The sequence below is a fragment of the Pseudomonas sp. R45(2017) genome, assembly GCF_002112305.1.
GTDB lineage: Bacteria > Pseudomonadota > Gammaproteobacteria > Pseudomonadales > Pseudomonadaceae > Aquipseudomonas > Aquipseudomonas paraglycinae.
The window spans coordinates 1-374,642 of sequence record NZ_NEHH01000008.1; the positions used below are offsets into that span (position 1 = coordinate 1).

Here is a 374,642-nt window from a genome sequence, read left to right on the forward strand (position 1 = left end):
TTTAACCCGGAGCGACCCGCGCCAATTTGACGAAATGGAACTGACCATAGGCTCATGGAGTAAAACCATTCCCTATGTCCATCCTGCCAACCCGGTCACCTACAACCTGACGACCCTTGACCTCCAGCAGATCGGTGACGGTACTCGTACAGTGAGCGCCACCATAAAAGATCAACTGAGCAACCTCAGAGTTTCGCCTACGACCTCCATCCTCATCAGTGCCAACCAGCCGCTTATCGTTCCGAAGCTCATTTCCGTTCTTGACGCAACCGGCAACGATGTTCCAGAAGGGAATACAACGAGCAGCACCTCGCTGACACTCCACGGCGAGGCAAGTGCTGGGCGGCAGGTCGAAATCTATGACGGCAGCGGCCCAAGCGCAGTGCCGAAGGGCAAGGTAACGGCTGACCCGACGACAGGAACATGGGTACTGACGATCACAGTACCGTCGGGCGCACGGCGCCTGTATGCAAAATCGCTCTATCACCCGACTAATACCTATTCGAATGTGCGTAATTTGAAAGTGGTGGCGTATGTGGTGGTGGCGTTTCTCAATGGGCCTTACACCGCCACGGCGGGTGATCAGTTGGGAGGCATCGAGTTGAGTTTGACGCAGAACGGGCAGCCGATTGTGGGAATCATCAAGGTGACGTTGCCACAGGGAACAAGGTTTGCCGATGGGACGAGCACCAAGGACTTCACGACAGGAGTTGACGGAAAGGTAACGATTAACGGGGCAACAGCGGGTTCAGTGCAAGGAGTGTTTTCAATTACTGCGTCCAGCAGCGAGACCACGGTAAGTGCGGAATTGAGCATTCGGCCCCCCGATCTGGCTATTGATACGACCGAAATGGAATTGGACGGCGTCATGATAGTTAACCCCTATGGCTGGCCTACCAACGAAATGGCAGGGAACACGGCTACGCGTACTGCGACAGGGGGGGTGCCTCCGTACTCCTACATGTCAGCGAACACACTGGTTGCACAAGTTTCGAGCAGTGGCAAAGTAACGGGATTGAAAAACGGCATCACGAAGATTACGGTCACCGATGCTGCAAACCAGAGCGTTTCGTATTCCGCTAAAGTCTTGAATGTCTACCAGCTTCTCGTTAACAACGCCCTACTGACGGCAGATGAGGGGAAAACATGGATACAAAGCGTTGGAGGTGTAAATAGCTACAACATAATCCAATATGTAACGCCATCTTTGGTCAACCCCGTTCGTGATCTTTACGAAAACCGAATTTACCCTGACCCCCTCGGATCACGAATTTACCAGTACGTCGCAACACAGGTTAATTTTCTATGCTGGAATGGTTCAATCATTGGTGGTTTGGGGTTGCTTTATGGGGACAGTAAGAGGATCAGGGCATTCACTTGCATTCCGACTTGATGGCAAAAGCTAATAACAAAAGGAGACGGAAATATTTCAAAACAAAAAGGGGACGCATTTATTTACGAACCGCGTATCAGTGCGTAGCCGGTTACCTTAAACCGCTTCTTCACGGATTCGCCACGACTGTTTAAAGCCGTTGACCGAAACGTCCGGCAAGCCACAACGCCTTGCGCCATTGCCTACGCATCCGCCAGAATCCGCCGGCTTGTGTGCCTTGAGGGCCGGCTCTATCGTTTCCGGGTCGCTGATGAATCAGCGATCGGGTTTAGCAGCTCGGCAATTCTCAAGGCACGCTGGTTTCGCCATTTCTGTTTTATGGCGGCTTGCGTGGGGCACTTCGGTGCGCCGGGATCCTTGAGCCTGGTCTGCTAACCCGCGTACAGCCGCCACCTCATTCGTTTAGCAGCGATGGATGACGGCTCCATTTCTCAAGGAGCTTCACCATGATCAAACCAACGCCAAACCCGCCCGAAACCGACTCCACCTCGCCTTACGAATCGGTGGATTCAAAGACCTTCCACGAAGCCGCCGAACGCGCCCTCGATCACTACTTCAATCCCCTACTCCCCAGAAAACCGCTGCTCAAACCCAACACCCGCTATCTCATCGCCCCCGGCGTCGACAGTGAAGAACTGCTGGCCGAAGCCTGCGAAACCCTGACTTCGGCCAAAACCATGGCCACCGACTTCGCCGGGCTGGTGGACGGCTCGCATCGGCATGTGCTGTTGGGCATTGCGCAATTGATCATGCTGGGGGAGCTGGCCGTGAACCGGATGCTGGACAATCTGGAGGTGGCGGCTGAGACGCGCGTTTAAGTGGTGAAACCAAAACGGCCCCTTTACGGGGCCGTTTTTCTGCCTGTTCAAATCCTTGGAGATCTCTTCGGCACTCGACCGTTCATCTATAAACAGCCTTCACCTGTCAGATCTGACAGTGGTCGATGCAACTGCATGGTGCTTTGATGAAGCTCATCTCAATTGCCCCGCGAGCAGATGCCATGAACGCCACCACGTCGCCCCCCATCGCCATTTTTGCTCTCACGCCTCCACAAGTCCTCCTCAAGACTGACCCGGTGATTGGTGCGCATATCGGGGTCTCGATCGTCAATCACTACAAAGACCCTTTGGGGATGGCAGTGCTGTTCGGGCCTTGGCAAGGTCAGGATCTGTATGAAACCGTTCACTTGCACCTGAACAACAACCCAAAGCCGATCAGCAGTGAAATCGTATTCAGCATCAGCGACCCGGTGCTGTTACGCCTGCCTGCCGGTTTGCTGCTGGAGGACATCAACAGTTTGCACTGTACGGTTGAGCGTCTTTCAGGCAACGGCGACACGTCTCCCTCATTGACGGTGCTTTACGATGCTTTTGCTCCAGGTGGCGATGAACAGGTACCGGGGGGCGGACATTCGGCACTCGCCATCAACGCCACCCCCACCAGCGTGGACGCCTCACAAGCTGCACAAGGCGTACTGCTAACGCTGGATTATCCGCACAAACATCTCTATGACCTGATCACTGTTGATAGCGGCGGAGTAGAGACCAAACATCGAATCGAACCAACGCCGACCAACCCCAACCCCGACCTGACCCAGCCAATCACACTCACTCTGACTACACCGCACTTTGCCAAGGATCCGAACAATCCGCAGTTCCCGATCAAGTACAACGTGATCAGCCAGACAAACAATTACTCAGGAACAACACAGTTGGGCCAATTCAATGCACAGGATCATTGGTCGATTCCTTGTCTGATCGATGTGCATCTGGATTGGGCAGAACTGCTCGAGGCCATCCTTCAGGAAATCCTCGGAGAAAACGGTGACGATCCGAAAGAAGTCGATCTGGGCAAAATGAATGGCGGGCCATTGTGGGCGCTTATTCACTTGATCAATACGATTTGGCAGGCAGGGGATGAATGCGATCTGACTTTCGAGGCTTTGGTGAACGGGGTCGTGACGGCTACCCATCAAGTGAAGGTGCCAGTCATTCAGGTACCGGGACAATTGTCAGTGGATATTCCCAACGCCAAGGTCATTCCCGGCAGTACGGTGCAGGTGACATTCAAGCAGACCAGGGGAGGGAAAATTGTTGGTGTTTCCAAAACGGCGGAAGCACGGGTGGTAGGGGCCGGGTTACCTGAGTTGGAGATGGATGTCAGCCCGGTGCATTTGTCAGCTGAGCGATACTACGCTGATCAATTCCCCCCCCAATTTCCCGAGTATTTCTTTCCATCCGACCCGAAAAGCGCAAGTTACATCGATCGTAAAGCCACAGGCGGGGTTGGTACGATTATTTATGCTTCCAGCGATACGAACATCGTCTCGGTCAATCAAGACGGCAGGTCCTATGCTCGAGGAAATGGCGAAGCCATCGTTACCGCCACTGACGCTGCCAATCAAAGCAAGAGTTATAAAATCACTACATCCGGTACCGCACATCAGGTGGTTTTCCGATTCTGGACTCCTGGACTTAGTACCTGGAAAGACGCCTCGCAATTTGCAGTGGCCAGCGGTGGAAGGCTTCTCACTCTATCCGAGGTTCAAAGTCATAGTCGAAGCTTCACTCCCACGAAGTATCAGGACTCTGCATTCGGCCATGGAACATGGACATCCACACCTGGCACTAGTGGGGGGCAGCCAGCCTACTGGATTGGAAGATGGGATGGCGCGCATCATTTGCATGCAGATAATCCGACATTTCAGTCGATATACGTCTTCCTCATAACCAAGACATAACAACAAAAGGGGACGCATTTATTTATCAGACCCTGACCTCGGCCAAAACCATGGCCACCGACTTCGCCGTGCTGGTGGATGGTTCGCACCGGCATGTGCAGCTGGGCATTGCGCAATTGATCATGCTAGGGGAACTGGCGGTGAATCGGGCGCTGGATAATCTGGAGTTGGAGGCTGAGGCGCCGCTGTAGCCTGATCGCCTGATCGTTCCCACGCTCCGCGTGGGAATGCAGCCCGGGACGCTCCGCGTCCCTTCCGGAGCTGGAACGCGGAGCGTCCCTTGAGGCATTCCCACGCGGACGATTCGACGCCTCGACGTGGGAACGATCTATAAACCTGCGTGGTTATTCAAACCACTCCTGTCGCTCATTGAACGTTCGCCGAATCAACTCAACCAACGTCTGCACTTCGGCCACATCCCGCGATGAGGAATTAACCGCCAACCAAGCCTGCAACCGCATCGCCTCCTCAAACAACCCCGGCAACGCCACCAACCCGCGATCAAACCGGCTCATGTACATCGGCAACAAACCAATGCACGCACTGCAGCGAATCATCTCCAGCATCAGCTCATACGACTGCATCTGCACCACCCCGGCCAACCGCTGTTCGACCAGCTCATTCCACGGCCGAAAGCTGTCGATCTGCCGATCGTGCTGCCATTGCACCAGCATGAAATCGGCGAGGTCATCCGGACTTTCTGGCCGCGCAGTCACGCGGGAGTAGCGTTTGGCGATGTGCGGCTGGTATTCCAGTTGTGCAAGGCGTTGCGGTTCGCTGGTGGCGAAGGTCGGGCCGGGGTGCGGGGTGTCGCCGTGGGCCAGCCACAGCACGATGTCGGCGCTGACGGCGCGCAGGGCCAGTTCGCTGTCGAGGGCGATGATCTCGAGGCGCACGCTGGCGTTGCGGCGCAGCAGTGCGATGAGGTCGCGGCCGAGGATGTCGTGCAGGATCGATTCGGCGACGGCCAGCCTGATCAAGGGTTGCTCGATTACCGGGAGTTTACGTTCGTGGGCCAGCGCGACCAGTTGCGCCTGCAATTGCTGGCCTTCGCGGGTCAGGCTGAGCGCACTGCCTTGAAAGCTGAACAGCGCGCATTGCAGTTGCTGTTCGAGTTGCGCCAGTTGTTTGCGCAGCAGGGTCGAGCGCACGTTGAGGCTGCGAGCCGCCTGCATAAAGCAGCCGCAACGGGCGCTTACCAGAAAGTACTGCGCGACGTCGCCGTCGAGGGTCGCCGCTTGCGCCAGCCAGGGTTCGTCCTTGTCCCGGGGCCAGCGGAAATCGGCGCTGCTCTGTCGTGCTGCGGGTTCGGTGAATGACATCGATGACTCCCTGTCGATCTTTGTTTTGGTGTGCAGCGCTTAAGGTTTGCTCTCCAGCACCTTATTGAGCTCGGCCCCGTCGATACTCAGCGTCGCGGTATTGAGCATGCCGTCCAGATAGGCCTGGGCGATCTGTTCCTGACGCTGTGCCCGCAAGGCCTGGGTCAGTTGATCGCGCAGCTCCTCGAGTGTTGCGGTGCGGGCCGGTTGTTGTTCGGTGAGTTTGATCACGTGGAAACCGGCGCTGCTCTGAACGGGATCAGAAACCGCACCAACCTTGAGTCGCGCCACCGCACCACGCACTTCCGGCACCAGTTGCTGCAACGGTTGCAGGCCGGTGTCGCCCCCGCGTTCGGCCGTGAGGCGATCCTGAGAAAACTCCTTGGCCAGCGCTGCAAAGTCCGCCGGGGTCGACTGGGCTTTCTTGCTCAACTCCGTCGCCTGTTTGCGCACCACCTCAAGATTCTGTGGCTCATTCACCCCAAGGAAAATCTGGCTGACCCGATACAGCGCGGGCGTCTGCCAATTGGCCTTGCCCGCGTCATACGCCTGCTGCAACTCGGCAGCGCTCGGGTAATCCGCCGGCACCTGGCTCACCGACTGCAAATAGTCGCGAAACACGATCTGTTCGGTGGCGGCGCGGGTCTGCCGCACCACGTCCGGGCGCTGCGCCCAGCCTTGGGCATCGGCCTGTTCCAGCACGGCTTTTTCGGCCAGACGTGAACGAATCCAGCGCTCGAGCGCCTCACGATTACCGCGCAGTTGCTCGCGGGTTTGCGGTGGAACAGCCGCCAGCAACGCCTGCAATTCCTCCGGCGAAACCTGCTGATTGCCTAATCTGGCTACTGCCGGTTCATTGTTTGCAGCAATCACCGGCGCCGGTTGCTGGGCGGCGACCGGGTCATTACCCGGCCGCACCACCAGCGCCACGGCGACCACCAACAGCGCCACCGCAGCGGCGCTGATTACCATGGCAGGTTTTGTCACAGCGCGACTTCCTCTTGCTCAACTTTTGGTGCCTGGGCAACGGCAGCGCTTTGGGTGAAATCACGCAGGTAAACGATGAACTCCTGAAGCAGGCGATCCCACAATTCCAGGTTGCCGCGCAGGTGGTCATTGCTGACGCCCGCCGCTACCACCACGTCCATTTCCATCACCAGAAACTCGCCCTGCAACGACAACCGGGCAAACCGGCGGGTCGCGTTCCACTGCTCGGCCACACCGGCCGGCAATTCACCCTGCACGCGCAAGGCGCAGCTGAAGGTGAAGTCGACGTAGCTGCCCTGCTCCGCCACCGCCGGGTTGCCGAAACGCACGGCATAACCGATGCCCTGGCTGGCGCTGAGCAACTGGACGATGCCGTTCTGTTCGGTCTGGTTGACGCGGTAACCGGCGGCTTGCAGTACGTCGGTCAGGGATTGCGGGGATACGTGGGAGATCAATTGAGTCATTACTTCTTCCTTGTCCATGAGTCTTTTAATCAGTGCGCGATCGCGGCTTGCGGCGCATCGAATTGAGTCTTGTACAGTTCGTCGCCAAAGCCCTGAGCCAGTTCATCGAACTTGACCCGGGCGCTGCCGGCGAAGGGCTGGCGGATCTTCATCACCTCGGCCACATCGATGTTTTCGTAGGCGGTGAGAATCTGCTTGGCCACGCCGTACATCTGCTGATTCTTGACCGAACATTGCTGCACTTGTGTGTCACGTTCAGCCAATTGCGCTTGAAGCTTAGACCGTTCTGCCTCTTTGGCACGGGCCATGACCAACAACTCGTCATAGGCTTTCTTGAATTTGCCGGTCTGCTCGTTGCTGGCCGCGACTTGCGCCTGGGCCTGGCTGTGCAGGCTTTGCTGCTGCCCGGCCAGTTGCTCGGCGAGGCCTTTGGCCTTGGCCAGTTCGGCGGTCAATTGCTTGATTTGCGCCTGCGCAGCCTTGGCTTCGTTCTGCGCCGCCAGTTGCGCGGCGCTGGCCTGGGCCTGCTGGCTTTGCAGGGTTTGCAGCTGCTGGGTGGTGCTGCGCAACTGGGTGCGCAGGCGTTCTTCCATGCCTTCGGCGCTTGCCCCGGTGGCGATCAACATGCCGAGCCCAAGCCATAAAAAGCGGATTTTCATAACCCTCTCCCGGCGCTTAGAAGCGCGTGTTGATCTCAAGCTGCATGACGTCGATATCGAACGGCGCGCCATACACCGCTTCCGAGCTCAACCAGCGGCCGGTGGCGTAGACGTTCTTCGCCAGACCGTAGTTGCCGCCCAGGAAATAGCCTTTGGCGTTGGTGCCGCCGAGGTGGAACGACGAGTCGTTGAAGCCGTCCGGCAAGGCGTCCGGCTGGATGTACTTGTAGCCGGCGAACAGGTTCCAGTCGCCCTGCTTCTTCAGCTCCAGCGCGTTGCCGAGGGTGAACTGGACCATCCACGCATTGGCACCGCTTTCGATGTTGCCGTTGCTGTCGAGGTTGTTGACCAGTTGCCCCGCCGAACGCTTGCGCATGTCGCCTTCGTCGTAGCCGAGGTTGTGGATGTAGTTGCCCTGGCTGCGCAGTTTGAAGTCTTCCGGCAGGTCGGCGTCCCACACCACGTTGAGGTCCAGCAGGTTGAACTCGGACGCCAGGCCAACGAATTGCGGTTGCGGCGTGGTGGTCGGGTTGAGCGGGTTCGGCGTGATGTCACGCAGCAGGAACACGCTGTTGCCCTTCTGCATGAACGCTGCGCGGGTGCCGTCACTGTCGCAGCCGGGTGCGCCAGCCCACGGTTCGCAAGGGCTCGAGCGCTGGCCTTCGATGTCGTCGAAGCGGTAGTAGGCCAGCGCACCTTTCAAGCGATTGTTGCTGTTGATCGCCCATTTGGCGCCGATCTGCGCACCGTACAGCCATTTGTTGTCGCTTTCTTCCTTGTCGAAGCCGTTGCTGGTGGTGGTGTCGTTGGTGTAATCCACCGGGAACGCGCCGACGGTGCCGAACACGCCCCAGTCGCGGCTGAGCTTGTGGTCGAAAATCGCCGCCACGCCGTCGAAGTTCAGGTCGTTGGAATACAGCATGTCAGTGGACATGAACGGGTTGGCGAAGCGGCCACCGGTCAGCGTCAGTTCATCCGACGGCTTCCAGGTCAGGTAACCCTGATCGAGCCAGATGTCCTTTTTCGAGAAGCCGCCGCCGAGGTTCTGGGTGGTCGACACCGGGTTGTTGTCCGAGCCGGTGCCGATGCGGATGCCGGCGGTCCATTCCGGCGAGATCACCGCTTTCATGCCCAGCCGGGCGCGCAGGCGGAACAGGTTTTCGCGGTCTTCGCGGGTGTTGAGCAACGGCGGCAACGCGGTGCTGCTGTTGGGGTTCACGTCGTACGGGCCATTGTTGTTGAGCTTGGCGAAGTCGACGATTTCGTTGCTGTTGCTGCCCGAGTAGTAGCGCGATTCGTCACGCAGACGGATGTCGCCGTCGAAGCTGATGCGCGACGCCCAGTCCGGGAAGGTGTTGGGCGCGGCCCAGTTTTCCTGTTTGGCGGTGGCCATGACTTCGGCCTTGACCTGATCGCGGATCTGGTCGCGCACCGCCGCCGGCACGTATTGCACCCGCACATCACCCGGTGCGGCGACCGGCCCGGCCGCCACGGCAGTAGACGCCGCAGCCTGCTTGGCCTGGGCCGCTTCGTTCTGGGCCTGGGCGATCAGTGCGTCGGCCTTGTCCTGTTTCAGAATGCCCTGCTCGACCAGCAAGCGGATCAGATTGATCGTGGCGTTCTCCGAGGGCGCAGGCGCAGGCGCAGGCGCTGCCGCGGCCTGACCGACCAGGGCCGCGATGACCATGCCGACCGCCAGGGACAATCGATTCACGTTGGAAATCATCTGCACACAACTCCTTTTCATACAGCTTTATGAATTCGGTTAACCCGGACGCCGCCCTTGCAGGGACATGCGCACAGGCAAGGTGATGGAGGCCGGTGGTCGCTCGCTCAGATGCGGCGCGTTACGCAATGCGGCCAACACCTGACTGTCGATCTCGGGGTTGCCGCTGGACTTGATCAGCTCGACCCGGGTGATCTCCCCGACGCTGCTCAGCCACACATCGGCCTGCAGCGAAAACGCGAGGTTGCGCAGGTCGGGGTTCTCGCGCAGCAGCTTCTGGAAGGTGAACGCGAGGAACTGGCTGTAGGTGCCGTTGCCAAGGCGCCCACCGCCGGAACCGGCCATGCCGCCGCCCTTGCCCGCGCCGATGTTGAAGGCGTCGCTGCCGCTCTGGGCGTCACCGTCAATCTGCATCGGGTTGGCCAGGTCGTCGGCCGGCGATGGCGGTGCTTCTTCCTCGGGCTTGACCTCTTGCGGCTCGGGCGCTGGCTCGGGCTCGACGATTTTTTCCTCGACCGGGGTTTCCGGCTCCGGCGGTTTTTCCGGCGGCGGAGGTGGCGGTGGCGGCAACGGAATGATCGTCGGCACCTTCGGCGCTTCCCGGCGGATGCCGCTCATGTCGTTGGCCCACTGCCACAACAGGAATGCCGCGACGGCGCCCAACAGCAGCCCGGCGCCCCACTTCACGTAACGCAGTGGCGACTTCTTCACCGGCAAAGGCTCGATTGGCAGTTGTGCAGTCATCACTCAGCCCTGCGTCGGTTTGCCGGTAACGAGACCGACCTGGGACAGTTCGAGCCGGCGCAGCAGATCCAGCACTTCGATGACCTTCTGGTACTGCACCGTGGCGTCGCCGCGCACGATCACCGGGAAGTCCGGGTTCTGCGCCTTCTCGATGCGCAGGCGTTCTTCCAGCTCCGGCAAGGTCACCGGGTAGGCGTCAAGGAACACCTGGCCACCGTCGTTGACCGAAATCGCCTTGGTCTTGGCCTCCGACAGCGACACGGCGGCGCTGGCCTTGGGCAGGTTGATCTGGATCCCGGAGACCTGCGCAGTAGCGGTGAGGATGAACATCACCAGCACCACCATCAGCACGTCCACCAGTGGCGTGATGTTGATGCTGTCCACTGCGGCATCTTCGTCATCGTCGTGGGAGGCATTTACGGACGCCATGTCAGTGCTCCTCAGGCCGGTACGGAGTGGTTGGCGTGATGACCGCGCTGATGCGCCGCTTCACTGGACTGGCCTTCGCCATGCATCTCCGCCAGACGAGTGATGAACTCGTCGACGAACACGCGCATGTCGGCGCTGACTTCCTTGTTGCGGGTGATCAGGCGGTTGTAGCCAAACAGCGCCGGGATCGCGACGAACAGGCCCATGGCCGTGGCCAGCAGGGCTGCCGCCATACCCGGCGCGATGGCGTTGATGTTGACGTCGCCGGCCATGGCCGTACCGAGGAACACCACCATGATCCCCAGCACCGTGCCGAGCAGGCCGATGTACGGGCCGCCGGCGATGGCGTTGGACAGGGTCGAAAGTTTCGAGCTGAGCTGCTGGTTTTCACGGGTGCGCACGCCGTCCATCGAGCAGCGGATGGCTTCGATGGTTGCGGCGGAAACGGACGAGGTATCGGCGCCCTGCTCGCGGCGGGTGCGGATCTCTTTCACCGCCACCAGATACAGGCGCCACAGCGACGAGTGCTGCAAACGCTGGGCAAGTTGGGTGTCGTCGGCGAACATTTCCAGGCGAGTGCCGACCTTGGCGAACTGCACGCGGAAGTCTTCGTTGGCGGCAGTGACGCGGCTCAGGGTGCTGTTCTTACGCAGCATGATGATCCACGACTGGAACATCATCAGCACCAGCACCGCGATGATGACCCAAGCATCCACCGGCACCGCGTTGAGCAGGAAGCCGAGGCTGCCGAAACCGAAGCCGGACTGTTCTTCATCGACGCCATAGGCGACCAGTTTCGACTCGGCACCCTGGGAAGTGGCGTCGGCCAAAAGCAGCGGCGCCGGGCGGGCGACTTTCGACAGCCGCAACTCGTCAATGGCGCCTACGAACGGCTGGAAAGGACCTTCATGAAGATCGGCGCCGATGGCCATGACCGAATTGAACGCCGGCATCGCCTGAGCCAGTGCCGCGCCTTCGCGACCGTTGATGTACAGCGTCACTTTGGCGCCTTCAGCGGTCAGTGCGACGTGCTGCCATTGGCCCGGATTCAGCGGTTGCGTGGCGATGGCGCGCTGGCCGTCGATTTCCACAAATGGCACGCCTTGGTTCACACCAACCAGCAGGCTGTTGGCGCCTTCGCGGCGGGCCAGGATCAGTTGCTCGCCATTGGCCTGATCCAGACGCAGCCAGGCACTGAAGGTGAAAGCGCTGCCAGCGTTGTGCTGCAGCGACGGGCTGGCCGGAAACAGCAGCGGCTGGCCGCTGAACTGCAAGGCACGCCCTACTACGCCGTCGATGGCGGCGCCGGTCGCGCTCTGCGCGGTGTTGCCGTAAGCGGTGGTGTCTTTCGCCGGGGTGCCAGTAGCGCCGTCGAAGTGATAGAGCGCGGTGTAATTCGGATCGAACGTCAGTTGGCCATTGCCGGTGGCCGGAGCCTTCTGGTTGCCGTAGTACATCCAGATGTCCTGACGCTGACCGCCCTCGACATTCGGCACATCGACCCAGATCAGCGCCATGCCCATCAGCGCGTCGAAGCTTTCGATCTGGTGGTTGAGCACGGTCTTGTCATCGGCGGCGACGAAGCGCAGGTCCGAGCCGTCCTCTTTCACGCCGTCGAAGGTGAAATTGCCGGTGTGCAGGCGCACCAGCAGCGCGGTGCGGCCCAGGGCCTGATTGATCGCGGCGCCTTGTGGCGTGGTGTCGACGGCGATCTGTTTGCGGTAATGCCAGTCGTCCTGCCACCAGGCCTGAGCCGTGGCCGGGAGCACGAAGCCCAGGCAGATCAACAACGAAAGGAATAGGCGCTGCATGAAAAGTGCTCCTTGTTAGAAAGTGGCCTGAAGGTTGAAGTGCAGGCGCGATTCCTGTTTCGAGGTGTTCGGCCCTTCGAGTAGCGGATAGCCCCAGTCGAGGCTGCCGGACAGCCATTTGCTCAGGCTGGCGCGGGTGCCGAGGCCGACGCTGGCCAGGGCGTAATTGGCGTCCTGGTCCGGCAGTTCGTCGCGCAGGTAGAGTTGCGCGCCTTCGGCGAAGGCATAGAAGCGCCAGTCCTGCATCCAGCCGCCGACGTATTTGGCCAGCGACGGTGTGCGCAGCTCTTCGCTCAACAGGAAGCCGTCATCGGCGGTGCGTTCGGCGGCCAGATAACCGCGTACCGAGGTCGCGCCACCGGCAGAGAATTGTTCGTTGGAAACCAGTGGCCCCGACGCCAGCTGGAACGCGGCTTTGCTTGCGCTCTGCCAGTCGCTGTCGAAGGTCCAGGTGAAGTTGGTATCGCCCTTGAGCACGGCGAAACTCGGGTTGGCGCGGTAGCGCTTGTAGTCGAAGTCTTCGTCGGAACTGCCGTAGCCGAAGATGCTGCGAGTGGCCGCGACCAGGCTCAGGCCGAGGCCGAGCTGGCTCTTTTCGCTGTAGCGATAGCCGTTGTAGGCGAAGGTGAACGGCGCGTATTTCAGCGGCACCTTGTCGCTCTGGCCGGACAGGGTCAGGCGTTCGTCGAAGTCCTTGAAATCAATGCCGGCCGACAGCGAGTTCGACCAGTTGCCGCTCGACGGGATCGTGTAGATCGCCGCTACGCCGTAGGAATGGCCCTTGCCGAGCACGTTGCTGCCGCCGATGGTGGCGACGTTACTGTCGGACTGGTAACCGGAGAACTGCACACTCCAGCGCTCGGTCAGCGGCGCGGTGTAGGAACCGGACCAGACCTTGGCGTTGTCGGTTTCCTGGGGTGCGGTGAAGAACGTCAGGTTGACGCTGTGCCCCAACTGCCAGAGGTTGTTGTAGCCGAGGCTGGTGACGGTTCGCAGCTTTTCGGTGTCGGCGCTGTAGTCGTTGTTCAGCCCAACGCTGGCGGTCCACGGGTTCTGGTCTTCGACCTGCAGGTCCACGTCCATGGTGCCGGGGCGCTGGCCTTCGCGCACCAGCGGCATCACCTGCCGGCCCGGGGTCTTGTTGAGTTGCGCCAGTTCGCCCTGGACCTTGGCGAAGTCCGGCACCTCGCCTTCTTTCAGCGCCGGGACGTTGTCGCGGATATCCAGCGGCGAATAGTGTTTGGCGCCGACCACGCGGACCCGGCCGACCTTGGTTTCGCTGACTTGCAGGTAGACGATGCCGTCGGCCACGGCTTGCTCCGGCAGTTCGACGAACACCGATTGATAGCCGCGTTCCTGATAGGCCTTCTGCAGGGCATCCCGCGCGCCTTCGATATCGCTCAAGGCTTTTTGCGGGCCGAGGAACGGGTACACCGCTTCTTCGATCGCCCGCGCATCGAGCACGGTGTTGCCGCGCACGAAGTATTCGTTGACGTCCACCAGACGCTGCGCCGCTGCGTTCCCGGCCTCATCGGCGAACGCCGGCTGCGCGCCGGCCGTCACCAGCAGCCAGCCCCACAGCGCCAGCCGTGACGTGAAAATCTGCTCCACACTACCCCCTGAATTTCGCGATGACCTGTTGGCGCTCATGCGCCTTGCGTGTGCGTCAGTTACTGGCGTTCTTGATTGCTGAAGTGCTGGCCCCGGTGTGCTTGCCCAGCCAGGTGTGCAGCAGCGCGAAGTTCAGCGAGAACTCGGGCATTTGCAGCAGCGCGCCGCAGAACACTTCACCGATGATTTTCTGGATGAGCTGCACCGCACGCGGCTCGTTGAGCAGCGTGGCGATGTCGCGACTGAGGACGTTGAAGCTCCAGACTTTCTGGTTCAGGCCCAAGCCGACGAACCAGCGGAACAGCAGGTTGTAATTGAGCTGTTCGTAGAGCTGCTGCTCGCTGGGCACCGAATACAGCAGTTGCAGCAGCAGGATGTGCATGACCGTCTGCGGGGCGATCAGCATGCCGGGCCGGGCATTGAGGTCGTGCAGGAGATCGCGGTGGGCATCGAGCAAGTCATCGATCTGCGGGCGCAGCAGCACCAGCGAATGCCCCGGCGGAATGTAGCTGGAGACCTCTTTCAAGGCGCCCTGCCAGTCATCCTGCGACACAATCCAGACCCACGGCGCGCCGTAGCGATACACCGAAACCGGCTTCTTGCGCGCGGCTTCGACGATCTTCGACAGGCGTTGATCGAGTTCCTGCATGCCCACTTTCGAGTAGCGTTCCATAGTCCCCATTGCCTCACTCCCGGCGTCCCGCCTCGGCTTGTGAAAAGCGCCCAAAGGGCCCCTCAAGCGCGTTACATAGGCATGACCGGACTGGCGATGTGCTACCGAACTTTTGTCATAAAAGCTTCATTACAGAAATTGATCGGGGAATTGCAGACAGCACAAATACTGTGGGAGCTGGCTTGCCAGCGATGGGGTCAGGTCAGCAACATTTACTTGGCTGACACACCGTCATCGCTGGCAAGCCAGCTCCCACAGGGTTATGGGGTGTTTTCAGAAAAACATTCCGTCAGGTGTAGACGGGCCAAATGTCGACGATCTTGCCGCCACGCACCGCCAGCAAGTCGCCGAATTGCAGGAGGACGGCTTCGGTCTGGGTCGGGCGCAAGAACACCTGATCCTCCACCGTCAGCCCAACGGCATTCGAACCATTGACCATTTCCTGATTCGAACTGCGCCCGTAAACACTATTGCTCTGCAATCCGGGCGGTGATTCGAACTCGGCCATCCAGTTACCGCCGTAGATGAAAAAGGTCTGCCGCTGGTTGGTGTCCCACCACGAAAACAGCTTCGATTTGTCATCCAGCGCCGGGATGTTCACCGCACCGGTGCTTTTCAACACCGGCGTGGCGATGTACGCGGCAGGTTCGTGCTCGACCAGCGACGGCAGGTCGTAATGCGTCGGCTTGAGCATCGCCGTCCCCACCGACACTTCACTGCTCAGGCTTTCGTTTTCATGCATGCGATAACTCGGGCTGCCGGCCGTATTCAGGCACAAGCCGTCATGCCACAGCGCCGGATATTGCTGCCGGGTGAAGTCGACGCAGCGCTGATAAATCGCCATCACCTTGGCGAACAGTTCCTCGGGCGAACCGAGAATCCCCGGCACGCCCATGCCCACGAACGGGTCGTAGCCCATGAACCCGGCAAACTCCAGGTGCTGTGGGTTGGCGGCGATCAGCGCGAGCATCGGCCCGAGCACGTTCACGTCACTGACGCCGCCTCGGTGCAGGCCGACGTCCAGCTCGATGTTGATCCGCATCCGCGTGCCCAAGCCCTGGGCCAGCGCGAGGTATTGCTGCAAGCGTTCGGGGTTGTCGATCAGCCATTGCAGTTGCTTCGTCGGGTCGAACGGGCCTTTGTGGGTTTGATAGAACAGCTCTGCCGAGCGCACCGGCAACGGCTTGCCTAGCAGAATGTCGGACTGCGGAAACTTCACCGCATCGTGATTGAGGAACGGCTGATGAAACGACATCAGCCGCTGCGTCCCTGCCCTTTGGCCGATGTAGCTGAGCAGGCCCGGCGATGGCAATGACTTCTCCACCAGCCGCAACTGCTTGCCCGCGCGTTTGACCGAGCGCATCACTACGTCGATGTTGTGGTCGAGTCGATCCAGATCGATCAGCAACACCGGGCGCATCGGGCCTTTGGTCTTGAGCTCATTGTTCAGCGCCCGGAAATAGTCACTGTAAGGCCCGCCGCGATCCCCCGGCCTTAACAACGCACCCACGCCCACCAGCAAAGCGCCAACACCCAAAGTCCCGAGCACGAAATTACGTCGATTGACCGCCATCAGCTCACCCCCAGAATCGACGACAGATGCCCGTTGAGAAACTTGCCGCTCGGGTCCAGCGCCTCGCGTACCTGAATGAATTCCTGCCAGCGCGGATAGAGCGTTTGCAACGTGCGGGCATTGAGCGTGTGCAACTTGCCCCAGTGCGGGCGGCCGTTGTACTTCCAGAAGATCGGCTCGACGGCGGCGAAGAAGTTGTGGTGGTCCATCTGGTAATGCTGGTGGACCGAGATCGAACAGCTGTCGCGACCTTCGAACATGCTCAGCGGAATGTCGTCGGCCTTCACGTAACGGTACTCGATGGGAAACCAGGTGCGCAGGTCCTTGTCGCGGATCAGCTTGAGAATCTCGCGCAGGCAGGCGGGGCCGTGTTCGGCGGGCACCGAATATTCCATCTCGTTGAAACGCACGGTGCGCACGTTGGCGTAGATGTCGAACGAGTCGCCAACCCGGTCATCGAAACTCGCCAGATGCCGCAGACTGTTGAGCAGCGAACTGCGCAAGTTCGGGAAATCGCTGCCGTACTTGTCGATCTTCTCGATCAGGGTCACGAACTCGTTGCCACCCTCCTCTTCAGGCGGAATCGGTGGCGTGGGCGGGTCGGTGGTTTCGTTAAGGGCAATCGACAAGGCGTAGTCGGAATGGGTGACGACGAGCATTTCCCAGTGCTGGTTTTCGCTCGTGTTCTTATCCAGGTCTTCGAGCAGTTCTTCGGTTTTGGCGATCCACTGGGTTTCCCGCAGGCGATAGGCCGGGCGGTTTTGCAGGCGGATTTTGGTGGCCACACCCAGCGCGCCGAGGGACACCCGGGCGGCGTTGAACACTTCGGGATGACGCTGGCTGTCGCAGTCCAGCACCTCGCCACTGGCAGTCACCAGTTGCATCCCGCAGACGTGTGCGGAATAGGACTGGAAGGTTTTGCCGGTGCCGTGGGTCGAGGTGGAAATGGCCCCGGCGAGGGTCTGGTAATCGATGTCGGCCATGTTTTGCAGGGCCTGGCCGATGTCCTTGAGCGGCGTGCCCATGCGCGACATCGGCGTGCCGGCGGCGAATTCGGCTTGCAGGGTTTTCGGGTCGTGGTCGAGCAGGCCGTTGAAGTAGCTCAGCGACAGTAACGTGCCGTCGGTGGGCACCAGCGCGCTGAAGGAATGCGCCGAGCCGACCGGGCGAATCTTGCCCGGTGCCTGCTGAATCACCGCCGTCAATTCGTCCAGATTCTTCGGCGCCACCCGCGCCGCCGGAAGGCAACTCTGCCCGCCCGACCAGTTGCGCCAGGGAATCAGTCGCGGCGCGCGCATCAACTGGCCCAGCGCCGGATTGCAGGCCAGCGCGCTGAACGCGCCGACGATGCTTGCCCGTTGCAACAACTGCCGGCGTGTCAGATCTATCGGCATGCCAGGATCCTTATTGAGGGAGCGGCTGATCGGCCATGAAGCCGATCAACTGAAGAAATTGTTCTTCCGAGCACTCGACGCACTGACCCATCGGCGGCATGCCGTTATACCCATTGATTGCGTGGTCGAGCAGCGTGTCGGCGCCCTGCTGGATGCGCGGTTCCCAGGCCTTGCGGTCACCGGTCAGCGGCGCATTCGCGGCGGGGTTGGCGTGGCAGAGCTGGCAGCTGTTGGCGTAGATCTGCGCCAGCGCCGGGTCTTTGGGAATGGTGTTGTTGGTGCTGGCCGGGGGGTTGGGGTCTTCGCCGCAGCCAGGCAGCGTCATGGCCAACGCCAGTAATAATGTGAGTCGGATTGCCCGCATAACGGCCTCGCTTATTGTTGTGGTCACACCTTAAGGCAGGCGGGTCGGCGGGTTGAGGGCATTGCGGGACATTGAGGGGGGCAAACGGGGCCAGCCCATTACCTGAAGACGATCGTTCCCACGCTCCGCGTGGGAATGCAGCCCTGGACGCTCTGCGTCCGCTTGGAACGCGGAGCGTCCCTTGAGGCATTTCCACGCAGAGCGTGGGAACGATCATGTGTGGATGCCCGCTCTGCTGTGCGGTTTCGCGTGACATTCGCGTGACATTTGCGGGTTTAAATTTCCGCGCATTCAGGCGTATAACCTGTTGAGACTTTTTGATCTGCATGCGGACATCAACACGGGGTAGCGACATGACCACAGCAAACATCCTTGGCAACCTGTTCCCTTCTGTCAGCGACATCCCGGAAAAATACCGCCTCGACGGTCAGGTCGAGCAACGCGAATACCTGGTCGATGGCGAGTTGCGCCGCTGGGACGGCCCGCTCGCCACCGTACGCAGCCCGGTCTATCTGCACGGCGATAATGGCGACGAACAAGTGATCCTCGGCAGCACACCGCTGCTGGACGCCGACACCGCCCTCACCGCCCTCGACGCCGCCGTCCGCGCCTACGACCGGGGCCAGGGCCTGTGGCCGACCATGCGCGTGGCCGAACGCATCCAGCACGTCGAGGCCTTCCTCGGGCGCATGCGCCAGCAGCGCGACGCCGTGGTGAAGCTACTGATGTGGGAAATCGGCAAGAACCTCAAGGACTCAGAAAAAGAGTTCGACCGCACCTGCGACTACATCGTCGACACCATCAATGCGCTGAAAGAACTCGACCGCCGCTCCAGCCGTTTCGAGCTGGAACAGGACACCCTCGGCCAGATCCGCCGCGTCCCGCTCGGCGTGGCGCTGTGCATGGGCCCTTACAACTATCCGCTGAACGAGACGTTCACCACGCTGATTCCGGCGCTGATCATGGGCAACACCGTGGTGTTCAAGCCAGCCAAGCTCGGCGTGCTGCTGATCCGTCCTTTGCTTGAAGCTTTCCGCGACAGCTTCCCGACCGGCGTGATCAACGTGATCTACGGCAGCGGCCGCGAGACCGTCAGCGCGCTGATGGCCAGCGGCAAGATCGACATTTTCGCCTTCATCGGCACCAACAAGGCCGCCAGCGACCTGAAGAAGCTGCACCCGAAACCACACCGCTTGCGCGCCGCGCTGGGGCTGGATGCGAAGAACCCCGGCATCGTCCTGCCGGAAGTCGATCTGGATAACGCGGTCAGCGAAGCGGTCACCGGCTCCCTGTCGTTCAACGGCCAGCGCTGCACTGCGTTGAAGATTCTGTTCGTGCATGAAGATGTGGTGGACAGCTTCATCGAGAAATTCAACGCCAAACTGGCCAGCCTCAAACCAGGCATGCCGTGGGACAGCGGGGTTTCGCTGACGCCGCTGCCGGAGTCGGGCAAGGTCGATTATCTGCATGGGCTGGTGGCTGACGCGCAGAGCAAAGGCGCGCAAGTGGTCAACCCGAATGGCGGCGAAGCGCGGGCTTCGTTCTTCTACCCGGCGGTGCTGTACCCGGTGACGCCGCAGATGCGCGTGTATCAGGAAGAGCAGTTCGGCCCGGTGGTGCCGATTGTGCCGTACCGTCACCTCGATACCGTGATCGACTACGTGCTGGAATCGGATTTCGGCCAGCAACTGAGCATCTTCGGCACCAACCCGGTGGCGGTCGGCCGCCTGGTCGACACCTTCGCCAACCAGGTCGGGCGGATCAACCTCAACGCCCAGTGCCAGCGCGGCCCGGACACCTACCCATTCAATGGTCGCAAGAACTCCGCCGAGGGCACGCTGTCGGTACACGATGCGCTGCGGGTGTTTTCGATCCGTACGCTGGTGGCCACCAAGTTCCAGGAACCCAACAAGGATCTGATCAGCGAAATCATTCGCGGCCGCGATTCGAACTTCATCGCCACCGACTACATCTTCTGAGGAGGAATCAGCGCTGAGCACTTTCAGCCCCCACCGCTGGCCGCCGCTGTTGCGGCGGATCCTGCGGCCGTTGCTCGACCCGTATCGACGTTATCGCCATGCACGAACGATTCACGCGGTGCGGGTGGCGTTGGGGTTGCTGGCAACGATCCTGCTGACCACCGGCATCAATCTGCCCCACGGCGAATGGGCGTCGGTGACCATGCTGGTGGTGATTGGCGGCCTGCAGCATCACGGCAACATCGGCAAGAAAGCCGCCGAGCGTGCCACCGGCACCTTGATCGGTGCCGGCGTCGGTTTGTTGATAGTGGCGCAACAGGCGTGGCTGGGCATGCCGTGGCTGACCTATTTTGCGATGGCGGTGGTGTGCGGATTCTTCTCGTATCACGCCATCGGCAAGGGCGGCTACACCGCCCTGCTCTCGGCCATCACCGTGTTCATCGTCGCCGGCCATGGCGACAACCCGATCACCGACGGGCTGTGGCGCGGGGTCGATATCCTGATCGGTATCGCTTTGGCGCTGGCCTTTTCCTTCGCTTTGCCGCTGTACGCGGTGTACTCGTGGCGGTACAACCTGGCCGATGCGCTGCGCGATTGCGCGACGGTGTACGGACGGATCATCGGCGGCCAACCGGTGACCGCCGACGAACACTTGAAGTTGATGAATCGGCTGAACGCGGTGATGGTGCAACTGCGCTCGCTGATGCCGTCGGTGTCCAAGGAGGTCAAAGTGTCGATGACCGAACTGGACGCCATCCAGCGCAACCTGCGCATGTGCATCAGCACCCTGGAAATCCTCGGCAACATCCGCCCGGACGCCAACGACCCCGACGCCATGACGCACCTGCAAGCGGCGCTCAAGGCCGAACACCGGCACATTCGCGTGCAGTTGATCGGCATGGCCCGAGCGTTGAAAACCGGTGCGTCCGGTCGATTGGGACGCCCGGTGGAATTGCCGGACGCCAGCCTCGACACGCAGGTCTACAGCCCGCTGGACGGCTACCGTTTGCTGACCCGGCAACTGGCGGCCAACATCGGCGAAATGCGCCAGCGCCTGGCGAAGACTGCGCCGCGCTGGAACATCTGAGATTTACTGCACGGCCAGGCGCCGCGCCTTGAAGCCCCAACCCTGTTGCATGCCGGCAGCGGCCAACAGGATCGCTGCCACGCCGATCCATTGCAGGGTTTGCAGTTGATGACCGAAGGCAAACCAGTCGACGAAAATCGCCGCAATCGGGTAGATAAACGACAGAGCGCCGGTCAATGCAGTCGGCAGTTTCTGGATCGCACCGTAAAGCAGCACGTACATCAGACCGGTGTGGACGATGCCCAGCGTCACCAGACTGGCCCAGGCACTTGGCGCCTCGGGCATTGCTGAAAAATGCGCTAATGGCGCGAGCAACAGCACGCCGGTGCAGACCTGGATCAGCGCAATCAGATGCGGCGGCGTGCCGGTCAGGCGCTTGATGATCAACGCAGCTATGGCGTACAGAAACGCCGCCCCCAGCGCCAGCGCGATCCCCATCAAGTAGTCACTGCCGCCCTCGCCCTGCCCGCCGTGGGCACTGACGATGGCCAGCATCCCCATGAAAGAAATCGCCAGCCAGAACAGCTTCTGCAAGGTGATCCTCTCGCTCAGAAACAGCGCCGCCAATCCCACCAACATGAACGGCTGCACGTTGTACACCGCCGTGCCGATGGCAATCGAGGCCCGTGAATAGGAGGCGAACAGCAGCACCCAGTTGCCCACAATCGCTACACCGCTGAGCACCGCGAGCAGAAACGTGGTGCGGGTCAGGATGCCCGGGCGCAGGAAGCCGAAAGCGGCGCAGATCAGCAGCAAGGTCCCGGCGCCGAACACGCAGCGCCAGAACACCACGTCCAGCACCGGTTGCCCGGACACCAGCACGAACCAGCCAATCGTCCCGGATATCAGCATGGCGGCGGTCATTTCAAATGAGCCGCGACGGATTGTTTTGTCCATCATCAATCTCCTTAATGTGTGGCAAAAGTATGCCAAGCGTGACCGGGGCTTCTCCAGCGTAAAAAGCAGGCTAAACTCGATTTCTGCCTTTTTTATCGAGGGTGGTTTGCATCATTCGCCTAATGCGGGAGTTTTTGTATGACCGACGATATCGACCAGATCCTGATCGGGGCCTTGATGGAGGATTCACGGCGCTCGCTCAAGGCGCTGGCGCAGATCAGCGGGTTGTCTTCGCCGAGCGTGGCCGAGCGTTTGCGCCGCTTGGAAGAACGCGGTGTGCTCAAGGGGTACACCGTAGAGATCGATCCCAAATGCTTCGGTTATCAGTTGCAGGCGATTGTCCGGGTGCGGCCATTGCCGGGGCAATTGCAGGAAGTGGAGCGGCAGATCATGTCGATTCCCGAGTTCACCGAGTGCGACAAGGTCACCGGCGAGGACTGCTTTATCGCCCGCCTGCATGTGCGCTCGATGGAACAGCTGGACACCTTGCTCGACCGGTTGAATACCTTGGCAGAAACCAATACAGCGATCGTCAAGAAGACCCCGGTAAAACGTCGATTGCCGCCGATGGCGTGAGCGGCGTAGATTGAGTTTTTCCGGCGAAGGATTGGCGGCATGAAAATTCAGGCAATGATGCTGGCGGTGTTGATGCTGTCCGGGTGCGGGACGGTGCAGACCGTAGCATTCAGTGACAAGCATTCCACCGATCAGTTGAAAGCGAACAAATCCTACTGCGGCGCTGTACCGCGCATCTACAGCGGCGTGACGTACGACTTCTGCATGCTGCACGCCGAAAAGCCGGATGACGTCGATGCGTTCAACTACAAGAACGCGACGCCGGGTCTGCTGGTGGACGCGGCCGTGTCGGGAGTGCTCGATACGTTGCTGCTGCCCTACACGATCTACAAGCAACAGGCCGATGGCAGCATCGTGATCAATTGATCGCTGCTCTCTTTTTCGCAGGCAACAAAAAACCCGCTTTCGCGGGTTTTCTGTTTATTGCAGTGCAGCGATCAGTCGTCGCGGCTCATGATGCCGAAGATCTGCAACAGGCTGACGAACAGGTTGTAGATCGATACATACAGGCTGATGGTCGCCATGATGTAGTTGCGCTCGCCGCCGTGGATGATGGCGCTGGTCTGGAACAGGATGCAAACCGAGGAGAACAGCACGAAACCTGCGCTGATCGCCAGTTGCAGGCCGCTGATCTGGAAGAACATGCTTGCCAGCGTCGCGCCAAGCAGGACGAAGAAACCGGCGGTGATGAAGCCACCGAGGAAGCTCATGTCCTTGCGGGTGATCAGCACGTAAGCCGACAGACCACCGAACACCAGTGCGGTCATCGCGAACGCGGAGCTGACCACTTCAGCGCCGCCCTGCATGCCCAGGTAACGGTTGAGGATCGGGCCGAGCAGGAAACCCATGAAACCGGTCAGGGCAAACGCCGACACCAGGCCCCAGGCGGAATCACGAAGCTTGTTGGTGAGGAAGAACAGCCCGTAGAAACCGATCAGCACCACGAAAATATTCGGGTAGCCGACCCGCATCTGCTGGGCCACGAACGCCATCACACCGCTGAATGCGAGGGTGAGCGCCAGTAGACCGTAAGTGTTGCGCAGGACGCGGCTAACCTCTAGCTGCTCAGCCTGCACGCTGTTGTGAACTGCGTAATCCTGTTCGCGCATGGCGACACTCCTGTTGGTTTGAAACGTTCAGTCGCAAAGATCATAACAGACGCTCTGTAACAAGCCATGCACAGAGTTTGACAGTGTGTTTCATTCAGGTATTATGGCGCCCGCAACGCAACGGAGGTGTGGCCGAGTGGTTTAAGGCAACGGTCTTGAAAACCGTCGACTGTAACAGGTCCATGAGTTCGAATCCCATCGCCTCCGCCATATTTGATACGACAAAGCCCTGATTATTCAGGGCTTTGTCGTTTCTGACGTTCTGAAAGTCCTGCACCGATCAGGAAGCGTTCCATAACTATTCTGGACGTGTTCCATAACTAGCAGTTTTTCACTCCCTTCTCCGGCGTCCTGCCGATCGTAAAACACTCTTCATATAACACGGTGCTACGCTGGTTTCGTCCACGGAGGAAACCTTAATGTCCAACTCTGATCTGCTCCCTTCCCTGCTTATGAAAATTGACGAAAACCAGCACGCCCTTGAAGCCGCCATCATGGAGCTTACCCTCTGGGTCGAGCAGCGAGGATCCGAGGATGTCGGAGAGAACGTTCGCAGCTCATTGGCTGCAATCTACCGGAATGAGGAATTCATCAAGATGACCCTGGCCGTGTTGATGACGCCTGATTGACAGCTCGTCGCTTCACCCTCGCCTAACTGGCGAGCCTCAATTACTGTACATGCATACAGCATTTGTACAGCGAATCCGCTTCCATGAATTTCGACCAAGCCAAATCCCTACGGCTCCAGCGATGGCGCGAAGCCCTCGACGATCAAAATTTCCGCATGCAAAACCCCGAGGGGCACCGGGAAACCCTTCATGAGATGTCAGCGGCGCTGCAAACAGAGGGGCTTATCGACCAGTTTGAACAGTTCGACATGAACGAGATGGCAGACGCTGCCTACTGGCACGCCGTCGAGGAGCTGCAGAACTCACCAGGCCACTACCGCGGAGCTTCGACCTATGACGTCGTGCAGTTCGATAACGGGAAGCTGCTGGGCACGATCAGCCGCTCGATCTTCAACTTCGCAACCGAAAAGCCGCGCGGCGCATCCCGAACTTATGACGGAAAGGTTTATTCAGGCCCGGAAGGAATACACCTGAACCTGGGAATCTCCCGGAATGTCGGAACGATCTCAGGGTTGACTCTGGAAATGCGGGGCCAGCGCTACCAATTGATCGAGACAGAACGGGTAATCGGAGGCATCGACTTCCGGCCCATCGATGACCCTGACACGTACCGTGCGCTGGTAGATGCTGCTCAAGTCGCGCAGGAGGAACGTGATCTGCATGCGTTTGAAAAGGTGCGGCCACATATCGAATCAGCGGCGTTCTGCACCTGCCCTGTGTGTCTGGATCGATTTGGCGCGCGCGATGACTGCCAGACCTGCGCCGGAAAAGGTTTTGTGACAAAGCCGGCACCAGCGGGTCTACGCTGAAAGCTCATGCGAGGATCTGACAATGTGTGGACGACTCTCCCAGTACAGCGGCATCCACGACTTCGTAGCAGCGCTCAGCATGCCGAATGCCTTGATCAACTCGACCGGTGATCAACAGTTCGAGCGATACAACGCCGCACCGACCGCCCAGCTTGCACTCTTCCATCAGGAGGGCCAGTTCCTGCACGCCGATATGGTTCGCTGGGGATGGCGCCCGCACTGGGCCAAGGATCGCGCCGCGCCGATCAACGCCAGGGTAGAGAAAGTCGCCCACGGCCCGTTTTTCCGCGCAATCTGGCCGCATCGGGCGATCATCGCCATCAACAACTGGTTTGAGTGGGTCGACGAGGGCGGGCCGAAGAAGCAGCCGTACCTGATCAGGCATCGGGATCAGTCGCCAATTCTCTGCGCCGCGATTGGCCAGTATCCCAACGGAGAACATGACCCGGGCGAGCATGATGGCTTTGTCATCATCACAGCCGACAGTGCCGGCGGCATGGTCGACATCCATGACCGGAGGCCGGTCGCCCTACCGCCAGATCTGGCCAGAGAATGGCTGGACCCGGCCACACCGAAAGAGCGAGCTGAGCAGATGGTGCTGCACCAAGGTGAGACGACTGAGGTGTTCGAGTGGTTCAAGGTTGACCGGGCGGTGGGCAACGTTCGCAATCAGGGACCACATCTGATCGAGCCAGTCGACTGATCAACCTCGCGATAGGGTTTTCAAACGCTCGACCAGAGCAGCTTCGAAAATGATGTATAGCCTTTCAGCATCGCCGGCGCGCAAAGCTCCGCCGGTTTCCAACCCAAGCACGAAGCCATCCGCCCGCGCCCCCGCCTTCACAGCGATGATCATCGAATCTGCCCGGACAATTTGCGCCAGCAGCCGATCCGCTTCTTTTCGTGCCTTCTCGCCCAGCACCAAGCCTTCCACATCGACCACCCATTACCTTCAGTTAGCCATCCAATACATGATGGCGAGAACCGCTGAAACCCAGACGATCGTCAACACAATTGAGTAGCCAGCTAGCGGCTTATCCATTCGAACCGATTCATCAATATAAGTTTGAATGATGGTTCAGCGGCGCTCACCTCGCAACAATAGCTCAGCGCCATCACTCACTGCGCCTATGTAGGCCTGGCACGCCTGCAATACGATCGGCCCTGTCGCCCCCCCCCTTTCGTGGTTTTTAACCGCATGCCAAAAGCACCTCTCTTCTCTGCTGTATTCGCTCTTTTTTACCACCCCTTCATTCAATAAATACATACTAGGCTGAGGGAGTCTCACACAGGAAAACCCACGATGAAGCCAATAGATTTGAGCAAATTGGAAATATCAAAAACGATAAATTCCGACAACTCCACATCTGTCGCTTACTCTATTCTCGGAAGACAGCTGCTTGCTTGCGAAATTGATACTCCGATAGCACGAGAGTGCGCCAGATTACAGGTAATAGTTAAAGACCTAGAACTGGTCTCAGCATCTCTAAAGCTAGCTCAAACTTATAACTCTACGAATTCAAGTCAAAATATAATCATCCAATTTGACCCTGCAAACCCCGAACACATAATCTTATCTGCCATCTATAGATCGAGCATTATAACCTACGCCAAACATTTCACCAAAGCTGATGGTGATGCACCACAGCTTCATGATGAACAAATGAAACAACATTTAGATGAAGAATTATTTCAATTGCATAAAAAAATTAGGGATATGAGAAACAATTGGATTGCTCACGGAAATCACAATGAGTTCGAGAGAGGAAAAACCATTCATATCATTGATCCGAGTATGAAATTCGGACCTCAATGCTTCCAACACGTCCTAGACTTCGCAACCCCTCTGAATGCAGTCGTACAGAAATTTGAGTCACTTACAAATAAAGTATTGGAGGTCGCAAAGGATAGACTACAACAAAGAACCCGAAAGTTTCTCAAGGCCGAACTACACAAAATGGACCCCAATGAGCTGGTAAGCAAGCACAGTATCCGTGTTGTTTTTCATTATTCGAATTTGAATGAACAATGAAATTTCGGAACATTCTTCGTCGAATTCGTTGTACTTGTGCCAACGTGAGATTTCACGAAAGTTGGCACAAGCAGCCACCATAAACCGCGGATAGCTTTTAGAAAAAGTCGTATTAATGTAACGTCCACGGATGCTAATTAGTGGTTGATCATCCGGATGTATACTTGGCAGGCTTGTAGCGCTATCAGTCCCCTGTCACCTTCAGCGGTGATGGCGACAATTCGTTGAGCATGCGCTGGGTCAAGTCGGGCGCGTACGGCTGCATGATCCACGCCGCCGGCGCCGGCGGTGGCAGGCACTGAACAGCCACCGGTTGAACCCGCGTCGAGGAGGACTGACAGCCGCAGATCAGAAGTGGCAAGGCGATCGCGCAGCAGAGCCTGTTCTTTTTGTGCATTGGTCATTTTCTCGGTGTGGGTTTTGTCGCTGGTCGCCAGCCGCTGCTCGAGTGCCAGTCTCCTGTCCTGCTCGGCCTGCTGCGCGGTGGCCGCCGCCATGGTCAGCTGGTTGAGGGTTTCGGTGTGCAGCCGCGCCTGCTCCGCCAACTGCCCACCGTAGCGCCAGTTCTGGAACTGCCAGGCACTGCCGGCGCCGAGCAGCACCAGCGCGGCCGCACCGATCGCACGCCACGGCACAACCATCACGGGACATCCTTGAAGAAGACGTGGCCGCCGAGCAACAGCGTGCGCTTCGCCTTCACCGCCCAACCGGGCGCGACCTTCATGCTGAGCGCGTAATAGTGCGTGGCGCCGCCGGTAGGATCCGGCACCTTGCCGTCGATCACCTGGTCGGCAGCGATCCGACACTGCGCCAGTTCGCGGAACGGGATCTCCCGCGCGCCACTCAGAAATGGATAGTTCGGGTCACCCTTGTTCCAGCAGCTGAACTGGTACGGCTTCTGGCACACGCCTGCGTACCCCTCACCCCACCACGAATTGGTCTTGCCGTCGAACACCCGGTTGCGAATCGTCCAGGCTACGGCAATCTTGCCGGCCGGCGATTCGCCGCGCGCCTCGCCCCATAGCGTTCGCGCAAGAATTTCCCGATCTCGTTCGGTAACAGTCATCAGTTTTCTCCAGACAAAAAAATACCCGCTCGATGGCGGGTTTTCGATTGATGCTTTTTTCAGAACTCGTCGGGGGCTCGCGACATTGGCGCGGCCTCGATAACCGGGATGGGCAGTTCCGCCGGCCATGCTGGTGAAGTCGGCCAGGTTGGCAGTCCCGGAACCTTGCCCAGGGAAAACTTGTACCCCTTCCACGCCTTGAGGCTAGTGATCAGCGCAGCCTGCTCAGCCTCGTCGGCCGCCGTTGCCTCGCCTGCATCGATGCCATACCCCAGAGTGTCGACACGGTCCTGAATTCTTGCGATTTGCGCGGCTGCTCGGGTGTTGCGTGCGGCGAGCTCGGATTTCATTTCAGCCAGATGTGCAGCAGACTGCGCTGCCGCCTTCATTTGTGCCGTGACCAGTTGCGACCAATCGACGCTTCCCTGCTGCTGGGGCCATTCAAGGGGAGCCGACGTTGGCCCTGCTTCATCGGGTTCCAGCGGCAAGGGCCTGGGAAAAACAACCTCGCCGTCCGGCACGCTCAACAGCGGCGCCGGGAAAGCCTGCTCCGGGCTGTAATTGCTCGGGTTCGGCAGCAACAAAGTCAGCCTGAGTTGGCCGCCCTTCCTTTCGACATCGCCGACGATCCATTCGGAATCAATCGCCCCACGCGGCAGCGTGTCGCCTTCGCCCACGCCTGAAAAGTCGAACGACTGTCCGTTCAGCACCATGGTGTCGCCGCGACGCTCCGCATGCAGCGAGTCGTCACGCCGCTGCGGGATCAGCAAAATATCCATCAGAACCACCTCCCAACAACAAGAAATCGCATGTTGAACGTCTGAGCCGTCGCGCCGTTACGGATGACGACATTGATTGAATTGGTGCCGTTCGGAATCGCGTTCGTCACGCCGTAATGGTCGTTCGAGCTGTTCGGGCCGGCGGTTGCCGAGATGTTGAACTGAGCATTGGCAAAAGCGATTGGAAGCGTGAGCGTGACCACCGTACCCACGTTGTTCGCACCGATAACACCAGTTGGGATGGACGCCGCCCCGCTCCAACAGATGAGCGTGCCATCGGCAAACTTCACCCATTCGCCACCAGCATTCGATTTGCGCTCAATGATCGATCCCGTAGGAAGACCACCGGACTGAGAGACGGTGCCCACCAGGTCTGCGGTGGCGGTGTACTTCAACCCCAGCGCTGTACGCGCATCACCGGCGGAAGTAGCGCCTGTACCACCCTGAGCGATAGATAATGCGGTGGTGAGGCCGAGCAACGACGTAATGTCTTCGTTTGCGCCCTTTTTGGCCCGGGCATTCATGCTTGCCTGCAGCTTGCCAAAGGCAGCTAGGATCGAGTCCGTGGCTATAACCGCTGTGGCGGAGGGCATCGAGAAACCATCGAGCACCACAGCCAATACGCCGGCATTGGAGAGATATTTGTTGGTCGCGCCCTCCGGAAGGCCATCAGTGTCGGTCAGATCGAGAGAGTCCCGAACACCGGCCAGCGTGGCGACCGTGCCGAGCACGGCCATCACCCCGCCATACTGGTTGACGAGCGACCTTAACGCGTCTGCTGAGGCTTTGACGTAGCCCTGCATGGGGGCCAACGCATAGGTGCCTGCGGGATCGGTCACTCCCTGATAGCTCGGATAAATCGACATCGATGTATCGCTGGCCAGGTTGATGACTTCGTACCAGCGCCCGTCCGGCCCTCGAAAGGCATCGCCCGTCCTGCTGTTGGAAATGAATGCAGTGCTGTTCCCGGCTACCACATTGGAATTTTGGACGACAGAAACCGTCCCGGTTTTGTACCAGGGCATCGATTTTTCTCCAGAAAGTGTTTGAGTCAGGCCAGCAATTTGGCGCAGAGGAACGGCCGGTGACCTTGGTCAATCCAGGCATTGAAGGCGAGGCTGTACATCATGATCCGACCGTTTGCGTAATCCACCCCAAGAGCACAACCGCCACCGGATCCTTCGTTGTGGCAGTTCATCGTGAAAGGGTTCAACGACACATACTCACCCGCCCCCAGACTTTTGTTGATGCCCCAAAAATACCTCCGCCCTACCGATAGCTGCTCCATACCGAGATAAGTCCAGTTACCAGCAGCGAACGTCACCACCACTGCCGGCGCTCCGCTGTCATAGACAAGCGCTGCGTTCTGGTCCCACAGGCGCAACCCGTAAGATGCCGTTCCCATCGAGGCCCAGGCAGCAACAAAATATTGCCCGCTTAAGGTGGAGTTTACGTTCGATGCCTTCATCGCGAATCCGGTCCAGTTTCCCGGGCCACCTGCAAACCAGACTGATATCGGTACCTGAATGCCGCCAGATTGATCCGGCCTTATGAAGACCAGCGGCGGGTCCTGACTCGTAATTGCTCTGGCAAAGGCCGCCGTCGCTGTATCCACCCCCGAGTAAGCTCCCTTCGTCAGCATGCAAAGCCTGGGCGCATCGGAATCGATTTGCACAAATGAATTGTCATTGATGCTTTGAAAGCCATAGTTCATGTGGCGTACCTGATGGCGTAAGCCTTCGCGACAATCCGACTGGCAACAGTGGTTGCACTTGCGGACGGATTCTTGTTCCTGACGACAACCTGACCGGCCGATGGCGTGACATAGGGGTATGACTTGCTATTCCCTAAACCATCCGTTTCCGATGACTGCACATCCTGAATCCGGGTCGGGATGATCATGAACACGCAGTTCGCCGGGTTGAAGCCAGGAATGTTGAAGGTGTAAATGGTGGCGGCGCCGCTGAAGTCGATCACACCCTGCCATAGCACCTGGTAAGTGAAGCTGTTCGTGTCCATGGCGAGCCGGCCGCTCTCGTCAAATACACGCAAGCCAAATAGAGCCATTTATTACCCCAGATAACCAAGACGGACGCGCAACACGTTGTTGGCGTCGTAGACCGAAACGTTCAGTGAGTTGATCACCAGCCGGCCCTGCCCTGGGACGATGCCGTTGATTTCCAACGTGCCGTCCTTGTTCAGGATCCAGCCCTGCAGGCCGGCGATGTAGTTAGTGGAACTGATGTAGTTGCCGATCTTGGCGTTGGTGATGGTGCCGTCGGCGATGAACGCCGAGTTCAGGAACGTCTGCCCACCCTGAACCGCGAACGGAACCGCAATGGCCCCGCCCGCGATTGTGTTGACGATGGCGAACCGATCGGCGCTGACCAAAAACTGGCTTTGAAGAACGCCGCTGCTGTTTTCAATCCCCAGCCCAATGCCTGCAGCGATGTACTGCCCCGTCCCGGAGTTGTACTGCATCTTCACCGACCAACTCGCCGTGACCTTCCCGTTCACGTCGTTGATGATTGAGCTGTTCTGCTCAATCGCGGTCTGCTGCTGCCCGACCTTCGTGCTCAGTTGTGTGAGCTGCTGGGCGGTAGCCTGCTCGTTGGTGACCACCACTTCTTCGAGCAGCGTGATATTTGCCGAGTTCTCAGCGATCTTGGCGTCGAAGGTAGTGATTCTCCGGGCAGAAGCTTTGTTTTCCGAAGCCCTGACCCGACTCTCTTCGGCAATACTCGCGGTGCTGGTCCAACCTTTCAAAGCGTCCGCCAGTTCGCCCTCTCCGTCGTCATCTCGATAGGCCGACCGCAACGCTTCAAATGCCGTAGCCTGGGCGGTGACCGCCCCGTCGAGCTCAACGATATCGGCGGTGTTGGTCGCTACCTGTTGAGCCAAGCCATTTGCCGTTTCCACGGTTTGACCCACATCGAGCCAATACGCAGGATTCGGCGGTGGAGTGTCGACAGGTACGGGGCCGGTAGCTTGATAGATGCGCTTGCCGACGACTACAAGGTCGTATTCATCGTAGGTGTCGTCCGGGTTATAAGTCTTCAGCCCATCCAGCGCATCGATCCGTGCCTGCAACCCCGGGATCTTGTCGATTTCGTCGAGGATGTCCTGCCCCAGCTCCGTGCGGCCAATCTCGCCGGCGATCATTTCCAGAATGGCAGCGGCGTCTGCACTCGACTGACCTTGAACACCCGTGCCAATCGGGAACCACGGCCCGATGTTGCCAATCTTGTCGACGATCCGTCCCCAGAAATAGAACGTCACGCCGGCGCGCAGACCGAGCATCGAGAAATCACTCTGCGGGTACGCGAGGTCAGTCAGTTTGGTAGCGGCGTCCAGTTCCGTGGTCGGGCCGTACCAGATCTCCGTCCGCTGGCTGTCCTCGGCGCCGGCCGGGAATCCCCACTTGAGGTAGATGCCGAACAACAGCGGCGTGGCCGTCAGATAACTCAGCGCCGGCGGCAACCCCTGCTTACCACTGAGGTTGGTCAGGATCGAATTGCGCCAGATCGAAGTGATGTCGTACGCACTCACCGCGCGAACGCGGGCCACGTAGGCACCGGCGTAGATCCCGACCACGTCCACATTGGTCATGCCGGTACGCTGCAGCTTGATCCAGTTACCGCTGTCCTTGCGCCACTCCACGTCATAGCCGACTGCGCCATCCACGGCAGGCCAACTGATGGTCATGGTGGCCACGGCAAGCCCCTGCACCACCGAGGACGTCGACGCGACGGTCACGCTGGCCGGCGCCGGTACCACGGTGATCGGAATCACGCTGATCGGCCGTTCTTCCAGGCGTGCGCCGGTGTCGATGTGCGCGAACTTGCTCGGCTCGAACTGCAGGGCAGTGAATTCGTAGTCGCCTTCAGTTGTGCGCTTCCGGCGAAGCACCCGGTAAAGCGGAATAGCCAGATCATCGGCATCGAGCGCCCATTGCAATTGCGCAATCGGTGGTTCGCTATAGGCGACGGTAACGGTCACAGCTCGGCCGCTGACGCTTTGCACGGTGCGCCCCTCAGCTCGCCCGCCTGGCAGGTTGATGATCAGCCGGTCACCCGCCTTGGCTTGGGTGTCACGGTCGAGCGTCACTACACGGCCGGCCGCCGACGAGATCCGCCCACCAACTTCCCGCCCAGCCAACAGCGAATCAGCCACCGGAATAATGAATCCAGGCAGAGCAACCGAACCCTCCATACCGGTCTTGAACGACACGGTGCGGTCCTGGTTATTGCTGAGAATCGCCCACTTGCCACGGCGCTGCGCCTCGGATGGTCTGGTGCAGCCGATGGCACTCAGCTCGGTCGGCCTGTCGCCGTAGCGCCGCTGCAGATCCAAGTCGGCGAATGGAATGACGTCAGTGTCGTAGTTGTTCGCCGGGTTGTCATAGCTGACCAGCGCACGGGTGTAACGGGTCTTTGCAGACGCGCTACCGTACGAGAACTTCCCGTCGATAACATTGGCACGGGTGAAAACGTAGTCGATATCTTGCGCGCGCGGCATATCGGCCTGCATCACCAACTGGCCTTCAGCCCAGTAGGTCATGCCCCGATAGATCGCGGAGATATCGCGCAGCAGCGACCATGCATCGGCTTTTCCCTGCAGGTTCATGTCGCAGAGAAATCGCGGCTCCTGAGCGCCAAGCCCATCCGGAACCAATTGGTCGCAATATTGAGCGATCCGGTACAGCTCCCACTTGTCGACCATGAACGGCTTGATGCGCTTGCCCAGGCCGAAACGTTCTTCGGTGCAGATGCCGTAAGTGATCCACGCCGGATTGTTAGTCCAGGCCGACTTCATCGAGCCGTCCCACGTCCCGGTATAGGTGCGCAGGATCGGGTCGTAGTTGCTCGGCACCATCCAGCGCCGGGCCTTGCACTTCACCGTCACGGCCGGGATGCTGGTGAACTGCTCGGCGTCGAACTCGATGTAGAGCAGCGCGGTGTTCGGGTATCGCAGCTTCGCGTCGATGACTTCGGTGTAACCGGCCACCAGCATGGTGTCGGCGATCTTGTTGCTGTTCTGGTTCAACGTCAGGCGGCGCACGCGGATCTGCCAGCCCGTGGTGGCGTCCGGCAGGTCGATTCGGCGCGAACGCTCGTAGCGCGTGGTGGTTTTGCCGTCGACCGCGTCCACCAGCACCTGCTGATAGGCGCCGCCATCGGTGGCCACATCAATGGCGTATTCGATGCGGTAGCCGCCCACGTTGCCTTCGTCGTCAGCCCGTTGCAAAGCAGGCCATGCCAGCCGCATGCGCACGGCCGACAACTGGGTGTTGGTGATCGAGCGCACCCATGGCGCATCACTGCGCAGCTCGATGTTGAGCGACGTCTCGTTTTCAACAGACGGAATGCCCGGAATGTAGGTCTGATCCACGGAGCCCGGGCGCCAGTCCCACTTCACGCCTGGGAAATTGTAGTTGCCGCTGGCATCGCGGATTGGCGTGTTGTCCAGGTAGATGTCGTATTCAGTCGGTACGCCGTCAAACTCGCCCTCGCCCACGGCGATCAGCAGCTTTGCCAGGTTGGTCGAGCGCAGGCTGTCGCTGGCTTCGACCGGCGACTTCGGCTTGCTGCTGCCGCCCTTCTCGCCGTAGATCTCGATCTGTTCCGCTGCGCCCATGCTTTCCTCCAGGCATAAAAAAACCGCCTCAACGGCGGCTTGCTCACGACCCGTGAAGGCTCGCGTAAAGTTTGAAGCTGTAATAGGCAACGAAAACCATGTTAGAAGCGACTTGAGCCACTACCGGTAACCACGTTTTCATGAGCGAAGACCTCCTTTGAAAAGGAAGGGAAATCCTTCCTAGCCATAGTGAGGGTTTTTGCTCAGGCCTTATCTTCAGCCAGGATCGAGGCTGAGATGATCATCCCGCCCCACCGCCGTTCGCCGATACAAATCGGAACTGGGTTGCCGCTGGCCGTGGTGTTCTTGGCGCTGCCGAAGGCGTAGGACGGTGCGTTTTCCGGGGAAGCGCTTTGCTTCAGGCCTGAGGCTTGAGGGCTGAGCATCTGGATGACGCCGCCGGCGACAAGGCCGATACCGGCGCCAATCAGTGGCGCACCAAAGGGCGTGGTCGAAAGAAACGTACCGGCAACGATCAGAACAGCACCGACAATGGTTTGAATCAACCCAGCCTTCTTGCTTCCATGGATGACCGGCACAATACGGATATCGGTTGCGCCACCCAAGCCAAACTCCGCTTCGCCAACGTTCTTTCGATTGCGGAACACGGCGAAGCGCATGCCAAGTCGATCGAGGCGTTGAATCTCCTCTTTGAATCCCTCAAGTGTCGCCTTCAATGCTCGGAACGCCTCCCAAGCCTGGCCAGAATCCAGCACTCGACGATGAACCCTGCCAAACTTGGCCGCAAGAGACCCGGACAGCCTGATCGTAGTCATCGGCTGATAGTGAGCAACGCTCGATTGCATGACTTTCTCCAGACATAAAAAAACCGCCCGAAGGCGGCTGATTGCGAATTCATTTACTGATAATCGACGTACGGTCCGAGAAAGAAGCCGCTCATATCTCCACTGATTCGGTAGAGGGTTTCTTTGCCGCTTTGCACATTGGCAGAAATCGTACGAATGGCTGCCCCGCCACACAGCCCAGAGCCCGCAAGGCCCGCTCCGATACTTGGATTGCCCGGTGGCAGGTAAAAGGAGGCACGCTGACCGGTGCCGATTTTCGCAGCCTTCCGGCCATCGACATACACGACGATGTCACAACCTGATCCAACCATTCCCGAATCACGGACAACCGTTACCTTGCCGCTTTCGCCGGCTGGCTTGGTCTGAAACGCGTACAGCTCATCACGCGGTACCGGATCAGCCTGACTAACCGGAATGGCTGACGATGCACACCCCGCCAACAGCGCTAACGCCAGCGCTCCTACGATCAGTTTCATGCAGGTCACTCCTGTGGCAAAGGCCGCACAATATCACTGGGTTGGGCGGAAATGAAAAAGCCCGGCGCTGGGTCGGGCATGCCAGACTATTCGGTGGCAGTTTTCGAGCGGATTATTATTTCGACTCGCGAAGGATCAATGCCAAATCGCCGAGCAACTGACTTAGAGGCATCGTCGATATCAAGTGTTGGAATTGCATCTGTAGGTTTTTCCCTGGCATTTTGTGACAACGCCGATTGAGCCTGTTGGGCGTAGTCTCGAGTCAGCCACAGAATGTCGTTGACCGGGGAAGGTAACGCCTGAGAGAGGCCGCTGATTTCATTTGAAAGCAATGAGAAAAATGCAACGCGCTTGTCATCGTCTCCGACGTCAAAACTCCACCGTGCAATCTTCCCAATTGACTTCGGTATTCCATCCACCACAAACGCCACGTACTGATACAACCTCAACGATTCGAGTGAGCAGACGTGCGTATCGCGGATAGCGACACTCCATGTCATAAGGGCACACTGATACTCGGGCCCAGTGAGGTGCGCTACGACACCAATCCGCTCTTTCTCGTGCATTGTAAGACCCACAGCTGAAACTCCTTTTTCACAATCAAAATGCCATCATTACTCAGATTATGTCCGGAAGCTAGCTGGCCACCCATCAAAACGTTCGCACCCAGTCGAGTCGCAGAAATCTGACGACTGATCCATTGTAATAACTTGCCTGCGTCAGCGTTACCAGGGAAGTCGCCGGCGATCATGTTTTTCGGTTGTACTTCGCTCATCTGCATCTCCAGCGACCGTGCCGCGTCAAGTGGGTTTTATTGCGCCTCTGTGCCTGAGAATCAGGCGTGTTCGGTCGAGCCAGGGACCGCCGAAAACGATTACCTCGGATGGCCTGCCGTACAAGTGGTGCAACAGGAACGGTCCAGGGCCGAACGTCGCGGTATCCTCGCCGGGCAAAGCCGGATCGGCGCCGAGGAAGATCCCGGCATGGTTCGGGTAAACCGTGCGCCCCACTTCCATCACGATCATATCGCCGCGCTGCGGCTGGTCGACCCGGTAGAAGCCGGCGGCCTCGTAGTTCGCCTCGTACAGACTGGTGTTGTCCTTGCTCTCCCACCAGCCGTCAGAGCGCTTGAAGGCTTCGAACTCCAGCCCCCATTCGCGCTTGTACCAGTCTGCACAGACTTGCCAGCAGTCCCAGGCACCGTGCACGAATGGGCGCTTGAGCAGCGGCACCTCACCGGAAGGCATGATGGTTCGCAGATCGCCCTCGGGCCAGCTCAGGATGTGCCACGGCATGCCTGTCGCCTCGCACATGGCCTGGTCGCGCGGTGACGGCCTGCTGGTGGCGTCCGGATGCGAATGCACCACGCCGATCACCTCGCCTACGTCTTCGGCCGCAGCGTATTCCTCCGGATCGATTCGGAACTCTTCGTTTGGCTCGGTCGAGACGTTTCGGCAGGGGTGGTACTGCTGTTTGCGCCTCACGGCCAACAGCAGACCGCAGCACTCTTTCGGGTACTCGGCCGCCGCGTGAACTTGGATCGCGGTCAAAATGTGTTTGCGCATGTCAGCTCCGTGCGATCAGCGATACGGCCGGGTAGCCACCGAACGGTAGCGGGTTACCCTCGCCGAAGCGTGGAATGCATCCCTTACCCAGTGTGGCGTCGCACTCGTCCAGTTCGGGGTTATCGGTGACGACACCGTCCTTGGTCACGTACGGGCCGGTGTAGCCGCAGTTCGGCCCACGGTAGCCGGCAGTAAGGCACCAGTGGCACAGCGTCGTGGCCTGCCGGCCTACTGACTCGTTACCGACGTCGCCCGGACTGGCCAACTCCCAGCTGACCGTCTCTCCGTCTTCGTTCGTCTTCTGGTCGATGTACCAGACCTCGATCGTCTCCTGCGTCGGATCTGCCATTGGGTTACCGGCCGGGAAGTTCACCGCGTCCAGGTAGGTTCCGAGCGTGTGCCGCATCGTCAGCTTGAACTCGAGCAGATCCTCGAACGCCAGACAGAGCGCGGTGATGCGCCCATTGACGTTGCCGACCGACAGCGTGGGCCGCACAGCCGTGCCGTCGCCATTCGCCTCAATGCCTTCGATCTGCATCGGCCAGGCGCTGTACTCGTTGCCCTGCCAGTAGATCGCCTTCGCCGGCAGCTGGTCCGCGTTGTCGCCAGCGGCGATCAACTCGGCTGCCGTGTGCGGGATTGCGTGCCCGTGGAAGCGCAGCACGTCCGCACCGTAGTCCGTGCCGTCCAATTCGAAGAGCAGCACTTCGCTGCCAGGCTCAAGTACCTGGATGTCACTGATCAGCGGCATGATTGCTCCTTATGGTTGGAACGCCCGCTCGAAGGTGGCGGTGAGTTTGAAGACGCCGCCGCCCACCGGAGTGGGAGCGGGATTTTTGCAGGTGAACAGGCCGAGCTCTCCGAGCGGTGTTGTCCAAAGAAACGCCTTCGCTCCGGCATGCCGGTCGAGGAACTTCATGATCTCCAACACCTTGGCCTTTTGACCCACGCAGGTAACCGGGTACGAATCCTCCTTGTTGTTCGGTCCGTCTCCGACGTTTTGCGCGTAGCCATTGCCGAACTTCGAGGTGCGCACCCGATAGTTGATATCGGGTGTTTCCCCTCGCTCGGTTGGCCAGGTAAATTTCTCGATGGCCATCAGCCCCTCCCATTTGTCAGGCGCCAGATCGAACCGCCCGGCTGCAACGCTCTGGCGATCGCGGTTTCCGCTTCGGTTTTGGCAGCCTGCTGGATGCTCTTGCCAAGCTGGTTGGTTGTCTCTTGCGAAACACCCGCCCCGTCGCTCCCAGATGTCTGCACCGAGACCGCTACCGGAAAGTTGTACGTGTTGCCCCCACCACCAGACATTGAGGCCAGTGCAGGCCCACCACCGGTGGTCAGTGGCGTGACGCTACCGCCGTTGGCACCGGTCATCAGGAACGATCGGCCGCCCTCGTTATAGAGCTCCGGCCCCAGTTCGTTGACTTCGTACAGGGAGTTCGGCGCAACAGGTCCGCCAGCCGCTCGGTATCCAGAAAAATCGATACCGGAATATCCAGCCTGCGAAGCTCCAACATCTGACGAAACAGCACCGGCAGAACCAGCCGCGAGGCCATTCCCGCCACCACCGAAGTAGGAGCCTGCCGCTGATGCGGCAATACCGAACAGCGCGCTGAGCCCTTGTGAAGTTGCCTGCCGGGTAGCGATCTTCGCCATATCCGCCAACACCGACTTGGTGAAGTCAGAAAACGAGAATTTGCCGTTGATAGCGAAGCTGGCTACTGCGTCCTCTGCCGAACTGAATGCATTGGTGAGCAGGCTTTTCGTCTGCCCCGCGGCGTTCTGCGCGGAATCGAGATAGTTCTGCCACGCCGACGAGGCTCCGGCACTCCAGTCGCCCTGGGCTGCTGTCATCTCGTCGTAGTTGGCTTGAACCGTATCGTGCAGGTCCTGCTGAGTGGCCTTCAGTGCCGCCAGCTTCTGCGTGTACTCGTCGAGGCTCATGCCGCGCGAGCCATCGCCGTACTGGTTCGCCAGATCCAGCTTCTGCTGATTGAAGCGATCGTCGATGCCGTTCTGCTGGCTCACCAGATCGCGCTGACGATCTCCCAGACCGATGCCCGCAGCTGCACGCTGGCCCTGCTCGCGCAGAGTTTTGACTTGTTGCTGCAGCGCGCTGCTATAGGTGTTGACGGCCTCGGTCTGTTTCTTCAGCCGGCCCTCTTCGTTCTTCGCCAGCACGCTCAATTCGGTGTCAGCATCCTGCTGCACCTTGACCATGGCGGCACGGGCGTCGGCGATTTTCTGGTCAAGCTGGATGCGCTGCGCGGCCGATGTGCCGGCTTTGCTCTTCGCCGCTTCCAGTGCGGCGATCTCAGCCTCATACGCAGCAGTAACTTCGTCGCGCTCGTTGCCGATCATGGCTTCACGCGCTTGCAAATAATCAGCCTGCGAGATCAGACCGGCCTTTTGCGAAGCCTCTAAGTCCTTTTGAGCGTTTTTGTACTCGGCGAGCACGATATTGAGCGCGTTTTTCGAGTCATTGAAACCGGATAGATCGACGCTACCGGCGGCTGCTTTTGGGTCCTTTTTCTGCTCGTCGATTGCCTTGCGCAACTGGTCGTAGGCACCACCGGAAAACTTCTTCCCGTCAAACTGAACACCATCCAACAGCGCCGATTTTTGTCCTGTTTTTTCCGCGTTCTGATAGAGCTTGGTGAACTGGTCATCGAGTTTCTTGTACGCGTCCCGACGCTTCGCGAGCGGATTCAGGTTGTCCATTTGCTTGTCCAGTTCCTTCTGGACAGCGATCAGTTCCTTGTTCGCTCGGGTCTCCTCACCGGTGGCCGCAGCGTTGCTTTCGCTTGCTGACAAACGCGCCTTCAGCCCTGCAAGCCTGGCTTCCAAAGCCGGCGTCGAGTCGTCATTCTCCCCGTCATCCAGCCCCAGCGAAGAGTTCAGCCAGCTGAGCCCGTTGGATAGCGCACCGGTAACGCCACCACCCTTCCGGGTATCCAGCACGCGCTGGGTGATTTCGATCTGCTTGGCCAAGTCGGGAAAAATCTCAGACCGAACTTCAGCATAGGCACCCTTGATGGCCACTTTCACCCGATCCCAGTCACGCTCGATATCGGACAGGGATTCGCGGTAGTTCTTCAGACGCTCCAAGGCCGACTGATTGAGATCTTCACTCAGGACGTCCAGTGCTCGCTGATGGTCTCCCTGATCATCAATCGCCTTGATCGTCTGGTACTGCTCGTAGGTAAGCAGCCCATACTGATCGCTGATCTTCTCGGCGGCTTCTGTAGCGGTGTCTCCGGCATTCGCAAGCGATTTGGCGATGTCTCCAGCACCCTTGCCTGTCACCTCACCTATTGCTGCGGCGGCCTGAGCCAGGTTCTGCATTTGGACGCCGCTGGTAGCGGCACCGGAAGCCAGCGCAATCACCGCCTCGCGAGCGCCAGAAAAGTTCTCAGTGATCGCCCCAGCGGACTCAGCCATAACCTTGAGGCTGGCAATGCTCTGCCCGGCATCGTTCGATCCGCCGTTGATGGCGACGTTGAACTCGCGGGCCTGCTTCTGTGCGTCGAAGTAGGCATAGCCCAGCGCGCCGAGGACACCGGCCAGCAAGCCGGCGGGAATCAGCGCTGCTGCCAGACTCTTGGCGGAAGCGCCTGCCCCGGCGCCGAGCTGAGCAACCGCCCGTGCACCACTACCCCAATCCCCAGACTGCAAGGCATTGGTCAGCTGCATCACGTTTTCTTGAGCCTGGCGGGTGCCGAGCTTCAGCTTGTCGAATGCAGTTTCTGTCGAGGTCAGGCCGTCACGGTCTTTGCCGATCTTCGCCAGCGCCTCACCGTAGCGAGTCGCGTCAATCTGACCGGCCTTGTACAGATCGTTGAGTGCTTTTTCCTGCGCCTCCAGCTTTGCCAACTTCGCAGTGACCGGGTCGATGCCGTTGACCGTGCGCTTCAACGCTTCAATCTGACGGTTTTCAGCGTCGATCAGCCGCTGCTTCTGTGCCATCTCCTTGGCTTCGGCTTTCTCGATCTTGTCATAGGCCTTGGCGAGCCGGTCCTGATAAGCCTCCTGCTGTTCAATGGTGACAAGACCGCCCTTGCGAGCACGCTCCAGCAAACCTTCAGCCTGGATCAGTTGCTCCATGCTGCCGATGTTGCCGGACATCGCCTTGTCGAGCTGACTGATGATCGCGATTTCACTGGCTGCACTGGCACCGGCCTTGCGACTTGCATCGACTTGGCGCTCTTTGGCGCCCGTGGTTTTGTCGATTCCCTGAGCAGCCTCATTCTCAGCTTGGCTGATCTTCTTGCCGGTATTGGCCAGCCCCTCGCCAGACTTGCCGAGATCATCGATCGCTTTTTCGGCATCGGCCGCCGAATCGGCCAGTTTGTCGAGATCGTCAGCCGCCTTGGATGCAGACGAGGAGTTCACCTCGATGCCGAGGGACGCGAAGGTGGTGCTCATTTACTGTCCCTCTGTTCCGCCATCACCCGCAGGGCTTCGGCTTCCATGACGCGGATATCTGGAAAGACGCCGGCGACCTCCGACCGGGTAAGCCCGAGGAAGCCCGCGACATGGCGAATTGACGTGTAATCGAGTCCGGTAGCGCCGCACGCGCCTGTACGCCACTGGGTGCCCATGGCCTCAAAGACCTTGAAGGCTTGCCAGACATCAGGCCAGACCTCATAGACTTCGTCGGGTATGTCACGAAGAGAAAGGCCGAAGGCCGCCAGCGATTCGGCTGACGGCCCCGGCTCGTACAGCTTGCGGGAGACGCTTAGGAGTTTCCCAAGCGGGCGTTACTGAAGGCATCGGAATAAGCGGCCAGCACCGCGCCCGGCGTGGCGGCGATTGATTTGACCAGGATGCGCAGGTTTTCGTCGGTGAACTCTTCGGCGATATCCCAGCCGGCGACAATCGCCTTCAACTGCTCGACCTGCAGATCAATCAGCAAAGCCGTGAACTGCTCAATACCGGCCTCATCCGCTTTCTCCTTGAGCGCCTTGTGACGCTCACCCCACTCCGCGTAGAGCCCGGCCAGTTCGGTGCGATCGCGATATTTGAACTCGAACTCAACGCTGACCGGGTCACCACCTACCGTTGGCAGCATGACGACGTGGTTGAAGGTTGGATTCCGGGCGAGTGTGAACTTTGCCATGTGCCTTCCTTACGCCGAGGCGCTGTAACGGGTTGGGCGACCGGTCAGCGCGATGCTGATAACGCGCGTCATCAGGTTGTTGCGCGACATGGTCGGGGTCGAAGTGATTGAGACGTAACCGTTGTAGATGATGCGGCTGCCGCCGGGCAGGTTCAGGCGTAGAACGCGGGCCTGCTTGTCGTCGTCAGCCTCCTCGCAAAGATCGACATAGGGCTGCGACGGATCGTCGGCGACCGTGATGGTCAGCGTGATCGGGTTCTTGGTGGTCGGCATCTGTCGGTCATCATCGTCAGCCAGGAAGCCGAACGTCAGAAACTGCTGGTCGCCGCCGCTCGACCCGAGCTCGGTGATTTTCGAGATCTCGGTGAAGGTCGTCACCTCGCGAGCGGTACCGACGCCCGAGCCGGCCGGATACTGCTGAATGTTCGTGGTGTTGACGCCATCGAGCGCAAAGGTGCCGCTGGCAATCTCGCCGACTTGCACGGCGCGGCCGTCCAAGCGGGTCCAGCCAGAGCTGACGGCGATGATGTCGCCCTCTGCCAGCCCATGCGCCGCTGCGGTGGCCACTGCCGGGTTGGCATTGGTCAGGGCAGTGAATGGGATTGCAGCGCCGTAGGCGGAAGCAATTTCGAACGTTGCGCCGTTGGGCATTTGAATGCCGGCCATGGGCTTTTCCTCTCTTCAGAAATGACAAAACCCGCTCAATGGCGGGTTCTGGGTTTGCCCAATGGGCGAATTAGTTGGTGTCGGCGCGGTACGCGAACGAAACCGGAACGGTGTAAGTCGTGTCGTCAGGAATACCTGGCCCTTGGTCAACCGGTGTCATGGTCACCACGGTCAGTGCATTCTTCGTGTTTCGCTCGTACAGCGGAAAAAGCGCGGCGATCTGGTCAGCCAACGCCCCGGCCGCGCCGCGATACTTGCCCGCTGGTGTCACGATGCTGACCTGAAACACACCGGTGAAGAGCTTGTGATCGCCGGCGAGCGTGTTGCTCGTGGTATCGCCCGGCAGCGTGAACGCTTTTAGGTAGGTTGCACCGTCGACGGGCGTGAATGTCTCGTTCTCGACCACAACCTTGAGCGGTATCGGCAAAGCCTTCGCCCAGGTGAACAGGCGGGCCTCGTAGATCGAAGCGATGGTGTTGTGGCTCATACCTGGTTGTTCCTGATGGCTTCGTCGACGATCTGCTGGAACCGCGCGAGCGTGATCCGCACCATGCCGCCCGGTGCCTGCTTGGAATGGCCGTACTCGAGCGGCACTGCATATGGCAAGTTGTTCACGATGTACGCCGTTTGCCCGATGGTCAGTTGCTCGACCTGAAGCCTGAGCTTCGCCAGCGTTACACCGCCGACCGGATCGACCTGATCGAGCTCACCTTCAGCCGGTGCCCCGATAGAGAACTGCCAGTTCCCACGAAAACGGCCGCCGACGTAATCCTTGCCGGCAACCAGTCCATTCACGTTGAAGTTCTGGTCGCGCTCTGCCGTCGTCAGCGGCTTGGCGTACTTCACGCCGCGCTTCAGTTTGCCGGCTTTGGTGAAATTGCTCTCGTCGAGATTGATGAGGGTGTTGCGCACGGCGACCTTGAAATCGTAGTGATCAGCGGCACGGGTGTTGGTAGCGCGATGGACTACGTTCGCGGCCCAGATATCGGGGTTGCCCACCGGAGACATCCGGATGACGCTACTACCAATCTCGATCACGATTTCGCGGAAGGTGGCGTCGAGCCCCGCCTGGGCCTGCTCAGCGAACTGGCGGATGTTCTCGGCGAAACTGCCGTTCAGACCTGAGTATTTGCTCATGACCGCACCTGCAGCTCATACAGGATTGGTGTCCCGGCGGGATTCACCTCTTTCAACGGCGGCACGATGGACCAGGTACGACCCTGAATGATCACTATGTTCAGCAAATCCGGCACCCACTCCAGCCCCTGCGCGGCGATCTTCAGCTTCTTGTCGCCCTGCTTGATCAGGCTGTTGTTCTGAAATTCCTGACCGGTGAAGTCGAGCAGAATGCCTTGGACTGTCTGCTCTTTGGTGCTGTCGGGCGGTGCCGAACCGGTTTCCGGGTCGTACTCACCGACAGCCGTTGCGCGGATGGTTACCGGCTGGCCGAACTCTGTGATCATCTCCAGAGCCATCACGGCCATTTCGTCATAGAAGGCCATGGTGGCTCCAGATGTGAAAAAGCCCAGCACGATGGCTGGGCTTATGTCGCTGCGAGGAAAAATTAACCGCCCGCTTGTTTTACGCGACGATCATACTCTTTGAGCATTTCATCGGCAGCAGCTGCAGCTTTCTGATGAGCTTTCTCATCCCATTTGCCGGAGGCGATGTAGCCGCTAAGCGCTGCGGTCGCAAACTGTGCCCAAACATCCCGGTGGCTCTTGAACTCACTACTCATGTGGAACTCCATTTCTGATGTGAGGGGCCATTTGACATCATGCACGAACAGCAAACAACCCCCGCTTTTGCAGGTAGTCAGCAAACTGCGTTGCGCTCGGCCGGTCAGGCGCCGCCGGCAATAGTCGTCCGCTGGTGTTCGGAATAGTGGCGAACTCGCGCGTCACCGCGCCTTCGACTCGTTCCAGCGTTATCGCGCCTTTGCGCTTCTCGATCGGGTCGACGTCATCAGTGTGGATCTCGGCCGCCAGCGCCATCTGGCCGTACTGGATCCGCGCCGGCAGGTAGTTATCTGGCTTGATCTCGCGATCCAGTTCAACGCCCCGGCGCGGCCAAGACAGGGCCTGTTCGCTGCTGGTCTTCCGCCCTTTCCACGTCATGCCATCCATCGCCAGAGCGGCCCGGCGCAGCAGCGCTTCCTGTGCTGGCACTTCCGCCGGGATGACCACGCCGAACTTCACAGCGTACATAGCCAGGTCTTCGGCGGATGCGTAGCTTTCGGCGTCAGGCTTGCCGGTGCCGTCCTCGATGATGAGAGTCATGAATAGCTCGCTGTGTTGTTTGAATCGGGCGCCATTGAATGGGCACCCAGATTGTTACGCCTTCGGCAGTTCCGAAACCGCCTTTTCCAGCGATTCAACCGAAGCATTCGCCCGGTACGGTACATTGGCTGCGTCAAGTTGCGCTTTGAGGCTTGCGATCTTCTCGGCGTTGTCTACCGGTTCCGCTGCTGCCTTAAGGCGTTCGACTTCGGTGCGCAACGATGCAACCTCTTCAGCTAAGTTGTCGCGCTCACCCGTCAGCGTTTCAAAGCCTTCATGGATGGACTTCAGCGCGTGAAACAGACGGATCGTCAGTTCACCCGCGCCCGGGTGTTCTAATTCCGATTGCCCCTCGGCGGCGTCGATCAGTCGCAGCAGGCCGTCGCGCTCAGCGTTCAGTTTGCCGACCACCTCATGCAGTTCGCCACTACCTTGGCCAGCGCTTGGCAGCACCGGCGCCGAGTCGGTCTGTCGCAACGTCACTTCCGGCACATCGTGTGCCTCACCTTCGCGGCTTTCGGTGACGTTCGCGTCGATGATTCGGAGACCGCGCTCCTTCGCCAGCGCCTTCACGTCCTCCAGGTACTGGTGGAACGGACCGGGTAGATACCAAATTTTGTTGTTCATGATTGCATCTCCGCCAAGCCGGGCACACGTCCCGGCTTGGACATCGCGTGGTTACTTGGAGGCGTCACCGATCAGAGCAACACCAGCGGTGTGCTTGATGCTGGTAGCGGTTTTGTCCCAGTTGGTGCCGGTTGCGATCTCAGCATCGGTTGGCGACTTGCCACCGTTGGTTTGATCCCAGGTGTAACCCTTCAGACCCAGGCCAAAGGAATAGTCGACCTGAATGGTGGTCTCGATACGCTCTTTGCCGTTGGAGGTATCGACGTTCGATACCTGATCGCGGTTGTCGTGCACCAGCGCAGCGCCGGACACCAGAGACAGGATGATTTCCTTGTTCGGGGTGCCTGCCTGCATCAGCGCCGGCGCGTCAGTGACCACGGTGACTTTGCCCAGGATATCGACGACACGGACGTTGCCGGCGACGAACAGGTTGGTCGAGTTGGCAATGGCCTGACCGACCAGCTTGTGCCAGGTGGTGCCCTGCATGACTTGAGCAACCAGAGATTGGCTCGCATCGCCGAACTTCGCATGTGCGTTGTTCAGGCCGGACTGGGTGATACCAGCGGTGGCGGACACATCGTTCACCGCAGTCGGCTGAGCGGTAATCGCACCCACCAGAGCAGCGATTGCGGTGTTCAACTCGTCCTTAAGCAGGATTTCGGCGAAGGCGCGGGAGGCAACCTCGATGCCTTGAACAGTAGGGCGCTGCAGCCAGCTCATCTGGGCTGGCTCGTAACGGATCGGGCCGAAGCCGCCGGCGATTTTGACCGACGAGTTTTTCAGCTCGGTCAGGTCGGTGATCGGGGCGGCACCGTTGGCGGCGTAGCGATCAACGCGGCGCTGGGCAGCGGCCAGGGTCTGGAAGAACGACTCTTGAAGGAAGTCGCCGGTGAAGCCTTCCGCCGAGATGATGATCGCGCCATTGCTGGCAGCGTTGAACGCAGCAGTCATCTGATCCAGCGTTTCGAGAGTCGCCGGCATGATGTACTGGTTGAAGACCTGCATTTGAGACAGGGACATGAGCTAATCCTTACGATTGAGGGAGATCTGGGAACTTGTCGGCAATTGCCGCAGTGCGTTCCGTTTTAGTGCCGCCGATATTTCCTTTCGGGGCCCCGCCCCCACCACCTGCACCGCCGGCCCCGCCGCCCGATGCCTTACTACCCGCGATCAATGGCGCAAACGCCGCGTCATTCGCGATTTCTGCTTTTAGCTCGTCCAGCGTTGCCGCCGAGAGCTTGCCCTGTGCGTCGAGTACGACCACAACAGGCTTCCCGTCGCGCTGTTCGACGCTCAGACGGCGTTCGATGTGCGGCAACAGGGCTTTGGCGCTACCTTGAACAGCCAAGGCAGACGCGATGTCAGTAGCGGTACGGCCGACAGTCAGATCCCGGATCTGCCCGCTCAGCGTTGCGCGCTCCTGTTCCAGCGTGCCGGTCAGCTCAGCTTCACGGCGGGTGAATTTCTCAGTCCAGGAACGTTCGAGCTCTTCGACGTTGCCGGACTTGCGAGCGGCTTCTTCACGCTCAAGGCGTGCGGCTTCTTCAGCTTCGCGCGCTTTCTTCTCGGCCAGTTTCTTCTCGCCGAGCAGCTCATCAACCTTGGCCTTCAGGCCGGATACATCTTCTTGCTGCGGCAGACCTTCAATGCCGAGTACGAACTTGCCGTCCTTCTCGGTGTAAAGAGCGCGCACGGCTTCATCTACCCCTTCCAGGGTATCCAGTTGGAATTTCAGCATTGGGTGTCTCCCAGAGACGTAGGTGCAGGCCCTGCCTGCGGGCATAAAAAAACCCGCCGAAGCGGGTTGGTGTAATTTTCAGATGAAATACATTCTTAAGGTATCGATAAGTTGGGGGCTCGGTGGAGCACCGAACATGTGCTGATCAACATGGTCGGATATTGCAGTGACTGGAGCCACCTTAAACGTTACCCACATATCTGTGCTTGCTTCAAAATATCGAAGTCTCGATACGATTGAAGGGTTTGCGAGATTGACCAGCGCCCAGTCAAGTATCTGACTAGCTGGCCAATGTAGTAACGCAGCTCGCAGCGAGTGGTACGACTCGACCTCTCTAATCAGGCGAAAAAGGCTGCCATCGACTAAAAATCCCTCTCTCCTTGCCCGAACCAACTCAGAATACAACCTGCGTTCACGCTCTCGCCGAAAAGACGCATGTTCGTGGCGAAGTAGATAGTTTTTGATGGCAATTTCGAGCTCTGCCTTATTACTTCCTTGTGGCATTTGACCGAGCATATGAATCCTTTAGGGGAAAATGCCATTATTATCCGAGTTTTGACTAAATGTCTGCCAGCTCAAAAGCGAGCGGTTCAAGCGACCGCATTTGCACAAGGGTGAGCGGCGCAAACTTGCGATCAAGTTGCAGATCTGCGAAACGCTCAACGCTAAGCCCGCCATCTCGGAACAGCTTCGCCCGAACCGGTCCGATTGCCCTGTTCTGAAACGCCGCTGGCTGCTGCTTGAGCCAGTCGTAGTAGCTGAGTTCTGCCCTCACCTGCTGCGCGCCGTTATCGCCAACAGATGCCCGCGTGGCTCCCTCGGCAAACAGTGCGCTGAAGCGGGTAACCGCCACCACGGTCGAACGGCAGTTGATATGGATCGGCGGCCTTGGTCCTTCGGTCAGCTTGAAGCGGCGTTTGTCGAGCGTCCGGCACTGGCTGGTAGTCTTCGAATCCAGCGTGCTGACCCACTCCACCGACGGCACGACATCGGAGTTCGCTTTCAGTGTCTCCATGCGCGCCTGGGTGGCGACGTGTTGCACCGCAGTCCGCACAATCGAACCGGCGTTGCGGTTGGTCGTGGCCAGGATGCCGTCGTTGTACTTCAGCGCCTTGGTGCCGCGAATGTTCTTGATGATCTGGAAGTTGGTTTGACCTTCGAAGAAGCCCTGCCGGATCGCGCCAGTGAGGCGTTGTCGCTCGGTGGTGGTGAAGCCATCAATGAACGACTTGAGCAGTTTGCCGCCGTCCGCGCCGCGCACGCTGAGCGGATTGGTGAGAATTGCCGCCCTGATTGCCGCCGCGCCAGGCAACGCCGCGTCGAACGAAACGCCAACCGGCGCCGCCCGTGTCAGGCTGGTCGCCTCAAACTCGGCCTCGTAGTTGGCGATATCCACCAAATCGAGGTTCAGCTTCTCGCTGTACCGGTCGAAGATGCCCAGCAGGAGGCTGTCGACTTCACTCAGCAGCCGCTCCAGCCTCGCCACGGTGTAATCCGTCAGGTCGGCCCGGGTCAGCCGCTCACGGATCGAGCGGTCGATCTCCTTGAGAAACGGAGCGAACTTCGCCACCTCCCCCGACTTCAATTGCTCAAGGAAGACGGCGTGCCGGATCGTGGCATCAAAGATTGCTTGGTTTGCCGCCATTCAGGATTACCTCGTCATCATCCAGGTCGGGACCGGTTCCTTGCGCCTCCAGCTCATCCCGGATTTCGTCGTCCGTCTTCTCCGGGTTGATCACGCCGCGATCGCGCAGGTACTGCCAGAAGTCACCCTCCGGCAGCTTGCCGCCCTGCACCGCGTTGAATAGAGCAACCAGAACCGTAGGATCAAGGGTGATTTGGCTGAAGTCTTGATTGAGCTTGTAGACCACCTCGCCGGTGGCATTCACGAACTCGGCCATCCACGCCAGGCACTGGCTGTAGGCCTCGCTGACGTTGCTGACCACCAGCGACAGGACGCTGTGTTCGGCGGCGCTGTCGTTGTCGGCCTGGGTGGCGGTCTTCACGGCGCTACCACGCTCAATCAGTCGGGCGCCGAGCGAAACCATGTCCTGTTTCTTGGACTCCATAGCCTCCTTGGCCACGGTGTTCGGCTGAGCCTGCCAAACTCCGCAGGTACCGTTTACCGGAAGCAGCCAGGGTGCACGGGAGCCGAGGAATATCCCGTTCTTCTCCATGTGATCGCGCCACTGCTCATCGAGACCAGCCATCCAAGGCTGAGGCTGGCCCACCAAATAGGCAGCTTCCTCGTAGTCCGCGCTGTTCCGGTAATGGCCGATGTTCACTTCGGCCATGTCGTACAGCGGGGCATCGTCGATGGTAGTGTCGTTGTTCTCGCTGCCAACAAACTGGAACGGGATCACTTGCCATGGCCGACCAATACCATTCAGCGGAGTGAATGGCGCGACTATCTGAGAAGTCTTGCCCGATCCCTCCTCCCAAACCTCCTGCGTGTACTGCCCAGCAAGATCCAGGCGCAGCACGCGGTATTGAATGACCTGCTCACTGCCGAAGCCATCATCCGTATCAACATCCACCGTCTCGCGCAGCACGACAAGGCTCAGCAGGTGCTGGCCGCCGACCTGACGAGTCTTCCAGTTGATGATCGACTCTGCGGTGTAGCTAGCGATGTTTGCCCGGGCGCGTCCGGAAAGCTCGTCGGCCTTGCTGACCGTTCCAGCCTCGACTGATGCGTAATCCACCAGCAGTCCATGGCGGCCCACCTCGAGCAGATGACCAATCACCGATTGGGATTGTTGGTAAACGCTCACACCCTGACCGTCGACGTCCTTGGCCACGTAATCGAGCGCGCCGGGAACGGTCAGCGTTGGCCAGGTGCGGAACACTGCGCCGACGAGACTGTGCTTCGTTCTGCCGGTGGCGTTGTAGAACACCGCTCGCTTCTTGTACGCCTCATAGCGCTGCTTGTTGTCCTCACTGGTGTCAGCCGCATTGGGCCTTGGCAGATACCGATCGCCGGCAGCCTTGATGGTTTCCGATCCCTTGCAGACGTCGCGCACCAAGCGCCAGCGGTACTGCGCCGCCGTGTACTCGGGACGGGTAAAAGTGACGTCCGTCATCGGGCGACTCCCATTTTCATTGAGGTGACCGGTTTAACGATCGGGTACTCGCGGTGAATGAAGTAACCGCCGCCGTCGTTGGCGTGGTCGTTGCCTTGGCTCTTGTCGGGCTCGCCGTTGGGCGCCCAGATCTGCTGCTCCAGGCCGTCGGCGTATGTCGGGCAAGTGAACGGGTTGACCAGGTAGCGCCGCTCCCCCTGCGCGTTGCAGAACATCGCGTTCATAGCGTTGATCCGGTCCTTCACCGGCGGGTTGGCCGCCGGCGCGATGACCGTGAAGCCTGCCTGCTTGAGCATCGCGATATCGGTAAGGCTGGCGTTGACCGACTTGCGCGAGTCGCCGGAAGCGTCCGGGTAGATCCGGATCTCGCAGGTTTTCCGGAAGTCGTTGCCGGTGTGTTCCCAGTAGCGTTCCTTGATGCGGCGGATCATGTCCGGCGTGTCGTAGCCATCCATCAGCTCATCCACGGCGCGCGGCAGGCCCTGATCGCGTTTGACGTGGGTGATCGCCGCCATCTTGCCGACGTTGAAGTCCATACCGATGAACAAAGGCTCACCGGGCTGCACAGTGTCGAAGCACTGATTCAGCTTGCGGTCGTAGGCGTGGTAGATCGACCCGGACGTCAGGTTGACGAACTGGCCATTCAGGTACGCGCGGATCAGCTGCTCGGGATACGACTCCATCAGCGAGGCGATGTAGTCGTCCGGGAGGTTCAGCTCGTTGTCGAAGGTGCTGGCCTGGATCAGGCCATACATTTCCTTCAGCGCCGGTTTGTCGCGTAGCTGCTTCACGAACTGCAGAAAGACGAACTTGAAGCCTTCCGGCGTCGTGGTCACGTCCACGCCGTTCTTCAGCCCGGGGATGTTGTAACGCATCCGGGCAATGATCTTGCGCCAAGCCTGCTGCGCCTTGATCGACGTCAGCACGTCCAGCTCGTCGACCAGCGCGTGACCGATCTTGAAGCCGACGATGGTCTGCGGCTTTTCCATCGACCGGCAAATCACAGTGCCGCGATACTGCCGGCCGCTGTAGATGTGAACCTCATGGTTCGCCTGGTTGATTTTTGTCTTCAACCCCCAGTCGTAGGCCACCTCCTCCATCGTGGGATAGAAGATGTCGCGGATCTGCGGGTAAGTCGGCGCGAAGTAGCCAGCGTTGACGCCGGGCCACTCCATGAAATGCTTGCTCAGTGCTGAGCATCCGACCCAGGTCTTTCCGGAGCCGAACCCAGCAACGAATGCGCGAAACTTGTGGGGTAACAGGAGGAACTGCGACTGCGGAACGTTAAGGCTCGGCATTCGGCTTCCTCGCATCCACTACGTCGACCTGAATGCGCGTCGGGATTGCTGGCTCATCGTCTGGCTCATCCTTCCGGTGGCGATTGACGTAGACGTCTCCGACTTCCTTCGCGGCCTGCTCCAGAATCTGCATGGCCAGGCCGATGTTCTTCATCGATTCGGCCCGCTCGACAAACCGGTTCATGGCCCGGAGGCGGTATGCTCGGTTGGCGATCGGGATCTCGGCGGTTTCTTCGCGGAAGCGCTTGCGGGCATCTTCAAACATCGTCACCCAGCGTTTTGCCAGGCCTTTCCCTGATGTCTTTGTGGGATCGTGTGTCTCCACCTGCTGGCGAGTCACCGATATCCCGTATTCCTTTTGGACGGCTTCAACAACCTGCGAAGGCGTGTCGAAGCACGCCAAGGCCTGAACGATAAAGGCCTTCACGTCGTTTTGAAGGGCTGCCATAGATTTTCATCCGTCCAGAGCCTGTCCAGAATCAGGCCGACTTGAGCAGACAGGTTCCGCAGGCCCTCGAAATGTTCATTTTCCCTACCTCAGCAGGATTGTTTGCAGCGTCCACCAGCTCTTGAACTGCCGGGTTCGCACCGTAGCGGCGGACAACACCGACGAACTCTTCAACGTCGTGTCCGCGCATCTCGAGCTTGGGCAAGCCGTCTTGGGTGAACGCTGGCTGACCGTACTTATCAGTCGCCTGGGCGATGTGGTACAGCTCATGCTCAACCAGCGCGCAGTAGTCCGCATCGGAACACTGGGCACAGTAGTCGGCAGCCAAGGTGATGATGTATGCCGGCACATCGCCGAACCAATCTCGCATCTGTTGTTCCATCCGGGCTTTCTGCCAACCGCCGGTGCGGAACGCGACCTGTTCGGCCTGCCCCACCACCGCCCTCCCCTTCTTCGTGAAGGCGGCAGACGCCCACATCACACGAATGTCCGCATCGATCAGATGGGCGTGATCTTCGTTGTGGATGCTGCCGGTGTCGGCAAGGATCTCGGCCTGGAGCCACTCCCATACCTCGGGCGCCGGGGTCAGGCGGATACCAAAGTCGGATAGCTCTGACAGCTCAAACAATGACGCTGGCGGGTATGGCCTGTCCACAGGTCACCTCCAGCTTGAAATAGTGGCGCGTTGCCGGTATTGGTGAATTCAACCAACGGGCGGAGCCCATGAAAATGTTCAAGACGATCTTTTCTAAGCTGTTTAAGACCGCCGCCCAGCCCACCCCGGTCAGCTCAGAACCAGAGATGTCGACAGCTGTGCAGATGTCCCAACCGGAAATCGTGACGTACTACAAAACAGAGATCTCCAACTCTCCATTCGTTAAAGAGTCAGGCCGTGAGGCTGTACTCAGAGACTTCCTAAACGAAGTAAAACTGAAAGATGGAAAACTTCTATCGCTCGAAGAAAAACGCTCGCTGGGCATCAACACTCGGCTAAAAATTACTCGAGAGCTATACGAAGTGCTCACCCCGGCTGGACTCGAGCTCGGGCCGAAGAAAGTACTGGAGTCGCTTTATCTCAAAGCAACCTTCGATCACAACCGGCGCAGAGAAGTGGCCCGGATGAAAAGCCTGGGCATCAAACAGTACTCACCCTTGTCATGCGGTGATAACCGCGACTGCGACTGGTGTACCTCGATGAATGGCAAGCTGCTCTCGGTCGAAGTCGACTTCGTTCAGTTGATCAAAGAGAACTGCACGTGCGACTACTGTCGATGCGTATTGTTGGCGAAGGTCAATATTTAACTGACCATGAGCTGAGTCTGTGCGTGGGCATGCCCGTGCAACTCAGCGACGATCAGGCCCTGAGGCAGTCCGGCAGCCTTGGCGGTGTCGATGGCCTTGGCGATCGCGCTATCCAGATCGGTGAGCGCTTTGTTGATTTCCTGGCTCAGCGGCAGCGCGTGGCGAAGTCGGGTTACGTTGGTCATGCTTGCTCCGGTGTCGCGACACAATTTGCTGATTCGCGAAACGTGTCGCAACCTACTCGGCCTTCCGACTCGGCAACTTGAAGTCAGTCACCCGGTCAGCGATGTTGCGGATCTTCTCCACTCCTAGAAAGCCAACCCAGCCGCCAGCGAACGTAGCCATGCTCTGAGGTAAGCCGAAGAAGTCCAAGCCACTGATGATGGTCAGTGTCAGGCCGCCGCAGATGGCGCCTTCCACTAGCATCTGGCGACGTGTGCCGCCCCCGTAAGTGATCCGCAATACAGCCATGGCACAAGACAGCGCAGCCGCATAGAGGATCGGCGAATGCTGGCTCAACCACGCAAGCGCTATTGCCCATGTGTCTGGTTTGTCTGGCATGTTTGGCATCTCGGTTCCTCCCCGTCAGGGAGATGGAAATTTGGCAGGCCTTGGCCCGCAGATTTAAACCAGCTCCATCTGCACTCCCTGCTCGAAGCAATGGGTGTAGGGAGCCGAAAACGAAAAAGCCCCTGCAATTGCAGAGGCTCGGAATAATTCGAAAAACTATTTCACGTGGCGTGTTTGTGGCTCAAGCGATCAGCCATTTCTTTCTTTACTTTCTTCCAATCGCTGTGCAAATCCTCAAAGTCACCGGCGAGTTCCCACCGCGTTGCATAAGCCATTAGGTCGTAATGCTTCCGCAGTTTGCAGGCCAATAAGTAAGCTTCATAGCCCATGAAGCCAATCACCGTTGCCCTAGAGTCAGGACCTTCCAGGGGATCTACGGATTGATCATAGATATAAAAGAGGTATTCATCTGCGTGCTCCTTCGTGGTCGCAAACCATGCGACTTCACTCGCAAGATCAGTGTCGACTGACTTTAAGGAGTCTCGTCCAACTTCAAGCTCAGGAAAAATACACTCGGGCCAATTTTGATACTGAGCGTTCGGGTCTAGCTGGGCGCTCAGCTCGCGATAACGTCTGACGTTACGGCTTGATTCTCGAGCGTATTGATCCAGCTTTCCAACAACCTCAATTGCCGCAAACTTTGCTTCCTTTCGCTGATCTCGACTCTTGAAAACCCAGTCTTTCAGCCAGCCAATCAAAGCTGCCACCACACCGCTCGCCAGAACGATTTTTGCTATATCGCCCCATCCTAGAGCCGCGGCAGCCAATTGGGTTGATTCCATTTCAAACTCCATAAAAAAGCCCAGCGCTTTGGCTGGGCTTTTTTATCATTCCCACCGCACGTAGGAATGACAGGATGGATAAATAATCGGACATGCGGACATCAATTGCAAGTCCTTTTGATGGACTCTTTTTAAGCCGCCTCACCGGTAAGCACCTCAGCCTCTTCCAGAAGCAATTGAGCCTCCACCAGCGCCTCGTCAACCAGCTTCTCCAGCGCGCCTTTGATCGCCTGATTCCAGCGCCGATAAGTGCGCTCGTTCAGTCCCTGATTGTCCCAGGTGTTCATGTCGTAGTTCGAGTCGGCCAGGACGATCATGTCGCTCGATCGCGTCTCGGCTTTCTGCTGTGAGTGCTGGTTTGCCCTGGCCACGGCCCGCTCCGCCGCGTCGTTGCGCCAGCCCCACTTTTCCTCGTCATCACGGCGCTCAGGTGCGGGAGCCTTCACAGCCTCTCGCCGAACACCCTTCACCTGCGGGATCGCCCATACAGTCACAGCCTTCTGCGTGAACAGCATTGGCGCAGGACTGACCAGCACTGAGATCAGTCGGCCGATCGACTCGACCTTGCGCCCCTTGTGCGTGCTGTACTTCGCGGTCAGGGCGTTCCAGTGTCGCGGCGAGAGCTGAGCGTGCAGCACCTTGTGAACAATGCAGTCGATCAGAAGCGCTGCGTCCTTGCCGGTGATCTCACCCTTGAGCTTGCTCGTCTGCACCTTTGGTTCGAAGTCGCAGCCGCCGGCGCTGTTGATGGTCTCGGCCGCCAAAGCACGAACGACCGCAGAAATTACGTTGTGGTAGATCATGCTGCTTCCTTTTTCAGTTCTCTGGTCTTTGCCCGATATTCGGCCTTGATGGTTTTGATTTCTTCCACGGTGTATTTGCGGGCCGGATGAGGCCCCTCAAGCCAGGCCACCTTGTCGGCGCCGAGACGCTGCACCAACCGGATCCGGTACTCGACTGCGTTGCCGGATAGGTTACGGTTGCACTTCACGCACTGGCGGTGGATGTTCAGCGGCTCGAAACGCAGCTCCGGGCAGGCGCCCACGGATCGGTAATGACCAGCGTCCCAGCGGCTGCCGGTCATCAGGTCGTTGTCGTTCGGCATTGAGTCGCAGCTGATGCACGGCAGGTGTGCGTCACGCAGACGGACGTATTCGTTCACAGCGGCCTGGGCTTCGCGCAGGTGATCCGCCCTGCTCTTCAACTTATCCTTGCGGACCTTGATCTCGCGGCGGTCGCGCTGGGCGATGGCTTTGCGGGCCTTATCGTGATTCTTCGGCGCATCGATCAGTGCGCATGCCGGGCTGCATACTGCCTGTCCCAACCGCGATGGGACGAATGAGGCCCTGCAGGTTTCAACGCGGCACTTCTTCGGCTTTGGCTGCTTCCGGTCGATCGTCATGCGGCCTCCTGGCTCAGCAGATCATCGAAGTACACGCCCTGAGGCGCGAAGCGCGCGACGATGCGGTCGGTGTACGCCACGCCCTGAGCGCGATTGAACAGGCTGGTCACCGGGAAACCGTCCGGCCCGAACAGATGGCAGCCGCCCATCATGGCCAGCTTCGTCTCGTACGGCAGGTGACGCATCACCCGGTACCACTCAGCCTGAAACCCGGCATCCTCGTTCAACAGGATCTGCACGCCGACGTGCAGCTTGCAGTACCGGCGGGCGTCGGCCTCGTCGCCGATCTGGGTCATCTCGGAGATGCGCTTGTACATCGCGAACCAGAGACGGTTCTGGTCGAGTGTGCGGTCCTTGCCCGGGCGCAGAGACACCACGACGAACTTCTTGTCGCGGTACATAGTGCTGAGCGCGGTGATTGCTTCAGAGAGTTTCGCCTGACAGTTCACGGAGATTTTGTCAGCCATGGGTGACCACCTTGTTCGGCAATCCGTTGATCAGCTCGCCGAGTTGCCGTGTTAGTCGCTCGTTCTCGGCCAGCAACTCCAGCGCCACCTCTTCCACTGTTTTCTCCCCGAGAAAGTCCTGCAGCGCCTCGGTGTTGCGCTTCCAGTCTGCACAATCGGTGCGGTACGACGCCGCCTCGGCCCAGAGCAGCTTCTGGAGTTTTTGTTTGTCGATGGTCATTGAGCCGCACTCCTTGCTTTCAATTGTTCGGCCTGCTGAATCAGCAGTGCCCGGCGATCGGCCAGCTCATTGGCTGCCAGAATTCGCAGTTCTGTTTTTTCCTCGGCCGAGGCTTTTCGCTTGGCGAGCATCGAGTTCTTCACCGCAGCGAGCTTTTCCCGCAGTTTTGGCGAAGGCCGAGCGACATCGCCGGTGAGCAGCGCAACGACCGCCCGGCCGTCTTCGGTAACTGGCGCGACACTCAAGTCGGCCAGATACTGCTGGGCGCGCTCCTGCGGGATCCGCTGCATCTGCACAGCCTTGGTGATCGCCTGTGTGCGGCGGTTGGCGTCGAAGCCGACAGAGACATGCCAGTTGGCCTGCTTGCTGTCCTCTCGGGCCTGGCCGACCAGCCGCTCGTAAGCGCTGTTGAACGCCATGCGCGCACCGACCTTGTCGCCAGCATCGAGGACAGGTTTTGCAGCAGCCAGCGCGAGCTGGATTTCGTCGGTCAGCACCACGGTTTCGAACTCGTCGTTCGTGGTCATTGCGATCGCCCAAGCTTCGTCCTTGCCCGGACGCCCGTCGGCGGCCTGCACACGCTGGAGAATGTCGGCCATCGCCAGTTTGCCTTTCACCTCAAAGCGACAGGCTTTCAGCGCAGCCTTCACTGTGGGCACCGAGTACGCGCAGAGGTCTTCAGCCATCATCGCCGCGGTGCCTGCGTTCATTTCCTGACCCATAGCCTCGGCGGTAGCGCAGATCGCAGCGGCGAGCCCGGCAACCTGGTGATCGTTCATTTCAGAGGTATTCATTGCGCTCTCCTCCTTGGCGCTTGGCCAAGACCATTTGCGCGGCCTGCTCGGCGGCGGAGACGTTTGCTTCGGTGCGCTCCATCTGGCGGGCAGTGGTCCCGTTAATGCGCTGACCAGTAACCCACTGGGTGTGGTAGCTCTCGGCGTTGGCCAGCAGCTCGTTGAGGCTGTGGCACTTGCGCAGGACGCCGGCGTCGCTGGTCTTCAGGTAGTGAGCGGCGACGTGGTGAGCAACATCGGCACCGAGGCGGTCGACCAGTTGGCCAAGCTGACCACCAATCTTGGCGTTCCACACCGGCCAGGCGCTGTAGCGTTTGCGATAGGCCATGGCGTAATTAGCCCAGACCTTGAAGGTTTTGCAGGATTGGTCTTTGGGGCCCGGCATGTCAGCGGGGATCTCAACCCGTGGAGCATCGACGCGATCAACCACCAGCACCAGGTTGCGGGCCGGCTTGCCGGAACCGCTCTGCAAGTCCTGACTGGTTTCCTGATTGGTATCCTGATGATTGGTATCCTGATTTGTCGGAGATTTTTCCGACCCTGGCTCGGATTTTTCTCCGACCTTGATCGGATTTTTTTCCGAGGTAGATCGGATTTTCTTCCGACCTTCCTTCTTCGGTGGGGTCGGATATTTTTCCGACCCGTCCAGCTTCTGGTTCCACTCGATCGCCTTCGCGGTCAGGCGGAACAGTGTGATGTTCGAAGTGCTGGAAAGCTCAATCAGCCTAGCCTCTTCCAGGGCCTTCAGCATGCGGTAAGCGGTGTCTGGCTTATCGGTGAGCAACGGCAGCTCCTCAATGATTTTGGCCTTGCTCAACGCGAAGAAGATCCCGTCGTCAGTCTTGATTGGCTTGGTCCAGCTCGGGCAGCCGTAGACGAAGGCGAACAGCAGGGCCTGCTGAGAATTCAGCCCCCACTCCAGCGCCTTCACCTGATTGATCGTGACGGTGAACTGCATGTCAGGTATTCCTGACGTGAACGGAAAAGATAAAAGCCCACGACACGTTTTGAGAATTCGAAAAACGTGTCGCGACACTGTTGGGGGTATTGCTTGGGGTGGGTTGGCTCTGCATAATCGGGCCTCTCTAGTTTTGCGAATCAGCCGACCTTCTCCGTCGGCTTTTTTGTGCCCGGGATTTAGGCGATGGATCTCAGTGCTGGCTTTCCGTTGATCAGAGCCTCCGCTTTCCGGCCCAGCTCCCCTGCTCTTGCTTCAACTTGACGGCATTGCTTGGCGAACGCCGGCAGGTGCGGCAGGTCCTCTTCGCACATCACCTGGTCGTCAAAGACCTCGCTGCCGGTATCGATCACGTCGCCCAGTGCGCGGATCAGCGCACCGAAGCTTTTGTTGGCGCATTGGTCGCTCTGCATCTGGCGGGCGCCGATCAAGCCGTGGCGTCCGGCCAGTTCGTTGATGCAGTGGTCGCGAAACTCGGGCTCAAGAGCATTAACCCAGGGCTCTTCCAGCCATGACGGAATATCCTGATCGCCCGACAGCCAACGCTGAACACGCTTCAACCAGCGGCCCGTCGCCTTCACGAATTCGCCTACATTGTTCAGACGCGCTAGCTCGTCAAAGTCCGGGACCTTTGCCTGGATGATCTTCGCTGTTGGAACCCGTAGGCAGATCTCCCGGCTCAACGCTTGGGCGAAATCGTCCTGACTCAAGCTGGTGCGCGCGATCTGGTTTTGAGCGTGCGCGATCAGAACTTGATCACGGGTTTGTGCGGTGTGTCTTGGACTGGACGTTTCCATGGGGACTGCTCTCTTCTAATCTGGCTTCAACGGATTGGCGGACAGGGATGTTGCTCAGGCGGCCATCTCGGCCCAAGGAAACGAAGGACACAGCTTTTCTTTTTTGAAAGCACCTTCGGTCAGCGCCTCCGCTCGCTTGGCAATAACCGGAGACATGCCGTGCTTCCCCCGAACCCAGCCGGAAACGGTGCTTTGATCAACCTTGAGCCTTTCGGCGGTGGCCTCCTGGGTGCCGAAGTAGTCAACGAGTCCCTTATAAATTGCGTTCATGATGCCCCTCCATACGGGAATACCCATATCTTAGGTTACGGGAATACCGATTTGCAAGGGTATGGGAGCGCCCGTAATACTCCACGGATGAAATTCAAAGACCGACTCAAGACCGCCCGCCGCCACGCCAAGCTCAATCAGACTGAGCTTGCTGAGCGCGCTGGACTCACGCAGACCTCAATCTCCGATTTGGAGAGGGGAAAATCGAAGGCTACAGCCTTCGCAGCTCAGATCGCCTCTGTATGTGGCGTGTCTCCGATGTGGCTGGCTGAAGGTGTCGGTGACATGCTCAAGGGTGTGCCTGGTCATCAGGCTGAACGCATCCAGCCTAGTGTGAAACTCGGCACCATCGAAACCTGGGACGACGAGACCCCGCTCGATGACGATGAGGTCTACGTCCCCTTCCTTCACGAAGTCGAGCTTGCGGCAGGATCGGGCAGGTTCGCGATCGAAGAAAACGCCAACTCCCGTCTGCGCTTCAACAAAAAGGATTTGCGCCAAAATGGCGTTCAATTCAGCAACGCGAGGTGTGTGAAGGTCGGCGGGAACAGCATGATGCCCGTGCTGCGCGACGGCGCCACGGTCGGCGTGAACGTGGGAAAAAACTCCCTAAGCGATATCGTTGACGGCGAGATGTACGCCATCAACCACAACGGTCAGCTTCGCGTGAAGCAGGTTTACCGGATACCGATCGGCCTCCGCCTGCGCAGCTTCAACCGTGATGAGCATCCGGACGAGGACTACACGTTCCAACAGATCCAGGAGCAGCAGATCTCGATCCTTGGCCATGTGTTCTGGTGGGCGATGTACTCGCGCTGATAGCCGGGACCTCAGGACAAGATGGCGGATTATGCAGAAGCAATAATGATCGGCCGAATCGAGCAGGACACGGAAAAACTAGGATGGCCTCATTTAGAAATCTGAGCTTCTGGGGCAAGGTATGGGCTCTAGTTTGGCTGGTCTTCCTGATGTTGACTGCCAGCGAATCGGGCGTTAACTGGGATGGTGCAGGCTCGTCAGGCCGCAAGCGAGTTTTCAGTCTTGGCTTTGTCATACTGTGCGTTTTTGTTGCCGTGGTGGAGCTGGTATTGCTCAACCACTTCTATGGTGCACGAACAAGGTGATGGCAGGACGGTGAAATAAACGAAGTTAGGATCATCGGGCGCGTCGTGTCGCGCGGCGGGATGCTGTAACAAATAAACCAATTCGCAGCACATGGAGAAAAAAGTGAGCGATAAAGCGATGATTCACGAGCTCGTCCACCGGCGATCATCAGTTTTCATTGATGAGTATGTAGATCGATATTCTGCCATGGCTATCAGCTGGAATGGTGATGAGCGAGTGCACGTAACATTTGGGCGAGACTCACTTGAGGTTTTAAGCGAACCGATAGTCCCGGATCCGGAAAACCCGTCGAAGGCGATATTTGGCACAGGCAGAAGCAAGCCGTATAGAAATGATGTCGCCTCACTCACTATACCGATGGACGTAGCCGAGCAGCTCGCTATTTCCCTGCTGAGAATGGTTCATGACTCCAAAGACAGGGAGAGATCGGAGGACGGCCAGTGACTGGGCAATTCGGTTTAGAGGCGTATTCTGGGCCATTGGATCATGACGATGGCAGTGATAAGTTCATCATCGATCAATATCGATCCCAGATTGACAAGTCCCCCCCTCCGCCAAAGGTTTTACTGTCTACAGCAACAGAGTGGGCGACTATATCTGCAGCTACTGAGCAGGCGATTCTCGACCAACTCGAAGCGTTTGCGGCCTTGAATGCTGGGCATATGCACAAGCCTCAGGCGATCAAAAAAAATTCTGAATTCGTAGATCGCATCGCAAGGAAAAAGCCTGCCGAAAGTGACAACTCTCGCAAGCAGCGCGATACTGCATCTATGAACGACATCACGCGCGAAGAATTGGATGCAAAAATCGAGGCTACGAATGCTCGGGTAGAAGCGCGCCTGGCCGGTTTTGAGGCCACCGTAAGAGAAACTCTCGCGGCGGTTCGGCAAGACTCTGCAGAGTCTCGCGGAGAGCTTAAGGCTATCCATGTTGAGTTGTCCTACCTCAAAAACCTAAAAGCCAATATATGGGGTGCAGCAGTCGTTACCATCACATTGGTGGGTGCGATTCTTGCCTATGGCGTTTCCAGCTTTGACTCAGGCCGGGATACTGCTCAGGTCGTCCAGGAAGCAAAGCAGCAGACTGCAGCTACTCAGAAGTTGCTTGAGCAAATACAAGCTCAACAAAAAGCTCTCAGCACGCCCCCTTCACCTGTTACTGCACCGCCAGCAGCGAAGCAGTAAATTAGCCCGGCCCAGCGCCGGGCTTTTTCGTTCCGCGCCTCGAGCTGATAAAATGCAGCCCCCTATATGAAAGAACTCACACGTATGCGCTTTTCTCCTCTGCTCCTAACCCTACTCTGCATTACCCCGTTTGCAGCGCAAGCAAACGATAAGAACGATGAAGAAATCCACTGCGCGGCTTACTACGAAATACTGTCGGTGGCAGGCGATCAACCAGATATGAGCCGAAAACAGTCCTCCGAAGCCTTTTATACCTTTCTAAAACGCGCAGGAGACACTCCAGAGGCTCAGGATCTAGTCGCGCAAAAAATGGTAGAGCTGGCTAAAGAAATCCCGGGGAAAATGACTTCAGAGAATATTGCAACGTTCAGAGCACGGTATGACGCCCAGTGTTCAGCCTTACTGAAGTCCGCTTAGAGCGACATCTTGAAGATTGGGTAGCAACTCACTCTCCACGTTTGTGTGTGGAGCTGCCCGCTCGGTTCATTAGCCCGCTACTGAGCGGGCTTTTTCATGCCTGCCCTTCTCTTCTAAGTACCGCCCTCAAGCCCTTCAGTTGCTTGAGCGAACCTCGTACCAGCCTCTCTCACCAGCTGACGCCACTCACCTGCAGTTATCAGGCCATCTTGCTCCATGGCGTCTGCCATTTTGAGCAACTCATCGTACTGCTCTTCGGTATCCATCCTAATCTCCGGCTCTTCGAGTAATTTCCGCCAAGCAACCAACGCCTGCTTTTTCCGATCGTCGTTCATGGTGAGTACCTGGTGGGTGTGCACCGGTAGAGATCCACCATTGCGCGGCCGTTCAGTGTCGGCGACTGACGGCGCAGCAGATGGTGGCGCTCAGCCATGAGTGCTAGAGTTCTCCCACTATTCCAGGGAGGTCGATGATGAAAATTTTGGGGTTAGCCATTTGGTTAATTGTTTGCCTAGTCAGCTTATTAGTTGGTCGTGGCTACGGCGATTTTGCAGTCCTCGCCCGAATTGTGCTTATCCCGAGCGCCGTAGCTCTGTACTTCTATCCGGCGATCTGTGCGCTTGGCGAACATCCCAAAGCTACCCCCATCTTCGCACTGAACCTCTTGGCAGGATGGACGTTTATTGGTTGGCTTGTTGCATTCATATGGGCTCTAAGCAGGCCCACACCCATCGAGTTCGCAAGAGAAAGTGGCTTTCCTGAATCAACGCACCGCGAACCAGAACGCAAGCTCGAAACGAAAGACTGCCCTTTCTGTGCCGAAACCATCAAGGCCGCCGCCAAGAAGTGCAGGTACTGTGGTTCTGATTTGGAAAAGCAGCCCGCCTAATTAACCTTGGCGCCATCTAAAGCCCGCCAATCGCGGGCTTTTTGCGACCAGAAATACAGGAGAATTGAATTTTATGGGTATACCCATTGACACTAAATATGGGTTCTCCTATATTTCGCTCATCGCAGCGACACACAGCCACTGCGAAGGGCCTCAAGAGACCCGCCGCTCTTTAACAACCCGCGCCATAAACGATTACCCGGCTCACGCTGGGAGGTCAGCCCCGGCCACACCTGTGGGGCGAGATGAAGTCAGGTGAACAAAATCGCGCTGCCACTACTGGCGACCGGCGATCCGATAGCCCCGAAAGGCTACCAACGCGCAGAACTGCGACGGCGGACGAGGTATTGACCGAACTGGCGAATGACCCGGTAGGAGGCGCGAGCAATTTCCGTAAATTTACTGATGCCGCTTTTCTGGAGCGGCATCAATCCATAGCGCAGAGCTCTCCTTGCCCTAAATCTCAGATGAAGGGGACAGTCAGGGAGCGCTCTGCAGTATGGATTGAACAATCGCCGAAGTAGAAAAAAAATGAATTAGCAACTTGCCCGCTCGGTCAAGAATTATGAACGTAGTAAATCTGACGAGGTGACAGCAATGACTATCCAAGCAGAGACACTCGTGCAACTGACCGAGGCGCTCCAGCAGCGCGGAATGAATCTGGTCTCAGATGTCCACTTTACCCGCGCGCCATACCGGCATAACCACCGCTGGATTTGCACCGTAGAGTAACCATGTTCGTTGCCGGCGGCTTGGAATAAATCTCCACCGCCGGCCCCTCTGCCCCGCTACATCGCTTTCCTTCCCTACCCCCTCCGACACACCCCGAATGCACTCTCCTCCGCGCCCAACGGCAACCAGCGGAGCGGATGAGTGCATCCGAGTTTTGTTGGATCAACACCCGCCACCCTGGAGACGACCATGTCAGCTCTACGCAAGCTCATCCCGGAAGACGACTTTCTCGATACGGAGGCTGGTCAGAAATGGCTGGCCGAGTCGGTCGACGATCTGCTGTGCCGGCGCCATATCGAAGCGCCGAATCCGGTGGGGCGAAGCAAGGTTCTGGTCAACGCTGATCACTTGCCGGAAGCGCTGGCGGATCACATGGCCGCGACCCCGGATCCCGATCGGAACATCGAGAAAATCCTGATCGAGTTGGTCCGGCGCGGCGACGGCGGGATCTTGCACACTTGGGCGGTCGAAGCCGTCGGCGGTGATCCGCTGATCGTTCGAGCGCTGGCTGGTGACTTGGTCGCGGTTCACGCCAACGAATACCGCGATGCAAAGCGCGAAAGCGATCGCGTCGAGCAGGAGTGTGGCTTTTGAGCCCGCACATCCTGATCGATCAGGCTCTTGATGGCGTGTCAGCACCAGCCGGCGAAGAAGATATCAGTTTGCTAGTCCAGGGCCTGATCACCCGCCTCTTCACCGACGGCGCTATCACCATCGACGAGTTCAACCACTACTGCAAGCGGCTGCGTGACGTCTGTCAGCAGCGCAAGGAGACGGCATGAGTACGGCACCGGTTAAATCGCTCATCGACGAGCAGATGGAGGACATCGAACACAAGATCGCCCTTCTCGGCTTCGGTCTTCCTTTCAACGAGGTGATCGGTCGCAAGCGCGAGGAGTTGGTTTCGAATCTCCCGCAACGCTTGGCACCGTCCATGAAGGGCAAACGGATCGCTGTGAAGGTTCGGCCGTGACCGGTCGCCAGCTTGCCCGTCGCGTGCTAATCCGGCGCGGTTCTTTCTCCGCCATTGGCGTTTTCACCTTCTTGATGCTGCTCAGCGCCCTCGCCGACCGCATCACTCAATAAACCAAGCATTCAATCGCTGCGCTGGGCGCGGCAAGGATTCCCCATGTCCGCACAACAGCAAGTGATCAAGATCGACGACATCAGCGCCGAGAACGCGCCAGCGATTTACGTTGCAGGTGGCCTGGGCCAGTTCTTCGAGGCGGTTCAGGCGGAAGTCACCGCCGAGGTTCCAGACCTGACAACTCGCAAGGGGCGCGATCGAATCGCCTCCTTGGCCGCCAAGGTCAGCAAGTCGAAGACCGCCGTCGAAAAGCCCGGTCGTGACTACCTGAAGCGCCTGAAGGAAATGCCGAAGGTGGTGGAGGCCGAGCTGCGCGACTTCGTCAATAAGATGGACGCGCTGCGTGATGTCACTCGCCAGCCGCTGACAGACTGGGAACAGAAAGAGCTGGCCCGGACTGATGCGCACGTCGACGCGATCCAGCGCATCAAGGACCTGGCCATCTTCGACGAGGCGCCAAAATCTGGTCACCTCGCCAGTGTAATTGCCGATCTCGAACTGCTCGAAATCGGCGATAGCTGGGAAGAGTTCTTGGCAGAAGCTGCCCAGGTGAAAGATCAGACGCTGATCAAACTGCGCGGCCTGCACGCCGAGCGAGCGAGGTACGAAGCCGAGCAGGCCGAACTGATCCGGTTGCGCGCCGAAGCCGAAGCACAGGCGCAGCGCGACCGTGACGCGCAGATCGCCCGGGAAGCTGAAGAGCGTGCGCGCCGCGAGGCTGAACAGCGCGCACAGGCCGAACGAGACGCTGCCGCCCGCCGCGAGCAGGAGTTGCTTGATCAGGCTGCCGCCGCGCAGCGTGCTGCCGAGCAAGCTGCCCGCGATGCAGAGGCACAGGCCGAACGTCAGCGCCTCCAGCTTGAGCAGCAGGCCGAACATGCTCGACTGGCAGCAGAGCAGGCGGAATCGAATCGCATCGACGCCGAGCAACGCGCTGAGCAGGAGCGCCAAGCCGCAGTGAAGCGTGCCGAACAAGCAGCAGAGCAAGCTCGGATCGAAGAGCGCCGCCGCGCTGATGCTGCCGCAGCTGAAATCGTTCGCCAGCAAGAAGCCAGGGAGCGCGACGAATCGCACCGTCGAGCAATCAATCGTGCCGCTTTGGAAGCCTTCATCGCCGGCGGCATGCCTGAGGAGTGCGCAAAGCAGGCAATCACCCTGATCGCCCAGCGCAAGATCCCAGCAATCGCCATCCAGTACTGAGGCCGCCATGAATAGCACAGCCCTTGCCGAGCAGCGTGACGCTCAGCAGGTCGCGCCCCTTGCGACCACCAGCGAATCAACTGCGATGCTGACTATGATCCAGCGCGCCGCGACAGACCCAGCATTCGATGCAGACAAAATGCAGAAAATGATGGAAATGTACGAGCGGCACACAGACCGCGCCGCGGCAGCAGCATTCAACGCTGCAATGGTGCGCGCCCAAGCCGAAATCGGCCCGGTGTTTCGCGACAAATTCAACGCGCAAACGAACAGCGCTTACGCCGCCCTGGAATCGATCGATCGGAAGATATCGCCCGTCTACACCTCCTACGGTTTTTCCCTATCGTTCGGCACAGGTGACAGCCCTCTGGTCGGCCACATCCGAACAGTATGCGACTGCATGCATGAAGACGGGCACACGAAGCGGTATCACGTCGACCTGCCAATCGACGCTGCCGGGATTAAGGGCAGCGTGAACAAGACAGGTGTGCACGCCAGCGGATCTACCTACAGCTACGCCCGCCGTTACCTGACGATGATGATCTTCAACGTCGTTTTGACCAATGAAGACGACGACGGAAACGGAGATCAGGCCCAAAGCCTCGGCGAGCTCATGAATGAGTGGATACCGAAAGCTTACGCAGCCGAAACAAAGGACTCGCTCACGGCGGTCTGGCAAGCGGGCGTGAAGGTGTCGAAGGACTTGAAACCCACCGATAAACAGACGGCGACTGACCTCTACGAGGCCCTGAAAGTTGCTGTAACCACGCGCGGCCAGCAACTCAGCGCAAACTCTGGAGGCAAACAATGATTGTCCTCAACTGCACACAAGGCTCCGCCGAGTGGCTGCAAGGTCGCGCCGGGGTCATCACCGCCAGCATGTTCAGCACCGCCCGCTCCAAGGTGAACGGGCTCACCGCCCAGCAGCGGACGTACGTTGACGCGATTCTGGCCGGCCACAGCGAAAGCAAAGCCCGAGACCTGGCTGGCTACAAGGCTGGGCCGAAAGCCGAAGTCGTGCAGCGCGCTCTGGACGGCGAGAAAGTCGGCGAGCCTTCGAATGCCGCGCTCACCTATGCCTTCGAGCTGGCGGTAGAGCGGATCGGCGGCGCGCCGCTGGATGGCGGATTCGAAACGTGGCAAATGCGTCGTGGCCACGAACTGGAGCCAGAAGCTCGCATGGAGCACGAAATCCAGACGGGCCTGATCGTGACCCAGGTCGGACTGGTGAAAACGGACGACGGGGTGTTTGGCGCCAGCGCGGACGGGTTCATCGGCGAGGATGGCGGCAGCGAGTACAAATGCTTCCTCTCCCCCGAAAAGCTGCGCACCTTCCACATCGACAACGATGCCAGCGATGTCATCGACCAGGTGCAGGGCTGCATGTGGATCACCGGCCGCAAGTGGTGGCATATCGGGATGTACTGCCCTCTTCTCAAACCGGTCGGGCGCCAGTTGTGGCTGCAAGAGTTCAAGCGCGACGACGACTACATCGAACAGCTCGAAGAAGACCTCTGGCAGTTCAAGCTGCTGGTGGACGGATACGAGGCGAAACTGCGGAGCAAGGCAGCATGATAAGCAACCACCTCAATCTGGTGGAGCAGCACCGGCCGGACGCTGAGGCGATCTCTGAACGAGTCGCCCAGTACCTGGCCGCTGGAGGGCGGATCGACCAACTGAAAAGCCCGCCGCGCAACCCGCTGCCACCGCCCCGCTCGAAGAAAATAGACCCTGAAACGGTCCTCAAGCGGCGCCCGAAGCCGATATCGGCCGCAGAACGAAGGGCGCTGCGCAAGATGGCGGACTCGCTATGAAATCGAAACGCAAACCCAACAACGGTTTCGCCCGGGCTGAACGCAGTTGCCGGGCGCTGCTCAGCACAAACCACGTCGCGGTGGTGAACATCGACCCGAGCGGCAGCCAGATCATGGTGAACTGGAAGAATTGCCGGCAGATCCGGAGTCTGGCGATCGCCAACGCCCTCTTCGATTTCTCCTATCACTGGACGATCTACATCGCCGCGATGTGCCGCGATGAGCTGGGTACCGAGTACCTGAAGTCCACGGAAATCTCGCCGCAGGGCATGTACAAAGTCGAGCGCTTGACTGATGCGATCGAGCATTACTACCTGGAGCTGCGCGGCACCTGCAACCCGAACCACATGGTCGCGTCGGGATGGGTCGCCATCCCGGCCGAGGTGTCGCTGACAGAGGCAGAGGCCGCGAAGCTGTTCCTCGCCGCCGGCGCCTGGCATCAGGTGAAGGTAGCAGCGTGAAACGAACCACAAACCGGGCGGCCACGCGCCGCCGACAGACCTGGCTGGACTTGCCGGCCAGCGGAATTGAAGAGGTAGGCCATGGCCGAAGAACAGGAACTTGCGCCGGTCGAGCCGCAGCTGACGGCGGAGGCCATCAAGCAGCGCAAGAAGCGCGAGAAGGCAGCAGCGAAGGACGCTGCATTGGGCGTCGAGAAGTTTACGGTTGAAGTCGCCGGCGTGTTCAAGCCAGACCTCAGGCGGGTTATAGCCGCCCACGGCTTCAACAACCAGCAGGAGGTCTATCAGAACCTGCTGCGGAACCTGATCGCCGCCGACTTCGAAACTCAGGCCCAAATGCTCAAGTGTGTCACGACACCTTTTGTTGTTTCTGAAAAGGTGTCGCGCATTATTCAGGCCGCCGGCATGAAGTCGCTTGCCGACGATCCGCCAGAACCTGACGACGAAATCGATATGCCCAAGTAGCAATTGCCACGATACGAATCAGAGATAGTGCATCGCTACCAGCGGCCGTCGCTTTGATACATCTTGGCAACCAACTCAAAGCTCCTGAGCAGGTGCCGCCTAAGATAAATTCGATTCTTACCGTAGTAAATTGCAATGTCATCTTCGTGATTGCAACCCATTTCAAGGCCGTCGATAACAAACGCACTTGGTCCATAACCAGACGTCACACAAAATGTGAATTTATTAGAATCAATCTTGTGCTCCCCACTCGTGACATGACAGGCAGCATTTCTGCATGCCCGAACTAAGTCAGTGACATCGGCTACTGCGTCAGTTGCCTTCATGTCGTCAGCAAAATCTACGCGCTTCCCGTCTAGTTTCGCTTTCTGCAGCAGATCGTTTAGATGGACCAACAAAAGTGTTACTGCTGATTCGAACAACGGCCCGGCGGTGTTGTTGGAGTTAAAAATGCCACAGTTAAATAGGTCGGCACAGCGCGAAACGGATGCCTGAACGTCGGCAGCCCTCATCCATGCAGAAAAGTTCTTCGTATCTTCAGCCATATCAGTTCCTTGATCCGGCCCCATGCCGGGCCGAACACAAATACATCAACGATCAGCAATACGCCAGATCAGGCGAAGTTCGGCGGCTCAAAGACTCGATGCCCCGACTCCATGTACCCGGCTAGGTCGATCACCTCCCGAAGAAACACGGCAATCTCCAGCTTCACTGCGTCGTCAGGCAGCCCTATCCGTTTCAGCATTGCTTTAGCGTCCTCTTCGATAGCCGCTAGCGCATCCACATCGCTCTGCAACCTCATGTCGGCCTCCTGCCAGTGTGAGTTAAGGATAAATACATCAGTTGGCGATCTGCCGGCCAGCGGAATTGAAGAGCTAGGCCATGGCCGAAGAACAGTAGGAGCCGGCGGAAGCCATGAAGCAGCGCAAGAAGCGCTAGCAAGCTGCATCCAAGGACGCCGCACTAAATGTGATACAGATATCAAAAAAGTTTAAGATTCATGCATCTTAAAAATCGCTAAGGCCGCGGCATTATTGCCCCATGCTGCTTTTGGCACTCTACATACATCATCTTTCAAAATTAAAATATCTATATCCAGATTGTCGAACAACTGAAACTCCTCAGCGTACCGTTTGAAGTTCTCACCTTTTTCGCTTAAGCAGTTGTAAAAAATGAGAGCCAACTCGAAATCCGACAATAACGACCTGACAACCACTCCTAATTTTTTCTTATCGGGGTACGCACTCTCCGATACGAATTTAAACAAACTGTAAAGCGACCTCATATAAACACCTAAGTCACTGTGAAAATGCCCCCAGATAACTGAGTAAGATTTCATTAGCGCGTCGTCGTGCTTGCGGGTCTTGCTAGCAGTAGAGTAGATTCTCTTCATTTCGCGAAATATGGTTTTAAGACAGTCTCGCCCAGTAGCTATTACCGCTTTTGATTTTCTATCTACCAGATCAAGTCTATCGACAACATTTTGCTGCAACGTTAGACGACTGTAAAACTGCGTTTCAAATTGCTGCATTTCCGATTTTTCTTTCTGAACGGATAAGTCTCGCCGCTGGTACAGGAGCGTAGCAACGACACCACTGCATGCCAGCGCTGAGAATAGAGCGTTTATTACGCCAAACGCATCACCAAATGTCCCGGAACGAGTTCTATCAAGAACACCAAGTGGTGCAGAGTCCAATCCTGCATAGAGATAAGCCCAATAAGCGATATAGGCACCTATTATAAATAATACAATTAGCCCTATATAAAAATCGAGTCGCGATTTTTTATTCACTACCTGCTCCATTCTATCTGGCCTTATTCCGGTCATTCGTAATACTTCAACCAAACCAAATTGCCACCACCGGTCACGGAGGGCGGCGCCTGCTCACTGAAGCAGAGCTAACTTTGTCGCTATCTGGAACGCCATCGCAGTCGCTGCGGCTATCGCGGCGATGCTATTCCACCGCCCTTGCGCGCTCAGGGTCCGAACAAGATCACCTCCATTGTAAACAGTGCCAGCAATGTACTCACCATCTGGCATCCCCTTCAGCTTCTCAGGAGGATCTACCGTCACAACTGCAGCCATCACCCAGCAAAAAGCCGAAACCGCCCCTGCGGTAATAGAGCAGTACTCCGCACCTGTAACAATGTCCATACCAGCGCTCCACTTTAAAAAATCTATCAATACCCCACTTCTACGAATCGCCAGCTGGCATACAGGACTTGCAGCGAAAAACTGAGCGGCAAATTGTTCACGGGCTCAAATCTACATTTCGTAGGTGTAAAACCCTTTCAATTTACTCTTAATTTTTTCATAGAAGTCGAGACTTTCAATACGCGTATCTAGATAGATGAGCCAGCTTCCGTCGGCTCTCTTTTCCGTGCTGGCGATATACCCACCAATTTGATCTGTCGTTAGTCCAAGCGCATCAGCAATTTCCTTTGTTGTTGGCTTCTTGTTCATTAATGTCCTCCTTGAGCCGGCTCCAACCCGGACCACCAATCAATAGCCCACAAACACATTTCACGCCAGCCGGCGAGGCAATCGGCTGTCTGGAGCAGTTATGAATCCCTACCTGATCACGGGCCCGGCCCAGATCGGCATCAGCGGTGGTCGCACCAGCGGGCACATGGTCTACAAGATCCTCGAAGCACACGGCGGCACCCTCCCGCCTGATGTGCACCTGTTTTTCCAGAACACCGGCAAGGAGCGCGAGGAAACGCTGGTCTTCATCGATCAGATCGCCAGGCGCTGGAACGTGAACATCGTCTGGATGGAGTGGTGCCGCGTGTACGGCCAACCCGATGACGTGCTCTGGTACAAGCTGGTGGACTTCGAGACGGCCAGCCGCAACGGCGAGCCGTTCACCATGATGCTCGAGTATTACGCCGCATACCGGAAGGCAGAGAAGAACCTGCCGCCGGTGCTGCCGAACTTCTCGAACAACATGTGCACCGCGTACCTGAAGGTAAAAATCGGCGAGAAGCACATGCGCGCCCTGGGCTACACCGAGTGGGACTGCGTCGTCGGGATCCGCTACGACGAGCCGAAGCGCTACCACCGAATGATGGCTGCTAATGATCGCGGCGGCACCCGCTGGGACAACGTATGCCCGTCCTACACCGCCGGCATCACCAAGGAGGATGTCGGCGTTTTCTGGGCGGACCAGCCGTTCGACCTCGGCATGGATTCCGACTTCGGCAACTGCGACCTGTGCTGGAAGAAGAACGAGGGAAAGCTCATCAAGACCATCATGGATGACCCGTCGCGGGTGGTCTGGTGGTCGGGCACTGAAGAACGGTTCGGCCAGGTGTTCCGGCAAGATCGAGCCGACTACAAAACGATGGGCTGGTCTGCTGAACAAAGATCACGGCAGACCGACTTCGATTTCGAATATCTCGCCGAAGACATCGACTGCTTCTGCGGCGATTGAGCTTCTACTTTTTCGCAAGTACTGAAACGACGCCAATGATTATTCCACCGAGGCCAGTGATCCAAGTTAACCAAAAAGCCTTAATCTCCCGACGGTGCTTTTGAGCCTCTCTAATGGCTGCAATCGCAGCGTACTCACCAGCTGTCGTCAAACATCTAACACTATCTTGAGTGAGTCCACTCTCAACGGACTCCCACAATTTCTCATCGTGGGGATCAACCATTGGGACACCGAGTTTTTCTAACCGGTACCGATAGATTTTCGTGACCAGAGAGCGGCGCCATTGGTATAGCTCAGTGCTGTCGCAGTAATACGAATAAAGCGCACCACTGTCATGAGCCGCCTGAGTATTTGGCGGCCTTGTTTTATCGAGCTCATCCTCTGCTTTCCTGCATGTTCGTAAATCAAATTGATACTGCCAAATTGTTGGCAACATGGCCTTGATCCGAGTTTTCAGCTTCATCGCCCAGTCCGTCAGACATTCAATGCAGCAATATACCGCCCGGGCATGCCCCGGCATAGGACGCCCCATGCCCAAAGAAAAGATGAAGGCCTATCACGTCGGTGAAGGCTCTGAAGGTGAACACGTCATCACCTTTGCAACCAACAGCGCTACGGCGCGCCGCGAGGGCGGCAACGAGCTGAACCTGACCTTCGAAGAGGTGGACTTCTGCCGGCGCGCGCCGTGGGCTGATCAGTTCGCAGGTCAGCGCTTCATACCGGCCAAGGCCTACCACGAGCAGGGCTGGTGGTTGTACTGCAACAACTGCGAGAACCAGATCCACGAGGACGAGGAAGACGAAGAAGGTAACCCGCTTCAGATCGTCTACGACGGCAGGCACGCTTACTGCGATCAGGGCTGCAAAGACGCGCGGGACAGGGAGATCGCTGATGCAAATGCCAAGGGCGAGGTCTTCAAAGCAAAGGTGCTGGCAGAGCGGCCCGATCTGACCTTCACCGAGTGGAGCATCGGGTGGCCACAGATTTCGATGTCTGCCAAGTTCCAGTTCCCTGGCTCGCAGTATGGCGGGTCGGTGAGTGATCACGACGGCGACGGCACCCTGAGCTGGTATGTGGCCCTGGGCGACAAGGCCGCGTGGGACTTCTACCAGAAGGAGCGCGCAGCATGATCAACTTCTTCTGGCGCCTGGTCGCCAAGCTCCTGGCCCGCCCGGCAATCGCCGACTGGCTCATCGCCCGCGCCAAGCTCACACCGTACCAGCACATCATGTCCGCCGATGGCACCGAGATGTACATGGACCGCTGGTGGCTTTTCAACCCGTACAGCCGGGAGACGCACAGCCGGCGAACTGGTGGTGCCCGTGGTCGTTCCGGATCCACCACATCCTGCGCGAGGACAACGACCGGGATCTGCACGATCACCCGTGGAACGCCCGTACGATCATCCTGCGCGGCTGGTACACGGAGCAGCGCCTGCTTCAGCCAGATGATCCGGTACTTCACCAGTTGCTGATGAAAGCCTCCGAGATGCGCCAGTCGTTCGACGCTGCCTTCCAGGCCACCGAGTACATCGAACGCCAGCCAGGCGACACCGCCCGCCTCAACCACGGCGAATACCACCGCATCGACAAGGTATCCCCCGGCGGCGTCTTCACCCTCTTCATCACCAGCAAGTGGCGCGGTGACTGGGAATTCCTCGTAAACGGCGTGAAGGTGCCTTGGCGCACCTACACAGGCACCGACAACTGATTGGAGTTTGCATGATGCGCAACATAAAAACGCGTAACGGTTTCGAGTTCTGGGACAAGCTGAACGCCCTACCGCGCTACGCCTTCCTCCTTTCGCCATCCGGCAAGTCGGTGCAAAAGTTCGAAGACCAGGCCATGGGCAAATGGATCGATGTGCACGAAGCGCAAAAGGTCGTCGACCAGGCTCAGGACGAGATCAATCAATTTCGCGCCGAGCGTGACGCCCTGCAGCAGCGCCTGAACGCAGCGGATCAGCGGATTGATGAGCAGGTCCAAGAGCGGGAGACCCTGATCTCTTACGGCCGAAGCCTGGGACTTGATGAAGCTTCGACACTGTGCAGTCGGATGGCCTACGACGAGTACTACCCGAAGGCATCGCGCTTCAGATTTTTCGTGCCGAAGGCGCAAGAGAAGCTGGGCAATCTGCTCATCAAGGCAGCATACGCAATCGCCAACTTGCCGGGTGGCCCGTACGAACGGCACTGCGCACGCCAGCAGAAGAAAGCGGAAAAGTCAGCAACTGCCCGATAGGTGTATATCTGTACTCCATCGCAAAACTACTCCCTCCCCCTTCAAAGTCAGCCGCTGTAGAGGCAAAAATTCTTTACAAGAAAAACTGTAGAGCATCACTCTTTTCGATTTTCAAAGTGCAATTTTTTCTTATCGAAGCTGTGATTGAGTTAGAGCTTTCCCAGAACACATGAAATAAAAATCGTTCATAGGACCGTAAGCATCAGATACCACATCCGAGGCATAGTCCACGAACCCATTATCCCTGATATCTTTAGGAATGTACGCCTCCTCCTCTTCCACCTGCATAAAATTGACCAAAGATACTCTCACATGTTCAATTTCGCGCATTTCAACATATGCCAACTGCATACTTTCAAAAAGTCGGGCATCTAATTCTGCGACTGTATCCACAAAACGATCATAATATTTAAAGCTCACCTTTGGAATTGGCGTCATTGCTCCTGAACCAGCCTGAGAATCGGTATATGAGAAAAAATCCATACCACGAATTAGCTTGTACTCTAATTTCGGCCTGTCTTCAGAATCTTGGTTCTTAGACGCTTCTGAAAATATCCTGCTAAGTGTTTTTTGCGCATAATAATTAAGCCGCAACTCTTCAGCCAACAAGACCTTACATGCCTTGACTCGCCTCCCCTGCTCTTTCTTTTTTCTTCGAGAATCAAGAAACTCTTTGCCAAAAAAAGTTAACAACGCAACAAGAATAGCAAAATCAAAAACTTTCGCTTCTTCCACTTTCTTTCCTAACCAAGAAAATCCGGCAGAAGAAATAAGTTTAGAGCAAAACATGACCAACAAGTAACCGAACGCGATTGAAAGAACGCCAAAAACAACACCCAATATGATTGGAAGTACATCTTTAAGCAGCTTCAAATTCATCCCTACCACTCAGAAAAACGTTTATTAAATAATAACCTATCTTCTGCCGCCACGTGCATGGAGCATCACCATGGAAACAGAAATCCTCTCCGACGAAGAGTTGGCGGATCTCACCGGTTACAAGGCGCGCGCGTATCAGCGCCGCTGGCTCATTGATCGCCAGTGGGTGTTCGTCGAAAGCCGCGGCAAACGCCCACTGGTGGGTCGGATGTATGCCCGCATGAAGCTGGGCATGATCAACCCGACCATTGCCGATCCTAACCCTCCGCCGGCGGCGCCGGCATGGACGCCTGATTACTCGCGAGTGAATTGATATGCGCCCCCGCAAGACCGAGCACCACCACCTGCCACCACGGATGTACAAACGATCCCGCAAACGCAAGAACGGTACCACCTGGACGGCCTATTACTACCGCGACCTGCTCGGAAAAGACATACCGCTGGGCAAGGATCTCGACAAAGCCCGGTTGAAATGGGCCGAGCTGGAAGCCAAGGAAAAGCCGCTCGATCTGCGCACCATGAAAGGCATCTTCGATCGGTACATCCGCGACGTGGTGCCCAAGAAGGCGCCGCGCACGCAGAAGGACAACCTGGCAGAGATCAAGCAGTTGCGGCCGATGTTCGACAGCGCGCCGATTGACTCGATCACTCCGGCGACGATTGCCGGATATCGTGATGCACGATCGGCAAAGGTTCGGGCGAACCGCGAGATCGCTACCCTCTCCCATATTTTCAACATTGCCCGGGAGTGGGGGCTGACAACAAAGGAAAACCCCTGCCAGGGCGTGCGCAAGAACAAGGAAACGCCCAGGGACTATTACGCGAATGATGTGGTTTGGGAGGCGGTGTACAAGAAGGCAGCTCAGGAGCTGAAAGACGCGATGGACCTGGCCTATCTGACCGGACAGCGACCGGCAGACGTGCTGGTGATGAGGAAGGACGATGTTGAAGGGGGCTATCTAACAGTTCAGCAAAACAAAACGCAGAAGAAGCTGCGCATACAGATGACTACCGCCGGAGAAGCAAACAGCCTGGGCAAGCTGATCGCCGCAATTACAGGGCGAAACGCCCAGCACGTTTCGAGTTACCTGATCATCAATAGGAGCGGTAAACGGATGACGGCCACGATGCTCAGGAAGCGCTGGGACGCGGCTCGGGAAAGGGCAAAAATGGAAGCGTTTGAGAAAGGTGACGAGCTGCTCGCCAGCCGGATCGGGGAATTCCAGTTCCGCGACATTCGCCCAAAGGCCGCGTCGGAGATCAGCGATGTGGGCGATGCAAGCCTGTTGCTCGGACACACGAAAGGCGACATCACCGAGCGGGTTTATCGCCGTGTCGGTGCCATCGCGAAGCCGTCAAAAGAGTGAAGAAAAGAGTTCCATAACTTGAAGTGCACCCCTTGTAGAATGCGGTCTGCAGGGGTGCTGAAAACTGAAAGTAATGGAACGAAAAACAGCTACAATGTGCAGCCCGTTTGAATCTATTTAACGGTCTTGAAAACCGTCGACTGTAACAGGTCCATGAGTTCGAATCCCATCGCCTCCGCCATATTTGATACGACAAAGCCCTGATTATTCGGGGCTTTGTCGTTTCTAGCATTCAGGAATTTTGCTCCTCTCTTTATAGATCGTTTCCGCATCTTTTCGGCCATTTCCGCAACCCTACTTTTCAGACCGCCCTCCTCCCGTCAATTTCAATTGCCAAATTTAATGCGACAGACGAATTTTGAGTGGAGCAGTAGGCTGCTTTCGGCCAAAAGCGGACGCTAACTGCCATTCCCCATCCAGTGCTCCCAAACAGGAACCTGAACCAGTCATTTCAATGGGTCATAGCTGATCAACGTCTTTGGCTCCAAATACGCGCTCATCCCCCACCTGCCCATTTCGCGCCCAAGGCCTGAATGCTTGAATCCACCGAAGGGGGCACGCGGTTCGTGGGCCAGGGTGTTGATGAGCACGCGTCCCGAATCGATCTGACGGGCGACGTTCATACAACGTTCGGAGCTTTTTCCCAGCACCAGAGCGCTCAGCCCATAGTCCGTATCGTTGGCAATGCTGATCGCATCGGCATCATCCTCGTAGGGGATGATCGTCAGCACGGGGCCGAAAATTTCCTCACGCGCGATGCGCATCCGGTTGGTGGCATCAGTGAAGATCGTGGGCTTCACAAACCATCCGGCATGCAAGCCTTCCGGGCGACCTTCGCCACCCGCCAGCAACCTTGCGCCTTCTTCGTGGCCGGTACGGATGTAGCGCTGCACCCGCTCCCATTGTTTCTGGCTCACCATCGGACCGATGTCGGTGTCGGCGTTGCGTGGATCGCCCGATTGAATCTGTGAGACACCCTCCTTCGCAATCCGCTCGAACTCTGCCAGCCGGCTGTGCGGCACGAGGATGCGAGTGCCCGCGATGCAGGCCTGGCCGCTGTTGAGAAATCCGGCTTGCAGCACCAACGGCATGACCGCTTGGAAATCAGCATCGTCAAGCACCACGGTGGGGGACTTGCCGCCCAATTCGAGCGTCACGCGCTTCATGGTGTCGGCACCGGTTCTTACCAGATGCTGACCGACAGCGGACGAACCCGTGAACGAGATCTTGGCAACGTCGGGATGACGGGCGATCTCCTCGCCAACCACATCGCCCCGTCCGTTGACGACATTGAAAACACCCGGTGGCAGCCCCGCTTCGTGCAACGCTCTGACCACGACCTGCGTCTGCAACGCGCTCATCTCGCTGGGCTTGATGACAGCGGTGCAGCCTGTCGCCAGCGCGGTGGCCAGCTTGTTGCAGATGAAGCCCGCATTGCTGTTCCAGGGCGTGATCAGACCGGTCACGCCCACGGGCGTCAGAATGACCCTGGCCACGCCAACCTGTTCCTCGAAATCGAACGCCTCCAGTGCATCGATTGCTTGCGCAATCACATCGGCCGGATAAGTCGCCATCCAGCGCCCGCGAACCGCAGGCGCGCCGTATTCCACGAGGATGGCTTCCAACAGTTCCTCCTCCCTTGCCGCCATGGCCCGGTGCATGCGTTGCAGTGCCGCAATGCGCTCCCCCCGGCTAGTACGAGCCCACGCCGGGAACGCAACCTTGGCGGCTGCGATCGCACGCTGTGCGTCCAATGCATCGCCCAGCCGAACCTGACCGATGACTTCCTCGGTGCTCGGGTTATGAAGGTCGAACCACTCCTGACCGTGCGGAATGACGAACTCGCCGTCGATGTAGATATGTTCAATGAGTTGCATGGCGACTCCTCGCTCAAAAACGACTCGCCTGAATCGAGCCTCTGTGATGAAGTCTAAGAAGGGTTCATTATTCCGATAAGCCACCTTTTGGCTTATGAAGCATCCGCATATTCAGGACAATCCATGCACAGAACAGGAATGACCGAGCTGGAAGTGGTTCTGGCCGTGGCGCGCCGCAGCAGTTTTCGCGGCGCGGCACAGGAATTGGGCATGTCCACCACCGCCGTGAGCAGCGCGGTGGCCGGCCTGGAAGCACGCCTGAAAGTGCGCCTGTTCAATCGCTCCACGCGCAGCGTGGCCCTCACCGACATTGGGCAACGCTATGTGGCACGTATCGCCCCTGCATTGGCGCAGATCAAAAGTGCCGGCGAAGAAGCCAGCCTCGGCCCCGATGAACCCAGCGGCACATTGCGCATCAATGCACCGCATGGCGCGGCCTACCTGCTGTTGGATCCGCTATTGAAGCAGTACGCTCAGCGCTATCCCGAAGTGCGCATCGACATCGTCAGCGAATCAAGCATGGTCGACATCATCGCCGGTGGCTTCGACGCCGGGATCCGCCTGGCGGAGTCTGTGCCGCAAGACATGATTGCCGTGCCACTGTCAGGTGACATCCGGATGCTCGTAGTAGCAACGCCCGAGTACCTCGAACGCCACGGCGTGCCCGAGCATCCGCGAGATCTGCTTACCCACCAGAGCATCTGCATGCGCATGGCCCACGGTGGCCTCTATCAGTGGGAATTGGAGCGCGATGGCCAAAAGCTGCAGATGGATCTGCCGGTGCGCTTCGCCTCCAACGAGTTGCTGGCCATCAAACAGGCCGTGGTGTCGGGCCTTGGCATTGGTTTCATCTCCGAGTGGTTCATCCAAGAAGAACTGGCGAGCGGCGCCCTGGTGCCGGTGTTGATGTCATGGTGCCCGTCGTTTGGCGGGTTGAGGCTCTACTACTCGGGCCATCGCTTCGTGCCGGCGCGATTGCGCGCACTGATTGAACTGGCGCAAGAGTTGCGGCCCACGGTGGTTTGATAATGTTCCGCCGCCTTTTTTATCGTCCCCCTTCGGCCAAAAAAACACCCATCAGAAAGGACCGCTTTCGGCCAAAAGCTGCCATTCGTGATCGGCAGCAATCCGCAAAGGGGGGGGGCTTGGAACACCCTCACCGATCACTGCGGCTCCTACTCGCCGAGCCGCAGCTGCCTCGTCAACAGCCTGGTACAACCCATTGAGAGTGGCCGCGTCCCGCACTTCGACCATCTCCAGTCCGATTACAAATCCGGCGGCACAATCGCTGGCACTGCACATACCGCCGGCACTGGCGGAGGTCGCATTCATGCGCACATCATGGTCTAGAAGATGTGCCGTGATTCCAGTTGGCCGGGAGATGGTAGAACAACACGGGCCGGCGTGATCGCCAGGCGCGCAAGAAAAGGCCCACGCACAGGAGCTAGGTGTGGGGGCCGATTGAACATAGGCTGGAATTCTACGCGTTAGCCAATGATGAACTTATCGCGGTGTTGGTGAATGAATTGGTCGAGAGTCGTCAGTTGAACGCCCCAGGTACGAACGGCATCGAGATCGACCTTATAGCCCTCAACGTTGTTCCATGACTCGGCTTGGGAGTACAGCTCGCCATAGGGTCTAGAGAGCGCCTCCTCTTTCGATAAGGTGACAGCCGAAACCGACTTGCCAGTGACCTGAGTTATCTTGGCAGCGACCTCGGGCAAAGTGAATGACTCTGCGGCGAGGTCAATTTCATGGCCATGGAAACGCTCGGGCTCTGCAAAGGCAGCCGCCGCAAAGGCACCGATGTCCTCCACCGCGATCCAGTCAATGAGAGTGTCCGATGCTATTGCAGTTTCAAATCGACCCCGTTCGCGAAGTGTGGGGAATTGTAAATCCGCCTGCGGCGGCACAATGTCCTCCATGATCATAGCCGGCTTTAGAATGACCCAGTGAGTGAAGCCCTGTGTCTTCACCATCTCGTTCACCGCCGCCTTATTTAGCCAGTACAGCGGCTCCCAACGCCCCTCATTCCAGCCGACAAAGCTCTCATGATCGCCAGCACGAGCGACCGAAGAGTGGACGATCACACGTACGCCTGCCCGATGAGCGGCCTCAACTAGAGCCTTGCCGGCCAAAACTTCAGTATGTGGATCACTAGGCTGTGATCCCATTTGCACGGAAAAAACGCCACCCACTCCTACCAATGCCGAGTCGAGGCTAGCCGTATCGGTGAATTCACCCTTTACAACCTCGACGCCCTGGGCTGCGAGTGCTTGCGCCCCAGAAGAAGAAGGATCGCGTACAAAAGCGCGCACAGGGTGGCCCGCCCGCAGCAGCGCGCGGACAACTGAGCCACCTTGTTTGCCAGTGGCGCCCATGACGAGAATTGGGGAAGTAATCGGAGTAGACATAAGCAGCCTCTCAAAAAAGTAAGCGCGCTCAGCGCTGGAAGAGTTCAGCCATGGTAGGATTGTCCAATACGAAACGCAACAGTTTCGGAAATCGTGTGTTCCGTAACAATTCCTCTATGATGACTTCCATGAACGATCAAGCTATTCACCATAAGCGTCGCCTGCCTCCCGCAGAACGGGGGCGCGCTCAAGACAAAAGTCGGGACGGTCTCATCATCAAAGCGGCACTTGAGCTGCTATGGGAGAAGGGGTATCACCACCTGACGATGACAGATGTGGCGACGCGAGCGGGAGTGTCGAAAGCTACACTTTACCGGCGATGGACAGCTAAATCGGATCTCGTGACCGATGCCTTTGATACGTTGGATTTACTGAGTTCGCCTGAGTATCCAGGTACGTCACTACGAAGCGATCTTATCGCCTTAATGGAGCAAGTCAGCAGGTGTGAAGACCGTCCAAAAATCGTAACTTCGACGATGGAAATGGCTCGGCTGCACCCTGATCTTTACCTGTCTTTAACCGAACGCTTTAGCGCGTTTCTACAAACAGAATTGGGCAAGCTCGCTAGCCACACGAATGATGCGAGGAGCGCACCCTTGGCTGAGAATGAGCTCAAGGTGATGGGTGATACGGTCGTCGCGCTTTTGGCCTACTACGCTGGCCCTACAGGTTCACCAATCTCGCGTGAGCAACTGATTGGACTCGTCGACCATGTGTTGATGGTGCTAATGACGGGGGCAAGTGTCGCAGGGCAGAAGATCTAAGCCGCGGCGTGCTTCCTCTGCCGCGGCTTATCAAAAACCCATTCCGTCTACCGATAGATCACTACGATTTTCTCAGCAGCATGATCGCCTCAGTAATCGCTTGCGCATTTTGATCCAGCGTACCCAGCGCCGCCACGGCGTTCTCGGCCACATCTAATGCGCCAGATGTGGAAAGCTATACGGTGACCTCTACTATTGCCGCCGCCAGGGCATGCTGGTTGTGCAGAAGCAACGTCAGCGCATCAGCAGTGGCGATGTTGGAGGCTGAGTTATCTGACAGGGGATCCATCCTGGAAATGAGTGGTTTGCAAAGCCTAGCTTATGCGGCAGCACTCAAGGGCCGAGATAGGCACACATAGCTCCATTATCCGCACCAGAACAGTGCGCCATCTCAGTCTCATATGGCCTTTTTTAGACGTCAAAAACCGCAAGCCCCCGACTCTCTCTAAAAAAATTAGCGGGTTGCGTTTACTGAATGTGGCGGTGAAGGAGAGATTGAAACCAAAAAACTTTTGCCGCCTTCAATCTCCTCAAGATTCATCATTACAGTCCTATTATGGCCGATAGCAGTCGCTTCCGAGCGTCCGCTTATGGACGAATGCTGCCTGTCGCGAAGGGCTGAAATCGGCCAAAAGCGGACTCTCACGATAGCTGCTTTTTGGACGCCAGCGCACGACGCGGCGTCTGACCCAAAATGGATCTCAGTCGCGCGCTAGCTGTCGAGAAATTCAAACGACGAGTTTTAGCAGATTTTCCAACAGCTCTTTAAACTCAGCGCGATCTGTATAATTTTCCCGATGCGTAGACCGGTGGAGGATCTGCTCAGCCGTCATCAGCGGCCAGAGTTTGTCGATCACATCGTCCGCTTTGATGTTCTTATCTCAGAACCCAATCTCAACGACGGCTTTTTTCTCCTGCTCTGGCGATTGCTTGACTCGTAGAGTGTTGAAGGAAGAGATTTGCAAAAAAATATTCGTCATTTACATGTACCTTCCAGCAGCAAAGGACGCTTGATGAGAACCCCGTTACTCGCCCTTACCCTCGCAGCTCTATTGAGCGCATGCGCAATCCCTTACGAAACCCCGGAAGCCCGCGCCAATATTGAACGCGATCTGAAGCTCAGCGCAGACGAAATCGTCACTATCACCGAAACCAACTGGTGCTTATCTCCCTATGGTGATTTGCAAGTGTGCAGACCCAAGCAAGGCCTGGGTGTGCTGACCAAGAGCAAGCTAGTGCTGGCCTTCTATAAGGGCGGCATCTACCAGCAAGCTGAAGTCATCAACGCCAGCGATGTGCAGTGTGCCCACCTGCAAAGTGGCAGAGCCGCAGCCGATACCTTCTACCTATTCAGTGAACGTTGGGCCGCCATGCTGGCGCCAATTACCGTGGGAGGTGCTTTGGCCCTCGACAAGAAAGCCCAGTTCCTGAGCGTGCTAGTGCCGCCAAACACTGAGAGCTTCACGGCTGCGCAAGGAAATTTTATTCAGGTCACCGATCGCAAGAATTACTCGGCTGTGGCGGTACCAGGTACCAAAACCTATGTAGGAACCAGCGAGAGTATTCGCCAGATTTTTAATCCGTGTACGCAGGGAAAGAATCGCTCAGCCGCATCCTAAGTCCTGACCTGACCTTTCGAGTGAAACAGTCCCAGCAGCAATTGAAGCGCAAGTAGTTCAATGCAAGCCCGATGCGCCGGGCCTGTCGAGAGCCGACAGTCGGCTGCCGACAGTTACAGACACAACGAAAAAGAAGGGCTGCATTGGGTCGTTTTCTGCCTCTCGCGACGGGCAGAAAACGGCCAATAGCGGCCGTTCTGGAATGGCAGGAAACGACCGATAACTGCCTTCGATACGCGACTTTCGCCCGCCAGCGGCTCGATTGTAAGAATATGGCGGAGAGCTGCAAAACCGCCTACGCTTATAGAATGATTCCTCGAACGCCTTGCCCATCTGGTGGTATAGAGCCGAGAGATCTGACTTCCTTTGACCGTCCGGTTAACACCCACCCGGACCAACCCGCGCCTATCGCCAGCAACTGCCCCCTGAGTCCGGTCCACACGACCAGCAGTACGGCGCAACGGGTAAAAGCCAGACCCAGTCCCTTCACCTGCCGTTCAAAAGCGACCGATGCCGCAGCACCTCTGGAAACGGGGGCGCTGTTAACGTTCTGCCATGAGGTCAATCCGTATGTATCGGCCGAGCACGATTCCTTACCAGCAGCATCGAGGGTTCAGCCGAACCTTCACTCAGGGGCATTTGAGCCTTGGATTATTCTTTCCCATGGAGGCGTTCGACGGGGACACTCCGAGCATGCTCAACCAGGTCACACTGGCTAAAAAAGCCGAGGCGCTGGGCTTCTGCGCGCTCTGGTTTCGCGACGTGCCGCTTCGCGACCCTGGCTTTGGCGATGTCGGCCAAGTCTTCGACCCCTGGGTTTACCTGGGTTATATGGCCGCCCATACCTCGGAGATTGCACTTGGCACCGCCTCCATCGCCATCCCGCTGCACCATCCCCTGCACACGGCCAAGGCGTCAGCCAGCGTCGATCAGTTGAGCACTGGTCGCTTGATTCTGTGGGTTGCTTCGGGAGATCGGCCAGTGGAGTTTTCGGCGTTTGGCGTCGATCCCGAAAGGCGTGGAGAGATCTTTCGAGAACACTACGAAGTGATTCGCCGCGCCCACAGCACCAGTTTTGAGCCCATCCACTGGAGCACTGGTGAAATGCAAGGCGCAGACCTGATTCCGAAACCTACCACCCAATTCATTCCAATGCTCGTGACCGGCAACAGTCGCCAGTCACTGGATTGGATCGCGCGTGAGAGCAACGGATGGATCAACTATCCACGCATTCCGAACATGCAGCGGCTGGTCGTGGAAGATTGGCGACTGGAGGTCACGAAACAATGTGGCTCTGTGTACAAGCCCTTTACTCAGTCGCTGTACATCGATCTCGATGAAAATCCGTCCACGCCCCCCACACGTATCCATTTGGGTTTCAGACTGGGACGTTACCATCTACGGTTTTTGCTGGAGTCGCTTGAGGAAATCGGCGTGGACCACGTCATTCTCAATCTCAAATACGGCAAGCGCCCTGCGGCGGAGGTTATCGAGGAATTGGGTACGCACATCGTTGCGCAGTTCGGAGTGCAGCCGCGTCCGGCAGCGCATTGAACATCGGTCACTGCTACGCCGACGAATGCTCACTTGACGAAACCATAAAGTGTCACGGCGCGGATGACCTCCGGATCTACATCAATGATGGAGATCTTCGCGCCATGAGCGACCGGTGCCCGGCAAGCAATCTACCCTACCCAGCCTAAACCCGTGATGAGCACATTGCCTTGCAGATTCTGTGCGGCTTCCACGCCGTCCATGGACACGATTTGCGCGCGTATCCTTTCAGGGTAGCTTGGCCGCAAGGACGTCAACCTTCTCGATTGATGGCGGTTCGGCAAACAGCTCGGCAGCGTTTGTCATAAGCGCCGCCGCGACCTTGCCCGAAAGATGAGCCTGCCGGCCCGCTTCATCCGGAAATGCGTCAAAGATGCCAAAGGTAGACGGCCCCAAGCGGATTCCAAACCAGGCTGTAGTGGCTGGCTCCTCCTCCACTAAAGGAAGGCCGCTCAAGAGAAAGCGCTCCACCTCTTTCTCTTTCCCAGGTTTTGCTTCCAGACGAACGAACAACGCTACTTTGACCATGACGTGGCTCCTGTTGTTACGATGCGGCTGGTGCTATCTGGTCGCAATAGCTAAAAGGGGCATCCGGCAATTAACTATGGTCGACGACACCAGGATTACAAACCCAAAGAGACCAAGGGTAGCGTCGCATGTCGCTTGGACACTGAGAATGACGTAGTAGGCAGCGCGCAAACCGCAGACCAGCCGCGTGATCACTTTTCCCGAGCTGTGGCCTGATAATCAAGACTCAACGATATCTGAAATTCAGGAGAACATAACAGATCATGGTGACTGTCAAGCCGACCAATATGTACTCGACACGCGGTAGAAATATAACTAACCCACCTAAAGAAAACACGATCAAGGTGTTTTGCAGTATGTATTTCCTTATTCGACTCACAGCTATGAAATAGCCATATTGCTTCCCCAGGAAAAACAAGACCATGCCGGTGATCGACATAATCTGGAAATCGCGCATCGCAATGTCGTTCAGGATCGCATGCCTGATCAAATTTGCCAGAAGTGCCAGCCCCATAAAAAGAAAAAGGTGCGAGTAGATTAAGGCGTGCCCACTCATACTGCTTTGATGTTTGTTCAATAAGTAAAAACTATCAAAATAGATCCACCAGATACTGCAAATCATGATAAATCCGGTGATGGCCGCCATCACATTATAATAACCCCATTGAATGTTAGACAGGCCTCCGGAAAGGCTAATAATTGACTCCCCCAATAAGATTAGGGTGAGTAGACCTATGCGCTCAACCAAGTGTTCCGTGTGTGCTGGCAACGGTTTTAGTTTAGTCCAGAAAAATACAGGAAACAGAACATCAAGAATAATCCCAATATAAGCAACAAGGTAACGCAAGGGCGGGTCAAAAATAACGGATGAAAGGCTAATAACTGCGCTAACTAATAGGGCAAAACCAAGCCTTGAGGAAAGTTCGCCGCGAGAATCGAGTTTACTAATGGATGAAATGTACATAACACTGATGATCGCTCGTATTCCAAAATAGCAGGCAATAATAAGCGGGTAGTTCACTTCCAGGTCTTCTCCGATCCGTGCCGATAGCACAATGAGCAGGAGCATTATGAATAATGTTGCCAAACGGTGAAGATTGCTGTCTGTATCGAACCTGTTGGAGTAAATCGTGTGACTGGACCAGATCCACCACAACGGTACAAAAAGCAGTAAGAATGTCCATAATTGCTTATGTTCAAAGTGGCCGTCATGAACATGTCCGAGAGTGTGCGTAACCTGGCCTATCGTAACAACGAAAGTCAGGTCAAAAAACAACTCCAACCATGTGGCGTGTCGATTTTCTTCATAATACTTCAAAGATTTCATTAGTTGCCGGCTCCGTGTCCACCTCTTTAATGTAAAAGGAAGCTAACGTTGGTTTTTCCTCGGCTCCGATGTGGGTGATGCCAAGCCGATTTGGCTCTCTAGCGATTTCGTCCACGCACTAACAAAAGCTCAATCATCTGACTCATCCCGATGAACTCTGGAACTCCGTCATAGCGAAGCCCGTCAATGTAAAACGCTGGGGTGCCATTCACGCCGCTGCGTACACCGCCATTGAAATCGGCTTGTATTTTGGGAATGTAAGTATCCTCTTGCATTGCAAGATCGAATTCCTCCCTGGAAAGGCCGTGTTTGAGAACAATGGCGCGATACAGCGGCAGACCCAATCGATCCTGATTTTCATACAATTCGTCGTGAGCCTCCCAGAAGAACCCTCGACTCCCGGCATACTCCGCGGTGACCGCTGCACCCAGCGCATGCGGGTGAGCAGTGGTCAGAGGAAAGTTACGGAACACGAACAGCAAATCATCGCGAAAATGCTGCTGCAGATTCTTGACCATCCAATACGCTTCACCGCAATAGGGACATTCATAGTCGCCAAATTCGACCAAGGTGACCTTGGCATGCGCACTTCCCTGGCGATGGTCGTTGGCACTTACCGGGACTTTGAGAGTGGCCATGTAATCACCTGTTAATTTTTGGTTGGCGTGCTTTGTGGCGAATTCACCAGAGCATCCAGAGCATCCAGCGCATCCAGAATGCCGTCCGCCCCAGGGTTGATTGCCATTGGTGAGACGTAGCTCCAGGCGACCACCCCCTCCTTGTCAATCACGAACAGTGCCCTCTTACAAACTCCGAGCTGGGACTCGTACGCTCCATACTGTCGTGCCACCGCCCCTTTGGGCTCGAAATCGGCCAGCAGGCTGAAGTGGAAATTTCGATCTTTGGCAAAGGCCTGATGACACCAGGCGCTGTCAACCGAGATACCCAATAGCACCGCACCGTATTCTCTGAAGGTGGGTAACAACTGGTTGTACAAGGTCAGTTGGTCACCACACACCGAAGTCCAGTCAGCGGGATAAAACGCCAGTATCACGGGATTTCCCTTTAGCTCACGCAGCGACAACTGTTGATCAGGGGTTGCGTGAAGAGTGAAGTCGGGCGCGACAGTGCCGGCCGGCAGCGGACCCTGAACCAGGTCGCCATTGGTTTTTTGTGCATCATCGAACTCTAAAGTATTCATTGCTTGAACCTGATAGATGGGTGGTTGGGACGTGCTCAGTGGGATGCGACGTGCCCGGCGGGATAACTCCATCCACCATCAAGGGGTTCAAAAAAAGACAACGCTGCCTCGATCTCAGCCTGAGCCTGAGTGATTTCGGCAGCGAAACATTCACGTTCCGCATCAAGGAACACAAGAAGATCCGCCGTGTAATCGCGGAATTGGATTAGGCCAGGTTGGCAGGGGAATGTTCAGATTCGCTCTGGCTCACCAATGACTATAGTCGTTGATGACGCTTGCCGTAGTCGCTGAACGAATTTTCGGTACCCTCAAGTGCCAACAACACTAACGCGCTTATCTTGCTGCCATTTCAGGCGGCGCTTTAACACGATGATTTTGGCAGCTATTTCGCCACTTCAGACAAATCTACATCTGCTTTCTGGACGACAACGGCTGCCCGTTACGACAAGCAGAAACCGACCAGAGGCAGACGACTCGGCCCCTTACCCCAACAGCCAGTCAAATCGTAAACATAAGTCTGTAACCAGCAGCTGGCTCGTCATGACCCGAGTCGGGCTGAAGGAGTAGGTAAACCAGAGCTATTTATTCACCGGATGAGGGTTGGCCATCGCCAGCGAATATAGGGACTCGAGTCCGTCCCTTTTCGGTTCCCCTGAGACAACGGCAGGGGCTGCCAGCCAATTCGTCACGGTTTAACGAAATGATGACGGCAGAAAGCTATTATTGTTAAGTTTTCCAACCCCAAGCCGATAATCGCCAGGAGGCACAACTCGTACCCCGGAGTGGAGAAATCCGAATGTTGTCCAGCAGATCCAAGTCGTCAGAAGATTCCCGAGACGAGCGCTTCGACGGCCTGCTCCATATGGTCAGGCGGCAGTTCGGTGTCGTGGCCGTCCTGCTGACAACCGGCGCCCAGGATCTACAACGCTTTTGCGCTGGCGCCGGCCCGATTGTGCGCGACACACTGCCAGACCTCCGCATGCCGCTTCCCTCCGATGCCAATGCCCATACACTTCTGCTTGTACCCGATATCAGCCGCGACGAGCATCTGCGCAATCACCAACTAACAAAAACGTTTCCCTCGCTGCGCTTTCTCGCCGCCTGCCCACTGCAAGCGCCAGGTGGAGGGCAGCTCGGCCTTCTCTGTCTGCTTCACGACCAACCGCGCGAGCTCGATGCCGAGCAACAAAAAGGGTTGCAGGAGTTCGCTCAATTGGCAGTTGGGGCGCTGCTGCTGAAGGATTCGGATCGAGCGGAGTTTGAGCTTCCGAGCGAAAACGATCGACGTAAGGCGCTGGCCATCGCCACTAGCGGCACCGGTGTTTGGGACCGAAACATGCTCACCGGCAAAGTCAACTATTCCGATAGTTGGAAGGCCTTGCTGGGCTACACCAACAACGAGATCGGCAGCGACCCTGCCGAGGCCTACACCCGCATCCATCCTGCCGACTTCGCATACGTGCTGGCCGTCTACCAGGAGGCCATCGACGGGCGCACCGAGGTTTTCGAAGTCGAGCACCGATTACGTTGCCGGGACGGCAGTTACAAGTGGGTCTGCAGTCGCGGCAAGGTGGTCGAATTTGACGGTGCCGGCAAACCCTCGCGCATGGTCGGAACCACCACTGACGTCACTGCAATGTACGCCCTGTCGGAACAGATACAGCTGAACGCCGCTCTGCTGACCGACCTGACCAACGAAATCCCCGGCATGGTTTTCCAGAGTCTGCGGCAGTTGCATGGACAGTACAGCTTTTCCTTCGTCAGCATCGGGGCCCGCGACATTTATGGAGTGACGCCGGAGCAACTGATGCAGGATGCCGACATGCTGCACATGATCATCCATCCGGACGATCTGACTGCCTACCTCGGCTCCCTGGAAGCGTCTGCGACGGATCTCAATCCCTGGAACCTAGAATACCGGGTACTGCTGCCCGGTGGGGGCGCCGCTTGGCGTCATGGTGCTGCGCGTCCCAGGGCACTGGCGGACGGGAGTGTGCTCTGGCACGCCATCATCACCGATGTCACCGAGCGCAAGCTAATCGAAGCAGAACTGCAGGTGCTCGCCAGCACGGATTCCTTGACGCAACTGTCCAATCGTCGCCACTTCATGCAGCACCTCGAAAGCGAGTTGGCGCGTATGCAGCGCTCTGCCGGCTATCCCGCGGTAATCCTGATGTTCGACCTTGACCACTTCAAAGCCATTAATGATCGCTGGGGACATTCGGTAGGTGATCTCGCGCTTCAGCACTTCTCGGCCATTCTCTGCACACAGCTGCGCAGAACCGATGCTGCCGGTCGCATGGGCGGCGAAGAGTTCGCAGTGGTATTGAGCAATGCTTCCGTCGACGAGGCCAAAATCTTCGCCCAACGAGTCCAGGATGAGCTGGCCAGTGCGCCACTAGACCACGGAGACGAACGTCTGACACTGGCGGTCAGCGTAGGTATCGCCGCCCTCCATTCAGCCGATGTCAGCGCTGAGGCCAGCCTGTCGCGCAGCGACAAGGCGCTCTATTGCGCAAAGCGTGCCGGGCGCAACCGCATCGAATGTTATTGAAAGGTCGGGAGGGATTCAGACCTCAAAGCAGCGACATGCCAAGACGCAATGAGCCTCCAACGCCGCCTGAACAGCGACGATGATCATAATTTCAGCATGATTGGAAAAGCATCTAGTCTGTAGCGTTCCAGCGATCGTCTGCTTTTGGCCGTGTCCTGCCTGTCACGACTGACCAGGTTGGCTGCGAAAATCCCAATTCAGATGAAAGTCGCTTTTCCATCAAGCGCAACCTCTCGATTGCAGCTATGAAATTCAGGGCGATCATGAGCCTACCCAGAACGCCAGATAACCGGACAACTTCGTTTCCGCAAATAAGTATCCACCCCTTGATTTCAGAGGCCTCCAGAGCATTAATGAATACTGCCTAGCGGAAACGAGTACAAGTTAAGGCATTGAAATATATGGATTAATCTTCGGACTTGAAAGCCGTCGACTGTCCTGGCCGAAACCATTTCATCTCTCACGACTGCCTTTGGACCGTAGCTCCCGCTCAATAATGGATAAGCGCGTCATCAAAGGAACTAGCTCAATATTGAAACGTCTGTTTGAATAACGGCATGATGCCAGCCAGCAAAAAGGCCGATGGCGCAGCTGATAACAACACAAGAATGGAGTGCGCGATGAGCCAAACCGACCAAATTTTTTCCTATTGGTGGAATACATCAGGCCCTTGGGTAGAAGAACCCAACGTACGCAGGAGTGGCACGAGCGGAGTGCAGCGAGTTTTGCATAACGGTGCGACTGTGTACGTTAAGCGTCAGACGGGTCATTTGTTTCGCAGCCTGAGATATCCTCTGGGGCGCCCCACTACCTTGCGCGAAGGCCGCGCGCTCACAAAGTTACTCCACCTTGGGGTCAACGCCCCTCAACCGGTTTACTACGGTGCGCAAAAAATCAAAGGGGTCTGGCACGGCATCTTGGTCACCAAGGACTTGAACGGTTTCCAGGATTTGGAATCCTGGTACAACGAAGGTGCAAAAAACCAATACACGCCCAAGCAACTGGACAATGTGCTCGAAATACTCGCGTCATTGATGGCACGAATGCATCTCGGCCGCTGGCAACATGGCTGCATGCGCTCAAAGCACATTTTTATCAAAGTTCGCAATTCGTCGAGCGATCCCGAGTTCGAGCTTGCGCTGCTCGATCTCGAGAAGTCCCATGGGCGAATCAGCTCATTGCGGGCAGCTCGGCACGACATTTTGCAACTCAGGCGCCATTCCTATTGGAGCGAACCGGAGTGGCAACACTTTCTTCGTCATTATGAAAAGCACCTGGGTCGACCAGTAATCACTCAGGGCCGTTCTTGAAAGCCCAACGAAGGCGGCAGGCGCAAACATCACATGAATGTCTGCATCGATCTGCCAGGTGAACCCAGGCCTCGATTTTCAGCACTGATGGCTACTCCGGTTTGACTGTTGCAGCCGGCGGCCTGGCGTCAGGACCGATTTTGAACCAGATCGAGTACATCGCGGGCAGGAACACCAGCGTCATGATGGTGCCGACGAGCGTGCCGCCAATCAGGGTATAGGCCAGCGTCCCCCAGAACACCGAGTGTGTCAGGGGAATAAACGCCAGGATCGCCGCCAGGGCCGTCAACAGTACCGGTCGCGCACGTTGCACCGTGGCTTCGACGACCGCGTGGAACGGATCCAGCCCTTCTTGCGCGTTGTGATGAATCTGGCCGATCAAAATCAGCGTATTGCGCATCAGAATCCCCGACAGTGCAATCAACCCGACCAGCGCATTGATGCCAAACGGCTGATTGAAGATGAGCAGTGTCGGCACCACGCCAATCAAGCCTAACGGCGAGGTCAGGAACACCATGATCATCGCCGAGATCGAACGGACCTGCACAATGAGGATGACCAGGGTCATGGCGATCATGATCGGCAACAACGGCAGGATCGCCTTGCCGGCCTTGCCGGACTCTTCAATCGCGCCCGCCTGCTCGATCCGGTAACCGGAAGGCAGCTTCTCGATGATCGGCTGCAGTTGCTTCAGCAGCGCACTGGAAACGTCCGGTGGCTGCAAGTCTTCGGCAATGTCGCCGCGCACGGTGATGGTCGGGGTGCGATCACGCCGGCGCAGGATCGGATCCTCCATGCGTACATCAACCTCGCCGATCTGCGACAACGGGACCCGCTGCCCCGAGGCTCCGACCAAGGTGAAGCCTTCGATTTGCTGTGGATCGAGCCGGACATCGCCCGCTGCCCGCCCCATGACCTGTACTGAACGAATATCCTCGCGCACCGCCGTGATCGGTACTCCGCTGAGCAGGAACTGCAATTGCTGTGCAACCGCAGTCGATGTCAGCCCCACTGCCTGCAGACGATCCTGATCCAGGTTGAAATGCAACGACGGAGTCAGCGGCCCCCAATCGGTATTCACGGTTCTCATCATCGGGCTGTCCTGCATCACACCCCGCACCTGCTCGGCGATCACGCGCAACTTTGCCGGATCAGGCCCCATCACCCGGTAGGCCACCGGAAATGGTGAATAAGGACCAAATACGATTTGCGATGCCCTGAGGCGCGCTTCCGGGGCGAGCCCTTGAGCCACCGCGTCACGAAAACGCAATTTGAGGGTTTCCCGTGCTTCCTGACTGTCGGTCAGTACAACGATCTTGGCGAACGACGGATCGGGCAGTTCCGGTGCCATCGCCAGGAAGAAACGCGGTGCACCCTGGCCGATATAGGCCGTGACGATTTTTGCCTCATCCTGCTGGCGCAGCCAGGCTTCGACCTTGGCGGCCGTGGCGCTGGTCTGCTCGATGGAAGTGCCGTAGGGCATTTGCACTTCGATCATGACTTCAGGACGGTCAGAGGTCGGGAAGAACTGTTTCTTCACCAAGCCCATACCCGCAGCGGCCACAAAGAACAGCACAATGACCATGCCCGCGACCAGCCATTTGCGGGCAATGACCCGGGTCAGAACCCGGCGGAAGCGGTTGTATCGCGGCGTGTTGTAGATCGCCGCATGTCCACCCTCCACCGCCTTGATATCCGGCAACAGTTTCACGCCCAGATAAGGGGTGAACGCCACTGCCACGACCCACGAAGCGATGAGAGCGATGCCCACGATCCAGAACATGTTGCTGGTGTATTCGCCGGCCGTGGACTGAGCGAAACCGTTCGGCAAAAAACCGATCGCCGTCACCAGGGTTCCGGACAGCATCGGCGCCGCCGTATGGCTCCAGGCATAGGCAGAGGCCTTGATGCGATCGTAGCCCTCCTCCATTTTCACCAACATCATTTCAATGGCAATGATCGCGTCATCGACCAGCAGCCCGAGCGCCAGAATCAACGACCCCAGGGTAATACGGTCAAAGTTTTTGCCGGTGGCCGCCATCACCACAAACACGATCGCCAGGGTCAACGGCACCGCAGCGGCGACCACCACGCCAACGCGCCAGCCCATGCTCAGAAAGCAGACGAGCATGACCACCAGCAGCGCGACAAAGAACTTGACCATGAACTCGCCAACGGCGGAGTCGATATTCACCGCCTGGTCGGTGACTTTCGAGAGGGTCATACCCAAGGGCATTTCCTCGTTGATCCTGACGGTCTCGGCATCCAGCGCCTTGCCCAGATCAAGACCGTTCCAGCCCTCACGCATCACCACACCGAGCAACAGCGCCTCTTCGCCGTTATTGCGCACCAGGAAGGTAGCCGGGTCTTCGTAACCGCGTTCGACCGTCGCCACATCAGACAGCTTGAGTGTCCGCCCTTGCACGACTACAGGGGTGTCACGGATTTTCTGCAGCTTGTCGAACGCACCATCGAGGCGCAGAAAAACCTGTGGCCCGCTGGTGTCGATTGATCCGGCCGGGGTCAGTGCGTTCTGACTGTTCAGCGCGGCGAAAATGTCCTGCGGTGACAAGCCCAAGGTCGCCAACCGGTCATGCGAGAAAGAAACAAATATCCGTTCGGCTTGTTCGCCGATGATGTTGACCTTCTTCACCCCCGGCACATGCAACAGGCGCTGGCGCATGGACTCCGCATCGCGGACCAGCAGACGCTGCGGCTCGCCCTTGGCTTTCAGGGCGAACAGCGCAAAGGTCACGTCCGAATACTCGTCGTTGACCATCGGCCCGATGACGCCCGCTGGCAACTTGATCGCTTCATCGTCGAGTTTTTTACGCGCCTGATAGAACTCTTCCTGCACTTGCGAGGGCGGCGTGCTATCGAGCAACGAGACCATCGTGAAGGCGAGCCCTGGCCGCGTATAGGTTTCCGAGCGGTCGTACCATTTGAGTTCTTGCAGGCGTTTTTCCAGTGGCTCCGCGACCTGATCCTGCATCTCCTGTGCGGTCGCCCCCGGCCACGCCGTGATGACGGTCAACTGCTTGACCGTAAACGGAGGATCTTCAGCACGCCCCAGCTGGAAGAATGCCAGGGTGCCGGCAACGGCGATCAGGAAAATCAGAAAGACCGTGATCGAACGCTCGCGAACGGCGATGGCAGAAAGGTTGAATCGTCCCTCGCTCATGGACGACTCCCGGCAACGGTCGCCGCATCAGGCACGGGCATTCTTACTGCTTCGCCTTCGCGCAACAGGTGAGCGCCCAGCGCCACAATCTGTTCGCCGACCCGGAGATCGCCAGCGACTCGTGCCGAATCGTCGCTCAACCCCAACACCTGAACCGGTCGCCAGGTCACGGTTGGCGGTGTACCGGCGATGACCCACACGCCAGGACCTTTACCGGCGTCGTAAAGCGCAGCGATGGGCACTTGCAAGGATGCGGCAGGTGTCGAACCCTCGGCGATTCTGAGGGTGACAGTCGAACCTATCGGCGCATTGGCCAACGCGCCTTCCAGTACATAGCGCGCCTCGAACGTACGCGTCGTGCGGTCCGCCGAATCCGAAAGCAACCTCAGTTTCGCGGTAACAGCACCCGAGGGGTCGCCATAGAGCGTGGCTTGCGCGGTGGATCCTGCTGCGGGGCGCAACGTCTCGGGCAAGTGCACGATGGCCTCGCGCTGCCCTGCCCGCGCCAGCCGAACCACCGGTTGTCCAGGGCTGATGACTTGTCCGGGTTCGGCGAGTGTTTCCACCACAACGCCGTCGGCATCGGCGACCAGCACCGCATAACCGGAAGCGTTGCGGGCAACGTCCGCTTGCGCTTCAGCGGCGCTGAGTTGCGCCTTGGCGGTATCTGCGGCGGCTTTGATCTGATCGTAGGCCGATGCGGAAATGGCGCCGGCGCTGACCAGAGTGCGATAGCGGGCTTCGTCATCGGCTGTCTGCCTGGCCCGGGCCCGTGCGGCGATGACCGACTCCTGCTGCGCGCGTGCCTGCAACCCCAGGTCGATGGGGTCGAGCCGCATCAGCGGCTGACCGCGTTTGACGCTCTGCCCCGTGTCAACCAGACGCTCGAGCACCTTGCCCGAAACGCGAAACCCCAGATCGCCCTGAATGCGCACCGTCACCACCCCCGTAAAAGATCGGGAACCGTCGCCCGCAGCCTGAACGGCGGTGAACCTGACCAGAGGCGCCTGTGTGCGCGGGTCTGCAACGGATGAGGAATCACCGCACGCCGCCAGGGCGAGTGGCAACAGGCATGCGGCAATAGGGGAAATTCGAAGCCGGCGCATAGGTTCACTTACTGAAATAGGATGACCATCATATTCTCATCTTTGTGACCAATATCGTCAACAGTCACATTCCATGAGATATTCGACGCTCCATTTTTTTCATTAATACCGTGACTGCCTTTTCAAGCCTTAATTGACACGTTGTGACCATTGCGTAATATGGTCACGAAAATCTCGTTAAGGAACGCCGATGCCTCCCCTGCGCCCAATTGCTCTTTTGGTGACCGCCAGCCTCATGGCAGGTTGTGCGGTGGGTCCGGATTACCATCGTCCGGACGCCCCGCTTTCAGATCATTACCTCGGGCAGTCTGCTGTCGAACCGCGATCAGGATCGACACCGGGCAGCCTTGCCGCCTGGTGGGAAAGCTTTAACGATCCGCTACTGAGCAACCTCATCGACCAGGCCTTGCAGCAGAATCTGGACCTTGCACAGGCATCAGCGCGCGTCACCCAGGCCAGGGCCGGTCTGGGCGCCGCCAATGCAGCACTGCTGCCCTCGGCGAATATCAGCGCACAGGCGGCACGCGCTTATCAGTCCGTCGAGACACCACTGGGCCAAGTCTTGAATTCAACACCCGGCTACGACCGTTACGGCAATGCCTACGAGGCCAATCTCGAGGCGGGCTGGGAAGTCGATGTCTTTGGCGGACTGCGCCGCGGGCGTGAGGCGGCACTGGCTGAGTATCAGGCCTCAGCAGCCGGTTTCACGGCGACGAGGCTGGCAATCGCTGCGCAAACGGCCGATATCTACATCACCCTGCGCGGATTACAGGCGCGGCTGGACATCGCCAACCGGCAAGTCGACACCCGGCGCGCATTGCTGGAGAAGGTTCAGTTGCTTTACGGCAAAGGGCTGGCCGCGGAGTATCAGGTGCGCCAGGCCGAGGGTGAGTTGTCGCAAGTCCAGGCGACCGTTCCGGTACTGCAAAGCGGTCTGGAGGCGGCCATGAATGCGATGGACGTGCTGCTCGGCACGCCTCCCGGCACTCACCGCACGCAACTGGCACGTGAGGGCGAGATTCCCGATGTGCCGTCGCTGACTGCGCTGGGCACACCGGCAGATCTGCTGCGGCGCAGACCGGACCTGATCGTCGCCGAACGCCGCCTTGCGGCCTCTAACGCGCGTATCGGTGAAGCGATTGCCGAGTACTACCCGAAATTTTCCCTCAGCGCCCTGCTCGGCAGCGCGACTGCCGTCTCCGGCGGCAATCTTTTCACCAGCGGCGCGAGCCAGTCGAGCGCTGTCCTGGGTCTGCGCTGGAGGCTATTCGACTTCGGACGCATCAACGCCCGGATCGATCAGGCCAAAGGCCAGGAATCTGAAGCATTGGCCGCCTATCGCCAGTCGGTACTGCGCGCCACCGAAGATGTAGAGAACGCGCTGTCCTCACTGGTGAATCGGCAAACTCAGACCACCACCCTTACCGGCGGCGAAGCGGCGCTGACTCAAGCTCGCCAGTCCTCGTTCACCGCCTATGAAAAAGGCACCGCCAGCCTGATCGATGTCCTGCACGCCGACGAAACACTGTTGCAGGCCTGCGACGCCAGAGCGCAAGCGCGGACCGAATCGGCCCGTGCGGCGGTGGCGGTATTCAAGTCGCTGGGCGGGGGCTGGCAACCCACTGAATCACAACCTGTAGCGGCACGCTGAGCAGCACCAGCAGATCGCTTTCAGGTCAGGGCATCAGGCTACGCAGAATGAGGTTGGAGGTCAGCGTGGGCGCTACCTCGATAAAATCGAGATTGTGCTGCAGCAACAACGGGTTGACGAAGGGACGCAGGGCCAGATGAATCGCCTCGACGGTCTCGTCCAGCGGCGTCTTGCGCTCGAACTCTCCGAGCTCTCGCCCTTCACGCACGATGTCGAAGATAAAGCGCTTGATCTGCTCCTCATACACCTGAGCACATGGCCAACGCTCCGCTGCCGAGAATGCCGCGATGTCGTAGAGCTTGCGATCATTGAAGAACAGGTCCACACCCGTGGCAATCACGGTCTTCACCAGCCGACGGAAACGCTCGGTCGGCGAAATCCCCTCTGCGTTAACAGCCTGTTCGACCGCTGCAACCATTTGCCCCAGACAATTCGAGCAGATCGCTTCGCCGATCGCCTGTTTGGAATCAAAGAATTTATAGATGTACGCCTTGGAAAAACCGATGGACCTGGCCAGATCGGACACCGTGGTTTTGCCATAGCCGTATTGGCTGAAGTGTTCATTGGCTGCCGCGACAATCTGATCACGAATCTCGTGATCGACTGGGCCACGTGGGCCGGACGAAGATAGGGATGACTGATTCATGGGCGTAGCTTACTCACCCTGTCGAGGTCTTACAAATCGTGACCAATAGAGTACATATTCACGAAAAACGGCTGTCTGAAACGGGCTGACGTTCAAGTCATCGAACAGGGTGGATCGGCCCTTCTACGGCGTTTCCACTTCATCGACCGGCAACACCGGCAATGAAGCAAACATTTCGGCGCGGCATACCTCAAGGATTTCATCCGCCAAGGCGGAATCATCCGGACAGGCGCGTGACAAGACAATTGCACCGACCGCACGCGACAGCAAGTCGATCATTTTCCTTCTCCCCTCACCCTCCGCGGCATCCGGCCCTGTCGGATATTTTTCCCCCAGAGTTTGCAGGGTGCGTTCAATGCCTTCGGCAAACGTGGCTTTCACATCATCCGACTGACGCGCCGCGTCGCCACACAATGCGGCCATCGTGCAACCGCTGCCGCGTCCGTCGCGATGTTCTCGATTCACGTAGACGTTGATGAAACCGGGCACGTCGAGCGCCTGGGCGCCGGTCAACGATTTGCCAAGACTGCAGGCCGAGGCTTCGGCCATCAGGTCAGCCTTCGAGCCGAAGTGCTTGTAGAAGCCTCCATGGGTGAAACCGGCAGCCGCCATGAGATCCGCCACACCGACGCCGTCAAAGCCACGCTCACGGAACAGCTCTGAGGCCGTCTCAACGATGTGTTCTCGATTGGCCTGCGCCTGGGCCTTGGTCACTCTCACGTGCAATACCTCGCGTTTAGCGGTAACTCCTGCGTCCGATGATACATAGATGTCGGCCATAATCAAAACCGTTGACAGTTTAGATTTCGATCATCATCCTAATTTCACACCCCACCGATCTCCATCAACGGGCACGGAAGATTCATCAGATGACCAAACAGACTCTGTTCACCCCTTACACGCTAGGCAGTCTCACGTTGTCGAACCGCGTTGTTCTCGCACCGCTGACACGCAACCGCGCAGGCCAGGGCTTTGTCCCCAGCGAATTCGCGGCCGTCTATTACAGCCAGCGCGCCAGCGCCGGTTTGCTGATCAGCGAAGCGACGCAGATTTCCCGACAGGGCCAGGGTTATCAGGACACCCCCGGGATCTACACCCAGGCACAGATTGACGGTTGGCGCACAGTCACTGATGCCGTCCACGCCAAGGGCGGAAAAATCTTCCTGCAGCTGTGGCATGTCGGCCGCGTCTCACACGTTGACCTGCAAGAAAACGGCGCCGCACCGGTGGCCCCTTCTGCGCTGCGTGCCGCGACCAAAGTGTTCGTCAACAACCGCTTTGAAGACGTCTCGGAACCCCGCGCGCTGGAACTCGACGAACTGCCGGGGATCGTCTCCGATTTCCGCCAGGCCGCGGCCAACGCGGTCGCTGCCGGGTTCGACGGCGTGGAGATTCACGGTGCAAACGGCTATTTGCTGGATCAATTCCTCAAGGACAACGCCAATCTGCGCACCGACGCTTACGGCGGTTCGATTGAAAACCGTGCGCGTCTGTTGCTCGAAGTGACGGCGGCGGTCGTCAATGAGATCGGCGCAGATCGCACCGGTGTGCGTCTGTCTCCCGTGTCGCCGGCCAACGGCGTGGCCAGCAGCGATCCGCAGGCGCAATTCAATTACGTCGTCGAGCAACTCGATGCCCTCGGCGTGGTTTACCTGCACGTGGTCGAAGGCGCGACCGGCGGCCCGCGCGACGTGGCGCCCTTCAATTTCGACGCCCTGCGCCAGCGCTTCAAAAACACCTATATCGCCAACAACGGCTATGACCTGGACCTGGCGACTGCGCGGCTGGCCGAAGACCAGGCCGATCTGATCGCCTTCGGTCGCCCGTTCATTGCCAACCCGGATCTGGTGGAGCGCCTCAAGCAGGGTGCGCCGCTGTCCGCGTTCAATCCCGCCACCCTCTACGGCGGCGACGCGGCGGGCTACATCGACTACCCGACGCTGGCTGAATCGAGCGTCAGCGCAAGCTGAGCGCGTTCCGTTTCTCACCTCCTGAAAGAGAGATACCCCATGAGCACTCGCCCTACTGTTCTCATCACTGGCGCCTCCACCGGCATTGGCGCCGTCTATGCCGAACGCTTCGCCAAACGTGGTCACGATCTGGTACTGGTCGCCCGCGATCAGGCTCGCCTGGACGCACTGGCAGCGCGCCTGCGCAGCGAGCACGACGTCGCCGTCGATGTGATCCCGGCGGACCTGACCCAACTCGCCGATCTGACCACCGTTGAAAGCCGCCTGCGCGACGACGCCCGCATCGGCATTCTCGTCAATAACGCCGGCGCCGCGCTGTCCGGCCACTTCGTCGACCAAAGCACCGACAGCGTCGCGCAACTGGTTGCCCTCAACACCACGGCGCTGGTGCGGCTCGCCAGCGCCATCGCCCCACGCCTGGCCAAGGCCGGCGACGGCGCAATCATCAACATCGGTTCGGTGGTGGGCCTGGCGCCGGAGTTCGGCATGAGCGTCTACGGTGCGACCAAGGCCTTCGTGCTGTTCCTGTCCCAGGGCCTGAGCCTGGAACTGTCGCCGCAGGGCGTCTATGTGCAAGCCGTGCTACCCGCCGCCACTCGCACGGAAATCTGGGATCGCTCCGGCGTCGACATCAACACCCTGAGCGAAATCATGGAAGTGGGTGATCTGGTGGATGCTGCACTGGTCGGTTTTGATCGTCGCGAACCTGTGACCATCCCGCCGCTGCACGAAGCCGAGCGCTGGGATGAACTGCAGGGCGCACGTCAGGGCCTGCTGGGGCAAATCCGTCAGTCTGCGGTTGCCCAGCGCTATCAGACGCCACAGTGATTTTTTGCTAGCGAGCATTCGCGCCGGATTCGATGCAGGCACAGGGCACTGCATCGAATCCTGCTGGCTTGCCGGAGTGACAATGAGTTCAATACAGACAAATTCCCGCTCGGGTTCGCCGACGTCATTCATCGACGCGGCGAACCAGTCGATCACGGTCAACGGCATTCCCTTCGCCTACCGCGACACCGGGCCCGCAACCGGCGTGCCGCTTGTACTGTTCAACCATTGGGGCGCGGTGCTGGACAACTTCGACCCCGCGATCATCGATGGCCTGGCGCAAACCAGACGCGTCATCACCACCGACTATCGCGGCATCGGCAACTCGGGTGGAACCGCGCCACTGACGGTGGGTGAAATGGCCGACGATGCCATCCAGCTGATCAGGGCGCTGGGGCTGAAAACCGTGGATGTGCTCGGTTTTTCCCTCGGAGGTTTCGTCGCTCAGGACATTGCCCTCAAGGCGCCTGACTTGTTACGCCGGTTGATTCTGACCGGTACTGGACCGGCGGGCGGCACCGGCATCGACAAGGTCGGCACAGTGTCATGGCCATTGATCCTCAAAGGCTTGCTGACCCTGCGCGATCCCAAGTTCTACCTTTTCTTCACCTCGTCGGCCAATGGACGACGGTCTGCCTCGCAGTATTTGAGACGTCTCAAGGCACGCAAGAACAATCGCGACAAGGGCCCGACTCCACGCGCCTTCCTGCGGCAATTGAAAGCCATCACGGCGTGGGGCAGACAACCGCGGCAAGCGCTCGGACGCTTGCGCACACCGACACTGGTCGTCAACGGCGACAACGACATCATGGTGCCCAGCGTTAACTCGTTTGAACTGGCCAGGCTTATCCCCGACGCACAGTTGGTAATTTATGAGGATGCTGGGCATGGCGGGATTTTCCAGCATCACGCCGACTTTGTGGCCAAGGCGCAGGCGTTTCTCGATGCTTGATCACGTCACGCAGCAACACCGCAACCCACCGACTCCCCTCCGTACAACCAGCAAGAGCCGCACCACGATGAAAGCATTTCTGATTGATGGCTATGGCAAGAACCCCGGACGCATTGGCGAAGCACCCGCCCCTGCAGTCGGTGCCCACGACATCTTGATCGAGGTCCATGCGAGCAGTGTCAACGTGCTGGATTCGAAGATCAGCAAAGGCGAGTTCAAGCTGATCCTGCCCTACGCCTTTCCGTTGATATTGGGCAATGACCTGGCGGGTGTCGTGGTTGAAGTCGGCCCGCAGGTGACACGCTTCAAACCGGGAGACGAGGTATACGCTCGCCCGCCCGAAGCGCGGATCGGGACGTTCGCCCAATTGATCGCCGTGAACGAAAACGCGGTTGCCCTGAAACCCGCCAATACCGACATGGCGCAAGCCGCATCCCTGCCCTTGGTTGCACTGACCGCCTGGCAAGTACTGGTTGAAACCGCCCGGCTGCAAAAGGGCCAGAAAGTGCTGATTCACGCGGGTTCCGGCGGCGTCGGCAGCATTGCCATTCAGCTTGCCAAACACCTCGGTGCGTTTGTCGCCACAACCACCAGTACCGCCAATGTCGAATGGGTCAAGGCGCTGGGGGCCGATCTGGTGATCGACTACACACAGCAGAACTTCGAAAATGTGCTGCAAGACTACGACGTGGTGCTTAACAGCCTCGGCGCCGACGTGCTGGAGAAGTCACTCAAGGTCCTCAAGCCCGGCGGCCAACTCATTTCCATCTCGGGCCCACCCACTGTGCAGTTCGCGAGGGAGCAAGGATTGTCCTGGCCATTGCAGCAAGTCATGCGCCTGCTGAGCCTTGGCATTCGTCGCAAAGCGCGCAAGCAGGACGTCAGCTATGCGTTCGTGTTCATGCGGGCCAATGGCGCTCAACTGCAACGCATCACCGCGCTCGTTGAGGACGGAATCATCAAACCTGTGGTTGATCGCTCCTTCCCCTTTGAATCAACGGCCGAGGCATTGAAGTACGTTGAGCGGGGACGCGCCAAGGGCAAGGTCGTTGTTGCGCTCAAATGACCACGCCGCCTGTTCCTGAATCGAACGTAGACACTGCACACCCTTTACTGCTGGAGCGGCCCTCAGCCGAAGTGATTTCGCCAGAGGAGCAGCAAGCGCTTCAACCGGATGATGTGCAGGTTCAACCGCCCGTTATCGTTTGGCGCAGTTTGATGCTTGAGCCATAAGGAAGGTTGCAGGTGATCTCGTCAGGCTGTCGCGCTCGACTCGACAAGATGAATTTGCGTGGCATTGCGTCCGGCCAGCCAGGCCAGCACGGAAGCGGCGACCAGGACAGCGGCGCTAAGCTCGAAGGTGGCTTTGTAGCCGCTCAAATCAAAGGCCAGACCGCCAATGATTGCGCCGCCGGCGATCGCCAGTTGGACGATGGCCACCAGCAAGCCGCCTCCGGCTTCCGCATCATCCGGGAGCGTCTGCGCCAGCCATGTCCACCAGCCGACCGGCGCGGCCGTGGCGACCAGCCCCCAGAGTCCGAGCAACACGGCGGTCAGCACCGGCGATTTGCCGAAGCTGACCAACGCCAGCGCGATCACCGCCATTATCAGCGGAATGGCGGTCAGCGTGCGGTAGAGGCCGCGACCCATAAACCGTTCGATCAGAAAGGTGCCGATAAAGCCTGCCAGCCCCAGACCCAGCAGCATCAAAGACAATGTTGAAACACTGACACCGGTGACCCCTTCGAGAAACGGCCGCAGGTAAGTGAACAGCATGAACTGGCCCATGAAAAAGACGCTGACGGCGACCATGCCCAAAGCCACTGGCAATTGCTTCATCAGACGCAGAACGTTGCCGCTACCTGCCTGGCGTTCGGCCTTGAAGGACGGCAGGCTGATCAGCAGCCACACGGCGGCAAGCACCGCGACCGGAACCACACAGAAGAATGCACCGCGCCAGCCGATCAACGAGCCGAGAAAGCTGCCCGCCGGAGCGGCGATGACCGTGGCCAATGCGTTACCGCCATTGACGATGGCCAGCGCACGGGAAACCTGTTCAGGCTTCACCAGGCGCATTGCGGTCGCCGCCGACAGTGACCAGAAACCACCGATCGCAATCCCGATCAGCGCACGTCCGAACATGAAGGACGGGTAGCCCGGGGCGAGCGCGACGACCGTTCCGGAGACGATCATCAACAAGGTCAGGCCCAGCAGAAGCTGCTTGCGTTCGATGCGAGCGGCGACCGAGGCGATCAACAGACTGGTGATCAATGCAAAGGCACCGGACACGGAAATCCCCTGCCCGGCCTGACCTTCGGTGATGTGCAGGTCTGCCGCAATCGGCGTCAGCAGGCTGACGGGCATGAACTCGGAAGCGACCAGAGCGAATGCGGCCAACGACATGGCCAGCACGGCGCTCCAGCCGCCCGTTCTTTTAGAAGGTTTTGTAGAAGGTAACGTCATGAAAACTACCTGTGGTGCGAAAAAACGTAGGGGTGTGATGCGCAGGGGCAAACAGTTTGTCGCCCGTCCGGGCACTGCCCCTGTAACAGATAGACACATTCTCCCGGTCAGTCCGGTGCTTCCCTAGCGCATTCCTCTTGAATGCTTGCCTGATCCTCTGGCGATGCAGGGTGATGGATAGGAAACGTCGCGCGCGCGCATTAGAGTCCGGTCAAAGGAGTGAGCCCACATGATCCCGACCCCTCAGCCCCAGGAATCACCTTTGGCACGGCACATCGACCCGCGTGTGAACGCACCGGGTGACTTCGCCACTTCGATACCCGGGCTGTCGCTGTTTCGTCGCGACCAGCCGGCGCCCCCCGTTGTGTGCATGATCGAACCCAGCCTGATTCTCGTGGGTCGCGGCGAAAAGCGCTTGTGGGTCGGCGGTGAGGGCTACAGCTATGACCCGTCGCGGTTTCTGGTCACGTCGCTGGACCTGCCCGCCAACTCCGAAGTAATGCTCGCCAGTCCCGAGCGGCCCTGTGTCGGCTTCGTGCTGAAGCTGGATGTCAGCATGCTTGCCGAGGTCATCACCAAGAGCGGCTTGCCCGCGAAACGCCAGCCATCAACGGGTACGGGCGCTGCGATTGGCAGCCTGTCGTCAGCGTTGGAGGACGCGCTCGATCGCCTGCTGGCATTGCTCGATGAACCCGAGGCGATCCCGGTCCTGGCGCCGCTGATTCTGCGAGAAATCCACTATCGGCTGCTCCACACCGACCAAGGCCCGCGACTGCGGCAGATCACTGCCGTCGACGGTCAGGGTTATCGCATCGCCAAGGCCATTGACTGGCTCAAGGTCAACTACACCGATGCCCTGCGCATCGACGATCTGGCCGCGCGGGTGCAGATGAGTGCGCCGACCTTTCACCATCATTTCCGCCAGCTCACCGGCATGAGTCCGCTGCAGTACCAGAAATGGCTGCGGCTCAACGAAGCCCGGCGGCTGATGCTGGTCGAGCGCCTGGACGTGTCGCGGGCGGCGTTTGCGGTCGGCTATGAAAGTCCTTCGCAGTTCAGCCGCGAATACGGCCGTCTGTTCGGCACCGCGCCGAGTCGTGACATGGCCCTTTTGCGCGGGCAGCCCTTCGAGGCAGAAGCGCTCGGCACAGTCGCGAATTGAACGAAAACCGGTGATTCGCCCCGCCGCGTGTCACCGCTCATAACAATGCACGTCAACCGATGATCAAGCGGGTGAACCATGGAACTACGAATCAACCAGAAGACCTATCAGGTCGATGCCGACGCCGATACGCCCTTGCTGTGGGTGATCCGCGATGATCTGGGCATGACCGGCACCAAGTACGGCTGCGGACTGGCGCAATGCGGCGCCTGCTCGGTGCTGGTGGACGGCAACGTCGTGCGCTCGTGCGTCACGCCGGTGGCGGGTGTGGTTGGCCGCGAGGTCACCACCATTGAAGCCATCGAAACCGATGACGTGGGCAAACGAGTCGTCTCGACCTGGGTCGATCTGCAGGTCGCCCAGTGCGGCTACTGCCAGTCCGGGCAGGTGATGGCTGCCACCGCGCTGCTCAAGCAGAACCCCAAACCGAGTGATGCGCAGATCGAGGCGGCGATGGTCAATCTGTGCCGCTGCGGTACTTACAACGCCATTCATGCCGCCGTGCATGAACTTGCCGGCAAGGGGGACGCGTGATGAACGTTCGTATCGACCCTTCACAACACGCTTCAGTCCTGGATCTGCAGGAACCGATCAATGTGTCGCGCAGACGTTTCCTGACCGGTACCGCCGTCGGCGCGCTGGTGCTCGGCTTCGGCCTCCCACTCGGTTCCACATGGGTGCAAGCTGCAGCGGCGACGACGGCCGAGCGCGGCACGCAGGTCCCGGCGTTTCTCGAGATCCGTCCGGACAACCGCGTGCGTCTGCTGTGCCCGTTCATGGAAGGTGGACAAGGCACGTTCACCGCCATGGCGCAGATCGTCGGTGAAGAACTGGATGCCGATCCGGCGACCTTCCTGGTCGAAGCCGCCCCGCCCGGCGAAGCCTATGTGGTGATGGAAAACGGCATGCGCATCACCGGCGGCAGTATGTCGGTGCGCATGAGTTACCCGGTCATGCGCCGCCTCGGTGCCCTTGCCCGCGCCATGCTGTTGCAGGCCGGCGCGCAGCAACTGGGCGTGCCGGTGAGCGAGTTGAGCACCGAGCCTGGCAAGGTGGTCCATCCGAAGTCGGGCCGCTCGCTGGCCTACGGTGAACTGGCCGAGCGCGCGATGGATCTGCCGGTACCCGATCCGGCCTCGGTGAAGCTGCGTGATCCGAGCCAGTTCCGCTGGATCGGCAAACCGGTGAAGCGTCTCGACGCTTACGACAAATCCACGGGCAAGGCGCTGTACAGCATCGATCTGAAAGTCGACGACATGCTGCATGCCGCCGTTCAACATGCCCCGCGCCTGGGGATGACCGTGGGCAACCTGCGCAACGAAGACCAGGTCAAGGCGATGAAAGGCGTGCATTCCGTGCACCGTCTGCCGGGCGCTGTAGCGGTGGTCGCCGAGCGCTGGTGGCACGCCAAACGTGCCGTCGAGGCGATCCAGGTCGACTGGCAAGAGCCGACGGCCGACAGCAAAGTGCGGCCGATGCCCGCTGACTTTTCCAGCGATGCCTGGTTCAAGCGCCTCGCTGAAGATAAAAGCCCCGCCAGAGATGATGAACACGAAGGCGATGTGGCTTCGATTCTCAAGGAGTCCAAGACCCGGATCGACGCCACTTACCACAACCAATACCTGAACCACGGACAGCTGGAGCCGCCTTCAGCACTGGCCCGATTCAATCCGGATGGTTCGCTTGAGGTCTGGCTGCCGAATCAGGCGCCGGACATGTTCCGCACCGATATCGCCAAACGCACCGGGCTCGATCCGTCACGCATCACCTTGCATTCGCCGCTGCTGGGCGGGTTCTTCGGTCGGCATTTCCTCTACGACTCGGCCAGTCCCTACCCTCAGGCCATCGCGCTGGCCAAAGCGGTTGGGCGCCCGGTCAAACTGATCTGGAGTCGCGAAGAAGAGTTCCTGCGTGACGTGCTTCGACCGGTGGCGGCGGTGAATTTCCGCGCCGCGCTGGACAACGACGGCTGGCCGCTGGCAATCGAAGCGATCAGTGCCACCGAAGGCCCGACCGAAGCCCTCGCCGGCAAGCAAGGTGAAAAGCTCGATCCGACCGCGCTTGAAGGCTTGTCGGGCAAGTCCTACGCGATCCCCAACAAACGCATCGCACAGATCTACGTCAAAGGCCCGGCGATGCTCGGCTACTGGCGTTCGGTGGGTAATTCGCTCAACGACTTCTTCTACGAGTCGTTCCTCGATGAACTGGCCGACAAGGGCGGCAAGGACCCGTTCGACCTGCGCCTGCATTTGCTGCGCGACAACCAACGGTTGACCACCTTGCTGCAAGCGGTGGGTGAACTGTCGGGCGGCTGGAAGCGCGGCCCGTTTACTGCCGAGGACGGCAGCCGACGTGCGCGAGGGGTGGCCATGGCTTCGCCGTTCGGTACGGAGACGGCAGTGATCGCCGAGGTGTCCATCGAGAACGGCCAGGTCAAGGTGCATGACATCTGGCAAGCGATTGACCCGGGCAGCATCGTCAACCCGGCGATTGTCGAGGCTCAGGTCAATGGCGCCGTGGCGCTGGGACTGTCGCAGACGCTGGTGGAAGAAGCCGTGTGGATTGATGGCAAACCCCGGGCGCGCAACTACGACTTGTATCCGATCCTGCCGCCTGCGCGGATGGCACGGGTCCATGTGCGCGTGGTCGAGAGCGGGGAAAAAATGGGTGGCATCGGTGAGCCGCCGTTGCCTGCCGTCGCGCCTGCTGTCGCCAATGCGGTGGCAGCGCTGACCGGTCAGCGGGTGCGCAGCCTGCCCATGAGCCGACATACTTTCACTTGATCAGCGCCGGAGCGTTCATGAATAACAGCCGATTCGCAAGAACCGCTGGCTGGCTGGCGGTGCCGTGCCTGCTCGCGGCAGGCCTTCTGGCCTGGTACGTCACCCGCGAGCCAGTCTCGCGCCTGGAGAACCATCAGATCGCCGTGGCCGACATCGACCCGGCTTTGGTCGCCCGTGGCGAATACGTCGCCAGGCTCAGCGATTGCGTAGCCTGTCACAGCGTGCCGGGCGGCGCGCCATTCGCCGGTGGGCTGGAAATGGCCACGCCGCTGGGCGCGATCCATGCGACCAATATCACCCCGGACACGGAAACCGGCATCGGCCACTACAGCTTGGCGGACTTCGACCGTGCCGTTCGCCACGGCGTGGCCCCCGACAGTCGCCGTCTGTACCCGGCGATGCCCTACCCGTCCTACGCCAAGCTCAGTGATGAAGACGTACGAGCGCTGTATGCGTTTTTCATGAAAGGCGTAGCGCCGGTCAAACAGGCGAACATCCCCAGTGCGATTCCGTTTCCGCTGAACCTGCGTTGGCCGATTGCGCTGTGGAACGGTGTATTTGTTGACGCCGAACCTTATGTGACCAAACCGACGCAGGATGAACGATGGAACCGCGGTGCTTATCTCGTGCAGGGCGCCGGGCACTGCGGCAGTTGCCACACGCCGCGCAGCCTGGCGTTCAACGAGAAGGCACTGGATGAGTCCGGCAAGCCATACCTCGCCGGCGCCCTGCTCGATGGCTGGTACGCCCCGAGCCTGCGTGATGATCACAACACCGGACTGGGCCGCTGGAGCGAGCAAGAGATCGTGCAGTTCCTCAAGACCGGTCGCAACCAGCACGCGGTGGTCTACGGCTCGATGACCGAGGCGTTCAACAACTCCACGCAGTTCATGAGCGATGACGATCTGACGGCCATTGCCCACTACCTGAAGTCGCTTCCCGGTGATCGCGAACGCGATGGTGCACCTTGGCAGTATCAAGCGGTTTCGGCAGCGCAACGTCTGGACTCGCCCGGTGCGCAGACCTACGTGACGCGCTGTGCGTCGTGCCACGGTCTGGACGGCAAGGGTCAATCGCAATGGATGCCGCCGCTGGCGGGCGCCACCTCGGCATTGGCCAAGGAAAGTGCCTCGGCAATCAACATCACTCTGAATGGTTCGCAACGAGTGGTGGCGGCCGGCGTACCGGATGCCTATCGCATGCCGGCCTTCCGTGAGCAGCTGTCGGATCAGCAGATCGCCGAGGTGCTGACTTTTATGCGCAGCACCTGGGGCAATCACGGCAACGCTGTGGATGCGAACACGGTTGGCAAACTGCGTGAGCACACCGATCCGGCCAGCAGCAGTCCGATCATCCTGCAGATGCGTTAAGACGAAATGGACGCGGTCGGGTTCGAAGCCAAGGGCAGTACGACAGAGACGATCCTCGCCACGCTGAAGCTTATTTGGGCTTACCGGGCAATACCGCCCCCAATACCTGTTTAGCCGTTTGCACGATGACACCCGCTTCGTCCGGGTCGCCCTTGAGCAGGGTAGTGGCGAATTTCTTCGCCTGTTCCAGCTTGATATGCGGAGGCAGCGGCGGCACGTTCGGGTCGGTCTTGAATTCGATGACGACCGGCACCTCCGAGGCGAACGCCTTTTCCCAGGCAGCGGCGACGTCTTCTTCCCGATCGACAAAAATGCCTTTGAGACCGATGGAGATGGCGAACAAGTGGTAAGGCACATCCGGAATACTTTGCGACGCTGTGAATTTCGGGTCGCCCTCCATCACGCGCTGCTCCCAGGTGACCTGATTCAAATCCTCGTTGTTGAACACGGCGCAGATCCACTTCGGGCTGTCCCACTGCCGCCAGTATTTGGCGACCGTTATCAGTTCGGCCATGTTGTTCATCTGCATGGCGCCATCGCCGACCAAGGCGATCACCGGCCGTTGCGGGAAAGCGAACTTCGCCGCGATCGCGTAGGGCACGGCGGCTCCCATCGAGGCCAGGCCACCGGAAAGCGAGCACTTCATGCCCTTGCGGATTTTCAGGTCACGGGCGAACCAGTTGGCGCAAGAACCGGAGTCGCTGGTGATGATGGCCTGCTCGGGTAACCGCGGGGACAACTCGTACACCACCCGTTGTGGGTTAACCGGATCGGCCTTGGCCATGGCGCGCTTCTCAAGGGTTTTATCCCAGCTCGCCCGCCAGCCTTCGATCTTTTTACGCCACTTGCGCAGCGGCTTGTGTTCGAGCAACGGTGCCAGTGCCGCGAGGGTCTCGGCTGCATCGCCAACCAGATTGACTTCCATCGGGTAGCGCAGACTTAGCATGTCGGGCTGCAAATCGATCTGGACCCCGCGCGCCTGCCCCTCCTTCGGCAGGAATTCGGCATAGGGAAACCCCGATCCGATCATCAGCAGGGTGTCGCACTCCGTCATCAGTTTGTAGCTCGGCTCTGTACCGAGCAGACCGATGCAGCCCGTGACCCAGGGCAACTCGTCCGGCAACACCGCTTTACCGAGCAGCGCCTTTGCCACTCCGGCGCCCAGTTTCTCGGCAATCGCAAACACTTGCTCGCTGGCTTGCAGCGCTCCGGCACCCACCAGAATCGCCACCTTCTCCCCTGCATTCAGCACGTCGGCGGCACGTTGCAGATCCGCGTCGTAAGGCAGCACCTTCGGCTTGCTGTAACCGATCCCGGAATGCGCGGTGCCATGGGCCCGCGCGGGGGCCTTGTACTCGATGTCCTGCAAGTCGTTCGGCAATATCAGCGCCGTCACCCGGCGTTCGCCGACCGCCGTGCGTACCGCGCGATCCAGTAGGTGCCGGACCTGCGAAGGTGCCGAAGCCTGCTGCACGAATGCTCCGGCCACGTCCTTGAACATCGAGACCAGATCCAGCTCCTGCTGATAATGGCTGCCCAGTGCCGTGCGCGCCTGCTGCCCGACAATCGCCAGCACCGGCATGTGGTCCAGCCGAGCGTCGTAAAGTCCGGTGATCAGGTGCGAGGCGCCGGGGCCGGATGTCGCGATGCACACACCCAGTTCACCAGTGAATTTGGCATGGGCGGACGCCATGAACGCCGCCATTTCCTCGTGACGCGCCTGGACGAACTCGATCTTGCCACCTGCCCGGCTCAACGCACCGAAGACGCCGTTGATACCGTCGCCGGGATAACCAAAAATTCGTGTCACACCCCATTGGCTCAGGCGCTCGACCAGAAAATCACCCACTGTCACCGTCATGTCCGACCTCATCTTTTCATTGCGTATGACATCCCGGTGCGCCGACATCCACGACACGCTCGGGAGATGTAAAGGTCTGGACAGCCCGTCGGACGGCGAAGTTTCGATTAGTTGCGCCCTTGATCCCTCCCACGCCGATACAGGCTACAGAGCGATACAAAAACTCCGCTGCACGACACATCCCGGGTACATGCCAATGCAAAAGTGTGAGCCATCGGAACCTTCACTGTCCGACATCCCCCATCACTCAGGCAGGTATTTCCATGATCAATCAACTCGACACCGTGCTGTACACCGGCAAGACCCGCACCACCGGCGGGCGCGATGGCGCATCGCGCAGTTCGGACGGCAACCTGGACATCAAGCTCTCGCCACCCGGTTCAAATGGCAGCGGCACCAATCCCGAACAGCTGTTGGCAGCCGGTTGGTCGGCCTGCTTCATCGGCGCCATGGGCAAGGCAGCCGCGGCACAGAAGATCAGGCTTCCGGCGGAGGTGGCGGTCGAAACCGAAATCGATCTGGGCAAGGCCGGCGATGCATTCTTTCTTCAGGCGCGCTTGAGTGTCAGCCTGCCGGGGCTGGAGCCTTCGGTCGCTCAGGCGCTGGTGGACGCTGCGCATCAGACCTGCCCTTACTCAAAGGCCACTCGCGGCAACATCGACGTCACCCTGCGGCTGATCTGAATCAGCCCTGTTTGATCCGACAAACCGCCCGATGCACGGCTTCGGGCGGTTCTTTTTACAGGGTTGGAGCGATGCCGTTCCTCCGGTTCAAACAACCAGAGGAGCGAAACGGTCATTCAACGATTTACGCAAACGACGTCTCGTGCTCGCTTTCGTGGACGTAAATCCACGAGATTCCCGATGGCGAATCCGGGTCGAGGCGCATCAGCGCCGAGTCGACTTTCTTCTTGGTGATCCCGTTCTTGACCAGGTCGAAAACCGTCAGGAAGCAGTCACCGGGAAGTGGCGTGATCGAGAGATTGATGATGTGTGATTCGGGGCTTCCGGCACGTTTGCCGTGCAGCCCCCAAAGGCGTTCCCAGTAGTTCTCGCGGTCCATGATCTGACCGTCCGTGAGCACCACCCGGAAATCATTCGCCAGGGCATCGTACAAAGGCTTGATCGCCTCTTCCGACTGGGAAGCCACGCCGCGCGACCACGGGAAAAAGAGGTTGTACCAGCGGTACACCTCGGCTTGCACCAGCGCTGTTTTATCGGTTGTTTCGGTGACTCGGCTGATTGCCATCTGCGTTCTCCTTAACGAGTTCAAAGGCGCGGGTTTCCGTTACGCATCGCCGGAGCGACGCTCCGCGCCTCATTCAAGATCCATCCTGAAATCAACGTCACGGGGCCAGTTCGAATTCGCTTCAATGACTTCAGAATTTCGCCTGTCATTTGGCTGACCCGGCCACAAAAGTAGACGCCAACCTGCTGGATTGCATAGGAAGCTGATAAACGGCTTTTCGGTTGGCTGTGCTGCAACGTCCGTGCTTGAGCGGTTCGGTAATGACTCAAGCCTACCGCCCTCTCCCATTGCGCAATTTCACATTTTTTTCACGAAGCGCTTTGTTGCGGTAAAAAACCCTGACACAATTATTGGCAATGATTCTCAACTACTCTTTGTTTGCTATTTAAAATCAGGAAGCCTCAATGTCGCGTCCCATCTCGCAGAGTCGTTTCACCCCGTCACGCAACCTCCTGTCCATGGCTATCTGCATGGCCGTCATGACCCCGGCGCTGGCCGATGAAACCCGCGAGGTGCAAGACGCTGCCCCACCCGCCACCCTCGAACTCGGCGCGACTGCAATCACATCCACCCAACTGGGCAGTACCACCGAAGGCTCGGAGTCGTACACCACCGGCACCATGGCCACCGCCACCAAACTGCCGCTGACCCTGCGCGAAACACCGCAAGCCGTCACTGTCATCACCCGTCAGCGCATGGACGATCAGGCGATGACCAGCATCAACGACGTGGTCAACGCCACGCCGGGGCTGTTCCTCGACTACTCCAACGGCCCCGGCCGACAGGCCTACAAAGCCCGGGGTTTCAACATCGACAACCTGATGTACGACGGCATTCCAAGCGGCTACGACGGCGTGAACGTCGGATCCCAGCCGAATCTGGCGATGTTTGATCGGGTTGAAGTCGTTCGGGGCGCGACCGGTCTGGTCACCGGTGCCGGCAACCCTTCGGCGGCGATCAACCTGGTGCGCAAACGGCCATTGGCCGAGCAGCGCGTCACCCTGACCGGCGCCGCCGGAACCTGGGACAACTATCGCGGCGAGCTCGATGCTTCGAGCCCGCTCAACGACAGCGGCACCCTGCGCGGCCGGGTGGTCACGTCCTACCACGACGCCAACAGCTTCATCGATGACGTCGACGAGCAACACAACCTGTTCTACGCCGTCACCGAAGCCGATCTGAGCGACGACACCACCCTGACCCTCGGTTTCTCGCACCAGAAGGACAGGACCAACTACTTCTGGGGCTCGTCGATGATCGGCCTCGACGGCCATCACCTTGATCTGCCGCGCTCGTATAACCCCGGCACTTCCTGGGAGGACAAGGATCAGGAAATCAACACCGTCTTCGCCGAGATCCGTCAGCAACTGGCCAACGACTGGAAGCTGCAGGTCAACGCCAACTATTCCGAGCAGAACGCGCTGTTCTCCGGCTCGTACCAGTCGCGCTGGGTCAACGACACCCTGGCCCGCACGGTTTACCAGTCCAAGGCCGATGAAAACCAGGCAGGTCTCGACGCCTTCTTCAGCGGCCCGTTCGAAGCCTTCGGACGCAGCCATGAACTGGTGGTCGGCGCCAGCAAACGCATCTACGACCTGACCACCCACAACTACTCGCCGTACGACACCAACTGGCCGATCAACGCCGGCAAGCCGGACTTCGTCCACACCAACAACACACGTGAAGTCACCACTCAGGACGGCGTGTACCTGACCACCCGCCTGAGCCTGGCCGACCCATTGAAGCTGATCCTCGGCGGGCGTCTGGACTGGTACGACTACGACAACGACAACCGCGATGGCGACGGCGATTACAAAGTCACCCGCAACGTCACCCGCTATGCCGGCCTGATCTACGAGCTGGACGACCATCATTCGGTGTACGCCAGCTACAGCGACATCTTCACCCCGCAGAGCAACAAGGGCACCTCCGGTAACCCGGTCAAGCCGATCGTGGGCAAGAACTACGAGGTCGGCATCAAGGGCGAATACCTGGGCGGCGCGCTGAATGCCAGCCTCGCCGTGTTCCGTGTCGATCAGGAAAACCGCGCGGTGCAGGTGTTCGTGCCGAACTGCCCGCAGTCTTCCTGCTATGACGCCTCCGGCGAGATCCGCAGCCAGGGTATCGACCTCGAGCTGCAAGGCGCGCTCACCGACAACTGGCAGATCGGCGGCGGCTACACCTACGCCCGCACGCACACCATCAAAGACGAGGCGAACCCGCAGAACGTCAACAAGCAGTTCGACACCGACACCCCGGAGCACCTGTTCAAGCTCACCACCCGCTATAACTTCCAGGGCCCGCTGGAAAAACTGCGTGTGGGCGGCAACATCTCCTGGCAGAGCCGCATGTACAACGACATCGAACTGCTCGATGGCGGCAACTACCGCCTCAAGCAAGGCGCTTACGCCGTGACCGACCTGATGGCCGGCTACCGGGTCAATGACAACCTCGACCTGCAACTCAACGCCAACAACATCTTCGACCGCAAGTACTACTCCACCATCGCCAACTCCGTCAGCTACGGCGGCGACAGCTATGGCACGCCGCGCAACATGATGCTGACGGCCAAGTACACCTTCTGACTTGTCCAGGCGCAGGGACGCGCCACCCCGCCAACATGCCCCCCTTCATGCCCTACATACCAAAGCGTTAATTTCAAAAACCCATGTCTGGTGGTCAGTCGTACCCCTTTGCCCAAAGATTGCCTTCGGCCAGGGCTGCAGCCTTGCGCCGCCTGTGCAACTTCTTTAACTCAATGGGTGTTCGAAATGACTGACGAGAAAAACGGAACCACCCGTCGTGGCTTGATCACGACGGGCGCCATGGCCGCAACCCTGGCGGTGGCATTGCCGGCGCTGGCGACACAGCAGACACCAGCATCCGCGTCAGGGGTCAGCAAAAGCGCGGGCAACGGCAGTGGCTCGGGAATGTTCACCGTCAAGGATGGCACGCAGATTTTCTACAAGGACTGGGGCCACGGCCAGCCGATCGTTTTCCACCACGGCTGGCCCCTTTCGAGTGATGACTGGGACACGCAAATGCTGTTCTTCCTCAACAAGGGCTTTCGCGTCATCGCCCATGATCGACGTGGTCATGGTCGCTCCTCGCAAACGGCCATGGGCAACGCAATGGACACCTACGCCGCCGACGTTGCCGAGTTGATGGCGCACCTGAACATCCGCAACGCCGTGCACATCGGCCACTCCACCGGCGGCGGTGAAGTGGCGCGCTACGTGGCGCGGCATGGTCGCGGCCGGGTGGCCAAGGCCGTGCTGATCGGCGCTGTAGCGCCCATCATGCTGCGCACCGCAAAAAATCCTGGTGGCCTGCCGATGGAGGTATTTGACGGGTTGCGCAAGGCACTCGCGCAGAATCGCAGCCAGTTTTATCGAGACTTCCCGAGCGGCCCGTTTTACGGCTTCAATCGCCCTGGCGCGAAAGTGTCTGAGGCGATCGTCGAAAACTGGTGGCGTCAGGGCATGAACGGCGGGATCAAGGCGCAGTACGACTGCATCAGCGCGTTCTCCGAAACCGACTTCACCGATGACCTGAAAAACATCGATGTGCCGACCCTGGTGCTGCACGGTGAAGATGACCAGATCGTGCCGATCACCAATTCGGCTCACCTCTCAATCAAATTGCTCAAGCACGGTACGCTGAAAACCTACCCCGGCCAGCCCCATGGCATGTGCACCACAAACGGCGACACCATCAACGCGGATCTTCTGGCGTTTATCAATGCATGAGGTTCCAGGGCCGCGCCCTCACGACAAGCCACGTACAGCCCCCTGAAAAGAAAAGCTCCGATCGAGTCGGAGCTTTTCTATTGGGCGAATCACACAGCCGTTGCAGTTATCTACCGGGCCATCATCAACGCCTGATCGACGGGCAACGCCGGGCGTAATTTTGGCACTACCTGCAACTCAATCGGCGTGCCAAAAAATGCCAGGCAACGCGAGCGCAGCCAACGCTGAGCGCAATCGTTGTGCGCAGCGGCACGCCAGACCATGGAAAGCTCCCGCGATGGCAGCAACAGAGGGGCCGGCTCGGCCCTGATGCCATTCACCGAGGCCATGGCCCTGGCCACGTAATCCGGAACGATGACCAGCATGTCGCTCTGCGCCAACAACCTTGGCAAGGCACTGAACTGCGGCACTGCCAGCACCACTTTGCGCCGACGTCCGAGCAGGTCCAGCGCGTGGTCGGTGTCGTCTTTGGCTTTGCCCATGGACGACACGATGGCATGCGGTCGCTCGCAGAACTCATCGAGCGCCAGCAGGCCCGGGCGGGTATCCGAGCGCAGGAGCATAGGCCGGATCGACCGTAGACTCTTGCGTCGAGCGTTGGCCGGCAGATCGAGCGTAGGGCTGATGCCCAGAGAAATCTCGCCATTGAACAGCCGCTGCGACATCTGCTGCTGATCGACGCGCAGCACCACCAAGGCAATATTGGGCGCCTCGCTACGAAGCTGGCGCAGCAGTCGCGGGAGCAACGCGTATTCGACATCGTCGGACAGGCCGACCTGAAAGGTCACCTCGCTGGTAGCTGGGTCGAAGGGCTGGCAACGGCTCAACGCCGCGACAACGCCATCCAGCGCCGGCGTCAGGTTGGCGAAAATTTCCTCGGCCCGCCTTGTCGGCTCCATCACCCTCCCCGCACGAACGAACAACGGATCGTCGAAAAGCACACGCAAACGCCCCAGCGCTGCACTGATGGTCGGTTGACCGAGAAACAGCTTCTCGCCGACCCGGCTGACGTTGCGCTCATGCATCAGCGTCTCGAAGACCACCAGCAGATTGATGTCGACACGACGGAGTTCATTTCTGTTCATGAAGTTCACCACCCGGCACGCGGCCATTGAAATCGACGGAGAGCTGATAAAGGTTAAGGGCGCGCCTGCCGGACGTCTGTGGTACTTGGGGACAGCGGGATCATGCGTTAGGTGAGTGTTTTGATACTTGTGTATGAACCGTTTGAAACCGATCGCTGCATCGGGCCGCGAAAAGACCGGTGCAATGGCCGTTTTATCGGGTTTTTTGTCCTAGCTGACGGCGTGCTGCGCCACTACGATGCTTAACCGTCTATCTACTCACGCCCACACCTGCGCAACGTGTCGCACGGCGCTATCGCCAGCGGGACCGTGTCTCTGGTCGGGCATCAACCCGCACGAGCAAACACCGGCCGCCCGGCCAAGGGATTCGCCACAACGTCACAACCTTTTGGGAAAAGAGCAATGAACAACAATCCCATCAGCAACAACCCCAGCGAGCCGGTGGTATTCATCGTCGACGACGATGCCGCGTTGCGCGAATCCCTCGGCAGCCTGTTGCGCTCCATTGGTCTGCGGGTGGAGCTATTCGGATCGGTCGCCGAGTTCATGACGTATCAACGTCCGGACACGCTGAGTTGCCTGGTACTCGACGTGCGCCTGCAAGGCAGCAGCGGGCTGGATTTCCAGAATGAACTGGCCACCGCCGGAATCAATGTGCCAATCGTGTTCATCACCGGACACGGCGATATCGCCATGACCGTGCGCGCGATGAAAGCCGGCGCGGTGGACTTCCTGACCAAACCGTTTCGCGAGCAGGACCTGATCGATGCCGTCTGCGCCGCACACTCGCGGGACAAGCAGCGTCGCGAGTCAGGGCGGCATGCCGATGAGCTGCGCGCCCGTCATGGGACGTTGACACCCCGGGAGCAGACGGTCATGGCGCTGGCGGCCTCAGGCTTGATGAACAAGCAGATCGCCGGGGAAATCGGCCTCAGTGAAATCACTGTGAAGATCCACCGGGGCCAGGCCATGCGCAAGATGGGCGCGCGCTCATTTGCCGACCTGGTGCGCATGGCCGAAGTCATCGCGGCGCTACCTGCACATCGGTGACCGAATGAAACCATACGGTATGGCTCAAGCCGCCGTGGCTGGCCGGCACCATCAACACTCAAGTTCCGAACAACTAACACTTGGGTATATCCGCTTCATACGCAGTCATACTGCAAATGACCCAATGCAGCAGTGCCAGCGTAGAAGTCTTCGAATAAGATCTTTATTCAAATAACCATTACTCAATACAACGATTGGTGAATGACAAACAGTCGCCAACAACCGTCATGCCTGAAAAACAACTTCAGACTTTTTAACCTCTTCATTAATACGCCTTTAATAGCGTTTGCCTGCTTCATCGAAAGAACACGACCTGCCGTCCGATAGCAAAAATCTGGAAGAATAAATGTCTATCATCAAACGTCGCGCACAACTTCTTTGTTCAGACGCCTTCGCCTGGCTTTGCGCCATAGTGGTCGGCAGCATGATCTATATCACCAACGCGTACCTCGATCTGGACGTTGCGCCGACGTTGTTCTACATCACGCTGGTATTCATGTCCGCGAACATCTTCCCGGTACCGGTATTTCTTGCCGTCGCGTTGGGTTGCCTCACGCTGCTGACGGCCGACTTCCTGGTCGATGAAGGTTATCGCGATCACCGCAGCATCGCCGGATTCGTCAGGTGCCTGATCGCGTTGACGACCATTTCCCTGCTCGCGTTGCGCAGCAAACGCGCCACGGAAACGCTGCGGCGCAAGGAAGCGTTCTTTCTGGGCGCACAGAAACTTACCCACACCGGCAGTATCGGTTTCATCATCGATAAAAAAGTCAGCGTGTCATGGTCGCAAGAGTCGTCGCGTATTTTCGAGTACTCGCCGGACGTCACCCCGACACTGGCGCTGGTCAAGTCACGCACTCATCCCGACGACCTGCCGGTTATCGATCAGGTGCTGGAACAGTTTGCGCGCCGGCAAGAGCTGGTCGAAGTCGAGCATCGGCTGCTCATGCCGGATGGTCGGATCAAGCACGTGCAGATGATCGCCAGCCCGTTGCCCAGACATCGCGGGCGCACGCAATACGCCGGGGCGCTGATGGACGTCACCGCCAGCAAACAGTCGGAAGAGGCGTTGTTTCACTCGCAGGCCACCCTCGCCCACGTCACGCGCCTGACTTCCATGGGCGAACTGGCCGCGTCGATTGCCCACGAAATCAATCAGCCGCTGGCAGCGGTCATCACCAGCGGCGAATCCTGCAAACGCTGGATCAACCGGCCCGAACCCAACCTGGAAGAAGCCCGCCGTTCGCTGGACCGGATCATTCAAAACTCGGTCAGGGTCTCCGATGTCATCGCATGTATTCGAGCGTTATCGCGACACAGCGAGGTGCAGCGCAATGTCGAAGTGTTCGACGACATCGTCAGTGACTCGCTGACGCTGATGCAACATGACATCAGCTTCCATGAGGTTCGCCCGCACGCCCGACTGGGCACTCACGGTGCGCGGATCAAAGGTGACCGGGTACAACTGCAGCAAGTCATCATCAATCTGATCATCAACGCCTGCCAGGCCATGGCCAATGTGCTTGACCGCGCCCGGACGCTGCGGATTACCACCTCGATCCTGCACAACGAGGCCGTGCTTGAAATCGCCGACTCCGGCGTCGGCATTGCCGAGGACATCCTGCCTTCGCTGTTCGACCCATTCTTCACCACCAAGCCCACCGGACTGGGAATGGGCCTCTCGATTTGCCGTTCGATCATTGAATTCCACGGCGGCCGCATCTGGGTCAACAGCACCGAGGGCGTCGGCACCCAGTTTGTGTTTGCGATTCCATTGGCTGCGCTCGAACACGATCAATGACAACCACCCACCCCTGATGTCGCCCGGTGGCGATATGGAGACCCGCATTGTCTATCCAACGTACAAACCCCGGCGCAGAACCCGAAACCCCCGTACACGAACGAACCGTCGTTTTCGTGGCATACCCGCAAATGGGCCTGCTGGATCTGACCGGCGCGCAGACCGTTTTCTGGGCGGCGACGTGCGGACTGGCGCAACTCGGTTTGCCCGGTTATGCCTTGCACACCGCGAGCCTGCAAGGCGGGCCGGTGCAGACCGGCGAAGGCCTGGTGGTTCAAACCCGGCGGCTGGATGAGCTCGGCGACGAGCCGATCAATACGTTGATCGTTCCGGGCTCGGCGTTCATCAGCCAGGCGTTGCGAGACAACGCGCCGCTGGTCGATTGGTTGCGCGCCACGTCAGCGACGGCCAACCGTACGACGTCGGTATGCAGCGGTGCTTTTTTCCTGGCTCAGGCCGGACTGCTCGATGGACTGCGCGTGGCGACACACTGGTTGATGGCTGACATGTTCGAGCGGCTGTTCCCCAGGGTCGAGCTGGATCGCGAGGCCATCTTCGTCCACCAGGCATCGGTGTGGACCTGCGCCGGCGTCAGCGCCGGGATCGATCTGGCGCTGGCGCTGGTCGAGGCCGATCACGGTCGCGAGCTGGCCATGCAGGTCGCCCGGCGCATGGTGGTGTACTACCGACGCCCGGACAACCAGAAACAGTGGAGTCCGCTGCTGCAATCACAACATTCAATCGCGCACGAGCGCTAGCCGGAGACGGTGGTCATGAACGCACCGCACAAACTCTATCTTGTCAGTCACCCGCCCTGCATTACGCGCTATGGCACGCACACCTCGTTATCAACCGCTGAACGCGTGGAGATCATCGACGCATTGACGCAGACCCTGAGCGCGACGCTGAGCATTCTGGCGCGACTCAGACACAGCCAGCAGACAATGCGCACCGTCAGCTTTTTGCCGGTGCAGACACTGTTGCACAGACTGTTGAATGCCAATACCCGTTACGCCGACTTTCTCGTCACCGGCATCACCGACCTGGGCGGCCATGCCCAGCGTGACGCGCTCTATCGCCTCAATGACGCGGCAGAGCCTTTGTGTTTCGCCGACTGCCTGAAAGGCATCGATCGCGCCCTGCGAACGCTACGGGCCGCCGACGCCTTGTTCCGCGACTGTCGCGCCAGCGCAATTGCCAACAACGACTGCGCCAGCCGACAACTCTTTGAAGCCTGTACTCGACATAACAGTTACTTTCTTTCGTTAATCAACAACCATTTATTTGCTGAACATTGATTAACTTTCGCAACTAACAAAAAAACCAACCAAACATACCCACGTATACTATTCCACAATTTTTGAAAGCGTATCTTGCAAGTATGGCGGGCGCGACAGACACCCGCAAAGAACGCAAGGTTTCCCATGTTCAACTCAGCTATTGTTTCAGTTGTCGATGATGACGAACTTGTTCTGGTTTCAATGGACAGTTTGTTGCGGTCTTGCGGTTATACGGTCAAGACATTCAACAGCGCTTTTGCGTTTCTTGAATCGAGCGCGCCAGAGCAGACCAGGTGCCTGATCTCGGACATTCAGATGCCCGGCATGTGCGGGGTCGAAATGTACGAGGCGCTGGCGGCCAGGAAGATCCATATTCCGACGATTTTCATCACCGGCAAGCCGGGCCTGCCCCCTGAATTCAGCACCCGTGTGAAGACGCCGGAAGGTTATTTCTCCAAACCCTTCCATACCGAAGCACTGCTGGCCTGCATCGAGCAGGCGCTGATGCGCGGACGTTGAGCCCCCAAAAAGAGCCGCGGCCCTGCCCGACCGATAAACCTCAAAACAAAAAAGGCCCCGCAAGTTCATCACTTGCGGGGCCTGATTTTTATCGAGCCCGGCCGAATGCAGCCGGGCCGCCGACAGCCGGTCAGTAATCCCAGAACGCTGCAATCCAGCGGAACGCATCGCCATCGACCGCCACGCGGCCCACCGACGGGAACGGCAGATGGGTGGCAACAAACCACTCGCCACTCGCCGCCGCTTCGCGCATCAGACGCATTCGAACACGCACCGACTCTTCAGGATCATGCTCGAAACCGTTGTGCCATTCCGGATGCTCGAAGGCCACCGGAAACAGTGCGTCGCCAGCAAAGGTCAGGCGTTCGCCGCCCGAGTTTACGTAGACAATGCTGTGCCCCGGCGTATGCCCGCCGGTGAGTTTCACCACCACCCCCGGCGCCACTTCGTATTCATCCTCGAAGGTGCGCACCTGGCGGCGGTAATCGTTGATGAACTGATTGGCCGTCGCGCGCAGAACGTCAGGCACTGGCGCCGGCATGACGGTCTGGGTGAAGTCCGGCGTCTCCCAGAACTCGACCTCTTTTGCCGAGACGTGAATGCGCACGTCCGCACGCAACCGGCTCTTCACTTCTTCCACCAGCAGACCGCCGACATGATCCATGTGCATGTGCGTGATCACGATATCGGTCACGCTGGCCAGATCAATGCCCGCCGCTTCCAGGCGTTTCGGCAACTGGCCGGCCCGGGGGAAGCCGGGAAACTGCCCGCCCAGCCCGGCGTCGACCAGAATGATCTGCTCGCCGCTGCGCACCACCAGCACGTTGAGTGCCCAGTCAAACGCGTCCGGCCCCAGGAACATGTCCTTGAACCAGGCGGCGCGAGCCTGCGGGTCGGCATTTGTGGACATGGTCGAGGTCGGCAGCGGCAGCACGCCGTCGCTGATCACCACCACGTCGATGTCGCCGACCTGCAGTGCGTAGCGCGATGGCACCAGCTCCTGCGCCGGAGCGAATGGCTGGCGGGTGACGGACGCCTGCCGGTCATCGGTTGCGTTGGTTTGATTGGAGTGATTCAGATACGTTGACATGGTCGCTTTCCTCTTGGCTGAGTCAAAATTTCCCGGACGAATGCTCTTGCTGGCGCAAGCGCTGAATGGCGCGCCTTGAAATCGAGTGTGCATCGCGACCACGACGTCCAACACCATACGCGGGTATAGGGCTTGAACCACATCGACCGAGTAACGCCGCTGTTGAGGTGGCAGTGGCCCATACCAATGTATATTCGCGCTCCTGCCCGCAAACACCGAAACTACGGCGCACCGGATCGCCGAAAAGCGGGCGATCATCAGGTCCCTGAGCAGTCATGAACTCTATTTTTCACCAACCCGACCCTCTCACCTGCTTGCTCGCGCAACCGCGCACGCTGGTGTTCCTGGCGTATCCGCAGATGGGCTTGCTGGACCTGACCGGCGCACAAACCGTGTTCTGGGCCGCGTCCAAGGCCATGGCCGAACGCGGCTTGCCTGGCTACGCGTTGCACACCGCAAGCCTGGACGGCGGATTGATCGCCACCGCCGAAGGGCTGTCGGTCAACACCTTGGCCCTGCGCACCTTTGACGAGACAACCATCGATACGCTGATCGTGCCCGGTGCGCCGAACATCCGTCAGGCCATGCTCGACAACGTTGCGTTGGTCGACTGGCTGCGCGCGGCATCGGCCAAGGCCAGACGCACCGCCTCGGTGTGCAGCGGCACTTTTCTGCTGGCCCAGGCCGGGCTGCTGGAAGGCTTGCGCGCAACCACCCACTGGGGGATGTGCGACATGCTCAAGGGTGGTTTTCCGAGTGTCGATGTCGACCTTGATGCGATCTACATCCAGCAAGGCAACGTCTGGACTTCCGCCGGGGTCACCACCGGAATCGACATGGCGCTGGCGCTGGTCGAGGCCGATTGCGGCCGCGCCGTGGCGTTGAAGGTGGCGCGTGAGCTGGTGGTTTTTCTCAAACGCCCTGGCGGTCAGGCGCAGTTCAGCCAGTTGCTGCAAGCGCAGATCGACGACAGAGGCTGCTTCGAAGAATTGCACCTGTGGATCAGCGAAAACCTCGGCGACCCGCACTTGAGCGTCGAATCGCTGGCCCGACAGGCGCAGATGAGCCCGCGCAATTTCGCGCGGGTCTACAAACGCAAGATCGGCCGCACGCCGGCCAAGGCACTCGAGCTGTTTCGCCTGGAAGCGGCGCGACGAATGCTCGAAGACTCTCAGCGCAACATCGACCAGATCGCGCAGTTGTGCGGGTTTGGCGACGAAGAACGCATGCGCGACACCTTCTACCGTCACCTCTCGGTCTCGCCCCGGGAATACCGCAGCCGGTTCTCGCGCTGACGCCACACAGCGCAATGGCGCCGGGCTCGCAGACGTTCAAATACTGTCGCTATACACACGTATAAGTACGCCGCCGAACCGAGCGGCGTATCGTGCGGCAATGGCGGGCGTCCTCGACGGGCTACCCGAGATCAGCCCTGGTAAAGCAATGTCCCACACCGCTGTTGTATCGGTTGTCGATGATGATGAGTCCGTGCGCATGGCGCTGGACAGCCTGTTGCGCTCGCACGGCTACACCGTGCATTTGTACCCGAACGCGGAGGCTTTTCTGGCGATGAAGGCGCCGCCCCGCCCCGGCTGCATCATCTCGGACATCCAGATGCCCGGTCTGTCCGGCATCGAGATGTACGATGAGCTGTGCGCCCGAGGCGTGCGCATCCCGATCATTTTCATCACGGGTTACCAGGGGCGTCCGCCACGGGTCAACGCCGCATTCCCCGAGCCCCTCGCCTATTTCCCTAAACCCTTCCCGTGCGGCGAACTCATCACCTGCATCGAAAGCGCATTCAATCGCGCCGTTTGACGGCCCTCTTTCCATACCTGTGTATACCCCACCCCATACCTAAGCATGTCGGCACTGACCCTATGTAGAAGTGTCTCGCCGCACCTTCCCCGATAGCATCTTCCCCAGCGAATCGAACCGGCTCTGCGGTTGTTCACAACCAGCTGCTTCGTGCAGAGCGGCAGACGGTCACGCATGAACGGACAAGCCGTTCAACGACCAGAATTTCCACAGGAGTCATCCGATGAAACAGCACATTTTAGTGATAGGCGCAGGGTTTGGTGGAGTCTGGAGCGCCCTGAGCGCCGCACGTCTGCTAGACCAGCATGATCGTAACGACGTGCAGATCACCGTCCTCGCACCCCAGGCAGAACTGCGCATCCGTCCGCGCTTCTACGAGCCGGATGTCCACAACATGAAAGCGCCGCTGGGTGAACTGTTCGATGCCGTGGGCGTGAAATTTGTCAAAGGTATCGCCGACAACATCGATACCGCCAGCAAGCAAGTGACCTACAGCGATGCCTTCGGCACACAAAGCACGCTGAGCTATGACCGGCTGGTGTTGGCCGCCGGCAGTCACGTGATTCGCCCACCGCTCAAAGGCATGATCGAACACGCCTTCGATGTCGATCAGATCGAAGAAGCCGCGCGCCTCGAAGCCCATATCAAGTCGTTGAAGGACCAGCCGTCGAGCGCAGCACGAAATACCGTGGTGGTCGCCGGTGGTGGTTTTACCGGGATCGAAACCGCCACCGAAATGCCGGCCCGCCTGCGTGCCGCACTGGGTGACGATGCGCCGATCAGGGTCATCGTGGTGGATCGCGCGCCGCAAATCGCCGCGACGCTGGGTGACGGCATTCGCCCGTCCATTGTGGAAGCGTCCCGAGAGTTGGGCATTGAATGGATAGTCGACGCCTCGGTGGCCTCGGTCGATGCCGGCGGCGTGACCCTGGCCGACGGCAAACGGATCGAGTCCAGCACCGTCGTCTGGACAGTCGGCTTCCGCGCCAGCCCGCTCACCGAACAGGTGCCGGGCAGCCGTGATCCGCAGGGTCGCCTGCATGTCGACGGCAACCTGAAAGTGCTGGGGCACGTCGATGTCTTCGCCGCCGGCGACGTCGCTTATGCCGCTACGGATGATCTCGGAAACTACGCCGCGATGTCCTGCCAGCATGCGATCAGCCTGGGCCGTTATGCCGGCAACAATGTGGCCGCTGACCTGATCGGTGTCGCGCCGATCACCTACAGCCAGCCCAAGTACGTGACCTGCCTTGACCTCGGCGCCTGGGGCGCGGTGTTCACCGAGGGCTGGGACCGTCAATTGAAACTGGTCGGGCAAGAGGCCAAAGACCTCAAGACTCAGATCAACACCGTGTGGATCTACCCGCCGGCCGCCGATCGTGCAACCGCACTGGCCGCGGCCGACCCGTTGATTCCGGTGGCCTGATCACCCGACGGTTCACACTTCCCTATCGCTGCGCATTCCCAGGCGCCCGCCACGGTTTTTTTGGCGGGCGCTTTTTTATGCAGAACTCACAAAGCGTCGGGCGGCAATAAACGGCACTCTAGCGTTGAGTCGATGGCTCCGCTGCCAGAATGTCTTCCAGAAAGTCGATGAACACATTGATACGACTGGAGCCCCGGTGATTGGGCAGATACAACGCATTGATGCAGCAGCTCGCATTACCGGGGTTGACTTCATACCCCTCCAGCAGCCGCATCAACCGACCCGCCTCAACATCAGCGCGCACCAGCCAGTCGGCCAGCAGGGCCACCCCGCGCCCCGCCACCGCCGCTTCGCGCAGGATGTCGGCATTGTTGCTTTGCAGGCGGCCATGCACATTGAGCTGGATGGTTTCCTCGTCGCCCTGGAACGTCCAGTGCTGGTGCGAACCACCGTAGTCGAAGCGCAGGCATTGATGCTCAAGCAAGTCTCGTGGATGCGCCGGCACAGCGTGACCGCTCAGGTAATCCGGACTCGCCACCACCCAGCGCTGGAAGCCGCCCACGCGTTTGCTGACGATATCGTCACTGACCACCGACGATCCCAGGCGCACCGAGACATCGACCTGCTCGCTCAGCAGATCGCTGACCTGATCGCTCAACGACACACTGATTTCAAGCCCCGGATGGCGGTCGAGCAATACTCCCAGTTGCGGCGCAATGATCTGTCGGCCGAACTCCACCGGCACGCTGATGCGCAGGCGTCCCTGCGCCTCGCTGCCCCGGTCGGCGACAACCGCGTCGGCCTCATCGATGGCATCGAGAATGGCCACCGCTTTCTCGAAATAGGTTTGGCCGGCGACCGTCACGCTGGTGTTGCGTGTGGTGCGGTTGAGCAGGCTCGCGCCCAACTCGTGTTCCAGCCCCGCCACCTGGCGCGTCACCGAAGAGGTGGAGATGCCGAGTTTGCGCGCCGCCGAGGAGTAACCACCGCAACGGACGGTTTCAACGAACATCTTCAGTGCCAGCAACTTGTCCATAAGTGGAGCCCGATCGAAAGGAAACGGTGATGATTGTGCATCACCGTTCGCCAATCGTCTTGTAGGACCGTGCTTCATCGGACTCAGCGGTGCCTGCGGTTCAGGCATCGGCCTTGCGGCTCAGGAACAGCGCCAGGGCCAGCGCCGGCAACAACGCCACGGACACGGCGGACAGGTTCCAGCCAAAATGCTCGTAGAGCGGACTGGCGACCAACGATCCCAGCGCGCCGCCGACAAAGATGCTGGTCATGTACACGGCATTCAGGCGAGCCCGGCTGTGCGGGTCGATGGCGTACACCTCGCGCTGGCCCAGCACCATGTTCAGTTGCACGGCGAAATCCAGCAGCACCGCGCAAACCACCAGCCAGATATAGCTGCTGCCCGGCAGCGCGGCGATCAGCAACGAGGCCGGCGCCAGCAACAGTGCCACGAGCGTCCCGCGCCGACCGTGCCCGGCATCGGCCAGCCGCCCGGCAATCGGCGCTGCGACCGCGCCGACGGCGCCGACCAGGGCAAATATCGCCACCTGTGCCTGACTGAAACCGTGGTGCCGCATCAACTCGATCGGTGCGAGGGTCCAGAACAGGCTGAAGCTGGCGAACAGCAAGCCCTGATACAGCGAACGCTGACGCAGAACCGCGTGCCGACGGGCCAGCGCAAACACCGAGCCAATCAGCGCAGCGTACGTCGCCTGATGGCTCGGGACGCGGCGCGGCAAGGCAATCGCCATGATCAGGGCGATGACAGCCATCAGCGCCGCTGCGCTGAAAAACACCCCGCGCCAGCCGAACACTTCCACCAGCAGACTCGACAGTGGCCGCGACAGCAGAATGCCCAGCAACAGGCCGCTCATGATGTTGCCCACCACCCGGCCACGGGTTGCCTCGGGCGCCAGATGCGCGGCCAACGGCACCAGAATCTGCACCGCCACCGAAGTCAGGCCGATCAGCAACGACAGGACCAGGAACATCGACGGCGAATGCGTCAGACCGGCGCACAACAGCGTCACGCTCGCCGCCAGGGTGAAGCCCACCACCAGCCGACGGTTTTCCATCAGGTCGGCCAGCGGCACCAGCAACAGCAGGCCCAATGCATAACCGAACTGCGTGAGTGAAACGATCAGACTGGCATTGGCACTGGACAGGCCGATCTGCGGCGCGATCAGTTCGACGATCGGCTGAGCGTAATAAAGGTTGGCCACGACCGCGCCGCAGCAGAATGCCAGGAACGCGACCATCAGGCCGGAAAGAGAAGCGGATGGTTCGGCCTTGGCCGCCGCTGCCGGATTGCCCGTAAGCATGATGACACCTCAATGAGTTGGGAAAGTGACGCCAAGGCTAGGGGCTGTGCGGGCGTTCGAGTATCCATCCCTCGGGCAATTGAGTGATGCGCCAAATGCAACGACCCTCGGCGTTGCACTTGGCGCAACGTGCTATTGCGCGGTCCAGCAATACTCGGACGTTTGCACCTTCTCTACCCTTGGGCACCAGGCGCAGGGCTTTGCATCGGCGCCCTTCCCCGGTCGTTCAAGGAGTTGTCGAAGATGCCGAATCCGTCCCTCACGCCCACCGCGTGCCGCTTGGGCCAACGCTCATGAACGGCCAATTCATGAAATCCAGAGCACTGTGGGTCAGCGCGGCAGCCCTCGCGTCGATCGGTGCAATCGCGGCCCTGGCGCTGATGTGGCGGCCGGCAATTGCGCCGGTCGAGCGCCCGCAAACCTTCGATTCCGCACAACTGCAACGCGGCGCGCGCGTCGTCGAGGCGGGCGACTGTGCGGTGTGTCACACGCGGCCCGGCGGCCAATACCTGGCCGGCGGACTGCCTTTGGTGACGCCGTTCGGCACCCTCTACAGCACCAACATCACCCCGGATCCACAGACTGGCATCGGCCACTGGTCGCTGCCGGCCTTCGAGCGGGCGATGCGTGAAGGGATCTCCCGCGACGGCCACTTCCTGTACCCGGCCTTCCCTTATGTTCATTACCGGCGCATGAGCGGAGACGATATCGCCGACGCCTATGCGTACCTGATGAGCGGCCCCGCGGTGGACTCGCCGCCACAACAGAACCGCATGAACTTCCCGATGAACATCCGGCCACTGGTGTCGTTCTGGAACCTGCTGTTCCTGCATGGAAAACCGCTGACGCCGCTGGCGGAGCAATCGCAGACGTGGAATCGCGGACGTTACCTGGTCGAAGGTCCCGGTCACTGCGCGGGCTGTCATTCGCCGTTGAACCTGATCGGCGCCGAGAAATCCGGCGAAAACCTGGCCGGCGGCAGCGTGGATGGCTGGGACGCGCCGTCACTGCTGGGCATGGCGCACCGGGCAAACCCGTGGAGCAGCGAACAATTGGTGAGTTACCTGCGGGCCGAAGTGGTCGACGGACACGGCACGGCAGCGGGCCCGATGCGCCCGGTCAGTCTCGGTCTGGCGCGCTTGCCCACAGAAGATGCCCAGGCGATTGCCGAATACCTGCTGAGTCTGCCGGCGAAAACTGCGATCAACGAAATTCCGAGCGCCAGCGCTGAACCTGCGGATCGATCCTCTGGCGCGCTGCTGTTCACCAGTGCCTGCGCCGGCTGCCATGCCCAAGGCGCGCCGATGCGTGAAATCGACGGCCGCCCGGCACTGGATCGCACCTCGGCGCTGCAGTCCGCCAGCCCGCGCAACTTTGTGAAAACCGTACTCGAAGGCATCCCGGCAGAACCCGGTCAGCCGAGGCCGGTGATGCCATCGTTCGCCGCCAGTCTCGACAACGCTCAACTCGACGCCCTGGCCGTCTATCTGCGCCATCAGGCCAGACCCGACCATCCGTGGACCGACCTTCCTGCCACCCTCCAAGCGCTACGTCAGGAGACGAAATGACTCAGATCACCCTCAACGTCAACGGATCTTCCCGGGCCCTCGAGCTGGAACCCGACATGCCGCTGCTCTATGCGCTACGCAATCACCTGGGCCTCAACGGCGCCAAGTACGGGTGTGGTCTGGGCCAATGCGGTGCCTGCACCGTCATCGTCGATGACCAACCGGTGTTTTCCTGCCTGACACCCTGCGCCGGTCTTGAGGGCAAAAAGGTGCGGACGGTCGAGAGCCTGGGAACCGCCGAACACCCCGGCTCCCTGCAGCAAGCGTTCATCGACAAACAGGCCGCTCAATGCGGTTACTGCATCGCCGGCATGTTGATGCGTGCGCAGGCATTGCTGGAAAGCAATCCGCATCCCGATGAGCAGACCATTCGCGAACACATGTCCGTCAACCTGTGCCGCTGCGGCACGCACTTGCGCATCATCGAGGCGATCAGCCTTGTCGCCCGGCAAAACGGGAGCGCGCTATGACAGCGATCAACGAGGTCGATCACAGTCGCCGTGCGTTCCTGCGCGGCGGCGCCCTGCTGGTGGCGTTTGCTTTGGTGCCGGTCTCGCGCCGCGCCCTGGCTGACACCGAAGTCGATACCCTCGGTACGGTCGTGCTGGCGCCGGACCTGCCCGGCAGCCTGCGCACCAACCCCTGGCTCGATGCCTGGATCCGCGTCGGCCCCGACGGCATCACCGTCTACACCGGCAAGGTCGAACTGGGCACCGGGGTCAAAACCGCGTTACTGCAAATTGCCGCTGAACGCCTGGAGGTCGCCCCGACCGCGATCAACCTGCTCACCGCCGACACCGCACTCACGCCGAACGAAGGCTACACCGCCGGCAGCCACTCGATTTTCGACAGCGGCACCGCGCTGTTCAACGCGGCGGCGCAAGTGCGTGAGATGCTGCTGGAATCGGCCGGGCGCAGCTGGAACGTTGCGCCGGCGTTGCTGACGACTTGCGACGGAATCATTCTCGGCCCGACCGGGCAGCGCATGTCCTACGCCGACGCCGTGCAGGATGTGGATCTGCACCGCTACGCAAAATCCGCATCGCCCTCGATGCCACCGGCGTCGTTCAAGCTCATCGGCCATTCGCTGCCACGGCTGGATATCCCGGGCAAAGTCAGCGGCGGCGCGGCGTTCGTGCAGGACATTCGCCTGCCGGGCATGCTCCACGCCCGGGTCATCCGCCCGCCGCGCCCCGGCTGCACGCTGGAAGCCATCGATGCGGAATCGATCAAGGCCCTGTCCGGGGTGGTGCAGGTGATTCGCGACGGCAATTATCTGGCCGTGGTAGCGCGGGATGAATGGCAGGCGATCAAAGCCATGCGTCATGGATACGCATCGGCGCGCTGGAGCGGCGGACAGGCGATTCCCGAATCGCACGACATCCACACCTTGCTCAAACGCCTGCCTTCACGGCGTTATCCGATCAGCCATGAAGGCACGCCCCAAGGCAAAACCGACAACGAATATCGCGCCCGGGTGACCAAGCAGTACCTGATGCATGGTTCGATCGGCCCGTCCTGCGCCGTGGCCTGGTTCAAGGACGGCACCCTCACCGTCTGGACCCACACCCAGGGCGTGTATCCGCTGCGAGCCGGGATCGCCGAAATGCTGCGGTTGCCGCCCGAGCGCGTGCGCTGCATCCACACTGAAGGCTCCGGCTGTTACGGCCACAACGGCGCAGACGATGCCGCGGCTGACGCAGCGCTGATTGCCATGCGCGTACCGGGCTCGCCGGTGCGGGTGCAGTGGATGCGCGAGCAGGAAAACCTCTGGGAGCCCTACAGCTCGGCGATGGTCACCGAAGTGCAAGCCAACCTTGACCCACAGGGTCGGCTGCAGGACTGGAACTATGAGCTGTGGACCACGCCGCACAACGAACGCATCGTCAACGCCGGGCGCTTGCTGCCTGCACGCCTGCTGGCCCGGCCTTTCGCTTCAGCACCCTCGGTGCCGATCGCCCAGCCTGAGGGCGATGGCGATCGTAACGCGGTGCCGCTGTACACCGTGGCCTCTTCGCGGATCGACATGAACTTCGTCACCGAAATGCCGTTCCGCACCTCGGCCATGCGCTCGCTGGGCGCCCACATCAACGTCTTCGCCATCGAAGCCTGTATCGACGAACTCGCCGCCAAGGCCGCAGTCGATCCGGTTGCCCTGCGTCTGGCGCACCTGACAGACCCTCGGGCACGGGCTGTTGTGGAAAAGGTTCGCGATGCCGTCGGCTGGCCGCAAAAAAGCAGTGAACCCGGCGCAGGCCTTGGCTTCGCCTTCGCGCGTTACAAAAACATCATGGGCTACTGCGCCATTGCCGTGCGTCTGCGGGTGCATCCGCAGACCGGCGAAGTGCAGATCGATCACGTCGTCACGGCGGTCGACGTGGGACAGATCGTCAGTCCCGATGGCCTGCGCAACCAGGTCGAGGGCGGGATCGTGCAGTCCACCAGCTGGACGCTGTATGAAAAAGTCGCCTATGACGCCGGCGGCATCCGCAGCTACGACTGGAGCGGCTACCCGATCCTGCGCTTCTCGCAAGTCCCCAGGAAGGTCGACGTTCACCTGCTCGACCAACCGGGGCAACCGTTTCTGGGGGCCGCCGAAATCGTCCAGGGCCCCATGGCGGCTGCCATCGGCAATGCCGTGGCGAATGCCACCGGCCGGCGTTGGCTGAACCTGCCCCTGCCCCGCTCGCAACAGCCTTCCTGAACCGCGCCACGTTGCATTTCACGCAATGCAGCGTGGCGTCGCGTGTGGATTATCAAGCACCGGACAGCCGCTTAACGTAGGGCCATCCGGTGTCGGGCCAAATGTCCCGACACCGCCCTGCCGATCCTTTTCGAAGACTGGAGAATCCCCATGACACAACAACTGTTCCGTCCCATCGCCCTCGGCCCTTACACACTTCCCCACCGGGTAGCGATGGCGCCGTTGACTCGCTCCCGTGCCGGGCAACCGGGCGACATCCCGACATCCATGAACGCCGAGTACTACCGCCAGCGGGCGAGCGCCGCGCTGATCATTACCGAGGCCACGCAGATTTCCCGTCAGGGTCAGGGTTATGCGTGGACGCCTGGCATCTACAACGACGAACAGGTGCAAGCCTGGCGCGAAGTCAGCCGCCAAGTACACGAGGCCGGCGGGTTGATCTTCATGCAGCTGTGGCATGTGGGCCGCGTATCGCACCCAAGCTTTCAACCGGACAACGCATTGCCGGTGGCGCCGAGCGCATTGCCTGTACCGGGCAAGACTTTCATCGTCGATGCCGAGGGCAACGGTGTCTGGGGTGACGTGCCGGTGCCGCGCGCACTGCAAACGTCGGAGATCGCGGACATCATCAGCGACTACCGCCGCGCCGCACGCAATGCGCTGAACGCCGGGATGGATGGCGTGGAAATTCACGCCGGCAACGGCTATCTGCTGGACCAGTTCATCAACAGCAACAGCAACCAGCGCACCGACGGTTATGGCGGCACCCTGGAAAACCGTGCGCGCCTGTTACTGGAAGTGGTGGCGGCCGTGGTCGACGAAGTCGGTGCCGACCGGGTCGGCGTGCGCCTGACGCCCATGGGCCGCTTCATGGGCATGGGTGATGAATCGCCGGAAGCCACGTTCGGCTACATCGTGAGTTCGTTGAACCGCTGGAAACTGGCCTACCTGCATCTGGTCGAGCCCGCCGTGGTCGGCACCGTCAAGGATGAAAACTTCGATCCGCGCTGGGACGCGATCATCGCTCAGTTGCGTGATGCCTGGGCTGGCGTGTTGATGATCGCCGGCGGCTACGACCCCGAGTCGGCGGAACAGGCGCTGGCCGACGGTCGCGCCGACATTATCGCGTTCGGCCGACCGTTCCTGGCCAACCCCGATCTGCCTCGGCGAATCCGCGAAGGGCTGACGCTCAACGCACCGGACCCGAGCACGTTCTTTGGTGGCGATCAGCGTGGTTACACCGACTACCCGGTTTACGCCCACTGATACGCTGAACAGCGGACGCAAAAAAGGCCTGCCACATCGGCAGGCCTTTTTTTCAGCGACCTTACTGCTTGAGAATCAGCAGCGGCTCGCCCTTCTTGACGATGTAGGTCGCCAGTTCCGAGCCCTTCTCGTTGCCGACATTCTTGGCGATATGCGCCACACCCGCCGGGATGAACAGTGAATCACCCGCCTTGAGCGTCACCGGTGCCTGCCCTTCGAGCCGGTATTCGAACGTGCCGCTGATCACGTAAGCCACTTCCACACCCGGATGCGCATGGTTGGGCGAGGTGACGCCTGGTTCGAAATCGACGCGAGCCTGTATCACCTCGCGATCCGCCGCACCCAGATCCTGTCGGACCAGATCGGTACGGCTCAGGCCTTGTTGCCAGTTCTTCGCCGGGGCGGCAGATGGGGTTTCAGCCGCCTGTGCGAGGCCGGTCAGCGAAACGAGTACGGCGGCAGCGGTCATCAGAAGTGTGCGGCGCATGGTGTTGTCCTCTTGGAAGTCGTGGTGTGTTGGCACCTACTTTGGGCGAGGCCTGTATGCGGGATGTGTCCTGATGACGGGGTTTGTTACCCGTTTGTGTACGGCGGCGCGATGGATACACGCTTATACAAAGGGTTTGGCCAGCACCTGCGATAGCCAGCCTCTGAACGCCACGATCTTTTTCGATTCTGCCTGATCGTGGGGCGTGACGAGGTAGAAGCCGGAAGCGGATTTCAAGCGCAAATCAAACGGCGCCACCAGCCTGCCTGCGCGCAGATCGTCATCGACATAGGTCGAGCGACCGATGCACACGCCCTGCCCGTCAATCGCCGCCTGCACCGCCATCATCGCCAGGTCGAAGGTCAATCGCGGACCCTTGGCCGTCAGCGGTGGCTGGCCTGCCGCGTGCAGCCAGTCGTTCCAGTCATTGGCGGTCACGCCGCTGACTTGCAGCAAAGGGTGATGGGCCAGGTCCACCGGTGTATTCAACGGCTTGTCGCCGTTCAGCAGTCGCGGACTGCACACCGGAAAGATCTCGTCGGCCATCAACCAGTCGGCCCGCAGCCCCGGCCAGTTCCCGTCGCCGTAGCGGATCGCCGCATCGATGCCGCCCTTGCGAAAGTCCACCCACTCGGTGGAGGCGCTGATCCGCACATCAATCTCGGGATGCGCCTCGCGAAATGACGGCAGACGCGGCAACAACCATTTGGACGCCACCGACACCAAAGTGCTGATGGTCAGGACACTGTTGTTGCTCGATTCCAGCAGCTTTTCAGTCGAGTAGCGCAATTCAAGAAACGCCGAACGAATGCCGGGCAAGTAAGCATTGCCCTCCTCGGTCAACGCCAACCCGTCCTTCAAGCGCATGAACAGACGCACGCCAAGCTCATCTTCAAGGCGCCGGATCTGATGGCTGATCGCGGTCTGCGTGACGTTCAGTTCTTCGGCGGCGCGGGTGAAGCTCATATGCCGGGCGGCGCATTCGAAGGCGCGCAATCCATTGAGCGATGGCAATCGGGGCAGCATATGACCTCTTCAGTCCATGAGATTTTGTCATACGCTAGCACTGCATTTGTCCTTTGCGAAGCGGCGCGGCGATAGCGGATTCTGAGGCTCTACCTGCAAGGAGATCCCATGAAACTGTACTTCGCCCCCATGACCTGTTCGCTGTCGCCGCACATTGTGCTGCGCGAACTGGAGCTGCCGTTCGAGCTGATCCGGGTCAACAACCAGACCAAGCAAACCGCCGACGGCCGGGACTTTCGCCAGATCAATCCGAAGGGTTACGTGGCCGCGCTGATGCTCGACAACGGTGAAGTGCTGACCGAAGGGCCGGCCATTCTGCAATACCTCGCCGACCTCGTACCCGGTCATTCGATGGCCCCGGCCAATGGCACCTGGGAACGCTCGCGCCTGCAGGAATACCTGAATTTCATCAGTTCGGAAATTCATGGCGGCAGCGCGCCGCTGTTCAGCAGCGAAATCCCGGAAACCACCAAAACCATCTTCAAACACAAACTGTTCAAGCGACTGGATTACCTGAACCGCATCCTCGCCACCCAGCCCTTTCTGATGCAGGCGTTCGGCGTAGCGGATGCCTATCTGTTCACGGTGCTGAAGTGGTTGCCGACATTCAGTATCGCCATCGAAAACTGGCCAGCGCTGGCGAGCTACATGTCGCGCATCGCCGAGCGGCCCAGCGTGCGGGCGGCCATCGCGGCAGAGGAAGCCACGCAACCGGTCGTCTGACACGACCGGTTGCGCCAAGCGCCCTTAATGGGCCGGCGCGCAGTCAGGCGCCCGACTCCGGATCACTTGCCGGCAGGCCCCGCGCTTCTCTGTCCTCATCATCCTTGGCGGTGCTCTGCGGGTTGGCGTCGGCGCTTCCCGAACCGTTGCCGTCCTGCGGATGCTCAGAACCCACCGAATCGTTGGCCGCCACATCGCTCATGTCTTCCTCCAATGGCGCTTCATCGTCCGGTGGCAATGGAACTGGCGATTCATCTTTGCGCGGATCATGACCAGTTTCGTTGTCGGTTGTGCGCGTCACTGCCTGTTGTGACCGGTTGCCGGGTGCATCTTCATCAATGTCCATGAGGGCTCTCCGTTCTGGTGCGGGATGTTCGTACCTGAACGTGTGAAACGAGTGCGTAATGGTTAGTGCCCCGTACTGGACGAATGGCACCCCGGTTGCCGAATGCCCCAGCGCTTCTATAGTGAAGAGGGTTCAGCCCTCCTCCCGTCGAGCGCCCCATGGCCAGCACCGATCAACTGATCATCTGCGAGCATTGCGACTGCGTGTACGAAAAAGTCGCGCTGGCCAAACACCAGAAGACCCTCTGCGTGCGTTGCGGCGCCGTGCTCCAGCGCTACAACAACCTGAGCGTGGAGCAACGGCTGGCCCTGAGCTTCACCGCGGCGATGCTGTGGCTGTTCGCCAATTTCTACCCGGTGATGAGCATCAGCATGAAGGGCCTGAAAAACAGCGCGACCCTCTGGGATTCGGTGCTGGCCCTGAGTCAGGGACCGATCACCTTCATGGCGATGGTCGCGGCAATCTCGATCATCATCGCCCCGGCCTTTCAACTGGTGCTGTTGATCTGGGTCTTGAGCTTCGCCCTCGCTTCGCGCCGCTCGCCGGGGTTCAAGCTGTGCATGCGCTGGCTGGAAACGCTGCGGCCGTGGAGCATGCTCGAAGTCTGCCTGCTCGGCGCGATGGTCGCGGTGTTCAAACTGGCGGGCATGCTCGACGTCATTCCCGGCATCGGCCTGTTTGCCCTGGCCGTGCTCAGCCTGTTGCTAATCCGCATCGCCGGGCGCGACGTGCGCGAACTGTGGGACATCCTATGAAACGACCACCGACGGCAACCGAACTCAACCTCTGCCTGTGCCACAGTTGCGGGCTGGCCTGCGACATGACTGGCGAACCGCACCAATGCCCGCGCTGCGACGCCCCGCTGCACCGGCGCAAAACCAATTCGCTGACCCGCACCTGGGCCTACATGTTCGCCGCGCTGGCGTTTTACGTGCCGGCCAATCTGCTGCCGGTGATGAACACCACCCTGCTCGGCAGCGGCGCCGACAGCACCATCATGAGCGGCGTGCTGGAGTTCTGGGAACACGGCGCGTGGGACATCGCCCTGATCATCTTCATCGCCAGCATCGCTGTGCCGGGGGTGAAATTCGTGGCGCTGACCCTGCTGCTGGTCACCGTGCAACGGGACAGCCATTGGGCACGCAAGGAGCGTTCGAAGCTGTACCGCTTCGTCGAGCTAATCGGCTATTGGTCGATGCTCGATGTGCTGGTGGTTGCGCTGGTGGCGGCGCTGGTGAAGTTTCAGGCGCTGGGGGATATCGAGCCGCGCGTAGGGATTCTGTTTTTCGGCCTTGTGGTGGTCTTTACGATGCTTTCGGCGATGAGCTTCGACCCGCGCCTGATCTGGGATAACGCGCCGGACGATGAAACGGAAAAACCCCGGCACTCGACTGAACAAGTGCCGGGGCATCAAGCGACTTAAATCAGATCTGCGCAGTACCGCCGTCAACGAACAACTCGATGCCGTTGACGAAGCTGCTGTCATCCGAGGCCAGGAACAACGCAGCCTTGGCAATCTCGCTCGGCTCGCCGAGACGCCCGATCGGCACGATAGACGCCAGTTGATCGAACAGCCCCTGGGTGTGTTCCGCCGGCACCAGCCCTGCCAGACCTGGCGTGCGCACCGGGCCAGGGCTGATCGCGTTAACGCGGATGCGCCGTGGTTTCAAGTCCAGCAACCATGAGCGGGCGAAGTTGCGCACCGCCGCTTTACTCGCGCTGTAGACGCTGAAGTTCTCCGTGCCCTGCACCGAGGTGGTCGACGAGGTCAGCAAAATCGAGGCGCCATCGCGCAGCAGCGGCAAGGCCTTCTGCACGGTGAACAGCGTGCCCTTCACGTTGGCGTCGAAAATCCGGTCGAAGTGCTCTTCGGTGATCGAGCCCAGCGGCAGCATGTCCCCGCCGCCGGCGTTGGCGAACAGAATGTCGAGGTGCCCAGCCTTGGCGGAAATCTCGCTGTAGATGCGATCCAGATCCTCCAGCTTCGCCACATCGCCCTGAATGCCGATGGCTCGCGGGCCGATGGCGGCGACCGCTTTGTCCAGCTCGGCCTGACGACGGCCAGTGATAAATACGGTGGCGCCCTGGGCGACGAATTCCTGCGCCGAAGCCAGGCCGATGCCGGTGGTGCCGCCAGTGATCAGTGCGATTTTGCCTTCAAGTCTGTTGCTCATGATGAATCTCCAGTAACCGTTTCGAGGTAGGTGACGGGTCGTAGGTGAGCCGTTGGAAGCGACTTTAGGCCGATCGATTGAATTGAAAAATCCGCAAAATCGGTTTTGTTTGTGCACAGACATGCACAATACTCAGCCGTGTCCAATCCACTGAGCCCGAACCGATGAATCAGTTAATGGCGATCCGCACCTTCGCCCGCGTCGTGGAAAGCGGTTCATTCACCAAAGCCGCCGACTCGCTGAACCTGCCGAAAACCACCGTCAGCAAACTGATCGGCCAACTGGAAAACCACCTCGGCGTACGCCTGCTGCAACGCACCACCCGCCGCCTCACCGTCACCGCCGACGGCGCTTCCTATTACCAATTGACCCAACAACTGCTGCATCAACTGGACGACATCGACCAAGGCTTCAGCCAGGCCCAGGGCCTGCCGCGCGGCAAGATCCGCGTAGACATCGGCGGCTCGACCGCGACGATGCTGGTGATCCCCGAACTGCCGAAGTTCTTCGAACGCTATCCGGACATCCAAATTGATTTGGGCGTCAGCGACCGCCCGGTGGACCTGATCAGTGAGCGGGTGGACTGCGTGATTCGCGGTGGTCCGCTGACCGAACAAACCCTGGCGGTACGGCGCCTCGGCGAAGTGTCCTGGACCACCTGCGCCACCCCCGATTATCTGCAACGCCACGGCACTCCGAGCCACCCGCTCGACCTGGCCAGCCATCAGCTGATCGCCTACCGCTCGGCCTCCACCGGGCGCATCCTGCCGTCGAACTTCCAGCGCAACGGCGAACGCCATCAGATCGAAGGCAAAGGCCTGATCAGCGTCAACGAGAGCAACGCGCACCTGGCGGCCGGCCTCGCCGGGCTGGGGATCATCCACACCTTCAGCTACACGGTCAGGACCGCCATCGAGCGCGGCGAACTGGTGCCGATCCTCGAGGACTGGCGTCCGCCGGCCTATCCGTTTCATGTGCTGTATCCGCCGAACCGGCATTTGAGCAATCGGGTGCGGGTGTTCATTGATTGGCTGGTGGAGCGGTTTGCGCAGGTCGATTGAGGTGCTGCGCGAGCATTGCTGACTTTTACGCAAAACACCTTTGACCCAGGGCCGGTTCTTCTCATGCCCGTTGCCACCGATACTGGCGGCCATTGACAGTCATGGGAAACCGCACAATGCAAACCGATTACGCTGCCTGGGCCTGGACGTCCGGCCAAGGGCTGGATGGCCTGACACTGACCCGCAAACCCCTCGTGCAACCCGGCCCCGGCCAAGTGCTGGTGGCCAACCGCGCCATCGCCTTGAACCCGGTGGACTGGAAGATCATCGAGTGGGGCCATCCCGCCTGGAGCACCGGCCGTGTGCCGGGTGTCGACGGCATGGGCGTGGTGGTCGCAGCCGGCGCCGGCGTGACACTGCAACCCGGCAGTCGCGTGGCGTATCACCAATCACTGGCGAGCGATGGCAGCTTCGCCGAGTACTGCCTGCTCGACGCCGCCACCGTGCTGTCGGTGCCCGCCGCGCTCGATGATGCCGCGGCGGCGTCACTGCCCTGCCCCGGTTTGACCGCGTGGCAAGCCGTGGAAAAAGTCCCCGCAAATGGCGCAGCCGATGTGCTGGTGATCGGCGCCGGCGGCGCGGTCGGTCTGCTGCTGGTGCAACTGGCAGTACAACGCGGATGGCGGGTCTGGGCGACCGCGTCCGGCGCGCATCATGCAAAGCTCAAGGCCCTGGGCGCAGTCGGCGTATTCGATTACCGCGAACCGGACTGGCAAACCGCACTCGCAACCAGCCTCGGCGAACGTCGTTTGCATGCCGTATTCGACACGGTCAGCGGCGCTCACGCGGCGAAAATGGCCGACCTGCTGGGCTACAACGGCCATCTGGTGTGCATTCAGGATCGTCAGGAAAGCGCGCCGCTGCCGGCGTTCACCACGGCGATTTCGCTGCATGAAGTGGCATTGAACAGCTTCCACGTCCACGCCAGCCTGCACGATCGCCAGACCTTGCGCCGCAACGGCGAGCAGTTGCTGCAAGCTCTGCTCGACGGCAGCCTGATCGGCCCGGCGCTGCAGATGTTCAACTTCGATGAATTGCCCCAGGCCTTGCGCGCCCTGAAGGACGGCGCGGGTGGCGGGAAATGGGTGACGCGATTGCCCAGCGCCTGACAAGCAACCACGGCCCGACTCCCTCGCAATCGTGCCGTTTCGTCTAACCTGACGTTGCACCCGACGATGATTGCCCATCGACGGGTGCATCGACCTTGATGCCCACGAAACGGAGAATTCCATGCTCAAGCGAACCCTGGCACTGACCGCTGGTCTGGCCCTGTCCCTGTCCGCCGTGCTGGCGCAAGCCGCGGAGGTGTTGAAGGTCAGCGCGATTCCCGATGAAGCCCCGACCGAGCTGCTGCGCAAGTTCGAGCCGCTGGGGTCTTATCTGGAGAAGCAACTGAACATGAAAGTCGAGTTTGTGCCGGTGGCCGACTACCCGGCGGTGGTCGAAGCGTTGGCCACCAACCGTCTCGATCTGGCTTGGCTCGGTGGCTTCACTTTCGTCCAGGCGCAGTTGAAAAGTGATCCAAAGGTCATTCCGCTGGTGCAGCGTGAGCAAGACGCCCAGTTCACCAGCAAATTCATCACCGCCGACCCGAATGTGAAAAGCCTCGCCGACCTCAAGGGCAAGACCTTCGCCTTCGGCTCCGTGTCGTCCACCTCCGGCAGCCTGATGCCGCGCTATTTCATGCTCAAGGACGGCATCAAACCGGAAAGCTATTTCAGCCGCGTCGGCTACTCCGGCGCCCACGACGCCACCGTCGCCTGGGTGCAGGCCGGCAAGGTCGACGCCGGTGTGCTGAACGCCAGCGTCTGGCAGAAACTGGTGGACGCCGGCAAGGTCGACACCCACAAGGTCAAGGTTTTCGCCACCACCCCGGCCTACTTCGATTACAACTGGACCGTGCGCGGCACCCTCGATCCGGCGCTGGCGGCGAAGATCAAAAAAGCCTTCCTCGACCTCGACCCGGCCAACCCCGAGCACAAGAAAATCCTCGACCTGCAAGCCGCCAGCCGCTTTATCGAAACCAGCCCGGACAATTACAAAGGCATCGAGGAAGCCGCCCGCGCCGCCGACTTGCTGAAATGACGCTGCGCCTCAAACAAGCTTTTCTGCACCACACCAATGGCGTGGAGGCCCTGCGTGGCGTCGATTTGCAGATCGAGGCCGGCGAACAGGTGGCGATCATCGGCCCGTCCGGCGCCGGTAAATCCAGCCTGCTGAACCTGCTGGCCACTGCGATTCGGCCCAGCAGCGGCGACATCGAAGTGCTGGGCGAGCGCGCCTGGCATTTGTCCGCGCGCCAACGGCAACGCCTGCGTGCCCGCATCGGCCTGGTGCATCAGGCGCCGCCGCTACCGCCCCGGCAACGGGTGGTGACGGCGGTGCTGGCCGGCAAACTCGGGCAATGGAGCCTGGGCAAAAGCCTGATCAACCTGCTGCACCCACTCGACGTGCCCGGCGCCCGCGCTGCACTGGCGCGACTGGATCTGGCCGACAAACTCTTCAGCCAATGCCAGCAACTGTCCGGCGGGCAGTTGCAGCGGGTCGGTATTGCCCGCGTGCTGTATCAGGCGCCGGAGGTGTTGCTGGCCGACGAACCGGTCTCGGCGATGGACCCGGTGCTGGCCGGGCACACGCTGTCGATCCTGTCGCGCCATGCTCGCGAGCACAACGTGACGCTGGTGGCGAGCCTGCACGCGGTGGAACTGGCGCTGTCGCACTTCCCGCGCATCGTCGGTCTGCGCGAGGGGCAGATCCTGTTCGACTGCCCGTCCGCGCAGGTCAGCCGCGACATGCTCGACACCCTCTACGCCAACGAACAACTGCAATCCCCGGCGCCCGCCGTCACCCCACTGATTGTGCAGATTCCGCGATGCTGAGCGCCGATACCCGCGACCCCGCCGCGCTGCCACGGTTGCTGCTGACCGGGCTGGCGATTGCCTTGCTGTGGCCCGGCATTCAGCTCAGCGAACTGGATCTGGGCGTGCTGTTTCACGCCGACAGCCAGAGTGAAATGGGCCGCTTCGTGTCGATGTTCTGGCCGCCGGCCCATGACCGCGAGTTTCTGCAATTACTGCTCAAAGCCACCCTGCAAACCCTGGCCATCGCCACCGCTGGCATGGCCCTGGCCCTGCTGCTGGCCGTGCCGGCCAGCCTGCTCGCCAGCCGCGCCCTGTCGCTGACCGCCGCCTCCCGCAGCGGCCGCCCGAGCCTGTTGGGCCGCCTGCTGCGCTGGCCGGTGCGCGGGCTGCTGATCTTCCTGCGCAGCGTGCCGGAAATCGTCTGGGCGCTGCTGTTCGTGCGCGCCGTCGGCCTCGGCCCGGCGGCGGGCGTGCTGGCCATCGCCATCACCTACAGCGGCATGCTCGGCAAGGTCTACGCCGAAATCTACGAATCCACCGACCAACGCCCGGCCCACGCCCTGCTCCAGGCCGGCAGCGGCCGCCTCGCCAGCTTCGCCTACGGCGTACTGCCCAACGTCGCGGCGGAACTGCTCTCCTACACCGTCTACCGCTGGGAATGCGCCATCCGCGCCTCGGTGGTCATGGGTTTCGTCGGCGCCGGCGGCCTCGGCCAACAGATCGACCTGTCGATCCGCATGTTCGCCGGCGGCGAAGTCGCCAGCATGCTCCTCACATTCCTCCTCCTCGTCCTCGGCGCCGACCAACTCAGCCGCCTGCTGCGCTGGAGGCTGGCATGAAACGCCTGATCAATTCGGTGCTGATTCTTGCCATTGTCGTGGCCGTCATTGCCTCGTTTACCTACCTGGGTCTCGACCTTGAAGAACTCGGCAGCGCTACCAGCCTGAAACAGATGGGCTTGTATGTGGCACGTTTCCTCAGCCCCGACCTGAGCGCTGACTACCTAAGCGCCATCTTGCGCGGATCGATGGAAACCCTCGCAATGTCCGCCCTCGGCACCCTCCTCGCCGCTGTACTGGGCTTGTTTTTGGCGCTCCCCGCCGCTGGCCGGTTTGGCTGGTTTTTTCAGAGTGCCGCGCGCCTGCTGCTCAATGCCCTGCGCGCGATTCCCGAACTGGTGTGGGCTGCGTTGATGGTGCTGGCGGCTGGGCTTGGGCCGAATGCCGGGACACTTGCGTTGGCCCTGCACACCACGGGCGTGTTGGGGCGGTTGTTTGCTGAAGCACTGGAGAACACACCGCCGGAACCGGCGGATGCGATTCGGTTGCAGGGGGGGAATCCGGTTTTGGCGTTCTGCTACGGCACCCTGCCGAACCTGGCGCCGCAGTTGCTGGCGTACTGTTTGTATCGGTGGGAGAACAATATCCGGATGGCCAGTGTGCTGGGGTTTGTCGGGGCTGGGGGGTTGGGACAGATGTTGTATGTGAGCTTGAGTTTGTTTCAGGAGGCGCAGGCGGGGACGGTGATATTGGCGATGTTGGTGCTTGTGTGGGGGGTGGATTCGTTGAGTGCTTGGAGTCGGGGGCGGTGGGTTAAGGCTTAGGTTGGATGGTCTTTGAAGTGGCTTAAAACAAATATTCGTCGAGGTCCGCGTCCGGCCAATAGCAGCCTTCAAATGACGTCAATCAAACCAAGCCAATTAATTACTATGTTTCAACGCGGGTGCAGACATGCACCCGCTTCAGCCGAAGATGTATACGCAGTCGTCAATGTTTTCTAATTCTTGCTGCGTGTATCGGGCGTTGCCATATTTTCGAATATCCTCTAATACTCCCCTGACAGGAACTGGCTGCGATGCGTCGTCAATCAACTCAATTAAGAACTGATAATCAGGGCTTTCCCTTTGAGATACTTCTCTACTAGCTCTTTGAGTGCTATTCGAGCTTGCTGATCGGTTAGCATTGTTTCTCCGGAAAAACAGCCCCATTGGTCGCAATCGACAATAGTCGCCAGATGCCCTTCAGAGAAATCTTCGGTTGACAGAGACGACTTACGATTACCTTTGTTTGCACTTTTCAAGCTCGCTTTGACTTTCTAATGTCGTATCCAATCCAAGCCGATACTTGCAATAATCAATAACCAGACTTCGCTCCACCTCGCTTAGCTCACTCAATTTTTTATCATCGGATTCGTACGCGAAAATATTTTCAAACTCCATCTGAAATGTGGGACTTTTCTTAATAAAGAATACTTTTTCCGGATAAGCGTCCTCCATCTTTTCGTAAAAACCTATATAAAGCATGGCGACAATCGTGGTTGATAATATGATTAGCAGCGTTTTCATGATGAAGGCGGTCGCAAAAGTTTGGTTTTAATCCGAAGGTTTCTAACAAGCTCCATGCCGATATTACCAGGGCAAATTTTTCCTTCGCCGGCTTGCATGGGAAATTCACGGTGCCCACCTAACGTCGTCACCCTGAAAACGCTGGTCAGGGCCTGAATCAAGGTCAGAAGGGTATCAATTTGTATGGCAGGAATTTTCTGGTCCATGTTGCCGTTGATGCTTTCGAGGGCTTGGCGAGCAAAAGCGACCATATCGCCACCCTCTTCGGCGGTTGTCAGGTTTTCCAGTAAAACAATACCAATCACACCCGTGTTGTAGTTATGTACGCTTGATCCCTTGAACCGTATGTCACGTCCTTCAAAGACTTTACCCGTACAATCGATACCGTAGTGATAGCCGATATCATCAAACTTAGCCTGATGTTCACTCTGAATCGCGCGCATTTGTCCTGCACCAGCACCGCAGCCTACACTTCGTCCTGCGTGGTGAAGGGCGATCATCGAGTAGTCCCAGTCATCCACCATTTCACCTTTTGCTTTATGTGCTCCCCATGATGATCGTTCTACAAACTCGCACTTGTTTTTGCTGAGTAGTCTGATGATCGCTTCTCTAGTGGCAGCTCTATCATTGACGGTGATAATCGTGGGAGCAACTGGCACAGCGGGTTTGACTTCAGTCGCTTTTGCTTCAGTAGTAAATTGTTCAGCCATTCTGGGTCAGTCCGTTAGTTCGTTAAGCGTCCGAGCTGGAGAAGTGAAATCAATGCTAATGGAAATATTGGCATCTTTGGCTGGGGTTTTGATCTTTGCTATCCCGGCGCTGTCGGTAACACCTGTAATCTTTTGACCATTTACAGTGGCAGTGAAACTTCTTCCGACTAGAGGTTGACCAGTCTCGCTATCAACGATGCTGAAAGTATGCCCATAGGTTTTCTGCAGTAAAAGCGGGAGTGGAGGCGTGAACGGTGCAGGATTATGGGAGTCGCCGATGATCACCGTACCCGAACCACCAATAACTACGTCGCCGTGTGTGCCGACGGTTCCCACCAGCGCGGCATTCTTGCCATTGATGAACACCGTCGCAGACACTGCCGAGTCCAAAGCGCTGCCGCAGGTGCAAGTGTCGCCTTTCCTTGCAGCTGCGAGGCCGTCAAAAAACACATCGGGAGATCCGGACGCAATGGCTTTGGGCCCGTGCCCAGGCATAGGGCAACTGGTGGGGTCAGTTATGCGTGCAGCTGGCTTTGCCATGTATGACTTCCTGTCTACGATTTTTCCAAGGGCGACTGTATCAGAGTTGCGTAGAGCAGTGGCTCAAGGCATCGCTCTGGTGGGCATATCGGCGATAGCTTTGAATCGCCTATGGTTAGGCAGAGGTCGTTGAGCGGCAGCATTCGGCCAATAGCTGCCGCTAGTAAAAGAAAAGCGAGCACCCCGTTTTCTATCTGAGGGAGCGAATAATCATTAGAATTTTATTGTAATCGTTGTAACGAGTCCTAATTTAAAAAAGCGACTTCACTTCGTGAAAATCGTAGCACTCTAGAACAGGCTGACTGATCAGCATGAAAGGTGCTTCTGTATGATTGACAGATTTCAGTCATCGAACGGCTCATATGCTCGACCTTGTTCGGTTAGCTCATAAACACCATCACCAACATCTACGATTAGTTTCATTTTCATGAGTTCATCTATTGCATCAGTAAGATGATGCTCGTCAGGTAGTGTTTGGCCCAGAGTCACGTTTTTCATTGTCAAAGTGAAAAAATTGCCTTGGACCTTTGAGATTATTTGGGATGATTTTCTAATCGCAATTTCCAGTATGGAGTCGGCCATTCTTGATGGGGGTTTTCTGGAGTTTAAATCCATATCAGCCTCTACCGATTCTAAACGATCTGAAACCGCACCTAAAATGTTAAGCGCATCACTCACAGATTTTACGATTGTCAGGCTTTTCCCACAATTAACACTAGCGAATTCATCCCTAAGAATCTTCTTGTTTTCTGTGAACGTCTTATCGTTTGATACGATTATCAAATCCTCATCACAGAATTCAAGCAACTCCTCCCACAGTAGCTCGTCGCAAACCGAGTGTCTATCAGGTGATATTGGCGGATTTCCTAGTATCTTCCGCGTTTTAGCCTTGGTGATAAGCTTCTCTTCCGTTTCTATAAAAGTGCAAATTTTAGTAAGGTTTTCGTATGCATCAAGCACAGGATCGTCTCCCGGCTTAGGTTCAAGCATTGCGTTAATCTTCCTCTCCAACTCTTTTCCAAGCTTGTGAACCTCGGATTGTAGACGCGTTGCTTTTTGATGCTCAACCATGTCTCGCACCACCGCCGTGGTGAAGATCGAGATGGATGAGGTTTTCTTAATCTCTTTAGCAAGATTAATTAATTGCGCCGTTCGATTTCGCTGAAACTCTCTATACCCTTGCTCTGAAATTATGAGTTTGTCTTTTAGTTTTTTTAGCTCTTCAAATAAAGACAACCTATCACGCGCACCTCGATAAAAATCAAGATATATATTCGTATCAACAAATAGCTTTGTCACTTTCATTCCTCGCCAGCAATTAAATTACAGTTCCTTCCAAAAAAAGGAGCATATATCCCACACCAGTAAAAACTTTCTAAAAGGGTGAGCTAGGCCTCCGTCGGGCAGAGTATTGCAGTATCCATACTCCTCGCGACTTATACGTGTATTACAGGGGATTGAGGGCATGGAAGCGGGATCTGGACTCCCAACAGACGTTTCCAGCAAGGGCATTAAGACTGTTATCACCTGATTACAGCATCTCTAAAGGTATGAACAGTATCAATCGCTGCACAACGCAAAAAGATTAGGAGACATTGACGGTAGCAATGGTACGTAAATGTCTACTCACGGACGTAGGCTTTTGGCCGGAAGACGTCAACCACAAACGACCGCTTCCGGCCGAAAGCAGTCGCTGATGCATGATTATTAATACCTAAACTAACAGCGCCATGTACTGGAAAAACTGGTGCTTTACTGACCATTAACGATTACGTATGTAGAAGCGAACCATATAGAGTCTTTTCCATTAATTTTATTCGCCCCTGATATATTAATATTCGAACTGAAGCTGCATTGTTGAATATCAGCTCCTTGCGCAGCATCTTTTGAGGACAAGGCTGAAAAAGTCACATAGTAAACACCGGGCTCCTTAACCGCAGCGAAGAAATTTAGATTTCGTTCGGATGCAATTGGAATCCTCAAATCGAAAAGAGGGCTATTTTTCACTTGTGGATTGTTGGATATTTTCTCATAGAGCAGAGGGAAAATCGTTTTATCAGCCCGCGCTTGCCCCTCAAAATTGTATGAGATCCTGCTTACTGATAGAGAGTCCGGACAAAGTTTAAAGTAGATAGCTTCGTTACTGCTATTTTTAATAGTTACTGTAGGGGTTAGATAATACCCATCACTAGCTTTAACCACTGAAACTTTTACAGATAAAAATGTAGACTCTGTATCTTTAATTCGCTTTTGGATATCCGCAAGCTCTGCCAAAGCCCGATCTTTCTGCTGTAGTGCGTCAAAGGTATATGCCCCCCAGAGAAGTGTTGCAAGCGCGCAAGAGGCTATAACAAAATTATTATAAGCTTGATGATGTCGTAAAAAATCGTACACGCGTGCGTGCAGGACGACTCTAAAATTATATATGGCAAACGCTAGGGCGATTAATGCCCCAAAACAGATAATCCATACCCACATGGTCGACATAATCCCTACCTGCTTGAGTATCGCGGAGTGCCATCTTGAGGGAACAGTTCCGGAGAAGGTTCTTGGTCTACGAAGGATCGATTCTGACCAGCAGGCTTCACCCAAAGCGCCTGCTTAACAGCTTCCAGATCCACATTGTCCTTAACAACTGGAAGGTTTTGCGTAATCACCGGAGTTACATCTTCCTTGATTCTCTCCAGCTCCGCATCTGCGAAAGCAATGGATTGATTAAAAAGCAGCGCCAGCCCAACAAGAAAAGCAACACCTGAGCGTAGTGAATTTGATTTAAAACCGTACCATATATCTCCAGGCGACATCATCACCTGTTGCGAAGTAAGGACTAACAAACTTTCTCGATCAAAACGCTTCATCACATCGAGAAGAGTTTCTAGAGTTACTTGATCACTTGAAAGATCAAAGCCCTCTTTATCCCCAATCATCAGAGACAAAACCTGAAGCCTATCCATAACTTCTGACAAGTTTTTTAATGAATGATGACTAAGGTCGCCAGCCTGATTGACGCGAAGACTACTATAATATGTTCCATCACTTACAAAAAAAGCACTCAACCAATGATGGATTTCTTTTGAGTTATCCCCCAGAGAAAATATTGCTTGGTAAGCGTGAAAGCTTTTAGCCAAAGTTACGGGAATTTTACTGCGCTCAATTGGATCGCCCCACGTTACAGATCTTCTAACGATGAATCGTTCAGAGTCAGAAAACGCTTGACTAGCAACGTAAGGATCTCCGCTAATTATTCCAGGATAGATATTAGATCCCGACAAAGTAAATACTACATCGCCAATAGCCATCTCTTTTAAAAAAGAAAGGACTTGTCCCCGCACATTGATCGTTAGATTTGGCTCTATTGCATCACAAATTGTGAAGACATCTTCACCCTTAGCTTCACGAAGAACCTCAAAGACATCTTCGTCAGGGGTAGAGTTATCAAGATGCGCCATTGCAATGCAGCCCATCTCGAGGAAATTGTTGATAAATCTATACCTGGATCCAGGTCTCACTACCCAGCACTTTGACTTCAGATTTGCGTGTCTAACAACAATATCGGAATCTTGTAGATCGTCCATGGTGTGATTTAACCCGTCTATTTTTTTGCGTACAAATTGGCGATGATAACAAAACTATAACGCCCATAAGATAATGTCAATATGCCTGCTCTAAAAATCGATGTCTTGTATGCTATAGAGGGCCAGATTCTGTTGTCGCACAATGCCGAACTACGAGCATAATTAATCCGTTGATTTTAAATAAATATCAACCCAGCATATTGGTGACTCAACGGTGGCGACGGGCGCGCCGCAAAACATTGCAAATAATTTTACTTTATTCTTTTTCCTCTTTGCCTAAGCAAGTCCGAAATGATTTTCCCTGTATATTTCCCCCTCATTTTTGCGACAAACAGAGGTTCAATATCTTGAGCAAACCCCATCAACCCTTGAAGATGGAGTATTGACTCCTCATCTAATTTATTTTGCACATAATGGTGAATCATCGAGCTAATTAATCGCTTCTTATCTCGACCTAAAGAAACATTGTTATCATTGGTTATAATTAGCCCAGTAATTCGGCGCTGCCTTTTCTTAGAGGCATACACTGTTTTTTCCGAATTTATTTTAAGTCTTGGATAGGGAATATTTTCAAGCACCTCCAAAATGAAGGCTTCCACGTCAAACATTACACCCTTATCATTCGTTGAGAACGTCAAATCATCGGCATACCGGGAATAGACTATACTTCGATCCCTGCACCAACCTTCCATTGCCAGATCAAAATAATACATTATTGAATTCGACAAAATTGGCGAGCTTGGAGCTCCAATACTTAGAGCAAGCCGCGAAGTAGATCGCTCTCTAACGCAACTGACTCGCGCGATATCCTTTATGCTTTGCGCTGTTAATTTCCCACATAGCACGTAAGACAAATGCTTTATCAAATCCAATTCAGTTATGGATCCGAAAAAGTTTGAAAAATCAAACTTAGCAATATAACTATTTTGCCTATGCCGCTCTGCGTTGTCCTTTATGCTTGAACCCTGTTTATATGCTGCAGCGCATTCGTGAACCGGAAGCTGAGCAAACAAACTTTCGATAAGAATACCTTGTATTACTTTGGTTTCTTTAGCGGGCTGTGCAATAGGCCTCATGCCACCAGATTTTTTGGGTATAAAATAACGTTTGTATGCATATGGTGCTCTTACTATCAGTCGAGCTACATCATGCTCAGACAAGGATAACACTTCTGACATATGCTTGCGAAAGTCATACAGGATCATTTATGGCCTCCCAGTTTCGCACGATCAATCGCTCTGTTTCGGTTCCTTTCTGCCGCTGTTATTTTATAATAATCAACACATTCAACACGCAATCGCAAAGGGTCAACAGCCATACCTGACTTTAAGACGAAGCGAAGGCTATGGAAAGTATCATCATCACATGCATAAAACGTTGAATCACTATACTCAATCTTTCTTACAAGTCTGAATTCCTGAAGAAGAAAAAGCTTTCGCCTTAGGTCGTCCCTATGCACCTCACGACCTAAGCTTCTTATTGAATCAATCAGCTCTTTTTCCTTAAGGGCGACAAACAATCTGAGCAATTCATAAATCAGCACAATAAGATGAATATTATTATGAACATTGAACGCCTGGGTTTTTTGAAGCTCTAATATTTCCGCAGCAATATCCTCAAGAACATCGCTTACTACATCATCAGATATGTCATTTGGAAATTTTGGACTCCAAGGATAAATTTTTACTCCTGTGCCATGCTTTTCTTTAATATGGCGAAGAATACCAAGATTGATAAATGAGCTAGCACCCGCATATTCTTCAGGAACAAAAACAATCAATTTTTTATTGAAGTCTGGCAACTGTGAAAATGCTCCCAGCTCAGCAATCGCACCTTCGCTTTCAACTGCGATAGCCACCAATGAGCACACACTACCGAGATCGGCTTCGAAATCCATCAGGTTTCTGAAGACACCATCTTCGTGCCAAGACTTTATTTCTTCGGGGCGGAATATATGCGGTGACACAGCCATTTGAAGCGCTTTGCGCTTCACTGCATCGCGAAGAGAACGGACTGGAGGCTCGTCAGCGTCCGCATGTTCCTTTTCCGGAACATGTCCCCCGCAAAGTAAAACGATTGGATTTTTTGAGAAATGAACCTTGCTCTGCTCAAGATCAACGTCTGCAAGAATTCTTTGTCGCGGATCCATGCGATGTGGGCTCTTTACCAAGAATCAGCCGCAGACAAGATCTGTGGACCGGAGTGAGCGAAGCGAGCGTAGGGCCGCAGATCTTGTCTGCGGAATAAAACAACGCAATGTAATTGAGTCTGGCGAAGCGCCTGACTAAGCAATGATGGAAACCATCAAGCTATGAACGCGTAAAGAGATGTCGAATCTAGATCAGAGTGCCATCACTGTCAACGGCTCGGTATTCTCCCCCAATCTTCATAAGACCAGACTGCTTTAGCGCAGGAGGTAGCCCTGCGGTCGCGTGCGAAGGTCCTCTTATGGCCGGTAGCGGTCGCTTGCCGACGTCCGCTTCTGGCCGATAGCAGACACTCCCAACGAAAAGAGGAGACGGATGTATTTTCCGATGAAGAGCTCACTTCTCTTGGCCAGTGAAGGCATTGTGATAGCATGCGTCCGCCCCCCGGAGAGGGGGAAATTTTCTACATCCTGCAAGGAATATGCCCCGTGAAAGACTTCGTCATCAGCGTCAACAACACCGTCCTCTATCTCTCTCTCGCATTCATCTGGCTGGTCGCTATCGTCGCGATTTTCACCAGTGGGTTCCTCCCGGCGCTGGGTATCTTCGTGGCCGGCACCCTGTGCTGGTGCATCATTTCCGGCTTCTGGTTCGTCCAGTCGGCGACCTACGAAGAACTGCGCAAGCTGAACGCCAGCAAAAACTGAAACATCAGGGTGGAGCCGTAGCGCCCCGCCCTACCCCGAGCGCTTGGTTCCGTGCCAAGCGCTTCTCTCTGCTGTGAACTACTCGCACGACCCCGCCTTCTCCGACCTCCACATCACTTCGCCCCCCTTTCCCTTTCAGCCGACGAGGGACCGGACTGTTTTCAGGAAATAAGCTCCCACCTTTGAGCGCTTAAACAGCTCCGTTTAAAGCAACCCGCCGTAACTTCCCCAAGGCTACAACGCCTTGCGTCATTGCCTACGACTACGCCAGAATCCGCCGGCTTGTGCGTCTACGACGCGGGTCTTATCGTTTCCCGGTCACTGAAAAACAGTGATGGGGTTTGGTAGCCCGAGACAAACACAAGATGCAGAGCACACCATCGCGGCGGTCAATCGCCCCGGTTTTATGGTGGCCATGCACAGGGCGTCTTCGGGCGCGCCGGTCTCCTTGTGTCCCGGTCTACCAACCTGCGTATGGCCACCACCCAACGTTTGGTAGCGAGTGGGTGATGGCTCCTGATGACGACACAAGGAGTTTCACCATGATCAAACCAACACCCAACCCACCCAAAACCGACCCCACCTCCCCCTACGAATCTCCCAACTCCAAAAAACTCCACGACGCCGCCGAGCGCGCGCTGGATCACTACCTCTTCCCCGCCGCCGGGATCATGTCGTCCTTGAACGAGCCCGAGCGGATGTACCTGGCCAATCCGAAATTCAACACCGAATGCCTGCTGGCCAACGCCAGCGAAAACCTCGGAGCGGCCAGTGAGATACTGAGCAATTTCGCCGCCACGCTCGATCCGTCGCATCGCAAGACGGCGATTGGTATTGCGCAGGTGGTGATGATTGCCGAGCTGGCGGTGAATCAGGCGCTGGATCACGTCGAAGTGGCGTAATCGGTCGGCTCCTGTAGGAGCAGTCAGTGGCTGCTTCTACAGCGAAATTTGTGTGGGATGCCTGGGTGCCCGTTCAGCTTTCACAATGCTGGATATGGTGAAATTTGGAGATTCAAGAATCAGACGTACCTCATGGCCCTCGAATCGCTGAGCCCTCTCCAGTTGATGATCTGCTGATAAGAGCCACCCAGAAATCCCATGCTTATTTACCCTCGCTATACTGCCGCGCAGCAGACGAAGGTTTAGCTGTTCAGTACCGATCTTTGTTTCTGGCGGTGCGAGGGTGTCTTGGGAGAAATGAGGTCGTGGAAAAATAGATGAAAAAGTTATTCCTTGGACTCTTGTTCGGAGTGCTATCTGTCTTGGCCGGTTGCGCAAAGGCTGAACCGCACTGTGAGGACTTCCTGGCAAAAATCAGCGACAAACCTGAATTTGTTGAGCTTCTGACGTGCACCCAGGACAACGACATACAAGGGAAACCTTTGATTGCTCGCTACCGAGTAAAAGGCCTTGATGCGCTTGAAGCTGAACGATACATGCATCAGAGCTTCGGTCTGCCACAGCTTCAGCATATGTGTTGCGGATGGGATTCAGCACCGTTCTTCTATCGCGATAAAAAAACACATGTGGGGTACATGCTGGGTATGGGATCCGAAGAGACGCCGATAGACAAAAGGGATTCGTGGTCAGAAATTAAGTATTTCTACATTAACGTTTCCCTCTTTACTGAAGACACCTAAACACAACGTCGCCCAACTCGGATTAACCAAAAAAGCGTCGCTAGTCGATGGCTGAATCTGAAAGAGATTTCCTCCAGGCGGCTTCTGTAGCGCGTCCACCGCCGTTGCAGAAAAGAGCGCGGTTCAAAAGGTAATGGAATGCAAAACAGCCCGGCCCGGCACCCTCTTTAACTAGGAAGGGCGTAGGCCCGGGCTGTTTGCGTTTCAGTAAAGGGCATTGAATTCGAACCACGAGGCCTTGATCCAATTACTGCATCGAATGCACATATGAACTGCATTCAACCCGACTAGTGCTCCAAACGCAGGCCTTTAGACTCTGCCCCACGATCAACGTAAGGGAGCATTCAACATGGTCACCAGCGCCGTCATCCATCAAACCGGTGAGCCTCAAGTCATTCAGCTTGAGCAATCCACCGCGCAAGCACCCGGCCCCGGCGAGGTCTGGCTTGAGCAGTTCGCCATTGGCGTCAACCCGCTCGACTTGAGCCAACGTTCCGGTGCCGCGCCGTTGGCGTTGCCTTCCGGGCTGGGGCTTGAGGGCGCCGGGCGGGTTGTGGCGGTAGGGGCCGATGTGACGAACGTGGCCGTCGGCGACCGCGTCGCTTATGCCACGGGCCCCATCGGCGCCTATGCCAGCGCCCGCCTCTACCCGGCCAATCGGCTGGTGAAGATCCCCGACAGCCTGAGTTTCGAGGACGCGGCGGCGGTGCTGTTCAAGGGCATCACCGCGCAGTATTTGCTCAAGTCCACTTACCCGGTCGGGCCGGGGTCGACGGTGCTGATCTACGGCGCGGCCGGTGCGCTGGGGCAGATCATGGTGCCGTGGGCGAAGCATTTGGGGGCGTTGGTGATTGGTGTGGTGTCCGGCGCCGAGAGTGTCGAGCGGGCCCGGTTGGCGGGTTGTGATGAGGTGTTGGTGTTCGAGGCGGCGACGCTGGCCGACGCGGTGGTCGACCTCACCCAGGGCAAGAAAGTGGATGTGGTGTACGACCCGATTGGCCGGGTGTCTTTCGAGGCGTCGTTGAATTGCCTGCGCCCGCGCGGGTTGCTGGTGTCGTTCGGCATGGCGTCGGGGGCGCCGGCGCCAGTCGAGATCAGCACTCTGAACACCAAGGGTTCGCTGTTCCTGACCCGACCGTCCCTCGCCGCCCACACCGCCACGCCGGAGGAATACCAGCAGCGCGCAAAGGACGTGTTGCAAGCGATTGACGCCGGTATCATCCGGCCCAATGTCGGGCGTCGTTATCCGCTGGCGGACGCCGCCCGGGCCCATGACGATCTGCACCGGGGCGGTCTGCCGGGAGCGGTTGTGCTGGTGCCTTGAGTCTTTTTTCGGGTCATCCACGAGGGTTGTCGTTGCATGGATCTGTTCGATAGCCGTCAGGCCGATGAAGTCGCCACCCTGCTGGCCCTGGCCGAGCACGGCTCGTTTGCCGCGGCGAGCCGGACGTTGCAGCGCCATCCCTCGGTGCTGTCGAAACGGCTCAGCGCGCTGGAGTCGCGGCTGGGGGTGCGGCTGATCGAGCGCACCACCCGGCAATTGCGTTTCACCGATGAGGGGCAACGGCTGGTGGCGCGGTTCGGGCATGCGGTCAGTCTGATCGCCGAAGCGGAGCAGGATGCGCGCGAGGGTGCCGCCGAAGTTCGCGGGCGTTTGCGCATCGCCCTGCCGGCCGCCATGGGGCGGCTGTGGCTGGGCGATATCATTTCGGCGTTCGCCCTGGCCCATCCGAACGTGGCGCTGGAGGTGGAATATGCCGAGCGCTTCGTCGATATCGTCGCTGAAGGTTTCGACGCGGCGATCCGCATTGGCGAGCTGGCGGACAATCGGCTGGTGGCGAAGAAACTCTGCGATCACCGCCGAATCCTTTGTGCCGCGCCCTCCTATCTTCAACAGCATGGCGAGCCGAAAACGCCGGCGGATCTTGCCGATCATCATTGCCTGGGGTTTACCGGGTTGCATTCGTATCCCGAATGGCGACTGACCCGTGGCGACGAGAAACACACTCTGAAAATTCGCAGCCGACTGGTCAGCAACGACAACGAAGCGCAGCTGTGTGCCGCGCGCATGGGCGTGGGAATTTTGGCCGGCGGCGACTGGCTGATGACCAACGACCTGCGCGAGGGGCGTCTGGCGCGGGTGCTTCCCGAGTGGCAACTGGATGCGGACACGGGGGTTTATCTGGTGCGGCCTTCGGCGCGGTTCAACACCGCGACGACTACGGCATTCAAGGAGTGGATCGAGGGCGCTTTTGCCGAGGGTGCGCCTTGGATGACTCCGCCCCGCTGATTTGCAAACGGTGATGGGAAATCGTGTCGGCCTTTTTGCCCATTCCTGATGGGAATGCCCCCATAAAAAACATGAATTTTATTTAAAGCGCTCAATCTTTTAGCGTGGCCATTCCGCATATGGAGATGACGCTATGAATGACTCAAGCCTGCGCCTTTACGTCGATGCTCAATTCACAAGTCCCTACGCAATGTCGTGCTATGTGGCCCTTCGAGAAAAGGGAATCGAGTTCGAAATGAGCACCCTGGACCTGGACAAACTGGAGAACCAGGCCAGCGATTACGCCCGTCTTTCCCTGACTCAAAGAGTGCCCACCCTCGTGCAGGGCGACTTTGCGTTGTCGGAATCATCGGCGATCACCGAATACCTGGAAGATGTGTTCCCCCAAACACCTGTTTACCCACAGCATCCACAAAAACGCGCCGCAGCGAGGCAAGTTCAAGCGTGGCTACGCAGTGATCTGCTCCCAATCCGACAGGAGCGCTCTACCCTTGTCGTGTTCTATGGTCAGAAATACGGACCGTTGTCAGCGTCGGCTGAGGCTGCCAAGAAAAAGTTGGTTGAGGTCGCTCAATGGTTGCTTACCGATAGTCCGGACTACCTTTTTGGTGAATGGTCGATCGCCGATGTTGATCTCGCGTTGATGCTGAACCGATTGATACTCAATGGGGACATTGTGCCGGCTCAGCTGGAGGATTACGCCCAACGCCAATGGCAGCGCAAGACAGTACAAGAGTGGATCAAGCTGGAACGACCTCGACTGTAACGGCAGCACTTTCTTTGCTTTTCTGTTGCGACTCGAGCCTACACCCCCTTGAGCAAGTGCCTACAAATTCACCAGAAAGCGCCGGCTTTCAGGGCTCGCCCCTCAAGCCGTATCCTTTTCCCGTCACCCACATCCCGCCCAAGGCAGTAAGCCGCCCTAATCATCCAGGACGTGCCAAACCCTTGGGCGTTTTTGTTTTAAACAACGGAGGCCTACAGCTCCAATGCCTTCGCCATGATGACCGTGCGCTCCGCCCCGTGAAACTCGTCTCGTACCTTTTCAAACCCAAGCGAAGCATAGAAGCCTTCCGCGGTGATTGAAGAAGGCACACGCAGCCGGTTCAGACCTGCATTGATGGCAAGTGATTGAAGCCTCTCCATAAGTTGCCTTCCGATGCCCTTTCCTTGATAGCGCGGGTCGACAAACACACTTCGGACAATGTCGTGATCCAGGCTTGCGGTTGCAACGATATGGCTGCCGGCTGTAGCCACGAGGACTTGACGCTTAGTCAGCAGATGAAGGATCGCCGGGGGAGAAAAGCTTTGCGCCACTTGCTCGATGATTTCGGCGGAGTAGTCCTTAACGTTCGACGCTCGCAAAGCATTGAGGATCGTTCGACTGATCGCTGGCGCATCTGCATTCGTAGCGTTTCGAATCAGGTAATCCATCAAGGGCCGCTCCTTGCGCGTCATCACTTGATCGTAGCGAAAAATGGGGACTGATCCATTAATCCGTGGATCAGTCACCTTCTTTTAAAACGTGGACAGCAACGGCTTTCACCCCAACCGCATCGACACCTCAATATCATCCGCAAACGGCACGCTCACGTAACCATTCCCCGGCGAGCGTACATGCGCCAGATACTCCGGGCAGTAATCGGTGTTATCCGCCACCACCAGCGCGCCTGGACGCAGGTGTCTCTCCACGAGTTTCAGCACGTCGCCATACAGCGCTTTCGCACCATCGAGCAGAAGCAGATCAACAGTCGATGGCAGATCGCGAGCCAGCGTTACGAGCGCATCCCCTTCGCGAATTTCAATCAGATCACTCACCCCGCCCTCAACAAAATGACGCCGAGCCAGTTCAATCTTCGACGGTTCAAACTCGCTGCCGATCAGCACACCGCCACCGTTGTCCCGCAGCGCTGCTGCCAGATGCAAAGTGGACAGACCAAACGAGGTGCCAAATTCGACGATGGCTTTGGCGCGGTTGCTGCGCGCCAGCATGTAAAGCAGTTTGCCGGTGTCGCGGGAGACGGGCAGCCACAGGTCTTTGAGCATGGCGTAGAGTTCGCGGTATTCGGTTTTGCTGTGCATCAGGCGTTCGCGTTCTTCGCCGGACACGTTGTTCAGCGCCGGGCTGGTGGCGGCGCTGGCCTGGGTGTAGAGGCGTTCGATGAGGGGCGCCAGCGGTTCGGTGGTCAGGGTTGTCATGATGGTTTTCCGTGGGTTGAGAGCTAATATGCGAATGATTCGTCGCATTTAAATGATGCGAGCGAATGGCTCTGTTCGCTATTCGCATTCCGCCCCGACGCCCGAGCTGCCCATGACCGATCGCCAGACCGCCCGTATTTCCTCACGCAAACAGCCGCAGCAGGCACGCTCCGCCGAGCTGGTGGCGGCGATTCTGCAGGCGGCTATTCAGGTTTTGGCCAAGGAAGGCGCGGCGCGTTTCACCACGGCGCGGGTCGCGGAGAAGGCTGGCGTGAGTGTCGGCTCGCTGTATCAATACTTCCCGAACAAGGCGGCGATTCTGTTTCGTTTGCAGAGTGATGAGTGGTTGCAGACCACCGGAATGCTGCAGCGGATTCTGGAAAATTATGAAGAGCCACCGCTTGAACGCCTGCGCACGCTGGTGCATGCGTTCATTCGTTCGGAGTGCGAGGAGGCGCAGATGCGCGGCGCGTTGAGTGATGCGGCACCGCTTTATCGTGATGCGCCGGAGGCCCATGAAGTGCGGGCGGCGGGCACGCGGATCTTCGCGACGTTCATGGTGGAGTTGCTGCCCAGGGCCAGCGAAGCCGTTCGCATGCAGGCCTGCGATCTGATCCTGGCCACGCTCAGTTCGGTGGGGAAGGATTTTTCACTCACCTCACGCACCGACGCGGAAATCACCGCCCGCGCCGAGGGGATGGCGGACATGTTCAGCGCTTATGTGATGGCGCTCGACGCCCGCTGAAGCTGCTGATACGCCGTCACCAGTTGCGTTTGATTGAACGTCAGATTGCGACCGCTGGGGTTGGGCAGGATCCAGACTTTAGCGCCGCCGAACGTCTCCTCTTGCAGCCCCCACTCAATCGACTTTTTGCCGGATAACCCGGCATACGCCGCCTTACCGAGGAACGCCACGAAGCGCGGCGCGTAACGAGCGATCTTGCGTTCGAAGCTGGCGGCGGCTGCGGTGAATTCCTCTGCCGACAATTGATCCGCACTCGCCGTCGGACGCTCGACCACGGCGGTCAGGCCGCAGTGGAATTGCAGGATCGAGCGGTCGTCTTCCGGGCGTAACTCGTGGGGCGTGAAGCCCGCCAGGTGCAACGTGCGCCAGAAGCGGTTGCTGCGCCCGGCGAAGTGATGGCCCTGCTCTGCCGCCACCAATCCCGGATTGATTCCGCAGAACACCACGGACAGGCCTTGCGTGAGGATGTCCTCAAGCCCGTTCAACCGCAGATCACCTTCACCGCATCGCGCGCCTGCCCGGCCAGTTCTTCGCGGGATTTACCGGCACGGGCGCGGATCGAGATGCTGTGCAGCAGCGATGACGCGAGCATGGCCCGTGCTGCTGCGTCCACATCACCGTTCAGTTCGCCGGACTCGATCGCACGTTGCAGACGAGCTTCGAGATCGGCATCGAGCTGGCTCAAGCGCTGGGACAACACGTTGCGGATTTCCGGGTCCTCGACCGCTTCGGTGGTCGCGGTGCCGATGGCGAAGCAGCCGCGTGGCTGGCCGTCGCCGGAAAAATAGATCGCCAGTTGCCCTTCGTAAAAACCGGTCAGGGCCTGTTCCAGGGTCAGGCTGCTGTCGTTCAGCGCGGCCTGCATGGCGGCGTGGGCGGTGGCCCAGTATTGGTCGAGCGCTTTGATGTAGAGCGCGTGTTTGTCGCCGAACGCGGCGTACAGACTGGGGCGGTTCATGCCGGCGGCGCTGGCGATGCTGTCCAGTGAAGCGCCGGAATAGCCGGTGTTCCAGAACACGCCCAGCGCCTGTTGCAGCGCGGTTTGCGGGTCATAAGCCCGTGGACGGCCACGGCCTTTTCCTTCTGTCGGTTTATTTTGTGCCATGTCGCACAAATTCCTTGCGGGGAAATGAAGTCGCTCATATTCTTACACCATCGCACAAAATTAAGGAATCAGAAATTCCTTGATCGGCAGGTTTGTTGTAACAGCGCTCGAACCGAGGCTGGCGACGACGAAACAGCGGCAACAGAGCACCCCTCCTGCACCGCGCACTGACTTGATGACGCACCGTATTCAACGCCGCCCAGCACTTTGGAGAGAGCCGTTCATGAATCAGCCATTAGATCTCACCGCAGAACAAGCCCGCGCGCACCCCGTCGACGCGCCGCCGAAAATGCCGCTCAAGCAGAGGCTGCGCCCGGTCTTCATGTGGGGCGTCCCCGCGTTGTTCGCCGCGATTGGCTACGGCCAGTACGTCGCCAACGAGCCCTTCGTCTCAACCGATAACGCCTATGCCCGCGTGGCCAAGGCCTCGATCAACGCGCGGATTTCCGGGCAAGTGGTCGAGATCGCCGTGGACGACAACCAGCCAGTACGCAAAGGCCAGGTGCTGTTTCGCATCGATCCCAAGCCATTGCAGATCGCCGTCGACCGGGCCGAAGCGCAACTGGCCAACGCACGCCTGCGCATCGACGGGCTCAAGGCCAGCTACCGCCAGCAACAGGCCGAGCTGCAATCGGCGAAGGCCTCGGCGGATTACGACCAGAAAGAGTTCGGTCGCAAGAAAGCCTTGATCGCCACCGAGTTCGTGTCGAAGGCTCTCTACGAGCGCGCCGAAACGGACCTGAAAGTCTCTCGTCAACGCATCGCGTCCATCGAGCAACAGATGGCCAGCACCGTCGTTGCGTTGAACGGGAATCCGGACATCGCCCTCGACAATCACCCGACCGTGCGCGAGGCCAAGGCTCAACTCGACGAAGCGCAGCTCTATTTGTCTTACGCTACGGTCACGGCGCCGGACGACGGCATCGTCGCCAAAGTCGATGATTTGCAGGTAGGCAACTACGTCAACAACGGCGCGCCGGCGTTTGCGCTGATTTCCGACCGGGAAATCTGGGTCGAGGCCAACTTTCGCGAGACCCAGTTGACCCACATGCGCCCCGGTCAGACCGCGACCGTCACCCTCGATACCTACCCGGATCGCCCGCTCAAGGCGCACGTGATCAGCATGAGCCCCGGCGCCGGTGCCGACTTCGCCCTGCTGCCGCCGGAAAACACCACCGGCAACTGGGTGAAGGTGGTGCAGCGGGTGCCGGTGCGTCTTGAACTGGACGATAGCGACCCTGCCCTGCCGCTGTTTTCCGGCACCAGCGCCACGGTCGAAGTCGACACCGGGCATCGCTCGCCCTGGTGGCAGCCGCTCAAGTCGTTGTTGTCTGCGGGTAATTCGTGATGAACAGCTCAGCAGCCGATGCGCGGGCACTGCGGTTTGTCGCCCTGCTCGCCACCTATATGCAGTCAGCCAACCTGCCGTTGCCGAACGCCGCGCTGCGCTTGATTCAGGGCAGTCTGTCGATGACCGACGATCAGGCCGGATGGATTTTCACCTCTTATCTGGCCGCGAGCGCGATCACGATGCCGGTCGCGCAATGGCTCGCCGGACGCTTTGGGTTGAAGCGGGTTTACCAGACGGCACTGGTGCTGTTCGCCCTCGGTCTGTGGCTCGGCACGCTGGCCGGCACACCGCTGGAATTCATCGGCGCACGCCTCCTGCAAGGTCTGGCCAGCGGGGTAATTGCACCGTTGTCGATGGCCATCGCCCTGGAGACGTTGCCAGCAGAAAAGCGCCCCGCGTTCGGTCCGAAATGGACGGCGCTGGTGCTGTTCGGCATCGTCAGCGGCCCGAGCATCGGCGGCGTGATCTGTGAGTACTTCGACTGGCGCCCGATGTTCTACCTCAGCCTGCCGCTGACCGCGTACATCCTGATGGTGGTGACATTGCTGCTCGCCGAGAAGAAAGCAGACCCGCGTCCGACGTTCGATTTCTTCGGTTTCGTCAGTTTCACGGTCGGCATGATCGGCCTGCAGATGCTGCTCGATCGCGGCGAACGGCTGGACTGGTTCGACTCGCCGGAAATCTGGATCGAAGCGCTGGCCAGCGCCCTCGGCCTGTACCTGTTCGTCGTCCATGCGCTGACCCGCAAGACCCACTTTCTCAGCAACGGATTGTTCGGCGACCGCAACTTCATGCTGTCGACAGTGATGTTCTTCGCCCTGGGATTTGTGTTGCTGTCGACCATGGCCCTGACCTCGCCGATGCTCGATGAAATCCTCGGTTATCCGCCGGACACCACCGGGTTGCTGACCGTCCCGCGTGGCATCGGACTGGTGGGTGCGTTTGTGCTGATGGGCCGCGCCCCGGCGTGGATTGACGCACGTTTTTTTGTCGCCGCCGGCATCGCGCTGGTGGTGTACGCCAACTGGCTGATGCTCGGTTATTCGCCGCTGATGGACTGGACGCCCGTGGCCGTCACCGGGTTCATCCAGGGCGTGGGTCTGGGCATCCTGATGCCGGCGCTGAACAAGACCGCGTTCAGCACCATCGACCCGAAACTGCGCCCGGAAGCCACCGGTTTCTTCAACCTGATGCGGGTTTACGGCAGCACCCTCGGCGTGGCCGTGGTGCAGATCTTTTTCTTCAACAACACCCAGGCGATGCACTCGGCGCTGGTCAGTCAGCTCACGCCTTATCGCGTGGCCATGCCGACGTCGTTGCCGGCGCTCGAAGGCCTCAATCATCTGGTCACCCATCAGGCGGCGTTCGTCGCGGTGATGGGCCAATTCAAGATTCTGATGCTGGCGATGCTCGTGGTGAGTCCGCTGGTGATGTTCCTGCGCAAGCCGGTCGCGGCCAACTGATAATGTGGAGTCTGAACCATGAAAGCTTCTATGCGCTTCACCCCGCTGGCGATGCTGGTGATGTTGTCCGCCTGCACCGTCGGCCCTGATTTTCAAAGGCCTGCCGAGAGCCCGTCGCAGCATTACGATCAGGCGGCCGAACAGCATTTCGCGATGGGCCAGCGGATCAATGGCGACTGGTGGTCGGCGTTCCGTTCGCCAAAACTCGATCAGGTCGTGCGTCGCGCCATCGACGGCAACCTCGAACTGGCAGCGGCCGATGCCACCCTTCGCCAGGCCGCCGCTTCAGTCGCGGCGGCGGAAGGTGTGCTTTATCCGCAGGTGGATTTCGGTGCTTCTGCCGGGCGCCAGCGCACCCACAATGGCCCGCAACCGGTGGTCTCCAATTTCTACGGGATCGGGCCACGGGTCGCGTTCGATCTGGATGTGTTTGGCGGCAACAAACGCGCGGTCGAACAGCAGCAAGCGCTGACCGATCTGCAAAAGCATCGCTACGAAGCAGCCTGGCTGACCTTGACCGGCGACGTTGCCAGTCAGGCCTTGCTGCTGGCGTCGGCCAACGCGCAGATCCAGGCCGTGGAAACCCTGCTGGCCAACGACGCGAAAAACCTCGATCTGGTGCGCCGGGCCCAGGCGAGCGGCAGCACCACACAAATCGAAGTCTCGCTGGCCGAAACCCGGCTCGCCCAGGATCGCACGCTGCTGCCACCCCTCGCCCAGCAGCGCGATGCGGCGCGTCATGCGTTGTCGATTCTGGCCGGTAAAGGCCCGGCGGACTGGATCGCGCCGGACTTCAGCCTCGACGAATTCGCCTTGCCATCGAACATCCCGGTCAGCCTGCCATCGGCCATGGCCCACGCCCGGCCGGACATCCTGCAAGCCGAATCCGAACTGCACATCGCCAGCGCGGCGGTCGGTGTCGCGACTGCCAACCTGTACCCGCATGTCGAGCTGTCGGCCTCGCTGATGCAAGCCGCGTCGGGTAATGGCGGCGCCGCACTCTGGGGATTTGCCGCCGGGCTGACGGCGCCGATCTTCAATGGCGGCATGCTAAAGGCTGAACGCGAAGGCGCCGTCGAAGGCTACAACGCGTCACTCGCCCGCTATCAACAGACGGTGATTCAGTCCTTCGGCCAGGTCGCGGACACCTTGCAGGCGCTCAACCACGGCGCCGAGCAAAACGTGGCGCAGGACGATGCCTTGCAAGCAGCCGACACCAGCCTGCGTCTCAATCGCCAGGCCTACGCCCAGGGTGAAACCAGCCTGTTGCAGGTGCTGGAAGCCGAACGCGCCTACCAACAGGCGCTGCTCGGGCAGATTCAGGTGAAGACCGCGCGTTATCTCGACTCGGTGCGCCTGTTCGTGGCGCTCGGCGGCAACTCGGTGGGTGTGCTCGACCAGAAGCTCGCCACCCGCAAGACCTCATCCCTTCTTTAACGGCAGATACCGGAGACACGACATGACCTACGAAGCCTTTCACGATGAACTTCGCGACACCCGCCTACCGCTGAACAACGGCGCAGGCTCGATGCCGGCCGTGGGATTCGGCACGTTGTTTCGCGACTTGAGCACCACCACCGATGCGGTCAAGTGCGCGCTGGAAGTGGGCTTTCGCCACTTCGACTGCGCTGAGCGCTATCGCAATGAAGCGCAGATTGGCGAGGCTTTTGCGCAGGTATTTTCGGCGGGCAACATCCGCCGCGAAGACGTGTTCGTCACCAGCAAACTGTGGAACACCAACCATCGTCCCGAGCGAGTAAAACCGGCGTTCGAAGCCAGTTGTCAGCGGTTGCAGGTCGACTATCTCGATTGCTATCTGATCCACACGCCGTTCGCCTTCCAGCCCGGCGACGATCAGGACCCACGGGATGCGTTCGGGCACGTGATCTACGATGGCGAGACCCGTCTGATCGACACTTGGCGTGCGCTTGAAGCACTGGTGGATGAAGGTCGCTGCAAGTCCATCGGCCTTTCCGACATCACCCTCGATGCACTGAAGGACATCGTCGCCGCCGCACGGATCAAGCCGGCGGTGGTGCAGATCGAATCCCATCCGTACCTGCCGGAGTGGGAGATGCTGGAATTCTGCAAGGAACACGGCATCATCCTGCTCGCCTTCGCCCCGCTGGGGCATGGCATGGAGCCGAATGTGCTCGAGGACTCCGTACTCACCGGAATCGCCCGGCACGTACAAAAAAACCCGGCGCAAGTGGCCCTTGCTTGGGCGGTGCAACGGGGTACGGCGTTTTTGACGACCTCGGCCAACCCGAGCCGGATTCAGGAAAACTTCGATATCGCGACATTGCCGCACCGGGCGATGCGCGAGATCAAGGAAGAGATCACGACGCGAATCCGCTTCAACTCGGTGGTCGAGACCGGCGTGCCCGGTTTCATCCCCCGCAAGAAGTGACACATGGCAAAGGGGCGGCCTCCTGTGAGGTCGCCCCTATAATCTTTCCACCTGACTGTTGAGACGACACCGATGGACGTCTTCCAAAGCATGCGCTTCTTCATCGCCGTCGCCCAAAGCGGCAGCTTCACTGCCGCTGCCGAGCTGCTGGACACCAACACCACCAACGTCTCCAAAGCCATCTCCGCCCTCGAAGCGCGTCTGCACACACGCCTGATCAACCGCACCACCCGCCGCCTGGCCCTGACCGAAGCCGGCGTGCGCTATCTGGAGCGCTGCGAAAAGATCCTCGATGACGTGCGCGAAGCCGATGAAGAGGCCGGCACCGCCCAGACCCTGCCCGTCGGCCGCTTGAAGATCCACACCATGTCGGCCATCGGCAACCACTACGTGATCGATGCCATCGCGCGCTATCGCGAGATTCACCCCACGGTGATGTTCGACCTGACCCTGACCAACCGCGTCCCGGATCTGCTAGAAGAAGGCTTCGACATGTCCATCGTGCTGGCCCGCGACCTGCCGGATTCCGGCTTCGTCGCGCAACGCCTGGGCATCACCTACAGCATCCTCTGCGCCTCGCCCGCCTACGTAGCCAAACGCGGCCTGCCGCAAACACCCGGCGAACTCTGCGAACACGAGTGCCTGCGCATCGTCAACACGGTGATGCCGGTGGAGAACTGGACATTCGAAGGGCCCGAAGGCATGGAAACCATCACCATTCCTGTGTCGCCCTTCCACATCAACACCGCCGACGGCATGACCATCGCGATCAGAAAAGGCATGGGCATCGGCATTCAGCCGATTGCTTCGGCCGTTGATGGTTTGAGGGCGGGAACCCTGGTGCGGGTGTTGCCGGAATACCGGCTGGAGGAGTTGAACCTGTTCGCGATCTATCCGTCGCGCAAGTTCGTCGATGCGAAGATCAAGACTTGGGTGGAGTTTCTGAAGCAGTCGATCCCGCAATTGCTGGCATCGGATGAAGACATCGTTGGAAAGAAAGCGGTTTGAGTACAGCAGACATGGAGTGTCGACCCTCCATCTTCTGCACCTGACTCAACTGGAACAGCCAGTGCCCATTACTTGATATTGCAGAACGTGGCGCTCGCCATGGGAATCTTCGTAGGTCATCTGCACCGGCACCGGGGCGCATTCGTTGGCCGGTTCGGTGATGGAGATGACATGTTCGATGTCCAGACTGGTCGAAGAGCTGTAGGTCTCGACCGGGATATTCGCCGCATCCGCGTTATCGGCGTAAGCGTGCGCACCGAAACTGCCAAGCATTAAAACCAGCGCGATTTTCTTGAGATTCATGATGTTCACCGTCTCGTTGAGGACCGTGTTTGTTCACGGATTGGAGACGATGCTAAGGGTTGCGGCGGCGGGGAAATATCGGCGGGATAGACAAACACTGTTGCTGGATTTCATATGAATAGGGTCGACGCCAATCATTGACCGCATCAATAACAACCATTAATTCAATGAAGTTCTCATATCAAATCGAAAGCGTAGGATCTGCTCCATACCAACCCACTGCACACGGAGTACAGAACCATGAAACGCCAAACAATCCTCGGCATCGCCTTCTCGATCTTCGCCCTGAATGCTTTTGCGGCGACTGAAACCGATCCACTGTTCAGCGATGCGGTTGCCGCTGCGACTCAAACCGACCCACTGTTCAGCGATGCTGTTGCCTCTGCGACTCAAACCGATCCATTGTTCAGTGATGCGGTTGCTGCTGCGACCCAGACTGATCCGCTGTTCAGTGATGCAGTGGCCGCAACCGAAACGGACCCGCTGTTCAGTGATGCGGTAGCCGAAGGTGGTTCGGACCGTCTGATCGAACGTCGTAACGTCTGAATGAAGGGTTTTACCGCAGTACCCGACGAAAGCCCGGCCTTATCCGCCGGGCTTTTTCATATGGGGACAGGTCTATTTTTCAATCGAAGGCGCCATTGAGCACTTCATAAATCAGCCCGGTGGCCAGCGCGACCAGGATCAGATCGGTGCCGACCTGCTGCCATTCGTAGCCGTCGTAGTGCGGCAGTCTGCCGACCAGTCGACCATCGAGCTTCTTCGCAATACCGGGCGGCAGCGGTTTGCCCCGCGCCAGGTTCTTCTGGATGCCGGGCGGCAACGCCGGGCCTGGGGTCCAGTAGCCACGATAGCCGTCCACAATCCCGATCACCCCGCCGCGATCGATACTCGGGCCGTGCCCCTGATAACCGCCCCCGCCTTTTTTCCCCTGATTGCCATGATCCTGGCTGTTATGCGGGTTGCCTTTGCCCTGCCCCTTTCCGTTGCCAGGATCGGCCAGCGCGGACACCGAAGTGCTCAACAGCGCAATACAGGTCGTGGTCGCAATCAACGTGCGTAAACCGGACATGGGTCGTTCCTTGAAAGAGTGTATGTGGATTCTAGTCAGTTTTTTTACAGGCATGGAGAGATGGCCCTGTCATCGCGGTTTGTGACGATTCTCGATGCGTGCAGCTTTCGGTGCTCCCCGATTCGCGCTTACCATGCGCCCGACTCGTATTATCGCGGGAAAGAAGTCTGGCACCGCCGCTCCGACTTCAACGAAAAGGAATTCACTCATGTTTGAACGGAACAAACTGGTTCCAGAACTGATGGTCACGGATCTGCAGACCAGCCTCGCTTTCTGGATCTCCTGTCTGGGCTTCACCATCGCTTATCAACGCCCTGAAGATGGCTTCGCCTACCTCGACCTGAATGGCGCTCAAGTCATGCTTGAGCAGGTAGATCCGAATGCAGGCCAGTGGCTGACGGCGGAACTGAGCAAGCCCTTCGGAAGAGGCGTCAATCTGCAGATCGACGTTGAGGCGGTTGCTCCCATCATCGAAAGACTGGGCGCCGCCCAGATTCCACTTTATAAAACCTGCAAAGACACCTGGTATCGCGCTGACGATGTCGAAGTCGGCCAGCGTGAATTTCTCGTTCAGGATCCGGACGGTTATCTCGTAAGACTGGTAGAACGTCTGGGCGAACGTCCTGTTTGCACGATTTGATCAAGGAAGATAAAAACAATGAAAAACGACAATTTGGCACGGCCTCGAAGGGGCGAATTGCAGTCGCCGGCCATTCCCCTGCTCGAAGAGTATTCGCCCGGCGACGGCATCATCTGTGCGGACGGCGGCGCTCGTTCCCGTGAGGTGATCCAGGAACAGGTGTTGGCGTTGATCGACGGGTTTCTGACCCGCTCGACGCACAACCGATCGCGGTCTTGCCTGCGCATCGTTCATCCGTCAGGATCCCTCCCTTTTTTGACTGGCAGGAGCAATCGTGGAACGTCTTTTCGTTTATGGAACCTTGGGCCCTGGCCGGCCAAATGAGCATGTGATGCTGAACATCGGCGGCACGTGGCAGGCCGCTTCGCTGAAGGGGCGCCTGTCGCAGGCCGGATGGGGTGCGGCGATGGGCTTTCCCGGTCTGGTGATTGCCGAGGATGGTGATGTGATCGAAGGCTACGTGTTCGCTTCCGAGAATTTCCACGAGCACTGGGCGGCGCTGGATGAGTTTGAAGGGGCTGAGTATCAGCGGGTGTTGACCAAGGTGACGCTGGATGACGGGACGGCAGTGGATGCCTATGTCTACGCGCTCAAATAGTCGGCCTTCGGCCATTTCTCGACGGATGAAAACCCTCCTGGCCGGGCTAGTGTTTTGTGTTGGACTATGGGGTGTTTCCGAGTGGTGGGAAAAGGCGTTGGCGAAGCCTGATTACGCAGCTCATATCAGCCCAGATGGCTGCTTCAGGGTGCAAACTTTCAGACCTTTCTGGTTACTGCCCAACTTCCTTCACCCGCAGGCACCACCGGACGACGCCTTCGAAACCCAATGGTTCGTCCGCTGGGAATCTCCCGCGTTTTTCCGTTTGTACGACAATCGCGATGATCAGCTACTTGGCGAAAGCGAAATCTACGATCTGGTGAGTTACGGGAACCGATTGTCTTGGGGTTACGGCAGCGATACCGAGGTTCGCGTCGGCTTGATAACGGTCGGCAATACTCGCCCTGATTGTAAAAAGGGAGACTGATGAAGCCATGACGAGCCGCGAACTACTCCATAGCAAAGGCTACACACTGCTCTTTGGAGCGGTTCCGACCATGTGGCTGGCCGCCCTTCGCATCGCATTCGATACCGACATCAAACCCTCAAACGAATGGCCCGTGCCCCGCGGCATCGACTGGCGTCATTCGCAGCTCGACACTGACCCGACCGTTCAAGCCGTGTGCCGATTGCCACCCTTGCTGGCGGTGGTGGGCGAGTTGATCGGCGAGCGCTTCTTCCTCTCGCAGGTCGAGGGCCGCGAACCGCTCATCAATGGCGGCCACCAACAACTGCACCGCGACTTGTCGGCGCAACGCCCCGGCGACACCGTCAACGCGCTGGTGTACCTCGACGATTACGGCCCCGAAAACGGTGCAACCCGCATTGTACCCGGCAGCCATCGCCCTACCTCGGGCGAGCCCCCTTTCGATTTCACTGACGAGTCCCGATCCGTGCAACTGACGGGCAACGCGGGCGACATTCTGATCTTCGATGCCGACCTGATCCACGCGGGCAGCCTGAACTCCAGCGGCGCACGCCGTCGCGCCCTGTTGATCACCTTTTTTTCCGACTCGCTCTATGCAACACACTTGGAAACAGTGGGCCTGCGCAACATACAAATGGACACGTCCGAGCGGTTCGAACCCGCTGATTTTTCGTTCGGATCGTGAAACCATTCATTTGACTTGATTGCCTCAGGCAACTATATAGTTGCCTAAAGCAAACATATGAGCACCACGCCATGTCCACGATCACCGACCGCGCCGACATCGTCCGGCAGTTCAACCGTTTCTACACCCATCAGATCGGCGTGTTGCAGGAACACTTGCTGCAAAGCGACTACTCGCTGACCGAGCTGCGCATCCTCTACGAGCTCGCGTCCCAGGGCGATCTGACCAGCACCCACCTGCGCCAGATGCTCGGCCTCGACGCGGGCTACATGAGTCGCCTCATCAGCGGTTTCGACAAAAAAGGCCTGATCCAGAAAGTGCCCTCCACCACCGACGCCCGCGCCAGTCAGTTGCACATCACCGACCTCGGCCGCAAGATCCTCGCCCCGCTGGAGCAAGCCTCGCGACAAGAAGTCATCACCCTGCTCGAACGCCTGTCCGAACCGCAGCAACTGCAACTGATCGCATCGATGAAGCAGATCCAGACGCTACTCGAGGGCGGCCAGCCGACGACCTATCTGCTGCGCGATCCGCAGCCCGGTGACATGGGTCTGGTGGTGCATCAGCAAACCGCGATCTACAGCCGTGAATACGGCTGGAATTCAGAGTTCGAAGCGCTGGTGTCAGAGGTCGTCGCCAAATACCTGCGCGAATTCGACCCCACGGGCGAGCGCTGCTGGATCGCGGAGAAGGACGGCAAGGTGGTGGGTTCGGTGTTCGTCATCCGCCACGACGAAACCACCGCGAAACTGCGCATGCTCTACGTGGATGCCAGTGCGCGGGGTTTGGGGATCGGCAATCGGCTGGTCGAGGAATGTCTGCGTTTTGCCCGGGATGTCGGCTACAAAAAGATGATTCTGTGGACTACCAGCAATCTGGTGGATGCCCGCCGGTTATACCAGCGGGCGGGGTTTGAGTTGGTCGAGGAAGAGCCGATTCACAGCTTCGGCAAGGATTTGGTCAGTCAGACGTGGGCGATTGCTTTGTGAGGTCTATGCCCAGTCTTTATAGCCAGGCAGAACGGGGCACAAACCACGGGTGATTGCGCCCGGAACGGCTCAGTGCGGACTGGCAGTCGGACGAACCACGATCTCACTCACATCGACATCATCGGGCTGTTCGATGGCATAGGCGAGCGCTCGCGCAATGGCGTCTGCATTCAGCGCCACACGGCGGAAGGCTTTCATTTCCTCGCGGGCCACCTCATCGGAAATCGTATCGGCCAGTTCGGACTCGACGACGCCCGGGCACACCACGGTGACGCGGATCTTGTCCGTTTCCTGGCGCAGGCCATCCGAGATAGCCCTGACCGCGAATTTGGTCGCGCAGTACACCGCGGCGGTCGGAGAAACCGCGAGGCCACCAATCGACGAGATATTGATGACCTGACCGAAACCCTGCGCCTGCATGTCCGGCAGGACGGCGGCAATACCATGCAGTACGCCACGCACGTTGACATCGAGCATCTGGTTCCATTCGTTGACCTTCAACGAGGCCAGCGGAGACAACGGCATCACGCCCGCGTTGTTGATGATCACATCGACCTTGCCATGTTGGGTCTTGGCGAACGCCACGAAGGCGTGCATCGATTGCAGATCCGTAACGTCCAGTGCGCAGGCACTTGCTGAACCACCTTCGGCCTGGATCTCGCTGACCAGTCTGTCCAGACGCTCGGTACGGCGGGCACCGAGGACCACATGCGCGCCTTTGGCGGCGATCAACCTGGCCGCTGCTTCGCCAATACCGCTGCTTGCACCGGTAATCAGGACGACTTTGTTTTGAATGTTCGACATATCCGTAGCTCCTGCTGTCTGCATTGAGGTTCAGCACCGACCGCTGAAGACGCGTTCGTTGCTGCGGGGTACGTCGAAAAGATTAAGGGCGCAGACCTGTTCGACGCGTGCCGAAACCTGCGCAACTTTTGCCTATTCGTGTCTGTGTGCATCGCCTGCAAATTTGTAATGAAGCGCCGCTCACGCTCCACGGAACTCGCTGGGCGTTACGCCCACTTCACGACGAAAGACCTGCGAGAAGTGACTGGGGCTTGAGTAACCGACCTCCAGCCCGACGTCGATGATGCTAAGGCGGGTTTCCAGTAGCAGTTGCCGCGCACGAACCATACGCATGCGAATGAAGTACTGCGATGGCGACAGCCCCGTCGCCCGCTTGAACAGGCGGCTGAAGTGGTACTCGCTCAGCTCGGCAAGGCTGGCCAGTGTTGCCAGGCTGAATTCAGCGCTCAGTTGCGCGCGCATGGCGTCGGTGACTTTGCGCAGTTTGTAGGCTTGCAAGGCGTTGACCCGACGCCCGGGCTGGCTTTCAGCGAGATAGCTGCGCACCAGATGCACGGCCAGCGCCTGCGCCAGAGAGCGGGCGAAAAGCGCGCTGGGCGTGCGTTCCAGAAGCAATTCGGTGCGCAACTGCTCCATGACAAACGCGACGCGCCCGTCCCGTGCCCCTGAAACATCGCGCAAACGCACAGGCCCGGCGTGCTGGCCCGACAGCTCTCGAGACGCTAGCTCGATCAAGGGCAGCCCCAGATAAAGATGCATGACTTCGAAGGTATCGCCTCCGTGCGTCTGCCAGCGCATTTCATACGGCTCATCGGAACTGGTGAGGAAAAAATCGCCGGCACTGACATCTGCAGCTTCCCACTCGCCACCCAATGCGCGCTCCTCTACCGTCGCCGCCCCGGCCAGAACCAGAACGAGCAGCGGTTCCACCACTGCAGGCACGAGAATGGGCTCAGTAACGCTGCGATGGGTAAACAGCTGAATCACCACGTCCGTGATTTCCGGGTGCGAGGGTAACGCCTGGGGTTCGCCTGGCAGGAACTCACCCATCGACTCGCCGGTGATGCGCAAGTCTCGAGAGGATGTCGACAACGCGTCCTGGGAGGTACGCCCGGTATTTGCCATGAACTCGTCCTTTTCAGATTCTGCTGTGCGAAGCCAGACAGGTCTCCGATGCTTGCCCGCACGCCGCGTCAGCAGACCGGCTCGATAATATCGGGCTTTTGCCGTGGGTTGAATCGAGCACCAAGCCTCGCTCACTGACATTCAGCGCAAAACCCCGACAGCGTGGGCAATCTCACGAAAGCCGACCTCACTCCGCTGCGAGACAGTAGGCCCGTCGCCGATGACAGCGCCTCGCAGGCGCCAACACGGCTTATCCCTACTCGATCAAAAAACGCTGGAGAACATCATGACCGACTTCAAGAACAGCACCCCAAACGAAGTGGCCGGTAAAGTCGCGCTGGTTACTGGCGCGGCCAGTGGCATCGGCAAGGCCATCGCACTGCTGCTGCATGCCCGCGGCGCCCAGGTCATTGCTGAAGATATAAACCCTGAGGTCGAAGCACTGGCACGCCCCGGCCTGGTCCCCCTGGTGGCCGACATCACTCAGGACGGGGCAGCCGAGCGCGCGGTCGCCCTGGCCGTCGAGCAATTCGGGCGGCTGGACATTCTGGTCAACAACGCCGGCATCATCATCAATAAACTGGTCATCGACATGACCCGCGAAGACTGGGAGCGCATTCAGGCGGTCAACGCCACGGCGGCCTTTTTGCATAGCCGGGAGGCGGTCAAAGCGATGATACCCAACAAGTCCGGATCGATCGTCAACATCGCGTCCTACGCCTCCTATTTCGCCTTCCCCACCATTGCGGCCTACACCGCCTCCAAAGGCGCGCTGGCCCAACTGACGCGCACCCTGGCGCTTGAGGTCATTGGCCACGGCATCCGGGTCAATGCTGTCGGTGTCGGCGATGTGGTGACCAACATCCTCAACAATGTGGTCGACGACGGCCCTGCCTTTCTCGCCCAACATGGTGAAGCCGCACCGATCGGCCGCGCCGCCCAACCGGAAGAAATCGCCGAAGTGGTCGCGTTCATCGCCTCGGACCGGGCCAGCTTCATGGTCGGTTCGGTGGTCATGGCCGACGGCGGCATGACGGTCACGGCCGGCTGAGCCGCAGCACAAACGCGCCGCAGGACATGCCCGACCAACCCGAGAGGATCAGGCAAATCTGCGGCAGTTTCGTCCTAACACCGCTGCGCTCGGCTACGTAATCTGAAAGCACGCAACGGATGCACACACAGGCCACGGCAGGCCGCTCAGATGAACAACGTCAATGAGGACTGAACAATGAAAAACGCAAAACGGCTTTCCCTTTCACTGGTGATCGGCGCGATGGTGGCCTGCGCGATCAACCTTTCCTCGACCAGCCTGTACCTGGCCGCTGACGGTGCTGATCGAACTCCCGGCATGCGCGTGAGTGAAGGTGGCAGTGATCGCACTCCGGGTTTTCGCGTTGCCGAAAACGGCTCTGATCGCACGGCTTTGGGCCGTATCGGCTCAGTCTGAAAATCCGAGGAGAAAAGTGATGAAAGATGCCAAAAAAACCACTCAGGACCATCGTTACGCAGGCATGTGGGTCACCGCGGATGGATTCATCCGTCATGAGCTTCTGACGACTGGTCGTTACGACGAGGCCCGTGGTAAAAACAAGAGCGCCTATCAGGGCCGCTATGAACTGGTCGGTGATTACATCCAGTACTGGGACGACACCGGCTTCACCGCTGATGGCCACTTTCATGACGACGTGCTGTATCACGCCGGAATGATCCTCTATCGGCAATGAGTACTTTGATGATGTCGGGCGAATATCGTCTGCCTGAAAAGCTTCAGGCAGACGTTCATCAACACTTGTGAGAGCCTTGAAATGGAACAGAGCGATGCTTTCATCCTTCAAAACACAGCCGTCTACCGTGACGAACTGGTTCGCCTGCTGACGCAACGCTTTACCACACCCGGGATCTATGAGACCGCCATAGCGCCCCTGCATGTCATCCGTTTCGATGCACCTTCGGAGCTGATCCATACCGTGCACAAACCGGCACTTTGCCTGATCGTGCAAGGGCAAAAGGAAATCGGCCTGGGTGACGACCAGTACCTTTACGACCCCCTCAGCTACCTGGTGGTTTCGGTCACCCTTCCGGTGTCCGGTCGCGTGCTGATGGCCAACCCGGAGGCGCCCTACCTGTGTATCCGGTTTGATTTCGAGCCCACGGAAATCGCTCAGGTCATCGCCGACGCTCCGCCGGCAGGCGTCCCGGACGAGCCGGAGCTTGGCCTTTTTCTTGAGAAAGTCGATGTACCCCTGCTGGAAACCATGCTGCGGCTGGTCCGGCTGCTGGAAACACCGAAAGACATCGGCATGCTGGCACCGCTCGCCCTTCGCGAGTTGTATTACCGCCTCCTGCGGGGTGTGCACGGCCGTCGTCTGTATGAGCTTGCCCTCGGCGACTCGCAAACACGGCGAGTAACACGGGCAATCGACTGGTTGAACAACCACTACACCCAACCCTTGCGCATCGAAGAACTCGCCCGGGTCGCCAATTTGGGCAACTCCACATTGCATCATCGCTTCAAGGCGGTGACAGCCATGAGTCCGCTGCAGTATCAAAAACAACTGCGCCTGCAGGAAGCCCGCCGGCTGTTGCTCGGCGAAGGGCTGGATGTGGCGAGCGCCTGTTATCGAGTGGGCTACGAAAGCCCGTCGCAATTCAGCCGGGAATACAGTCGCCAGTTCGGGTGCCCGCCCTCCAGAGATGCCAGCCGGGTCCGGCATCCTGCGTGAACGCCTGGCCGGAGCCAGTTCAGGGCAGCAGAACGCCAGGGAAAGATCCAATACGACGGTTATTGAAGGAACCATCGGAGGTTGATGTCGTGGAACAGGCGGTTCGCAGCGACAGAGACTTCAGATTTGCGACAAACCACCGTCGACCATCAGCTCCACGCCGTTCACATATCTGGCGTCGACCGAGGCCAAAAACAGTGCCGCGCTGGCGATTTCTTCAGGTTGTGCCATGTAGCCCAGTGGCGTGATTTGCTCGACGTATTGGCGTAGTGCAGCGATGTCGCTCTCGCTCATTTTCAGCCCGTTGTCCATCAGCGGCGTGCGTGTGAAGCCAGGGCTCAACACGTTTGCGCGGATTTTGCGGTCCTTGAGTTCGTTGGCCCACGTGCGAGCAAATGATCGCACCGCCGCCTTCGACGCGTTGTACAGACTCAATCCCTCCATACCATTGCTGGAGCAGATTGAGGCGGTCAAGACGATGGACGAAGTGTCTTTCATCAAGGGAAGAAGTGTTTGAACGCTGAAAAAAACGCCTTTCACGTTCACGTCGAACATGGCGTAATAAGCAGCCTCGCTGGTCTCTCCGAGGGGATTTTTCTCACAGATCCCGGCATTCGCGAACACCGCGTCAAGCCGGTCGTCCCGCGCCTGGATTGTCGCTTTGAGCGCGTCGAGATCGGCTTGGCGCGAGACGTCGGAAACCACCGCGACAGCTTTGTCGCCGAGTCTGGCAACCGCCGCCTCCAGCATTACCGCTGCCCGTCCAGTGATGTAAACGCGTTTGGCGCCCTCGGCGATCAAGGCTTGCGCAATGGAAAATCCGATCCCGGTGGAACCGCCGGTCACTACGGCAACCTGATCGCTGAATTTTCCTGACATGTCTGACTCCTCGGTCGTTGATAAAGAGGTCGTCTGAAACGACCTTGCTCATGGTGAGCGTCATCGGAGCAGAGCGGCACTGACAGGAATGAACATTGATCGTGCAGTTTTGTAAGGCGAAAACGCAGGAGTGACTCCCTAAATTGGGACCCATGACTTGGTCCGAGCGGGCGCGAAGCCTTGCCTTTCACTTGTCGTCACACCTGAGTTTCCCTACAGGATGCCTGTCATGTCTCGAATCGAAATCGAAGTGTCCGAACCCCGGCGCTGGTTGATGTTTGCCATCTTGCTCGTCGGTGCGTTTCTACCGCCCCTGGATTTTTTTATCGTCAACGTCGCGCTGCCCTCGATACAGGACGACTTGGGGACAGGTTCCTCTGCCGAGCAGTTGGTGATTTCTTCCTACGCGACGCTCTATGCCGTGACGCTGATTACCGGCGGGCGACTCGGCGACCTGTACGGTCGCGGGCGGATGTTCTTCCTTGGCCTGCTGGGTTTTGCCGCCGCGTCACTGATGTGTGGCGTGGCAGGTTCGCCGTGGATCCTCATCCTCGGCCGAGCCTTGCAGGGGGTGACCGCCGCCGTAATGGCTCCTCAGGCGCTCGCATCGGTGCAGGCGATTTTTCCGGCGTCGGAAAGACCATTGGCATTGAGCCTGTACGGAGCCGTGTTTGGGCTGGCATCCGTGATCGGTCAGGCACTGGGCGGCTTTTTGATTGAAATCGACGTTTTGGGCATGGGGTGGCGGGCGATTTTTCTCGTTAATCTACCGATTGCATTGCTGGTGATTGCGTTCGGCATCCCTGTGCTGAAAGAAACCCGTGCGCAGCATGCCAACAAGCTGGATCTGGTGGGCACAGCATTTTCGATGCTGACCCTGACCGCTCTGGTCGTGCCTTTGATTGAAGGTCGCGAGGCGGGATGGCCGTTGTGGGCATGGCTTTCACTGGCCGCCAGCCCTGTGCTGGCGGTATTGTTCTGGCGCTACGAGAACCGCTTGCACCGAACTGGTGGGACCCCCATCCTCGCACCGGCCGTACTGAAAGCACCGGGCCTGGGGCGAGCGCTACTGGTCGCGCTTTGCTTCTATTCAATCGGTGTGTTTTTTCTGATGTTTTCGATTTACCTGCAAGGCGCGCTGCATATGACCGCGCTGCATGCCGGGCTGATTTTCCTGCCGTTCGGCGCTGGGTTTCTGCTCGGCCCCCTGTCGGTCCCTCTACTCAGACGCATCCTCGGGGGCTACGTGAATCCCATAGGCATGGGACTGGAGGTTTTCGGACTGCTATGGCTGGGCTGGCTCGTGTCAGTGACACCGACCACCCTCGCCCCGCCCTTCACATCACTCACGATCATCCTGTTCCTCATCGGGCTGGGACAAGGCCTGGGCCTGCCGACGCTGATGCGCATAGTCACGGGGCGGGTCGCGCCGGCGTATGCCGGAATGATCGCAGGCATCACCAGTGCAACGCTGCAAATCAGCACATCGCTGAGCGTCGCGCTGATTGGCGGTGTCTTTTATACCTTGCTGGGAGAACCGGCTACGGAAGTCAGCATCGCTTACGCGTTCACTATCGCTGTACTGTGTATCGCCGTCTGTCTGGCCGTGGGAGCAGCGATAAGCCTGACGTTAGCGCGCCAGCCAGTGCATGTACCGGAGGTATCGGCTGTCCGTTTGACCTGAGGGGGCTACCCCGCGCCGATCATGCTGGAAGCGAGGTCGGCCAGCGCACGCAGCCGGTCCATCTGACGCATGTCCTGGTGATAACCCATCCAGATGTCCCGCCCTGGTGGCGGCTCATCCTCATCCAGCAGGCGCAGTCCTGATATGGAGTCGCCGAGGACGCGGGGCAAGACGGCAACGCCAAGCCCCTTCGCGCACATCTGCGCCTGAACTGTACGGCTGCTGCTGGTGAACACTGTTCGGGCCCGCGGATACCGCTGCTGCAACCAATGCACGTCGGGGTAATGAGCCTGGGCAACGTTCATGAGGATCAGCCCCAGGCCTTCACCGTCCGGCTGCGGCGCCGGAGCATGCAAAGCGGCGTAGAGTCCGTAAGTCAGGGTTGTCAGCTTGCGGTGGACGATGTCGGGTTCGGTGAAAGGCACGATCCGGAAGGCGATGTCGGCATCCCGGCGAGCGAGGTCGAACAGACGATGCCCGGCGATGACTTCGGGAACGATCAACGGATACCGTTGCACCAGTTCGCTCAGGACCGGCGCCAACACATGGCAGGCGAACCAGTCGGCCGAGGATATGCGCAACAGGCCTTCCGGCTGATCGCCATGTCCTGCCAGACGACGCTCGATGGCCAAGGCGCTGTGTTCCATGTCCTGCGCCAGACTGAGAATCCTCTCACCAACATCCGTGAGCACCAGCCCTTGAGCCGTCCGCAGGAAAAAGGTTTGCCCGCTGGTTTGTTCAAGCACCTGCAGGCGCCGCCCGACGGTCGGGTGACTGACCCCCAACTGCCTGGCGGCACCACCGAGCGAGCCACTGCGGGCAGTCGCCAGGAAGACCCGCATGTCACTCCAGTCCATGCCCTCGTCCCATACTGAAAATGAACGATGAGGTTGCAACAATGGCCGTCCCGCAGCAATACCCTTAACCACGTGCTTCGAAACCATTATCAAGAGCAGTGGCTTTGAAATGAACGTTGGCTCAGTCGGAGCGGATCACCCTACTCGCCTAAGGCATCCACCACTTCGATTCGAGTGATTCCGACCAGACTCGCCTGCTCGATAATCTCCTCAGGTGTCGAGTCTGCGTCAGGCATGATCAGGCTGTTCTCGCCATCCCCGAAATGTAACTGCAACAAGTGCATGGCCGCGTCCTGAATGGGCAATTCAGGCTGCTTCAGTTCGAGCTGATGGGTACGGGGCTGGTCGTTGAACAGGTACGTGATCGTGTAATTGAGCATGGATGACACCCTCAGAATGGTAATCGGCACCTATCCTGACTGAGTGGTCAGCTTATAGTTCAAGCAGATGACTGTTCATGAATTTCGATCCAGTCACGTGATCTGATCAGCCTCGCGACAAGGACTTCAGACGCTCGACCAGTGCGGCTTCAAAAATGATGTACAGCCGTTCGGCATCGCCGGCACGCAAAGCTCCGCCGGTTTCCAGTCCCAGCACGAATCCATCCGCCCGCGCCCCTGCCTTGACAGCAATGATCATCGAATCTGCCCGGACAATCTGCGCCAGCAGTCGATCTGCTTCACGCTGAATCTTCTCGCCCAACACTACGCCTTCCACATCGCCACCCAATACCTTCAATTCGACATCCAATACACGACAGCGATAACCGCTGAAACCCAAATGATGGGTCAGGATCGTTCAGCCCGCAACAACAGCTCACATCGCCCTTGGGACCACAGTTTGCGCGATCATCTACGACTTGTAATAGAACCCCCTCCAGAAAGGAGGGTCTGCTCTTTTATGACCTCTCGGAAGTAAATCCAATGTCCGCGCAGCGCAACCTGGTAATACTCGCTCGGGGTGGATACGCCTCCCGCGGAATGCTCTATTTGATCATCGGTATATTTGCCTTGATGGCAGCCCATGACTCGACAAAACCGAAGGACAGTCACAAGAGCCTGGAGGCCTTGCTGAGCCAACCGTTCGGCTATTTTCTGGTGGGACTTGTGGTGGCGGGTCTGCTTGCATTTTCGGCATGGCGTGTCCTGCAAGCCGTACGCGATGTCGATCATCACGGCACGCAATTCAAGGGTCTGGTGATTCGTGCAGGCCTGTTTGCAGGAGGTTTGGTCAATGGTGCTCTAGCGTTTTTCGCGTTGGGCCTGCTTGTCAGCGGCACCCGAAACTCGAGCCATTCAGGAGAGCAAACCAAAGACTGGCTGGCGCATCTTCTGTCGTGGGAACACTCGAATTTATTGCTGTATCTGATCGCGCTCATACCACTGGGCGTTGGAGTGGCTCACATCATCAAGGGATGGAAGGCTTCGTTCGAAAAGTATTTTGAGGCCGACGACGAGGTCATGCGTTACGTCCGTCCGGTGTCACAATTCGGCCTGATCGCCCGCGGAGTCGTGTTTATAGAAACTGCCTTGCTGCTGGCAGTGAGCGGTTCCGCTTATCAAGCCATGGACCCACCCGGCATGAAGGAAGCGCTGGACGCACTCCAGAATCTACCCGCTGGATGGCTTGTCTTGATGGTGATGGCTCTGGGGCTGATTGCCTTCTCGGTCTACAGTTTCTCTGAAGCGTGTTGGCGCAAGATAAACATGGATGTGCCAGGCGTAGCCAAATGAAAAGCCCGGCATTACGCCGGGCTTTTGATCGCGCCGCAGGTCCGTCTATCTATTCGTTCAGGCCGCCATATTCGACCCGCTGAGGCTTTTCTTCAGTGAAGCCTTCATCACTTCCATTTCCTTGCCCAACTCCTCGAGCTTGGCATTGCCCAGCAGCTTTTTGGCCTGGGGAAACATCTCGGTTTCCTCTTCCTCGATATGGTGTTCCAAAAGCTCCTTGACCACCTTCACGCGGCCGGCGAACTCGGGTGTAGAAGGATCGGTGGACTTCAGGTCTGGCAATACCAATGAATCTACCGTGCGGTGTTCTTCTTTCGCCTCGTAGTACATCTCATCCTGTTCCTTACCGCCTGCTTCCTTGAAAGCCGGATACAGAATCTGCTCCTCGAGCTGGGTATGAATGGTAATTTCCAGTTCAAGCTTGTCCAGCAACTCCGCCCGCTTTTTTAATGCGCGATCGGTGGATTCACTGAGTTGATTCAGGATGCCTTTAACTTTTTCGTGGTCAGTTTTCAGAAGGTCGATGGCGTTCATTTGAGGCCTCTATCACGGATTATTGTTCGCCGATCCAGGTCGGCAATTCTTGCGTTATTCCAGATAGATCTCGCATATTTTGTGCCAGCACCTCAGCTTTTAAATGGCATTAAACATCAACGGCTTGCGCAATATGATGGCCAAATATAAGCATGCACTCTGCATGAGCAGGGGTTGAGGTTCTTGCAAATAGCGGAAGTGAACCAATACACGGCAACGGCTGCGAGAGGTAATAATATTGGAAATACAGGTGGAGGACGCTAGGGCCAGTAGCCCTAGCTGATATCACTTTTTCTTGTTCGCCGGTTTTTCTGCTTTGTCTGATTTCTTAGCTTTGGTTGATTTACCATCAGCTTTCTTGTCAGATTTTTTTGGTTCGGCATCTTTCTTCTTGTCTTTCTTTTCGGACGATTTGGCAAGCGCCGAGGCTGCCGCTGACTTTTTCGTCGGGGACGATTTTTTGTCTTTCAATTCCTTGGCATTTTTCGAGGACTCACCTTTATTTTTCTTCTCTTCTTTAGCCACGTCGACCACCTCTCGAAGTGCCGGTATTGGCACATTGCCTATGAATTTTTCCACAAGCTGATCATTAGGCGAGAGCGTCCTGAAGCGGTTCAAATTATTTGATACCGTTAAATGGCTTCATATATAACCGAACCAGCAATTCGTCTTTCAAAACGTCAACGGAGATATCCATGAAAACCGCCCTGATCTCCGACACCCACAACCTCCTCCGCCCCGAAGCCCTCACCGCGCTCCAGGGTTGTGACCAGATCATCCACGCCGGCGACATCGGCAACCCGGACATCCTCGCCCAACTGGCCAAAATCGCCCCCGTTCACGCCGTGCGCGGCAACAACGACCTCAACAGCCCGTGGGCCGAAAACCTTCCCGACCTCCTGACCTTCACCCTCAACGGCTGGCCAACCCTCCTCGTCCACGACATCGCCGACGTTCCCGCCGATCTCGATCCGGGCATCAGGCTCATCATCACCGGCCACTCCCACAAACCCCGCATCGAATGGCGCGGTGAGCGTCTCTACGTAAACCCCGGCAGCGCCGGCCCTCGGCGTTTCAAGTTACCGGTCACGCTGGCGATCCTCGAAATACAACCTGACCGCATCGAACCGCGCCTGATTTCCCTGCTGGATCCCCCCGCCTGAAACCGCTACCGTTCCCGCATCCAGAACAGGGAACCCTCGCACCATGTCCATCGCTGACAACCTCCTCGCCTTCACTTTCGCCGCCACGCTGTTGACCCTGACGCCCGGTCTCGACACCGCGCTGGTGCTGCGCACCGCCACCGTCGAGAGCAAGCAGCAGGCCTTGCGTGCGGCGTTGGGGATCAACGCCGGTTGTCTGTTGTGGGGCGCGGCGGTGGCGTTTGGGTTGGGGGCGTTGATTGCGGTGTCGGAGCTGGCCTACAACCTGTTGAAGTATTGCGGCGCGGCGTATCTGGCGTGGCTGGGGTTGAACATGCTGCTGCGCCCTCGCCGTTCGCTGGCACCGGCCGAGGCCCACGGCAAGCCGGGGGCGAACTGGTTTTTCAAGGGCATGCTGGGGAATGTGCTGAATCCGAAGATCGGGATTTTCTACGTGTCGTTTCTGCCGCAGTTCATTCCGCAAGGTCAGCCGCTGGTGCCTTGGACGTTCGGGTTGGTGAGCATTCACGTGGTGCTCGGGCTGACTTGGTCGCTGGTGTTGATTGGCGCGACGCAACCACTGTCCGGGTTCCTGCGGCGCGAGAAGGTGATTCGCTGGATGGATCGCACCACCGGGATGATTTTCGTGTTGTTTGCCGCGCGGTTGGCCTTCAGCAAGCGTTGAGGCGCCCTGCGCTAAACACACCTTCGGTCGAGAGCTGCCACTTCATCAAACTCAAGACTTGCCCATCACATATGGATATCCGTATATTCGGACAACCATATGTTCTGAAGGCATCGTCATGCTCAACCCCGCCTCCGTTTTCAAATGCCTCGCCGACGAAACCCGCGCCCGGGCCACGCTGCTGATCACCCGTGAAGGTGAGTTGTGTGTCTGCGAACTGGTCTGCGCGCTGGACGACAGTCAGCCGAAAATCTCCCGCCATCTCGCGCAACTGCGCACCTGCGGTCTGTTGCTGGATCGTCGTCAGGGCCAGTGGGTTTATTACCGGCTCAACCCTGATCTGCCGGCATGGATTCGCACGCTGCTTGAAACCACGCTCGCCGCCAACACCGCCTGGCTGGAAGAAAACAGCGCGCGGCTGGCGGTCATGGGCGATCGCCCGCTCAACACCTCCGCTTGCTGCTAAGCCTCAGGCTTTCGGGATTCCCATGTTTTTTGCTTTTGCCATTTTTCTGTTCACGATTGTGCTGGTCATCTGGCAGCCGAAGGGGCTGGGTGTCGGCTGGAGTGCGACGCTCGGCGCGGTGCTGGCGCTGCTCAGCGGGGTTGTGACCCTGGGCGATATTCCCACGGTGTGGGGCATTGTCTGGAACGCGACCGCGACGTTCATTGCCGTCATCATCATTAGCCTGTTGCTCGATGAAGCCGGTTTTTTCCAGTGGTCCGCGTTGCACGTCGCCCGTTGGGCAAAGGGCGATGGCCGGCGTCTGTTCGCCTTTACGGTGTTGCTGGGCGCGGCCGTTTCTGCGCTGTTTGCCAACGATGGCGCGGCGCTGATCCTGACGCCGATTGTGATTTCGATACTGCTCGCCCTGCGCTTCTCGGCGGCTTCCACTTTGGCGTTCGTCATGGCGGCCGGTTTCATCGCCGATACCGCGAGCCTGCCGCTGGTGGTGTCCAACCTGGTCAACATCGTTTCCGCCGATTATTTCGGCCTGGGCTTCAGCGAATACGCCTCGGTGATGGTGCCGGTCAACGTGGTTGCCGTGGCCTCCACTCTGGGGGTGCTGTACTGGTTTTTCCGGCGTGACATACCCACACATTACTCACTGGATGACTTGCAGGATCCGCGACTGGCCATCCGCGATCAGCTGACTTTCCGGGTCGGCTGGATCGTCTTGGGGCTGCTCCTGATCGGTCTGTTCGCCCTGGAACCGCTGGGCATTCCGATCAGTGCGATTGCCGCAGTCTGCGCGGCGCTGCTGTTCGCGGTGGCGGCGCGGGGTCATGTGATTTCGACCCGGCGTGTACTGCGCGAAGCCCCTTGGCAGATCGTGATTTTTTCGCTCGGCATGTACCTGGTGGTGTACGGGCTGAAGAACGCCGGGCTGACGGATTATCTGGCGGCGGCACTGAATTATCTGGCCGGCACCGGGCTCTGGGGCGCGGCGCTGGGTACGGGATTTCTGACCGCCCTGCTGTCGTCCGCGATGAATAACATGCCAACGGTGTTGGTGGGCGCGTTGTCGATCCAGGCCAGTGATGCCGTCGGCGTGATACGCGAGGCGATGATCTACGCCAACGTCATCGGCTCCGACCTGGGCCCGAAAATCACCCCCATCGGCAGTCTGGCGACGCTGCTCTGGCTGCACGTGCTGGAGCGCAAAGGAATCCGCATCACCTGGGGTTATTACTTCAAGACCGGCGTGATGCTGACCCTGCCGATTCTGTTCATCACCTTGTCTGCCCTGGCCCTGCGCCTGAGCGTTTAACGCCTGTCTGGAAAGAGGATTCATCATGCGCGTTCTATTCATGTGCACCGCCAACAGCTGCCGAAGCATTCTCTCGGAGGCGATGTTCAACCATCTGGCGCCGGCCGGTTTCGAAGCGGTCAGTGCCGGCAGTTTCCCCAAGGGCCAGGTGCTGCCGCGCAGCCTGACCACGTTGCAGGCGGCCGGCATTTCCATCGCCGGGTTGAGCAGCAAGGGCAACGAGGCCTTCGAGGACAACCCGCCGGACATCGTCATCACCGTGTGCGACAAGGCCGCCGGTGAAGCCTGCCCGGTGTACTTCGGCCCGGCCCTAAAAGCCCATTGGGGGCTGGAGGATCCTTCGGATGTGCGCGGTGATGAAGAAACCATCGACGCCGCTTTCCGCGCCACTCTCGCCCGAATCGAAACCCGCTGCCGAGCCTTCCTCGCCCTGCCCTTCGCCGAACTTGACCGTGATGCCCTCAAGCGCGAGCTCGACCGCGTCAGCACGCTGTAACCGGAGCCGACATGACCGACCTGCCCAACCTCGATCCTTCACTGGTTCAAACAACCACGCATGACGAAGGCGCCCACAAGCCGCGCATCCTTTTGCTGTACGGTTCGACCCGCCCGCGCTCCTTCAGCCGTTTGCTGGTCGAAGAAGCCGCCCGCTTGCTGGAGCACTTCGGTGCCGAGACGCGGATCTTCAATCCTTCCGGCCTGCCGCTGCCGGACGATGCGCCGGGCGATCACCCGAAAGTCCAGGAACTGCTTGAGCTGATGCAATGGTCGGAAGGCCAGGTCTGGTGCTCGCCGGAACGCCACGGCGCGATGTCGGCGGTGTTCAAGGCGCAGATCGACTGGGTGCCACTGGCCCTTGGCGCGGTCCGTCCGACTCAGGGCAAGACCCTGGCGGTGATGCAGGTCTGCGGCGGTTCGCAGTCGTTCAACGTGGTCAATCAACTGCGCGTACTGGGCCGCTGGATGCGCATGTTCACCATCCCCAATCAGTCATCGGTACCCAAGGCTTATCTGGAATTCGACGAAGGCAACCGCATGAAACCCTCGGCGCTGTACGACCGGGTGGTAGACGTGATGGAAGAGTTGGTGAAGTTCACGCTGTTGCTGCGTGATCGGCCGGATCTGGTGGATCGTTATTCCGAGCGTAAGGAATCGGCGGAGGAATTGATGCAGCGGGTCAATCAGCGCTCGATCTGATGACCAGACCTCACAATAAAAAACCGGTGCGAACGTTCGCACCGGTTTTTTTCGTCGCCGGGTTACGGCTGGATGGAAGCATCGTCGCTTTGAGGTGACTTGTTTTCAGCGGGCAACCGTCGACGGCGCATCAGGCGATACGCCGCCGGTATGACAAACAGGGACAACAGCGGCGCCGTGACCATGCCGCCGACCATGGGCGCGGCGATGCGGCTCATGACTTCGCTGCCGGTGCCGCTGCCCAGCAGAATCGGCAACAGGCCGGCGATGATCACGGCCACGGTCATCGCCTTGGGGCGCACGCGTTGCACAGCGCCTTCGCGAATCGCCGCGACCAGTCCACGTTCAGAGTGGTCGCCGAGGCCTTCGCGCTCGGCCCAGGCGTTTTTCAGGTAGAGCAGCATGATCACGCCGAACTCGGCCGAAACCCCGGCCAGCGCAATGAAGCCCACACCGGTGGCGACCGACAAGTTGTAGCCCAGCAAATACAGGAACCACGCACCGCCGCTCAATGCGAACGGCAATGTGGCCATGATCAGTAGCGCCTCATCGAAGCGAGCAAACGTCAGGTAGAGCAGCACGAAGATGATCAGCAGCGTGGCAGGCACTACCAGTTTCAGCCGCGCATTGGCCCGTTCCAGAAACTCGAACTGCCCCGAATAGCTCAGACTCATACCGGGCTGCAATTTCACCTGTTCATTGACGGCGCGACGCAGATCGGCCACCACCGAAGCGATGTCCCGCCCGCGCACGTCGATGTACACCCAACCGGACGGCCGGGCATTCTCGCTCTTGAGCATCGGTGGGCCGTCCGTGACCTTGATCTTCGCCAGCATGCCGAGGGTGATCTGGCTGCCGGAAGGCGTGTAGATCGGCAATTGCTCCAGGGCGCCGGGCGAATCACGCCACTCTCGTGGATAACGGATGTTGATCGGAAACCGCGCCAGCCCTTCGATGGTTTCCCCGACGTTTTCCCCGCCAATGGCACCGGCAACGATGGATTGCACATCGCTGATGTTCAGCCCGTAGCGGCCGGCGGCGTTGCGGTCGATATCCACGTCGATGTAGCGGCCACCGGTCAGGCGCTCGGCCAGTGCCGAACTGACGCCGGGCACACCTTTGGCCACCCGCTCGACGGCCTGGGTCGCGGCGTCGATCTGGGCCAGATCGTTGCCGGCGACTTTCACGCCGATGGGACTTTTGATCCCGGTGGCGAGCATGTCGATGCGATTGCGGATAGGTGGAATCCAGATGTTGGTCAGGCCCGGCACGCGCACCACGCGATCCAGTTCTTCCACGAGTTTTTCCGGGGTCATGCCTGGGCGCCATTGATCGTGGGGCTTGAACTGGATCGTGGTTTCGAACATTTCCAGCGGTGCCGGGTCGGTGGCGGTTTCCGCGCGGCCAGCCTTGCCGAACACGTGCTCGACCTCGGGCACGGTTTTGATCAGACGGTCGGTCTGCTGCAACAGTTGCGCGGCTTTTTGCGCCGACAAACCCGGCAAGGCCGAAGGCATATACAGCAGATCGCCCTCGTCCAGCGGTGGGAGGAATTCGCCACCAAGCCGCGAAATCGGCCAGGCCGCGCTGACGAATACCAGCAATGCCACCAGCAGAGTGAGTTTCGGCCGCCGCAACACCGCATCCAGCGCCGGCTGATAGATCCGGATTAACCAGCGGTTGAGCGGATTGTGGCGTTCATCCAGAATCCGCCCGCGAATCCAGTAGCCCATCAGCACCGGCACCAGCGTCACCGACAATCCCGCAGCTGCTGCCATGGCGTAGGTCTTGGTGAACGCCAGCGGACCGAACAGCCGCCCTTCCTGGGCCTGCAAGGTGAACACCGGAATGAACGACAGCGTGATGATCAGCAAACAGAAAAACAGCGCCGGCCCCACCTCCGCTGCCGCGTCGGTCATCACCTGCCAATGGCGCTCGCCCTTGAGCGCCTGCCCCGGATTGGCCGCGTGCCACGCTTCGATTTTCTTGTGGGCGTTTTCGATCATCACCACCGCCGCATCGACCATCGCACCAATGGCGATGGCGATCCCGCCCAACGACATGATGTTGGCGTTCAAGCCCTGATAACGCATCACGATGAAGGCGATCAGCACGCCCACCGGCAACGAAATGATCGCCACCAGCGAAGAGCGCAAATGCCAGAGGAAGATCCCGCACACCAGCGCGACGACGATGAACTCTTCGAGCAGTTTGTGGCTGAGGTTTTCCACGGCGCGATCGATCAGCTTGCTGCGATCGTAGGTGGTGACGATCTCCACGCCGGGCGGCAGGCTGCTTTTCATGTCATCGAGTTTGGCCGCGACCGCCGCAATGGTCTCGCGGGCGTTCTTGCCGCTGCGCAGGATTACCACGCCGCCGACGGTTTCGCCCTGGCCGTCCAGCTCGGTGATGCCCCGGCGCATATCCGGCCCGGTCTGAACCGTTGCGACATCGCCGAGAGTTACCGGCACCCCGCCAGCACCGAGTTTTAACGGGATCGCCCGAAAGTCATCAAGGGTTCTCAGGTAGCCCGATGCCCGTACGATGAACTCGGTTTCGGCCATTTCCAGCACCGCGCCGCCGGTTTCCTGATTGGCCTTGCCGATGGCTTCGCGCACCTGCGCCAGGGTGATGCCGAGGCTGGCCAGCCGCACCGGATCGGGCTGCACCTGATACTGCTTGACCATGCCGCCGACGGTGGCGACCTCGGCGACGTTAGGCAGGGTCTTGAGCTCGAACTTGAGAAACCAGTCCTGCAACGCCCGAAGCTGCGCCAGATCATGCCCGCCGCTGCGATCCACCAGAGCGTACTGATAGATCCAGCCAACGCCGGTCGCATCCGGACCCAGCGCCGGTTTGGCGCTGACCGGCAATCGACTCTGGATCTGGCTCAGGTACTCCAGCACCCGCGAGCGCGCCCAGTATTGATCGGTACCGTCCTCGAACAGCACGTACACGAAGCTGTCACCGAAGAACGAATAACCGCGCACGGTTTTCGCCCCCGGCACCGAGAGCATGGTGGTGGTCAGCGGATAGGTCACCTGATTTTCGACAATCTGCGGCGCCTGTCCGGGATACGGCGTGCGGATGATCACCTGCACATCCGACAGATCCGGCAGCGCATCGATCGGCGTGCTCTGCACCGACCACACGCCCCAGCCCGTGACGAACAGCGTTGTCAGCAGCACCAGAAAACGATTGGCGACGGACCAGCGAATCAGCGCGGCGATCATGGCTGACTCCCCGAAACGTTCCCGCTCGTTTCAAGCGGCTCGGCGACGATGCCCTTGAGGCTGGCCTCGGAATCGAGCAGGAACTGGCCGGACGTCACGACGTTCTGCCCTTCTGCCAAGCCGTCGAGGATCACCGTTCTGCCGGCGCTTTCCTGGCCGAGCCGAACCTCCACCGGGCGATAGTGCCCCGCGTCTTCGGCGAGCATGACCAAAGCCCGCTTGCCGGTGCGGATGACGGCTTCACTCGGCACCCACAATTGACTCTGCCCGGTTGATCGACTCAGCCGCACTTGCGCCGTCATCCCCGGCCGCAAGTGGCCATCGGCATTGGCCAGCTCGACCCGGACGCGCAGGGTGCGGCTGTCTGCGTTGGTGTCCGGCAGAATCGCGCTGACCACTCCGTTGAAAACTCTGCCGGGAAAGGCCGGCAGGCGCACTTCGACGGCCTGCCCCACGGCAACCGAACCGGTCTGCGATTCCGGCACCGCCACAGCGAGCCAGACACTGTTCAGCCCGTTGACCCGCGCCAGGGTTTCACCGCTCGCCACGGTCATGCCCGCCCGCACATCGAGTGCTTGCAGCACACCGCCCAAAGGGCTGGTGACCGTCAGTTCGGACTGCACCTTGCCGCTGCGCTCCACTTGAGCAATCAGGCTCGACGGCATCCCGGTCAGCCGCAAGCGCTGGCGCGCCGCCGCGATCAGGTCGGCATCGCCGCTGCGTCTGAGCGCCAGAAACTCGCTCTGGGCCGCCGTCCATTCCGGCACGAGGATATCGGCCAACGCCGCGCCAGCCGTCAGCACATCCCCCGGCGCTCGGGCGTAGACTCGCTCGACAAACCCATTGGTGCGCGCCTGGATCACCGCGACATCGCGCTCGTTGAACCCCAGCACACCGCTCACATCGAGGTTTGAGGTGAAGGCGCCGCGACTGACCGGCGCTACACGCAGACCGAGGTTCTGACTCAGCCCCGGATCAATGCTGACGGTCGCACTGCCCTCCCCGCCGCTGGCGTATCGGGGCACCAGTTGCATGTCCATGAAGGGTGACTTGCCCGGTTTGTCGAACTTTTGCTGCGGGTACATCGGGTCGTACCAATACAAGGCCTTGGGCTCGGTGCTCGGCGCTGGGGCTGAAGCCGGCACGCCCTTCATTCGCTGATAAGCCAATCCGTAACCGCCACCCACGCCCACCGCCAGCGCGAGGCCGGCCAGCCACACGCCGTTCCATTGTTTACGGTTCACAGGCTGGTCTCCCCATAAGCGAAATGCAGACGCGCAGCGGTCAGCGCGCGTTGTTCTTCCATGTCGATCTGTTTGAGGCGGGCCTCGATGAGTTCGCGGCGGGCGTTGACCACCGCGTTCAAATCGCCCTGGCCGGCGCGATAACTGGCCAGGCTCAGATCGACTTTCTCTCTGGCCAGCGGCACCAGGCTTTCTTCGGTGCGGCGTACGGCCCGATCGAGGCGCTGGTAATCGGCCAACTGGTTTTCCAGTTGTTCGGTGTGCTCGCGGGACAGGGCCTCGCGCTCGGCTTGCAGTTGGCTGACCTCGGCCTGTCTGGCGGCGATTTTCGGGTTCTGCCGCGTCTCGGGAAACAGCGGCAGATCCCAGGAAAACTGCACGCTGACCATGTCGCCAAACTCGCGGCCCCGATGCTGGTAATCCACCTCCCAGCTCCAGTCGGATTTTTTCTCGGACACCGCCTCTTGCACCCTGGCCTGGGCTTCGCGGGTCATGGGCGCGAAAGCAGCCAGTTCGGGATGGTGTTGCAGTTGATGATTGAAGGTCGAGGCATCGACCGGCCACACGGGCAAACCGCCCTCGGGCTTGTCGTTGGCGGCGGTGCCGATCCAGCGTTTGAGCGCGGCTCGGGCCTGGGTGCGCTCGAGGGTCAGGTTGTCCTGTTGCTCGGCGAGTCGGGCCGCCTCCTGCTTAGGCGTTACCGCGTCGGCAGGTTGCGCGCGGCCACCGGCGATCTGCGCCCGGACGGTCTCGCTCAGCAGACGGTTTTCCTTGAACAAGTCCTGGAACAACGCTTCTTTGCGCTCGACCGAATAGCCGCTGATCCACGCCAGCGCCGTCGCCTGACGCACCTTCAAACGCTCGACACGGCGCTCGGCCGCCGCGCGCTCAATAGCGGCGTCGGCAACTTCGATGCGCGCCTTGCGTTTGTCTGCGTTGGGCATCTCCTGCCGGTAACCGACCATCTGCATGGTCATGACGTCCTGATCGACGCTCCAGCGATCCGGGCCGCCCACGGGGTAGTTCTGCAACCCGAGCAACAACTTGGGATCGGGCAACTCACCCGCCGGAATGGCCGCGCTGCTGGCGGCCTGGATTTTCTGATCTTGTGCGGTCAGCGACGGCGCATTGTTTTCGGCCAGCCGCAGCGCTTGATCGAGTGTCAGCGCGGCGGCGAAACCCGGCCACGCGAGCACGCTTGCCGCAAGGCCGGCCACCAGAGGCCAACCCGTGCAATTGCACTTGAATGTCATGGTTACGATTCCTGTGATCGTCCACTGCGCGCGGCGAAAAACACGCGCACAGCCAAATCACTCCGCCTGGGCGGAATGAGCTTCGAGGGGGGACAGGAATCAGGTGCGGGGCGGTCGCCAGACCCCGGACGGGGCCGCTAGCGGCAGGGAATCACTGAAGAACGAATGCGTGACAGGGCTGAAAACGGTAACGGGCGGCTTGAGGATCGCGACTTGCAGCAGGCCGCCGGTCTTGCACTCCTGGCCGGGTTTGCAGGGGGAGCCATGGTCGGCAGGACTCTTCATGTCCTTGCAGCAATCCATGTTCATGCCGTCCATCATCGCCATGCCCATTGTTTGCATCGGGCACGGTTCTGTCGGTGCCTGCACGCCCGCCATCCCGCTGAGGGGAAGCGCCAGGCTGATCAGGAAAACGAGACAAAACCGCAGATAGCGTTTCATGGCCGGGAGTCTAGTCGTGAAAACGGGCGCCTACAATCGGCTGCCCAGCGATCTCACCGGACACGCATTAAGCCAGGATTAGCAGCAAAAAATGATGCAGCAGGCGCCCCATCACCTAACCTCAATGTTTGTGTGATCAACCGGAATCTCCCAGTCCCATGCGTAATGCATTGAAGTCATTGATGTTCATCGCTCTGATCCTGCTTGGTTCGGGGTTGGTGGCGGTGTCGGCCGCCGACGTGTCCGGCACACCGGATGTCAGCACCGGCGCCCCGCTCCCCGGCGTCACGCAAAGCGATCTGCAAGCTCTTCAACAGCGCCTCGACGGCCTCAAGCAGCAGATCTCGTCCGCCAACAATTACAACCAGCTCGAAGGCCCGCAGGACCGGGTGCAGACGTTCATTCTGGACATCGATCGGCTATCGGCCTCGCTGTTGCCGCAGCAGGCGCAATTGACTGTGCAACTGGGCGTACTCGGTGCCGCGCCGGCCGAAGCGGTCGCTGCCGAACAAGCCGATATCGCGGCGCAACGGGCGACGCTGATCGAGCAGAAAACCAAAGTCGATACGGCGCTGAAGAACCTCGCCACCCTCAAGCAAAACGCCACGGAGCTGATCACCCAGATCGCCGGTATCCGCCGCACCTTGCTCGAAAGCGAACTGACGCTCAGCACCCACAGCATTCTGAATCCCGGCTTCTGGGCTCCCCTTGTCAATCCGTCGGCGGATGACCGCCAGCGTCTGCGCTCTTTCGTCGATCAGGTGCAACAGACCGGCGCCGAAGCCTGGCAACCGGGTCAGCGACTTTACACCGCCCTGCTGGTGGTACTGGCCTTCGTCGTCTGGACGCTGGGTCGGCGACTGGCCGACCGCTGGCTGGCGTGGGTGTGCATTCACCGTATGCCGGAGGGTCGACTGCGCCGCAGTTCGCTGGCGTTCGCCTCGGCGCTGGCGACTCTCGCGACCACCGCCATTGCCCTGCAACTGCTCTATTACGCCTGCACCCGCCATGTGCCGTTGCCGCCGATGCTGGCGACATTTTCCGATGAGTTCGGGAAAGTGGTTTATGCCTGCGTGCTGATCACGGGGCTCAGCCGCGCGTTGCTCTCGACCGAGCATCCGTCCTGGCGACTGCCGGCGGTGGCTGACGCGGTGGCGCTCGCGCTGCATCCCTACGCGCGGATCCTCGCCGCAACGCTGCTGGTGCTGGTGACGGCGGTGCAAGTCAGCAATGCCGCCGGCATGAGCAGTCAGATCGTGCTCGCAGGCAGAGGCATCATTGCGCTGGCGGTGCTCGGTATCGTCACCACGCTGCTGATGCGCGTCGGCAGGTTGCGCAAAACACTGGCCGCAGCCGGTGACACCCAAGTGGCGGGCAACACCTTTGCCGGGGTGGTTTACACCATCGCCACCCTGGCGATGGTGCTGTCGTTCGGCGCCCTGCTCACGGGTTACGTATCGCTGGCGCGGTTCATCACCTATGAACTGGTGTGGGCGTTTATCGTGTTTTCCGGGTTTTACCTGCTGATGCAGTTGCTCAAGGACAGCTGCGAGTATTTCTTCTCACCCCGCCATTCCAGCGGCAAGGCGCTGAAACAGCTGCTGGGTGTCGGAGACCGGCGCCTCGAACAGGCCTCGACCCTGCTGGCCGGCTTCGGTCGGGCTGCGCTGTTGCTGTTGGCGGTGATCACGCTGTTTGTCGGCGGGATCGGCACCACTCTGGGCCAACTGGCCAACAACATCGGCACGATCCTCGGCGGCGCCGGCCTGCGCAAGCTGAACATCGTCCCCGGCCATTTGCTCAACGCGATGCTCGCGCTGCTGATCGGCATCTACCTGATCCGCGCCCTGCGCCGCTGGCTCGACAACGAGTTCCTGCCCAAGACCGACATGGACCCGGGCATGTGCGCCTCGCTCAGCACGCTGTTTTCCAACATCGGTTATGCGGTGGTGATCCTGCTGACCCTGTCATCGCTGGGCGTGCAATGGACCAACCTGGCGTGGATCGTCAGCGCCCTGTCGGTGGGCATCGGCTTCGGCTTGCAGGAGATCGTGAAGAACTTCGTCTCGGGGCTGATCCTGCTCACAGAACGCCCGGTCAAGGTCGGCGACCTGATCAGCATCAGCGGCGTCGAGGGCGACATCCGTCGGATCAACGTGCGCGCCACCGAGATCCAGCTCAGCGATCGCTCGATCGTGATCGTGCCCAACTCGCAACTGATCTCGCAGAACCTGCGCAACGTCACCCTCGGCGGCAGCGCCCAGGGCGTGGCGACGCTGGAACTGATGTTCCCGCTGGATATCGACCCCGAACAGGTGCAGAACCTGCTGTTCGACACCTACAAGGAACACGAAACCATCCTCGAAAAACCCGCGCCGTTCGTACGTTTCAGCAAACTGACGCCGGACGGGATTACGTTGACGGTGACCGGGTATGTGGCGAGTCCGAGGATTGTCGGGACGACCAAGAGTGATCTGCTGTTCGAGATACTCAAGCGGCTGGGGGCGGCGGGGATCGAGCTGGCGAAGCCACCGAGTACCTGAGGAAAAAACTGATGGGGCCTGTATCGCTGCGCGCCCGCTCGATCAGGCCTCAGGGGTGTCAGTTGACTCTGGAACCACTTCAGCCGCCATTTTCAGACGATCCGCCTTGCTGATGTACTTCGGTTTGTTGCTCTTGGGTGCCAGTTTGGCGTTGGCCTTTCTGGATTTTTCCTTGAAGAGCTGTTGCAGTTTTTTCTGACGGTTCATGGTGTTTTTTGGCCTGCTTGAAAGTGGTTGGATGATATCAGCGTTGGGCCTGCTTCACCCCAGCACGTGAGTAATCCAGCGCACCTGCTGCGTCAGCTCCTGCACCTTGTGTTCACAAACGGCATGCCGAGCCCGTCCAAAGTGAGCCAGCGTCTGCTGCTTGTGCCGCAGCCGGTGCTGCCACTTGCTGACAAACGCCGGACTGCGCGCCTGCAACTGCAGCGGCCCGAAGTACAGTTCCTCGGCGGTATAGGAAACCGGCCCGCCCCGCTCGGCCACGATGACTTCGTAGTCGAAGCGGTTCTCCCGAAGGATTTCCTCACAGAGGATTCGGTAGTCGTTGTCCATCAACCATTGGCGCAGCGGTTGTTCGCCGCCGTTGGGCTGCAGGATCAGACGTTCGCGGCCGCTCAAGCGCGCCTTGCCGGCTTCGAGGATGTCGCGGATGGTCTCGCCACCCATGCCACACACGGTAATTGCCGTGATCCCGTCTTCCGGTTCGACGGCCATCAAACCATTGGCCAGACGTACGATGATCTGCTGCTCAAGATCGTTTTCACGCACGGTACGTTGCGCCGAACGGAACGGCGTCTCGGCCATCTCGCCCGCCACCGCCGCCGCGATCGCGCCACGGCGCATCAGTGCCACCGGCAGGTAGCCGTGATCCGACCCGATATCGGCCAGCCGCGCACCGGCGGGTACATGCGCCGCCACCCGCTCCAGGCGCATGGACAATGTCTGTTCGTTCAACCGCAACCCCTTTCACTCTGAACGCCCGGCGCTAGTGGCCGGATCGGGGCGCGATTCTGGGGGGCAACGGCGGGGATTTCAAATTTATGTGACCAACCGCGATGCCTAGACCAACACCGTCAACCAAGCCGACAGCAACAACAAAAACGCCAGCCCGGCATTCATGCGCCGCAATGCCAGTGGCTCGCCAAAAAACCGAGCACTGCCCACGCCCAGCAGCGCCCACGCCGTCATGCACGGCAGGCAGACCATTAGAAAAACCGCCGACAACAGCAGCATCCGCGCGCTGTCGTCGCCGTTGCCGCCAAACACGCTCACCACCGCCACGGCCATCATCCACACCTTGGGATTAATCAATTGCAGGCCGACGGCGCCGAACACGTTGAAGCCGTCATCAGCCGCTGTTGCCGAGTCCAGCGACGGCGGCGTGCTGCGAAAGATCTGCCACGCCAGCCAGCTCAGCCAAAGCACGCCAGCCCAGGCCATCGCCTGCTGCACGCGGGGATAGCGCAGCAAGGTTTCTCCCACGCCGAGGCCGACCACCAACACCACCAGCGCCGCCGACACACACGCACCGAAGATGATCGGCACTGTTGCCGTCAGGCCACGTCGCGAACTGTGGCTCATCACCAGAATATTGGTCGGCCCCGGGGTGATCGAGGCGACGAAGGAAAACAGCAGAAAAGGCAGCAACGATTCCATGACAGGACTCCCGAATCAAAACAGGAAGTCATGGTCGCGGTTGTACGGGGTTCAGTCTGGAAGGTTTGAGCAGCGCTTGCGGTAATCCGCCGGCGTCAGGTGATAGGCACGGCGGAACCAGCGCCCGAGATGGCTTTGATCGGCGAAACCAAGGGCGCTGGCGACGGTGGCGGGTGTTTCGCCGCGCGCCAGCAACTGCCGGGCGCGGGCCAGGCGCAACTGAATCAGGTAGGCGTGTGGCGCCAGCCCGAAAGCGGCCTTAAACGCACGGGTCAGACGAAAGCGATCTACCCCGCAGACCTGGGCCACGTCGTCCAGCCCGATGTCCTCGAAGGCATGCGCATGCAGATAATCCCGCGCCACCTGCGCCACACGTGGCAGGCGCGGATCGAACGGTTGACGCTTGCGCCAGTCGAGGTGGGACGTCAGCGAACCGAGCAAGGTGTCGATGGCGGTCTGGCGCACGATGCGCAAGTCGCCTTGATGCAGGGCGTTGAAGGCCAGATTGATGGCCGTGGACAGGCGCGAATCCTGGCTCAGGGTATCGGTGAACCCGAGCTGGCTGTTGTCCGGCGCATGCTCGAACAGCACGCGCAATTCGCGCTCCAGCCAGTGCGGGTCGAGGTAGAGCATGGAATAGGTGAAGCCCTCCTCCGTCGGCGCGTGCCCGTCGTGGATCTCCCCCGGCTCCAGCATGAAAATCTTGCCCGGCGTACTCAGATGGCGCACGCGCCGGCAATGAAACTGCTGCACGCCCTGCTCGGTGACGCCCACCAGAAAGCTGTCATGCCAGTGCGGATCGTAGGCATGTCCCTGAAAGTGGGCACGAATCGACTCGATCCCGGTGTCGGCATCCTGGGACAGCTCGATCCAGTTGCGTTTGTCCACGCAAGGCTCCGAAGGCAGTGTTGGTCGTTGAGGACGTCTACGTTACCGCGACTTTGCCGATGGGTTTAGAACATTTGTGCACGTGAACCAGGCAGACCACCCAGCAAATTTAATGAACCCTGAGTGCCACGGCCCGCCTAAGCCAGAGACCATCAGGAGGTAGCTCATGCAAATTGAAACCACGTGGATCGTACTGGCCGTCGTTCTTTTGCTCATCGAATTGTGGGCGATCAATCGGGTGCGCAAGAGTGAGGGGAAAGCCAGCAACAAAGGTGTCTGGATCGTATTGATCGTGTTTGTGCCGCTGTTCGGGCTGATCGCCTGGGCGCTGGCCGGGCCCAAGCACGTCACGCAGGCCTGAAGCCCAAGGCAAGCAGGAGCCCCGAACATTCGGGGCTTTTTGTTGGCCGCTGGTTTGTATCGCAGTGTGTACGAACGCCTCCCGGATACATGCCCGCGCATCAGCCAACGAAAACGGAAACAGCGCAGATACGTGGCCAGTCTTTAATGGGCTCCAGATTCGAAGGGTTCAGCCAACGCCCTGCCCTCACCGATTACCAAGGAGACTTGCCATGAAGCCTGCACTGCACACCGCCGTCCACACTGGAAAAAACCGTCGCCGCCTGCTGGGCCTGTCGATTCTAGCCACCGCGCTGCTGCAATTCGGCGCCTTCGCCCAGGCACAAACCGCAGCCCCCGCGCCGGTCAAGACCGCAGCCGCCAGCGTCAAGGCCGATCTGCCCTTCGGCCCGCTGAAACACGTGAAGGCCGGCCTGCTCGACGTGGCCTACGCCGAAACCGGCCCGGCCAATGGCCCGGTGGTGATTCTGCTGCACGGCTGGCCGTATGACATTCACAGCTACGACGACGTCGCGCCGCTGCTGGCGGCCAAGGGTTATCGGGTGTTGATGCCATACGCTCGGGGTTATGGCGACACGCATTTCCTGTCCGACAAGACCGTGCGTAATGGTCAGCCGGCGGCGCTGGCCAGTGACGTGATCGATTTCATGGATGCCCTGAAAATCAAACAAGCCGTGCTCGGCGGCTACGACTGGGGTGCGCGTTCGGCGGACATCGTGTCGGCGCTGTGGCCGGAGCGGGTCAAGGCGCTGGTCTCGGTCAGCGGTTACCTGATCGGCAATCAGGCCGCCGGCAAGAACCCGCTGCCGCCCAAGGCCGAACTGCAATGGTGGTATCAGTTCTACTTCGCCACCGACCGCGGTGAGGCCGGTTACGCCAAGAACACCCATGATTTCGCCAAGCTGATCTGGCAACTGGCGTCACCGAAATGGGCCTTCGACGACGCCACGTTCGACCGCAGCGCCAAGGCATTGCAGAACCCGGATCACGTCGCGATCACCGTGTTCAACTACCGCTGGCGCCTGGGCCTGGTGCAGGGTGAAAGCCAGTACGAGGCACTGGAACAGAAACTCGCCACCGCACCGTCGATCAGCGTGCCGACCATCACCCTGGAAGGCGATGCCAACGGCGCGCCGCACCCGGCGCCCGAGGACTACGCCAAACGTTTTACCGGCAAGTACCAGTTCCGCCTGATCAACGGTGGCATCGGGCACAACCTGCCGCAGGAAGATCCAAAAGCCTTCGCTCAGGCGATCATCGACGCCGATCACCTCTGAAGCGGCACGCCAAACGGCTCGTCATTTGACGAGCCGTTTTTCTTTGGATGGGCGATAACCGAAATAGGCGCTGTAGCACTTGCTGAAATGGCTCGGCGAGACAAATCCGCAGGCCACCAGCACATCCACCTGGGACAACTCCGTGTGTTGCAACAAACGCCGGGCCTCGGTGATGCGCAGCTCCATGTAATAACGCTGCGGCGTGGTGCCCAGTTGTTCTTTGAACAGCCGTTCCAGCTGACGCCGGGAACGCCCGGCATACACCGCCAGTTGCTCCAGCTCCAGCGGTTCTTCGAGATTGGCGTCCATCAGCTTCACCACCTCACGCAACGGCGCGCTGACGCAGAGGTTCTCGGTCGGCTTGATCCGCCGGTAACGCGATTCCTCGAACGCCAGAATGTCTTCGATGCCTTCGACCAGCGCCTTGTCGTGCAGGCCCTTGATCCAGTCCAGCGCCATGTGGAACGCGCCGGACGGACTGGACGCGGTCAACCGGTCGCGGTCGATCACGTAGGGTTCGCTGCTGACCTGAGTCGCCTTGGAAATTTCCGCCAGCGCCGGCCGATGCTCCGGGTGAATCGCACAGCGATAGCCTTCCAGCACCCCTGCCCGACCCAGGAACCACGCGCCGTTCCACAACCCGGCCAGGATCACTCCGGCCTCGGCGGCCATTTTCAGCAGGTTGATGAACTCGTCGCTCGCCTTCAATTCCGTGCGGTAGCCGCCGCAGATCACCAGCAGATCCAGTTCCTGCAACGCGCTGGTTTCCAGACGCAAGTCCGGGCGAATCACCAGCCCCAGATCGCTGATCACTTCGCCGTCGCTCAAGCCGAAAGTGCGCGTGGAAAACAGACCGGGGCGCAGCAGATTGGCGGTGACGAGGGTGTCCAGCGCCTGGGTGAAGGCCGGCAGGGAAAAATGCTCCAGCAGCACGAACCCGGTGCGGGTCATGCGTCCCGGCCCGCTGGCGGGCTCGTTCAGGTAGCGAAGGTTCTTGCCCTTCATGCCACCGCTGAATTGGCGTCGTTCGATCAAGGTGGGGTCCATCGTTTCGTTGTTATGGCGCCATGCTAACTGGCGCCGCAGCAAATTACTCGCAAACGACGCAAGTACCCATCCAGAGATCGCTCCCATGCCGTTGACCTTGATCGTTCCCACGCTCTGCGTGGGAATGCCTCCATGGACGCTCTGCGTCCGGCGTTGGGAGGGACGCGGAGCGTCCCGGGCTGCATTCCCACGCAGAGCGTAGGAACGATCAGCGCGATCAGTGCTGAAACGAGCGAGCCTGCGTCCCAACGTCGCAGGCCCGGCACCTTGGCAAACGCTGCACAAGGCTTAAAATCGCGCCTCCTCTTGCAGTCGCCCGACCGGCGCCTGCCCGCAGCCATGACAACCCTCAGGTTTGAACAGCCGGCCACTTCCACGAAGCGTGCCTGGCTCAATCGTCCTGCCCGTTCGGCGGTCGTTTGTCTTCAACACACTTCGGCTTGGCACTCGCATGCGCAGAGGCGCACGTTCCGCTGTTCGATCACTTGAGGTTTTTATGACACCGCGTTTGCTGGCCATGGCGCTGGCGCCCCTGCTCGGGCTATTCATTGTTGCCCTGGGCAACGGCTTTCTGTCTTCTTTGACCACCCTGCGCCTGGGTGCTGCCGGCGAATCGGCGACGATGATCGGCATCGTGTCCTCGGCCTATTTCATCGGCCTGACCCTGGGCGCGATCTTCAACGACCGGCTGATCCTGCGCATCGGCCACATCCGCGCCTACAGCAGCTTCGCCTCGCTGATCGCCGCGACCATCCTGCTGCAAGGGCTGTTTTATGACACTTGGGGCTGGGTCATGCTGCGCCTGATCAACGGCTGGGCCACGGTCGGTGTGTTTCTGGTGATCGAGAGCTGGCTGCTGCTGGCCGGTGACGCGAAAATTCGCGGCCGTCTGCTGGCGCTGTACATGATCGTCCTCTACGGCGCCGGCGTGCTGGGTCAGGCGTTTTTGGGGAAAATCACCGGGCTGGGCGACACCGCGCCGTTCATGGTCGCCGGCATGCTCGCGACCTTGTCGGTGCTACCGATCGTGATCCTGCCGCGTGTGTCGCCATTGCTGGAACAGGTCGAACCGCTCAAACCACGGGCCTTGCTGGGCGTATCGCCCACCGGACTGGTCGGCTGCTTCGGCTCCGGCGTGACCATCGCGGCGATCTACACCCTGCTGCCGCTGTACCTGCAACGCATCGGCCTGAACGTCGGCGAAGTCGGCAGCATGATGGCCTGGACGATCCTCGGCGCGATGCTGCTGCAATACCCGGTCGGGCGCTGGTCCGACCGCAAGGATCGCCTGCAAGTGCTGACGGTGCTGTGCGCCGCATGCACCGTGCTGTCGCTGGTGATCGTGCTGGTGCCGCTGTCCTCGGCCATGCTCGCGGCGATGCTGTTCCTGTTGGGTGGCGGCGTGTTCGCGCTGTACCCGGTTGCGGTCAGCCATGCGGCCGACCGTGCGCCGGTCGAAACGTTGGTGCCGATGATTCAGGGCATGCTGCTGATCAATTCGCTGGGCTCGGCGATGAGCCCGCTGCTGATCTCCCCGGCGATGAACGCCCATGGCGAAACCGGCCTGTTCTGGGCCTTCGCGCTGGTCAACCTGGCCATGGTGACGTTCTTCTTCTGGCGTCGCGGCAAGCGTCCGGTGCCGGCCAACCCGGCCCCGTTTGCGGCGGCAGCGACGTTCTCGCCCACCGGCGCCGAGCTGCGGGTGACCGAGGATTTGCGTCAGGCAGCACAGGACCATCCGCCGATGGTCGATGCGTTGAGCGGCGAAGCGGCGCCGCAATCAGGATCGCGCTACGAAGCCAGCTGAGTTTCTGGCGGGCATAAAAAAACCGGTGACTTTCGTCACCGGTTTTTTATTGCCTGCTAATCAGTGCGGCGCGCGCGGGATCGTTTTCATCAGGTCTTCAGGGCTGATATGCCCCACCACACTGCCCGGCTGCGGCAGATTCAGGATGTGGCCCTTCATCTTGCCGATCACGTGCATTTCGCACGGTTTGCAGTCGAACTTCAGGGTCAGCACTTCATCGCCGTGAATCAGCTGCATCGGCGCGACTTTGGTTTTCACGCCGGTCACGCCTTTGGCCTGTTTCGGGCACAGGTTGAAGGAGAACCGCAGGCAGTGCTTGGTGATCATCACCGGCACTTCGCCCGCCTCTTCGTGGGCCTCGTACGCGGCGTCGATCAGCTTCACGCCGTGACGGTGGTAGAAGTCGCGAGCCTTCTGGTTGTAGACGTTGGCCAGGAACGACAGATGCGCTTCCGGGTACACCGGCGGTGGCGTGGTCTCGGCCTTGCGCGAACCGCGCGGGTGGGCGGCAACACGGGCGGCGGTCAGCGCTTCGATCACTTCACGGCGCAACGACTTGAGCTGCGAGTTCGGGATGAAGAACGCTTGCGGCGCATCCAGTTTGATCGAGGTCGCGTGGTACTCGGTGGTGCCGAGTTGGCCGAGCAGGTCGTGCAAGGTTTCCAGCGCCTGTTCCGGTTTGTTGGCGACGCCGAACGGGCCTTCCAGCGCGACGCTGGCACTGATGCCCTCTTCGCTGGTCACGGTCAGTTCCAGACGCTCTTCACGCAGCTTCGCCAGCCAGCTCACGCCGATACGACGCTCGGCGGAAGTCTTGAGCAATGCCTGTTGCCAGTTGTGGTCGAGGTTGCGGTTCAGCGGATGGTTCGGGCGCAGCTTGTACAGGCCTTCCGGCATTTCGTTCGGCTCGACGCGGTAGCGATAGCGCTTCTCGCCCTCTTCCTCGAACTCGCCCTTGGCTTCGGCGATGTTGGCGCGGAACCCCACCACTTCGCGCTTGACCAGCACGTTGAGGCCGTCGCCGTTCGACAGCGGCTCGTGGGTGATGACCTGCATGTCACGCTTGCCGACTTTCTCGACCGTGCCCACCGCCAGACCGGTGAAGGTCGGCGAATCGAACGCGCCGATGTCGATCTTGCGCTCGCTGACGAAGTAGTCGGTGCTGCCACGGTGGAAGGTCTTTTCCGGGTCCGGCATGAAGAAATGCGCGGTGCGGCCGCTGGAAGCGCGGGCCAGATCCGGACGGTCGTTGAGCACGTCGTCGAGGCGCTGGCGGTAATAGGCGGTGATGTTCTTCACATAGCCCATGTCCTTGTAGCGACCTTCGATCTTGAACGAACGCACACCGGCCTCGACCAGTGCGCGGATGTTGGCGCTCTGGTTGTTGTCCTTCATCGACAGCAGGTGTTTTTCGTAGGCGATCACGCCACCCTTTTCGTCTTTCAGGGTGTACGGCAGACGGCAGGCCTGGGAGCAGTCGCCCCGGTTGGCGCTGCGCCCGGTCTGCGCGTGGGAAATGTTGCACTGACCGGAGAACGCCACGCACAACGCGCCGTGAATGAAGAACTCGATGGCGGCATCGGTTTCATCGGCGATCGCGCGGATTTCCTTGAGGTTCAGTTCACGGGCCAGTACCAGTTGCGAAAAACCGGCCTGATCGAGGAACTTCGCCCGCTCAAGAGTGCGGATGTCGGTCTGGGTGCTGGCGTGCAGCTCGATGGGTGGAATGTCCAGTTCCATCACGCCCAGGTCCTGGACGATCAGCGCATCGACGCCGGCGTCGTACAACTGATGGATCAGCTTGCGCGCCGGCTCCAGTTCGTTGTCGTGCAGGATGGTGTTGATGGTGGTGAAGATGCGCGCGTGATAGCGACGGGCAAATTCCACCAGTTCGGCAATTTCGCTCACCTCGTTGCAGGCGTTATGGCGCGCACCGAAGCTCGGGCCGCCGATGTACACCGCGTCGGCGCCATGCAGGATGGCCTCGCGGGCGATGGCCACGTCGCGGGCGGGGCTGAGCAGTTCCAGGTGATGTTTGGGCAAGGACATATGTTTTTTTAGTCAGGCTGTCACGGTCGAGGCGCGCATTGTAGCCGCGAAACGCGTGGGCGGCACGCCTGTGCTGCCGGGTGGCAGCCCTGCTCAGTGCAGAGCTGCCCTACCGAACCGCAAACTTAGGCCTTCGCGGCCATTGCAGTCACTTCCACCTTCATCCCTTCAACCGCCAGCGCCGCCACGCCAACCGCCGCGCGAACAGGCCAAGGCTTGGCGAAGAAGCGCTTGTACACCTCGTTGAACGCAGCACGATCAGCCATGTCGGTCAGGTAAATGGTCAGGTGCAGCACGCGGTCCATCGAGCTGCCGGCCTTTTCCAGCGCGACTTTCAACGCCTGCAATGTGCATTCGCTTTGCGCGGTGACGTCGCCCAGTTCCAGGCTGCCATCGGCACGGGTCGGAATCTGGGTCGACATCAGGATGCCGTTGAATTCGGTCACGTCCGAAGAGATCGAGTCTGCATCCGGGTCCGGGGTGTAGGTGATGTCTTGGTTGGCCATGGGAAAGTCCTTCGCTGGCAGTGAGGACGGCGCCATCGCGCGCCGTTTCGGGCGGCCAGTTTACAGACCCGGTCGCCGGTTGGAAGTCCCGACGCGGTGTGTCAGCCCTGCGCCAGTATCCGCCGCAGTTCCAGCGCATTGCCGAGTGCCGCGCCGCTGGCGGTGTTGTCGAAAATGCACCACGTTTCGACGCCATCGACAGCCGCCACCCGCAAATCACCGGCGAGCGTTTTCAGATACGCCGAGTCATAGGGGCTGTAATAAATGCGCGGCGAACCGTGCAGGCGCCAATAACGCACGTTGGGCCAGCCGCTCGGACCCGCATCGGTGCTGATTCGCGAGGGATCGACCACCGCTTGCGCGATGCGATATGCCATCAACAGCAGTTCGGCGGCGGCCCAGGACTCGTGACGCGGTTCAAGCACCACAGCCCCGGAATAACGCTGGCGCAACTCGACCAAAAAGGCCTCAGCAAGCGCTTCGTCGAACGCCAGCGACGGCGGCAACTGCAGCAGCAGACAACCCAGGCGATCGCCCAGCCCCGAGCACTGTTCAAGAAATGCATCGAGCTCATGTTCGCAGTCCCGCAGACGCCGCTCATGGCTGATCGACTTGGGCACTTTCACGCAAAAGCGAAATCCGTCCGGCACCGACTCGGCCCAACGGGCGTAGGTTTGGCGTTGGTGCGGACGGTAGAAGGAGCTGTTGATTTCCACGCCATTGAGGTGTGCGGCATAGCGTTGCAGGTGAGTGCCCTGCTCCGGGAATGACGGCCAGTATTCGCGGGGCAGGCTCCAACCGGCGCTACCGATGAAGATCGCCGACGCACTCAAAACAGCACCTTGCCTGCTTCACGCATGAAAATTTCCACGGTTTTCGGGCCGATGCCGTCGAAGGCTTGCAAACGTTTTTCGAAGTCCTGGCGGCCGGCGCTCGCCTCGACCATGTTCATTACCCGCCCGGCATATTCTTCATTCAGTTTGACAGCCAGCGCGAGCAGGCGCTCGGCGGTGGTTTCGTCGTAACGCACGTAATGCGCCTCGCCGAGCATCCGCACCAGCTCGCGGTGGGTGCAATGGCCGAGTTTGCGCGGCGTATCGCGCTGGTGTCGTTCAACAATCACTCGATAGGCTTCGGCGGCAATCTCGGCCTGGATTCGTTTGCCCATCAGGAAACTGGCGAGCAGCCATTTGAACAAGGCTGATTCGTTCAGCGGATGCAGGTCGATGTGCAAGTCTTGGACGTTGATGGTTTTGGTCATGCAGCTTTTGAGCGAGGGGCGGCGTGATGAGTGCGGGGCTGGCGACGAATGGTTTTGGAGCTTAAAGCGTCAGGTTTCTCCTCGTCGGGCGATGATCGATAAACAGGTTTGAATCACGCCGTTTAAAGACATGTCGGAATGCGTCCGGATGCCTACAAATCCTTGCGCCAGAGCCTACCGCTGCGCCAGAATCCGCCGGCTTGTGCGCCTTGGGGTCGGCCGGTAACTTGGATCGGGTCACTGATTTGCAGTGATCGGGTTTAGTAGCCCGTTGGTATTTGAAGAGTGCACAAGTGTCTGTCAGTCAGGTATTCCCATACCTGTATTTGATGGTGGCTGTGCGTAGGGTGCCCCCGGGCACGCCGGCTTTCTTCTTTTCCCCGGTCTACTAACCTGCGCACAGCTGCCACCACCCCTGTTTAGTAGCTCGGGTCTGGCGGCTTCAAAACAGGAAAAGAATGAACATGTTCAAAGTCACGCCAAATCCTCCGGTCACCGAACCGTCCAGCATCACCGACCCAACGTCCCCCTACGAATGCCCTGACTCCAAGAGATTCAACGAAGCCGCCAACCGCGCCCTCGACTACCACCTCGGCCCGATCTCAGCCCACATGATGGCCGCGCCCTACTACCCCAACCGCCTCTACCAGGCCAACCCGGACAGCAACAACGAAGCCCTGCTCGCCGACGCCGTCGAAACCCTGGGCTCAGCCAACGTCATGCTCAACAACTTCGTCGACCTCCTCGAAAGCCCCCACCGCAAAACCGCGCAGGGCATCGCGCAAATCGTGATGCTGGCGGAACTGGCGGTGAATCAGGTACTGGATAACGTTGTGCCGACGGAATAAAACCCTTGGCGGCAGGTCTCTCCCTGCCGCCCCTGCATCAGTCGATCAATCCCCGCCACTGGATATCCCCCCAATCCCAATTATGCTCAATGAAACCCCGCCCTCCCGCGCGGGGCGGTGATTCTGTGCACGCTCCACGAAATACCTGAACCGGCATCCGCCACAGGCCTTGGGTACGCGACGTTGATGAAGTGCTCCGGCCTACAAAAACAAGCACGACGGAGAACACCCATGGCAGTACTCGACAGCATGTCCACAGGCAGTGCCCCGCACCACAGCGTCAGCCGGGAGGAGCGCAAGGTCATCTTTGCGTCGTCGCTCGGCACGGTGTTCGAGTGGTACGACTTCTACCTCTACGGCTCCCTGGCGGCGATCATCGCCAAGCACTTCTTTGCCGGGGTGAACGAGACCACGGCGTTTATCTTCGCCCTGCTCGCCTTTGCCGCCGGTTTTGCGGTGCGCCCGTTCGGGGCAATTGTGTTTGGGCGACTGGGTGACATGATCGGGCGCAAGCACACGTTTCTGATCACGATCGTGATCATGGGTGTATCGACGGCGATTGTCGGATTCCTGCCCGGTTACGCGACCATCGGAGTCGCGGCGCCGATCATTCTGATTACCCTGCGCCTGCTGCAAGGCCTGGCGCTGGGCGGCGAATACGGCGGCGCGGCGACGTATGTGGCCGAGCATGCGCCGAAGGGCAAACGCGGTTATTTCACGTCATGGATTCAGACCACCGCGACCCTGGGCCTGTTTATGTCGTTGCTGGTGATTCTGGCTTGCCGCACGGCGCTGGGTACCGAAGCGTTCGAGGCCTGGGGCTGGCGGATTCCGTTCCTGCTGTCGATCCTGCTGCTGGCGGTCTCGGTGTACATCCGGTTGCAACTGAACGAGTCGCCGGTGTTCAAGAAAATGAAGGAAGAAGGCAAGTCGTCGAAAGCCCCGCTGACCGAGTCCTTCGCCCGTTGGGAGAATCTGAAAATCGTGATCATGGCCCTGCTCGGCGGCACCGCAGGCCAAGCGGTGGTCTGGTACACCGGGCAGTTCTACGCGCTGTTTTTCCTGCTTCAAACCCTGAAGATCGACCCGCAGACCGCCAATCTTTTGATCGCCGGTTCGCTGCTGATCGGCACGCCGTTCTTCGTGATTTTCGGCAGCCTGTCCGACCGCATCGGGCGCAAGGGCATCATCATGGCCGGGTGCATTCTGGCGGCGGTGACCTACTTCCCGATCTTCCATGCGCTGACTCAGTACGGTAACCCCGACGTATTCGTCGCCCAAGAGAAGAACCCGGTCAAAGTGATCGCCAACCCCGACCAGTGCTCGTTCCAGTTCGATCCGGTGGGCAAGGCCAAATTCACCAGCTCGTGCGATCTGGCGAAAACCATCCTCGCCAAACGGGCGATCCCGTATGAAAACGTGGTGGCGGAACCGGGTACCGTGGCCCAGGTGCGCATCGGCGACAAGGTCATCGAAAGCTTTGAAGGCACGACCCTGCCGGCCGCCGACTTCAAGACCCGTAACGACGCGTTCACTGCCAGCCTCGGCGCCGCGCTGAAAGAAGCCGGTTACCCGGAAAAAGCCGACCCGGCCAAGACCAATTACCCGATGGTGCTGCTCCTGCTGACCATCCTCGTCATCTACGTGACCATGGTCTACGGCCCGATTGCGGCATGGCTGGTGGAGCTGTTCCCGGCGCGCATCCGCTACACCTCGATGTCGCTGCCGTACCACATCGGCAACGGCTGGTTTGGCGGGTTCCTGCCGACCGTGGCGTTTGCGATGGTCGCGGCCACCGGGGATATCTACTACGGCTTGTGGTACCCGATCGTGATTGCGGTGATGACGGCGATTCTGGGGATCTTCTTCATGCCGGAGACCAAGGATCGGGACATTCATCACACCTGACTCAACTCTGTTCGATGCTGTGCGTGGCGTTCACGCACAGCATCGAGCGTTGTCACATCGGCGTCATTCTCCCTTGGTAACGTCGTCGCGCCCCGATGCCCCGACCACCAAGGTGACCCTCCCGGTGTACTCAAGCCCGACGCGCCAGACCCTCATCCTGCGATCCGACAACATGGCCAGTGACGACTTCGGCGCCCTGTTCTCGCGAATGTTCGGCAACCGTTATGGCGACACACCACCGCCGCCCAAAGACATCATCATTGGCGGCGTTTACGGGCGGTACGAAGGCGTGAGTTTCCGGCGCATGCATTACCGGGGCGATTTCACGGTGGCGTTTCCCGAGCCGTTCGATGAAATCACCTTCGTCATTCCCACCGCCGGCAAGATCGTGTTCAACCATGAATCCGTGGGGCTGAGCGATGTGGGGCTGGCCATCGACAAAGCTGACCTGCGTTCTATGCGTTTTATCGACAATCATGCCCAGCACGGCATGTCGATCAGCCGTGCGGCGCTCACCGAACGGCTGTCGACCCTGCTGGGCAAACCGATCGTGCACAAGCTGCATTTCGAGCCGAGGGTGGATCTGAACAGCCCGGCGTTTCAGGGCATTCGCGCGCTGATCGATCTGGCCACCGGTGCGGAATTCGATCTGCTGTTGAACGCTGGCTCGCTGATGCCGTCACGGCTGCGGGAGATGCTGGTGGACGCGGTATTGGAGGCCTGGCCACACAACTTCAGCGAGGCCCTGCGCCGACCCGAGGCGTTGATTGCACCACGGCATGTGAAGCAGGCCATCGAGTACATTCAGGCGCATCCCGAGCGTATGGTCAGCGGGACGGATCTGGCGGGGTTGGTGAACGTCAGTCTGCGGGCGTTGCAGGAAGGGTTCCGGCGGTTCGTCGGCACCTCGATTGTCGCGTACCAGCGACAGGTCAGACTGGAGCGCGCCTGTGATGCATTGAAGCAAGGCCAATCGTCATCGGTGACCGATGTGGCCCTGCAATTCGGGTTCAGCAACGTCGGCCGGTTCTGCCAGTACTTTCAGGACGCCTACGGCGTGAGTCCTGCAGAAATGCGAAAAGGACTGCGCTGAGGCAGTCCTTTGTCTTAAACGTCAGTTGGTCAGAACTGATAACTGGCCTTGAGCCCGCCACTGAAACCGTGGCTGTCGCCGCCACCGCTGGCACCGACTTCGGCGCCCAGGCTCAGAGCACCGAGATTGGCCATCAGGTTGACGCCGCCGCTGAACTGATCGCGGTTGTCGAACGCCGCGCGCTGCTCGATATCCAGCCCCAGCAGATGGCCCTCGCTGTCGACCTGATGATCGCCCAGCACATGCTCGTAACCGACCCGCACGCCCGGCACCAGTTGCCACGCGCCCATCGGCATCGGGGCGAACGAGACGTCGAGATTGGCCACCGCACTGCGGCGGGTTTCTTGAATGTCGTCCACATTGAGCGCCAATTCGCTGCCCTTCTCCTGGAAGCCCGACAGGTCCAGACGGCTGACGCGCACGCCGAGGCTCGGCTCCAGAATCACAGTGTTCAGCGGCATCCGATAACCGAGTGCCAACGTGGCGCCGCTGAGATTACCGTTGGTGTCGCCCTTCGCCGAACCCAAGCCGCCGCCGAGGTCGCGCTTACTGTCGTAGTCGACGTAACCGGCGCTGAGGTTGGCATCGACAAACAGCCCACGTTGCAGGCTGGTGAATCCATAACGGGCGCCAAGGTCGAGGAAGGTGAAATCGGTATCTGCCTCGCCACCTGCGCCGCCCACCGAACCTTTGCTGTAACCGATGCCGCCGCGAGCGCTGAATTGTTCGGAGAAGCGCTGAGTGACGCCAACCATCAGGCCCTGACTGTGTTCGTTGCTGCTTTGCGCATGGGCCGAACCGTCGGTGCCCAGGTAACCGGCGAGCGCGGTGCTCCACAAGCGGTAATGGCCGACCTTGAGGTCAGTGCCGCTGGCGAACGGCGCGGCGGCCTGCTCGATCATTGCGTTTTGACGCAGCAGGTAACTCGCCGCATCGGCGTGCACCTGACCGCCGACCGTGGACTCGACACCGCCGAGGGTGCCGGCGTCGATGGCCGATTGCAGGTAGTAGTTGTAGGCGCTGTAGGTGCCCGAGAGTTTACTGTTCTGCAACTCCCGCAACAGTTGCGCACCGGCGGCAGCGTTGCCGATAAGCCCGACCTGACCCGGCAGGCTGTTGTACTCGACCATTTTGCCGCGCAGTACATAGATGGTTTCCTGGGACAGACCCAGCCCCTGTTTGAGGTAGTTGTCCATGCTGCCGTATTGCGCGGTCACCTGATCCAGACCCGCTTGCAGGTAACTGGCCTCGACGCCCAGCAGCGGCGCGTAGATCGCGGCCATGCTCGGCGGCATCATCGCCAGGGTCTTGGCAACGCGGTCGGCGGTGTAGTCGTTGGTCGCCAGGTAGTTGCTCATGATCGTCGCGTTGTCGACCCCGGCGATGCTTTGCAGCACAGCGGCCGTCCAGCCGGTGCGATCCTTGCCGGCGGTACAATGGAACAGCGCGGCGCCGTCGACGCCGGCCAGTTCGTTGAACAGCACGCCCAACTGCCCGCGCATGCCGGCGTCGCTGACAAACGCACGGTTGGTCTCTTGCATCATCGCAGTCGCTTCGGCCGCGCTTTTGAACGAGACCGTGGTGATGTTCGCCCCCGAAGTGGTGGCGCCGATGATGTCGATATTCTGATAGGTTGCACCGCTGATCATCGTGTCCGGCGTGGCCGCAATTTCGCTTGGGGTGCGCAGGTCGTAAACGGCGTTGATCCCCAGACCGTTGAGGGTCGCCAGGTCCGATGCTGTCGGCGTCAGCGCGTTGGAGCGGTAGAACACACCGGCGCGCATGGTGCCGTCATGGGTCGTGGAGTAAGCCGTGGTAATACCGGCGACATCGCGGAAGTTGTCGATGCCTTGCAGGCGCGGGGTATCAAGGTCGGCCGCGTGGACGGCGGCGATGGACAGACTCAACACGGACAGCGAACACAGAAAACGTGGAAACACGATGCAGCCTCATTGAAAACCGGTTGGGCTGCCCACTATCTGCAAGGTTATGTGACTGAATATGACAAAACGTCGAAGACAGCCAATCCCGGCGCGATCTGTCCTTCGGCTGCGCGTTCTGTCCGTCAAACGGGCTAAATCCCTGCCGATATTTGACGTTTTTTTTGCAAGAGGCAGGGTAAAGTGCCCTCTCCGGCCATCCTGGAAGCAGTCAATGAACCTCCAAAGCCCTCAAGACGCCGATGATGAAATCCTCAATCAAGCGGCGCACTGGTGCCTGCGTCTGCAAGACGACAGCTGCACCCCTGACGAGCGTCAGGCATTTCAGCAGTGGATTCAGATCAGCCCGCGCCACGCCTTCGAATACGCGAAGATGCTTGAGGTCTGGGAATTGAGCGATCAACTGCCGGACGAGCGCGAAAAGTCGAAAAAGCGCAAGGCCTTGACCCTGCCGTGCAGCTTCGAAGAGTTTCAACGCAATCTGGCGCAGCGTAATTAGCCCTGCACCGGGATCGACGAAAACAGCAGTGCGCCCCACTCGAAGCAACGTTTTGTCCTTGAATCAAGGTTAGAATCCGCGCGGTTCGGCTAACAGTTTAAGGATGACCCCGCATGTCCACCCACGACACCTCCCTGCAAGACACCGCCGCCCCCGACGGCGTCTGCTTCGGCTGCGGCAGCAGCAACCCGCACGGCTTGCACATCAAGAGTTTCTGGCATGAGGACGGCGTGCACGTCATGGCCGAGCATGTGCCCGAGGCCAAATACTGCGGCTGGCCGGAGCTGGTCTACGGCGGCCTGATCGCGATGCTGGTGGACTGCCATTCCAACTGGACCGCAATGGCTTACCACTACCGGGCGGAGAACCGTGAAGCCGAGAGCTTGCCGCGCATCAACTGCGTGACCGGCAACCTCGGCATCAAGTTCATCAAACCAACGCCAATGGGCGTGCCGCTGACGTTGAAGGCCAGAGTCGACGGTGAGGTCGGGCGCAAGACCCGAGTGATCTGCGAGGTCTACGCCGGGGATGTGCTCACGGCAGTGGGCGATTCGGTGTTTGTGCGAGTGGATACCGAGCAGTTGGCAGCGGCGGCGCATGGACGGAATGAAGATCAATGAGTAACCGAGCAATAAACATTGTGGTGATTATCGCGATCAGCGTGATGGTGGTTGGCAAGCTGGAGTGGCTGACGAATTCGTATTTGCTGGCCCTGGCACAAGCGGGCGGTGATTTTGATCAGATGATTATCGACATCTGGTTTGGGGTGGCCTTTCACTCTCTGGTAGTGATCGTCGTGCCGCTGCTGCTGGCGTACTTCAAACAGACGCTTGCCAGTTATGTCGTGTTGATACTCGCGTTGTCGATCTACATTCTGCTCATCACAGGTGTCAATACTATTGCCCTGGTCATCGCCGGGCTAATGATCGCAGCAGTGGTATATGCGGTATTCACGCAATCGATCAACCTGATCCGGTACTTTCGCGCGAAGTGACCCGACTTACCGTTTACCTGGAGCCCCGGCCATGCCCGATCGCAAAATCATCATCCCCGACTCCATGAAAACCATCGTCGAACGCGCCGGATACGCCCCGGCGGTTCTGGTCGGCGATACGCTTTATTGCGCTGGTCAGGTGGGCCGCACCGCTGATTTGCAAGTCATCGAAGACCCCGAGCAACAGTTCATTCGTGCCTGGGAAAACCTCGACGAAGTGCTGAAGGCCGGTGGCTGCACCTTCGACGATGTGGTGGAGATGACCACCTATCACGTCGACATGAGCCAACACATGCCGGTGTTTCGCGAAGTGAAAAACCGCGTGTTCCCCAAGGGCTTCTGCGCCTGGACTTGCATCGGCGTCAGCGAACTGGCCCATCCGGGGCTGCTGGTGGAAATCAAATGCGTGGCCGTGCGCAGGCGCGCTATACCTGAGTAACGCCATTGCACCACATCGAGGTGTTAAACCATGAACTTGACCCTCTATTACCACCCATTGTCGTCCTACTGCCACAAGGCGCTGATCGCCCTCTACGAACACAGCGTCGCGTTCGAAAAACGCTTGATCGACCTGTCCAGCGAAGCCGAACGGGCCGAGCTTCAAGCATTGTGGCCGCTGGTCAAATTCCCGGTGCTGCGCGATCACGCGCGCCAGCGCACGGTGCCGGAATCGAGCGTGATCATCGAGTACCTGGATCATCAACCGGGGCAGTCGCAACGACTGATTCCCGAAGACTGGGAGACCGCACTGGACGTGCGTCTATGGGACCGGTTTTTCGACCATTACGTGATGACGCCGATGCAGCAGATCGTCGCCGACCGCATCCAGTCCGCCAATGGCGACCTGAGCAGTCAGCGAGCGCTGCTGGCCACGGCGTACGGCATGCTCGAACAGCAACTGGCCGACCGCGAATGGATCGCCAGCGCGGATTTCAGCCTGGCCGATTGCTCCGCCGCGCCGGCCCTGTTCTACGCCAGCACGCTGGTGCCGTTTGCCGCCGAGCAACCGCACCTCAGTGCCTATTTCGAACGGCTGGTGCAGCGCCCGTCGTTCAGTCGGGTCATCGAAGAAGCCAAACCGTGGTTCGACTTCTATCCCTTTGCCGAGGCCCTGCCTCAACGTTTCCGCTGAGGCTCGGCCTTACGCCGGCTGGTGACTGGTCACGCAGTGAATCCCGCCACCACCGGCCGCAATGGCGTCGATGTTGATCTGCACCACGTCGCGGTTCGGATAGAGTTTTTTCAGCAGGTCGAAGGCCTTCTTGTCCGCGCCCTTGTCGCCAAATTCCGGGGCAATCACCGCGCCGTTGATCACGAAATAGTTGATGTAACCGGCCGCGAAGTCGTCGTTGTCCTTGTTGAATTTGGTGTTGCGCGGCTTCAGCGGTGGCGACACGGTGTGGATCTGCAACGGACGACCGTCGGCGTCGGTAGCCTTTTTCAGGATTTCCAGGTGCGCCAGGGTGACCTTGCTGTCGTAGGAGCGCGGATCGGTGTCGAGGTTGGCGATCACCACGCCGGGCGTGACGAAGCGCGCATAGAAATCGACGTGGGCATCGGTGATGTCCTTGCCCTTGATGCCCGGCAGCCAGATGATCTTGCGCAGGCCCAAACGTGCTTTCAACTCGGCCTCAACATCGGCCTTGCTCCAGCCGGGGTTGCGGTTTTCGTTGACCCAGCAGCTTTCAGTCATGATCGCGGTGCCGTGGCCGTCGACTTCGATGCCGCCGCCCTCGCCCACCAGTTCACTGCGCTGGTAGGTCGCCTGCGCATCGGCCGCCACGCGCTTGGCGATCTTCGCGTCTTTAGAGTGCTGCTGCTTGTTGCCCCAGCCGCTGAAGTTGAAGTCCACGGCGCCGAGTCCGTTTTTGTCGTCGATGACGAAGTTGGCGCTGATGTCACGCATCCAGATGTCGTCGAGGTTGGCGATCTGGTAGGTGATGTTGGAGGTGCCGCAGATCTCTTCGGCCAGGCTGCGTTCGCCGCTGCGGCAATAGATGGTCAGCGGTTCGTAACGGGCGATGGCGCGGGCGATCCGGCCCAGCGCTTCCTGAACGTCTTCGGTGAAGTCTTCCCAGATCGCATCCTGCGCGCCGAAGGCCATGTAGGCGCGTTCGTGTTTGTCGCCCTCGTCGGGCATGAACCAGCGACCTTCGCCGGCCGCCAGTACCCGCGCCGGTGACAGACCGAGGCCCATGACGGCAGCGCCTACGCCGGCGGCGACTGAAACCTGTTTGATGAACTCGCGACGAGTCGGCATGTGTACGTTCCTGATGGGTAAGGGGCCGCCGGGGCGGCCCGGAAAAATCACTTGGCAGTGGCAGTCTTGAACTTGGTCCAGGTGCGCATGCGGGCGCGCATGTCGGCCTGGGGGATATCCTTGCCCGGTATCAGACGAGCATAGGTCGCTTCGTCGAGGTAGATGTCCGGGTTGTTGCGCATCGCCTCATCCACGTTTGGCCGGGCCTTGGCGTTGGAGGTCGGGTAACCGGTGAAATTGCTGATCGCGGCCATGTTCTCCGGGCGCATCACGAAGTTGATGAATTCGTAGGCGTATTCCGGATGTTTGGCATCGACCGGAATGGCCATGGTGTCCATCCACACCGTGGTGCCTTCGCGCGGCACGCGGTATTGGAAGCGGGTCTGCTTGCCGGCGCTGTCCGAGGTGCGCTGAGCCTGGGTCATGTCGCCGCTGTAGCCGAGGGACAGACACAGGTTGCCGTTGACCAGATCGGTCACCGGTTGCGACTGGAACTTGCGGATGTACGGCCGCAGCTTCATCAGCAAGTCACTGGCCGCCGCCAAATCCGCAGGCTTGGCGCTGCGCGGGTCGCGGCCCAGATAATTGAGCACCACGGCCAGCACTTCGTCCGGCGAGTCGATCATCGAAATCCCGCAGTCGGCGAATTTGGCCGCCAGTTCCGGTTTGAACAGCATGTCGAGGCTGTTGACCGGCGCGTCGGCCATGCGTTGCTTGATCTGCTCGGCGTTGTAGGTCAGGCCGATGGTGCCCCAGGTGTACGGCACGGTGGCCTTGTTCGAATGCTCGTAATGGCTGCGCAGTTTTTGCAGGCCCGGTTCGATGTCGTTCATCGCCGTGATCTTCGAAGGATCCAGCGGCAACAGGCTGCCGGCGCGCATCAGGCGTTCGGCCACGGTGTCGCCGGGGAAGATCAGGTCGTAGCCGCTGCCACCGGAAAGCATCTTGGCTTCCAGGGTTTCGCTGCCGTCCATCACGTCGTAGATGACCTTGATCCCGGTTTCGGCGGTGAATTTGCTCAACGTGTCTTCAGCGAAATAATCCGCCCAGTTGTACAGCCGCAAGGTCTTGTCTTCGGCGTGCACGGCAGGCATCAGACCGGCCAGCGCCAGGCCCAGAGCGCCCAGCAACCACTTGTGTGAGGTAGGCATATCAGACTCCTTGAGGATTCCAGCGGGCGTTAAGGTGGCGGCCGTCCTGGCTGAGCAAGGCGCCGTACATTTCCGGACGACGGTCGCGGTAGATGCCCCAGCTCAGGCGATCTTCACGCATGGCTGCCAGATCCAGGCTTTGCACCAAGACACCGGTGCTGGCGCGGTCGGCTTCGGCGAGCACTTTTCCCTTGTGGTTGCAGATGAACGATGAGCCGTAGAAATTCATTTGCAGCGCCGCATCGGTGCCCGCCACTTCGCGGCCAACCCGGTTGGAAGCGATCACCGGCAGCAGGTTGGCAGCCGCGTGGCCACGCATGGTCATCTGCCAGTGATCTCGCGAGTCCAGATCCGCGCAGCCCGGTTCCGAGCCGATGGCCGTCGGAAACAACAACACTTCGGCGCCCATCAACGCCATGCAGCGGGCAGTTTCCGGGAACCACTGATCCCAGCAGATGCCCACGCCGAGGCGGCCGAACGCGGTGTCCCAGACTTTGAAACCGGTGTCGCCGGGGCTGAAATATTCCTTCTCCTGATAGCCGATGGCGTTGGGGATGTGGGTCTTGCGATACACGCCCAGCAAACGCCCGTCGGCATCCGCCACGCTCAGGGAGTTGAAGTAGGCGTTGCCGGCCTTCTCGTACCAGCTCAGCGGCAACACCACGCCCAGTTCGCGGGCCAGCGCGGCGAAACGCGACAGCACCTGACTGTCGCGGTACTCCTCGGCCAGCGCCATGTGATGGTGACTCTGCTCGATGCAGAAATACGGCGTGGCGAACAGCTCCTGCAACAGGATCACTTGCGCACCCTGCGCGGCCGCTTCACGCACCAACTGCTCGGCGTGGTCGAGGTTGCTTTTCAGGTCCCAGGTGCACGGCATCTGGGTGGTGGCGACTTTGAGCAACGTCATCGATCAACCCTCCACCGGCCAGGCTGGCTGTTGCTGGGTAATGCAGTGCACACCGCCGCCACCGTGAGCCAGATGATTGATCTGCACCGGCACTACTTCGCGGCCCGGGAACGCCTTGGCCAGGGTTTCTGCCGCGACATGGTCGGCCTCGATGCCGTACGCCGGCATGATGATCGCGCCGTTGGCGATGTAGAAGTTGGTGTACGAGGCGCAGAACACTTCGGCTTCGGTGTCCACCGCATCGGTGGCTTCATACAGCTCGATCAGCTCGAATTTGCGGCCCTGGGCATCGGTGGCCAGCTCCAGTGCGCGGCGGTTTTCCCGCACGACTTCGGCGTACACCGAGCTGCGATCGTGCGTCGCGTCCACCAGCAACACGCCGGGGCGAGCGAAGGCGCAGACGCCATCGACGTGACCGTCGGTCATGTCGCCGGTGACGTAATCCGGATCGCCCGGCAGCCAGATGGTCTTCTTCACGCCGAGCAGACGGCTGAAAATCTCCTCCATCTCCGCCTTGCTCACGCCGGGGTTGCGGTTGGGGTTGAGCAGCACCGATTCGGTGGTGATCAGCGTGCCCTCGCCGTCCACGTGAATCGCGCCGCCTTCGTTGCTCAGCGCCGTGCCGAAGCACTCGCCGCCCAGGTGATTGAGCACGCGACGGGCCAGACTTTCGTCCAGATCATGGGCGGACTTGCCGCCCCACGCGTTGAAGCGCCAGCTCACCCCGGCCAGACCTTGTTCCGGGTGAACCACGAAGCTCGGGCCGGAGTCGCGGCACCAGCTGTCGTTGACGGCCAGTGGAATCAGTTCGATGTTCGGCCCGCACAAGGCTTTGGCGCGGGCGATGGCCGACGGATCGACGACCATTTTCACCGGTTCGAAACGGGCGATGGCATTGGCGACTCGGGCGAAATCTTCCTGCACCAACGGCAAGGTGACGCCCCAGCCCGATTCCCACAGGGCCTGATTGTGTGGCCAGACCATCCAGGTCGCCGCGTGCGTCACCCACTCTGCCGGCATCATCCAACCGCTGTTGTTGTTTTTGTTCTGCTGCATGGTAAAAAGCCCTTTGAGTTAAGCCATTGTGTTCAATGAAAACAGCCTTGGCGGCGTTGACGTGCATGCTAATGGCGGCCTGAAGGGCAAACAAACGATGGATTTAGCGGAAAACTGATTAGAGGAACTTATCGATCATGCTGAAACACTGGCCACCCCTCAGCTCGTTGCGCGGCTTCGAAGCCGCCGCAAGGCTGGGCAGTTTTCACAAGGCCGCCGAGGAACTGAGCCTCACGCAATCGGCCATCAGCCAGCAGATCCGCAGCCTTGAGGCGTATCTGGAGCAACCGCTGTTTTTCCGCAGCGGGCGCAGCGTCAGCCTGACCGACGCCGGCCACGATCTGCTCAGCACCACCCAGGCCATGCTGCAGCAACTGTCGGTGGGCATCCGGCGACTGGGGCAATACCAGAAACCCAATCAACTGGTGCTCAACACCACGCCGGCGTTTGCCCGGCACTGGTTGCTGCCGCGACTGGGGGATTTCCGCCGTCAGCATCCGAATGTGGACCTGTGGATTTTCAGCACCGATGAAGTGCCGGACATGGCGACCCAGACCATCGATCTGGCGGTGCGCGACGACATCAGTTCGCAGGCTGAATGCAGCTTCAAGGTGCTGCATGCCGACCGCCTCTACCCCGCGTGTCATCCGAGCTTGTTAAGCGTGCCGAGCGCCCAGCGGACGACGCTGCACGGCGAGCGGGAAATGGACTGGAGCCATTGGGCGGTGGAATCGGGGATCGATGTCGGCCAGCAGGATCAGGGCCTGAATTTCTCTGATCCGGGCCTGTTGTTGGACGCGGCGTGTTCAGGTCTGGGGATTGCGCTGGTCAGTCAGTTGCTCAGCCGTCAGGCGCAGCAAAACGGGCTGTTGCAGCCACTGGTGGAGCAAACCATTCGCGGCCCGAACTGGGCGATGCTGACGCACCGCGACAGCGAGAACGACCCGATGGCGCGATGCTTCAGTCAATGGCTTTCAACTCAACTGGCAGAACCCGAGCCGCCGGCTCAGACGGCCGTCAAATGACCTGCGCCTGGCCGGCCTTCCAGTCGCCCGAACAGTACGTAATGCTGATAACCGCTGGTGAACGCCCCGGCGGAAATCGCATTTCTGACGTCCTGGTTCAGCTCCAGATATTGCGCTTCGTCAAAGTGTTCGGCACTGACTTCACCACTGCGCCCGAGCCTGTCACTCTCGATCGGCAAGCCCATGATCGTGCGTCGCTGGAAGTCGATTATCCGGTTGACAGCGTGGCTCTGCAGCGGTCCCTGATTGGAGTGCCCCGAGTAGATGTGCAATCCGTTGTTCGCACAGCGATTGCACATGTCGACGCAGTTCGGCTGGGTGGACTTGAGCCTGGTCAGTTGTGCCAGCGGCATATCAAGGTACTTGCCCACCTGATATTCGGTCTGATTGAAAATGGAACAACACAGGATGGTGTTGCCATTGCAGTCGAGCACCAGCCAGTCATCCTTGAGCCCGCATGCCTGCTTCGGATAATGGCGAACCAGATTGACCAGGTCGTCGAAGGGTGGCAACGCGAGTCGCTGCAGGGTCTCGCGATCAGTGTCGGTCACCGACGGGTCGCGCTCGATCAGCGCCAGCGTCTTCTCCAGCGGCATCATCACTGAATACCCGGTCGAGAACTCGAAGCCCAGACGCTGGCTGAATTCGCGCATCAGCCCTTCTTCTTCCATGTTGTCGAGGTAGCGGTGGTAGTAGACCTCGATCCGCGTGTTCAAGCCATGTTGCTGCTTGAGCTCATGCAGTTTGATCATATTGGCCTTGACGACTTCAATGTCGCCGCCTACGTGCCCCTGCTCGTACGTCTGCTGATAAAACCCGGACAGCGAGATACGGAAGAACCATGGATTGGCGAGCATCGCTGTCTCCATGTTTTTCGCCAGATTCAAATTGGAACTGATACCGCTCTGCAAACCGGCGGCATTGATGATCTCGACAAACTCGCCGATGCGCGGGTGGATCAACGGCTCGGTCCAGTTATACAGAAAAATCGACTCGACCCCTTCGCTTCGGGCCTTCTCGACGATCTTCCTGAACATGTCAACTTGCATGGCTTTCTTGAAGTTGACGTTTTCCGAGTTGCCCATCGGACACGAGGGGCAGCTCAAATTGCACGCGCCGACAATATCGATGTACATATTCATTGCGAGTGAAGCTCCTTGATTGAATAGCGGTGCATCCAGACTTGCCGACTTTATTGATCGCCGATATTCGCTATTTTTTTGACAGTCCGGGAGCGCGGTCAGCAAGTTCCGCGCCATTGGCACGCGTGGCCATCAATTCCACGATCCAATCGATAAATACCCGTAGCTTTTGGCTGATATGCCTGTTCGGCGGGTACGCAACGTACAGCGGCATCGGGTCAAGCGCCCAGCCCTCGAACAGTGCAACCAACTCACCTCGGGCCTCATGCTCCGCCGACATGTAACTCGGCAGCCAGAGCACACCCAGACCGGCAAGGCCTGCCGCCAGATAGGCGTTGCCATCATCGACCGCCAGAACATGCCGGCCCTTGATCAGCAGGTTCTCCGTGGCATTGCGCAAGGCGTAAGGCACCGGTCTGCCGGTGCGCGCCCAAAGAAAACCGACCACCCGGTGATGGCTGTTTTCCAGCTCACGGGGATGCATCGGGGTGCCGGCGCGGGCCAGATAACTCGGCGCGGCGTACACGCCAAGCTGAAGATCCGCCACCTTCCGGGCCATCAGTGACTGATCGCGCAGCTCCCCGCCACGGATAACGCAATCGACGTTTTCATCGATGATGTCGACGATCCGGTCACTGACGCCCATGTCGATCTGGATCTCCGGGTAGCGCGCGTAAAACTCGGGCAGCGCCGGCACCAGAATCAGATTGGCCAAGGGGCTGGGCACATCGACCCGCAAGCGTCCCTTGGGCTGCGCCGCCGCACCGGGAAGACTGGTCTCGGCGTCGTCCATGTCCGCCAGCAACTTGATCACCCGCTCGTAATAGGCCGCACCGTCCGCCGTGGCGTTGACCTTGCGCGTGGTGCGGTTGAGCAATTTCACTCGCAGCCGCGCCTCCAGTTGCTGAATGAGCTGGGTCACGGTGGTCTTGCTCATGTGCAAAGTCTCGGCGGCCTTGGTGAAACTGCCCGCCTCCACTACTCGGGCGAAGGCTTGCATCGCGTCAAAACGGTCCATATCCCACCTCTGAAAACGGCTCGATTGTTTGGGATTTGCAAACAGTGAGCGCCAAGGTTGCGCGTTTATCGCGCCGATGCAAGCGCCTAGAGTGGCTCCATCACAGGTTTTCAACCCATTGAAGGAGACACCCCATGACCCGTGCCCAACCAAAACGCGACGTGGTTTTCCCGCCCGGACGCCATGCGCTTTACGAGCGCAATCGTTATTCGCCGGCGGTTCGCTCCAACGGTTTTCTGTTCGTCTCAGGGCAAGTCGGCAGCCTAGAGGACGGCTCGCCCGAGCCGGATCTGAAACAACAGGTGCGACTGGCTTTCACCAACCTCAACGCGATTCTCGGCGCGGCCGGCGGCAGCTTCGATGATGTGGTGGACGTGACGGTGTTCATGGTCGATCCGCAATCGACCTTCGAAACCATCTGGGAAGTGGTGCCGGAGTTCTGGGGCGAGGCGCCGCACCCGACCATTACGGCGGTCGGCGTGACGTGGCTGTATGGGTTTCAGTTCGAGATCAAGGTGATTGCCAGGTTGCCGGAGGAGACACGGGCGTAGGCTTGCGGCAATTGCTCACAATCCGTGTTCAACGGCTTCACTGAAGCGCTCTTGATGCCGTTTCCGCGATCAATATGCTGGCGTCATGTTGTTTTTGCCCCGGACAGAAAAGAGCGCAATCCATGCCCAGCCCGAGAACGCTGTACCAGAAGCACATCGACAGTCACACCGTCTGCACGCTCGACGATCAGGGCCACGTGCTGCTGTATATCGACCGCCAGGTCGCCAACGAATACACCAGCCCGCAAGCCTTCAGCGGCCTGCGTGATGCCGGGCGTACGGTGTGGCGGCCTGCGGCGACGCTGGCGGTGGTCGATCATGTGAACCCGACCGCACCGAAACGCATCGCGACCATGCCCGACGCCGGGGGCGCGCGTCAGGTGTCGTACTTCGAAGAAAACTGCCGCGACTTCGGCATCGAGCTGTTCGATGTGCTGGACAAGCGCCAGGGTATCGAACACGTCGTGGCGCCGGAACAAGGCTTCATTCTGCCGGGCATGGTGGTCGCCGCCGGTGACAGCCACACCACCACTTACGGCGCACTGGGCGCCTTCGGTTTCGGTATCGGTACTTCGGAAATCGAGCACCTGCTGGCGACGCAGACGCTGGTCTACAAACGTCTGAAAACCCTGCGGGTGACGGTCAACGGTGAGCTGGGCGCAGGCGTCACCTCCAAGGACATCATCATGGCGCTGATCGAAAAGATCGGTGCGTCCGGCGCCACCGGTTACGCCATCGAATTCACCGGCCCGGCCATCAGCGCCCTCAGCGTCGAGGCGCGCATGACCATCTGCAACATGGCCGTGGAGGCCGGTGCCCGGGGTGCGTTCATGGCGCCGGACGACAAGGTGTTCGCTTACCTGCAACGCAAGCCGCGTGCGCCCAAGGGCAAGGTCTGGGAGCAGGCAATCGAGCGCTGGAAAACCCTGCACAGCGACGAGGGCGCGGTGTTCGATCGCGAAGTCATCCTCGATGTCGGCGCGCTGGAGCCGATGGTGACCTGGGGCACCAGCCCAGATCAGGCCGCGCCGATCAAAGGGCACGTGCCGGACCCGGCCGCCCAGCCCGATCCGATCCTGCGTCAGGGCCTGCAGCGCGCCCTCGACTACATGGGCCTGACACCCGGCATGCCGCTGAGCGAAGTGACGATCAGCCATGCCTTTATCGGTTCCTGCACCAATGCGCGGATCGAAGATTTGCGTGACGTCGCCCGCGTGGTGCGCGGCAAGCGTGTGGCGGCCCATGTGCGGGCGATGATCGTTCCCGGCTCGACGTTGGTGCGCAATCAGGCCGAGGACGAAGGCCTGGCGCAGATTTTTCTCAACGCCGGTTTCGAATGGAGGCAATCGGGTTGTTCGATGTGCCTGGCGATGAACGACGACGTGCTCGCGCCGGGTGATCGCTGTGCGTCCAGCACCAATCGCAACTTCGAAGGCCGTCAGGGCGCCGGTGCGCGCACCCACCTGATGAGCCCGGCGATGGTCGCCGCCGCCGCCATCAGCGGCCATTTGACTGACGTGCGCACCGTCGCGCTGGAGGCTTGAACCATGCAACCTTTCGACACCGTCAGCGGCAGCGCCGCGCCGTTTCTTGCGTCCAACATCGACACCGACGTGATCATGCCCAAGCAGTTTCTCAAGGGCATCGATCGCCAGGGGCTGGATCGCGGGCTGTTCTTCGATCTGCGCTTTCTCGCCTCCGGCGAACCCAACCCGGAATTCGTGCTCAACCAGCCGGCCTGGCAGGACGCGGCGTTTCTGGTGACCGGTCCCAACTTCGGCTGCGGCTCCAGCCGCGAACACGCGGTCTGGGGCTTGAAGCAAGTGGGGATCCGCGCACTGATCGGCACCACGTTCGCCGGGATTTTCTACGACAACTGCCAGCGTAATGGCGTGCTGGCGATTCAACTGGATGACGCGCAGTTCAAGCGCGTGGCCGAGGCGATCAGCGTCCCGGAAACCGCGCGGATCAGCGTGAATCTGGCGCAACAGACCCTCGAGCTGGCAGACGGCACGCAGATCGAGTTCGAGATCGATCAGTTGCGCAAACAATCGTTGCTGCTGGGGCTGGATGCCATCGGCACCACGCTGCAACGCACCGAGCAGATCCGCGCCTTTGAAGCGCGGCATCTGGCGGACAATCCCTGGCTGGGTTGATGGCAAAAAAAAACGGGCGGTTCATTGAACCGCCCGTTTTCATTCCACAGACAAATCGCGGAAGTACTCTTCCAGAAATTCCACGCACACCCGCAATTTCGCCGACTCGCTGAGCCGGGTCGGATAGACCGCCCAGACGTTGGCGCTCTGGGTGTAGCCGTCCAGCACCTGCACCAGCCTGCCCTGCTCGAGCATCGGTTTGACGTCCCACATCGAGCGCAACAGGATTCCGCCGCCGCTCAAGGCCCACTCCAGCACGATCTCGCCACTGTTGGAGGACAACGGGCCATTCACTCGCACCGTTTCTTCCCGTCCGTCCTTGCTCAGGGTCCAGATACCGAACGCGTTGTTGCGCTCCTTGAGCACCAGACAATCGTGGTCTTTCAGGTCTTCGAGAGATTGCGGCGTGCCCCGGCGTTCGAGGTATTCCGGTGTGGCGCACAACACGCGCCGGTTGCTCACCAGTTTGCGCGCCAGATGCTGGCCCGGCAGGTCATCGCCGACGAGGATCTCCAGGTCGAAGCCCTCGCCCACCAGATCGACCACCCGGTCGAACACGTCCAGCCGGATGTCGAGTTTCGGACACGCCCGGGACAGCTGACTGATCGCCGGCGCCACATGATTGCGACCGAAACCGAAGCTGCTGCAAATGTGCAGCGAGCCCGCCGGCTGGTGCCGGGCCTGGGAAATCTCGCCGAGAAACTGATCGAAATCCCCCAGCAGTTTCTCCGCCCAGATCCGCACCCGCTCGCCATCGTCGGTCAACGCGATGCGCCGGGTGGTGCGGTGCAGCAGCTTGGTCGCCAGCGTGGTTTCCAGCACCGAGATGCGTTTACTGACGTAGGCCGGTGAGAAGCCCAACTCGTCGGCGGCGCTGGCAAAACTGTTCTTGCGGATGACGGTGAGGAAGACCTTGAGGTCTTCGGGCAAGGGAAATTGGTCACGATTCGTGTTCATAGGCCGCATGCTTCCGCTGTTTATCACGCATTTTGCGAAGGATACCATCGAATCACCGCCTCGCCACCCGAGCCCGGTGCACCGTGGTTTCCCGTCAATCCTCGATAAAAACAAACATGAGGACATGCGTCATGAGCGACTCCCTTGAGCAATCCCTGAACGTCGACGGCCCGCGCGCCGGCGGGTTCATCCAGCGCCTGTGCAGCTATGAGATCGGCGTGATCCCGCTGCCGATCTTCCTCGGCATCGCCGTGATCGTGTTTCTGTCGGCCCACCTCGGTTTTCTGCCGAAGAACATGATCGGCGGTCTGGCCGTGATCATGACAATGGGTGTGTTCTTCGGCCAGATGGGCTCGCGTCTGCCGATCCTGCGGGAAATCGGTGGCGGCGCCATTCTGTGCCTGATGTTGCCGTCGGTGCTGGTGTTCTACGGCTTCTTCGGCGCGCCGACGATCGACGCGACCAAAATGCTGATGAAGGAGGCCAACTTCCTGTACTTCGTGATCGCCAGCCTGGTAGTCGGCAGCATCCTGGGCATGAGCCGGTTCATCCTGGTCCAGGGCATGATCCGCATGTTCATCCCCTTGCTGGCCGGCACCCTGGCCGCCGTCGCGAGCGGGCTGATTGTCGGCAAACTTGCCGGCTACAGCGTCTACCACACGTTCTTTTTCATCATCGTGCCGATCATCGGCGGCGGCATCGGCGAAGGCATCCTGCCGCTGTCCCTGGCCTATTCGACGATCCTCGGCGGCACGCCGGACATCTACGTCGCGCAACTGGTCCCGGCGGCCGTGGTCGGCAACATTGCAGCGATCATCTGCGCCGGTTACCTGGCGCGGCTGGCGCTGAAACGCCCGGCCATCAACGGTGAAGGCGCCCTGATCCGGTCGAAAGTCGAAAACGATAAATTCAAGGTCAAGGATGAGTCCGCCACCGCCATCGACCTGCGACTCATGGGCGCTGGCGTGCTGGTCATCTGTGCGTTCTTCGTCCTCGGTGGCCTGCTGGAAAAGGTCGTCGGGATTCCGGGGCCGGTGATGATGATTCTCGCGGCGGTGCTGTTCAAATACGTGCGTGTGCTGCCGGAGAAACTGGAAAAAGGCGCGCAGTCTTTCTACAAACTGGTTTCCGCCGCCTTCATCTGGCCGGTGATGATTGGCCTTGGAATGTTGTATGTGCCGCTCGACAGCGTGGTGAAGGTGTTTTCGATCGGCTATGTGCTGGTGTGCCTCAGCGTGGTGGTGTCGATGACCGTCGCCGGTTTTTTCATCGGCAATCTGATGAAGATGTACCCCATCGAATCGGCCATCGTGACCTGCTGCCACAGCGGCCTGGGCGGCACCGGCGACGTCGCGATCCTGTCGGCCTCGAACCGGATGTCGCTGATGCCCTTTGCCCAGATCTCTACCCGTATCGGCGGCGCTTCGACGGTGATCCTGGCGACGCTGTTGCTGGGGTTAGTTGCCTGAACAGAATCGGCTTGTTGCCGGTGAGCTTCCGGCGGTTCATCAACCCGGCTCCGCAGTTTTCCGCACGGTTGCCGCTAAAAAACTCGAACTCGCGCCAAAGCGCTGCATCCAACGTTTAAGCCAACGGAGGTCAGCGCCATGAACAACGACAGTAAAGCCCCACCTACCGATACGTCCGGCAAACCGGTCAATGTGGTGAAACGCGATCTTGAAGACCCGGACGACGACACGCGCGGCGTGGATGAGGTCATCACGCCCTCGTCGACCCGCACCAAGGAGCAGAACGCTGAGGAGTTGCAACGCAAGGTCGACGAAATCGAACGCAAGGTTGCGGACGGTAATTGATCGGTTCGTCGAGGCAGGTCTTTGCCAGGTTTTCGGGCTACATCGGTCGCGCCGGTTTTCATGACGATCGCTGAAAAGCCCGAAAAACCTGACCGGCGATACCGTCCGGGAAATAAGTAGCTGTTTTGCCTGAAATTTATTGGCTTCAGGGGTTCACAGATCGCAAGAGCGCTGGTAAAGTGCCGCCCACTGTTGCAGAGGTCCTCCCGGGACTGAAACCAATAGCTACAGGGGCGTCGCCAAGCGGTAAGGCAGCAGGTTTTGATCCTGCCATGCGTTGGTTCGAATCCAGCCGCCCCTGCCATTTTTTCCTCGTTTCACCCTCCTCCGCGTCACCTCCGCCTCAACGGCAAATCACTTCTTTGAATTCAACGTAATCGCCGAACGCACCAGCGCTTTCAGAGCCTTGGCATCGATCTTGTCGTCTTCGTGAACATCAATCGCCCGCCGGGTATTGCCTTCCAGACTGGCATTGAACAGTCCTGACGGATCCTCCATCGCCGCGCCTTTGGCAAAAGTCATTTTCACCACGGCCTTGTAGGTTTCCCCGGTGCAGATGATGCCGTTGTGTGACCAGACCGGAACGCCGCGCCACTTCCACTCCTCGACGACCTCCGGGTCAGCCTCATGAATGATCGCGCGGATCTCGGCCAGCTTCTGGCCACGCCAGTCATTCAGTTCCTTGATTCTTGCATCGATCAGCGCAGAGGGATTCTCAGTCGCCGCGCCGCTGCAGTCCTTCTTCATATCCTTGTTCTCCCGAAAACCTTTTCCGCTATCCAGCGTAGCGCCGACTGCGCCAAACGCCGGGCAAAAAAAGCCCCGCAAGGTGCGGGGCAAAGAATTGGTTGGTTGCGGCCAACCAAAGGAGCATCGTCAAAAGCGTTAACCGTCAGGCGTTACAGGCACTCCTGGGCAGCCCGTTCAAAACTCGACGGCAGGAAACTCGACGCCAGCAAGTGGCGCTCATATAAAAACACCTTGCCGCCGTCCTGTGCCTTGTAGGCTTCCAGGACGTTGTCCGCCGCCACCTTGCTCGGCACCACGATCCGGTAGCTGCGCTGGGTCTGCGAAACCGTCGGGTTCAGCGCACTGCCCTGCAGTTTCGGCACCACGCATTCGGCGTACTGGGCGGGCGTCTTGTGCGTCTGCAGGGTCAGCGTCGGGTCGTTTGGCGCAGAAGCGCAGGCGGTCAGCAACAAACTGGCAGAAGCCATGGCAGGGATAAAAAAGGCACGCATGGATAAAATCCTGAAAATAAAAAGTTCGGTTCTTCGGCAACGTTCAGTGTCACGGGCACTGCCGTTGCCGTTTTGCTTTAGGTGTTCAGCCTGCACTTACCAAGGCTTTGAGCGAGTCATCGAACTGCTTCAAGGCACTCAGTTGCAGGTCGCGCTGCTGTTCGATCCCGGCAGCGATTTCGGGCGCTGCCTTGTTGTGTACCCACACTGACGGCAGTTGCTTCTCCACCGCGCCTTCGGCCTTGCCGATGTATTGCAGGTTGGCGTCGTAGAAGCGTGCGGCGAACCGCGCTTCGACCTGACTGTTGCGTTGGGTCAGCAGACGGTTGTGAGTGTCGAGCATCACCACCACGTCCGGATGAGCCTGCACCAGCGCATCGAGGCTGTCGTAGACGGTCACCGAGAGAAACTGTTGTTGCAGCGAACTCATCAGCCAGTCGATGGCCAGTTCCGGATCGGAGCTGTCGACGAAGGCGTCACGGATCCGCGCATCGAGCGCATCCTTGGCACCGTTCACCGCCACATCGTGGTAACGCTCGAGGTATTGCAGGTTGTCCAGGGTGTTTTCGCTGTACAGCACACCGACGGTTTGCGAGTGCTGCAGCGCGGCGCTGCTGCCGGCGACGGGCAGAAAATGGCACGATTTGGCGTCGTCTGCGTAAGCCGGGGCTACGGTGGCGGCCACCCCGCCCATCAGCAGGGCGACTACAGCCAGTCGGGTCAAAGTCTTCATCGCGCAATTCCTTCAGCGGCGTGTTCGATGGAGGCGATTTTCCGCCCATCGGCGCCAAAGCAGAACTTGCGTTTCTTGATGGTCACTATTACTTGAACCAATAGTTGCGCGGCGTGCAGACTGCTGCACACTCAATCACAACGAAAACAGATGAGGATTACCCGTGCGAACCTTTGATCTGATCCGCGATGCCGTCCTGCCCGAATTCCGCGACCGGGTGGCCGAATACCTGGTCGAATACGAAACCGTGCTGGGCCAGTCAGCGAACGATTCAGAGTCGGTGCGGGCCGTGGCCAATCAGTTGCGCGGTTATCTGCGCGGCCTCAATACCACCCGAGTGCTGGGCATGGCGGATTGGGAAGAGCTCGACCGGCGCGTGCTGAACACCTGGCTAGCGCCCGCTTGATGACACGCTAGACTCTTCAGGCTGCGCCCGCAGCGCCAGACCTGGAGGTGTCCCATGAGCAATAACACCGAACCCACGACATTCACCGGCTGGGCCGCCACCTCGGCCGGCGCGCCGCTGGAGCGCTTCAGTTACGACCCCGGCCCGCTGGGGGATGAAGAAGTCGAAGTCGCCGTGGAGTACTGCGGCGTCTGTCACTCCGACCAGTCGCTGATCGACAACGACTGGGGCATCAGCCAATACCCGTTCATTCCCGGCCATGAAGTGGTCGGCCGCATCGTGCGCACAGGCCCGCAGGTGCGCGGCCTGGAAGTCGGCCAGCGTGTGGGGATCGGCTGGTACAAGGGCAGCTGCATGCATTGCTCGTCCTGCATCGGTGGCTCCCATCACCTTTGCGCCACCGCCAAACCGACGATCATCGGCAGCCATGGCGGATTCGCCGATCGGCTGCGCACTCACTGGGCGTGGGCGCTGAAACTCCCGGACAACCTCGACCCGGCCCTCGCCGGCCCGCTGTTCTGCGCCGGCTCCACGGTCTTCAATCCGCTGGTGGAATTCGACATCAAGCCGACCGACCGGGTCGGCGTGGTGGGCATCGGCGGGCTCGGTCACCTGGCGCTGCGCTTTCTCAATGCCTGGGGTTGCGACGTTACCGCGTTCACCTCTTCCCTGAACAAACAGGACGAAGCCAAACGCCTCGGTGCCCACAAAGTCGTCGCCTCCACCGACAGCGAAGCGCTGAAAGCGATTGCCGGCACCCTCGACTTCCTGCTGATCACCGCCAACGCCAACCTCGACTGGACGGCCATGCTCGCCACCCTGCGCGGCAAGGGCCGGCTGCACTTCGTCGGCATCGTGCCCGACGCGATTCCGGTGCACGTATTCAATCTCATCCCTCAACAGAAATCCCTGTCAGCCTCCCCGGTCGGCTCGCCTGCCACGGCGGCGACCATGCTGGAGTTCTGCGCGCGGCATCAGATCCTGCCGCAGGTGGAGGAGTTTCCGATGAGCAAAGTCAATGAAGCGGTTGATCATCTGCGCAGCGGCAAGGCGCGGTACCGGATTGTGTTGAACGCCAGCAAATGAACCCAAAGGCGCGTGAGTCAAAAACTCACGCGCCTTTTTTTGCGCTTGCTGAAGACCCATCAATATTTTTATACCTGCACGCCAAAAACAGAATTTCATTTATAGATACGCAATCCCTAGCCTCTCGCCATCGTCCACTTGCGAGAGGCTCCCATGCCATTTGTCATTTACATCTTCACCCTCAGCGCCTTCGCCCTCGGGCTCGCTGAATTCGTGCCGATCGGCCTGACCGAGGTGATGGCGCAAAGTCTCGGCGTTAACGTCGAGGCCACCGGCGCGACCATCACTGCCTATGCCTTGGGCGCTACCGTTGCCGCACCGATCTTCAGCGCACTGACCGCCAGTTGGTCACGCAAGAACGTAATGCTCGCCACCGCATTGGTGTTCAGCGCCGGCAGTCTGGCGGCGGCGTTTTCCAGCACCCTGACGCTGATGCTGATCGCCCGTTTTATCGCCGGTATGGGCCACGGTTTGTTCCTCGCCGTGGCGTCGAGCACCGCCGCGCGCCTGGCGGGTCCCGGCCGAGCAGGCAGCGCGGTCGCCGTGGTGTTTGGTGGTTTTACGCTGGCCATGGCCATCGGCGTGCCGATCAGCACCTATCTGGGCGGCGTGATGTCGTGGCGTCTGGTGTTGGCCGCCATTGCGCTGTTCGGTGCGATCGGCTTCTTCGGCTTGCTGTTCGGCATGCGCGATCCACTGCCGACCGCCGCCGACAGCGGTTCGGCCCTCGACAGTCTCAAGGCATTGTTCAATCGCAAGCTGCTGGCCGGTGCGCTGGTCACGGTGCTCGGTTACGCCGGCTCGTTTGTGGCCTACACCTACATCGCTCCGGTGCTGACGGATGTCACCGGCACCACCGCCGCCACCGTCGGCGTGTTCATGTTGCTGTACGGCGTGATGGCTGCGATCGGCAACGTGCTCGGCGGCAAACTCACCGACGCCTGGGGCGTCGACCGCGCGAGCGCCACGCTGATTGCCGGCATTGCGCTGGTCACCGCGGGCATGTGGGCGTTTTCCGGATCGTCGGTGTTGATGGGTGTGCTGGTGGCGTTGCTCGGAATGTTCAGCTTCGCGGCCGTACCGGCCTTGCAGGCGAGACTGATCGGGATTGCCGAACAGCATGCGCCTCACGCCCACGGCGTCGCTGCCGGCCTGAACATTGCCGGGTTCAACTCCGGCATTGCCCTCGGTTCGGTGGCCGGTGGCGTGACAATCAGCCAGATAGGCCTGAGCTATGTCGGCCTCACCGGCGCCGTGGTTTCGGCACTGGGCCTGCTGCTGATTCTCGGGCAGATGTCCGCGAGCTCCGCGCCGCGTTATCGTCCGGCTGACAACGCCTGACGAACCTTGCTTCGGGAAACGCTGCAACGGCGTTTTCCCGAGGCGAGCACGCCTGCCGCCCGCCATGGTAAAAACCAGATTCAGCCCCCGGACATCGCCAACCCATGAGCCATCTCACGCACCTGCGAACCTTCCTCGAAGCCTACCGCGCCAGGTCGTTTTCCAAAGCTGCCGAGCATCTGGGCATCACCCAGCCGGCGGCTTCGATGCACGTCCAGGCTGTGGAAGCGCTGGTGGGCAAACCGCTGTTCCATCGACTGCCACGAGGTGTCGAGCCGACCGAAGCCGCCGATGAGCTGGCCCGCTCGGTCGCGCCTTACCTGGACGGTCTGGAAAACAAGATCGCCTCGCTGCGCCCCGGCCTGCTCAAGGGCGGCACGATTCATCTGGTCGGCCCTTCGGATTTCATTCACTCGCAAGTCGCCGCCCGCCTCGCACCGTTGATGGATGAAGGATTCCTGCTGCGTTTTCACACCGGCACGAAAAAGCGCATCTACGAAATGCTCGAATCAAAACAGATCGATTTCGCAATCACCGCTTCCCTGCCCGACGAACAGACCCATGGGTTCGCCCATCTGCTGACCGAACGCATGCTGCTGGTCTACGCGCCGAGCCTGCTGGATCGCTTGGGCCAACACCCGACTCAGGAGCAACTGACCCAGGTGCCGTTGATTGCCTTCGACGAAGACCTCGCCCTGGTGCGCCCGCTGTGGTCGTCGATGTTCCAGATCGCCCCGCAACTGCAAGCGTCGCTGACCATTCCGGATCTGCGGATCATCAAAGACCTCGCCATCGGTGGCCACGGCTGGACGGTCCTGCCGGATTATCAATGTGCCGATGCGATTGCCGATGGCCGCCTGATTTCCCCGACCGTACCGGCTGAAGCGCCGGTCAACGTGCTGTACCTGGTGTGGCGCAAGAGCGCGTTGCAGAGTCCGAGCCGGGTGTATGTGCGGGACTTTCTGTTGAATGCATTCTCCCCGATGTGACAAACCAGCAAATAACCAGAAAGAATTAATAAATAAACAATCAGTATTTATCGTTATAAAAATCTCGGCGTACTCTCACCTCATCCCGTCATTGAACACAGTGAAGTGCGCCATGAAACCAACTGACAACCTGATCGACTTCGCCGTCTACCGCAAACGCCGCCACGCCCAGCAACAGGCCCGGCTGATGTGGGAAATGTATGCGCGCAATGCCGGTTATCAGGCTTGGCAGTGGGTGCAGGCCGCTCGTTCCGGCGAGACGCGTCAAGCGTGAACGCGCGTGAACCCTCGCGCTTTCTGGCGAGCGCCGATGAACCTGTGGTGGACCTGAACAACCTCGATTCCCTGGAAGAAGACCCGATCTGTGAACGTGTCGCGCAGAACCTGCAACGTCTGCGCGGCAAGCGGCATCTGTCGCTCGATGCCCTCGCCCGCCAGTGTGGCGTGAGCCGGGCGATGCTGGCGCAGATCGAATCCGGGCGCAGCGTGCCGTCGATCAAGGTGCTGTGCAAAATCGCCAAGGGTTTGAAGGTGTCGGTGGCGGCGTTTCTCGAACATCGCGCGTTTGAAGGCGTGGCCGTGTTGTCGGCGAGCCAGAGCAAGCGGCTGGTCAGTGCCAGTGGCGCCTTTGTCAGCCGCGCGCTGTTTCCCTTTGATGTGGCGCGCCAGTCGGAATTCTATGAACTGCGCCTGAGCCCCTTGGGCGAAGATCAATCCGAAGGCCACGGCCCCGGCGTCCAGGAAAATCTGGTGGTGGCTCAGGGCGTGCTGGAGATCAGCGTCAACGACGAGCGCTATCTGCTGTCGACGGGCGACTCGATTCTATTTTACGCCGACCAGCCCCATCGTTACCGCAACCCCGCCGACAGTGAAGCGGTGGCGTATCTGGTGGTCACTTACCCCGAACGCCTGGACTGACAAACAGACAACAAAAAGCCCGACCGGGAATCTCCCGGTCGGGCTTTTTCATGCGCTGGCGAAAATCAGCAGGTGCAGCACATCATCGGCATGCCGTTGCAGCTCATCATCATCGGCATGCTGCAGTCGTTCATCATCTTCATCATCAGGGCGCAGCAGTTCTTCATCATGTCCATGTTCATGCCCGGCATCGGCATGATTTTGCACATCATGCAGTCGGCCATCATGGTGCATTCCATCACGCACTTCATCGATGGCATCGGCATGCCCATCATCGGCATTGGCATCATCATGTTCATCATCGGCATGGCCATGACCGCCGGGGACATGCACATCATGCTCATGTTGCCGCAATGCATCATCATCGGCATGCCGCAGTCCATCATCATCTGCATCATTTCAGCGCTGTTCTTGAACATGGCCATGTCCATGCCAGCGGCCGGCATCATCTTGCACATCATGCCGTCGTCCATCATGTCGCAGCTCATGGTCGCCATCATCATCGGCATGCCCGTCATCGGCATCATCGGCATGTTGGCGTTCATCGGCATTTGCATCTGCATGGCGTTCATCATGGTGTAGCTCCCTGAGGATTAAGAACTGGATGAGAAGTTGATGGAGCGGATTCTAAGGATTGGGAAATCCGCAACAAGCTGTCCATCGAGCAGCAAAAAGTGCTGCTCAAACGCTTCAAGTGCAGCGTTCCGTGCGACTTGAACCGTTGCAGCAGCAGAGTAGACGCCATGACAGATCCGGCAAATGCGGAAGCAGGTTTTTGAATGTCATGGATATGCGATCCAACACCAAGCAAATAACTTAAAGAAATAATCGTTCTAACCAGCGGGCATTATTTTCACTGTGTTTGCTTATTCCATTAGTTCAGCAACGATCCACTTTTTAATCTTTTATTGCTATTAACCCTCCCCTCTATAATTCGGGACAGTTCTTAACAATAAGGAAGTTCCATGCCGCAACGTTTACTACTGGCAGCACTGTTCCTGGCGGTCGCCGGGTGTGCCAGCCCTCCTCCGGTTTCCGTGCATACCAAGGATCCCGCAAGTTCCACACTGCAAGGCGATGCCACACGACCGGCGCAGGCGCAGTGGGTGCGCACCGAGTTGTACTTCTCGGTGGGGCCGCTGGAAGGCAAGGAAGGTGTGGTGAGCCCGGCGCGCTGGCGCGAGTTTCTCGATCAGGAAGTGACGACGCGGTTCCCGGACGGGTTCAGTGTGTTGGATGCGTATGGGCAGTGGAAAGACCACGACGCGAAAGTGCCCGAGCGGCTGGCGACCAAGGTGATCGTGATCCTGCACGAAAGCGGGCCGAAGCGTGAGAGTGACATTGAGGCGATTCGTTTGGCGTATAAGCGGATTACGGGGGATTTGTCGGTGCTGCGGTTGTCTCAGCCGGCGGCGGTGTCCTTCTGATCCGAGGTCTTTTGCAGAGCCTGCCGAGGTGTCGACACCAGGCGGCTCAACCCGGCCAGCAAGAACGCCCCCACCAGCAACACCCCAATCCCCAGAAAAGCGCCGAAACCAACCACCGTCACACTGGAATACAGCATGTACACGCACAGCCCGAAGAACAACAGCGGCAAAACCGGATAAAGCGGCACCCTCACCGGCCGGGGCACCTCAGGAAAGCGCCTGCGCAGAATGATCAACGCGAGACTGCTCAAACTCAGAAACAGCCAGTACACCGGCGTCAGATACTCGACCATGGTGTTGAAACCGCTCTGGGTAAAACTGCCAAACACCACCAACACCAACGCCACCGCCCCCTCCGCCAGCAACGCCTTGCGCGGTACACCGTCACGCTCGTCCCATTCGCCAAATCGTCGCAGTTGCGGCACATCGCGGGCGGCGGCGTAGGTCGTGCGGGCGCCGACCAGCAAGGTTGAGTTGATAGTGGCGATGGCCGCGATGCCAACCATCAGCAGGATCAGCAGCACGCCCGGGGCACCGAAGGCGCGGTTCAACAATTCCACCGCCGGCGCGTTGCTCGCCGCCAGGCCTTCGAATCCCAACCCCTGGACGAACGCCCAGTTCAGCGCCAGATAGATCGCCATCAGCACTGTCAGCGCACCGAGCATGGCGATGAAGATGCCACGTCGACCGTCGCGCACTTCAGCCGATAACGTCGCCGCATCGCTCCAGCCGCCGAAGGCCAGAAACACGAAGATCATCGCCGCTGAAAATCCCGCCGCGCCCGTGTGTTCGGGCACCACCGGATCGCTGGGCAGCGTTGGTTCGATCCCTTGCCACGCCAGCCAGACTCCGGCGCTGGCAATGCTCAGGAACCCGAGAGCAAGCAGCCCGACCAACACCGTCTGAGTCATGAAACCAATGTGCTTGCCCGTCAGATTCAGCAGCACCAACGCAGCAATGATCGCACCGGCAAACACCCCTGATCCGTAATGCCCCAACGGCACGACCGCATTGAAGTAGTCGGCAAACATGAACGCCGACAACGCGATCCACCCGGTGTGCATCACCGAGAATCGCGACCAGGCAAACAGGAAACCCATACGCTCGCCATAAGCGGTGCGCAGGAAATGATAGTCACCGCCCGGATGCGGGAACGCGGTGGCCATCTCGGCAAAGCACAAGGCCCCGGCCATCGACGCCAGTCCGCCGAGCACCCAGACCCAATAGAAATGTTCCGGCCCGACGTTCAAGGCAACGGTCGGCGCGGTTTTGAGAATGTCGGTGGTGATGACCATGCCCAGCGTGATCAGCAATGCCTGGAACACCGGCAGGTGCCGCTTGGGGCCATTGGATTGAGTCATGAAGGTTCCCGCTGATGATCCGCCATCCATGGCGGAAAAGACTCAGAAGCCGTAAGTGGCGGTGGCGTAGTAATAAGCGCCGTTGGTGCCGATCGGCGAGAGCACGTCGTACGGCAGGTTGCCGCCGTAGTTGATGGCCGAGCCGGAGCGTTCCGGGTAGTTATCGGTCAGGTTGTTGCCACCCAGGGCGATGCTGAATTTCGGGGTGAATTTGTAGGTCACCTCGGCGTCCAGCTGCCACACCGCGCCGTAGGTTTGCTCAGGCTGCGAGTCGCCGAAATCGAACACCCGAGTGGTCTCGCCCTGACGGGTCAGACGCCCGAGCAGGCCCCAGTGTTCGCTGGTCCAGTTGGCGGAAAACACGAAGCGATCCTTGGGCGCGGCGTCGGTCAGGGTGTTGCGTTCCTCGACGCCGACCAGCGCGTCATTGCCGATCCCTAAGGCGGTCAGCTGCGACGGCGTGCCCTTGGTGCTGGTGACCTTGGTGTGGTTGTAGGTGTACGCGGTGGTCAGCCCCAGTTGCCCGTCGTAGAACGGCTGATGGTAGTTGAGCACCAGTTCGGCGCCGTCGGTGCTGGTGTCGGCGGCGTTGGTGAAGAAGTTGACATCGTGCACGCCCGCCACGCCGAAGTTGTCGTTGATGTAGCTTTCCAGCGCGTCGCTGCCGATTCGCTGCGACAGGGTGATGCGGTCTTTGACGTCGATGCGGAACACGTCGAGCGACGCATCGAAGCGTTCGTTCAACTGGAACGTCAGGCCGAGGCTGAAGTTCTTCGAGGTTTCCGGATCGAGTTTTTCTGCGCCCAGGGCACGGGCAATCGGATCGTTGACCGACAGCACGCGGATATCGGTGAGCGTGCCGCCGTCGCCGAAGTTGCTGGTGGTGTTCTGGAAGCCGCTCTGGGCCAGCGACGGCGCGCGGAAGTTGTTCGACACCGCACCGCGCAACGCCCATTGTTCGGTCAGCTTGTAGCGACCGCTGAGCTTGCCGGTGAGTTTGCTGCCGGCGTCGTCGTAATGTTCCCAGCGTGTGGCGGCATCGACGAAGAAACGGTCGGTGAGATCACCGGACAATTCGGCGTAAGTGCCAAACACGTTGCGATCCAGATCCGACTCTTCGCTCGGGCGCAGACCGTTGGCGCCATCGGCCCCGGAGCCGATGTAGGAGGCTTCGTCTCCGGCAAACGTCAGGTAATTTTCGTAGCGATATTCGCCGCCCAGCGCCAGCACGAACGAGCGACCGCCGAGGCGCAATTCACGGCTGAAATCCAGGTTGGTGGTGGTCTGGCGCAACTCGTAATCGCCGGTGTCGAAGCGGGTCGGCGAGTCCGCGCCGAGGCTGACGTTGAGGGTGCGACGGGTTGCCGATTCGAAGCGGTTGCGACCGTGGGTGACGCTGCTGTCGAAATCCCAGTCGTCGCCGATCAGGCCCTTGTAGCCGGCGGTAGCGGAGATGTCGGTGTTGTCGCCCAGCGATTGCGGCAAGTAGCCGTTAGGGTAGAACTGCGGCTGCTCGGACGGGTAGCGATAGAACTCGGCGCCGGTGGTGTGGCGTTCGTTGTAGGTGCCGAAGCTGTAGGCCTTGCCGCCGGCCAGCGGCAATTCGCCGTTGAACCAGGCGTTGACGTCCCGCGCCACGCCGTCGCCCATCACGTAGTTGCGCTGGCCCGGGGTGTCGGCGAAACCGTCGTAGCCGGCGCGGTTGGTCGGGTTGCGATCCTTGTACTCGGTACCGCCGCGAATGAACCCGCCCTCCTCACCCAGCCGCGTGCCGATCTTGGCGGTGGTCACGCTGTTCTGGCCGTCGGTGGTGGTTTTGCCGATGGCGTCCTGGTGGGTGTGGTAGGCGCCGTAGCTGGTGGACACTTCGCCGCCTTCGGGGGCGTCGTCGAGGATGATGTTGATCACCCCGGCAATCGCGTCGGAGCCGTACTGCGCACCGGCGCCGTCACGCAGCACTTCGATGCGTTTGATCGCGCTGATCGGGATCGAGTTGAAGTCCACCGGCGCCGTGCCGCGACCGATTTTCGACGAGTCGTTGACCACCGCCGAGGTGTGACGGCGCTTGCCGTTGACCAGCACCAGCACCTGATCCGGGCTCATGCCGCGAAGCTGCGCGGCGCGCACGTGGTCGGCGCCGCCGGAATTGGACTGGCGCGGAAAACTGAACGACGGCAACAGCGTCTGCAACGCCTGGCCCAGCTCGCCGCCACTGGCGCCGGCGGTCTTCAGGTCCTCGGCGGTCAGCACATCCACCGGCACCGGCGAATCCAGCACCGTGCGTGCGGTGCCCCGGGTGCCGGTGACCAGCACGGTGCCCAGCCGTGTGTCATCGTCGACGCGCGCGGAAGTCTCTTCGGCTTGCGCAGGAAGTTGCCAGATTGCACTGACAACAGCGATGGCGAGTAATGAACGCGAACGGTGAATCATGCGACAGCTCCTTGAATCGCAGTTAATAACCGGCCGCTGCCGAATCATGAAGTGTCGGCAATCGGTGCACGGCAATTTCTGCTGTAGTTTTGATATTCAGAAAGGCAGCCAAGTGTGTTGAGCAACTATCGGCTGTTAGAGCGCAAGAACCCCAAAGTTAGTAGAACCCCCTGTTTACCGATCCTAGACGAGCGGTCGCACGCCGCAAAAGAACCAATAACGCTTAGGTTATGCCCGACGAACGGAGTGTTGCCTGAGCAACACTTGTGTTTGCGCAACAACATGAACACCCAACTAACCAACAACTAATCACGCACGAAAACGCACTCCATGTTGTTGTAGAGAGCGTTATTAATCTGTGTTTTTTCGGTGCGAAGTTAGATGCCGTCAGTCGAATTCCTTTTCCCGCCAGGCATCTTCGGCAATGTCCAGCGCGTCGCCGCTGAAGCGCTGCTCAATGAACGGATCGGCGTGCAAATGAAAGCCGTTGCGCTCCCAGAAGCCCGGTTGTTCCTGATCGGTGAATTCGAGCCCGCGCAGCCATTTCGCGCTCTTCCAGAAGTACCGCCCCGCCACCACCAGCCGCAGCGGCCAGCCATGCTGCGCGGTCAGCGGCTGACCGTCGTAATGGGTGGCCAGCAGGCTGTCCGGGTGCAGCAGGTCATCGAGATGCAGGTTGGTCTGGTAATCGTGATCGGCGTGGGCCATGACGAAGGACGACGTCGGCCGGATGTCCAGGGCCTGCAACAGATCTTGCAGGTGCACGCCGCTCCAGCGGGTGTCGAATTTCGACCAGCGTGTCACGCAATGAATGTCGCATTGCAACGAGCGTTGCGGCAGCGCTTGCAGATCGGCGTAGGTCAGCTCGACCGGGTTGGCCAAGCTGCCAAACAGGCGCAGCGACCACGTCGCCAGGTCATAGGCCGGCACCTCACCTTCGTGCAGGATCGGAAAACGCTCCGTCAGCACCTGCCCCGGCGGCAGCCGTTCGCCCAGCGCCACATCGGCTTTCGGCGAACGGCTCTTGCGCAGGCGCGCAGCCTTGTCGTGCATGTCGGTTCCTCAGTTCGCCACGGGAATCCACGGTGCCCGCGCAACATTGGCGGTGTCACCGAAGGCCGGCAGTTTCTGCCCCAGGTCCCGTACGTTTTTCACGTCCAGATCCAGCAGTTGCTGACGGGTGATCAGGGTCGGCGGCACCAGCACCTTGGGCCCCGGATTTTCCCCGGCAATCAGCATCGCCAGACTGCGCACACTGATTGCCCCGGCGACTTGCGGATTGACCGCAGCGGTGGCGGCCCAGGCGCTGTCCGGTTCTTTCATGATCTGGATGTCGGCGGTGGAAATGTCGGCGCTGTAGATCTTCACTTTGCGGCTCAGACCCGCCTCATCGACGGCGATCTTCGCGCCTTTTGCGAACTCGTCGAACGGCGCAAAAATCACGCTGATCCCCGGATTGGCCCGCAACACGGCGCTGGCCTGATCCGCCACCGAGTTGGCAATCGGCGGATTGAGCGTGCCGAAGCGCGCCTTCTCGACGATCCCCGGATTGCTCGCCTTGACCTGGCTCCAGATCTCGTCGCGGCGCTCCATCGGCGTGAAGCCGCTGATGTAGACATACCCGGCGTCGAAGCGGGTGCCGTTGTCCTTGACCGCTTGATCGAGTGCCAGTCGCGCCAGTGCATGGTGATCCTGCTCGACCTGAGTCACTTGCGGCGTGTTCAGATCGACGTCGAACGCGACGACCTTGATGCCTTTGGCGAGGGCCCGATCAATTGGCCCTTTGAGGGTTTCCGCGAGCCCCAATTGCACGATGATCCCGTCGACACCGAGGTCGGCGGCCTGATCGATCATCTCGCCCTGACTGGCCGCCTGTTGCCGCGCGTCGAACACCCGCAGGTTGGCGCCCAGCGCTTCGGTCTGTTTCTCCACCCCGCGCAGATAGGCTTCAGGGAAATCCCCGGAGAACAGATAGCCCACCAGCGCGATCTGTACCTGACCTTTATCGAACGGCGCCGGCGCACCGGGCAAGGCCTTGGCCTGGGCATTGAAGGCCAGCGCCGAGAGCAGCGCCCCGGCGAGGCAATGACGTGCGAACTGTTTGATTGAACCGTGCATGGATCTTTCCTTGAAGCATCAATGAACCGGCTCAGCGCGCCCGATGCGCGAGGCCGAAGGTGAACATCAGGGCCAGCACCAGCACCAGTCCCTTGACGAAATCCTGCGCGTAATACGGCGCGTTGAGCATGGTCAGGCCGTTGAGCAACGAGGCCACCAGCAGCGCGCCGACCAGCGTGCCGAACGCGTTGGGCTTCTTCGCCCCGAGCACGGCAAAACCGATCAGCGCAGCGCCCAGCGCATCGAGCACCAGACCGTTGCCGGAGCTGACATCGCCGCGCCCCAATCGCGCCGCCAGCAGCAAGCCGCCCAGCGATGCGAGCAGCGCCGAGAGCACGTAAGCCAGCAACTTGAAGCGCTGTACCGGCGCACCGGCCAGACGCGCCGCCTGCTCGTTGCCGCCAATCGCATAGAACAACCGGCCGATGCGCGTGCGTTCGAGAAACAGCCACACCGCCACCGCGACCACCGCCGTGATCAACACCGGAACCGGCACGATGTCCCACAGTCGTCCTCGACCCAATGCCAGAAACACTGCGCTGAACGAACCCTCGGCTTCATCGCCGTTGGGTAAAGTCATGCCCACCGCAATCGAGCGTCCGCCCGTGGGAATCAGTTGCACGCCGATCACCAGGAACATGCTGCCGAGCGTCGCGAGAATGTCCGGCACACGCATCTTCACGATCAGCCAGCCGTTGAGCAGCCCGACCAGCGCGCCACCGGCCAGGCTGATCAGCACTGCCGGCACCGCGCCCCAGCCGAGCACCACCATCACGTAACTGGCGATCATCAGGCTCATGGCGGCCACCGCGCCGATCGACAGATCCAGCCCGCCCACGGCCATGGTCAGCGTCACGCCCAAAGCCAGCAGCGCGACAATCGACACCGATTGCAGAATGCTGAACAGGTTGCCAACGCGCAGGAACGCCGGTTCCGCCACACTGAAAAACACCACGATCAACGCCAGCACCCACAGCAGGCCGTATCGGATCAGCGCTTGCACGAAGCGCTCGGTCGGCGCCGGGGCGGATGACAACAGGGAACTCGAATCAGGCACTCGCTCTACTCCTTGGCGCGGCTTGAACAACAGAATTTTGCGGATCGCTGCCGGCCAGCGCCGCGACCAGGGTGGCGCGATCCAGCCCGGCACGCGGGTACTCGGCCACCACCGCGTGATCGCGCACCAGAAGGATCCGGTCGGCGATCTCCAGCGCTTCATCGACGTCCGAGCAGATCACCAGCGTGGCGCGGCCAGCGGCGCTATCGCGCAACAACTGGCCGATCTCGCGCCGGGCACGCACATCAACGCCCTGAAATGGCTCGTCGAGGATCAGCACCCGGCCCTCGCCAAGCAGCCAGCGACCGAGCACGACTTTCTGCTGATTGCCGCCGGACAACGCACTCATCGGCACATCGATGCCGGCGGTCTTGATTCCCAACGCTGAGACTTGCGCCTCCACCGCCGCCGCTTCGGCGCGGTTGCGGATGAAACCGCCACGGGTGAAGCGTTCGAGGAACGGCAAGGTCAGGGTTCGACGCAAAGAAAAATCCGGCACCAACGATTGGCTGGCGCGATCCTCGGCGGCGAAGAACACACCACTCTGGATCGCCTGCCGTGGCGAGCCCGGCTGCCAGTCAGCGCCGTCCAGTTGCAATGAGCCGGACACCGGTTTGCGCAGCCCGAACAGCACTTCGGCGATTTCGCTTTTGCCGGCGCCGAGCAATCCGGTCAGCACCACCACTTCGTTTTCGTGCAGGTTCAGATCAAAGGCCTGGGTGCGCGGCAGGACTTTTATGTCGCGCAGTTTCAGCACTTCACGCCCCGCCGCTCGCGGTGTGTAGACGTGAGCTTCCAGCGCCTGACCAAGCATCGCCTCCAGCGCCTCGGGCAATTGCCGGGCACTGAATTCACCGGCCAGTTGCCCGTCACGCAACACCACGGCGCGGTCGGCCACCCGTTGCAGATCGGACAACCGATGAGAGATGTACAGAATCGCCACACCACGACTGCGCAAGGTGTCGATCAGCCCGAACAGGCGCTGCGCTTCGGCATCCGACAGGGCCGCTGTCGGCTCGTCGAGAATCAGCAGGCGCGGTTGCAGGGCAAAGGCACGGGCCAGCACCACCAGTTGCCGTTCGGCCTGGCCGAGGTGCTCGATCGGTTGCTCGAGCGGCAGCACCAGACCGAGGCCGGCGGCGATGCTCGCGGCGCGCTCCAGCAGACGTTTGCGATTGAGCCAGAAGTCGGCGTCGGGGCGGCACAGTTCATCGAGCAGCAGGTTTTCCGCCACGCTCAATCCGGGCGCGATGCCTTCATTGATCTGCTGATGAACCGCGACGATGCCGAAGCGGCGCGCCGACAGCGGCGAACTGAAATGCCGGGGCTGGCCATCGATCCAGATCTCGCCGCCGTCGTGGGTCTGGCTGCCGGCGAGGATCTTCACCAGCGTCGATTTGCCCGCCCCGTTGGCGCCGAGCAGCGCCACCACTTCAGCGGGAAAAATATCCAGGCTGACCCGGTCCAGCGCCCGGTTCGAGCCAAAGGTCTTGCTCAGTTCACGTACACGAATCAGTGGTTCGGAGACCACAGCGACAGGCGCACCCATAAAATTCCTTAACGTCGATGAGCCAGCGAACGCACCAGTCGATCGCCCAGGCTTTGCACGCCCTGGACGAGGATGACCAACACCACGACGGTGGCGACCATCACTTCATTGTTGAACCGTTGATAGCCGTAGCGGATCGCCAGATCGCCCAATCCGCCGCCACCGATGACCCCGGCCATGGAAGAAAAGCCGATCAGCATCACCAGCGTCAGGGTGATGCCCGCCAGCAAGGCCGGCAGCGCTTCGGGCAACAACACTTTGAAAATCACATGGCGGATGTCACCGCCCATGGCGAGGATCGCTTCGATCCGGCCCTTTTCGACTTCGTCCAAAGCGTTCTCGACGATCCGCGCAAAAAACGGGAAGGCGCCGATGGTGATCGGCACCACGGCGGCGGTGCTGCCCAGCGTGGTGCCGACCACCAGCCGGGTCAGCGGGATCAGGGCAATCAGCATCACCACGAACGGCAGCGAACGGCCGAGGTTGATCACCGCGCCCAAGGCCTGATTGAGCCTCGGCAACGGGTACAGACCCTGACGGCGGCTGATGAACAGCAACACCCCCAGCGGCAAACCGATCAGTAACGTGAACAGCCCGGCGAGCAGCACCATGTACAGGGTTTCGCCAGTGGCGTTGAGCACCAGTTGCAGGATTTCATTCCAGTCGATCACGCGGTTCATGAGTGGGCCGCCCGTACGCCGTATTGCCGCAGAAAACTCAAACCGGGCGCGTCATGCCCCAGCGGCAAGCCGCAACTGGGGCGCAGTGAAGCACCGAGGGCGGACTGCGGATCGGCGAGCAATCGGGCCACCGGCCCCGCCTCCACCAGTTTTCCATTGGCCATGGACGCGGCGTGATCGCAGATCGACTTGACCACGTCCAGCTCGTGGGTGATCAGCACGATGGTCAAACCGAGCTGGCGGTTGATGTCGCGCAACAGCTCCAGAATCGACGCGGTGGTTTCCGGGTCGAGGGCGCTGGTGGCTTCGTCCGAAAGCAGATACGCCGGGCGCGCCGCCAGGGCCCGAGCGATGCCCACCCGCTGCTTCTGCCCACCGGACAGTTGCGATGGAAAGGCTTCGGCCTTGTCGCTCAAGCCCACCAGCTCCAGCAGTTCCCGAACCCGTTCATGGCGCTGTGATTTGGCGACTTTGGCGATTTCCAGCGGCACCGCAACGTTGTCGAACACGTTGCGCGAATGCAGCAGGTTGAAGCCCTGGAAGATCATGCCGATGCGCTGACGCTGGCGGCGCAGTTCGCTATCGGCCAGCACCGTGAGGTCTTCGCCGTCCAGCAGAATCCGCCCGGCATCCGGGCGTTCGAGCAGATTGAGGCAACGCAGCAGCGTCGATTTACCCGCGCCGCTGCGCCCGAGAATCCCGTAGATCGCCCCATCGGGAATGCTCAGCGACACCTGATCCAGCGCCGGGGTCGACGCTGACGGATAGGTCTTGCTCAACTGCTCGACGACGATCATGGCTTGACGTCCGCCACCGGGATCACCGAGCCCTTGAAATTCTCGGCGATGTATTTGGCGACTTGCGGCGAGGTCAGGTCCTTGGCCAATTGCTGGATGCGCGGATCGTTTTCCAGTTTCGGCGTGGTCACCAGAATGTTGGCGTAGGGGTTGTGTTCGGCCTTCTCCAGACCCAGCGCATCCTTGGCCGGCACCAACCCGGCTTCCAGCGCGTAGTTGCCGTTGATCACTGCCAGGTCCACGTCGTCCAGCGCGCGGGGCAGTTGCGGCGATTCGATTTCGAGGATCTTCAGGTGTTTCGGGTTTTCGGCGATGTCCTTGGGCGTCGCCTGATCGGCCGCCGGGTCATTGAAACCGGCTTTGAGTTTGATCAGGCCGTTGTCCTGCAACAGGTACAGCGCGCGGCTCAGGTTGGTGACGTTATTCGGTACGGCGACCGTGCCTTTGTCCGGCACCTGGGCGAAGGTTTTGTGGCGATGGGAATAGATGCCCAGCGGTTCGATGTGCACCGTGGCGGCCACCGCAAGTTTTTCACCGAGGGCCTTTTCCTGGGATTGCAGGTACGGCAGATGCTGGAAGTAGTTGGCGTCCACATCGCCGTGCACCAAAAGTTCGTTGGAGTTCACGCCCTGCGGGATTTCGATCACCTTGAGATTGAGCTGCGGATCGAATTTCTGGATGTACGCCAGAATCTGCGCATGGGGCACCGGGTCGGCGGCAACGCGCAATGGCTCCAGCGCTTGAGCGCCAAACGAAGTCACCAGCGCGCCGAGGACGGCCAGGGTCAGGCCTGCTTTTTTCAACACTGCTTTTTTCAACATGGGAAAAATCCTTTTGCAAGTGATAGATCAGGCGCTGGCGGTCTTGCGAAGCGGTGTCCGGGTATTCGACGCATCGGCGTAAAAGCGCTGCGCGACATCGGGATGGGAGCGCAGTCGGCCCTTCAGATAATTCCAGCCGACATCGCGGAACAACGGATTGAGCGGATCGCTGGCCGGACCCCGCGCCTCACGCAACAGCGCCGTCGGCAAGGGATAAAGCGGCACCACCGCATCCAGCTGCGCACCGAGGAAAAACGCGATGGACAGCCGCTCGCTGCCCACCGGTGGCGACACCACTCGATGCACCGTGGCGCGCAGGTAACCGTTGGTGGCCAGCTCCAGCAGCTCGCCGATGTTCACCACCAGCGTATTGTCCCGAGGCAGCGCATCGATCCAGCGCCCCTCTTCGATTTCCACTTGCAGGCCGGCCTGCTGGTCTTGCAGCAGGAAGCTGAGAAAGCCCGAATCCTTGTGCGCCCCGACGCCCTGATTGCTCGCCGTCGAGGCTTGCCCCGGATAGCGCATCAGCTTGATGTGTTCGTTGGGTTTGTCGCCGTACAACCGGTCAAAAGCGTCTTCAGGCAGCGACAGTGACTGGGCGAAAGCGCGCAGCAGACGCAGCGACATTAGGGTCATCGCCTGCTGCCAGTCGAGCAGCAGCGGCTTGAGTTGCGGCAACGCTTCGGGCCATTGATTCGGCCCTTGCAGCCGCGCCCACAGCGGACTGTCGGCGTTCAATGGCAAGACGTCGCGCTCGGCGCCCAGATCGAATTGCTCACGTTGATCGGGCTGGCCTCGAGTGATCTCGGACGCGGCGCGGTTATAACCGCGAAAGTGCGGCGAATTGATCATGCCGACGGCGGTTTTCTCGCTGTCGGGCAAGGCGAAGAACTGGCGCGCGTAGTCCTGCACTTGCTCGAGCAGGTTGGCGTCGATGCCATGGCCGGTCAGGTAGAAAAAACCCACATCACGGGCGGCGTGACGCAGGTCATCGAGAAAGGCCTGGCGTTGCGACGGCGTACCGTCGAGCTGGGACAGGTCGAGGATGGGTAATGCGGTGATATCTGAGGTGTGCGGCATGATTCACTCCCGTGTGAATCAAACCTGAAGAGTCCGTGATCGATTCAGCGTGTGCCGTCATGGCAATCGGGAGGTCTATCGGTTTGATGCTTTTGATTCGTCTATGGAACAAAACTAAACGATATTAAAAACACCGAACAAATATCTTTTTTGCATTAGCTTAGTTCCAACATTTTCCTGAAGAGAGGGAGCCATGGGCTCCCTCTCTTGCTGTCACGCTTCCTGCAACGCCCGTGGCCGTTGACTGCGCTGCTGCGCCGCCGCATCCGGCGCCTGCTGCAACTGGAAGTCGAACTTCAATTCGGCACGACGTCCCGCTGCATCCTCCAGAAACTCGACCTCCCCGACCAACCCTTCACGCGTCGCGTACGCAAAGTCATCCCACAGGTATTTGTCTCCCGACAGATTGATCTGCGTCGTCAGGTGCCGATGCCCCGGTGCGGAAATGAAGAAGTGAATATGAGCCGGGCGCTGGCCGTGGCGGCCGAGCAGGTCGAGGCATTCCTGGGTCGGGCCTTGCGGGTCGCAGCCATAACCGGAAGGCACGATGCTGCGGGCGCGATAGCGACCTTCGGCGTCGGTGATGATCCGGCGGCGCAGGTTGTAATCAGACTGGCTCTGATCGAAGAACGAGTACGTGCCCTTGGGGTTGGCGTGCCACAGGTCGACTGTGGCGCCAGCGAGCGGTTGACCCTGCGGATCGAACACCTGGCCTTCGAGGAACATTACGGTGGCGACGCCCTCCTCGCTGCCGTCGTCCATCCGGCATTCACCTTCGTACAGCGGCGCGCCGGCCACGTACAACGGGCCTTCGATGGTGCGCGGCGTGCCGCCGGTCAAGCCGATCTGGGCATCCTTGGCGTCTTGCAGCAGGTCGAGAAAATGCTCGAGGCCGAGGCCGGCCACCAGCAGTCCGGCTTCCGAGCGGCCGCCCAGGCGGTTGAGGTAATCGACGGCTTTCCAGAATTCGTCCTCGCTGATCTCAAGGTCTTCGATGATCCGGGCGGTGTCCTGCAACACTCGCAGGACGATGGTTTTCAGGCGCGAGCTGCCGCCATCGTTGGCGAAACCGGCGGCTTCTTCGAAGAATTTTTGCAGCTCGGCAGTGTGGGCAATCTTCACGGTCATGGTGTTCACCTCATCTTGTTGTTGTGGGGGCGAGTCCGGGCTCAGCGGTCGTCGGTGTGGATCGACGAGGGATGGCGGCAGAGGCCGTCGATCTCGATCTCCATGTAGGGAAACAGCGGCAGCAGCATCAGGGTGTCGTGCAGCGCTTCGACGCTGGGCACGTCGAACACGCTGTAATTGGCGTAGTGCCCGGCGATGCGCCAGAGGTGGCGCCACTGGCCTTCGCGTTGCAGGCGCTGGGCGAGTTCCTTCTCGTCGGCCTTGAGTTTTGTGGCAACGGCCGGGTCCATGTCGGCGGGCAATTTCACGGTCATTTTTACGTGGAACAGCATGGCGTTCTCCTTGGGGAATCAGTACCGGCGAAAGCGCGACAGGCGCTCTTCATCCAGCGTCAGGCCCAGGCCCGGGGTGCGTGGAATGTGCAGGTGAAAGTCGCGGTACTGCGGGCGCTCGGTGACGATGTCTTCGGTCAGCAACAGCGGGCCGAACAGCTCGGTGTCCCAGGTCAATTGCCTGAGCGTGAGGAACGCATGGGCCGAGGCCAGGGTGCCGACGGAGCCTTCGAGCATCGTGCCGCCGTACAGGGCGATGCCGGCGGCTTCGGCGATTTGCGCGGTGCGCAACACGGCGCGCGGGCCGCCGTTCTTGGCGATCTTCAGGGCGAAGACGCTGGCGGCGCCGTCGGCGGCGAGGCTGAACGCGTCCTCGACGCTTTCAATGGATTCGTCGGCCATGATCGGCGCCGGGCTGCGCTGGTTCAGACGAATCTGCCCGGAACGATTGACCCGCGAGATCGGCTGCTCGATCAGGTCGATGCCGTTGTCGCCGAGCACCTGACAGCCGCGAATCGCCTGGGATTCGTCCCAGTACTGGTTGACGTCGACCCGCACACTGGCACGCTCGCCCAGGGCTTTCTTGATCGCCACCACGTGTTTCAGATCCTGCTCCAGCGGGTTGGCGCCGATCTTCAATTTGAAGATCCGGTGCCGCCGCGCTTCCAGCATTTGCTCGGCTTCGGCGATGTCGCGGGCGGTGTCGCCGCTGGCCAGGGTCCAGGCCACTTCGAGGCTGTCGCGGACCCGGCCGCCGAGCAGTTCGCTCACCGGCAGGCCGAGGCGTTTGCCTTGGGCGTCAAGCAATGCGCTCTCGATGCCGGACTTGGCGAAGGTGTTGCCCTTGGCGACCTTGTCGAGCTTGTGCATCGCGGCGTTGATGTTGTCCGCGTCCAGGCCGATCAGCGCCGGCGCCAGGTGCGCGTCGATATTGGCCTTGATGCTTTCCGGGCTTTCGTAGCCGTAGGCCAGGCCGCCGATGGTGGTGGCTTCGCCGACGCCTTCGACACCGTCACTGCAACGCAGGCGCAGGATCACCAGCGTCTGGTTCTGCATCGTGTGCATCGCCAGTTTGTGCGGGCGGATGGTCGGCAGGTCGACGATGATCGCCGACAGGTTTTCAATCAGGATCCGGTTCATTTCAGTGTCCATTCAAGCGTGATCAACCGAGGTCCCCGCCACCGACCGGCAGGGTTACACCAGTGATATAGGAGGCGTCGTCCGAGGCGAGAAACAGGATCGCGCCGACCTGTTCATCAACGGTTCCGTAGCGTTTCATCAGGCTGCTATCGAGGGTTTGCGCGACGATTTCCTGATACCAGGCCTGCTCCTGCGCGGACTGTTCGGCGGTGTTGCGCGGGATGCGCCGGGGCGGCGCTTCGGTGCCGCCGGGCGCGGTGGCGTTGACCCGGATCCCGCGCTCGGCGTTTTCAAAGGCCAGGCAGGCAGTCAGCGCGTTGATGCCGCCCTTGGCCGCGCCGTAGGGAACGCGGTTCAGGCTGCGGGTCGCAATCGACGACACATTGACGATCGCGCCGCGCCCCTGCTTGAGCATGTACGGCAAGGCGGCGTGACAGCACCACAGCGTCGGGAACAGCGAACGGCGCACTTCGGCCTCGATCTGCTCGACGTCGTAGTGCTCGAACGGCTTGGCCCAAATGGTGCCGCCAACGTTGTTGACCAGCACATCCAGGCGCCCGAACGTATCGATGGCGGCGCTCATCACCCGGGCGCAATCGGCGTATTGCTCAAGGTCGGCGGTCAGCGACAGCACGCCCTCGCCTTGCAGTTCGTGAACCAGTTCGGAGCGGTCGACAGCAATGACCTGCGCGCCCTCCTCCAGCAAGCGCTCGCACACCCGGCGACCGATGCCTTGCGCCGCGCCGGTGACCAGCGCGACCTTGTTGGCGAATCTGTTGTTCATGACAACCTCGCAATTCAGAAAGAAGACTCAGGCCGCCGCGAATTTCTCGTAGTAGAAGTTCGCCGGCGTGATGCCCTGTTCGCGGATGTACTGGCTGACCGCCTCGACCATCGGCGGCGGGCCGCACAGGTACACGTCGACATCGCCTTCGTTGAGGTGTCGCGGTTCGATGTGCTGGGTGACGTAGCCCTTGAGCGGGTGCTGACTCTGCGGATTGGTCACACAAGCGCCGAAGCTGAAATTCGGGATGCGCGCGGCGAAGGCTTCGAGGCGGTCAAGCTCGACGAGATCAAAATCGTTGGTCACGCCGTAAATCAGGTGAACCGGATGCTCGCTGCCCTGTTCGGCGATTTTCTCCAGCATCGCCGTGAACGGTGCCAGCCCGGTGCCGCCGGCCAACAGCAACAACGGTCGCTTGATCTCGCGCAGGTAAAAACTGCCTAGCGGCCCGGCGAGATTCAGACTGTCGCCGGCCTTGGCGAGCCCGGTGAGGAAGCTGCTCATCAGGCCGCCGGGGACATTGCGGATCAGGAAACTGACCTCGCCGTTCTTCTGCAACGAGCTGAAGGAATAGGCGCGGGATTGCTCGCTGCCCGGCACTTGCAGGTTGACGTACTGACCGGGCAGGAACGCCAGTTTGCTCAGGGATTCACCCTTGAGCGACAGCGCGATGGTGCTTTCGGAGAGCTGACGAACATCGCTGATCGACGCCTGATAACTCGCCTGTTCGGTCTTGCACACCTGCGAGCCGACCGGCACCCGCACCACGCAGTCGCTTTCGGCGCGCATCTGGCAAGTCAGGACGAAACCCTGGGCCAGTTCGTCTTCACTCAAGGCGTCTTCGATAAAGTTGTCGCCCATGTCGTATCGCCCGGCCTCGGCGAAACACTTGCAGGTACCGCAGGCGCCGTCGCGGCAGTCCAGCGGGATGTTGATGCCTTGGCGGTAAGCCGCGTCGGCAACGGTTTCGTGGCCGGAGGCCTCGATGAAACGGGTGACCCCGTCTTCGAAATTCAGTGCGATCTGGAAACTCATGGTGCACCTCGCTCACAGCGTCGAGCCCGGCTCGCCGCCGTCTCGATCAGATGTGGTAGATGTCGATGACCTGACGGACGTAATCGTTCTTCAGCACGACTTTCTTGGCCTTGATCAACGGCTGTTCGCCGCGCAGGTCGAGGGTGTAGAAGCTGGTGCCGAAGTAACTGTCGGTGACCTGATAGCGAAAGCTCAGGGTGTGCCAGTTGAAGCGCACCTGACATTGGCCTTCGCCCTGCTCGACGATCTCGATGTTGCTGAGATTGTGCGAGGTGCGGGTGTCGGGAATGGTTGCGCTGGAGCGCTCGGTCTTGATCCGGAACACCCGGTCTTCAAGGCCGCCACGGTTGCCATACCAGATCAGCGAGATTTCGCTTTGCGGGTCTTCGGTCAGAGTGTCGTGATCGTCCCAGGCCGGCATCCAGAAACTGGCGTCGGCGGCGTAGAGCTCCAGCCACTGATCCCACTGGCCGTCGTCCAGATAGCGCGCTTCGCGGTAGAGGAAATCGCGCACGGTGTCGTAGAGGTTGCTCATCACACAGCCTCCACGGGAATCAGATCCGGTTCGGTCGAAGCAGCCTTGAGCATGGTTTCCTGCCAGTACTTGTGTTGCAGCACGAACAGGCCTTCGTCCTCGGTGCGCATGCCGGACAACAAAGGTTTGAGGTCGATTTCCTCGGCCGCCGCGTCCGCGCCTTCGACCCAATGGGTCGCGCCACGGGACATGTCGTTCCAGCCGCGCCCGGCGCCGTAACCGGTCTGGCACGAGCGGAACTCTTCGAGGTCATCCGGGGTGGCCATGCCGCTGACATTGAAGAAATCTTCGTACTGGCGGATACGCTTGGCCCGGGCCTCCGCGCTTTCGCCTTTGGGCGCGATGCAATAGATGGTGATCTCGGTCTTGTCGACAGAGATCGGCCGGGCGATGCGGATCTGCGAGCTGAACTGATCCATCAGGTACACGTTGGGGTACAGGCACAAGTTGCGCGAGTTCTCGATCATCCAGTCGGCGCGGGCCTGGCCGAAGTCCCGCGCCAGCTCGTCGCGGCGCTCGTACGCAGGACGATCCTCGGGGTTGGCCCAGCGAGTCCAGAGCAGCAAGTGGCCGTGGTCGAACGAGTAGAAACCGCCGCCCTTCTTCGCCCAGCTGCCGGCGCTCATGGTCTTGATTTCTTCGCCGGCGTCGCGCTGCTGACGCTGGTTCTGGGTGGCGGCGTAGTTCCAGTGCACGGAGCTGACGTGATAGCCGTCGGCGCCATTTTCGGCGGTGAGTTTCCAGTTGCCTTCATAGATGTAGGAGCTCGAACCGCGCAGCACTTCCAGGCCTTCGGGTGACTGATCGACGATCATGTCGATGATCTTGGCCGACTCGCCCAAGTGCTCGGCGAGGGTTTTCACATCGGCGTTCAGGCTGCCGAACAGAAAGCCGCGATAGGACTCGAAACGCGCGACTTTGGTCAGGTCATGGGAGCCTTCGCAGTTGAAGCCTTCGGGGTAGCCGGCTTCGCTTGGGTCTTTGACCTTGAGCAGTTTGCCGCTGTTGTTGAACGTCCAGCCGTGGAACGGGCAGGTATAGCTGGAACGGTTGCCGGACTTGTGCCGGCACAACATGGCGCCGCGATGGCTGCACGCGTTGAGAAAGGCATTGAGTTCACCGGCCTTGTTGCGGGCGATGAACACGGGCTGGCGCCCCATGGTGAGGGTCAGAAAGTCGTTGGCGTTGGGGATCTGGCTTTCGTGGGCGAGGTAGATCCAGTTGCCTTCGAAGATGTGCGCCATCTCCAGTTCGAACAGCCGCGGATCGGTGAACATCTCCCGCTTGCAGCGGTAGGCACCCTTTTCGGGGTCCTCTTCAAGCATGGCATTGAGGTAGTCGATTCCCAGGGACATGGCCGGGGCCTCCATTGTTATTGTTCAGGCCAGGTCAGATTAGGGAGGCAACGCGGACGGCAATATCCGAATCCTGCAGAGCGCTATCCGTTTTGTGCAGGACGGCGCGGCAGGTGCTTCAGATTGTTTCGGGGCGGGAATTCAGTGGCGGCGTTTGAAGGTCACGGACGGCAATTCGCCGAACTGCTGGCGATAGCTTTCGGAGAAGCGCCCGAGGTGCAGGAAGCCGTAGTCCAGCGCCAGTTCGGTGAGGTTGCGCACCGGGCAGCTCGGGTCGTTGAGACAGGCATGAATGCGTTCCAGCTTGCGCTGGCGGATGTATTGCATCGGGGTCACGCCGAGCTGGCGTTCGAACAGCGCGTACAGGGAACGCGGGCTCATGTTCGCCTGGGCCGCGAGGTGTTCGGCGGGCAGATCCAGTTTCAGGTTGCGCTCTATATAGTCGAGGATCCGCTCGAAACTGACGCTCGGCGAACTCAGGCATTCACGGCTGACGTTGGTGTTCATCAGCGAGATCAGTTTGCTGCCGACGATCTGCGCGTAATGCTCCTGCACCCGCAGCAACGGATCGCTGGCTTCGGCTTCCTGGCAGATCATGCCCAGCAGGTTGGTAAACCCTTCCAGCTCGTCGAGCCGGTAATGATTGCGCAGAAACCGGATGCCCCCGGCAGGATGCAGCCAGCGCTGATCGTCGCACACTGACTCCAGCACGCTGACCGGCACCTTGAGGATGAATTTCTCGCAATCGTCGGAATAGGTCAGGTCGACCGGATCGTCCGGGTTGATCAACAGCAATTCGCCCGGCACCAGATGATGCTCGCGCTTGTGCCCGCGCCACAGGCAGTTGCCTTGCAGCAGGACTTGCAGGTGATACACGGTTTCCAGCGCCAGCGACGTGACGCGAACGCTGCCGCCATAGCTGATGCGGCACAGATCGAGGTCGGCGAGTTTGCGGTGGTTGAGGCTGGCTTGCGGGTGGGTGGTTTTGGACAGGCCGATGAAATGCTGACCGACGTGCTGGTTCACATAGTCGGAGACGGCGTACGGGTCAGCGTGGCGAAACACGCTGCTGCGGTCGCTCAGCAGGCGGCTGTCCATGGGCAAGGCACTCGATCTTGTCGTTATGATGATGGTCACGGTTTACGCCATCACCGGTCACAGTACGCCGGCTTGCCGGATCGGGCAATTGGACGAAGGTTCGGGTGTCCGGTGATCGAACGGTTTCATCGAGCAGCAGGTTCAGTGCAATGTGTGCCAGTAAAAATGAATGAATTCGTCTTCATACTCGGCGAAAAGCGAGACGATGAAGTCCGTTTTCATCGAGTACATCAATAACGCACCGACGAAACCGGAAGGTTCGTGCAGTGGTTGCTTGAGCGGTACGATCAGTTCGACCGCCCGTTCTGCCACCAATTGGTTGAAAACCTCTTCGGAAATCGGTTCAAACTGCGCGCCGCCAACGTATTCCGGGAAGCAGTGATCCCCACCTGGTTCACGTTCGTGCCACTCGGCATTCAGCCACACATTCAAGCCGTTCGTATGATGCGATTTGCTCACACGGGTAATTCGAATGTACTCCTGACCGCACGGAACGAGGAAGGCGCTCGATGGATACGTCAGGTAATAAAGACCGGGACAATCGTTGTGGCAGGGCCAAAAAAGCAGCTGTTGTCGCGTGAGTTGGTCAAAGTCGTTTCTGTCGAACATGAGAACCTTTGGCTGATAAAGGGATGAGCATACATTTGCAGCGCCAGAGTGCTTTTCAGGTAGCAGGACAATGCGCCCCTGCAAGGTGCACCCAACCCCTCAGAGCAAACTCCACGACACCCCGACATACATCGCCATGCCCTCACCCGGTGTGGAGCGTGCCGCGTCCAAGCCTTTATCGTCATAGCCCGGCGTAACGGTAGCGGCGTAGTGCTTGTCGGTCAGGTTGCGCATGTCCAGCCAGGTCTGCCAGTCGCCCTTGGGGGCGTTGTAACCGAGGGTCGCGCCGAAGGTGGCGTAAGGATCGGCGTAATAGCTGTTGGCGTAGTCCACTGCGGTTTTCGAGACCAGTTGCGTGTTGACGGCCGCGAAGAAACCTTGTGGAAAGTCGTAGCGCAACTCGCCCTGGTAGTAATGCATCGGCAGGCCCGGCAAGCGGTTGTCGCCGAAGCGGTCGTCGTCGCGGTAGTGGAAGTCGCTGAAGGTGTAGGCCTGACGCAGGCTCAACTTGCCGCCATCGCTCGCTGACCACAGGTTGCTGTTCAGGCTGGCTTCGACACCTTGGTGTACGGTCGGACTGGCGTTGAGTTCGTAAGGCGTGGTGGCGTTGGCGTCCGGCAACACCGAAAGCAATTCGTGGCGCACCTGAGCGTAGTACCACGCCAGGCTCCATTCGCCGAGCGCGCTGTCGCCGCGGCCGCCGAGTTCCAGGGTGGTCGCGGTCTGGTTTTGCAGCTTGACCGGATCGCGCTGGGTGCCGGTGGCGGCGCCGCTGCCAGCGGGGAAGCGTACGTTGGAGCTGTAGATCAGCGACCACGGATGCGGCGCTTCGACCGAGCGGCTGAGGTTGCCGAACAGTTGCAGATCCGGCGTCACCTGATAGCGCAGACCCAGACGTGGCGCGTAATCCCAGTCGCCAAGGCTGGTCTTGCCGCCACCTTCCGGGTAGGTGACCGCGCTTTCGCGTCGGGTGTAGATCGCGGCGAGGCCGGTGGTCAGCCACAGGTCATCGGCGATTTCCAGATCGTTGCCCACGTGCAGGACAGAATCCGAACCCTGATAAGTGAAGTTGCGCATGTGAGTGCCCGGCGCATAACCGGCGGTATTGCCGGTGGGGATTCGCACCCGTTCGCTGGCACCGTCGTTGGGCAGGTGTTTGGTCACTCGCAGGCCCACGGTGCTGTTGCTCTCCATCCCCCAGAGCGTGTCGCGGCGCTTGTAGTCGAACGTGCCGCTGACATCGGTGTACGCCACCTTCAGGCGATTGGGGCCTTCGCGCAGGTCCATCGGGTAATCGTGATAAACCAGACCGGTCTGGATGCTCGAATCGTCATCGATGTAGTACGTGGTCTTGTTGCCGATGAAGGTGCTGCCGGGCTGATCGCGGCTGTCGTTGCGCGTCACGTAGGCCGGGTTGGCCGCGCGCGGATCGTGCTCGATGGAATGTTTGGTCACCCGGCCGGCGAGGTCGTTGTCGGTCTCGCGGTGACGGATGTAGAAGCGGGTTTCCAGATTCGGATTGAAGCGATAACCGAAGTTGGCGATCACGCCCTGGCTCTTGCTGGCGGTGTGATCCTGATAACCGTCGGAATGCGCGTCGGTCATCGACAGGTAGTAATCGAAATCGCCCAGCACCTGACCGGAGCTGACTTGTCGCTGGGCATAACCATGGCTGCCCATGACATAGCGCACATTCAGCAGTGGCGCGTTATACCCCGTGTGGCTGACGTAATCGACGGCGCCGCCGAGGGCCAGCGCACCGCGATCAAAACCGTTGGCACCGCGCAGCACCTCCACATGGTCGAGCCACAGCGGCTCCAGCAATTCGTAAGGCGTGCCGCCGGGGCCGGTCAGCGGCAGGCCGTCGAGCATCGTGTACAGCCCTGATGCGTGGGCGCCGGGAGCGCGGTTGATGCCCGAGCCACGGATCGAGATTTTCGTCCCTTCGTTACCCGCCGACTGGGCATAGACGCCGGGCTGATACGCCAGCACATCCTGATTGCTGGCGACCCGGCCCTGCAAAGGCTGGCGCATATCCACCACGTTGCTGCCACCCGGCACCTCGGCCAGACGAGCCTTCGCCTCTTCCACCGACACATCTTCACCGCTCTGATCCTCGGCCCCGATCAGCACTTGCCCCAGTTCCAGCCCCTGGGATTGCGCCTTGAGCGGACAGACAAGGGCCAGTCCCAGCAAGGCAGCGGGCAGGGTTTTGAGCGAAGGCATCGGGTGAACTCCAGACAGGCGGGAACGGACAGTGACAACTGCGACGTATGAAAGAACGAAGGAAACACATGGCGATTTTGTTTTTTGTCAGGTAAACAGGCGGCTGAAATTCGGGACATTGATTTGAACAAGGGAGATGCAGGGATGGCCGAAGAAGTTCTGAAGTCGAAGATGGTCAACTTTCTGGTGACCGATGCTGAACTGAACTACGAAGATGTGGGCGAGTTCTACGAGGTCGTGGGGAACGGCAATGTCGGCGTACTCGCCGGGGTGCTCGAGGGATTCAGAAATCACTATGGCGGATTGTGGGTGGGCGGCAGAGTCACCGTCACCGAAAACGCCGTTTTCTTGAATGCCAATGCCATGAACCGCATGGTTCAGGACGGGACACTGGATGTCGAGATACCAATGCCGGCGATCCGCAAGGTCACCGTCGAAGGCGGTTTCGTGACGAAGATCGTCCGGCTCGATACCGATGCGTACAGTGTCAAATTCCGTTGCTATGGTGCCAAGGACATTGCCTCACTGATAGCCAAACAGGCCCTTTCGCAATCATTGAGACGTTCGCGGTAGTTTTGTCGCAAGACAACAGCGCCACCGGTCGTTGGGGTGGCGCCTGGATCACCCCGTCAATTCTTGCACTTGGCCAGCACCACCTGGCAGGTGTCCGGCGTTCCTCCGGAGCGCCCGGCGTAACGCATGCAGTTGGCCATGGATTTTTGCCGGGCCATGTTCAGGCTGGAGCCCCAGGCCAGACCGCCCTCGCCAACCGTCGGCAAGGCCTTGGCGTAACAGCTGTCACCAACGCCTGATGGCGGGTAATGCGTTCTGTTTGAGCATCCCGAAGCCAGCATCACGCTGAAGGCGATCAAGAGCCACGACGAGCAGTGAAGCGCGACTGGTCTGCTCATCCCGTTTCACTCCTCGAAAGACAACCGTGATCCATGGAGTCTAGTCGCTACCGCCGGACATTCACTGGGTGGTCGCCTGCCGGTACTGACGCGGGGTGAAACCGGTCGACGCCTTGAACTGGCGAGTGAAAGCGCTGTGATCGGTGTAGCCGCATTGCAGCGCCACCTCGGTGATCGGCAGCTCGGTGTGCAACAGGCGATGGGCATGTTCCAGCCGCACTTTCTGGATCATCTGCCTCGGCGTCAGGTGGAAGACCCGTTTGCAGTAGCGCTCCAGTTGCGCCACCGAGATACCGGCGATCCGGGTCAATTCGCCCAAGGTGACACGCCGATTGAAATGCGCGCGGATGTGTTCGTCGACCGCCGCCAGGCGCTGGAACGCTGGATGTTTTTCGCTGGCCGATTGCAGGTCCACCGAAATCCCCGCGAGGCCGATGATCTCGCCGTCGCGGTTGTACAGCGGACGCTTGTGCGTCAGGCACCAGCCCGGTTCACGACTGCCGTACAGGTGCAGTTCCAGCTGATCCTCCAGCACGAAACCCTCTTCCAGCACCCGCCGATCCTGCTCGGTATAACCGGGCCCGAGTTGCGCCGGAAATACCTGCGCACTGGTTTTCCCGAGCAACGGTTTCAAGTCTTTCAGGCCGCAGCGCTGCACCAGCGTGCGATTGGCCAGAACGTACCGCGCCTGCACGTCCTTGATGAAGATCGCCGCGTTCGGAATCGCATCCAGCATCGGCAACAGCGGTGCCACGCCGCCCAGCAGTGCGTCGAGGGTATGCGGCCGATGGCGCTCATCGCCCTGACAGAGGATCGCAAACGCGTTCTGCATGTGAAGGTCTTCCCCGGTGAGTGGATCGGCCTGAAAACGTGCCCGCCCGGAGGCGTTCGCGTGCAGATTGCAGCAACGTTTGCGGCGTGTCGAGCGCCGCTGTCTTTCTTCGCAACTGTGCCGATTTCGTCATCCGCAGCTGCGCAAAACATCAATCGCCCGACGCCCGATGAGTTCACTGTTTAGCCGTTCCAGTGACTCACACCTGCCTATCCAATAACTCACAAGAAGGCGATGCCATGTCAGGCCAAGGCAAGTTCAAAAAACAACTTTCATTGATCGACCTCACCTTTATCGGGCTGGGGGCGATCTTCGGTTCCGGCTGGTTGTTCGCGGCCAGTCACGTGTCGGCGATTGCCGGGCCGGCGGGGATTTTTTCCTGGTTGCTGGGCGGGTTCGCCGTGTTGCTGCTGGGCATCGTCTACTGCGAACTGGGCGCGGCATTGCCCCGCGCTGGCGGTGTGGTGCGTTACCCGGTTTACAGCCACGGGCCGCTGCTCGGTTACCTGATGGGTTTCATCACGCTGATCGCGTTTTCCAGTCTGGTGGCGATCGAGGTGGTTGCCTCTCGCCAATACGCAGCGGCGTGGTTTCCGAGCCTGACCAAGGCCGGCAGCGGTGATCCGACCCTGCTCGGCTGGCTGGTGCAGTTCGGCCTGTTGTGCGTGTTCTTCCTGCTCAACTACCGCAGCGTGAAGACCTTCGCCAAGGCCAACAACCTGGTCAGCGTGTTCAAGTTCATCGTGCCGCTGCTGGTGATCGGCGTTCTGTTCACTTTCTTCAAACCGGAAAACTTCCAGGTTCAAGGCTTCGCGCCTTTCGGACTTTCGGGCATCGAGATGGCCGTCTCCGCCGGCGGCGTGATCTTCGCCTACCTCGGCCTGACCCCGATCATTTCGGTGGCCAGCGAAGTGAAAAATCCCCAGCGCACCATTCCGATTGCGCTGATCCTGTCGGTGCTGCTCTCCACCGCGATCTACGTGTTGCTGCAAACCGCCTTTCTCGGCGGCATCCCGACCGAATTGCTCGCCAATGGCTGGGCCGGAGTTTCCAAGGAATTCGCCCTGCCGTACCGCGACATCGCCCTGGCGCTGGGCGTGGGCTGGCTGGCGTATCTGGTGGTCGCCGACGCGGTGATCTCCCCCAGCGGCTGCGGCAACATCTACATGAACGCCACGCCTCGGGTGATCTACGGCTGGGCGCAGACCGGCACGTTCTTCAAGGTCTTCACCCACATCGACGCGAAGTCCGGCATCCCGCGTCCGGCGCTGTGGCTGACCTTCGCCCTGTCGGTGTTCTGGACCCTGCCGTTCCCATCGTGGGAAGCGCTGATCAACGTGGTGTCCGCCGCGCTGGTTTTGAGTTACGCAGTGGCTCCGGTGACCGTCGCCGCGCTGCGCCGCAATGCGCCTGACATGCCGCGCCCGTTCCGGGTCAAGTGCATGGGCGTGCTGGGGCCGGTGTCGTTCATCATCGCTGCGCTGATCGTTTACTGGTCGGGCTGGAACACCGTGTCCTGGCTGCTCGGCCTGCAAATCCTGATGTTCGTCGTCTACCTGCTCTGCGGCCGCTTCGTTCCGACCGCCCACCTCAGCCTGTCTCGCCAAGTGCGCTCGTCGGCGTGGCTGATCGCCTTCTACGCGGTGACCATCGTCCTGTCGAAACTCGGCACCTTCGGCGGTCTGGGCATCCTCACCCATCCGTTCGACACCCTGGTCGTCGCCGCCTGTGCGATGGGCATTTATTACTGGGGCGCGGCCACCGGCGTGCCGTCGCATCTGCTGCGTCTGGAATCGGAAGAGGATGAAAGCGAAGTCGCTTCGCCGTCCCCTGCCTCCGCTGCCAACCCGCGCGCTGCCGGCGCTTACTGAAATCACTCAACGGGACCTGTCCATGAAACGAGTACACGTCATTGATTCCCATACCGGCGGCGAACCCACGCGTCTGGTGATGAAAGGTTTTCCCGACCTGCCCGGCCACACCATGGCCGAGAAACGCGACGCCCTGCGCAACCAGCACGACCAATGGCGCCGCGCCTGCCTGCTGGAACCGCGTGGCAACGATGTGCTGGTGGGCGCGCTGTATTGCGATCCGGTGTCGCCGGACGCCACCTGCGGCGTGATCTTCTTCAACAATGCCGGTTACCTCGGCATGTGCGGCCACGGCACCATCGGCCTCGTTGCATCGCTGCAACACTTGGGGCTGATCGCGCCGGGCGTGCACAAGATCGACACCCCGGTCGGCCCGGTCAGCGCAACGCTGCATGAAGACGGCGCCGTGACGCTCGGCAATGTGCCGGCTTATCGATTCCGTAAACAGGTGGCGGTGGAAGTGCCGGGGTACGGCCGCTTCCTTGGTGACGTGGCCTACGGCGGCAACTGGTTTTTCCTGGTCTCCGAACACGGCCAGACCCTGACGATGGACAACGTCGAAACTCTCACCGACCTCACCTGGAAAATGCTCAGGGCCCTCGAAGACCAAGGCATCCATGGCGAGGACGGCGCAATCATCGACCACATCGAACTGTTCGCCGATGACGCCGAGGCCGACAGCCGCAACTTCGTGATGTGCCCCGGCAAAGCCTACGACCGCTCCCCTTGCGGCACCGGCACCAGCGCCAAACTCGCTTGCCTGGCCGCCGACGAAAAACTCGCGCCCGGCGAGCGCTGGGTGCAGGCGAGCATCACCGGCAGCCAGTTCGAAGGCCGCTTCGAATGGGAAGGCGATCGCGTTCGCCCCTACATCACCGGCCGCGCCCACATGACCGCCGACAGCACGTTGCTGATCGACGAAACCGATCCGTTCGCGTGGGGCATTTGAGCCGCCGCGCTGCATTTTCAACCCCCTCTGAATGACCGTTCCAAGGAGAACAATAATGAGCGACAACATCTTCACTGGCTGCATGCCCGCCCTGATGACCCCGTGCACCGCCGCGCGCAAACCGGACTTCGATGCGCTGGTGGCCAAGGGTCGCGAGCTGATCGACATCGGAATGAGTGCGGTCGTCTACTGCGGTTCCATGGGCGACTGGCCGCTGCTCACCGAAGCCGAGCGTCAGGAAGGCGTGGCGCGGCTGGTGGCCGCCGGGATTCCGACCATCGTCGGCACCGGCGCGGTCAACACCCGTGAGGCGGTGTCCCACGCGGCCCATGCGGCGAAAGTCGGCGCGCAGGGTTTGATGGTGATTCCTCGAGTGTTGTCCCGTGGCGCTTCGGCGGCGGCGCAAAAAGCCCACTTCGCGGCGATTCTGCAAGCCGCGCCAAACCTGCCGGCGGTGATCTACAACAGTCCTTACTACGGCTTCGCCACCCGCGCCGACCTGTTCTTCGAACTGCGCCGTGAATACCCGAACCTGATCGGCTTCAAGGAATTCGGCGGTGGCGCCGATCTGCGCTACGCCGCGGAAAACATCACCTCCAAGGACGATGCCGTGACCCTGATGGTGGGTGTCGACACCCAAGTGGTGCACGGCTTCGTCAACTGCAACGCCACCGGCGCCATCACCGGCATCGGCAACGCCCTGCCCCGCGAAGTGCTGCAACTGGTGGCCTTGAGCAAGCAGGCTGCCAAGGGTGACGCCAAGGCGCGGCGTCAGGCCCGTGAGCTGGAATCGGCGCTGGCGGTGCTGTCGTCCTTCGACGAAGGCACGGATCTGGTGCTGTATTACAAACACCTGATGGTGCTCAACGGCGACAAGGAATACACCCTGCATTTCAACGAAACCGATGCCTTGAGCGACTCGCAACGCCGTTACGCGGAAGCCCAGTACACGCTGTTCCGTCATTGGTACGAAAACTGGTCGGCGGAACAGAACTTCGCCTGACCTGCCACTGCGCTCAAGCCCGCCGCCCCCCACGGTGGCGGGCTCTATTCGTGACCTGTTTTATTGATAAGGAATGCGCCATGACTCTGACGGGCCAACTGCTGATCGGTCAGCACACCCTCACCGGCGACCGCGACGTCATCCACGGAATCAATCCCGCCACCAACACGCCTTTGCAACCGGCCTACGCCGGCGGTTCTGCCGAGCATGTGGAGCAGGCCTGCGCACTGGCCTGGGCGGCGCTCGACCGTTATCGCGAGACATCGCTTGAGGCACGGGCCGAATTCATTGAAACCATCGCTTGCGAAATCGAAGCGCTGGGCGACGAACTGATCGACCGCGCCCTGGCCGAAACCGGCCTGCCGCGCCCGCGCCTGCTGGGCGAGCGGGGCCGCACCTGCCAGCAACTGCGTTTGTTTGCCCGCACCATGCGGGCCGGTGAATGGCTGGATGTGCGAGTCGACAGCGCGCAACCACAGCGCCAGCCGCTGCCGCGTTCGGATCTGCGTCAGCGGCAGATTCCACTGGGCCCGGTGGCGGTGTTTGGTGCAAGCAACTTTCCACTGGCGTTCTCGGTGGCGGGCGGCGATACCGCTTCGGCCCTGGCCGCTGGCTGCCCGGTGATCGTCAAGGCCCACGGCGCCCATCCCGGCACCAGCGAACTGGTTGGTCGCGCCGTAGCGCGGGCGGTCAAGGCCTGTGGTTTGCCGGAAGGTGTGTTCTCGTTGTTGTACGGCTCCGGCCGTGAAGTAGGCATTGCGCTAGTCAGTGATCCACGGATCAAGGCAGTCGGCTTCACCGGTTCGCGCAGTGGCGGGCTCGCGCTGATCAAAGCGGCACAAGCCCGGCCCGAGCCGATTCCGGTATACGCTGAAATGAGTTCGATCAATCCGGTTTTGTTGTTCCCAGCAGCGTTGCAGAATCGCGCCGAGGCGTTGGCCCAAGGGTTTGTGGCTTCGCTGACGCTGGGCGCCGGTCAGTTCTGCACCAATCCCGGCTTGGTGATCGTCCGCAAGGGGCCGGCGTTGGACGCCTTCATTGCCGCCACCAGCGAACTGATCCAGCGCAGCCCCGCGCAGACCATGCTGACGCCGGGGATTTTCAATGCCTATGAGTCCAGCGTGAATGCTCTCGCGGAAAATACCCGGGCGCGCATTGCCGCCGTCGGCCAGCGCGCGACGGAACCGAATCAGGGCCAGGCTCATGTGTTCGTCACCAACGCCGCCGATTTCCTTGCTGATCATTCGTTGCAGGCCGAAGCCTTCGGCGCCGCGTCCTTGATCGTGCAATGCGCCAGCGACGCTGAAATCCGTCAGGTGCTCGAACAGCTGGAAGGCCAGCTGACCGCCACGCTGCACCTGGATGACGAAGATCTGCAACAGGCCCGCGCATTGCTGCCAACCCTGGAGCGCAAGGCCGGACGCCTGCTGGTCAACGGCTGGCCGACCGGCGTTGAAGTCTGCGATGCGATGGTGCACGGCGGGCCGTTCCCGGCAACTTCCGATTCGCGCACCACGTCGGTGGGCACCGCGGCGATCCTGCGTTTCCTGCGCCCGGTCTGCTATCAGGATTTCCCCGACAGCCTGCTACCGACCGCACTCAAACACGCCAATCCACTGTCGCTGCGTCGCTTGCTCGATGGCCAAAGGGAAACCGCGAAAAATGCCGAATAAACCGCACGACATCGCCGTGGTCGGCGCCGGCATCATCGGCGTCGCGAGCGCCCTGCGCCTGGCCCGTCAGGGTTTGCGGGTGGTGGTGATCGATCCGCAGGAACCGGGCCACGGCGCCTCGTTCGGCAACGCCGGGCACCTGGCGACCGAGCAAGTATTTCCGATTGCCGACAGCTCGATCCTCAAACGCCTGCCCGCCATGCTCATGGACCCGATGGGGCCGCTGCGCCTGGACTGGAAATACCTGCCCCGCGCCCTGCCCTGGTTTGCGCGACTGTTGCTGAACCTGCGCTCGGCACCGTTCCAGCGCACCGTTGCCGGATTGCGGGCGCTGAATGAAAGCTCGCTGGATGCCTGGCACCGCTTGCTGAATGACATCCAGCGCCCCGAGCTGTTGAAGATGGAAGGTTCGCTGCTGGTGTTCGAACGCCCCGAATCGCGCCCGGCCCTCGAAGCATTACAGCGACGCATGCAACAGCAGCAGGTGCCGGTCGATTGGTGGCAGGCCAGTGCGGTACGCGAGACCGCGCCGCAACTGAGCGAACAGATTCAGGGCGGACTGTTTTTCCCGAGAACCGGGCACTTCATCGATCCCTACCGCGTCGTGCGTGAGTTGGTGGACGCGGCGAAAGCCAGCGGCGTGCAGTTTGTGAAACAGGCGGTTCAGGGCGGGCAACTGCATGAGCATGGCGTCAATCTGATGACCGGAACCAGCACCCTGTCAGCTCGCCAGGTGCTGATCGCCTGCGGCGCCCACTCGGCAAAACTCACCGCCGCACTGACCGGCAAAAACGTCCCGCTGGACACCGAGCGCGGCTATCACCTGATGCTGCCTCACGAACACAACCGACTGCCCTTCCCCGTCACCTCGCTGGAACGTAAATTCATCATGACCCCGATGTCCGAAGGGCTGCGCCTGGCCGGCACCGTCGAATTCGCCGGCCTCGACGCCCCTCCGACCATGGCCCGCGCCTGGCAGTTGCATCGATTGAGCCAAGGGTTGTTTCGTGAGGACTTGAGTGTCGAGGCAGCCACACCGTGGATGGGTTTTCGACCGTCGCTGCCGGATTCGTTGCCGGTGATCGATCGGGTGTGTGACGGGAGGGTGTTGCTTGCGTTCGGACATCAGCATTTGGGGCTGACGCAGGCGGCGGTGACGGCGGAGATGGTTGGGGGGATGGTTTCGTCGTCGGCGCAGAACACAGCTCATGTTCTTCCTTCGAGCGAGCCCTATCGGCTGGATCGCTTTTGAGTGGCCGTCTATCTGGCGCCCTGCTGATATTCCCGGGGCGTACACCCGAACTCTCGACGGAACACCGTGTGCAGGTACTGTGCGGATTTGAAACCGCAGGTGCGGGCAACATCCGCAATCGGCGTGTCGGTTTTTTCCAGTCCGCGAGTGGCCGCCGCCAGTTTGAAACGCAGAATCTCGTCATGCACGCTGCAACCACGCACCGCGCGAAAGTGCGACTCCAGCGAGGAACGCGACACGCCGACATAAGCCGCCACTTGCGCGGTCTTGATGCCCTGGCAGGCATATTGGCGGATGAACAGCAGCGCCTGCATCACGTAGGGGTTGCCCAAAGGTTGATGCAGGCTCGACACCTGCACGTTGATCGCTTCAGGCGGGATCAGGAAATGCGCACCCGTTGACGGTTTGCCGTGGAGCATCTGGTGCAGCAGTTGCGCGGCGGTGCGGCCCATGGTTTCAGTGCCCTGGATCACCGAACTTAGCGGGACCCGGGTCAGGCTGCGGGTCAGCGGGTCGTTGTCGATGCCGATCAACGCCACCTGCTCCGGAACGGCGATTCCGGCGGTCAGGCAAGCTTGCAGCAACTGCCGGGCGCGGGCATCACTGACTGCAATGATGCCAATCGGCTTTGGCAGGCTTTGCAGCCAGGCGATCAGTTGTTCGACGGCGCTGTCCCACAGCGGCGCGCTGGTCCCCATGCCGCGATAGACCTCGGCGTGCAAGCCGTCCCGCTGCATCAATTTTAGAAAAGCCTTTTCGCGCTCCTGGGCCCATCGGTTCGTCTGCGCTTCGGGCAGGCTGAAGCAGGCGAACCGTTGCAGCCCGGCCTCGATCAAGTGCTCGTAAGCCATGGTGATCAGCGCGTTATTGTCGGTCGCGACGTACGGGATGCCTTCGGGATAGGCGCGCTCATCCTGGTAAGAACCACCCACCGCCACCACGGGCAACTTGATGTCGGCCAGCGCCTCGCCAATCAGCGGGTCGTCAAAGTCGGCAATGATTCCGTCACCTTGCCAGCGCTCGATGCCCTTCAAGCGGCAGAGAAAATCCTCCTCCAGAAACAGATCCCAAGACGCGCGCGTGCTGCTCAGGTAGTTGCCGATGCCGCTGATGATGCCGCGGTCATAGATCTTGCTCCCGTTGAACAACAGGGCGATGCGGTGAACAGGCGGTACGGTTTTCATTGTTTTCAGGCTTGTTCCGGGCCCCTTGCCGTAGAGGCGGTCTGCACAGACTAGGCGCGCAGAGGGCGAATCTCAATACGCAAAATCGCACTCCGTGTTGGTGATTTTCGTAATCGGCAGGCACAGGGCCGTTGCTAGTATCGGGACACGCCCAAGAACAACAACCAAGAACAACAAGGACATTGCCAATGCCGTACTTCCCCGATGTCGACCGGATTCGCTACGAAGGTCCTGCCAGCGATTCTCCCCTTGCCTTCCGTCACTACGACGCCGACAAGATCATCCTCGGCAAGCCGATGCGCGAACACCTGCGCATGGCCGCCTGTTATTGGCACACCTTTGTCTGGCCGGGCTCCGACGTGTTCGGCGCAGGGACGTTCAAGCGCCCATGGCAACACGCCGGCGACCCGATGGAACTGGCCATTGGCAAGGCGCAGGCCGCGTTCGAGTTTTTCTCCAAGCTGGGTATCGACTACTACTGCTTTCACGACACGGATGTCGCCCCCGAAGGCCACTCGCTGAAGGAGTACCGCAACCACTTCGCCCAAATGGTCGATCACCTGGAACGCCATCAGGAAGAAAGCGGGATCAAGCTGCTGTGGGGCACCGCCAACTGTTTCAGCAATCCGCGCTTTGCCGCCGGTGCCGCCAGCAACCCGGATCCTGAAGTGTTCGCCTGCGCCGCGGCCCAGGTCTTCAGCGCCATGAACGCGACTCAACGCCTCAAAGGCTCCAACTATGTGTTGTGGGGCGGTCGCGAGGGCTACGAAACCCTGCTCAACACCGACTTGAAACGCGAGCGCGAACAACTGGATCGCTTCATGCGCATGGTGGTCGAGCACAAGTACAAGATCGGTTTCAAAGGTGACCTGCTGATCGAGCCCAAGCCGCAGGAGCCAACCAAACACCAATACGATTACGACAGCGCCACGGTGTTCGGTTTTCTCCAGCAGTTCGGTCTGGAAAAGGAAATCAAGGTCAACATCGAGGCCAACCACGCGACCCTGGCCGGTCATAGTTTTCATCACGAAGTGGCGACGGCCGTCTCACTGGGGATTTTCGGCAGCATCGATGCCAACCGGGGCGATCCGCAGAACGGCTGGGACACCGATCAATTCCCCAACAGCGTCGAGGAAATGACCCTCGTCACTTATGAAATCCTCAAGGCCGGCGGGTTCGGCAATGGCGGGTTCAACTTCGACTCCAAGGTACGCCGCCAGAGCCTCGACGAGGTCGATCTGTTTCACGGCCACGTCGGCGCCATGGACGTCCTCGCCCTGTCGCTCGAGCGGGCCGCCGCCATGGTCCAGAACGATCAGCTTCAGCGGCTCAAGGACCAACGCTATGCCGGCTGGCAGCAGCCATTCGGTCAGTCGGTGCTGGCAGGCGACTTCAATCTCCAGTCACTGGCCGAGCACGCCTTCGCCCACGAACTGAACCCGCAGGCCGTCAGCGGCCGGCAGGAAATGCTCGAAAACGTCGTCAACCGTTTCATCTATCGCTGATCGCCAATGGGGACTGCGGGCGCTGTGACATTTGCGCGACAAATCTGTAGTCCGTTGCGTCAGCTGATTCTCTACAGTTCCATCAGCCCGATATTCATCGTCAGGCCGTGTCTTTCAAACAAAAATAAAAGGACGCACCACCATGAAGAATGTAAAACGCACGCTGCTGGCCAGCGCCCTGGCCCTGTTGTCGCTGCCGGTGATGGCCGACGCGGCCCATCCGAAAATCGGTTTCTCCATTGATGACCTGCGGCTGGAACGCTGGTCCCGTGACCGGGATTACTTCGTTGCGGCAGCGGAGAAAATGGACGCCAAGGTCTTCGTGCAGTCGGCCGATGCCAACGAGCAAAAGCAAATTTCGCAAATCGAAAACCTCATTTCCCGCGGCGTCGATGTCATCGTCATCGTGCCGTTCAACGCTACCGTGCTGACCAATGCGGTGGCCGAAGCGAAGAAAGCCGGGATCAAGGTCGTGTCCTATGACCGTCTGATACTCAACGCCGATATCGACGCCTACATTTCCTTCGATAACGAAAAGGTCGGCGAGATGCAGGCCAGCGGCGTGCTGCACGCAGCGCCCAAGGGCAATTACTTCCTGCTGGGCGGTGCGCCCACCGACAACAACGCGAAAGTCCTGCGCGAAGGTCAGATGAAAGTGCTGCAACCGGCCATCGACAAGGGCGATATCAAGATCGTCGGCCAGCAATGGGTGAAGGAATGGAACCCGACCGAGGCGCTGAGCATTGTTGAAAACGCCTTGACCCGCAACGACAACAAAATCGACGGCATCGTCGCCTCCAACGACGCCACGGCCGGCGGCGCCATTCAGGCCCTGGCCGCTCAGCAACTGGCCGGCAAGGTGCCGATCTCCGGACAGGACGCGGACCTGGCAGCGGTCAAGCGGGTGATCTCCGGCACTCAAACCATGACCGTTTACAAACCGCTGAAACTGATTGCCTCCGAAGCCGCCAGACTCTCGGTGCAACTGGCGCGCAACGAGAAACCCGCCTACAGCTCGCAGTACGACAACGGCAGCAAAAAAGTCGACACCATCCTGCTCACCCCGACTCCGTTGACCAAGGACAACATCGACCTGCTGGAACAGGACGGCTTCTATACCAAGGCGCAGCTCGCCGGAAAGTGACACTCAGTGAGTGATGCCCCCGCAGGCGTTTTGCGCCTGCGGGATCAGTCCAGTATCTGTCGCTTATGAGTCTCTGCCATGTCCGACTTTCTGCTGAAAATGAACGGCATCGTCAAAACCTTCGGCGGTGTCAAAGCGCTCAACGGCATCGACCTCAAGGTCCGGCCGGGCGAGTGCGTCGGGCTGTGCGGCGAGAATGGCGCCGGCAAGTCCACGCTGATGAAAATCCTGTCTGCGGTCTATCCCCATGGCACCTGGGACGGTGAAATCCTCTGGGACGGTCAACCGCTCAAGGCGCAATCGATCAGCGAAACGGAAGCCGCCGGCATCGTCATCATTCACCAGGAACTGACGCTGGTTCCCGACCTCTCGGTGGCCGAAAACATTTTTATGGGCCATGAGCTGACGCTGCCGGGTGGGCGGATGAATTACCCGGCGATGATCCACCGCGCCGAAGCCCTGATGCGCGAACTGAAAGTGCCGGACATGAATGTATCGCTGCCGGTTTCGCAGTACGGCGGCGGTTATCAGCAACTGGTGGAAATCGCCAAGGCCCTGAACAAACAGGCACGCCTGCTGATCCTCGACGAACCTTCTTCCGCCCTGACCCGTTCGGAAATAGAGGTGTTGCTGGACATCATCCGCGACCTCAAGGCCAAGGGCGTCGCCTGCGTTTATATCTCGCACAAACTCGATGAAGTGGCCGCCGTGTGTGACACCATTTCGGTGATCCGGGACGGTAAACACATCGCCACGACCGCCATGGAAAACATGGATATTCCCCAGATCATCACCCAGATGGTCGGCCGGGAAATGAGCAACCTCTACCCCACCGAACCCCACGACATCGGCGAGGTGATTTTCGAGGCGCGCCACATCACCTGCTACGACGTCGACAACCCCAAACGCAAACGGGTCGACGACGTTTCGTTCAGCCTCAAACGCGGGGAAATCCTCGGCATCGCCGGGCTGGTCGGTGCCGGCCGCACGGAGCTTGTGACCGCGCTGTTTGGCGCCTACCCCGGTCGCCACGAAGGCGAAGTCTGGCTGGACGGCCACCCCATCGACACCCGTACGCCGCTCAAATCAATTCGCGCCGGCGTGTGCCTGGTGCCCGAAGACCGCAAGCGTCAGGGGATCATTCCCGACCTGGGTGTCGGCCAGAACATCACCCTGGCCGTGCTGGACAGTTTCTCGAAACTGACCCGCATCGACGCCGAAGCCGAACTGGGCAGCATCGATCGGGAAATTTCGCGCCTGCACCTGAAGACCGCGAGCCCGTTCCTGCCGATCACCAGCCTGTCCGGAGGCAATCAACAAAAAGCCGTGTTGGCGAAGATGCTGCTGACCAGGCCCCGGGTGCTGATCCTCGACGAGCCGACCCGAGGGGTGGATGTCGGCGCGAAGTACGAGATCTACAAGTTGATGGGGATGCTGGCCGCCGAAGGCGTGTCGATCATCATGGTGTCTTCGGAACTGGCCGAGGTGCTCGGCGTTTCCGACCGCGTACTGGTGATCGGCGAAGGCCGGTTGCAGGGCGATTTCATCAACCGCGAACTCACTCAGGAACAGGTGCTCGCCGCAGCACTCAGCCAGCCTGACAGCCATAACAATAAAGATCGGAAATCCGCGTAAATGAATCAGGTCAAACAACTTTTCACCCGCTACAAGATGCTCGCACTGGTGTTTGCCGTGGCGCTGATCTGGCTGTTCTTCAGCTGGCAGACCGAGGGCGGATTCCTGACACCGCGCAACCTCTCCAACCTGCTGCGCCAGATGTCCATCACCGGGATCCTCGCCTGCGGCATGGTGCTGGTCATCATCAGCGGCGAGATCGATCTGTCGGTCGGCTCATTGCTGGGCCTGCTCGGTGGCGTGGCAGCCATTCTCGACGTTGTCTATCACATACCGCTGCTGGCGAACCTGAGCCTTGTGGTGGTGTGCGGATTGCTGATCGGCCTCGCCAACGGTTACATGGCGGCGTACCTGCGCATTCCGTCATTTATCGTGGGGCTGGGCGGGATGCTGGCGTTCCGGGGGATTTTGCTGGGAATCACCGGAGGCACGACCATTGCGCCGGTGTCTCCGGAGCTTGTTTACATTGGCCAAGGTTATTTGCCACATGCAATCGGCGCCGGCCTGGGCGTCCTGCTGTTCGCACTGACGATGTTCCTGACCTGGAAACAACGGCGCAATCGCGCCCTTCACGGCCTCGCGGCACACTCACTGGTGCGTGACGTGGCACGCGTGTTGTTGATCGGCGCGGTGCTGGCCGGGTTTGTCCAGACCCTCAACAGCTATGACGGCATTCCCGTGCCGGTCCTGCTTCTGTTGATTCTATTGGGCGGATTCAGCTACGTGACCAGCCAGACCGTGTTCGGCCGACGCGTCTATTCCGTGGGCAGCAACATGGAAGCGACGCGCCTGTCCGGTATCAATGTGCAGGCCGTGAAACTCTGGATTTTCGGGATCATGGGCGTGATGTGCGCCCTCGCCGGCGTGGTCAACACTGCGCGCCTGGCCGCCGGCTCCCCCTCGGCCGGCAGCATGGGCGAACTCGACGCCATCGCCGCCTGCTTCATCGGCGGCACCTCGATGCGCGGCGGTTCCGGCACGGTCTATGGCGCCCTCCTCGGCGCGTTGGTCATCACCAGCCTGGACAACGGCATGTCCATGCTCGACGTCGACAGTTACTGGCAGATGATCGTCAAGGGCAGCATTCTGGTGTTGGCGGTTTGGGTGGATGTGAGTACGCGGACCGGGCGGCGTTGAAATGAAGGCATCTCTGAAAATGCGAAAAGCCTGCTTTTGAAGGCAGGCTTTTCGTTACGCCTGGAGCTTTCCGATATCTAGGAAGGCATCAGCCAGTGCCGTTCAGTGGTCCACCCAAGAAAAACCTTACTTCCCTCGCGCTCTTGGTGAGCCGAAGTCAACCGACACCCAGATACCGCCATGCGCAACCCGATCATGGCGGGAAGAAATCGTCCCTGAAATGCGCCGGATTGAGCGGCGAAGTGCACTTCAATGTTTCCAAGCACGCTCTCCAATCGAGACTGATCCAGCATCGACAGATAAAACATCATCTGGCGCCACGCATACGCGGTGTTTTTCAACATGACCAGACGTGCATGGTAGAACTTGATCTGCATCTGCTGCCGACTGCATATCCATTTGAAACATGCCTCGGCCATTGAACCCAAGCGATCATGTAACAGCGTCTTCAGGTCCAGATCATCAAACAGGATTGCCAGATTTTGCGTGGTCAATATCTGTTGCTGTTCGATGATCGTGCCGTTGTTCGCCGGGCTCCATCTACCGATATCGGCATTCGCCCGCCGCGCGCACAAACCAGCCAGCACACCACTGTTGCTTCGTGAATTCCGCTGCTTGGGTAGTGCAGCCAACTGATCCATATCGATATCGTAATAGCGTGCGTAAAGAGATCCGGCCATCAGCCGGACTGAACGCTTGGCAGCCTTCACGAACTTGCCGGAGAAAGCGCCCATGAAAATGTCAGCCGCGATCTCCTCTACGAAGGGAAGATCCAGCTTGGCCAATTCGGCAAGCGAGGAAAATTCCTGAAGCAACTTGTTTGGCAGAATGGCCTGAGGAAATGCAACAAGGGTCAATGCGGACGCCTCGACCAAAGCCTGTCTGGCACCTTCAATCGCCAGAGCTCCCGCCTCGTACTCGGTCTCCAGGGCTTTCACCCAAGGTAAATCATCGACTCTCACCTGACGCTGCATGTTCAGCAGTAATAGAGAGCGTCGACGCCTGAACGCACAATAAGTTGCGACAGACAGTGCCCGCAGCGCTACGTCTCGATATCCGGCGCTACAGATTTGCGCCGTCATCGCTGGCAGCACTTTCGCCACGGTATCTGCGGATGTAATGACCCCATGTTCAATCAACTCTGCAACCGTTCCCTTTCGGCAGCGTTCGAGGCGTCGACGAATCGAAGGAGGAATGGTCTCCCCCTCCTTCAATGAATAAGCCTTCGCCTCTTCGTTGGTGATGGGCGTCAGTAACGGCGCGAAATCAGAGATGCCTTCCGAGACTGGATATCTCGCCAGTCGCGCGGAAGCAGCCTTGGCAATCAGATGGTGTGCCGAGGCTGATACGTGATGGCGCTGCTGTGCGCGCTTGCTGGAATGTTCTTCGGACTCAGGGTGTCCATGCTTGGCTACAAAGTCGTCGACGATTCTGCGAATGCGCCCAACCTGGCGCCCCGTTAGCGATGCAGGATCGATAGAGCATTGCTTGAGCAATGCCAGCAACTCCGCCGCCCGATCACTGGAGTTACCCGCGCGGCGGGGATCAGCCTCAGTGGCGATATCAAATTCTTTACCGAGCACCGAAGCGCGCTCGAACCAGCCTTCAGGGTAATGCCTGCAAGGCCAACCATCGTTGTACGTCAGCAGGAACAGCGAGACCGCCGTGTCGTAGAGGGGCAACTTGCGTTCAACAACATGCTTTTGGACGGTAAGACGAGGCTGGGGTAAGAGGTCGGACAGCCGCAGGCTGATTTGACCAGCATTGAAAACTTCAACTTCAGCCATCGAGAGTGGGCGCTCGTTGGCTGCCGCGGGAAAGAAACGCACTCGTTCGAAGAAAGGCGCGATCTGCTCGATCAACGTCCTGGCTTCTTCGACGCGTTGTTGCCCCAGAAACCAGGCCACTGTCAGCAACGCGGCCTCTTCCGGTACATCGATCCGATAGTCTTCGTTCGTCAATCGCTCTTGCAGCGTTCTTACGCCTTCGTCTGAAAGATGCCACCTATTCAAATCGAGCCGTTCGTAACCCGCTCGAATGCCGGGAATCGATGACGCCAACAGGCGCTCATGAGCGGTCAACTCGCCACCGGCCAGAAGGTTGCCCGTTGCAAAGCCGCCAGTGGCCACTTCCAGCGTGATCCATTCTGGCAGGTCGGCAAACGGCGTCCGCGAGCCATACAGTGTACGGCCATGCATCAGGTTTTCGAGAACCTTTTGCCAGCGTTCGATCCTGGCAAGTGCTTTCGGACTGGCGTCATTGTCGCGTGCAGTAAGCGCGCGAGACAGTTGAAAGTGCGCATAACCGGCGTTTATTTCGCCGAACGCACCCGATTCACCCTCAGGCCTGGACATACTTCCTTGTGACCTACTATGTAGTGGGTCCGGGGGCTGGATTCGAACCAGCGCCCACCCGGTTAAGAGCCGAGTGTTCTACCGCTGAACTACCCCGGAACAGAGCGCGCATTGTCGATGAGTCGCGAAAGTATGTGAAGCTCGGATTCAGGGATTTTGTTGCGACAAATCTCTGATCGTTAAGCCTTCATCACTCAATGCAGCGCTTATCCAAACGCTACGCGCACAAAATCAATAAAACTCCTCAACTTCGGCGTCAGCCTCGGATCCGGCGCATACAGAAGATTCATCGGCGAAACCGGCACCTTGTACTGCGGCAGCAGACTTACCAGCGTCCCGCTTCTCAGCGAATCCTTGACCAGCTCCAGCGGCAGCATCACCACCCCCAGCCCCGCGACGGCCCCGGACAGTAACGGATCGCCCTGATTAATCGTCAATCGGCTTTTAATCGGTACATCGATACAGCCTTCCGGGCCTTCGAATCGCAGGTGTGAGCGGCCGTCCGAATAGGCGAACGCCAGACATTCATGCTCCTGAAGGTCCCAAGGCGTGGTGATGGTTGGGCGGCGTGCGAGGTAGGACGGTGCCGCGCACAGCACCATTTGATAGGGCATCAGCGGCAGTGCCTTCAGGCCGCTGTCGGCGAGTTCGCCGATGCGAAATACAGCGTCGTATCCGCCGTCCACCAGGTCGACCAGTTCGTTCGACAGCGTCAGGTCCACCGACACTTGCGGATAACGAACCATGTACTCCAGCAGCTTCGGCGACAGCGAACTGACGCCGAACGTGACGGGCGCATTGATCCGCAACCGGCCGCTGGGCACGCCACGGGTCACGGCGGCCATTTCTTCAGCGGCGTCCATGTCGGCCAGAATCAGCTTGGCCCGCTGATAGAACGTGCGGCCGAAATCCGTGAGGCTTTGCTTGCGGGTGGTGCGGTTGAGCAGCGAAACGCCCAGATGCTGCTCGAGCATCTTCACTTGCTTGCCGACCATTTGCGGGGACAGGTTGAGTTCGTCCGCCACCGCGCTGAAGGAGCCCAGCTCCACCGCTTTGACGAAGGTGGCCATGAGTGTGAGGCGATCCATTGGAAACTCGTTGTTTCTAGTGTTGCGCCATCCTAGGCCTTTATCCGGAGCAGGCCAAAGCCTAAATTGGCGTCCATGGCACCGGCTCACGTCGGTGCAATTTCATCGATAACCGAGGAAGTACAGATGGCACGCATTGTCAGGATTCATGAATACGGTGACGCGAGCGTCCTCAAACTGGAAAACGTCGACGTCCCGGCGCCCGCTGCGGACGAAGTGCAGATCGAGGTCAAAGCCTTTGGCCTGAATCGCGCCGAAGTGATGTTCCGTAATCACGCCTATCTGCAGGAAGCGGAGTTTCCCAGCCGTCTCGGCTACGAAGCGGCCGGTGTGGTGGTGGCGGTCGGCGCCAACGTCAGCGAGTTCAAGATCGGTGATGCCGTCAGCCTGATTCCGCCGCTGGACATCGCGCGCTGGGGCACTTACGGCGAACTGGCCAACGTACCCGCCCACCTCACCGTCAAACACCCGCAGAACCTGTCGTTTGAACAAGCGGCGGCGTCCTGGATGCAATACGTCACCGCGTGGGGTGCGCTGGTCGAACAGGCCAAACTGCAAAAGGACGATTTCGTGATCGTCACCGCCGCCTCCAGCAGCGTCGGCCTGGCAGCCTTCCAGATCGCGAAAATGGTCGGCGCCACCTCGATTGCCGTCACCCGCACCCGCGCCAAGAAACAAGCCTTGCTCGACGCTGGCGCCGCACACGTGATCGTCAGCGACGAAGAAGATATGGTTGCAGCCGTCATGGCGCTGACCGACGGCAAAGGCGCGCGGGTGGTGTTCGATCCGGTGGGCGGCCCGTCGTTCGAACCGCTGACCCAAAGCATGGCGCGCGGCGGCATCCTGCTGGAGTACGGCGCATTGAGCCCGGAACCGACGCCGTTCCCGCTGTTCACCGTGCTCGGCAAATGCCTCACCCTCAAGGGTTACCTCTACACGGAGATCGTCTCCGACCCGGCCACCTTGGCGCGCGCCAAGGTTTTCATCGGCGAAGGGCTGGCATCCGGCGCGCTGCAACCGATCATTGCCAGGACATTTGCCCTGGATGACATTCAGGAAGCGCATCGCTTTCTTGAGGCCAACCAGCAGGTCGGGAAAATTGTCGTCACGGTTTGAGGTGACGAGTCCCCTGCACTGCTGTTTGCGGTAGAAACGACGAAAGCCTGCTTTTTTCAAAGCAGGCTTTCGTCTATCCGGCATCCGGTTATTTCTGATGCGCCGTCAGTGCCGCATAACCGTTCATCAAGTTGCGGTAGTTCGGGATGCGCTGGGACAGCAGGTTGCCCAGGCCTTCGATGTCGTTGCGCCAGTCGCGGTGCAGTTCGCAGGCTACCGAGAACCAATTCATCATCTGTGCACCGGCCTGGGTCATGCGGTTCCACGCCGCTTGCTGCACGGTGGTGTTGAAGGTGCCGGAGGCATCGGTCACCACGAACACGTCAAACCCTTCCGCCAGCGCCGACAGGGTCGGGAACGCTACGCACACATCGGTCACGACACCGGCAATGATGATCTGCTTGCGGCCGGTGGCCTTGATCGCCTTGACGAAGTCTTCGTTGTCCCAGGCGTTGATCTGGCCTGGACGGGCGATGTACGGCGCGTCCGGGAACATTTCCTTGAGTTCCGGCACCAACGGGCCGTTCGGGCCTTGTTCGAAGCTGGTGGTGAGGATGGTCGGCAACTCGAAGAATTTGGCCAGATCGGCCAGCGCCAGCACGTTGTTCTTGAACTCGTTTGGCGAGAAGTCCTGAACCAGAGAAATCAGACCGGTCTGGTGGTCGACCAGCAGAACCACGGCGTCGTCTTTGTTCAGGCGGTTGTAGGTTGGAGTGCTCATGTGTGAATCCCTTTTTAGTTGTGGAAGTGCGTTTGCGTTCAAGATGGGCACAGATTACTGACTCGCCTGAAAGCGATAAATCGTCTGAAAAGCGTTTCACCGTCAACTCAAAACGGACAATCCGCTCTAACTGCCGAGCAGATCACACAGCCAGCCCGACCTTCCCTCCGATCCTTGTCATACTGTTCACTCGCTCACAACGACAGCCAGGGAATGTTGATGCCCGGACGCAAGACGCAAGCGCCCACCCCAGATGAAACACCGCGCGCGCCTCGCCAAGGCGTGAAGGCCGGCTCGACCTTTCGCCTGACCGTCAGTTTCATGCTGATGGTGGTCGTGGCTTTTCTGACCGTCGAGAGCTGGAGGACGTGGCGCGATTACCGTTCGGTGTTTGCTTCCGCACGCGATTCGGTGACCAACCTCGCCCGCGCCACGGCGCAACACGCCGAGGACACCATCCGTCAGGTCGATGTGCTGACTGCGGGGCTGGCCGAGCGGGTCGAAGGCGATGGTTTGCAGAACCTGGATGTGGCGCGGATTCACAAGCTGCTCATCCAGCAATCGAAAATCATGCCGCAGCTGCATGGCCTGTTCATCTACGGCCCGGACGGCCAGTGGATCGTGACCGACAAGGAGGTCACGCCTGAGACGGCCAACAATGCCGACCGCGATTATTTCCAGTATCACCGCACCCATGAAGACCGGCGCGTGCGTATCGGCCAAGTGGTGGAAAGCCGTTCCACCCATGACCTGATCATTCCGATCTCGCGGCGTTTGAATAACCCCGACGGATCGTTCGCCGGCGTGCTGCTGGGGACGGTCAAGGTCAGTTATTTCGTCGATTATTACGGTGACTTCCGCATCGATGACAAAGGCGCACTGGTGCTGGCGATGCGCGACGGCACGATCCTCGTGCGCCGGCCGTTCATTGCCTCCGTGGTTGGCAAAAGCCTGGCGAACAGCGAGATCTTCAAGACCTACCTGCCCAACGCCAATCAGGGCATTGTCCAGATCCGGGCGGTGGTCGACGACACCGAACGCCTTTACGGCTATCGCGCCCTGACCACCTACCCACTGGTGGTCGAGGCTGGTTTGTCCCGGGATTCCATCGTTGCGCCGTGGCGCCAGGACCTGCTGAAAAACGGCTTCGTGCTGGTGTTCCTGATTCTGGTGCTGGCCTGTTTCGGGCTCATCGTCCTGAGCCAGTTGCGCCAGCGGATGGCGATGGAACGGGAGATTCGCTCGGCGCACAAAACGATGCGCGACATGGCGCTGACTGACAGCCTCACCGGCCTCGGCAACCGTCGGCGCCTGGACGCGGCGCTGACGGATGAGATTCGCCTGGCCCGACGTCAGGGTTCGCCGCTGTCATTGATCATGCTCGATGTCGACTACTTCAAGCGCTACAACGACCAGTACGGCCACGCCGCCGGCGATGACTGCCTGATCGCGGTCGGCGACGGCATCCGCAAAGCAGTCAAGCGGCCTTCGGACCTCGCCGTACGCTACGGCGGCGAGGAATTCACCGTGCTATTGCCCAACACCGACAGCGCCGGGGCAATTCAGGTGGCTGAAGATATTTTGCAGACCATTCGCTCGCTGGAACTTGAACATGCCGGGCATCCGCTGGGGTATGTCACTGCGAGTGCGGGGATTACCACGCGCTTTCCGGTTGACGATGCGGTGACCCCGGCCACTTTGCTCAAGTCCGCCGATACCTGTCTGTATCAGGCCAAGCAGCAAGGGCGAAATCGCTGGTGCTCGGCGCAGGCATTCCGGCAGATCCAGCCGATTGCGGCGATGCCGCGGACGGATCGCTGAATGTGACTAAAACCAGCCAATTCCTGCGTCCTTCACGCACATAAGCAGCGTCCTACAGCAGCCGTCCCTCACGCCTGATTACGTGGGCACCCTCGCCTTCGATACCGTCTTCTGCCTGAACCGGACAGAACACAGACGATGCGAAGAAAAGGCAAAGGTACCGAACTCCGAAACCAAACGCTCAAATCAGAAGCCCGCAAACTTGCGCACGAAACGCTTTCCATGGATCCAGGAGCTCTGGCAGCCGGGATTGATGCTCAGTTGCTCAGGATCGACCCGATCACGCCCTTGGCAATCAACGCATACCATCAGTGGAGCGGGCCCATTGGATACCCATGGGATGATGTACTTGAGTGGAAAACAAAAGATGCAAAAGGTCTGGACTTGGCTTTCTGGTACGAAGATGAGCTGTGCGGTTTGTGCTATGCAACGCCACGAAAAAGCACAATCTGCATAAAAATCGTTCTTTTGCAGGGTCACACCTACAAGGCCCATACCCTGCGAGGCTGGATCGCACCAATGGCACTACTGACAACAGAGTTCTATGCCCGAAAGCTGGGATGTACCGAAATTGAAGTACAAGAACCTGACTCAGGTGCTATCTCCTACTACCAAACGCTTGGATTTTATTTTGACACGACTGACCGCCTTGTCTTTCCACTGGTCCACCCATAAGATCGACTCAAGCAACCCGGCACGAGAGGTGTCCATGAAACACAAGAAGCCAAAAGCCCAATCAGCGCCTGCTTCCAGACTTCGTGCCGAAGAACCCTGTTTGCCCAACAGGGTCTCCGCCAGTCAGCGGCATTTTTTGAAAGTAGCCGCAGCCTGTGGCAAAGAAATGGAGCCTGATGGTTGGCTCGCCGGTGGCAGAACCTGAATCCCGCTTTGAAAAAACCGCCTGATTGGCGGTTTTTTTTCGCTTCAATATTGGCGTGCCCCGCGCCGGGCGCTCCAAAGACAGTGACGTGAAGCAAAAGCAGGAGAATTCCGAAAGCCCGCACTTCATGGTTTATTTACCGACTCAACCTTGGAATCAGCCCACACTCCCTCATATCAAGAAACATCTGCGACCCACTCGAGAGGAAGGACATGCCATGACCACTCAAACCGAAACTGCCATTCTTGCCGGCGGCTGCTTCTGGGGCATGCAGGATCTGTTGCGCCGCTACCCCGGCGTGCTGCAGACGCGGGTCGGTTACACCGGCGGCGATGTGCCGAACGCCACCTACCGCAATCATGGTAACCACGCCGAAGCCATCGAAATCGTCTTCGACCCCGCCGTGATCAGCTATCGGCAGATCCTTGAGTTTTTCTTTCAGATCCACGACCCGAGCACACCCAACCGTCAGGGCAACGACCTCGGTCCGAGCTATCGTTCGGCGATCTATTACCTGAACGAGCAGCAACGCGATATCGCTGAAGACACTGCGGCTGATGTCGATGCATCGGGCCTGTGGCCAGGCCGGGTGGTCACTGAAATCGAACCGGCGGGACCGTTCTGGGAAGCGGAGCCAGAGCATCAGGACTACCTCGAGCGCATTCCGAATGGCTACACCTGCCACTTCATTCGCCCGAACTGGAAGCTGCCCAAACGCGGTTGAGGTCGAGAGGGGCTCGGTGCTGTAACCCGTTCATCTATTGCTGCAGCGACACCTGACTGCTTGTATCCTTGCGCGCGATGAGGACAAACGGCTGCCGTTATTGCCTTGATCCAATAGCCTCTGGAACGGAAAAACGGACTTTCCATAAGGTAGTGACGTGAAGCGAGATACGCACCTGGTTGTGCTTTTGCTGTTGGTTATCGGCTGTTCCCTGGCCTCACTGACTGTCTGGAAGGTGCTGGCCTCTCGAGAGCGAGCGCTGGAGGAAGTAGACGTTCACGGGTTGAACCTGACCCAGGCGCTTGTCACCTATTCCGAAGGCATTGTCCGCCAAAGTTCGGCGCTTTTGCTCGGGCTCGTCGAACGCCTGGAAACCGAAGGCAGTGGCCCCGTTCAGATCCAGCGGATCAGATCGCTGATCGACCGGCAGGAACCGCTGATGCCACAGCTCAGCGGCATCACCATCTACGACAGTCAGGGACGCTGGCTGATGTCGTCCAACCGGCCGATTCCGGCCGGGGCGAATAGCAGTGATCGGGCCTATTTCATTCATCACCGCGATGATCCCTCCCCCGAGACCTTTATCGGTCCGCCCATTCAGAGCCGCTCCAATCAGGAATGGGTCATCACCGTCAGTCGACGCTTCAATGATGCTCGCGGTGAGTTTGCCGGTGTGGTCGCGGTGACCTTGGGCATCGAAAACTTTCTGCGGCTGTTTGGAAAGATCGATGTCGGCCAGGAGGGTGCCATCGGGCTGTCCTATACCGATGGTACGTTGCTGGTTCGCTACCCTTTCCGCGAGCAGGACATGGGGCGCAATTTTTCAAAGTCGCCGATCTACGCCAAGTATCTGGTGGATCGCTCTGTCGGCACCGCCTCGTTCACCTCCAGCCTGGACGGTGTGGAAAGGCTCTACGCCTTTCGCAAAAGTGACCGGCTGCCGCTGATCACGACCGTCGCACTCGGGAAACGCGAAGCCCTCGCCGCGTGGCGAACGGAGGCGCTGCTATCGGCCGTGGTGGTAACGGGCCTGCTCGCGCTTACCGGTCTCATCGGTTGGTTTTTGATACTGGATATCCGACGCAGAACCCAAGTAGAAGCGGAGTTGATGGGCACTCAGCAGCAGTTGCTTTCGTCAAACAGGCAACTCGAGTTGTTGGCGATGAAGGACGCCTTGACCGGTCTGGCCAATCGACGCTGCTTCGATGTGACGCTGGACCTGGAGGCGCGACGAGCGCAGCGCGACGGCACGTCCTTGGCACTGCTGATGATTGATATCGACTACTTCAAACTGTTCAACGATTCCTACGGGCATGTTGCCGGCGACGATTGCCTGCAACGCGTTGGCAACGTCGTGGAGACGTGCGTGCGCCGTCCCTCGGATCTTGTGGCGCGGTATGGCGGTGAAGAGATGGGCGTCATCATGCCCAATACCGACAGCGAAGGTGCGCAGATCGTGGCGCAACTGATCCTCGACCGGTTGCAGCAAGCGAACATTTCCCACGAATCCAGTCCGTTGGGGCGAGTGAGTGTCAGCATCGGGATTGCCACTGCCGCCGGTTCCCGACTCACCCCCGTGCAAGGTTTGATCGAAGCCGCCGATCAGGCGCTGTACAGTGCCAAGGCCTTGGGGCGAAACAGGTCGGTGAAACTGCCGGGCTTGATCTAGCCTTAAGTGAAACCACGCGGGAGAAAACCACCATGCCCCTCCCCGAGCCACTCGCGCTGACAACCCGTAGATGGAATGACTATGTATGGGGCAACGCAAAATGAAAGGGTCGTACACCGAGGGGCCTTTGGCGCGTCCTCCTTTTTGTCCTTGGTCCTTTGCTTGACGCTTGCAGCACCAGCCCAGGCTGACACCTGCCCTGCCGGCGAAAAACAAGTATGCCTCGACAGCTGCATTTGCCTGCCGGACCCGGTGCGCCTGTCTGAAGACCTTTTCCGGATCGCGGCACCAGCTCTGGCGCTGGGATTGAGCCAGGCCCGCGCCGAAGCCGCCACTACCGACATCAAACCGATTCCACCGCACATCCGGAAGCAACTGCTGCGCTGGTATGACCCCAGCGTCCTCGATGCCGTGCACTACAAAGTCACCAACGACGGCCAATACAACGCCGCCACGGCCATCCTGCAAAACCCGGATGTCGGCGCGGTGACGCTGATCGACATCATCCTGTTCCGCGACGCTGAGTCCGCAGAGCAGAACGTGGCGCTCTGGGCGCACGAACTGAAGCATGTGCAGCAGTTTCAGGAATGGGGAGTCGAAGGGTTTGCGCAGCGGTATTCGCAGGATTTCAATGCGGTCGAGGCTCCGGCGTATGCGATACAGGGCGAGGTCAGACGTTGGCTGCGAGCCGAAGCCCGATGATCGGACATCCCCTGCGTCCGTGCCGGGGATAGCCCCACCGTTCAAGCATCAGAAAAACCCTAGGCCTTGCCCGCCGAAACCGCCGCCCTCGCCTGCCCATGTTGCCGCGTGGTCACCAGCCCGATAAACGAAATTGCCAGCGCCAGCCCAATGGTCGACGTCACTTCCAGACGATGCTCGGGCGTCACCATCATCACCGCCAGCGCAGCGCAGATGAACGCGATCACCAGCCACGTCAGCCATGGAAACAGCCACATGCGAAACGTCAGCTCGACGTTTTGCCGACGCAACATCCGGCGCATGCGCAATTGCGAAACCGCGATCACCAGATACACCAGCAACGCAATCGCGCCGGAGCTGGCGAGCAGAAACTGGAACAGCCCCGCCGGCATGAAATAGCTGAACAGCGTCACCCCGGCGCCGATCACGGTGCTGGCAATCACCGCTGCCCTCGGCACGCCCGCTGCAGAGGTAACCTTTAACGGTTGCGGAGCATCGCCGCGACGACCCAGCGAGAACAGCATCCGCGAGGAAATGTAGATCGAGGAATTCATGCAACTGGCCACCGCGATCAGCACGACCACATCGACCAGGAATTTGGCATTGGGAACGTTCATCAGCTCCAGCGCGCGCTGGTAAGAGCCGACCGACGCCAGCAGCGGATCGTTCCAGGGCACCACGGAAATCACCACGAAAATCGACAGCAGATAAAACACGCCGATGCGCCAGATCACCGAGCGCGTGGCCTTGGCGATGTTCTGCGCCGGGTTGCTCGATTCGGCGGCCGCGATGGTCACCGCTTCCGTCCCGATAAAACTGAACATGATGGTGATGAAAGCCCCGACCACCGCCGACAAACCATTGGGCGCAAACCCGCCGTGTTCCTCCATCAAGCGGCTCAAACCGCTGGCCTCACGCTCCGGAATCCAGCCCATCAACACCGCAAAACCCAGCCCGATGAACCCGATGATCGCCACCACTTTGGCCATCGCAAACCAGAACTCGAACTCGCCGTACTTGGACACGCTGAACAGGTTGGTCACCACCAGCAAAATGATCGACAGCAACGCGAACAACCACGCATCGACCTGCGGAAACCACTGATTCAAGACATGCCCGGCGGCCAGCGCTTCGATCGGAATGACCAGCACCCAGAACCACCAATACAACCAACCAATGGTGAACCCCGCCCAACGGCCGATGGCCTGATCGGCATAGGTGGAAAACGATCCCGTGTCCGGATGGGCCACGGCCATTTCACCGAGCATGCGCATGACCAGCACGACCAGCAGACCGGAGAAGAGATAAGCAAGCAAGACTGCCGGGCCGGCGGCGGCAATGGCGTGGCCGGAGCCGACAAACAGCCCCGCACCGATGATGCCGGCAATGGAAAGCATGGTGACATGACGCGGCTTGAAGCCCTGCGCCAACTGACCGTTCGAGTCCTTCGAGTTCAGACTATTCATTGTTTTTGTTGTTCTCTGGTGATCGACGTTTGGGCGTACTGACGACGTGTCAGGCGATCATCATTTCTTCCTGTTGCCCTGCTCCAGAGCGGCGCACCTCAAGCGCTGCAGCGTTACAAATCGGTCGGACGACGACGCAGGGCGATGAAATGATGCGTCACCTTACGTGCCTGGAGTTGATCGCAAATAGCCTGGGAGCGGCACGACGGTGTCTGATTTCGACATGGTGAATGGCATTCGGGCCCGTTCGAGAGCGCCATCACAGAATAAAAAAGGGGCGCTGATTTATTCAGGAAAAATAAATCAGTCCCCCCTTTTTCTGGCCGGTGTCAGCCCTTGGTCAGATCAACCAACGGTGTCTGCCGCACCTCGGTCTCCCGCCCGCCCTGAATGTCGCTCACCTGCTTCAAGGCCTTATCCACCGCCGCCTTATCCGCCAACAAGCTGTAGCTGATGCGGAACTGTTTGTGTTCCTTCGGCCCGATGGTGGGTACCAGGTTCAGTGGTCGCTGATAACGGCGGTTGTAGGAAAAACTCGTCCCCGGCTCCAGCCCGGTGACATAACCCTGACCTTGGGTATCGGTGTTCTTCCACAGAGAAAACACCGGCAATGTCTGCGTATTGAAGCCAACCGAAACGCCCAGGCTGCCGGCCTTGTTATGCAACACGGTCAGCGTATCGCCCTTGGCATCGGCATACGGCACGACGTTGTAAACCGTTTCGTCGTAGTCCTTGGTCGGTGCGCGGTAGGTTTGCCATTCAGCCAAATCGCCCTTGGCTTTGTCGTTGAACGGCGACACCTGTTTCACCGGCGCGGCGAAACGAGCGCCCTGCTCCAGGAACGGGGTGCTGAAGTTGCTGTGGTACAGCGCCTGGTATTCCTTCGGATAATCACCGTTGTTGGTCAGGGCGTCGTTAAGCGCGAACACTACGCTGCCGGGTTCGGTGACCAGTTCGGTGGCGACGGAGAAGTCGACTTTCTTGAACGCCTGCTCTTTCAGCTCACCGCGCAGGGTAATGGCGTACGGTGGCTTTTCATCGATGTGCAGGGTGACTTTGTTCGCCGGAATGTTGGCGGCCCGACCGTGCAGGGTCAGCAGTTCGCCGTTGTCGACGCCGGGGTGACCGACCCATTCGTATCCGCAGCGGGTCACCAACTCATTGAAGCCTTCGAGCCAGCCCAGACCACCGCGGCCATTGAGTTCGATGAAGGACGGATTGACCACCTCCTTGACCGGCGAATCCCAACCCATACGCACGTCGCCGACCGAGGCCTGCAAGACGTTCATTCCCCGCGTCGGCACCACCGAGAGTTTCATCGTGCCGTTATCGATGTCGACAATGCTGACGCCCTCCTGCCGACCGCCATGCAAGGTGCGCAGGCTGACGCTGAAAGGCTTGTCGGTTTTCACGCCGAGTTGCTGGCTGGTGATCTGCCAGTTTTGAGCAGCTTTATCGGTGTCGAGCAGAACGTAATCCCAGGCCATGGCGTGGGAGGCAGCGGACAGTGCGCTGAGGGCAACAACGAGTTTGAGCGGGGTCATGGGAGCAGCCTTTTCTTGGAGTTGTGCCGTTTTTATAAACCTGCTGAAACGTTTCATCAAGCTTAAAAAGTGATGTGCGCTGGTAGGTGCCGAGAAAGAATGGGTACGGACAGGAAAATTGAAATCGATGGGATCGCGTGATCCCGCAGGCTGGAGTCCGCTTTTATTCTGCAGCGGATGGACGTCTGATTTCGACATTGCGAGGCAGCGTGTTTAAGCGTTTTTCGAATGGTGTTTAGAAACGCCCGGCATTACTTCCCCACGGCTACAGCGTCTTGCGTCATTGCCTACGACTACGCCAGAATCCGCCGGCTTGTGCGTCTGGGGTGCGGGTTTTATCGTTTCCGGGTCACTGAAAAACAGTGATCGGGTTTGGTAGCCCGGATTACCTGTCGCATCGCAACACCAGATTGCAGGCACTCTTTCGTCCTCTGTTTTATGGTGGCCATGCGTAGGGCGTCTTCGGACGCGCCGGGTATCCAGGTGACCGGTCTACCAACCTCCGTATGGCCACCACCCTCGTTTGGTAGCGAGGCTGATGGCTCCACTTTCTCACCCTGGAGTTACATCTATGTTCAAGCCAACACCGAACCCACCGGAAACCGATCCGGTATCTCCCTACAAATTCCCCGATTCTCGAACTCTCAACGAGGCGGCAGAACGCGCGCTCGATCACTACCTCACCCCACAGCAACGGATCATGGGTAGCCATCACAAACACGACCCCATGTACTTGGCGAATCCGGCTTACAACACTGAATCACTCCTGGCCAACGCCAGCGAATCACTGAGCTCGGCCAGCGAAATGCTCAACAACTTTGCGGCCACGCTGGAGCCTGCCCATCGCAAGACTGCGATCGGAATTGCGCAGTTGGTGATGTTGAGTGAGTTGGCGGTGAATCAGGCGTTGGATCATGTTGAGGTGAAGACCTGAAAACCAACCCCTCAGTCATGACGGCTTGAGAAAACGATGCCAGCCGAAGCTGCCACAATGAATGGCAGCTATCGGCCAAAAGCGGACATTGGCATGCTACCGCTGTCGGCCAAAAGCAGCCGATGGACTGAGCGATAACTCATTTATAGCTATGCTTGAGTTACTGGCGGAGGGGTAGTAGAAACCCAGGCAAAGCGCGTCTGACATCAGTGTACGGCGGGCGCAAGGTGCGTCATCCGTGCATGTGCTCGCTGATTGAAATTGGCTCGTGATCACTGCCGTCCTCTTACCACAACGCAGTGGCAGAAATTCACTACGTCTATTGGAGCGCGGCAGGTGCTGGGCTAGAGTCTCAGAAATCATCAGCCCGGCGAATTACCTTCAGCCGTTACAAGGAAGAGGCTATGCAGATCCAGTATTTGGAGATCGCGAATTTCCGCAAGCTCCTGTCCGTTCGAATCGACCTGGCGAGCACCACTACCCTGTTGGTCGGGGCCAACAACAGTGGTAAGTCCTCCGCAATGTTGGCGTTGCGTAAATTCCTGCTCTCGAAAGCGACTGCTTTTCGCCTACAGGATTTAACGCTTGCTCACCTCACGACCATTAATGACATTGGTGCCGAGTGGGAAGAGGCTGACGAAACCTTCGAGATACCAGCGGCAAACCAGTGGACGCATTGGTTGCCCACTCTCGATTTATGGGTGGAAGCCTCGAAAGGGGAGCTGCACTACATCAAGGATCTGATTCCCAATTTTGCCTGGAAAGGTGGCTGCGTCGGGATGCGTTTTCGACTTGAGCCCAAGGACATGGCCAAACTCTTCACCGATTACCGGAAAGAGCGTAATCGGGTCAAAACGCTGTTGCAGGAGATCTTGAGCAAGACCGAGGAAGGAAAAACCCCGCCCACGCTGTCACTTTGGCCGCAAAGCCTGCATGACTACCTTAACCGGCGCTTGGGGGCGATGTTTACCATACGCTGGTATCGTCTCGACCCGGCGCAGCTCTGCGAACCGGATCCCAAGACTCGTCACGCAAGCCTGCAAGCACTGTCTGAGAATGCACTTCCGCTGGAGAGTAATCCGCTGACCGATCTCATACGCGTGCACGAGATCAATGCGCAGCGCGGCTTCGGTGATAGCGCCGAGGAGTCCATCACTGAGGGGCGAGGTGGTTCAGGGAAAAAACTGACTGAGCAGTTGCGTGCTTACTACAGTCGGCATCTCGATCCTGGTGACAGCCCGGATATTTCGGACTTGGAGGCGCTTACAGCCATTCAAGCTGCACAGTCGGCATTCGACTCCCGACTAACCTCCAGTTTCGCTCCGGCCCTTATAGAGGTGGCAGGTCTGGGCTATCCGAACACTACTGACCCGGCAATCAGGGTAGAAACCCGGCTTTCTCCTACGGACGGCATGAACCATGAAGCTGCGGTGCTGTTCGAGTTGGATTCAGTCGCAGGCGCACCCGGCGCTCCTCCCATGCGCCTCCCCGAAACATCCAACGGCCTCGGTTATCAGAACCTGATCTCGATGATTTTCCAGTTGATGGCATTTCGGGATGAGTGGCTGAGGAAGTACAAAAATACCGAGGAGCAGTCCGACGCAGGCATCGAGCCGATCCATCTCGTGCTGGTTGAGGAGCCTGAGGCTCATCTTCATGTCCAAGTGCAGCAGGCATTCATCAAACACGCCTATCACGTCCTATGTAATGAGCCGCTTCTCAAGAAATACCCGAGGCTCAAAACACAGCTGGTGGTCAGCTCTCACTCCAGCCATGTCACTCACGAGACGGATTATGCGAACCTTCGGTATTTCCGAAGGCTACCCGCAGGAATGGCCGGTGTACCCATCCCGGTGTCCACCGTTTCTAACTTGAGCGCAGTGTTCGGCGACAAAAACCGTCACAGGCAAACCAAGGAGTTCGTGACTCGTTACTTGCGGGCGCAGCATGCCGATCTGTTCTTCGCTGACGCGGTGATCTTGGTTGAAGGCGCTGCGGAGAGAATGATGTTGCCGCATTTTTTACGCAGTCAATTTCCGTTCCTTGATCGTTGCTACATTACCATCCTGGATATTGGAGGCAGTCACGCACATCGCCTGAGGCCATTAGTCGATGCGCTGGGAATTGTGACCCTGGTCATCACGGATTTGGACGCCGGATTGAAGAAAACAGCGGTACCCGTCAAACGCAAGGCCAAACAAGAAACCAACAACCCCACCTTGCGTAGTTGGGTGAGCGCCCTTGGAATAGGGCACGATGTCGACACCCTGCTGGATCTGGATGAGAAGCAAAAATCGCAGCAGATAGATCACTTGTTTGCGATCCGCATGGCTTATCAGACACCCATCCACATCGTTCTGCCTAAGACTGAAGGTGAAGCCCAGGCGCTACCCAACACGTTTGAGGACAGTCTGGTGCTGAGCAATGTGCAGCACTTTGCAACGAAGCAGGGGCGGGGTCTGACCAAGGCCTTCGCCAAAGCGCTGCGTGATTCTGCAACTGTAGACGACCTAGGTAAGGCTTTGTTCGATGCGCTCAGGTCGGGTGACAAGGCGGAGTTCGCGCTACAGGTGCTTGGAGATCCCGACTTCGCCAAGGTCGCTGTTCCAGAGTACATCCGGGAAGGGCTCGTCTGGTTAGAGGAAAAGCTGCAGAAGAAGAGCAAGGAGCTCTTGATTATCCCGACGGCCAGTGTTGAGGTGACTCCTGAATGAGTGCCATAAAGGATGTCGCCGATGAAGTAACGCTGACTGCGGATGACGTTATCCAGGAATGCCTGAATCTGGAGACGCCACGCAGTTTCTTCCTATACGCAGGTGCGGGCTCAGGTAAGACCCACTCACTCGTCGTAGCGGTGAAATCACTCAAGGAACGTGAGCGTCAGCGCCTCACGTTTGAGGGGCGGCAAATAGCGATCATCACGTACACCAACGCAGCCTGTGAGGAAATCGCACGTCGCCTTGAGCACGATCCGCTGGTAGAGGTTTCAACCATTCATGCTTTCTCTTGGAAGATGATCAAGGGCTTCAACGACGATATTCGTGAATGGTTACGTATCAAGCTTGCGAGCGACATTGCTGAATTGGACGACAGGCTCGGTCGGGCGAGATCAGTGAACAAGACGTCCCAGGCTAACCAGTCGAGCCGGGATAGCAAAGCTCGTCGTTTGGCGGTCCTGGATGAAATTCCTGAATTTACCTACAGTCCGACAGGAGACAACGTAAGTAGGCAATCGCTGAACCACAGAGAAGTCATCCAGATGGCTGCAGCGTTTTTACCCCAGCCGCCTTTACTCGATGTTATGGCGGATCGGCATCCGGTGCTGCTCATCGATGAAAGCCAAGATACGAATGGCGCGCTCATGGATGCATTTCTGAAAGCTCAGGCAGCGATTCCTGGGAGATTTTGCCTAGGACTGCTCGGCGATACGATGCAGCGTATCTATAACGACGGGAAGCTAGGGCTTGATGAGGCGATACCATCAGATTGGGCCAAGCCTGAAAAACGTATCAATCGCCGTTGCCCGATTAGAGTTGTCAAATTGATCAATGATATCCGCGCCGGTGCCGATGATCATCTGCAGATACCAAAGCAGGAAGCTGCCCAAGGTGCCGTGCGTATGTTCTGCACCCGGCAAGCGCCCGGGCAGGATTTCAGCTTGGAAGACCAGATCGCTGAGCAAATGGAAGAGATCACAGGTGATGCTCAGTGGGCCACCGGCAAAGATGGCCGCAAGACGCTGATCCTAGAGCACAAGATGGCTGCCCGTCGGATGGGGTTTGAAGGCGTGTTCGCTCCGCTCTATGCCGTTGCACATCTGAATACCGCGCTGATGGACGGTACGCTACCCATCCTCAAGGTTTTCTTCGATGGGGTCGCTCCAATCGTCGCCGCAGCCCGTTCGGATGATTTCACGCTCATGGAGGCGGTGCGGCTGCGCTCTCCTTTGCTTGATCCTAAGTACCTGGAGGCTGCTGGCAACAATCAATTCGAGCTGCTGGAGTCTGTTGGAGTGGCGACCCATGCACTCTGCGAGATGCTCAAAGATAACAATCCCTTGATTGAAGAGGTTGCTCAACTCCTCCAGAGTTCGGGTTTGCTTGCACTGCCTGATCGACTCGTTGCTGCAATGGATCAAGGTGCCACTGCAGACCCAGCACCAGAAACGTCCGATCGTGAGGCGCTTGAAATCCATGCTTATCGGGTTGTCCTGGGGCGTCGTTACTCAGAGATGGCAGCCTTCGCAGGATACGCAAATGGCCTCTCGCCGTACGGTACCCACCAGGGCGTCAAAGGCCTAGAGTTTCCCCGGGTGATGGTCATCCTGAACGACGAAGAAGCCGGTGGTTTTCTGTTCAGTTATGAGAAATTGCTAGGTGTTACACCTGCCTCCGCCACAGATATGAAGAATGAGAGCGAGGGTAAAGACACGTCGCTTTCACGCACACGAAGGCTTCTGTATGTCACCTGCAGTCGCGCAGAGGAGAGCTTGGCCATCGTGGTCTACAGCGCTCAGCCGGAGGTTGCGAGGGAGAGAGTCATTGACGCTGGCTGGTTGACAGCCGAAGAGGTCGTAGTGCTTTAAAGCAACTCTTGAGGGGACAGGCACAGGCGCTCGGGCCCACATTATGTCACTAACGTACTTTGTCCACTGAAGAGTCATGCAAACGGATCTCAAACACCAATGCGCCGTCCTTTCCGAAGAACTGTTTCATCGCACATATGCAAGCAGGAAAGCGGCTCACAGGGAATCCAGAGGACGAGTTATTAGATCTACCGATCAAGGCACAATTAATAACCTCGGTTTTCATAGACGCCGCGATCGACCCGTTTGGGGCGATACCGTGCGTTCGCTAACGTCTGCTTTTGGCCGAAAGCAGTCACTCCCAAGCACCGTCACTCCCACTCAAACCGCCCCACCGAAAACAACGAAAGATCCAACTCACTCTCCCCCCGCAAACACCACTGCGCAAACGCTTCCCCCAGCGCCGCCGAGTGTTTGAACCCATGCCCGGAGCACGCCGACACCACCAACGTGTGCTGCAACCGTGGATGCTCATCAATGATGAAATGCCGATCCGGCGTGACGGTGTAGGCGCAAACCGCTGACTTCACTACCCGATCCGTCAGCCCGGCAATGCGCCCCTTCACCTGCTGTTCGTACATCTCGCGTTCTTCCTCGGCCGAGACTGTGCGATCCAGAGTCTCAGGCGTGGACGTGCTGTGATACTGCGCCGTCGCCACTTTCAAACTGCCCTCCCCCGGCAATGCGGGAAAGCCGTAGAAATCGTCGTCCGGGCCGTGTGTGAAGATGAACGTGGGTGAGTGGCCGACCAGTCCTGCGTCGGGCTCGGTCTCGAACCAGAACAGTTTTTGCCGATAGACGCTGAGCAGTTTGTCGAACGGTGCGCCGAGCAAGCCGCCCGCCCAGTTGCCGGCGGTGACCACCAGTTTGTCCGCCCGTACGGTGCGCTGGTCGGTGGTGACGGTGACGCCTTGTTCGTCCGAGCTGATGTGAGTCACGGTCTCGCCCTTATAGAGCGTGGCGCCGTGTTGTTCGGCCAGTCTGAGTTGCACGTCGATGCAGCGTTCAGGCCGTACAAAACCGCCTTCGGGCTCGAAGTAGCCAATGGCGTCGTCGCGCACCTGGGCAAACTGCGGGAAGCGCTGGCGGATCTGGGTAGCGTCGAGGACTTCATGTTCGATGCCGTAGGTCTGCGCCAGGGCGATGGTGCGCAGGGTGAAGTCGGTTTCGTCGGCGGGATCGAAGTCGGGGCTGGAGGTCAGCACCAGCAGGCCGGTCTGTTCGAATAGGGACTCGCCTGACAGCGCTTCCAGTTCGCGCCAGATGCGGTGGGAGTTGCGCACGATGGGCACGTATTGCGCGCCCTCGCCCACGGACAGCCGGGTGATGCGGGTGTCGCCATGGCTGGAGCCGAATGTGTGCGGCGGATGGTGGCGGTCGATGCCGACCACGTTGACCCCGGCCTTCGCCAGTTGATACACCGTGGCCGCGCCCATGGCGCCGAGGCCGATGACCAGTGCTTCGCATCGTTCCATGATTGATTTCCGCTCAGGCAAAAGAGCCACAGTGAAGCGGATCGGGCGCTGGAAAACAATCCGCTGAAAGCCGCGCTCTGGCAAAAATGCGGGAAGCGAGCTGATGGGCGTCCCACTTACTGTCAATCAGCCGTCTGTCGGTGCTAGCTGTAGTCGAACGAAATTTGATAGTCGTTTGTACTCAGAGCGATCTGGTGCTGAAAATACGGCTGAATGGTCGCAACCCACTTTTCGACAACGTTGAAGCTGCCATTATTGATGTTGCCCTCCACTGGAATGCCTAAGGCATTCAATACTGACTCATCATCCCCCAGATTTCTTGACGACTCCTCGCCTTGGAATTGCAGGGTTGCTGTGCGTACCACTCCAGTCTCAGTTCCAGTCCCATCTCTTTCTCACAAATATCTTTTTTGACGAAAAAAGGGACGGTGGCCACGTCCCCTTTGCTCTCCGCAGTATCAGTAATTCGCACAGGTGCCCATGAAATACTCCAGACCGCTCGGGAAGCTGACATTCAGCAGGGCTCCCAGTGCCGCTACCTGATCCTCGCGCAGTAACAACTCACCTGGTTCCAGCTCGGCCAGGGGCTTGGACTCAATGAGTTGTGCAACTTTTTCGTTCATTTCGCTACCGTCGATATCCAGCTCGAACTGCAGCGTGTCGTCTTGGACGTGACCGGGGTAAAAGCCGGTTATTGAAAGGAAGAGCATCGCTTGTTCCTTCATGAAAAAAAGGCCAAATATATTCTCGTGAATAGATCCGCCCCCTTTACTTTTTCTGTCTATACATTGCATGTCAGTTGGAAATAGAAATTTCGATCCTCAATCGACCTACCGACAAGCTCTTCGATTGCTTGCATTTGTGGCTGGCTCAAATCATAGCCTTCCCACCCCTGCGGTTCTTCTTTCCAACCCATGATGGCTTTGATTTGCTCATCACATCCCTGTGGCAATTCGATAACGAAAGCCTGGAAGTCTGTCTCGATGTCAAAAGCTTCTACTAAAAATCTCAAGGTTCAATGCTCCTTTTCTTGCCTTTTTTAGATTTTTTATTCTTTTTTGTTGATGTCGGCTCGCCTGTGTTCGGATCGAACTCTCCGAGGTGTTTACCTCTCGCATCATATTTTTCGACCGTACCGTGCATAGAGTCCCACTCAAGAATCAAGCCCTTTGCAGTTTTCCATCTTTTGCGCTTCGCCCCACCACCTTGTACAGACGTTTTACGGCCTACGATTCTTGCATCAGGAAAGGCTGGGAGCACGTCAGGAGCCGGATGGTACTCGTGGTCCCCCGCGTGGGTGCTGACAACAATGTATACCGGCTTAAGCCCCGACTCTGCGGGAAACACCAGAATGAAATCCCGATACTCCGGCGGATAAACCGGATTCACCAGAATCCCGTCCGCCGCTTTCGTCGGCGGATACACCCAGATATGCGGCGCCTGCGGAGCAGCCTCCAGTGCCGGAATACCGAGGATGTCGGAACCGTCCACGGCAGGCGTCCAGACCAGCTCAACACCTTCGCCAAGATCCGCAATAAACCGGCTACCACGTGCAGCGAACTGCACGACATCAACCATCTCCCAATCGCGATTCTTGCCGGTGTAGAAGCCGTAACCCTTGAGGCTGCCGTCGGCCTGCTGTTCAACGCGCAAGCGCACGCGGGTTCGGGCCTGTTTGAGGGCGAGCAACTGGTCTTCGGTATAGAGCGCGCTGTCGCCCAGGTTCGAGTGCATGAACATCGCCACCAAACCGAGCAACGGGCTGATGACAGCAGCAGAGGCCATCGCAGGCAATGCCTTGAACGCTTCACCCGCAAGGGCAAAAGTGCCCAGCCCCGCAGGAATGGCAGTGCCGCTGATTTTCTTGAGCTCAACCCCGCCGCTGCTATCGGCTTCCCGGCCACCGAGCAAAATCAGCTCGCCGTAATCCTTCAGGCTATCAGTCGGCACCATCCCCGAAGGATTCGAGTAATCGATGATCGCGTCCGGCAGCTTGCACGACTTGGCAAACACGCAACCCGCACGCACCGGCTCAGACTTGTTCGCCGCCACCTCACGGCTGCGCTCAAAGGCGTCCTGTCTCGCCAGCATGGCGTCGTACTTGTCTTGTCGGTCTTGCTGATCGGCCAGTTCGGTGGCCGTCATGTAGCGGTAAGTGACGTGATGCCCGTCGCCTGCCGGTGGGTTGGGAACCCGGGGAATGTCCTTTTGACCAGCCACTGATTGTCCTTTCGTTCATGCATCGACAGCCCCTCTCAAGGGGCCGCACGACGTTAACGAAGCAGGAAAATCGTGGCTGTAGGACGTATCTCTAAAGAGGTGGGGATTGTTCGACGTGAACGGATTGCATCTCGGCAACAACCGCCTCGATCACACACAAAGCCGTCGGTGACAGGCTTCTACCCTGCAAACTCACCACCCCGATTTCAGAATGAAATTCCGGCCTGTCCACAACATGAAGCTCGATCAAACGCCCCACCCGAATGTCTTCAGCCACGGCGCCATGAATGACGCCGAGGATGGTGTCAGTCGAACCAGCGACAGTCTTTAGCAACGCCACATCATCACACTCCAGCACGATGGGCAGCGCCTGGCGGGTGGAGATGCCGAGGGTTCGGGCGGTCTCGAGTTTCACGACTTCGGGCAAGCGCGTCGTGGCGATGCCATATCCTTCCAGCTCGCCCATCGCCACTTTACGCCCGGCCAGCGGATGCTCCGGACGCACGAAGAAGCCTGCCGAAACCTGGCCCAGCGAGCGGATCAAAAGATCGGATTCCGCGGTGAAGTTACGGATATCGGCAACGAAGAATTCGATCGCTTCGGCGCGCAGCCGCGCTTCGAGAATCTGCCAGTTGTTCACCTCGACACGCAGGGTGACTGCCGGGTGATCCAGGCGCAGTCGCGGCACGACTTGATGCATCAACATGGCCGCCGGGAACGGGCCGACGCCAAAGGCGAGGCTGCCCAGTTGGCGATCGCTGTAGAGCGCCATGTCCCGCTCCAGCGACCGGGCATCGAACAGCAGCCGCCGCGCCCGCTCGATCAGAAACTCTCCCGCCGGCGTCGGGCGGACATCGCCGCTGTCGCGGTCGAACAGGCGCTGCCCGGTTTCGCTCTCCAGCGCCTGAATGCTGCGGCTCAGGGCTGGCTGGCTGAGGTGCACGCGCTCGGCCGCTCGGCCAAAATGGCGTTCATCGGCCAGCGCGAGAAGGTGTGACAGTCGTTTGAGGTCCATTCGCCCGATGCTAGCGACGCATTATCCGGATGTAAACAATGCATTGGATACATCACCGCCCTGCCCCTAGGCTGGAGCGCATTCGACCCTCGGAGAACAACAAGAATGAAACCGACCCTCTACACGATCCTCGCCCTGACGCTGGTGTCACTCGGCGGCTGTGACAACAAACCCAGCGTCGCAGCCGGCGACGCCACGCCCGCCACGGCAGCGGTGATCCAGGCGTCGATCAAGGGCCTGGACCTCAGCGACAACCGGGACATGGAAGATGCCCAGCGCGGTTTCATCGCCCGGCCCACCGGCAAGATCCTCAGCTCCGACGGCAATGTGCTGATCGATTTCGATGCGTACCGCTTCGTCGAAGGCCAGGCGCCAGCCACCGTCAACCCTAGCCTGTGGCGGCACGCGATGCTCAACGCGCAGATCGGTCTGTTCAAGGTTCGCGATGGGATTTACCAGTTGCGCGGATTCGACATCGCCAACATGACGCTGATCGACGGGCAGACCGGCTGGATCGTGGTCGACCCGCTGACCTCCCGTGAATCTGCCGCAGCGGCGTTGGCATTTGCGCGCGAGCATCTGGGCAACAAGCCCGTCACCGCGATCATTTTCACCCACGACCATGCCGACCATTTCGGCGGTGTGCTGGGCATCACCTCAAGCAGCGAAGTCGCCCAGCGCAATATTCCCATCGTCGCGCCTGCCGGGTTCATGGAGGAAGCCACCAGCGAAAACATCCTGGCGGGCCCGGCGATGGCGCGGCGTTCGATGTATCAGTTCGGCAAGAACCTGACGCCGGGCGCCACCGGCATCGTCGACACCGGTCTGGGCAAAAACGTCGCCTACGGCAGCATGGGCATCCTGCCGCCGACGCAGATCATCGACCAGCCGATCCAGCCGCTGGTGCTGGACGGCGTCAGCTTCGTGTTCCACAACATGCCCGGCGCGGAAGCCCCGGCCGAGCTGACCTTTTCGATCCCCGCGCTCAAGGCGTATGGCGGCGCGGAGCTGCTGGCGCAGACCATGCACAACCTGCTGCCGATCCGTGGCGCCAAGGTGCGCGATGCGCTGCGCTGGTCCGAATACACGCAAATCGCCCTCGACGAACTGGGCGACACCGAGGTCTATTTCGGTCAGCACAACTGGCCGATCTGGGGCAACGAGCGGATCCGCGAATTCATCACCAAGCACCGCGACGTCTACAAATACCTGCACGACCAGACCGTGCGCCTGATGAACGCCGGCTACACCCCCAACGAGATCGCCGACAAGATCCAGCTGCCGGATTCGCTGGCGTCGTACTTCGGCACTCGCGGCTATTACGGCGACCTGCGCCACAACGTCAAGGCGATCTACCAGCTGTACCTGGGCGCCTACGATGGCAACCCCGCGCACTTGAATCCGCTGGTGCCCAAAGAATCGGCAAAGCGCTACGTCGAATTGATGGGGGGCAATGCCAAGGTGCTCGAAGCCGCTCGCGCAGCCTATGACAAGGGCGAATACCGCTGGGTCGCCGAGCTGCTGGATCAGGCCGTGCTCGTCAAACCCGACGACACGGCCGCCAAAGAACTGCTGGCCCGCGCGTACGAACAGATGGGCTATCAGGCGGAATCGGCGACCTGGCGCAACAGCTACCTGACCGCGGCCATGGAGCTGCGCAACGGCCCGCCAGCCAAGGGCGTCAAACGCTCCGATCTGATCGAACTGATGAAGCAGACGCCCACTGAGCGCTTCCTCGAAGCCATGGCCGCAAGCCTCGACGGGCCGGCGGCGGATGGCAAGAACTGGACCTTCAATCTGGTGCTGACCGATACGAATGAATCGTTCGTGCTATGGATCGAGAACGCCGTGCTGCACTATCGAAAAGGCCCGACGGCAGAGAATGCCAACGCAACGCTGACTGTCACCAAGGACCTGTTCGTCCAGTTGCTGGGGGGCACCGCCGGGCTGAAGGAAACGCTTACCTCCGATGATCTGAAGGTGGAAGGCAGTAAAGTCGATCTCATGAGATTCCTCGGGCTGCTGGAAAAGGCGCCGGGGAATTTTGCGATTGTCGCCCAGGCGCGTGACTGAACCGGTACGTGTCGACGGTGGGTTGCACGGTTCAAAAACAGGATCAGGCAAGCAATCCACAGAAATGCACAACAGCCTGTACGAGCAATCCGGGAAAAATGGTCCCTCGACACATTCATCAAGGACCACTCCCATGCTCGTACACGCCTACGGTGCCCACGCCGGCGATAAACCCCTTGAGCCGATGCAGATCAATCGCCGCGCGCCGGCGGCCCATGATGTGCAGATCGACATCGCCTTCTGCGGCATCTGCCACTCCGACCTGCACCAGGTGCGCGCCGAATGGGCCGGGACGCAATTCCCCTGCGTGCCGGGGCACGAGATTGTCGGCCGCGTTTCGGCAGTCGGCGCCCATGTGTCCGACTACAAAGTCGGTGATCTGGTGGGTGTCGGCTGCATCGTCGACAGCTGCAAACACTGCGAGGATTGCGAGACCGGTCTGGAAAACTACTGCGACGGCATGATCGGCACCTACAACTTCCCGACCCCGGACGCACCGGGCTGGACCCTCGGCGGCTACTCGCAAAACATCGTGGTGCATGAGCGTTATGTCCTGCGTATCCGTCACCCTGAGGCGCAGTTGGCTGCCGTCGCGCCGCTGCTGTGTGCGGGCATCACTACGTACTCGCCGCTGCGTCACTGGAACGCCGGGCCGGGCAAAAAGGTCGGTGTGGTCGGTATCGGTGGCCTGGGCCACATGGGCATTAAACTGGCCCATGCGATGGGCGCGCATGTCGTGGCGTTCACCACCTCCGAGTCCAAGCGCGAAGCCGCAAAAGCACTGGGCGCCGATGAGGTCGTGGTATCGCGCAATGCCGAAGAAATGGCCGCGCACACCAAGAGCTTCGACTTGATCCTCAACACCGTCGCCGCGCCTCACGATCTCGACGCGTTCCTGGTGCTGCTCAAGCGTGACGGCGCCCTGACGCTGGTCGGTGCGCCCGCCTCGCCGCATACGTCGCCGAACGTGTTCAACCTGATCATGAAGCGCCGGACCATTGCCGGTTCAATGATCGGTGGCATTGCCGAGACCCAGGAGATGCTGGATTTCTGTGCCGAACACGGCATCGTTTCCGATATCGAGCTGATTCGCGCCGATCAGATCAACGCATCCTATGAGCGGATGCTGCAGGGCGATGTGAAATATCGTTTTGTGATCGATAACGCGACGCTGGCCGGCTGAGCCGTTACTCCGGCAAACCCGCCAACCGCAAACCTTCGGCTAACCGGGCGACGTCTTCAGGCCGTTGAATGGGCAGCCACGCGCTCAGGCTGGACACCCGCAAGGTCGGGTCCAGCTGACGCACCCGTTCCATGGCCTGCCCGGCTTTGTCGGCTCGCCCATTGAGCGCGTGGCTGGCGGCGATCAGGGCCGCCGCTACCAGCAGACTGGGCAGGTTTCCCTGCGCTTTCTCGGCCCAGGAAACCGAACATTCGAAGCGACCGGCGAAGAAGTGCGCCAGCGCCATCCCGACCTGCATGCGGAACATTTCCGGATCCAGCGGGCTCAGGCGCACGGCATGCTCGAGGTTGGCAATGGCGGCTTCGGTTTCGCCACCCAAGGCGCGCAGGATACCGCCGAGATACCAGGCCGGCGCCAGATTGGGGTTGAGCACTCGAGCCCGATCCAGCAAAGCAATGCCACAATCGACATCCCCGGTCAGATGGGCCAGGGCATGACCGCAGCGGGTCAGCGCCACGGCGTCATCGCGCCCCAGTTCCACACCCATTCGCGCCAGCCGCGCACCTTCGGCGATTTCCCGGGGCCGGTCGGTCATCCAGCCGTTGAGCTTGCGCCAGAAGTGGCACCACGCGGCCATGCCATACGCCGAGGCGAATTCCGGATCCAGTTCAATCGCCCGGGAGAACAACGCCAGTGCCTGCTCGATCGCCTCTTGGGTGCCGATGTGCAGTTTGGCCGTGCCCCGCAGGTAGTAATCATAGGCATCGAGGCTGTCGGTGGGCTTGCGTTTGGCCCGCTCGATTTCCGCGCGTTCAAGCTGCGGCGCAATGGCGCCCACTACGCTCTCGGCCACTTGATCCTGGAGTTCGAAAATATCGTCGAGCAGGCCTTCGAAGCGCTCGGCCCACAGGTGCGTGCCGCTGCACGCATCAATCAACTGGCCGGTGATGCGGATCTTGTTGCCGCTCTTGCGCACGCTGCCTTCCAGCACGTAACGCACACCCAGTTCCTGACCGACGCCTCGCGCATCCACCGCCCTGCCCTTGTAGGTGAAACTGGAGTTGCGAGCGATGACGAACAGCCAGCGCAGGCGCGACAACGCGGTGATGATGTCTTCGACGATGCCGTCGGCGAAATAGTCCTGCTCGGCGTCTCCACTGAGATTCTGGAAGGGCAGGACGGTGATCGAAGGTTTTTCCGGCAGGACAAGTGTCGTGGCCACTTCGGGTATCGCAGGCGCTTCGGGCGCATTGACGGGGCTGTCGCTCGAGGTGATTTCACCGACAAAGCGATAGCCCTTGCGCGGCACCGTGCGCACCAGGCGCTGCTGCTCGCCGGTGTCGCCGATGGCCTTGCGCACGGCGTTGATGTGGCTGGTGATGGTCGATTCGGAAACGATCCGGCCGCTCCATACGGCGCTCAACAGTTCGTCCTTGCTCACCACCCGCTCGCGGTTGCTGACCAGCAGCAACAGCAGATCGAAGACCTGCGGCCCGACCGTCACGACTTGCCCGTGACAGGTCAGTTCCCGGCGCTGCTGGTCGAGCAGGTAGTCTTCAAACACGAATTGCACGGTGGCTGTTCTCTGGTCTGGCGCCCGCGACGCCGTGTCCGGGCAGGCGATTGTTTTGCGCTCGATCATACGGCAGACCTCGGGCCGCCGCACCGGTCTGCACACTGGTCTACGCATCTGCCAACGGATTGGCCTGTCTGGACAAAAAACCAAGACAAATCCAAGGTCACCACAAGGATTTGCCCGAGCGCCGCAAGCATGCTCAACCCACATCGACAGCAATGGTTGCCGTCGGCAAGTGGAGAGTTGCCATGAAGATCGTCGTTATCGGAGGCACCGGCCTCATCGGATCGAAACTTGTGAACAATCTGCGCGAACGCGGCCACGATGCACTCGCCGCCTCCCCTAACACCGGCGTCAACAGCATCACCCGCGAAGGCCTGGCCGAAGCGATGGACGGCGCCCAGGTGGTGGTCGACGTTTCCAACGCCCCTTCGTGGGAAGACCAGGCTGTACTCGACTTCTTCGAGACCTCCACTCGCAACCTCCTCGCCGCCGAAGCCGCAGCCGGGGTTCGCCATCACGTGGCGCTGTCGATCGTCGCCAGTGAGCGCTCGCCTGCCAACGGCTACTTCCGCGCCAAGGTCGCCCAGGAGAACCTGATCAAGGCCTCGAGCATTCCGTACACCCTAGTGCGGGCCACGCAATTCTTCGAATTTGTCGGCGGCATCGCCCAATCCGCCACCGTCGGCGAGGAAGTGCGCCTGTCGCCGGCGTTGATTCAGCCCATGGCTTCTGACGACGTCGCCGCTGCACTGACAGATGTGGCACTGGCAGCGCCGATCAACGGCACGCAAGAAATTGCCGGCCCCGAAGCCATGCCGCTCGACGAACTGGTCCGGCGTTTTTTCCGCGCCACCCACGACACCCGCAAAGTGATCCCGGACGTGCACGCCCGCTACTTCGGCGACGTGCTCGACGACCAGTCGCTCACCCCCGGCAGCAGCAACCCGCGCCTGGGCCCGACGCGCTTTGAAGACTGGCTGGCGAAATCGACCCAGCGCTGAAACACCCCACTCATTTGAAGGAGTATCGCCATGTTCAGCCGAATCCTGCTGGCCGCCACGTTTGCGGCCCTGTCGATATCATCTGCCTCGGCCGCCGAGCCGCAGGGGGGCAAGGTCACCGTGGTGTTCGACCGCGCCCTGCCCAACGTTCCGGGCAAATCCATGCGGGGCGTGCTGGTGGAATACGCGCCCGGTGGCTCTTCGCCGGCGCACTTTCATCCGAAGTCCGCGTTCATCTACGCCACGGTGCTTGAGGGCGCCGTGCGCAGCAAGGTCGGTGACGGGCCGGAGAAGGTCTACAAGGCCGGGGAAAACTTCGTCGAGCAACCGGGTGACTTCCACGCGGTGAGCGCCAATGCCAGCACCACTGAGCCGTCCCGTCTGCTGGCGGTGTTCGTGCTCGACAGCAGCGAGACCGACCTGGTCAAACCCGTCAAGCCGTAACCGATCCTTACGCCAATCCACCTCCGGCAGCGTGGCTGCCGGAGAGTACCGCTACGGGGCGCGATCAAGGTCGGCGTTGCAAAACATGCCCGATCAAAGCATTGATCTTTCGCCCCACACCCAGTAAAAAACCGTCTTCCCTTTCCGCCCTTGCAAGGAGCAGCGGATGCTCGAACTCGCCACGCAACGCCTTGACCTGCGCACGATGGTCGAATCCGACTGGCCGCTGTTCCTCAGGCTGCACTCCGAGCCGCAAACCATGCAGTACGTGTTCGGCGAAATCGCCGAGGACCAGGTGCGCAAAGGCTTCGAGCATCGGCTGCCGGCCTGGGGGCCGCAGTCGGATCACTGGTTGTGTCTGGTGGTGACCGACAGGGCCAGCGGACAGGAACTGGGCGTGACCGGATTTCGTATCCTGTCGCCGGGGCATGCCGAGGTGGGTTGCCTGCTGTTGCCCGAGCATCAGGGCAAAGGCTTTGGCACCGAGTCGCGCCAGGCGATCATCGACTATGCCGCCGCCATCGGCCTGGACTCGTTGGAGTCGACCGTGACCGACGGTAATATCGCCTCCTGCAAGGTGTTGGAGAAATGCGGTTTTGTATTCGAGCGCCGCGTGCCACAGGCCTATCAGATTGGAGATCGGTGGTTTGACGACCTGATCTACCGCTATCAAATCAGCTGACCCCGTTTTATCAGCGACCGCCAAGGAGGCCCTCGTCGTGAATCCTTATCAATGCCTGCCACCCCGCGCTTTCTGGCGCACCGCCGTGGCTGACAAGCCCGCGCTGACCATCGATCAACTGTGGACGCCGCAGTTCGAGATCGGCAACAAGGACGCCATCGTCACCGCCGGCTCCTGTTTCGCCCAGCACATCGGCCGCGCGCTGGTGGAACGCGGCATGAACTGGCTGGACGCGGAACCGGCCCCGGCCGAACTGCCCGCAGCCGACTGGAAATCCCACAACTACGGGGTGTTCTCCTTCCGCACCGGCAACCTGTACACCCCGGCGATGCTTTGCCAATGGCTCGAATGGGCCTTGGGCGTGAGCCTGCCCCCCGACGAAACCTGGGCCCATGACGGGCGTTTCTTCGACCCGTTCCGCCCCGCCGTGGAGCCCGACGGTTTTGCCAGCGAGGACGCGCTGTTCGCATCTCGCGAAGCCACACTCGACGCCATCCGCACCGCCCTGCGCCGGGCCAAGGTCTTCGTGTTTACCCTTGGCCTGACCGAAGCCTGGCAGAACCGCCAGACCGGACTGGTGTACCCCGTGTGCCCTGGCACCGTGCGCGGCACCTTCGATCCGCTGCTTCACAAGTTCTGCAACTTCGGCTTCATGGACACCTATGGCGACATGGTCCGGGCGCTGGAGTTGATGCGTTCGATCAACCCGCAACTGCGCCTGCTGCTCACCGTGTCACCAGTGCCCCTGACGGCGACCGCCACGGGCGAGCATGTGCTGAGCGCCACCACCTATTCCAAATCGGTCCTGCGCGCCGTCGCCGGGCAGCTGTGTGAAGACCTGCACGACGTCGACTATTTCCCTTCTTACGAAATCATCACCGGTACGCCGTTCAAGGGCGCGTTCTATCAGCCCAACCAGCGGGAAGTCACGCCCGAAGGCGTGGCGTTCGTCATGCAGCAGTTTTTCGCCGGGCTCGACGCGGTTCAACCGGTGCAGAAGCCGGCCAGCGTTCCTTCCACCTGCGTGTCCAGCGAGGAGCTTGTCTGTGAAGACGCCGTGCTCGATTACTACGCCTAGGTTTCTGCTGCTGGGCGACTCCCATGCCGGGGTCATCGGCAAGGCGGCGCAGGCCCGCGAGCTGCCTTTCAGCGGCGGCCCGCTGGGCACCGGCCGGGATTTTGCGGTGGACTTTTTCCGCCTGACCCGCCATGACGTGGTGTTTCGGGAAGCCGAGATGGAGCGCCTGTATCGCCAGGCCCTTGAGCCGTTCGAAGTGCCGCAACTGGCGAAGGTCGGCGTGCCGCTGGTGAGTACGATCGGCTTGAGCCTGCACTATCTCGCCAACGCGCCGAACTGGACGTGCTACCAGACGCCGGACGCCGAGTTCGATGAAGGTTTTCTCGCCGGGCCGCTGTTCGAATCCATTGTCGACACCCTGTCCCGACCGGCGCTGGCGTTCTATGAACAGGCCCGGGCGATGAACCTCAAGGTGTTCGCCGTATTGCCGCCGCAGCGGGTTCCGGAGTTGTCCGACTCACGAGTGTTCATGGCCGCGCAGGCGCTGCTGATCGAGCGTCTGCAAGGACTTGGCATCGAGCTGATCGACGTGTGCGCGGCAGCGAATGATGAGCAGGGCTTTCAGCGTTCGGCGTACTGCGAAGTGGATGACCCGCTGCACGGGAATCTGGCGTTCGGCGAGTTGATCGTCGAGCAACTGCTCAAACAAGGCCTGTGAATGACCGGTGGGAACGGCACCGCCGCTCCCGCCGTTTTTTTAGATTCAAGCTTTCGGCTGCGTCCCCAAAATCGTCACCCGCTCGCCATACCGCGAGTGCGGAAAATAATCCCAGACCGCATGGTGCTGGGTGCAACGGTTGTCCCAGAACACCAAGGTATTCGGCGCCCAGCGCACGCGACAACTCAGAACTGGTTCGCGAGCCACCAGATCGAACAGCATGTTCAACAGCACCTGGCTTTCCCCGCCGGATAACTGGACGATGTGCGACGTAAACCCGGAATTGACGAACAGCGTTTTGCGACCGGTTTCCGGGTGGCGAACCACCACCGGGTGCTCGGTTTTCGGCAGGTTGGCCGGCGCCTCATAGCCCTTCCACGGAATCGCGCCGTCGTGGATCGCTGTCAGTTCTCCGAGAAACTGCTGCATCGTCGGCGACAGCATTTCCAGCGCCAGGTGCATGTTGGCGAACAGCGTGTCGCCGCCGGTGCCGATGGTCGGGGTTTCCTTGACGTACAGCATCGAGCCCATGGACGGCGCCAGATCGGCGGTGCCGTCGGTGTGCCAGGTTTCGCCGGCCACGTAGCGCGATTGCGCATTGGCGCGGATCACCACCAGTTCCGGGTCATCGCCGTCGATGTCTTCCACCGGTAGCGCCCGCAGCTCACCGAACAGCCGGCCAAACGCTTTGTGCTCGTCCACCGTCAGGTGCTGATCGCGGAACACCACCACGTGGTTCTCCAGAAAGGCCCGGCGGATTTCCGCGAGCTGCTCGTCGCTCAACGGTTGCGACAGATCGACGCCGCCGATCTCGGCCCCGATGATCGGCGTGATTCGCTCGACCGTGATGTGCTGATACGGCGCGCGCCGTTCGGCGGCGATGCGCTCGATTGCCTTGAGTGCCAACTGATCCATGTTCCCTCACCTTTTTTATTGGAACGACACCGATGATTGCTCGCGCAGCGAACGCGGGCGCATGTCGATCCAGTGTTCGTTGATGTAATCCAGACAGACCTGGCGCTCGCCGCGCATCCCCGCCTCGCTCCAGCCACTGGCCATCGGCTTGCCCGCCGGCCACAGGGAATACTGGCCCTGAGCGTTGATCACCACATCGAATTGCAGGTGTGCGTCATTCATGTCGTTCTCCTGTTGAACGGGATTGCAGTGTGGCCAGACTTCGCTCGAGCCCGGTGGCGAGATGGTTGAATACGGCATGTCGCTGTTCGTCGTTCTGCGTGCAGGCCCCGACGTAAACCCGTACGGATGCCGCGCAAATCTGCGCGCAGGTGTCTGCGTCGTCGTCCACGAAGGCCCGGGCCGACACTTCGGCGTTGGCGCTGGCATGCGCGTGGGCAAACGCGGTGGCGGCGGCCTCGGTATTCAGTTGCGCGTAGTACTCGGCGAACGCCTCGGCATCGCCGAAGTGCTCGGCAATCATGGCGCTGTTGGCCGGCGCGAGGCCGTAGTTCAGCGCACTGGCGTGGGCCTTGGCGTGCGCCGCGTCATAGGCGTAGGCCTTGCGATACAGCGCCAGCAACACCGGTTTGAGCGCGGCCCGCCATTCGCCCTGACGCCCGATCACGCCGAGCGCCGCCCGCTGATGCAGGCTTTGCAACGCGAGCAGCGCCTGCTGATGTTCCGGCACGGCTTCGCAGAGCATCGGCATGACCACGTCGGCCTGCCAGAGATGAAACAGCCGCAACGGCACGGCACCCTCGCGATTGTCTATCCGCTTGCGCAGGTCGTCGGCCTGTCCGGTTTCGCACAGCACTTGCACTAAATTCAGTAGCCATCGCGGCATCGAGATCGGTTCATTCATGGCGCCGGCTCATCCGTACCGATCACCTCGGCCAGCAACCGCGCCCAGCGGCCCGCCACGATGCCGTAATGATCAGTGTCCAGGGTTTGCCAGCTGCGCAACTGCGGCAGCAAGGCCTGCCAGTTGCGTTGCAGGTCGTCCGGGTTCCAGTCGTTACCCAGCCCGTAAGGATTGGCGTGCCCGGCGATGAACAGCCGCACCGCCGTGGTCGCCAGCGCCGGTGGCTGGAAGTCGATCATGCTGGTCATGTTGTTGCGGCAGCACACCGTCAACCGTTGCAGATAGGCCTGACGTTCCTCGACCATGCCCTGCCCTTCGACCGCCGGCCAGCGCTGGGCAAATTCGCGCTGGAACACCTGCTCGATGGTCTGCTCGTCGATGCCGGCCAGTTCCACACCGGCATCGGGCGCGGGTGGGTCGATCAGGTACAACAACGGCTGCCTGAACCCGTCAGCCCGGGCCTGATGACACAGCGCCTGCGCCACCCATGCACCAAACGACCAGCCTGCAAGACGCCAAGTGCAGCCGTGCGGAAGGTGGATTTTGATCGCCTCCAGATACCAGCGTGCACGCTCCTCCACGCTGATGTTCGGCAACTGCGGCAGGCGCAGCGCCGGGTCGGCGATCACGCACACGCCCAGTTCCGCCGGCAGCGCCGACACCAGTTCCCGATAAGCCTGAACATCGCCGCCCACCGGGTGGATCAGGTACAGCCAGTCGCGCCCGACACCGGCATGCCATTGATCGATCCGCACCGCGTCGTGCCAGCCCTGCAGTGTTACGCCGGGAGCCTCTTCAACCGTGGCGGACGACACCAGCCTCAGCACCTCGCTCAGGCTGACCTTGTGGCTGAATTGCGACAGTTGGAACACCTCACCGGTGGCCGCTTGCAGTTCGTCTATCAGGTCGAGCAGCGTCAGCGAATCCGCGCCCAGGTCATACAGCGAATCGTCGCCCTCCAGCTCGGCCACACCGAGCCACTTGCACAGACACTCACGCAAGCGCACCGACAGATCCACGCCCTTCGGCGCCTCGACCACTGCGGCCACGGCACCATGGCGAACCGGATAAAACCGCCGCGCCGTGTCGATGCCGGTGGTGGAGATCAGCAGCTGCGGCAACTGCGTCGCCATCGCCAGATCGAATACTCGGCAGCCCTCTGCCGCCGAGAGACCGACCGTCAGATGCTCCAGATGCGCGGCGTCTCCACCGTTGCTGGTGGTGGCCATGCCGATGTCGCGCCAGATGTCCCAGTTGATCCCCAGACGCAGGCAAGCGTCGGCCGGGTTCGAGCGATAGTGAGTGAAGCCGTCGAGCACCCCGCTGGCCGCCGCGTAATCCACATGCCCCGCGCCGCCGAACAGTGCCGACATCGACGAGCAGTACAGGACAAATCCCGGCTTCAGGTGCTCGATCAACGCCTCGACCGCCAGCATGCCGCGAGTCTTGGCGGCCATGGCCTCGGCCATTTGCCGAGGATCACGGTGGCGAATCAGACTGCCCGCACCGACGCCCGCCGCGTGAATCACCCCGCTCAGGCGACCGTAACGAACGGCCAGTTGATCGAGGATCTGCGGCCAGCGTGGCAGGTCGGCGATGTCCGCTTTGATGCAGTCGATCCGCGAAGCGTACGCCGCCAGCGACTCAGGCAATTGCCCTTGGCGCGAGATCAGCACCACACGGCGCGCGGGTGCCCGTAGCAGGTGTTCGCACAAGGTCCGACCGATGCCGCCGCTGCCGCCCAGCACGAGGAATGTTCCATCTTCCGGTAAAAGTGACGTCGTTGCCGGGCCGGTCAATGGCTGAGGCATCAAGCGTGGCTGCCAGAGGTAACCGTCGCGCACCGCCATTCGCCGAGGCAACGAAACCGGATCGGCAAGCAACGCTGCCAACTCGCCGGCCTGCGCTTCGAGACGTGGCGACGGCCAGTCCAGCCAGTGGCAACGCACCGGGTATTCCTGCGGCACCACTTCGGTAATGCCGGCCAGCGCTGCCAGCTCGGGACGCTGAACCGCGCCGTCCACCGGGCATGCCTGCCATGACATCAACCACAACCGCAGCCGTGTCGTGCGCGGTGTTTGCCCCCAGGCCTGCATCAATGCGCTGACCGTGTCCAGGCAGGCCCACTGCGCCAGATCCAGCGATTGCTCGTTGACCGCGCCAGACACCGCCAGCGGCAAGGCATGCAGCCAGTCGAGTTCGCCGAGGACAGATTCTGCAACTTCGGCGAGCAACCGGTTCAGGGCTTCGGTGTCCAGCGGATCAAGCTCGAAACGGTCCGGACTCAAGCGCTTGAAGCCATTACCGGCGCGCACCTGAATCACGCGTCGATAGACAGTGTTCAGGCTCGCCAGCAAGGTCGATTCCGGCGCCTCATGGCTGCACAGAATCAGCACCTCACGGGATTGCGCCGTCGCTGTCGTGCTCAGGCGCCGGGTGCGCACCCATTGTCGTTGGTGAAACCAGTCCGCCAGCGGTTGTTGCACAAGGGCTGGCGCTTCAGGTTCAGCAGCCACAGGCGTCTGGAAACGATAGGTCTGAAGATCGAACGATGACGGCGGCAAATCCCACGGCGGCGGTGCCGAGCGCTGCGGCCACTGGATATTCGCGCCTTCGTACCACGCGTCCAGCAGTTCCTGCGGCGACTGATCACGGGAGATCAACTGCGCGCTTGAGACCCCGACTTCCTGGATCGCTGTCGGCTGCAACGGAATGTCGTCACCCGGCCGGCAGACCATCGCGAAGCGCCAGCGCAGTTGCCGGCGACCTGACTGCAAGTGCCGCAGCAACACGGTGCGCTGTTCCGGATTGGTTTGCAGATATTCACGAATCACCGCGATATCTCGTAGCAGCTCTGCCCGGCTATGGGCCGAGACCATCAGCAGCGGCAACGTTTCCTCACTACCTTCCTGCGCCGTGGGCGCAGCACCGACGATGACATGCGCATTGGTCCCGCCAATCCCGAAACTGCTGACACCGGCCAGTCGCCGCCGCCCTTGCGGCCATGGCCGGGACGTGGTCGGCACGTAGAACGGCGAATGTTCCAGATCGATCTGCGGGTTGATCCGGCCAAAACCGAGGTTCGGCGGCAGCACGCCATGGAACACCGCAAGGCTGGCGCGAATCAGCCCGACCACCCCCGCCGCCGCGCCCAAATGACCGATCTGGCTTTTCACCGAAGCCAGCGCACAATGACCGACCGGCGCATCGCCGAAAGCCTTGGTCAACGCCGCAACCTCGATCGGATCGCCCAGCAAGGTGCCGGTGCCATGGGCCTCGATGTAGCCGATGTCGGCACCGGTCAACCCGGCCCGACTCAGGGCATCGCGGATGACCGCGCTCTGCCCGGCCACCGACGGCGCGGTGTAACTCATCTTGGCCCGGCCATCGTTGTTCAACGCCGAGCCCTCGACCAACGCATAGATCCGGTCACCATCGGCCCGCGCCTTGGCCAGCGGCTTGAGCACCACCACCCCGTAACCGCTGGCGCCAAGGGTGCCGCTGGCATCGTCGCTGAACGGACGACACAAACCATCGGCGGAAAAAATATGCTGCGAGCGATGCCGGTAGCCCTCGGTCAGGGTCGGGTCGATCAGCACTCCGGCCGCGAGCATCACGTCGCTGTCGCCCTGACGCAGCATCGAACTGGCCAGGTGCACGGCGATCAGCGAACTGCCGCAAGCGGCCTGCACGCTCAGGGCCGGGCCGTTGAGGTCCAGGTGATACGCGGCTTTGGTCGCAAGAAAATCCTTGTCGTGGTGCAGCGCCAGTTGGAAGCCATCTGGCAGATCGTCGTCGGCGGTCTCGCGCAGCATCTGCTGGAAGTACGTGGTTTCGCCGCAACTGGCAATCAGACCGATGCGCGGGCCATTCGCCGATGGAACGATGGCCGCGTGTTGCAGGGCCTGCACGCACGCCATCAGCAAATGCCGCTGTTGCGGGTCCATCAGCCGCGCTTCCTGGCGGCTGATGCCGAAGTATTCGGGATCGAAATCGAGCATGCCCGCCAGTTGGCTGCGGGCACCGACCAGGCCTTCATCAGCGGCAAAGTGTTCGATGCCCAACTCATTACCTTGCACCATCGCCCAGAACTCGGACAGGTTCTGCGCCCCGGCCACGTTGACCGACATGCCGATGATCGCCATCGGCTGATGACCTGCATCGGTTTGCCTTACGCGCTCCGCCGCTGCCTCCGGCGCCTTCGACAGATGCGCCGCCAGACGCCGTACCGTGACGTGTTCGAACAGGTCGGCCATCGTCACCTTGTGCGGCAGCTCTTCGGCGTAACGGCCATGCAAACGCATCAGGCCGAGGCTGGTGGCGCCGGCCTCGAAGAAGGTCTGCTCCGGCTCGATGTCACGGCCGATCACAGCCTGGAACAACTCGCTCAGTTGCCGTTCCAGCGCGGTCAATTGTACAGCCGGTGCTGGCGTGCTGCGCCGCTCCAAAGCCTCGCCCAAATCCGGCAAGGCCTTGCGGTCGATCTTGCCGCTGGGGGTGCGTGGCCAGCGGTCGATCCGTCGGTATTCATCGATCCGTACATGGGCCGGCAGCAGCCGCGCGACCTGACGATCCAATTGTTGCGAGGTCGCAGGTTGGCCATCGAGTTGCAACCAGGCGATCAGCCGTGGTGGATCGGCCTGCACCGCCACCACCGCGTTGACCACTTCCGGCACCTGCATCAGCGCCGCCTCGATCTGCCCCAGTTCCAGACGATGGCCGCTGAGTTTGATCTGTTGATCGTCACGTCCCAGGTAAAGCAGGCAGCCCTGGGCATCGGCCCACGCCAGATCGCCGGTGCGATAGTACAAACAGCCGTCTGCCAGCTCGACAAACCGCGCGGTGTTCAGCGCAGGATCAGCCAGATAGCAACGGGCAACCATCGGCCCGGCCACCAGCAGATAACCGCGACTGCCCGCAGGCACCGGGCGATCGTGCTCATCGACCAGCAACAGCCGCGCATTACCAACGGCATGACCGATCGGCGCGCGCAACGGCCAGTCCCGCGCCACGGGCGGCAGGCGCATGGCGCTGACCACGTGGGTTTCAGTCGGGCCGTAGTGGTTGAACAGCGAGGCCTGCGGCATGCCGCCGAACCAGTTGCGCAGCGCGTCGGTGCAGAGCAATTGCTCCCCGGCCGTGATCACCTCACGCAACGCCGACGGGTAAACGCCCCTGGCCACGGCGGTTTGCGCCAGATGCTGCAAGGCCACGTAAGGCAGGAACAGCCGCTCGATCCGCGCCTCGACCATGTAATCCAGCAACGCCTCGGCATCCTGCCGCCATCGCGGCGTGATCAGGTGATAACAACCGCCGCCGCACAGAGTGCTGAAAATCTCCTGGAACGACACATCGAACGACAGCATCGAGAACTGCAGCGTTATCGCTTTCGCCGGCAACTGCCCCTCGGTGCGCTGCCATTGCAGCAGGTTGCACAGGGTGCGCTCGGACACTTGCACACCTTTGGGCGTGCCGGTGGATCCGGAGGTGAACAGCGTGTACAGCGGCCGCTCGCCGGCGTGGCGCGGACGCTCGAACGCTTCGGCATCGGCGTGAAGATCGATCCGATGCGTGGCGAATCGTCCGGCGTTCAGGTCGTCGAGTGCGGCCGCCGTCGTGTCGCTGAACAGCACACAGTGCGGTTGCGCCTGCTCCAGCACCTGACGCTGGATCGCCACCGGATAAGCAGGATCCAGCGGCACGGCGGTCAGGTTGAGTTTGGCCAGCGCCAGCAAGGCGACGATATGTTCCACCGAGGCATCGAGGAACAGCACGACATGCAGCGGCGCGTTCCCGGCTGGCACCGGATGACGCTCGATCAGGGTAGCCGCCAGAGTATCGGCCTGCGCATTCAGCTCGCTGTAGGTGAGACGTTGCTGATCCTGAACCAGCGCAATCGCCTCCGGCGTGCAATGCACTTGATGCTCGAATCCGTCCGCCAATGTGTTGAACGGCAGCGCAATCTGCGGGCCCTCGCTGGCCGGTGGCAGGTTGCGTCGATACGGACTGAGCAAATCGTTGAGATTGGCCGCCGGAGTTTCCAGCAACAAATCCAGACCACGGCGGAACAACGCGTTGAGCGTGCTCATCTGTTCGGCATCGAAATAGCTGCACTGATATTCCCACCAGCATTCCAGCTGCGACCCGCTGCCCACCATCAACAACGTCAGCGGGCACTTGGCGTGCAATTGCTGGTTGAATGCCAGCGTGGCGCGCAGGTTCGAGTCGGCCAACGCGGCGTAATCGGTGTTTTCCAGCACGAACATGAAATCGAACAGCAAGGGGCTCGACGACAGCCGCAGGTCTTCCACCAGATCCGCCAGCGCCACGTCCTGCAACGCCAGCACCTCGCGCACGGTGGCGGTCTGCTTGCGCAACTGCTCGCTCAGGGTCAATGCGTTTTCAACGGCGGTGGGGATCAGCACGGTGTTGGCAAACATGCCGACGGTGTCTTCGAACTCCGCCAGCGGCCGGTTGGACACCGGGCTGGCGATCCGTGGCCGCTCGCACCCGGTCAGGGCGTACAGGCTCCAGGCGAAGACACTGAACAGCACTTCGAAACGGGTCAGCCGTTGTTGGGTGCAATAGCGTTCAAGGGCAGCGCTACGGAGAGTGCCCAAGGGTTCGCGGTGCAACCGGGCGTCCGGGCTGATTTCGCGCATTGGCATCAATGCAGGCGATGGTTCCTCCTGACGGCGGTGCAATTCGGCGAGGGCGCGGCGCTGGTCGCGATAATGCGGATCGACGCTCCACTGGCGCTGCCACTGGCCAAACTCCAGCGTCGTCAATCGGGCGTCTGGCGGCGGGCTGTCTTCGCCTTGCAGGACATCGGTGTAAAGCTGCGTCAGGTTCTCGAACAGCAGGTTCACCGACCAGCCATCGACGATGATGTGATGCAGGTTCAGCAACAACCGGCAGCTGCCATCGGCGAACGGCAACAGCCAGGCCTGAAACAGGTTAGGGGTGGTCAGGTCGAACGGCGCGGTGAAGACCAGCTCGGCGAAGGCCTGCCAGTTGTCCTCGGTGAAATGCCCGACCGCGAAGGTGCGACAGGTCGGGCCCTGCTCGGCGATTACTTGATCGAGTCCGTCGGCACCCGCCGCGAATGCAGTGCGCAATCCCGGATGACGCTGCACCAGACGCCCCAAAGCCTCGGCCAGTGCCGCAACTTCGACACCTGCCGCCAGATGCAGAATCAGCGGCACGCTGTAGGCGGTCGAGGTCGGCGAGCGTTGTTGCAACAGCCACAAACGGCGCTGCTCTGCGGTGGCCGGCAGACGTTTGGCGCTGCTGATCGGAGGCGCAGGTGGGTAGATCGACTCGCGGTTCGTTTCACCGGTCAGTTGTGCGGCCAACGACAAGAACGACTCGTTGAGCAACGTGTCGAGAGCGATCTCGCGCTGCCAACGAACACGAATCGCCGAGCGCAGGCGCATGGCCTTGAGCGAATCGCCGCCGCTGCCGAGCCAGTCATCCTGCGCACTCAGGGCCGGTTGGCCGAGCAGCGAGCGGGCTTCGTTCAGTAGCCAGCTCAACGCAGGCGAAAGAGCGCCATCGTCAACGGCATCCATCGCTGGATGCCACGGACTCAACCCTTGGGCCAGCAATCCGTCACGATCAATCTTGCCATTGGCCGTCAGCGGCAGGCGCTCCAGCAGAAACAACTGATGCGGCCGCATATACGGCGCCAGTTGTGCCCGCAGATGGTTTTCGAAGGCGTGATAGTCCAGATCCCCGCGCGGCACGATGAACGCCAGCAACTGATGATCTTCAGCCGCCTGACGCCGGGTGCAGACGTACACCTGCGCCACGCCGGGATACTCCAGCATCCGCTGTTCAACCTCCCCCGGCTCGATCCGGAAGCCACGAATTTTCACCTGCCGGTCGACGCGCCCCAGGTACTCGATCAAGCCTTCGGCGTTGCGCCGGACCAGATCGCCGGTGCGGTAATGCACCTGCGCGCCACTATCGAGGTGGGGCAAACGCACGAACTGGCGGGCGGTTTCTTCGGGCCGGTTGCGATAGCCACGGGCGACGCCGCTGCCACTCAAATACAGCTCGCCCACCTCGCCCGGCGGCACTGGCCGTTGCTGTTCATCCAGCACCAACACGCCAGTGTCCGGCAACGGTCGGCCAATGGGCGCCGAGTCGCCGGCAAAGTCGCGGCTGATCGGCCAGCACAAGGCAAACGTGGTGCACTCGGTGGGGCCATAGACGTTAAAAATCCGGCAGCGGCTCTCAGGATTGTCCCGATACCAACCACGAACAGCGGCGGCACTGATCTGCTCACCGCCAATCAGCACCTGACGCACGCTGGAAAAACACGACGGCCACTCGGCAATCAACGTGTTGAACAGCGACACCGTCATGAACAGGTTGTCGACCTGCGTCCGCTCCAGCACCTCGGCCAGTCGACGCGCATCCAGCACGTCATCGTCGGCGATCATCACGCAGCAACCGCCGTTGAGCAGCGGCGCCCACAGTTCGAAACTGCACGCATCGAACGCCGGGTTGGACAGGCAGGCAAACCGGTCCGTCGGGCGAATCTCGATATAGCCGTCGCTGTGCGCCAGCCGCAGCAAGCCGCGCTCGCCCACCTCGACGGCTTTTGGCGTGCCGGTGGTGCCCGAGGTGTAGAACAGGAACATCACCTCGGCGAAATCTTCGGCCAGCGTTTGCGCTGGAGCGTCCGGCTGATCGAGCAAGGCCTCGACGTTGGTTTGCCACAGTGAAGGCGACCACAGCGGTTCCTCGTCCAGAGTAATCAGGCCGACACACGCCGCATCCGCCAACATCAACTCTCGACGTTTGCGCGGGCTGGCCCGATCCAGCGGCACCACCACCGCACCGACTTTCAGCGCGCCAAGGATCGCCGCCAGCCATTGCCATGAACGCGGCATGCACAACGCCAGCGACTGGCCGGGTTCGACACCGCGCGCCAGCAACCCTCGGGCAATGCGTTCGCTGGCGCTGGCCAGTTCGGCGTAAGTCAGCGTAACCGACTGATCGATCACCGCCGGGGCTTGCGGATTACGCGCCACTTGCTCGGCAAAACGCGCAAGCAATGGCAAGTCTTTGGACGCACTCATCATTTCGCCTCCTGCGCGTCGAAGCGTTGCAGCTCCCGACGGATGATTTGCGAGACCCGGTGGATTTCCGCGCTTTCGAGCATGTCCCAGTGCCCGCCGCTGACCAGTTTCGCCAGATAACCGCTGCTCGCGCGGCGACGCCAGAAGCCACGCAATTCATGCAACTGATGGCGGCTGAAATCTTCCCGCGCCTGAATCAGCACCACGCGGCCGGCGCGCGGCGTGCACTCATAGGCGGCCATGGCCAGCCGGTTGTGGTTGTAGATGTTGAAGTAGCGTTCGACCTGGGCGTCTTCGATGCCGGGGTACATGCCGTTGAAACGCACCAGCTTGTCGCGAAACTCGGCCATGTCCACGGTGCCGATCTGCTCGCGGAAACCCGGATCGTCGCTGCCCTGGGTGTCGAGCAGCACCACCGTTACCTGACGATGCCCCGCCGCCGTCAACCGCCGCGCCATTTCATAGGCCACCAGGCCGCCGAACGACAGCCCAGTCAGGATCAGCGGTTGCTGTGTCAGCGGTTCGATCTGGCGCAAGTAAGCCTCGGCCATCGCTTCGACCGTCGGTTCGGTGCTTTCCCCCGGATTCAGCCCCGGCGATTGCAACCCGTACACGCCGGTTTCCTCCGGCAGCACCTTGGCCAGCGACAGGTAACAGAACGCCGTGCCGCCCGCCGGGTGAATGCACACCACGTTGTGCTGGCCGCTGCCACGACGGAATTCGATCAGGTTGCTCTGAGCCAGCGCCGGATTTGCTCCAACCCGCAGCCAGCCGCCCAGCGCTTCGATGGTCGGGTAGCTGAGTACCACGCGCACCGGCACTTCGACTGCAAACTGCTGGCTGATTTCATGGGCCATTTTGATCGCAGCAATCGAAGTGCCGCCGACATTGAAGAAGTTGTCGCGAATGCCGATCTGCGGCGCCAGCAACAGGCTTTTCCAGATCTGGTACAACGCCAGTTCGATGTGATCGCGCGGGCTGCTCAAGTTGACCTGACGGTTGACCATTTCTTCGTCCGCCAACGCGGTCAGCGCGGCGCGATCAACCTTGCCGTTGGCGGTCAGCGGCAGCGCGTCGAGCCACAGATAGCTGCCGGGGATCACCGCTCTGGGCAGGGTTGTCGCCAGATGGGCGTGCACCGCTGCTTCGTCCACGGGCTCTGCCACCACGCAACAAGCTACCAGCCGCTGGTCCTGCGCTGCTTCGCCGACCATCAACACCACGGCGCTGCGGATACCCGCGAATGCTTCGAGTCGGGCTTCAATCTCACCCAGCTCCAGGCGCACACCGCGCAACTTGACCTGAAAGTCGTTGCGACCCAGAAACTCCAGCTGACCGTCCGGGCGATAACGCGCCAGATCGCCACTGCGATAGAGCCGATCACCTGTGACAAAGGGATTGTCGATAAAGCGCTCGGCACTGAGCTGCGCCAGCCCCAGATAACCCCGGGCCACGCCCACGCCGCCAATGTGCAGATGCCCGGTCACGCCCACCGGCACCGGCTGGTCGCGGTCATCAAGAACATAAAAGCGGTTGTTGGAAATCGGCCGGCCGATCGGCAATTGCCGGGCCGGCACCTCGGCGCCGGGCTCCAGGGTCCAGATGCTATTGATCACCGTGGTTTCGGTCGGGCCGTAAACGTTGTGCAGCCGCGCATGGGGCAGACGCTCCTGAAAGCGCCGCGCCAGCGCGGGCGGCAGTTCACCGCCGCCGCTGAATACATCGGTCAGCGACGCACACTGGCTGACCTCGTCGACTTCCAGAAACAGCTGCAACATCGCCGGCACGAACACCAGCGCCGTGACCTGCTGCTCGCACACCTCGCGGGCCAGATACGCCGGTTCGTAATGCCCGCCGGGCCGCGCGATCACCAGCCGCCCGCCGGTTGCCAGCGGCCAGAAGGTCTCCCACGCCGAGGCATCAAAACCGAACGGAATCTTGTGCAGCATCGCCCCCGCCTCGCCGCAGACCTGCAAACACCACAGCAGCAGATTGCTCAAGCCACGATGGGCGACCATCGCGCCCTTGGGCAAGCCGGTGGTGCCGGAGGTGTAGATCACGTAGGCGAGATGGTCAGGGGTGACGCCGACATTGCGTGGGTCGAGATTGTCCGTCGGCAACGACGCCCAGCTCGCGGCGTCCTTTTCGAGGTCGAGGATCGGCGCTTCCCAGTTCGAACCCTGCACGGCCTGACGCAAGATTGCGTGCGCCGAGCCACGTGTCAGCAGCACCGCCGGCGTGCTGTCGCCGAGCATATGGCTCAGGCGTCCCAGCGGATAATCCGGATCCAACGGCACGTAGGCGCCACCGGCCTTGAGCACCGCCAGCAGCGCCACCGGCAATTCCAGCGAACGCTCGATGCACACCGCCACGCGCACATCCGGGCCGACGCCCAAGGTGCGCAAATGCCGCGCCAGTCGGTTGGCCAGGGCATTGAGTTCGGCGTAGCTCAGGGATTCACCCTCGAACACCACCGCGCAGGCCTGAGGGTTGCTCGCGGCCCGCGCTTCAACCAGTTGATGCACGCAGGGCGCCGTTTGCGTCAGTGGCGCGGCGCGGTTGAAGTCCACAAGCACTTGCTGACGCTCAGCCTCATTCATCAGCGGCAAGGCATTGATCGGTTGCTTGGCGTCGGCGGCGATCTGTTCGAGCAGGTGACGGTAGTGCCCGCTCAGGCGTTCGATGGTTGCGATGTCGTAGAGGTCGGTGTTGTATTCCACCAGCAAGTCCAGCCGCCCTTCCCGCTCGACCCATTCGAACGCCAGATCGAACTTGGCTGTGGCGCTGCTGGTGCCGTACGGCGCCAGTTCCAGGCCAGGCATCTGCACCGCGTTACCTGGCGTGTTCTGCAACACGAGCATCACCTGAAACAACGGCGAATGACCGGGATCGCGCTGCGGGTTGACGGCCTCCACCACGCGGTCGAACGGCACGTCCTGATGGGCGTGGACGTCGAGCATCTGACCCCGCACCTCGCGCAGCAGCTCGGCGAAGGTTTGCTGCGGATTCAGGCGCTGACGCAGCACCAAGGTGTTAACGAAATGGCCGATCAGCGGCTCGACTTCCGGACGATTACGGTTGGCGAACGGCGTGCCGATGCACAGATCCTGCTGACCGCTGTGGCGCCACAACAACACAGCCAAAGCACCGAGCAGTACGTTGAACAGCGTGCCTTGGGTCTGCCGGGCCAGCGCCGTGAGTTCACGCAAGGTGCCGCCATCGACGGAGGAACTGAACGTGGCCCCGACATAGCGCTGCACCAACGGACGCGGCCGGTCGGCGGGCAAGGTCGACAACAGCGGCGCGTCGTCCAGGGTGCGCCGCCAGTGATCGAGCTGTGCGTCCAGCACGGCGCCGCCCACTCGCTGTTGCTGCCAGCAGGCGTAGTCGGCGTATTGCACCGGCAGCGGCGCAAGCGTCGGGGTTTCGCCACGCAGATAATCGCCGTACGACGTGGCGACTTCGTGCAGGATCACGCCCATCGACCAGCCGTCGGCGATGATGTGATGCACGCTGTACAGCCACAGGTATTCATCGTCGGCCACGCGCAGTAACGACGCCCGCAGCAACGGCCCGCTCGCCAGATCGAATGGCGCCCGGGCGTCCTGCTCGACGGCGGATCGCACGTGCTGCTCGCGGTCTTCGGCAGACAAATGGCGCAGATCCGTTACCGACAACGACAGCGGCATCGATGCATGAACAACTTGACGCGGTTCACCGTCCACGCTGCAAAACGTCGTGCGCAGGACTTCGTGCCGGGCCACCAATTCGTTCAGCGCCCGCTCCAGCTGCGCGATATCCAACTGCCCTTTCAGTGTTACCGCCGTCGGCACGTTGTAGAACGGGTTGCCGGGTTCCAGTTGATCGAGAAACCACAGTTGCCGCTGCGAGAACGACAATGGCCAGGACGCGTGCGCGCCGGCACGGCGGGGAATCGCCGCGTCATCGTGCCCGCCGAGCAAGGCGATCAGTTCCTGTTTGTGACGCTTGAGCGCCTGGGTCAGTTCTTCGGTGAGAAACCCGCGCGGCGCCTTGCAGCGCAGCCTGTCACCGTCCACTTCGAGCACCACGCCATGGCGAGCGAACAACGCCAGCAATTGATCGGCATTCATACTTCGAACTCCTCCATGTCTTCGTCGTCCAGACTTGCGGTCACAGGCTCGATGGCAAACGCCTCGACCGGCGCGCGGTGTTGTTCATCGGCTGTGCGCAGCCCGCCGATCATCGAGTAGATCAATTCATGGCTCGGCCCGAGGTCGAACAGCGTCGTCAGTTGCTGTTCCTCGACCGAGCCGATGCCGCACAGGCCCAACCCGTGCTCGACGGCGGTCATGCTCAGCAACTGGGCCATGGCACCGCTTTCGATGTGGCAGAAGTCACGGCTGCGCTCGCCATACAGCGGGCGGATCGCGGCCATGTCGGCGATGAAGAACAGCGAGAACGCGGCGTTCTCGTACACCGGACGGTTAACGAAATAGTCGTAGGTGTCCGGGTCGAGCGCTCCGCTCTGGAGCGCCAGCAAACGATGCTGGCGGGGATCGTAGTAATACGCGCCACCGGGCACGCCGAGCACGCGATCCGGCTTGACGTAGAGGTACGCCTGAATCGGGTAAAGGCCACCCGCCGACGGGAACTGGTATTTCACTTCGCCGTCGAGTTGTCCTTGAGCCAGCGCCGCCAGTACGTGCGCGAAGGCCTGGGCGGCGATCGGTTGCAGGTCGTATTGACGCACCGAGCGGTAATCGCTCAAACGCCGGGCGAAGGCCGGGTCTTGCGGCAGATCCAGTGCCACTGCCGGCAAAGTCTGAGCGAAGTCGCGGCGTCCGCGTTGTTCGGCCTTGAACTGCGCCCGCTGCTGGGGATCTTCGATGATGTCCTGCACGGGCTCCGGAGCCTGCTGCACGTTGCCGAGCAGATCCTGCCGCGCCCGGTTCTGGCGGTACATGCCAAGCAGATGCAGCAACGTCGGCTGGGCCAGCAGTTGCGCCACGTGCGGGCGGAACTGCAAGGCGCCGGACAACGCGTTGCTGATCCGGACGATATCGATCGACGTTGCGCCGAGGTTCAGCAGATTGGCGTTGGCGGCAATCGATTCGCGCTTGAGCACATCCTGCACGATTTCCACCAGCCGCTGTTCCTGAGGGCCGTCGACTTCCAGCGCCGGCCCTTGCTCCTCGACTTGCTCAGGCTCCAGTAGGCGTTTCTTGTCGACCTTGCCGTTGGACGACAACGGCCAGGCCTCGACGAACGTGAACGACGGCGGAATCATGTAGGCCGGCAGCTTGTCGCTCAGGTACGCGCTGAAATCGCTGGCCTGCAACGCCGGATCGGCCTTGAGCACGTAGCCCGCCAGACGTTTCTCGCCCAGCGTGCTGCCAAGAATCCGCACCACCGCGCTCTGCACGCCGGGATGGCGATTGAGCGCGGCTTCGATCTCGCCCAGCTCGATGCGATAACCCTGGACCTTGACCTGATTGTCTTCGCGACCGAGGAATTCGATGTTGCCGTCGGGCAGCAAACGGCCCAGGTCGCCGGTGCGATACAGCCGTTCGCCGGTCAGTGGATGATTGAAGAAACTGCCCGCGCTGAGTTTTTCATCGCGCCAGTAACCTTTCGCCAGACCGATGCCGCCGATGTACAACTGCCCCGCAACCCAGGTCGGGCGCACTTGCAGCGCTTCATCCAGCACGTAGAAGCGCTGATGATCGAGGGCCTTGCCGTAGGGAATGCTCCGCCAGGCCGGGTCGACGTGCTGTACCGGGTAACAGATCGACCAGATCGACGCTTCGGTGGCACCGCCCAGGCTGATCAGTTGCAAATCCGGCTGCAAGGCCCAGGCCCGCTCGGGCAGGGTCAACGGAATCCAGTCGCCGGACAGCATCGCCACTCGCAAGCTGGCAGGCAACGCTCCGCCCTCGCCTTCAACGTACTCGACCAGCATGCCAAGCAGCGCCGGCACCGAGTTCCACAGGCTGACGTGATGACGCTTGATCAATTCGAGCCAGTGCGCCGGATCGAGGGTCAGTTGCGGGTCGAGGATGACCACCGCCGCGCCCACCGCCAACGTGCCGAAGAAGTCATAGACCGACAGGTCGAAGCTCAGCGACGAGATCGCCAATACACGGTCGTTCGGGCCGACGGCAAAGCGCCGGTTGATGTCGAGCAAGGTGTTGACCGCGCCGCGATGGTCGATCACCACGCCTTTCGGCTGACCGGTGGAGCCGGAGGTGTAGATCACGTACGCCAGATCGCTTTCGTTCACCTGCACCGGTTGCAGTGACAGTCCATCGTTTGAAACTTCATCGGTCACGGCAATGGTCGTGACTTGCGCCGGCCATTCGATCCTGTCGAGCAGCGCCGGTTGGGTCAGGGCCAGACTCGCCTCGGCCCGCTCCAGAATATGCCGCAGCCGTTCCGCCGGTTGCGTCGGCTCGATCGGCAGGTAAGCGCCGCCGGCATACAGAATCGCCAGCGTTGCAACCATTTGTTCCCAGCCGCGCTCCATCACCACCGCGACCAAGCGGTTCGGCACCACGCCCTGTGTTTGCAATCGGGCGCCGAGTTGCCGGGCCTCAAAGCGAAGCTGGGCGTACGTCAGCTGTCGTGTGCCGATCACCGCCAGTGCGTCCGGTGTGGCAAGGGCCTGACGTTCGAACAGTTCGTGCATCAATGGCAGCGTTTGCTGATGGTCGACCGGTGCCGGCAAGCGTGCCTGCGGCAGCAGTTGTGGCGTGTTCGCGCCCCAGGCTGCCGGTTCGCAAAGGCTGTCGAGCAGCGCGTTATAGGCGACGAACATCTGCTCGATCATGCCTTGCGGGAACAGCTCGTCGATGCTGTCCCAGTTGAACAACAGGCGTCCTTCGAGCTCCAGCAACGTGTGGTCGAGCCACACTTGCGGGGTCTGGGTGATGCTGTGCATGTGCCTGGCGTTCAACGCGTCGGCGAGGTTGAACTCGGCCAACTCCGGCGCCGCTTCCGACAGTGTGCTGTTGAACACGATCGGCATCGCCGTCTGCTGCACGCCCCGGGCCTGGGACAATTCGCGCAGCACCCGCACGCCGCTGACCACCGAATGGTCGATGTCGCGCCACAGTTGCGCCTGCACGGCGCGGGCCTTGTCGGTAAAGGTTTGTGTTCCGTCGATGCCGACTTCCAGCAGCACCAGCGAGGTGAAGTCGCCGATGATTTCGTCTACATCCGGGTGCAGCGGCATGCGGTTGAACAGGGGGAGGCTCAGGGTGAAACGCGGCGTGCGGCTCCACAGCGCCAGCACTTCGCTGAACGCGGTCAGCAGCATCACCGACGGCGTCACCGCAAACTGTTTGGCCACGGCTTTGAGCTGCGTCCAGTGCGCCGCCGACATGTCGCGGTCGCGGCGGGTGAAGTGCGGGTTGGCGATGCTTTCGGGCTGGCGTACCAGCGGCAGGTCCGGCGCCGGGGCCAGTGTGGTCACCCGTTCACGCCAATAGCCCAGCGCTTGCTCGTAGCGGCGGCCATTACGCAGTTGCTGTTCAGCCAGCACATAGTCGCGGAAAGTCAGGCCCGGTTCCGCCAGTTCCAGGTTCGGATCGACGTAGAACGCCATCAGTTCGCGGGCGAGAATCTGCGTGCTCGCGGCGTCGACGATCAGCGCGTCGAGACTGATGTGCAAATGGGTAATGCCGTCATCGAGCAACGACAGGCTGAACTCGAACAGCGGCCAGCGACTGGCGTCCAGCACCTGATGGGACTGGCGTTCGCGTGTCGCTTCCAGCGTGCGCTGCGCCACATCGGCGGGCAAACCGCGCAGATCGCTGCGCGGCATGCGATAGGTCGGCACCTGCGCCAGCACCTGTTGCGTGCCGTCGCTGAGGAACACCACGCGCAGCATGTCGTGGCGCAGGATCATGCGGTTCAAGGCTTGTTCGAAACGCTCGGCGTCGAACTCGGGAATGCGCAGTTCTTCGTAACCGTGGGCACTGACGCCACCGAGGCTGACCGTGGCCTCGCGACCGAACCAGTAGGCTTGCTGGATATCGGTCAGAGGGAACGGTTCATGTCGATTGTCGCGATCCGGTTCGATCTGAATGAACGCCGGTTCAACGCTTTGCTCTTCACGCGACACCTGCGCCGCCAGATCCAGCAACACCGGGGTCTGGAACAGGCTGCTCAGGGACAGTTGCGCGCCCATGCGCTGGTTGATCGCGTAGATCATCCGCGTCGCCAGCAGCGAGTGGCCGCCGAGGTCGAAGAAGTTGTCGTGGATGCCGACCCGCTCGCACTTGAGCACTTCGGCCCAGATCTCGGCCATTTGCCGTTCAATGTCGTTGCGCGGCGCTTCGTAAGTCGCGCCGGCGCTGCGTTCCGGTGCCGGCAGCGCCTGGCGGTCGATCTTGCCGTTGCGGGTCAGCGGCAATTGCGACAGGCGAACCCAGGCACTCGGGATCATGTGTTCGGGCAACTGGCGTTGCAGTTCGGCGCGCAAGAATTCGCTGGTCGCGGAGCCGACCACGTAGGCCACCAGACGCTTGTCCCCGGCCACGTCTTCACGCAGCAACACGGCGGCTTCCTGCACACCGGGTTGTTGATGCAGCAGGCTGTCGATCTCACCGAGTTCGATGCGGAAGCCGCGCAGTTTCACCTGTTGGTCGATGCGTCCCAGGTATTGCACGTTGCCGTCGGCCAGGAATGTCGCGAGGTCGCCGCTGCGGTACATCCGCGCGCCCGGCTCGCCACTGAACGGGTCCGGCAGGAAGCGTTCAGCGGTCAGGTCCGGACGGTTCAGATACCCTCGGGCCAGGCAGGCGCCGGCGATGTACAACTCGCCCGCCACGCCGACCGGGACCGGATTCAAATGCTCGTCCAGCACGTACAGCCGCGCGTTGGCGATGGGACGGCCAATGGGCGGCGCGTCCGGCCAGGATTCGGCCTCATTGCAGTCGAGGCTGAACTGGCTGACCACGTGGGTTTCGGTCGGCCCGTACTGGTTGTGCAGTTGCGCGCCACCGAGTCCGCGAACAAAACCGCGCAGCTCGTCATTGATTTGCAGGGCTTCACCGGCGGTGATGATTTCGCAGCCGCCGGCCGGCATCGGCGCACCGGCCTCGGTCAGGCCGGCGAGTTGCTGCAACACGGCGAACGGCAGGAACGCCCGCTGCACGCCTTCGGCCACCAGAGTCGGGCGCAGCGCGGCGAGGTCCTTGCGGCTGTCTTCGGTCATCAGCAACAGGCTGCCGCCCTGGCACAGCGTGCTGCAGATTTCCTGGAACGAGACGTCGAAGTTCAGCGAGGCGAATTGCAGCACGCGTTGCGGTGCCGTGGCTTGATCAAGCTGCCAGGCGATCAGGTTGTCCAGCGCACGACGGTTGTGGGCCACGCCTTTCGGGCGTCCGGTGGAGCCGGAGGTGTAGAGCACGTAGCCGAGGTTTTCCGGGCTCACATTGACGTGCGGATCATCCGTCGGGTGTTGCGCCCATTGCGCTGCGTCGGTGTCCAGGCAGCAGATCTTCGCCTCGTTGGCCGGCAGCCCGGACACCAGGCTCGATTGCGTCAGCAGCAAGGTCGGCGCGGCATCGCTGAACATGAACGCCAGCCGCTCGCTCGGATAAGCCGGGTCGAACGGTACGTACGCCGCGCCGGCCTTGAGGATCGCCAGCAGGCCGATGACCATTTGCGGCGAGCGCTCCAGGCACAAACCAATGCGATGATCAGGGCCTACGCCTTGCTCAATCAGGTAATGCGCAACGCGGTTGGCGGCGCGATTCAGTTCGCCGTAGCTCAGTTGCTCACGGTCAGCGAGCAGCGCTACGGCGTCGGGCGTTTGCCGGGCGACGGTTTCGAAGCGCGCCACGCAACCGGGCAGTGACGTGGTATCTCGCGCGGTACGGTTCCAGTCATGAACGATCTGCTGGAGTTGCTCGGCGTTCAGCAGCTGGATCCTTGCCAGCGACTGTTGGCTGTCCTCGACCATCTGCGTCAGCACCCGGCGCAGGTACTCGCCGAACTGCTCGACGGTGTCGCGCTCGAACAAGCCCGAGGCATATTCCAGACCGCCGACGATCTGCCCGTCACGCTCACTGAGCGCCAGTTGCAGATCGAACTTGGCCACGTGATGACTGCTCTCGACCGTCGTAACGTCCAGCCCGGTCAGCAGCAGGTCGGAATCCTGATCCTGTTCCCAGGCAAACAACACCTGAAACAGCGGACTGTGGGCCAGACTGCGCGGCGGATTGAGCAATTCCACCACTTGCTCGAACGGCAGATCCTGATGTTCCTGAGCCTCCAGCGCCACTCGCCGCGCCTGTTGCAGCCATTGCGCCACCGACGGCGTCCCGGACTGAGTCATGCGCAGCGCGAGGGTGTTGACGAAGAAACCGATCAGCCCTTCCAGTTCCTGCTGCGGGCGGTTGGCCGATGGCACGCCGATCACCACATCGCTTTGCCCCGACAGGCGCGACAGCAGCAGTGAAAAACCGGCCAGCAGAGTCATGAACAGCGTGGTGCCTTGCTGCATGCCCAGGGCTTTCAGGCGTGCGGTCAAAGCGGCGTCGAAGACCAACGGAACAAAGCCGCCGAGGTAATCCTGCACGGGCGGGCGCTTGTGATCGGTCGGCAACTCCAGCAGCACCGGCGCGCCGCTGAGGGTTTCGCGCCAGTAACGGCTCTGCTGCTCCAGCACGTCGCCGGACAGCCATTGCTTTTGCCACACGGCGTAATCCACGTACTGCACCGGCAAGGGCGTCAGCGGATCGTCGCGATCCAGCAACGCCGCTGCGTACAGCTGCCCCAGCTCGCGGGTGAGCACGCCCATCGACCAGCCGTCAGAGATGATGTGATGCTGGGTCAGCAGCAACAGATGGTCATCCGCCGCCAGTCGCAGCAGGCTGACCCGCATCAACGGGCCGCGGCTCAGGTCGAACGGTCTGGCGCCCTCCTCGTCGATCAAGCGGGTCAGACGCTCTTGCGCATCGTGCCCCTGCACGTCAGTCACCGTCAGCCGGATGCTGTGCGCCAGCGGCGAAACCCGTTGTCGCCCTTCCCCTTCAACGGCAATGAACGTGGTGCGCAGCGCAGCATGGCGCGCCACCAGCTGATTGAAGCTGCGTTCGAGTGCCGGCACGTCCAGCGAACCGCGCAAACGCAGGTTAAGCGGCATGTGGTACGCCGCGTTGCCACCCTCCATTTGCGCCAGAAACCACAGGCGCTGCTGAGCAGACGACAACGTTTGCGCGCCCGTGCGTTCAAGGGCCGTGATGGCCGGGCGAGCCGTAGCCTGACTGGCTTGCAGCCGTTCGGCGAACTCCGCCAGAACCGGCGCGGCAAACAGGGTCGAAGGCGCGACTTCCAGCTCCAGCGCATGACGAACCTGCGCCAGCACGCGCATCACCAGCAGCGAGTGACCGCCGAGGGCGAAGAACTGATCCTGGCGCCCCACCCGCTCGATGCCGAGCACGTCGGCCCAAATCGCGGCGAGCGCGGTTTCCAGCGAGCCTTCGGGTGCCTGGTATTCCTGCTGATCGAACGCCTCGACGTCCGGTGCCGGCAGATTTGGCCGGTCAACCTTGCCGTTGGCGGTCAGCGGCAGTGCATCGAGACGCACGAAAGCGGTCGGCACCATGTAGTCCGGCAGGCTGATTTGCAGTTGTTCGCGCAGTAAGCGCGGGCTCAGCGTTGAGTCTGGTTTTTCGCAGTAGTAGGCGACCAATCGCGGTTCACCGGGACTGTCCTGGCGCAGCAGCACCACGCTTTCCCGCACGCCCGGGATGTCCGCCAGCCGGGTTTCGATTTCCCCCAGTTCCAGACGCAGGCCGCGCAACTTGGCCTGGGAATCGTTGCGGCCGAGAAATTCCAGTTGGCCGTCGGCCCGGTAACGCGCCAGGTCACCGGTGCGGTAAAGGCGTTCGCCCGCCACGAACGGGCTGTCGAGGAAACGTTCGGCGGTCAGTTGCGGAAGGTTCAGATAACCGCGCGCCACACCAACGCCACCGATGTACAACTCACCCGCGACACCCTCGGCAACTGGTGCGCCGTCAACGTCGAGCAGGTAAATCCGGGTATTGGGCAGTGCCCGGCCAATGGGCAGCACCGCGTCGATCTGGCTGCTGTCGGTGAACTCGAAACAGGTGCTGTCGATGCTCGCTTCGGTCACGCCATAAGCCTGGACGATCTGCACGCGATCACCGCACAGCCTGCGCAATTGCCGCGCGCTGTGGGCGGTCCAGATGTCCGAGCCGCAGACCACGGTGCGCAGGAACGACAGGTCATGGCCGCTCTCTTCGACCCACGCCAACAGCGGATTGAGCAGCGCCGGGACGAAGTCGGCAAAGCCGATACGCGCGTCACGCATCAGGCGATACAGGGCCGGCGGGTCCATCAGAGTGTCCCGTGGGCAGAGCACCAGCGTGCCGCCAAAACCCAGTGCACGGATCAGGTCGGCGCTGAACACGTCGAAGGAAAAACCGGCCATTTGCAGGTGGTTGATCGGCTCGCCCAATCCATAGAGCTGCTCCCAATCGGCGCTCACGGCGACCAGTCCGCGATGCTCGACCATCACGCCTTTCGGGGTGCCGGTGGAGCCGGAGGTGTAGATCACGTAAGCCAGGTGCCGGGGTGTCAGGCCGATTGAGTGAGGATCGAGGTTGTCTGCCGGGAGCGAAGCCCAATCACTGGCGTCGGCCAGATCCAGCACCGTCGGTGCAGTCGCCGACTGTTCGAGCACCGCCCGCAAAACATCGCGCGCCTGGCCGTGGGTCAGCACCACCGGCGGTGCGCTGTCGGCCAGCATGTGCGCCAGCCGCGCCTGCGGATAGGCCGGGTCCAGCGGCACATAGGCGCCGCCGGCCTTGAGTACCGCAAGTACGCCGACCAACATCTCCAGCGAACGCTCCAGACACAGCCCGACCCGCACGTCCGGCTCGACCCCGAGGTTGCGCAGGTGATGGGCCAGCCGGTTGGCGCGGGTGTTCAGTTCACGATAACTGAGCGCCTCCTGCTGCCAGCGCGCGGCGATCGCCTCGGGGTTGCGCAGCACCTGCGTTTCAAACAGACCGTGCACGCACAGGTCAGCATCGAACGGTTTCAAGGAGCAAACGTCGGGCTGCGCGGGATTCGTCCCACGCAAGGAAGTGTTATCGAGCATCGGAGGCTACCGTCCATGACTACATTATTTTTGTGATCAGGCCGGGACAGAAATGCCCCGCCAGTCAGGCCCCGGCATCAGATGCCGGCACGGTCATTCGAATTCAGGAGGATGGCGCGGCGCGCGCGTGCAGACTCGCGTTGAACGCGGGCACACGCAGAAATTCTGGGGGAGACAGACTGGAGAAAAACGCCGCCGCGCGGTCGGCGCAGGCAACTGGAAAGTGGGCCGGATCATTGGCGACATCCGTCGCACCGTTCATTGCATCGTCGATTGCAAACCGCGTGACCAATTGAAACCTCGACTTCCATTTGAGGGTCAACGACGAGGAACAACCTGCGCGGGGATGACAGCGCCAGGGTGGTCCCGATCGGCTGCGACTGCCGGGTCTGTAGACGCACGGCAATCTTCTGGCGCCGGGTTTGTGACCCGAAGCGCCGGCGGATAATAACCACGTTTTTTGTTAGGGAGGCAAACAAAATGTAGGAAATTTGCGAAATAAATATCGGACGTTTCCTACATGGTTGTGACGATGGCAAAGGGACAGGGATGTCAAAAATGCTCGTACACCGTTCCGCCGTTTCGTGCAGGCCACGGGCATCGAAAACCGCTGCAGAGTCTTGAGTGGCCAGCGAAAAAGTCACCACGCGACATACCTCGATAGCCGGGCGCTAACAAGCGCTAACAACGCATAACTGGTAGTCATTCGGCTGTGAAGGCAGGCTTGAATCTCACCGCTGAACGCCGGGCCACCTGCAAATCTTTTCGGCAGCCGCGCTCATTCGAACAATGGTTTTGCGAGGGATTCGACCATGGCTGAAGGTTATCGCCACACTTGCCTGTGCGAGTCAGGCCGGCTCGGCAACGACGAACTGTATGCCTTGGTCGCGGGCGCCGTCAGGCATGGCCGGGGTGAGGCGCAACAGCTGTTCGCGACGGTGACGCCGTTGCTCATCGCCTTTTACGAAGGTCAGGTGCAGGCCGGGCGGATCCGTCGCGAAGACACCGGCGGCCTCGTTCAGCAGGCCTTCAGGGCGCTCTATCAGGAACAGGCCGCCCATGACCCGAGCTTTCCGTTTCGCGCCTGGCTGATCGAGATCGCCCGCTCGACCCTGCTCAACAATATTGGCCATCGCGGCGCTGAAGTCGTGGCCACGGCCGACGCGCTGGCGGGTGCATCTGCACGCGATTGTCATGAACCCACGCGGGCCACATGAACCGCCCTCCACGCTGAGAAATGCTCTTCAGGGAATGCCCATGATCGATATCGAAAAAACCCTCTACTCCGCCCATACCTGCACCACAGGTGGCCGCGAGGGCACAGGACGCAGTGACGATGGCCGACTGGATCTCAAGCTGTCGCCACCGGGTGCGCCGGGCACCGGAACCAACCCCGAGCAATTGTTCGCCGTGTGCTGGTCGGCCTGCTTCCTCGGCTCGCTGCGCCATGCCTGCAACGCGCGCAAGATCGGTTTTCCTGCACAAGCGATGGTTAATGCGCAAGTCGATCTGGCTCATGGGGAGCAAGGGTTCTTCCTGCAGGCCCAATTGGCGGTCTCGCTGCCGGATATCGAACCGCAAGTGGCGCTCCAGCTGATCGACGCAGCGCACCAGAACTGCCCCTACTCCAAGGCCACGCGCAACAACATCAAGGTCAGCATCACCCTCGCCTGATCCGTCTTTTGCCGACAGCAAAACGCAATCCATTCCAACCACACCTTCGTACTATCCGGCGACACCATGGTGCAATAGATCGCGCCCGGGGCTTTTGATGTGATGGCGGGAAACCGACAAAAGCCAGGAGTTGCGCATGAACAAGCTGACGACTGCTGCGGGCGCGCCCGTGGTTGATAACAACAACGTACAGACGGCAGGCCCGAGAGGCCCGATGCTGTTGCAGGACGTCTGGTTGCTGGAAAAACTGGCGCACTTCGATCGGGAAGTCATACCCGAGCGGCGCATGCACGCCAAGGGTTCGGGCGCGTTCGGCACCTTCACCGTCACCCACGACATCACCCGTTTCACCAAGGCCAGGCTGTTTTCCAGCGTGGGCAAGACCACCGATGTGTTCGTCCGGTTTTCGACCGTGGCCGGCGAGCGTGGCGCGGCGGACGCCGAGCGTGACATCCGCGGGTTCGCCATCAAGTTCTACACCGAGCAAGGCAACTGGGATCTGGTGGGCAACAACACGCCGGTGTTCTTTCTGCGCGATCCGTTGAAATTCCCCGACCTCAACCATGCGGTCAAACGCGACCCGCGCACCAACATGCGCAGCGCCCGCAACAACTGGGATTTCTGGACCTTGCTGCCGGAGGCGCTGCACCAGGTCACGATTGTCATGAGCGACCGCGGACTGCCGCGCACCTACCGCCACATGCACGGTTTCGGCAGCCACACCTTCAGTTTCATCAGCCCGGCGAACGAACGATTCTGGGTGAAGTTCACCTGGAAAACTCAACAAGGCATCGAGAACCTGACCGATCAACAAGCCGCGACCCTGATCGGCGATGACCGCGAAAGTGCCCAGCGCGACCTGTACAGCGCCATCGAGGAAGGCCACTTCCCGCAATGGAAGCTTTACGTGCAAGTGATGCCGGAACTGGACGCCGAGACCTACCCGATCAACCCGTTCGATCTGACCAAGGTCTGGCCTCACGCGGATTACCCGCTGATCGAAGTCGGCGTGCTCGAACTCAACCGCAACCCTGACAACTACTTCGCCGACGTCGAACAGGCGGCCTTCAACCCGGCCAACGTGGTGCCGGGCATCAGTTTTTCACCGGACAAAATGCTCCAGGCGCGCCTGTTCTCCTACGGCGATGCACAGCGCTATCGCGTCGGCGTCAATCATCACCAGATTCCGGTGAACGCCCCGCGCTGCCCGGTCAACAGCTACCACCGGGACGGCCAGATGCGCACCGATGCGAACGCGGGCAGCACAATCGGCTATGAACCCAACAGCTACGGGCAGTGGGCCGAGCAACCGGATTTCAGCGAACCACCGCTGGCCCTGAAAGGCAGCGCCGGGCACTGGAATCACCGCGAGGACGACGACTACTTCTCGCAACCGGGTGCACTGTTCCGGACCATGTCCCCCGCCCAGCAACAGGTCTTGTTCGAGAACACCGCACGCTCGATCCATGGCGCCAGCGCAGAGTCGAAACAACGACACATCGACCACTGCACCCGGGCAGATCCGGCGTATGGCGCAGGAGTTGCGCACGCCATTGAGGCACTGGGCTGATCTGCAATGACGCTGGCAGGGAGCCGAAACAACAACGCCCGGATTATCCGGGCGTTGTTGTTTGTACGAATCAGTCAGGCAGTGATTCGCGGCTGAAGGCCTGCACCTCCTGCACCAGACCGCGAGCGGCCATTTCCACCAGTTGCCGACCCTTTTCCGGCGAAGCCTGCGCCGGGTCCGAGCCCATGCGGCCGTCCGGGTGACGGGCGCGGAAATCCGCCGCTTCACGGATCGGCCCCCAGTTGGCGATCTGCGGCGAGTAGTCGGCCGACTTGATGGAATCGGGGTAGGCCCATTGGGTCACGGCGATTTCCGAAGGCGTCGCGTGAATGCCGTGGCCGGTCGGGAACTGCTCACGCGCCAGCTCGTTCACCCCTTCCAGATCCCACCAGTTGCACAGCTTCAGTGCAAACCCGGCTTTGCGTCGGGCGAAACTCGCTTCGGCGTACAGCTCCGAAAACGCCGCTTCGATTGACGCGATGTTGCCGCCGTGGCCATTGAGGAAAAAGATCTTTTCAAAGCCGTGGGCGGCCAGCGAGCGGGTCCAGTCGGCGATGGCGGCGATGAAGGTCGAAGGCCGGAGCGAGATGGTGCCGGGAAACCCGAGGTGATGCTGCGCCATGCCGATGTTGAAGGTCGGGGCAATCAGGATGTCGGCGCTTTTCTGCGCTTCATGGGCGATGATTTCCGGGCACATCCAGTCGGTGCCCAGCAGGCCGGTCGGCCCATGCTGTTCGTTGGAACCGATGGGGATGACGATGGTGCGGCTGCGTTCGAGGAATTGCGCTATTTCGGACCAGGTCGATAGGTATAAAAGCATCAGGATTCTCACTCTTCGAAGGTTCCTAGCGGAACGCGGGTGGGTGTTCAGTGCACCTGCAACAGCAGTGTCATTGATACCACCCGCCTCCCTTCGACGACAGAATACGAAGGTATCGGAATGACCTGAATGCCCTAATCGCGGACGAGAAATTCACGGGGCGATTCACCCATCACTCGCCTGAACATGGCACTGAAGGCACTCTGGCTGGCGTAGCCCAGATCCCGGGCAATCACCCCGACGGATTGCCCCTTGTCGAGCCGATCGATGGCGGTCGCCAGCCGCACCTGTTGCAGCCAGTGGCGGAAATTCAGGCCGGTTTCATTGACGAACAGGCGTATCAGCGTGCGCGAACTGGCACCGACCCGGTCTGCCCAATAGCCGATCGAATGGTCTTGTCCGGGATCCTGCAGAATCGCCTCGCACACCGTGACCAGTCGCCGGTCGGCCGGCCACGGCACTTCGATCGGCAACGTCCGGGCTCCCTGCAATTCACTGAGTATCAACGCCACGATGTGCGCGTTGCGGCCTTCCTGCGGGTATTCGATTGGTTGCTCGGCCAGGGCCAGAATCAACTCGCGCAGCAGTCCGGGGATCTCCAGTACTTTGCAGTGATGGCCCAGCCCTGCGCAGACTTGCGGCTCGATGTAGATCGAACGCATCTTGACCGCGCTCAGCATCAATTGGTCGTGGACCATCCCGGGCGGAATCCACAGCGCGCGCTTCGGTGGCAGGATCCACAACCCGCGCTCGGTAGCCACCCGCATCACCCCGTTCGAGGCATAAAGCAATTGCCCGTGTCGATGCTCGTGCGGCTCGTTGTATTCGCCGGTGGACTGATCGCGCACCAGCACGGTCATTACCCGCGGCACATCCTGATAGTCGGGATAACGTTCGCTGCGCGGCGCGGGTTCACGCCTGGCAATGACCTTGCGCACCTCTCGTTTCATCGGCTGGAGTCTCCTGAAAACACACCTTGATCGTGTTAAAGCGGCGATTGTCACTTTGGCGACAAACCCTGGCATTTGCCATGGCCGGCCCATTGTTAGCCTTGCGCTCATTGTTCATCAATGAGGCTTCTCCCATGGCAATCACCCGCAATCTCTCCGGCCACCAGCAGAGCGTCACGGCGGTGATCGGCCTGCTGATCCTGTCCATCGCCTTGCGGCCGCCGATCATTTCGGTGGGGCCGATTCTGCTGTTGATCCAGCAGCACTTCCAGTTGAGCTATACCCAGGCCGCGCTGCTGACTTCAATTCCCGACATCTGCATGGGCGTGTTCGCGCTGGTGGTTCCGAGCCTGGCCAGACGCTTCGGGATCGATCGCAGTGTGGTGGTCGCACTGACGTTGCTGGGCGCGTCCACCTTGCTGCGGGCAATCTCGCCGAATGCATTTTTCCTGCTCGGCAGTACGTTCTTCGCCAGCATCGGCATTGCCGTAGCCGGCGCGATGACCGGCGCGTGGATCAAGACCCACTTTGCGCAGCGGCCGGCGCTGTTCATGGGCATTTATGCCGGCGGCCTGAGTCTGGGCGCGACTCTCGCGGCGGTGCTCAGCGCCCCGATTGCCGAGCTGGCGCAGGACTGGCGGGTCAGCGCCGGGTTCTGGAGCGTGCTGTGTGTCACCGCCATCGCCAGTTGGGTGTGGATGGCGCGGCGTTTTGCGACACCGGCGCCTGTAGTGAAATCGCCGTCGAGTCCGAGCAAACGTCTGCCATGGAGCAATCTGCAGGCGTGGCTGATCGCGTTGAACTTCGGTGCCGGTCAATTCGTGGTTTACGCCCTCTTCGCCTGGATGGCGCCAGCGTCGGTGGAAGCGGCCACATCGAGTGTTTCCCCGGGCGTTCTGCTGGGCATTTTTACCGCGGTGTTCGCCGTGGCCAGCGTGGTTGCGGGGCTGATTCCGGGCAAGGCCCACGACCGGCGCGGTTTGCTTGGGCTGTCGGCGTTGCTGGCCCTGCTCGGGGTGGGCGGCATGGCATTCCTGCCGGCGTACTGGCCGATGCTGTACGTGGTGCTCGCGGCCATCGGCCTGGGCATGGGTTTTACCGTGGCCATGACCTTGCCGCTGGATCACGCCAGCACCAGTGAACAGGCCGGATTGTGGACGGTGTTCATGTTGTTCATCGGTTACCTGATCGCCGCGCTCGGGCCGCTGTTGTTCGGTGCCCTGCGCGAATACGCCGGACACTATGGCCCGGCGTACACCTTGCTGTTCGCGGTACTGCTGTTGATGCTCGGCATCACACCCCTGCTCAGACTGGCACCGGCTGGATCGCCGCAGGTGTCCGTTGCCTGAGCCGGGGGTGACAGACCTGCGACGCGCCTCGGCACGTCGCAGGTTTTCAGTTGGCTGCAGCGGCTTTTTCAATCAGCAGCGCCACCGGGGCCGGGTTCGACACCATCACCACGTGCGAGGCGCCCTTCACCACCTCAACGGCCTTGGCATCCGCACGCTTGGCCATGAACGCCATCGCCTGGGGCGGGATGTTCTTGTCCTTGTCGCCGTAGATGTACCACGACGGAATGTGCTTCCAGGCCGGCGTGCCGGCCTGCTCGTTCAGCGCGGCTTCGGTGACCGGACGTTGAGTCGCGGCCATCAGGGCCGCTTGTGCAGCGGGGACGTCGGCGGCGAATTGATCGTGGAACTTGCTCTGCTGGATGTACAGGTCCTTGCCGCCATCGGCCAGCGCAACGGGTGGCGCCAGCGTTGGCCCTAGGGTGCTGCCGGGAAACTTGCCGGCCAGACCGGCGACGGTTTCACCGGCCTCGGGGGCAAACGCGCTGACGTAGACCAGCGCTTTGACATTGGCATGATCGTTGGCCGCATCACTGATGACGTTGCCGCCATAGGAGTGACCGACCAGCACCACCGGCGACTGGATGCTGCTCAGCAATGCCGATACCGCTGCGCCATCGCTCTTGACGCCGCGCAGCGGATTGGCGGCGGCGATCACCGTGTAGCCATCCTTCTCGAGAATCTTCGCCACGCCGTTCCAGCTCGACGCGTCGGCAAATGCGCCGTGCACCAGCACCACCGTGGGTTTGGCGGTTTGGGCGAAGGCATTGGCGCCCAGGCACAGGCCCGCAGCGATGCTCAGTGCAATCAGTGTTTTTTTCATCTGGATGTTCCTCGTATGACGGATTCAGGGAGCGTATCGAGTGAAGACAAAATCGTGGTTCTGCACCCGCGCCTGATGGCAGGCAAAGCAGGTCTGGTGCTGGGCTTGATCGGCGGGTTTGCCATCGATGAACCGGCCGAATCCCCAGCCACCGGTCGAGGCGTATTTGCGCGAGTCCTTGACCATCACCTGAACGGTGGTGGCCGCCCCCGGAATCGAGGCCGGCTCGAACTCCGGCGACTGCACGTGTTTCCACGCCAGCTTCACCAGCACCGTGCCGTCGGGAAACGGCAGCGTCTTGCTCTGGTAAGCCTTGATCGCCCGGTCATTGCCCAGCACCGCACGCAGTTCATCCAGCGGCGCGGCTTCCTGGGCCGGGGCAATCAGCGCCCACTGGCGATAGTTTTTCGGCAGCTTCACGCCGTAGATCGGCGAGGCATCGCCCTCATCGGCCTCGCCCAACGCGACACCGGTGGCCGCCAGTGCCGCGAGCGCAATGGCCGCCGGCAACACGGCCCAATGGTTGAGTTTCATCGTCGGATCCCCTCAGGCCAGCAGTCAGAGATGATCGGCATCGATCACCGCCTGAGCGAACGCCTGCGGCGCTTCCTGCGGCAGGTTGTGGCCGATGCCGCCGCTGATCAGCCGGTATTCGTACTTGCCGGTGAAGCGTTTGGCGTAGGCCTCGGCCGGTGGGTGCGGCGCGCCATTGGCGTCGCCTTCAAGAGTGATGGTCGGCACGCCGATCGAGGGGAATGTCGCCAGTTTTTTCTCCAGCGGATCGTATTGCGCTTCCCCTTTGATCAGCCCCAGGCGCCAGCGGTAGTTGAAGATCGACACGGCGACGTGATCCGGGTTCTGCAACGCGGCGGCGCTGCGGTCGTAGGTCGCGTCGTCGAAGGTCCACTTCGGCGAGGCCAGCTGCCAGATCAGTTTGGCGAAATCATGGGTGTTTTTTTCGTAACCCAGGCGACCGCGCTCGGTCGCAAAGTAGAACTGATACCACCACTGCAACTCCGCCGCCGGCGGCAGCGGCGTCTTGCCCGCTTCCTGGCTGCCGATCAGGTAACCGCTCACCGCCACCAGCGCCTTCACCCGCTCGGGCCAGAGCGCTGCAACGATGTCGGCGGTACGCGCGCCCCAGTCATAGCCGCCAAGTACGGCCTGCTTGATTTTCAGGGCGTCCATGAAGTCGATCAGGTCTTTGGCCAGCGCCGCCGGCTGGCCGTTGCGCACGGTTTTGGCAGACAGGAAACGTGTGTCGCCATAGCCGCGCGCGTAAGGAATCAGCACCCGATAGCCCTTCTGCGCCAGTGCCGGCGCCACGTCGGTGTAGCTGTGAATGTCGTAGGGCCAGCCGTGCAGCAGGATGACCACCGGACCGTCGGCGGGACCGACTTCGGCGTAGGACACGTCCAGCAATCCAGCCTTGACGTGTTTCAGCGCGCCGAAGGAAACGTTGGTGCCGGCGGTAATGGCGTCGATCTTGCCGGCGGGCACTTCAGCGGCGCTGGCGTATGCCGAAGCGATGCCCAGCGCAAGCGCCAGGATCGAAACGGCGAGCACGCGCCGGGATGGGGTTACAGCGTTAGAGTCAGTCATGCCGAGTCTCCCTCGTGAACCGCCGGGCGGCGGTTCCGGACTTGGTGTTGAAGGGCTTGCGAATTGCAGGGTTAGCGGGCTGCCTGAGCAGCGGTTTTCTGCGCAGCCGCGCGCAGTGGCCGGAAGGCTTCGCGCAGTTCTTCGCTGAACAGTTGCGGTTGCTCCCATGCCGCGAAGTGACCGCCCTTGCTGACTTCGCTGAAGTAGGCCAGCGACGGATAGGCGCGCTGCGACCAGACTTTCGGCGCGCGGTAGATTTCGTGCGGGAACACGGTGATCGCCACCGGCACCTTGATGTCGGCAGTCTTCTGCGCGGCGGCGCTGAAGTTATTGTTGTTGTTCTCCCAGTAGAAACGGGAGGACGACGCCCCGCTGTCGGTCAGCCAGTACAGGCTGATGTCATCGAGCATTTCATCGCGGCTCAGGACTTTCTCGGGCTGACCGTCGCTGTCGGTCCACGCGGCGAATTTTTCATACATCCACGCGGCCGTGCCGGCGGGCGAGTCGGCCAGCAGATAACCGATGGTTTGCGGCCGGGTCACCATCATTGCGCCGTAAGCGGCGTTACGACCGAAGAACTGGCTGAGCGAATTGAAGGCCGTCACCTCCGGTGCAGTCAGCCCTGCCGGTGCCGGGTCGCCGCTGTTGATCGGCTTGACCAGTTCCGGCGGCACGGTGGCCGGCATGTTCAGGTGGATGCCCAGCAAACCGGGCGGCGCCAGGCGACCCAGTGCATCGGATATCACCGAGCCGTGATCGCCGCCCTGGGACACGTAATGGCTGTAGCCCAGACGTTTCATCAACACATCCCAGGCCTTCGCCACCCGGTCAGGGCCCCAGCCGAGCTCGGTCGGTTTGCCGGAAAAACCATGGCCGGGAATAGACGGGATCACCACGTCGAACGAGTCCTCGACCTTGCCGCCATAGGCCACGGGGTCGGTCAGCGGGCCGATGGTCTTGAGGAATTCGAACTGCGAACCCGGCCAGCCGTGGGTGAGGATCAGCGGCATCGCATTGGGATTGCGCGAACGCACATGGATGAACTGGATGTCGACGCCGTCGATGGTGGTCACAAACTCCGGCAAGGCGTTGAGCTTCGCTTCAGCCTTGCGCCAGTCATAGCCGTCGCCCCAATACTTCACCAACGCCTGGACCTGCGCCAGTTGCACTCCCTGGGACACGTCGCCGACCGTTTCCTTGTCCGGCCAGCGGGTGTCGGCGATGCGTTTGCGCAGATCGCTCAACTTCGCTTCGTCAACATGGATGGTGTACGGGCGAATGGCTTGCGACGGATCCGCGGCCCAGACCCCGCTGCTGCCAGCGAGTACGGCAATGCCGAGCGCGCCGCCCCTGATGGATGACGCCAGGCAATGGCGCCAGGTAAGACCGGACGAAAGCGCAACCATGATGGATCTCCTTGTAGTCATTATTCGAAAGGCATCGCCAATCGGATCAGACCACTGCGCTGGCACCGGGGCGATTACACGATGGTGTCGGTCGATACCTTGGTATGACGCGCAGGCCTGGCGCACAAAATCGCGCTCGAATTCAGCAGCGGTTAACGGGCAGAATGCGGCGGGGAAAAGACCCATTTGAATCACAGAGCGGAACAAGGATCGCGGATGCGTGGGGAGACAGCGCTCGAACGCCTGAGCAGTACGCCATCGACCACTTCGCCGTGGTGGGTGATCGGGCTGTGCATGCTGTTCAACGTGATCGACGGACTCGACGTGATGGCCATGGCCTTCACCGCCAGCCGGGTTGCGGCCGAATGGGCGTTGAGCGGCGCGCAACTGGGCCTGTTGTTGAGCGCAAGCCTGGTCGGGATGGCGCTCGGTTCGCTGCTGGCCGCGCCCAGGGCCGACCGCTTCGGGCGCAGGCCTTTGTTGCTCGCCGGATTGCTGCTCAGCGGCCTGAGCATGTTGCTGTCGTTCTGGAGCCCGGATCATCACGTACTGATGCTTTTGCGACTGCTGACCGGCATCGGCACGGGGGCGGTGCTGGTGGGGGCGAACGTGCTGACGTTCGAACACGCCAGCCCGCAGCGGCGCAATCTGGCCATCGCGTTGCAATCCCTCGCCTTCGCCATGGGCGCGAGTCTGGGCGGAGTGCTGGCTCATGTACTCAATGATTTGATGGGCTGGCGGTATGTCTTTCTGGCCGGGGGTTGCATCACGCTGGCAGCCGCGCTTGCCGGCGTCTTTTGGCTGCGAGAGTCGCCGTCATTTCTGGCACTCGAACGCCGCACGCCAATCGCTACAGCGTCGCCTGACAACCCCAGCCGACCGCTTTTGCCCGGTCAGTCGCAACAGACCACATCGCTGGCACTGGCACTCTTTCTGTTGATGTTCTGCTTTTACTTCGTCATGAGCTGGACCCCGAGCCTGCTGGTCCACAATGGTTTTACCGACCAACAAGGCGCCCGGATCGGAGTGTTATTGGCGTTGGGGGGGATGCTCGGTGCCCTGCTGCTGGGACTGGCGGCCAATCGTTTCGGCTGCCGGCGATTGTTGTCGGGGTTTCTGCTGCTCAACGCCGCCCTGCTGCCATTGATGCTGCCGGCCACTCGCGTCCCCGGTCTGGCGACACTCGTGGCAGTCACGCTGGGGCTGATGCTCAATGGTGCGGTCGCGGCTCTGTATGTCCTGGCTCCTCAAGCGTTCTGCACCTCGGTTCGTACGACCGGTGTCGGCGTGGTGCTGGGGATGGGGCGTCTGGGGGCGATCATTTCGCCGCTGGTCGCCGGTTTTCTGCTGGATGCCGGATGGACCGCACAACACCTGTTCACGTTTTTCGCCGGTAGCCAGGTGTTGGCGGCCCTGCTGATCTGGCGTGGCACTAAGGGACGATGATCAGCTTGCCCGTCGTGTTGCGCGACTCGATATCGCGATGGGCCTGTTGCACCTCGTCCAGTGAATAACGTTTGCCGATGAAGGTTTTCAGTTTGCCGGTGCTGACCCACGCGAACAGTTGCCGGGATTTTTCCAGCAGCACCTCGCGATCGCGCACGTAGTGCATGACCGAGGGATACGTCAGCTTGATGCTGCGCGGCATGCTGAAGATATCGATCGGCGGGATCGGGTTCATGAACGGCCCGTACAAGGCCAGGGTGCCGAAGTAATCCAGCATCTCCAGCGAGTCGGCGAAACCTTCCGCGCCCGTGCCGTCGTACACCACATTCACCCGCTGCCCCTCGGTCAGGCGCATGACCTGTCCGGCAATGTTTTGCGCTCGCCCGATCACTACATAGTCAGCCCCGGCCGCGAGCACCGCCTCCACTTTGTCGGCATGGGACACCCGGCCAATGACCTTGCCGCCCCGCAGTTTGATCAACTGGGTCAGCATCAATCCCACGCCACCCGCCGCCGCGTGCACAAAGGCCACGTCACCCGGCTGGATCGCATGCACCTTGTCCACCAGATTGCTGGCGGTCAGGCCCTGCATCATCAGGCTGGCGGCGGTGGCAAAGTCGATATCGTCCGGCAGCGGCACCAACTGGCTGACCGGGGCGATCACCTGTTTGGCGTAGCTGCCCGGCACGTAATGCCAGGCCACGCGGTCACCGACAGCGAACTCCGTTACCTGCGGGCCGGCGGCCAGAACGATGCCGGCGCCTTCTGCACCCGGCGTCAGCGGCAACGCCCAGGAGCCGCCGAGCCCGCGCCGGACACCGGTGTCCATGAAATTGATGCCCGCTGCCATGACCTTGACCAGGACCTGTCCGGGCCCCGGTTCTGCCAGTTGAATGTCCTGCACCGTCAACACTTCGGGCCCGCCAAAGGCCTGGATAACCACTGCTTTCATAATCTTCTGCCCTGTCATCGGGACGACCGGTACTGCTGCCTTTCGGGTGGCAGGAGCGCGGACGTCACGTTGCTTTCACTCAACGTCGAAGGACGTTGAAACCAGGGCCAAGAGTGAGCGGGTGGTGTATCCGCGCAGTTTCGCGAACAGGCTCATTTGCATGCTTGTATGGCTCGAAGAGCCGTAGATACAGTGGCTTACAAAAGCGCCACTGTGATGCCCGTCGCAGTGTGCGACGGCAGCCGATATTCGCTACAGGCGACACCAAAGTATGATGGGCGAGTGCCAGCAGAAGGCGCATCTTTGTTCAACGGTGACTGCACACAATGAGAATCGGTATGACGAACGAGCAGGAGCGCGTCATCGAGGACGGTCCAGACCGCGCCAGTGACGAGATCATGCCCATGCCGGGGGTCGAAGCCATCATCGACAGCATCCCGGCCATGGTCGCCTTCATGACGCCGTCCGGTGAGCTGGAGCAGGTCAACCGGCAAATCATGGACTACATCGGCGCCCCGCTCCATGAACTGAAAAAATGGCAGGCCGGCGAAACCGTGCACCCGGACGATCTGCCCTCGGTCATCGCCGCGTGGATGCATTCGGTCGGCACCGGCACTCCCTATGAAATCGAGCATCGCATCCGACGCGCCGACGGTGTCTATCGCTGGTTCCATGTGCGCGGCCTGCCGATCAGAGACAGCGAAGGCACCATCACACGCTGGTGCGTGCTGCAGGTCGACATCGACGAGCGCCGGCGGGACAAGGCCTTGATCGCCAGTGCCCTCGCTGAAGTCAGCGCATCGGAAGAGCGCTTGCGCGGGATCATCGATGCCGTCCCCGGTTTTGTCTGGAGCGCCTCGCCCGAAGGCAGCGTCGGCTTCGTCAATCGACGCTGGTGCGACTACACCGGCATGTCCCTCGAACAGGCCTGCGGCCATGGCTGGACGGCGTCCATCCACCCGGACGACGCACCGGGCCTGGCAGTCTATTGGCAAGGGATTCTGCAATCGGGCAGCGCCGGTGAGTACGAAGCTCGACTGAAACGCTTCGACGGCGTTTACCGCTGGTTTCTGATCCGCGCCGTACCCCAGCGCGATGACACCGGGCGCGTCGTGCGCTGGTATGGCGAGAACACGGATATCGAAGACCGCAAACGGGCGGAAGTCTTTCTGGCCAAGGCCCAACGCCTGAGTGCCACCGGCACGTTTTCCTGGCGGGTGAGTACCGACGAGATCACCTGGTCGGACGAGGTCTACCGCATCCTTGAACTGGACCCGGACACCCCGCCGGGCTTCGAGGCGATCTATCGCCGCGTGCATCCGGACGACATCTCCAGCCATCGGGAAATGATCAAGCGCCAACGCCGCAAGGGGCGTGACTTCGAACACGAACATCGACTGCTGATGCCCGACGGCACGGTGAAATACGTGCGGCTGGTGGCGCACGCGATCGCCCATGCGCCGGACGGTTTCGAATACATCGCCGCCCTGCAGGACATCACCCAGCGCCGGCTCGCCGAAGAGGTCTTGAGCAAGGCGCGCTCGGAACTGACGCACCTGGCCAGAGTCGCCAGCCTTGGCGCGGTCACGGCGTCGATTGCCCACGAGGTCAATCAACCGCTGGCCGGCATCATCACCAACGCCAGCACCTGCCTGCGCATGCTCGGTGCGGATCCGCCGAATGTCGACGGTGCCAGGGAAACCGCGCGCCGCACCATTCGCGACGGCAATCGCGCGGCCGATGTGATCAATCGACTGCGAGCGCTGTTCTCGAAGAAAAGCATCACCCTTGAAGACGTCAATCTGAATGACGCGGCACGGGAAGTCATCGCCATGCTATTGGGCGAGCTGCAACGCAACGGCGTGGTGCTGCATCCGCAATTTGCCGAAGCGCTGCCGCTGGTCAGGGGTGACCGGGTCCAGCTTCAGCAGGTGATCCTCAACCTGATCATGAATGCCGCCGAGGCCATGAGCGCGATCCACGGCCGGCCCCGGCAATTGATCGTCAGCACCGGCCTTGCGACGGACGAGAGCGTTTACCTGGCGGTGAAAGACAGCGGCAACGGCGTCGATCCGCAGGACATCGAGCGCATCTTCAACGCGTTCTACACCACCAAAAGCTCGGGCATGGGCGTCGGTCTGTCCATCAGTCGCTCGATCATCGAGCGCCACGACGGGAAGCTGTGGGCCACCGCCAACGACGGCCCGGGAGCGACGTTTACCTTTGCCATCCCGAATTCGACGGACTTGCCGCAAACCGATAACCGCGACCTCGCCGATCGCACCGTGGAGAATGATTGATGGGTACGCATTTGCTCGTATCGGTGGTCGATGACGACGAATCGGTTCGTGAATCCCTGCCTGATCTGATCAAGGAATTCGGCTTTGCCGTCCAGGCGTTTGCCTCGGCGCAGGCGTTTCTGGCATCGCCCTATCTGGACCTGACCCATTGCCTGATTCTCGACGTGGCCATGCCGGGGATGTCGGGCCCGGATCTGCAACGGGAGCTGCTGCGCCGTGACTATCGCATTCCGGTGATTTTCATCACCGCGCACGGCGACGCCAGCGAACAGGCGAAGCTGCTGAACAGTGGCGCCGTGGAGTGCCTGTTCAAACCCTTCAGCGAAGCCCAATTGCTCAAGGCCCTGAGCGCCGCCCTGCCCCTCGACTGAGCGTGAAGCCGAACAGAACAAGGAATCGACATGTTGAACGCGAACAACGCAATCGCCCCTTCCCGTGGAGCATTACCGATGAGTGATGTCACGCCCGTCGTATTCGTTGTCGATGACGACATTTCCGTGCGCGAGTCGCTGGAGCTGATGATCCGCTTTGCCGGATGGCAGCCACGGCTGTTCGAGTCCGCGCAGGATTTTCTCGACGCACCCCGGGCGCTGGTGCCCAGTTGTCTGGTGCTGGACATCAATCTGCCCGACCTGAGCGGCCTGGATCTGCAGACCGCCCTGGCCGACGAACGCCACAACATGCCGATCATCTTCATCACCGGCTACGGCGATATTCCGCGCACGGTGCGGGCCTTGAAGGCCGGCGCGGTGGAGTTTCTGACCAAACCGTTCAATGACGATGTGATCCTTGCCGCCATGGCCGATGCGCTGCAAAGCAGTCGTGTGGCGCTGGAGGGAGAAAAGAACCTGCGCTCACTGCTCGAGGCGTACAAGACCCTGACGCCCCGCGAGCAGGAGATCATGGCATCGGTGGTCAGCGGGCGGCTGAACAAACTGATTGCCGCCGACCTCAACATCAGCGAAATCACCGTCAAGGCCCATCGCGGCAAGGTAATGCGCAAGATGAAGGCCCGCTCGCTGGCGGATCTGGTGAAAATGGCCGCCCTGATTACGCCGGAGTAGCGGGCAGGCTCTGCCAGAAGCTTTCCAGCCGACGCAGATCAAGGCTGTCAAAGCCTTCCGAAGCGCGCTCGCGGCAGGCACCGAGCAACGTCCGGGCCTGATCCGGTTGACCCTGTTCAAGCCAGAACCGGGCCAGATCCATCGATGACCGCAACTCCCACGCCCAGGCGCCCTGCTCGCGGCTCAGCGCAATGGAATCCTCAAGAACCGCCAGCATGGCCTGAACATCATCGGCCTGGATGACCTTGAGAATACCGGCCTTGATTCGCAGCAACTCCGGCAGTGCAAAGGCATCACCGCTTCGCCGGCAGTGATCGATCGTGCCTTCGACCAGAGTCAGTGCCTTTGGGTGTTCGCCCACCAGCATCAGGCCTTCGGCCAGTGCGATTTCGAATGAGGTCGTGAGCAGTTCGTAACGCATGCCCCGCAACCGCGCCAGACTTTCTTCCAGCATGGCAACTGCATCCCCCGGCTCCTCGGCGCGGATGGCGATCGCCGCGCGCAACCCGTGGCAGGCGGCAATATAGGGGCCGAGTGCGTTGGTTTCGGCGATGGCGCTGAATCGTTCGAGGCTCGCAGCTGCCTTCGCCAGATCACCGGTCCAGATATAGATGCACAAGATCCAGACCATGGCGATGCAGTAGGTGACCGGATGCTGCAGCGCCGACGCTTCGGCCTCGATCTGCTCGACCCAGCGCCGGGCCTGATCGGGATAGCCCTGCAGCCAGAGTGAACGCGCCAGCGCCAGCCCCGTGCGATTGCGGTGATCGAAGCCGTAGTAAATCGTATTGCTGGGATGGGACGGCAAGCTGTTGCGCAATGAGCTTTCCAGTTCTTGGCGGGCCAGACGCTGATTGCCGAGCAGATGATGGGAGATGCCCGTCAGCGATGAAGCAATCGCGATGGCGGCGGGCTCGTTGAGGATGTTGCCGACCACGGCTGCCTGCTCGGCCCAGGCCAGCGACGAAGGGAAATCACCGATGCGCTCGTAGAAGATCTGCAAGCGGCCCAGCAGCCTCAGCTGTGAGCCGTAGTCGTTCAACGCGACGGCAATGTCCTGCGCCCGGAGCAAGGCTTTTTCGGCGGCCTCACTGTTGCCCCGGGTGAACATCAGCACCAGACCGAGCGCGGCTTGCAGTTCCATTTCGGTGGGCGTGCCATAGTACCCCAGTTCCAGCAGTTCCACTGCCCGGGAACACCAGGTTCGGCACTCGACCAGCAATGAAAAATGCAGAAACAACGGCGCGCTCGCGGCCGCCAGCGGCAACGCCAGACCCGGATCACCGTGGGGGCCGAAGCTCCATTCCAGCGCACCGCGAACGTTGCCCAACTGGCTGGCCAGACGCGCCGAATGACGGAAAATCTCCTCGGGAGAAGGCCCCAAATGGCCGAGCAGATCCATGTAAAACGCCGCGTGCCGGAACGCCAGCGCATTGACCTCGGCCTCTCCCCGCGCCGTCAATTTCTCCCGGGCGTAGGCGCGCGTCATCTCCAGCAAGCGATACGAATCCGTCGAGTCGCTGTGATCGACTGTGACCAGTCCCTTGCACACCAGATCATCGAGGATCGCGGCCGCCGTGGCGCTTTCGTGTTGCGATTCGGCAACCACCTGAACGGCAGCTTCCTGGGAGAACGGCCCGACGAAGACCGAAAACCGCTCCAGCGCCAGGCGCTCTTGCAGCGACAGCAGGTCATAACTCCAATCGAGCATGGCGCGCAGGGTCTGATGGCGGGGAACGGCGGTCCTGCGCCCCGACCAGCCCAGGGAGAAGCGCTCGCCGAGCAGCGCGTGGGTGGCCTTCAATCCGTGGCTGGCGACCCGCATCGCCGCCAGTTCGATCGGCAGCGCCATGCCCTCCAGCCGCTGGCAAATGTCCGCAATCATTTGCCCTCCGTCCGCTTCCAGCAACAGCGCCGCATTGCTCGACGATGCGCGTTCGACAAACAGCTTGATGGCCGGGAATGCCAGCAATTCTTTAACGCAAAGGTGTTGCGGCTCACGGGGAAATTCCAGCGGATTGAGCCAGTGCACGTATTCGCCACGCACCCGCAGCGGTTCGCGACTGGTCGCCAGAACACCAACATCCGGCGCGGTGTCGCTGATCTGTTCCAGGAGGGTCGACACCGCGTCGATCAGATGTTCGCAGTTGTCGATCACCAGCATCAGCCGCTGCTCGCGCAAATGCGCGAGCAGGACGAACAGCGGGTCTTCCGCCTGCACCGGGATGTCCAGCGATCGGGCCAGCGCCGACGGCACCAGCGCGCAGTCTTCCACTTGCGCCAGATCGACGAAGCTGACGCGCTCGTAGCCCTGGGCGGCGATGCGGTGCGCCACTTCGATGGCCAGGCTGGTCTTGCCGACGCCGCCGGGGCCGACGATGGTGAACAGCCTCGGTTGCTGCATGTGGTCGATGACCAGTTGCAGATCGGTTTCTCGGCCGATCAGTTTGGCCCGGGGCGGCAGACTGCACACGCCCTCGATGGCTCGGGTCACGATGGGCGCCGGTTGCACAGCGGCCTGTTTTCTTTCCAGCGGTGCGACGAAGGCATAACCCACGCCCACCTGGGTCGCGATGTAACGCGCCTGCTCCTCGCCATCGCCGAGAATCCGCCGCAGGCCGGTCATATGAAAGCGCAGGCTGCCTTCGGCCACTACGCTGTCGGGCCATACCTTGTCGATCAGGTCGTACTTGGACAGCACGCGTCCCGGTTGCTCGAGCAGGGCGATCAGCAGATCCAGCGCCCGCCCGCCGATCTCGACCGCCACCCCGTTGCGGGTCAGCAGCCGTTTACCTGGAACGACACAGAACGGACCGAAAATGAATTGGGTCGTGAGGGATTCGTGCAATGCGTCCGGAAAAGACTCCACGAGGATCGATCTCTCTAAAAAACGTAGGGGGCGGCGCCAGTTACAGACAGCCGGCGCAGGCCCTTTGCATGATAGGAGTTTTGCATGGTCGTTCAAGCACGGCACCGGCAGAGTGAGAACCTCACCCCTTTATTTCCCCTTTGCGAATGGCAATTTTGATGGCCTGAGCGGTGGTGGCCACGCCGAGATGCCGACGGGCCGAACGCAGGTGATTTTCCACCGTGCGCCCGGACAGACCGAGGGTGGCAGCGATGTCGGCCTGCCGCCGACCGGCAGCGACCCACGCCAGCACTTCGCGCTCACGGGTCGAGAGTTTTCCGGCCGTCTCGTCCAGCGGCGCTTCGAGCAAGCGTCGTGCAGCGTAAAACGCCACCGAGGCGAGCATGCCCAGCGCCAGTCGAGTCCGCGCAGAAGCATCGATCTGTTCGCCACCCAGGCTCATGGCGCCTTCAAGCCCCTGCGGGCCGAAGACCGGAATCTGTAATCCATGCACGCCCGGCCCGCTTGGCAAGCGAACCACCCGATAGAGTTCGCCGCTCTCCTCCTGCACCTTGCTCCAGAAGAACGATTCGGGGGCGTCCAACAGGTGGCGAGTCACTGGGCAGCGCTGAACGTAGGTCTCGGCGTCGACGCCAGTGCCATCACCAAACCAGTCGCCTTCCACCCAGTAAATGCGCTCGACCACGTCCTCCGACGCCGAGGTGGCGGAGAACAGGACGAACCGATCGTAACCATAGGCCCCGGCGAAACCGCGAACGGCCTTATGGATCGCCACTAGCGTGGGCGCCGCCTCGATGTCGAGGGCGGCGCGCAAGAGTGCCTCGGCAGGTCCGGAGTTCACCCCGACGTGACCTCTTTCAGGAGCGCGGCCGCCGCCAGTTTGCCCAGTGCGTTGCCCGCCAGCGGACTGTCACCGGTCAGCAACTTGCGATCCTGAAGCGTGGCCCCGGAAATACCCTGATTGGTGATTTCCACACCGAGCGCCTGCAACTGCTCGCCGAACTTCCAGGTCAGGTGGCCGGGCATGTAACCGATGTCAGGGGTTGTCGCGTCCAGGGCATCGGGAAACGCGCAGATCCGGTAGCCATTGAAGATGCATGAATCTTTTGTTTCGCCGAGGCCGGCCGCCAGCAGCGCCGCCGGGCCGTGGCACAGAGTAATGACGAATTTGTCCTTGGCGACGGCCCATTGCAGGACTTTCTTCACGTCCTCGCTTTCCGGCAGGCCGATCAGCGCGCCGTGCCCGCCGGGAATGAACACGCCGATGTAGTCCGAGTCTTCGCCCAGCGCTTCTTCGATCACCTGGGACAGCTTGAGCGGACGCTTGAACTGATCGCGGTATTGCTCGTAGAAGCCCTTCACTTCGGCGTCTTCGGAGGGCATGGCCCAGAATTCGAACTTGACCGGATTGCCCGACAGCGTCGCGACATCGAAGCCGAAACCGGCCTTGTCCAGGTGATACATCGGCAGCAGCGTTTCAACCGGGTGATTGCCCGTGGAGAACATCGTGCCGTTGTCGGTCAACAGATAGCGCTCGTCCGCACCGATCATCAGAACCTTCCAGCGCCCGCCCTTGTAACGGTTGGGGTACTCGGCATCACTGAGATCGGATTTGGGCGAAGTGAACTGGCTGAGGGAATACGGCGAGGGGAAAAACGCGTTGTCCTCGGCCGGATCGGGGGTTGGGCGCTTGTCGTCAGTCTGCGTGGTAGCCATGGTGCTCTCCATCGAGTGGGTCAACGTCGGAGTTCATGCTAGTAAGGCGTCAGCGTTACAACAATGAGGGTTTTCCCTCAAAAGATCACGCACTGAACCTGCGGCCCCTCAATGTGATCGATAAGTGGCAGAATCCCCGCAACTGATGATTTCGGAGACCCCCAATGCTTCGCCTGTTTGAACAACGGCTCGACCCCTTCCCGCCCGACGAAGCGCCGCCACCGCCGGTCGGTCTGGCGCGATTCCTGTGGGCCTGCACCCGTGGCGCTCGCGGTTATATCCTCGCGCTGGCGCTGCTTAGTGCCGGTGTGTCGATCTACGAAGCCTGGTTGTTTTCCTTTCTGGGTCAGGTCGTGGACCTGCTCTCGACCTGGCAGGCCGGCGGCGACGTGAACGGGCAAGAGAGCCGTGTGCTGTGGGGCATCGGCATCGTGCTGCTGACCAGCGTCGGGCTGGTGGCGTTGCGCACGATGGTTCAGCACCAGGTGTTGGCGATCAATCTGCCGCTGCGCCTGCGCTGGGATTTTCATCGGCTGATGCTGCGGCAGAGCCTTTCGTTCTTCTCCGATGAGTTCTCCGGCCGGGTCACGACCAAGGTGATGCAGACCGCACTGGCCGTGCGCGAAGTGCTGTTCACCGTCATCGAGATCGCACCGGGCATTGGCGTCTATTTCATTGCGATCATCGCCCTGGCCGGCGGCTTCGCCCTGAAACTCATGCTGCCGTTCATTGCCTGGGTCGCGCTGTTCGGGCTGGCGATGCTGTATTTCGTACCGCGCCTGGGCCAGGTCGGACAAGAGCAGGCCCATGCGCGGTCGTCGATGACGGGCCGGGTTTCGGACGCCTACACCAACATCACCACGGTGAAACTGTTCTCCCACTCCAAACGTGAAGCGCATTTTGCGCGGGCGGCAATGGAGGATTTCAAGCAGACCGGTTTCCGCCAGATGCGTCTGGTCAGCCAGTTCGAGATCGTCAATCAGGCGCTGGTGGTCGGGCTGATCATGGGCGCCGGCGGCTATGCCTTGTGGCTTTGGCATCAGGGCGAAGTCGGCACCGGGGCGGTGGCGGCGATCACGGCCATGGCGTTGCGCATCAACGGCATGTCGCACTGGATCATGTGGCAGATGACGTCGCTGTTCGAAAACATCGGCACCGTGCAGGACGGCATGGATACCCTGACCCGTGGCCCCAAGGTGCAGGACGCGCCGGACGCCGGCGTGCTGGTACCTTCCGGCGGCGCCGTGGAATTCGACAACGTCAGCTTCAACTACAACGGCGAACGCCAGGTGCTCGACGGCTTGAGCCTGAGCATCCAGCCGGGCGAGAAAATCGGTCTGGTGGGCCGCTCCGGCGCCGGCAAATCCACGCTGATCAACCTGCTGCTGCGCTTCTATGATGTGGACCGTGGCGAGATTCGCATCGACGGGCAAAACATTGCACAGGTGACCCAGGACAGCCTGCGCAGCGCGATCGGCATGGTCACTCAGGACACGTCCCTGCTGCACCGCTCGATTCGCGACAACATCGCCTACGGCCGACCGGACGCGACCGACGAACAGATCCAGCGCGCGGCGGCCAATGCTCAGGCCGCCGGCTTCATCAACCAGCTCAGCGACCGCCAGGGCCACACCGGCTATGACACGCTGGTGGGCGAACGCGGCATCAAGCTTTCCGGTGGCCAGCGCCAACGGATCGCCATCGCCCGGGTAATGCTCAAGAACGCGCCGATTCTTCTACTGGACGAAGCTACCAGCGCCCTGGATTCAGAAGTCGAAGTCGCCATTCAGGAAAGCCTCGATGAAATGATGCAGGGCAAGACCGTGATCGCGATTGCGCATCGACTGTCGACGATTGCGGCGATGGACCGACTGATTGTCATGGATGAGGGACGGATCATCGAGCAAGGCACCCACACCGAACTGCTGGCGAAAAACGGCACCTATGCGCGGTTGTGGCAGCATCAGAGTGGCGGGTTTCTGGGTGAGGATCAGGGCGTGGCCGAGGCGATGGATCAGGCGTAAACGGTGCTGCCCCGGTACTGCCGGGGCAGAAGACGAGGGCTCAGGCGCTCGGGTGGGTGTGGTAGATCTTGCTGACGATCGTCCACTTGCCGTCTACCTTCAGCAGGTTGAAGAAGTCGGTGAAACGGAACCCCGACACGTTGTCGGTATCGACCCGGGCACTCGCGGCCGTGTCGACGATGTCGATGCGGACGATCGCGGCTTCGGCTTCAGGAGATGGACGAAACGCGCTGTCGATGACGTCATACAGATTCTGGATCGCGCCGCCGACGAGCTTGCCGTCGTCAACCCCGAACATGGTCGCCTGCGCATTGAACGCGGGCTTCATCAAGGCGCTGTCAGCCTTTGCTCCCCCTTCGTTGTACTGGCTGAGCACTTCGACGATTGCGTTGTATTCCTGCACGTAAGTTGGATGACTCATGATGAACTCCTGTTTGCTGTGAATGTTTTTTCAATCAAGCCGCCCTGCGCCGATCCGGTTCAGGGCGCACACATCAATGGTCAGCCGTTGGCCAGTCGGTGTAGCCCTTGGCGCCGCCGCCGTAGTAGCTCTCGCGTGGCGCGATGGTCAGTTCGGTGCCCCGACGCAGGCGCTCCACGAGGTCGGGGTTGGAAATGAACAGGCGCCCGAACGCCACCGCGTCAATCCGGCCCTGTGCCCGGCGCTTCAGTGCCATCTCGAGGTCGTAGTTGTTATTGCCGATGAAGGGGCCTTCGAACTGCGCGCTCAATGCATCCATATCAACGCCATCAGGAACCGTTCGCGAAGTCGCGGTGGCGCCTTCGACGAAGTGCAGATAGGCCAGATTGAGCCGGTTGAGCTGCTGAATCAGATATCCGTAAGTCGCCATGACATTGCTGTCGGGAGGCGTGTTTCCGGCATCGGGCGTGACCGGCGAAAGACGGATGCCGACGCGGTCACTGCCCCAGATCGAAATCACCGCTTCAGTGACTTCAAGCGTCAGTCGGGCGCGGTTCTCAATGGTGCCGCCGTACCGGTCAGTGCGCTGATTGGTCGAGTCACGCAGAAACTGGTCGAGCAGATAGCTGTTCGCCGAATGAACCTCCACCCCATCGAAACCGGCACGCCTGGCATTTTCAGCGGCGCGCTTGTATTGCTCGATGATGCCGGGAATCTCCGACGTCTCCAGCGCTCGGGGCATCGACACTTCGACAAAGCCGTTCTCGGTGTAGGTGCTGCCTTCTGCCTTGATCGCCGAGGGCGCAACGGGAGCGGCACCGTCGGGCTGTAACTCGACGCTGGAAAAACGCCCCACGTGCCACAACTGGCTGACAATCCTGCCACCTGCGGCATGGACGGCGTCCGTGACTTTTCTCCAGCCCGCCACCTGCGCGTCCGACCAGATCCCCGGCGTCATGGCATAGCCACGCCCCTGCGCCGAAATGTTTGTCGCTTCGGCAATGATCAAGCCGGCACTCGCGCGCTGTGCGTAGTAAGTCGCGTGCAGTTCGTTCGGAACGCCGTCTTCAGCCATCCGGCTGCGAGTCACGGGCGCCATGACAATCCGGTTGGCCAATTGCAGGGCGCCCATTTGCATGGGAGAAAAAAGATCCGTGTTGCGACTGTTATCAATCATGTTGCATACCTTCAATATCAGACCGGTCGTCTAGTAACTTGATGAAAAAAATCGCCTGTACATCAGCAGGCGTTTACTCGTGCAGCACCGTCAGTGCTCCTTGTGATCGTCAGGCCTTTTGTACGTCCGGGCGGGTGCGCGAAGGCTCAAGAGTCACCCTCTCCCATTTGGCGATCACCAGGGGCGCGATCGCATTGCCCAACACATTCAGGGTGGTGGTGCCGCTGTCGATAATCCTGAAGATACCGGCGATCAGTGCCACGCCCTCCAGCGGGAGACCGGCAGACGCCAACGTGGCCGACAGGATGACGATGGCGAATCCAGGCACCCCGGCAGCACCTTTGGAGGTCAGCACCATGGTCACCACCAGCAGGATTTCCTGAGAAAGCGACAGATCGATTCCATAAAGCTGGGCGATGAAAATTGTCGCCACGCCGAGGAAGATCGACGCGCCATCGAGGTTGAACGCGTACCCCACTGGCACCACAAAACTGACAATGCGCCGTGGTACGCCGTAGTTCTCCAGCTTGCTCATCAACTGCGGCATGACCGCTGCAGAGGCAGCACTGGAGAACGCAAGAATCAACTCGTCGCGGAAATACCTGATCAACTTGAAGATGTTCTCGCCGATCAGGTAACTGATTCCTCCGAGCACTACCAATGCGAAGACGATCAGCGCCAGATAAACCACACCAATCAACTTGAGCAGGGGCAACAACGAGGCAAAACCGAAGGTCGCGACGGTCGCACCGATCATGCCGAACACCCCTATCGGGGCATAGGCCATGACGATCGAGACGATCCTGAACATCGCATCTGAAATGCCTTGGACCAGCGCAACCACAGGTGCACTTTTCTCCCTGGGCAATGCGTTGAGCGCGACACCGAACAACACCGCGAAGAACAGCACAGAAAGCAACTTCGCCTCGGACATCGCCACCAGAACGTTATCCGGAACGATGTTTTGCACAATCACGAGCGCGCCCTTCGAAGGCTCCATCGTGATGGCGGCAGCACCGTGTGCGATGCCCGAAATATCGGTGCCCGTACCGGGTTCGAAGAGGTTCGCGAAACACAGGCCGATCACGATGGCCAGGCCGGTGATCGCAAAGAAATAGCCCAGCGACTTGATGCCCATCCGGCCGAACGACTTGTTATCCCCGCCTCCGGCGATACCCAGGATCATGCAACAGAACACGATAGGCACGACCACCATCTTCATCATCTTGATGAAGATATCGCCAAGCGGTTTCAGGATCTCCGTACTGACCCACGACTGATACTGCGGATGGGTATTGAAGTACCAACCAACGAGCACGCCAAGCAACAGCCCGGCAACGATTTGCCACACCAGGGGAATACGTTTCATGTCTAGCCTTCTTGTTGGAATGAAAGGACTGCATCAATCGGCAGTTGCTAGAGTCATGAGCTTCCAGCTCACTTGAGATCAAATGGCACAACGCCGTTGTGCCATTGCGTTTCTTACTTGGCGAAGAGCTGGCTCATATCCTTGAAGGCCTTGAATTCGAGGGCATTGCCGCAAGGGTCGAACAGGAACATGGTGGCTTGCTCGCCAACCTGTCCTTTGAATCGAATGTAAGGTTCGATCACAAATTCGGTACCGAAAGACTTGAGGCGCTCTGCCAGCGCTTCCCACTCTTCCCATCCCAGGATGATGCCGAAGTGAGGAACAGGAACGTCGTGCCCGTCGACCGGGTTGCTGTGAACGCTTTGCTGAGAGTCGGTTTTCGGGTGTTCGTGAATCACCAGTTGATGCCCGTAAAAGTTGAAGTCGACCCATTGGTTGCTGGAACGACCCTCTTCCAGGCCGAAGACCTCACCGTAAAAAGTGCGGGCTGCAGCCAGGTTGTACACGGGGATGGCGAGGTGGAATGGCGAAAGGCTCATCAGGACTCCGATACGGTTTTTGTGGTTGGTGAGCACATCGTAGGGCGACACTGACAGCAAAAAAATCAATATATATTTCTCAGAAACACAACTAATATTTGTGAATGATCAAAGAACTCAAGACCCTCATTGCCGTCGCCCGGGAAGGCACTTTCGCGGCTGCCGGCAACCGGATCGGCCTCACCCAGGCGGCGGTGAGCGCCCAGATTCAACGTCTGGAAGCCGAGCTCGGCTTTGAAATATTCGACAGAAAAGGACGCTCGGCCCACCTCAACAGGATGGGCCAGCAAGTCCTGCTTCAGGCGCAGGACCTGCTTCGTCTTTACGACAACCTGGGATCGACCACCGTCGGTCTTTCCACCAGCATTCTGGTCAACGTCGGCGCAATCGCCTCAGTCCAGCGATCGTTTCTCCCGGACGCACTCGCCAGGTTCCACCAGCAGTGCCCGGAATGCCGAACGCGTGTCGTGCCCGGTCTTTCCATGGAGCTGGTGAATCTGGTGGACACCGGCGAAATCGACATGGCAGCGATCATTCGGCCGCCCTTCTCGCTTCAAAGCGATCTGCGCTGGACCACGCTGGCGCTTGAACCCTACCGTCTGATCGTGCCCAAGGACGTACCGGGAGAAGACTGGATCGAACTGCTCTCAAGCCTGCCGTTCATTCGCTATGACCGCTCCTCCTTCGGCGGCAGGCAGGTCGATCGTTTCCTGCGACAGATGCATTTCACTTTGCGTGAAGTCTCTGAGCTGGATGAGCTGGAGGCCATCATCAGGCTGGTGGAAAATGGCGTAGGGGTCGCGCTCGTGCCGCAGACGGCCACCCATCAGCAATGGCCGTCAGGTGTGCGGGCGCTTGATCTCGGCCAACACACCTTCCATCGTGATATCGGACTGGTGCACAGGCCTCGGCGAAGTTTCACCGAGCCTGTCAGGACATTGGCTGAACTTATTCTCGAGCAATTCAAGGTGGCGGCTGAGTGAGGGTCGATGGCTCACCCCTCAACAAGCCGCCCCGCAACCCACGCACGACTATACCCAAGCACTTTCCCCGCCAACCCCAGCGGAAAATGAATCACCCCATGTGCGGTTTCCGGCAACAGATGCACCTCCACTTCCGCCGCTCTACCCCAACGCTCAGCCAACTCAAGCGTGTCATCCCTGAGCGGATCCAGTTGCGCAGCAAACATCAACGCTGGCGGAAAACCGGTGAAGTCACCGTACAGCGGTGACAACGGCGCCTGCCGGCGTTCTTCATCGTTCAACCCCGGCGTGAGCATTTGCAGCGCTTCAACCATACCCGGCCCGTCCAGCAGCAAGGTATCGGGCCCGGCGTTGCGTACGCTGGGGGTTCCGGTCAGGTCGTAGACGCCGTAATACAACAGCGCCCCGCTCACCCGTTCGAGCAGGTCCGCCCACTGTTTGAGTTGCAACAGGGTCGCGGCGGCGAGATGGCCGCCTGCCGACTCGCCCACGACGATGACGGGCAGGTTCGCAAACTCGCGGCAGTCATCGCTCAACAGCCAGCGGGCCGCCGTGAGGCAGTCCTGCATGACGCCCTCGATCGGAGTCGAGACCACAAGCCGATAGTCGACCGAGACCACTGCCACGTCGCAGGCTTTCACCATGGCGATGTTGAGGGGGTCGTTCATCTGCGCGTTGCCGATGACCCAGCCGCCGCCATGGAAATCCAGCACTACGCCTTTGGCCTTTGTATTTGGCCGAATAATCCGCACCGGCACTGACGCGCCGTCGACACCCACCACTTTTCGTTCGGCCTTAAGCCCGTGCTTGAGCAACTTTCTTGCGCCGCCCAATTGGCTTAGGCGCAACAACAACTGAATCGCCCGTGGGGTGATGCGATTGCGGATGCGAAAGCGCGGCAGCCGGGCAAGCTTGCGGTTGAACGCGCGCAATTGCGCCAACTCGTTATCGTCTGCGGGCCAACGGGTTGATGTCTTCATTTCGTCCTGGCTCATCGGCGGTTGTTGCGCAGGATATCAGCGGTTGCGGTCTGTTCCAGCCTGGATGCCTGGAGCAACGCAAAAAGCTCATTGGCCGTTTGTCGCGCCGTTGATAGGAATAGGCAATGATCAAAGACAAACCGACATAGGTGAGTGTTTCTTCGATGGATACCATGAGCTGAAACCGGATTAACTGGAGCCCGTCATGACCACCACCAAAACCCTCTTCATCACCGGCGTCAGCAGCGGCTTCGGCCACGCGCTGGCCAAGGAAGCGCTGGATGCCGGCCACCGCGTCATCGGCACCGTGCGCAACGAAGCCGATCTGCAAGCCTTTCAGGCTCTTTCTATCGATAATGCGTACGGCGTGCTGCTGGACGTCACGGACTTCGACCGCATCGAAGGCGTCGTGGCGACCGTCGAAGCGACCCACGGTCCGGTCGATGTGCTGGTCAACAACGCCGGCTACGGCCACGAAGGCATTTTCGAAGAGTCGCCGCTGGAGGACATGCGCCGCCAGTTCGACGTGAATGTGTTCGGCGCGGTCGCGGTGACCAAGGCGTTTGTGCCGTTCTTTCGCCAGCGGCGGGCGGGTCATATTCTCAATATCACGTCGATGGGCGGCACAATCACCATGCCGGGTATCGCGTACTACTGCGGCAGCAAGTTTGCGCTCGAAGGTATCTCCGATACCCTGAGCAAGGAACTGGCGCCGTTCAATATCTTCGTGACCGCCGTCGCACCGGGTTCATTTCGGACCGACTGGGCCGGCCGTTCGATGCAGCGCACGCCCCGCAGCATCGCCGACTATGACGCCAGTTTCGATCCGGTGCGCAAGGCCCGCGAAGACAAAAGCGGCAAGCAACTCGGTGATCCGCGCAAAGCGGCGCAGGCGATGTTGCAGATCATCGCCAGCCCTGCTCCACCGGCGCATCTGTTGCTCGGCAGCGATGCATTGAGCCTGGTGCGCGACAAGCTGAAACGCGCCGCCAGCGAGATCGATCAATGGGAAGCGCTGACCCGTTCCACCGACCATTGAACGGCCCACAGAGAGAACCCGATGAAACAGGCCGACCCAAGCACTTCGCGCATGGTGCAGCTCATGGAAACGCTGGCACCGGTCGAGGGCTACAACCTCAGCGCGCTGGAGGGCGTGCGCTTCCTGCGCTCGAACCGGCCACTGACCCGCACGCCGGTGCTGTACGACCCCGGCATCGTGATTCTCTGTCAGGGCCAGAAGCGCGGGTATCTGGGCGATGACGTCTACGTGTATGACGCCCAGCACTATCTGGTGGTGTCGGTTCCGATCCCCTTCACCATGGAGACCGATGCCTCTGAGGACGAGCCAATGCTCGCGATCTATATGCAACTCGATTTCCAGGTGGCCAGCGAGTTGATGCCGCAAGTGGATGAGATTCACGGCCCGAGTGATGCGCTACCCAAGGGCATGTTCGCCTCGCCGATGGACGACCGCCTGCGCGCATCGACGCTGCGCTTTCTCGAAGCCGTGAGTATTGAGGGTGAGGCACAGATATTGGGGCCAGCTCTGTTGCGGGAAATCTATTACCGCATCCTGACCGGCGAACAAGGCGGCTCGATGCGCGCCGCACTCAATCGACAGGGACACTTCGGCAAGGTGACGCGGGCGATCCGCAAGATCCACAGCAGCTATCAGGAGCGCCTGGACGTCGAGCAACTGGCCCGCGAAGCGAGCATGAGCGTGCCCAGTTTTCACCTGCACTTTCGCAGCGTGACGGACGCCTCGCCCATGCAATACCTGAAGTCGACACGCCTGCATCAGGCGCGACTTTTGATATTGCGCCATGCCATGACCGCGTCAGCGGCGGCGTTCAGTGTCGGCTATGAAAGCGCTTCGCAATTCAGCCGCGAGTTCAAACGGTTCTTCGGCCGAACGCCGCAAGCGGAGATCGAGTGGATGAAGGCAACGTATGCGTTGCCTGCGCCGACGTCGGCCTCGGTTTATGTTTCGTCGCATTAGCCGATCAGGCATCTACAGGTGACTGCGGGGTGTCGGGGTCCAATTGCCGACGGCGGAACTGTCCAGGTGGCTGGCCGTGGATCTGGCGAAAGCGCCGGGAGAAATAAGCTTCATCCGCAAAACCACACAGCCTCGCCACCTCGCCCACTGGCCGGGCTCCATTGAGCAGGTAATTGCGCGCCGCGTGCATTCTGCGTTCCAGCACCAGCTCGGTGAAGGTCTTGCCGATTTCCTTGCGCAGCCAGTGCGTGAGGTAAGTCGGTGACAGGTAGGTCGCCGCCGCCACCTTGATCAGATTGAGATCGGGGTCGGCAATATTCTTGCGCAGGTACTCGAACATCCGGCTCAGTGCATCCCGTCGACTGGCCTGTGCTGCGTTTTCTTCCGCCAGGCGTTTGAGCGGTTCGGCATACAGGACGCACACCTTGCCCACCAGTTGCAGCAGCAATCCCTTGAGCACTTCGCGCGTACCGAACTGACGATTCTCGTCCAGCCTGCGCATCTGTTCGATCAGGCCACAGACCTCGTTGAAATCCTCATTCCCCAGAATGAAATCCAGATGCTCCTGAAAGCGAAACGGCGACAGTTCGGGCGCCAGGAGAATCGATACCTCCTCCAGATCCATTGGGTCGCACTGCAAATGCGGCAACAGAAAGGTCTGGGAAAAGTTGATCACCATGAAATTGCTGTCCGCCGGATGCGGGATGACATGCACACGGTGCGGCAGGATGAATGCCAGTGCGTTACGCGGAAACGGACGAACCGCGTTGCCTATGTGCTGCACCGTGTCGCCGCCGAGGTTGATCTGGATCTGGAAGTATTCGTGTCGGTGCGGGCCAGTCTCGGCGCGGCGACCTTTCTTGTCACGAATGTAGAAATCCATCATCTCGCTGCGTTGCTGCATGACGTAGGTGGGCACACGGCATTGTGACGTCATTTCTTGAGAATCCTCGACAGGTTACTTGGGCAGGTTTTCCTGGCGTTACCGAGTTATCGGCGTGGCTCATCTTGAAGGTTCGTCGCCGACCCTTCAAGCAGTCATACGACGACGCCAGACTCAGTGTTTTTTCTACACCGCCACTGCCAATGATCACTGTCCAAAAAACGCGACCGCAAATTCAGTATTTTTTCCTTTTAAAAACAGTCGGATAGAAAACAAAGCAGAGAGCATATGGAAAATTTACTGTGTGGACTTTTTTTGGACAGGTTTATCCGACGCGCCCTTCTCCGGAAAAAATGATCTAACACCTTGATTGATTTCAAGAGGTTGTACGACCACTGTATTTCCCACGCCCAACCTCTTTCAAAAACAACAGAAGGTGCGCACGTCATGAATCCGCTATTGCTCCCCGCCGCCCCTCCCCACCCTTTACCGACGATGCCAGCCGGAAGACGTCCCTGAACGTCTGACCCTGGCCGTTTTTGCCATTGGTTTCAACTTCGATTGCCTTGCCCCCGAACAGCGGGCAACGGCGTCGGCTGTCCGCAAACAACTCGACACTTCTAACAATAACGAGGTCCACTCATGTCGAATTCACACACCTCCCCCACCACCGCCCCGCCGTTGATTGCCGGCGACAGGGACGCCGTCTCTTCCCGGCGGCTGCCGACGCGCCGACGCTGGTTCATGCTCTCGCTGCTGCTGATTGCGACGATCATCAATTACATCGACCGGGTGAACATCTCGATCGCCGCCCCGTTCATGGCCAAGGACCTGGGCCTGGACAAGATCGAAATGGGGCTGATCTTCTCTGCCTTTGCCTGGACCTACGCACTCGCTCTGGTGCCGGCCGGATTTATCGCCGACCGCTTCGGCTCACGCTTCACCTACGGGGTTTCACTGATCAGTTGGTCGACCGTCACGGTGTTTCAAGGCTTCGCCACGGGATTCGCTTCGCTGTTCGGCCTGCGCCTGGCCGTCGGGGCGATGGAAGCGCCGGCGTTTCCGGCCAACAGCCGTGCGGTAACCGTGTGGTTCCCGGCGCGGGAACGGGGCCTGGCCAGCAGCATTTACGTCTGCGGGCAATACCTGGGCACGGCACTGTTTACCGGTGCCCTGCTGTGGCTGGCCACAACCTTTGACTGGCGCCATGTCTTCTACAGCACTGGCGCGCTCGGCATCGTCTTCGGTGCGCTGTGGCTGTATCTGTATCGCGATCCGCTGAACTGCAAGAAGGTCAGCAAAGAAGAGTTGAAATACATCGAGGCCGGTGGCGGACTGGTCAAGAGCAGCCAGGAACGCACCCGTTTCAACTGGCGTCAGATCGCCGAGCTGTTCAGCTATCGCCAGGTCTGGGCCATTTGTATCGGCAAGTTCGCCAGCACCTCGGCGCTGTACTTCTTCCTCACCTGGTTCCCGACCTATCTGATTGAAGAACGCCATCTGACCACGATCAAGGCCGGGATCTTTGCCGTGATGCCCTTCGTGGGCGCAACGGTCGGCATCCTGCTCGCCGGCATCGTCTCCGACCTGTTGATCCGTCGTGGCTATTCAATGTCTTTCGCCCGGAAACTGCCGCTGGTAGTCGGGTCGATGCTGGGCATGTCGATCGTGCTGGTGAACTTCACCGACTCGAACGTCATCTGCATCGCCGTGCTGACCATTGCCTTCTTCGCGCAGGGCATCGCGTCGTCCTCGTGGGCGGCGGTGTCGGAGGTGGCGCCCAAGGAACTGATCGGGCTGACCGGCGGGATCACCAGCCTGGCCGCCAACATCGGCGGCATTGTGACCCCGATCGTGATCGGCGCCATCGTCCACGCCACCGGCTCGTTCGCCTGGGCGTTCTGGTTCATAGGCGCCGTGGCGCTGATCGGCACTCTCTCCTACTCATTGCTGCTCGGTCGCCTGTACCGCATCGAGTTGAAAACGCGCTGAAGCCAGAACAACTGTTTTCTCCAATTGGAAGCGGCTTTCGTCCAACTTCGCCAGCGACTGTCGCCGTACGCTTACCTTTCAAACAGGACTTGCAGCAGGATGAACATGACCGAATACGTCTTTACCCCGGATCTGCCAGTGACCTTGCCGGTTGTCGGCAGCGAGCAACGCTTTCCCGTCGGACGCGTGTTCTGCGTCGGCCGCAACTACCCGTGGCCGGACACCCTGGGCCAACCGCGTCAGCCACCGGTGTTCTTCATGAAACCGGCCAGCACTGTGGTGGACGCTGCCGGCGAAGTGATCTTCCCGTCACTGACCGAAGAGTTCGCCCATGAAATCGAACTGGTCGTGGCCATCGGCGAAGGCGGCGCGCAGATTCCCGAGAGCCAGGCGCTGGCCTATGTCTGGGGCTACGCCGCCGGGCTGGATCTGACCCGTCGTGACGTACAGCGCCTGGCCAAGCGCGACGGTTTGCCATGGGAAGGTGCCAAGGTGTTTGACGGCGCCGCACCGATGACCGCCATTGTGCCGGTCACTCGGGCCGGTCGGCTCGAAGGGGAATTATGGTTGAGCGTGAACGGTGAAGAACGCCAGCGCGATCGTCTCGACAGCCAGATCTGGTCGGTGAGTGAAGTCATCAGCCGCATCTCGCAATCCGTAACACTCAAGGCCGGCGACCTGATCATGACCGGCAGCCCCGCTGGCGTCGATGTCTTGCAACCCGGCGACGTCATCAGCGCCGGGATCGACGGCATTGGCCAACTCGAAATGCGCGTCGGCCCACGGCCTTGAGTCTGACCTTAAGTGATTAGAAAAAGGAGAACAACAAAATGTCTGACACTCAATCCTTGAAAGTTGCCCTGGTGACCGGCGCCGGCAGCGGGATCGGCCGTTCCGTAGCCTTGGGCCTGCTGGCCGACGGATACACCCTGGTGCTGGCCGGACGCCGGCCCGAACCCTTGCACGCGTTGGTCGATCTGGCGGCCAGCGAAGGAAACGAAGCGCTAGCGGTGCCCACCGATGTACGCGACCCGGCCAGTGTCGATCAGCTGTTTGCAACCATTGCCGAAGTCTACGGACGCCTGGACGTGGTCTTCAACAACGCCGGGGTCAATGCCCCCGCCGTGCCGCTGGACGAACTGACGTTCGAGCAGTGGCGAAACGTGATCGACACCAACCTCAACGGGGTTTTTCTCTGCGCCCGTGGCGCGTTCGGGCTCATGCGCCGGCAGCAGCCACAGGGCGGACGCATCATCAACAACGGTTCGATTTCGGCTCACACCCCGCGTCCTTTCAGTAGCGCGTACACCGCCAGCAAACACGCGGTGCTGGGGCTGACCAAATCCCTGGCGCTGGATGGTCGGGAATTCAATATCGCCTGCAGCCAGATCGACATCGGCAATGCCTTGACCGAAATGTCGGTGCGCATGACCAAAGGCGTGCGCCAGGCCAACGGCAGCATCGCCGTGGAGCCGATGGTCGACGTCAAGCATGTCGCCGACGCCGTGCGCTACATCGCCGGTCTGCCCCTGTCGGCCAACGTCCTGAACATGACCGTCATGGCGACTGCCATGCCGTTTGCCGGCCGTGGTTGAGCCGGCTTTTTTATTGCGTAAGTGAGGTTTACATGAAGCCAGAAGTCTTGCAGTTGAGCCCGATCCTGATTCCGCAAATCAATGCCCGTCTCGGCGAACTGTTCACGATCAGGCGTTATTTCGAGCAGGCCGACAAAGCGGCGTATTTGCAGGAACACGGCGCCAACATTCGCGGCGTGATCACCGGTGGCCACACGGGCATCAGTCAGGCGTTGATGGCGCAACTGCCCAAACTGGAAGTGGTGGCGGTCAACGGTGTCGGCACCGATGCGGTCGACCTGGCCTACGCCCGGGATCGCGGGATCCGCGTGACGGCGACCATCGGGGCTCTGACCGAAGACGTGGCCGACCTGGCCATCGGCTTGCTGATCGCCGTGTGCCGTGGGTTGTGTACCAGTGACCGTTACGTGCGCTCGGGCCAGTGGCCGCAGAGCCCGACGCCGCTTGCACCGCTGCCGCTGGCACGTCAGGTGTCCGGCATGCGGATCGGCATCGTGGGCATGGGCCGGGTGGGCCGAGCGGTCGCCACTCGCGCTGCCGCGTTTGGCTGTCCGATCAGTTACACCGACCTGCAACCGATGAGCGATATCAGCCACACCTTCATCGCCGACCTCAAGCAATTGGCCCGCGACAGTGATGCGCTGATTCTCGCGGCGGCCGCCGACAAGGCCGAAGCCATCATCGATGCCTCCGTGCTGCAGGCCCTGGGCAAGGGCGGCTACCTGATCAACGTCGCCCGGGGAAAACTGGTCAACGAAACCGATCTGGTGGCGGCCCTGACGGCCGGTGAGATCGCGGGTGCGGCGCTGGATGTTTTCGTCGATGAGCCCAACGTTCCTGAAGCCTTGTTTGCCCAGGAACAGGTGGTGCTGCAACCGCACCGCGCCAGCGCGACCCTGCAGACCCGCACCCGCATGGGCGAGATGGTTGTGGCGAGCCTGGTGGACAGTTTTGCCGGAAAGACTCCGCAAGGGTGTGTAACCGGCTGAGCCTCAAAGTCATCGGGGGCCACTGCCCCCGATGATGGATTCCGGACCCGGACTACAACGTGTACGAGATACCGACCTGCACCGTTCTCGGCGCCCCCGGATAGGCGTAGACGTTACCGAATGCGCCCTCGTCGTAGTCCCGGTCAAACAGATTCTTCAGGTCGAGGTTGAGGCGTACCTTGTCATTGACCTTGTAGTAGCTGAGCAGGTCGACAACCGTATAGCTCCCCATCGAGAACGCAGTGTTCGCCGTTTGACCGGCGCGCTCATCGACATATTTGAGGCCTGTTCCCAGACCCAGACCACTGAGGGCACCGTCCTGGAACTCATAGACGTTGAGCAGGCTGAAGCTGTTTTTCGGGATGTTCATCAGTTGCGTGCCGGAGCGGATCACGTTGTCCTTGGTCACCTCGGCATCGACGTAGGCGTAACCCCCGATGACACGCCACTCGGGGGTCAGGTTGCCGGCGACATTGAGGTCAAACCCGCGGCTGCGCACTTCCCCGGCAGCCACGCTGAAAGTCGAGTCCACCGGGTCAGTGGTCAGGACATTGCGCTTTTCAATCTGATAGATCGCCGCGTCAACGCTCAACTGATGATCCAGCGCTTCCCATTTGACGCCCATCTCCCAGGACTTGCCTTTCTCCGGTTCAAAGCCCCCGCCCTGTCGGCTCGCGCCGGTATTGGGCTTGAATGAACGCGCGGTGTCCGCGTAGACCGCGAGGGTGTCGGTCAGGTCGTAGATCACACCGACGCGGGGCGTCACGGCATTGTCACTGGCCTGCCAGTTCTTGCCGCCGGGCACGTAGGTTTCGTAGTCGTGTTCGAAGCGTTCGAAACGTGCGCCGGCCAGGACTTTCAGCCGATCGGTCAGGGCCACCTGGTCCTGTACGAACGCGGCGTAGGTCTTGAGATTTTCCTTGTCGTGGGTCGGGGTGCGCGTCAGTGCCGGACGGGGCTGCCCATACACCGGATTGAAGATATCGATCGGATAGGCACTTACCGCGCCGCTGGAGCGCTGGATGATCGACTGGTAGTCGTAGTCCTCGTATTCGATACCGGTGAGCAATGTGTGCTGCAGGCCGCCCGTGGAGAAGTGACCGGTCAGGTTGAGCTGAGTGTCCTTGTCGGTCCACTCCAGCTTGCGGTAGTTGAAATTTCGTCCCAGGGTCCGGCCGTCGGCGGCAATGCCGTTGGCTTCAATGGCATTGCCCTGCAAGGTACCGTCGAGCCACTGGAAGCCACCGCCGAGCGTCCAGTCCTCATTGAGCACATGCTCGAAGCGCAATTGCGCCATGTTGTTGTCGTTGTGCAATTTGCCAGCGTCCGGTTCACCGAAGAAGGTGTCACGGGAGGCAGTGCCGATCTGCCGGGGATAACGCGTCGCGCCCCGGTCCAGCGGATGATTGTTGCGCATGAAGTCACCCTCGAAGATCACTCGGGTGTCATCGCTGGCTTGCCAGGTCAGCACGGGGGTCACGCCGTAGCGTTCGGTTTCGACGTGGTCGCGGAAGGTATCGCCGCCCTCGCCCACCACGTTCAGGCGATAGGCCAGACGCCCCTCTTCATCGAGCGGACCGGAAGCATCCAGAGTACCGCGGCGCATGCCTTGGTCATTCAACTGGCTGCCGAGTGTGACCGTGCGCTCGGGCAACGGTTGTTTGGAAACGACATTGAAGGTGCCACCCGGATCGCCACGGCCGTAGAGCATGGTCGCCGGACCGCGCAGGACCTCAAGACGCTCGATGGTGTTGGCATCCGGCATGTTCGGATACCCGCGATTGATCGGGAAACCATTACGGTAGAACTCGCCGGTGGTAAATCCGCGCACGGTGAACGTGGTCAGTCCCTGGCCGCCGAAATTGTTGGCTCGCCCTACTCCGCCCGCGTAATCCAGTGCGTCCTGCAGCCGGGTAGCACCGATGTCTTCGACCGCGTCTTTAGTGACGACACTGATCGACTGCGGGGTTTCATGGATCGAGGTATCGGTTCGGGTGGCGCTGGCCGAACGGGTCGCGCGATATCCGTGTACCGGGCCGTCCGCTCTTTCGTAATCCGCGGTACCGACCACATCGGTTGCCTCCAGCTCCAGCGCTGACACCGTTGAATCGGATGGCTCGGCCCAAGCAAAGGGAGACAACGTTTGCAACACACAGATGGACAGCAGAGTTCGACGCATGAGGAGAAAACCTTACGGATAGGCCAGAACGAAGGGGATAACTGCCAGCAAAAACGCGGCGGATGGTATACCACTCGTCGCGCAATTGATAGGCATTCCCATTCGTTTGTGCAGCTGACTCTCACCTCTTGCGTCTATTTCCTGCTCACACGCTCAACAGGCGTTTCGTGGTCGCCATTGACGTACTCAACGACTGTCCTGTGCGTTGCAGTTTGTTCAGCAAACTGGCCCCTAGCCACAGTTGATACAGGGTTTCAGCCAGTTGCCGAGCATCGCCCTCAGGCAAGCTTTTTTCGACCAGGCCCTGTTCGATGCACTCGCTGATGCGCGCCACCACTCGCTCTGCACCATCACGCAAGGTCAGGCGCATGGTTTCGGACAGATCAGACACCTCGGCGCTGAGTTTGACCACCAGGCATTCGTCGCCATGGCCTTCCAGGGTGCAGCGATCCTGCCAGCCTTGCCAATAATCCATCAGCCGTTCATAGGCGCTCAGGCCGGGCAGCGTCAGGCGTCGCTCCATGTCCGCCAGATAGTCGACGAAGTAATCCTCGAGCAAGGCCTGGCCGTACAGTTCCTTGGATTTGAAGTAGTGATAGAACGAGCCCTTGGGCACGCCGGCGGTCTGCAGGATCTCGTTCAGGCCGACACTGGTGAAGCCTTTCTCGGCCATCATCCGGTGGCCGGTGTCGAGCAAATGTTGGCGGGTGTCGTCGTAGGTCGGTTTCATGGGGCGCAGATTACCAGGCAATAGACCAGTCGTTTAACTCAAAGGAACGCGAGTTTGCCACATCTGTCCATGAAAAAGCTTCACAGAAAAAATTACTAGACGACCGGTCTAATTGGAAACTATGCTGCGCTCCGACAAACCTTTTCCCCGGTGTCGAACCTGTGCGAATACCTTGCTCATGAACGCCACCTGACCAACCCAGGGTGCTCTATGAAAATCTTGATGGTTCTGACTTCCCACGATCAACTCGGCAATACCGGCAAGAAGACCGGCTTCTGGCTCGAAGAGTTCGCCGCCCCCTACTACGCCTTCAAGGACGCCGGCGCCGACGTCACCCTGGTTTCGCCCGCTGGCGGCCAGCCTCCGCTGGATCCGAAGAGCGACGAGCCCGATGCTCAGACGACTGAAACCGATCGCTTCCGCCAGGACCCTGCGGCCCAGCAGGCACTCGCGAGCACCGGCCGCCTGGCCGACGTCCGCGCCGAAGATTTCGATGCGGTGTTTTATCCAGGTGGCCATGGCCCGCTCTGGGACCTGGCCGAAGACAAGCATTCGATTGCCCTGATCGAAGCCTTCGCGCGCAGCAACAAGCCCCATGGCTTCGTCTGCCATGCGCCGGGGGTGCTGCGTCATGTCGTCGACGCAGACGGTAAACCGCTGATCCAGCATCGCGAAGTGACCGGTTTCACCAATTCCGAAGAGGCGGCCGTCGGTTTGACGGATGTCGTACCTTTCCTGATCGAAGACGAGTTTCAGCGTCTTGGCGGTCGCTATTCCAAAGTTGCGGATTGGCAAGTTCATGTCGTGACGGATGGAAAACTGGTCACCGGCCAGAATCCTGCCAGCTCGGCAGCTGTCGCCGAAAAACTGCTGAAGCTGCTGGGCTGAAGCTTTCCGCTACATCCTCGAACAACTGATCCGGACACCGTGTGTGCGTTGCACGGTGTTCTTTTTTCGCCACTTGAATAGTCGACTGGTCTAATAAGGCCATGAAAAGGTATTTCCATGAACCACAGCAGTTTCTTTACACCCGTCACCCTGGGCCGCCACATCCTGAAAAACCGCATAGTCCTGCCGCCCCTCACCCGCCAGCGCAGCACCCAACCGGGCAATGTCGCCAATGAATTGATGGCCGAGTATTACCAGCAGCGTGCCGGTGCCGGTTTGCTGGTGACTGAAGGCACCCAGATCGAACCCCGTGGCCAGGGTTACGCCTGGACTCCAGGTATTCATACACCTGAGCAAATTGCCGGTTGGCGCAAGGTCACCGAGGCTGTCCACGCCAGTGACGGCGTGATTTTCGCGCAGCTATGGCACGTCGGTCGCGTATCCCATACTGCCCTGCAACCCAATGGCGACGCACCGGTGTCGGCCTCCGCCATCGCCACCGACCGGATCAGTGTGTTCATCGAAACCGCGCCCGGTGTGGGCGCTCTGGTTCCGCCGTCCGCGCCTCGAGCGCTGACCACCGATGAAGTCCAGGAACTGGTTCAGCTGTACATCCAGGCGGCGCGCAATGCCATGGACGCCGGTTTCGACGGTATCGAACTGCATTGTGCCAATGGTTATCTGGTGAACCAGTTCATCTCCGCCCACAGCAATCTGCGCACCGATCAATACGGCGGTTCGCTGCATAACCGTTTGCGCTTTCTGCGTGAAGTGGTGGCCGGGGTCGCCGAATGCATCGGCAAAGAAAAGGTCGGCGTGCGCTTTGCCCCGCTGTTCACCACCACCGATGAAGAGCGGACTTATCTGGGTATGGTCGAGGAAGACCCGCACACCACCTATATCGAAGCGATCAAGGTGCTGCAAGACGTCGGCATCGCCTACCTGTCCATCGCCGAAGCCGACTGGGACGACGCGCCAGTGATGCCGGAAACCTTCCGTCGAGCGGTACGCGACACCTTCAGCGGCGCGATCATCTACGCGGGCCGCTACAACGCCGAAAGCGGTGCGCGGTTGCTTGAATCCGGATTGGCGGACCTCGTGGCTTTCGGTCGCCCGTTCATGGCTAATCCGGACCTGCCCGCGCGGATCGCCAATGGCTGGCCGCTGAATTCGCTGAACCCGGCCACGGTGTATGGCGGCCATGCCGAAGGCTATGTGGATTACCCGGTGTACGGAGAGTAGCTTTCGCTGGCGACACTTTTGGCGAGCTGATTGCGGCCCGCCCCTTTAGCTTGATACAGCGCCTGATCTGCCGCAGCGATCAGGCCTTGTACCGTGTCCAGTTGCGACCCTGTGGCGGCCGCAGTGCCGATGCTCACACTCACTCGGCCGAATGGACTGGTCCGGTGAGCGATAGGCTCTTGCGCCAAGCGTTTCAGGATTATTTGCGCCACGACCGCTGCGCCGTCCCTCGTCTCGACTAGACGATTTTCAAAGCCTTGAGAATCACCAGCGTATTCTCGGCAAACGCTTGAGCCTGCCAGGTCAGTTCGGCAAGGTTTTCTTCAGCGGTGGTCAGGGCCCTGCCGTCCTTCAGAAGACCTTCGCCCTGGCCGCCGATGATGCCCCACGCCAGTTGCGCCCATTCAGCCGGGTGCTTTTTGCCTTGCTTGATCGAGATCAGGAACAACTGCTGGAAGCGGCTGACCGTCACGCCACCACCGGTCACCGGACTCGCCAGGGTCTGAATCCTGTTGCCGTACAACGAACGCTTGCACAGCTGCAGGTTGAGGGTGTTGCAACGGGCCTGCACCAGCTTTTCAGCCGCCTCGCTCTGACAGGGCGCTACAACGCTCATGCCGATCAGCACGTTGAGGGCCTGCTCGACGTCGCCATAGGCCAACGAGGGCACGAGATCCAGCAAATGCCGCAAGCTCTTCGGCACATAGGCGTCATCCGCCAGGGCTGCGAGTACCGGGCCATAGATCTCTGCCTGCAGCGTCGCTGCGCCCGCCGGACCGGTGACGTTGGCCGGCACGCTGTCGGCTGCCTGCAACAGGACGAAGCGCGTGCTGAGCATCCGCTCACGGTGCTCGGAGGCGGACAGCTTGTTGGCGCCACGCACATAAAGATCCCGGCGGAAACTCTGGTTCACAAAGTAGTCACGCGCCTGCTCACGCATGACGGGATGCTCGATACCTTCCAGAAAGTCCATGCCTTCGGCGCTCAGGTTGAGCGGGTCGACGGAGTCCAGCGGCACGGCTGTCGTGGCGTAATCGAGCTTGGCGGGTGCCAGGGCATCCACCACGTCGGTGAAATACATGCAGTTCCAGTCGCGGTTGAAATACTCATGGGCGACGTACTGGCGATCCTGACCCTTGATGCTCTGGAGCTTGGCGTCCAGCCCCGGTGCGGAGTTGGCATATTTAGGATTTGCAGCCAGCAGCGCTTCGGAAAATTGCAGCGCAGCGTCGATACGTTGATCAGGGCGCGCAGACGGCTGGCTGGCGAAACGGTCGTGCAGACTGAACAGTTGGCGCAACGGTGCCTGAGGCGACCAGCCCGGGAAGCAGTTGTAGCTGACGTAGAGCAGACCACCTGGCTTGAGATGACGGCGGACGAATTCCACGATCAGCTTATGGTTATCGCGGCTGACCCAGGTCCAGATGCCATGCAGGCTGATGCTATCGAACTGAGGTAAGTCATGGCGGGCCAGCAACTGCTCGAAGCTGTCGTCATACAGTCGCGCATCGCTGCCCCAGTCTCTGGCCAGAGCGATGGCATGGGACGCCTGACCCGGGTGGAAGTCGGTACCGACATAGGAGCCTGGATTGCCCGCGGCATGGATGTTGATCGAAACGCCCTGACCAAAGCCCAGCTCACAGTGATAACCGTCGGTGCTCTCCAGCGTGGCGAAACCGCGCAGCAGCAGACAATAACGCTGGAAAACCGGATTGATTTCCCGGCTATACCCGTAGGTGTAGCCTTCGTCCGTGAAATATCCCTCGTTCCAGGCATTGCTCATGCGTGCACCCTACTCTGATATCGGAAATGAAAGTCGCTCTTATACGGGGTAGTGATGGCGTATCACAAGAGGAGAAGCTATCAGGCAAACGCGTCTTCGATAAATGCCTCTAGCGTCTCTTCCTCGAGGATTTCGATCGAGAAGTGGCCGAAGCGCTTGGGCAACCAGATGATGCGTGCCCCTGCCGGTGATTGGAGATGTTCGCGGACCAACGGTTTACCGTTTTCATCTTCGGGCTGTACGCCTTCAGCGACAAGCTCGTCGTAGGCTTTTTCGATATCGGGAGTCGAATAGCAGTGACGGTAGATCATGCCCTCGCCTGCGCTATCCAGGAGCTCCCGCAGATTACCGGCCAATGGCTGAACCAGCATGAAACGCTCCTGCCCGATCAACGCAATCGCATAACGCACATGCAGGCCGCCCCGCTCCCACACCAGCGTCCTGGAGGTTCTCGCCTTTAATATTTGCGCGTAGTACGCGCAGGCTTCTTCGAGGTTATTGACGAGTACATCGACGTGACTGAACTTGAGTTGCATTGCCTGCCTCCTGCCGAACGGACGCACATGGTAACCAACAACGCGTGCTCAAACGTGAGCAAAAACTTTCCTGCGGGCAAAACAAAACCCCAACTGCTTTCGCAATTGGGGTTTCGGAATTTAATCTTGACGATGACCTACTCTCACATGGGGAAACCCCACACTACCATCGGCGATGCATCGTTTCACTTCTGAGTTCGGGATGGGATCAGGTGGTTCCA

The 374,642-nt window shown here is 60.0% G+C and carries 366 protein-coding genes, 3 tRNA genes, 1 rRNA gene and 5 pseudogenes; 175 read left to right on the forward strand and 200 right to left on the reverse strand.

Going from position 1 to position 374,642, the window contains the following annotated elements; genetic code table 11:
* The 4 genes and pseudogenes from CAF74_RS18635 to CAF74_RS29270 all read left to right on the forward strand — a co-directional run.
* Positions 1-1,393, forward strand: a 1,393-nt coding sequence (locus CAF74_RS18635) for an Ig-like domain-containing protein (protein ID WP_371857344.1), incomplete at its 5' end; no start/stop codon positions are given.
* Positions 1,394-1,839: 446 nt separating this feature from the next.
* A complete protein-coding gene (locus CAF74_RS18640) occupies positions 1,840-2,211 on the forward strand; it encodes a DUF6124 family protein (RefSeq protein WP_085747265.1) in 372 nt (123 codons plus the stop codon).
* 146 nt (positions 2,212-2,357) lie between these two features.
* Complete coding sequence (locus CAF74_RS18645) at positions 2,358-4,133, forward strand: hypothetical protein (protein WP_085747266.1); 1,776 nt, start codon at positions 2,358-2,360, stop codon at positions 4,131-4,133.
* 26 nt (positions 4,134-4,159) lie between these two features.
* Positions 4,160-4,324 (forward strand): annotated as a pseudogene (locus CAF74_RS29270) (DUF6124 family protein); the annotation flags it as partial.
* 153 nt (positions 4,325-4,477) lie between these two features.
* Here the strand turns inward: CAF74_RS29270 and CAF74_RS18650 are convergent.
* The 13 genes from CAF74_RS18650 to CAF74_RS18710 form a co-directional block, all read right to left on the reverse strand.
* The gene (locus CAF74_RS18650) at positions 4,478-5,455 is read right to left on the reverse strand and encodes a LysR family transcriptional regulator (RefSeq protein ID WP_085747267.1); all 978 of its coding nucleotides are present in this window, start codon (positions 5,453-5,455) and stop codon (positions 4,478-4,480) included.
* 39 nt (positions 5,456-5,494) lie between these two features.
* Entirely contained in the window at positions 5,495-6,427 is a 933-nt protein-coding gene (locus CAF74_RS18655) for a peptidylprolyl isomerase (RefSeq protein WP_371857350.1), read from the reverse strand.
* Positions 6,428-6,438: 11 nt separating this feature from the next.
* Positions 6,439-6,906 carry a YbjN domain-containing protein gene (locus CAF74_RS18660; protein WP_085683839.1) on the reverse strand — a complete coding sequence of 156 codons (468 nt, stop codon included), beginning with the start codon at positions 6,904-6,906 and terminating at the stop codon, positions 6,439-6,441.
* Between the two features lie 29 nt (positions 6,907-6,935).
* Positions 6,936-7,565, reverse strand: a complete 630-nt coding sequence (locus CAF74_RS18665; protein ID WP_085747269.1) for a DNA repair protein — start codon at positions 7,563-7,565, stop codon at positions 6,936-6,938.
* 16 nt (positions 7,566-7,581) lie between these two features.
* Complete coding sequence (locus CAF74_RS18670) at positions 7,582-9,291, reverse strand: putative porin (protein ID WP_085747270.1); 1,710 nt, start codon at positions 9,289-9,291, stop codon at positions 7,582-7,584.
* A gap of 39 nt (positions 9,292-9,330) precedes the next feature.
* Entirely contained in the window at positions 9,331-10,035 is a 705-nt protein-coding gene (locus CAF74_RS18675; RefSeq protein ID WP_085747271.1) for an energy transducer TonB, read from the reverse strand.
* A gap of 3 nt (positions 10,036-10,038) precedes the next feature.
* Positions 10,039-10,464 (reverse strand): biopolymer transporter ExbD, encoded by a 426-nt coding sequence (locus CAF74_RS18680; protein ID WP_007955109.1) that lies wholly within the window; start codon positions 10,462-10,464, stop codon positions 10,039-10,041.
* An 11-nt stretch (positions 10,465-10,475) separates the two neighbouring features.
* The gene (locus CAF74_RS18685) at positions 10,476-12,275 is read right to left on the reverse strand and encodes a DUF2341 domain-containing protein (protein ID WP_085747272.1); all 1,800 of its coding nucleotides are present in this window, start codon (positions 12,273-12,275) and stop codon (positions 10,476-10,478) included.
* Between the two features lie 15 nt (positions 12,276-12,290).
* Entirely contained in the window at positions 12,291-13,886 is a 1,596-nt protein-coding gene (locus CAF74_RS18690) for a ShlB/FhaC/HecB family hemolysin secretion/activation protein (RefSeq protein ID WP_085747273.1), read from the reverse strand.
* A gap of 55 nt (positions 13,887-13,941) precedes the next feature.
* Complete coding sequence (locus tag CAF74_RS18695; RefSeq protein ID WP_085747274.1) at positions 13,942-14,568, reverse strand: transposase; 627 nt, start codon at positions 14,566-14,568, stop codon at positions 13,942-13,944.
* 280 nt (positions 14,569-14,848) lie between these two features.
* Positions 14,849-16,132: a DSD1 family PLP-dependent enzyme gene (locus CAF74_RS18700; protein WP_085747275.1), complete on the reverse strand. Its 1,284-nt coding sequence runs from the start codon at positions 16,130-16,132 to the stop codon at positions 14,849-14,851.
* The gene (locus CAF74_RS18705; RefSeq protein ID WP_176240504.1) at positions 16,132-17,460 is read right to left on the reverse strand and encodes a D-arabinono-1,4-lactone oxidase; all 1,329 of its coding nucleotides are present in this window, start codon (positions 17,458-17,460) and stop codon (positions 16,132-16,134) included. The genes CAF74_RS18700 and CAF74_RS18705 overlap by 1 nt, the downstream gene beginning before the upstream one ends.
* A 76-nt stretch (positions 17,461-17,536) precedes the next feature.
* Positions 17,537-17,890, reverse strand: coding sequence for a cytochrome c5 family protein (locus tag CAF74_RS18710; RefSeq protein ID WP_085747277.1), 354 nt, complete (start codon positions 17,888-17,890; stop codon positions 17,537-17,539).
* Between the two features lie 353 nt (positions 17,891-18,243).
* On the opposite strand from CAF74_RS18710, the gene CAF74_RS18715 reads away from it, so the two are divergent.
* Together CAF74_RS18715 and CAF74_RS18720 are read left to right on the forward strand one after the other, a co-directional pair.
* Positions 18,244-19,869 (forward strand): NADP-dependent glyceraldehyde-3-phosphate dehydrogenase, encoded by a 1,626-nt coding sequence (locus CAF74_RS18715; RefSeq protein ID WP_007955118.1) that lies wholly within the window; start codon positions 18,244-18,246, stop codon positions 19,867-19,869.
* Between the two features lie 46 nt (positions 19,870-19,915).
* The gene (locus CAF74_RS18720; RefSeq protein WP_176240505.1) at positions 19,916-20,956 is read left to right on the forward strand and encodes an FUSC family protein; all 1,041 of its coding nucleotides are present in this window, start codon (positions 19,916-19,918) and stop codon (positions 20,954-20,956) included.
* 3 nt (positions 20,957-20,959) lie between these two features.
* On the opposite strand, the gene CAF74_RS18725 is transcribed toward CAF74_RS18720, so the two are convergent.
* Entirely contained in the window at positions 20,960-21,853 is an 894-nt protein-coding gene (locus tag CAF74_RS18725) for a DMT family transporter (protein ID WP_085747279.1), read from the reverse strand.
* Positions 21,854-21,991: 138 nt separating this feature from the next.
* Between CAF74_RS18725 and CAF74_RS18730 the strand changes: the two genes are divergently transcribed.
* Both CAF74_RS18730 and CAF74_RS18735 read left to right on the forward strand, forming a co-directional pair.
* The gene (locus CAF74_RS18730) at positions 21,992-22,429 is read left to right on the forward strand and encodes an Lrp/AsnC family transcriptional regulator (RefSeq protein ID WP_007955121.1); all 438 of its coding nucleotides are present in this window, start codon (positions 21,992-21,994) and stop codon (positions 22,427-22,429) included.
* A gap of 39 nt (positions 22,430-22,468) precedes the next feature.
* Positions 22,469-22,795: a YceK/YidQ family lipoprotein gene (locus CAF74_RS18735; protein ID WP_085747280.1), complete on the forward strand. Its 327-nt coding sequence runs from the start codon at positions 22,469-22,471 to the stop codon at positions 22,793-22,795.
* A gap of 71 nt (positions 22,796-22,866) precedes the next feature.
* On the opposite strand, the gene CAF74_RS18740 is transcribed toward CAF74_RS18735, so the two are convergent.
* The gene (locus CAF74_RS18740; protein WP_007955123.1) at positions 22,867-23,538 is read right to left on the reverse strand and encodes a Bax inhibitor-1/YccA family protein; all 672 of its coding nucleotides are present in this window, start codon (positions 23,536-23,538) and stop codon (positions 22,867-22,869) included.
* Positions 23,539-23,660: 122 nt separating this feature from the next.
* Here CAF74_RS18740 and CAF74_RS18745 point away from each other — a divergent pair.
* From CAF74_RS18745 to CAF74_RS18760, 4 genes are all read left to right on the forward strand, one after another.
* A tRNA-Ser gene (locus tag CAF74_RS18745) sits at positions 23,661-23,748 on the forward strand.
* A gap of 209 nt (positions 23,749-23,957) precedes the next feature.
* A complete protein-coding gene (locus tag CAF74_RS18750) occupies positions 23,958-24,167 on the forward strand; it encodes a hypothetical protein (protein ID WP_085747281.1) in 210 nt (69 codons plus the stop codon).
* A gap of 83 nt (positions 24,168-24,250) precedes the next feature.
* Complete coding sequence (locus CAF74_RS18755; protein ID WP_085747282.1) at positions 24,251-24,976, forward strand: hypothetical protein; 726 nt, start codon at positions 24,251-24,253, stop codon at positions 24,974-24,976.
* Between the two features lie 22 nt (positions 24,977-24,998).
* The gene (locus tag CAF74_RS18760; RefSeq protein WP_085747283.1) at positions 24,999-25,679 is read left to right on the forward strand and encodes an SOS response-associated peptidase; all 681 of its coding nucleotides are present in this window, start codon (positions 24,999-25,001) and stop codon (positions 25,677-25,679) included.
* On the opposite strand, the gene CAF74_RS18765 is transcribed toward CAF74_RS18760, so the two are convergent.
* Entirely contained in the window at positions 25,680-25,910 is a 231-nt protein-coding gene (locus tag CAF74_RS18765) for a hypothetical protein (RefSeq protein ID WP_085747572.1), read from the reverse strand.
* Between the two features lie 369 nt (positions 25,911-26,279).
* Between CAF74_RS18765 and CAF74_RS29045 the strand changes: the two genes are divergently transcribed.
* Complete coding sequence (locus tag CAF74_RS29045; protein WP_139832917.1) at positions 26,280-27,008, forward strand: hypothetical protein; 729 nt, start codon at positions 26,280-26,282, stop codon at positions 27,006-27,008.
* Between the two features lie 137 nt (positions 27,009-27,145).
* Here CAF74_RS29045 and CAF74_RS18775 read toward each other — a convergent pair whose 3' ends face one another.
* From CAF74_RS18775 to CAF74_RS18920, 31 genes are all read right to left on the reverse strand, one after another.
* Complete coding sequence (locus CAF74_RS18775; protein WP_085747285.1) at positions 27,146-27,649, reverse strand: lysis system i-spanin subunit Rz; 504 nt, start codon at positions 27,647-27,649, stop codon at positions 27,146-27,148.
* Positions 27,649-28,074: a cell wall hydrolase gene (locus tag CAF74_RS18780; RefSeq protein WP_085747286.1), complete on the reverse strand. Its 426-nt coding sequence runs from the start codon at positions 28,072-28,074 to the stop codon at positions 27,649-27,651. The genes CAF74_RS18775 and CAF74_RS18780 overlap by 1 nt, the downstream gene beginning before the upstream one ends.
* Before the next feature lie 59 nt (positions 28,075-28,133).
* On the reverse strand, positions 28,134-28,463 hold the full coding sequence (locus CAF74_RS29680) for a phage tail protein (RefSeq protein WP_371857351.1): 330 nt from the start codon (positions 28,461-28,463) through the stop codon (positions 28,134-28,136).
* 389 nt (positions 28,464-28,852) lie between these two features.
* A complete protein-coding gene (locus CAF74_RS29435; RefSeq protein WP_256578389.1) occupies positions 28,853-29,878 on the reverse strand; it encodes a hypothetical protein in 1,026 nt (341 codons plus the stop codon).
* A gap of 26 nt (positions 29,879-29,904) precedes the next feature.
* A complete protein-coding gene (locus CAF74_RS18795) occupies positions 29,905-30,567 on the reverse strand; it encodes a hypothetical protein (protein ID WP_085747288.1) in 663 nt (220 codons plus the stop codon).
* Complete coding sequence (locus tag CAF74_RS18800) at positions 30,564-30,920, reverse strand: hypothetical protein (RefSeq protein ID WP_085747289.1); 357 nt, start codon at positions 30,918-30,920, stop codon at positions 30,564-30,566. Before CAF74_RS18800 ends, CAF74_RS18795 begins: the two co-directional genes overlap by 4 nt.
* A gap of 3 nt (positions 30,921-30,923) precedes the next feature.
* On the reverse strand, positions 30,924-34,490 hold the full coding sequence (locus CAF74_RS18805) for a phage tail protein (RefSeq protein WP_085747290.1): 3,567 nt from the start codon (positions 34,488-34,490) through the stop codon (positions 30,924-30,926).
* Positions 34,491-34,693: 203 nt separating this feature from the next.
* The gene (locus CAF74_RS18810) at positions 34,694-35,296 is read right to left on the reverse strand and encodes a tail assembly protein (RefSeq protein ID WP_085747291.1); all 603 of its coding nucleotides are present in this window, start codon (positions 35,294-35,296) and stop codon (positions 34,694-34,696) included.
* Positions 35,297-35,349: 53 nt separating this feature from the next.
* Positions 35,350-35,772: a hypothetical protein gene (locus CAF74_RS18815; RefSeq protein WP_085747292.1), complete on the reverse strand. Its 423-nt coding sequence runs from the start codon at positions 35,770-35,772 to the stop codon at positions 35,350-35,352.
* Positions 35,773-35,858: 86 nt separating this feature from the next.
* A complete protein-coding gene (locus CAF74_RS18820) occupies positions 35,859-36,272 on the reverse strand; it encodes a hypothetical protein (RefSeq protein ID WP_139832918.1) in 414 nt (137 codons plus the stop codon).
* A 35-nt stretch (positions 36,273-36,307) separates the two neighbouring features.
* Complete coding sequence (locus CAF74_RS18825; RefSeq protein ID WP_085747294.1) at positions 36,308-36,547, reverse strand: hypothetical protein; 240 nt, start codon at positions 36,545-36,547, stop codon at positions 36,308-36,310.
* A gap of 25 nt (positions 36,548-36,572) precedes the next feature.
* Entirely contained in the window at positions 36,573-37,337 is a 765-nt protein-coding gene (locus CAF74_RS18830; RefSeq protein WP_085747295.1) for a C40 family peptidase, read from the reverse strand.
* Position 37,338: 1 nt separating this feature from the next.
* Complete coding sequence (locus CAF74_RS18835; RefSeq protein WP_085747296.1) at positions 37,339-38,088, reverse strand: phage minor tail protein L; 750 nt, start codon at positions 38,086-38,088, stop codon at positions 37,339-37,341.
* 9 nt (positions 38,089-38,097) lie between these two features.
* A complete protein-coding gene (locus CAF74_RS18840) occupies positions 38,098-38,436 on the reverse strand; it encodes a phage tail protein (RefSeq protein WP_085747297.1) in 339 nt (112 codons plus the stop codon).
* A complete protein-coding gene (locus CAF74_RS18845) occupies positions 38,436-41,762 on the reverse strand; it encodes a phage tail tape measure protein (RefSeq protein WP_085747298.1) in 3,327 nt (1,108 codons plus the stop codon). Before CAF74_RS18845 ends, CAF74_RS18840 begins: the two co-directional genes overlap by 1 nt.
* Complete coding sequence (locus CAF74_RS18850) at positions 41,759-42,061, reverse strand: DUF1799 domain-containing protein (RefSeq protein WP_085747299.1); 303 nt, start codon at positions 42,059-42,061, stop codon at positions 41,759-41,761. Before CAF74_RS18850 ends, CAF74_RS18845 begins: the two co-directional genes overlap by 4 nt.
* Before the next feature lie 14 nt (positions 42,062-42,075).
* On the reverse strand, positions 42,076-42,456 hold the full coding sequence (locus CAF74_RS18855) for a phage tail assembly chaperone (protein WP_085747300.1): 381 nt from the start codon (positions 42,454-42,456) through the stop codon (positions 42,076-42,078).
* A gap of 9 nt (positions 42,457-42,465) precedes the next feature.
* Positions 42,466-43,122, reverse strand: a complete 657-nt coding sequence (locus CAF74_RS18860; protein ID WP_085747301.1) for a phage tail protein — start codon at positions 43,120-43,122, stop codon at positions 42,466-42,468.
* Positions 43,123-43,192: 70 nt separating this feature from the next.
* Positions 43,193-43,609, reverse strand: coding sequence for a phage tail terminator-like protein (locus CAF74_RS18865; protein WP_085747302.1), 417 nt, complete (start codon positions 43,607-43,609; stop codon positions 43,193-43,195).
* Complete coding sequence (locus CAF74_RS18870; RefSeq protein ID WP_085747303.1) at positions 43,606-44,259, reverse strand: hypothetical protein; 654 nt, start codon at positions 44,257-44,259, stop codon at positions 43,606-43,608. The genes CAF74_RS18865 and CAF74_RS18870 overlap by 4 nt, the downstream gene beginning before the upstream one ends.
* Positions 44,256-44,624: a hypothetical protein gene (locus CAF74_RS18875; RefSeq protein ID WP_085747304.1), complete on the reverse strand. Its 369-nt coding sequence runs from the start codon at positions 44,622-44,624 to the stop codon at positions 44,256-44,258. The genes CAF74_RS18870 and CAF74_RS18875 overlap by 4 nt, the downstream gene beginning before the upstream one ends.
* Positions 44,625-44,686: 62 nt before the next feature.
* Positions 44,687-44,860, reverse strand: coding sequence for a hypothetical protein (locus CAF74_RS29275; RefSeq protein WP_176240492.1), 174 nt, complete (start codon positions 44,858-44,860; stop codon positions 44,687-44,689).
* 37 nt (positions 44,861-44,897) lie between these two features.
* The gene (locus CAF74_RS18880; RefSeq protein ID WP_085747305.1) at positions 44,898-45,401 is read right to left on the reverse strand and encodes a DnaT-like ssDNA-binding protein; all 504 of its coding nucleotides are present in this window, start codon (positions 45,399-45,401) and stop codon (positions 44,898-44,900) included.
* A 54-nt stretch (positions 45,402-45,455) separates the two neighbouring features.
* The gene (locus tag CAF74_RS18885; RefSeq protein WP_085747306.1) at positions 45,456-46,028 is read right to left on the reverse strand and encodes a hypothetical protein; all 573 of its coding nucleotides are present in this window, start codon (positions 46,026-46,028) and stop codon (positions 45,456-45,458) included.
* 51 nt (positions 46,029-46,079) lie between these two features.
* Positions 46,080-47,048: a major capsid protein gene (locus tag CAF74_RS18890; protein WP_085747307.1), complete on the reverse strand. Its 969-nt coding sequence runs from the start codon at positions 47,046-47,048 to the stop codon at positions 46,080-46,082.
* A 10-nt stretch (positions 47,049-47,058) separates the two neighbouring features.
* Positions 47,059-47,766, reverse strand: a complete 708-nt coding sequence (locus CAF74_RS18895; protein ID WP_085747308.1) for a hypothetical protein — start codon at positions 47,764-47,766, stop codon at positions 47,059-47,061.
* Between the two features lie 559 nt (positions 47,767-48,325).
* Positions 48,326-49,411 (reverse strand): minor capsid protein, encoded by a 1,086-nt coding sequence (locus CAF74_RS18900; RefSeq protein WP_085747309.1) that lies wholly within the window; start codon positions 49,409-49,411, stop codon positions 48,326-48,328.
* Positions 49,386-50,846, reverse strand: coding sequence for a DUF4055 domain-containing protein (locus tag CAF74_RS18905; protein WP_085747310.1), 1,461 nt, complete (start codon positions 50,844-50,846; stop codon positions 49,386-49,388). The genes CAF74_RS18900 and CAF74_RS18905 overlap by 26 nt, the downstream gene beginning before the upstream one ends.
* Positions 50,843-52,144 carry a terminase large subunit domain-containing protein gene (locus CAF74_RS18910; protein ID WP_076567262.1) on the reverse strand — a complete coding sequence of 434 codons (1,302 nt, stop codon included), beginning with the start codon at positions 52,142-52,144 and terminating at the stop codon, positions 50,843-50,845. The genes CAF74_RS18905 and CAF74_RS18910 overlap by 4 nt, the downstream gene beginning before the upstream one ends.
* Positions 52,131-52,592 (reverse strand): DUF2280 domain-containing protein, encoded by a 462-nt coding sequence (locus CAF74_RS18915; protein ID WP_039772281.1) that lies wholly within the window; start codon positions 52,590-52,592, stop codon positions 52,131-52,133. Before CAF74_RS18915 ends, CAF74_RS18910 begins: the two co-directional genes overlap by 14 nt.
* Positions 52,593-52,623: 31 nt before the next feature.
* Complete coding sequence (locus CAF74_RS18920; protein ID WP_085747311.1) at positions 52,624-53,247, reverse strand: putative metallopeptidase; 624 nt, start codon at positions 53,245-53,247, stop codon at positions 52,624-52,626.
* 74 nt (positions 53,248-53,321) lie between these two features.
* Between CAF74_RS18920 and CAF74_RS18925 the strand changes: the two genes are divergently transcribed.
* Positions 53,322-53,894, forward strand: coding sequence for a hypothetical protein (locus CAF74_RS18925; RefSeq protein WP_085747312.1), 573 nt, complete (start codon positions 53,322-53,324; stop codon positions 53,892-53,894).
* On the opposite strand, the gene CAF74_RS18930 is transcribed toward CAF74_RS18925, so the two are convergent.
* From CAF74_RS18930 to CAF74_RS18980, 11 genes are all read right to left on the reverse strand, one after another.
* Complete coding sequence (locus CAF74_RS18930; protein WP_085747313.1) at positions 53,891-54,079, reverse strand: hypothetical protein; 189 nt, start codon at positions 54,077-54,079, stop codon at positions 53,891-53,893. The genes CAF74_RS18925 and CAF74_RS18930 overlap by 4 nt on opposite strands.
* A 52-nt stretch (positions 54,080-54,131) precedes the next feature.
* On the reverse strand, positions 54,132-54,464 hold the full coding sequence (locus CAF74_RS18935) for a phage holin, lambda family (RefSeq protein ID WP_085747314.1): 333 nt from the start codon (positions 54,462-54,464) through the stop codon (positions 54,132-54,134).
* 161 nt (positions 54,465-54,625) lie between these two features.
* Positions 54,626-55,246 (reverse strand): hypothetical protein, encoded by a 621-nt coding sequence (locus CAF74_RS18940; protein WP_085747315.1) that lies wholly within the window; start codon positions 55,244-55,246, stop codon positions 54,626-54,628.
* Positions 55,247-55,377: 131 nt separating this feature from the next.
* Positions 55,378-56,049 carry a hypothetical protein gene (locus tag CAF74_RS18945; RefSeq protein ID WP_085747316.1) on the reverse strand — a complete coding sequence of 224 codons (672 nt, stop codon included), beginning with the start codon at positions 56,047-56,049 and terminating at the stop codon, positions 55,378-55,380.
* Complete coding sequence (locus tag CAF74_RS18950) at positions 56,046-56,648, reverse strand: recombination protein NinG (RefSeq protein WP_085747317.1); 603 nt, start codon at positions 56,646-56,648, stop codon at positions 56,046-56,048. Before CAF74_RS18950 ends, CAF74_RS18945 begins: the two co-directional genes overlap by 4 nt.
* On the reverse strand, positions 56,645-57,115 hold the full coding sequence (locus CAF74_RS18955; RefSeq protein ID WP_085747318.1) for a hypothetical protein: 471 nt from the start codon (positions 57,113-57,115) through the stop codon (positions 56,645-56,647). Before CAF74_RS18955 ends, CAF74_RS18950 begins: the two co-directional genes overlap by 4 nt.
* Positions 57,108-57,335 carry a hypothetical protein gene (locus tag CAF74_RS18960; RefSeq protein ID WP_085747319.1) on the reverse strand — a complete coding sequence of 76 codons (228 nt, stop codon included), beginning with the start codon at positions 57,333-57,335 and terminating at the stop codon, positions 57,108-57,110. Before CAF74_RS18960 ends, CAF74_RS18955 begins: the two co-directional genes overlap by 8 nt.
* Positions 57,332-58,129: a hypothetical protein gene (locus CAF74_RS18965; protein ID WP_085747320.1), complete on the reverse strand. Its 798-nt coding sequence runs from the start codon at positions 58,127-58,129 to the stop codon at positions 57,332-57,334. Before CAF74_RS18965 ends, CAF74_RS18960 begins: the two co-directional genes overlap by 4 nt.
* Positions 58,116-59,087 carry a phage replication protein gene (locus CAF74_RS18970; RefSeq protein WP_085747321.1) on the reverse strand — a complete coding sequence of 324 codons (972 nt, stop codon included), beginning with the start codon at positions 59,085-59,087 and terminating at the stop codon, positions 58,116-58,118. Before CAF74_RS18970 ends, CAF74_RS18965 begins: the two co-directional genes overlap by 14 nt.
* A 179-nt stretch (positions 59,088-59,266) precedes the next feature.
* Complete coding sequence (locus CAF74_RS18975) at positions 59,267-59,884, reverse strand: hypothetical protein (RefSeq protein ID WP_085747322.1); 618 nt, start codon at positions 59,882-59,884, stop codon at positions 59,267-59,269.
* Between the two features lie 54 nt (positions 59,885-59,938).
* Positions 59,939-60,154, reverse strand: coding sequence for a YdaS family helix-turn-helix protein (locus tag CAF74_RS18980; RefSeq protein ID WP_085747323.1), 216 nt, complete (start codon positions 60,152-60,154; stop codon positions 59,939-59,941).
* 87 nt (positions 60,155-60,241) lie between these two features.
* Here CAF74_RS18980 and CAF74_RS18985 point away from each other — a divergent pair, with 87 nt between their 5' ends.
* The 5 genes from CAF74_RS18985 to CAF74_RS19005 all read left to right on the forward strand — a co-directional run bounded on the left by CAF74_RS18985 (position 60,242) and on the right by CAF74_RS19005 (position 62,880).
* Complete coding sequence (locus CAF74_RS18985) at positions 60,242-60,973, forward strand: helix-turn-helix transcriptional regulator (protein WP_085747324.1); 732 nt, start codon at positions 60,242-60,244, stop codon at positions 60,971-60,973.
* 83 nt (positions 60,974-61,056) lie between these two features.
* Positions 61,057-61,278, forward strand: a complete 222-nt coding sequence (locus CAF74_RS18990; RefSeq protein WP_085747325.1) for a hypothetical protein — start codon at positions 61,057-61,059, stop codon at positions 61,276-61,278.
* A 103-nt stretch (positions 61,279-61,381) separates the two neighbouring features.
* Positions 61,382-61,723, forward strand: a complete 342-nt coding sequence (locus tag CAF74_RS18995; protein ID WP_139832921.1) for a hypothetical protein — start codon at positions 61,382-61,384, stop codon at positions 61,721-61,723.
* Positions 61,720-62,463: a hypothetical protein gene (locus CAF74_RS19000; protein WP_085747327.1), complete on the forward strand. Its 744-nt coding sequence runs from the start codon at positions 61,720-61,722 to the stop codon at positions 62,461-62,463. The genes CAF74_RS18995 and CAF74_RS19000 overlap by 4 nt, the downstream gene beginning before the upstream one ends.
* A gap of 66 nt (positions 62,464-62,529) precedes the next feature.
* Positions 62,530-62,880 carry a hypothetical protein gene (locus CAF74_RS19005; protein WP_139832922.1) on the forward strand — a complete coding sequence of 117 codons (351 nt, stop codon included), beginning with the start codon at positions 62,530-62,532 and terminating at the stop codon, positions 62,878-62,880.
* A 113-nt stretch (positions 62,881-62,993) separates the two neighbouring features.
* Here CAF74_RS19005 and CAF74_RS19010 read toward each other — a convergent pair whose 3' ends face one another.
* Complete coding sequence (locus CAF74_RS19010) at positions 62,994-63,215, reverse strand: hypothetical protein (RefSeq protein ID WP_085747329.1); 222 nt, start codon at positions 63,213-63,215, stop codon at positions 62,994-62,996.
* Positions 63,216-63,352: 137 nt separating this feature from the next.
* Here CAF74_RS19010 and CAF74_RS19015 point away from each other — a divergent pair, with 137 nt between their 5' ends.
* The 10 genes from CAF74_RS19015 (at position 63,353) to CAF74_RS19060 (ending at position 69,528) form a co-directional block, all read left to right on the forward strand.
* Positions 63,353-63,769: a superinfection immunity protein gene (locus tag CAF74_RS19015; protein ID WP_085747330.1), complete on the forward strand. Its 417-nt coding sequence runs from the start codon at positions 63,353-63,355 to the stop codon at positions 63,767-63,769.
* 921 nt (positions 63,770-64,690) lie between these two features.
* Positions 64,691-65,095 (forward strand): hypothetical protein, encoded by a 405-nt coding sequence (locus CAF74_RS19020; RefSeq protein ID WP_085747331.1) that lies wholly within the window; start codon positions 64,691-64,693, stop codon positions 65,093-65,095.
* Positions 65,092-65,283 carry a hypothetical protein gene (locus CAF74_RS19025; RefSeq protein WP_085747332.1) on the forward strand — a complete coding sequence of 64 codons (192 nt, stop codon included), beginning with the start codon at positions 65,092-65,094 and terminating at the stop codon, positions 65,281-65,283. Before CAF74_RS19020 ends, CAF74_RS19025 begins: the two co-directional genes overlap by 4 nt.
* Complete coding sequence (locus CAF74_RS19030) at positions 65,280-65,474, forward strand: hypothetical protein (RefSeq protein WP_085747333.1); 195 nt, start codon at positions 65,280-65,282, stop codon at positions 65,472-65,474. Before CAF74_RS19025 ends, CAF74_RS19030 begins: the two co-directional genes overlap by 4 nt.
* 156 nt (positions 65,475-65,630) lie before the next feature.
* Positions 65,631-66,788 carry a hypothetical protein gene (locus CAF74_RS19035; RefSeq protein WP_085747334.1) on the forward strand — a complete coding sequence of 386 codons (1,158 nt, stop codon included), beginning with the start codon at positions 65,631-65,633 and terminating at the stop codon, positions 66,786-66,788.
* A 7-nt stretch (positions 66,789-66,795) separates the two neighbouring features.
* Positions 66,796-67,599 carry an ERF family protein gene (locus CAF74_RS19040; protein WP_176240493.1) on the forward strand — a complete coding sequence of 268 codons (804 nt, stop codon included), beginning with the start codon at positions 66,796-66,798 and terminating at the stop codon, positions 67,597-67,599.
* The gene (locus tag CAF74_RS19045) at positions 67,596-68,363 is read left to right on the forward strand and encodes a lambda exonuclease family protein (protein WP_085747335.1); all 768 of its coding nucleotides are present in this window, start codon (positions 67,596-67,598) and stop codon (positions 68,361-68,363) included. Before CAF74_RS19040 ends, CAF74_RS19045 begins: the two co-directional genes overlap by 4 nt.
* On the forward strand, positions 68,360-68,602 hold the full coding sequence (locus CAF74_RS19050; protein ID WP_085747336.1) for a hypothetical protein: 243 nt from the start codon (positions 68,360-68,362) through the stop codon (positions 68,600-68,602). The genes CAF74_RS19045 and CAF74_RS19050 overlap by 4 nt, the downstream gene beginning before the upstream one ends.
* On the forward strand, positions 68,599-69,063 hold the full coding sequence (locus CAF74_RS19055; protein ID WP_085747337.1) for a hypothetical protein: 465 nt from the start codon (positions 68,599-68,601) through the stop codon (positions 69,061-69,063). The genes CAF74_RS19050 and CAF74_RS19055 overlap by 4 nt, the downstream gene beginning before the upstream one ends.
* A gap of 81 nt (positions 69,064-69,144) precedes the next feature.
* Complete coding sequence (locus CAF74_RS19060) at positions 69,145-69,528, forward strand: hypothetical protein (protein ID WP_085747338.1); 384 nt, start codon at positions 69,145-69,147, stop codon at positions 69,526-69,528.
* A gap of 35 nt (positions 69,529-69,563) precedes the next feature.
* Here CAF74_RS19060 and CAF74_RS19065 read toward each other — a convergent pair whose 3' ends face one another.
* The 5 genes from CAF74_RS19065 to CAF74_RS19085 all read right to left on the reverse strand — a co-directional run bounded on the left by CAF74_RS19065 (position 69,564) and on the right by CAF74_RS19085 (position 71,992).
* The gene (locus CAF74_RS19065) at positions 69,564-70,073 is read right to left on the reverse strand and encodes a hypothetical protein (RefSeq protein WP_256578390.1); all 510 of its coding nucleotides are present in this window, start codon (positions 70,071-70,073) and stop codon (positions 69,564-69,566) included.
* Between the two features lie 68 nt (positions 70,074-70,141).
* Positions 70,142-70,330, reverse strand: coding sequence for a hypothetical protein (locus CAF74_RS19070; RefSeq protein ID WP_085747340.1), 189 nt, complete (start codon positions 70,328-70,330; stop codon positions 70,142-70,144).
* A gap of 189 nt (positions 70,331-70,519) precedes the next feature.
* On the reverse strand, positions 70,520-71,320 hold the full coding sequence (locus CAF74_RS19075) for a putative phage abortive infection protein (RefSeq protein WP_176240494.1): 801 nt from the start codon (positions 71,318-71,320) through the stop codon (positions 70,520-70,522).
* A 93-nt stretch (positions 71,321-71,413) separates the two neighbouring features.
* On the reverse strand, positions 71,414-71,683 hold the full coding sequence (locus CAF74_RS19080) for a hypothetical protein (RefSeq protein WP_085747342.1): 270 nt from the start codon (positions 71,681-71,683) through the stop codon (positions 71,414-71,416).
* 111 nt (positions 71,684-71,794) lie between these two features.
* Positions 71,795-71,992, reverse strand: coding sequence for a hypothetical protein (locus tag CAF74_RS19085; RefSeq protein WP_085747343.1), 198 nt, complete (start codon positions 71,990-71,992; stop codon positions 71,795-71,797).
* 100 nt (positions 71,993-72,092) lie between these two features.
* On the opposite strand from CAF74_RS19085, the gene CAF74_RS19090 reads away from it, so the two are divergent.
* On the forward strand, positions 72,093-72,962 hold the full coding sequence (locus CAF74_RS19090; RefSeq protein WP_085747344.1) for a hypothetical protein: 870 nt from the start codon (positions 72,093-72,095) through the stop codon (positions 72,960-72,962).
* Positions 72,963-72,966: 4 nt separating this feature from the next.
* Here the strand turns inward: CAF74_RS19090 and CAF74_RS19095 are convergent, their stop codons facing one another.
* Positions 72,967-73,425 (reverse strand): hypothetical protein, encoded by a 459-nt coding sequence (locus CAF74_RS19095; RefSeq protein ID WP_085747345.1) that lies wholly within the window; start codon positions 73,423-73,425, stop codon positions 72,967-72,969.
* A gap of 67 nt (positions 73,426-73,492) precedes the next feature.
* Here CAF74_RS19095 and CAF74_RS19100 point away from each other — a divergent pair, with 67 nt between their 5' ends.
* The 3 genes and pseudogenes from CAF74_RS19100 to CAF74_RS19110 all read left to right on the forward strand — a co-directional run bounded on the left by CAF74_RS19100 (position 73,493) and on the right by CAF74_RS19110 (position 75,202).
* Positions 73,493-74,092, forward strand: coding sequence for a hypothetical protein (locus CAF74_RS19100; protein ID WP_085747346.1), 600 nt, complete (start codon positions 73,493-73,495; stop codon positions 74,090-74,092).
* Positions 74,089-74,672 (forward strand): annotated as a pseudogene (locus CAF74_RS19105) (hypothetical protein). The gene CAF74_RS19100 and the pseudogene CAF74_RS19105 overlap by 4 nt, the downstream one beginning before the upstream one ends.
* A gap of 14 nt (positions 74,673-74,686) precedes the next feature.
* Entirely contained in the window at positions 74,687-75,202 is a 516-nt protein-coding gene (locus tag CAF74_RS19110; protein WP_139832924.1) for a hypothetical protein, read from the forward strand.
* A 129-nt stretch (positions 75,203-75,331) separates the two neighbouring features.
* Here CAF74_RS19110 and CAF74_RS19115 read toward each other — a convergent pair whose 3' ends face one another.
* On the reverse strand, positions 75,332-76,081 hold the full coding sequence (locus CAF74_RS19115) for a hypothetical protein (RefSeq protein ID WP_085747348.1): 750 nt from the start codon (positions 76,079-76,081) through the stop codon (positions 75,332-75,334).
* A gap of 70 nt (positions 76,082-76,151) precedes the next feature.
* Here CAF74_RS19115 and CAF74_RS19120 point away from each other — a divergent pair, with 70 nt between their 5' ends.
* Together CAF74_RS19120 and CAF74_RS19125 are read left to right on the forward strand one after the other, a co-directional pair.
* A complete protein-coding gene (locus tag CAF74_RS19120) occupies positions 76,152-76,394 on the forward strand; it encodes a DUF4224 domain-containing protein (RefSeq protein ID WP_085747349.1) in 243 nt (80 codons plus the stop codon).
* Between the two features lies 1 nt (position 76,395).
* Positions 76,396-77,448 carry a tyrosine-type recombinase/integrase gene (locus CAF74_RS19125; RefSeq protein WP_085747350.1) on the forward strand — a complete coding sequence of 351 codons (1,053 nt, stop codon included), beginning with the start codon at positions 76,396-76,398 and terminating at the stop codon, positions 77,446-77,448.
* Between the two features lie 446 nt (positions 77,449-77,894).
* Here CAF74_RS19125 and CAF74_RS19130 read toward each other — a convergent pair whose 3' ends face one another.
* The gene (locus CAF74_RS19130) at positions 77,895-79,325 is read right to left on the reverse strand and encodes an aldehyde dehydrogenase family protein (RefSeq protein ID WP_085747351.1); all 1,431 of its coding nucleotides are present in this window, start codon (positions 79,323-79,325) and stop codon (positions 77,895-77,897) included.
* A gap of 123 nt (positions 79,326-79,448) precedes the next feature.
* Between CAF74_RS19130 and CAF74_RS19135 the strand changes: the two genes are divergently transcribed.
* Positions 79,449-80,351: a LysR family transcriptional regulator gene (locus CAF74_RS19135; RefSeq protein WP_176240495.1), complete on the forward strand. Its 903-nt coding sequence runs from the start codon at positions 79,449-79,451 to the stop codon at positions 80,349-80,351.
* A 461-nt stretch (positions 80,352-80,812) separates the two neighbouring features.
* Here CAF74_RS19135 and CAF74_RS19145 read toward each other — a convergent pair whose 3' ends face one another.
* Entirely contained in the window at positions 80,813-81,739 is a 927-nt protein-coding gene (locus CAF74_RS19145) for an NmrA/HSCARG family protein (protein ID WP_085747354.1), read from the reverse strand.
* Positions 81,740-81,867: 128 nt separating this feature from the next.
* Here CAF74_RS19145 and CAF74_RS19150 point away from each other — a divergent pair, with 128 nt between their 5' ends.
* Positions 81,868-82,503: a TetR/AcrR family transcriptional regulator gene (locus CAF74_RS19150; protein ID WP_176240496.1), complete on the forward strand. Its 636-nt coding sequence runs from the start codon at positions 81,868-81,870 to the stop codon at positions 82,501-82,503.
* Positions 82,504-82,564: 61 nt separating this feature from the next.
* Here CAF74_RS19150 and CAF74_RS29440 read toward each other — a convergent pair.
* Positions 82,565-82,783 (reverse strand): annotated as a pseudogene (locus CAF74_RS29440) (hypothetical protein).
* A 733-nt stretch (positions 82,784-83,516) separates the two neighbouring features.
* Here CAF74_RS29440 and CAF74_RS19160 point away from each other — a divergent pair.
* Complete coding sequence (locus CAF74_RS19160) at positions 83,517-84,122, forward strand: hypothetical protein (RefSeq protein WP_008075492.1); 606 nt, start codon at positions 83,517-83,519, stop codon at positions 84,120-84,122.
* 570 nt (positions 84,123-84,692) lie between these two features.
* Positions 84,693-85,676 carry an LLM class oxidoreductase gene (locus tag CAF74_RS19165; RefSeq protein ID WP_085747356.1) on the forward strand — a complete coding sequence of 328 codons (984 nt, stop codon included), beginning with the start codon at positions 84,693-84,695 and terminating at the stop codon, positions 85,674-85,676.
* A gap of 38 nt (positions 85,677-85,714) precedes the next feature.
* Here CAF74_RS19165 and CAF74_RS29445 read toward each other — a convergent pair.
* From CAF74_RS29445 to CAF74_RS19190, 5 genes and pseudogenes are all read right to left on the reverse strand, one after another.
* Positions 85,715-85,912: pseudogene (locus tag CAF74_RS29445) on the reverse strand (potassium transporter); the annotation flags it as partial.
* Positions 85,905-86,204, reverse strand: a complete 300-nt coding sequence (locus CAF74_RS19175) for a putative quinol monooxygenase (RefSeq protein ID WP_085747357.1) — start codon at positions 86,202-86,204, stop codon at positions 85,905-85,907. The pseudogene CAF74_RS29445 and the gene CAF74_RS19175, both read right to left, overlap by 8 nt.
* Before the next feature lie 226 nt (positions 86,205-86,430).
* The gene (locus CAF74_RS19180) at positions 86,431-87,531 is read right to left on the reverse strand and encodes a low temperature requirement protein A (RefSeq protein ID WP_085747358.1); all 1,101 of its coding nucleotides are present in this window, start codon (positions 87,529-87,531) and stop codon (positions 86,431-86,433) included.
* A 98-nt stretch (positions 87,532-87,629) separates the two neighbouring features.
* Positions 87,630-88,169 (reverse strand): thioredoxin domain-containing protein, encoded by a 540-nt coding sequence (locus tag CAF74_RS19185; RefSeq protein ID WP_070086726.1) that lies wholly within the window; start codon positions 88,167-88,169, stop codon positions 87,630-87,632.
* 11 nt (positions 88,170-88,180) lie between these two features.
* Positions 88,181-88,732, reverse strand: coding sequence for a redoxin domain-containing protein (locus CAF74_RS19190; protein ID WP_085747359.1), 552 nt, complete (start codon positions 88,730-88,732; stop codon positions 88,181-88,183).
* Positions 88,733-89,528: 796 nt separating this feature from the next.
* Between CAF74_RS19190 and CAF74_RS19195 the strand changes: the two genes are divergently transcribed.
* Together CAF74_RS19195 and CAF74_RS19200 are read left to right on the forward strand one after the other, a co-directional pair.
* Positions 89,529-91,286, forward strand: a complete 1,758-nt coding sequence (locus tag CAF74_RS19195; RefSeq protein ID WP_176240497.1) for a sensor domain-containing diguanylate cyclase — start codon at positions 89,529-89,531, stop codon at positions 91,284-91,286.
* Positions 91,287-91,906: 620 nt separating this feature from the next.
* Positions 91,907-92,596 (forward strand): lipopolysaccharide kinase InaA family protein, encoded by a 690-nt coding sequence (locus tag CAF74_RS19200; RefSeq protein ID WP_085747360.1) that lies wholly within the window; start codon positions 91,907-91,909, stop codon positions 92,594-92,596.
* Positions 92,597-92,687: 91 nt separating this feature from the next.
* On the opposite strand, the gene CAF74_RS19205 is transcribed toward CAF74_RS19200, so the two are convergent.
* Together CAF74_RS19205 and CAF74_RS19210 are read right to left on the reverse strand one after the other, a co-directional pair.
* Positions 92,688-95,777, reverse strand: a complete 3,090-nt coding sequence (locus CAF74_RS19205; RefSeq protein WP_085747361.1) for an efflux RND transporter permease subunit — start codon at positions 95,775-95,777, stop codon at positions 92,688-92,690.
* Positions 95,774-96,883 carry an efflux RND transporter periplasmic adaptor subunit gene (locus tag CAF74_RS19210; RefSeq protein WP_085747362.1) on the reverse strand — a complete coding sequence of 370 codons (1,110 nt, stop codon included), beginning with the start codon at positions 96,881-96,883 and terminating at the stop codon, positions 95,774-95,776. Before CAF74_RS19210 ends, CAF74_RS19205 begins: the two co-directional genes overlap by 4 nt.
* Before the next feature lie 190 nt (positions 96,884-97,073).
* Between CAF74_RS19210 and CAF74_RS19215 the strand changes: the two genes are divergently transcribed.
* A complete protein-coding gene (locus tag CAF74_RS19215) occupies positions 97,074-98,534 on the forward strand; it encodes an efflux transporter outer membrane subunit (protein ID WP_085747363.1) in 1,461 nt (486 codons plus the stop codon).
* A gap of 25 nt (positions 98,535-98,559) precedes the next feature.
* Here CAF74_RS19215 and CAF74_RS19220 read toward each other — a convergent pair whose 3' ends face one another.
* Positions 98,560-99,180 (reverse strand): TetR/AcrR family transcriptional regulator, encoded by a 621-nt coding sequence (locus CAF74_RS19220; protein WP_085747364.1) that lies wholly within the window; start codon positions 99,178-99,180, stop codon positions 98,560-98,562.
* 123 nt (positions 99,181-99,303) lie between these two features.
* The gene (locus CAF74_RS19225; RefSeq protein WP_173940207.1) at positions 99,304-99,900 is read right to left on the reverse strand and encodes a TetR/AcrR family transcriptional regulator; all 597 of its coding nucleotides are present in this window, start codon (positions 99,898-99,900) and stop codon (positions 99,304-99,306) included.
* A 149-nt stretch (positions 99,901-100,049) separates the two neighbouring features.
* On the opposite strand from CAF74_RS19225, the gene CAF74_RS19230 reads away from it, so the two are divergent.
* The 4 genes from CAF74_RS19230 (at position 100,050) to CAF74_RS19245 (ending at position 103,996) form a co-directional block, all read left to right on the forward strand.
* Positions 100,050-101,150, forward strand: a complete 1,101-nt coding sequence (locus CAF74_RS19230) for an alkene reductase (RefSeq protein WP_085747366.1) — start codon at positions 100,050-100,052, stop codon at positions 101,148-101,150.
* A gap of 39 nt (positions 101,151-101,189) precedes the next feature.
* Positions 101,190-101,978 (forward strand): SDR family oxidoreductase, encoded by a 789-nt coding sequence (locus CAF74_RS19235; RefSeq protein WP_085747367.1) that lies wholly within the window; start codon positions 101,190-101,192, stop codon positions 101,976-101,978.
* Positions 101,979-102,060: 82 nt separating this feature from the next.
* Positions 102,061-102,930: an alpha/beta fold hydrolase gene (locus CAF74_RS19240; RefSeq protein ID WP_085747368.1), complete on the forward strand. Its 870-nt coding sequence runs from the start codon at positions 102,061-102,063 to the stop codon at positions 102,928-102,930.
* 67 nt (positions 102,931-102,997) lie between these two features.
* Positions 102,998-103,996: an NADP-dependent oxidoreductase gene (locus CAF74_RS19245; protein WP_085747369.1), complete on the forward strand. Its 999-nt coding sequence runs from the start codon at positions 102,998-103,000 to the stop codon at positions 103,994-103,996.
* A 188-nt stretch (positions 103,997-104,184) separates the two neighbouring features.
* Here the strand turns inward: CAF74_RS19245 and CAF74_RS19250 are convergent, their stop codons facing one another.
* The gene (locus tag CAF74_RS19250) at positions 104,185-105,393 is read right to left on the reverse strand and encodes an MFS transporter (protein WP_085747370.1); all 1,209 of its coding nucleotides are present in this window, start codon (positions 105,391-105,393) and stop codon (positions 104,185-104,187) included.
* Between the two features lie 229 nt (positions 105,394-105,622).
* Between CAF74_RS19250 and CAF74_RS19255 the strand changes: the two genes are divergently transcribed.
* The 4 genes from CAF74_RS19255 (at position 105,623) to CAF74_RS19270 (ending at position 110,708) form a co-directional block, all read left to right on the forward strand.
* Positions 105,623-106,555 carry an AraC family transcriptional regulator gene (locus tag CAF74_RS19255; RefSeq protein ID WP_085747371.1) on the forward strand — a complete coding sequence of 311 codons (933 nt, stop codon included), beginning with the start codon at positions 105,623-105,625 and terminating at the stop codon, positions 106,553-106,555.
* Between the two features lie 78 nt (positions 106,556-106,633).
* Complete coding sequence (locus CAF74_RS19260; RefSeq protein ID WP_085611777.1) at positions 106,634-107,089, forward strand: (2Fe-2S)-binding protein; 456 nt, start codon at positions 106,634-106,636, stop codon at positions 107,087-107,089.
* The gene (locus CAF74_RS19265; RefSeq protein ID WP_085747372.1) at positions 107,089-109,338 is read left to right on the forward strand and encodes a molybdopterin cofactor-binding domain-containing protein; all 2,250 of its coding nucleotides are present in this window, start codon (positions 107,089-107,091) and stop codon (positions 109,336-109,338) included. Before CAF74_RS19260 ends, CAF74_RS19265 begins: the two co-directional genes overlap by 1 nt.
* 17 nt (positions 109,339-109,355) lie before the next feature.
* Positions 109,356-110,708: a cytochrome c gene (locus tag CAF74_RS19270; RefSeq protein WP_085747373.1), complete on the forward strand. Its 1,353-nt coding sequence runs from the start codon at positions 109,356-109,358 to the stop codon at positions 110,706-110,708.
* A 70-nt stretch (positions 110,709-110,778) separates the two neighbouring features.
* On the opposite strand, the gene CAF74_RS19275 is transcribed toward CAF74_RS19270, so the two are convergent.
* Entirely contained in the window at positions 110,779-112,569 is a 1,791-nt protein-coding gene (locus CAF74_RS19275) for a thiamine pyrophosphate-requiring protein (protein ID WP_085747374.1), read from the reverse strand.
* 263 nt (positions 112,570-112,832) lie between these two features.
* Between CAF74_RS19275 and CAF74_RS19280 the strand changes: the two genes are divergently transcribed.
* Positions 112,833-113,252, forward strand: coding sequence for an organic hydroperoxide resistance protein (locus CAF74_RS19280; RefSeq protein ID WP_085747375.1), 420 nt, complete (start codon positions 112,833-112,835; stop codon positions 113,250-113,252).
* A gap of 124 nt (positions 113,253-113,376) precedes the next feature.
* Here the strand turns inward: CAF74_RS19280 and CAF74_RS19285 are convergent, their stop codons facing one another.
* On the reverse strand, positions 113,377-113,817 hold the full coding sequence (locus CAF74_RS19285) for a hypothetical protein (protein WP_085747376.1): 441 nt from the start codon (positions 113,815-113,817) through the stop codon (positions 113,377-113,379).
* Between the two features lie 404 nt (positions 113,818-114,221).
* Here CAF74_RS19285 and CAF74_RS19290 point away from each other — a divergent pair, with 404 nt between their 5' ends.
* Together CAF74_RS19290 and CAF74_RS19295 are read left to right on the forward strand one after the other, a co-directional pair.
* Positions 114,222-116,402 carry a TonB-dependent siderophore receptor gene (locus tag CAF74_RS19290; RefSeq protein ID WP_085747377.1) on the forward strand — a complete coding sequence of 727 codons (2,181 nt, stop codon included), beginning with the start codon at positions 114,222-114,224 and terminating at the stop codon, positions 116,400-116,402.
* Between the two features lie 345 nt (positions 116,403-116,747).
* Positions 116,748-117,566 carry an alpha/beta fold hydrolase gene (locus CAF74_RS19295; protein ID WP_218189660.1) on the forward strand — a complete coding sequence of 273 codons (819 nt, stop codon included), beginning with the start codon at positions 116,748-116,750 and terminating at the stop codon, positions 117,564-117,566.
* 110 nt (positions 117,567-117,676) lie between these two features.
* Here CAF74_RS19295 and CAF74_RS19300 read toward each other — a convergent pair whose 3' ends face one another.
* Positions 117,677-118,651, reverse strand: coding sequence for a LysR family transcriptional regulator (locus tag CAF74_RS19300; protein WP_085747575.1), 975 nt, complete (start codon positions 118,649-118,651; stop codon positions 117,677-117,679).
* Between the two features lie 402 nt (positions 118,652-119,053).
* Here CAF74_RS19300 and CAF74_RS19305 point away from each other — a divergent pair, with 402 nt between their 5' ends.
* The 5 genes from CAF74_RS19305 (at position 119,054) to CAF74_RS19325 (ending at position 123,301) form a co-directional block, all read left to right on the forward strand.
* The gene (locus tag CAF74_RS19305; protein WP_011333881.1) at positions 119,054-119,701 is read left to right on the forward strand and encodes a response regulator transcription factor; all 648 of its coding nucleotides are present in this window, start codon (positions 119,054-119,056) and stop codon (positions 119,699-119,701) included.
* A gap of 346 nt (positions 119,702-120,047) precedes the next feature.
* Entirely contained in the window at positions 120,048-121,502 is a 1,455-nt protein-coding gene (locus CAF74_RS19310) for a sensor histidine kinase (protein WP_085747379.1), read from the forward strand.
* Positions 121,503-121,618: 116 nt separating this feature from the next.
* Positions 121,619-122,260 carry an AraC family transcriptional regulator gene (locus CAF74_RS19315; RefSeq protein ID WP_371857346.1) on the forward strand — a complete coding sequence of 214 codons (642 nt, stop codon included), beginning with the start codon at positions 121,619-121,621 and terminating at the stop codon, positions 122,258-122,260.
* Positions 122,261-122,275: 15 nt separating this feature from the next.
* Positions 122,276-122,800 (forward strand): hypothetical protein, encoded by a 525-nt coding sequence (locus CAF74_RS19320; protein WP_085747381.1) that lies wholly within the window; start codon positions 122,276-122,278, stop codon positions 122,798-122,800.
* A gap of 126 nt (positions 122,801-122,926) precedes the next feature.
* On the forward strand, positions 122,927-123,301 hold the full coding sequence (locus CAF74_RS19325) for a response regulator transcription factor (RefSeq protein WP_085747382.1): 375 nt from the start codon (positions 122,927-122,929) through the stop codon (positions 123,299-123,301).
* A 130-nt stretch (positions 123,302-123,431) separates the two neighbouring features.
* On the opposite strand, the gene CAF74_RS19330 is transcribed toward CAF74_RS19325, so the two are convergent.
* Complete coding sequence (locus tag CAF74_RS19330) at positions 123,432-124,391, reverse strand: MBL fold metallo-hydrolase (RefSeq protein WP_085747383.1); 960 nt, start codon at positions 124,389-124,391, stop codon at positions 123,432-123,434.
* 275 nt (positions 124,392-124,666) lie between these two features.
* On the opposite strand from CAF74_RS19330, the gene CAF74_RS19335 reads away from it, so the two are divergent.
* The 3 genes from CAF74_RS19335 to CAF74_RS19345 all read left to right on the forward strand — a co-directional run bounded on the left by CAF74_RS19335 (position 124,667) and on the right by CAF74_RS19345 (position 127,635).
* The gene (locus tag CAF74_RS19335) at positions 124,667-125,686 is read left to right on the forward strand and encodes a GlxA family transcriptional regulator (protein WP_085747384.1); all 1,020 of its coding nucleotides are present in this window, start codon (positions 124,667-124,669) and stop codon (positions 125,684-125,686) included.
* Between the two features lie 148 nt (positions 125,687-125,834).
* Entirely contained in the window at positions 125,835-126,209 is a 375-nt protein-coding gene (locus tag CAF74_RS19340) for a response regulator transcription factor (protein ID WP_176240498.1), read from the forward strand.
* 223 nt (positions 126,210-126,432) lie between these two features.
* Positions 126,433-127,635: an NAD(P)/FAD-dependent oxidoreductase gene (locus tag CAF74_RS19345; RefSeq protein WP_085747386.1), complete on the forward strand. Its 1,203-nt coding sequence runs from the start codon at positions 126,433-126,435 to the stop codon at positions 127,633-127,635.
* A 118-nt stretch (positions 127,636-127,753) separates the two neighbouring features.
* On the opposite strand, the gene CAF74_RS19350 is transcribed toward CAF74_RS19345, so the two are convergent.
* On the reverse strand, positions 127,754-128,671 hold the full coding sequence (locus CAF74_RS19350; RefSeq protein ID WP_085747387.1) for a LysR family transcriptional regulator: 918 nt from the start codon (positions 128,669-128,671) through the stop codon (positions 127,754-127,756).
* Between the two features lie 100 nt (positions 128,672-128,771).
* On the reverse strand, positions 128,772-129,971 hold the full coding sequence (locus CAF74_RS19355) for an MFS transporter (RefSeq protein ID WP_085747388.1): 1,200 nt from the start codon (positions 129,969-129,971) through the stop codon (positions 128,772-128,774).
* 308 nt (positions 129,972-130,279) lie between these two features.
* Between CAF74_RS19355 and CAF74_RS19360 the strand changes: the two genes are divergently transcribed.
* The 4 genes from CAF74_RS19360 (at position 130,280) to CAF74_RS19375 (ending at position 135,509) form a co-directional block, all read left to right on the forward strand.
* On the forward strand, positions 130,280-131,539 hold the full coding sequence (locus CAF74_RS19360; RefSeq protein ID WP_085747389.1) for a cytochrome c: 1,260 nt from the start codon (positions 130,280-130,282) through the stop codon (positions 131,537-131,539).
* On the forward strand, positions 131,536-132,009 hold the full coding sequence (locus tag CAF74_RS19365) for a (2Fe-2S)-binding protein (RefSeq protein ID WP_085747390.1): 474 nt from the start codon (positions 131,536-131,538) through the stop codon (positions 132,007-132,009). Before CAF74_RS19360 ends, CAF74_RS19365 begins: the two co-directional genes overlap by 4 nt.
* A complete protein-coding gene (locus CAF74_RS19370) occupies positions 132,006-134,243 on the forward strand; it encodes a molybdopterin cofactor-binding domain-containing protein (protein ID WP_085747391.1) in 2,238 nt (745 codons plus the stop codon). The genes CAF74_RS19365 and CAF74_RS19370 overlap by 4 nt, the downstream gene beginning before the upstream one ends.
* Positions 134,244-134,393: 150 nt before the next feature.
* On the forward strand, positions 134,394-135,509 hold the full coding sequence (locus tag CAF74_RS19375; protein ID WP_085747392.1) for an alkene reductase: 1,116 nt from the start codon (positions 134,394-134,396) through the stop codon (positions 135,507-135,509).
* Positions 135,510-135,570: 61 nt separating this feature from the next.
* Here the strand turns inward: CAF74_RS19375 and CAF74_RS19380 are convergent, their stop codons facing one another.
* Positions 135,571-135,996, reverse strand: a complete 426-nt coding sequence (locus tag CAF74_RS19380) for a cupin domain-containing protein (protein WP_085747393.1) — start codon at positions 135,994-135,996, stop codon at positions 135,571-135,573.
* A gap of 123 nt (positions 135,997-136,119) precedes the next feature.
* Entirely contained in the window at positions 136,120-137,022 is a 903-nt protein-coding gene (locus CAF74_RS19385) for a transcriptional regulator GcvA (RefSeq protein ID WP_085747394.1), read from the reverse strand.
* Positions 137,023-137,130: 108 nt separating this feature from the next.
* Here CAF74_RS19385 and gstA point away from each other — a divergent pair, with 108 nt between their 5' ends.
* Positions 137,131-137,745: a glutathione transferase GstA gene (gstA, locus tag CAF74_RS19390; RefSeq protein ID WP_085747395.1), complete on the forward strand. Its 615-nt coding sequence runs from the start codon at positions 137,131-137,133 to the stop codon at positions 137,743-137,745.
* A gap of 154 nt (positions 137,746-137,899) precedes the next feature.
* Here gstA and CAF74_RS29685 read toward each other — a convergent pair.
* Positions 137,900-138,091 (reverse strand): annotated as a pseudogene (locus CAF74_RS29685) (hypothetical protein); the annotation flags it as partial.
* A 158-nt stretch (positions 138,092-138,249) separates the two neighbouring features.
* On the opposite strand from CAF74_RS29685, the gene CAF74_RS19400 reads away from it, so the two are divergent.
* Positions 138,250-138,846: a paraquat-inducible protein A gene (locus CAF74_RS19400; RefSeq protein ID WP_074690848.1), complete on the forward strand. Its 597-nt coding sequence runs from the start codon at positions 138,250-138,252 to the stop codon at positions 138,844-138,846.
* Positions 138,843-139,514 (forward strand): paraquat-inducible protein A, encoded by a 672-nt coding sequence (locus tag CAF74_RS19405; RefSeq protein ID WP_085747397.1) that lies wholly within the window; start codon positions 138,843-138,845, stop codon positions 139,512-139,514. Before CAF74_RS19400 ends, CAF74_RS19405 begins: the two co-directional genes overlap by 4 nt.
* Position 139,515: 1 nt before the next feature.
* Here CAF74_RS19405 and CAF74_RS19410 read toward each other — a convergent pair whose 3' ends face one another.
* Complete coding sequence (locus CAF74_RS19410) at positions 139,516-140,265, reverse strand: SDR family NAD(P)-dependent oxidoreductase (RefSeq protein ID WP_011333861.1); 750 nt, start codon at positions 140,263-140,265, stop codon at positions 139,516-139,518.
* Positions 140,266-140,429: 164 nt separating this feature from the next.
* Here CAF74_RS19410 and CAF74_RS19415 point away from each other — a divergent pair, with 164 nt between their 5' ends.
* From CAF74_RS19415 to phnE, 6 genes are all read left to right on the forward strand, one after another.
* A complete protein-coding gene (locus tag CAF74_RS19415) occupies positions 140,430-141,326 on the forward strand; it encodes a LysR family transcriptional regulator (RefSeq protein WP_085747398.1) in 897 nt (298 codons plus the stop codon).
* Between the two features lie 116 nt (positions 141,327-141,442).
* Positions 141,443-142,435 carry a zinc-binding dehydrogenase gene (locus tag CAF74_RS19420; RefSeq protein WP_085747399.1) on the forward strand — a complete coding sequence of 331 codons (993 nt, stop codon included), beginning with the start codon at positions 141,443-141,445 and terminating at the stop codon, positions 142,433-142,435.
* Positions 142,436-142,556: 121 nt separating this feature from the next.
* Positions 142,557-143,411 (forward strand): putative selenate ABC transporter substrate-binding protein, encoded by an 855-nt coding sequence (locus tag CAF74_RS19425; protein WP_085747400.1) that lies wholly within the window; start codon positions 142,557-142,559, stop codon positions 143,409-143,411.
* Positions 143,408-144,205: a phosphonate ABC transporter ATP-binding protein gene (locus CAF74_RS19430; protein ID WP_085747401.1), complete on the forward strand. Its 798-nt coding sequence runs from the start codon at positions 143,408-143,410 to the stop codon at positions 144,203-144,205. Before CAF74_RS19425 ends, CAF74_RS19430 begins: the two co-directional genes overlap by 4 nt.
* Positions 144,199-145,026 carry an ABC transporter permease gene (locus tag CAF74_RS19435; protein WP_085747402.1) on the forward strand — a complete coding sequence of 276 codons (828 nt, stop codon included), beginning with the start codon at positions 144,199-144,201 and terminating at the stop codon, positions 145,024-145,026. Before CAF74_RS19430 ends, CAF74_RS19435 begins: the two co-directional genes overlap by 7 nt.
* Positions 145,023-145,790 (forward strand): phosphonate ABC transporter, permease protein PhnE, encoded by a 768-nt coding sequence (phnE, locus tag CAF74_RS19440; RefSeq protein WP_085747403.1) that lies wholly within the window; start codon positions 145,023-145,025, stop codon positions 145,788-145,790. The genes CAF74_RS19435 and phnE overlap by 4 nt, the downstream gene beginning before the upstream one ends.
* A gap of 453 nt (positions 145,791-146,243) precedes the next feature.
* Here phnE and CAF74_RS19450 read toward each other — a convergent pair whose 3' ends face one another.
* The 8 genes from CAF74_RS19450 to CAF74_RS19480 all read right to left on the reverse strand — a co-directional run bounded on the left by CAF74_RS19450 (position 146,244) and on the right by CAF74_RS19480 (position 153,505).
* Entirely contained in the window at positions 146,244-146,531 is a 288-nt protein-coding gene (locus CAF74_RS19450) for a hypothetical protein (RefSeq protein ID WP_085747404.1), read from the reverse strand.
* Positions 146,528-147,241: a peptidoglycan recognition family protein gene (locus tag CAF74_RS19455; protein WP_085611814.1), complete on the reverse strand. Its 714-nt coding sequence runs from the start codon at positions 147,239-147,241 to the stop codon at positions 146,528-146,530. Before CAF74_RS19455 ends, CAF74_RS19450 begins: the two co-directional genes overlap by 4 nt.
* 6 nt (positions 147,242-147,247) lie before the next feature.
* Positions 147,248-147,781 (reverse strand): PAAR domain-containing protein, encoded by a 534-nt coding sequence (locus tag CAF74_RS19460; RefSeq protein WP_085747405.1) that lies wholly within the window; start codon positions 147,779-147,781, stop codon positions 147,248-147,250.
* A gap of 342 nt (positions 147,782-148,123) precedes the next feature.
* Positions 148,124-149,080, reverse strand: a complete 957-nt coding sequence (locus tag CAF74_RS19465; RefSeq protein WP_129972574.1) for a PIN domain-containing protein — start codon at positions 149,078-149,080, stop codon at positions 148,124-148,126.
* Positions 149,081-149,533: 453 nt separating this feature from the next.
* The gene (locus tag CAF74_RS29055; RefSeq protein WP_129972575.1) at positions 149,534-150,268 is read right to left on the reverse strand and encodes a hypothetical protein; all 735 of its coding nucleotides are present in this window, start codon (positions 150,266-150,268) and stop codon (positions 149,534-149,536) included.
* A gap of 5 nt (positions 150,269-150,273) precedes the next feature.
* Entirely contained in the window at positions 150,274-151,356 is a 1,083-nt protein-coding gene (locus tag CAF74_RS29060) for a hypothetical protein (RefSeq protein ID WP_129972576.1), read from the reverse strand.
* A gap of 251 nt (positions 151,357-151,607) precedes the next feature.
* Positions 151,608-152,561: a retron St85 family RNA-directed DNA polymerase gene (locus CAF74_RS19475; protein WP_085654107.1), complete on the reverse strand. Its 954-nt coding sequence runs from the start codon at positions 152,559-152,561 to the stop codon at positions 151,608-151,610.
* Positions 152,558-153,505, reverse strand: a complete 948-nt coding sequence (locus tag CAF74_RS19480) for a retron St85 family effector protein (protein WP_129972577.1) — start codon at positions 153,503-153,505, stop codon at positions 152,558-152,560. The genes CAF74_RS19475 and CAF74_RS19480 overlap by 4 nt, the downstream gene beginning before the upstream one ends.
* Before the next feature lie 486 nt (positions 153,506-153,991).
* On the opposite strand from CAF74_RS19480, the gene CAF74_RS19485 reads away from it, so the two are divergent.
* The 6 genes from CAF74_RS19485 to yfcF all read left to right on the forward strand — a co-directional run bounded on the left by CAF74_RS19485 (position 153,992) and on the right by yfcF (position 158,908).
* The gene (locus CAF74_RS19485) at positions 153,992-154,210 is read left to right on the forward strand and encodes a hypothetical protein (protein WP_011333849.1); all 219 of its coding nucleotides are present in this window, start codon (positions 153,992-153,994) and stop codon (positions 154,208-154,210) included.
* A 542-nt stretch (positions 154,211-154,752) separates the two neighbouring features.
* Complete coding sequence (locus CAF74_RS19490; protein ID WP_085747406.1) at positions 154,753-155,112, forward strand: DUF6124 family protein; 360 nt, start codon at positions 154,753-154,755, stop codon at positions 155,110-155,112.
* A gap of 317 nt (positions 155,113-155,429) precedes the next feature.
* Complete coding sequence (locus CAF74_RS19495) at positions 155,430-155,852, forward strand: DUF4952 domain-containing protein (protein ID WP_085747407.1); 423 nt, start codon at positions 155,430-155,432, stop codon at positions 155,850-155,852.
* A 349-nt stretch (positions 155,853-156,201) separates the two neighbouring features.
* A complete protein-coding gene (locus CAF74_RS19500) occupies positions 156,202-157,176 on the forward strand; it encodes a quinone oxidoreductase (RefSeq protein ID WP_085747408.1) in 975 nt (324 codons plus the stop codon).
* 36 nt (positions 157,177-157,212) lie between these two features.
* Positions 157,213-158,142 (forward strand): LysR family transcriptional regulator, encoded by a 930-nt coding sequence (locus tag CAF74_RS19505; RefSeq protein ID WP_085747409.1) that lies wholly within the window; start codon positions 157,213-157,215, stop codon positions 158,140-158,142.
* A 133-nt stretch (positions 158,143-158,275) separates the two neighbouring features.
* The gene (gene yfcF / locus CAF74_RS19510) at positions 158,276-158,908 is read left to right on the forward strand and encodes a glutathione transferase (protein ID WP_085747410.1); all 633 of its coding nucleotides are present in this window, start codon (positions 158,276-158,278) and stop codon (positions 158,906-158,908) included.
* 212 nt (positions 158,909-159,120) lie between these two features.
* On the opposite strand, the gene CAF74_RS19515 is transcribed toward yfcF, so the two are convergent.
* Together CAF74_RS19515 and CAF74_RS19520 are read right to left on the reverse strand one after the other, a co-directional pair.
* Positions 159,121-159,576, reverse strand: coding sequence for a GNAT family N-acetyltransferase (locus CAF74_RS19515; protein ID WP_085747411.1), 456 nt, complete (start codon positions 159,574-159,576; stop codon positions 159,121-159,123).
* A 108-nt stretch (positions 159,577-159,684) separates the two neighbouring features.
* Positions 159,685-160,341 (reverse strand): O-methyltransferase, encoded by a 657-nt coding sequence (locus CAF74_RS19520; RefSeq protein WP_085747412.1) that lies wholly within the window; start codon positions 160,339-160,341, stop codon positions 159,685-159,687.
* A 112-nt stretch (positions 160,342-160,453) separates the two neighbouring features.
* Between CAF74_RS19520 and CAF74_RS19525 the strand changes: the two genes are divergently transcribed.
* Positions 160,454-161,086, forward strand: a complete 633-nt coding sequence (locus tag CAF74_RS19525) for a TetR family transcriptional regulator (protein ID WP_085747413.1) — start codon at positions 160,454-160,456, stop codon at positions 161,084-161,086.
* Here CAF74_RS19525 and mug read toward each other — a convergent pair.
* Positions 161,059-161,571, reverse strand: a complete 513-nt coding sequence (gene mug, locus CAF74_RS19530; RefSeq protein ID WP_085747414.1) for a G/U mismatch-specific DNA glycosylase — start codon at positions 161,569-161,571, stop codon at positions 161,059-161,061. The genes CAF74_RS19525 and mug overlap by 28 nt on opposite strands.
* Entirely contained in the window at positions 161,568-162,191 is a 624-nt protein-coding gene (locus tag CAF74_RS19535) for a TetR/AcrR family transcriptional regulator (RefSeq protein WP_085747415.1), read from the reverse strand. Before CAF74_RS19535 ends, mug begins: the two co-directional genes overlap by 4 nt.
* A 223-nt stretch (positions 162,192-162,414) precedes the next feature.
* Between CAF74_RS19535 and CAF74_RS19540 the strand changes: the two genes are divergently transcribed.
* The 5 genes from CAF74_RS19540 to CAF74_RS19560 all read left to right on the forward strand — a co-directional run bounded on the left by CAF74_RS19540 (position 162,415) and on the right by CAF74_RS19560 (position 168,423).
* Positions 162,415-163,539: an HlyD family secretion protein gene (locus CAF74_RS19540; protein WP_085747416.1), complete on the forward strand. Its 1,125-nt coding sequence runs from the start codon at positions 162,415-162,417 to the stop codon at positions 163,537-163,539.
* Positions 163,539-165,005 carry a DHA2 family efflux MFS transporter permease subunit gene (locus tag CAF74_RS19545; RefSeq protein ID WP_085747417.1) on the forward strand — a complete coding sequence of 489 codons (1,467 nt, stop codon included), beginning with the start codon at positions 163,539-163,541 and terminating at the stop codon, positions 165,003-165,005. Before CAF74_RS19540 ends, CAF74_RS19545 begins: the two co-directional genes overlap by 1 nt.
* A gap of 18 nt (positions 165,006-165,023) precedes the next feature.
* Positions 165,024-166,442, forward strand: coding sequence for an efflux transporter outer membrane subunit (locus CAF74_RS19550; RefSeq protein ID WP_085747418.1), 1,419 nt, complete (start codon positions 165,024-165,026; stop codon positions 166,440-166,442).
* 22 nt (positions 166,443-166,464) lie between these two features.
* Positions 166,465-167,415: an aldo/keto reductase gene (locus CAF74_RS19555; RefSeq protein ID WP_085747419.1), complete on the forward strand. Its 951-nt coding sequence runs from the start codon at positions 166,465-166,467 to the stop codon at positions 167,413-167,415.
* Positions 167,416-167,487: 72 nt separating this feature from the next.
* Complete coding sequence (locus CAF74_RS19560; RefSeq protein WP_085604450.1) at positions 167,488-168,423, forward strand: LysR family transcriptional regulator; 936 nt, start codon at positions 167,488-167,490, stop codon at positions 168,421-168,423.
* A 45-nt stretch (positions 168,424-168,468) separates the two neighbouring features.
* Here the strand turns inward: CAF74_RS19560 and CAF74_RS19565 are convergent, their stop codons facing one another.
* A complete protein-coding gene (locus tag CAF74_RS19565) occupies positions 168,469-168,726 on the reverse strand; it encodes a DUF2790 domain-containing protein (protein ID WP_085747420.1) in 258 nt (85 codons plus the stop codon).
* Between the two features lie 240 nt (positions 168,727-168,966).
* Here CAF74_RS19565 and CAF74_RS19570 point away from each other — a divergent pair, with 240 nt between their 5' ends.
* The gene (locus tag CAF74_RS19570; RefSeq protein WP_085747421.1) at positions 168,967-169,272 is read left to right on the forward strand and encodes a hypothetical protein; all 306 of its coding nucleotides are present in this window, start codon (positions 168,967-168,969) and stop codon (positions 169,270-169,272) included.
* A 79-nt stretch (positions 169,273-169,351) separates the two neighbouring features.
* Here the strand turns inward: CAF74_RS19570 and CAF74_RS19575 are convergent, their stop codons facing one another.
* Positions 169,352-169,798, reverse strand: coding sequence for an anti-virulence regulator CigR family protein (locus CAF74_RS19575; RefSeq protein WP_011333836.1), 447 nt, complete (start codon positions 169,796-169,798; stop codon positions 169,352-169,354).
* A gap of 208 nt (positions 169,799-170,006) precedes the next feature.
* Here CAF74_RS19575 and CAF74_RS19580 point away from each other — a divergent pair, with 208 nt between their 5' ends.
* From CAF74_RS19580 to CAF74_RS19605, 6 genes are all read left to right on the forward strand, one after another.
* Positions 170,007-170,438 carry a VOC family protein gene (locus tag CAF74_RS19580; protein WP_085747422.1) on the forward strand — a complete coding sequence of 144 codons (432 nt, stop codon included), beginning with the start codon at positions 170,007-170,009 and terminating at the stop codon, positions 170,436-170,438.
* A gap of 18 nt (positions 170,439-170,456) precedes the next feature.
* Positions 170,457-170,762 (forward strand): hypothetical protein, encoded by a 306-nt coding sequence (locus CAF74_RS29690; RefSeq protein ID WP_085747423.1) that lies wholly within the window; start codon positions 170,457-170,459, stop codon positions 170,760-170,762.
* A complete protein-coding gene (locus tag CAF74_RS19590; RefSeq protein ID WP_085747424.1) occupies positions 170,713-171,036 on the forward strand; it encodes a gamma-glutamylcyclotransferase in 324 nt (107 codons plus the stop codon). The genes CAF74_RS29690 and CAF74_RS19590 overlap by 50 nt, the downstream gene beginning before the upstream one ends.
* A 25-nt stretch (positions 171,037-171,061) precedes the next feature.
* Positions 171,062-171,463 carry a hypothetical protein gene (locus CAF74_RS19595; protein WP_085747425.1) on the forward strand — a complete coding sequence of 134 codons (402 nt, stop codon included), beginning with the start codon at positions 171,062-171,064 and terminating at the stop codon, positions 171,461-171,463.
* Between the two features lie 7 nt (positions 171,464-171,470).
* Positions 171,471-172,148 (forward strand): phytanoyl-CoA dioxygenase family protein, encoded by a 678-nt coding sequence (locus tag CAF74_RS19600; protein WP_085747426.1) that lies wholly within the window; start codon positions 171,471-171,473, stop codon positions 172,146-172,148.
* A 71-nt stretch (positions 172,149-172,219) separates the two neighbouring features.
* Positions 172,220-173,137, forward strand: coding sequence for a helix-turn-helix domain-containing GNAT family N-acetyltransferase (locus CAF74_RS19605; protein ID WP_085747427.1), 918 nt, complete (start codon positions 172,220-172,222; stop codon positions 173,135-173,137).
* Between the two features lie 69 nt (positions 173,138-173,206).
* On the opposite strand, the gene CAF74_RS19610 is transcribed toward CAF74_RS19605, so the two are convergent.
* Both CAF74_RS19610 and CAF74_RS19615 read right to left on the reverse strand, forming a co-directional pair.
* Positions 173,207-173,941 (reverse strand): SDR family oxidoreductase, encoded by a 735-nt coding sequence (locus CAF74_RS19610; RefSeq protein WP_085747428.1) that lies wholly within the window; start codon positions 173,939-173,941, stop codon positions 173,207-173,209.
* Positions 173,942-174,121: 180 nt separating this feature from the next.
* Positions 174,122-175,066, reverse strand: coding sequence for an AraC family transcriptional regulator (locus tag CAF74_RS19615; RefSeq protein ID WP_085747429.1), 945 nt, complete (start codon positions 175,064-175,066; stop codon positions 174,122-174,124).
* 286 nt (positions 175,067-175,352) lie between these two features.
* On the opposite strand from CAF74_RS19615, the gene CAF74_RS19620 reads away from it, so the two are divergent.
* From CAF74_RS19620 to CAF74_RS19635, 4 genes are all read left to right on the forward strand, one after another.
* Positions 175,353-176,117 (forward strand): SDR family NAD(P)-dependent oxidoreductase, encoded by a 765-nt coding sequence (locus tag CAF74_RS19620; RefSeq protein ID WP_085747430.1) that lies wholly within the window; start codon positions 175,353-175,355, stop codon positions 176,115-176,117.
* 177 nt (positions 176,118-176,294) lie between these two features.
* Positions 176,295-176,513: a hypothetical protein gene (locus tag CAF74_RS19625; RefSeq protein WP_085747431.1), complete on the forward strand. Its 219-nt coding sequence runs from the start codon at positions 176,295-176,297 to the stop codon at positions 176,511-176,513.
* Between the two features lie 19 nt (positions 176,514-176,532).
* Positions 176,533-176,790 carry an Atu4866 domain-containing protein gene (locus CAF74_RS19630; RefSeq protein ID WP_039773158.1) on the forward strand — a complete coding sequence of 86 codons (258 nt, stop codon included), beginning with the start codon at positions 176,533-176,535 and terminating at the stop codon, positions 176,788-176,790.
* Between the two features lie 81 nt (positions 176,791-176,871).
* Positions 176,872-177,789 (forward strand): AraC family transcriptional regulator, encoded by a 918-nt coding sequence (locus CAF74_RS19635; RefSeq protein ID WP_085747432.1) that lies wholly within the window; start codon positions 176,872-176,874, stop codon positions 177,787-177,789.
* 120 nt (positions 177,790-177,909) lie between these two features.
* Here the strand turns inward: CAF74_RS19635 and CAF74_RS19640 are convergent, their stop codons facing one another.
* On the reverse strand, positions 177,910-178,668 hold the full coding sequence (locus CAF74_RS19640; RefSeq protein WP_085747433.1) for an SDR family NAD(P)-dependent oxidoreductase: 759 nt from the start codon (positions 178,666-178,668) through the stop codon (positions 177,910-177,912).
* Positions 178,669-178,897: 229 nt separating this feature from the next.
* Between CAF74_RS19640 and CAF74_RS19645 the strand changes: the two genes are divergently transcribed.
* Positions 178,898-180,352 carry an MFS transporter gene (locus CAF74_RS19645; protein WP_085747434.1) on the forward strand — a complete coding sequence of 485 codons (1,455 nt, stop codon included), beginning with the start codon at positions 178,898-178,900 and terminating at the stop codon, positions 180,350-180,352.
* Positions 180,353-180,357: 5 nt separating this feature from the next.
* Here CAF74_RS19645 and CAF74_RS19650 read toward each other — a convergent pair whose 3' ends face one another.
* From CAF74_RS19650 to CAF74_RS19660, 3 genes are all read right to left on the reverse strand, one after another.
* On the reverse strand, positions 180,358-181,209 hold the full coding sequence (locus CAF74_RS19650; RefSeq protein WP_085747435.1) for a LysR family transcriptional regulator: 852 nt from the start codon (positions 181,207-181,209) through the stop codon (positions 180,358-180,360).
* A 140-nt stretch (positions 181,210-181,349) separates the two neighbouring features.
* Positions 181,350-181,589, reverse strand: coding sequence for a hypothetical protein (locus tag CAF74_RS19655; protein ID WP_085747436.1), 240 nt, complete (start codon positions 181,587-181,589; stop codon positions 181,350-181,352).
* A 106-nt stretch (positions 181,590-181,695) separates the two neighbouring features.
* Positions 181,696-181,926, reverse strand: coding sequence for a hypothetical protein (locus tag CAF74_RS19660; RefSeq protein ID WP_085747576.1), 231 nt, complete (start codon positions 181,924-181,926; stop codon positions 181,696-181,698).
* A 206-nt stretch (positions 181,927-182,132) separates the two neighbouring features.
* On the opposite strand from CAF74_RS19660, the gene CAF74_RS19665 reads away from it, so the two are divergent.
* Positions 182,133-182,942, forward strand: a complete 810-nt coding sequence (locus CAF74_RS19665; protein WP_085747437.1) for a DUF1206 domain-containing protein — start codon at positions 182,133-182,135, stop codon at positions 182,940-182,942.
* Positions 182,943-182,999: 57 nt separating this feature from the next.
* On the opposite strand, the gene CAF74_RS19670 is transcribed toward CAF74_RS19665, so the two are convergent.
* The gene (locus CAF74_RS19670) at positions 183,000-183,476 is read right to left on the reverse strand and encodes a hemerythrin domain-containing protein (RefSeq protein WP_007955324.1); all 477 of its coding nucleotides are present in this window, start codon (positions 183,474-183,476) and stop codon (positions 183,000-183,002) included.
* A 285-nt stretch (positions 183,477-183,761) separates the two neighbouring features.
* Positions 183,762-184,001: a hypothetical protein gene (locus CAF74_RS19675; protein WP_085747577.1), complete on the reverse strand. Its 240-nt coding sequence runs from the start codon at positions 183,999-184,001 to the stop codon at positions 183,762-183,764.
* Positions 184,002-184,171: 170 nt separating this feature from the next.
* On the opposite strand from CAF74_RS19675, the gene CAF74_RS19680 reads away from it, so the two are divergent.
* From CAF74_RS19680 to arsH, 6 genes are all read left to right on the forward strand, one after another.
* The gene (locus tag CAF74_RS19680; protein WP_085747438.1) at positions 184,172-184,639 is read left to right on the forward strand and encodes a metallophosphoesterase family protein; all 468 of its coding nucleotides are present in this window, start codon (positions 184,172-184,174) and stop codon (positions 184,637-184,639) included.
* A 43-nt stretch (positions 184,640-184,682) separates the two neighbouring features.
* Positions 184,683-185,303, forward strand: coding sequence for a LysE family translocator (locus CAF74_RS19685; RefSeq protein ID WP_085747439.1), 621 nt, complete (start codon positions 184,683-184,685; stop codon positions 185,301-185,303).
* Between the two features lie 118 nt (positions 185,304-185,421).
* A complete protein-coding gene (locus tag CAF74_RS19690; protein WP_085747440.1) occupies positions 185,422-185,769 on the forward strand; it encodes a metalloregulator ArsR/SmtB family transcription factor in 348 nt (115 codons plus the stop codon).
* A gap of 22 nt (positions 185,770-185,791) precedes the next feature.
* Complete coding sequence (locus CAF74_RS19695; protein WP_085747441.1) at positions 185,792-187,075, forward strand: arsenic transporter; 1,284 nt, start codon at positions 185,792-185,794, stop codon at positions 187,073-187,075.
* Between the two features lie 25 nt (positions 187,076-187,100).
* Positions 187,101-187,571, forward strand: coding sequence for an arsenate reductase ArsC (locus CAF74_RS19700; RefSeq protein ID WP_085747442.1), 471 nt, complete (start codon positions 187,101-187,103; stop codon positions 187,569-187,571).
* Positions 187,572-187,582: 11 nt separating this feature from the next.
* Complete coding sequence (gene arsH, locus CAF74_RS19705) at positions 187,583-188,272, forward strand: arsenical resistance protein ArsH (protein WP_085604534.1); 690 nt, start codon at positions 187,583-187,585, stop codon at positions 188,270-188,272.
* A 62-nt stretch (positions 188,273-188,334) separates the two neighbouring features.
* On the opposite strand, the gene CAF74_RS19710 is transcribed toward arsH, so the two are convergent.
* The 4 genes from CAF74_RS19710 to CAF74_RS19725 all read right to left on the reverse strand — a co-directional run bounded on the left by CAF74_RS19710 (position 188,335) and on the right by CAF74_RS19725 (position 194,443).
* Positions 188,335-191,505: an efflux RND transporter permease subunit gene (locus CAF74_RS19710; RefSeq protein ID WP_085747443.1), complete on the reverse strand. Its 3,171-nt coding sequence runs from the start codon at positions 191,503-191,505 to the stop codon at positions 188,335-188,337.
* A complete protein-coding gene (locus CAF74_RS19715; protein ID WP_085747444.1) occupies positions 191,502-192,749 on the reverse strand; it encodes an efflux RND transporter periplasmic adaptor subunit in 1,248 nt (415 codons plus the stop codon). The genes CAF74_RS19710 and CAF74_RS19715 overlap by 4 nt, the downstream gene beginning before the upstream one ends.
* Positions 192,746-194,002 (reverse strand): TolC family protein, encoded by a 1,257-nt coding sequence (locus CAF74_RS19720; RefSeq protein ID WP_085747445.1) that lies wholly within the window; start codon positions 194,000-194,002, stop codon positions 192,746-192,748. Before CAF74_RS19720 ends, CAF74_RS19715 begins: the two co-directional genes overlap by 4 nt.
* Before the next feature lie 99 nt (positions 194,003-194,101).
* Positions 194,102-194,443, reverse strand: a complete 342-nt coding sequence (locus tag CAF74_RS19725; RefSeq protein WP_085703749.1) for a hypothetical protein — start codon at positions 194,441-194,443, stop codon at positions 194,102-194,104.
* A 158-nt stretch (positions 194,444-194,601) separates the two neighbouring features.
* Between CAF74_RS19725 and CAF74_RS19730 the strand changes: the two genes are divergently transcribed.
* On the forward strand, positions 194,602-196,986 hold the full coding sequence (locus CAF74_RS19730) for a DUF3772 domain-containing protein (RefSeq protein WP_085747446.1): 2,385 nt from the start codon (positions 194,602-194,604) through the stop codon (positions 196,984-196,986).
* A 42-nt stretch (positions 196,987-197,028) separates the two neighbouring features.
* On the opposite strand, the gene CAF74_RS19735 is transcribed toward CAF74_RS19730, so the two are convergent.
* The 4 genes from CAF74_RS19735 to CAF74_RS19750 form a co-directional block, all read right to left on the reverse strand.
* On the reverse strand, positions 197,029-197,193 hold the full coding sequence (locus tag CAF74_RS19735) for a DUF2986 domain-containing protein (protein WP_085747447.1): 165 nt from the start codon (positions 197,191-197,193) through the stop codon (positions 197,029-197,031).
* Positions 197,194-197,247: 54 nt separating this feature from the next.
* A complete protein-coding gene (locus CAF74_RS19740) occupies positions 197,248-197,943 on the reverse strand; it encodes a tRNA (adenine(22)-N(1))-methyltransferase TrmK (protein ID WP_085747448.1) in 696 nt (231 codons plus the stop codon).
* A 105-nt stretch (positions 197,944-198,048) separates the two neighbouring features.
* Positions 198,049-198,645, reverse strand: coding sequence for a LysE family translocator (locus CAF74_RS19745; RefSeq protein ID WP_085747449.1), 597 nt, complete (start codon positions 198,643-198,645; stop codon positions 198,049-198,051).
* Positions 198,646-198,696: 51 nt separating this feature from the next.
* Positions 198,697-199,533 carry an AraC family transcriptional regulator gene (locus tag CAF74_RS19750; protein WP_085747450.1) on the reverse strand — a complete coding sequence of 279 codons (837 nt, stop codon included), beginning with the start codon at positions 199,531-199,533 and terminating at the stop codon, positions 198,697-198,699.
* A 166-nt stretch (positions 199,534-199,699) separates the two neighbouring features.
* Between CAF74_RS19750 and CAF74_RS19755 the strand changes: the two genes are divergently transcribed.
* The gene (locus CAF74_RS19755) at positions 199,700-199,894 is read left to right on the forward strand and encodes a PLDc N-terminal domain-containing protein (protein ID WP_041475233.1); all 195 of its coding nucleotides are present in this window, start codon (positions 199,700-199,702) and stop codon (positions 199,892-199,894) included.
* 211 nt (positions 199,895-200,105) lie between these two features.
* Complete coding sequence (locus tag CAF74_RS19760; RefSeq protein ID WP_085747451.1) at positions 200,106-201,170, forward strand: alpha/beta fold hydrolase; 1,065 nt, start codon at positions 200,106-200,108, stop codon at positions 201,168-201,170.
* A 21-nt stretch (positions 201,171-201,191) separates the two neighbouring features.
* On the opposite strand, the gene CAF74_RS19765 is transcribed toward CAF74_RS19760, so the two are convergent.
* Positions 201,192-202,217: a GlxA family transcriptional regulator gene (locus CAF74_RS19765; protein WP_085747452.1), complete on the reverse strand. Its 1,026-nt coding sequence runs from the start codon at positions 202,215-202,217 to the stop codon at positions 201,192-201,194.
* Positions 202,218-202,713: 496 nt separating this feature from the next.
* On the opposite strand from CAF74_RS19765, the gene CAF74_RS19770 reads away from it, so the two are divergent.
* On the forward strand, positions 202,714-204,024 hold the full coding sequence (locus tag CAF74_RS19770) for an MFS transporter (protein WP_085747453.1): 1,311 nt from the start codon (positions 202,714-202,716) through the stop codon (positions 204,022-204,024).
* A gap of 60 nt (positions 204,025-204,084) precedes the next feature.
* Here the strand turns inward: CAF74_RS19770 and CAF74_RS19775 are convergent, their stop codons facing one another.
* The 4 genes from CAF74_RS19775 to CAF74_RS19790 all read right to left on the reverse strand — a co-directional run bounded on the left by CAF74_RS19775 (position 204,085) and on the right by CAF74_RS19790 (position 207,840).
* Positions 204,085-206,073 carry a U32 family peptidase gene (locus CAF74_RS19775; protein WP_085747454.1) on the reverse strand — a complete coding sequence of 663 codons (1,989 nt, stop codon included), beginning with the start codon at positions 206,071-206,073 and terminating at the stop codon, positions 204,085-204,087.
* A gap of 125 nt (positions 206,074-206,198) precedes the next feature.
* Complete coding sequence (locus tag CAF74_RS19780) at positions 206,199-206,579, reverse strand: RidA family protein (RefSeq protein ID WP_065261325.1); 381 nt, start codon at positions 206,577-206,579, stop codon at positions 206,199-206,201.
* 101 nt (positions 206,580-206,680) lie between these two features.
* Complete coding sequence (locus CAF74_RS19785) at positions 206,681-207,412, reverse strand: DUF72 domain-containing protein (RefSeq protein WP_085747455.1); 732 nt, start codon at positions 207,410-207,412, stop codon at positions 206,681-206,683.
* Complete coding sequence (locus tag CAF74_RS19790) at positions 207,409-207,840, reverse strand: DNA methylase (protein WP_085747456.1); 432 nt, start codon at positions 207,838-207,840, stop codon at positions 207,409-207,411. The genes CAF74_RS19785 and CAF74_RS19790 overlap by 4 nt, the downstream gene beginning before the upstream one ends.
* 464 nt (positions 207,841-208,304) lie before the next feature.
* Between CAF74_RS19790 and CAF74_RS19795 the strand changes: the two genes are divergently transcribed.
* The 3 genes from CAF74_RS19795 to CAF74_RS19805 all read left to right on the forward strand — a co-directional run bounded on the left by CAF74_RS19795 (position 208,305) and on the right by CAF74_RS19805 (position 211,689).
* A complete protein-coding gene (locus CAF74_RS19795) occupies positions 208,305-208,688 on the forward strand; it encodes a DUF6124 family protein (protein ID WP_085747578.1) in 384 nt (127 codons plus the stop codon).
* A gap of 231 nt (positions 208,689-208,919) precedes the next feature.
* Positions 208,920-210,596: an MFS transporter gene (locus tag CAF74_RS19800; protein ID WP_085747457.1), complete on the forward strand. Its 1,677-nt coding sequence runs from the start codon at positions 208,920-208,922 to the stop codon at positions 210,594-210,596.
* Between the two features lie 124 nt (positions 210,597-210,720).
* Positions 210,721-211,689: an AraC family transcriptional regulator gene (locus tag CAF74_RS19805; RefSeq protein WP_085747458.1), complete on the forward strand. Its 969-nt coding sequence runs from the start codon at positions 210,721-210,723 to the stop codon at positions 211,687-211,689.
* Positions 211,690-211,718: 29 nt separating this feature from the next.
* On the opposite strand, the gene CAF74_RS19810 is transcribed toward CAF74_RS19805, so the two are convergent.
* A complete protein-coding gene (locus CAF74_RS19810; protein WP_085747459.1) occupies positions 211,719-213,629 on the reverse strand; it encodes a tyrosine-protein phosphatase in 1,911 nt (636 codons plus the stop codon).
* Positions 213,630-213,843: 214 nt separating this feature from the next.
* Between CAF74_RS19810 and CAF74_RS19815 the strand changes: the two genes are divergently transcribed.
* The 5 genes from CAF74_RS19815 to CAF74_RS19835 all read left to right on the forward strand — a co-directional run bounded on the left by CAF74_RS19815 (position 213,844) and on the right by CAF74_RS19835 (position 216,254).
* A complete protein-coding gene (locus CAF74_RS19815; protein WP_085747460.1) occupies positions 213,844-214,128 on the forward strand; it encodes a DUF4880 domain-containing protein in 285 nt (94 codons plus the stop codon).
* Between the two features lie 113 nt (positions 214,129-214,241).
* On the forward strand, positions 214,242-214,748 hold the full coding sequence (locus tag CAF74_RS19820; protein ID WP_085747461.1) for a PaaI family thioesterase: 507 nt from the start codon (positions 214,242-214,244) through the stop codon (positions 214,746-214,748).
* Positions 214,745-215,122 (forward strand): hypothetical protein, encoded by a 378-nt coding sequence (locus tag CAF74_RS19825; RefSeq protein WP_127797871.1) that lies wholly within the window; start codon positions 214,745-214,747, stop codon positions 215,120-215,122. Before CAF74_RS19820 ends, CAF74_RS19825 begins: the two co-directional genes overlap by 4 nt.
* 31 nt (positions 215,123-215,153) lie before the next feature.
* Positions 215,154-215,561 carry a RidA family protein gene (locus CAF74_RS19830; RefSeq protein WP_085747463.1) on the forward strand — a complete coding sequence of 136 codons (408 nt, stop codon included), beginning with the start codon at positions 215,154-215,156 and terminating at the stop codon, positions 215,559-215,561.
* A gap of 30 nt (positions 215,562-215,591) precedes the next feature.
* Positions 215,592-216,254, forward strand: a complete 663-nt coding sequence (locus tag CAF74_RS19835; protein ID WP_085747464.1) for a glutathione S-transferase family protein — start codon at positions 215,592-215,594, stop codon at positions 216,252-216,254.
* Positions 216,255-216,263: 9 nt separating this feature from the next.
* Here CAF74_RS19835 and CAF74_RS19840 read toward each other — a convergent pair whose 3' ends face one another.
* The 4 genes from CAF74_RS19840 to CAF74_RS19855 are packed head-to-tail and all read right to left on the reverse strand — an operon-like array spanning position 216,264 to position 220,499.
* The gene (locus CAF74_RS19840; protein ID WP_085747465.1) at positions 216,264-217,382 is read right to left on the reverse strand and encodes an agmatine/peptidylarginine deiminase; all 1,119 of its coding nucleotides are present in this window, start codon (positions 217,380-217,382) and stop codon (positions 216,264-216,266) included.
* A gap of 47 nt (positions 217,383-217,429) precedes the next feature.
* A complete protein-coding gene (locus tag CAF74_RS19845) occupies positions 217,430-218,533 on the reverse strand; it encodes an extracellular solute-binding protein (protein WP_007955429.1) in 1,104 nt (367 codons plus the stop codon).
* Between the two features lies 1 nt (position 218,534).
* Positions 218,535-219,443 (reverse strand): N-carbamoylputrescine amidase, encoded by a 909-nt coding sequence (aguB, locus tag CAF74_RS19850; RefSeq protein ID WP_085747466.1) that lies wholly within the window; start codon positions 219,441-219,443, stop codon positions 218,535-218,537.
* 3 nt (positions 219,444-219,446) lie between these two features.
* Positions 219,447-220,499, reverse strand: a complete 1,053-nt coding sequence (locus CAF74_RS19855; protein ID WP_085747467.1) for an agmatine/peptidylarginine deiminase — start codon at positions 220,497-220,499, stop codon at positions 219,447-219,449.
* A gap of 137 nt (positions 220,500-220,636) precedes the next feature.
* On the opposite strand from CAF74_RS19855, the gene CAF74_RS19860 reads away from it, so the two are divergent.
* Positions 220,637-221,524 (forward strand): LysR substrate-binding domain-containing protein, encoded by an 888-nt coding sequence (locus CAF74_RS19860; RefSeq protein ID WP_085747468.1) that lies wholly within the window; start codon positions 220,637-220,639, stop codon positions 221,522-221,524.
* On the opposite strand, the gene CAF74_RS19865 is transcribed toward CAF74_RS19860, so the two are convergent.
* Together CAF74_RS19865 and CAF74_RS19870 are read right to left on the reverse strand one after the other, a co-directional pair.
* Positions 221,506-222,666: a radical SAM protein gene (locus tag CAF74_RS19865; protein WP_085747469.1), complete on the reverse strand. Its 1,161-nt coding sequence runs from the start codon at positions 222,664-222,666 to the stop codon at positions 221,506-221,508. The two genes, CAF74_RS19860 and CAF74_RS19865, sit on opposite strands and share 19 nt — an antisense overlap.
* Positions 222,667-222,736: 70 nt before the next feature.
* A complete protein-coding gene (locus CAF74_RS19870; RefSeq protein ID WP_085747470.1) occupies positions 222,737-223,684 on the reverse strand; it encodes a LysR family transcriptional regulator in 948 nt (315 codons plus the stop codon).
* A 134-nt stretch (positions 223,685-223,818) separates the two neighbouring features.
* Here CAF74_RS19870 and CAF74_RS19875 point away from each other — a divergent pair, with 134 nt between their 5' ends.
* The 3 genes from CAF74_RS19875 (at position 223,819) to leuD (ending at position 226,391) form a co-directional block, all read left to right on the forward strand.
* Positions 223,819-224,235, forward strand: a complete 417-nt coding sequence (locus tag CAF74_RS19875; RefSeq protein WP_085747471.1) for a RidA family protein — start codon at positions 223,819-223,821, stop codon at positions 224,233-224,235.
* 122 nt (positions 224,236-224,357) lie between these two features.
* Positions 224,358-225,779, forward strand: a complete 1,422-nt coding sequence (leuC, locus tag CAF74_RS19880; protein WP_085747472.1) for a 3-isopropylmalate dehydratase large subunit — start codon at positions 224,358-224,360, stop codon at positions 225,777-225,779.
* A 3-nt stretch (positions 225,780-225,782) separates the two neighbouring features.
* Entirely contained in the window at positions 225,783-226,391 is a 609-nt protein-coding gene (gene leuD, locus CAF74_RS19885; protein ID WP_085747473.1) for a 3-isopropylmalate dehydratase small subunit, read from the forward strand.
* 39 nt (positions 226,392-226,430) lie between these two features.
* Here the strand turns inward: leuD and CAF74_RS19890 are convergent, their stop codons facing one another.
* A complete protein-coding gene (locus tag CAF74_RS19890; protein WP_085747474.1) occupies positions 226,431-227,348 on the reverse strand; it encodes a LysR substrate-binding domain-containing protein in 918 nt (305 codons plus the stop codon).
* A gap of 131 nt (positions 227,349-227,479) precedes the next feature.
* Between CAF74_RS19890 and CAF74_RS19895 the strand changes: the two genes are divergently transcribed.
* The 3 genes from CAF74_RS19895 (at position 227,480) to CAF74_RS19905 (ending at position 229,466) form a co-directional block, all read left to right on the forward strand.
* Positions 227,480-228,817 (forward strand): 2-hydroxycarboxylate transporter family protein, encoded by a 1,338-nt coding sequence (locus tag CAF74_RS19895; RefSeq protein ID WP_085747475.1) that lies wholly within the window; start codon positions 227,480-227,482, stop codon positions 228,815-228,817.
* A gap of 138 nt (positions 228,818-228,955) precedes the next feature.
* The gene (locus CAF74_RS19900) at positions 228,956-229,162 is read left to right on the forward strand and encodes a hypothetical protein (protein WP_085747476.1); all 207 of its coding nucleotides are present in this window, start codon (positions 228,956-228,958) and stop codon (positions 229,160-229,162) included.
* Between the two features lie 229 nt (positions 229,163-229,391).
* Positions 229,392-229,466 (forward strand) — tRNA-Gln (locus CAF74_RS19905).
* A 50-nt stretch (positions 229,467-229,516) separates the two neighbouring features.
* Here CAF74_RS19905 and CAF74_RS19910 read toward each other — a convergent pair.
* From CAF74_RS19910 to CAF74_RS19920, 3 genes are all read right to left on the reverse strand, one after another.
* Positions 229,517-229,909 (reverse strand): DUF1801 domain-containing protein, encoded by a 393-nt coding sequence (locus CAF74_RS19910; RefSeq protein WP_085747477.1) that lies wholly within the window; start codon positions 229,907-229,909, stop codon positions 229,517-229,519.
* 152 nt (positions 229,910-230,061) lie between these two features.
* Positions 230,062-230,403, reverse strand: coding sequence for a hypothetical protein (locus CAF74_RS19915; RefSeq protein WP_085747478.1), 342 nt, complete (start codon positions 230,401-230,403; stop codon positions 230,062-230,064).
* A gap of 85 nt (positions 230,404-230,488) precedes the next feature.
* Positions 230,489-231,136 (reverse strand): ATPase, encoded by a 648-nt coding sequence (locus CAF74_RS19920; protein ID WP_085747479.1) that lies wholly within the window; start codon positions 231,134-231,136, stop codon positions 230,489-230,491.
* Positions 231,137-231,299: 163 nt separating this feature from the next.
* Between CAF74_RS19920 and CAF74_RS19925 the strand changes: the two genes are divergently transcribed.
* The 6 genes from CAF74_RS19925 to CAF74_RS19945 all read left to right on the forward strand — a co-directional run bounded on the left by CAF74_RS19925 (position 231,300) and on the right by CAF74_RS19945 (position 235,876).
* Entirely contained in the window at positions 231,300-231,542 is a 243-nt protein-coding gene (locus CAF74_RS19925; protein WP_011333772.1) for a hypothetical protein, read from the forward strand.
* Positions 231,543-231,596: 54 nt separating this feature from the next.
* Positions 231,597-232,628, forward strand: a complete 1,032-nt coding sequence (locus CAF74_RS19930; protein ID WP_085747480.1) for an NAD(P)-dependent alcohol dehydrogenase — start codon at positions 231,597-231,599, stop codon at positions 232,626-232,628.
* Positions 232,629-232,781: 153 nt separating this feature from the next.
* Positions 232,782-233,969 carry an MFS transporter gene (locus CAF74_RS19935; RefSeq protein WP_085747481.1) on the forward strand — a complete coding sequence of 396 codons (1,188 nt, stop codon included), beginning with the start codon at positions 232,782-232,784 and terminating at the stop codon, positions 233,967-233,969.
* 104 nt (positions 233,970-234,073) lie between these two features.
* The gene (locus CAF74_RS19940; RefSeq protein WP_085747482.1) at positions 234,074-234,958 is read left to right on the forward strand and encodes a LysR family transcriptional regulator; all 885 of its coding nucleotides are present in this window, start codon (positions 234,074-234,076) and stop codon (positions 234,956-234,958) included.
* A 112-nt stretch (positions 234,959-235,070) separates the two neighbouring features.
* Complete coding sequence (locus tag CAF74_RS29280; protein ID WP_165369527.1) at positions 235,071-235,232, forward strand: hypothetical protein; 162 nt, start codon at positions 235,071-235,073, stop codon at positions 235,230-235,232.
* A 53-nt stretch (positions 235,233-235,285) separates the two neighbouring features.
* Entirely contained in the window at positions 235,286-235,876 is a 591-nt protein-coding gene (locus CAF74_RS19945) for a helix-turn-helix domain-containing protein (RefSeq protein WP_162130482.1), read from the forward strand.
* Between the two features lie 65 nt (positions 235,877-235,941).
* Here the strand turns inward: CAF74_RS19945 and CAF74_RS29455 are convergent, their stop codons facing one another.
* Positions 235,942-236,451, reverse strand: a complete 510-nt coding sequence (locus CAF74_RS29455) for a hypothetical protein (RefSeq protein WP_085747484.1) — start codon at positions 236,449-236,451, stop codon at positions 235,942-235,944.
* Positions 236,452-236,841: 390 nt separating this feature from the next.
* Here CAF74_RS29455 and CAF74_RS19955 point away from each other — a divergent pair, with 390 nt between their 5' ends.
* Complete coding sequence (locus CAF74_RS19955) at positions 236,842-237,303, forward strand: DUF3574 domain-containing protein (RefSeq protein ID WP_085747485.1); 462 nt, start codon at positions 236,842-236,844, stop codon at positions 237,301-237,303.
* On the opposite strand, the gene CAF74_RS19960 is transcribed toward CAF74_RS19955, so the two are convergent.
* From CAF74_RS19960 to CAF74_RS20055, 20 genes are all read right to left on the reverse strand, one after another.
* Positions 237,279-238,664, reverse strand: coding sequence for an APC family permease (locus tag CAF74_RS19960; RefSeq protein WP_085747486.1), 1,386 nt, complete (start codon positions 238,662-238,664; stop codon positions 237,279-237,281). The genes CAF74_RS19955 and CAF74_RS19960 overlap by 25 nt on opposite strands.
* Before the next feature lie 42 nt (positions 238,665-238,706).
* Positions 238,707-241,094 (reverse strand): TonB-dependent siderophore receptor, encoded by a 2,388-nt coding sequence (locus CAF74_RS19965; RefSeq protein ID WP_085747487.1) that lies wholly within the window; start codon positions 241,092-241,094, stop codon positions 238,707-238,709.
* A 387-nt stretch (positions 241,095-241,481) separates the two neighbouring features.
* Complete coding sequence (locus CAF74_RS19970) at positions 241,482-242,147, reverse strand: sulfite oxidase-like oxidoreductase (protein ID WP_085747488.1); 666 nt, start codon at positions 242,145-242,147, stop codon at positions 241,482-241,484.
* A 9-nt stretch (positions 242,148-242,156) separates the two neighbouring features.
* The gene (locus CAF74_RS19975; protein ID WP_085747489.1) at positions 242,157-243,212 is read right to left on the reverse strand and encodes a substrate-binding domain-containing protein; all 1,056 of its coding nucleotides are present in this window, start codon (positions 243,210-243,212) and stop codon (positions 242,157-242,159) included.
* A 31-nt stretch (positions 243,213-243,243) separates the two neighbouring features.
* Positions 243,244-244,269 carry an ABC transporter permease gene (locus CAF74_RS19980; protein WP_007955505.1) on the reverse strand — a complete coding sequence of 342 codons (1,026 nt, stop codon included), beginning with the start codon at positions 244,267-244,269 and terminating at the stop codon, positions 243,244-243,246.
* Entirely contained in the window at positions 244,262-245,818 is a 1,557-nt protein-coding gene (locus CAF74_RS19985; RefSeq protein WP_085747490.1) for a sugar ABC transporter ATP-binding protein, read from the reverse strand. The genes CAF74_RS19980 and CAF74_RS19985 overlap by 8 nt, the downstream gene beginning before the upstream one ends.
* A gap of 8 nt (positions 245,819-245,826) precedes the next feature.
* Positions 245,827-246,498 (reverse strand): methionine ABC transporter permease, encoded by a 672-nt coding sequence (locus tag CAF74_RS19990; protein ID WP_074690781.1) that lies wholly within the window; start codon positions 246,496-246,498, stop codon positions 245,827-245,829.
* Positions 246,495-247,295, reverse strand: coding sequence for a methionine ABC transporter ATP-binding protein (locus CAF74_RS19995; protein WP_085747491.1), 801 nt, complete (start codon positions 247,293-247,295; stop codon positions 246,495-246,497). The genes CAF74_RS19990 and CAF74_RS19995 overlap by 4 nt, the downstream gene beginning before the upstream one ends.
* Positions 247,292-248,101: a MetQ/NlpA family ABC transporter substrate-binding protein gene (locus tag CAF74_RS20000; RefSeq protein WP_085747579.1), complete on the reverse strand. Its 810-nt coding sequence runs from the start codon at positions 248,099-248,101 to the stop codon at positions 247,292-247,294. Before CAF74_RS20000 ends, CAF74_RS19995 begins: the two co-directional genes overlap by 4 nt.
* A 42-nt stretch (positions 248,102-248,143) precedes the next feature.
* On the reverse strand, positions 248,144-249,196 hold the full coding sequence (locus CAF74_RS20005; RefSeq protein WP_085747492.1) for an isopenicillin N synthase family oxygenase: 1,053 nt from the start codon (positions 249,194-249,196) through the stop codon (positions 248,144-248,146).
* 213 nt (positions 249,197-249,409) lie between these two features.
* A complete protein-coding gene (gene catA, locus CAF74_RS20010) occupies positions 249,410-250,324 on the reverse strand; it encodes a catechol 1,2-dioxygenase (protein WP_085747493.1) in 915 nt (304 codons plus the stop codon).
* A gap of 41 nt (positions 250,325-250,365) precedes the next feature.
* Positions 250,366-250,656, reverse strand: coding sequence for a muconolactone Delta-isomerase (gene catC / locus CAF74_RS20015; protein WP_085747494.1), 291 nt, complete (start codon positions 250,654-250,656; stop codon positions 250,366-250,368).
* An 18-nt stretch (positions 250,657-250,674) separates the two neighbouring features.
* Entirely contained in the window at positions 250,675-251,796 is a 1,122-nt protein-coding gene (locus tag CAF74_RS20020; RefSeq protein ID WP_085747495.1) for a muconate cycloisomerase family protein, read from the reverse strand.
* Positions 251,797-251,818: 22 nt separating this feature from the next.
* The gene (locus CAF74_RS20025; RefSeq protein ID WP_085747496.1) at positions 251,819-252,580 is read right to left on the reverse strand and encodes a 1,6-dihydroxycyclohexa-2,4-diene-1-carboxylate dehydrogenase; all 762 of its coding nucleotides are present in this window, start codon (positions 252,578-252,580) and stop codon (positions 251,819-251,821) included.
* A gap of 27 nt (positions 252,581-252,607) precedes the next feature.
* The gene (gene benC, locus CAF74_RS20030) at positions 252,608-253,615 is read right to left on the reverse strand and encodes a benzoate 1,2-dioxygenase electron transfer component BenC (protein ID WP_085747497.1); all 1,008 of its coding nucleotides are present in this window, start codon (positions 253,613-253,615) and stop codon (positions 252,608-252,610) included.
* Between the two features lie 46 nt (positions 253,616-253,661).
* Positions 253,662-254,150, reverse strand: a complete 489-nt coding sequence (benB, locus tag CAF74_RS20035; protein WP_011333747.1) for a benzoate 1,2-dioxygenase small subunit — start codon at positions 254,148-254,150, stop codon at positions 253,662-253,664.
* Positions 254,150-255,505 (reverse strand): benzoate 1,2-dioxygenase large subunit, encoded by a 1,356-nt coding sequence (benA, locus tag CAF74_RS20040; RefSeq protein WP_085747498.1) that lies wholly within the window; start codon positions 255,503-255,505, stop codon positions 254,150-254,152. The genes benB and benA overlap by 1 nt, the downstream gene beginning before the upstream one ends.
* Positions 255,506-255,646: 141 nt before the next feature.
* A complete protein-coding gene (locus tag CAF74_RS20045) occupies positions 255,647-256,603 on the reverse strand; it encodes an AraC family transcriptional regulator (RefSeq protein ID WP_085747499.1) in 957 nt (318 codons plus the stop codon).
* Positions 256,604-256,744: 141 nt separating this feature from the next.
* Positions 256,745-257,212 (reverse strand): hypothetical protein, encoded by a 468-nt coding sequence (locus CAF74_RS20050; protein ID WP_085747500.1) that lies wholly within the window; start codon positions 257,210-257,212, stop codon positions 256,745-256,747.
* A gap of 99 nt (positions 257,213-257,311) precedes the next feature.
* On the reverse strand, positions 257,312-259,438 hold the full coding sequence (locus tag CAF74_RS20055) for a TonB-dependent receptor domain-containing protein (protein ID WP_085747501.1): 2,127 nt from the start codon (positions 259,436-259,438) through the stop codon (positions 257,312-257,314).
* Positions 259,439-259,582: 144 nt separating this feature from the next.
* Here CAF74_RS20055 and CAF74_RS20060 point away from each other — a divergent pair, with 144 nt between their 5' ends.
* Positions 259,583-260,011 carry a hypothetical protein gene (locus CAF74_RS20060; RefSeq protein ID WP_085747502.1) on the forward strand — a complete coding sequence of 143 codons (429 nt, stop codon included), beginning with the start codon at positions 259,583-259,585 and terminating at the stop codon, positions 260,009-260,011.
* Between the two features lie 56 nt (positions 260,012-260,067).
* Here CAF74_RS20060 and CAF74_RS20065 read toward each other — a convergent pair whose 3' ends face one another.
* Both CAF74_RS20065 and CAF74_RS20070 read right to left on the reverse strand, forming a co-directional pair.
* Positions 260,068-260,349, reverse strand: coding sequence for a hypothetical protein (locus tag CAF74_RS20065; RefSeq protein WP_085747503.1), 282 nt, complete (start codon positions 260,347-260,349; stop codon positions 260,068-260,070).
* 61 nt (positions 260,350-260,410) lie between these two features.
* Entirely contained in the window at positions 260,411-261,181 is a 771-nt protein-coding gene (locus CAF74_RS20070) for an AraC family transcriptional regulator (RefSeq protein ID WP_085747504.1), read from the reverse strand.
* 239 nt (positions 261,182-261,420) lie between these two features.
* Between CAF74_RS20070 and CAF74_RS20075 the strand changes: the two genes are divergently transcribed.
* The 5 genes from CAF74_RS20075 (at position 261,421) to CAF74_RS20095 (ending at position 267,929) form a co-directional block, all read left to right on the forward strand.
* Positions 261,421-263,052 (forward strand): APC family permease, encoded by a 1,632-nt coding sequence (locus CAF74_RS20075; RefSeq protein ID WP_085747505.1) that lies wholly within the window; start codon positions 261,421-261,423, stop codon positions 263,050-263,052.
* A gap of 22 nt (positions 263,053-263,074) precedes the next feature.
* Positions 263,075-264,001: a 4-hydroxyproline epimerase gene (locus CAF74_RS20080; RefSeq protein WP_085747580.1), complete on the forward strand. Its 927-nt coding sequence runs from the start codon at positions 263,075-263,077 to the stop codon at positions 263,999-264,001.
* Positions 264,002-264,056: 55 nt separating this feature from the next.
* Positions 264,057-265,004, forward strand: coding sequence for a dihydrodipicolinate synthase family protein (locus CAF74_RS20085; RefSeq protein WP_007958123.1), 948 nt, complete (start codon positions 264,057-264,059; stop codon positions 265,002-265,004).
* Positions 265,005-265,084: 80 nt separating this feature from the next.
* Positions 265,085-266,677, forward strand: a complete 1,593-nt coding sequence (locus tag CAF74_RS20090) for an aldehyde dehydrogenase (NADP(+)) (protein ID WP_085747506.1) — start codon at positions 265,085-265,087, stop codon at positions 266,675-266,677.
* Positions 266,667-267,929 carry an FAD-binding oxidoreductase gene (locus CAF74_RS20095; RefSeq protein WP_085747507.1) on the forward strand — a complete coding sequence of 421 codons (1,263 nt, stop codon included), beginning with the start codon at positions 266,667-266,669 and terminating at the stop codon, positions 267,927-267,929. The genes CAF74_RS20090 and CAF74_RS20095 overlap by 11 nt, the downstream gene beginning before the upstream one ends.
* A gap of 8 nt (positions 267,930-267,937) precedes the next feature.
* On the opposite strand, the gene CAF74_RS20100 is transcribed toward CAF74_RS20095, so the two are convergent.
* Complete coding sequence (locus CAF74_RS20100; RefSeq protein WP_085747508.1) at positions 267,938-269,113, reverse strand: XylR family transcriptional regulator; 1,176 nt, start codon at positions 269,111-269,113, stop codon at positions 267,938-267,940.
* A gap of 188 nt (positions 269,114-269,301) precedes the next feature.
* On the opposite strand from CAF74_RS20100, the gene xylA reads away from it, so the two are divergent.
* The 4 genes from xylA (at position 269,302) to CAF74_RS20120 (ending at position 274,534) form a co-directional block, all read left to right on the forward strand.
* Positions 269,302-270,618, forward strand: coding sequence for a xylose isomerase (xylA, locus tag CAF74_RS20105; RefSeq protein ID WP_085747509.1), 1,317 nt, complete (start codon positions 269,302-269,304; stop codon positions 270,616-270,618).
* A gap of 142 nt (positions 270,619-270,760) precedes the next feature.
* Positions 270,761-271,762, forward strand: coding sequence for a D-xylose ABC transporter substrate-binding protein (gene xylF, locus CAF74_RS20110; protein ID WP_085747510.1), 1,002 nt, complete (start codon positions 270,761-270,763; stop codon positions 271,760-271,762).
* Between the two features lie 78 nt (positions 271,763-271,840).
* Positions 271,841-273,397 carry a D-xylose ABC transporter ATP-binding protein gene (gene xylG, locus CAF74_RS20115; protein ID WP_085747511.1) on the forward strand — a complete coding sequence of 519 codons (1,557 nt, stop codon included), beginning with the start codon at positions 271,841-271,843 and terminating at the stop codon, positions 273,395-273,397.
* The gene (locus tag CAF74_RS20120) at positions 273,398-274,534 is read left to right on the forward strand and encodes a sugar ABC transporter permease (RefSeq protein ID WP_085747512.1); all 1,137 of its coding nucleotides are present in this window, start codon (positions 273,398-273,400) and stop codon (positions 274,532-274,534) included.
* A gap of 77 nt (positions 274,535-274,611) precedes the next feature.
* Here the strand turns inward: CAF74_RS20120 and CAF74_RS20125 are convergent, their stop codons facing one another.
* From CAF74_RS20125 to CAF74_RS20135, 3 genes are all read right to left on the reverse strand, one after another.
* Positions 274,612-276,888 (reverse strand): hypothetical protein, encoded by a 2,277-nt coding sequence (locus CAF74_RS20125; protein ID WP_085747513.1) that lies wholly within the window; start codon positions 276,886-276,888, stop codon positions 274,612-274,614.
* Positions 276,889-276,912: 24 nt separating this feature from the next.
* Positions 276,913-276,987, reverse strand: a tRNA-Lys gene (locus tag CAF74_RS20130).
* 107 nt (positions 276,988-277,094) lie between these two features.
* Positions 277,095-277,976, reverse strand: coding sequence for a LysR family transcriptional regulator (locus CAF74_RS20135; RefSeq protein WP_085747514.1), 882 nt, complete (start codon positions 277,974-277,976; stop codon positions 277,095-277,097).
* A gap of 126 nt (positions 277,977-278,102) precedes the next feature.
* Here CAF74_RS20135 and CAF74_RS20140 point away from each other — a divergent pair, with 126 nt between their 5' ends.
* Positions 278,103-279,092 (forward strand): zinc-dependent alcohol dehydrogenase family protein, encoded by a 990-nt coding sequence (locus CAF74_RS20140; protein ID WP_085747515.1) that lies wholly within the window; start codon positions 278,103-278,105, stop codon positions 279,090-279,092.
* Positions 279,093-279,180: 88 nt separating this feature from the next.
* Here the strand turns inward: CAF74_RS20140 and ycaC are convergent, their stop codons facing one another.
* Positions 279,181-279,813: an isochorismate family cysteine hydrolase YcaC gene (gene ycaC, locus CAF74_RS20145; protein WP_007958138.1), complete on the reverse strand. Its 633-nt coding sequence runs from the start codon at positions 279,811-279,813 to the stop codon at positions 279,181-279,183.
* Positions 279,814-280,032: 219 nt separating this feature from the next.
* Here ycaC and CAF74_RS20150 point away from each other — a divergent pair, with 219 nt between their 5' ends.
* From CAF74_RS20150 to CAF74_RS20170, 5 genes are all read left to right on the forward strand, one after another.
* Positions 280,033-281,634 (forward strand): sensor domain-containing diguanylate cyclase, encoded by a 1,602-nt coding sequence (locus CAF74_RS20150; RefSeq protein ID WP_085747581.1) that lies wholly within the window; start codon positions 280,033-280,035, stop codon positions 281,632-281,634.
* A gap of 138 nt (positions 281,635-281,772) precedes the next feature.
* Complete coding sequence (locus CAF74_RS20155) at positions 281,773-282,309, forward strand: N-acetyltransferase (protein WP_085747516.1); 537 nt, start codon at positions 281,773-281,775, stop codon at positions 282,307-282,309.
* A gap of 422 nt (positions 282,310-282,731) precedes the next feature.
* Complete coding sequence (gene msrA, locus CAF74_RS20160) at positions 282,732-283,238, forward strand: peptide-methionine (S)-S-oxide reductase MsrA (protein ID WP_011333723.1); 507 nt, start codon at positions 282,732-282,734, stop codon at positions 283,236-283,238.
* A 157-nt stretch (positions 283,239-283,395) separates the two neighbouring features.
* Positions 283,396-284,907 carry a diguanylate cyclase gene (locus CAF74_RS20165; RefSeq protein WP_085747517.1) on the forward strand — a complete coding sequence of 504 codons (1,512 nt, stop codon included), beginning with the start codon at positions 283,396-283,398 and terminating at the stop codon, positions 284,905-284,907.
* A 75-nt stretch (positions 284,908-284,982) separates the two neighbouring features.
* On the forward strand, positions 284,983-285,609 hold the full coding sequence (locus tag CAF74_RS20170) for a DUF4157 domain-containing protein (RefSeq protein WP_256578393.1): 627 nt from the start codon (positions 284,983-284,985) through the stop codon (positions 285,607-285,609).
* Between the two features lie 59 nt (positions 285,610-285,668).
* Here the strand turns inward: CAF74_RS20170 and gabP are convergent, their stop codons facing one another.
* Positions 285,669-287,075 carry a GABA permease gene (gene gabP, locus CAF74_RS20175; RefSeq protein ID WP_085747519.1) on the reverse strand — a complete coding sequence of 469 codons (1,407 nt, stop codon included), beginning with the start codon at positions 287,073-287,075 and terminating at the stop codon, positions 285,669-285,671.
* A gap of 329 nt (positions 287,076-287,404) precedes the next feature.
* Positions 287,405-288,619, reverse strand: coding sequence for an aldose 1-epimerase family protein (locus CAF74_RS20180; protein WP_085747520.1), 1,215 nt, complete (start codon positions 288,617-288,619; stop codon positions 287,405-287,407).
* Between the two features lie 571 nt (positions 288,620-289,190).
* On the opposite strand from CAF74_RS20180, the gene CAF74_RS20185 reads away from it, so the two are divergent.
* From CAF74_RS20185 to CAF74_RS20195, 3 genes are all read left to right on the forward strand, one after another.
* A complete protein-coding gene (locus tag CAF74_RS20185) occupies positions 289,191-289,553 on the forward strand; it encodes a DUF6124 family protein (RefSeq protein ID WP_085747521.1) in 363 nt (120 codons plus the stop codon).
* A 404-nt stretch (positions 289,554-289,957) separates the two neighbouring features.
* The gene (locus tag CAF74_RS20190) at positions 289,958-292,267 is read left to right on the forward strand and encodes an AAA family ATPase (protein ID WP_085747522.1); all 2,310 of its coding nucleotides are present in this window, start codon (positions 289,958-289,960) and stop codon (positions 292,265-292,267) included.
* On the forward strand, positions 292,264-294,138 hold the full coding sequence (locus CAF74_RS20195) for a UvrD-helicase domain-containing protein (protein WP_085747523.1): 1,875 nt from the start codon (positions 292,264-292,266) through the stop codon (positions 294,136-294,138). Before CAF74_RS20190 ends, CAF74_RS20195 begins: the two co-directional genes overlap by 4 nt.
* A gap of 311 nt (positions 294,139-294,449) precedes the next feature.
* Here the strand turns inward: CAF74_RS20195 and solA are convergent, their stop codons facing one another.
* The 6 genes from solA to CAF74_RS20225 form a co-directional block, all read right to left on the reverse strand.
* Positions 294,450-295,613, reverse strand: a complete 1,164-nt coding sequence (gene solA, locus CAF74_RS20200) for an N-methyl-L-tryptophan oxidase (protein ID WP_176240500.1) — start codon at positions 295,611-295,613, stop codon at positions 294,450-294,452.
* A gap of 143 nt (positions 295,614-295,756) precedes the next feature.
* Positions 295,757-295,978, reverse strand: coding sequence for a colicin E3-like toxin immunity protein (locus tag CAF74_RS20205; protein WP_305955789.1), 222 nt, complete (start codon positions 295,976-295,978; stop codon positions 295,757-295,759).
* Positions 295,979-296,071: 93 nt separating this feature from the next.
* Positions 296,072-296,323 carry a pyocin S6 family toxin immunity protein gene (locus CAF74_RS20210; RefSeq protein ID WP_085747524.1) on the reverse strand — a complete coding sequence of 84 codons (252 nt, stop codon included), beginning with the start codon at positions 296,321-296,323 and terminating at the stop codon, positions 296,072-296,074.
* 71 nt (positions 296,324-296,394) lie between these two features.
* A complete protein-coding gene (locus CAF74_RS20215) occupies positions 296,395-296,625 on the reverse strand; it encodes a hypothetical protein (RefSeq protein WP_085688188.1) in 231 nt (76 codons plus the stop codon).
* Positions 296,622-297,833 (reverse strand): colicin E3/pyocin S6 family cytotoxin, encoded by a 1,212-nt coding sequence (locus CAF74_RS20220; RefSeq protein WP_085747525.1) that lies wholly within the window; start codon positions 297,831-297,833, stop codon positions 296,622-296,624. The genes CAF74_RS20215 and CAF74_RS20220 overlap by 4 nt, the downstream gene beginning before the upstream one ends.
* A 91-nt stretch (positions 297,834-297,924) precedes the next feature.
* Entirely contained in the window at positions 297,925-298,848 is a 924-nt protein-coding gene (locus tag CAF74_RS20225; RefSeq protein WP_085747526.1) for a LysR family transcriptional regulator, read from the reverse strand.
* Positions 298,849-298,953: 105 nt separating this feature from the next.
* Here CAF74_RS20225 and CAF74_RS20230 point away from each other — a divergent pair, with 105 nt between their 5' ends.
* Both CAF74_RS20230 and CAF74_RS20235 read left to right on the forward strand, forming a co-directional pair.
* Positions 298,954-300,921, forward strand: a complete 1,968-nt coding sequence (locus CAF74_RS20230; protein WP_085747527.1) for an alkyl/aryl-sulfatase — start codon at positions 298,954-298,956, stop codon at positions 300,919-300,921.
* A 133-nt stretch (positions 300,922-301,054) separates the two neighbouring features.
* Positions 301,055-302,104, forward strand: a complete 1,050-nt coding sequence (locus tag CAF74_RS20235) for an NAD(P)-dependent alcohol dehydrogenase (RefSeq protein ID WP_085747528.1) — start codon at positions 301,055-301,057, stop codon at positions 302,102-302,104.
* A 4-nt stretch (positions 302,105-302,108) separates the two neighbouring features.
* On the opposite strand, the gene CAF74_RS20240 is transcribed toward CAF74_RS20235, so the two are convergent.
* Positions 302,109-303,677 (reverse strand): winged helix-turn-helix domain-containing protein, encoded by a 1,569-nt coding sequence (locus tag CAF74_RS20240; protein WP_085747583.1) that lies wholly within the window; start codon positions 303,675-303,677, stop codon positions 302,109-302,111.
* A 251-nt stretch (positions 303,678-303,928) separates the two neighbouring features.
* Here CAF74_RS20240 and CAF74_RS20245 point away from each other — a divergent pair, with 251 nt between their 5' ends.
* From CAF74_RS20245 to CAF74_RS20265, 5 genes are all read left to right on the forward strand, one after another.
* Positions 303,929-304,684: an SDR family oxidoreductase gene (locus tag CAF74_RS20245; protein WP_085747529.1), complete on the forward strand. Its 756-nt coding sequence runs from the start codon at positions 303,929-303,931 to the stop codon at positions 304,682-304,684.
* A gap of 30 nt (positions 304,685-304,714) precedes the next feature.
* A complete protein-coding gene (locus tag CAF74_RS20250; RefSeq protein WP_085747530.1) occupies positions 304,715-305,128 on the forward strand; it encodes a cupin domain-containing protein in 414 nt (137 codons plus the stop codon).
* 166 nt (positions 305,129-305,294) lie between these two features.
* The gene (locus CAF74_RS20255) at positions 305,295-305,810 is read left to right on the forward strand and encodes a GNAT family N-acetyltransferase (RefSeq protein WP_085747531.1); all 516 of its coding nucleotides are present in this window, start codon (positions 305,295-305,297) and stop codon (positions 305,808-305,810) included.
* A gap of 37 nt (positions 305,811-305,847) precedes the next feature.
* Positions 305,848-306,888: a GSCFA domain-containing protein gene (locus CAF74_RS20260; protein WP_085747532.1), complete on the forward strand. Its 1,041-nt coding sequence runs from the start codon at positions 305,848-305,850 to the stop codon at positions 306,886-306,888.
* Positions 306,857-307,546, forward strand: coding sequence for a hypothetical protein (locus CAF74_RS20265; protein ID WP_176240501.1), 690 nt, complete (start codon positions 306,857-306,859; stop codon positions 307,544-307,546). Before CAF74_RS20260 ends, CAF74_RS20265 begins: the two co-directional genes overlap by 32 nt.
* Positions 307,547-307,591: 45 nt before the next feature.
* Here the strand turns inward: CAF74_RS20265 and CAF74_RS20270 are convergent, their stop codons facing one another.
* From CAF74_RS20270 to CAF74_RS20295, 6 genes are read right to left on the reverse strand one after another with little or no spacing between them, the layout of a single operon-like run.
* Complete coding sequence (locus CAF74_RS20270; protein ID WP_085747533.1) at positions 307,592-308,461, reverse strand: TauD/TfdA family dioxygenase; 870 nt, start codon at positions 308,459-308,461, stop codon at positions 307,592-307,594.
* Between the two features lie 15 nt (positions 308,462-308,476).
* Positions 308,477-308,683: an MbtH family NRPS accessory protein gene (locus CAF74_RS20275; RefSeq protein ID WP_064595662.1), complete on the reverse strand. Its 207-nt coding sequence runs from the start codon at positions 308,681-308,683 to the stop codon at positions 308,477-308,479.
* Positions 308,676-309,365 carry a hypothetical protein gene (locus CAF74_RS20280; RefSeq protein WP_256578394.1) on the reverse strand — a complete coding sequence of 230 codons (690 nt, stop codon included), beginning with the start codon at positions 309,363-309,365 and terminating at the stop codon, positions 308,676-308,678. Before CAF74_RS20280 ends, CAF74_RS20275 begins: the two co-directional genes overlap by 8 nt.
* Positions 309,362-318,454 (reverse strand): amino acid adenylation domain-containing protein, encoded by a 9,093-nt coding sequence (locus CAF74_RS20285; RefSeq protein WP_371857349.1) that lies wholly within the window; start codon positions 318,452-318,454, stop codon positions 309,362-309,364. Before CAF74_RS20285 ends, CAF74_RS20280 begins: the two co-directional genes overlap by 4 nt.
* Positions 318,454-322,566 carry a non-ribosomal peptide synthetase gene (locus tag CAF74_RS20290; RefSeq protein WP_085747535.1) on the reverse strand — a complete coding sequence of 1,371 codons (4,113 nt, stop codon included), beginning with the start codon at positions 322,564-322,566 and terminating at the stop codon, positions 318,454-318,456. The genes CAF74_RS20285 and CAF74_RS20290 overlap by 1 nt, the downstream gene beginning before the upstream one ends.
* Positions 322,563-331,571 carry a non-ribosomal peptide synthetase gene (locus CAF74_RS20295; RefSeq protein ID WP_085747536.1) on the reverse strand — a complete coding sequence of 3,003 codons (9,009 nt, stop codon included), beginning with the start codon at positions 331,569-331,571 and terminating at the stop codon, positions 322,563-322,565. The genes CAF74_RS20290 and CAF74_RS20295 overlap by 4 nt, the downstream gene beginning before the upstream one ends.
* An 812-nt stretch (positions 331,572-332,383) precedes the next feature.
* On the opposite strand from CAF74_RS20295, the gene CAF74_RS20300 reads away from it, so the two are divergent.
* The 3 genes from CAF74_RS20300 (at position 332,384) to CAF74_RS20310 (ending at position 334,815) form a co-directional block, all read left to right on the forward strand.
* Positions 332,384-332,788, forward strand: a complete 405-nt coding sequence (locus CAF74_RS20300) for a hypothetical protein (protein WP_085747537.1) — start codon at positions 332,384-332,386, stop codon at positions 332,786-332,788.
* A gap of 40 nt (positions 332,789-332,828) precedes the next feature.
* On the forward strand, positions 332,829-333,245 hold the full coding sequence (locus tag CAF74_RS20305; protein WP_085747538.1) for an organic hydroperoxide resistance protein: 417 nt from the start codon (positions 332,829-332,831) through the stop codon (positions 333,243-333,245).
* A 136-nt stretch (positions 333,246-333,381) separates the two neighbouring features.
* Complete coding sequence (locus tag CAF74_RS20310) at positions 333,382-334,815, forward strand: catalase (protein ID WP_085747539.1); 1,434 nt, start codon at positions 333,382-333,384, stop codon at positions 334,813-334,815.
* Between the two features lie 70 nt (positions 334,816-334,885).
* Here the strand turns inward: CAF74_RS20310 and CAF74_RS20315 are convergent, their stop codons facing one another.
* Positions 334,886-335,635: a creatininase family protein gene (locus CAF74_RS20315; RefSeq protein ID WP_011333687.1), complete on the reverse strand. Its 750-nt coding sequence runs from the start codon at positions 335,633-335,635 to the stop codon at positions 334,886-334,888.
* 134 nt (positions 335,636-335,769) lie between these two features.
* On the reverse strand, positions 335,770-336,585 hold the full coding sequence (locus CAF74_RS20320) for a helix-turn-helix transcriptional regulator (RefSeq protein ID WP_085747540.1): 816 nt from the start codon (positions 336,583-336,585) through the stop codon (positions 335,770-335,772).
* Positions 336,586-336,719: 134 nt separating this feature from the next.
* Here CAF74_RS20320 and CAF74_RS20325 point away from each other — a divergent pair, with 134 nt between their 5' ends.
* Positions 336,720-337,934, forward strand: a complete 1,215-nt coding sequence (locus CAF74_RS20325; protein WP_085747541.1) for a CynX/NimT family MFS transporter — start codon at positions 336,720-336,722, stop codon at positions 337,932-337,934.
* Positions 337,935-337,980: 46 nt separating this feature from the next.
* On the opposite strand, the gene CAF74_RS20330 is transcribed toward CAF74_RS20325, so the two are convergent.
* From CAF74_RS20330 to CAF74_RS20345, 4 genes are all read right to left on the reverse strand, one after another.
* The gene (locus CAF74_RS20330; RefSeq protein WP_085747542.1) at positions 337,981-338,757 is read right to left on the reverse strand and encodes an alpha/beta fold hydrolase; all 777 of its coding nucleotides are present in this window, start codon (positions 338,755-338,757) and stop codon (positions 337,981-337,983) included.
* Positions 338,758-338,781: 24 nt separating this feature from the next.
* Positions 338,782-339,291, reverse strand: coding sequence for a cytochrome P460 family protein (locus CAF74_RS20335; protein WP_085747543.1), 510 nt, complete (start codon positions 339,289-339,291; stop codon positions 338,782-338,784).
* A 24-nt stretch (positions 339,292-339,315) separates the two neighbouring features.
* Complete coding sequence (locus CAF74_RS20340; protein ID WP_085747544.1) at positions 339,316-340,359, reverse strand: alpha/beta fold hydrolase; 1,044 nt, start codon at positions 340,357-340,359, stop codon at positions 339,316-339,318.
* A 71-nt stretch (positions 340,360-340,430) separates the two neighbouring features.
* The gene (locus tag CAF74_RS20345) at positions 340,431-341,765 is read right to left on the reverse strand and encodes an epoxide hydrolase family protein (RefSeq protein ID WP_085747545.1); all 1,335 of its coding nucleotides are present in this window, start codon (positions 341,763-341,765) and stop codon (positions 340,431-340,433) included.
* 216 nt (positions 341,766-341,981) lie between these two features.
* On the opposite strand from CAF74_RS20345, the gene CAF74_RS20350 reads away from it, so the two are divergent.
* Complete coding sequence (locus CAF74_RS20350) at positions 341,982-343,211, forward strand: MFS transporter (RefSeq protein ID WP_085747546.1); 1,230 nt, start codon at positions 341,982-341,984, stop codon at positions 343,209-343,211.
* Here the strand turns inward: CAF74_RS20350 and CAF74_RS20355 are convergent.
* Entirely contained in the window at positions 343,198-344,163 is a 966-nt protein-coding gene (locus CAF74_RS20355) for a quinone oxidoreductase (RefSeq protein ID WP_176240502.1), read from the reverse strand. The two genes, CAF74_RS20350 and CAF74_RS20355, sit on opposite strands and share 14 nt — an antisense overlap.
* A gap of 338 nt (positions 344,164-344,501) precedes the next feature.
* Between CAF74_RS20355 and CAF74_RS20360 the strand changes: the two genes are divergently transcribed.
* The 3 genes from CAF74_RS20360 to CAF74_RS20370 all read left to right on the forward strand — a co-directional run bounded on the left by CAF74_RS20360 (position 344,502) and on the right by CAF74_RS20370 (position 347,527).
* Entirely contained in the window at positions 344,502-346,463 is a 1,962-nt protein-coding gene (locus CAF74_RS20360) for a PAS domain-containing protein (RefSeq protein WP_256578395.1), read from the forward strand.
* Positions 346,463-346,834 carry a response regulator gene (locus tag CAF74_RS20365; RefSeq protein ID WP_039771030.1) on the forward strand — a complete coding sequence of 124 codons (372 nt, stop codon included), beginning with the start codon at positions 346,463-346,465 and terminating at the stop codon, positions 346,832-346,834. The genes CAF74_RS20360 and CAF74_RS20365 overlap by 1 nt, the downstream gene beginning before the upstream one ends.
* A 78-nt stretch (positions 346,835-346,912) precedes the next feature.
* Positions 346,913-347,527 (forward strand): response regulator transcription factor, encoded by a 615-nt coding sequence (locus CAF74_RS20370; protein WP_085747549.1) that lies wholly within the window; start codon positions 346,913-346,915, stop codon positions 347,525-347,527.
* Here the strand turns inward: CAF74_RS20370 and CAF74_RS20375 are convergent.
* From CAF74_RS20375 to hchA, 3 genes are all read right to left on the reverse strand, one after another.
* Positions 347,514-350,396: a winged helix-turn-helix domain-containing protein gene (locus CAF74_RS20375; RefSeq protein ID WP_085747550.1), complete on the reverse strand. Its 2,883-nt coding sequence runs from the start codon at positions 350,394-350,396 to the stop codon at positions 347,514-347,516. The two genes, CAF74_RS20370 and CAF74_RS20375, sit on opposite strands and share 14 nt — an antisense overlap.
* 121 nt (positions 350,397-350,517) lie before the next feature.
* On the reverse strand, positions 350,518-351,237 hold the full coding sequence (locus tag CAF74_RS20380; RefSeq protein ID WP_085747551.1) for a PA1136 family autoinducer-binding transcriptional regulator: 720 nt from the start codon (positions 351,235-351,237) through the stop codon (positions 350,518-350,520).
* A complete protein-coding gene (hchA, locus tag CAF74_RS20385) occupies positions 351,234-352,112 on the reverse strand; it encodes a glyoxalase III HchA (RefSeq protein ID WP_085747552.1) in 879 nt (292 codons plus the stop codon). The genes CAF74_RS20380 and hchA overlap by 4 nt, the downstream gene beginning before the upstream one ends.
* A 164-nt stretch (positions 352,113-352,276) precedes the next feature.
* On the opposite strand from hchA, the gene CAF74_RS20390 reads away from it, so the two are divergent.
* Complete coding sequence (locus CAF74_RS20390) at positions 352,277-354,136, forward strand: ABC transporter ATP-binding protein (RefSeq protein ID WP_085747553.1); 1,860 nt, start codon at positions 352,277-352,279, stop codon at positions 354,134-354,136.
* 40 nt (positions 354,137-354,176) lie between these two features.
* Here CAF74_RS20390 and CAF74_RS20395 read toward each other — a convergent pair whose 3' ends face one another.
* From CAF74_RS20395 to CAF74_RS20410, 4 genes are all read right to left on the reverse strand, one after another.
* Positions 354,177-354,557 (reverse strand): nuclear transport factor 2 family protein, encoded by a 381-nt coding sequence (locus CAF74_RS20395; protein WP_085747554.1) that lies wholly within the window; start codon positions 354,555-354,557, stop codon positions 354,177-354,179.
* 73 nt (positions 354,558-354,630) lie between these two features.
* Positions 354,631-355,734 carry an alkene reductase gene (locus tag CAF74_RS20400; protein ID WP_085747555.1) on the reverse strand — a complete coding sequence of 368 codons (1,104 nt, stop codon included), beginning with the start codon at positions 355,732-355,734 and terminating at the stop codon, positions 354,631-354,633.
* A gap of 109 nt (positions 355,735-355,843) precedes the next feature.
* Entirely contained in the window at positions 355,844-357,103 is a 1,260-nt protein-coding gene (locus CAF74_RS20405; protein WP_039771015.1) for a cation:dicarboxylate symporter family transporter, read from the reverse strand.
* A 113-nt stretch (positions 357,104-357,216) separates the two neighbouring features.
* Positions 357,217-357,642, reverse strand: coding sequence for a VOC family protein (locus CAF74_RS20410; protein WP_085747586.1), 426 nt, complete (start codon positions 357,640-357,642; stop codon positions 357,217-357,219).
* 104 nt (positions 357,643-357,746) lie between these two features.
* Here CAF74_RS20410 and CAF74_RS20415 point away from each other — a divergent pair, with 104 nt between their 5' ends.
* The gene (locus tag CAF74_RS20415; RefSeq protein WP_085747556.1) at positions 357,747-358,625 is read left to right on the forward strand and encodes a LysR family transcriptional regulator; all 879 of its coding nucleotides are present in this window, start codon (positions 357,747-357,749) and stop codon (positions 358,623-358,625) included.
* Between the two features lie 11 nt (positions 358,626-358,636).
* Here CAF74_RS20415 and CAF74_RS20420 read toward each other — a convergent pair whose 3' ends face one another.
* Complete coding sequence (locus CAF74_RS20420) at positions 358,637-359,605, reverse strand: alpha/beta hydrolase (RefSeq protein WP_139832926.1); 969 nt, start codon at positions 359,603-359,605, stop codon at positions 358,637-358,639.
* A gap of 205 nt (positions 359,606-359,810) precedes the next feature.
* Between CAF74_RS20420 and CAF74_RS20425 the strand changes: the two genes are divergently transcribed.
* Positions 359,811-360,644, forward strand: coding sequence for an oxidoreductase (locus CAF74_RS20425; protein WP_085747558.1), 834 nt, complete (start codon positions 359,811-359,813; stop codon positions 360,642-360,644).
* A gap of 21 nt (positions 360,645-360,665) precedes the next feature.
* Positions 360,666-361,604 (forward strand): AraC family transcriptional regulator, encoded by a 939-nt coding sequence (locus CAF74_RS20430; protein WP_085747559.1) that lies wholly within the window; start codon positions 360,666-360,668, stop codon positions 361,602-361,604.
* A 4-nt stretch (positions 361,605-361,608) separates the two neighbouring features.
* On the opposite strand, the gene CAF74_RS20435 is transcribed toward CAF74_RS20430, so the two are convergent.
* Positions 361,609-362,541 (reverse strand): AraC family transcriptional regulator, encoded by a 933-nt coding sequence (locus CAF74_RS20435; RefSeq protein ID WP_085747560.1) that lies wholly within the window; start codon positions 362,539-362,541, stop codon positions 361,609-361,611.
* Between the two features lie 588 nt (positions 362,542-363,129).
* Between CAF74_RS20435 and CAF74_RS20440 the strand changes: the two genes are divergently transcribed.
* The 4 genes from CAF74_RS20440 (at position 363,130) to CAF74_RS20455 (ending at position 367,063) form a co-directional block, all read left to right on the forward strand.
* Positions 363,130-364,479 carry an MFS transporter gene (locus tag CAF74_RS20440; RefSeq protein WP_085747561.1) on the forward strand — a complete coding sequence of 450 codons (1,350 nt, stop codon included), beginning with the start codon at positions 363,130-363,132 and terminating at the stop codon, positions 364,477-364,479.
* A gap of 99 nt (positions 364,480-364,578) precedes the next feature.
* Complete coding sequence (locus CAF74_RS20445) at positions 364,579-365,271, forward strand: fumarylacetoacetate hydrolase family protein (protein WP_085747562.1); 693 nt, start codon at positions 364,579-364,581, stop codon at positions 365,269-365,271.
* Positions 365,272-365,309: 38 nt separating this feature from the next.
* Positions 365,310-366,074 (forward strand): SDR family oxidoreductase, encoded by a 765-nt coding sequence (locus CAF74_RS20450; RefSeq protein ID WP_085747563.1) that lies wholly within the window; start codon positions 365,310-365,312, stop codon positions 366,072-366,074.
* A 32-nt stretch (positions 366,075-366,106) separates the two neighbouring features.
* The gene (locus CAF74_RS20455) at positions 366,107-367,063 is read left to right on the forward strand and encodes a 2-hydroxyacid dehydrogenase (protein WP_085747564.1); all 957 of its coding nucleotides are present in this window, start codon (positions 366,107-366,109) and stop codon (positions 367,061-367,063) included.
* Between the two features lie 52 nt (positions 367,064-367,115).
* Here CAF74_RS20455 and CAF74_RS20460 read toward each other — a convergent pair whose 3' ends face one another.
* Both CAF74_RS20460 and CAF74_RS20465 read right to left on the reverse strand, forming a co-directional pair.
* Complete coding sequence (locus tag CAF74_RS20460) at positions 367,116-369,242, reverse strand: TonB-dependent siderophore receptor (protein WP_085747565.1); 2,127 nt, start codon at positions 369,240-369,242, stop codon at positions 367,116-367,118.
* A 145-nt stretch (positions 369,243-369,387) separates the two neighbouring features.
* Positions 369,388-369,972 carry a TetR/AcrR family transcriptional regulator gene (locus CAF74_RS20465; RefSeq protein WP_085747566.1) on the reverse strand — a complete coding sequence of 195 codons (585 nt, stop codon included), beginning with the start codon at positions 369,970-369,972 and terminating at the stop codon, positions 369,388-369,390.
* A 210-nt stretch (positions 369,973-370,182) separates the two neighbouring features.
* Between CAF74_RS20465 and CAF74_RS20470 the strand changes: the two genes are divergently transcribed.
* Together CAF74_RS20470 and CAF74_RS20475 are read left to right on the forward strand one after the other, a co-directional pair.
* Positions 370,183-370,860, forward strand: coding sequence for a type 1 glutamine amidotransferase domain-containing protein (locus CAF74_RS20470; RefSeq protein WP_085747567.1), 678 nt, complete (start codon positions 370,183-370,185; stop codon positions 370,858-370,860).
* A 117-nt stretch (positions 370,861-370,977) separates the two neighbouring features.
* Positions 370,978-372,102, forward strand: a complete 1,125-nt coding sequence (locus tag CAF74_RS20475) for an alkene reductase (protein WP_085747568.1) — start codon at positions 370,978-370,980, stop codon at positions 372,100-372,102.
* Here CAF74_RS20475 and CAF74_RS20480 read toward each other — a convergent pair.
* From CAF74_RS20480 to rrf, 4 genes are all read right to left on the reverse strand, one after another.
* Positions 372,081-372,404, reverse strand: coding sequence for a diguanylate cyclase (locus CAF74_RS20480; protein WP_085747569.1), 324 nt, complete (start codon positions 372,402-372,404; stop codon positions 372,081-372,083). The two genes, CAF74_RS20475 and CAF74_RS20480, sit on opposite strands and share 22 nt — an antisense overlap.
* Positions 372,341-373,885 carry a class I SAM-dependent methyltransferase gene (locus CAF74_RS20485; RefSeq protein WP_085747570.1) on the reverse strand — a complete coding sequence of 515 codons (1,545 nt, stop codon included), beginning with the start codon at positions 373,883-373,885 and terminating at the stop codon, positions 372,341-372,343. The genes CAF74_RS20480 and CAF74_RS20485 overlap by 64 nt, the downstream gene beginning before the upstream one ends.
* An 80-nt stretch (positions 373,886-373,965) precedes the next feature.
* Positions 373,966-374,421, reverse strand: coding sequence for a VOC family protein (locus CAF74_RS20490; RefSeq protein WP_085747571.1), 456 nt, complete (start codon positions 374,419-374,421; stop codon positions 373,966-373,968).
* 124 nt (positions 374,422-374,545) lie between these two features.
* Positions 374,546-374,642, reverse strand: a 5S ribosomal RNA gene (gene rrf / locus CAF74_RS20495); the annotation flags it as partial.

What these genes read in the sequence shown, in the direction of transcription:
- CAF74_RS19680 (WP_085747438.1), top strand. Translation starts at nt 184,172, where the DNA reads ATGAAAACCGCCCTGATCTCCGACACCCACAACCTCCTCCGCCCCGAA.
- CAF74_RS19130 (WP_085747351.1), bottom strand. Translation starts at nt 79,325, where the DNA reads ATGCAACTCATTGAACATATCTACATCGACGGCGAGTTCGTCATTCCG.
- CAF74_RS29275 (WP_176240492.1), bottom strand. Translation starts at nt 44,860, where the DNA reads ATGAGTAGTGAGTTCAAGAGCCACCGGGATGTTTGGGCACAGTTTGCG.
- CAF74_RS19020 (WP_085747331.1), top strand. Translation starts at nt 64,691, where the DNA reads ATGTCAGCTCTACGCAAGCTCATCCCGGAAGACGACTTTCTCGATACG.
- CAF74_RS19755 (WP_041475233.1), top strand. Translation starts at nt 199,700, where the DNA reads ATGCAAATTGAAACCACGTGGATCGTACTGGCCGTCGTTCTTTTGCTC.
- CAF74_RS19185 (WP_070086726.1), bottom strand. Translation starts at nt 88,169, where the DNA reads ATGGCCACTCTCAAAGTCCCGGTAAGTGCCAACGACCATCGCCAGGGA.
- CAF74_RS20100 (WP_085747508.1), bottom strand. Translation starts at nt 269,113, where the DNA reads ATGAAAACCGTACCGCCTGTTCACCGCATCGCCCTGTTGTTCAACGGG.
- CAF74_RS29435 (WP_256578389.1), bottom strand. Translation starts at nt 29,878, where the DNA reads ATGCCCTGGTACAAAACCGGGACGGTTTCTGTCGTCCAAAATTCCAAT.
- CAF74_RS18835 (WP_085747296.1), bottom strand. Translation starts at nt 38,088, where the DNA reads ATGCCGCTGATCAGTGACATCCAGGTACTTGAGCCTGGCAGCGAAGTG.
- CAF74_RS18650 (WP_085747267.1), bottom strand. Translation starts at nt 5,455, where the DNA reads ATGTCATTCACCGAACCCGCAGCACGACAGAGCAGCGCCGATTTCCGC.
- CAF74_RS19210 (WP_085747362.1), bottom strand. Translation starts at nt 96,883, where the DNA reads ATGCGCCGGCTTCGAATTTCCCCTATTGCCGCATGCCTGTTGCCACTC.
- CAF74_RS19365 (WP_085747390.1), top strand. Translation starts at nt 131,536, where the DNA reads ATGACTCAGATCACCCTCAACGTCAACGGATCTTCCCGGGCCCTCGAG.
- CAF74_RS20125 (WP_085747513.1), bottom strand. Translation starts at nt 276,888, where the DNA reads ATGTCCAGGCCTGAGGGTGAATCGGGTGCGTTCGGCGAAATAAACGCC.
- CAF74_RS19320 (WP_085747381.1), top strand. Translation starts at nt 122,276, where the DNA reads ATGAACGCACCGCACAAACTCTATCTTGTCAGTCACCCGCCCTGCATT.
- CAF74_RS18680 (WP_007955109.1), bottom strand. Translation starts at nt 10,464, where the DNA reads ATGGCGTCCGTAAATGCCTCCCACGACGATGACGAAGATGCCGCAGTG.
- CAF74_RS19405 (WP_085747397.1), top strand. Translation starts at nt 138,843, where the DNA reads ATGAAACGACCACCGACGGCAACCGAACTCAACCTCTGCCTGTGCCAC.
- benA (WP_085747498.1), bottom strand. Translation starts at nt 255,505, where the DNA reads ATGTCCCTGGGAATCGACTACCTCAATGCCATGCTTGAAGAGGACCCC.
- CAF74_RS18940 (WP_085747315.1), bottom strand. Translation starts at nt 55,246, where the DNA reads ATGGAATCAACCCAATTGGCTGCCGCGGCTCTAGGATGGGGCGATATA.
- CAF74_RS18810 (WP_085747291.1), bottom strand. Translation starts at nt 35,296, where the DNA reads ATGCAATCGAGCGTTGCTCACTATCAGCCGATGACTACGATCAGGCTG.
- CAF74_RS19565 (WP_085747420.1), bottom strand. Translation starts at nt 168,726, where the DNA reads ATGAATCTCAAGAAAATCGCGCTGGTTTTAATGCTTGGCAGTTTCGGT.
- CAF74_RS19780 (WP_065261325.1), bottom strand. Translation starts at nt 206,579, where the DNA reads ATGGCCAACCAAGACATCACCTACACCCCGGACCCGGATGCAGACTCG.
- CAF74_RS19325 (WP_085747382.1), top strand. Translation starts at nt 122,927, where the DNA reads ATGTTCAACTCAGCTATTGTTTCAGTTGTCGATGATGACGAACTTGTT.
- CAF74_RS19250 (WP_085747370.1), bottom strand. Translation starts at nt 105,393, where the DNA reads ATGACGTTACCTTCTACAAAACCTTCTAAAAGAACGGGCGGCTGGAGC.
- CAF74_RS18730 (WP_007955121.1), top strand. Translation starts at nt 21,992, where the DNA reads ATGACCGACGATATCGACCAGATCCTGATCGGGGCCTTGATGGAGGAT.
- CAF74_RS19555 (WP_085747419.1), top strand. Translation starts at nt 166,465, where the DNA reads ATGACCTACGAAGCCTTTCACGATGAACTTCGCGACACCCGCCTACCG.
- CAF74_RS20360 (WP_256578395.1), top strand. Translation starts at nt 344,502, where the DNA reads ATGACGAACGAGCAGGAGCGCGTCATCGAGGACGGTCCAGACCGCGCC.
- CAF74_RS20300 (WP_085747537.1), top strand. Translation starts at nt 332,384, where the DNA reads ATGGCTGAAGGTTATCGCCACACTTGCCTGTGCGAGTCAGGCCGGCTC.
- CAF74_RS18890 (WP_085747307.1), bottom strand. Translation starts at nt 47,048, where the DNA reads ATGTCCCTGTCTCAAATGCAGGTCTTCAACCAGTACATCATGCCGGCG.
- benB (WP_011333747.1), bottom strand. Translation starts at nt 254,150, where the DNA reads ATGAGCAACCTCTACGACACCGTGCGCGATTTCCTCTACCGCGAAGCG.
- CAF74_RS19050 (WP_085747336.1), top strand. Translation starts at nt 68,360, where the DNA reads ATGATAAGCAACCACCTCAATCTGGTGGAGCAGCACCGGCCGGACGCT.
- CAF74_RS19505 (WP_085747409.1), top strand. Translation starts at nt 157,213, where the DNA reads ATGGATCTGTTCGATAGCCGTCAGGCCGATGAAGTCGCCACCCTGCTG.
- CAF74_RS18670 (WP_085747270.1), bottom strand. Translation starts at nt 9,291, where the DNA reads ATGATTTCCAACGTGAATCGATTGTCCCTGGCGGTCGGCATGGTCATC.
- CAF74_RS19605 (WP_085747427.1), top strand. Translation starts at nt 172,220, where the DNA reads ATGTCCACGATCACCGACCGCGCCGACATCGTCCGGCAGTTCAACCGT.
- CAF74_RS19795 (WP_085747578.1), top strand. Translation starts at nt 208,305, where the DNA reads ATGTTCAAAGTCACGCCAAATCCTCCGGTCACCGAACCGTCCAGCATC.
- CAF74_RS20270 (WP_085747533.1), bottom strand. Translation starts at nt 308,461, where the DNA reads ATGGATCAGTTGGCACTCAAGGCAATCGAGCGCATCGCCGCCGAACGG.
- CAF74_RS19865 (WP_085747469.1), bottom strand. Translation starts at nt 222,666, where the DNA reads ATGAATATGTACATCGATATTGTCGGCGCGTGCAATTTGAGCTGCCCC.
- CAF74_RS20235 (WP_085747528.1), top strand. Translation starts at nt 301,055, where the DNA reads ATGCTCGTACACGCCTACGGTGCCCACGCCGGCGATAAACCCCTTGAG.
- CAF74_RS19830 (WP_085747463.1), top strand. Translation starts at nt 215,154, where the DNA reads ATGCCCGATCGCAAAATCATCATCCCCGACTCCATGAAAACCATCGTC.
- CAF74_RS18990 (WP_085747325.1), top strand. Translation starts at nt 61,057, where the DNA reads ATGGCCTCATTTAGAAATCTGAGCTTCTGGGGCAAGGTATGGGCTCTA.
- CAF74_RS20315 (WP_011333687.1), bottom strand. Translation starts at nt 335,635, where the DNA reads ATGCTTTTATACCTATCGACCTGGTCCGAAATAGCGCAATTCCTCGAA.
- CAF74_RS19065 (WP_256578390.1), bottom strand. Translation starts at nt 70,073, where the DNA reads ATGGCTGAAGATACGAAGAACTTTTCTGCATGGATGAGGGCTGCCGAC.
- CAF74_RS19350 (WP_085747387.1), bottom strand. Translation starts at nt 128,671, where the DNA reads ATGGACAAGTTGCTGGCACTGAAGATGTTCGTTGAAACCGTCCGTTGC.
- CAF74_RS19490 (WP_085747406.1), top strand. Translation starts at nt 154,753, where the DNA reads ATGATCAAACCAACACCCAACCCACCCAAAACCGACCCCACCTCCCCC.
- CAF74_RS18655 (WP_371857350.1), bottom strand. Translation starts at nt 6,427, where the DNA reads ATGGTAATCAGCGCCGCTGCGGTGGCGCTGTTGGTGGTCGCCGTGGCG.
- CAF74_RS18855 (WP_085747300.1), bottom strand. Translation starts at nt 42,456, where the DNA reads ATGGCAAAGTTCACACTCGCCCGGAATCCAACCTTCAACCACGTCGTC.
- CAF74_RS29690 (WP_085747423.1), top strand. Translation starts at nt 170,457, where the DNA reads ATGAAAAACGACAATTTGGCACGGCCTCGAAGGGGCGAATTGCAGTCG.
- CAF74_RS20070 (WP_085747504.1), bottom strand. Translation starts at nt 261,181, where the DNA reads ATGCAGAACGCGTTTGCGATCCTCTGTCAGGGCGATGAGCGCCATCGG.
- CAF74_RS18945 (WP_085747316.1), bottom strand. Translation starts at nt 56,049, where the DNA reads ATGATCTACCACAACGTAATTTCTGCGGTCGTTCGTGCTTTGGCGGCC.
- CAF74_RS19550 (WP_085747418.1), top strand. Translation starts at nt 165,024, where the DNA reads ATGAAAGCTTCTATGCGCTTCACCCCGCTGGCGATGCTGGTGATGTTG.
- CAF74_RS20470 (WP_085747567.1), top strand. Translation starts at nt 370,183, where the DNA reads ATGAAAATCTTGATGGTTCTGACTTCCCACGATCAACTCGGCAATACC.
- CAF74_RS19375 (WP_085747392.1), top strand. Translation starts at nt 134,394, where the DNA reads ATGACACAACAACTGTTCCGTCCCATCGCCCTCGGCCCTTACACACTT.
- CAF74_RS20460 (WP_085747565.1), bottom strand. Translation starts at nt 369,242, where the DNA reads ATGCGTCGAACTCTGCTGTCCATCTGTGTGTTGCAAACGTTGTCTCCC.
- CAF74_RS18675 (WP_085747271.1), bottom strand. Translation starts at nt 10,035, where the DNA reads ATGACTGCACAACTGCCAATCGAGCCTTTGCCGGTGAAGAAGTCGCCA.
- CAF74_RS19410 (WP_011333861.1), bottom strand. Translation starts at nt 140,265, where the DNA reads ATGAGCAACAGACTTGAAGGCAAAATCGCACTGATCACTGGCGGCACC.
- CAF74_RS18775 (WP_085747285.1), bottom strand. Translation starts at nt 27,649, where the DNA reads ATGGTTGTGCCGTGGCGTGCGATCGGTGCGGCCGCGCTGGTGCTGCTC.
- CAF74_RS20425 (WP_085747558.1), top strand. Translation starts at nt 359,811, where the DNA reads ATGACCACCACCAAAACCCTCTTCATCACCGGCGTCAGCAGCGGCTTC.
- CAF74_RS19855 (WP_085747467.1), bottom strand. Translation starts at nt 220,499, where the DNA reads ATGCAGCAGAACAAAAACAACAACAGCGGTTGGATGATGCCGGCAGAG.
- CAF74_RS19045 (WP_085747335.1), top strand. Translation starts at nt 67,596, where the DNA reads ATGATTGTCCTCAACTGCACACAAGGCTCCGCCGAGTGGCTGCAAGGT.
- CAF74_RS19255 (WP_085747371.1), top strand. Translation starts at nt 105,623, where the DNA reads ATGATCCCGACCCCTCAGCCCCAGGAATCACCTTTGGCACGGCACATC.
- CAF74_RS18800 (WP_085747289.1), bottom strand. Translation starts at nt 30,920, where the DNA reads ATGGCTCTATTTGGCTTGCGTGTATTTGACGAGAGCGGCCGGCTCGCC.
- gstA (WP_085747395.1), top strand. Translation starts at nt 137,131, where the DNA reads ATGAAACTGTACTTCGCCCCCATGACCTGTTCGCTGTCGCCGCACATT.
- CAF74_RS19970 (WP_085747488.1), bottom strand. Translation starts at nt 242,147, where the DNA reads ATGCACGACAAGGCTGCGCGCCTGCGCAAGAGCCGTTCGCCGAAAGCC.
- CAF74_RS19415 (WP_085747398.1), top strand. Translation starts at nt 140,430, where the DNA reads ATGAATCAGTTAATGGCGATCCGCACCTTCGCCCGCGTCGTGGAAAGC.
- CAF74_RS19685 (WP_085747439.1), top strand. Translation starts at nt 184,683, where the DNA reads ATGTCCATCGCTGACAACCTCCTCGCCTTCACTTTCGCCGCCACGCTG.
- CAF74_RS18845 (WP_085747298.1), bottom strand. Translation starts at nt 41,762, where the DNA reads ATGAGCACCACCTTCGCGTCCCTCGGCATCGAGGTGAACTCCTCGTCT.
- CAF74_RS19270 (WP_085747373.1), top strand. Translation starts at nt 109,356, where the DNA reads ATGAATAACAGCCGATTCGCAAGAACCGCTGGCTGGCTGGCGGTGCCG.
- CAF74_RS19640 (WP_085747433.1), bottom strand. Translation starts at nt 178,668, where the DNA reads ATGTCAGGAAAATTCAGCGATCAGGTTGCCGTAGTGACCGGCGGTTCC.
- CAF74_RS18710 (WP_085747277.1), bottom strand. Translation starts at nt 17,890, where the DNA reads ATGCGGGCAATCCGACTCACATTATTACTGGCGTTGGCCATGACGCTG.
- CAF74_RS19545 (WP_085747417.1), top strand. Translation starts at nt 163,539, where the DNA reads ATGAACAGCTCAGCAGCCGATGCGCGGGCACTGCGGTTTGTCGCCCTG.
- CAF74_RS20350 (WP_085747546.1), top strand. Translation starts at nt 341,982, where the DNA reads ATGCGTGGGGAGACAGCGCTCGAACGCCTGAGCAGTACGCCATCGACC.
- CAF74_RS19230 (WP_085747366.1), top strand. Translation starts at nt 100,050, where the DNA reads ATGACCAAACAGACTCTGTTCACCCCTTACACGCTAGGCAGTCTCACG.
- CAF74_RS18875 (WP_085747304.1), bottom strand. Translation starts at nt 44,624, where the DNA reads ATGGCCTTCTATGACGAAATGGCCGTGATGGCTCTGGAGATGATCACA.
- CAF74_RS20420 (WP_139832926.1), bottom strand. Translation starts at nt 359,605, where the DNA reads ATGAAGACATCAACCCGTTGGCCCGCAGACGATAACGAGTTGGCGCAA.
- CAF74_RS20370 (WP_085747549.1), top strand. Translation starts at nt 346,913, where the DNA reads ATGAGTGATGTCACGCCCGTCGTATTCGTTGTCGATGACGACATTTCC.
- CAF74_RS19120 (WP_085747349.1), top strand. Translation starts at nt 76,152, where the DNA reads ATGGAAACAGAAATCCTCTCCGACGAAGAGTTGGCGGATCTCACCGGT.
- CAF74_RS19180 (WP_085747358.1), bottom strand. Translation starts at nt 87,531, where the DNA reads ATGAAATCTTTGAAGTATTATGAAGAAAATCGACACGCCACATGGTTG.
- CAF74_RS18805 (WP_085747290.1), bottom strand. Translation starts at nt 34,490, where the DNA reads ATGGGCGCAGCGGAACAGATCGAGATCTACGGCGAGAAGGGCGGCAGC.
- CAF74_RS19290 (WP_085747377.1), top strand. Translation starts at nt 114,222, where the DNA reads ATGTCGCGTCCCATCTCGCAGAGTCGTTTCACCCCGTCACGCAACCTC.
- CAF74_RS19260 (WP_085611777.1), top strand. Translation starts at nt 106,634, where the DNA reads ATGGAACTACGAATCAACCAGAAGACCTATCAGGTCGATGCCGACGCC.
- CAF74_RS19765 (WP_085747452.1), bottom strand. Translation starts at nt 202,217, where the DNA reads ATGGACCCCACCTTGATCGAACGACGCCAATTCAGCGGTGGCATGAAG.
- CAF74_RS19430 (WP_085747401.1), top strand. Translation starts at nt 143,408, where the DNA reads ATGACGCTGCGCCTCAAACAAGCTTTTCTGCACCACACCAATGGCGTG.
- CAF74_RS19615 (WP_085747429.1), bottom strand. Translation starts at nt 175,066, where the DNA reads ATGGCAAATACCGGGCGTACCTCCCAGGACGCGTTGTCGACATCCTCT.
- CAF74_RS19825 (WP_127797871.1), top strand. Translation starts at nt 214,745, where the DNA reads ATGAGTAACCGAGCAATAAACATTGTGGTGATTATCGCGATCAGCGTG.
- CAF74_RS18700 (WP_085747275.1), bottom strand. Translation starts at nt 16,132, where the DNA reads ATGGCGGTCAATCGACGTAATTTCGTGCTCGGGACTTTGGGTGTTGGC.
- CAF74_RS20120 (WP_085747512.1), top strand. Translation starts at nt 273,398, where the DNA reads ATGAATCAGGTCAAACAACTTTTCACCCGCTACAAGATGCTCGCACTG.
- CAF74_RS20435 (WP_085747560.1), bottom strand. Translation starts at nt 362,541, where the DNA reads ATGACGTCACAATGCCGTGTGCCCACCTACGTCATGCAGCAACGCAGC.
- CAF74_RS19015 (WP_085747330.1), top strand. Translation starts at nt 63,353, where the DNA reads ATGAAAATTTTGGGGTTAGCCATTTGGTTAATTGTTTGCCTAGTCAGC.
- catA (WP_085747493.1), bottom strand. Translation starts at nt 250,324, where the DNA reads ATGACCGTGAAGATTGCCCACACTGCCGAGCTGCAAAAATTCTTCGAA.
- aguB (WP_085747466.1), bottom strand. Translation starts at nt 219,443, where the DNA reads ATGACGTTGCTCAAAGTCGCCACCACCCAGATGCCGTGCACCTGGGAC.
- CAF74_RS19875 (WP_085747471.1), top strand. Translation starts at nt 223,819, where the DNA reads ATGACCCGTGCCCAACCAAAACGCGACGTGGTTTTCCCGCCCGGACGC.
- solA (WP_176240500.1), bottom strand. Translation starts at nt 295,613, where the DNA reads ATGGAACGATGCGAAGCACTGGTCATCGGCCTCGGCGCCATGGGCGCG.
- CAF74_RS18935 (WP_085747314.1), bottom strand. Translation starts at nt 54,464, where the DNA reads ATGCCAAACATGCCAGACAAACCAGACACATGGGCAATAGCGCTTGCG.
- CAF74_RS19420 (WP_085747399.1), top strand. Translation starts at nt 141,443, where the DNA reads ATGCAAACCGATTACGCTGCCTGGGCCTGGACGTCCGGCCAAGGGCTG.
- CAF74_RS19100 (WP_085747346.1), top strand. Translation starts at nt 73,493, where the DNA reads ATGCCCAAAGAAAAGATGAAGGCCTATCACGTCGGTGAAGGCTCTGAA.
- CAF74_RS20170 (WP_256578393.1), top strand. Translation starts at nt 284,983, where the DNA reads ATGACTATGTATGGGGCAACGCAAAATGAAAGGGTCGTACACCGAGGG.
- CAF74_RS18795 (WP_085747288.1), bottom strand. Translation starts at nt 30,567, where the DNA reads ATGAACTATGGCTTTCAAAGCATCAATGACAATTCATTTGTGCAAATC.
- CAF74_RS19900 (WP_085747476.1), top strand. Translation starts at nt 228,956, where the DNA reads ATGAACAACGACAGTAAAGCCCCACCTACCGATACGTCCGGCAAACCG.
- CAF74_RS20410 (WP_085747586.1), bottom strand. Translation starts at nt 357,642, where the DNA reads ATGAGCCTTTCGCCATTCCACCTCGCCATCCCCGTGTACAACCTGGCT.
- CAF74_RS19385 (WP_085747394.1), bottom strand. Translation starts at nt 137,022, where the DNA reads ATGCTGCCCCGATTGCCATCGCTCAATGGATTGCGCGCCTTCGAATGC.
- CAF74_RS20365 (WP_039771030.1), top strand. Translation starts at nt 346,463, where the DNA reads ATGGGTACGCATTTGCTCGTATCGGTGGTCGATGACGACGAATCGGTT.
- CAF74_RS20065 (WP_085747503.1), bottom strand. Translation starts at nt 260,349, where the DNA reads ATGAGCAGACCAGTCGCGCTTCACTGCTCGTCGTGGCTCTTGATCGCC.
- CAF74_RS20255 (WP_085747531.1), top strand. Translation starts at nt 305,295, where the DNA reads ATGCTCGAACTCGCCACGCAACGCCTTGACCTGCGCACGATGGTCGAA.
- CAF74_RS18740 (WP_007955123.1), bottom strand. Translation starts at nt 23,538, where the DNA reads ATGCGCGAACAGGATTACGCAGTTCACAACAGCGTGCAGGCTGAGCAG.
- xylA (WP_085747509.1), top strand. Translation starts at nt 269,302, where the DNA reads ATGCCGTACTTCCCCGATGTCGACCGGATTCGCTACGAAGGTCCTGCC.
- CAF74_RS20490 (WP_085747571.1), bottom strand. Translation starts at nt 374,421, where the DNA reads ATGCAACTCAAGTTCAGTCACGTCGATGTACTCGTCAATAACCTCGAA.
- CAF74_RS19525 (WP_085747413.1), top strand. Translation starts at nt 160,454, where the DNA reads ATGACCGATCGCCAGACCGCCCGTATTTCCTCACGCAAACAGCCGCAG.
- CAF74_RS19535 (WP_085747415.1), bottom strand. Translation starts at nt 162,191, where the DNA reads ATGGCACAAAATAAACCGACAGAAGGAAAAGGCCGTGGCCGTCCACGG.
- CAF74_RS19005 (WP_139832922.1), top strand. Translation starts at nt 62,530, where the DNA reads ATGAAAGAACTCACACGTATGCGCTTTTCTCCTCTGCTCCTAACCCTA.
- CAF74_RS18640 (WP_085747265.1), top strand. Translation starts at nt 1,840, where the DNA reads ATGATCAAACCAACGCCAAACCCGCCCGAAACCGACTCCACCTCGCCT.
- CAF74_RS18725 (WP_085747279.1), bottom strand. Translation starts at nt 21,853, where the DNA reads ATGGACAAAACAATCCGTCGCGGCTCATTTGAAATGACCGCCGCCATG.
- CAF74_RS19135 (WP_176240495.1), top strand. Translation starts at nt 79,449, where the DNA reads ATGCACAGAACAGGAATGACCGAGCTGGAAGTGGTTCTGGCCGTGGCG.
- CAF74_RS20405 (WP_039771015.1), bottom strand. Translation starts at nt 357,103, where the DNA reads ATGAAACGTATTCCCCTGGTGTGGCAAATCGTTGCCGGGCTGTTGCTT.
- msrA (WP_011333723.1), top strand. Translation starts at nt 282,732, where the DNA reads ATGACCACTCAAACCGAAACTGCCATTCTTGCCGGCGGCTGCTTCTGG.
- CAF74_RS20055 (WP_085747501.1), bottom strand. Translation starts at nt 259,438, where the DNA reads ATGCCTTCGCTCAAAACCCTGCCCGCTGCCTTGCTGGGACTGGCCCTT.
- CAF74_RS19820 (WP_085747461.1), top strand. Translation starts at nt 214,242, where the DNA reads ATGTCCACCCACGACACCTCCCTGCAAGACACCGCCGCCCCCGACGGC.
- CAF74_RS19220 (WP_085747364.1), bottom strand. Translation starts at nt 99,180, where the DNA reads ATGAATCAGTCATCCCTATCTTCGTCCGGCCCACGTGGCCCAGTCGAT.
- CAF74_RS18985 (WP_085747324.1), top strand. Translation starts at nt 60,242, where the DNA reads ATGAAATTCAAAGACCGACTCAAGACCGCCCGCCGCCACGCCAAGCTC.
- CAF74_RS18930 (WP_085747313.1), bottom strand. Translation starts at nt 54,079, where the DNA reads ATGACCAACGTAACCCGACTTCGCCACGCGCTGCCGCTGAGCCAGGAA.
- CAF74_RS18860 (WP_085747301.1), bottom strand. Translation starts at nt 43,122, where the DNA reads ATGGCCGGCATTCAAATGCCCAACGGCGCAACGTTCGAAATTGCTTCC.
- CAF74_RS18870 (WP_085747303.1), bottom strand. Translation starts at nt 44,259, where the DNA reads ATGAGCAAATACTCAGGTCTGAACGGCAGTTTCGCCGAGAACATCCGC.
- CAF74_RS20320 (WP_085747540.1), bottom strand. Translation starts at nt 336,585, where the DNA reads ATGAAACGAGAGGTGCGCAAGGTCATTGCCAGGCGTGAACCCGCGCCG.
- CAF74_RS19670 (WP_007955324.1), bottom strand. Translation starts at nt 183,476, where the DNA reads ATGAACGCCATCGACCTTCTGAAAACTGACCACGAAAAAGTTAAAGGC.
- CAF74_RS19625 (WP_085747431.1), top strand. Translation starts at nt 176,295, where the DNA reads ATGAAAAACGCAAAACGGCTTTCCCTTTCACTGGTGATCGGCGCGATG.
- CAF74_RS20285 (WP_371857349.1), bottom strand. Translation starts at nt 318,454, where the DNA reads ATGAGTGCGTCCAAAGACTTGCCATTGCTTGCGCGTTTTGCCGAGCAA.
- gabP (WP_085747519.1), bottom strand. Translation starts at nt 287,075, where the DNA reads ATGAATAGTCTGAACTCGAAGGACTCGAACGGTCAGTTGGCGCAGGGC.
- CAF74_RS18780 (WP_085747286.1), bottom strand. Translation starts at nt 28,074, where the DNA reads ATGACTGTTACCGAACGAGATCGGGAAATTCTTGCGCGAACGCTATGG.
- CAF74_RS19340 (WP_176240498.1), top strand. Translation starts at nt 125,835, where the DNA reads ATGTCCCACACCGCTGTTGTATCGGTTGTCGATGATGATGAGTCCGTG.
- CAF74_RS20450 (WP_085747563.1), top strand. Translation starts at nt 365,310, where the DNA reads ATGTCTGACACTCAATCCTTGAAAGTTGCCCTGGTGACCGGCGCCGGC.
- CAF74_RS19500 (WP_085747408.1), top strand. Translation starts at nt 156,202, where the DNA reads ATGGTCACCAGCGCCGTCATCCATCAAACCGGTGAGCCTCAAGTCATT.
- CAF74_RS19595 (WP_085747425.1), top strand. Translation starts at nt 171,062, where the DNA reads ATGAAAACCCTCCTGGCCGGGCTAGTGTTTTGTGTTGGACTATGGGGT.
- CAF74_RS19985 (WP_085747490.1), bottom strand. Translation starts at nt 245,818, where the DNA reads ATGGGTGCGCCTGTCGCTGTGGTCTCCGAACCACTGATTCGTGTACGT.
- CAF74_RS18885 (WP_085747306.1), bottom strand. Translation starts at nt 46,028, where the DNA reads ATGAACAACAAAATTTGGTATCTACCCGGTCCGTTCCACCAGTACCTG.
- CAF74_RS20155 (WP_085747516.1), top strand. Translation starts at nt 281,773, where the DNA reads ATGCGAAGAAAAGGCAAAGGTACCGAACTCCGAAACCAAACGCTCAAA.
- CAF74_RS19630 (WP_039773158.1), top strand. Translation starts at nt 176,533, where the DNA reads ATGAAAGATGCCAAAAAAACCACTCAGGACCATCGTTACGCAGGCATG.
- CAF74_RS19165 (WP_085747356.1), top strand. Translation starts at nt 84,693, where the DNA reads ATGTATCGGCCGAGCACGATTCCTTACCAGCAGCATCGAGGGTTCAGC.
- CAF74_RS19110 (WP_139832924.1), top strand. Translation starts at nt 74,687, where the DNA reads ATGCGCAACATAAAAACGCGTAACGGTTTCGAGTTCTGGGACAAGCTG.
- CAF74_RS19055 (WP_085747337.1), top strand. Translation starts at nt 68,599, where the DNA reads ATGAAATCGAAACGCAAACCCAACAACGGTTTCGCCCGGGCTGAACGC.
- CAF74_RS19650 (WP_085747435.1), bottom strand. Translation starts at nt 181,209, where the DNA reads ATGGACTGGAGTGACATGCGGGTCTTCCTGGCGACTGCCCGCAGTGGC.
- CAF74_RS18830 (WP_085747295.1), bottom strand. Translation starts at nt 37,337, where the DNA reads ATGCGCAAACACATTTTGACCGCGATCCAAGTTCACGCGGCGGCCGAG.
- CAF74_RS19995 (WP_085747491.1), bottom strand. Translation starts at nt 247,295, where the DNA reads ATGATCGTCGTCGAGCAGTTGAGCAAGACCTATCCGTCAGCGTCGACC.
- CAF74_RS20085 (WP_007958123.1), top strand. Translation starts at nt 264,057, where the DNA reads ATGAGCGACAACATCTTCACTGGCTGCATGCCCGCCCTGATGACCCCG.
- CAF74_RS19360 (WP_085747389.1), top strand. Translation starts at nt 130,280, where the DNA reads ATGAAATCCAGAGCACTGTGGGTCAGCGCGGCAGCCCTCGCGTCGATC.
- CAF74_RS19030 (WP_085747333.1), top strand. Translation starts at nt 65,280, where the DNA reads ATGAGTACGGCACCGGTTAAATCGCTCATCGACGAGCAGATGGAGGAC.
- CAF74_RS20090 (WP_085747506.1), top strand. Translation starts at nt 265,085, where the DNA reads ATGACTCTGACGGGCCAACTGCTGATCGGTCAGCACACCCTCACCGGC.
- CAF74_RS18915 (WP_039772281.1), bottom strand. Translation starts at nt 52,592, where the DNA reads ATGGCAGCCCTTCAAAACGACGTGAAGGCCTTTATCGTTCAGGCCTTG.
- CAF74_RS19610 (WP_085747428.1), bottom strand. Translation starts at nt 173,941, where the DNA reads ATGTCGAACATTCAAAACAAAGTCGTCCTGATTACCGGTGCAAGCAGC.
- CAF74_RS20310 (WP_085747539.1), top strand. Translation starts at nt 333,382, where the DNA reads ATGAACAAGCTGACGACTGCTGCGGGCGCGCCCGTGGTTGATAACAAC.
- CAF74_RS19735 (WP_085747447.1), bottom strand. Translation starts at nt 197,193, where the DNA reads ATGAACCGTCAGAAAAAACTGCAACAGCTCTTCAAGGAAAAATCCAGA.
- CAF74_RS19520 (WP_085747412.1), bottom strand. Translation starts at nt 160,341, where the DNA reads ATGACAACCCTGACCACCGAACCGCTGGCGCCCCTCATCGAACGCCTC.
- CAF74_RS19295 (WP_218189660.1), top strand. Translation starts at nt 116,748, where the DNA reads ATGTTCACCGTCAAGGATGGCACGCAGATTTTCTACAAGGACTGGGGC.
- CAF74_RS20195 (WP_085747523.1), top strand. Translation starts at nt 292,264, where the DNA reads ATGAGTGCCATAAAGGATGTCGCCGATGAAGTAACGCTGACTGCGGAT.
- CAF74_RS20390 (WP_085747553.1), top strand. Translation starts at nt 352,277, where the DNA reads ATGCTTCGCCTGTTTGAACAACGGCTCGACCCCTTCCCGCCCGACGAA.
- CAF74_RS19310 (WP_085747379.1), top strand. Translation starts at nt 120,048, where the DNA reads ATGTCTATCATCAAACGTCGCGCACAACTTCTTTGTTCAGACGCCTTC.
- CAF74_RS29280 (WP_165369527.1), top strand. Translation starts at nt 235,071, where the DNA reads ATGAAACCAACTGACAACCTGATCGACTTCGCCGTCTACCGCAAACGC.
- CAF74_RS19975 (WP_085747489.1), bottom strand. Translation starts at nt 243,212, where the DNA reads ATGCACGGTTCAATCAAACAGTTCGCACGTCATTGCCTCGCCGGGGCG.
- CAF74_RS19695 (WP_085747441.1), top strand. Translation starts at nt 185,792, where the DNA reads ATGTTTTTTGCTTTTGCCATTTTTCTGTTCACGATTGTGCTGGTCATC.
- CAF74_RS18735 (WP_085747280.1), top strand. Translation starts at nt 22,469, where the DNA reads ATGAAAATTCAGGCAATGATGCTGGCGGTGTTGATGCTGTCCGGGTGC.
- CAF74_RS19175 (WP_085747357.1), bottom strand. Translation starts at nt 86,204, where the DNA reads ATGGTCAAAGTAGCGTTGTTCGTTCGTCTGGAAGCAAAACCTGGGAAA.
- xylF (WP_085747510.1), top strand. Translation starts at nt 270,761, where the DNA reads ATGAAGAATGTAAAACGCACGCTGCTGGCCAGCGCCCTGGCCCTGTTG.
- CAF74_RS19860 (WP_085747468.1), top strand. Translation starts at nt 220,637, where the DNA reads ATGCTGAAACACTGGCCACCCCTCAGCTCGTTGCGCGGCTTCGAAGCC.
- CAF74_RS19955 (WP_085747485.1), top strand. Translation starts at nt 236,842, where the DNA reads ATGCCGCAACGTTTACTACTGGCAGCACTGTTCCTGGCGGTCGCCGGG.
- CAF74_RS20020 (WP_085747495.1), bottom strand. Translation starts at nt 251,796, where the DNA reads ATGAACCGGATCCTGATTGAAAACCTGTCGGCGATCATCGTCGACCTG.
- CAF74_RS19090 (WP_085747344.1), top strand. Translation starts at nt 72,093, where the DNA reads ATGAATCCCTACCTGATCACGGGCCCGGCCCAGATCGGCATCAGCGGT.
- CAF74_RS19330 (WP_085747383.1), bottom strand. Translation starts at nt 124,391, where the DNA reads ATGTCAACGTATCTGAATCACTCCAATCAAACCAACGCAACCGATGAC.
- CAF74_RS19280 (WP_085747375.1), top strand. Translation starts at nt 112,833, where the DNA reads ATGATCAATCAACTCGACACCGTGCTGTACACCGGCAAGACCCGCACC.
- CAF74_RS19070 (WP_085747340.1), bottom strand. Translation starts at nt 70,330, where the DNA reads ATGAGGTTGCAGAGCGATGTGGATGCGCTAGCGGCTATCGAAGAGGAC.
- CAF74_RS20245 (WP_085747529.1), top strand. Translation starts at nt 303,929, where the DNA reads ATGAAGATCGTCGTTATCGGAGGCACCGGCCTCATCGGATCGAAACTT.
- CAF74_RS18685 (WP_085747272.1), bottom strand. Translation starts at nt 12,275, where the DNA reads ATGCAGCGCCTATTCCTTTCGTTGTTGATCTGCCTGGGCTTCGTGCTC.
- CAF74_RS19845 (WP_007955429.1), bottom strand. Translation starts at nt 218,533, where the DNA reads ATGCCTACCTCACACAAGTGGTTGCTGGGCGCTCTGGGCCTGGCGCTG.
- CAF74_RS18695 (WP_085747274.1), bottom strand. Translation starts at nt 14,568, where the DNA reads ATGGGGACTATGGAACGCTACTCGAAAGTGGGCATGCAGGAACTCGAT.
- CAF74_RS19645 (WP_085747434.1), top strand. Translation starts at nt 178,898, where the DNA reads ATGTCTCGAATCGAAATCGAAGTGTCCGAACCCCGGCGCTGGTTGATG.
- CAF74_RS19690 (WP_085747440.1), top strand. Translation starts at nt 185,422, where the DNA reads ATGCTCAACCCCGCCTCCGTTTTCAAATGCCTCGCCGACGAAACCCGC.
- CAF74_RS20050 (WP_085747500.1), bottom strand. Translation starts at nt 257,212, where the DNA reads ATGTTCGACAGAAACGACTTTGACCAACTCACGCGACAACAGCTGCTT.
- CAF74_RS19060 (WP_085747338.1), top strand. Translation starts at nt 69,145, where the DNA reads ATGGCCGAAGAACAGGAACTTGCGCCGGTCGAGCCGCAGCTGACGGCG.
- CAF74_RS20005 (WP_085747492.1), bottom strand. Translation starts at nt 249,196, where the DNA reads ATGCCGCACACCTCAGATATCACCGCATTACCCATCCTCGACCTGTCC.
- hchA (WP_085747552.1), bottom strand. Translation starts at nt 352,112, where the DNA reads ATGGCTACCACGCAGACTGACGACAAGCGCCCAACCCCCGATCCGGCC.
- CAF74_RS19115 (WP_085747348.1), bottom strand. Translation starts at nt 76,081, where the DNA reads ATGAATTTGAAGCTGCTTAAAGATGTACTTCCAATCATATTGGGTGTT.
- CAF74_RS20440 (WP_085747561.1), top strand. Translation starts at nt 363,130, where the DNA reads ATGTCGAATTCACACACCTCCCCCACCACCGCCCCGCCGTTGATTGCC.
- CAF74_RS19730 (WP_085747446.1), top strand. Translation starts at nt 194,602, where the DNA reads ATGCGTAATGCATTGAAGTCATTGATGTTCATCGCTCTGATCCTGCTT.
- CAF74_RS20075 (WP_085747505.1), top strand. Translation starts at nt 261,421, where the DNA reads ATGTCAGGCCAAGGCAAGTTCAAAAAACAACTTTCATTGATCGACCTC.
- catC (WP_085747494.1), bottom strand. Translation starts at nt 250,656, where the DNA reads ATGCTGTTCCACGTAAAAATGACCGTGAAATTGCCCGCCGACATGGAC.
- CAF74_RS20025 (WP_085747496.1), bottom strand. Translation starts at nt 252,580, where the DNA reads ATGAACAACAGATTCGCCAACAAGGTCGCGCTGGTCACCGGCGCGGCG.
- CAF74_RS18970 (WP_085747321.1), bottom strand. Translation starts at nt 59,087, where the DNA reads ATGCAGTTCACCGTCACGATCAATCAGGTGAAGGCGCTGGAGTGGGGG.
- CAF74_RS29055 (WP_129972575.1), bottom strand. Translation starts at nt 150,268, where the DNA reads ATGTCGACCATGTGGGTATGGATTATCTGTTTTGGGGCATTAATCGCC.
- CAF74_RS20230 (WP_085747527.1), top strand. Translation starts at nt 298,954, where the DNA reads ATGAAACCGACCCTCTACACGATCCTCGCCCTGACGCTGGTGTCACTC.
- CAF74_RS20455 (WP_085747564.1), top strand. Translation starts at nt 366,107, where the DNA reads ATGAAGCCAGAAGTCTTGCAGTTGAGCCCGATCCTGATTCCGCAAATC.
- CAF74_RS19540 (WP_085747416.1), top strand. Translation starts at nt 162,415, where the DNA reads ATGAATCAGCCATTAGATCTCACCGCAGAACAAGCCCGCGCGCACCCC.
- CAF74_RS19080 (WP_085747342.1), bottom strand. Translation starts at nt 71,683, where the DNA reads ATGGACATTGTTACAGGTGCGGAGTACTGCTCTATTACCGCAGGGGCG.
- CAF74_RS20430 (WP_085747559.1), top strand. Translation starts at nt 360,666, where the DNA reads ATGAAACAGGCCGACCCAAGCACTTCGCGCATGGTGCAGCTCATGGAA.
- CAF74_RS29455 (WP_085747484.1), bottom strand. Translation starts at nt 236,451, where the DNA reads ATGATGAACGCCATGCAGATGCAAATGCCGATGAACGCCAACATGCCG.
- xylG (WP_085747511.1), top strand. Translation starts at nt 271,841, where the DNA reads ATGTCCGACTTTCTGCTGAAAATGAACGGCATCGTCAAAACCTTCGGC.
- CAF74_RS19095 (WP_085747345.1), bottom strand. Translation starts at nt 73,425, where the DNA reads ATGAAGCTGAAAACTCGGATCAAGGCCATGTTGCCAACAATTTGGCAG.
- CAF74_RS20045 (WP_085747499.1), bottom strand. Translation starts at nt 256,603, where the DNA reads ATGGACAGCCGCCTGCTGAGCGACCGCAGCAGCGTGTTTCGCCACGCT.
- CAF74_RS18975 (WP_085747322.1), bottom strand. Translation starts at nt 59,884, where the DNA reads ATGGAAACGTCCAGTCCAAGACACACCGCACAAACCCGTGATCAAGTT.
- phnE (WP_085747403.1), top strand. Translation starts at nt 145,023, where the DNA reads ATGAAACGCCTGATCAATTCGGTGCTGATTCTTGCCATTGTCGTGGCC.
- CAF74_RS19380 (WP_085747393.1), bottom strand. Translation starts at nt 135,996, where the DNA reads ATGCGCCGCACACTTCTGATGACCGCTGCCGCCGTACTCGTTTCGCTG.
- CAF74_RS19455 (WP_085611814.1), bottom strand. Translation starts at nt 147,241, where the DNA reads ATGGCTGAACAATTTACTACTGAAGCAAAAGCGACTGAAGTCAAACCC.
- CAF74_RS18880 (WP_085747305.1), bottom strand. Translation starts at nt 45,401, where the DNA reads ATGACTCTCATCATCGAGGACGGCACCGGCAAGCCTGACGCCGAAAGC.
- CAF74_RS19275 (WP_085747374.1), bottom strand. Translation starts at nt 112,569, where the DNA reads ATGACGGTGACAGTGGGTGATTTTCTGGTCGAGCGCCTGAGCCAATGG.
- CAF74_RS19285 (WP_085747376.1), bottom strand. Translation starts at nt 113,817, where the DNA reads ATGGCAATCAGCCGAGTCACCGAAACAACCGATAAAACAGCGCTGGTG.
- CAF74_RS18815 (WP_085747292.1), bottom strand. Translation starts at nt 35,772, where the DNA reads ATGAAACTGATCGTAGGAGCGCTGGCGTTAGCGCTGTTGGCGGGGTGT.
- CAF74_RS19495 (WP_085747407.1), top strand. Translation starts at nt 155,430, where the DNA reads ATGAAAAAGTTATTCCTTGGACTCTTGTTCGGAGTGCTATCTGTCTTG.
- CAF74_RS29060 (WP_129972576.1), bottom strand. Translation starts at nt 151,356, where the DNA reads ATGGACGATCTACAAGATTCCGATATTGTTGTTAGACACGCAAATCTG.
- CAF74_RS19435 (WP_085747402.1), top strand. Translation starts at nt 144,199, where the DNA reads ATGCTGAGCGCCGATACCCGCGACCCCGCCGCGCTGCCACGGTTGCTG.
- CAF74_RS19345 (WP_085747386.1), top strand. Translation starts at nt 126,433, where the DNA reads ATGAAACAGCACATTTTAGTGATAGGCGCAGGGTTTGGTGGAGTCTGG.
- CAF74_RS19575 (WP_011333836.1), bottom strand. Translation starts at nt 169,798, where the DNA reads ATGTCCGGTTTACGCACGTTGATTGCGACCACGACCTGTATTGCGCTG.
- CAF74_RS19305 (WP_011333881.1), top strand. Translation starts at nt 119,054, where the DNA reads ATGAACAACAATCCCATCAGCAACAACCCCAGCGAGCCGGTGGTATTC.
- CAF74_RS20445 (WP_085747562.1), top strand. Translation starts at nt 364,579, where the DNA reads ATGAACATGACCGAATACGTCTTTACCCCGGATCTGCCAGTGACCTTG.
- yfcF (WP_085747410.1), top strand. Translation starts at nt 158,276, where the DNA reads ATGAATGACTCAAGCCTGCGCCTTTACGTCGATGCTCAATTCACAAGT.
- CAF74_RS20180 (WP_085747520.1), bottom strand. Translation starts at nt 288,619, where the DNA reads ATGACCCCGCTCAAACTCGTTGTTGCCCTCAGCGCACTGTCCGCTGCC.
- CAF74_RS18910 (WP_076567262.1), bottom strand. Translation starts at nt 52,144, where the DNA reads ATGCCGAGCCTTAACGTTCCGCAGTCGCAGTTCCTCCTGTTACCCCAC.
- CAF74_RS19480 (WP_129972577.1), bottom strand. Translation starts at nt 153,505, where the DNA reads ATGGATCCGCGACAAAGAATTCTTGCAGACGTTGATCTTGAGCAGAGC.
- CAF74_RS19200 (WP_085747360.1), top strand. Translation starts at nt 91,907, where the DNA reads ATGAGCCAAACCGACCAAATTTTTTCCTATTGGTGGAATACATCAGGC.
- CAF74_RS19635 (WP_085747432.1), top strand. Translation starts at nt 176,872, where the DNA reads ATGGAACAGAGCGATGCTTTCATCCTTCAAAACACAGCCGTCTACCGT.
- CAF74_RS19930 (WP_085747480.1), top strand. Translation starts at nt 231,597, where the DNA reads ATGAGCAATAACACCGAACCCACGACATTCACCGGCTGGGCCGCCACC.
- CAF74_RS20415 (WP_085747556.1), top strand. Translation starts at nt 357,747, where the DNA reads ATGATCAAAGAACTCAAGACCCTCATTGCCGTCGCCCGGGAAGGCACT.
- CAF74_RS19935 (WP_085747481.1), top strand. Translation starts at nt 232,782, where the DNA reads ATGCCATTTGTCATTTACATCTTCACCCTCAGCGCCTTCGCCCTCGGG.
- CAF74_RS19010 (WP_085747329.1), bottom strand. Translation starts at nt 63,215, where the DNA reads ATGAACGACGATCGGAAAAAGCAGGCGTTGGTTGCTTGGCGGAAATTA.
- leuC (WP_085747472.1), top strand. Translation starts at nt 224,358, where the DNA reads ATGCCCAGCCCGAGAACGCTGTACCAGAAGCACATCGACAGTCACACC.
- CAF74_RS19425 (WP_085747400.1), top strand. Translation starts at nt 142,557, where the DNA reads ATGCTCAAGCGAACCCTGGCACTGACCGCTGGTCTGGCCCTGTCCCTG.
- CAF74_RS20305 (WP_085747538.1), top strand. Translation starts at nt 332,829, where the DNA reads ATGATCGATATCGAAAAAACCCTCTACTCCGCCCATACCTGCACCACA.
- CAF74_RS19245 (WP_085747369.1), top strand. Translation starts at nt 102,998, where the DNA reads ATGAAAGCATTTCTGATTGATGGCTATGGCAAGAACCCCGGACGCATT.
- CAF74_RS18715 (WP_007955118.1), top strand. Translation starts at nt 18,244, where the DNA reads ATGACCACAGCAAACATCCTTGGCAACCTGTTCCCTTCTGTCAGCGAC.
- CAF74_RS19620 (WP_085747430.1), top strand. Translation starts at nt 175,353, where the DNA reads ATGACCGACTTCAAGAACAGCACCCCAAACGAAGTGGCCGGTAAAGTC.
- CAF74_RS20340 (WP_085747544.1), bottom strand. Translation starts at nt 340,359, where the DNA reads ATGACTGACTCTAACGCTGTAACCCCATCCCGGCGCGTGCTCGCCGTT.
- CAF74_RS19725 (WP_085703749.1), bottom strand. Translation starts at nt 194,443, where the DNA reads ATGAAACGCTATCTGCGGTTTTGTCTCGTTTTCCTGATCAGCCTGGCG.
- CAF74_RS19400 (WP_074690848.1), top strand. Translation starts at nt 138,250, where the DNA reads ATGGCCAGCACCGATCAACTGATCATCTGCGAGCATTGCGACTGCGTG.
- CAF74_RS19570 (WP_085747421.1), top strand. Translation starts at nt 168,967, where the DNA reads ATGAAACGCCAAACAATCCTCGGCATCGCCTTCTCGATCTTCGCCCTG.
- CAF74_RS19040 (WP_176240493.1), top strand. Translation starts at nt 66,796, where the DNA reads ATGAATAGCACAGCCCTTGCCGAGCAGCGTGACGCTCAGCAGGTCGCG.
- CAF74_RS20475 (WP_085747568.1), top strand. Translation starts at nt 370,978, where the DNA reads ATGAACCACAGCAGTTTCTTTACACCCGTCACCCTGGGCCGCCACATC.
- CAF74_RS19150 (WP_176240496.1), top strand. Translation starts at nt 81,868, where the DNA reads ATGAACGATCAAGCTATTCACCATAAGCGTCGCCTGCCTCCCGCAGAA.
- CAF74_RS20275 (WP_064595662.1), bottom strand. Translation starts at nt 308,683, where the DNA reads ATGAATGACGCACACCTGCAATTCGATGTGGTGATCAACGCTCAGGGC.
- CAF74_RS19265 (WP_085747372.1), top strand. Translation starts at nt 107,089, where the DNA reads ATGAACGTTCGTATCGACCCTTCACAACACGCTTCAGTCCTGGATCTG.
- CAF74_RS19760 (WP_085747451.1), top strand. Translation starts at nt 200,106, where the DNA reads ATGAAGCCTGCACTGCACACCGCCGTCCACACTGGAAAAAACCGTCGC.
- CAF74_RS18950 (WP_085747317.1), bottom strand. Translation starts at nt 56,648, where the DNA reads ATGACGATCGACCGGAAGCAGCCAAAGCCGAAGAAGTGCCGCGTTGAA.
- CAF74_RS19840 (WP_085747465.1), bottom strand. Translation starts at nt 217,382, where the DNA reads ATGCCGACTCGTCGCGAGTTCATCAAACAGGTTTCAGTCGCCGCCGGC.
- CAF74_RS19665 (WP_085747437.1), top strand. Translation starts at nt 182,133, where the DNA reads ATGTCCGCGCAGCGCAACCTGGTAATACTCGCTCGGGGTGGATACGCC.
- CAF74_RS20345 (WP_085747545.1), bottom strand. Translation starts at nt 341,765, where the DNA reads ATGGTTGCGCTTTCGTCCGGTCTTACCTGGCGCCATTGCCTGGCGTCA.
- leuD (WP_085747473.1), top strand. Translation starts at nt 225,783, where the DNA reads ATGCAACCTTTCGACACCGTCAGCGGCAGCGCCGCGCCGTTTCTTGCG.
- CAF74_RS18895 (WP_085747308.1), bottom strand. Translation starts at nt 47,766, where the DNA reads ATGCTGAAATTCCAACTGGATACCCTGGAAGGGGTAGATGAAGCCGTG.
- CAF74_RS20400 (WP_085747555.1), bottom strand. Translation starts at nt 355,734, where the DNA reads ATGATTGATAACAGTCGCAACACGGATCTTTTTTCTCCCATGCAAATG.
- CAF74_RS19720 (WP_085747445.1), bottom strand. Translation starts at nt 194,002, where the DNA reads ATGACATTCAAGTGCAATTGCACGGGTTGGCCTCTGGTGGCCGGCCTT.
- CAF74_RS18665 (WP_085747269.1), bottom strand. Translation starts at nt 7,565, where the DNA reads ATGAAAATCCGCTTTTTATGGCTTGGGCTCGGCATGTTGATCGCCACC.
- CAF74_RS19195 (WP_176240497.1), top strand. Translation starts at nt 89,529, where the DNA reads ATGTTGTCCAGCAGATCCAAGTCGTCAGAAGATTCCCGAGACGAGCGC.
- CAF74_RS20095 (WP_085747507.1), top strand. Translation starts at nt 266,667, where the DNA reads ATGCCGAATAAACCGCACGACATCGCCGTGGTCGGCGCCGGCATCATC.
- CAF74_RS19035 (WP_085747334.1), top strand. Translation starts at nt 65,631, where the DNA reads ATGTCCGCACAACAGCAAGTGATCAAGATCGACGACATCAGCGCCGAG.
- CAF74_RS19560 (WP_085604450.1), top strand. Translation starts at nt 167,488, where the DNA reads ATGGACGTCTTCCAAAGCATGCGCTTCTTCATCGCCGTCGCCCAAAGC.
- CAF74_RS20395 (WP_085747554.1), bottom strand. Translation starts at nt 354,557, where the DNA reads ATGAGTCATCCAACTTACGTGCAGGAATACAACGCAATCGTCGAAGTG.
- CAF74_RS19915 (WP_085747478.1), bottom strand. Translation starts at nt 230,403, where the DNA reads ATGCGTGCCTTTTTTATCCCTGCCATGGCTTCTGCCAGTTTGTTGCTG.
- CAF74_RS18905 (WP_085747310.1), bottom strand. Translation starts at nt 50,846, where the DNA reads ATGACGGACGTCACTTTTACCCGTCCCGAGTACACGGCGGCGCAGTAC.
- CAF74_RS18825 (WP_085747294.1), bottom strand. Translation starts at nt 36,547, where the DNA reads ATGAGCGAAGTACAACCGAAAAACATGATCGCCGGCGACTTCCCTGGT.
- CAF74_RS18955 (WP_085747318.1), bottom strand. Translation starts at nt 57,115, where the DNA reads ATGGCTGACAAAATCTCCGTGAACTGTCAGGCGAAACTCTCTGAAGCA.
- CAF74_RS20355 (WP_176240502.1), bottom strand. Translation starts at nt 344,163, where the DNA reads ATGAAAGCAGTGGTTATCCAGGCCTTTGGCGGGCCCGAAGTGTTGACG.
- CAF74_RS18760 (WP_085747283.1), top strand. Translation starts at nt 24,999, where the DNA reads ATGTGTGGACGACTCTCCCAGTACAGCGGCATCCACGACTTCGTAGCA.
- CAF74_RS19895 (WP_085747475.1), top strand. Translation starts at nt 227,480, where the DNA reads ATGAGCGACTCCCTTGAGCAATCCCTGAACGTCGACGGCCCGCGCGCC.
- CAF74_RS20325 (WP_085747541.1), top strand. Translation starts at nt 336,720, where the DNA reads ATGGCAATCACCCGCAATCTCTCCGGCCACCAGCAGAGCGTCACGGCG.
- CAF74_RS20465 (WP_085747566.1), bottom strand. Translation starts at nt 369,972, where the DNA reads ATGAAACCGACCTACGACGACACCCGCCAACATTTGCTCGACACCGGC.
- CAF74_RS19205 (WP_085747361.1), bottom strand. Translation starts at nt 95,777, where the DNA reads ATGAGCGAGGGACGATTCAACCTTTCTGCCATCGCCGTTCGCGAGCGT.
- CAF74_RS19910 (WP_085747477.1), bottom strand. Translation starts at nt 229,909, where the DNA reads ATGAAGAAGGACTGCAGCGGCGCGGCGACTGAGAATCCCTCTGCGCTG.
- CAF74_RS20140 (WP_085747515.1), top strand. Translation starts at nt 278,103, where the DNA reads ATGGCACGCATTGTCAGGATTCATGAATACGGTGACGCGAGCGTCCTC.
- arsH (WP_085604534.1), top strand. Translation starts at nt 187,583, where the DNA reads ATGACCGACCTGCCCAACCTCGATCCTTCACTGGTTCAAACAACCACG.
- CAF74_RS19920 (WP_085747479.1), bottom strand. Translation starts at nt 231,136, where the DNA reads ATGAAGACTTTGACCCGACTGGCTGTAGTCGCCCTGCTGATGGGCGGG.
- CAF74_RS19870 (WP_085747470.1), bottom strand. Translation starts at nt 223,684, where the DNA reads ATGGACCGTTTTGACGCGATGCAAGCCTTCGCCCGAGTAGTGGAGGCG.
- CAF74_RS20190 (WP_085747522.1), top strand. Translation starts at nt 289,958, where the DNA reads ATGCAGATCCAGTATTTGGAGATCGCGAATTTCCGCAAGCTCCTGTCC.
- CAF74_RS19990 (WP_074690781.1), bottom strand. Translation starts at nt 246,498, where the DNA reads ATGAACCGCGTGATCGACTGGAATGAAATCCTGCAACTGGTGCTCAAC.
- CAF74_RS20335 (WP_085747543.1), bottom strand. Translation starts at nt 339,291, where the DNA reads ATGAAACTCAACCATTGGGCCGTGTTGCCGGCGGCCATTGCGCTCGCG.
- CAF74_RS19215 (WP_085747363.1), top strand. Translation starts at nt 97,074, where the DNA reads ATGCCTCCCCTGCGCCCAATTGCTCTTTTGGTGACCGCCAGCCTCATG.
- CAF74_RS20295 (WP_085747536.1), bottom strand. Translation starts at nt 331,571, where the DNA reads ATGCTCGATAACACTTCCTTGCGTGGGACGAATCCCGCGCAGCCCGAC.
- CAF74_RS19710 (WP_085747443.1), bottom strand. Translation starts at nt 191,505, where the DNA reads ATGATCGCCGCGCTGATTCGCTGGTCCGTCGCCAATCGTTTTCTGGTG.
- CAF74_RS20150 (WP_085747581.1), top strand. Translation starts at nt 280,033, where the DNA reads ATGCCCGGACGCAAGACGCAAGCGCCCACCCCAGATGAAACACCGCGC.
- CAF74_RS20060 (WP_085747502.1), top strand. Translation starts at nt 259,583, where the DNA reads ATGGCCGAAGAAGTTCTGAAGTCGAAGATGGTCAACTTTCTGGTGACC.
- CAF74_RS19815 (WP_085747460.1), top strand. Translation starts at nt 213,844, where the DNA reads ATGAACCTCCAAAGCCCTCAAGACGCCGATGATGAAATCCTCAATCAA.
- ycaC (WP_007958138.1), bottom strand. Translation starts at nt 279,813, where the DNA reads ATGAGCACTCCAACCTACAACCGCCTGAACAAAGACGACGCCGTGGTT.
- CAF74_RS18900 (WP_085747309.1), bottom strand. Translation starts at nt 49,411, where the DNA reads ATGGCGGCAAACCAAGCAATCTTTGATGCCACGATCCGGCACGCCGTC.
- CAF74_RS19890 (WP_085747474.1), bottom strand. Translation starts at nt 227,348, where the DNA reads ATGAACACGAATCGTGACCAATTTCCCTTGCCCGAAGACCTCAAGGTC.
- CAF74_RS19125 (WP_085747350.1), top strand. Translation starts at nt 76,396, where the DNA reads ATGCGCCCCCGCAAGACCGAGCACCACCACCTGCCACCACGGATGTAC.
- CAF74_RS19145 (WP_085747354.1), bottom strand. Translation starts at nt 81,739, where the DNA reads ATGTCTACTCCGATTACTTCCCCAATTCTCGTCATGGGCGCCACTGGC.
- benC (WP_085747497.1), bottom strand. Translation starts at nt 253,615, where the DNA reads ATGAGTTTCCAGATCGCACTGAATTTCGAAGACGGGGTCACCCGTTTC.
- CAF74_RS18965 (WP_085747320.1), bottom strand. Translation starts at nt 58,129, where the DNA reads ATGAATACCTCTGAAATGAACGATCACCAGGTTGCCGGGCTCGCCGCT.
- CAF74_RS19655 (WP_085747436.1), bottom strand. Translation starts at nt 181,589, where the DNA reads ATGCTCAATTACACGATCACGTACCTGTTCAACGACCAGCCCCGTACC.
- CAF74_RS18980 (WP_085747323.1), bottom strand. Translation starts at nt 60,154, where the DNA reads ATGAACGCAATTTATAAGGGACTCGTTGACTACTTCGGCACCCAGGAG.
- CAF74_RS19515 (WP_085747411.1), bottom strand. Translation starts at nt 159,576, where the DNA reads ATGGATTACCTGATTCGAAACGCTACGAATGCAGATGCGCCAGCGATC.
- CAF74_RS19770 (WP_085747453.1), top strand. Translation starts at nt 202,714, where the DNA reads ATGACACCGCGTTTGCTGGCCATGGCGCTGGCGCCCCTGCTCGGGCTA.
- CAF74_RS19450 (WP_085747404.1), bottom strand. Translation starts at nt 146,531, where the DNA reads ATGAAAACGCTGCTAATCATATTATCAACCACGATTGTCGCCATGCTT.
- CAF74_RS19085 (WP_085747343.1), bottom strand. Translation starts at nt 71,992, where the DNA reads ATGAACAAGAAGCCAACAACAAAGGAAATTGCTGATGCGCTTGGACTA.
- CAF74_RS19190 (WP_085747359.1), bottom strand. Translation starts at nt 88,732, where the DNA reads ATGAATACTTTAGAGTTCGATGATGCACAAAAAACCAATGGCGACCTG.
- CAF74_RS20080 (WP_085747580.1), top strand. Translation starts at nt 263,075, where the DNA reads ATGAAACGAGTACACGTCATTGATTCCCATACCGGCGGCGAACCCACG.
- CAF74_RS19300 (WP_085747575.1), bottom strand. Translation starts at nt 118,651, where the DNA reads ATGAACAGAAATGAACTCCGTCGTGTCGACATCAATCTGCTGGTGGTC.
- CAF74_RS19355 (WP_085747388.1), bottom strand. Translation starts at nt 129,971, where the DNA reads ATGCTTACGGGCAATCCGGCAGCGGCGGCCAAGGCCGAACCATCCGCT.
- CAF74_RS19700 (WP_085747442.1), top strand. Translation starts at nt 187,101, where the DNA reads ATGCGCGTTCTATTCATGTGCACCGCCAACAGCTGCCGAAGCATTCTC.
- CAF74_RS18755 (WP_085747282.1), top strand. Translation starts at nt 24,251, where the DNA reads ATGAATTTCGACCAAGCCAAATCCCTACGGCTCCAGCGATGGCGCGAA.
- CAF74_RS20210 (WP_085747524.1), bottom strand. Translation starts at nt 296,323, where the DNA reads ATGCTCTTCCTTTCAATAACCGGCTTTTACCCCGGTCACGTCCAAGAC.
- CAF74_RS20280 (WP_256578394.1), bottom strand. Translation starts at nt 309,365, where the DNA reads ATGAATGAACCGATCTCGATGCCGCGATGGCTACTGAATTTAGTGCAA.
- CAF74_RS20485 (WP_085747570.1), bottom strand. Translation starts at nt 373,885, where the DNA reads ATGAGCAATGCCTGGAACGAGGGATATTTCACGGACGAAGGCTACACC.
- CAF74_RS20185 (WP_085747521.1), top strand. Translation starts at nt 289,191, where the DNA reads ATGTTCAAGCCAACACCGAACCCACCGGAAACCGATCCGGTATCTCCC.
- CAF74_RS18660 (WP_085683839.1), bottom strand. Translation starts at nt 6,906, where the DNA reads ATGACTCAATTGATCTCCCACGTATCCCCGCAATCCCTGACCGACGTA.
- CAF74_RS19370 (WP_085747391.1), top strand. Translation starts at nt 132,006, where the DNA reads ATGACAGCGATCAACGAGGTCGATCACAGTCGCCGTGCGTTCCTGCGC.
- CAF74_RS19460 (WP_085747405.1), bottom strand. Translation starts at nt 147,781, where the DNA reads ATGGCAAAGCCAGCTGCACGCATAACTGACCCCACCAGTTGCCCTATG.
- CAF74_RS19240 (WP_085747368.1), top strand. Translation starts at nt 102,061, where the DNA reads ATGAGTTCAATACAGACAAATTCCCGCTCGGGTTCGCCGACGTCATTC.
- CAF74_RS19940 (WP_085747482.1), top strand. Translation starts at nt 234,074, where the DNA reads ATGAGCCATCTCACGCACCTGCGAACCTTCCTCGAAGCCTACCGCGCC.
- CAF74_RS19835 (WP_085747464.1), top strand. Translation starts at nt 215,592, where the DNA reads ATGAACTTGACCCTCTATTACCACCCATTGTCGTCCTACTGCCACAAG.
- CAF74_RS19790 (WP_085747456.1), bottom strand. Translation starts at nt 207,840, where the DNA reads ATGACCAAAACCATCAACGTCCAAGACTTGCACATCGACCTGCATCCG.
- CAF74_RS18865 (WP_085747302.1), bottom strand. Translation starts at nt 43,609, where the DNA reads ATGAGCCACAACACCATCGCTTCGATCTACGAGGCCCGCCTGTTCACC.
- CAF74_RS20225 (WP_085747526.1), bottom strand. Translation starts at nt 298,848, where the DNA reads ATGGACCTCAAACGACTGTCACACCTTCTCGCGCTGGCCGATGAACGC.
- CAF74_RS18820 (WP_139832918.1), bottom strand. Translation starts at nt 36,272, where the DNA reads ATGACATGGAGTGTCGCTATCCGCGATACGCACGTCTGCTCACTCGAA.
- CAF74_RS20330 (WP_085747542.1), bottom strand. Translation starts at nt 338,757, where the DNA reads ATGAAAAAAACACTGATTGCACTGAGCATCGCTGCGGGCCTGTGCCTG.
- CAF74_RS20135 (WP_085747514.1), bottom strand. Translation starts at nt 277,976, where the DNA reads ATGGATCGCCTCACACTCATGGCCACCTTCGTCAAAGCGGTGGAGCTG.
- CAF74_RS29045 (WP_139832917.1), top strand. Translation starts at nt 26,280, where the DNA reads ATGAAGCCAATAGATTTGAGCAAATTGGAAATATCAAAAACGATAAAT.
- CAF74_RS20250 (WP_085747530.1), top strand. Translation starts at nt 304,715, where the DNA reads ATGTTCAGCCGAATCCTGCTGGCCGCCACGTTTGCGGCCCTGTCGATA.
- CAF74_RS18750 (WP_085747281.1), top strand. Translation starts at nt 23,958, where the DNA reads ATGTCCAACTCTGATCTGCTCCCTTCCCTGCTTATGAAAATTGACGAA.
- CAF74_RS18960 (WP_085747319.1), bottom strand. Translation starts at nt 57,335, where the DNA reads ATGACCATCGACAAACAAAAACTCCAGAAGCTGCTCTGGGCCGAGGCG.
- CAF74_RS20290 (WP_085747535.1), bottom strand. Translation starts at nt 322,566, where the DNA reads ATGAATGCCGATCAATTGCTGGCGTTGTTCGCTCGCCATGGCGTGGTG.
- CAF74_RS19475 (WP_085654107.1), bottom strand. Translation starts at nt 152,561, where the DNA reads ATGATCCTGTATGACTTTCGCAAGCATATGTCAGAAGTGTTATCCTTG.
- CAF74_RS19745 (WP_085747449.1), bottom strand. Translation starts at nt 198,645, where the DNA reads ATGGAATCGTTGCTGCCTTTTCTGCTGTTTTCCTTCGTCGCCTCGATC.
- CAF74_RS19335 (WP_085747384.1), top strand. Translation starts at nt 124,667, where the DNA reads ATGAACTCTATTTTTCACCAACCCGACCCTCTCACCTGCTTGCTCGCG.
- CAF74_RS19235 (WP_085747367.1), top strand. Translation starts at nt 101,190, where the DNA reads ATGAGCACTCGCCCTACTGTTCTCATCACTGGCGCCTCCACCGGCATT.
- CAF74_RS19960 (WP_085747486.1), bottom strand. Translation starts at nt 238,664, where the DNA reads ATGACTCAATCCAATGGCCCCAAGCGGCACCTGCCGGTGTTCCAGGCA.
- CAF74_RS19600 (WP_085747426.1), top strand. Translation starts at nt 171,471, where the DNA reads ATGACGAGCCGCGAACTACTCCATAGCAAAGGCTACACACTGCTCTTT.
- CAF74_RS19160 (WP_008075492.1), top strand. Translation starts at nt 83,517, where the DNA reads ATGAGAACCCCGTTACTCGCCCTTACCCTCGCAGCTCTATTGAGCGCA.
- CAF74_RS19965 (WP_085747487.1), bottom strand. Translation starts at nt 241,094, where the DNA reads ATGATTCACCGTTCGCGTTCATTACTCGCCATCGCTGTTGTCAGTGCA.
- CAF74_RS18840 (WP_085747297.1), bottom strand. Translation starts at nt 38,436, where the DNA reads ATGGCCATCGAGAAATTTACCTGGCCAACCGAGCGAGGGGAAACACCC.
- CAF74_RS18925 (WP_085747312.1), top strand. Translation starts at nt 53,322, where the DNA reads ATGTTCAAGACGATCTTTTCTAAGCTGTTTAAGACCGCCGCCCAGCCC.
- CAF74_RS19800 (WP_085747457.1), top strand. Translation starts at nt 208,920, where the DNA reads ATGGCAGTACTCGACAGCATGTCCACAGGCAGTGCCCCGCACCACAGC.
- CAF74_RS18645 (WP_085747266.1), top strand. Translation starts at nt 2,358, where the DNA reads ATGAAGCTCATCTCAATTGCCCCGCGAGCAGATGCCATGAACGCCACC.
- CAF74_RS29680 (WP_371857351.1), bottom strand. Translation starts at nt 28,463, where the DNA reads ATGAAGGCGGCAGCGCAGTCTGCTGCACATCTGGCTGAAATGAAATCC.
- CAF74_RS19580 (WP_085747422.1), top strand. Translation starts at nt 170,007, where the DNA reads ATGTTTGAACGGAACAAACTGGTTCCAGAACTGATGGTCACGGATCTG.
- CAF74_RS19775 (WP_085747454.1), bottom strand. Translation starts at nt 206,073, where the DNA reads ATGTCCTTGCCCAAACATCACCTGGAACTGCTCAGCCCCGCCCGCGAC.